Here is a 461,373-nt window from a genome sequence, read left to right on the forward strand (position 1 = left end):
TCATGTACAATGAGCTGCCGCGCGCAGGTAAATGGAATGAATGTGCCCTTCGTTAAGAAAAGCTGCCAGTCACGCAACGGTTGTTCAAGTGACCGGCTTAGCGTTACGGACATGAGAGACGTTAAGCCTGCAGAAAGCTACCTGAGTGTCGGTCCTACGGACATGAGCGCCGTTATTTCAGCGGAAAAGCGGAGTTTGCCCATGAAAAGCGGCGGATAAGGGCCGTCATGTCCGTAAGCCCGCCCCAATGACCTTTTTTGAGCGAATAAAGGCTGTGGTGTCCGTCCAACCCCACGTTTAGCTTCCTTAGTGGGAGTGAACGCCAACAATTGTGTAACTCTATGGTCTCTGGAGCTTCAGCTACCTCGAGCTTGAATTTCCAGGAATTCATATCTTTGTTTTAAGTCAATACAACCTAATTTATTTAAAAGCTCGAGTCAATCTCCAATGCTTTTAATTTATCTTTTGGACGAAACTAAAAAGGATCTTTATTGCCTTTAAACATTTCTACACCATCATATTCTTTTCTTCTCATCGTCATACACCAAAAATTTCATCATTTAACTTTTTAATTTCCTTTAACCTCTTATTCATAATTTCCATCTCAAACACGCCGTTTCTTTCACCGCTCAGAAAATAAAGCTTCAGCCGGTAGGCATCATACTTCGCATGTCTTCGATATTTGATAATTGTGTTGGAAATGTTATGTCTACTATTTTCACACTTAACCCCTTTTCTCATTAATTATTTTTTGGAAATTCTATGAATAACGGCTTCCTAACCATGCTTTCAAAACCTTCTTTACACACACCAATCCTCTTATAATTTTCACTGGCTTGATTTAATAAGATGTGGTTTGCCCCAAACAATAGTGAAGTAGCCACAGCAAGGACACTCCTTTCTTTCCATTGTAGCCCGTTCCTCATTTCTAAGAATGTCTGAAGTCATAGTATTTATAACTCAACCGTAATTAATATTATCTGCTCTGTTGGATGCAATAATTCAGGTTCAATAGTTGAAGCACTCAATATCTTTTCTTCTGGCACATCTTCAAGATATAACAAGAGCGCAGCCTCTGCCATTAAAATCGCCTCTTCAAGGGAATAACCACATGTGATACACCCCGGCAAGTCCGGAAATGTTACTGTAATTCCATCCTCAGCTAAATCAAATTTAGCGTAGTAGCTATATTTCTTATTTTGCAAATAGGCCCTCCTTCACTAGTTTCTCGTTGTCACTCTTAGCGACCCTTGAACTACTTATCTGCCAGAACATACTCCTCCGGTCTTTCTTCGAAACCATTCCAAAAAAACATAGCCGATTGCATTCAAGACACTTAAGAAAACTTCTCATGTTCAGATATAATTCTTCTGCATCTATCTGATTATGATAGTTATCGTATTCCTCATCGGATATAAAATTGTACTGAATTTTACAAGGAATATCTGAATATCTTAATATTTCACCGCAGCTGCATTGTATCTTTGGCATGCAAAAACTCTTTCCTCTAGATTTCATTTCCATTCTAGTATCCATACGCCTTCTCGTTATCTCACACAAATTCCTTGTCACACTTCCCAAAAGAGACTTGGTAATATCGATAATATCAGACTCACAGTGAGGTGAATTTCCTCTCACTCCAACATGTGCTAATTTCCAGAATAAAGTTAATCCTCTTCCACTCCACCAAAAGAAAGAATATGTATATCAAGTCTAACTCCTAAAAATGCTATTTTCTTTATCGTTTCAGTTGAAAGCTGTAAACCCATTTGGCCATATTCCGATCTTAGGTAACATTCAATTCCTACATCCATATATGTATCCATTAATTCATTAATTCCTTTGGCGTTTGGAGTTAAACTATCCAATAATAATTTTATCACCTCTTCTGATTTGGTTTCTTCGGTTATTGTTATTTCAAATCGCCAACTATCTAAAGGAGCTTTTGTCTTTCCACCTTCTCTTATTGCCGTTCCATTTTTTTGAATCAAAGTTGGTCCTATTTCTAACTTTCTATTGATATCATCAAAGTCTAAAGTTGTATCACGTATTACCAAAGAACAACTACCGTACATACTAGCGCTCCGTCCAATTAGTTTTGTTGTTTTAGCTCAGTCTGCTTTATCCCAAATACCAGCACTAACCTGCTTATATCCTTTTATTTCGCTTATGTCCTTCTCGATTCCACCAACCCATCTCATCACGTTATGACTATTCAGTATGATCTTATTAAAATTATCAATATAATCTACAATCACTTCGACTCCTAATGCAGAAATAAGCAGATCGTTAACCATACCAGAGCGTAACAATATGCTTGTGATTTCATCATAGACAGGCCGACTTTTATCATTAAGCGTATTATTATCTAAGTAGTCCATATTTTTTGTATCAAAAGATATACTGGTTTCGTATATGGTTTCTAACTTATTTAATATAACTACAAATTTTATTGATTGAACTGCACCAAAAATCAATGTAATTCTGCCCGAATCCATAAGCATATTAATTTCTGCTGGATCACTCTCTTGCTTATGAATTTGAAGATCTTCGAAATCCCAATTTCCTACAGATTTAATCTTAGTAAAAAGAGGATTAAATCCTTTTTCATGCACAACTCCAAGCAGCCTATTTAGATTGATTTTGCTTTTTGTAAACATAACTATATTGAAGTTTGCACTCACTAGGTTCACTCCAGCCATGTTCTAATTGAAGGTTTGTTGATCAAAGTTTTAAAATTTCATCACAAACATCCTCTGGCCCCTCTCCAGATAACTCTGCCTAGCCCATTTACAGTATAATACAAATCCAGCTATAGTTAGATTAGCGATTTCAACACTTTTCACACTATTGGAACGGAGGCGCAGCCATGAGCACTCTTTTATTAGACGAATTAGTTTCATCGGCAAACAGGCAGAATCTGCATATCCTGAACGTAGTAGTCCGGCAGGACGGCAAGCTAGTAGCCAGACATGATTTTGAGGAGGAGCAGCCGCATTTATTATATTCGGTAAGCAAAACCTTCACTTCGATGGCCGTTGGCATTGCTGTGAATGAGGGTTACTTCAAGCTGGATGACCGTGTCGCGGATTTTTTTCCGGAGTACTTACATAACTGCTCTAACCATCAGGAGTACCTGCAAAAAATTACGGTTCATGACCTGCTGTGTATGGGGGCCGGGCATGCGGAATGTCCGGTGTCGAAGGCGGATTGGAGCGGCGGGCAGAAGTGGGATATTGCTGCGCTGTTTTTTGCAGAGCCGGTTGTGTATGCGCCTGGGACTCATTTCACCTATGATAATTCCGCAACTTATATGCTCTCCAGAATCATCAGTCTTACTACGGGAACTAACCTGAATGACTATTTGTATGCTAAAATATTCCAGCCACTCGATATTCCGCAGCCTGTATGGGATGCATGTCCGCTGGGATATCCCCAAGGGTTCTCGGGCCTGCATTTAACTGCCGAGCATCTCTCCAGATTCGGACAGCTGCTGCTGGATAAGGGCGTTTGGAACGGAGAGCAGCTCATTCCATCCGGTTATATTGAGCGTGCTGCTTCCGTGCAGATTTCAACGGCTGATTTCACGCCTGATTTTGCAACCGCAGATTACCAGCAGGGTTACGGGTATCAGCTATGGATGAATGCTTACCCTAACTCCTACCGCCTCGACGGGTTATATGGCCAATATGTGATTGTCTTACCGGACAAAAATGCAGTAGTCACCTACATCTCGGATGAGCCGTCCCACATGACCGCGATTATTGAGCTTACCTGGACTACGCTGGCGGATAAACTTTAAGTGCAGCTCATTCAATTTAACTGTGATTATGGGCAGCCAGTTCACCGGAAACGCTCTTTGCCACAGCATTAGTTGGATTTATGACACTTATTTTTTCTCTCCCGGGAGTTATGTCCACAACAGTTGGATAAAAGGCACTTAATTTTGCTCCCGCACCCGGAGAACTCCATTTTCAGTAAAAATAAGTGTACTTATTCCAACTATTGTTCCGCAAATAGCGATTTCTCCGGAATTAAGTGCTGTTTTTCCACCTATCATCCACACACTCCCAAAAAACACAAAAAACCCCGCGCCGAATGGTGAAATCCACCTTCGAACACGGGTTTTTTCTACTAGCCGTAGCCGTACTTACCTTATCGCTACTTACCGTAGCCTAATTCACTCAGTTTATCTTATTCACTCCATCTTCCTAACCCGCCTACTCCTTCTTCCCCCGCAGCAAGGCAATCGCCGCCAGCAGGAAGGACAGCAAGGAAATACCCAGCGCAATGTAGATCATCGGCGAGGTGCCGGAGTTGTTGCCCTCTTCCTCCATAATTGCTTGATGCTCATCCATCGTCATGGAGCCGCCGTCCGACATATCCATTGAGCCGTGGGAGTGGCTGTCCCCGCCGGATGCCTGCACGATGGAGGTGACGGAATGCGGAGCTTCCGACCCTTCCTCGCCGGACCACTGGACCACGCTGCCGTCCGCATAATGCTGGTAGGCATTCCAGGCAATATCGCCTGCGGTGTCCGGGTTCTTGGCAGTGAAGTAGAAGCGCTGGAATTGTCCGGCCAGAATACCTTCGCCGCTTGCGGTCCAGCTGACCTTATTGCCTTCGACTGTTACATCCCAGCCGGGTGCCGGCTCGTATTGCTTGAATTCGGCGCCTTCCGGGATACGCAGGTCGACCTGCACGGTAGCGATATCCTTCTCGGACGGCACCTTTAGTGTATAAGTCTCCCAAGCCCCTGTACTGGACTCTGCCGGGCTGACGGTTACATGTGCACTCGCTACAGCAGCGAACAGCATCAGCGCTGCGGCGGCCGGTGCGGTTAATGCGGCGATTTTACGGAATAATGGATTCATCTTCATTCTCCCCTTCTCTCTTATGTAGTTTAAGTCCGCTCTCTCATACACTTATCTCTTCCTGGGGAAATCCCGCTCCCGCGAAGCCAGCCCCTGCTCCATCGCATACCTCGTAAGCTGTGTGCGGTTCTGCAGCTGGAGCTTCTGGAGGATGTTTTTGAGATGGTTTTTGACAGTGTGCTCGGAAATGCCGAGGGTGGCCGAAATCTCCTTATTGGTGGAACCTGAGGATACACAGCCCAGTATCTCCTTCTCCCGTGCCGTTAATGCCTCGCGCTCCTCCTTTATGGAGGTCACCGTGAATTCCTTCAATATCTGAAAAGCCAGCTCCCGGCTCAGCGGGACCTCCTCGCTCACAATCGCCAGCAAATATTCAATCCAGGTCGACGGAGCCAGGTTTTTCAGCAAATAGCCCTGCGCCCCCTGCTTAAGCGCTTCGAACAAATACGAAATCTCATCCGATACGGTGACGATGACAATCTTCACATACGGATATTCCAGCTTAATGCGCCGCGTAGTCTCCAGCCCGTCCATTCCCGGCATCTCAATGTCAATCAGGATCAGATCCGGCATCCATTGTCCGGTCCAGACGATTGCCTCCGCCCCGCTCGCAACAGCGCCGATGACTTCGAACCGTTCATCCATCGCCATAATCTCACTCATGGCTTCGCGCGCATGCGCGTGATCATCGACGATCAGCACCCGACAGCGTTCCATCCGGCTTCCCTCCTTTGGCAATTTCCACAATGGTTCCGGCAGCCCCGGATTGTACGGACAGCTCCCAGCCCATACTGCGTGCCCGTTCTCTCATAATTTGCAGCCCATAACTCCCCCGCACGGCAAAAGGATCAGGATGCGCGATCCCCCCGCCGTTATCGGCAACTTTTACATTCCAGCTCCGCTCATCACCTTGGCCTGCTACGGACACCTTGCCTGCACGGGTATGCTTCCGCACGTTAATAATGGCTTCGCGTATACACGATAACAGCTCCGCCTGCTCCGCTGCTGTAAGTGCCTGCTCTTCCAGATGCCAGTCCAGAGACACTTCAATCATCACCTCTGCTGCAATTACGGCAAGCTGCTCCTTGATGGAACGCTCGAGCGAGAAGCTCTCCATCCCGGTGACCGGCACCTTCAGATTCGCAATCGCCTGGCGTACATACCGGTTGACCTCGTGGACTGTTTTCTTGATCTGATCTACGTTGTCCCCGCTGATCCCGCCTGCCTGACGGTTCTGTTCCAGCCGGTCTATCCGCACTGAGAGCAGAAACAGCGACTGGGCCATTCCATCATGCAGTTCCTTGGCAAGAAGATCCCGGGCTTCCCGCGCTGCCGCCAACGCCCGCTCCTGCTCCAGCTCCCGCTGATTCCGTTCCATGATCCGGAAGAGCGGCAGCAGCAGAATGATACTGGACAGAAACACCAGCACCGGTGTTAAATAATTGCCCGTATCCATGGAGATGTAAGGCATCAGGAACTGATGCCGCACAAGCTCCCAGATGCCGACCATCACCGTGGGCAGCAGCAGAATAAGCACTTTGATTACGGTATACGTCGCTGTCCCCTCCCTAAATCCTGATTTTAACTTTAGCATTCCCCGTCGTTAAGCCGCATGACTCTTTCGGGCTATGCCCGACGATAAATGTTACAAATTTAAGTATTCAAAATATAATCTCATCTCATATACTTGCATTCCGGTCTTCCTGTAACTTCAGGTCGCTTATCCCTATCCGTTAAGGTACACTAGAAACTGCATACATTCAATGATTATCCCAAGCTGACTATACAGGAGCGACGCTGAAATGAAACGGATTACGATTCTTATCGCCGATGATGATGCGGAGATTGCCGGACTGATCGGACTGCATCTTGAGAAAGAGGGCTATCACATCATCAAGGTTACCAGCGGCACAGCTGCGGTACAAGCAGTCCAGACTCAGCATATTGACCTTGCGGTACTGGATATTATGATGCCCGGTATGGACGGGTATGAGGTGACCCGGCAGATCCGGGAGCAGCATGGGCTGCCGATTATCTTTTTGAGCGCGAAGACTTCAGATCTGGACAAAATCACCGGGCTTGTCATCGGCGCCGACGATTATATGACCAAGCCGTTTAACCCCATGGAGCTGGTGGCGAGAGTGAATGCGCAGCTCCGCCGTTCCATGCTGCTGAGCCAGCCGGTTGCAGAGCAGAAGGCCGTGCTGGAAACGGGAGGTCTGATCATCGATCCGGACCGCCGCTCGGTCATATGTTACGGCAATACAGTAGAGCTTACACCGAAGGAGTTCGACATTCTGTATCTGCTGGCCAGCTATCCGAAGAAGGTATTCAGCGCAGAGCAGCTGTTCCGGCAGGTCTGGGGCGAAGCCTATTATGAAGGCGGGAACACGGTCATGGTTCACATCCGCACCCTGCGCAAGAAGCTCGGGGAAGAGCCGAACAAGAATACCTGGATCAAAACCATCTGGGGGGTCGGGTACACATTCAATGGCTAACCTATTCCGCAGCTTCCGCTTCAAGATGATCCAGCTGCTGGTGCTGAGTATGCTTTGCTCCGGCGCTATAACTTTTACACTCTATAAAATCCTCCAGCTGTACTATACCTCGCAGGTTAAGATGGAGGATAAACTGGCCCGCTACCGCTGGATGATTGCTGACATTGGGGATTTCAACTTCTTCCTCATCTTCTTCATCCCGCTGGCGCTGCTGTTCTTCTTCCTGTTCACCAAGCCTTATGCCCGTTATTTCAAAGAGATCTCAGAGCATATCCGCCTCTTGGCAAGCGGAGATTTCACAAGCCGTATCCATATCACTTCCAGCGATGAGTTCGAGGATATTGCCGCCGACCTCAATCTGGCCAAGGATAAGCTGCAGCAGGCTGTGGAACGCGGGGATTTCGCCGAGAACAGCAAGGATAAGCTTGTGCTTAATCTGGCGCATGATCTGCGGACTCCGCTGACATCCGTGCTGGGTTATCTGGATCTCGTGCTGAAGGACGGGCAATTAAGCGCTGAACAGGTCAAGCATTATACAACCATTGCCTACACCAAATCGCAGCGGCTGGAGAAGCTGATCGACGAGCTGTTCGAGATTACCCGGATGAATTACGGCATGCTCACTGTAGAACAAACTCCACTTGATCTGAGCGAGCTGCTGGAACAGTTAAGTGAAGAAATGTACCCGATGCTGGAGAATAGCGGTCTGACTGCCCGGCTTATGCTGCCTCCGCAGCTGAAGATTACCGGCGACGGTGAGCTGCTTGCACGGGTATTCGAGAACCTGCTGACCAACGCAGTACGTTACGGCAAAGACGGCCAGTATGTCGATATCCGCTGCATGCTCGAAGGAGAGCGTGTGCTCGTCCAGATTATTAACTATGGTGAGTTCATTCCTGAGGAGGAGCAGCCCTTTCTCTTCGATATGTTCTATACCGGCGACCGGGCACGTACGCATCAGGAAGGCAGTACCGGCCTCGGCCTGTTCATTGCCAAGAACATTGTCGAGCAGCATCAAGGCACAATCTCTGTTACAAGTGATAGGATTCGTACGGTATTCGAGGTGCGTCTGCCGGCTCTTACCCAAATTTAAGAAAAACTTTAACTTTACCCCACTTCTTTTTAAAATCGCTTCCTTAAGCTTTAGACATAGAGCTAAGGGGGAAGAGGTTATGAAGAAGTGGTTTTTTTGCGTGGTGCTGCTCGGCCTGCTGGGGTATGAATGGTTTCATCAGGGCAGGGAAGCTGCAGTCCCTGAGCTTGACGGCCGGCCACAGCGGCAGGTGCTGACGGACAAGGGGGCAAAGAATCTGACGGTCCTCTCCAAAAGCCAGATTCATCAAGGCAGTCTGCTGCTCGTCAACAGGGAATATCCCATACATAAATCGGGTGTCAGCAAGGATATTGTGACTCTCTCCGAGCGGCCGGAGCTGACTCAAGGATACGCTCTGCTGGACAACAGCACGATGCTCTCGGAACAAGTAGCGGAGCAATTCTCCAAGATGGTACAGGCTGCCTCCGGGCAGGGCGTCCGGAATTTCCTGATCAGCAGCGGGTACAGGGACAATGCGAAGCAGCAGGAGCTTTTTGCGGACAAAGGGGCTGATTACGCCCTGCCGCCCGGGCACAGCGAGCATAATCTCGGCTTGTCGCTGGATATCGGCTCTTCACAGATGGCCATGAGCCGTGCTCCTGAAGGGCAATGGCTCCGGGAGCATGCCTGGGATTACGGCTTCATTCTGCGCTATCCCGAAGATAAGACGGACATTACCGGCATCAAGTATGAGCCTTGGCATTTCCGCTATGTCGGCCTGCCGCACAGCATGATTATGCGGGACAACAATTTCACCCTGGAGGAATACCTTGAATTTCTTAAGGAACAGGGCGTGATTACTACTTCCGCTAAAGGTATAGAATATAAGGTTTCGTATTTCAAAATAACGGGAAACACTCCGGTTCCGACCCCCTCCGGCAAGCATGTTGAATTCTCAGGCAACAACATTGACGGCGTGATTATGACGGTATATCCGTAACAGCAAGACCATATAACCTACAGAAGGCGGTGGTGCATAATGAACCCGGCACATAAACTCAGAATATACAGCCTGCAGGCCATTTTCGCGGTATACATCTATATCCTGTTCAAAATTATTTTATTCAAATTCGGTTCAATTAACTTCGGTTTTCTTTGGCAGCAGCTGCAGCACAGTTCAGAGAACATAGCAGCTAGTGCGCAGAGAGGCAACTTCATCCCGCTGGTCACCCTGCTGAATACGTTTGATCATCCTACAACCCATACCTTGGTCAATTTCACCGGAAATATCGCCTTATTTATCCCGTTTGGCATGTTCCTTGTCATTCTATATCCGCAGGGCACGGGCGGCGGCAGCTTCTCCGGGGTGCTGATCCGGTCACTGGGGCTGAGTGCGATGCTGGAATGTGCCCAGGCGGTTCTATATATCGGCACCTTCGACGTCGATGATCTCATTCTGAATACCTTCGGCGGTCTGCTGGGCTATATGCTGCTGCGGCCGTTCGTAAGAGCTTATTCCAGCAGAAAAGGCTCCTCCGTCACCAAAAAGTAACGGGGAGCCTTAGATAATCCTGATGCTGCTGCTGGACCCGGCCTCAGATAGGAGAAGTATACCTGCTGTAATTGATATCGAGCTCGGTGAAGGCATTCCCCTTCTGCAACAGGAAGAAGGTGTTCACGCCCTCCGCACCCCACCAGTTCAGGCCAAGCAGCAGCCCGTCTGCCGACTCTGCTGCAAACAGCAGCGAGAACATCTCCGGCCGGATCTCCCCTCCGTCATCTACCCGCCATACAGAGTATTCATTGTCCTGAATCTCGGCCGGATAATCCTGGAAGCTGAGCTTGCCGTCCTCATACAGGACAAGGCTGAACAGCATATCCTTATCCTGCCGGATGAACTGGACCAGATACAGCTCACGGCCAGTGCCCAGACCGGCCAGCTTCCAGGCTGATTGAATTTCACGCTGCTTGAGCTTAGCGATGCTCTCCCGCACCGGATCGTCTGCGCTAAGCTGCTTGGCATTGGCATCCGCAGCTGCCGGCTCTATCTCCAGCAGTGCCGCCGGCGGAAGCTTGCCGGAATCGGCCAGATAGTAGGTTTCATCCGGCTCAGCCTTGCCGCTCACTACAGTGAAGAGATAGCCGGACAGGTTGGCGATATTATTCGCCAGCTCCCGGCCATTTGTGTTATCGCTGCCCGGCTGATACTTGTCGAACTTCACAGTAAGCACCTGTCCCCCGTTGCCGATCGCTATATTCAGCGGCTTCATCTGTTCGGAATAGCCTTCATCCGGCAGGGTTGCCAGAATACGGCTGCCGGTCTCATCGGCAAATCCGAATATGGACTTGAGCTTAGCCGGATCAACGAATGCCGCAAGTTGCGGCGGCTCTGTACCCGGTGCAGGTGTATTAACAGCTGTTGCCTGCGGTTCAGCGGTCTGCACCGCTGCTGCTGACGGAGTAGCTGAAACTTCGGCACTCCCGTTATCTGTACCGCTGCCCTGCCAAGCGCAGCCGGGCAAAGCGGAGATCACAGCGGCGATAAGCATAACTAAACCGGCTGTCCTTATCCTATTCCTTGCCCTGTAACTCACTTGCTTCATCTTCATCCCCTCCAGTGGAGATTAGTCGAATATGCCCATACTAAGATACCGTTCCCCGGTATCAGGTGCTATACACAGTACCTTCTTGCCCGGACCTTGGCGGCGGGCTTCCTGCAGGGCAGTCCACACAGCGGCACCGCCGGAAGGACCGAGCAGAATGCCTTCGGTACTGGCCAGTATTCTTACCATTGCCAGTGCATCCTCGTCCGATACCTGCACAATCTCATTATAGATTCCGGTATTGAGAATTGCCGGTACGAACCCGGGGCTCGTGCCCACCAGCTTATGCGGTCCGGGCTTGCCGCCGGAGAGGACTGGTGAGCCTTCCGGCTCCACGACAACTACGCGAAGCTCCGGAAGCTGCTTACGGAGTGCCTCGCCTGTTCCGGTAATCGTGCCCCCGGTTCCCGATGTGGCAACGAATACATCCAGCCGCCCTTCCATCTGCTCCAGAATTTCCGGGGCGGTAGTGCTGCGGTGAATGTCCGGGTTGGCCTTATTCTCGAACTGCTGGGGAATGAAGCTGCCTGCGATTTCCTTCCCGAGCTCCAGCGCCTTGGCAATTGCGCCCGGCATCCGCTCCACAGCCGGAGTCAGCACAACTTCAGCGCCGTATGCCTTAAGGATATTGATCCGTTCCTTCGTCATATTGTCCGGCATGACCAGAATGGCCTTATACCCTTTCGCCGCTGCGTTCATCGCCAGGCCGATGCCGGTATTGCCGCTGGTCGGCTCGATGATCGTCCCGCCCGGCTGCAGCCGTCCGTCCAGCTCCGCCTGCAGAATCAGATTATACGCCGCCCGGTCCTTCACGCTGCCGCTCGGGTTGAACATCTCCAGCTTCACGTACAGCTCCGCATCCTCCGTTCCGGTTATCCGGTTCAGCCGGACCGCCGGGGTGCCGCCGATCAGTTCCGTAATATTATTGACTACCAGTCTTGCCATAGAAGAGCCTCCCTTATTCCTGATTCCTGTCTAAGTTATGTGTATATGTAACATTCATTGTAGCGCTACGGGAGTGCACTTGTCGATTTCGGGTATTCTGCTGGGCCTGGCGGACGGATACTACCACAATAAAGCCGCCCCCCGGACACACGGGAGGCGGCTCTTCCAGCTGCATTTTATCCTATTCAGCCGCAGATCAGCTTAATGAAGCTGTCTTACGGATTAACAGTGATCGTAAATGTCGACGTGTTATTTTTGATAGGCGTTACGGTGTTCAGAATCTTCAGATTGTTAAATACGACTGATCCCACCGCAGGACCCTGGCCGGCTTCAGCCGCTTCGTTGGCCCAAATACCGACTCCTGACTTGGCGTCAAATGCATCCCCGCTCTTCTGCGCCCCGGAAATCGTGATGTTGGTGAAGATGGTATCCGCTACAGGGAACTGCGGTGAAGAACCGACATAATTGGTCTGGAACATGATGCCGTGATAGGTCGGATCGATAATATCCACATCGCTGACCCGGATGCCCTGGAATACCTTGGAGGCGGAGAATACCCAGATGGCCGGGAAGGTCTGTGAACCCCAGAAATGCCCGCCTGCCCGGACAACGGAAATATTCTGGAAATTCGTTGTCGGGGAAGCACCGAAGCCGTTCATCGGATAACCGAAATCAAGCGAGCTGATCGTAATCCCGGAATAGCAGAGTGTATCCGCGATATAGATGTTGCGGAAGGTGTTGGCATAGCCGCCATAGACCGCCACCCCGGCTGCGCGCCAGGTCAGGATTGAGGTCAGGTTCTCGTAGACATTGTCCTTCATGTCCGCTCCGCCGGAATCAATTGCCGAGAACAGTGCGAAGCTGTCATCCCCGGTAGCCCGGGCTTCATTGTTCGAGACCAGATTGTTCGTGCTTCCGTTGGTCATGTTGATCCCGTCGGCGAAGGTGTTGCGTATACGCGAGTTGCGGATCACCATATAGTCTGTATTCGCACCCCAGTACATACATACCTGATGCTCCGTCCAAATGTTGTCGATGGTCATGTTTGCTACATTAGAGAAGTCGAACACCTTGCCGGGCCCGTCGATCCGTGAAGTGTAATTGCCGAAATAGGCAAAGCCCGAGAACGTTGAACCGTTCGCCGTATCCGTTGCTCTGAAGCCGACATCCGTATTGCTCTGATTCACTGGTGCGTAGAACCGGGTATACCAGGGGCCGGCTCCGACAATCTTGATTGCTTTGCCGTAGACCTGGAACTTGTTCGAGGTCTCATAGTTTCCGGCAGGCAGATATACGCCGACCAGATTACCGGTCGTATCCATACGGACCTTATCGATTGCATTCTGCACATCCTGATGGGTGAATCCAAGCGGAACCGTATACTTCGCCGGGTCCGGATTCGCAATCGGTGCCACCTGCTCCAGGCTGATGAAGTCAATCGCATACTGCGAAGTGTTGGCGGCATCCTTCTGCAGCCGGATTGTGCTGCCGGCCGGAATGGTGCTGTCGAACATAATATTCGCTTCATCATAAATATGGCGCGGTGAGCCTGCACTTGGTGAATTGCCCGGACTGGTCTCGGAGCCGTACAGCCAGGCGTATTTCGAGTTCAGGGTGATCGCTTTGTTGAACACGCCATTTACATAAATGTTAAGTGTAGCCGTGGTTCCGTCACCGCTGGCCGAATCCGGAATGGAGAACCGGGTAACCAGCGTATTGGTGCTGGCTTTGGTCGTGAATTCGACATAGCTGCCGGTCGTATTCAGCGTTACGGCTCTTCTGCCCGAAGCTTCGCCAGCCAGGTCGCCGATGTTGCGGTTCGGGCTTAGCTTAACTGCCCCGCCGCCGGTTACACCGTCTTCCGCCTCATACATATCATAAGGCATATTGGCCCCGCGACCGATGTAGAGCGACTGGTTCTGGATATTATTGGCCCGCTTTACGGCCAGCTCATTGGCATCGACGGCAATTTCTGTTTTCACATTGTACTTCCCGTTCACTGCCGTCCAGGTTCCTAGCGCAACCGGGGCCGTTGTAACTCCGGCAGCGATGACACCGTTATAGGAGCCGGTGAGGGTTTTGATAACTGCCCCTGTAGTTGCATCAGTAAGGGTCAAAGTGAAGTTATGGGCACCGCCGGCAGAAGCCGCAGTTCCCTGGTTCTTAACCGCAACAGTGAAATTCACTGTGTTCCCCCCTGCCGGATTACCCGGACTCCAGCTGACCGGAGAAGCGATCAGATCGGAGCTGGATACCGGCGCTACAATCAGAGCAGACGGATGACTATAGCTGTTATTGCCTTCGTTCAGCTCAATTACAGTGTTATTCTCATCCACCTTGGCACTTAGAGCATACGTTGCCGCATCCTTGGCTCCGATATTCAAGGATACCGTAGCCGAAGCTCCGGCAGCCAGTACACCGACCGGTGCTGTACCGGCAAGCGTGGTCCCCAGGTAAAAGCTGACGGTTGTGGCGGCTGAAGAAGCCGAGCCGGTATTTTTGACCGTAGCATTAAGTGTTACAGCATCGGTCTCTACCGGAGCGGAAGGACTCCAGGACATTGCCGTTACCGTCAGATCCGGGTTCGCGGCCGGTGTGCCGATGATCTGAAATTCAGCCACCTGCCCGGCGCTTGAACCTGTGTTGGCGGTAAACTTCAGCTGCAGCTCACTGGCTGTAGCCGTGACTGGTATGCTTACTGAATTGCCAGTAGCCGGATTAAAGGTATATGCCGCAGCCGGTACCAGACTGGTGAACGTTCCGGTTGACTGGTGATGTCCGAGCACTTCAACCGTTTGTGTGCGGGTAGCCCAGGCAGAAGACGGATTCAGCTTCACAACCACTGAGGTCACATTCGCATTAGCGCCGAGGTTAACCGTTAAAGTGTTCGGATAACTGCCGCCTGCACCTTCCCAGTACGTTGTCACATCCCCGTCGTTAGCATTGGCGGCCACAAAGGAGAACACGGATGAGGACGCATTAATGCTTTTGCCGATAGCCAGGTTAGATCCGGGACCTGTACTTGGCGAAGGTGTGGGTGAGACAGCAGGTGTAGGCGTTGGTGTAACTATTGGCGTAGGTGTTGGCGTAGGTGTTGGTGTGGCTGTCGGCACTGCCGTAGGTACAGGAGTAGCCGTTGGTGTCGGCACAGGTGTAGCGGTTGGCACCGCAGTCGGCGCTACGGTTGGAGCAACCGTCGGAACTGGCGTAGCGGTTGGTGTGGCTGCAGCCGTCAGCACCAGCTGATCGAGATTGACATTGCCGGAATCAGAAGCATCATATTTGTAAGCAATTGTATTACTCCCGGCAGTGAGCGCCAGAATCTCGGTCTGGGTTGACCAGGTATCCCAGTTAGCCAGATTGGCAAACGAGGTCTGCCTGATCTTCGTTCCGTTAACATAGACACTTAGTGTCTTCGTACTGCCCGAGGCATTGGCATATCTCAGCGCAGCGTTATAATTACCAGCTGCGGCAGCTGAGACAGTGAAGGTTGTGCTTGCACCCTGAGTCAGATAACCGTCAACGAAAGCCGAACCGGTGTAGCCGGAATGATCCGTGTTAGTCTTGGCACCGCCAGACAAAGCGGCAGCTTCAGCCTCATAGGTTCCAGGCGTGGAGATCACTGAACCGTATACTTCCAATTCCGAAATCTGTGCAGCCGGCCAGCCGGTGTTAGCGGTGAAGTTGATTTTGATAAACCGGGCTGATGCTGCTGTGAAATTGATAGTTACCGTATTGGAACCGCTGGAAGGATTGAAGTTATAGCTGGCTGAGGCAGCCAGATTAGTATAGGAAGCATCATCCGTGCTGCCTTGAACCGATAACGTCTGCGTTCTTGCTTCCCAGCCCGCCGGCAGCTTAAGCACCACCTGATTCACACTGCTGGCCGCTCCCAGATCAACCTTCAGCCATTGCGGAAAAGCATTACCCGCACTCTCCCAGTATGTCCCCTGATTGTTGTCGTTGGCATTCGCTGCGACATACACATCACCGACAGAGCTAGCAGTAATCGCCTTGCCCTGTGCCAGATTGCCTGCCGCTGCACCTACAGCCGGGAATAACGCCAGTTGGCCTACACACAGCGCAAGAATTAATCCGTACATTAGAAAAGTCCTTTTCAAAGATGCCTTGTAACCTGTAAACATCTCACAACCACCTCCCGTAATTTTTTGTTGCTGATTTCCGGTATGCGCTTTCATATCAATCCTCTATAACCCCGCCTCCCCGCTATTCTATCCGGCTGTGCTGCTTCTGCAGCTGTAGCTGATTAGATCATTAGCCAGCTCTGCCCAAGCTCCCTGTCCTGCAAATGAACGTCAAAAAGACGGTCCGCCTTATGCGTCAGTATGCAGAACTGCAAAACGCAAGCACAAGAAAGCGGGACCGGCCCGGAGCACGACTATGGACTAACTAATTATGGTATTAATATAATATAGATACAATCTTAGGTCGATGTCCCATTCTATGCTGACTATGTGCAAAATTACGAATTATCCGTTTTTGTGCAGCACCTCGGATAATCCAGTTGTATTCTTTTTAATTACAGAACAGGGGTGTTTCTTATGGAAGTTGTGCATGGCCAGCCGGAGCAGATTAAATTCGGAATATTCTCCGGTAAGGAATTCCGCGGATTGCTGACCGAATTCCCCAACAAACAGATCGTGGCCGTAATTGTAGTCAGTGACCGGAAAGGAACAAGAGAGTACAGATGGGAGATTACCGCCAGCCGGGAAGAAGCCTTAACCAAAATAACTGCCTGGTGGTCAGAATTAGAAAATAACGGATACAATGTCGATTCTGATATTCTCTAAATTAGCTCTGCTCTCAATAAACAACACCTCTGCCAAAGCGGCAGAGGTGTTGTTTCGATTCTCTGGGAGAGAGAATATAGTTATCATAATGCCTTAACCTGAATTTCAGCTGAAATATACAGGCTAATGTTCAGGCTACACATTGAACCGGGCAACCATGCCCTGCAGTCCTTGAGCAAGCCGGCTGAGCGCACTGGCTGAGGAGGCAATCTGCTCCACGGAAGCCATCTGCTCCTGGGAGGCGGCAGAGACCTGCTGGGTATTCGCTGCGGTCGTCTCGGAAATCTGCGTAACAGTGCGGATAGAGTCGACGATCTCCTCTGTTGCTGCCGTAATCTCCTCCACCGCCCCGGATACCTCCTGAACCTGTCCGGCCAGCGAATCAATCGAGATCCGGATTTCATTGAAGGAGTGGCCGGCCTCCTCAATGATCCGGGTTCCGCTTTGCACTTCGTTCATACTGTTCTTCATGACGACAACCGCATGGTCAGCATCCGCCTGAATACCGGTTGCCATATCAGCAATCAGCCCCGCAGAGTCTGCGGACTGCTCGGCCAGCCTGCGGACCTGATCGGCAACAACGGCGAAGCCTCTGCCCTGTTCCCCGGCCCGCGCCGCCTCGATGGTCGCATTCAATGCCAGCATATTGGTCTCGGAGGCAATCCCCTTGATCACTCCGACGATGCTGCTTATTTCCTGCGATCGTTTCACAAAGCCCATAACCTGCTGTGACAGAGACTGGATTGCTTCATTGATTGAGGCCATCTGGCGGAAGGCAGACTGCAGAGACTGGTCCCCGGCAATCGCATAATCGGCAGACCGCAGCGAAGCTTCGGAAATATCCTGGACACTGGCTGCAATCTGCTGAATACCTGCGGACATTTCAATAATTGTCGTCATATTGGTCTGCAGGTCACTCATCTGGCGGCCCGTACCGCTGGCAACCTCAGTCATGATGCCGGCAATCCGCTCGGTAGCTTCGGCGGTTAACCCGCTGTCAGAGGTGAGCTTGACCGAGGAAGCCGCCAGGCCGCTGGCTGAAGCATTAACCTGGCCAATCATCTCCGCCAGATTACCGGTCATTTTATTGAAATTATGTGCCAGCTCGCCTATTTCATCCTTACTCCGCACATTCAGCTTACGGGTCAGGTCGGCCTCGCCGTCGGCAATCTCCTTAAGCTGGTTATTCACATCACGGAGCGGCTTCAGAATCCGTGCTGAAATCACGAACGCGATTATGAGTGCCAGCAGCACCGACAATCCCGTAACCCCCATGCTGGTAATCATGGATGAGCTGCGGTGGGTGGCCGCCTGGCTCTGCTCCTTCGCGATCTCTTCATGCAGCATGTTCTCGAACACGAGCTGTGAATCGATGATCGTACCGAGCGACAGTGTCGTGAACTCCTTTTGGGCATTCGGGAAATTACCTTCCTTAGCTAAGGCAAAAGCTCCTTCCAGCACATTCAGATAGTTGTCCCACTGCGCTTCAAGATCCGTAATTCCCGCAAGCTCTGGTTCATTTAACCCGGCCGCCTTGAGCTCTGTTACAGCCGCTGTAATCTGGGGAATCATAGCCTCATAGGCCGCCAGGTTCGTATTGCGTTCTTCATCCGTGTTGCTCATCACATATCTTGCAGCCAGTCCGTCCGCTGTGCGGATATCGTCTGTCAAGCCTTGTACAAGTGACAGCTTGCTGTAATTGCGGTTGATCTGCTCTGTCAGCATCGTTACCTTCCCCTGAAACAAGGTGCTGCCTGCAATCGCAATAATAAACACAACAATTACAGCAGCGAAGCCGAACATGATTTTGGCGCGTATTCCCCGAAGTCTGTTAAACATAAGTAACTCCTCCATCTTCGTATGTAAGTTATGTATGCTGCCTAAGCCTTATCCTCTGCTCATGCCTGTATTTTACGTCTCAATCCTTAAACCAATCTGAAATGAACCTGAGCGTTCCCTGAAACGCAAAATAACCCCACAAAGTGCGGCCTTTTCATGAAGTTTACTGAAGTACTTTGCGGGGACCCCAGAACAAATAAATTCTTTTTTTTCAAAAAAAACGCCACTTCAGCCGAAGCCAAAGTGACGGTTCTATGCAAATTCAGTTCATTCGTACAAATTGCCGTTGGCCAGCCGGGCCAGCCTGTCTTCATCCAGCACAATCAGCCGCCCGCGCCTGCGCTCAATAATCCCCTCTTCGATCAGGCTCCGTACAATCCGGTTCAAATGCCGGTAGCTGGTGCCCAGCAGATCAGCCGTCTCCGTCAGACTGGAGGTCCGGATCTCTTCGACCCGCTGCGCGCCGGTATTATCCGAGAATAATGACATCAGATAGCTCGCGAACCGGTTCTCCACCGGATACAGCACATTCATCGCCGAGGTCTGGCCGAGGGTATACAGCTTATGGCTCAGCTCGCCCACCAGAAAAGTAAGCAGCGCGGTATTCTCCTCGAATTCCTTCAGCAGCAGCTTGCGTCCGGCTACCAGCAGCAGGCTGTCCCCTACCGAGACCACCTCATTCTTGACAGGATACTGTCGCAGCAGCTCGACATCCCCGATCACCGACATGGGCCGGGCGAACCGGACCAGCATGGATTTGCCGTTCGGCAGCAGCGTATGGATCTTCAGCTTCCCCTGCACCAGAATAAACATGCTCTCCAGCCTGTCACCGACCGAGCATACCGCGTCCCCGCCCTCATACCGCCGAAGCTCCATCTGAGCTATTGCACTGCTGCTGAACATTGCTGTCAGGCCATTCTGTTCCGCAAGCGTGCGTACCGCCTCCGGGTCTACTATGTAATGCATGACTTTCTTCCCTTCACGCTGTGTAATGGACAAAGGGCATGTGTCCCTTCCGTATAGAATTACTTTAACACAGCCCAAGGTTCAGGAGCCATCCTGTTCGGCTAAACCTATCTCATGCTGACATCATCCAGACGGATTTCAGCTACTGTACCAGAGGGATCACACCAGAATTCCAGAGTTATCCCCAGCTTATGGTCGATGTATCCGATGATATCTGCAGTCTGCTCATTGCTTTTGTAATATTTCGTTCCGTACAGGTCAAGCACACTTTGCTTGCTGTCGCCGAGCCCGATGCCGAAGGCGGTATGGAGCGGATCATCCGAGCGGTTAGTATCTGCAGGCGTAATCATAATCCGCATAATATCCCCTTCGTCAGGGCCGGAATGAACCGAGGCGGTAACCAGCCCGCCCTTCCAGTGGTAGTAATCATACAATTCATTATCATCCTGGCTTAACGGGCTGCCATATTGCTTAAGCAAATGGCTGTCAGTAATATGGTCGTGCAGCTTCACGCCGCCGATGGTCTCTCCGGCCAAATTGGTGGCGGGCGTCAGCCTCTCGGAATAGGCAATGAAATTATATACGCCGAAGCCGGCAACAACCAGAGCGGCCAGAATAAACAGAATCCGTCGTATACTCATCTCAATTGCCAGCGCCCTTCTCAAAATATTGCTCCAGCGCCCTGCGTTCCTGGAATCTCGCCAGATTGAAGGATGGCCAGTTGCGCAGAGGCTCCACCTGGTCTGCCAGACGATTCTGCAGCTCCTCATCCAGAATCCCCTTCTCCTGCCTGCTGAACTCAATCAGCTCCGGCATCACATCTGCAGACAGCCGGGCCAGATAGGCGGCATCGAGGCTGCCGCTGACCTCATAACGCTGAATATTTTGCCGGGCGATGATCCGGTCCATTCCGATGTAATTCATCAGCACATAGGCCAGCAGTCCAAGCACGATGTAGCACCTCAGCAGCGGAAACTGCACCCGGGTGATCCGTACCGCCGCCAGGATAAGCAGCAGCCCGAGGAAAATCATAAAGGCATGCACCAGGAACCTGATATAAGTATACCCGTACGCTTCTTCATACAGAGTCAGCCGGGAATATGCAGAATACAGCATGACCATTGAACAGAGAACCAGAATATAGAGCAGCAGCTGAATTACCCGTTTGAGACCGCCGCCCGCTTTCCGCACCGCCAGCAAGGACAGCAGCAGTATGCCGAAATTAATAGAGGTGACCATAATCAGCTCGAAAAACCCGCTCCGTGCATAATCCGCATATGTACTGTTATCCGGCAGAATACCTTCCCAGGCGCCGAACAGATAAGAGAACTGCACGCTTACGAACAGCATATAGACTACATTGACTGCCAGCAGGATCGTAGTAATAATTATCGGATCGTCGATGCCGATACCCTCCGTTTCCGGTGCAGCTGTTTGTACTGCCGGATGGGTCAAGGCGTCCGGCCCGTTCGCCGGAAGAGTCCGGGTATAGGACTTGCTGTCCACGAACCCCCATGCCAGCCCGAACATGCCAAGGCTTAGAAGCAGAATCCACAGCACTCTGAAGATCCCTTCACCGAATGAAATACTCGCAAAATACTCCGGAAGACTGCCCAGCAGCTGATTAAAGACCCCATCCGCCGTAGAGAGCAGCGAGGTGACAATCAGCAGCAGCGGCGCGGAAATCAGCAGCCCGATGACGATCCGGAGCAGCACCTGCTTGCGTTCATCCGCCATCTTGCCCTGGCCCCGGCGCAGCAGCTTCACTGCAGTGCCCCAGTGCCGGAGATTCTGGGGGAACAAATGCTCCAGCGCCGCACCGATCAGTCCGATTCCGCTCCAGGAGGGCTGGCGGTAGCTGAGCATATAAGTCATATGTAATAGAATCAGCGCAGGGATTACCAGGAAATTAAGCCCGAAGAAAAACCAGTTGGCAAACAGCACATATGTCAGCGACAACAGGAAAATGGACCCCAGCCATACATAGCTGAACCAGTTAAATTTGCGCAGTCTTTCCTTGGCGAAATAGAGCATAAAGGCATAGAACAGCACTGCAAAAATAGGGTAAGAAATGCCGGGCAGCTTGTCAAAGAACAGATACTGATGCACTATCGCAAGCAGAAACGCGGCAAACAAAACAATACGCGCGAACCCCGGCTTGGATACGGTTTGCTTCTCCATGGTAAATTCCTCCATCTTTTTGCTGTCATACCCTGATTCTAGCTGATAAAATAAGAAGAAAAAGAGAAATATATTATGATTAATTTCCTATTTTGTGAAAGGGGGCTTCTCCAGATGAAGCTGCACAGCCAATTCCTTAAGCTGCATTCGCATTACAGCGGCCCGGCAGAGATACCTGTCACCCTGGACGAGCTGGCCCAGACTCTGGGCTGCACCCACCGGAATGCCCTGCATGTGATTAATAAAATGGCCGCTTTGGGCTGGATTACCTGGACACCGAGCCGGGGAAGGGGCCGGCGCTCCCGGCTCGTCTTCCTCGCAGCCTCCGAGAATATTGCCCTGGAATCGATGATGCAGGCCATCAGCAGCAAGGATATCAGCAGTGCCCTGGAGGGCATCCGCGGACATGCCCGCACATCCTCCCTGCAGGATACGCTTCAAGGCTGGCTGCTGACTTATTTCGGCCATCATGCCGAGATGCACCGTGACAAGCGGATCGATACGCTGCGCCTGCCGGTCACCCAGCAGATGCATACCTTCGATCCGCTGTACATGAACCTGCTGGCTGAGTCCTTCGTCTCCAGCCATGTCTTCGACGGGCTGATCGGGCGCAGCGGAGAACGCGGGAAGTTCATTCCCGGTCTGGCCCATGCCTGGGAGACCGATGAGAGCCGCAGCATCTGGACCTTCCATCTGCGCAAGGAGGTGCTGTTCCATCACGGCCGGGTATTGACCGCAGAGGATGTCGTCTATTCCTTTGAACGGATGATGTCTACATCACAGCGTACACTGTACAGCTATATCTTCAAGGAAATCCGGGAAGTCACCGCACTGAGCGCCACTACTGTCCGCATTCTGCTTAAGAAGCCGAATGAACTGTTCCTGCCTTTCCTCTGCACCAGCCGGGCCGCAATTGTTCCCCGGGACCTGCAGTCCATCGGCGAGCAGGCTTTCGGACGCAGGCCGGCGGGAACCGGGCCGTTCAAGGTTGTAGAGATGAATGAGGACACCTGTGTGCTGGAGGTATTCCCTTATTATTTCCAGGGAAGGGCGCATCTCGACCGCGTAGAAATCATCTATGTCCCGTGGGGACTGGCTCCCGGCCCTGCCGAGACCGGTTCCGGCGGCTTCCATGTCATCCCGAACCCGCAGGCTGCGGAGACCGCTTCCTTAAGCAGAATTCATTCGGAATCATCCGTCCGCAAATTTGTAACCTGCAACACCAAAAAAAAGGGACCGCTTAGCGATCCCCTGCTCCGTGCCGATATTCTGTCCTGTCTGCAGGAAGCTCCCGCGAGGCCGTTCACTCATACAGCACAGGTGCCTGCGGCGGTGCTGCAGATTGCTACCATTCCGCAATATGCCGGAGATGCCGAATTCATAGCCGGCAGGCTTACGCAGCACGGGTATTCCTGCAAAGTAGTCTCCGTATCCCCGGAGGAATTCAAAGGCCCGATCCGCCTGAAATCGGATCTGATCGTCTTCTCACTGCTCCGCGATCAGGACGAGCAGCTGCGGCTGTACGATCTGTACCTGACCCTCTCACAGCATATCGAGCCGCGTACCCGCGCCGATATTGAAGGCCGGCTGCAGATGATCGCCCGCGAGCCGGATCCGGCGGTCCGCTCAGAAGGCTTCAAGGTAATCGAGGATACGCTGACGCGCGGTTATCAGCTGCATATCCTGTACGAAAAGCCTGCCGAGACGGCTTATCTGCCCTCCGTCCGCGGAGTGACCTTCAACAGCCAGGGCTGGGTAGATCTGCGGTACCTCTGGTTTCCGCCGGAGCTATAGGACTTTATATTAGCGGCAGGAACCGGCAGCAATCCATTCGGTGTAACCAGTTCGCGGATGGCCGTCCCATTTACTCCGTGCTAACCTTGGCAGCAGCGGTCACAGTCTGCGTCACCGCATTCCATAGTACATCCAGATCCAGTCCCTCGGAGATGAACCTTACCGGCACCAGTGTGCGGTTGCCGATGATCTGTGCGGGAACATCCAGGGTGAGCGCTTGTCCATTGATATAGGCTGTTTTGCTGCCAATCGTCATGGTAATTGTAGTACTCCCTTTAACCGCAGTGATTTTCCTGGTTGTCTGATCCCAAGTCACTTCTGCACCCAGTGCACTGAAGATGGCACTGACCGGAACCAGTACTCTCCCGTCTTTGTTGACCGGTTGCTGATCCTGGAAATTGACCGCCGTTCCGTTCAGCATTACAGAAATGCCCTTGCTGCCTGCTGTTCCTGCATCTGCCGCCGATCCGGCAGATGCAGCAGTGCTGCCAGCGGCAGTCTTCACAACTTCCGGCAGCGGGGTAACGGCAAGTCCCAGCTGCTCCTGCAGATTAGCCAGCCGGTTCAGCGCGAACGTCATCAGTGAGCCCGCAGCCATGGTTCCTCCCATTCCCTGCTGGCCTCCTCCGCCGGCAGGCCCCCCTTCCGGACGGGCTGCCGTTGCCGATGTGCCATCCGGACGTGCCGGAGGTGTTCCGCTTGGCATGGTCAGCCCTTCTGTCCCCGCCGGAGGTGTCATGCTTCCGCCGCCTGTACCGGCTGCATCAGCAGTGTACGCCACATTGTTCTCGAATTGCTCCATCGTGTAGAACTTGGTCGGATCAGCCTGTACATACGGCCGGATCAGGGCGGCAAGTCCGGTAATCCGGCTCTGGATGCCGCTCAGATAAGTGACCAGCTCAGATACATAATTGTTGTATCTGGCTTTGTATTCCGGCACCTCCAGCAGATTGCCGATCAGCGGAACCTGATCCACATCAATCCCAAGCGTCGGAGTGTCGATGGATGCCGTAACAGCGTTAGTGACTGAAGCCGCTGTTGTTCCCGCAGCGGCAGCTGTTCCGGTGGCTCCGGCAGTTGCAGTTCCTCTGCCTCCTCCACCGGTATAGCCGTTAAAGGACATGTTCATATCCCATGGAATCACTGAATATTTGCCTGCCGCATCACCGTACAGGAGGTAGTTATGCCCTTTATCGCCGTTATAGCTGTCATAGTTGCCCAGAACAGCATTAGCTGCGATATATCTCAGGGCGGAATCTACATCCAGCACGCTTTCAATATTGCCCTTCTCTCCGTCAGGCATAGCATTCAGTACGTTGATGAAATTCTTCAGAGAGGCTTTGTCATCCTTCGTACCGGTATCGTAAGTCAGTGTGTCATAATCACTGCCTTCCTCCGCCTTCAGGTAACTTTGCTCTTCCGTATCATATAGCACACCAGAACCGGCATCATCACCGTAATTACGCTCCAGGTAGCTGTCGTCCACAGCTTCAACGCCAATATAGAAGCCGTACAGTTCACCATTAATATACAGATTGGTGAATACAGTCAGCGGGGCATCTTCACCGATCGCGCGCAAAGCTTCATAATGCAGATACTCACGCAGGAACGACGGATCGGAATAGCTGTTGTTCAGCACCATTTTATCCAGTCCCAGCAGAGTCTGCGTCTTGTCATATTTATCGAACTTCAGCCGGAAGCTGTACCGGTCCGAATCCGTCATAGCAGCCACCGATTTCAGCGTAAGATTTCCTTTGGTTGAGAAACCTACATTCGTCAGCACGTTCCCGTCCACATCTACAGTTACACTCTTATACTCCTTATCCAGCGGACTGGCAAGAATGCTTGTCCAATCCTCAGCGGCAATCGTTACCTTAACGTTAATAATCTTGTCCGGAGTGAATAAGGACTCATAGGCCTGCGCGGTTCCCGTCTCCGCTGCATAAGCTGCGGACGGGCCAAGTGTAATCCCCGTTACGGATACCGCTACCGCCAAAGATAATGACGCCAGCATCAGCTTGTTCAACATGTTTTTCATTCGCAAAATGTGTAATCCTCCTCTTTAATCAGAATTGTATTCTGTTCATGCCTAGAGGCATTGTAAAATACAAACCTGAAAGAGGACTGAAACCGCATATTGTCACTCCGGCTTTCCTGAACTACACAATTAGCCTTTCGCTCACTGCGCCTGCTTGCGCCGGATACTATAGAATCTCATCGCTGAGGGAACGCCCTTTATCTCCAGAATGCCGCTGTAGACCAGTTCTCTCACCCTGTGCTCGAAATACGCATCGCCCACGTACTGCCCGCAATACCCGAGCGCCTCACCGACCAGCCTCGCGGATTTCAGGAATCCGTCCTGCCCGGGCGGTGGATTCAGACCGTCCAGCTTCTCCAGCAGATAGGCATCATAATAATCAGCAGGCACCTCAAGCACAGCACCGTCCTGCCAGATGCGCAGTGCCCCGGACCGCTCCGAAATGCTCTGCCATTCCCGGGCAAACCGCGAGCGGTCAGCAGCAGACAAACTGCTGCAGTCCTTGCTCCGCAGAAGCGCCTCCTGAAGCTTGTCTGCCGGAATCTCACCGGAGGATATGTACTTAATCGATGCATCCGGCCGGTTAAACAGCTCTTCACATATCATGCAGGCATCGCTCACCACAACCGGGTTAGGCCTGCTGCCCAGCAGATGAACGGCGAGGCGCAGCGCCGTCTGCTCACAAGCATTACTGCTGGTCCAGATTACGACCTTGGAGTGCCCTGCAATCTGCTCGAAATGATCCAGAAGCTCGCTATACTCTTCCTCATAATCCCCGGGAAATCTGAGATACTCCGAAATATTCCGCCGGAACCAGCGGCTCCTGGCCTCTCTGCCCCCCGGGGTGTCCAGCCCTCCCAGCGGACCTGTGGCGTAATTCTCCCGCAAGGTGATAATCTTATGACCTTCAGTCCAGCCTAATCCTCTCAGCGCCTGCTTCATGCTGCCGGCAAAGGAGTCCCCCGTCACAATATGAACATGTGTGCTGTCCGGCGCCGGGTCCCAGAAGGCCCTTTGCGCCGGGATCGCCATCAGCTCATTATAGAGCTCCATCAGTCCGGCAACAGGTCCCGCAATACCTTCTGCAAGCGGCTCTTTCAGCAGCTTACTCTGCTCCTGCAGCCGCATAATCTCAGCCAGAGCCAGCCGCAGATAGGATTTCACCTCTGCGTCCTGCAGGGTGCTCACCGCTTTTTTGATTGCCGTTAGCTCTTTCAATCTGCTTCACTCCCACTATATTAATTTTCGCCGCCGCTTTCTTTTTATTACTCATCAATTCCGCGCATTAAGTCGGTGCCCGATCATTTCCTGCAGTCCCCTTCTCTCGTTTCCTGCATTCCTCTTCTCTCATTTCTTGCAGTCCCCTTCTCTCGTTTCCCTAGTTTCTTCCTTTATGTGCACGCTCCCTTACCCATTTGCCACCCTTGCTTCATTTCCCCGTGACCCTTACGGACTGTAGAGCCGTTATTTTCTCCAAAAGAGCTATTCTCACCGCCTAACGGACCGTAGCGCCCTTATTTCCTCCCCAGCACCCGGTTTTGGAGTAAATGTCCGCAAATAAAGGCTCTGGTGGGATTAGAATGGAAAGTGGACGACTGTTAACGGACGGAGGGATAATAAGAGCAACGGAGGTGCGTCCCTATGGGAGAAAAACGACAACGGTACAACGAAGAATATAAGAAGCAAACGGTGAAGTTCATTCAAGAACAGACGAAGAGCTTAGGGGACATCGCGCAAGAGCTGGACATTCCGAAAAGTACGCTGCACCAGTGGATGGGGCAATACCGGGAGCTAAAGAATGAACCGGTCGCAAGTATGGATCGGGTACGGGAACTCGAAGCCGAGCTCCAAGAGATGCGCCGTCAGCTTCAGGAGAAAGACACTCAACTTGCTGACACGGAGGAAGAACTAGCGATCGTAAAAAAAGCAGTGCACATCTTCAGCAAACCAAGGAACTAAGATTCCAGTTCATGAAGGACCATCGCTCCGAGTTTCGCTTGGAGAAGATGTGCAATACCCTACAGGTATCCAGGAGCGGATATTACAAGTGGCTCAATGCCAAAGCCAGTTTGCAGGCACTCCGCAAGGCAGCCGTTATGGAGCGAATCCGGTACCATTTTGACGATCATAAAAAACGGTATGGAAGTCCGAAGATCACCCGCCTGCTGCATCAGGAAGGCTATACGGTCACGAAACGCACAGTGAGTGTGTACATGCGAGAAATGAAGCTCCGCTCTATTGTATCTAAGCCATACCGTGTGCAGACGACCGATTCCAAGCATAGCAATCCCGTTGCACCAAACACACTGAACCAAGAGTTTAAGGTGCTTAAGCCCAATACCGTATGGGTCACGGACATCACGTATATCCCTTGTCGTGGAGGTCGCTTATACCTAGCTAGCGTCATGGATCTATGCACGCGAGAAATCGTAGGGTGGCGGCTGTATAACCATATGGAGACGAGCCTGGTCTTAGACGCACTGCAGGCGGCTTACACGGCGAAGCGGCCCGGCGAGGGCCTACTGCATCACTCTGACCGAGGGTCTCAATATACCTCAAAAGAATATGTCGACCAACTAAAGACATACCACATGAAATCCAGCATGAGCCGTAAAGGAAACTGCTACGATAACGCCTGCATTGAGTCTTGGCACAGTATTTTAAAGAAAGAGCTCATCTACTGTAATCCGCGCTTCAAAAACCCGGAACAGGCATATGATGCTATTTTCCAATACATTGAGTTCTATTACAATCGCAAGCGAATGCACAGCTCGCTGGGGTATCTTTCCCCCGCCCGCTTTGCTAAGCAATTCACTAAAAAATCCGTTGCGTGACAGTCTACTTTCTTGACAGAAGTCCATGGTGTCCGCAAGCCTGGAGAAAAGTGGTTTTCTGGCGAAATAAGGGCTGCTGGGTCCGTTACAAAATTAGTATTACCTGTAGCCGCACCCGGAGGCTAGGTTACTGAAATAGAATAGCTGAGGCAGTGTTAGTGGTAGTGAAAGTGGTGGTTTATCCCTATCCTTCACTCTTTCTTTCTACTCCATTCCCCCTCTTCCGTTGCGCAGCCAGCTGTTCTTTCCCCCAAGCCAAAAAAGCAAGCAGCCTCTTCCATGCTGCTTGCCTTTTTGGCTTACTCTCTTCCCTGCCTCCCCCTACAAGTGAATTGAACTTGACTCCTTACTAACGAAAAGCAAAAAGGAACGAAGGGGAAATTTGGAACTGTAGGAGCGGTAGCGCCCGCCTGAAAGCTTTCCGTAGGAAAGCTACTTCGGAAGCATATGCTGTCACCGGATTTCTTCCGCTGCAAGCGGATTAAATCAGGAAATCTGGGGACAACAGCGGCCGGAAGTCCAAATGTTCACCGCAGTGACAAATGTGCTTCAAGTTCAATTCTTATGTGCGTGCAACACTGCGACCGGAGCAATAACACCGCTCAACGTAAAAGTTCAATTCACTTCACCGACCCAATCATTCCAGCCACAAACTGCTTCTGCATCAGGAAGAACACCAGCGCCGTAGGAATCGTACCAATCACAATCGCAATCATAATCATCCCGTAGTCCGGGGCATAGCCCGATCCGAGCGTGGAGATCAGCAGCGGCATCGTCTTCGTCTGCGGAGTCTGGAGCACAATCAGCGGCCAGAGGTAATTGTTCCAGCTCGACATGAAGGTGATGATTGCTCCGGCAGCGTATGTGGTCTTCATCGTCGGCAGATAGATGCGCAGGAAGATCCCCAGCTCGCTGAGCCCGTCAATCCGCCCCGCTTCCAGCAGCTCCTTCGGGAACATTTTCGTGCTCTGGCGGAAGAAGAAGATCAGGAACGCCGTAGTGACGGTAGGCAGGATCACCGAAGTCATCGTATCGATCCCCATCCACGGGAACACGTTGGAGATCTGCCCGAACATCCGGTACAGCGGAATCATCAGCGCCGCGAACGGGATCATCATCGACAGCAGCAGGATGTTGAACACCAGATCCTTCGAGCGGCTGCGGAAGACCTCGAAGCCGTACCCGGCCAGAGAGGCAATCAGCAGCGCCAGCAGGGTGGTGGTGATTGAGATTTTGGCAGAGTTCATTAGGGATAACTGCAGATCGGTCGTATCCAGCAGCTTGCGGAGATTGTCCAGCAGATGGCTGCCGGGCAGCAGCCGCCCGCGGGTCACGTCAACGGACTGGTTGGTGGAGCTGACTACCATCCACAGGAACGGAAAAACCGAGACAATGGCGGCGACACTGAGGAACAAATACATGAAGAAACGTTTGCTTTTAGCCATTTTTATCACCTGCCACTTTGAACTGGATCACCGACAGCAGCGCAATCATAATCACGATGGAATACGATACGGTAGCCGCATAGCCGAAGTCTGCGGAATATTTGAACGACAGATTGTAAATATACTGGGAGATCGTCTGGGTCGCATTCCCCGGGCCGCCCTTCGTAATGTTCATGACCTCGTCGAACAGCTGCAGGGTACCGATGGTTGAAGTAATCGAGGTAAACAGGATGATCGGCTTCAGTAAGGGCACGGTAATGCCGAAGAACTGCCGGCTTGCGGAAGCCCCGTCAATTTTGGCAGCCTCATAAATGGAATGATCAATATTTTGCAGGGCGGACAGGTAAAAGATCATATTGTAGCCCGTCCAGCGCCAGGTGATCGCGATAATGATGGTGATTTTGGCCCAGAACGGATCGGTAATCCATTCTATCGGGGCACTGATCAGCTGCAGCTTCAGCAGCATCGTATTCACCAGGCCGTTGCCGGCGAACAAATACTTGAATACTACAGAATAGGCAACCAGCGAGGTTACGCAGGGCAGGAAAATGGCCGTCCGGAACAAACCTTTGAACTTCAGCTTGCTGTCATTCAGCAGCACGGAGATAAACAGGGCCAGAATAATCATCAGCGGCACCTGGATCAGCAGATAGATGAAGGTATTCTTAACAGAGACAATGAAAGTCTTGTCAGAGAGCAGCCGTGTATAATTATCGATTCCGGTAAAGGTAAGATTGCTGCCCGTTCCGGTCTGGAAGGACAGGATGAGCGCTTGAAGCATCGGATAGAAATAGAAGACGAAGATCAGAATCACCGCAAGCAGGACGAAGGACCATCCGGTCAGCACGCTTTTGGTGCGGATACTAAAGGTTGAATTTGTTTTTTTCACATCGGCCCAGCTCCTTCGTGGTATGAATCAGGTAGAGAACAAATGAACCCCGGACGCTGTCCCGCCCTCCTGAAAGCCCGGGAGCCGCAGGTCACGCCCAGGGTTCACCTGAATGCAGACTCAGCTATTTAATCTGTGATTCGGCTTGGGCCTGAGCATCGTTCAGCACACTGTCAATGTCCTTGCCGTTCAGATAGTTCTGCATTTCCACCACGAGGATATCTTCGATCGCATACGTGTTGATGCCATAGTTTACACTAGGAATCTGTTCAGTCCAGGCTGCGAAGTCGGATACGATCTTTTGTCCGCTGAAGAAATCATTGGCCTGACTGTAAGCTTCACCGCCAGCCGCCGCTTTGAAGGTACCGATTACACCGATGTCCGTAAGCAGTTTCTGGTACATTTCCACATTGGAGCCAAAGGTCTTCGCCATGAAATCCGCCGCAGTTTCCTTGCCGTCCACATTCATTACATACCACGAGCTGCCGCCAAGGTTCGAAGCATGAACGGATTTATTCGTTGTCAGCTTAGGCAGCGGGGCAACCGCCCATTTACCCGATTGTGAAGCTTCTGCAGTAATGGAAGGTGTGATCCAGTTCCCGGTCGGAACCGAAGCGACATCCCCGTTATTCAGTGCGGCAACGAACTGGCTCCAGTCCGCATGGACATTAGCCACATTGGATTCCATAATGCCTTTATAGATTTCAAAAGCTTCCTTAAGCGGTGCATTGCCCGCAATATTTGGTGTTTTGCCGTCTTCCTTCAGATACCACTCACCGGCGGATTGAATCATCACACGGATCAGGCCAAGGTCGTTCGGGTCCAGCGTAATCAGTGCCTTGCCAGTCTTTTCTTTCACGGCTTTGCCGATTTCAATATATTTCTGCCAGTCAATATCCTGCAGATCGGCCAGCTTGTAGCCTGCCTGCTCCAAAAGATCCGTTCTGACGTACAGCCCGGTTACACCGGAGTCAAAAGGAATCCCGTACTGCTTTCCGTCCAGGCTGGTCGGCCCGGCTTTGTAATCGGCGAAGTCAGAGCCCTTAATTACGCTGCTGAGATCATAGAAGGAATCCTTGTAGGATTGAAGGAAGCTCTGTGAGCGGTAATCCTCAATCAGCACGATGTTTGGCAGTCCCTTGGTCGTCCCGGAATTGAGCCCGGTATTCAGCTTCTGGATAATATCAGCCTGTGCGTACTCCACAATATTTACTTTTACATCAGGGTTGGTCTTGGCATATTCTGTTTTGGCTACTTCAAGTGCAGCAATGTTGAATGCCGGGTCCCATGCCCAGATTGTAATCTCTTTGGCCTGGGCAGGCTCAGCAGTCGCCGTATTCTCCGCCTTCCCGGTATTCCCGGAGCTCCCGGTGTTCTTGGTACCGGAGTTCGAATTGGAACTGCAGGCAGTAAGCATAAGCAGGCAAATCAGTAATAACGCAAAGCCTTTTTTCATTTGTAATCCTCCCCTTTGATGCGCTTCTTTGAGATACGCTGCAATGTAAGCGCTTATTTCTTACATGAGTAATCTTATCATCACCATAAGGGGACCCGTTAGAACTTACTTTATGGGGATTTGTCATTTTATCGCCTCATTGTAAGCGCTACCTATCGGCTGGTTTGTTCTTTTTTTAGAAAATAGGATTAATTTTGTCCTGTGATCAGCGGCAGCCGGATTTGAACCGCCGTCCCTTCACCCATCACACTTTTGATGGTAATCCCGTACTCCTCACCGTACATCAGCACCAGCCGGTCATGCACATTTTTAATGCCGATTCCGGTGAACAGCTGGCGTCTGCCGGCCGGTCCGGACAATGCTCCACCCGGTTCTCCGGTATCCATCCCGTCCCCGTTATCCACAACCTCACAGAGCAGTCCGCCGGCATCCTGGGAGATGAGCACATGGATATAACCTTCGCTTTTCTGCGTAAACGCATGGAAAAAAGCATTCTCAATAAACGGCTGAATAATCAGCTTCGGCAAATGGAAGTCCATGCAGTCCGGCGAGATAAAGAAATTGACCCGGATCCGTTCTCCGTAGCGTACATGGTTGATGAACACATAGGATTTCAGATTCTCCAGCTCCTGCGTCACGGTAATGCTCTCACTGACGTTGCTGAGCGCATTTTGCAGCATGGAGATCAGGGCATGAATGGTATGCACCGCCTTCTCCTGACTGCCCTGCTGGACGAGAAATTTGACTGAAGCCAGCGTGTTATAGAGAAAATGCGGATTGATCTGATGCTGAAGAGCTGCCAGCTCGGCATGCCGCTGCTCCTTCTGCGTCTTCACCAGCTGCTCCACATAATCATTCAGCTCATCCAGCATATAGTTATAGGCATGCCCCAGCTCCTGAAATTCAAAGCTGCCGGTAACGGTAATGTAGTTATGGAAACCCCGCTGCGTTATCTTGGACATCTGCCGGGTCAAGAGCGTCAGCGAGCGGGTCAGGCGTCTTGAGATCAGGAAGACTACGATCAGCGCAACAATGACGATCGCCGAGCAGATCAGCACCACCATTTTACCGTTGAACATATGGCCGAGCGCAGTTTTTTTATCAATCAGATTAACAATGTAGAAGTCGTAAGAAGGCAGGTAGTCCGCGATCAGAATCGAATCCGTGCCCTGAAACTCCATATTCTTGTAATCCAGCCCCCGGTCATCAATCTCCTTCGCCATCTGCAGCAGATCGTCCGCCCGCTGTCCCATCAGCTCGCTGCGGTTGCTCGAGACAATAAGCCCGTCCTTGTTCAGAATAGCCACATCATTCCCGTTGCTGACAAAGCTTGCATAGAAGGTGCGGAAATCCTGCTCCAGAATGGAGAAGTACAAGGTCCCGTAAATATCCTCCGTTGTCCGTTCCATCAGCGCCTTGCTGGCTACAATTACCCCCTGCTGGCGGGAGCTCCCGTCCTGCTTCTCATAGTACTGGTACATCAGCCGCTTCGGCTCAGCCAGCGTACTCCTGGTCAGGTCATACTTCTGCAGTTCCTCGTCGCTGATCAGCAGATTGTTCGTATTAGTGGAATAGCTGCGGCCGTTCTTCCCCATGATCTTAATTCCGACCTGATAAGAGTCCAGTGTAGACTGGATCTTCTTCATCTGCACCGTCATGTTGTAATAGGTCCGCAGCACCCGCAGGGAATTGGAGTCCTCCTCGGTCAGGAAGCTCTTAATCGTTCCGCTCAGCTGTGTGTTATTTGTAGCCGTAACAATAGAATAATGGAAGGTCTCGAAATTGGATTTGATCTGGTTAATAACCTTGGAATTCGTAATACTGAACGTCTCCATGAACAGCTTCTCCGACATGCGGACGGTCGTCCAGGAAGAAGCTACGGCTACGGCAACTATGCTGATCAGCATTACGATGAATATTTTGATGAACAGGCTGTGGAATTTGTAACGTTCCCAATAACTGCGCATAAGCTCTACTCCTGCCCGTAATATTGACGTCTATAGCCGCTTGGGGATAAGCCTGTGTACTTCTTGAACACTTTGCAAAAATAGCTGTGATCCCCGTAGCCGACCATACTGCTGATCTCGGAAATGGCCGCCTCCCCCGCCCGCAGCAGCTCTGCCGCCTTGCCGGTACGGATGCTGTTCAGATGCTCCTTGAAGCCCTCCCGGTTATATGTGGTGAACAGACTGGACAAGTAGGACGGATTGAAGTGGAAATGACGGGCCAGCTCCGTGAGGCTCAGCGGCTCTGCGTAATGCTCCTCCATATATTGCAGCAGCTTGGCCATATTGGCATTGCTCCCCGGAGCAAGCGCTGCAGAGTGTGTCAGCTTCATGATCAGGGCCACAAAATCATCCAGAATCCGCATGGCCTCATCCGCAGACTGCGCTTCATCAACAGCCCGGAACCGCCCGTACTTGCCTTCCTCCAGCTCCCGTAAATGGCTGAACTGATTCGTCACATTGAAGATAATATTGCCGAGGAACGATTTGAATTGAAAGACATCCCCGTCATACTGGCGGCTCAGCACATCCACATACTGATGCAAATCGCCGAACGCCTCCTCCAGCTGCTGGCGCTTGAGCTGCTCGGTGAACTGGGTCAGATTGAACTTGGGCAGCTGGCCTTCCCCCTGCGGCAGCTCTTCATGCACAAGCAGCACCTGATCCGGCAAAAAGAAGCGGAACTGCTGCAGCTTCAAATCGCTCTCCTGATGAACCGCCGCCATGCTGCTGAGTGAGGTGAACGGGCGGCTCAGGCTGAGGCGCAGCTCAGGCTCCTGCCCGGCCAGCACCTGGGCCAGCGCATGTACAGTCTCCAGCAGCTGCGGCCACTCGCTCTCCGGCAGGTTGATAAGCAGCCATGCGCTGTGCCCGCCGCCGGGGAGCAGGGTCTGGATCAGCCCCGGAAGCCTGCGGGCCAGCTCCCCGGTCACCGCGGTTGTGATGGCGGTTACAGCGTCATCACTGCCGGTACCGGCATCGGGGCCGCCGGCATGTCCTGGCCGGCCGCCGGTCTCCCAGCCCAGGAGACCGAAGCAGCTGTGAGGAAGCTGCCGGCTTACAGCTGCCTCATCCTCCGGCTGCAGCCGGTAGCCGGAGATCATCCGGCCGAGCAGCGCATCCAGCGGCTGGCCCGCCGCTTCTGCAGCCCTGCCGGCTGCCGCTGACAGCGCGCCCAGGCCCGGGATGCGGGCCCGCGTCTGCTGCAGCACCTGCAGCAGGGAGCCGGCTTCCAGCTTAGGCTTCAGAATATAATCCGCTACACCGCTTTGGAACGTGGAGCGCACATAATGGAACTCGCTGAAGCTGCTCAGCACGATCACTTCCGTCTCCGGATAATCCCGCTTCACCAGCCGCGTCAATTCCTCACCGTCCATGACCGGCATAACGATATCGGTAATGATAATATGCGGCTGCAGCGCATCCAGCAGATTCAGCGCTTCCTGTCCGTTCGCCGCTTCACCCACAATTTGAAAGCCTTCCCGTTCCCAGTCCAGCACATATTTAATGCCCTGGCGGACCAGGATTTCGTCATCAACAATCAGTACCTTGCACAATGGATTCACAGTCAGCCCCGCCTTCTTTGGTTCAAATAAGGTTGCACCCGCAACTCATGAAGGGATTATAAAGCGCTATCATCAGAGAGGTCAAACGGAAATTTAGAACAGTAGAGTTCTCACTGCGCAGGTTGATCCGATTTTCCCGTGTACAAAATACAGTGGATTACTGTCCGGAAGCAAATTGGTGAGCTAAGCTATACATGGCCTATGGTCCCATCCTCCCGGAAGCTGCCAAATTAAAAAGCACCGGAAGCTGCTCCGGTGCCTGCTGTCTTAATGCGAGCTCAAATGCTTACGGTAGCCCTCCACCCGCTCCTCCTTGTACCCCATCTTCTCATAGAATACATGCGCTTCCTTCCGCTTCTCTCCCGATACGAAAATAATATAATAGCAATCCCGCTCATGGGCGATGTCTTCGAGTGCGGTCATCAGTTTTTTGCCGATCCCCTGCCGGCGTGCGCGCGAGGAGACTACAACATTCTCAATGACCATAAACGGGCGGCAATCCCCTACGATATCCTGGCAGACGATCCCCATCATCGAGCCAAGCAGCTCTCCGTCTGCAAAAGCGCCTAATAATACATACCGGCTGTCCCCGCGGATCGTCCGGAATGCCGTTTCCAGCTTCACCGGATCTGTCGGCCCGCCAATCAGCTCATGATACAGCATATTCAATGCTTCAAGGGATTCCAGTCCAATCTCTTCAATCTTAACCATCGTATAGATGCCCCGCTCTCATATAATCTCAATACCTTACTGCTTCTCATATTTGTACAAAAGCCCGTTATGCGGATAGCCCATCCGCTGACCCTTATACCCTCTGCGCCGGAGCTCATCGTCCAGCATCTTCATGAACACCCCGTGGCTGACCATCAGCACACGCCCTTCCGGCAGCGCCGATTCAGCTTCTGCCAACAGCTTGTCTATTACTGTAGCAGCACGCTGCCGGACCGCAGCTCTGCTCTCCGGCTGGGAAGGATGCCCCGCTGCCCAGGCCAGCCGTCCGAACACCAGCCAGCAGGACACCGGCAGGCGCAGTCCGCCAAGCTTCAGCTTTCCCGGACGGAATGCGGTTATACCAACTTCTCTTAACTGCCCGGAATAGATGAATTCTTTTGCCGCAAAATAGCTTGCCGTATGTACCGCCCTCGCCTGATCACTGCATAGACACAAATCCCACTGCTGCTCATTGCCGCGGGCTTCCGGTCTCCGGATTGGCGCTGTCTCATAGCCTTCATTCCACTGGTCGAACTGCTCTGCAGTCAGCCACCGTCCCGGATGCGGATGCTCCACTTTGAAATGCCTGACCAGCCCCAGCATCATTCCCTGAGTCCTCCGGCGCCAGCCGGCCCGGCATGGACGGTCCGGATTTCTGTCCCGCTGCCGCAGCTGCTGATCCGCTTCATTACTATGTTCACCGGCATTCTCTCCTCTCAAGTGACGGCGGTTACTTCCCGTTCTTCAGTTCAAACTCCTCGCTGTGCCCGTCCCACTCTACATTCACCTTAATTACAGAATCCTCATGTTCAAAAGAACCTGATCCATTGCCGCCCATCTTCAGCAGTGCCACCGGAACAGGACCCTCCATCGTCTGGCTGCCGCCGCCGCTTCTGCCTTTATACTTGTAGGTCAGCTGCTTAATTTCACCGAGATCTGACTGCTTTCCTTTATATTTAAGCTCGAATGAGTATCTTTTGCTGGAGACGGAATCCTTGACCCGGTCATTTTTGATAACCAGCTTCTGGCTCGCTTCCTGCTCGAATACTGCGGACCAGGTCTCACTCTCCCCCCGGAACGTATAATTGTAATGGGTGGTTTCCGTATTGCAGGAGGTAAGCAGCATAAGCATGATTGCGGGAAGCAGCAGCACGTGCAGAAGTTTTTTCATGTTTAGCCCTCTTTTCTGTAACAGATTAATTGAAATATTGCATGGCAGCAGCGACCCGCTCTTCCACCGTCAGATCCCCCTCCAGACGCAGCACATCACAGGTCAGCCCGGACATCCATTCCTCATGCAGCACCTTGCTCCGGACCTCGGGACCCGCTGTATCATACAACGCCGCCCAGGCCATGAATTCCTGTACATCGTCATATTTGCTTCCGCCCGGCAGAGCTTCATCTCCGTAACGCTCATATTCCCTTACCCTGAGCCGTTCCAGACGAAGCTGCGGAGGCAGCCACAGGAAGATCACCAGATCGAATTCACCCCGCAGCGCATCCCCCCAGCCACAGATGGCACCAGTTAGAATCCACGGCTCCTGCTGCTTAAGATCGTGCCCCAGCCGGTTCAGCCGCTCTGTAACATCAGTCTGTCTGCTGTATTTCTGCTCCCAAAAGTAATCGTCACTATCAAGCTGTACATGCGGCAGCCTGGCCGCCAGCGCCTTCCCGAGTGTGGTCGTTCCGGCCCCGGAGGCGCCCATGATATGAATTCTCCGTTTCATAGTTCCTCCTGATCATAGAAGCTAATACTCGTTTGTATATTTTACCATATCCAAGTTCCGATTCCCATGTTCCCCCGCTCTGGCTGCCTCTTTCCCGTTGCCTGTAGATTCCTTACGGACCTGACAGCCTCTATTGGCTGCATAATCGCCCCTCCGTCCGGTCTAACGGACACCAGCGGCCTTATTTTCCCGCCAGCGGCGCTTATTCCGGTAATTATCAGCAAATAAAGGCGCTGGTGGGATTAGAATGGAAAGTGGACGACTGTTAACGGACGGAGGGATTAATAAGAGCAACGGAGGTGCGTCCCTATGGGAGAAAAACGACAACGGTACAACGAAGAATATAAGAAGCAAACGGTAAAGTTCATTCAAGAACAGACGAAGAGCTTAGGGGACATCGCGCAAGAGCTGGACATTCCGAAAAGTACGCTGCACCAGTGGATGGGGCAATACCGGGAGCTAAAGAATGAACCGGTCGCAAGTATGGATCGTGTGCGGGAACTCGAAGCCGAGCTCCAAGAGATGCGCCGTCAGCTTCAGGAGAAAGACACTCAACTTGCTGACACGGAGGAAGAACTAGCGATCGTAAAAAAAGCAGTGCACATCTTCAGCAAACCAAGGAACTAAGATTCCAGTTCATGAAGGACCATCGCTCCGAGTTTCGCTTGGAGAAGATGTGCAATACCCTACAGGTATCCAGGAGCGGATATTACAAGTGGCTCAATGCCAAAGCCAGTTTGCAGGCACTCCGCAAGGCAGCCGTTATGGAGCGAATCCGGTACCATTTTGACGATCATAAAAAACGGTATGGAAGTCCGAAGATCACCCGCCTGCTGCATCAGGAAGGCTATACGGTCACGAAACGCACAGTGAGTGTGTACATGCGAGAAATGAAGCTCCGCTCTATTGTATCTAAGCCATACCGTGTGCAGACGACCGATTCCAAGCATAGCAATCCCGTTGCACCAAACACACTGAACCAAGAGTTTAAGGTGCTTAAGCCCAATACCGTATGGGTCACGGACATCACGTATATCCCTTGTCGTGGAGGTCGCTTATACCTAGCTAGCGTCATGGATCTATGCACGCGAGAAATCGTAGGGTGGCGGCTGTATAACCATATGGAGACGAGCCTGGTCTTAGACGCGCTGCAGGCAGCTTACACGGCGAAGCGGCCCGGCGAGGGCCTACTGCATCACTCTGACCGAGGGTCTCAATATACCTCAAAAGAATATGTCGACCAACTAAAGACATACCACATGAAATCCAGCATGAGCCGTAAAGGAAACTGTTACGATAACGCCTGCATTGAGTCTTGGCACAGTATTTTAAAGAAAGAGCTCATCTACTGTAATCCGCGCTTTAAAAACCCGGAACAGGCATATGATGCTATTTTCCAATACATTGAGTTCTATTACAATCGCAAGCGAATGCACAGCTCGCTGGGGTATCTTTCCCCCGCCCGCTTTGCTAAGCAATTCACTAAAAAATCCGTTGCGTGACAGTCTACTTTCTTGACAGAAGTCCATGGTGTCCGTTAGCACAACAAAACCGGGTTCACCGCACAAATAAGGTCCGCCTGGTCCGCAACGACCGCAAGCTGCTCTCCTTACAACGCCACAGCAAACAAGCCGCAGACTGGAAGTCTGCAGCTAATCCGCCATACCACTCTGTATGCTCAGTTGTCTCACAATCCTGCCTGCTACACGCTACACGCTTCGCGCTTCAGGTAATATCAGGCGGTAAACGCCGGGCCATCCCCGTAGCGACTGCCGCCCGGATGACGGCAAGACGTACCTGCTCGACAACCTTCTCGTTAAAAATACTCGGAATAATGTACTGCTCATTCCGCTCATCCGGATGAACCACTGCTGCAATGGCCTGCGCCGCTGCCAGCTTCATCTCCAGATTCACCGCCTTGGCCCGGCAGTCCAGCGCCCCGCGGAAAATCCCCGGGAAGCAGAGCACATTGTTAATCTGGTTGGGGTAGTCGCTTCTTCCTGTGGCGAGCACCCGCACATGCGGCTCAGCCAGCTCCGGCTCAATCTCCGGCAGCGGATTCGCCATAGCAAATACGATGTTATCCGGGGCCATGCTCTGCAGATGCTCCACCGTCAGGATGCCGCCGCCCGAGACTCCAATGAACACATCCGCACCGCGGACCGCTTCTGTAAGGCCGCCGCTGAGATTCTCCGGGTTGGTCGCATCCGCCAGCCAGCGCCACTCGGCATTGGCATATTCCCGGCCCCTGTGCAGAATCCCCTCCCGGTCTACGGCATAGATCCGCTGAGCGCCCGCTGCCAGCAGCAGACGGCAGATTGACACTCCCGCTGCGCCGATGCCGACCACGGCAATCCGGCAATCCGCCAGCTCTTTGTCTACAACCTTCAGCGCATTGAGCAGACCGGCCAGCGCCACAACCGAGGTTCCATGCTGATCATCATGAAATACGGGAATATCCAGCTCCTCCGCAAGCCGCCGCTCGATCTCGAAGCAGCGCGGGGAGGCGATATCCTCCAGGTTAATTCCGCCAAACCCGGGAGCAACCGCTTTCACAATCGAGATGATTTCGTCCGGGTCTTTCGTGTTCAGGCACAGCGGAAAAGCATCGATATCCGCCAGCTGCTTGAACAGCATCGCCTTGCCCTCCATCACTGGCATTGCCGCCTCCGGCCCGATATCGCCGAGCCCCAGCACAGCGGTACCGTCGGTAACCACGGCTACTGTATTTCTTTTCATCGTCAGGGAGTATGCCTTGCCGGGATCCTCTGCGATAGCCATACAGACACGGGCTACACCGGGCGTATAGACCAGTGACAGATCCTCGCGGTTCTTGATCGGCATCTTGGGGGTAACCTCAATTTTGCCGCCGAGATGGGCCAGGAAGGTCCGGTCCGATACATTGATTACTTTGATCCCGGGCATGGAAGTCAGCGTCTGAACGATGGCACCGTTCGCCGCATCCTGCACATTGACGGTAAGATCCCTGGTCGTTGCTTCCTTGCCGGCGCGGATTACGTCAATTGCCACAATATCCCCGCCTACAGCTGCCAGCCGTGATGCTACATCCCCGAAAGACGCTTCCGCCTTACGGATTTCCAGCCGGATAATCATCGTTGTTGCAATCGACATAGCGCTTGCCTCCTTATCGGACAGTTCTACGTCTAATATACTACATTTCACATTTTGTACATAATGACTGCTTACATCTGCTCATTCCGGAACTTCCCAGTTCTCAGCAAGCTGCAGCAGACTCTCTTCCGCAGCATCCTCATCCCCGCCGAGCACCTTTGCCTCGAGATAGTAGGTCACGGGATCGCCGCCGGCCTTAAGAGCCGGACGCTGAATACAAGCCCAGAAATAGGTGGTATCCGGAGCCGGAAATACCGCGCTCCCGCCCTGAACGAATTTGATCAGCTGTCCTTCACCAGCGGGAAGCTTAACGGGTCTCTTCCACAGCGTCTCGGAATGATTGGGAATACTGATATAACCATCCGGGTAACTCTGGTAGCCGAGTGTCAGCTCCAGCTGATCCAGTGTCACCGTCTCAGTTCCCTGCAAATATTGCGCAGGTTGAGCCGTACCTAGCCGCAGCCGGTTCTGTACAGGGTCTGCACCGGCCTCGGATAGCAATGAGTACACTCCTCCTCCCGCCGCGAGGAGACAAACCACTGCGATAAACGTAAGTATGCTCCATTTTCTTCTGTTCACTTAGTAACTCTCCCCTTATCAGACTTTTGCAAGCTGCCACACATCCTGCTTTAATGTGTGTTTCAGACCTTATACGCTAAGCATCTTCATAATTGCGGTATAACAGGACTCCTTAAATACATGATGAAGCTCATCATTATCCGCCATCAGCCACTGGATCAGGCAGCCGTCGATTACCGCCCGGATTACCGGGACCGTCACCTCCGGAGACAAGGTCCTGGAGAAGATCCCCTCCTCCTGCCCCAGCAGCAGAATCTCCGTGCTGATGCCGGCGCAGCTGTCATAGAAGCGCTGGTTAATCTCCCGGTATGCCGGAGTCCGGCTGGCCCGGGCCAGGAAATCCAGATAGACACGGTAGAACGAGCGGTTCTGCGCCGGACCGGGAAAGGCTGAATCTATATAGGCCATAAGTTTACCTGTGGCGGTGTGCTGCCCGGCTACAGCCTCCTGCTCTTTAGCCGAGATTTTACCGGTCAGCCATTCCAGAAGTTCAACCAGCACCGCTTCCTTATTCTCGAAATAGTAATGCACAACTCCTTTGCTGACCTCTGCCTGATCTGCAATGGTCTGCAACGTCACTGCATCGTACCCCCGTTCAGCTAATGCCCGGAATGCTGCCTGCAGTATCTGCTTGCGCTTCTCTTCAGATTTCTTGTATCGCATCATAAGACCTCCGTCATTTATGCATAATGTGTATTATATCATAGAAATTAAAAAGTTGACCGGTCAGAATAAATAATATATAACAGAAACAGGATTACAAATTCAGTTCGTTTGAGGAGAGATTTGAAATGGCACAGACCTTTCAGGCTTTGGTCGTAGACAACACAGAGGCTTTCTCAGTTAAGGTTGCACCTGTAACCCTGGATGAATTGCCTGCCGGTGAAGTACTCATTAAGGTAGCTTATTCCAGTGTAAACTATAAGGATGGATTAGCCAGCATCCCGAATGGCAATATTGTGCGGAATTACCCGTTCATTCCCGGCATCGATCTGTCAGGGACAGTTGTGTCTTCGGCCGACAGCCGGTTTCAGGAAGGCCAGCCAGTCATCGCTACAAGCTATGGCATCGGCGTCTCGCACTTTGGCGGCTACAGTGAATATGCACGGATCCCCGCTGACTGGGTTCTTCCACTGCCGGAAGGCTTAACGCTGCGGGAAGCGATGATCTACGGTACTGCCGGCTTCACAGCAGCAATGTCCGTCCAGGCGCTGGAGACCTCCGGAATGGCTCCGGACAAGGGCAAAGTACTCGTAACCGGCGCTACCGGAGGCGTCGGCGGTGCCGCTGTAGCCATCCTTGCCAAGCTCGGTTACCAGGTAACTGCCAGCACCGGCAGAACGGATGAAGCGGAATATCTGCAGGCTATAGGCGCAGCAGAAATCATCTCCCGCGAGGATGTGACCGGCAGCGCGGTTAAAGCGCTCGACAAACAGCTCTGGCAGGCCGCAGTAGATTCTGTAGGAGGCACTCCGCTGGCTGCTGTACTGAGTAAAATCGCCTATGGCGGAGCAGTTGCAGCGAGCGGTTTAACGGCGGGAACCGCAGTCCCAACCACGGTTATGCCGTTCATTCTGCGCGGAGTCAGCCTGCTCGGTATCGATTCCGTAGCTTGTCCTGCACAGAAGCGGAGTGAGATCTGGCAGCGCATGGCAACCGATATGAAGCCGGACGGGCTGGACCAGCTGGTGGACCGCGAGATTACCCTGCTGGAGCTGCCGGCAGCGCTTGAAGATATCCTCAATTCAAATACCCGGGGCCGGGTGCTTGTCCGTATGAACGGGTAGCGCGCGCCGTCTTTCCCGGTAAGCAGGGGCTGTCTCATAAGTAGATATTCTTACAACAGAGACAGGAATTTATTATCTTGAAAAAGTAAAATGACAGCAAAACAGCGATCCTTCGGTTATTGGAGGATCACTGTTTTGCGTTTTTGGTCATTCGCAGCTTGCTTCAGTAGATTGTGAGCAAGGGAAAGCCATCCGACCTGGGGCGTCACTTTCTCCTTGCCGCGAAGCAGAAAACGCCGGAAGCCCCGGTTGTTCTTCAGTTGTCCAAATACGCTTTCTGGCTCCGTCATTCGACGAACGGCTAAGAGGTATCCTTCCTCGATTCGCAGCATTTTCCGAGCCTGCTTTTGGTACCGTAACCGTTCCAAACTCACCACAACTTCCCGATTTCCACTTGCCTTCGTGCAGCTTTCCTTTAGCGGACATCTTTCGCAGTTCTTACTTCGGTAATGACGCTTCTGAATTTCATATCCACTCTCTAAGATTTCCTTGCTCTCTTTGCGGAAATACAGCGTTTGTCCTGCCAGGCATGTCCAGCGATCCTCGGCTTCGTCGTACGTCCAGTTCTCAATCTTTCCGGCATTCGCTTTCCAGGCTTTGCTCTTTTCCTTATGGTAGCTGCCGTATTTCACGACCGCCTGAATCTCTTTCTTTTCTAGGTAGGCGTAGTTTTCTTCGCTGCTGTAACCTGCATCCGCGATTACGGTCTTTGGAAGTTTCCCAAGGATCTGCCTTGCTTTTTCCATGTGCGGCTGTAAACAGCGGGTGTCGGTCGGTCTTTGGTGTAGACTGTAGGCTAAAATAAACTGGTTTTCGGTCCCAATCTGTACATTGTAGCCCGGTTTCAGTTGGCCATTTCGCATGTGGTCTTCTTTCATTCGCATAAACGTCGCGTCTGAATCTGTTTTACTGAAGCGATTTCGGTCGCCAAGCAGCTTTTGGTACTGTTCGTACTTCAGCAGCCGGGGAAGCAAATCCTTGCGTAGCTTCCGTACTGCCTTTTTTAGGGGCTTGTCTTAAGCTGAGCTTCAAGCTTTTGCACGGCTTGTTCGAGTTTCTCACTGCTCACTTCAGAACTTGAACCGAGTTCAACAAGATCTTTTCCTTGATTCGCCTGTTGTTCCTGCTCTTCTGCCGTTTCAATGTCAGCGAACAGGGCATGCACCTTTTCCTGCAGTTTGGCTTTGTGTTTGCTGACCGCCTTGCCCCACACAAACGTATAGCGGTTGGCGTTCGCCTCCATTTTGGTTCCGTCCACAAAGTACTGCTCCAGTGAAACGTATTTTTCGTCAGCCAGAAACTGGAGTACGGCGGTAAATACGGTTTCGAGAACGGTCTTCATCCGTTGGGAACGGAAACGATTCAACGTCCGAAAGTCTGGCCGCTGCCGACCAGCGAGCCACATGAAGGGAATATTCTCGCGTACCGCTTTGGCGATTTGGCGAGAGGAATAGATACGCTGAGTGTAGGCGTAAATAATGACTTTGGTCAGCATTTTAGGATGGTAGCTGTCACGGCCGCCCCCAGGGTAGGCAGCGTCAAAGATAGCGTCGTCCAGCCGACTAACGGCGGCATTCACGACACGAACGAGGTGGTTTTCTGGAATGTCTTCTTCTAAATCCATTGGCAGGCAAAGTTGGTCCATGGTATATAGGATGTACAAAGAAATCGCTCCTTTTGGGATGGTTGGGTGGTACCTCCATTTTACCAAAAAGGCGATTTTTTTTGTTTTTGTTGAAAAATGTGTATTATCCCGCTTAAACAGCGGAGAGGACGGAACGATTGTGGAAAAGCGGAAGCGTTCGCCTTGGTCTCCGGATTTTCACCGCTAAGGGGAATGAAAAAAATCTGGAGAGCACAGCGATTGGAACAACGGTCCGTTCACGCAGCGTCCACCCAAGTGCTCACATTGATCCAGCTCCGAAATAAAGAGCTGTCCCAAGCAGCCATTTCATGGCTTTTGGGACAGCCCCGTCTTTTATTCACATTATCTGTTTTAAAACTTGCGGGGTTATTTTTAAATCAAGAGCTATTCGTTCCCGCTTTCCTTCAATGCATCCCCCGCCCCGGGATTAGCCTGGTAATACGGCTGCTGGCGGTACATCGGGACAGAAGGCTGTGCATAATACCCGTGAACAGCCATCGGCTGATAACCAAAGGGCTGCGGAGCGGACGGATACATATACGGCGCCGCATTCATCGCGTTCATAGGCGAGACATTTGCCGGCATCATATTAACCGGATTCGTCTGGGTTCCCTTCATATTCGCTGCGGCCGCTTGAGACGGTTTACAGCAGTCAGCAGGTGGGCCGATTAAGGTTCCGGGCTGAATCCCGGCCAGTGCCTCCTTCAGCAGCGCCTCATTCAAGCAGTAGGTATGGGCCAGCACATTGGCCGGGGTCTTGCTCAGAATATCCGAACCGAGAATAACCTCCGGCGTGGGAGCATCAAATATAGCCAGCAAATGAGTACAGTCAGCAGTAGCCACTTCATAATGCCACCAGCCCTGCGGAATATTGGCTACCTGGCCCGGCAGCAGCGGGAAGTGCAGCAGCTCATTTGTAAACGGGTTAATGATGGAAACCACTACAGAACCGGAAATGCAATACACCAGCTCGGCTGCATTCTGATGATAATGCGGTTCGACCACATTGGCTTTGCTGAGAAAAATATCAAGCAGCGAGATGTTCTCCAGTGTATTCAAATTTTTGATTCCCAGCACATTAATATAATTGCATTCATCCTTCTTGAATAAGGTGCTGCCATTCAGATCAAACGTAAACTGTGTATTAGGTGAAGTATAATCCATGTAAGAGGTCACGCGCATCCATCCTTTCCCCGGGGGGCTCTGATTATTATCATGCAGTAGAGTATGTATCCGCCCAGGCCCAGGTGACGATAATTTTCAAATTCCTCTCCATTGAACAATCAACTGCTGCTTGAAATGGACGGTTCCGTTCATAAGCAAGTGAAGTGAATAAATTTCTGTTCGATCAAAAAAGCACCTTCCTCACGGAAGATGCTCTCCTAACTCTCATTCTACGCTCTCGTACACCCTTCTCATTCCCCGGCAATAACTGTCCGGTTTCTTCCGCTGAGCTTCGCGGTATACAAGGCTTCATCTGCTTGTCCCATCAGCTCTTCACGGGTGCGGCCGTTCGTAGGGTAATGGGCAATGCCCTGGGAGCAGGTCACCTGCAGCGGCAGGGAAATTTTGCTTTGCTCCAGTGTCTGGCGGATGCGTTCAGCCACATTGTAGGCATCCTCTGCTCTGGTCCGCGGAAGCAGCAGTACGAACTCCTCCCCGCCGTACCGGGCACAGACATCTCCCGGCCGGATGCTTGCAGTTAGCACTTCTGCAACCCGCCGCAGCACCTCGTCTCCGGCCAGATGGCCATAGGTATCGTTGACGAATTTGAATTTATCCACATCCATTACAACTACAGAGAACGGAACCCGCGCTGCAATCCATTTGTTCATGCTTAGCTCGAGGGCTCTGCGGTTCGTGAGTCCTGTCAGCAGATCTGTCCGTGCCTCCTGTGTCAGCTGGTCCGTCTGCTTCTGCACATCTGCCCAGGCGATAACCACCGCTTGGGTCAGCAGATCAACCTCACGGTTCCAGTGGGGCTTCAGCTCAGGAGGGTCGGCATTCTCCTTGCCGATCCGGTTCACCATGTCGGCCAGCACAACAAACGGCTTCGCCAGCCGGTGCGCCAGCACAAATGCACACAGCAGCATGACGATGAACGGAAGAATGGTGTAGGACAGGATTTTCCGCAGATGGGCGATCAGCTGGTCTTTGATTACTTTAACCGGAGAGACGACCACCACACCCCAGCCGTTAGAAGGAACCGCGGAGTAGCCGGCAAGCATCAATACCCCTTTCGTATTCTCTGCTGTCATCTCTCCGCTCTGCCCCTGCATAAGCTTCTGTACAACCTCATTGTCACTGACATCCTCATTCATTCGTGTCTTGTCCGGATGGAACAGCAAATGCCCTTCCGGGCTGACAATATAATAATAGGAGCCTGATTCATCCACTGTATTGTTCCCGAAGATCATATTCAGGATATTGTAATCCTGGAGGTAGACTGTACCGCCAAGCTGGCCGAGATAATAGTTGTCCTTGTTATAAAGCGGTTCGCTCATGAAAAAAAGAATTCTGCCTGTTGTGGATGACGTATATGGCCGGGACAGGTATGCGGTCTTCAGCCGCAGCGCTTCCAGTACTGCCGGAGAATTGATCCGCTTCCCGACCATTCCAAGCGCAGCCGGCGAATTATTGAGTACTTGTCCAGCAGCATCCACCCGGATCACCGAATTGAAATAGTTACTGCTGTTACGGATAGAATCAATATATTGGTCTACAACCTCAGGCTCAGGTGACTCCATATGGGAGATGGTCTCCGCACTATAGATCAGGCTGCTGCGCATAGAACGGAAGAGTGAATCTACCGTCTTGCTCATTCTGTCCGCATTGGAATAATTCAGACTCAGTGTTGTAGCCATCAGGGACTTCTTCTTGGACTGATATGAGCCAACGAGCAGAATTGTTGTTGTGAGCAGAAAAACCATGGTTACCAGGGCCATAAGCAGTAAAGTAAGACTAAGTTTCCGCTTTGTTCTTACTTCTGCCCCCTTGGATTTAGGCATTCCTTAACCTCCTTCTCTGCTGGAGCCCGTCTGGCACTTGCTATAATTATATACGATTAGGATATGGAATACAGAGCAGGTTCAACATTCCATTATTTCCCGTGTAAGCCTATCCTTATGGCCGTTCCGTGAAAGCGCGCCATCTGCGGCTGTACCTTACAATACATCAAGATGCACAGATTATGAACAACTGAAAAAGAGCAGACAGCGGGAAGATCGCCCGGTCCGTCTGCTCTCTTAAGTCAACCAATCTTAATTACCAGCGGCTGCGCTGGATCAATGCTGTAATCTGGGCCAGATGATGACGGTTATGCCAGACATACCTCTGCACGGCGATATCGAGGGTCATCTTCCCGAGACCGGCACTTTCAAACGATTTGCTATAATCACTTTCCTCCAGTGAATTCAGCAGTGTCACAAATCTCCGGTTAAGCAGCTCAAGCAGCTGCAGCGAGGATTCCGCCGGCTCCTCTGTATAATCGCTTTGCTCCGCCCACAGGTCCTGCCTGTAGCTTGGTACGAGCGGCGAGTCTTCTGTAAGCCCCCGTTTGAACCGCAGATAGGCATACATGCCGGTATCGGCAAGGTGGTGCACAACCTGAAGAACGGTCCAGCCTCCAGGCCGGCATGGCGTATTCAGCTGGTCAGCCGTGAGCGGCTCTACAGCAGCCGTAAGCCCAGCTGCCAGCAGCCGGATCATCTGAACCGATTCCTTCCACTGCTCTGGCGTCCGGCCGTCTGCTGCAGTAAATTTGCCAACCGGATACTTCAATTGCTCCAGTTCCTGCTCTGACACATCATTCTCCATTCCGTTCACAGCTCCCTCAACTATAGAATTGAACTAATTTAATCTTCCCGCAGTCAGCAGCTCATCGACTTCATCCAGGGTAATTACCGTGTAATCCGGTTTCACATGATGCGGCCATGCGAGCTGACTCCGGTTGATCCAGCAAGACTTGATCCCCGCTCTGGCAGCTCCCAGCACATCCGAGGCTGAGTCCCCTATATGGATAATCTGCTCCGGCTTGACACCGTATCGGGCAATGACCTCGGCAAACATCCGGTTGTGGTGATCATTTTTGTAAGAACGGTAAGTTTCTGAAGTAAATAGTTCCACTGGATAATCACGGTAGAATTCCGGGAGCATAAGCGTATCGGTGTCGCTGACAATGCATACCTGGAATTGTGCGCATATCCGGTGCAGGAAAGCTTCTGTATCAGCATACATGGCGGATAACCGGTGCTGGGCAAAGAGAATGTCCACTGCCTGCAGACTGTCATAGTTCATGTTATGCCGGAGAAATATTTGCTGAAATCCTTTTGTGTATATCTCTCTACTACTGATGAAGCTTCCAGCTTCTCTGACCTCTGCTGCCAACTCGAAATAATAACTAAGCAGCTGGCTTCCCAGTAACCTTGCTCTCTCTTCACTGAATTCTGTTTGAAGAATCGGCTTCCAGACTTCAGCAGCTCTGCCCTGTATATCTACGAGGGTCTGAAACATATCCAAACTGACGACTTTCAAAGGTAACACTCACTCACCCGCTTTTCTTTCTGAATCATAGCTTTAGGCTCTGAAATTCATTGTCATCCGGGCAGCTGAATTCAAAATAATTATGATCCGTTATGTAAATATCCGGCATATATTTATGATTTCCCCGGAAATATCAGCTTCCGTCCGGTTATTCACCAAGCAGCTTAATAAAATTAGCCGGCAGCTTAAGCTGCTGATTGTTCAGCATAATCTCCCGCAGGCCGGAGAAGGAATCCTCATCCTCCTGGGCATCCTTGATTTCCTTAATTTCGCGGTGTAATTGCTCCATCTGCAGATCCAGCGCGTTGGCTTTGTCTGCGGCATTCTTCAATTCACGGGTCAGCCGCTCAGGAACCGCCTGGCTGTATTTATAGAATATTTTGTGTTCCAGACTCGCCCAGAAATCCATGGCAATAGTGCGGATCTGCACCTCCACACAGACAAGCTCCTGGCAGTCGGACATGAAGACAGGCACCTCGATCAGCAGATGCAGACTCTGATAGCCATTTGGCTTCGGATTTTTGATATAGTCCTTAACCTCAAGCACCTTTAGGTCATCCTGCTTCTGCAGCATGGCACTGACCTGATATATATCGGAGATGAAGGAGCAGGTAATACGCAGCCCGGCAATATCCTTGATGCTGGCTCTGATCTGCGGAATCGACAGCTCGCTGTTCTTGCGCAGCATTTTATTCATGATGCTCTCCGGGGACTTAATGCGTGACTTGGTATGCTCGATTGGACTGTAGTCATGAAGCAGCTGAAATTCCTCCTTGAGGATTTCAATCTTCGTCTCCATTTCGGCCAGGGCGAATTTGTAAATCATCATAAACCGGGTAAGCTCATATTTGATTTGCTTGAACTTCTCTAATTGATTCTCGGCATTCATAGTACCTTCTCCTTTGTCCTGCTGCTAAGCATTACTATAGTAATCTCTTATTAATCATAGCCAATCTGCAGCCCGAGCACAAATTTCGCTGATTCCACGCAAAAACGGCCTAACTGCCCGGAGGGGACGGTTAAGCCGTTCATACACAATTAGTTTTCAGTTGAAAACCTCATCCACTGACAGGCTGCGTTCACGAGACAGGTCTCTGAACCCGTCATCCACTTTAACCAGCGGCTTAAACAGATCCAGCGGGTTGTTCATAATAATCTTGCCTATTTCCCCGTTACTGAGCTGAACATTCTTGCCTACGAAGCTAGGCAGCAGATGTCCGGTAAGTGCCTGGACTACCGTTTCGTTCAGCTTGCCGAAGCCCATTTCATGCACCTTGCGCAGGACGGTCACCAGACCCTGCTTGGGCCGGTTCAGCGTAGAGGTGGTCAGAGACATATAAATGTTGGCCACAGTTACAATCTGCGTGTAGGGATGAAGCTCCTGCTTGAGCAGCCCGTGCGGATAACCTGAGCCATCCTCATATTCATGATGCTGAAGGGCCACTAATGCGGTAACCTCATCCAGCTTCGAGCCGCGGATCAGATCATAGCCGTATGTGGTGTGGCGTGCCAGCTCATCCTGTTCGGCATTTGTCAGCAAACCCTGTTTATTCAAAATAGACAACGGCACCTGGCTTTTACCGATATCATGCAGATAACCGGCGCGGCTGATCTCGTAACGCTCCTCCTTGGAGTATCCGAGCCATGCTGCCAGATAGTAGGACAATAGACCGACCTGCAAAGAATGGTGATATGTATCAATATCGTCCCGGTCCAGCAGGAGCAGCAGAGCGACAACATCCTTCTGCCCGGACAATGTTTCCAGAAGCGGCTTCAGTGTCTCATCGACCATGGCCCCGGAGAAGCTGCCCTGTGTCAGTGCCTCCAGGAAAATCGTTTCATAATTCAGGATAGCATGGTCAAAATCATCATGTAATCCATGATCAGCCTCTTCCCCGCCGCTGCCCTGCAGCAGACTGCGCGGCTCAATATCCACATAATGAATTTTGTGCCGGATCAGGATACTGATCTCCTCCCGCTGAACACAAGTCCCTTTGGGAAGAACATGCAGACCTACACCATTGAAAGTGTCTGTCAGAAGACAATCGCCGTGTTTCAGATCCGTGACATGTACTTTCAAGTTTCAGCACCCCTTAATTGTATAGGATTATTCCGATTTGCTCCACTTGATCATAGTCAATACACTTCAAAGTAACAATCCGGTGAAAGTCACAAACTGACCACAATCTAGTTCAAACGGAACCCTGTCTTTAGCCGCCTTTCTATAAAAAGTTCACATCCATTTCACAAACCTCTTATATTTGAGCTTGATTTCGTTAGCCTCTGCCCACAAGATCAGCTGTTTCATGGCCTGTTCCCGGTTATCCATAAACCTGAAGCACAGATTAACCGGGACAATTCTTTTACCTATGGGCAATATTCCTACTAACGGACCATCTATGCAAATCACCTTAATCTCTTTAGCGGCGATGCTCCGGCTGCGCACCAAAAGCGAATCATCGCCCCACTTCAGCCTGCCGGCCTTGCGCAGCACATGAAAGAGAAGGAACAACAGGGCCAGGATGCTCGCTCCTAACCAGGCAAATCTAATATAATAGATAACGGGGCTCCTATCCGGGTCAACCGCAGGCGGGAGCATCATGAAAGTGATGGACATGAGCACAGCGATAAATGTGCTGATTGACATTGGAGCCTTAATTCTGCTTTCTGAGGTATACATAGACATAGTACTTACCTTTCTGCTGGCAAATTTGTAGTATAATCGCTTCAGGTCTATCAAAGCATACTTAGTCTGACACAACTTTTCAGGAGGTCATATCTTATGTACGAGCATCTGGTAGCATTCAAATTTAACGGGCAATTCAAGCCGGGCAGTGAAGAGCCCTTAATTGCAGCACTGCTGGCGCTGAAAGAGCAGATACCGGGCATCGCGGACATCACCGCAGGCGTTAATGTCACAGAAGAAACGGATAATATTCACGGCTATACCCTGGGGCTTCGCGTAACCTTTACTGATCAGGAAGCGCTGCAGGCGTACGGGCCCCATCCGGCACACCGCGCTTTTGTAGACATGCTGGAGGGGATTATTGAGAGTGTTGTTGTGGTCGATTACCTCATTCGCCCGTAGACAGGCCTGTTCAGGTCAAAACAGATCATTAACATCGAACAGCACTTTCCCGATCAGCTTATCCTTATCTACAAACGGCGTACTCCATAAATGGGCGTCATAGCTGGCATTCCGGTTATCACCAAGGAAGAAATAGTGATCCGCGGGAACGGTAACCGGCCCGAACGTGTAGGTCATCGCTTCCTGCAGATACGGCTCAGTTACCTCCACGCTGTTGCGGTACAGCTTACTGTCCTTAATCTCGATGACATCCCCCGGCAGTCCGATCAGCCTTTTAACATATCGTTTGTGTTCATCTCCGGCAACCGGCGGGTAGAACACGACGATGTCACCATGCTTTAGCGTAGAGTTCCAGAGCATTTTGTCCACGACCAGCCGGTCGTTAATTTCAATAGTCGGAATCATCGAGCCGGTTGGCACTCTCATCGCTTCAGCGACATAGGTGCGGATGAATAAAGACAGAATAATACCGATTGCTATGCTGGGTATCCACTGTTTCATAAATTTCTTCATTTCTTCTGACTGCCTCCTCGTATTCTGATTAGCTCTCAAATCCGGCAATAATTCTCGACATCTCCCGCTCAGCGTCAACCCCGGAATGCTTCGGCAGATGAATCACCAGCAAGCCGCCGAAGATTTGCTCCCATCTGCCTCCATGTGCGTTGACACGTTCCTTGAAGCTCATTATTTCCGGCGAAGCCGCCGCCTCTTTACTAAGCAGCCAGGCATACCGGATCAGCCCGGATTTCTGTACAGTTTCAATATAATAAGCAATTCCCTCGTGCTCCCTGACCCTGATAATGTCGCCCAGCGCAATCCCCGGGTTAAAAATCGGTGTTTCCTCAATCCGGTATTTGTCCCTGGAAACCGGCGTCACATCCAGAATCTCAATCTCCCTGCCCTGCTCATCAAAACAAATATGTAACCCTACCGTCTCCGGCACTGCATTCACCCCAGTTCTATTCTATTTCATCGCCTTCAGAGATCTGGCGACGATGCTCTCCAGCAGCTTCCACGGGAGCAGCGTTTTGGCAACGATAAGCAGCCGGGAGCCTTTGCCGACAGGATACCGCAGCCTTGGCTTGCTTTTTCCGGTAATCCGGCCTATCAGTTCAGCTACCTCCTGCGGATCAGGAGCCGTCTCAGCCGACTTGCGGGAATAGCGCAGCACCTCGTCGAGCCTGGCCTGATAAGGAGAATCCTCACGGGTATGCATTCCGGCAATGCCTTTCCCCCAGATCGGCGTGCGGAAGGAGCCTGGCTCAACCAGCACTACCTTTATACCAAACGACCGCAGTTCCTGCCGCAGACTTTCGCTGAAGCCCTCCACGGCAAACTTGGAGGCCGCATAAGGAGCGTAGCCGGGAAAACCAGTCAGCCCGCTGACACTGCTAACGTTGATAATCTGCCCTTCCCCTTGCGCGCGCATTACCGGAAGCACCGCTTTCGTTACAGCGATCAGTCCGAAGAAGTTCGTCTCCATCTGCCGGCGCCACTCGTCCATGCTCACTTCCTCCACAAAACCGCCAACAGCAAAGCCGGCATTGTTGACCAGTACATCAATTCTGCCGAACTGCTCTGTAATCTTCCGGGCAGCAGCAGCTATCGAGGACTCCTCCGTTACATCTAATGTCATCAGATGAATGCGCTCCAGCACTCCGGCCTGTTCAGCCTGCTGAACCAGCCCGGTTTGGCGGCTGAGATCCCGCATGGTAGCTACTACCTTATAGCCCCTGCGGGCCAGGGTTAGGGCGGTCAGCAGGCCGAAGCCGCTGGAAGTGCCGGTAATCAGTGCGATCCGGTCAGGGTCCCGAAATAGGTTATGTTCAGCGTTCACGCCGCACCTTCTTTCACTATAATATGGTGATTGGTTCCGCTACAGCTTCAGCTTCTGAATGAGCGGCATGCCGATCCGCCAAAGCAGCATTGCAAGGAACGACCAGCCCCAGCGGTTCAGCAGGGAGGTCCCGCGGTCGTAAACTGCTGACACCTCCACTGCCCCTGCTGCTCCACGATTGCGCTTAAATTGACCGACACCGGAGCTTTCGTGCAGGAGCAGACCCTGGCTCTGGGCAAGCCCGATCAGTACGGCAGACAGCATACGGTAGAGCCCTAATGATTGCGGCAGCGTGGTATCGTAGCCGAATAGAGGCGCAGTCATGGCTCCCTCCCGCTCATAGTAGCCCAGAACAGCATCCAGCACACCGTCTTTCCGCAGACCGTAGATCTGCAGCGTCCGCCGCTCCAGTGCCAGGGCAATGAATGCCTCAGTAAACTGCGGGTTGTGGACCGAATATTTATCGATATACAGCAGCCGGTACAGCTCAGCAATCCGCGGGATATCCGCTGCTGTAATCTCATCCGGAGATACTTCAGTGTAGCCGTGTTTGGCCAGCAGACTGCGGTCCCGTTTGACCAGCCATCTGGCTTTTGAGCCGGCGCTGCCTTGCTGCAGCAGGTAAATCTGCCGGCTTGGCACCAGCTTGCAGCCGTAGCTGCGCAGCCTCTCCATGACATCCCCCGAGGTCTCTTGGCTGAGCGAGCGGTACATCAGGGTATAACCGGGGTAGGCTTGCCGCAGATAATCCAGCACTTCCGTAAGCTGCCCGGCGCTGAGTCCGGGATACAGATTGGTGGACAGCAGCCAGTTATTAATCTGGATCACCCGGTTGAACCGGGCTCGCCGCAGCAGGCGGCCCATTCCGCTCAGCACTGTGGACAGCACCCCCTCAAGCACCCGGTTATTCAGTAAAGCAAGCTCCTCACGGGCATAGCTGATGTAATGGGTATAGGGCGAGCACACATAGGAATTATTGTACTCTGCTTCGTTTATAGTAACGGGAACCGGCAATCCGTCTATCGTCAACACCTTAACATCAGTACATACATTGGTGATAAAATGTTCCGTTCCCCGCTCCAGCAGCGGCATAATGTACTCCCTGGCATATTTACCATAGTCTGTATCCGGCCAGTTAAGTTCACCTATCGTTTCGCGGTCATACATGATAATTCTTCCAGTCAAGACTTCCAGCCCCTTTCCACCCGGCGCAGCTTCTGTACTCCGGGCATGAAGCTGTAGGCAGTGAAGGTCAGCTGCGGAGGCGTACAGGACAGCCGTGTGAATAGACGCGACAGCCCGCTTGCGATCAGCGGCTCCGCATCCTCTGTGCTGCCTGGCCGTATCCGGTATGAGATCTCCAGTTCCAGCAGACTATGCTGTATTACACGGTAATGCTCGATCTCAGCGGATGCCGCCAGCACAGCTCTGGTAATAAAATCAGGAAATACAGTAACCAGGTGACCGTCTCCCGTATGCGGAAGATAGAGAATATCATCACAGCGGCCTTCAATCCGCTCGATAGCCGTAAAAAGCGATCCGCAGGGACACGGCTCAGCCGCTTCTGTCAGAATATCATTCAGCCGGTAACGGATGACAGGCTGAACAGATCTTGAGAAATCGGTCACAACCGGCACGAACCGCCGCGATTCACCGTCAAGCCATTCTTTCTCGATATGTACGATATCTTCATTGAGATGCAGAGTCCCGTGGCTGCAGGTAGCACCAAGGAAACCTTCGGTGCACTGATAAGCCTGATGTACTTTCTGCCCGAAGGTCTTCTCGATATGCTGGCGGTCCAGCGGATCCAGCACTTCAGCAACGGCGATGATTCTGCGCGGCTGCAGGTCCAGGCTGCCCGAATCCTGCGCTTCCGCCAGCAGGCGGAGCATCGACGGCGGGGCAATCCAGATATCCGGCTGATACCGGCCCATCCGCTCCAGAAGCTGCGGCTGCGGCTCCAAAAGATCGAAATACTGAAACTGCAGCCGTCCCTGCTTCACGGATTCATACAGATTGCTGTTCGCCCGCAGAAAAAAGGCAATCTTAGCCCGTTTCCAGAGCCCGCCCGGCAGCAGCTTGGCCAGCACCGTCCCTGTCCAGGCTGCCTGCTCCGCTTCACCGACAAGGAAGATGCCGCGGCTGCCCGAGGTCCCTGAGGATAACCCTACGGTTATCCCTTTCAGGGTCGGCTTGAAATTCCTGCTGTTCTCCGCTTCATAGGCCTCAGCAAAAGCCTGCTCCCTGGAGATGCCTGCAGTGTTAAGATCATCGAAATGGCCCATCATCAATGATTTCTCTATAACGGGGAATGAGCGCCACTGCTCATCCGGAATACCGGACCACAGCTCCCGGTAGAAGCGTGATTGCTTGCGTACCTTATCCACATGACGCCGGATGCGCTTCTCCTGCCACTCTGCTAGCTGCGTGCGGCTCTTCCAGTGTCTGCCCCATTTGGTCAGTATATAATGGCCAACAATAAGCAGCTTCCGCTTCATTGTGCGCCTCCAGTTCCCCACCAGACGAGCGCCTCGCGGCAATGGCTCGGCACAATCCGCAGCTGCGGAAATTGGCTGTGGATCTGGCGCAGCCGTTCAAAGTTCAGCCGGTACTCCGCGCGGCTGGACATGATCAGCGCGGCTGCCGGATGCGGCTTACGGTTCTCGCGGAAAGCCCTGCTGGACCAGACCGTATCGGCACAGAGCAGATAATCATGCTCCCCGGTTGACAGGAACAAGCCTATCATGCCGGCGGCGTGGCCGGATAATTCCACCGCCAGCAGGCTGCCGTCACCAAGCAGATCATAGGCTTCCTTGAACGGAAGACCTGGCGGAAGCAAGCGTGTTGCTGAAAATTCATCCACTGGCAGGGAGCGGATATTGAACTGCTCCGGAAGCAGCCCGGGCAGAAATCCCGCCTTAGTCGCTCTAACCGGGCCAAGTCTGCTAACCGCATCGTATGATTTCCGCAAATAAATGAATTTCGCCTGCGGGAAATCCCGCACGCCGCCGATATGATCGGCATGAAAATGCGACAGGATGATATATTGCACATCCTCCGGAGCAATCCCGCCTGCCTTGAGCTGACGGACAGCGCTCTCGTCCTCCGAATATACCACCGGGGTAATCCGGCGGTACAGCGAAGCCGGCAGGCTTGCTGTCTCTTGAAAGAAGCGGGCGCTATAGCCTGTATCGAACAGGATTGGTCCATACTGCGGATGCCGGATCAGGGCGAATCCTGCGGGAAAAGCTACCGGCTTCAGTGAGCCGCCCCGCAGTGTCAACCGCTCAGGATGCAGGCAATATCCCGCCGCCATAATCGATATACCAACCGGAATTTCTGTAATCATGACTGTTCCCTCCACCATTGTGCGAAGGATTGCAGACCCTCGTCTATTGTGATCCGCGGAAGATATCCAAGCTGTTCCCGTGCACGTGTAATATCCAGTGTCTGGGAAATGCCCAAGGCAGCTGCCGAATAACGGGTAAGCAGCGGTTCCCCCAAAGACGGCAGCAGTCTGTGAACCGCTTCCGACACTGCCGCTATGGAGTAGGCAGCTGCATAAGGCAGCGGCAGTGTACGCAGCGGAATATCCAGCAGCGCGAACAGTCTGCTGACCAGGTCCCTGAACATGACCGGCTCACCGTTCGTTATATTGTACGCCTGTCCGGCAGCAGATAGCGGGGCTTCGCAGCAGAGAAGCATAGCATCCACCACATTATCGACAAAGGTAATATCGATGCTTGCCCTGCCGTTATTCATCAGGGGAACCCCCCTGCTGTTATTCGCTGCAAGCAGCCGTGGGAATAATGCGTTATCCAGCGGACCGAAGACGGCCCTGGGCCGGAGCATATATACTGTCAGCCCGTCCCGTGCGGCCTGCTCCAGAACCCGTTCAGCGATCAGCTTCGTGGACGCATAGGCATTGGCCGGTCTTGCAGGCAGCGGATCATCCTCACGGATCCCGTAGCGGTGCTGCTGGCTGGAATAGATGCTGGGAGTTGAAATATGGATTAACCGCCGGACATCATACCGCTTGCATGCTTCTGCAATATGGCTTGTGGCCTCCACATTACTTGAATAAAAATCACGGTATTTCCCCCAGGGCGAGGACAGTGCCGCACAATGAAATACATAATCCATTCCCCGGCAGGCACGTTCGGCCGCTTCCGCATCCCGTAAGTCTCCGGCAGTAAATACCGCACCCTCTTGCTCAAGCAGCCTGCCCTGCTGCAAATCTCTGCCCAGTCCGTAGACCTCCCAGCCTAGCCGGACCAGCCTGCGGGCTGTATGCCGTCCGAGAAATCCGGTTGCCCCTGTTACGAGTGCCTTCGTCATGCCTCACCATTCCATTCTATATCTTCTGTCAGCGCTTCTGTCAGTGAAATCCCGTGCCGTCCTGCCGTCTTATAAGCAGAACAGACAATCCGCAGCTGCTCCAGGATCGGCCGGCGGTCATCCCTGCGCGAGATTACATCCGCTGCTCGGCGCATCGCCCGGTACCATCCCCTGAAGCCTGCCGGACCCGGCTTCAAGCCGCAGCCCAGCATAGGGAACATCAGCATGGCTGTGCGGCCAGAACGCGGGAGCACCGTTTCTCCGCTCTGCACAAGCCTGCCCGGATTAAGCAGAGCAGCCTCCAGTCCGTCCGCCGGTACAAACAGATGAATGCCGCTGGTTGCCCGCGGATTACATTCGATCGGATACAGCCTGCCGTCTGCAGCCTCGATGAAATCAAAGCCGATTTGGCCGCTGAAGCCTCTAGCAGCGCCGGCGAATCTCTGTATCCAGCTGTATACGGCAGGATGCTCCAGATGCTCGAAATAGACACTCGCTCCTGACTGGCCTGTACGATACCTGCTGTCGTAGGCTGCATGTGCTACAACAGCACCTTCATGAATAATGCTGTAGGTGCAGATAGCCTTGCCTCTGATATACTCCTGTGCCACCCAGGGCGCATCCGGTGAGAGTTCTGGCGGTGCCGGCGGGATTCTATGCCCGTTGCTCCGCTGCAGATCATTACCGTGCTGTGGCAGGATCACTTTGGAAGCAAACCGGGAATAAGCAGGCTTGTACACCAGCTGATTCTCTTTTGCCGCAGCATCTTCAGTCATTTGCCTCCACTCTGCTGCACTACTGATTAACGTAGTCTGCGGCACAGGTAAACCGAGTGAGCGGACCCAGGCAATGAACTCCCCCTTGTGATGCAGCCGCCGCAGCATGTCCAGATCTGAAGCAAGCACACGGCAGCCGTTGCCGTTCAAGACTTCCAGCCCGGCGGAAATATAAAATATTTCCTCACAGGTCGGAATAAGACAATCTATTTCCAGTTCGGCAATTAGTTCAGCCAGCCGCCGGATATAATCCTGCGGACTATGCCGGGGAGACGGCAGACGGAAGCTTGCTTCTACAGCCGAGGATACCCGGCACAGATGATACTTGGCGCTCTCGGCGACAAATACCCGGTGTCCGCCCTTATAGAACAGCCGTGCCAGCTCCAGTGCAACCGGAGCACGCCCGCCGGTGATCAGAATCCTGTGAGCCTGTCCATCCCTTACCGCCCCGCCAGCCTGCACGCTCCGCCCTCCGCGCTGCGGGTCAGTAATCAAGAATCAGGCCTCCCAGGGACAGCCCGGCTGCCGTGCCGATCAGCATAATCCGGTCACCGCGTGCAATCCGGTTCTGGCGGATGGCTTCATGCAGTCCCATCGGGATCGAGGCTGCAATGGTATTGCCGTGGCCTGCTGTATTGTCCAGGAACCGTTCTTCGGCGATACCCAGCTTCTTGCGCAGCAGCCGCATCGCCATCGCACTGCCCTGATGGGGAATGACCAGACGGAAGTCGCCCATCCGGTTCCCCGTTGCCGTCAGCATTTCACCGAGGAAATCCGGAAGCAGCTTGGAGGCTTTGCGGAAAATAGCCTGTCCATCCATATGAAACAAATAAGGCACCGCATTCTCCGCAGTGAACTTCTGGGCATGCAGCCTTGTGCCGCCCCCGGCGATCTCTGAGAAACGGGCACCGCTGCTGTATGTTTTGAGCGACGCATGAAGAATCTGCGAAGCGTCCCCGGCGTCTGCGGGACCAATAACAACCGCTGCCGCCCCGTCCCCGAACAGCGCCGAGCTCTCTTTATCCTGCCAGTTCAGGCCTGCCGAAGCGATTTCAGTTGCTACGAGCAGCACATTCCTGTACCTTCCTGCCTCCACCATGTAGGACATGACGTCCAAGCCTACGAGAAAACTAAGGCAGGTGGCATCCATATCAAAAGCAGGAACACCTGAATCCGCCTGCCCCATAGCCGCCTGAATGAACACCGCGGTGCTCGGCAAAGGCTGCTCCTTCGTCCCGCTCGTACAGACGAGGCAATCGATGTCGCTGAAGGTCAGGCCGGCGTCCGCCAATGCGGCCTCCGCAGCTTTGGCTCCCATAGCGGAAGCAGTCTCACCTTCACCGGCATAATGCCGGATCCCCACACCTGTTATTTTATTAACCCAGCCTGCAGGCGTACCTAGTATTACATCTAGCTCTGCATCACTAACCTCGCGTTCCGGCAAGTATTTGCCTGTCCCCTTGATCTTCACATGTCTAAGCTGCATCCTCGCATCCCCTATTCCTAATGAGTAACTAGATGTCGATGTCGAACTTTATATGAAAATGTAAACTATAGATATATTCTACTAGATTTCCTGCTCAAGTCATACTCAAAGAACGTTCGTTCTGTATAGAACGGGCAGTAGGAAGCTTGCGAGCCTGGGGAGACTGGTGTTTGTACGGACGGGTATGGGCGGGGTTGTGGTCGGGTGTACAAGCAGATAATGGCGAGCGGATTGGTTGGTAGCGGACGGATGGGCAGTTACACTGTTTACAGGCAGGTGTTTTGTTATCTGTCGCGGTGTGTTTTCAGCGTCTATTCTAGTAATTGCAATGTCATCGCTCAGACCGCTGCCCTGACATTCGCTTTCTGCTCCTGCATTCAATTTCGCAGTCACTCTCCCGTTCGCTCGACCCTTGCGGACTCCAGCGCCGTTATTTTCTCCTTTAACCGTATTTTTCAGGGCTAACGGACCGTAGTGCACTTATCTGGCTCTCAAATAGGCTTTTTGGGGGCAAATAGCACAAATAAGTGCGCTCATGTCCGTTAGCCCCAATAAATATGTTATTTTCCAAAAATAAGGTCCGCTGAGTCCGTTAATACCAGCAGCGTTTAAAACCCCTCATTTCCTGCAAACGAAGCCATACCACCAGCACCAGTATCAGCATTAATCCAGCGCCATCACCAACTTAGCACCAGCACCAACCCAGCATAACCATCACAGTGTCCATCAGAATAGGAACTAACGTTCCTTTTTCCCTTGACTATCCATTCAATACAGGTTATAGTAAATGCACAATAACACACTTTAAGCGGGAGAAGCACCTCGCAGGACAGGCAGTTCATGCCTTTCTTGGAGGTGCTTCTTTATGTTATTCGTGTGAATTGTGTTCTTTGAATGTATTATAACCAAATAATGACGGCGGGAGCGGATTAATATGTTCAATTTCACTGGTTTCACAGATCAGACTGCAGGTTTACTGCGGAAATCCATCGTTATACTGATTGTGCTGACACTCTGGGCAGGGCCGGCTCAGCAAACCTCAGCTGCGTCCGATTGGGATACCGCTCTGGATGAGATTCATAATCTCTATCCGGGTTATACAGCATTACAGGTGTCCTTGAAGTCGGATATCCAACAGAATCAGACACTGCGCAAGCAGAACAATACTGCGCTTGCCGACATTAATACCCGGCTGCTGGCAACCAATGCCGCGCAGCTCACCCGGCTCCGGACTGCAGCTGAAGCTGTGCAGAAGAAACATGCACCTCTGCTTCAGCAATACACTGATCTTGGTAAGCAGGCAACCGCTGCCCGCAAGGCAGGTACAATGCAGAATGCCGCTGTACTGGATATTAAGCGTAATAAGCTTAAATCAGCCGCAACCGCCGCACGGGCAGAAGTGAAGGCAGCGACCTCTGCACTGGCGGAAGCTAAAGCGGCGGCAGCGGCTATAAATAAACCGGCCAAGGATGCGCTTGCTCCGGTAGCCGGACTCAGGAAACAGATCACTGCCCAGAACAAGCTTGTTGCCGCTGCACAGGCTGACCGAAGTGGAGCTGACAAAAGCTACAAAGCCGCCGTCAAGGCCGGTGACGCCGGCAAAGCCGCAGCTGCGATGAAGCTGTCCTATAGCAGGATGACCGAGATTCGTACCTTGGTAGGCCGTATGTATAGCTGGGAAGGCCAAATCAGCTCAGCACTCCGTTCTGCAGAGGCAAAGCTGCCGAAATAACTGACGTGCCAAGCCGTGACACGATATTCCTCACCGTCCATCCATGAATCAAATGAGAGCAGGCTTTGCAGTCTGCAGTAACCGTCCTGCCGGCAGAACAGGTCACACAGGACAGCTGATTATAAATCCCGCCGATTGCAATCGCCGTCAGAGCAGCTTCACCAGCCAGCAGATAATATACGCCCCCGGAACAAGCAGGGCCTGGCCCAGCAGGGAGCCCAGAAACCTTGAGCCCATCAGGAGAACGTATATTTTGCCCAGCTGATCGCGGTACTTCACATTTTCAGTGGCTTTATGTGTAATTATTCCAAGCTGCGGGTCAATGAATACCGTAAGCAGAATGGTCGCCAGCCCGTTAATCAGGCCTGATGCCTGGGAGGCAGTTGTGCTGAACTCGGGCAGCAGCTTGGCCGCATACATCGAGGATAATACTCCGACAGTATAGAAAGCCGTAACGAATATATTCATAACAATGAAACGCTTGGGAATGCCGAGGTAGCGGAAGCTGCGCAGTCTGACCTTAGGCCGGCGGATATACTTACGTGTATTCTTGAGCTGGCCGACGGTTACACTGGTCAGCAGCTTCGGAATGGAGCCTTCAATCTCCAGTTTGGAAATGACTCTCCCGAACAGTCCGACGAATGTAGGAAACAAAGCGATCGCAACTAATGTTCCAAGGGACGAGGCCAGCATAATGATCCGCAGATAATTAAGCAGCGGGAAGCTGGCATCCACTTTGGCATAATCAACAAATTTGGCGGTTAAAGGGGCTTGTACCATATTGGCTGTTCTGGAGACCAGCACAATGATCCCGGTCAAGGATAAAGCGATGGCTATCTTGTTCAGTCTCACTCCGGCGTAACGAACCGAATAAGATAACGTTTCAGAGGTGTTGATGATTAAGGTCAGCAGACATACCACTAATAAACTGTTCGTCATTTCCGGGTATTCATCTCCAAGTCAAGCAGCATTTGGGCGAATTCCCGGCCAGATAGTTCCATATTATTACATACCGGGGTGCCTTACTAAATATATATTCATCACCTGATACAATCCAGAATCATTTTTGTAACAATCGGTCGAGCATATAACAAAAGAGAATACCGGCCGTATACCGGACCAGATCAATCCAGAGAAACCCCCGGCCAAGGATCAGGCTGCCTAATGTGGTAGCCCGTATACCTGTAATCCATTCAGTCTGATAGAGCTGGCTGAACTCAATTCCGAAGCAGAAGCACAGGCCGAGAACTAAAGATATACGCTTGGGCTGCGAGGTAAGCAGTGCGCGGAAGCCAAAATAAATCATGCCTGCCCATAGAGCATCTCCGAAGTGGCTGCTGACAAACTGCGGGAGCCGTTCACCATATGCCCGGGTAGCAAGTCCAAGTATAACTGGGATTATAATGGCGCCGCAGTAAAGCAACTTTAATTTTATTACAGAAGCGCGCATGAAGATTACATCTACCCCTTTGTATTGAATCTGCGAATCGATGCCGGCTGCTTAACGCAGGCTAATCAAATATGGACTTCCCTGTAGTGTAATCCCGCTGGAACAGCTTCCGCGGATATGGAATAGCCAGCTCCGGCATATCAGCTTCTGGAAAAAACACCAGCTCTTCCGTCTCCCCGTCCATATTTCTGAGTCTGCCTTTGACAATGCTGCATTGGAATACGATTACTGTGTACTCCACCTGGTCACCATTCATATATGTGTATCTGAAGTTAGTGCCCCCGAACACTCCAAGGATCTGTTCAGGTGTAACCATCAGGCCGGTTTCTTCGAATACCTCTCTGCGCAGCGCTCTTGACGGTGTTTCTCCGGGCTCTGCCGCTCCTGCCGGCAGCCCCCAGAGTGTCTCACCCGGTTTGCGGATCAGCAGAATCCGGTCCTGTTCATCCCGTATAACTGCCGCTACGGACGGCATCATTAATAATCCGCTGCCGGTCTTTCCGCGCAGGTCCCGGTAATATTCTGACATAGGCATAACGTATCCTCCTTAGATTCAATAATCTGACAGCTCGGGATTACAGTTCATCCTTACGAAAAGAAATCGGGTTAAGCTTGAAGCCTTCCGGCTGATTGTCACATTGAGACAGCTCTACTCTATAGAAATCCCCGGTTCCGTCCAGCCGGACCGCTCTGCACACATAGTCAACTTTGCTGTTATCTCCAGCCCAGTCTCTGCTGGTGTCGATCGTCCAGTGCAGCTCCCTGCCGTTACCGTAGACATCATGAATAAATGGTCCGCTGTCAACGCCCCATTGCAGTACCGTGAGATTGTCACCCTTGCCATCATTAAATCTATGTATCATTTCTGTAATTCTGTCCAGATCCAGCTGATCGAAATGTGAAATTAAATTACGCTGGTCCCGGGTTAGAGGGACGGGTCTGGTCATTTCCCGGATTAGCAATACTGAGAGCACAACTATAATCAGCGTTTGCAGAAGCAGAATAGCCGGACTGAGTTTCAAGATTCTTTTCATCATATGTCCTCCCGCGTTACGAGATCAATACTAATTAGTCATATTTGACATAACTATACAATCCCCTTTATTCGGACACAATACAAAAACATCTCCAGCCTGTACGGCGGAGATGTTCCCGGTTTCATTATTTTATCATTGCTGCAGCTTGCATATAACTCTTAGCCTTCACCCAGCTCCAGCCGTTCCAAAGGTTCTGCCTGCTTCAGCCCGCGCCGACGGCTCCGGCAGGTCCAGAGCAGATCAGCAGCTGACAGCAGCATTACACCGGGCAGCAGCAGCAGCCACACCGGCTCTATCAGAAGATACAGAAGATGCATCAGCGGCTGCAATAAATAGATGCAAGCTATGGACAGCCCCCACCAGTACAACGAGAATTTCAGGCAAATATGTCCCTTCAGCTGATATGGCATGCCGGAGTAGTCCCACCACTGCTTCTGAAACAGGCTCTTCAGCAGCCAGCCGCTGACAAACTCAACAGCCGACGGGATCAGCAGCGCCAGCAGCAGAAAGACCGGATACACCAGCTGTGCATCATGTGCAGCAAGCAGTAATAATGGTGCGAAGCCGTACATCGGCTTAAACGGGCCTTTCAGAAATCCCTCTTTGCGAAAGCTTCCTTCACTATATAGATTATAGCTGCCTTCCAGCACCCAGCCCAGAAATGAGTAAACGGTGAAATAGAAAAAATACGGTCCCGCCGCAGTCACAACACTATAACTATTCTGTAAAAGTACCGGTGTCATTACCCCTGATCCCGCCTCCAGTCCCATATCTTTACTGACGGGAGCTAGTATGCCACCTTCTGCGGGAGGTTATGACGGTAATTTTTTACTCTTTGTGCTGCTGGTCTTTAGTCATCTGGACTACCGGCGGTCCATCCTCACGCTGGCTTCTCAGTGAATCCAGCTTCAAGTCACTCCGCACGCCAAAGCCTGATCCGTACTTTTTTTCAAGGTTGCCGGACAAGGCATCCCCGCGCTTTTGCCGATACCGGCCGTTCTCGTTCCGACTACGCATTATAGGTTTCCTCCCCGCAATTTGGATTGCTTGAGACCTGTGTGGCTGCGATGATCCTGAGAATCTATTCATGCTGAGGGTAAGCCAGTACTTCTCTTCAGTATACAGCATCTGCTGAATCCATCTCAATAAATTGATTTTGAAGCTGACTCAGGTACTTTGCGGGGACCCCGAAAACCAACCCCACAAAGTGAGGTTTTAACTTCGAAGTAGACTCAGGTACTTTGCGGGGACCCCGAAACCGGAACACATCAAAAACCGGATGCTCTCCCTGTAAGGATAACATCCGGTCCTGGCACACAGACACCCCGTTAGGGTACGTCTGCATTAAATGTAAAATCCGCCTAATTCTTCGGAAGCGGGTCAGGATGTGCGGATTCGGCCGGTTTCGCTATCCACTCATCTGCTTCCGGCTCAATATCCACGCCGTTTTCCATCTTTTTACGTTCTGCGAGTGAGTCGCCGTCTTTATTCTCCTTGTTGCGGATATCTGCTTCGTTCTGGATATGGTCTGACATATGAAACTCCTCCTTATGTGCGCTGCAGGTTTGTGATTACTTAGTTATAGTTACCCGTTGACCTGGTTTGCAAACATAATCCGGACTTAAGGATATTCCTGTAAATCCCCCTGCTTCTCCAGCCACCCTCTGCGCAAATTCTCATATTGCTGAAGTGCTGTCTTCCTGTCCTTTGCCGGATAGCTGAGAATCAGGCTGTCATCCCCCGCGTCGTCTTCACCGTCTATTGAGGAATAGAAGCTGTTGCTCTTATAATCGGGGGCCGTCTCCCCCTTCTGCACAGCAAGACTCCACTCCTCGTAATCTGAATCTGCATACACCAGTCCAAGCGATGAAATTTCACCACTGCTGCCCTTTAGCACACAGATCATTACCCCTGCATCCGGTGATAAATTACAATACTCATATTGCAGCCCGTTTACCTTAAGCTCACCGGTATATGCGTTGCTTTTCTCGGCAAAAGCACCCTTAAGCGCTACTGTCACCGGTTCCGCATAATCCGCATTCTTCAGCTTATAGGCGGTTAGCTCAAATTCCCGGTCCAGCCGGATTACCTTAGGAGCACTTAAGAAGCCGTAAATTATGATCCCCGCGAGAACAAGCACGGCAATACCGCCGTAGAATAATTGTCTCATCCCGTCACTCTCCTGTTAACCACCCTAATCAAGCCCATTATTTAACATTAAAGGAAGAGTTCCAGATAGGCAACCGATATTTCATGCTACAAAAACTCTTAAGCCGCCCGCAATACCCTATTCATAATACACACGGAAGACGATATCCTGCTCGTAATTCCCAAAGCCGCGTCCGAACAGCGTTAAGCCGCCCCGCCTTCGGGTGATGTCTTCTGCGGTGAACCGGAAGCTCCACTGGTCCTGCTGCCAGCCCACCTCATCAATTGTGACTGCTGAGATTTGCTGGCCGTCTATGTAGGTGCCTCCGGCATTAATTTTCAGCACCTTCAGCAGGCCGTACTGATTCACATCGGAATTCCACCAGGCTGGGGTTAATCTTCCGCGCATCGCGCCGAAATCACCGGGACTGGTCCATTTGCCAAGCGAAATGCCATTCAGCGTAAAAGCGATATCTGAGGGCCATTTCTCATTGACATGCGGCGCTTCCGAGCCAATCTCCATGGAGATCTCGATCTCCTGCACTTTCTGATCCATGAACAGATAATTCGGAACCTTATATTCGGCGTATCCCTTGGCGAACCAGAGAATTCCCGCATCCACCCGCTCGGGGTCGAGGAAATAACGCGGGTCATCATAATATCCGATCAGCTTCTCCGTCGTGGCAATACCGCAGGTGGGTGATGCCTGCAGATCGGTATAATGACCGACCGGAACAGAGACCTCTAACACCTTGCGGGCAATGCCTCTCTCCCCCGACAATTTGATCTGCAGAAAATTAGCGGAGAGCGAGCAATATTTATAGGTGCCGCCGTCGATCCGCTTCATCTGCGAGCTGACGATACCGGCCTTCTGGAGCTTCGTTACATGGGAGCTGACAATGGCACTGCTAAGGTACAGTCTGGCTGCGAGCTCCTTGATATGCATCTCTTGCACACTGAGCAGATCGATGATCCGCAGCCGCACTTCACTGGCAAGCGCCTCATACACCTTGAGTGATTCCGAATCCGTCGTTAAATACATCCTTCAACCCCCGTCACTTAGGATTAGTTATTTAGTTAATCCTCAATTTTTATATTGCCAATTATACCGCCTAATCCGTATGATGTAACCATAAATCAACTCATTAAATTAATATTTTCATTAACCTAAAATCATAAAACGAATCCTAAAGGAGCTATCTACATGAGTATTCAATCCACGATGATTGTCGACAAGGACTTTAAACTGGCCGAAGTAGACCCAAGGCTGTACGGATCATTCATTGAGCATTTGGGCCGGGCTGTATACGGAGGAATTTATGAGCCCGGTCATCCGACGGCAGATGCCAACGGCTTCCGCGGCGACGCCCTGCAGGCGATCCGTGCGCTCCGCGTGCCGATCATCCGCTACCCCGGCGGAAACTTTGTCTCGGGCTACAACTGGGAAGACGGCGTTGGCCCCAAAGAACAGCGGAAGCGCTCTCTTGAACTCGCATGGTGGACTACCGAAACCAATCAAGTCGGCACGAATGAGTTTGCGGAATGGGCCAAGCTGGTCGGTTCGGAAGTGATGATGGCTGTCAATCTGGGCACACGCGGCATTGATGCGGCCAGAAATCTGGTGGAATACTGCAATCATCCGTCCGGCTCCTACTGGAGTGATCTGCGTATCTCTCACGGCTATACTGCACCACACGGCTTTCGTACCTGGTGCCTTGGCAATGAAATGGACGGAGTGTGGCAGATCGGTGCAAAAACAGCAGTAGAGTACGGCAGGCTCGCCAACGAGACCGCCAAGGCGATGCGCTGGGTTGACCCTACCCTTGAGCTGGTGGCCTGCGGAAGCTCGGGAAGCAGCATGAGTACTTTTGCCGAATGGGAAGCTACTGTGCTTGACCTGACCTATGACAACGTAGATTTCCTCTCACTGCACACCTACTATAACAACAATGACGGAGATACACCGAATTTCCTCGCCCAGTCCCTGGATATGGACCAGTTCATCGACAGCGTAGCGGCAGTGTGTGATTATATCAAAGCCAAGAAGAAAAGCAAGAAAAAGATTTATCTGTCCCTGGACGAATGGAATGTGTGGAAGACACAGGGAACCAGCCTTGCTAAAGAGCACTGGCAGATTGCCCCGCCTGAATTCGAGGATGTCTATAATCTGGAGGATGCGCTGGTGGTCGGCTGCTGCCTGATCAGCCTGCTGAAGCATGCGGACCGGGTCAAAATGGCCTGCATCGCCCAGCTGATCAATGTCATTGCTCCGATCATGACGGAGAACGGCGGACCGCTTTGGCTGCAGACCACCTACTATCCTTACATGCACGCATCTGTATATGGCCGGGGCACCGTGCTGCACCCGCTGATTACCAGTCCGAAATATGATTCCCGGGATTATACCGATGTCCCTTATCTGGAGGCTGTCAGTGTATATAACGAGGAACTGAACGAGGTTACGGTGTTTGCAGTCAACCGTCATCTGAGCGAGGAGCTGGCCTTAAAGGTTGACCTGCGGAGCTTCGGCAGTGTAGAGGTAATCCAGCATACGGTTCTTGAGCACGAGGATCTTCATGCATCCAACACCCGTGCGAATCCGGGAAATGTGCTCCCGCATGACCGCGGAACTGCCGCTGCAGACGGCGGGCGTGTAGACGCCCTTCTTCCGGCCGCTTCCTGGAACGTCATCCGGCTGCGGGTTAATGTCTGAGCTTCTTTAATATCATAATTCATCACTCTGCTAGTGATACATGATCCAGGCGACCAGCGGGCCGGCGATGGAGCCGACTATGGCGCAGACTGTCATGGCTACAGAGCTCATGGAAACGGACTGCTCACCGTACTCCAGCGCTTTGGCTGTGCCTAGTGCATGAGAAGCAGTACCCAGGCCGATGCCGATACCTGACTCGCTCCGGATTCTGAACAGCTTGATAATATACGGGCCGCCGATGGCGCCGGTGAACCCCGCAATCATCACGAATACGGATGTAAGCGAGGAATCTCCGCCCAGATTACTTGAAATCTGAATTGCCACAGCTGTTGTGATTGACTTGGGCAGGATCGACAGGACATACAGTTTGGAAAAGCCCAGGGCAGCGGCCATCAGCAGTCCGCTGAACATTCCGACCAGCAGGCCGGTAACCGTTCCGCCTAAGACGGCAGGGAGATTCTTCCACAGGACATGCCGCTGTTTGTACAGCGGATAGGCCAGCGAGACTACCGCAGGTCCGAGCAGCCGGTTGATCCATTCGCCGCCGATCATATAGGTATCATATGGGATATGGAAGCCCAGAAGCAGGACTACCACGGTAAATGTCGCAGTCAGCGCAGGAAGCAGGACAGGCAGACGGAAGCGTTTGTACAGCATGGACATGAAGAGATAAATTGCTACATTCATCAGGATAAAAGCAATTGCCAGCAGAACTCTCATGCTTCCTTCCCCTTCCCCTGCAGGCTGCGGGCATGAACCCGCTGCCGCGACAAGCGCTTGACAGTGCGCCCGGCAATCCACTGGCTGGAATGCGCCGTGACCACCATGGTCAGTACACTGCTGGCGACGAGGATGCCAATCAGCACAAGCCCCCTGCCGCTGAATATATCAAGATGGTTCATAATGCCGGCGGTAGCCGGAATGAAGAACATGGGCAGATAAGCCAGGATGAAGGATGATCCGTTCTCGATCAGCTTCACGGGTACAATCTTGAGCAGCAGCAGCACAAAGAGCAGCAGCAGGCCGACGATACTGCCCGGAACGGGGAGATGCAGCAGCTTTTGCAAATAATCTCCGGCCAGGAAGAACACGTACAGCAGGCCGACTTCAGCAGTGATGCGGATGATTTTCATAATGCAGGAATCCCTTCGTTCTTGAATTCATAACCACGGGCAGGCTGTTACAAGTAACACGCCGACTTTATAAGAGTATCAGAATTTTCAGCAAGTTTTCAAACTCTTTTCGAAGCTTCTATGTATTTTCATGATATGACACAAGAAACGGATGCCAGCCCGCAGGGGCAGCATCCGTTTCTTTGCGGTGACAAGGTGCTGATAGCGCCCTGTCTCCACATTTTCACAACGTATCTATTAGAACCACTTAACGACTTGATCAGCTGATTGGCGGGTTTTGCCGCGCGGCTCATTAATCCGGTAACCGAAGGCGGCCATACAAGCGATACCGAAATGCTCAGGGTCCATTATGCCTTCTTCCGTAAGCACCTGCTCAATCTTCTCCTTGTCGAAGCCTTCTATCGGACAGGAATCAATACCGATCAGCGCTGCTGCAGTCATCATATTCCCGAGTGCCAGATACGTCTGCCGTGCGCCCCACTCAAACATAGCCCGTTCGTTGCCCTCCAGCCCGAAATCGGTCTTCAGGAAGGCGGCATAGGTTTTCTTTTTGCCCTCAGCTACTTCTTGCGGCAGATTCTGTACTTCGTTCATCATTCCCTGAATATACGCTGAACCGGCAGCCATATCACGCGGCAGTCTTGCGAGAATCAGGAGAAAGTGGCTGGCGGTCGGCAGCTGCTTCTGGGCACCCCAGGCATAAGGACGCAGTTTCTCACGGAGCTCAGGATTCTGGATGACAACAAATTGCCAGGGTTCGAATCCGAACGAGCTTGGTGACAGCCGGCCGGTCTCGAGAATGAAGGAGAAATCCTCTGCGCTGATCTTTTGCTCTGCGTCGAATACTTTTGTAGCATGTCTGTACTGATAGCCTGCCAGAATTGCCTCTTTGGTTAAAGCTGCTGTTGCGGTATCCATTGTATATACTCCCTTTCTGCAGTACGTTCAATCCCGGAATTGACGTTATCCTGCTTACCTGCTTATAGTAGTGGATATACAACAAATATTAAAGTACGCACATTTTTGTGATGTAGTATACAAAATGATACTGAGGAGCGTGTTCTGTTATGCGCAATCGTAAAGGCGGCTTTGGCACTTGCCCTGAAGGCAAAGAAGCAGCCTGCCCCGTTGAGTTCACACTGGACGTTATTGGCGGCAAGTGGAAGGGAGTGCTGCTCTATCATTTGATGGATTCCGCTAAACGGTTCAATGAATTCCGCCGGATCTGCCCTGGCATTACCCAGCGCATGCTGACCCTGCAGTTACGCGAGCTGGAGGAGGACGGTGTGGTCCACCGTGAAGTCTATCATCAGGTGCCGCCGAAGGTTGAATATTCGCTGACCGAATTTGGCCGGACACTGATTCCGATCATCGTGCTGATGAAGGATTGGGGCGAGCAGTACAAAGTCCAGCAGCTGTCCGCAGACCGTGTTTCCCGGGAAGCGGAGTGAGCCAGGATCCGCATTCAGCGGTCATTGCGATATCCGGTTATCTATCCCGCTCTGTTGCAGAGTGCAGCAGACCGCTGCACCCTGTTACAGTTACTCTATGTGAAGCTATATTTATGTCTCAAAAAACTCCTCAGCCTTCTCGCGGTGCTCCTCTTTCACCTGCCCGGCAATCGCCCGGATACCGGCGGCGATAACAGCGGCATCATCCGTGAAGCCCAGTCCAATCAGCGCATCAGGTATTGCGTCTACAGGTGAAATGAAATAGGCCAGCGCACCAAAGGCAATCCCTTTGGCCCATAGCGGTGTCTTGGCATCAATTGCACAGTAATACATCGCCACCGCATCCTTCGTAAACGGAATTTTGCCTGCAACCTTCCTCGTCTTGCTCCAAAAGCTCTTCTTCACCAGCTGTTCGTTCTTCCGGCTGTATTCAAAGCTCTCCACTGCCAGCTCGGCCGGCAGCTTCCCTCTCTCCTGGTCCATCCTGCAATCTCCTCCCCGGTTGTTATAATCAGACTGCTCACGTCCAGCCGCAGCTGTGCATCCTTAATATACCCTTCACACCATATGGCTCCCGCTAATCAGTCTCCCGGTCCTTATCGGCTAGAATCCAGCTGCTCCTGCAGGAAGCGCGCCGTAACCCGCTGCTGGAACTCGCCGACCTCATGCCCGGAAAACGGGTAATCCTGCATCTGCTTCGGTGCCTGAATGCGGTTATATGCAGCGTAGATAGTTTCCGGCATACATACAGTATCCTTCCAGCCTGAAGACATCAGAACCGGTGCAGTAAACCGGTGGGCCAGGTTCACAATGTCGAAGTAGGCAAGATTATGCAGCACCTGCTCCAGCTGCTCCGGGTAGCGTTTCAGATATTCGGCAATCTCGGTGAGCGAGCTGGTTGAATTCATCACTCCGAAATCCAGCCTGCACAGATTCGGGATGTCAGCAGCCACCGCCGCAACCCGGCGGCTGAGCGCTCCGGCCAGCAGGGCAATTCCGCCGCCCTGGCTGGCTCCGGTAATAGCGATCCGCGCCGGATCAGTCCCCGGCAGCTCCGCTGCCGCTTCTATAGCCCGTACGGTATCCATCGCAACCGCCAGATAGTAGGAGTGTTCCTTCTCAAGCAGCCCCTGGGTAATCCAGCCGCGGACTACACCCTGCTCGAGCGGGAGGAGATTTCCCGTCTCGCCCAGCTGGCCCCGCACATCCACGGCAAGAACTGAATAGCCGAGCAGAATATAACGGGCATAACGTTCCGGGTAGCCCCGGTCACCGGTGTAACCCGGAAACGTCACGATGCACGGCAGTTCCTCCTGCGCCGTTGCTGATGCCGGCCGGATATACCAGGCATGAATATCGGTTTCACCGTAACCTCTATAGCTGACCTTGCTAACCACCATGCCCGGATAAGGTGTAGCTTCGGGTATCATTCTCACGCACAGCGGCCGTCCTTCACTCTCTGCCAGCTGACTGTCCCAGAAAGTATCTATGGCCACCGCATCCAGCGTCGGCTCCGGCCGGCAGTTGTTCAGCTCTTGCTTGCGCAGTTCTATCGCATTCATTACTTAATTCCCCCTGTTTCTCATAAACTTCTTTATCATTGCAAGTCTTTGTAAGCGCATTTAATATTATAAATATAAATCGGTAGAATTCCAAAGGAGATGTTCAGCATTCGGTACGGAACGTTGGCACATACTGCAGGCTGCCTGCCGCTCAAGGAGCTTACAGCCGCACTGCAAACCTACAATATCGACTTCGTCCAGCTTGCCCTGTCCAAAGCCATTCAGGATATCGACACTTCCACAGGTAAACTGAGCCCCGGCCTGGCCTCTTACATCGGTGAGCAATTCGATAAGGCCGGCATCCGCATCGGTGTGCTCGGCTGCTATATCAATCCCGTTCATCCTGACCCGGCTCTCCGCCGTGCAGAGATTGACCGCTTCAAGGAGCATTTGCGGTATGCCCGCCAGCTCGGTGCCCCTATGGTCGCGACAGAGACTGGAGCCTTGACTACTTTTCAGGAAACCGATCCTTCCCGTTATGAAGAAATTGGCTGGGATACCCTCAGAGCCACTGTGGAGGAGCTGGCCGAGGAGGCTGAGAAATGGGGCGTGTTCCTGGGTCTCGAAGGTGTCTGTACCCACACCCTGTCCACCCCGGCCAAAATGCGCCGGATGCTCGATGAGGTTCCCTCCAGCGCAATCGGTGTAGTGTTCGACCCGTGCAACTGGATCGGCCATGATATCCAGCTGCAGGACGAGATTGTAGACAGCGCCTTCAGCCTGTTCGGAGACCGGATCATCGCCGCCCATCTGAAGGATATGTATGAAGACGGCTCCCGGATTCGTCATGGAAGCGCCGGCCGCGGGCTGTTCCATACGGCTGAATTCCTGAAGAAGCTGGAAGCCTGCAAGCCGATGATCGATGTATCCCTGGAAGATATAGCCGGGCCGGAGGTCAAAGAAACGATTGATTTGTTAAACAGCCTGCATAGACGCTAATTATAATGCTTCCAGTTCAGCAGATGCTGATCCTCTTCCTGCAGCCACCTTGCTGCAAATACAATCTGACCGGTGTGGTAGGCGTAATGCTCTGCCGTACCGATCAGAATCTTCTGAATGCTCCAGCCGTAGCCCTCCATCCCCAAATTTCCGGGATAATCAACGGTGACTGTCCGCTGCAGATCCTTCTCTGACAATGCCCCGATCACTGACCAGCTTTCTTCCCGCACATCCTGCATGATCCGCAGCAGTTCATCAGGCGCAATTCCGCCCCGGGCCAGAAATTCGCCAGCTCCTTTCCAAACTCCCCATTTACTGCAATCACGCCCTGTTTCCGGTACTTTTTGTTACTCACTGAATAAAATAGTATACATAGCGCAGGTTTGCAAGCACTCTCCAGCCAGAAAGGAAGAGATCATAGATGAGATTCACGTTCCCCATTCTCACCTTATGCCACGGCGGGGCACAACGCATGCTGGTGGAGCTCACGAATGGTCTGACCGCCAGAGGGCATCAGGTCATAATCCTCATGCCGCTTGGCGGAGATGTATCCTATACGGTTCATTCCACACTGCTGATTACCGATTATCCGCTGCTGCGTGAAACGGATTATCCGGTCAGCGATGTGATCGTTTCTAATTTCTATACTACTGTTCCGGTATCCGAGGCGGCCAGCCGGAACGGTAAAGGTCTTCATGTCCGTCTGTCCCTTTGTTATGAGCCGCCGTTTTTGCCGCAGAATGAAGTATCCTTTCCCTCCTATCATATTACCGATAAGCTGATCGTCCTGTCCCGGTGGCAGCAGGAGCTGATTGAGCTGGGCCATGGCATCAGCGGGAGTATTGTACCGGTAGGGATCAGCACCGCCTTCAAAAATATGCATATCCGCCACAGGCTTCAGGAGCCGCTGAATATTACAGCCATTCTGCGCAAAGTGGAGAACGGCTTCTCCTGGCACCGGGAACAGGATTATCTGGTGCAGCAGCTCGATTCCGTCAAGGCTAACCTGCCGGAGGTAAATATCAACTTCATCAGTCCGCCGGATGAATTCTACAGCTCGGAATCACTGCAGAGCATGAAGCGCAGCGGCAAATACCGCTTCTTCACGCCCAAAGATGATCATGAGCTCTGCTATCACTATAACGGCGCTGATATTTTCGTCAGCTCCAGTATATTTGATACCGGCTCCTTGCCGGGGCTGGAAGCGATGCGCTGCGGGGCAGCACTTGTGACTGTATATTCGGGAGGCAATCTGGAGTATGCCCGCCACGAGGAGAACTGCCTGCTCTCCTTCCGGCACGAGAACCGGCTTGCTGCCGATATCATCCGGCTGATTCAGGACCCGGCTCTGCGGATTCGCCTGGCCTCCAAAGGGGAGGCGGATTCCAAACGCTGGACCTGGAATAACAGCGTACGGATTATGGAGCAGACGATACTCGGCTTCTTGAACGGGAATTCTATACACCCTCCCTTGCAATCTCCGCTCCTGCAAAGATTAGGCGGGTTCAAAATGCGCCGGAATTAATCCGGAATGAAGAAACAATCCCGGTTCCGCCTATCCGGAACAGGGACTGTTTCTTCACACGGATCGCAGATTTCGGACAAGCTTCTGGTAAAGGAAACCATGACGAATATGCATAGGCAGCCTTAACTGTATGGTTTAGACTTAGGGTATACACTGGATTATCGGAGGCGAGAGAATGAATACGGGCGAAGAATACAAAGAAACTCCCGGCTTGGAGTTCAAATATATGGTCAGCGGAGACTCCATCTCAAGGGGTGTTGTCTATGATGAAGCAAGAAGCAAATACGTCATCCTGGAAGATAACTTTGTCTCTCTACTGCAGGGCAGGCTCAAAGGAGCCATGCGCAATACGGCCAGATTCGGCAATACACTGCTGAAAGGCTTCGGCAATCTGAAGCGGGATGTTCTGAAGGAGAAGCCGGATGTCGTGCTGATCGAATACGGAGGCAATGACTGCGACTTCCACTGGGAGGAAATCGCCGTAGATCCTGAAGCGGAGCACAGCCCCAAGACGGATTTCACTGCATTTGAGGATATGCTGCTTGATATGATTAATTTCCTGAAAGCTCAGGGCATCATCCCTGTCCTGATGAGTCTTCCTCCGCTCAATGCGGACAGTTACTTCAAATGGGTCAGCGGCAGCAACCCGGCATCGGAAGTCAATATTATGAAGTGGCTCGGCAGTGTTACCAAGATCTACTGGTGGCAGGAGCGGTACAATTCTACCATTATCAAGGTTGCCGAGAGTACCCGGACGAAGATTATTGATGTCAGAGGTGCCTTTCTCCAGCACCCGGATTACACGAAGTTCATCTGCCAGGACGGCATCCATCCTAACCGGGAAGGTCACCGGATAATCTATAACAAGGTCATGGATTACATACGGGCCAGCGAACCGCAGCTGCTGCTGGATCAGGCAGGGCTGCCGGGACGGTGATTGGCCGGCTAAACGTCAGCCCTACGAACGCCTCTGGTATCTTCCCGGAGCAACGCCGTAACGCTCCCGGAAGACCCGGTGGAAATAGGTGTAGCTGCCGAAGCCGGTCTCCTCTGCAATACGCTCCAGCGTATAATTGCTGTTGTCCATCAGCCGCAGCGCCATAGCCAGCCGGATCTGCACGGCATACTGCATTACCGAATAGCCGAACTGGTCCTTGAAGAGATGCACGGCCCGGGTCACGCTGATTCCGGCATGTCGGGCCACATCCTCCAGCCGGATCAGCGAGGTCGCATGCTCCTCCACGTAGTTCTTAATCTTCAGCCCCAGCAGAAGCGAAGCTGAGGAGGCCGCCGGCGCCTCGGCAATCGCCCGGTCCAGCAGCAGGCATAACGCTTTGAACAGCGCCTCCAGAATGTCCGGACTGCCGCCGTCCAGCCGTCTCTTCTCCAGAATCAGCTGCTGCCAGAGGCTGTGCAGCTTGCTGTCCTCGGCAATTCTCGATTTCTTCGCTCTGGCCTGCTTGCTCCACCAGCTGTCCACCCACTCCCCTGTACACATTACATAGTAATCCGCACTGTAGCCCAGCGGGCTCTCCTTCTCGCCAATCCGCAAATCATAGACGTCTCCAGGCTGGAACAGCAGCAGATCTCCCGGCAGAACCGGAACCATCTCCCCGTCAATCAGCGCCTCACATTCGCCTTCAGCCTGCAGCCTGATAATATAAGTATCCAGCCCGTCGCGGAATACATGCCAGAATGGCTGAATATGCCTTGAAAATGAGCTGAGCTGTATATCTACTCCGTTTGTTTCCATCCTCTGATCTCCTTTCCCTATTTGCGTCCCAGCCATCCTGCAGATATCCTGTGACCAGATCGTTGAGGTTATTAACCATATTGTTTCTTCAAAGGGCAGCAGAATACCTTCTATAATGAGACTATTCCTACAAACCTTCAGGAGGTAACACAACCCTATGAGCAGCACTACCATTCGTGTAATTCAGACAGCCAAAGAAACCGGCGACCGGCTCAGCGAAATACAGCCTCTGGCCTTCCGCCCGGATGCCTTGGAGCAGGAAATGGAGTTAATCAATATTTATGAGGATTTGGAATATCAGGAGATCGAGGGCTTTGGCGGGGCGCTGACTGAAGCCTCGGCGGTTACGCTGGCGAAGCTCAGTCCGGACAGGCAGCAGGAGATTATCGACGCCTATTTCCATCCAGAGCACGGCATCGGCTATACCCTGTGCAGATCCCACATCCAGAGCTGCGATTTCTCCACCGGCAACTACGCTTATGTTGAAGGTGTTGACCCTGAGCTGGCTACATTCAATATCTCGCGTGACCAGGCGTCGATCCTCCCGCTGATTAAGCGTGCAGCCGATGCAGTAGGCGGGAGCTTCCGGCTGTTCTCCTCACCGTGGAGCCCTCCGGCCTTCATGAAGACGAACGGGGAGATGAATAACGGCGGCAAGCTGAAGCCGGAATACAGGGAGGCCTGGGCTAATCTGTTCGTGAAATATATTCAGGCATACGCTGAAGCAGGCATCGCTATCTGGGCGGTCAGTGTGCAGAACGAAGCCAAGGCCAGGCAGATCTGGGATTCCTGTATCTATACTGCCGAGGAAGAAAAGGATTTCGTACGCGACCATCTTGGACCTGCCCTTGAAGCTGCCGGACTCGGCCATGTCAAAGTTATGATCTGGGATCATAATAAAGAACGGGTCTATGAGCGGGCAAAGACTGCTTTCGAGGACCAGGCGGCAGCAAAATATATATGGGGGATCTGCTTCCACTGGTACTCCGGCGACCATTTCGAAGCATTGAGCGCAGTGCATGAGCGTTACCCTGACAAGAAGCTGTTCTTCAGCGAAGGCTGTCAGGAGGGCGGTGTACACCTGGGCTCCTGGAACACAGGCGAGCGTTACGGCCATGATATCATCGGCAACCTGAACAACTGGATGTCCAGCTGGACGGACTGGAATATTGTGCTTGATGAGCAGGGCGGACCGAACCATGTCGGCAACTTCTGTGATGCGCCGGTAATCGGTGATACGCAGCAGGATAAAGTGATTTATGAAAGCTCATTTTACTACATCGGCCATTTCAGCAAATATATCCGTCCGGGCGCCGTCCGCGTTGGCAGCTCCAGATATACGGACAAATTCGAGACTACCGCATTCCGTAATACTGACGGTACCTACGCCGTTGTAATTCTCAACCGGACAGACAGCGAGCTGCCGTATACGCTGCATTTCCAGGGCCAGCTGGCCGGGAATTCCATTCCGGCGCATGCGATTCAGACCTTGCTGTTCTAAGTAATAAGAACCGGGAATGCCTGTCCGCAGGCGGACTGTTTCGTCTTCATTTAACAAAAGCGCTTCTCAAGCTGCGGCCTGAGAAGCGCTTTTGTTATGCCCTTCAGCAGCATGCAGTTGATGCAGCCATGCTGCTACTCCGGCTGCTCTCCCGCAAGCTCCTTCGGCTGCAGTGAGACATATTTGTCACCCAGCAGGTTCCGGAAGTAGTTGCGGTTATACAGCATACTGGGATGGCTGGGCAGGTGGAGCAGCGCTGCTTCGTTGAACAGGTTAGCCCGCTCGTGCTGTCCCAGCCGGTCATAACAGAGTGCAAGCTGCAGATTCGGCAGCCAGGTGGCATAAGCCTCATTCTTCACGCCCATGGAAGCATTCTGCCGCGGGAGCATCAGCGCAAGCTCATACCAGTAGACAGCCTGCTGCAGCTGGCCCTTCTCTACATGCCAGGCTCCTAACCTGCAGCAGAACTCTGCACGGGGAGCGTCATACTGCAGGCTGCGGGTCATTGCCGTGAACGCTGCCCCCGTGTCTCCAAGACGTTCCCGGCACTCGGCCAGCCGCAGGCAGGCCTGAATATTATCTTCAATCCAGCCCTGTCCGCCGTCCAGGAACTGCTCGTAATACCGGCTGGCCTCAGCATGAATGCCATGATCACGCAGTTCATTGGCATAATAATACTGGTCACGCGGCGAGAAATTCTCTCTCTCAGCTGCCCGTTTCCGGTAGATCCGCAGATTGCGGTCCGTATAGGCTTTATCTTTTTCATGAGTAATACAGACCTCACTGCTGTAAGATGGCCCGTATACCTCCAAGTATTCATGCACCGGGCCAATCCATTTGAACCCGCAGGAGCGCCGGACCAGTCGGTTGCGCCTAAGCGAAGTAACCACCTTGCCCTCTCCGTCAAAAGCGAGATTATACTGCATATTCACACTGTCCACATGATCCGGAAATGACTCCTTCAGCCTGCGGAACAGCAGCTGATCCTCTTCCTTCAGGTAATCATCCGCATCCAGCCAGAAAATATATTCTTTGGTCGCCTGGCTGAAGGCGAAATTGCGGGCAGCGGAGAAATCGTCAATCCAGGTAAAATCACGGATGACCGCGCCGAAGGAACGGGCGATCTCCTTCGTCTGATCATCCGAGCCGGTATCAACGATGATGATTTCATCGGCAAGACCGCGCACGGAAGAGAGGCAGCGGGGCAGACTTTGCTCCTCATTGCGGACAATCATGCATAAACTGATTTCAATCATGGCAGCCTCCTGAGCAAAAATTCCATTTTGCTATCATGATATGCTGCACAGCAGAATTGATCCCCTGTTCAGGCCTACAGGTGAAATTGAAGTCTTGTACTTTTTTTGCGGACGATGTCCATGATATTTGGTATAATATTCGAAGTGTTATTAGCTTCAGCTTGGAATCACACTCCAAACTATCCATACACAAAAAGGGGACGTTACCTTTGTCAAAAATTATCAAGACGCTAACTATTGCCGGCAGTGACTCCAGCGGAGGCGCAGGCATTCAGGCTGACCTCAAAACCTTTGAGGAATACGGCACCTATGGCTTCAGCGCATTGACTACTATCGTTACTATGGACCCTGACCGGGGCTGGCACCATAATGTGTACCCGGTAGATGCTGCACTTGTTGCTGAACAGCTGAAAACAGTCTTCGCCGGCGGCCCCGTCGACGCTATGAAGACAGGCATGCTGGGCAGTGTAGAGATCGTTCAGGTAACTGAACAGGCAATCAAGAGCAATCTGCAGACCAATGTTGTTATCGACCCTGTTATGGTCTGCAAAGGTGAAGATGAAGTGCTCAACCCGGAAAGCGCCAACGCTATCCGTGACCTGCTGCTGCCGCTGGCTACAGTAGCTACACCAAATCTGTTCGAAGCCGGTGTCCTGTCCGGGCTGGGCAAGCTGAGCACACTGGATGACATGAAGGAAGCTGCCCGCCTGATCCATGAGCTCGGCACGAAGAATGTAGTCGTTAAAGGCGGTAAGGCGCTGGGCGGCGACATGGCGATTGATGTCTTCTATGACGGCAACGAATATACCGTGCTGGAGACAGCCAAGATTGAGCCGGCTTATAATCACGGCGCAGGCTGCACCTTCGCCGCGGCGATTACAGGCGGCCTGGCTAACGGTCTGACCGTGAAGGAAGCGGTAGTGAAGGCGAAGGATTTCGTCTCCGCAGCGATCCGTAACGGTTATGCCTTTAATCAGTATGTAGGACCTGTATTCCACGGCGGCTACCGCCTGGAGCAATAAGACATAAATACGAAACCTCTCTTCCGTAATGGCGTGTGAACAACCATTTGGAAGAGAGGTTTCTTTGTATAACTATTGGTCACCCGGCAGGGTTATTTTACTTAGCGGCCTGCTCCTCAGCAATATGCTTCACGAAGGCTAAGGTCTTGTCCTTGTTGTCCTCGCCAAGCACACTGATAATAATCGATTTCACATTATAATCAATCGGCAGTGCAGAGATGAACGGAGAGTTCATAATATCCACGCCGTACAGCTCTTTGGCGCCGGTATCTTCATTTGTTCCCCAACGCATACGGGTATCGTCAGCTGCAAGCTTGCCGTCCGCCGTAATCGTCTCGAGATTCTGGAAGCCCGCCTGTCCGCCGATCCATTCGATGGTCGCATCATCCAGAATAATGATATCCGGCCTGTTGGCTGCCAGCTCCACTATAGCTTTTTGCATATGGTTCATATCCAGCGTATCCGCGCCTTCACCCGTCTTCGGCAGATATACTATGCTGGCTTCCACCCGCTTCCACTGCGGATAAGCAGCAACGATGGCCTGCTCCAAATCTGCTGTACTCCCGCTGCTGTCCTTAGCCCCGAAATTGCCTATGAACATTATGGTCGCATCCACCGGCGGCAGAGAGGCGAGATACTGTCTATGCTGATAATTATCGTACAGTGCCTTCCCGCCGAATATCAGCACAAGCACAGCGATAATCCCCAGGATCACATGAGTTTTGTACAGCCGCATAAAGGTTTCCCATTTGCTCGCGGTGCCGGAGAACCGCCCGTATTTCGCAAGCCGCTCATCCTCGGCCTCCTGAATCTCCTGCTCATCCCATGTATCCAGAATCAGCTTGAACGCCTGGAAATCCGCCTCGTATGCAGCAATCTCTTCATCCGTTCTGAGCGTCCGTCTGCGCTTCAGCAGCAGGTCAAACCGCTTGTTGAGTTCCTCTCTGGTTACGGTTTCAGATAGTTCTAACCGCGAGTACGCTTGCTTCAGTTTTTCGTTCACATTCCATTCTCCTTTGGTATGTATAATGCCATAGTTCTATATTAACAGACTTTCCCCTGTATTCTCCACTCGCGCGCCGGAGACTCAGAATGGCCCTGCCGTTTCCATCAGCAGAAACTCTGTTTCACTGTCCCCGTATCTGTTCACGAAGCGCTGTCCGGGCAGAAATCCCGCCTTCTTGTAGAGACTTACAGCTCTAAGATTAAATGCAGCTACAGATAACCTGAACCGCCTGGCGGGATAATTCTGCTGCCCGAATTTCATCCCCGCCTGGAGAAAGGCAAGCCCCCGGCCCCCTCCCGTCAGCTCCGGTCTTAAGCCAAGGCCAATATCCAGCGCTGTGCCGTCCAGGTACAGTCCCTGCTGCACCCCGCCCCCAACCTGGGCATTCCTTCCGTAACAGAAGAATCCGATAAGCGTCCCGTCCGGAGTGCGTACACCGAAATAGGAGCCGTCCATTAGCTCTTCAATATCCTCTGAATCATCAGAATCCTCCATCATATTGTACATGGCATACGGTGCATCGTATTTCCAGTGCAGAATCTCCCTGGCTGACTGCTCGTCCATTAAACGGATCTGATAATCACTCATTGCGTATCCCCTCCTGATTCATATGAACAGGAAGCAGCTGCTTCCTGAATTCTGTAGGCGCCAGGCCGGCATGCTTCTTGAACTGCTTGGAGAAATAGAACAGATCTCCGAAGCCGAGCCGGGCGGCAATCTCGCTTACCGAGCCGGATGTCGCTGTCAGCAGCTCCTTGGCCTTCTCGATTTTCTGCCTGGTGATGTACTGCATCGGCGGCACGCCGATCTGCTGCTTGAACAGGCGCATGAAGTAATTCGGGTGCATATATGCAATTTCGGCAAGCTCATGAATGGTGATGTTACGTTCAATGTTCGCTGTGATATAGTCCAGCACAGCAGTCAGCTTGCGGGCGGAGCCGAGATTCTTATAGGTGATTTCGCCTGGCTCAAGATTCATCAGATACTGGGAGAACAGCTCCAGCAGTCTGCTCTTGGCCAGCAGCGGCGCATAGACGGCATCCGATTTGGCACTGCCGGTAATGCCTTTGAACAGCGTCTCGACCATGTCCGGGTCCTGCGGGATGCATACATGGCTCAGCTCCAGGATACGGAACAGATTGATCTCTCCCACCTTGGCACTGAAATGACACCAGTACTTGAGAAAGGGCTGCCCGCTGATGCATGAGTAGGACTGCTTCACACCTTCCGGCATCAGAATCAGCTCTCCCGGCTTAGGATAATATTCCTGATCGCCAATCTTCAGCCACCCTTCCCCGCCGATGATGTAATAGAACTTGCTGTAGTCCGGCGTATAGTCCAGATCTCTCCACCGCGTGGTGCACTGGTTGTAATCGGCCATAAGCAGATCAACCTTGAGATTGGATAAATAGCCGGTAAGCAGCGCGCGATGATCCATGGACCAGACCGCCTTAAAGGTTATTTTTGTACATCAGAAAGTTAGTGCTGTACATTCTTTATCCTCTCCGTGCCCGGTACAATGAAAGCGTTATAACCCACACGAGAGGATGGAACACATACGATGAACACTGCTGACTATTTGCAATTGATCGACGATACGATTAAGAACGGACCTTACAAGGATGACTGGAACTCACTTAGCGGTTATCCGGTGCCGGAGTGGTACCGCCAGGCCAAATTCGGGATTTTCATTCACTGGGGGCTTTATTCCATACCCGCTTTCAGCAATGAGTGGTATTCACGCAACATGTACATTCAAGGCTCGAAGGAGTATGAGCATCATCTTGCTGTCTACGGCAGCCACAAGGACTTCGGCTATAAGGATTTCATCCCCTTGTTCAAGGCTGAGCAGTTCGATCCCGGGGAATGGGCCCGGCTGTTCAAAGCTTCCGGTGCCAAATATGTTGTCCCTGTAGCAGAGCATCATGACGGCTTCCAGATGTATAAAAGCGCTGTCTCCCATTATAACACGTACGAGATGGGTCCCGGGCGGGATATTATCGGCGAGCTGAAGGCCGCCTTTGCGGAGCAGGGAATTGAGCTGGGGGTCTCCTCCCACCGGGCTGAGCACTGGTTCTTCATGTCCCACGGCAAAGAGTTTGATTCCGACATCCGGGAGCCGCTTGTACGCGGTGATTTCTACTGGCCGTCCATGCCGGAGCCGGATCATCATGATCTGCAGGGCTCACCTCCTTCCGCAGAGTATCTGGAAGACTGGCTGATCCGCTGCTGTGAGCTGGTAGACCAGTATCAGCCGAAGATGGTTTACTTTGACTGGTGGATCGAGAATCTGGTATTCAAGCCCTATCTGAAAAAATTCGCCGCCTACTATTACAACAGGGCTGCAGAATGGGGCATTACGGCAGCTATCAATTACAAGCATGACGCCTTTATGTTCGGCACAGCGATTCCGGATGTCGAGCGCGGGCAATTCGCCGAGCTGAAGCCCTATTACTGGCAGACCGATACGGCGGCGGCAAGAAACTCCTGGTGTTATACGGAGAATAATGAATACAAATCTGCGGTGGAGATTATCCGGGATCTGGCTGATATCGTCAGCAAGAACGGCAATCTGCTGCTGAATGTCGGGCCGAAGGCTGACGGCAGCTTTGCCGCAGAAGATAAAGCGATCCTGTCTGCGATTGGCAGCTGGCTTAGCATCAACGGCGAGGCTATTTACGGGACCTCCTACTGGCGCACATTTGGCGAAGGGCCGACTGTGATTGAGGAAGGGCAGTTCACGGACGGCAATGCCAAGGTGTTCACACCTGAAGATATCCGCTTTACCGTCAAAGGAAGCGCTCTGTATGCAACCGTTCTGGTATATCCTGCGGATGGTGTGGTACGCATCAAAACGTTAAGGGAAAAATCGCCATACTTCGAAGGGGTCATCCGGGAAATTACCGTATTAGGCTTCGAAGAGCAGCCGGTCTGGACACGGGATGCAGGTGCTTTAACAATAAGGACTACGGCTGTTGCCAGCGATGCACCGGTCGTATTCCGGCTTGAACTGGAGTGAGGTGACCCCATGAGCGGACGAAATGAACTTTGGAAGCAGATGATTGAGGACAGGCTTCAGTGGGATATGCAGGATACTGCCATTGAATATCAGCAGGATGGCCTGACTAACCAGAATTATATCATCAAGAACGGGCCGGACAGGCTGGCTCTGCGGATCAGCGGCAGCAATGCAGACCGGCTGGGCATCAACCGGGAGGCTGAGCTGGCGGCTATGCAGGCGGCGGCAGCTATCGGAGTAGGCGCAGAGATTGTCTATTTCTCCACCGAAACAGGGCATATGATAACGAAGGTGATTGAAGGCCGGAAGTGGAGCGATGCCGATGCGGGGACTGCGGTGAACATGAAACGGATTGCGGATACTTTGCGCAAAGTACACGAAATGCCCGCAATTCCCTTCGAATTCTCCCCCTACCGGGATATTGAAGACAGAATCCGCTATTGCGGATTGCATCAGCTTGGGCTGCCCGGAGATCTGGATAAGCTGCTGGATAAGCTCGCCGCGATTGAAGAGGCCCGGGCGGCAGAAGGCCTGCTGCATGGTGCGCTGTGCCATAATGACCCGTTCCCGAACAACTTCCTTGATGACGGAAATGTCCGGCTGATCGACTGGGAATATGCCGGCATGGGCGATATTCTGTTTGATCTGGCCTGCGTATGCGCGTCTTATTCCCCGGCGCAGAAGGAAAGCTTTCTCACGCATTATTTCGGGCAATGTGACGCGGCCACACTGCACAGCCTTGAACAGATGTCCTATGTCGTCACCTTCTGGAATGCTATGTGGGCGGTGCTGCAGACACATACACTTAAGCCGGTTGAAGCCGGGGTGTCTGCTGAGCCGCCTGCAGATTACCGCCAGATGGCAGACTGGATGTTCGCCCGGCTGCGGGAAACCTTGTGAGCCGGAGCTGTTCAGCCCTTAATCCAGACCGTGCAGGCGCCGCCATTCCTCCGGCTGCATCCCGGTAAGCCGCTTGAAAACAGCGCAGAAGTAACTGATATTCTCGAATCCGGCCTGCCGGGCGATGTCGTAAATACGCTGCCCCCGGCTGCTGAACATGAGCTGCTTGCTGCGGTTGACCCGCTGCTTGTTGACATAGGCGACAGGCCGCTCGCGGACGGTCCGCTGGAACAGCCGGCACAGGTATTGCGGCGACACTTCAGCAACCTCGGCCAGCTCCTTCAGCAGCAGCGGGCGGTGCAGCTGCTGTTCGATATACTGCAGCACCGGCTTTATCCGCTCGAGTTCATTATCCTCATTTGCAGCGGGCAGCAGATTTTTCTTCAAGTCGAGCAGCAGGGCATACAGCAGCTTTGAACGTTCCAGATTGTCATGCAGCTCATTGCCGGATGACATCGTAAGCATCTCCTCCAGCGGACCCAGGATGGGCTCTGCTCTTAACGAGCCCACCCCGGATTCGCGGATTCCGGCATAGAGCAGCATCTGGGCAGCCTCCCGGCCCTGGAATGAAATCCAGGCCAGCTCCCATTCCTTGCTGAGCGGGGTATAGGAATGGGGAATATCCGGGTAGAGAAACATGATGTCCCCGGCACCGGCAACATAACGTTTATCCCCAATCGTCAATTCACCTTTGCCCCCAAGCACCTGGTGAAGCTGGTAATCCGGAAAGCCGGCCGGCCGCACCGTTTCCTCCTGATGCTCCCAATATCCGATCGTTGTCGCATACAGCGGCAGCGGCAGTGTCTCCTCCATCTCGCAAAAAATCATTAAGCTTTGCAACTGAATCCCTCTCTCCGTGTAGCTTTCTGCGGGGCCGCCCGGCCCTCTGCCAGGTCCCTGCTTCCCTCCATCATACCTGTCTACAGTTTCAATATCCAGTTTCATATTTTGTTATAAGTGACGAATATCATTATATATACCCGGAACATTCTCCATTCTATAATATGAATATAACAATATAAGGAGATGTTAACTTGCGCCATAAACTCTCATACCAGCCGCCTGCAAACGGATATCCGGAATGGAATAATAATCCTGAGCTTTTCCAAATAAACCGGTTAGATGCACACGCCTCCATGATGTCCTACCCGGCTGTTGCTGAAGCCCTGCAGGGTGACAAATCAGCCTCCTCCCGTTATCAGTCCTTGAACGGAACCTGGAAATTCGCCTTTGCCGAAACACCGGAAGCACGGATTAAGGATTTCTATACATCCGGTTTCGACTGCGGAGACTGGGCCGATATTGCGGTCCCTTCCCACTGGCAATTCCAGGGGTATGATTACCCGCAATACACCAATGTACGCTATCCATGGGCCGTGTCCGAGCCGGACCTGAAGCCTCCCTTCGCCCCGACCGTGTATAACCCGGTCGGCTCTTATCTCCGCAGCTTCACCGTGCCGCAAGAATGGGACGGACAACCCGTGTACCTCAGCTTCCAGGGCGTAGAATCCGCCTTCTATGTCTGGGTCAACGGTGAACTCGCCGGCTACTCCGAGGATACCTTTACCCCTTCAGAATTCGATATTACAGCTTATCTGGTTCCGGGAGAGAATAAGCTGGCAGTAGAAGTCTACCGCTGGTGTGATGCGAGCTGGCTGGAGGATCAGGATTTCTGGCGGCTGAGCGGCATCTTCCGCGATGTATATCTGTACACCGCACCGCCTGTGCGGGTTGCCGACTTCTTCGTGCAGACAGAGCTGGACGAGAGCTTCACGGATGCGCAGCTGAATGTGAACGTGACAGTTGAGAATTATTTCGGCAATGCAATCAGCGCACATGCGGTACAGGCACAGCTGTATGACAGTAATGAACAGCCGTTATGGGCATTACCGCTCACAGCCGGTGTTGACTTCCTGCAGGAGGGGGTTCAGCAGCTGCAGCTGTCCGCTGATGTGAAGAGCCCGCTCAAATGGAGTGCAGAGAAGCCTAATCTGTATACACTCGTTATCTCTGTAATTAACGGCCAGGGACAGCTGCTGGAAGCAGTGAGCTCCAGAGTAGGCTTCCGCACCTTCGAGATCCGTGACGGCCTCATGAAGATCAACGGCAAGCGGATTGTGCTGAAGGGCACCAACCGTCATGAATTCTCCTGCGACACCGGACGGGCGCTCTCCAAGGAGGATATGATTACCGATATCAAGCTGATGAAGCTGCATAATATCAACGCTGTGCGGACCTCCCATTATCCGAATCAGTCCGTATGGTATGAGCTGTGCGACGAATACGGGCTCTATGTCATTGATGAGACGAATCTGGAGACCCACGGCGCCTGGCAGTACGGCCAGCAGGAGCTGAATGAAGGCAATGTTCCCGGCAGCAGACCGGAGTGGCGGGCTAACGTCATTGACCGCTGTAACTCTATGATGCAAAGAGACAAGAATCATCCGTCAGTCATCATCTGGTCACTCGGCAACGAGTCCTTCGGCGGCGATAACTTCCTGGCGATGCATGACTATCTGCGGGAAGCCGATCCGACCCGTCCGGTGCATTATGAGGGAGTCTTCCATTACAGACCGTCGGAGGCCGCAAGTGATATCGAGTCCACCATGTACATCAAACCGGTGGATGTGGAAAGATATGCACTGCTGAATCCTAAGAAACCTTATATCCTGTGCGAATACAGCCATGCGATGGGCAACTCCTGCGGCGGTCTGCATCTGTATACCGAGCTGTTTGACAAGTATGACATTATCCAGGGCGGTTTCATCTGGGACTGGGTGGATCAGGCGATCCGCACCTCTACTCCTGACGGCACCGAGTATCTGGCCTACGGCGGCGATTTCGGCGAGAATCCGCATGACGGCAACTTCAGCGGCAACGGGCTGCTGTTCGCTGACCGGACCGTAACCCCTAAGCTGTACGAGATTAAGAAATGCTACCAGAGCATCGTGATCACCGCCCTTGACCTGCAAGCAGGGCGGCTCCAGGTACGGAATAACTACCTGTTCACTAATCTGGAAGACTATCAGCTCAGCTGGAGTGTTGACCTGGACGGAGTGACCGCGCAGAAAGGTCAGCTGGCGCTTGCTGGCGTACCGGGAGAAGCTGTTGAGGTTACTATTCCATTCGATTCAAATCTGCTTGGCAACGGTAAAGAAGCTGTCCTGAAGGTTTCCTTTGTGCAGCAGGAAGAGACAGACTGGTCCGCAGCAGCGCACGAAATCGCCTGGGAGCAGTTTATACTGTCACCATACCTTCCTGCAGCCGCGCCGTTTATTCCAGGCAGCACGCTGCAGGTTCAGGAGCAGGACGGGCTGGTGAGCTTCTCCGGCGGCAGCTTTGCCCTGTCCTTCGATCCGGCAAGCGGCCTGCTCGTTTCTTACCAGTCCTCCGGCCAAGAGCTGCTGCTTGCCCCGGCAAGACCCAACTTCTGGCGGGCTGTAACCGATAATGATCTCGGCAACAAACACCAGGAGCGCTGTGCGGTCTGGAAGGACGCCTCTTACAGCCGTCAGCTCACCGGCTTCAGCTGCCGGACAGAGGGTCAGCTTGGCCTCGTAACCGCTGATTACGTGCTGGATACCAAGCCTTCGTCCACCCTGCGTATGCAGTATGAGATCTCCCCGGACGGCTCGGTGACGGTTACGCAAGAGCTGAATCCGGGCAGCAGCAAGCTGCCTGAGATTCCGGAATTCGGCATTGTCTTCGAGCTGGACAGCAGCCTCGACACGATTTCCTGGTATGGCCGCGGCCCGCATGAGAACTATTGGGACCGGCAGAGCGGCGCTCCGCTGGGTCTGTACAGCGGCAAGGTCAGCGGACAGTTCACACCTTATCTCCGTCCGCAGGAATGCGGCAACAAGACCGATGTGCGCTTCGCTGCCGTTACTGCAGGCGAAGCAGGAGCCGGCCTGCATGTGACCGGCGCTAATCCGCTGGAGGTGAATGCCCTCCCTTGGACTGCCGCTGAGCTTGAAGCAAGCGATCACGGCTACAAGCTGCCGGCCTCAGATAAAACTGTGCTGCGCGTCAACTACAAGCAAATGGGCGTAGGCGGAGACGACAGCTGGGGTGCACCTACCCACGCTGAGTTCACCCTGCCGGCCAACCGGCCGTATGCCTTCAGATTTACACTATCTTTGCTGTAAACTGCACTTAGAACTTCTTTTTTTGAACAAAGGTTGTCCCGGGCCATGTAATGGCGGCTCGGGGCAGCCTTTTTTTAAATCATAACTATATAGATTGAACTAAAAAACTTTAGAAAAAAAGAGTCGGTGGTGGTGGAGGGATATACAGGGGCACTAGCGACCTCCTGAATTACAAAATTCTCACCATAAACAGCGGTAATCATCAAAAAATTTGGAAATAACGGCGGCAGGAAGTCCAAAACTCATCTTTAAGCGGAAAATCATGTACAATGAGCTGCCGCGCGCAGGTAAATGGGTTGAATGTACCCTCCATTAAGAAAATCAGCCAGCCACGCAACGGTTGTTCAAGTGACTAGCTTAGCGTTACGGACATGAGAGACGTTAAGCCTGCGGAAAGGTACCTGAGTGCCGGACCTTAAGGACATCAGCGCCGTTATTTCACCGGAAAAGCGGAGTTTACCCGTGAAAAGCGGCGGATAAGGGCTGTCATGTCCGTAAGCCTGCCCCAATGACCTTTTTTGAGCGAATAAAGGCTGTGGCGTCCGTAAGGATCAGCTTGGGAGTGTATTTGAACCAGACAGATGGGATTGGCCCTCTATAACTTGCTCCACCCCCACGTTTGGCTTCCTTAGTGGGAGCCAGCGCCAACAATCGTGTACAATAAGCTGTCGCGCGGGTAGGCGGTGAGTATATTAGAATGAATTTCGGCTGTTTAGCAATCCTAAATCAACATATAGCTTTCCAGTTCAAGCTATATAGATATAATTAGAACACTTACTTACAGCTTGTCCCCCCTTGCTTGTTCGTCCGGGTTCATCAATGCCCCCCCTTTAATCCTTACGGACCTTAGTGCACTTATTTCCTCAAAACATGCCTTATCCATCTCAGTCCGCTACATACCGGGACAAGCTCTTCGGCTCAGAATATCCGAACTATATTATGAAGCTGATGCGAAACGGCAGGCCCTCCACATTAGTTAATTCCTCAGTTCTTTATCGTATATTTTCTCCTTGAATAAATCCCGGAATCCGGCGAAAATAGAGTCATATCAGACTATTTAAGACATTACAATAGTGTTAACCGGCAGTAAAATCATCTTTTATCCGTTCAGATGAGGAGAAGGAGTATGGCAGATACAGCGGAAAGAATCAGAGATGAGCTTATAGACTCCATAACTGACCATTTCGGAATGCATATTACAGCAGCCACCCCCATTGATCTCGGTTTCCTCAACCTGAAATGGAAGCTTGAGAGCGATCAGGGCAGCCTGTTTGTCAAGCAGTACAGCAAGGTCCGATACCCGGAACAGCTCGTGGACGGACTGGAGATTTCGCTGGCTCATCAGCATAAGCTCTACCAGCAGGGCATTCCGGTGCCGAGGTTATTTTCGCATCAGGGCAAGTATGTCCTGAGGTCCGCTTCACAGGAACGCTATGTGCTGACAGACCTCTGCAACGGGCGCAGCATTGCACCCGGTTCAGCAAGCGAGCAGCAGATGTATGAGCTGGGGACGGTGGTCGGGCAGATGCATATGCTGCTTAACACGGATGTTCCCCCCCTGCCGCTCCACTGGGATATCCGGACCAAGGAAGCCATGCTGAAGCACTGGGAGAAACGCTACCGCCAGGCTGCCGCGAGGCAATGTGCTGATACGATCGCAGCGCTGGAAATTCAGCGGAGAATTATTGATGAGACGGATACCGCGATCTTCGCCGGCTGTGAACGGGGCTGGGGGCACTGGGATTTATTCGTGGATAATATATTGTTCGATGAGGATACGGTGGCGGCCATCCTTGACTTCGACCGGCTGCATTTCGTCTATCCTGAACTTGATGTGTCGCGGGCGATTTTATCTTGCGCATTATCCGGGGGCTTAATTAGACTCGGGCAGGTCCGTGCCTTTGTGTCAGGCTACCGGCGGTACAGCCCGCTCTCTGCGGAGAAGCTGATCCGTTCAATCAAGCTGACGTGGTGGCGGGAAGCCGAATGGATTGCCGTAGCTGAAAAAGACGAATACACCCCGCTCATCCGCTTCCGTGAGGAGAATAACTGGGTTGCAGCTCACTGGGATCACCTGGACGAACTTTTCGCCGGAATCTGAGAGCGCTTACTATATCATACGTTATCATGTGCAGGAGGAATGGCTCTCAGAGCAGCATTCCTCCTGTTTGTATGTGCGGGCACCTACATATGTTCCTCACTCTGATACAGCCGGATACCGGATACCGTCATCACCGCCGGCAGCGCAGAGTGATCTACTTCTACATTGTCATACCAGCCGCCTACGGCAAGATTAAGCAGCAGATAGAACGGTTTGTCAAAAGGCATTATCCCCTGCACCAGCTCACGCTCCGCAAAACAGTACCCGTCCACCAGCCAGCGCATGATGCCCGGCTGCCAGTCCAGCGTGTACTCCCGGAATTCATTAACCGTTCCGCTCTCCAGCTCGTAAGTGAACTCTTCAACCACCTTATGTTCATGATCCGGTCCATAATGCAGCGTTCCGGCGATCTGCCGCGGCAGGCGGCCTTTAGCCTCCAGGATGTCGATCTCCCCGGAAGCCGGCCACAGGCCGTAAGCCTGTTCCTGCGGCAGCAGCCAGACCGCGGGCCAGATCCCCTGCCCTACCGGAAGCTTGGCGCGTACAACTAACCTGCCATAGCAATAAGAGAAATGGTCTCTCGTATCCAGCCGGGCCGAGGTATACGCGAAGCTCCGTCCTTCCTGCTCCACAGTTTCCCTGTGCGCGCACAGCTGCAGACCGTCTTCCCCAAAAGACAAATTATCGGGATGATCCGTATAGAACTGCTGCTCCCCGTTACCCCAGCCCGGAAATATCGCATTGCCTTCATTATCCAGCAAATCATTGCCGAGGCGGATATTCCAGGATTGCAGATCCGTCTTCCCGTCCGTAAAATCCTGTTCCCATACCAGCTTATCCATCACTACACACTCCTCTCAGGTAATCACAGCATACCTAATTTCCGGGGCAGATGAGCAGAATCCAAAATATTGGGATAGGGTCAATAATCATGGCCTTTTTTTCACCTGCCCTTTCTCCTACGATGAAAGAGGAAGGGGGCACAGACATGTTCCAATACAAAGCGGAACAAATGAAAGCGTTATTAAGACAATGGCAGCTGCAGAGCATGGTCATACCCGGTATTATCTGGATGTTTATCTTTTGCTATATCCCGATGTTCTGGCTGATTATTGCCTTCATGGACTTCAGTATTGCGAAGCCGATGCTGGAATCCCCGTTTGTCGGGCTGAAGCATTTCCAGGACTTCGTCACCGATGACAGGTTCTGGCGCTCAATCCGCAATACGCTCGGGATGAGCACGATTAAGCTTGTATTAGGATTTCCTATCCCTATCCTGTTCGCCCTGCTGCTGAATGAAATCCGCAGTCTGCGGTTCAAGCGCACAGTGCAGACGATCTCCTATCTGCCCCATTTTATCGCCTGGACGATCTTTGGCGGGATCGCCCTCAACTGGCTGGGTGAAGGCGGAGTGGTCAACCAACTGATGATGATGCTGGGGCTTCAGGAACGCGAGATCCTGTTTAACAGCGATCCGAAGTATTTTTGGTGGATCACCTTTTTCACCGATATCCTCAAAGAAACCGGCTGGAGCGCCATCATCTACATAGCAGCCATTGCCGGCATTGATCCGGGGCTGTACGAAGCCGCCGAGCTGGACGGTGCAAACCGCTGGCAGCGGATGTGGCATATTACCGTGCAGAGCATCCGCCCCACCATCGCCATTCTGTTCATCCTCGCGGTCAGCGGGATTCTCGGCAGTAATTTCGAGCAGATCTTCATGCTGAAGAACAATATGAATATGAAGATGGCGGAGAGTCTCGACCTCTACATCTATAACATGGGTCTGGTCTCCGGGCGTCACTCCTTCTCCACCGCCGTGCTGTTCGCCCGCTCGATTGTGGCGCTGATCCTGCTGCTTCTGGCCAATCAGACCTCGAAGAAGCTGACCGGCGACAGTATTTTCTAAAAGGCTATGCATAATTCACCAGGAAAGGAGAGCGCTGATTCATGGCAAGAAGCGGAAGATTCCGGCGCATTGGAGCTTTTGAAATCGGCAACACCCTGCTGATGCTGGCGGTTTGCTTTTTAACCCTGTACCCGATGTGGTTCGTCCTCGTCAACTCGCTGAATTCGCCGGAGCAGGCGTCGCTCGGGACCGTCAACTGGTTCCCCAAAGAGCTGTCGCTGGCCAGCTACAGTGTTGCTTTTAATGACAAGACTTTAATGAACGGGTTCTACATCACTACGCTGCGTACGATTATTGGAACGGTGGTGCATGTGCTGTTCACTGCAATAGTGGCTTACGGGATGAGCAAGTCCAATCTGATGGGCCGCAAAATATATCTCAAAATCTCCCTGATCACCATGCTGTTCTCAGGCGGGCTGATCCCTTCATTCATTCTCATGACCAAGCTCGGCCTGTATGACAGCTTCTGGGTGTTCATCATCCCGTCGATGTATTCTTTCTTCAACATGGTAATCTTCATGAGCTTCTTCCGCACGATACCGGACAGTCTGGAGGAATCTGCGAAGGTCGACGGCGCCTCGGACTACGGGGTTCTGTTCAGAATCGTATTGCCCAACAGCATGGCCGTCATTGCGACCATCTCGCTGTTCTCAGCAGTGTATCACTGGAATGACTATTATCAGGGTGTAATCTATATCCATTCCCAGGAGCTGCTGCCGCTGCAGACGATGCTGTACAAAATCATTGCCGAGAACTCCATGTCCTTCATGCAGCAGCAGGCGATGGCCCAATTCGGTGCAAGGCTCCCGGGCAACTCGATCAAATTCGCCTCGATGATGGTTGCTACGCTGCCGATTCTGATCTTCTATCCTTTCATCCAGCGTTATCTGGTCAAGGGTGTGATGATTGGGGCGATTAAGGGCTAGGCGCAAGCGTATACAAATCGTACAATTCTATTATGATGAAAGGATGATTATCCCGTGAAAAGCAAATCCATGAAACCGATATCAGCAGTCATTCTAGCGCTGACTCTTACTTTAACAATGGCTGCATGCAGCAATAATTCAGCAAGTAATGAAAGTGCACCTACGGCAGCACCGCAGACTGAAGCTACAACAGCACCGCAGGCTGAGACAGCACTGAATCCCGAGGAAGCTGCCTGGCCGCTCGATACGAGCCCCGTTGATCTGACCTGGTTCGTCGGAGCCAACTGGTATGCGCACTCCTGGGGGGAGAGCCTGGCCTCCAAATATGTAACAGAGAAGACAGGCGTCAATATCAAGCTCGAGGTGCCGTCCGGTGAAGCGAATGAGCAAATTACACTGATGATGACCTCCGGCAAGCTGCCGGATCTGATCTCTATGGGTTCCTGGGAGACTGCTGTCAAAAAGCTGTGGGAAGGCGACCATGTCTATGCCCTGAATGAGCTCGCTGACCAGTATGACCCTTATTTCTTCAAAGTGGCCGGCGACGGCACCCTGAAGTGGTACCGCCAGGAGAACGGCAACACCTATGGCGTACCGAATGATTCCTACAGCCCTAACCTGATGCATGAGACCGGCATGACTGCCGCCAACCAGACCTTCCTGGTCCGCAAGGATCTGTACGAAGAAATGGGCAGCCCGGACTTAAGTACCCCGGAAGGCTTCCTCAGTGCACTGCAGCTGCTGAAGGATAAGTATCCCGAATATAAAGGCCAGCCGATCAGCCCCTTCTTCGCCCAGGGGAATGTCCCTTACGGGATGTCGGAATATCTGCAGAATCTGCTGGCTGTTCCGCATGAGAAGGACGGCAAAGTATATGACCGCGTGACTGACCCTGATTATCTCACCTGGCTCAAAACATTCCGCACCGCCTACGAACGCGGGCTGATCAACGTGGATTTCCTGGTCGATTCCGATACCCAGGTTGAAGAGAAAACGAATAATGCCCGCTACTTCATGATGATCCGTGAATGGACCGGCATGTCCGCAGTCAATCCGATGCTGGCCTCAGGCGCGAACCCGGACTCTTACTACATCGCTGTCGACGGGCCGCAGAACAGCAAGGGCGACAGCGCCAAGCTCTTCCCCGGCAACATGGACGGCTGGATGGTGACGATGATCAGCAAATCCACTGAGCATCCGGAACGGGCGATCCGCTTCCTGACCTATCTGGCGAGCGAAGAAGGCCAGCGTGACCTGTTCCTCGGCAAGGAAGGCGAAACCTGGGATACGGAGGGCGGCAAGCCGCAGCTGAAGACTGAGTTCGTTGACATGCTGGGCGCAAATATTGAACAACTGGAGAAGGAATACGGCATTCTTGATACGTACTGGATGATGCGCAACCCGGTTATTGTGAACCAGTGGAGACCGGAGAAGGCACCTGTCATCAAGCAGATGGAGGACTTCGCGAACGCCCAGGCTGACATAGACAGCGGCATCTACAAAGGTCTGGACCCGCTTGGGGATTCCGATGTCGCCGTTTCGTGGTCGCGTATCTCGCAGAACTGGGAAGAAGTGATGCCTGAGCTGATTACCGCGAAGGATGAGGCTGCCTTTGACAAAATCTTCGAGAGCTTCCTCTCCCGCCGCGACAGCTACGGCTTCCAGCAGGTGATGGAATACCGCCAGACCGAGCTTGATGCACGCAAGGCCAAGATGGCAGAGTAAAGTTCTGTACCGGCAGCCGGATCTGGCTGCCGGTATTCCCTGCTTCAGAAGCAGCAATGCCTTATTCCCTACCAGCCGGTTTGTAATACATGGTATATTACTGGGATGGAGGTAATCAGATGAAGGTGAACCTGACTGCTATAAGAAGACTTTACCGGAATTCCCGTATTTCAACCAAGCTGTTTCTGGCCTTCAGCCTGATGATTGCCATCCCGGCTATTGTGATCTCCTTTTTATATATCCGTGCCCAGGAGAGCCAGCTCTACAAGGAAGCTATGACCGAGGGCAGCAATCATGTCGCCCGGCTCGATGAAAGGCTGCGCAGCAGAATGGATGTTCTTGAGAACGCTTCCGCAACCGCCCTGACCCAGAAGGCGTTTGTTGATTTCATCCACTCCAATATGCGCGGGGACGGCCTCCAGCTGGTGAAATTCAGGCAGAACCAATATGAGCAGATGCATAATATCATTCAGAGCCACGAGATGATCAGCGAGCTGAGCTTCTATGTCGATAATCCGGATCTGTATGAAATCTGGCCGGAAATCTACCACTATGACAGGTTCTGGCCGCAGGATTACTGGATCACCCTGCGGGATGAGGGCGGCGCTGCCTTCCGCTTATTCGCTTTCCGGGATGGAGAGGATACGTTAGCCTACTACCGTCTGGTACGGCTTCAAGGCAAGCAGCAGCAGTTCCCTACCCTTATGGAAATCCGTACGCTGCACCGTGTTTTTTTCAGCGATCTGCTTGAGGATACCGGACGGGATTTCTTCACCGTTGTTATGGACGGAACGAACCCCGGGCAGACGGTGTATAATCCGGAACATGCTTTTTCGCAGAATGCGGGAGAGAAGCTGGAGGGTATTCTTGCCGCGGTCCACGAACAGCTGGATGTCCTGCAGCAGAACACCCCTGTTAAAGTGCTTTCCGGGGACCAGACTTACTATGCCATCTACCGTTACATCGCCCCTCTGAATGCCTATGTGGTCGATATCGCTGCCCATCAGCTGCTGATGGAGGGCCCGCGGAGCTGGTACCTGCTGGTGATCTTTATAACTCTATCCGTTCTCCTCCTGATGCTGCTGCTCGTATCCCGCGTGACCCGGCGGATCTTCCGGCGGCTGGAAATGGTGCTCGCTTCGATGCGCAAGGTCCGCAGGGGGCAGCTGGATGCGAAGATTGATACAGGGCTTAAGGATAACGAAACCGGTGACGAAATCGATTATGTGGCTGTCAGCTATAATCATATGCTGGATGAAATCCAGGCGCTGATGACCCAGGTGGTGGATAAACAGCTGATCGCCAAAAACGCCCAGCTCCACTCCCTTCACTCGCAGATCAACTCCCATTTTCTCTACAACGCCCTGGAGTCGATCCGGATGCACGCGGAGGTTGAACGCCAGCCTGCCATTGCAGGTGCGCTGGTATCGCTCGGCTCCCTGCTCCGCTATAACATGCAGTGGCGCAGCGATACGGTTGCCCTTGGCGATGAGCTCGCCAACATACACAGCTATATTAAATTTATTAATTTCATGGAAGGCAGCAGCATTGTATTGACGGCTGACCTGCCTGTGGAAGTACAGCGCTACAGCATTCCCAAGATGTGCATGCAGCCGATCGTCGAGAATGCCGTGCACCATGCAGCTCCGGCCGGCGGCAGTGTACATATAAGGATTGAGGTGCGCGAAGAGGCTGACCGCCAGCTGCTGATCGGGATTCACGATGACGGTGCCGGGATTGACCCCGAGATGCTGGCCCGGCTGCAGTCCGTACTGCGGGGTGAATCGGATACGCCGATTGCTACCAGCAAGAACGGGCTCGGGCTAGAGAATGTACACAAGCGCCTGCAGCTGCATTACGGCCAAGACTGCGGGCTGCGGATTGAGAGCGTTCAGGGTGAATATACCTGTGTAACCATACGGCTGCCTTGGGAAAATGTGAATCTTGGAGGATGGTAACATGATCAATATTCTCGTTGTGGACGATCAAAAGCATATCCGCGACGGCCTGCAGGCGATGCTGCGCCAGTTCCCTCTGCAGCCGGGCAACGTCTACAGTGCGGCAAGCGGAATTGAGGCGCTTGAGCTGCTGCATCAGCACAGCATCCAGCTGGTGATTACCGATATCCGGATGCCGGATATGGACGGCCTGGCGCTGATGGCACAGACCAAAGCTGCGCGGATCAAGCTCGATTATCTGATTATCAGCGGCTACAGCGATTTCGCTTATGCCCAGAAGGCGATTGAGCTTGGAGCTAAAGGTTACCTGCTTAAGCCCGTGAAACGCGAGGATCTGGAGTCCTCGGTTGAGCATGTGTGGCAGGAGATTCAGACCCGGGAGGCGCTCTCGCAGAGTCTGGAGCAGATCTCCCTGCTCGCCCGGGAGACAGGCCGGAAGGAGCTGCGCATGTATATGCAGGGCGCCGCAGGGGATGACACCTGGATACAGGAGACCGAGCAGCAGAATTCCGGCCTGTGGCACAGCTACCGGCTCTGCCTGTTGCGGGAGGAGCTGTGGATTAACCAGCCCGGGGCCAGCAGCAGCCACAGCATTGAATCTGTGGCCTACCGTGTGTACGGCACAGAAGGCTGTATCTGCCTGCAGCACCGGCCGCAGCTGATCCTGGCCGTGGATGCTGCCATGGATACCGGGGCGTTCCCGGCAGCACTCAAAGCTGCCGGGCTTGAAGCCATTACAGTGATGACCAGCGTGCGGAACGGGCTGAAGGCATTGCCGGATAGCTATACTCAGGCTATGGAGCTTTACCGCCACAGCTACCTGTTTCCGGATAAGCACTGCCTTCTGCCCCTTCATCTGGAACCGCTGGAGCAGCATTGGGAGCTGCCCTATGAGCAGCTATACGCTTTGTTCCAGCTTATCGGGACTAATAACAGCGGCAGAATTACCCAGGGCCTGTCCGGCATCTTCCATAAGGATGTGCTGCAGCGTTATCACATCCGCTATACCCAGCAGCTGTGCCGCGCTGTAATCCAGATGATGGAGGAATACGAGCGGGTTGTCTCTCCGTACATGGGCGAGGAAGCGCTGGATCTGGACAGTCTGCGCAATCTCTTTGACTATCCGGGCATCCGCGATTACATCCAGGCGCTGCAGCAGCAGCTCCTCCGGCTGAACCAGTTCTATTATGAGTATAAGTGCAGCTACCGCAATTCGCAGGATTTGAACGAAGCCATCCGCTTCATCCATGAGAACTATCATAAGCCGCTGGATCTCGCCATGGTGTCCAATCATGTGTCGCTGAATTATGCGTATTTCTCCAACCAGTTCAAGAAGAATATCGGCAAGGGCTTTGCCGAATATCTGCGGGATGTGCGCCTCGACAAAGCCCGGCGGCTGCTGGCCGAGACGGATCACAAGATCGTCGATATCACCGCCATGGTAGGATACGAAAGCTACAAAAGCTTCACCCGGGCTTTCCGCGAGGTCATGGATATGCAGCCTACAGAATACCGGCAGCAGATGCGCCGCAAATTAGCCGGAGAAGGACATTACCGGGACAGCGTGCTGTAAAGCGGCTGCAGCGATTAAAGTAATGAGAAGATAGCGGGCTGGCTAAAAGAATAAAACCGCCTTTTGACAAGGGGCCAGGACAGTCTTCAGACTGCTTGGCCCCTTCTTCAGTATCATCAATAAATTTTCCGGAAACAAAATGTGACCAAATGCCGTCCTTAAGGGTGTTATAGGTAAAGGAGGGCAAAGCCTCATGCAGCGATCCATGACCCGGCCGGGCCAACATGTGATGAAAAGTTATGAACAATATGCAGAAATGCTGTTCCGGATTGCGCTGGTTCATCTGGGCAGCCGCGAGGATGCCGAAGAAGCCACCCAGGATACCTTCATCAAGCTGATGGAGAAGGCTCCCGCATTCCAGGACGAGGAGCATCAGAAGGCATGGCTGATCCGGGTGATCACCAATCATTGTAAGAATCTGCTGGGCAGAGGCTGGCGCAAGCGCGAAGTCAAGCTTGAAGGGATGGAGCCGGCGGCAGCCGGGAATCCCGAAGAGCTGGCGGTCCTGCAGCTTGTGATGGCAATGCCTGTGAAGTATAGAACCGTTATCCATTTGTATTATTACGAGGATTACCCTATCCAGAAAATCAGCGAAATTCTGCGGATCAGCGAGTCCGCCGTGAAGATGAGACTGAGGCGCGGGCGGCAGCTGTTAAAACTGGAGCTGGAAGGAGCGGAATCAGAGTGAACGAGGAACAGTTTCGCACAAACTATAAGAAAGCGGTGGATGGTATGAAAGCAAGCGATGAAATGAAACGCGGATTGGCAGATAAAATGGAGCAGAAACGGCGTCCCCGGAAGCCCGTCTATATTGCAGCGAGCGTTCTGCTCGCCGCCGGCATCGGCCTTGCCGGACCTAGTATCTGGCAGCAGCTGAACGGTCCCGCAGCGCCTGCGCAAGTGGCCCAGGTCACTCCGCAAAGTCCGGGTACTGGCGGTTCGGCTGCAGGTACAGCCGCAGGTGTTGTAATCCCCAAGATTGAGCTGCCGGATAAAGACACTGGCGCCTCAGCTGATATGGTTGCCCTTGTCGTATATAAGGGCAATGTTTACACCCAGGCGGCCACCCGCATCGACGCAGCAGATGCCGCAGCGCTGCGCGGTGAGAAGCTGGGCCGCACGAGCGGCGGCATCGATGAATGGAGCAGCCAGGAGGATTACACCGAGCTAGCCTCCAATATCGGAGAGACGGATATCTATGCCGTTAACGGATACGGCTCCGACTTTCTGGTGATGTCGTATAACGAAATTGACGGCCAGGTGTATGCAGACCTGTATGAGCATACGAACGGCATCACCATTAACAGCGGTGCCGACCTGTTCGGCAAGCTGAATCTGCAGGGCCGGGTTGCCTCTGCCGATTGGGAGAGCTTCGCCAGCTGGAACAACGGACTGCAGGAGCTCGCGCCGCTCTCTGACAGCACAGCGCTGGAAGGCTTCCTGACAGCCCTTGATACCGCCACGCCGCTGGCAGCGGAGCCGCTGACCGAGCAGGGCATCTATGACAGCGAAGACCGCAAGATTATATACCTGCAGCTTGACGATAAAGCCGAGGTGCAGCTGACGCTGTTCGGCCAGGGGCTGGTCCGCTACGGCAATGCTCCCGTATTCTTCGAGGTTGAGTCCGGTGCGTTCCAGGCGCTGTGGAACAGCATGACACCATAAGATTATTGCATTGCAGATCTTGTAATGTTTAAAGGCCATCCTTAGCGGGATGGCCTTTGTACTGCATTTAATTCCTGTACAAAGCAGGAGTCAGAATGGCGAACCTTGACCGCAGACCGTGTGTCTGCATTTATTCCATCTGTTACCGGTAAGCCCCACTCGCTCAACCCTCATCCAGTTCATACAGGGACGCATCCACCGCTTGCACAAAAGGCGTCCATTCGCCGTTCGTATACAGCTGCAGCCGGTGCATCGCGCGTGTACATGCGGTATAAAAGAGCTTGCGTTCGCTCTCCCGCTGGTACGTCTGCGGCGCGGCATCATAGATCAGTACAGCATCGAATTCCACGCCTTTGGCCAGATAAGCCGGGATTACCTGTATGCCTTGCTCAAAGTTCGGTGTCTTTTTGGTAACCAGCCGCAGTCCTGGAACACCGGCAGCTTCCAACGCCTCATAAGCTTCAACACTCTCCGCAGCCGTCTTCGTAATTACAGCAATCGAGTTATAGGCTTCAGCCTTCAGCGCAGCAAGATCCTTTGCTATACGTCCTGCCCGCTGCTCGTCGCCCTGCGTCTTTACCAGCACCGGCTTCCGGCCTCTCCGCTCAAAAGGTATAATTGCCTCACCGCCAGGCAGCAGCGGCTTCGTAAATTCCACGATTTCAAAGGTCGAGCGGTAGCTGCGGACCAGCTGGAACTGGCGGGTCTCCTCCTCCCCGTAGAGCTGAACCAGCGGCGAGCGGCTTCCTGACAGATTCGTTGCCTGCGTGAAGATTGCCTGGCCGAAATCACCGAGGACCGTCATCCGGGCACGGGGGAAGAGCTTCCGCAGAAACTCATACTGGAACATGGAGTAATCCTGCCCCTCATCAATGAACAGATGGCGCACCTGCGTGTTCGTCCGTGTCCCCTCAATCAGTTCTTTTAAATAGAGATAAGGTGTCGCATCTTCATAGAAAAGCTCGAGCCGGTCCAGCTTCGCTTTGGTCTGGTCACAGATTTCCGTCCAATGCTCCGGCACTCCGGCTTCACCCGTCATTTCCCTGTAGGCCTGTTCATCCCTGAACAGTTGACGGTACAGCCCGCTGATATCCGCAAACAGGAACTGCTTCACACTCCGCCGCAGCGGCCGGAACTGCTTCTTCACGACCATCTGGCTGAGCAGCGCTTCCTCACGCTCGGCGTAATCAAAGTCACTCTCATCCTTGCGGCGCTTGTTCTGCATCACTTCCTGAATCCGTTCGAATTTCTCGGCAAAATCAAAGACCCCCCGCTCACTGTGCAGCATCCGGAACACTTCCGCATATTGGCTGGAATCCAGATAGTTCAGCTCCTCTTCCACCCAGGCCGCCCCCTGCTCCTCTTTCTCCAGCCGGCCCAGCTCTTCAAGCAGCCATTTCTGCACCAGGGCGATGCGGTTCGCCAGACGGATGGAAGGATCCAGGCTGTATAGCTTCGATTTCATCTGCTCCCCGGAGATAATCACCCGTTCCCGGAAAATAATATCCTTAAACAGCATTCCTTCGTGTCCCAGCCACCGTGAATATCCCTGAAGTGCCTGAAGATACGTCTCCGAGGCTTTATACTCCATCGCCTGCATACGGGCCGCATAGCCTTCGCCATCAAGATCCGTCAGCACATATTCAATCTGGTCGAACGGGTCCTCCAGCCGGAAATCATCTCCCAGCCAAGTTTCCAGGTACTCCTGAAAGGTGGCCTGCTGCATGTTTTCTTCGCCAAGCTCAGGCAGCACTGTAGAAACATAGCTGTTAAACATCGGGTTCGGAGAAAATAATACAATCTGGTCCGCCGTCAGCCGCTCCCGGTGTTTATAGAGCAGGTAGGCTACGCGCTGGAGCGCTGCCGAGGTTTTACCGCTGCCGGCCGCCCCCTGTACGATGAGCATCCGGCTGCTGTCATTGCGGATAATCGCATTCTGCTCCGCCTGAATCGTGGCAACAATGCTTTTCATCTGTGAATCCGCACCTTTGCCGAGCACCTGCTGCAGCAATTCGTCACCGATCGTTACACTTGAATCGAACAGATGCTGAAGCTGGCCGTTACGGATCAGGTATTGCCGCTTCAGTTCCATCGTACCTGTGATCAGGCCGCCAGGTGTCTCAAAGGCAGCGCTGCCGGGCGGATAGTCATAATACAGGCTCGCAATGGGAGTGCGCCAGTCATAGACAATGAAGTTTAAGCCATCGGTATCTGCAAAAGAGGACACACCAATGTAGACCTGCTCCGCTGTGCTCTGGCCGTCCTCATGGAAGTCAATCCGCCCGAAATAGGGGGATGGCAGCAGCCGCTTCATATTGCGCCACTGCTGCAGCCGCCGCGCATACCGCCGTTCCCGTTCTGACAGGACCATGCTCTGCTGGTTAACCGTAAGAAAGGTTTCCTGGAAGTCCTCATCCGTGCTGGTATTGACGGTAACCTCTTCCCAGAATCTTTTGCGGATATCGGCTGCCTGCTCTTTCAATTGGCCTACTTCCGGCTCCAGTCCGGCGATTTCCGCGTGCAGCTTCTCCTTAACCTGCTCCAGCCACTGCTCCTCCTGTTGCCAGTCACTCAGATTCTTCATCCCCTGAACACTCCTTCTTCTCAAAAAAGTCCGCTTGACAAACCGGATGTACATTTGCTACAATTAAAATATAAATAAAATGCGTCACCTGTGTTAAATTACATTTAATTGTCGGCAGTTCTTCAACATTAACATATTCAATCCTCTATTGCAATTATTTTTGTGCATACTAAAAACCCTGGCGCTTCCGCCAGGGTTTTGCCGTGTCTGTATTCAAATTACCTGCATCGTTAGATCCGTTAGACAGGCCGTTCAATGGTGAAGATGTCGCCGATCCCTGCGTAATCATTTCCCGCCAGCCGGCTCACCGCCTCCAGCTTGGCCGGATCAATTCGCCCCTGCTCCAGGATGTCCTCATTTATATGAAACTGCACCACTTTTCCAATCAGCAGATCATTATTCGGCAGCTCTACATAATGCTCAAGCACACACTCCATCCGCACCTTCGCCTCTGCTACTCCCGGAACTTTAATCAGCAGGCTGTCTGCCGGTGTCATTCCCGCTAACGCTATTTCGCTATGTTCCGGCGGCAGCGGGGCAGCGGTAATATTGATCTGCCCGACATTCTGCCGGTCCACAATATGGACGACAAATTCCTTATTGTGCAGAATGTTCCGCGCTGTGTCCTTATGCCTGCCGCCGGCATGCTGAATGGAGAGGGAGATCATCGGCGGGTTCGAGGAGACAATATTGAAGAAGCTGAACGGGGCCCCGTTTAACACCCCGTCACCCGACAAGGTGGTTACAAAAGCTATTGGCCGCGGAATAATGCTTCCTATCAGCAGCTTATAGTTATCCCGCTCGGTATTTTGCACTGGATCAATCGCAATCATTATATTGTCTCCTCTTTTCCTGAATCGGAATTAGTCAAGCTCTCTTACGGTGAACGGCAGCAGTACCTGCTCAATCTGCCCCCTGTGCGGTTCATACTGGGCCGGCAGCTTCAGGCTGCTTCCCATCGTTTCCGGCGATTCGTCATGGGCAAAGCCCGGAGGATCGGTGGCAATCTCAAACAGGATCTCGCCGTGTTCTCTGAAGTAAATCGCATTGAAGTAGTTGCGGTCCCTTACAGCTGTTACCCCGTATCCATTATCATGCACATAATCCTGCCATTCAAGCTGATCCTGATCATCCTTCGCTCTCCAGGCAATATGGTGTACGGTGCCGACTCCCATTTCCCCGCGCTGAACAGCTGTTACCTTGAGATCAATCACGTTTCCGATATCGGCAGTGGACTGGTAGCGGGCGATATCGCCCTCCTGCCCGATTAAAGTAAGGCCCATCACCTTCTCCAGCAATTCTGCTGTTTGTTCAGGATGCGTGGACAAGAGGGTTGCCCCGCCAAATCCCTTAATTGCCACTTCCGGGGTTACAACGCCAAAGGTCCAGGTATTCTGCTCACCTGCCTCACGCTCTACCAGCTCCAGATGAAGTCCGTGCGGATCATCGAATTCCAGAACCTGTTCGCCAAAGCGCTCCATTTCAGTATAAGCAACCCCGAACTTCGCCAGTCTTTCCCGCCAGAAGGCCATCGCTCCCGCCGGAATCACGTATGAGGTGACACCGACCTGGCCGCCGCCAATCTTACCCTGATAGGCATCCGCCCAAGGGAAGAAGGTAATGATCGTTCCCGGCTTCCCTCCTTCATTGCCGAAGTAGAAGTGGTACGTTCCCGGATCATCAAAATTGACCGTCTGCTTCACCAGCCGCAATCCCAGCACCCCGGCATAAAAGTCCATATTTTCCTGCGGATGTCCGACGATAGCGGTGATATGATGAATGCCCATTGTTTGTTTATTCATTTGAATTCACTCCTGATTTTAGTTTTTTAAGATATCTCTACATTGTCTTTACTTTAAGATATTAGGTCAATAATTATCTTTAAATTAAGATAATTTATATTCTTACTTTACTTTTAATTTTTCGGCTTGTCAAGCACTTGTCTGTAGCTAAGCCCAGGCGCAAAAAAGCCCCTTCCAGAGAAGAGGCCCCCTATTCAGAAAATAGCCAGTCACGTAACGGTTGTACAAGTGACTGGCTACATGCTACGGACAGGAGAGACGTTAAGCCTGCGGAAAGGCACCAAAGTACCCGACTTGCGGACAGCTAATGTAAGCAGGCAATCGTGGACATTAATTAAGCTTCCTTTTCATAAAAGCACAGGGTAAGCTTGTCATTAATCTCGTGGGTTTCCCCGGTTCTTTTGTAACCCAGCTTCTCATACAAATAGCAGTTTCTTGCTTCCTGCATAATGGTATCCAGCTCCCAGGATTTTGCATCAGCATAGATTTGCTCAATGAGGGCAAACACCTGCTGGGCGATTCCTTTACCCTGGTGCTCAGGTGTAATGAAAATCCGGCCGACCCGGTATTTTTTATTCTCCTTTTCTGTTACTCTTACCGCCCCTACCGCAACTCCTGAACAACTGATAATATATTTATCCGCATGAGCCTGATTAATCCGCTCCACTGTCCGCTCTACAGTTTCATTAGCTGGGTTGGTGTCATGATCCTGATACTTCTCGAGTAAGGGCAGGAATGCCTGGGTCTGCATTGCATGAATCGCTGCCGCATCCTCCGCTTGCGCTTTAATTAATTTAACTTCCATCCTATATTCCTCCAAACTTTATGTATGAAAAATATAATCCAAATGCTCACAGGGAAACCCTGCGATATCTTCATTTTTTCTCTTCTGAACCAATGTGAACCCGGCACTTTCATACATCCGCTGTGCGGGAATCAGGTCATCATTTGTGGTCACCAGAATGGTCTTAGCACCCTTGCAGATGATCCGGTTGAATGTTTCCTGAAGCTGCAGCTTACTGTAGCCTTTACCTTTATGGATTGAGGCAATGCAGTTATGTCCGAGCTCCGCAGACTCCGGTAAGTTCCTCGGGTCCCAGACGACGAAGCCGATCGCTTCACCCTTAAGCGTTGTGATCAGCCCGTATTCATCCGCTATGGCCGGATTATCGAAGAAAAAGCTGTCCATGGCTTCCCAGTCCGCAATCCAGCTCTGTTCATACCTGCTGTCAAACGAATACGCATCCTTCAAAAGCTTGAGGAGGGTTCCCCGCTGAAAACCGCTCACTTTTTGAAACTCAATACTCATCTCATTCATTCTCCTTTCCGGTGGCAGGGCGGCACTTCACTGATGAAGACCGCCTCTGCACCCTGCTATTTGGTTATTACCGGCTCCAGCAAATTCAAGTGATACTCATTGCCGCCGCCCGCCGGAGTATCATTCCGGATATGCTCCTCTAAGCACAGCCTGGAACGGTCTGATTGGTATTTCGTGCTATGCGATAAATGATCCATTAATACAGTCCACGAGCCGCCGATATCGTCGCTGCTATCGAGCAGGGCGTATAGTCCTCCCGGCAGCATCATTTCCTTGAACGGCTCTGGAACAGCTGTGCCTTGCGGAATGGTGGCACACATGCCATAGCCATAAGGCTTGCCTGCACTTCCCGGCATCGGCTTCACATTGCCGCCGAACAGCCGCGCCGTCCCCAGCAGCTGCGCTGATTCCAGCCATTCAACTATGGGCTTAATGGCTTTGTCCTCTGGTGACAAATCCACAGCGATATTAAAGGCTACCCGCATGGGCGGTAAAGTAACGATCCTCAGTACATGTTGCTCGGTTAACTTACTCATGAATACTGCCTCCATCCTTGTCAGAATATTGTCCAGGGTCTGGCTGTCTTCGTCCTGTTGTCCAAGATACTCCATAACCCGGGTTAGCTGCTGCTCAACAAGCCATACTTCCTCCCTGCATTCCCTGAGGGAACTCAATTTGTCCGCTATCACCACGCGGAGTCCTCTAACAGAATTCTCCCGGATAACCGGCTTAATTTCTTTAATCGGAATATCCATCTTCCGTAAAACCGCCGTAATCCGGATGTTTAAGAGCGCATGCTCATCGTACACCCGCCAGCCCGAGGACGGGTCCCGGCTGCTGTCAAATAACCCTTCTGCTTCCCAGTGGCGGAGCGTGCGGCTCGTCAGCCCCAGCTGCTCCGACAAATGATGTATAGCAACAGACCTGTTCATCATGTGCTCCTTCCCGAGATCTCCTGTCTATCGTATCACTTGACGCCGCGGCAACTTCAAGGGGTATTCCGGGTGTAACCGAAAAAGTTCTTCCCGCCCTGCTCATTCTCCGTAATGGTATAGGGCTGGAACTGGTCATAGTATCTCCGGGCGAATCTCCCCTCACCAGCCGGATAAAGCTCAATATGCAGATTGCCGCAGAATCTCGTAAAATAGAGTTTTCCGTTAATAAGCTCCAGCTGAATTTTGTCCTTCAGATACGTCCCGCAGTACTCAGCCAAACCGCTCTCGCTTAAGTCCGTTTCTGCATGCCGCACCGGCTCCTCCACCTCCGCCTGATGCAGAATATCTGCGATAGCATTGCCCAGCCTGTACTGGTTGATCCCTTCGTTGTTCGACAGAATAATAATACAAATATCTTCCGCAAAAAAGTTCTGCATGTACGTGCTGGTTCCCAGATGATCCCCGCCGTGCGCATACCTGTCCTGTCCATGCACCCGGGAATACTCCAGCCCATAGCAATAGCCGTTAAGATTCTCGCTGAAGAATCTGGTATAAACCTCCGGCGAGAGCAGCTTCCGTTCGCGCAGGCAGGTATACCATTTGTACAAATCGCCGCAGCTGGAAACCACAGCCCCTGCACCTATGCTGAATTTCTCATTGTGATACGGGCATCTGATGGTTGTCCCGTAGTCTTTCACGTATTTGCCGGATTGCCCGGCAATCACAGTACAGCCGTTATCTACCGCGCTGCTCAGCATATTCAGGGGCAGAAACAGCTGGCTGCGGATGAAATCCTCATACGTCTCCCCGGAGACATGCTCAATGATCCAGGCCAGCAGATTGTAGTTGGAGTTATTGTAGTCGAATCCGCTGCCTGCCGGCTGTACAGGCTTCTTGTTAATATACTGCCGGAAGAAGTCAGTCCGCGAGTACTCCAGCCTGTTATATCCGGCAAAAAAATCATCCTCAAAATTATAAAAATTATAGAGTCCGGAGGTATGCGACAACAAATGATGAACCGTAACAGACTCATCGATCTTCAGCTCTGCCGGGAGATATAAACAGGCCGGTTTATCAATGTCCAGCATTTGCTTGTCATACAGCAGCATAACTGCAAAGGCTGTAAACTGCTTAGACATGGATGCAAGGGAGAAGCGGGAATCCATCGTATTGTGAATGCCAAACTCCAGATTTGCATAACCGCCCGCTTGCTCAAACCATATTTCTCCTTTACGGATCACTTGGATAACACCATAGAAATCCCATAGCCGGAGGTATGTAGTGATATAATCTTCCAGCTTTGCACGGATAGCCTGCATATACTCACTTCCTCACTTTTGATAATAAATAATTGACATCTGCCTGATTGTGCTGTAAAAATACAGTAATACATTATTATACAACTTTGCAATGACGAAGAGAGTACGCATAACGAATACTCCAGAGAGCTGATGGATGGTGCGAATCAGTGCAGGGATTATGCCGAAGTGGGCTTCTGAGCATCCAAACCGAACCTTTATTTAGGCAGTAGGCTTTGGCGAAGGTCTCATCGTTACAGGAGACGCGTATTCAGGCAGATAGCGATGCCGCGATACGTTTAAGCGGGTCCGGATACTTGTCCGGGCTAATTAAGGTGGTACCACGGGGTTCTCTCGTCCTTTACAGGATGAGGGGACCCCTTTTTGATTACATAGGCGGAGGGATAGTATGAGCAAGGAAATTGTATTAACCGGAATTAAGCCTACGGGCAAAGTCCATCTGGGGAATTATATCGGAGCGATCAAGCCTGCACTGCAAATGGCCGGAACGGGTAGCTGCAGCGCACTCTACTTCATCGCGGACTATCACGGGCTGAACTTCATTCAGGACAGGAAAGAATTTAACGAGCTGACTTACGGGATTGCGGCTACATGGCTGGCCCTGGGACTGGATCCGGAGCGTGTTATTTTCTATAGACAGTCGGATGTGCCGGAGATCTTCGAGCTGCAATGGATTCTGTCCTGCCTGACTCCGAAGGGTCTGATGAACCGTGCCCATGCGTACAAAGCCATTCACGAACAAAATATGCAGGCAGGCGCGGACGCCGACAGCGGTGTGAATATGGGGCTGTTCACTTATCCCGTTCTGATGGCTGCGGACATTCTGCTCTTTCAGTCCGGCAAGGTCCCTGTCGGTAAAGACCAGATTCAGCATGTGGAGATTGCCAGGGATATAGCCGAAGCCTTCAACCGCAATTATGGGGATACCTTTAGGCTGCCTGATTATATCGCCCCTGAGCATACGGCTGTAATCCCCGGACTGGACGGGAGGAAAATGAGCAAAAGCTATAACAACACCATTCCGCTCTTTGAACCGGCCGATAACCTGAAGAAGCTGATCAGCAGAATCAAAACAGACTCTACCCCTCCGCATGAACCGAAGGACCCGGATACCTCGAACATTTTCTTGTTATATCAAGAGTTCGCCACGCCCGGCCAGGTTCAGGATTTCCGGAGCAGATACTTAAGCGGAATCAGCTGGGGCGAAGCCAAACAGGAGCTGTTCCAGGTTGTAAATAGTGCACTGGAGGAGCCGCGCAAGCGATACAATGATCTGATGGCCTCTCGGGAGCAGATCGACGCGATTCTGGATGCAGGTGCCCGTAAGGCCAGAGCGATGGCCGCCCCCGTACTTGAGCAGGTCAGATACAGGATCGGGCGTTACCGGTAATCATTTCAGCCATCAAAAAGTACAGTCCTAAGAGAATAAAGTTACATTGTCCAACACCGCTGCTATGGTAAAATCAGCAAAATCCATGTTTTTGCAAATAGACAGGCGGGAGGAATACTGATGAACATCCGCAACTCCACGTATAACTTTCAGAATGTTACTAACGGGGCAGAAGCAGAGCTGCTGCGCCTGCAGGAACAAGCACAGATGGGCTGGGCCAAGGAATTCCGTACTCTTAAGCAATTTGGACTGGAAGACGGGATGAAGGTATTGGAGGCCGGAGCGGGTCCGGGATTTGTTACAGACCTATTGCTTGAGCATTTGCCGCACAGTGAAATCACCGCGCTCGACATTGATGATGCTTTGCTTGATGAAGCCAGGAGCAGGTTAAGCCGCTTCCCGCAATCCCGGCTCAAGTTCTCACATGCGTCTGTGTATGAAACCGGCTTACCTGATAATTACTATGATTTCGTAGTGGCACGCCTGATCTTCCTTCATCTGCACAATCCGCTGCAGGCAGCACTGGAGCTGCAGCGGGTGCTGAAGCCGGGCGGTAAGCTGGTCATTATCGATGTGGATGATGGTGTCTTCGGCGCGGTAACTCCTGAAATGGAAGCACTGCCCGGAATCCTGCGCAAATTAGCACAGCAGCAGGCTGCCAGAGGCGGTAACCGGCATATCGGCCGGAGCCTGCCGCGTCTGTTATCTGACTCCGGTTATGCAGATGTGGACATGGAAGCCGCCCTTCAGCATAGCGATCTCCATGGGATGGAAGGCTTCAAACGGCAGTTTGATATTAACCGGTTTAGCGGGTTCTATAAGAAAGGAATCATCACTGAACAGGAGTATGAAGATATTAATACATCCTATACGGCTTTCGACCGTTCACCTGATGCTCATGCGATGATGTTGTTCTTCATGGCTTGCGGAACCAAGACTGTGTAACAGAACGAAGAAACCCGCTCCCCTGGAAAAAGACAGCTTATACTGCCCTTCTCAGGGGGAGCGGGTTATTAACCGAATTACAGCTCGCGGAACAACCGTTCCCCGTTGCTCCGGATGTACCTGTACATCCCGGCACAGGCCGCTGCCAGCAGGATACCGTATCCTAGCAAAATGAGATTTCCATTCACCTTACCCAGCAGCAGCAGTCCTCCAGGAATAATCACACTTACAATCCCCAGAATCATCGCCACCAGAACCGCTGCGCTCTGCTTGATTACCGAAACTTCACTGGTCCATTCCAGCTTAGGCAGCTTCAGATTGACAATAACGCCCAGTATTGCGGAATAGCAGGCAAAGAGTACCGGAATTACAAGCATTAATATAGTGTCCACCCAGGCGCTCCGCAGCGTAAGCGCAAGCAGCACCCAGCTCACGGCTATAACCGGCAGGGTAATCGTGAGATTTACGGCTACCTTACTGAGCACAATGGCTGTTTTGGATACGGGCGCGCTCCGTAATATCCACAGATGATTCCCTTCAAGCGAAATGGAGCTTGATGACGTACAGCTCAAAATGACAAAGACGGATACCACAAGCGGACTCATTGTACTTAAGTAATGCGACAGCTCCGGGGCATCGACCAGCACCCCGAGCTTCTCCGGGCTGATGAACAATAAGGAAACGGACATGAGCAATAATAAAACCATGCCGATGCCGGTATTAAGCACATAATTGACTGAACTGAAATAGCGGCGCAGCTCCTTCTGGTACAATGCCTGGATGGCTGAGCTGGCCTTCAGCGGCTTCATTGTATATTTACGGCCTGCATGAGTGGTCATCAAGCCCGTGTGGATGGCCTTGTACCGGGTTGCCAGCAGCATCGAGAAGAGCACAAAGGCGAGCAAGGATCCGGCAATAAAGACAATCAATGCACTTCCCTTGTACGAGCAGACCGCATCGACGTACACCGACGCCAGAGGATAAAGCTTATAGATGCTGTCACCCAGCCCGGCACCGACATCAGCAAGCTCCTGCTTGCCGCTCTCCAGCCGGAACGAGCCCAGCATAAGCAGGACCACAAAGGCGAAAGTGCAAATCACGCTGATCATCCGGCTCGCTCTAAACCGTGAGGAGATCCAGCTGATCAACGCACCGATAACCGTGGCCGCTATAATCGGCAGTAAGGTAATGAATAAGAGCGTCATCAGAAAGAACAGATAAAACAGCAGACCCGGTTTCACTTGTATCGCATACACAGTACCTGCCGGCAGCATGACCAGCAGCGTCAGGAACAGGTTCATCACATACAGCTGAAGCACCCGGCTTGCCACCACATGACTTGTCTTCACCGGCCAGGACATCACCATATCATAATCCTTATAGCTGAATAATACGCCGCCTGCCTTATATACCGTTGTAAAGAAGCCGACAAGCGAAACAACCGCCATCATAATGGCCAGCAGCAGATCCATCCGCCCGATCACGGCAAACGCCATCCCCAGCATGTAGCTGTAACTGAATGACAATACTCCTACCATAAGTATGCCGGCAATAATACCTATGCTGAGCACAAGCGCTTTGCGCCGCTCCGCCGGATCTTTGGTATGCAGCGCCTTATTGAGGCCGAAGGAGGACAGCAGCTGCAGCTTCGTTAACCTCCAGATGTTAATCATTGTCGATCAGCTCCATGAATACATCCTCAAGGCTGTTCTTCCCCTTCACCTCTTCGGTCTTGCCATGGGCAATCAGCTGGCCCGCCTTAATGATCGCTATCTTATTGCAGAGCTTCTCAGCCGTATCCAGCACATGCGTCGAGAAGAAAATAGCTCCGCCCTTGCTGCACAAATCAGCCATGATCGTCTTCAGCGTATGCGCCGCTTTGGGGTCGAGACCGACAAACGGTTCATCTAATACCAGCAGCTTCGGCTCATGAATGAGCGCAGAGATAATGGCAAGCTTCTGCTTCATCCCATGCGAGTAGGCGGAGATCAGATCGCCCAGACTCGCCGTAAGCTGAAAGGCATCGCCGTATTCCCGGATGAGCCGTTCGCGGTCTGACTTGGACACGTTAAAGAGATCTCCAATGAAATTCAGGTATTGTATACCGGTCAGATGATCATACAGATCCGGGTTATCCGGAATGTAAGCCATCTTCGCTTTGCAGGCTAACGGGTCCTGCCGGATGGATATTCCGTCAATTTCAATTTCGCCCTCTTCAAAATCAAGCACGCCTACTACCGCACGGATTGTCGTTGTTTTCCCCGCCCCGTTATGCCCGATGAAGCCATAAATATCGCCCCGCTCAACTACCAGGCTCAAATCATTTACTGCCTTTTTCCCGCCCTTATAGCTTTTCGAAAAATGTCTGATCGTCAGCATTCCCTCTCACCTCTTCATTGGTGTCAGCAAATAACTATAATACGAACAGCATACGTCAAACGTTCATTTACGCTTGATGTTTTTTTCCTTTGCGGCGTATGGAATCACTCAGCAGATTCTCTATCTGCTGCAGGAAGTCGGTAATACTGCAAATAATAATAGAACGCTTGCTGAGCCTAAGGTTCAGCTGCTCCAGCTTATTGCCAAGCGAAGTCACTAACGCTGCTGCAGAACCTACACCGGAAGCCGCATCATTGATCTCCGAGCTTGTCTGTTCAATCCCGGTAATAATCTGACTGCTGAAGCTCTTCACTTCCGCTGTACATTCAGTCACTTCCTTGAAATCCTGCTGGACATTCTGGGCATAGCGGAAATTGTCCTGAATAGTGTCCGTAGTCTGCCGGATATTTCCCTTCAGCGAATGAATACTGTCATAAAGCGCTTCTACGCTGCTGTCGATACCATTCACTAATTTACCGGTTGAGCTGGACAGCTTCCTGATTTCTTCGGCCACAACCGCAAAGCCCCGTCCGGCTTCACCAGCCCGTGCTGCTTCAATGGATGCATTAAGCGCAAGCAGATTGGTGCTTTTGGCGATCTCCGTTATACCGGCAGACATATTCATAATATGCTTGAAGTTCTGCTCCAGGATCTGAAACGCATCGGTAATGGAATGAAGCTGCCCGCAGGTCCCGTCCAGCTTTTCGGACAATACGCCTATCTTATCGTCTGCCTGGCTGACTGCGGCTTCCGTCTGATTCATCATGCCGTCAATCTTCCGGACATACTGCCTGAACTGGTTGAAGTTGTCATCCAGCTTCGTGATCATATCCTGAATGCCGTTAATCTGTGAATAGGTAGTGCCGATATCCTGAATGGACTGGGTGACAATAACCTCTTCATTCATGAATTGGCCGAGCTTCTTCTCAATATGCATAATACCGTATAACACTTCCTGGTTATAACCAGGTACATCATCAGAGCTCACCTCCTCTATTGGCTGCGAAGTTACTGCAATTTGCCCACTCACGCCTGTTTTACCTGCTGATTTGAACCATTTCATCTATGTATACCGCCTCACTATTCGAATACAGCCAAGACCATCGTCTGGTTAAAATGCTGTTGCCCCAGCTGCTCGCCGTATCCGGCAAAGCCAGCATAATCGCCCAGGGCTGCGCTCATTTCCTGTGCGAACTCATTCAAATACCCGTCTCCTTCAAACAGCATGGACCGGGCCAGACAATTCACCATCAGCGCCAGGGAAGGCTGCGGGATATCCCGCTTTACCGTTTCAATCGTGTTATGTATTACCGCCTTGTAATCATCCGGCTCAAGCAGAACCATTTGCGAGTTGTTGTACACCTTGGCATGATAGGACATCCCTTGATCCGCTGTAACCATCTGATTGGCCGTAATGTACATTTCATTACCGATGATCCGCCCCATAGGGTAACTGTCCAGATATTTCGGCAGCTCGCTTAGCGTAGTATTCAGCGCTTCCGCCACAACCCTGGCAGCCGGCCGGTTATCGTACTCGTGGACAATCCGGTTCCGCTCATCCACCTTGGTGGCAGTGAAATGGTGAATTGTCGGTTTATAGATATTTTCCCGGTAGAGCCGGATCTTCCCGCCAAGATTCTTGATGAATACAAAAGCACAGGCATTATTGTATACGTTGCCGTTCAAGGAAATCATTGTCCGTTCCGCCCGGCCATAGTCTCCTGCCGAACCGCCGAACAAGGGGATCCCCTTCTCTTCCAGTACAGAATTCAGTGTAGAGAGCACAAGCTCCTCACAGCTTATCAAGGCTGCCGAAATTTCGAAGCAGATGATGTCCTGCAAATTATTGAATTTGTCCAGGCAGCCGTTGATCCGGTCCACATACTTCAGCGGGAAGCGGTCCGCTTCTTCAAGCACATCCGCATAACATTCAATGCCCTCGTCAATCCCCATGACAAGCAGGCCTTCCTTATAGGCTCCATCCTTACAGAAGCCGGCAAAGGTACTGGACCCCAGGAGGATGCTGTCACCAAACCGTGCCTTGATCTCTTCGTTATATTGCCCGAAATGCTCTACATCCGCGAAAAACAATAGGAGTTTTGGCGCGGAGAGTCCGGCAGTGGCTTCAGCTACAGCTTCCTTAATATCAAGCTTTGCGCTTCGGCCTACAGAATACTTCATTGATAACACCCTCTTGTTGAAATATATTCCAGGCATTGTCATGATGCCCTTGCACTATTAGTATAAAGTCCCTTTCATTTCCTCACAAATATTTATTTTTCGCATCTGGACACCATGATACCGTTCTCTAAATGCTTATATAAGACAAAAATGCGGCAAAGCCGGCTTGTCACCGGACATTTGCCGCATTGTGTCATTCCTGCCCTAGATCAGCGCATTGAAATGGCCCTCTGCATCTACTGTTGCCACCCGGGGATCGGTTTGGCCGATGCCCTTGAATCCGCCTTTCCACTCCATCCGCCACTGCGGGCTCTGATTCACGGGAACGGCAGAAGCAATATCAGCGGAAGCGGTGCTCCCGGTTTTGCGGGCCAACTGGACCTCCAGCAGCCGGATTTGCCGCTGCAGCTGCTCCCGGCGGGGGCCCTGCACCCCGCCATCCCCCGCCGCATTCACCTTATCCAGCTCGCTCATCAGCCGGCTCCGCTGCTTCTCCAGCGAGCTGACATCACTCTGTGTGCCGCCGTATGCTGTAATTGCCTGAACTGGGCTGATACCCGGTATCGTCTGTAACGCCATCACTCATCCCTCCGTTCCCCGGCTCCCTTCCCGGACCCGGAACCTTGAACTCTTCTGTTAATCTCTATTACCCCGGCATCCCTGCTATGACAACCTCCGGCCGGATTGACAAAGTAAGCCGCTTCTCTTATGTTGAAATGAGAGTAAAGGAGGATGCCCAGTGGCGCTAGAACAGAGTGAGCACGAGGTTACACCGGCGGCTATACATACAATCTCTTCTGTAGCAGAAGCAATCGCCTTGCTGTCAAGCTATGCCGTGCCTGAGCAGCATGCGTATGCACAGCATGAGCATGGGCTTATGCATCAAGCTTTATCTGCTGAATCCATTGCCTTTCTTGCCGGCTGGAGAAGCAGAAACGGCTTTGATTTCATGTATTTATATGAATTTTTTATACCGTTCCCTTATTTCAACGATTTAACGTTATTTCTGGATGAAATAGCGAAGCTCTCTGATGAAGCTTATCTGGGCTGCCTGCTGGGCGGGGAATTGACTCAGGAACAGATTGCTTCAGGCTTGCAGAATCCGGATGCAATTGCTGATTTCGGGTCTGCTGAATACTCTTCCTTCGGCGATAAACCGGAATTTATAAAGGTGTTGCTCACGGAGCTTGAGTCCATCCGCGCTTCCATCCATCTTGTATTGACGGAAATTGCCGCCTCAGAAGCTTTGCGGAGTCAGCAAGAGACCCGGCAAGGCCTGTATGAGGCTGCCCTGCAGAACGCCCGGGCTTTCGGACTGGAGCCGCTCCCGTTAGCACAGAAGCTGATGGGCAAAACTTTTCAGAGAGTCAGCAGCTATCAATCCTATTATTTCATCCCTTCTTACTACCTGTCCCCCCACCGTATCCGGCTATTCGATCACAATACTTGTATCGTAATCTATGGCTGCTACAGTGCCCAGCTGAATATACTGGAGCAAAGCCAGGAGCTGGAGAAGCAGATGAAAGCATTATCCGACCGGAACCGGATCGTGATTCTGCGGATGCTGCATCAGCGCAGGGAATACGGGGCAAGACTGGCGAACGCACTGGATATCACGACCGCGACAGTGTCGCATCATCTGGAAATTTTGAAGCAGGCTGAGCTGATTATCGAGGAGAAGGCCGGCAATATCAAATATTTCAGGCTTAACCAGGCCAGGTTTAACAAGCTGCTGAAGGATCTTAGTTTATTTATTGAAGTGGATAATATGTAGTATGGAACGATCTCCGGTGACCCCGGCGGTCGTTTTTTATTTTCGCATGAAAAATATACTTGCAAATTTTAGAAATGCAGTGCTATTTTAATATTAGATATTTATCTTATATATGAAAGGTATTGATCTTATGATTAACGAGGAAATTATTCAAGTCCGCAATTTGAAACGGACCTATCAAACCACTGAGGGGATGTTCAAGCGGAAGCGGCGGACCGTCGAAGCCTTGCAAGGGATCACATTCTCGGTTCACGAAGGGGAGATTATCGGCTTACTGGGCCCAAACGGCGCAGGCAAAACAACAACGATTAAAATTCTGACCACCATGCTTGCTCCTACCTCCGGCGAGGTGCGCATTCTCGGGCTTGACCCTGTGAAGGATTTCAAACAGCTGCGTCCCCGGATCAACTTTATCCTCGGCGGAGAACGCAATCTGTATTGGCGGTTATCCGCGTATGATAATCTTGTATATTTTGCCGATCTATACCGGGTGCCCCGCCTTGTGCAGAAGAGCAGAATTCCGCAATTGCTTGAGCTGGTAGGCTTAACAGAGGTCGCACACCGGAGAGTGGAGACCTTCTCCAAAGGGATGAAGCAAAAGCTGCAAATTGCCCGGGGTCTGATTAATGATCCGAAAATTCTGTTTCTGGATGAGCCGACGATCGGCCTCGATCCGGTAAGCGCGCGGCAGCTGCGCGATATTTTGCGCGGATTGAAGCAGCAGGGAACAACGATTCTGCTCACTACACATTATATGCCTGAAGCGGATGAGCTCTGCGACCGGATCGCTTTTATTAATCAAGGCTTAATTTCAATACTGGATACCCCTGAAGAGCTTAAGAAGAGGATCGACCAGATCTCTGTGATAGCCTGCAGCATCCCTGGACTAACGGAGGAAGAGCACGGGAATATTGCAAACCACCCGGCGGTGCTTAATCTGCAGGCCGGGGAGCCGGACCAGCTGGAGCATTTGCGCATCCAGACCCGTACACCGCAAGAGCTGGTGATGGAGCTCTACAGTATTGCAGGTGCAGCCAGAATGGCCAATTTGTCCATTACAACGCCTACCTTAGAAGATGTTTACATTCAAATGATAGGCGGTGAGGTCTCTTGAAGCTGACCGCTGCGCCAGAATTCAGATCCTATCTCCATACGATAAAGGTACATATGAAGCTCTCGCTCGCCCGTCCGATGTTCCAGTTCATTATATTCCTGTCGCCCTTCCTGTTCTCGACGATAGCTATATTAATTTACGGCAAGTCCTCTTCCGCACAGATTTTCCAGTATGTCGTGCTGGGCTCCGGGTTCATCACACTCTGGTCCTCCATTGTATTCTCCTCTGCCAGTGATGTTAACCGCGAGAAGTACTATGGAACCTTAGAGCTGTTATTTACCGCACCCGTCCCGTTCGGGCTTACACTTGCAGGTAAAATCACAGCCAACACCCTCTGGGGACTGTTGTCGATGCTGATTTCTTATGTCTATTTAGCGGTCTTTTACCGTGTTCCTATGGTCATCGGCCATCCGCTGCATTTTATCCTGGCCTACCTCTTTGTCTTATGCTCGCTCTCCGTGTTCTCTTTCTTCCTGGCCATACTCTTTACCTTATCCCGTCAGGCTTACGCCCTGATGAATATGCTGGAATATCCCGTGTATCTGCTCTGCGGATTCATGTTCCCGGTTACTCTGCTGCCGGATTGGATAAAGCCGGTATCGTGGATGCTGCCGCCTACCTGGGCCATTGAGCTGCTGCGGATGATCAGCCGGACAAGCGCAGCGCAGGGTGAGCTTATTTTAGCCTGGGGTGTGTTGCTGCTATTAACCGTCATATATCTTATTATTTCTCTTGTCTGCTACCGGCTTGTGGAGAAGCGGGCCAGAATCCATGGGAATTTGGGGGTGTTTTGAGATGGAAGCTATTGCCCGTTTTTACCGCCATGCCCACTTATCGTTCAAGGCCCTGTTCGGCTGGCTGAGTCCGGGGGTCTATCTGATGGTTATGGTGATCAATCCGTTAAGTCAATTGCTGTTCTTTGCTATGCTGGCCAAGTATGCTTACCACAGCAGCAATCTGGCCGGTTATGTCGTGTCTAACGCTCTTCTGTTATGCGTGCTGAATGCCGTCTTCGGCATGATGACCGTCATCACCGCAGACCGCCAGATGGGTACGCTGCAGCTGGTTGTGGCAAGCCCTGCAAGCAAAGCTGCTGTATTCTTTGCCCGTTCAGTATTCCACATTCTCAGCGGCCTGTTCACGGCAGTGCTTGGTCTAGCCTTCGGTATACTGGTCTTTGGACTCAGCTTCTCCTTCGGGCAGCTGGCCTGGCTTAGCCTCGTTTGGGCTGCTTCAATATTTGCCGCCTGCGGACTGGGGTTTGTCATCTCCAGCTTTGCGCTGTGGTCGCCATCCATGCATATCTGGGCCAATCTGCTCGCAAGCTTACTGCTGCTGCTCAGCGGAGCCAGCTACCCACGGTCTCATATGCCCGGCTGGATGTACAGGCTGTCTGAATTTTTCCCGCTGACAAGAGGGGTAGAGGCAACGAAAGCGCTTGTAGCCACCGAAGGAGACAGATTTACGTCACTCCTTGCCCGGATAGCCGGCGAATGTCTGCTCGGCACCGGATTTTTCCTGCTGGGCTTGCTGCTGTTCTATTTTGCAGAATATCTGGCAAGGGTGAAGGGCTCTTTGGATATGGAATAGGGATATGCAAAAGGCCTCCATCGCTGGAGGCTTATTTGTATAATAAAGCTTATCTGCTACTCATCCTTTAACCGCCGCACATACAAAACAACAGACAATAATGTTAATAGAATTGTCCATATCAGAGTAATCAGCAGAGGTTTTACTATATCCCACGCCGTATAGCCTGTATTGCTTATCCCTAAGAAATGTACAAGCTGACTGCTAGGCACATAATCCAGCACCTTAAGGACCGGATAGTCCTTCACGAATACCGCTCCCCAAGGCGCCCCCATAAATATGGTTGCTACAGGAAGTATCGATAAAGATGATTCAAGCACGGTCTTCGAGTATAAACCGCAAATCGTCCCGGCTGCTGTATAGAGAATAATCGAAAGCAAGATAACCGCTGCAAAAACCCAAATATTAACCGGCTTATAGCCAAATATCAGCGTACTGATACCCAGAATAACCACAGACATTGCAAAGACGAGGGCACTTTTACCGGCCAGAACATCCATGGTAGTCGCCGGAGTCATCATTAACGACCGCAAGGTGTTACGTTCCTTCTCCTCTGCAATCAGGCAGGCTTGAGCGAAGCATGTCAGCAGAACAAACGAAGTATTGAACAGGAAACCGCTGGCTCCCGGCAAAGAAGCGCCTGCCCCGCGAAACAGAACGGCGAGAATAACCGGGAAGACCAGCATAATGGAGAGCGCATAATTACGCGAGAACTCCTTATAATCCTTCACAAATATCGCCAGGGAACGTTTGTATGAGATATTCATAGCAGCTCACTTCCTGTCATTTTAATGAAAATATCCCCTAGACTCGGCTCTTTGGTTGCTAACCGGTCAATCAATCCCTGCCTCATCCAGTCGGCGATCTGCTCACCTGTCTTCTCACCGACCGGAAGCTCGTAAGCTTCCCCGCCAGTTAACTCAACCGAAACTACGTTCTCCCGGTGCTGCCGTTTAAGCTCCTTCGGTGAACCGATGGCCTGAATCCTTCCCTGATACAGAATCGCAACACGGCTGCACAATAATTCGGCCTCAGCCATATCATGCGTGGTCAGAAAAATCGTTGTCCCTTGCTCATTTAAATAGCGTAAGCCTTTATAAATATGTATGGAGTTCACCGGGTCGAGGGCAGAAGTAGGTTCATCCAGGAATAACAGCTCCGGTTTGTGAATGATTGCACAGGCCAGCAGCACACGCTGACGCATTCCTTTGGATAAGAGCTTGACCTTCTTTTTACGTTCTCCGCTCAAATTTACAAACTGCAGCACCTGATCGACTGAAGATTTGGGAAGATCATATAGTTTACGGTACAGCTGCAGATTCTCTTCAATGGATAAGCGCTCGTACAGGCCGCTGTTGTCTGTTAAAATACCGAAACGCATCTTCTGCGCAGACTTCTGCATCATCTCCGCCGGCTCATTAAATACATGGACCTGTCCGCTGGTCGGATTTAACTGTGCGGTAAGAAGCTTGATTAAGGTTGTTTTTCCGGCACCGCTTGGACCAAGGAACCCGAAGATTTCACCCTTTGGAATGGAAAAGGAGACATCTTCCAGAGCATCCTTGCTGCCGAATTGCTTGCGGATCCGGTTTACTTCGATAACATCCATACATTTCACTTCCTTAACGTTGATGACAATAAGATATACAAATTGTGTATTTCCTGCCATCAAAACCGGCCGAAATGTAGCTGTCCCCCCCTGAATGGTACCACTCCCCGCCAAGCTGACCCTATTTCCCCGGAAATTAAATGTTCAAAAGCGCCTTTAATTCCTGCAATTTGGACCGGGATAACGGAACCACGGAATCTTGGCCTGTATGCAGCCGCAGGCTGTAGCTGTTCTTCGTCCATGTAATGATCTCTCTTACCTTCTGCAGGTTCACAATGTAGGAACGGTGACAGCGGAAGAAGCCGAAATTCAGCAAACGGTGCTCAAGCTCAGTTAACGTAAGCGCGCAGTCATAATTCTCCCCGCCCACATGAACAAGGATGCAGCCCTCTACACTTTCTATAAAATCAATTTCCGGCGGATTAAATAGAATCACTTTGTCATTCCTTCTGGTAGAAATCTTCTGCAGGGTTATATTCGCCTCATCCGGCTTCAGCATCTCCGGCTTCCCCTCTTCGGCGTCCTGAATATCGAGCGGATGAAGTCCGGACTCGTTCAACCGGTATATCACATCACAGGAAATAAGGGCATCCTCTAAATTTGAAGTTAGAATTAAGATTTGCTTGTCCTTCGACAGTTCCTCCAGAATCCGTTTGAAATGGCGGCGCTCCTGTTCCTCCAGATAGAAGTAGGGCTCCTCCAGTACAAGTAAAGGCTGATGCGCAAAAAAGACACGCAGCAAGGTTACATATACCTTTTTGGATGAGCTTAAGTTTTTAATCTTAATCTTCCGTTCTTCCTTGAGAGCGAAATATTCCATCAGCGGCCCGATGCGTTCGCTCCTCTCCGAAACTCTGAGCAGGAAGATCATCAGCTCCTCCACGGTTAACTGCAGATATTCGTTCTGCCCGGCCTGAAGCACATAATACCGGGTATGATCCCCTAATTGGCTCAACAGGAGCTTCTTTCGCTTCACGTCTGTTATGATGCTGGTCGCCTCGTTTAATGCCGGACTAAGGTCAATCTCCGGCAGCATTACTTTCCCGTCAGCATAGATGGGTTGAAATTTCATGCGATCCTCCTGATCATTTGCGCCATAGGGTTCAGCGGCTCTCCCCCGGGGCAGCGGCCAGAATCCTGCCGGCAAACATTATCATCTGCGCTTGCTCCGTCTCTGTCAGCCCTGCCGTCAATGCTGTAATCTGCTGCTCGATCCGTTCACCGGCCTCATGAATAATCTGCCACCCTGCAGAAGTCGCCTTAACATTGAAACCCCGCTTATCTGTCTCAGATACCGTCCGCTCCACCAGTCCGCGGCGCTGGGCACGGTCGACCAGTCCGGTAATGCTGGATTTGTCGAGGCCCAGATGCCGGGCCAGCTGCAGCATGCTTGGCTCACGGTCACGCAGGATGCCAAGCAGCCGGATCTGAATAATGGAGAGATCATGCTCAGCGCCAATTCTCCCAAGGATGTTCTGAATCAGGAAGGAGACCTGCACCAGGCTGTCGACAATTGTAAGATCGTCCAGGTTATCTAAAGGTTTACCGTAATTAATCATTTGGATCACTCACTCCGGTCTTTACCAGTTTTATGTACCAGCGTGTTTGCCGCCGGCTGCCTTACATATTGTACCACAATATTTGTTGACTTTGTACGCGGAACAAACTATATTGTTTGTATTACAAACTTTTTAGTTTGTTCCACAAACAAATTTATGCCACTTGTGGCACATGGAGGCTAATCTTATGCACGCTGCTGTTGTACATTCATTTCATTCTGCTCCGAAATATGAGACTTTCGCTGCACCCCAGCCGTCAGGACAACACGAAGCTCTTGTCGAAGTGCTTGCTGCCGGACTGCATCTCCGCGTACGCGCCCAGGCGGACGGCTCGCACTATACCAGCACGGATGAGCTGCCGCTGATCCCCGGAATCGACGGGGTGGGCCGGCTGCCGGACGGCCGGCGGGTCTATTTCGTGGCCACCGATACTGCGCTGGGATCCTTTGCTGACCAAACCGTGATTGACCTGCGGCGCAGCGTGCCTATACCCGCACACGCCGATCCGGTGCTCATCGCCGCCGCAATGAACCCCGCTATGTCGTCCTGGGTGACCCTCCGCCGCAGAATCCAGGTTCAGCCCGGGTTCAAAGTGCTGGTGCTCGGCGCAACCGGCAGTTCCGGGCAAATGGCCGTCCAGATTGCCAAGCTGCTAGGCGGGAGCCAGGTCATTGCTGCCGGCCGCGACCCGGAGCGCCTCGAAGCGCTCCGCCGGCTTGGCGCCGATGCCACCGTATCACTTGCCGGTGACCCGGAAGAAGCAGCCCGGCGGCTTGGGGAGGCTGCGGCCGAAGTGGACATCGTGCTTGATTATCTGTGGGGCCAGCCCGCAGAGCTGGGCATGCTTCCGCTGCTGACCCGCCGCCCGGACCGCAGCCGGCTGCTGACCTGGATTCAGATCGGCTCCGTTGCCGGAGCCAATGCCAGCATTCCTTCCGCTGCGCTCCGTTCGGCCAACTTTCAGCTCATCGGCAGCGGCCAGGGCTCCATCACCCCCGCCGGATACTTAGCTGAGTTCCCGGCACTGATCGATCTGATCGCCAGCGGCAAGCTTATCCTGCAGCCGGCAGTCCATCCGCTGTCCAGTATTGAGGAGGTATGGAACACTCCTGAAGATAACCGGCAACGGATTGTATTCGTGCCTTCGCTCTAAATTCCTTGCACATAAGTAAAGGCAGACCCGGCGGCCATTTGCGGCTGTGCGGGTCTGCCTTCTTTTCATATTAATACTTTATTCTTCTGCCGCAACATCCGGACGGTCCGGCAGCTGCTCCAGATAGCTGTTAGACAAGCTCAGCAGCCGCTGCACGGCATTAAACTGCGCTTCGGTAGAACCTCCAGCGATAATCGAATTATCTGTTCTGCTGTAATTCGTCCCGTCCGCATAAGCTTCTCCAGTCACATAAACACTTGAGTCATTAATGAAGGAGCCTGTCGGCAGGAAATGCCGGACCGGAAGAAGATTCGTCTGCTGGTTGAGCAGATCCTCCCCGAAATGCAGCTGCTGCTCCACAGATACGCCCAGCAGATTGGCTACTGTCGGCAGAATATCGACCTGCCCGCCGGCTTGCCCGATGACCGCAGGCAGCTCTCCCGAAGGCGAATGGACAATGAACGGTATATTGAACAGGTCTGCATAGCCGTATTCATGACCGATCAGCTCCTTAAGCCCAGTCTTCTCGTCATCACCAAGCGTGTAAAGCGGAACCCCCTGATGATCACCGTAAAAGACAACCAGGCTGTCATCCCATACCCCGCTGGCCTTCAGCTCCTCCAGAAATTGTCCCATCGCATAATCAGCATAATTCTGGGCCCGGATATAATTACCCAGCAGGGTTCCTTCGTATTGTTCGGGCAGCGTCATTTGGTATTTCTCCTCAGGTATGCGGAACGGATGATGGGCACTCATGGAGATTACCATCGCATAGAACGGTTCTTCCCTTTCATCCAGCGCAGCCAGCTCCGGTACAGTCTTCGCAAACAGCACTTCATCCGAGGAGCCAAAAGCAATATGGTCATCGTCACCATAGAAGCTCTGGTCATAATATTTATCAAACCCGATCGCCTGATAAAGCGCCTTACGGTTCCAGAAATCGGCGCTGTTCGTATGGAATGTATACGTTGCATAACCGTTTGCTTTCAGCAGCCCGGGCAGGCTGGGCAAGGATTTGTTCATATAACCGGAAGACGTAGCTGGCTCGTTCTTAGGCACATAGAAGGAAGTATTGACCACAAATTCAGCATCTGAGGTAGTCCCCTGGCCCGCATTGGTATAAAAGTGATTGAAATACGTATTCTCCCGTGCCAGCTTGTTAATATTCGGAGTAATCTCCTGCCCGTCTATGGTCAGCCCGATCAGGAAATTCTGGAACGATTCCATCTGGACCATAATCAGATTCTTGCCCCGGTCAGCCGCGAAATATTGCGGGGATCCGGGTACAGTAATACCTTTTAAATCATTAACCGCACTTTGTGTAATCTCTTTGCTGTCGATAAGCTCTTCCTTCTCCGTTGTATCGGCAAATAAGGTGTACACCTCATAATTGAGGATACCCATACTCTCCGCCTTCTTAGTCTCATTCATGCTCGCATGATTCGGCCAGACATTGAAGATGCACAGCCCGAAGGAGACAGCAGTAATCACACTCAGCACCGGACGGCTGATCCGCACCGCACCTCTTTGCTTCCAGAGCGAAATATATTTTGGACGGAACATCAGGAACAGGAAGAACACCACATCTACGAAAATGAACAGATAATACGGCGTAATAAGCGAATACGTGCTCTCCCCGACCTTGGTCACTTTATCCGCCTGCTGCAGGGCGTGGTATGTAGCGATGACACCATAATATTTGTAATACATCAGTACAGCGAAATAGATCAGCGTAATGAACAGGTTCGCCACCATATAGTACAGAATCTTCCGCTTACTGGCCAGCCATTCAATCAGACTGAATACAATGAGGAAGAACGGGATCTCTGTGAGCAGTGTTCCCCAGTTAGGCCCGTCATTGAAGACAACATACCAGGCCACCGCACTTTTCAGCAGCAGGACGAAGGTAAACAGTAGTATAGGTTTATTGCGGATGTCAAAATGTTGTTTCATCTTTTGTCTCGATCTCCTTATTCCCGGTTTCCAGTTGCTTTTTGCTGATGATGCTGCAGATTCTAACGGCTAAAACGCTGATCCAGCTGTAACTATCGCTGTTTCAGAAAATAAACAACCCTTTTCAATCATATGCAGGAAAAAAGCATTTTGCCCCTGTAATTCCGACTTCTGAATTAAAACATATATTAGGTAGGTTATCAACCTAATTTATTTGTAAACAGACGGCTGCCGAGTGGCGGTCCAGGTTATATGCCCTATAGTAGTCATAATAAAAAAAGCGCGCCAGGCAGAGACTTCCGTCCCATGCACCAGGCGCGCGGTAATAATAGCGTACTTACTCTTTTATATAGTTGTTTTAACTTGCGCCATGCAAGCCCTCTCCCGCGGTCAGGAGGTATAATTCTGCCCGAGGCCCAGGCTGCTGAGCAGCTGTCTGTAGGCAATCGATGTGCGGTCTGCCGGGATATGGGCTTCCGCCTGCAGATCGAGCGGTAAATCCTCCGGCGTCTGTGATTCCACCATCTCCGCATCCTCCTGGAAGACCTGCAGATTGAACTTAATCGTATCTTCCACAGGAGCACTCTTGTCAAAGTTGCGTGAAATCGGGCAGAACAGTCTGGTATAACGTGCGGATACCGGGGAGGCGCAGTTCAGAATCTTCAATCTGCCCTCATCCGGAAAATAAACAGTCAGCATCGCTGCAAACGGAGCGAATACGCGGAATTCACGCAGCCACTCGAAGCCTTCCGGCGCAGGATTCTCTTGTCCTTTACCATAATTGCTGACCGTGCTCCAATATTCAGCCACCAGCTCCGTCTCCCCTTCCCGCCAGACTTTGTATTGCGGAACCTCTGTATTATTACGGTCCCCGAAGGTTGCCGTATGCACGTAAGCGAAATGGGACACATCCAGGAAGCCTTCCATCTGCCGCCCGGAGGAGCCGGCGATATCGAAGCTCGGAATAAGAATATTGATGTAATCGGGATCATCCCAGGCCGGGAAGGCCGGAATCTGCTCCGGCGCACCGCCGAGGCAGGTCCAGATCAGACCATAGCGCTCCACTGCGGGGTAGACGATCAATTTCAGCTTAGGCGAGATTTTGGATTTGGGATGAGCGGGAACAGCCGTACACTTCCCTTCGCAGTTATAGCGAAAGCCGTGATACGGGCACACAATTTCGCCGTTCTCAACCCAGCCTTTACTTAAGGGGGCACCGCGGTGGAAGCATAAATCCCGGGCAATGACCACCTTCCCCTCACTGCGGTACAAGACCAGCTTCATATCCAGCAGCTTGACCGCAACCGGGTCATCTTGAATCTCATCTGCCGCCGCAACCGGGTACCAGTACTGGGCCAGAATCCGCCAGTCTTCAGGCGAGAAGGTGCAGTCACGCGGCAGCTCAAGCTCAGCTGGTTTTCTTTTCTCCTCTATCATGGCCGCTCCACCTCGCAATTTGTATAGAAATATAATTTCATTAAGCAGATGTTAGAATATATAACTTATTGTGTGTATTTTATACTCGTTTTGTGATAAAAATCAATTACAATTTATGATTATTTGTTTAACCGCCCAAATCAGGCCTGTGAATGTTATGCATTATGACATAAAAGGCATTCCACTCTACAATTCAGGCTGGAATTCTTCTGGTGCGGATTCAAGTAATTTTCAATTTTTATAGTTTCAAAAAATAACTTGCTTTATTTAAGTTATAAGCTATAATAAAAGTCATAAGAGCCGCTTCAAAAAACTGTAAACCAAATTCGAGGAGGAATTACAATGTCAACTTTAAACATCGGAATTATTCTGGGAAGTACCCGCCAAGGTCGCGTAAGCCCGCAGGTAGGCGAATGGGTGAAAGGTATTGCTGATGCCCGTGGAGATGCCAACTATGAAATCGTTGATATTGCCGACTTCAAGCTGCCGCTGCTAGGGGAAAGCAACAGCTATGCTGAAGCACAGGCTTGGGCTGCCAAGCTGGCTACACTGGACGGATTCGTATTTATTGTACAGGAATATAATCACAGCCTGACCGGAGCACTCAAGAACGCCCTTGATTCTGCCCGTGAAGAATGGAACAACAAAGCTGCCGGTATTGTCAGCTACGGTTCAGCCGGAGGCGTCCGGGCCGCTGAACATCTGCGCGGAATCCTCGGCGAGCTGTCTGTGGCCGATGTGAGAGTACATCCGCTGCTCTCGCTGTTCACAGATTTCGAGAACGGCTCGGTGTTCAAGCCAGCCGATCTGCATATCGCTAACGTTAATGCGATGCTGGATCAGGTTCTGGCCTGGAGCGGTGCACTTAAGACTTTGCGCCAATAAACTGTAAATATAAACAGGGGCATCCCGAGGCAGCAATGTAACAGCTGCCTCAGGATGCCCCTGATTTGTGTTGCCGGAGTATGTATTCAGAGCACGCTACTGTGACAGCAGCCTGCGGATCAGCTCTCTGCGGCTGGACACGCCCGCTTTGGCAAAGATGGACTTCAGGTGATCCTGTACTGTATACGGTGAAATATGAAGTGATTCTGCCAGCTCTTTGGTGGATAATCCGAGCGACAGCATCCCGGCCAGCTCCCTCTCACGGGCGGTTAAGGCAAAGGCATCTGCCAGCAGGCGGAAGATATCCGAAGGCCGTGTACTGGTAAAAGAAACCGCCAGCGCAGCATCCGGACCGTCAAGCCTGCTGGCTGTTACGGTCAGATAAGCCCCATCCCCCGTGAGCAGGCAGACCTTCGCCCGTGAAGCCGGGCCAGCGTCGTCAGCCAGGCCAGCCCGCACCTGTTCCCCGGCCAATACCCGCAGGGCAACGGCACGGACCGGTCCCGGCAGGCTTCCCGCCTCCAGCCGTTCTGCCCTCCGCAGCTGCTCCAGCCAGTTATTCGCTGCAGTATTCGTACTCACCGGTATCAGCCGGTCATTCAGTACCATAATCCCGTTATCCTCCGGCTGACGTTCCATGGACCATACCTCTGCCGGCGGCGAAGAGGCATAATGTCTGAGCCCGTCAGCAATATACGGAGCAATGGAAGCTATTGCGGTACACTCCCCGGCCCCGAACAGGGGACTGCCGGATTGACGGAATAAGGTCAAGAAGCCCCAGCATACCCCTCCGGCCATAAGTGCCGCCCGCAGCTCATCACCGAACCCGGCCGGCTGCAGCACTTCACGGTAACGTTCACTTTGCTCCAGCTGCCCCCCAGTCACACCGCTTAAGCAGGCCACCGGAATTTCCGCCTGGATCAGCTGTTCATGCTTCATGTAATCCCCATGCAGATATTCATATTCAAACAATTCAGAGTGGACAGCCTCCAGTCCCTGCTCCGTCACCGCACCGGTAGTTAACAGCGTGTGCGGATCAACTGCTGTGCAGCAGGCAGCGGCAAACGGAATTACTGTCCGCAGCTTAGTAATTACCGCCTCCCTGTACTGCTGCGAATCTATGGCAGACCCTGCCCTGCCCGGGTCCAGCTGAATAATAGCCTTCATTACCTCGTTCATCCTGATGTCCTCTCTAAATCCCATAAATGTGGGATGGTCTCAAGCCCCGATCAGCGGGATAATTAATCATAATTCTTATTATATCCCAGGCAAGGCAATACTACATTCAATATTCAAGGACGGGGAGCAAATCATGAAAACAGATATAGTAGTCATCGGCGGGTATGGGCATGTAGGGTCACAGATTTGCAGGCTGCTCGGAGCAGAGCATCCGGGAAAGGTCTACGCAGCTGGGAGGAATCTGCAGCGGGCGGAAAGCTTCAGCCGTTCTACCGGCGGACAGGTGAAGCCGCTGCGCCTGGCAGCAGAGGAACCGCTGAGTCAGCAGCTGCTGGAGCGGACGAAGCTGGTAGTGATGTGCCTCGATCAGCAGGATACCCGGCTTGCGGCAGCCTGTTTACAGAGCGGCACGCATTATGTAGATGTCTCGGCGAGCGGGGAGTTTCTGCAGCAGGTACAGCTGCTGGCCCCGGTGAAGAATCATCTCCGGGCGGCTGCGGTACTAAGTGTAGGACTTGCTCCCGGGCTGACAAATCTGCTTGCGGCCAAGGCGGTGCAGGAGCTGGATCGGGCGGAGCTGATCGACATCTCCATTATGCTTGGGCTTGGTGACAGCCACGGACAGGCTGCCCTGGAGTGGACGGTAGACCAATTGGGCTCAGCCTTTGAGATTACAGAACACGGCAAGCTGCGCAATGTATCAAGCTTCAGGGACGGCAAATCCACTGAATTCGGATTCAGCCTGCGGAAGCGTACAGCCTACCGGTTTCCGTTCTCGGATCAGCAGACCTTGCCGGCCACACTGAATGTACCCTCGATCTCCACACGCCTGTGCTTCGATTCCCGCACGGCCACCGCTGCAGTTGCCCTGCTGCGCAGTCTGGGCTTGCCTGCCCTGCTGCGGATCAAAGCCTTCCGCAACCTGGCGGTCAAGGCTTTCGGCAAATTCCGTATCGGCTCCGAACAGTACGCCGTTAAGGTAGATGCTTACGGTACCCAGGCTGGCAGCCCTGTGCAGATTGAATACGGGATTGAAGGTGTGCATGAAGCAGCTGTCACAGCTGTAACTGCTGCTGGTGTTGCTCTTCATATTTACAATGCACCGCCGGAGCCCGGTGTCTACCACATTGAGCAGCTGTTCTCACTGCAATCAGACGGACAGCGACTCCTCCTGGCAGCCTCAGATAAGGGCCAGCCTGGAAGCAGCAAAGCTTATCCGCTGGAAGGTCTCCGCTTCTGGACCCGGACTGGCAGTGGCAGCAGTTCTGAATAAAATATATTAAAGATTTATTCAGTGAACGAAGCAGCGGCAGAAAAAGACGCATTTATGTCTTAGACTGCCGCTGTTGTTAAGACCTTTACTTTTCAAACCACTTGTGTTCGACCATATAGGCAACACTTTCCTCCACTGTTTCCAAGAGCGCATGTCTCGGGGAATACTCGATCAGGCGTTTTCCTTTTTCGATACTGAAATAACCGCTGCGGACAATATGATAGTAGGTGCGATCAATATAATCCTTGTCCTTCGTATAGCCGCACCATTCCTCCCACGGAAGAAAAGTGATGTTCTCCTCCTGCCCAAAGTAGCGGTACATCGCTTGGGCATACCCCAGTAAAGTAATAGATTCATCACCTACTGCATGGAAGCTCTCGCCTAATGCTGCTTTCCTATGTGTGATGCTATTAAAGAAAACCTGTGCTACATCGTCTGCATGTACATGATGCAAGGTCTCCATTCCGAAATTAGGAAGTGCAATTTCTTGTCCGCGCCGGATCTTGTCAAATATCCAATAATCATGATTGGCCGTTGGATTCATAATAACCCAGCCTGGACCTGAAATCTGGCCCGGCATAATAACGGTCTCCGGAAAACCTTCCTGCCGGTACAGATTATGCAGGTATTCCTCGCTTTTAGCCTTCTGAATTCCATATTCCTCTAATGGGAATTTAGCCTGATCTTCGATGACCGGCATCGTAGTAGCCCTTCCATGAGCCCATATAGACGAGCAGAAAAGATAATGGGACAGATTCGTCTTCTTAAGGGCTTCTGCCATACTCATTGTATCTCCCAGCGTAAAGTTGATGAGATCGACGACTACATCTGCGTTCAAGGCAGCAATTTTCCTTTCAAATTCTCCATCCGGTTCCTTAGTTCTGTCAAGGATAATTTGTTCTACCTCTCCCCAGGCCGTATCTTCCTTGTAAGGTTTACTTTGACCGCGAGTAATACTAATTACTTTATGACCTGCTCTGACTAACTTAGGAACAAGATAAGTGCCAATATGACCACTTCCACCAACGACAACAACCTTCATTGTGACTCCTCCTCTTTTTTGTTTTTACTGAAAATATCATAATGTTGCTGTAATGAGAGATATGGGATCGTTAATAAAGTTTAGCCCTTAGAGTCAACTCTAAGTCAAGGTTCTTTCAATAATATAAATCCGCTGTTTGCAGTTACCGAGAAAGCTGCTCTCTGAACGCAGCAAGGCGGCCGTATACATAACGGCCGCCTTGCTGACGTGAACAGCTATTGAATTACGGATGAGATGAACCGTGACATTTCGCTGCTGGTCTCATTCAGGGAATCGATAACATCACTGAACCGGGTGACCAGCTCGGCTTGTGCCGAAGAGGATACAGCAATCGCCTCGATCTCCTGCTCCATCTCCCGGATGGAACGCTGTACGGCAGCGAGTGAGTCTTCAATCGTTTTTGTTGCTTCCTTCGTATGTACCGACAGCTTGCGTACCTCCGCTGCTACTACCCCGAAGCCTGCACCCTGTTCTCCGACCCGCGCAGCTTCAATCGCCGCATTCAGGCCAAGCAGATTGGTCTGCTCAGATATCTCACGGATGAAGCCCGCCACCTTGTTTACCTGCTTGGATTCTTCCACCGTCTTGCGGGAATTATCCAGAATTTGCGCTGTGGTTGCCGACAGCTCTTCGGACTGGGCTGCCACATTCTGGACCATATCTACCAGCTGGCCGCTGATCTGATTAATGCTCCCGGTCAGCTCCTCCATCTTATCCTCATTCTCCAGGGTATAGGCGATCGCAAAGGCGCCGATAACCTCTCCCTCTGCATTATAAATCGGCACTGCCGATGAGATGACAGTCGCTCCATACAGCTCAGGCGACAACCGGTTCGTCGTTGCCCGTCCAGCCAGCGCGTTCCCGAGCGACGGATCATCAGGCGGTACCGGACTTCCCTTGGCAAGTCCGAAATCCAGGATTTTACTCGGGGCGTAATAATGAAAAATTTCTTTATCCGTAATTCCAATCATAATATCCTGTGCGTGAATCTGCTTAAAAAACGGTGCTGCTGCAACTAAAGCTGTCAAATTGTCCATAAGTATCTCCTAAATGTGAATGTTTATAATCATTATCGTCACATTTAGAGAGTTAGTGAAGAGACAATTCTATCCTTTCGTTAACCCTCCCGCCTTAACATGCTTAAGCTGGGCTACAATGATGACGCTGATAATGACCAGCAGAAACCATGAGCTGATCTTGCCAAGCCCAACCAGATGCCAGGCCTCGTGCTGATCCGGGTATTTCCAGGCATTGAAGAAGGTAGCAATATTCTCGGCCAGCCAGATGAAGAAGCCCACAATAACGAAGGCGAGCGTTAACGGCATCCGGTAAACCGTATCCCGGACCGTATAAATAATCCATGTCCGCCAAAAAACAACCACCACCAGCCCCGTCAGCCACCAGCGGAAATCCGGAATAAAGTGGTGGGTGAAAAAGTTCAGGTAGATCGCTCCCCCCAGCAGCCCCGCAGCCGCCAGCCCGGGCCAGCCCGTCATATCCATCTTCAGCCTGCGCCAGATCTGGCACATGAAGCTGGCCACACTTGCATACATGAATCCGCTGTAGAGCGGCACACCGAGCAGCTTCGTAAACCCCGGCTCGGGGTAAGCCCAGGAGCCCATTCTGATTTTATAAATCTCCAGCATCAGACCAATAACGTGAAAGACACAGATCACCTTAATTTCATCCAGCGTCTCAAGTCCGGTGCGGTACATCAGGTATTGCACCGTAAGCAGAATCAGAAGAATGGCATCATACCGGTGAATGAAGGGAATCTCTACGGCGCTGGTAATCACTAACGTGGAGAAAATAGCTACCGGAAATATGCAGCTCATCGCCTGATGATAACCGAAATGCAGCAGCTGGATGACTGGTTTCAATGTTCTCCCTCCTGTCCAGTACAATCTCTTATGAATCAGTAATCAGCTGAATCCGGGGTGTATTCCAGTATATCTCCGGGCTGACAGTCTAATGCCTTACAAATGGCCTCCAGTGTGGAAAAACGGACCGCCTTCGCCTTGCCGTTCTTGAGAATAGACAGATTAGCCATCGTGATTCCCACCCGCTCCGACAGCTCGGTAACGCTCATCTTCCGCTTAGCCAGCATCACATCTACATTGATAATTATCGCCATAGTAGTCACCTCAGACGGTCAGGTCATTTTCAGATTTTATTGCAATCGCTTCGGTCAGAAGCTTCTGGAGTACAGCCGCGAATACAGCAATCACCATCGCCGCCAGAATAATAATCATACCGATCACGATAATTCCCGGGGCATCGTCCCGCTCAGCCATAAGATAGAACAGCGGCATACCCAGGGCAAACATTCCGCTGATGGCGACTGCACAGTATTTAATATTCTTCAACACCTGTACCGAGGTCTCTGAGAACGCCTTGTTCCGGTCGATGTAGCCAAGCAGCTTAAAGGCCTGATAGAGGGCAATGTAAAAAGGCAGTGCCGCCCCGTACAAATCAATCATCACCAGTACCTGTATGTAGGACAGATCCGGATACAGCTCTGCCGCGAAACCAGCGATCTCGGGCACTACAAATACACATAGTGCAAGTGCAGCCAAGGCAAACAGCAGAATCACTGCCTTCAAAAAAGTGGTCGAACCCGGTTTACGTTTCATTGGCTGAAACACCTCTCTTCGTAATTATGCATTCAATTTATCACATAATTTATCGTTTATCAATATATTTAGATTGATTTAAGATACTTTATTATTGTTGTTCCAGTTTTTACACCGGGAATTGGAGTCAGCAAAAAAAAAGGTACGGAATTAATTCCGCACCCCATGTAAGCCAAAAGGCATCCTTAAGCTCTCCAGGAACCTACCCGGTAAATAGTATTTTAGGCCCGTCTCGACTTCTTCCTTCTCCCCTTCACTACAGAAACCATCCACAGAAACAGCGGAATCGCCACCATATTGACAGGCAGCACATAACGGATCCAGATGCCCTTCAGCAGCAGCCCGGCCGGAGGGTTCATTATGATCACCACCATCGTGAGGATGAATGTTAAAGGGGCCACGTATCCGAGGGTCTGCTTCCAGATGCCAGTCTTGCCGATCCACTGGGCGACCCCGTAGCTGGTAATGAACATATAAATGGACAGCTTAACGAAGATGCAGACGAGCCAGACCGCCATTACGAAGATATCCATATTCTGAATGAACTCCATGAGGTAGACCAGCTTGACCATTTCGAAAAAAGGAAACTGCAGCCGTCCGCTTACCGCCGGGCCGAAGGTCATAACAACCCACACCACACCGAGCAGCAGCAGAAACGATGAGATGGCTACACCCAGCAGCAGCGCCTTGCGCGTCCCCTTGCCGGGATGCTCCACGAAGGGAAACAGCATCATTAGCGAGACTGCTTCCCCAAGCAGTGAAGTTGGTGCAAGCGCCGCCTCCAGAATCGGCCCGGGGCCGGTATCCGCATATACAGGCAGCAGCATTTGCCAGCTGAGATTATTGAACGTCAAGCCAAAGGTCAGTGCAAGGATCAGCATCAGAATGGGCCCCCACAACTCACTGACCTTGCCGACGGCTTCAATTCCCCCATGATACACCGTGTAGAACACAACGCCAATCATGGTTCCGATGACCACCCAGGAAGGTGTTTTGTAGAGGACACTCAGGCGGATGAACAGAAATTCATCACGCAGGATCAGACTCATCACCCAGAACCACTGGAGCAGAAACGGTATGACGATCAGCTTACCGGCCCATTTTCCCAGAATAGACACGCTGAACTCAATTAAGGTCTGCCGGGGATGCCGGGAGCTCAGGCTTGCTGCAATGAAGGTAATGGTGAGTCCACCGGTGCTCGCCAGGATGTAGGAGATCCAGGCGTCCTGCTTGGCATACAATATGGTAGCTGTCATCGAGATCAGCAGGTTGATTCCGATCTCCATCATCATAATCATCCAGAACAGCTGGCGGTTCGTGATCTTCATCTACTTCTCACCACCCTCTCGCGTCGGCAGCAGGGATTCCCCGGTGATGCCTGTTCCGGTAAGATTAAGCTTCACCTTAATGTCCAGCGGGACCTCCGGGAAGATTGTCTCCCAATCGCCGGCCAGCTTCTTCCAGCGGTAAGGATGATTGCGGTGAATAAGGTCTCCCAGTCCGAAGATGTCACATTTGAACTCCTTCTGCACCTTCGTGACAACCCTTTTGACCTTCTCCTCGAGATATTGGTTCATCCGGCCTTCTACTTTATTTACATTCGCCAGCTTGGAAAGATTCAGCGGGGAGTCATTCTCTTCAATAAAACCGTTGCCTTCAAGTAAGATTTCAAACCGCGGAAGGCTGTCATCATTAAAGACAGGCTTAATATGGCTTTTGAACGAATCCACATTGACAGTGACCGCCTGTCCCTTGGTGGCTCCGGAGAGCGCATCAGCCGCCCGCTTGCCTCCGCTTTCTTCAGCATCAACCGGGTTGATGAGCGTGGTGAAGGTCCGGAACGCCAGACGGTTCGTCAGCCAGAGCCGGACCCAGTACTCATCATAGTTCAGGTAACCTGCCAGCTTAAGCGACATATTAAAAATGGCTGCACCGTACAAGCTCAGTGTCGTCTGCGGCGGACTGTCATTCTTGCTCCTCTTCTCAATCTTCCTCTCCGGTTCGACAATCGCCAGCGCCGGCATCACCCCGCAGCCTGTCCCATTAGCCATGATGAAGAAGTCGAGCAGGGAGCGGCTGATGGGAGCACCGCTTTTCTCCTGAATCTTCTGGACGGCAATCGCCGGGTTGGTCTCAAGCTGGTAAGCCAGACTCATCGCTTCCTGTGCTGTCCCTCCCTTGACGACAAAGATATTCGTCCGCGGCCTGACCATCGGACTTCTGCCGTATTCGTCCAGAATCGGAAATACACTCTGCTGTGCCAGCTTCTCCCCGATGAAGATATTCCGCCGGTGTCCCGGAAACAACACCCTGGACAGCTTTCTTTGCATATTCTGCTCGGCATCCCGGTTGTTCTTGCCGTAGGCGCTTTCCGTCAGGAAGCCGGAGCGTCCGCCTTGCTCTCCGCCCTGCTGTCCGCCGGATTTGGAGGCAAGCGGAAGGACCAGATTTGCTGTAGCCAGATAGTCACCCTCTTCTGTCAGATCCATGCCCCAGCCCAGGACAATCGCCTGGTCATTCAGCTCCTGGCGGTCCCAGCAGCCGGTCAGGACAAGCGACAGGGCAATGACGATGCAGATTAGTTTTCTGAACATACGCCCGCTTCCCCTCCCTGACTGTTATTTCCTGCGTTTCGGGAACCGCTCCCGCTTGCCTTGGGCCAGCCAGGGCATAAGCATGCGCATCTTCGGCTTGGGCGCACGCACGAACACATCACTCAGATTGTCGGTCGACAGCGGTGCATAAGGAGCCATATAAGGCACGCCGAACGGCTTCAGCATAACCATATGAACGGAAAGCGCGATAAGGAACAGCACTATACCGTAGAAGCCGAGAATGCCGGCGGCAATCAGCAGCGGGAACCGGAGCATCCGGTAGGCCGTCCCCAGGTTATACAACGGAAACGCAAATGACGCGATCCCTGTCAATGACACGATAATGACCATCGGTGTGGAGATGATGCCTGCCGCTACTACAGCTTGTCCGATAACAAGTGCTCCGGCTATGCTAACCGCAGGACCGACCTGCTGGGGCAGCCTGATTCCCGCTTCCCGCAGGCCTTCGAAAATAAATTCCATAATCAGTGCCTCAATGACTGCCGGCAGCGGGACCCCTTCCCTGGCCGAAGCAATGCTTACGACCAGAGGTGTTGGAATAACCTGCAAATGATATGTGGTCAATGCCACATATAAAGAAGGCAGGAGCAGCGAAACATGTACAAACGTATATCGGATCCAGCGGACAAAGGTGGCATACATGAATCTGTCCGTATAATCATCAACAGCCTGCAGGCCGGACCAGTAGGTCATCGGCACGATGAGCACAAATGGTGTATTGTCCGTAATAATGATGACTTTGCCCTCCAGCAGGCTGGAGACCGCGACATCAGGCCGTTCTGTATTCTGGATTTGCGGAAAAGGCGAGAATGAATCGTCCTCTATATATTCCTCAATATTGCTGGAGTGGATCACACCATCAATTTGAATTTTTTGCAGGCGTTCCCGGACTTCCTTCAAGAGGCTTTCCTTCACGATGCCTTCCATATAACCGATTACTATCTCCGTATCCGTAATACTGCCAATCGTCATACGCTCCAGCTTCAGCTTCGAGGAATGAATCCGCCGCCGCAGCAGTGAGGTATTCGTCTGCAGTGACTCCATGAACGCATCCCGCGGACCGCGGACGACCTTCTCCGAAGTGGCTTCCTCAATCGAGCGCTGCTCCATCTTGATCAGGTTTGCCAGCATCACAAAGGCATTGCCTTCGGTGAAAATTGCCGTTTCTCCGCGCAGGATCGCTTTGAGCGCTGCCTTCATTCCATATACTATGCTTACTTGCAGGCTTGGAATGAATATTTCCTTCAGCTCTACATCCCGGCCTTTATTCACTTCAGAGCTTCTGCGGAAGTGCTCAATAAGCGGCTGCAGCACGAATTCATCCACGGCTTTAATATCACACATGCCTTCGACATAGATCAGTGTTGCCCGGGTGATCCCGTCAATGCTGCAATTCCGGTACATAATATCTGAACAATTCAGGAGCTCCAGCTGCACCCGCCCGACATTGTCCTTCAGATCGGGATAGAGCACATCTGATTCATCCTGCCTGCTTCCTGTTGTCTGCTGTTCCATACGGCAATCCCCCTATGTTGGTATTTGCCGCTGCTGGTGAAATTATGCATCATGCAAGTTCAGTCCCGTTCCCGGTCTCCCGGGCTTTATTCACGTAATACACCGCTATAGCGATATCGAACACACCCATACCCATTGGACAAAAGAACACCGGCTCTGCTGAGCTTAATCCGCGGAGGCTGCCCCGGCAGACCACATCGGCAAGGGTACTTGTGCCTGAACGGGTCAGCCCCTGCCGCAGATGAAGCTGCTCAATATCTGTGTTCTCACGGCAGACTTCCTCCCAGTCATCCACGATAACCGCCTTCACCGGAGCCAGTGCCTCCGGCTTGTAATCGCGGAGCGATACATTCAGCAGCAGGCTGCCCCGGGCAGGCGGGATATCGATATAACGGTGATCCGACACGGTACAGGTAATGAAGATATCGGAGCTTACATACACTTCCTCCCATGATCCCGCCGCCTCCAGTCTATCCCTGTAGTGTTCTGGCGCTCCGGACAGATCCGCTCCTTTAATATCGTATATCCGGACCTTGCTGATCCGGTCGCCGTAAAGGGCCATAGCCATTTGGCAATGGTATTGTCCGATCGGCCCCCACCCGATAATTCCCAGCTGAATCTCCTCCTGCGGCCGTTCCCGCAGGTAATAACGGATCATCAGCCCGCTGACCGCTGCCGTTCTGACAATGCTCGGCAGCGGCGAGTTCAGCACTGCCGCAGGCTGCCCGGTATCCGGGTCATTCAATATAATGACACTATGCGCGCGCGGAAGACCGGAGTAGATGTTATCCGGGAAGCTGGCAATCCACTTGATGCCTGCCGCATTCACCGCTCCCCCTGCATAAGCAGGCATGGCAATGATCCGGTTGCGGGGATTCTTATAGCGCAGGTAAGGCTTCACCGGCTGGGCGTAGTCGCCGGAATCAATAAGGTGTACCGCTGCTTCAGCCGCATCAGCCAGCGCCGGCCAGTCAAGACCGGCTGCCCGGAGATCACGGTCATTTAAGTACAGCATGCTGCTGCCTCCTTTGTCAGGACAGGAATTCTTCGGCGCCAATCCGCACCTCCGGCCCGAACTGCTCATCACTCCAGGTATCCGAGTACACCGTATCCAGATAACGCTCGCCCTTATCATGCAGGATGGCTGCGCAGACTGCCCCGTGAGGAATCCGGTGCTTCATCTGCCGGACGGCGGCAAGGACAGCACCGGAAGAGGCGCCCGCCAGAATCCCCTCCTTACGGGCAAGGGCCCGGCAGCTCATCACCATTTCCGCGTCTGTAACATGCACAATATGATCCATCAGGTCCGGCCTGCAGAACGGCGGCACGATCCCCGCGCCAAGGCCAGGGAAGCGCCGTTTCTCCTGACTGCCGCCGAAGATGGCACTGCCCGCTGCATCTGCAGCCACAATTTTTGTCTGCAGCCCGTTATCCTTCACATATTCAGCCAGCCCGCGGATCGTCCCGCAGGTACTGACGCTGCAGAACAAATAATCCACCCGGCCCAGCTCGGCTATAATTTCTTGCATCGTGGTATGGTAGTGTGACAGATAATTGTCCGGGTTGGCATACTGGTTCGGCCAGTAGCTGCCTTGAATTTCTGCCTGCAGCGCCTGCACCCTCAGCAGCCTGGCCGGCAGGAACTCGCCTGTAACGGGATCCGGAAGGGCGACCTTATCAATGACCGCGCCTGCTGCCTTCAGAATCTGCAGATTCGTGTCCGTGGTTCTGGGGTCCACCACACAGATGAATCGAAGCCCCAGATACTGGCAGATCATCGCCAGGCTAATAGCCATATTTCCCGAACTCGATTCAATAATCACGGTTCCCGGCCCGATGCGCCCTTCCTTCCACGCCTCACGGATCATCCGCAGCGCGGGCCGGTCTTTAGCGCTTCCGCCCGGGTTCAGCAGCTCCAGCTTGGCGTACACACCGAATCCGCTGCCTTGAAACAGACGGTTCAGCTTAACCAGCGGCGTCTTGCCGATGGCCGATAATATACCGCCGCTGAAGTCCGGCTCTGCACCGCCTGCCGCTGCGCTTGTCTGAACATACAGCTTCTTGTTCTTCACCTGCCCGGCCTCAAGCGTCTCCTCTTCCGTCGCCAGAACGACGGCGATATCATCCAGCAGATGGTTGCGGATCATCAGGCCGATTTCGGGAATGCAGTCTCTGATGGCTTCCCGGATCGCCGGGACAACGGAAGGATCTGCCGATTTGCTTTTGATATACACTGCAAGTGCATTATCCCTGACCCGGACCCGGATGATTGCATCCTCGAGCTGGCGGTAGACGACCTGTTCAATATCATAAATACTGATCTTCTCTCCATGCTTCAGTTCCCGGCCTACCCGCTTCACGATGGAACCGAAGCTCTGCTTCTCCACGCCGTTTACCATTATGCTCCGGAAATCCCTTATCACATCATAGGTCACAAACCGGAGCGCAGGCAGCAGCCGGCGTACAGTTGAAGTAAGCACAAGGATGCGCTCATCCGTGCCCAGCGGCTGCAGCCCCTCTGACAAATCAGCTGTTCCGACCGCCTCCGCTGTAATGCCGTCCACAAAAATATACCGCCCGTGCTCATGGCTGTAATACGCGATGGTTCCCATTTCAATGGAGCCGTACGTGTCGGTAATGTCCTGCGGCGCAAGTCCAAACAGGCGGGCCATATTCTTCTGCCACTCCAGTGTGGCGATTTCTCCGACCAGAATAATTTTGCGGATTCCGAACGACCGCGGGTCCTCCGCCGCATGTACAATATGGTCAAGAATGGACGGCATGGTATAGAGCAGACCGGGCTTGAACGACTGGATCCGCTCGATATGCTGCTCCACCGGCAGCTCAAATGGAATGGAGTCCGGTACCAGCCCGAGCTGTTCGAATATCGCGAGTGCTGTATTCGCTGCATGTCCGGTCCCCATATCCGCAAGCGCTCTTGTACATCCGCTTCCGGCAAGCAGCTCGCCGAACAGCTTTGTTTTGATGGCGATGTAGTGCCTGTCATCTTCCTCAGAGTAAACAATAGCCTTGCGGCGCCCCGTACTTGTCCCTGATGTCCGGTAGACTGCAAGTGCAGGATCAGGGGTACTTGAATAGTAATGGGCCTCCAGTATATCTGAAGTCAGCAGCGGAAGACTCTGCAGACTGTAACTCATGGCCTCCCCGCCGATAAGCTCCTTGTACCAGGGGAAATTCGTAATGACTTCATGCACTTTATCCCGCCAATTATCCAGCAGCATCCCCGCCGCCTCCCGCTCCGGCTGCCGGCTGCAGCCCTTATATAATCAACACCTTCCATATCCATATGTAGAGGTCTCCGGATATGTTCTGCCTATGACGCTGCCCAGTCAAAATGTGATCCGTCACCGTACTATGGCCTATACAAACCATATAGACGGAGGCTCCATATGAAGAAGCAAGCAAGCCGCATATCCAATAAGCTGACCAAGACAAGGGTACTGGCCGGAAGCCGGGAGTTACAGAGGCATATTCCGGCAACGCAGAGAATGAGCAAGCATGCACTTCATCTGATGCTGAAAAAATATAAGATGGTCTACATCAAGCCCTGCTGCGGTTCACTGGGCGAGGGGGTAATCCGGGTTGAACAACGGCAGCTTAATAACAGGAGCAATCCGCAAGAACGTAATCCTGTCCGGAAGGGCAAGCTGTCCTACCGCTATCAGGCAGGTCTGAAGGTAAATACGTTTAGAGACTACGATCAGGCTTATAAGGCCATATTAGAGGAATCCGGAGGGAAGCCGTATCTGGTACAGAAAGGAATCCGTCTTCTGTCTTACAGCGGACGGCCGTTTGATATCCGCGTAATGGTACAGCGTAATTCTGAGGGAAAGTGGGAAGCTACAGGAGCGGCAGGACGCGTCGCGCATCCGCAGAAGGTGGTTACAAACGGGAGTCAGGGAGGGAGCATCTATCCGGTGGAGGAACTGCTGAGTGCATACGCCGGCATAGAGAAGCGCAGTGCACTAATCGCACAAATGAACGAGCTTGGTGTAAAAACCGCTATTCAGCTAAGCTCAGTCTATCCGGCTCTGCAGGAGATCGGGGTGGATCTGGCGGTAGACCGGCGCCTTGCCCTCTGGATACTTGAAGTCAACACCGCCCCCGATCCCTGCCCGTTCACCAAGCTGAAGGACACCCGTATGCTGGACCGGATCATCCGGTATGGTAAAGCTTACGGGCGCACCTACAATCTGAAGTGCATGAAGGCAAAGCGGGGGATGATGTGAACGGCAGTGCTTATTGATTCACTTAGGGTAGACCTCAAATTTGCGTAATCAATGACAAGGTCGTATAATAAGTTCTTAAGAACTCGAAATTTAGTTCTTAAACATTTTAGACACCGAAAGGGATGGTAAAAATTAAATGGGTATAGGACTTAGTTTGACGCTCGTGGCTATTTTGATTATTTTAACTGCTTTTTTCGTAGCAACCGAATTTGCTGTAGTGAAGCTGAGAGGCAGCCAGGTCAGCCAGATGGTCCTTGAGGGCAAGAAGAATGCACTCGCGGTGCAACGTGTAACTGCCAATCTCGACGGGTATTTATCGGCGTGTCAGCTCGGAATTACGATTACGGCTCTCGGGATCGGAGCACTGGCCGAGCCTGCCTTCGAGCAGCTGCTGATTCCGCTGTTTGATCTGGCGGATATCAGTCATAGTGTCAGTGAACCGATAGCATTTGCAATAGCCTTCATAATTGCTACATTCCTTCACGTCGTAGTCGGGGAACTGGCTCCGAAGACAGCAGCAATCAACATTCCGGAAAAAGTCAGTCAAATTACATCGCCATTGATCATTTGGTTCTACAGAATTCTCTACCCTTTAATTTGGATCATGAACGGCTCAGCCAACATGATTATCCGCTTGTTCGGAATGAAGCCGGCCAGCGAACACGGCGACGCCCCCTCTGAGGATGAAATCCGCCTGATTCTATCTGAGAGTTACGAGAGCGGCAAGATCAACAAGGCGGAATACGGCTATGTTAACCGGATTTTTGCTTTTGATGAGATGCTGGCTAAGGAAATCATGGTTCCCCGTACCGATATGGTCTGCCTGTATGCCAACCAATCGCTGCAGGACAACCTGGCGGTCATCCGCAGGGAGCAATACACCCGCTTCCCTGTTGCAGACGGCAACAAGGATAATATCATCGGCATGATCAATACCAAACAGCTCTTTCTGGAATACGATAATAATCCAGAAATGAATTTCAGCAGCCTGATTCAGCCGTTTCTCACCGTATCTGAAGTTACACCGGTCAAGAGCCTCCTGACACGCATGCAGCGGGAGCATGTGCATATTGCCCTGCTGCTGGATGAGTATGGCGGGACTTCCGGACTTGTAACGATTGAAGATATTCTTGAAGAGATTGTCGGGGAGATCCGTGACGAATTCGATGGTGACGAAGTGAAGCACGCAGAGAAAATCAGTGATGTCCACTATATCTTTAACGGCGATACGCCCTTGTCCGAGGTTCAGCAGTTCACCGGTATCCCCTTCGCAGCTGAAGAGGTGAAGACAATCGGCGGATGGCTGTACAGCCGGATGACCGATCCGGTTACGGGCCAAAGCTTCGTGAGGGATGAAATCACCTTCACCGTCCGTGAAATGCATAAGCAGCGTATCCGCAAGGTCGAAATTGTGTTCGGCCAGGCAGACACGGCTGAGTAACCGGTAATGGTAAGAGGGTGTCCCAAAGTAAACTAGCGAAGACAGGCCTCTATCTTCAAAAGTTAAAACTCAAAAAGCAGCGATTCTCCCGTTATTGGAGAATCGCTGCTCTACGTTTTTGACCGACCGACCGATCTCGAGCGTCACCTTTTTGATACCGCGAAGCAGAAAACGCCGGAAGCCCCGGTTGTTCTTCAGTTGTCCAAATACGTTTTCCGGCTCCGTCATTCGGCGAACGGCTAAGAGGTTTCCTTCCTCGCAAGTAAAGTTGGTCCATGGGATATTGAATACACAAAAGAAACCTATCCATTGAAAGGGTTATGTGGTAACTCCATTTCCCGCTTAAACAGCGGAGCGGACGGACTGATTGTGGAAAAGCGGCAGCGGTCGCCTTGGTCTCCGGATTTTCACCGCTAAGGGGAATGAAAAAAATCTGAAGAGCACAGCGATTGGAACAACGGTCCGTTCGCGGAGCGTCCTCACCACGGGCTAACGTATCTCTAACTCAAAAACGAGGGGTGTCTCAAGCAGCCATTTCATGGCTTTTGAGACACCCCCTTTGCGTATTATTGGGCTTCCTTATGGACATCACAGCCCTTATTCGCTCGAAATAGGCCTTTTGAGCGGTTTTACGGACATCACAGCCCTTATCCGCCACTTTTCATGGGCTAGCTCCACTTTTCCGGTGAAATAACGGCGATGGTGTCCTTAAGGTCCGGCACTATGCTGCCTTTCCGCAGGCTTAACGTCTCTCCTGTCCGTAACGCTTAGCCAGTCACCTGAACAAGCGTTGCGTGACCGGCTACTTTCTGGCTTCTTTGGATTTCGGCATTTTAATTCTTGGACAAGCCCTCAATCACCTTATCGATGTTCCACTTCACCATCTTGATGTAGGTGTCACCGTCCTCACCTTTTTTAGCTAGGGAATCTGTAAAAATCTTTGAATGTATAGGAACTCCCGTCTCTGCTGAGACTGTCTCCATTGTCTTGGGATTTACGCTGCTCTCGAGGAATAGAGCCGGGATCTGATTCTCTTCGATGATGCCGATGATCCGGTTCATTTGTTCAGGGGTTCCCTGGCTGTCCGTGTTGATCTCCCAGATGAATGCCGACTCGAAGCCGTATGCTTTGGAGAAATACTTGAAGGCCCCCTCACTTGTAACGAGAATCCGTTTGTCCTGCGGGATTTGCTCCACCGCCTGCTTGGCGTACTGGTCCAGCTCAGTAAGCTGCTTCACGTACTCTGTCTGGTTGTTCAAGTAATAGTCCTTGTTCTCCGGGTCCTGCTCAATCACCCGCGCCGTGATGATATCCACATACTTGACCGCATTCCGGATATCCAGCCAGGCATGCGGATCCACCTGCGTCTCCTTGCCCTTCTCGGTTAAATACATCGGGGTTACCTCATCAGAGACGGCAAAGGCGGCATCTGTCTTCTTCGTCACCTCAAGCAGATCCTGGAACCAGCCCTTCCCTGTTTCCAGATTCAGGCCGTTATAGAAGATCAGATCAGCCCTAGAGACCTTGCCTGTATCTGCCGGCAGCGGATCATACATATGCGGATCTGTCCCGATGGGCACCATGCTGTATACCTCCGCTTTGTCTCCGGTAATATTCTCGGTCATATCGGCGATAATCGAATACGTGGCGACAATCTGCAGCTTATCGCTGTCCGCTCCTCTATTACTAGTGTCTGAGCATGCGGCAAGCAGCAGCACAAATGCGCTTAATGACAGGATCTTGAATAATTTCATCCTTGCTTCAGTCCTTTCCTCAGGAAATTGTTTTTGGGTGAGAGAATAAATGAAATGCCGAACATGCTGACGCCGACCAATACAATCGTGGCACTTGTCGGCAGATTGAAGCTGAAGCTCACATAGACGCCGAGAATGCCGGATACGGCGCCTACCGCAGAGGCCAGTATAATCATGTGCAGCAATGTATGAGTCCACAGGTAAGAGGTCGCTGCCGGGATGACCAGCATGGCGATTACAAGCACAATACCCACCTGCGAAAGGGAAGAGACTGTAACCACCGAGAGCAGCATCATCAGCAGATAGTGATAGAATCCGGTCTTTAACCCGTAAGCCTTGGCTACCACCGGATCGAACGAGCTGATCAGCAATTCCTTATACAGCAGGATAATAAGTCCGATTACTACAAGCATGATGATGAAGGATTGCAGCAGCTCTGACTGCGGGACAGCCAGGATATTGCCGAACAGGATATGTGTGAGATCGAGCCCGCTCCGGGCAAAGGTAATCAGGACAATCCCGAGCGCAAAAAACGAACTAAGTATGATGCCGATTGAGGTGTCGCTCTTGATATTGCTGCGGCTGGTAATGAACTGGATGAGGATAGCTGCCAGCAGACCGAACAAGGAGGCTCCGAGCAGAATATTGATCCCCAGAATATAGGATAAAGCTACACCGGGCAGAACCGCATGAGACAAGGCATCGCCCATAAGCGACATTTTGCGGAGAACGATAAAGCTTCCCAGTGCCCCCGATACGATTCCGAGAATTACCGCAGATAAACCGGCGTTAAGCGCGTATACCGGAATATCCAGCAGATTCGATAAATAATCAAGCATGCGCCTCTCCCCCTGCCCCTCTGATGATCACATTCCCCAGCGACGTGCCGTATGCCAGCCGGATATTCTCCGTAGTAAACGTATCCTGCACATCACCGAAGGCAATCAGCCTCTTATTCAGCATAATAATCTGGTCGAAATACGCCTCCACCTCATGCAGATCATGGTGTACCACCAGAATCGTCTTGCCTTCCTCCCGCAGCTGCTTGAACAGATCCACAATAATCCGCTCGCTGACCATATCAATCCCGACAAAAGGCTCATCGAGGAAAAGAATATCCGCCTGCTGGGCGAGCGCCCTGGCGATAAAGACCCGCTGCAGCTGTCCTCCGGACAGATTACTAATCTGCTTATCCGCCAGGTCCAGAATATCCACCATGGTCATGCACCGCTGAGCCAGCTCCCGCTCTCGCTTGCCGGGGCGCTGAAACAGTCTCAGGCTCGGATAAGTTCCGGTCAGCACCGTATCCTTCACAGTAATGGGGAATGTAAGGTCAATATCATTCTTTTGCGGGACATAGGCGATCTTCCGTTTATACTGCGAGATGTCTTTCCCGTCGATCTTCACTGTGCCGCTCCGCTTCTTGATGACTTCCAGTAATGCCTTGATGAAGGTGGACTTGCCCGCTCCATTCGGTCCGATGATTCCTACAGCATGCCCGAACGGGATATCCAGCGTGACATCCTCCAGTGCTTGATTTCCGAAATAATCAACATTCAGTGCCCGGATCTCGATCATAATGCAACTCCCCGTTTCCTTAATAGGATTCCGCTGTATTTGTTTCCTTAAGGAAACATTTATTCTTATATACAATATATTTGTCCTTAGGAAAAATGTCAATAATATTTCAAATTGAAATTAATCCGTTGCAAAAATAAAAAAGCTCCACCAAACTGCCGCAAAAAGCGGACAACCTGGTGAAGCTCGGATGATTTTTTTATAAAATCGCTAATCTTGCCGACTGTTATTTTAAGTAGAATACGTCTTTCAGGCTCTTCGATACCGGGCTGTGATCCGGATGGGTCTCCATCAGCGGCTCCATATACACCCACCATTTCCGGCAAATCTCTGTCTCCGACATGTGCTCCCATCTCGCCTCGTCTTCAATCTCCACATAAGCAAACAGATTGCCTGTTTCTTCATCCAGAAAAATAGAATAGTTGTGGGCGCCATGGTTCTTCAGCTCTTCAGCCATTTCCGACCACAGCTCATCATGACGGCGTTTGTATTCCTCGTAACATTCCGGGTAAACCTGCATAAGGCTCGCTTTTCTAATCAATGGTCAGCACTCCAGACATTGTAGGTTTATAGAAAACTCAAATGAACTATAGTGAACATTATAGTAGAAAAACGAACTTTATTAAAGATAAATAAACTCAAGTGGAAACGGCTACGCCGTCCTTAAGGACAAGGCGTTTTAGCGGGAAATAGAAGGATAAGTTACCCGTGTAAAACATTTAAATTCTTATATTTTCAAATAAACATCACTATTGATGAGCTGTATTCATCCCTTCAGCAGCATAGCTGACCCGGTGCACTCCCTCTGTAAAAATCTCCTCCAGCGCTCTGCCGTCCCCCTGGCTGAACTCCACACCCAGAATCCTGCCCATCGTCGGGGCAATATCAACCATCTCCAGCTCGCCGAAGGTATAACCCTCCTTAATCCCTGCACCGGAAACGACAATATTGCAGCGGTAGCCGCTCTTCTCGGGGGAATAGCCGTGGGTGGCATAACGGATGCCGTGGGCTTCCAGGTCAACAACCAGCGGGTCCTTCAGGCTCTCGTCAAAGCAATATCCGCGCCGCGCTTCAAGCATAACGTTCGTGCAGGTACTGGCATGCATCCGGTCCAACTTATCCCGGGTATATACACTTTCAATGCCTGGGGCGTAGCCCTGCATATACTCCGCAACCGCCGCCAGGGCGAGCTGCTCCGCTTCCTCATCGCCCGGCCGGATATGCAGGTAAGCAGACCCGCCGCCGCACTGGAAGAATGCCCGCCAGTTCAGTACCCCGTTCTCTTCATAGATCAGCCCTTTAGCCTGCAAAAGATTATTCAGATGCAGCTTATACCGGACATTGAATTGCCCGTGGTCACCCTGCACCATAATTACCGTATCCTCTGAGATTCCGGCATCCTCCACCGCCTGCATAATCCGTCCCAGCCTGAGGTCCATGCGGCGGATCACCTGCTTCACTTCCTCGCTGTCTGTTCCGTACATATGCTTCGCATCATCCAGATCAATCAGATGCATCATGAGCAGATTAGGCTTCTTGCGCTTAATCGTATCGGTTGCACACTCGGTTGTGAAATCATCCAGATGCGGCTGGCTGATGCCCTGCCGGATCCGCCCGTATCTCAGCTCCATTCCAATGCAGTACAGCGGACTGCCGCTGCGCAGCACCTTCAGCGCCTGATTCTCGCCCTTTAGCGCCCGGACCTCGGGAATATTATATTTCAGCGAGGATTTGCCGGAGACCGGCCAGAGAATCCCGGCGGTAGTCATTCCCTGCTGCAGCACGGCATCGTAAATGGTCGGGACCTTAATGGCATCCTGGAACCAGAACCAGGCCTGATCCTCCTCTTTGACGAAGGGCTGCAGCGGATTGTTATGATGTATGCCGTGCTTGTCCGGGTACACGCCGGTGGCAATCGTTGTATGTACCACGTAGGTAAGTGTTGGATACACACTCTTTAAGCGGTTGCTGCTGGCTCCCTGCTTAATCAGTTTAGCCAGATTAGGCTGTCGTCTGGCCATCTCCCAGTTATCCTCTGAGAAGGCGTCGTAGGAGATAACAATCAGATGTTTGGCTTTTGCTCTGGCTCGTGATGCATGCGGCACTTGCGGCGTAGTCAATTCCATATCAGTTCCCCTTAGGCAGAGTGATGAAGACGAAGAAGCCAATCAGAAACAGCGGGATGATCGCCAGGATACTATAGCTGGCATTGCCGGTCATTGTCGTGGTCAGCGACATTAATGCAGGACCGAGAATCGCCGCAAATTTACCGAAAATATTATAGAATCCGAAGAATTCATTCGAATTCTCCTTCGGAATGATTTTGGCGAAATACGACCGGCTAAGTGCCTGGATACCGCCTTGGGCCGAACCGATCAGCGCTCCCAGTATAAATATATGCCACACAGAGGTAATAAAGTAAGCGGCAATACAAGAGATGATATAGGTGAAGATTCCGGTAATAATCATTGTCCGGGCGGAGTAGGTCTTGGCCAGATTACCGTAGAGGATTGCGCATGGGAAAGCAATGATCTGGATAATGAGCAGAATCCCCAGCAGTGTAAAGGTATCGAGTGAGTCTGCTCCCAGCACTGCTGTAGCGTAAGGCACGACCATCTTGATAATCGTATCTACTCCGTCAATATAGAAGAAGTAGGCAAGCAGGAACAGGAACACCACCTTGTGCTGGCGGATATTAGAGAAGGTAACGGCAAGCCGTTTGAAGCTGTTTGCGATGGGTCTCGGTTCTGGCTCAATATAGAATCTCTGCTTCACATCCTTGATCATCGGTACGGTCAGCAGTCCCCACCACAGGGCCGTGATGATGAACCCGATCTGATAGCCGATAGCCTTATCCATTCCCATAACGAAAATGAGCAGCAGGCTGATTCCGAACGGAATGACGCTGAAGATATAGCCGAACGCAAAACCTCTGGTGGACACTTTGTCCATCCGGTCATCATCCGTTATATCCACCAGGAAGGAATCATAGAAGATGTTGGACCCGGCAAAGCCGATCGCGGATAAAATATAAAAGGCTATCAGCAGCTGCCATTGCCCGCTGTCCGGTGAAACAAAGGCCAGAGACAGTGTAGCCAGCACGCCGACCGCCGCGAAAAAAATAAAAAAGCGTTTCTTCCGGTCCTTATAATCCGCAATGGTCCCCAGGATCGGACTCAGGACGGCAACCAGAATGCTGGCAATTGAATTGAAGTATCCCAAATCCATACTGTTGTCCACATTCGTGAACATGCCGAACACAATGGGCAGCAATGCCGTGGTTACTGCCATTGAATAGGCTGAATTGCCGCAGTCATACAAAATCCATGATCTCTCTTCTTTGCTCAGCTTCATCTATTCTTCTCCTCTTGTAACCGATTGTTTCAGTTATATCATATAAACATATCAGGCATGTTAAATCGGTGTAAAAATACAGAATAAGTCAGAGCTTCTCCCGCTAATAGCGCTCACAATACCCTTCTGTGCAGTATTTCAAATTTCAAAAAGCCCCTAGCGCGATCATGTGATCAGCTAAGGGCTTACTCTCAGAATTCCTTCTATACATATGGAAGCAGCTTCCCTGTATATCTATAATCTTTATCTGGCCAGGAAGCTGCGCCAGCCTCCATAGGCTGTAATATCTTCGGCACCGCCGGCGGCATATCCTTCGCAGATAAAGCCGCTGACCTCCTCGCCGCCCGAAAGCTCCACCTTGCCGATCCCGAGCGGTGCCGGAATCAAGGCGGTAAACCCGCCAAACGAAGCCTCCGGCATCTCCCACAGCTCCAGCCTGATAGCGGCACCGCCCTCGGATTGCCTGATCATGCCCGGTTTAGCCGGAACTGCAGGAAGCTTATAGAGCTTATATTTGGCTGCAGATTCCGCTTCCCGGATAAAGCGGGCGCCGCAGTCGTTCATCTGCTGCTCCAGCGGCAGCCCCCGCATATGAAGTCCGCAGACGGCAACTGTTATTGTTTTCTGCTGCTGCTCCATCAGCCTCTTCCTCCTTCATTTCCCGAATACAGCTTGGCAAACGCCCGCAGCTGTCCTTCTTTCTCCGCCGGTGTGAACACACTGATGCCGAATGGCAGCAGTTCTGCGGCTTCACCCGCAGGGAGCGCCACGGCGCACAGGTCCAGCAGATTGCAGTGATTCGTGTACAGCCCCATCTGGCTGTTCGTCGCTACCGGATCTTCCCTGACCTGATCCCGGGTCCAGGTTCCGCCCGCTGTCGGCAGCACAAGCACGGCGTCCTTCAGCAGCTTCCGGGCTTCAAGCTTAAACCGCTGCAGCTTGTGCATCGCCTGGAATACAGAGGCAGCATCATACTCCGCCGCCGCACCGGAGCGAAGGACCGTCTCTGTCACCGGGAAGGCTATTCCCGGATGTTCTTCAATGAAGCTCCCGAGGTCTGCCCAGCGCTCGGCTACCCAAGGCCCGCCGTAGAGAATTGCAGCAGCTTCCGAGAATAGCTGTGTATCCACCGGCACCAGAGGAATCCCCATTCCGGCAAGAGCCTCTAATGAGGATGCCCAGGCCGCTCTATAGCTGTCCGCGAACGGGCCGTAGAAGACCGGAGCCTCCGCAGGAACAGCTATATACTGCGGCTGTTTCTCTTCCGGCAGCGGCAAGCGGCGCGACCAGGGATCCCCGCTGTGATAGCCTGCAGCCTGCTTGTCGACCTGAAGGACATCCTCAAGTGTATGAGCCATCACGGTCACGCAGTCGAGACTGGCGCAGGCCGGCACAACACCGAGGGTTGGCCATGAGCCCAGACTCGGCTTCCAGCCGACCAGTCCGTGCAGCGCCGCCGGGATACGGCCTGAACCGGCAGTGTCGGTGCCAAGCGCGAAGGCCGCCTGCCCCCGGGCAACCGCCACCGAGGAGCCTGAGCTGGACCCGCCGCTGATCAGGCCGGGACGAAGCGCATTATGCGCTTCGCCGTAAGGGCTGCGGGTGCCCACCAGCCCTGTGGCGAACTGGTCCAGATTACTTTTGCCGACCGGGACCGCTCCCGCTGCGACCAGCCGTTCGACTACCCCCGCATGCTCCGCTGGTGTATAGGCATACTCAGCACAGCCGGCTGTAGTCGGAATCCCTGCCAGATCAATGTTATCCTTAATAGCAAACGGGATGCCCCACAGCGGATAATCCAGCGGATTAAGCGCAGCCAGGCGGTCAAGATATGGCTGAATAAACTCCAGGTCCGGGGCTGTAATCCAGATGTTCATCTCCTTGTCCCTGTCCGCGCGGATGATAATCTCCCGGATAATTTCATGCGGTGTGGTCTCTCCGCTTAAGTACTCCGTCCGTAATCCGGCTACCGTTAATTGATACGGTATTTCATGCTTAGCCATAGCTTGAACCTCTCCTCTCTTAAATGACGATACTTACCAGCAGCTGTCCTGCCTGTACCGTTTCTCCCTGCTGCACATATACGGAGGCAACCGTACCTGTGGCGGTCGCCTTCTGATTGAATTCCATCTTCATACTCTCCTGAATGACCAGAGTATCCCCTTCTTCAATCCGCTGGCCGGGATGCACCATGATTTTCCATACACTGCCCGGCATGTCGCTTCTTACAGCCACAGAGCCCGGAGGAATCTCCTGTTCAGCTTCCGGCAACGCATGCTCCTGCTCCGACATATATTCCGCCAGTCCAAGCCTCTTCCAGTTCTCACGTTCCTCCCTGAAAGCATTCTGCTGCCTGGTGCGGAATTCAGCCGCGCTTTCTTCAATCGAGTCTAAGAATTCCAGATATTCGCCCAGATCAAAGGTTGTATCCTCAATCCTGGCTTCGAAACGTCCCAGGAGAAAATCCTCACGGAGCGTTAACAGCTCCTCTGCGCTGACCGGGTAGAAGCGGATCTGGTCGAAGAAGCGCAGGAGCCAGGGCTTGCCGGGCCGGAAACTCTTCGTAGAGCGCAGCCGGTTCCACATTTGCACGGTACGGCCGACAAACTGATAGCCGCCCGGTCCCTCCATGCCGTACACACACATATAGGCTCCGCCAATGCCGACTGCATTCTCCGGGGTCCAGGTGCGGGCAGGGTTGTATTTGGTCGTAACCAGACGGTGGCGCGGGTCGGTAGGTGTGGCTACGGGGGCACCGAGATAGACGTCACCTAATCCCAGTACCAGATAATTGGCTTCGAAAATAATTCTTTTGACCTCTTCGATACTGTCCAGGCCGTTGATCCGGCGGATAAAATCAATATTACTGGGACACCAGGGGGCATCCGGCCGCACGGTCTTCTGATACCGGTCAATGGCTATGCGGGTAGCCGGATCATCCCAGGACAGCGGCAAATGTACAATCCGGGACGGGACCCGGATCGATTCCAGCGGCGGCAGGGTACGGTCAATTTCCGCTATGATGCCTGCCGCTTCTCTGACTGTCATGCGCGAGGCATCCAGGTGAACCTGCAGGGATCGGATTCCCGGAGTCAGATCCATAAACGGAACTCCGCCATGCTCCTGAATGGCCTGCATCAGCGCATGCACCTGGAAGCGGAGGGCCAGATCAAGCTCCATCTCCCCGTATTCCACCAGCAGGTTGGAATCCCCGCTGGCACGGATTGTGACTGCAAACTGGCGGTTCTCCTCTGCATGGTGCAAAACCGGATAATTTTGTCCGACAGCTGTGACATGAAGCGGCATCTCCGGTAACAACAGCTCTTCCTGCTGTCCGCCGAGCCCTTGCAGGAACCGCTCCTGCTCTTCCCTTAACGCTTCCGCTTCTTCCAGCGTAAGCAGCCGGAACGTGACCTTGTCACCCGGCCGCAGCTGCCCGAGCTTCCAGAATTCCGCTGAAGCCGTCGTTACCGGGCATACGAATCCGCCCAGCGAAGGCCCGTCCGGGCCAAGCAGAATGGGCATATCCCCCGTAAGATCAAGCGCGCCCACCGCATAGGCATTATCGTGGACATTCGAGGGATGCAGGCCGGCATCTCCGCCATCCTCGCGGGCCCACAGCGGTGCCGGGCCAATCAGGCGTACTCCGGTACGGGAGCTGTTGAAATGCACTTCCCATTCCGTGCCTGTCAGCTGCTCCATATATGCGGGCTTCAGGAATTCTTCGGTACTGAGGGGGCCGGGTACGGCACCTATGGTCCAGTGCCGGGTAAGCACCGGACGGTTCTGCGGCTGCAGCTCCGCCTCAGCGGGCGGCGCCGCTGCAGGACAGACCCCAAGCACATCGCCTGTCCGCAGCGCCCTCCCGCCATGCCCGCCGAAGCCGCCCAGTGTAAATGTAGCCGCACTGTCCAGTACACGGGGCATATCCAGACCGCCGCCCAGCAGCAGGTAAGAACGGATGCCCCCGTCCGCTTCACCGAAGGTCAGCGTCTGTCCCTGCCGGGCCAGGACGGGCCGGAACATCGGCACCGGAGCGCCGTCCAGCACAGGCTTCATATCCGCTCCGGTAAGGCAGAACCACATCTCCCCCCGGAAGCGGTAGCTGCCGCCGCGCAGCGTCAGCTCAAGCCCCGGGGCGTCCTCCCGATTGCCCAGCAGCTTGTTGCCGATGCGGAAGGAGAACGGGTCCATCGGGCCGCAGGGAGGAACCCCAACATCCCAGTAGCCTGTCCGGCCGGGATAATCCTGGACTGTGGACTGCACACCGCCGTCCAGCACCTCCAGCGCATGCTCAGCAGGTGCAAAGCCGTCCAGCAGCCGGGTGTACACCCGGCCCGCAAGGAATTCCTGCTCCCGAAGCAGTCCGCTGATATAAGCCAGATTCGTTGTTACCCCGTAGAAACGGCTTGCATTCAGCGCCTGCGCCAGCCGCTGAACGGCCTCTTCCCGGTTCCGGCCGTGTACGATGATTTTGGCCAGCATCGGATCATAGAGTGTGGTAACCTCCACCCCGTCCGTGACCCAGGTCTCGTTGCGGGAATCCGGTGAGAAGACGACCTGATCCAGCCTTCCGGCACTGGGACGGAAATCACGCAGGCAATCCTCTGCATAGATACGGGCCTGGATACTGTGCCCTTGCGCTTCCGGCACAAGCGCCTGCAGCCCGTGAAGCTCATCCGCCGCTTCCCGGACCATCCATTCCACAAGATCAATACCCAGCACTTCCTCAGTGACACCATGCTCCACCTGCAGCCGCGTGTTCACTTCAAGGAAATAGAAAGCTTCCGCTGCAGGATCATACAGGAATTCAACGGTTCCGGCACTGCGGTAGCCAGCAGCTTCCGCCAGCTTACGGGCGGCATCCAGCAGCTCGGCCCGCACCTGCGGCGGCAGGAGCGGAGCAGGTGTCTCTTCAACCACCTTCTGGTTGCGCCGCTGGATAGAGCAATCCCGTTCACCAAGCACGGCAACCTCCCCGAAGCGGTTCCCGAAGATCTGCACCTCGATATGGCGGGCTTTGGCGATGTACTTCTCCACAAAGACACCGCCGTTATTGAAGTTGGACGCTGCCAGATGGGTAACCGAAGCGTAAGCCTCCTGAAGCTCGGAAGCTTCATAGCAGATCCGCATCCCGATCCCGCCGCCGCCGGCTGTGCTTTTAAGCATTACGGGATATCCGATTTCCCCTGCCGCCCCCAGTGCATCTGCAAGCGAGCTTACCAGAGGGGTTCCTGGAAGCAGCGGAACCCCTGCCGCTTCTGCGAGCTCCCGGGCAGAGTGCTTCAGCCCGAACATTTCCATCTGCTCCGGCGAAGGACCGATGAAGACAATTCCCTGCTCCCTGCACGCCCGGGCGAATCCGGCATTCTCGCTTAAGAATCCGTAGCCGGGATGAATCGCCTGGGCCCCTGCCTCCCTGGCAACCTGAAGTATCCGTTCTGCATGGAGATAACTGGACTGCGGGGCTCCCTCTCCGATAAGCACGGCTTCGTCTGCGCCGCCGACATGAAGGCTGGCCTGATCCGCCTTGGTATAGACAGCCACAGACGCCACCCCCATTGCCCGCAGTGTACGTTCAATCCGGACGGCAATTGCCCCTCTGTTGGCTATTAGAACTTTAGTAAACATAGCTGTCCTCCTCCCCTGATGTCACATTCTCATTTATCCCAGATCAGCACTTGCACCGGTGTCGGATTATAGGCATTACAAGGATTGTTCAGCTGCGGGCAGTTGCTGATCAGCACCATGGTCCGGCGCTCCGCCTGCAGTTCCACATAGGCCCCGGGCGAGGATACGCCTTCTTCAAAGGTCAGCCCCCCCGACGGAGTGACAGGCACATTCATGAAGAAATTGATATTGGGCGCCAAATCGCGTTTTCCGTACTTGCTCCCTTCCGGATGCCGTGACAGCTCCAGCATGAAGGTGTCGCGGCAATTATGCATATGTCCCTTTTCATGGGCATACCGCACGGTATTGCTCTGTGACGAGCAGGCTCCGCCGAGCGTGTCATGGCGGCCGCAGGTATCGGCAACAATTACCGCGAGCGGCTGGCCGGATTCAGTCCTCAGCACTGAACCTGTGGTCAGATAAATGTTCTTCTGGGCAGTAATGGACTGCACTGCGCTGTAATGATCCTCAGGGTGCTCTGCGTCATACAGCAGAGTATCCGCTGCCTGGTTTCCATCCAAATCTACAATCCGCAGCACCTGGCCCGGAAGCAGCTCCTGCATCCAGCCTTCACCTGCTGGTATGATGTTGTCGTAGATCGCCTCATCTGCCTTCCGGCGGCTCTCCACCCGGCGAAATGAACTCATGTTTGTATCCTCCCTGTTTTTCTATTTCCAGGCTCAGTTCTGAAGCGCATAATATTTCCATGTATTTTCAAAAGCACGGAGATTCTCCGGATGGCTGTTTACACATTCATCATCTGCTTCCAGCGGTTCAGCGTTTAGAATTTCGATTTGGACCGGAACCGCAGGATAAGGAAGGCTCGGGTCCAGCGGACTCGGCGTGTTGGATGCCAGAAGCAGGATGTCCATTTCTGTACGCAGCGTAATGCTGGCATTAGCCGGGCAATGCCCTTCGGCAAAATGCATCCCGCCCTCTTCATCACAGCGGATTTTGGAGAACAGGTTCAGCGAAGGGGACAGATCTCTGGCTGCCAGTCCGCTGCGGACCAGCTCAATAGAGAAATTGTCCTGGGCATTACGGTACCGGTTATTCCGCACCTCCTGATAACGGCTGAGGCCATACTTCTCTTCTGTGCCGGAACGCAGACTGTAGCCGCCGATCGGATCATGCCAGCCCAGACTGTCCCGGACAATGCTCACCATGGCGCGGCCGTTGTCGCTCATCAGGATATGCCCCCGGGTCAAATGCGCCGTGTGCTGCGCCTTCAAGGTGTCCGGCATGTTGTAACGCTCCGTCAAATCCTGCACGTTATATAGAAGCAGCGAAACACCCGCCCCCTTCTCCAGGGCCGTAAAGCGGATCAGCCTGCCCCTTCCGATCCGGCCTGACCATTTGCCTCCCGGAGTCATCGTTTCACTCCAGTATTGCTGTGAACTCATCCCGCTCATCTCCTCTATGTCTGTTTTTTTGGGAAAAATAAAAGGGAGACATCACAAGACTTCGCGTCTTGATGATATCTCCCAGGTTTTTATCCTTCCGTGTCCGCCTGCCGCTGCGGCAAGCTGTCTACTCTCGGACCAGTCCCGGCAAGTGCTGCCGGCGGAACCCTAGTAAACTATAAATATTCAATTAGGATTACGCTATCTATTACGTCAGTTAATATAACATCAGTTTCTTTGATATGTCAAACAAATAATCCATTATGACATTTTTCAACATTTTTCATCACATTACACTGCTTTTTTTCACTTTTTTCAAAGAATTACTTGTCAGAATAAAAAAATGTATGTTAGTATACGTAACATAATTAAATACAAAACAGTTTACTAGGGTTCCGCTTCTGTGAAGGCCAGGTCCGAGAGTAAACCATGCGGTGCATATTTATGCATCACGTGACACGGAGGGATAAAAACCCGGGAGATTATTACCAAATAATCTTCCGGGTTTTTCTTTTTACCCATCAGGCAGAAAACAATACTACAAGGAGGCGCCCCGATTGGAATTTAACGGATAGGACAGTAAATAATACATTAAACGGAGGGTTACCAAATGAAAAACAACCAAAAGGGATTTCTAACACTCGCTATGTCCACTCTGCTGTTCATCGCCGGCTGTGGAGCCGGCAATACTAATACATCCAATACTGATGCCGCCGCCGCAACAGCAGCGCCGACTGCTGAAGCTGCAAGCCAGGCTGCTCCTGCCGCAGATGATGTCAATATCCGCTTTGGCTACAGCCCTTGGCTTGGATCTGCCGGTGCAATTGTAGCCAACGAGAAAAATATTTTCGCCGCTAAAGGTGCGAATGTAGAATTTGTGCAAATGGAAGGCAATACGAGGGATGCCTTCATGTCAGGCAAGCTTGATGCTGTGGTCCAGTCTCTGGACGCAGTCGTTCAGATGAAAGCTAATGAAGATGCTAAAGACCCGGTTCAGGTCATTGCCGTCATTGACAGATCCAAAGGAGCGGACGGAATCATCGCCAGGAAAGATATTGCCGCACTGCAGGACCTGAAAGGCAAAGACATTGCCGTATCCATCGGCTCTGTAGCCCACTTCCTGCTGCTGCACGCCCTGCAGACGGTGGATCTGCGGGAATCCGATATGAACATTGTGAATATGAACAATAACCTGGCGGGTTCCACCTTCATGGCCGGTCAGGTAGATGCCGCTGTGACCTGGGAACCGTATCTGTCCGAAGCGGCTGCGAAAGACGGTCATCTGCTCTACTCCACGGCGGATGCGCCAAATCTGATCGTCGATGCGCTGGTCGTCAGGAAGAGTATGATCGATGAGCATCCGGAAGCGCTCAAGGCAATGGTCGCTGCTTTTGACGAAGGACTTGAACTGTTCAACACAACAGATGAAGGCAAGCAGCTTGTAGCAGATGCACTGGATATGGATCTGGCCGCAGTGAACAGCACCATTGCCACACTGGATCTGACGACCTCAGAGGCCTCCAAAACAATGCTCGTTGATAACAAAGCTGAGTGGGAAAGTACGATGGGCGGCTTCTCCGCATTCTTTATAGACCAGAAAATCATTACCGCTCCGGTTGACACCGCCGGCATTATTAATGGTTTCCTGTACGAATAACGCATAACCTGCCAAATCATTATCAAGGAGGAACTTATCATGGAAAAAGAATCACGTAAAATTGTCGGCAATCCCGCCCTGCTGCTGGTTGATCCGCAAAAGGGAATACACAAAGCACCCGGAGGTTATGCCGAAGGTGAAGTAGATGCCTCTATCCATGCACTGAAGCTTGTGCTTACAGCTGCCCGGGAAGCCGGGATGCCGGTGATCTTCTTTCAGGAGATCCACCGCAAGGAGATGGTCGATTACGGAAGGGAGCTGGACGGAACCGAGAATATCCACTGCCTGGAAGGCTCGGAGTACATTGATATTCTCGAAAGCCTGCAGCCGATTGACGGAGAGTTCACGAATATGAAACGCCGCTACAGCTGCTTCTTCGGAACCGATCTGGACATCCTGCTGCGCGGGCTGAACGTACAGACGCTGATTATGGGCGGATACTATACTGATGTCTGCGTGCACTATACCGCCGTAGATGCGCATCAGAACGATTATTACATCCGCGTCCTGCATGACGGCTGTCTGGGCTCCAGCCAGGCCGCGCATCAGGCTTCCCTGAATGCCATGACGTATCTGCAGCACGCGTCCAAGACAGATTCCGCTGAAATGGTTCCATTAATAGAAGCTTGGGGTAAGGCCCGCAGAGCATCCGTATAATACGGATGCTTCATCCGCACAGAAGATTTATCAGGAGGGGCCGTTCAATGGAGGGGAGAGCAATCAGATGAAGAAAAAGAAAACCCAGCTGTTTAAGATCCGCGGTGAAATCAGCCGCAAAGTATACATGATTACTGTAGTTGCCACTTTTGCCGGGATCCTTGCGGTCTGGAGCCTGCTCAGCTACGGTAATCTGGTTAGTCCTACCTTTTTGCCGTCACCGGGAAAAGTAGGGCAATCCTTCATTACAAACATCCAGGACGGAGATTTCTGGGGTTATGTAGGCATCAGTGCCTACCGCGTATTGATGGGCTATCTGCTCACCTGTCTGCTGGCAATTCCGCTGGGAATTCTTGCCGGGACATTCAAAATTTTCGAAGCCATTATAGTGCCTGTAACTGAATTTATCCGCTACATGCCTGCCACTGCCTTCATCCCGCTCATCATCGTCTGGATCGGGCTTGGTGAATCTGCCAAAATCGCTGTGATCTTTGTAGGCTGCTTCTTCCAGATGGTGCTCATGGTTGCCGATAATGCCAAGTCCGTATCCGGCGAGCTGCTGCAGGCCTCTTATACGCTTGGGGCCAGTAAACTCCAGGTGCTCCGCAAGGTTCTGCTCCCGGCCCTGCTGCCGGATCTGATGAACTCGCTGCGCCTGATCATGGGCTGGGCCTGGTCTTATCTGGTAGCTGCAGAGCTGTTCGCCGCAAGCTCCGGTCTCGGATTCATGATTATGCGGGCGCAGCGGTATATGCAGACCGAAACCATTTTCCTGGGAATTCTGATTATCGGTCTGCTGGGTCTGATTATTGACCGGCTGTTCGCATTGCTGAACAAGAAACTGTTCCCATGGGCTGAAGGAGGACGATAACATGAATTCTATCTATAGTGCTGCCGGACCGGCTCCATCCGCCGCGGCCGGAGAAACCAGACAACGCAAGATTGTCGTCAATGCTTTATCCAAAAGCTATGAAACGAAAAAAGACACGTTCCTGGCCTTGGACCATGTGGATGCCCATATTTACGAAAATGAGTTCGTCACCCTTGTCGGGCCTTCCGGCTGCGGGAAATCCACTATGCTGCGCATTCTGGCCGGTCTTGAAGATGCCTCTTCAGGTACCGCATCCATCTCCGGCCGGACGATTGAGGGTCCGGGAGCGGACCGCGGGGTTGTGTTTCAATCCTATACCCTCTTCCCCTGGCTCTCTGTCCGCGACAATATCGAATTCGGCCTGTCCCTGAAGAACATTCCGCGTAAGCAGCGCAGAGAGGTCTCCGATAAATATCTGGAGCTGGTCAACCTGGTGAACTTTGGCGACACCTATCCCAAGCAGCTGTCCGGCGGCATGAAGCAGCGGGTGGCAATTGCCAGAGCGTTAGCCAATTCCCCGGAAATGCTGCTGATGGACGAGCCCTTTGCGGCCCTTGACGCGCAGACCCGCGGGGATATGCAGGAGCTGCTGCTGAACATCCAGAAGCATGAGAAGGCCACTATTCTGTTCATTACCCATGACATTGAAGAAGCCATCTTCCTCTCGGAAAGATTGTATGTCATGAAGAGCCGTCCAGGCCGCATCGTCCGCGAGATCGAGATTCCGGCCGAAATGCGCCAGAATCAGGACCTTAAGGATTCAGAGCCGTTCATCGCCCTCAAGAAAGAGATTGTCGATCTGCTGCATTCCAAAGAATAAATACACGCGGAGGTTCAGATCTGAACCTTGTGCGGATTGGAGAATCTATGGCGGCTTACACTTCTGTTCACAAATTATACGTCCTGCTCTGCGGCTTCGAGATTCTCCCGCTGGGCATTTCCGTCCGCGGCGGTGATAACCGCATTATAGTCGCAGAGCCGATTTGTGCTTACCTTGCCGAAACGGAGACCGGCTGGGTCTTGTTCGATACTGGCATCGATGCAGAGCGGATACATGATCCGGACTTAGCCAAAGCTTACTATACCGACAGGGGCTGGACTACTTTGCCTGTCGTGCACCCGGCCCATTCTCTTACAGGGCAGCTTCAGGAAATCGGAATCCGGCCGGAGGATATCCATCAGGTCGTAATGTCGCATATGCATACCGATCATACCGGTTACCTCAAGCTGTTCCGCCACGCGACCATTACCGCCCAGCGCGCGGAGTACCACTATGCCCTGTACAACCCTCCTGAGCTGGGAAATATTATAGAGGACTATAACCTGCCGGATCTGAACTGGCAGCTGATTGAAGGCGATCATGAATTGCAGCCGGGGATTCAGCTTTTGTCTACCCCCGGCCATACACCGGGGCATCAATCGGCACTGATCTCCCTGCCCAGCGGCAAGCAGCTTGTACTTACTTTCGATGCGGGCGATTTCCTGCAGAATTTCGACCAGGAGCTGCTCCCCGGCTCCGCCAGCAATGACAGGCAGGCAATGGAATCCCTGCTGCGCCTGAAGCGGCTTGCCAATGAGCCGGGCCATATGCTGTTCCCGCTGCATGATCCTGCTTTTATTCAGACCGCCAGGCTGGCTCCGCTCTATTATGATTAAGCTTCATAACCGCAACTAGGAGATGTAATCCTTTGAAATCTAACCGCACGCAGGCAGCCGCAGTTCCTATGGCGCCTATCATGATTGCCGTCTTCTGCAGCGTCTTTGTCTCGAATCTGAATACGAGCACCGTCAATCTGGCCATTCCTACATTAATGGGAGCTTTTCATACAGAGATGTCTGTTATGCAGTGGGCGCTTACCGGTTACATGATGGCGATCGGCATCGGGTCACCGCTTGCCGGCTTTCTTATTTCAAGATATGGCACTAAAAAAGTATATGCCCTTACCCTGACCGGCTTCTCCCTGGCCTCATTGCTCTGTTCTCTCGCCTGGTCGCCGCTCACCTTGATTTCCGCACGGGTAATCCAGGGAGGCTGCGCCGGCCTGATGCTTCCGGTTACCCTTACGCTGCTCTACCGGACAGCCCCCCGCAGGCATCAGCCGATGGCTGTCAGCCTGTGGGAAGCCGCCGGATGGCTGGGTCCGGCACTCGGTCCGGCTGTCTCAGGGATCTGCCTGCAGTTCCTGAGCTGGCGCTGGCTGTTCCTGCTGAATCTGCCGCTCCTGCTGCTGTCCATTCTGCTGGTTCTCCGCTATGTGCCGGCCAGCACCGGGGATCCTGGGCTGCGGCTGGACAAGCTGAGCGCTGTGCTGTCCAGCACCGGCAGCTTCACCGTGCTGTTCGCCTTCAGCAGGGCTTCCGCTTGGGGGCTGTTCAGCTACCGGACACTGCTGCTGCTTGCCGCCGGAATCCTCTTGCTGGTCCTGTTCGTACGGCGGCAGCTGGGATCGGACAAGCCGCTGCTGGAATTCCGCGTGTTCCGCAGCCGTGCTTATGGCATTAGCGTACTGCTGCTCGGCCTGATCAACGCCGCCTTGTTCGCAGCAGTTTACTTCGTGCCCTATTTCCTCCAGACGGCCAAAGGAGTCCCGGCCGCCAGCACCGGTCTGGTGATGCTTCCGTCCTCTGTAGTGATGGTGCTCCTGCTTCCTGTTGTGGGCAAGCTGTATTCACGGCTCGGGCCGATGAAGCTCGCGGCCGCCGGAATCAGCCTGATGGTGCTGGGCACCTGGATGCTGTCACGCATGACTGCAGAAACCGCTAATGCCGAAGTGATCCTGTGGACAGTGACCCGCAATATCGGCATTGCCTTTTCGTCTATGCCGCTCATGAATGCCGGATTGTCTACCCTGGCTGATAGCCAGATCGGCTCTGCTACCTCAATGACCAGCTGGGTGCGCCAATGTATGGGCTCCCTGTCCATTGCGATCTTCACCGCTTTTTATACCTGGAGAACGGCGGCCGCAGCGGAGGGCGGTATAGCCGCAGTGAACAGCCCGGAAGCCGTAGTCTACGGGGTGCAGCAGGTGTTCATGCTCGTGGCTGTGCTGCTCATCTGTATGCTCCCGCTAGTGGTGACCTTCCGCAAAACAGGCAAGCCGTAAACGGGCAAACACAAACAGCAATCCTCCAGTAATCAGTGGATTGCTGTTTTGTTCTATTATATCCTTGTACAATGCCAGCTTCCCGTCGCTGCTGCAGGCATATCCGCTATGGAACAATCATTGACAGATTCACAGCATACCTCCACCGATCCCTGCCGCTACAGACAGCAAGCCTATGCCTAAACGTTTAGATTATGTAAGTAAAATAAGCTGCAAACGATCCTTGAGCTTCACAGCGTGCTGATTCCGGATACGGAGTCGCGTTCAACCAGCCGGCATTCCGGCATGGACGGGGCTTCCGGCTTATTGCCGTTAATTAAGCTGTGCAGCACCTCAAGCGCCTGATAGCCCATCTCATGCAGCGGCAGTCCCATGGAGGTGATGCGCGGACGCAGGTAATCACTGAATTCACGGTTATCAAAGCCAATGACCGAGAGCTTCTGCGGAACCTGTACTCCCCTCTCCTCTGCCGCTTCCAGGACCCCGACCGCCATTACATCATTCATGGATAGAATCGCAGTAGGAGGCTCCGGCAATGCCAGCAGCTCAGAGGTAAGCCGGTATCCGGACTCCCGTTCCCAATCCCCCATCTTGATCAGCAGCGGGTCAAACGGCAGCTGGAATTCCGTAATGGCCCTATAGTAACCGTTAAGCCGCAGCCTGGACGGAATGGAATCCATCAGACCGCTGATTATGGCAATCCGGCGGTGGCCTTGACGGATCAGATGGGTCATCGCCAGATAAGAGGCCTGCTCATCATTATACTGAATGGAAATCTCATCCTGGGCGTACGAATATGTATAGACAATCGGTTTATCCTCAGTATCAATCAGCCCGGTTAAGTCACGGGGGTGGACACCGATATATATAATTCCATCCACCTGATTACTTAACAGATCAGCTACAGCTGCGTCGACATACTTCCGGTAATCCTCCATGTTCGAGAAATTGCGGCCGATCCGTTTATGCAGGCGGAGGTTGACCAGCAGAATATGCAGGTCATGCTTGTCACCGAAGTCATTGATCCCATCGATGATTTCAGGTGTATTAAATACCGTCACATCCTCCGCAATAACCCCGATCGTATTCGTGCGGTTAAGCTTCAGGCTCTGGGCAATCGCATTGGGCTTGTACTTCAGCTCTTCTATCGCTGCAACGATCCGCTCCCGGGTTTCCAGCCGCACATTACGGGTACCATTAAGCACATAGGAGACTGTAGCAATCGAAACATTGGCCTTGGCGGCGATGTCCTTAATGCTGGTTTTTCTCATCACACATTCTCCTGTTCCAGGCTGCAATTCATTCCTCATTATGTTAAACGTTTAAATTATTCCTAGTTAAAAATATATCATAGGTTTTTGCAGTTTTGCAACCCCTTACATCCAGATAATGGAGTTTATTTACTTATTAACTCCTGTATATGCGCCGCCAGCTTGCCGGCAGCCTTACGATGAGTCGCCTGTGACGGGTGAAAATCCGCTGCGTATCCGTCAGCAGCCAGCTGCTCATCAAACCTCATGGAAGTAACCTTGCTGTCGCCCGTTTCCTGTATGTGCCTGCTGACCGCCTGCTCTACATACGGGTACAGTCTGCCGCCCATAATGCCCAGTGTGCAAAGGATCTGGGCTTGCGGATTATGCCGTCTTACCGTTCCAAGAAATACAGCATAGGCTTCAGCATATTCCTGCTGCCTTGCGGGGTCTTCCTTCGTGTAGGAATCATCATTCGTCCCCAGATTAATGACAATCAGCTCCGGCATAAATTTGCTGAAATCCCAGCTTATCTCCTGAGGGAGCAGGGTGTCCGCGAATCTGCCCTCGGACTTGCCGGCCTTCTCATAGTATTCAGGAAGCAGATGTGTCAGCAGCTTCTGATCATTCTCCGTATAGCCCGTAATGATGCCATAACCACTGTACGAAACCATGCTGTAATCTGCCTGCAGCTGCTCTGCTGCCAGATACGCATACGCCTTGGTCACATCTTCTGTAGCCGTTGAGAAGGAATGCAGCTCGTATTCATCGTCTACCCCGTAGCCGCAGGTAATCGAATCCCCGATAAATTCAATGGCATGCGCCAAGGACGGGGCGGGCTTAATTCCATCCGCAGCCTGAACCGCAATTTCTTGAATCCCCAGCGTCGACATAGCCGCTTCGGACAGCTTGATGACCTTTACCGTAACCTGCTGCTCGGTATCACTGGCAAATACGGTATAGGTTGTCAGCTGCTGCTTCACCTGCTGATCGATTACCCGTTCACCGTTAACAAAAATACCGACACGGGCCTGATTATTCCCGCTTAAAGCGATAGAATCTCCTGCCAGTGTAATCTCCGCCTTCGTTCCGTAGAACGAAAACTCCACACCTCCGCCGGACAATGCCAGCCACCGTACACCGTTATAGAAATGCGTCCGGCCGATAACTTTTACATACTCTTCTGTTGCCTGGAACACCTGCGATAAATTAGTCATAGTATGATCTTCCTGCTTTCTGTGTAACTCTATGGATACAGTAAAATAGTACTTGCTATGTTGACTTTAACAAAGCTCCCAGCTGATTTCAATAAACTTCTATCCGGCAAGCTCATTGAGCAATGTTGTGCTATCCCATATAATTAAACCGGAGAATCAAAGACATTCTAAATCGTCACCAGGAGGATAACATGGATATTCAGAGAGGCACTTACGGCTTCCGGTTCGCCGAAGATACCGGGCTTCAGCTGTGTATATTGTTCGCTGCCGGCTGTGATTCAATTACCGGCCCGGCATACAGCTGGGATGGTCTGGAGCGGACTGACGGGCCTCTTCTGCTGTTTCAGTACACCTTCTCCGGCGAAGGCATATTTGAGTCGGGACAGCGAACGCACCGTATAGCCGCCGGCCAGGCCTTCCTCGCCGAGATTCCCGGGCCTCACCGTTATTACTACCATCCGGACGCTACAGAGCCCTGGGAATTCATGTTCCTGCTGTTCCGCCCGGCTCTGATTCTGCCGCATTGGCGCAAATTCCTTCACGAAGCCGGCGAAGCTCCCTATCTGCCTGCCGACAGTCCCCCTGTCCGGCTGGCGCAAATGATTGTGGCTGATGCAGGAGCGGGCAGAATCTCTGATCCGCTGATTGCCTCGTCCTGTATCTACCAGTTCGTGACCGAGCTGGCCCGGCTGCAGGTTACTTCGCTGCGGGACAGGGCGAACTGGGCCGATAATATAAGACGGGCAGCAGAATATATTGAGCTCCATTACTCCCAAATGATCAGTATCGACCAGCTCTCCGAGCATGTCTCGCTCTCCAAATATCATCTGATCCGCCGCTTCTCGGCAAGCACAGGCCTGACTCCTGTTGCTTACCTGACCCGCGTCCGGACAGAGAAAGCCATGGAGCTGCTGCGCGGAACCCCGCTCAGCATCGAAGCGATTGCCGGAGCGGTCGGCTACTCCAGCGGAAGCTATTTCATCAAAGCCTTCCGCAGCCTAACCGGGCTTACCCCGGGGGAATTCCGCAGCGGCGGCGAGAGCCTCGTCTACCGCAAGCTGTTCTTCGACTAGGCGCAATATAGTGCTATCCGGCTTGCAAGATTACTATAGATATCAGCTCTCTCCTTGATTATGATGAACTAGACAAGCGCAGGAAGCGCACTAATTCAACTGCAAAGGAGCTCTACCATGACACATAAGCTTGCAGCACCTACTCCCCCGCTCGGCTGGAACAGCTGGGACTGCTACGGGGCGGCCGTAACCGAAGAAGAAATCCGCGGTAATGCAGAATATATGGCAGCAAATCTCAAAGAATTCGGCTGGGATTATATTACTGTGGACATCCAGTGGTATGAGCCTTACGCCAACTCCTCACAATACCGGGCCTTCGTCCCCCTAGTAATGGACGAATATTCCCGGTTGATGCCGGCCGAGAACCGCTTCCCGTCCGCTGCAGGCGGCAAGGGCTTCAAGCCGCTGGCTGATTATGTGCACAGCCTTGGCCTGAAGTTCGGCATTCATATCATGCGCGGAATTCCCCGCCAGGCAGCTCATGCCGGCACTGCAATTCTCGGCAGCAATGCCACTGCGCGCGAAATTGCCCACACGAATTCGATCTGTCCCTGGAATACTGACATGTACGGTGTAGATGCCGCGCAGGATGGTGCGGAAGCTTACTACAATTCCCTGTTCGCCCTATACGCGGAATGGGGGGTTGATCTGGTGAAGGTTGATGATATCGCCGCCTCCAGGCTGTATGATACCCATCAGCCGGAAATCGCACTGATTGCCAAGGCAATCGAACGCAGCGGCAGACCCATGGTGCTCAGCCTCTCCCCTGGCCCAGCTCCGGTAGAATACGCGGAATTCTTCACTGGGCATGCCAATATGTGGCGTGTGACCGATGATTTCTGGGACCTGTGGCCGCTGCTTCTGGATATGTTCGACCGCTGCCGGAAATGGCAGGGCGTGCCGCAGCCCGGCACCTGGCCTGACTGTGACATGCTGCCGCTCGGCCACATCGGGATCCGTTCAGTGGATGGCGGCGGAGCTGACCGCTGGACCCGGTTCACCCGGGATGAGCAGCTGACCATGATGTCGCTGTGGAGCATCTTCCGCTCGCCGCTGATCTTCGGCGGCGAGCTGCGCGACAATGACGAGTGGACATTGTCGCTCCTTACCAACCGTGAGGTGCTGCACATGCACAAGGACAGCTACGGCGCGAAGGAAGCCCTGCATGAGGGCGACCTGATCGTCTGGACAGCGGAAGAAGCCGGAGGCTCCCGCTATGCCGCAGTGTTCAACACCGGAGACAGCCCGCTGCCGGTAGAGCTTGCCCTTGAACCGCTGGGCCTTGCGGGCTATGCCACAGGCACCGAGCTCTGGAGTTGCGCACCAGCCGTGCTTGCAGGCGGCCAGCTGCAGGCTGATGTGCCGGCGCATGGCGTACGGCTCTACCGCTTCCAGTAAGTCATAACAGAGGATCTGTCCACCGGGCAGATCCTCTGTTATATTATTTGGTCATTTCAGATAGGCACGGACCACGATATCCTGGTCATGATTACCGAATCCGGCTCCATAGAGGGTCAAGCCGCCTACGTTCACGGCTTGCTCATCCACCGCGAACCGCAGTGTCCAGAAAGGCTCAGCCAGATTCAGCTCGGCTGCCGTCACATCCGACATCCGCTCCCCATCAATGTACGTACCTGCAGCATCAATGCGGATCGTCTTCAGCAGCCCGTACTGATTGACATTACGGTGCCACCAGGCCGGGGTGTATTTGCCCCGTGCAGCTCTTCCGAAGTCAGCCGGACTGGTCCAGGTCCCGAGGAAAACCCCGTTGAAGGTGAAGCTGATATCTGAAGGCCAATGATCCCGCAGGCCAGGGGCTTCAGAAGCCAGCTCGGCCGAGATTTCAATCGCTTCGGCTGTTTCACCCGCCAGTACATAGTTGGGCATTTTGTATTCAACATATCCTCTGCCAAACCATAGAATCCCCGCATGAACCCGCTCAGGATCAAGGAAATACCGTGGATCATCCCACACGCCGATCTCCTTCTCATGGGTCCCCAGTCCGCAGGTCGGATGGACTTCGAAGGCCGTATAGTGACCGACAGATATGCTCTGCTCCTTGAACTTCACTGTCTGATTAGCTGCCGGAAGCTCAATCTCAATACTTTGCGGCTCCAGATAACACAGCTTATGGGTTCCCCCGTTCAGCCTTACCCTGCGGCTACCGGTAAGTCCCGCTAGTTCCAGCTTGCGGATATGCATGGTGATGATAGAGGGGCTGAGCTGCAGCCGTCCGGCAATATCCTTCACATTCATCTCCTGATCCGCCAGCAGGCTCATAATCCGCCATCTGACCTCACTTGCCAGTGCTTCGTATAATGCCATGAATTTAGGTTCACCGTTCGCTTTGATCAGCATGACAGATAACCACCCCGTTTTGTTGAAATGATATTTTTATTAATTTAACTGATTTATAATTTAGGATCAAGCTTAATCCATTGCAGCATTTTACACTTTGTTGTTTAATTTTCTTAGTAGTGTCAATAGATAAACTTAGATTCATATTCATATGAATTAACAGAAGAGGTGGATGTATGAAATATAGCAATCCGGTCATTAAAGGCTTCTATCCCGACCCCAGTGTATGCAAGGTAGAAGATACGTATTATCTGGTGTGCAGCTCGTTCCAGTATTTCCCCGGCGTTCCGCTCTTTGAGAGCAAGGACCTGGTAAACTGGACGCAAATCGGCCACTGCCTGACCCGGGCAAGCCAGGTAGAGCTTGGTACGGTCGGCAGCTCCGGCGGTGTCTTTGCTCCTACGATCCGTCATAACAACGGACGCTTCTATATGACCACAACCAACGATACTACCCGGCAGAATTTCTATGTCTGGACCGATGATATTTACGGCGAATGGTCAGAACCGGTCTTTGTTGACCAGGGGGGCATTGATCCTGATCTGTACTTCGAAGAAGACAGAGCCTTCTTCATGAGCAACGGAGTCGACGATAACGGGATCGGCGGGGTCGTCCAGTGTGAGATTGACATTGAAACGGGCAGCAAGCGCTCGCCCAGCCGCTCGATCTGGAAAGGAACTGGCGGACGGTATCTCGAAAGCCCGCATCTCTACAAAATGAACGGCCGTTATTACCTGATGGCCGCTGAAGGCGGTACGGAATACGGTCATATGGTAATCTATGCGCGCGGAGATGCGCCATCCGGCCCGTTCGAATCCTATCCGCATAATCCGGTGCTCACGAACCGCAATCTGGGCGGTTATGAGCTGCAGGGCGTCGGACACGGCGACCTGATTGAAGACCATGCGGGCAACTGGTGGATGCTGCATCTTGGGTTCCGCCAGATCGGCAGATGGCTTACCTTCCATCATCTGGGACGCGAGGTATTTCTGACTCCAGTCACCTTTGACGAGGACGGCTGGTTCACGGCGGGCCATAACGGAACAACGCTGACCTCCTTTGAGACGGACCGTATTCCGGACACAGTTATTCAGCAGGCCCCGCAGCCGGTTACCTTCGGGAACACCAACTGGGCTCTGGACTGGTGTTACCTGCGTCATCCGGCTGAAGAGAACTATGCGCTGGGAACCGGCAAAGTAACTCTCAAGGGAACGGAAATATCGCTGGATGTTCCGGCCTCCCCTACCTTCATCGGCCTGCGCCAGCGCGACTTCGCTGCCGAAATTGCCTGTGAAGTCAACCTGACCCAAGGCACCGGTGAAGCCGGAATCACGCTCTATATGGATGAGCAGCATCACTATGATCTGGCTGTACGCAGAAATGCAGACGGATATGCGGTCATTGAGCGCCTGAATATCGGGGATATCAAATCCGTTGAGCATACCGTAGAGCTCGGTAACAGCAGCCAAGCCAAGCTTATCGTGCGGGCAAGCCATGAGCGTTACAGCTTCTTCGTGGAAGCCGACGGTAAAGAAGTTCTGCTCGGTACAGCCCAGACCCGTTACCTCTCCTCCGAGGTTGCCGGCGGATTCACAGGCGTATTGATTGGCCTGTATGCCCAAGGTGAAGGTTCCGCAGCAGAGTTCAGCAATTTCAAATGTGAATATGCAGGATAATCAGCCGCCAATCATGACTGTTATGCTGTAGGGTAATAAATACAGCCGGTGCTCAGGGATTAACTCCCTGGACACCGGCTGTTGCCATCTGGCAGTTCCGATAGTATTGTTGTACTTTCTGCAACCTAGAACTACGGAATGCCTGGTGTTCTGACCAATTGTTGTATGAAATGCAGGAATCGCCGCCTTAAAGCGCTGAAAATCTGCTTAATGCTGCCTTTTATGCAACAATTGCTCATAAAGCATACTTTTATTTGGAGAATGTTGTATTTAGTGCAGGATTCCCCAGAGCTATAGACATAGCTCGAATAAGCTTGTCCGCTCCACCGCTCCCGACCGCCCTGTTTATTTCTTATCTTCCCCGTATCCGATCGCTCTTATCATCTATCAGCTCCGCCGCTCCTTATCTCGCTAATCATATATGCTGCGAAGTCAGCCAGCAGTACAGGATCATCCCCCGCGCCGCCGCTCACATCGCCTGCTGCTCTGCTGCCCGCTCCGCCTGACACTCCGCCGTACTGGTCCAGGCAGCGCTGCAGCAGCTCATGGTACCGGGCCGGCACATGCTGCAGCCCCCATTCCCCGCCCTCCTGCTTCGAGCATACCCGCTCTTCCCGTATGTACGACAGTACCCGGCACAGATTGAGCGTGTAATACACTAGGTTACTTGCAATGTTCTGCGGCGCGTCCTCAATATCCCCGAGAATCGAGTGGAGATAATACTGCCGGTCTACCGGCGCAAACGCCTCCCGGACAGGTTCACCGTACAGTGTCTGCCCCCGGTGATAGATAATCGTGAAATGCGCTGCCAGATCCGCGTCCCCGAATCCGCCGCATAAGTAATTCTCATCCGCCTTATAGCGTTCCAAATGTGCATCTGAGAAATGAAATTCAAACGGCACCGGATACTCGAAATCCTTAAGGTATACCTTGAGTACCACCGACAGCTCAATCCCCCGTTTGTTCGGCAGACTGTCATGAAAGACCGTCACTCTCCCGGCCAGTTTCCTGCTGACCTCCCTGGTCAGCTTATCGTGCACCACAATCAGAAGATCGATATCGCTGGTCTCCGGGTGGAAGCAGCCCATAGCCAGCGAACCGTGCAAATAAATTCCGGCCAGATTATCCCCTAATTCTTCCTTGAGCAGCTCAACTGCCTGATCCAAATAAGGCTTCATTTCCATAGCTGTATCCTCCTGTCTACATTCCAGTTATTCTGCTGAACAGCTATCATAATTAAGCCACAGGCTCCTGTAAGCTGCAATACCAAGAACAGTTATAATCATTGTCCGCCTTACCGCTGGCTGCAGCACAAGAATGCCCCGCCAGCCTTCGCGGCCGGCGGGACATATGCATCCAACTCTAAAACGGGGATTATCTGTACGGGAATACCATCTTCTCCGCATTGGTGACTTCATACTGCACAGCTTCGTCATATCCAAGACCTTTGGATTTCTCAATCATCTGGTCTCTCAGCTTGTTGAATTCGGCATCATTTTTCGCAAAAACCATTTTCCAAGAATATTCCTTGATGATCTTGCCGATTCCGTCAATCTTCTGCTGCAGCTGGGCCGGCACGGTCGCCGGAGTCTCGGTCGTGAAGAACGGCTTCGAAACCTCGATCATATTGTGGTTCACGAAATACTCCTTGGCTGTCATAGCTCCCATCTTCTCACGCCAGCTTTGCGTTACCGGGTCGGGATTATGATTCAGGGTTGAAGTCCACAGGTTGTAGTCATAGGCTTCACCTGTTGCCGGGTAGATGTTTGTCAATTTCAGAGTAGTATTGTTGATTTGATTCGTCCCGTCCTTGAACGTGCCGCCGCCGTATTCCGCCGGAACCGGCTCGGCATTGGCCGGCAGCGCCTTCCAGCCGTAATCGGTCACGAAGGCTTTACCGTCTGCACCGATATCCCAGGCCAGACCCTTAGGTCCATAATTGGATTCCATTACGCCTTCCGGTGAATACAGCCAGCTCAGGAATTCCATGATCCGCGCAGGCTCCTTCGCCTTGGCCCCGATTGCCCAGACACGGTTGCCGCCGTATGGGCTCATGCCGTAGGACGTAATTTTCTCGTCAGCGAAAGGCACCAGCGCGAAGCCTTTGCCCTCTGCAGTACGTTCAGGTGTATTGTATACGTTATCCACCCACGGGAAATGCGAGAAGAGCACTTGACCATCCTTGATTTTGTTAGAGACATCTGAGAACTTCTGGGTCAGGGAATCCGGATCAAGCAGCCCCATCTGGTTGGCATCATAATAGAATTTCAGGCCTTCCAGATAATAGCTGTTCTCATCAAGGACACCCTGCCATTCATCCTTATTCTGATGAGTCAAGATCAACCCTGCCGGGTTCAGGCCATCGCCTTCATTGTAGCCGTGGAACTGGGCGATAACCTTGGCAAGCGTCATATAGGTGCCATCCCAGTCAGACCAGAGGGAGATCCCGTAGGTCGGGCGTCCGTTCTCGCTTACCGGCTCCAGCTCCTGCATCTGCTTCAGCAGCGGCAGGTAGTCGTTCAATGTCTTCACTTCCGGGCTGCCGAGCTTCTGGTACAGGTCCCAGCGCAGGTTCGGCCCGTAAGTCATCGTTGCTCCTTCGGACGGCCCTTCTCCGGTGCCGACATCGAAGCCTACTCCGTAAACGGAGCTTCCGCCGCCGAACTGCTGCCTGTTCGCATCAATCGCATCCGGAGCATTGGCCAGCAGCTCCTTGCCGTACTTATTGAGCAGATCATCCTTGGTGAAGTCCAGCAGCAGGCCGGCTTTAATCGCATCCTGGTAGTCCTTGCCGTTGCTGCCGAACACCACCAGGTCACCGAGGTCACCGGATGCCATCATGGTGGCGATTTTTTGCTGGCCGCCTGCCAGGTTCGAGGCGATAATATTCAGCTTAATATTGAATTTGTCTTTAACCATCTTCGCGAACCATCCGGGCTGCTCACCGGCATAGTTAGCCAGCATGGAGAACACATCAATGGTAATCTCTTGTCTGTCTGCGGTATCCGTGCCGCTGCCGCTTCCCGGTTCAGCGGTTGCCGTATTTGTATTCTTTGTTCCTCCGTTGTTAGCTGTATTTCTGCCGTTATTATTACTGCTGCAGGCCGAAGTAAATACTAGCATCGCGCTCATGAGAATCAGCATTGCTGTGCCGGACCATCTCTTGTTCATCATAAATCCTCCCCTGTTCATCTCTTGGCTTCATAACCTCTGTTGCAACAACGTTCCGTAGAAGAGCTCACCCCCTTCGAGTGCTGACACCGGCTGCTTAGCCCTTAACTGCACCAATCATAATGCCCTTGACGAAAAACCGCTGAAAGAACGGATACACGAGCAATATCGGCAGTACAACAACCATAGAGACAGTTGTGCGGATCGAGGTCGGCGTCGCCATATTGGCCAGATCCATATCCATGGCCCCGGAGGATTGCTTCATTAATTGGGCGATGGATGTCGCCTCATTCATATACCGGTACAGGATGAACTGCAGGGTGAACAGCTTCTGATCAGTAATCAGGAAGAGCGTGTCCGTGAAGCTGTTCCACTGCGTAACCGACGAGAAGATGGCGATAGTGGCCAGAATCGGTGTGATGAGCGGCAGAATGATGCTGGTGAAAATCTTGAAATAACCGGCACCGTCAATCTGTGCGGATTCCTGCAGGGCAACCGGCGTAGATTCGACAAAGGTTTTGACCAGAATGATGAAGAACGGCTGGACGATGAACGGCAAAATATAGGCCAGGAAGTTATTGGTCAGTCCCAGGTGCAGCATCGTTAAATACCACGGGATCAGGCCGGCGTTGAAATACATCGTTATGACCAGGAAGCGGTACCAGAATTTGCGGCCCCACATCGGCTTGGTGAACAGATAGCCCAGAAAAGCGGAAGCGGCAACCGTCAGCAGCGTACCCAGCACCGTCCGGCTGAGCGACATCAGGGCGGCATGGCCGAGCCCGGGAATGCGGAACACATCCAGATAGTTGGTGAAGTGGAGATCCTTCGGATAGAACATCACCAGCCCCCTGCTGCTGAGGTCGTTATTGCTGATCGTATTAATGAACAGATAGTAGAACGGAAAGATACAGATTATCGTAATTAGTGCAAACACGGTGTAATTGATCAGATGAAACAGGGTGAATTTCTCTTTGGCAGGCATGATATCACTTCTCTCCTTTGGTCTTCCCGGGATTTAAAAGATGCTTTCACCGCGGATCACTTTCGACATGCTGTTGGCGATGAAGAGCAGGAACAGGCTGACCAGCGATTTCAGCATGCTGACCGCAGTAGCGAACCCGAAGTTGGAATTCGTCATCCCGATATTGTACACATACAGGTCCAGCACCTCGATATGATTCGTATTCATGGCATTCTGGAAGACATAGAACTGCTCCATCCCGTTATTAATGAAGTTCCCGATAGAGAGCAGCAGCAGGACGAAGAACGTCGGCATAATTCCCGGAACAGTGACATGCCACATCAGCCGGAAGCGTCCGGCGCCGTCCACTCTTGCAGCCTCATAAATCTCCTGGTCAATCCCCGTAATGGCGGCAATGTACATGATCGCCCCCCAGCCAAGCCCCTTCCAGACACTCCACAATGTCATCGCCATCCAGGTATGATCATCGGAGGCAAGGATATTCAGCGGCCGGGAGATCCAGCCCATATCCAGCAGGAAATTATTCAGGAAGCCGTTGTCGACCGAGAACAGCATGAAGGCGAAGGAATAGACCAGCACCCAGCTGATGAAGTTCGGTAAGGTTGTCAGCGTCTGAACGATTTTCTTGAAGCGGTTGCTTCTGATCTCGACCAGGAAGACCGCGAAGATGACCGGCAGCACAGAGGTGGCAATATGCAGGGAGCTGATGGCAAAAGTATTGCGCAGAACCCTCAGCACCTCCTCACGCTGAATTTCATTGGATACCATTGAGGTGAACCAGTCCAGCCCCATGAATTCTGAAGCAGAGAGCGGTATGCCGGGCCGGTAGTCGTAGAAGGCATAGATCCAGCCGTATAACGGCAGGTAGGAGAACAGAAAAGCCAGGACCAGAAACGGCAGTGCCATCAGAAACAGCTGGTATTTATCCTTGCTTTGATATTTCTTGGCCGCTGCGGAGTTCAGCACAGGTTTGCTTGCATGATTGATATTCATGATTCCCCTCACCTCATAATCTATATTTTTCTTATATAGGGATATATTTACATTAAAAGCGGGCATAAAGCAGCCTCCGGACCCTTCACATAGTGAGTTCGGGTCCAGCTGCAAGCGGCGCCGCATGAGCTCCAGCGCCACGCTGGAATATTACGCTTAGGTTTCCGGATCATTGACTTCCCGGGTAATCTGTTCCCCGCCTTGCCGGGTCCACTCGCTTACGAACTGATCGAAGGCCGCAAGCGGTGCCCCGCCCAGAATAATCTTCAGGAATGTCTCGTCTTCAAGACGCTGCAGCCTGCTCCAGCTGGTTTCCATTGTCGGAGTTAATGAGTAGGTTGCACTATAGACTCCGTTAATCTCATCATCAACCAGCGGCGATCCGCCAACCATTAAGGCATAGCCGCGGATCCACATCGCCCTGTCCTGATCCGGGTCCCAGTACTGGATATCGTACTGGTCATACGGCTTCAGCTTTACCGGACCGATATGGGCAATATCGGACTGCAGCATTTTGTATTCCGGCTTATCCAGGTAGTCCTGCGCCGTCCGGGTTCCTGCCAGCACCTGCCGCAGTGCCTTCACTTCATATTCCGTCTCATCAACCTGTGCATAGGTTAAGCGCAGCGGATATTCGGTCGGGCCTCTTTCGGTCGTAAAGATGCCTTCGCTCTCACCGAGCACCAGGTTGTTCATAATCAGCATCGCTGCTTCAGGGTAGCTGTATCCCTTGCGTACTACGAGAAACTGGTTCGTAGAGGAGCTCATATGCGGGCGGTATTCCCCGTTCCCGTCCAGCGGGAGCGCATAGGCCTGCCAGTTGGCGTCCGGGTTATTCTTCACTGCATCGTCCACAGGCCCGTAAGGCGCCCACCACGGCCCGAAGAACATCCCGGTAATTCCACCCGCAACAGCTTCTCCGGGCGCCTCGCGTACTCCCATCTCCGGGTCAATCAGCCCGGCCAGGTACATTTCCCTCAGCTTCCCCAGAGCCTCCTTCGTTTCCGGCTGTATGGAGCCGTAGACGACTTCGCCGCCCTTCTCCAGCCAATAGCCCGGATAAGCATGGTATGCTGAGAATATCCCGTCCAGGCCGTACATATTATTCGTAGACTGCAGGAAGTTCGCGTAGAGCCTGCCAGTTGAGCTGGGTCCGGCCAGCCCGATTGTATCCTGTTTCCCGTTGCCGTCCGGGTCTTCCAGGACAAATGCCCGGGCAACCGCCTCCAACTGAGCCATCGTTTCCGGCGGTGCAAGTCCCAGCTTGTCCAGCCAGTCCTTGCGGATCCATAAGAGATGGACTCCGTCTGCGCTGAGCTGCACATTCGGGAGCGCCAGTATTTTGCCGTCAAATGTGACGCTGTTCAGCGCTTCCCCGCCCGTGCTGTCCACAATCCGCTTAATGACCGGAGAAGCATACTTGTGATAGACCTCCGTCATATCCATAAGCTGATCGGCTTCAACCATTTCTCTAAGTTCTAACGGGCCGACAACCATCGCATCCGGCAGGTCCCCGCTGGCGACAGCAAGGCTGACCTTCTGGCTGTAATTGGCCGGGGATGCCTTGAAGGCATAATCAATAATTATATTCAATTTCTCCTTGATATTACGGGTGTATTGATTGTCAAGCAGCGTCTCTCCCGGCAGCAGTGACTTGTTAGTGTCAACCGTTATGCCGATGCTTAAGGTGACAGGCTTCTCATATTTGCCGGATGAACCGGGAAGCAGCCTTGAATTCAGGCCGTCTGCCGGAGCCGGAGAATTCGTACGGGTACATGCGCTGACTGACAGCATTATCACGAGCAAAGCAATCATCCTGGCCCCTCTTGTCATTGTCCCTTCCCTTCTTTCAATATGATTGCCTTGTATCGCAAGTATACAGGAATGAAACCGTTTCCGCGGCAGAATACGGCTTCCAGTTCGGGTAGAGATATGGGGGAAGCTCCAGCTCCCTATCGGACATATCTCCCCCTATCTGCCGGACATTTGTGCCCCGTCCTGGACCCGCTGCCGGTATTCACTGGGCAGCATTCCGCTTTTCTCATAGAACACGCGGCTGAAATACTTCTGGTCGGTATACCCAGTATGCTCGGAAATCCATTGAATGTTCTTCTGCGTGTGCTGCAGATACTCCTTGGCCTTCTCCATCCGGATGGAACGCAGATATTCATTGAAGGTCATGCCGACAATATCCTTGAAGCACTGGCTGAAATAGCTGCGGCTCATATTTACCCGCTTCGACATTTCCGAGGCCATTACCGGCTCCGCCAGCTCCTCATGCATCGCCTGCACAGCCCGCATAATGCATTCCTGGACCTCTTCCGAATACTGGGCCTTGCCGATGGCCGCAACGAAGTCTTCCCTGGTCTTGCGCAGCCACGCTTCCGCCTCTGCCCAGCTGTTGAAGCTGTCCGGCAGCTCGATCTGCCGGCTTGTCACTGAAGAGTAAATCCGGTTCCAGCCCAGCATTAAGGAATTCAGCAGCAGCATCAGCTTGGCCGGAGGCAGGGAAGCCTGCTTCAGCTCCTCCCGGAACCGTTCAAATTCAGATGCCTTATGCACCCAGCCGAGTGTCCGGCCATACTGCTTCAGCCCGGCGATAACCGCTTCAATCTCAGCTGCCGGCTGGAGCGGCGGTTCCGGTTCCGCGATCCGCTCTTCCTGCTGCTTCCCGCACGCAGGAGCATCATAGAAGACGGCAGGAGCCGGATTCTTCGCCTGCTCCTCCAGAACCCTGCGCATAATGCGGCCCATCACTTCATCGTAGCTGTCTGTCTCCAGCTCTACTTTGGCAATATAATCAATCGCACCTAGCCGCAGGCAATCCTGTATATATTCGAAATCCTGATGCAGAGTGAGTACAACGATACAGATCCGGGGATATTCCTTCCGGACAATCCGCATCAGCTCCATCCCGGACATGACCGGCATCGCCAGGTCGGTAAGCAGCAGATCCACCTGCTGCTGAGCCAGCAGCTCCAGCGCTTTCTCGCCGTTATTCGCCTCACCGGCCACCTCCATGCCGTACTCTCCCCAGGGAAGCATGGATCTCAGGCCCTTACGCACCAGATTATCATCGTCGACAATCAATACTTTAATCATTCTGCTCCGCCTCCTCCATGTCCGGTATTTTCAAAGACACTGTAGTGCCTTGCCCCGGCACACTATAGATTTCAAGGCTGGCCCGCTGGCCATACTGGTTCTCGATCATCCGCCGCACATAGCTCATTCCGATGCCCATACCGGCCCGCTGCTGCTCCACCTGCTGCTGGTTCAGCAGGCGCTGAATCTCCTCCGGTGAAATTCCTCCGCCATTGTCATGCACGGAGATGATGATCTGCCTCCCCTGCTCATCCTTGGCCACATCCACCCGGATGGCCCCTTCATCATCAAGTCCGTGATAGAGTGAATTTTCCAGAATCGGCTGCAAAATAAACCGCGGCACCGGGATATCCAGCACATCATCATCCACCCGGATCTGCACATCGAAGGCGAAATCATACCGCACCTGCTGCAGGGTCAGGTACTGGCGGATGGAGTCAATCTCCTCGCGGATGGTGGAGACCTGCCCTCTTTTGCCCAGATTATAATAGAGCAGCCTGTTGAGTGAGACGATCAGCTTGTCGATTTCCTTCTGCCCGTTCATCACGGCAAGCCAGTGGACCGTATCCAGTGTATTCATCAGAAAATGCGGATTAATCTGGTACAGCAGCTTCTCCACCTCAAGATCAGCCCGCCGCTTCTCCTTAACCCCCATCTCTTCGATCAGCCCGGATATCTGCTCCTTCATATTCAGCAGCTGCTTGAGCAGGAAATCAAACTCCGGAATCCTGATCCGCGATGCCTCGGCCAGACTGGTATTCCGCTGTGTAATAGATTTAATCTGCAGGTTGAACTGCTGCAGCGGCACGTAGACCATTTTCCACAGAAACCAGGAGAAGAACAGGCTGACCGCCAGGAACAGCAGGAACAAATAAATCATTTGCACGACCCAGCGGTTCTTCTCGTTGTTATATTCCTTCTTCGGAATCAGCGAGACTACACTCCATCCCTGGTTGCTGGTGCTCTCAAACCAATAATAGCCGTTCTGCTGGCCGGACCCGCCGCTGCCTCCGGTATCATCGAAGTACTGGTTCATCGTGAAATCCGCCGGCACATCGCTATAAGCAATCCGTTTGTCATTGTCCAGAATCAGATAATAAGAAGCGTCCCCCAGCTTATTCTCGAAGATTGAAGGGGTCATCTTAAAGCCCGACTCGACGTACACATACATATCATCCGCATCCCCGGGTAAGTCCAGCTTGCGCAGTGCCGAAATGACGTATTCTTCATTATAGCGTTCATTGCTGATATGAGGCCCGAAGTAGGCAATCCGGAAGTACTCCGCGAGCAGCGGCAGGCTGCTGATCTCATAGTCCTCTTTTACAATGGAGCTGTTGAACATATAACTGCCGTTCTCCTTGGAATAGTACATCATGAGGCCGATCGTGGGGTTGGTGAAGGAGATCAGATTGAGCTCCGTATTGATTTCTTCCGTCAGCACAGCCCGCTCAAACCGCTGGTCGGAGGACAGAAGCAGGTCTACCTTCTTACCGATGCTGCCCTGAAACGCAAGCTGCTGCGAGACATGGTTCAAATTGCTGATCGTCCGCTCCAGGGACAGCTCTGCCTGCTTCAGATTGCTCTTGACACTGTTCTCCAGATTACCGGCCAGAATCGAGGACATCGTATGATAAGACAACACCGCTACACAAATGAAGGGAACCAGCGTGCCCGTGGCAAAAATAAACAGGATCCGCTTCCTCATCGTAGCCTGCTGAAAATAATTGTGTACCAGCCTGACTAGCCTCATGCCCTCACCCCTTCTCTCTCTATCCTTCCCATCAGGACACAACATAAATATTCGACAAATTATGCGGCCATACCTGCTGAGCAACTTGTTTCTGTATACAAAAAGGCCCAGCCGGCAGCGTTCCAGACATTCTGGACAAGCTGCGGACTGGGCCAAGCTCAAGATCTATTTTTTAAGATGATAAGGCACGGTGGTTACAATCACATCACTGCGGAACAGCAGATGCGCGCGGATCAGCAGGCTGGATTGGTTATGAAGGATATTATGCCAGCCCTTCTTCGGAATAAACTGCGGAATAATTACCGTTACCCGATGATTTAAGTCTGCCGCCTTCCACTGGATCGTATCGATAAATTTGGTCAACGGCTGGATGATGCTCCGGTATGGCGTGTATAGCGTCACCAGCCGTACATCCGGCTGCCATTTCTGCCACTTCTCCTCAAAGGCCGCCTCATCCTCCCTTTCAAAAGGTACATACACGGCAATAATTTGCTGCGGGGACAGAGACTTCGCATATTCCAGAGAGTTGTTTACCACATGGGTGATTCCGGCAACCGGCACGATAATTACATTGCCCTCAATCTTGACCGTTTCCTCACAGGTGGAGATGCGAAGCTGGTCAGCTACGGCCTCGTAATGCTTATGGATGCGGTGGAACACCAGCAGCAGAATCGGCAGGAAGACGAATACCGGCCATACCTGCGTGAATTTGGTCAGGAAGAACATCATGGTCACGATAAAGCTGATCAGCGCCCCCACCGTATTGATGACGAATTTCGGCATCCAGCCGGCAGGCTTCTCACGGAGCCATTTCACCATCATCCCGGTCTGGGATAAGGTAAAGGGAATGAACACACCGACAGCATATAACGGAATCAGCTGCTCTGTCTTCCCTTCAAACACATAAATCAGGAGCATGGAGAGCACGCCGAGAATGATGATCCCGTTCGAGTACCCGAGCCTGTCACCCCGCATGGTGAACATCCGCGGAATGAACTTATCCTTGGCCAGATTGACAGCCAGCAGCGGAAAGGCGGAATACCCCGTATTCGCTGCCAGAATCAGGATTAAGGCCGTTGTCCCCTGGATAAAATAGTACATTACATTACGCCCGAAGGTCTGCTCTGCAATCTGTGAGACGACCGTAACATCACCCCGGGGGGCAATTCCATAATAATATGCCAGTGTAACTATGCCGGTGAACAATACAGCAAGCAAAGTGCCCATGGCCGTAAGTGTTTTGGCGGCATTGGAGGCTTCCGGGCTCTTGAAGTTCGGGATGGCGTTGGAGATGGCTTCAACACCGGTGAGAGCCGAGCTTCCTGAAGAGAACGCCCGCAGCAGCAGGAACAGGCTGATGCCTGCCACCGGAGTACCGAGCGGAGTATGCAGCTCTGCCGGAACATTCCCCGTTAAGATGTTATACAGACCCGTACCAATCAGAATAAATAAGGCCAGGACGAACAGGTAGACCGGATAGGCAAGCACAGACGCTGATTCGGTCACGCCTCTTAAGTTCAGAATCGTAATCAGGAGCACGAAGACAATAGCGATGACTACTTTATGCTCATGCAGGCCCGGAAAAGCGGAGGTGATGGCATCCGTTCCCGCCGATACACTTACCGCCACTGTCAGGATATAATCCACCAGCAGCGAGCCGCCGGCAATGAGCCCGGGGTATCTGCCCAGATTTTCCTTCGAGACCACATAAGCTCCCCCGCCGTGTGAATACGCGAAAATAATCTGCCGGTAGGACATAATCAGTGCGGTCAACAGAACCAGTACGCCGACAGCAATCGGTATGGAATACCAGAAGGCTGCAGCGCCAATCGTAACCAGAACAATTAGGATCTGCTCCGGGCCGTACGCCACGGAAGACAAGGCATCCGAGGAGAGGATGGCTAATGCTTTCTTTTTATTAAGCTTCTGTTCCCCCAGCTCGCTGGATTTTAACGGTCTTCCGATTAAAAATCGTTTTAAAAATGAAATCACAGGTTTCACCACTCGTTTTTTATTTATGTCGCTTATTCTGAAAGACCTGACAAAGGTCTCATTTTGCTGAAAGTATACCATTCCCCTCATTAATTTCGTGTTAGGGTTTCAGCGGCAACATTAAGATTGCATTAAGATGATGTGTAAAACGGGACAGGACCGCTTATAATGTAAGCGAAATCTAAAAATCTGCAGAGGAACTGGAGGCTGAGTACAATGATCATAGGGTTCGGAGGCGTATTCTGGAGAACCGGAAATCTTGAAGCTGTGAAGCAGTGGTACAATCAAGCGCTCAAGCTGGATATCGGGGACTGGAACGGCACAATGATTCAGCCGCAGCCGGGCAATCAAACGATTTTCACTTTATTTGCGGAAGATGACCGCTATTTCCCTGCCGGGCAGCAGGTCATGTTAAATTTCCAGGTAGCGGATCTGAAAGAGACGCTCAGGCATTTGGAAGAAATCGGCGTACCGCTTGCCAAGGAGCAGGAAATTAGTGAATACGGCAAGTTTGCGTGGATTGAAGATCCGGAGGGAAGGCTGATCGAGCTCTGGGAGAAGTGACAGACTGAGGCACCTTGGCTGTTAGGCGCAGCAAGCCCATCCCGCTTCTTGTAATAGAACGGGTGGGCTTGCTGGCAGGACAATAAGAATGGCTCTACTCTTTATTCCGCCCGAGCAGACCGCTGAGTGCTTCCGTCACATTCATGCCTGTGAGTGACTGGGTCAGCTCCGGAACCTGGGCCATTATTTTGGCGATATCGCCGGTAATCTTGTTCACTCCAGATGATGCGCCGTCCTGGGAGATCACAGTAATCTTATCGACCTTAGCCAGCGGGGAAGCAATCTTCTCAGCGAGCTCCGGCAGAATCTTCAGGAATTCCACAGTGAGCGCCGCCTGGGTGAACTGTTTGTACGCTTCCGCTTTTTTCTCCAGCGCCCCTGCCTCTGCGGCCCCGGACAGCTGCACGATCTCCGCGTTCGCTTTCCCCTTTGCCAGTTCAGCTTCTGCCGTAGCCAGCCCGCGTTTGGTTGTTGCGGCTGCCTCTGCCTCCGCCTCCAGAATCTGCCGCTGCTTGGCGGCTTCCGCCCGCATAATCACTGCCTGATTCTCCGCCTGCGCCGGCTTAATGACCGTTGCCTCCAGCTCCTTCTGCCGCAGCTCCACTTCGATCTCACGGACTGTGCGGTTCGCTTCCGCTTCCATCTGCGTGATCTTGACCTGCTCGGTCACGAGCGACTGGCGGATCTTATTCTGCTGAAGCTCATAGGCAAGGTCAGCCTGCGCCTTCTTCACTTCGGTCTCCAGCTTAAAGTCCGCCTGCTTAATATTCAATTCCTTTTCAAACTGTGATTCCTTGGCCCGCGCGGCGGTTCCCGCCTCGATGGTCGCCTGATGCGCATTGGCCTTGGCAATCGAGGATTCCTTCTCGGCTTCAGCCTGCTTGATCTGAATATCACGTTCGGCTTCGGCCCGGGCGATGCTGGCATCACGGCGGATACGCTCAATCTCCGGAACCCCCATATTGTCGATATACCCTTTATCATCAGTAATCTTCTTGATGGTAAAGCTGACGACCTCAAGCCCCATCTTGTCAAGGTCCTCTGAGCAGGTCTCCCGCATCTTGCTGTTGATCTCATCGGGAGTCTTGAGGATCGATTCAACCGTCAATTGCCCGATCAGCCCGCGCAGATGGCCTTCCACGGAATGAAGGATGATCGTCTCGCGGTCCTCTTCCGGGCGGTCGATGAACTGCTCGCTGGCGGTCAGAATCGCCGTCGGATCACTCTTGATCTTGATCTGGGCTACCGCCTCCAGATTCAGCTTAATGCCCTGCCGTGAGAACATCGCCTGCGCCGGGATGACATCAAAGCTCATCAGCATCATCGAGATGGTTTTGTTATTCTGGAAGCCGGGGATGACGAAGGTCCCGCCGCCCTGGACCACTCTTTTGCCGCCTAGGCCGAAGACAATCATTGCCTGGTTGGGCGGTACCTTTTTATAAGCGTTCACGATACTGAACAGAGCCAGCAGAATTATTGCCGTGATTGCTGCGATTACATACAGAATGACCATTTCATCCGACACTCCCCATACATTATAGTTGTTCTATTTCCCGTTCGAAGAACGCGACTGCCGCCAGCCCTTTATCCACCTGCAAAATAATGACCCGGTCGCCCTTAACAAGCTGCTGGCCGCTGTCTGCCCGTACACCGATAGAGCGCATGGTGCCGTGCTGCACATATTTCATCTCCCCGACTGCGCCATCCGCCGCCGCAATACTGATATATCCGAGCAGTCCGGCCGGATCATACTCCAGCTCATTCATGCTGCTGTCATAACGGTTCATCACCCGGGCCAGCACCGCATACATCAGACAGCCGGTCAGCAGGGCAATGAGCGAGCAGACCAGAATTACCGCAGTAAGCTGCATAGCACTGAACCTGGTAAGCGTATAGCCCGTGCCGCCCCAGACCGCGACAAACACCATCACCGGGAGTACAGGCACGAAGCCCGGCCCTCCGGCATCACCGGCGCCTGCACCTCCATGCAGATGACCGCCCAGGCCATGTCCGTGTATTCCGCCGCTGAGCAGCAGGAGCAGCCCCACCCAGAAGCACACGATAAATACAGTAGTGATAAGGATCCCTCCCTTTACCTGTGAACATTTACTTTCAGATGAACAGAATTTTATTGGTTGTTATAAGAATTTGCTTCATTAATTACAAACTGCTTCCCCTCCCTCAATGCACAGCAAAAAGACCACAGAAGCAGCAGGGCTATCCGTGGTCAGTTACTCGATCATGGCGCTCATCCTCTCTCTTCGGGGCTTGCGGGGTTCACCCGTTCCACTGCTGGAATTCAGCCGCTTGAGAACAGCTATATTTGATTTTCGTTGCTGATTGAATCTTACGCCTGCGGCAATACAATGTAAAACACCCCGGATGGCAAAAGAAGCTAAATAATGCCATTCCACCATGGATGTAAACGCATTCTTAAGCTTTGCTCTTAAGCGCCCGGTGATTTACTCCGTGCTGCTCCGTTTCTCGCATTCACAGCCGATTTATAGGCATTGTTGTATTTACAACAATTATTATGATGTGTATACTTTTATGTGATCTCATTTTAGAGGAATGGACGGAGCCCTTTTGCCAAAATCCCGTATAGCAACCTTTGCCGTATTCAGCGGCGGAATCATCATCTTGACCTTCGGCGTAGCGCTAACCATCCTTGCTGACCTGGGCACCTCACCGTTTGATGCCCTGTTAGTCGGCCTGTCCGAGCATGTCGGTCTGACCGTCGGCAGCTGGGAGGTGCTGATTGCCTGCCTCCTGATCGGATGCAACGCCTGCTTATCCAGACAAAGACCGGAAATGCTGGGGCTGATCACCGCTTTTATTACCGGGCTGGGCATAGATATGTGGATCTTCCTGCTGCACAAGCTGATTGAGCCTGATCTGTGGATCAGCCAAGCTGCCGCCTTCGCTCTGGGCATGGTTACCATTGGTTTAGGAACAGCGGTATATTTGCGCGCAAATTTCGCACCGATTCCTATAGACCGGCTGACCTTAGTCCTGCTGAAGATTACTAAGCTCAATATTCTGTATACCCGGACGATTATCTACCTGGTGTTCTTGCTGGCCGCTCTTCTGTTCCATGGCCCTATCGGCGCCGGTACCGTGCTTACGGTCTGCTTAGGCGGTGTAATTCTGAAGTACTGGATGTCCGTTACAGAGAAAGGCCTGGGGCGGTTATTGCCCCAAGCCTGAATCTTACGGTAACTTCTTCAATGGCTGTTAAAGATTTTATTAACATCGTAAATGATATTCCCTGTCCCGCCATCCAGGCGGTTAAAGTTCTCATCTACAGCTTTAGCAATACAGGCTGTATATTCCATAAATTCGAAAGGGATATCATCTGTCTGCCGGTCCATAATTTCGCCGCACAGATTGACGAGCTCCTCCAGGATCAGGGCGGGAGCCTCGCCCAGATGATGGCACAGATAGACCTGATCGAACTTCCCGGCCGTCTTGGAAGCCAGACTTATCATAGAATTCCTGTAGCTTTCTACAGAGCTTGAATGCTTATCGAACAGAAAGGTGGAGCGGTTGCCCGCATCCCCCAGAATCAGGGTCCGCTCTTCTTCAATTAACACAGCCATCGTACCGGGTGTATGCCCGGCTGCCGCGGATACTGCCAGTTGAACACCGCCGAGATCAAACCGGTCTCCGTCCCTTAGCGCAAGAAAATCCGGAAGCTCCGGCTGAACAAAGTCCAGCTTCCGGATCTCGGCAAGCTCCAGGCCCAGCGTCATCGCCATATACTCCTGCCTTACCTGCAGTGCCTGATGCTCCAGATAAACAGCGACATCTGCCAGATTCATATATACTTTTGCAAACTCCGGAGCACCCATAGCATGATCCACATGTCCGTGTGTCAGCAGAACAGTGAGCGGCTTGGAAGTAAGGCTCTCCACGAACGCTCTTAAGCTTCCAACACCAAGGCAGGTGTCTACTAAGACGGCCTCCCTCTCTCCCTCAATGAGATACATATATTCTTTGCTCATGCTTGTAATTCTGGTTACATGCCGGGAAATCTTCTCCGCTGAATAATAATTCATAACATACTCCTATTCCTGAAGCTTGAGGATTTCTTGTGCAGCCAGCTCTATATCTCCGCGCGTAATCCCGAAAAACTCCATCTTCGCTAATGTATTCAGGGAATGTGTTGTTCCGTCAATATCATCTAACGGGAGAAACTGGAAAATACCCGGCAGGATCCGCTGGAGAATCTCCAGTGCCCGTTCATTACGGACCAGCTCTGCCAAAGGGCTGTTCATCGAAAATAAATTACGGAAATCCTTCAGCGGCTGATACGTAAGCTCGTGGACTCCCGGACCCAGCAGAATAACACCTCCGGTATATTCAGGCAAGTGGACCTCCGCGCTGCAGGCAAATGGAACCTCGAAGCGGACCGCCACACTTCCATCGCTCTGTACCTTCCACTCTGAGCCGTAAGTCCCGCAGACAGAATCATATACCACCTTGAAAGTCTTGAATTTACGGTTAATTTGCGGTGCGAATCTTACCTTTTTGAATCCGGGTGCAAGCGGCACCAGTCCGCCCAGATTTCTGTACAGATATTCAACGATGGAGCCATATGCGTAATGATTCAGGGAATTCATCAGCGTTCCGCTGATTGTCCCGTCCGGCAGCACTGAATTCCAGCGTTCCCAGACCGTTGTTGCCCCTAAGTTAACACAGTACAGCCAGCTCGGGTACTCTTCCTGCAGCAGAAAATTCAGCGCTTCCTCCTCCATGCCGTTCTCCGCCAGCACCCGGCATAATACCGGAGCCCCTACGAAGCCGCTGGTAAGCTTATAACAATCCTTATACAACCGTTCACGCAGACCTTCAATCAGCTTCGGTTTATCGTGATAGATTCCGAAGTTCAAGGCCACAAGGTAGCCGGTCTGTGTATCTATGCTCAATCGGCCTGTGGAGGTAAAGTACTCCGCAAGAATAGCTGATTTGATCTTCTCCGCTAAACTGCCGTATTCTCCGGCAAGGTAACTTTTACCCAGAATTTCTGCAGCCTCAGCAACCAGACGGACCGATTCATAGTAATAACAGGAGCTGATGAAGTAATCATCTGTGCCGCCCTTGAAGCTCTGAGGGGATCTGCCGTCCTGAGCCAGCCAGTCCCCTATCTGAGCTCCGAAATTATACAGATACCTCTGGCCGCGCTGTTTGTCTTCGCCGGTAATATAATCCGCCCAATCCTTCATCATTGGAAAATGCTGCTCCAGCAGTTCCCTGTCGCCGTAATGCCGGTATAATACCATCGGCAGGAAGGTTCCTATATCTCCCCATACACTGCAGGCTATTGGTGGCCCAAAAACCGGAATGAATGCCGGAATGATTCCTTTATGCTTCTGCTGCTCGGTTCTCAGGTCATGGATAAACTTGCGGTAGAACGCCCGGGTATCCATGTTGTATGAAGCGGTTCCGGCAAACACCTGTGCATCTCCTGTCCAGGCAAGCCGTTCATCCCGCTGCGGGCAATCTGTAGGGAAGTCAATGAAATTCGATTTTTGCCCCCAGAGTGCATTCTGGTACAACCGGTTGATCTTCTCATTGGACGTTTCGATGAATCCGCTAGTGTCCAGGTCAGAGTAAATAATCTTCGCAACAATATCAGTTACGGCCAGCACACCGGTCCACCCGGTGACCCGGACGTATCGGAAGCCGAAAAAAGTAAACCGGGGTCTGACCTTTTCAGCAGAGCCGCCTGAAATATATACGTATTGGGATTTCGCCGAACGATAGTTATCATTGTAGAAATTACTGTTTTGCAGAATTTCACCGAAATCGAAGACCAGCTCTGTCCCGCGGGGAAAGGTATTCGTAAATTCAATGAAGCCGGACAGATTCTGGCCCATATCAAGCACCGTCTCCCCGGCCGGAGTATGGATGATCCGTTCGGGATAACGTTCCTCCTTCACTTTGACCGGCAGACTGTACCGGCTGACCAGCTTGCTTGTATCCAGATTCATTACACGCACCGGCTTCTCGGGATTCCCCTGATCATTCCAGAGGCAGCGGTTCAGAATCTCTCCGTCATAGATATCACTTAATTCCAGGTCAGAGCCCAGATAACTCCAGCTCTCATCGGTCTTTATCACCTCGACCTCACCGCTCTGACCGGTGATATGGAGCTCAGCAATACAGGCGAATTCACTGCCGAAGTTCTCCTGCAGCCCTCCCAGTCCGAAACGCCCCTTATACCAGCCGTTGCCGAGCATAATGTCAATTGAATTGTTTTCCGTCAGCAGGCCGGTGACATCATAGGTCTGATATTGAATCTCCGTATGATAATCGCTGTACAGCGGAGCCAGATATTCATCGCCTGCCTTATGAGAATTAATCATAACCTCATACAATCCGAGTCCTGTTATATACAGGCGTGCGCTGTGCACCGGACCTCGTAGGGAAAACCTGCGCCGGAAAATGGGATGATAATGATCCTCTGCCTGTGTGCCGATCCAATCTGCTGTCCAGGCCTGATCCATCTTGCCCGTTTCAAAGAACGCATTGCGGCTGACAGCTATTTCACCCTCATCAGTCTCCATTTCAACCCTGTAATAATATCTGGTCATAGGCTGGCAGGTCAGCTGCAGCTGTTCTCCCGCAGAATTCAAAGTCTCACCTTCTTGCACAAGAAGCAGGGTATCAAAGGTATCGCTCAAGCTGACTTCTATTTTGGCTCTTTTCTGTCTTTTCGCGCTGGACTCTCTCACCTTCCATGAACACTTCAGAGTGTCGTAAGCGAACCCTACCGGGTTCTCTACACCGTTTATTCTTAAATCCATCACTTTCATAACTCTTCTCCACTCCTTCTAGTCTATGAAGCTCTTCGCTCTGCCAATTCCGATAACACGCGCTGCCGTTCCCGCCCTTTATATTTGCATATCAAGAGCGGAATAGCGCCTAAGATTGAACTGATCCCCACACCGAAGGCATAAATGAAGAATAGCCCCTGCAGCGTAGATGAGCTTTGTACCCCGGCCGCATTATTGAACCCTATAACGGTTAACAGCAGGCCACAAATAAATGAACCAAATGCCGACATTATTTTCGCCGTAAGCGATTGCACTGCGAACATAATTCCTTCGGCCCGATGCCCCGTCTTCCACTCCGCATAATCAATTGAATCCACCACATAAATTGTTGACAGTGTCATGCTCACAGACATGCAGAATCCGGAAAGAACCGATATGATGAACACGAATGTTAAATGGTCGTAACCCACCACAAAATACACAGCGCCTACCAGCAAAGCAGCCATTCCGTTAAAGAGGAATAATTGCGGGGTCTCGATACGTTTCAATAGTCTAGGCACAACAACAGGCGTTAACAGAAAACCGATCATCGTCGGGATCATAATGAACGACAGCAGGGCGATACTGCCCAGATTGTAGATGGCATAATAGCTTGTAATCATGGTGATCACCATCGTTAATACCTGAAACACCTGGCTGATCATATACGACTGGAGCGGCTTGTTCATCCGCAGCAGATTCAGCATACTCTTGAAGCTCGTTTTTGTAGCAGACGGCTTCACTCTTTCCTTCACTCCGCAAAACAGAATAATGAAGCTTACCGCAGCCATAGCAGAGAACATCCACCCTAGATAGGAATAGCCTTGACCGCTGTTAGGAAGGGAAGCAAAATACGTGACCAGTACACCCCCAAGCAGGGATACAAGAATTGATCCAAGCGTAGTAGCGGATTTAGTCATACTTACCAGCGAATTTCGCTTCTGGGCATCTGTTGTGATACTTGCAGACATACTCCAGTAAGGGACATCAAATAAGGAGAATCCGATTCCCCACAACGTATACACAGTGGCTACATAAGCAATTTTCAACGCTTCCGAGGTGAAGCCTGGATTGAAAAACAGCAAAAAGGTCATCGCTGCCCAAAATAATCCGCCGAACAGAATATAAGGGCGTAATTTTCCGTATTTCGTCCGTGTATTGTCAATCAGAAAGCCCACAACCGGATCACAGAACGCATCAATAAACTTGGTGACTAACAGAATCGTCCCGATGGTAATCGGAGATATATTCATAACAGCGGTTGCAAAAACCATAAAGAACGTATTTACCACTCCGGATAAAGCAGAGTCGCCAATGCCTCCAAACAAATAACCGGTCAGCTCTCTCCTTTTAAAAGGCGTTTTGGCGGCGTTCTCATAATATTGTTCAAATCCGTTTGCCATTGCTTTTCCCCCTAAATACTCTCATGCACTACTATCAGTCTTTCTACCTGATCGGGTACCCGCTACAGCTATGTTAACCCATGAAAGCCTTTCCACCAATGTCGGTAGCTGTTGTATATACTGACCAAAGGTGATATATTCTCTGCAAAGGAGGGGGAGCAGATGAACTATGACCAATTGGATTCTTTTTTGTACGAATTAACAGACCTTGAAGCGATCCTGCAGCATTCAGAGCTGAGCGATGAACAGATTAAGGAACGGATTCTTTTCCCTGACTTCCCTGACGGATTGCATACAGAACACAGTAATTCCCTGGTCCCGCCTGTCCTCTTCCCGGAAATCACTAATCCGCCTGCTTACAATTTCACCCTCGCGAACAATGTTCTGAAGCTGAATGTAACAGGAGATGTATTCGCTATATCCCGGCATACCCGGTTTGTGAAGATGATTAATCATACACATAATCTGTTTGAGATGAACTACATCTACAGCGGGACCTTTTATCAAGAGATCCAAGGGGAGCGGTTTGAGTTACGGCAGGGGGACCTGATTATTCTGAACAAGGATGTAGAGCATTCAGTCGATAAGGTAGGAAAGGATGCTATTCTCATTAATTTTCTGGCCAAAAATGAGTTTTTCGACAATTCCTTTATCTATAAAATCCTCGGGGATAATATTCTGGGTAAATCCATCGCCTCGATCCTGACCAATGCGACCCGCGAAAATAAGTTTCTGTTATTCCATACCGCGGATCATTGGCAGATCAGGCAAACGATTCAAAACATACTTTGTGAGACCTTCGGCAGCAAAAGCACTAATCCGGAAATTATTAAAGCCTATCTGACCATTCTGTTCAGCAGGCTTCTGGAAAGTGACAGCTATGAAATGTTTATGAAAAAGATGGTGAAGACTACTAATCTTCCGGTCGTAGAACTGCTTACCTATATCGATAAAAACTATCTGAATATGACATTGGAGCAGACTGCGCAGGATTTCGGTTACTCTCCGGAGCATCTGGGACGGATTATTAAAAAGGTAACCGGCAAAACGTTCTCCGCACTGCTGCAGGAACAGAAATTCAAGCATGCTGCTCTGCTTATCCAAATGACCGACCGGACTATAGAGGATATTTCGAGGGAGATCGGATATAGCAATCTGACCTTCTTTTATAAAATATTCTTCAAATTGTACGGAATAACCCCCAAGGAGTACCGCCGGAAATTGCACTGATCACAAATACCCCGGAGGAGCTCCTCCGGGGTATTATAGGGTTGAACTGCCTAATCCAGCACCCGGAACCAGCTGATCGCTGCCGCGCCCTGGAGAACCAGATACACATCGCGGCGGCCGGTGGCCCCGCTCAGGGCAAAGGTGAAGCTGCTCCAGTCCTGCGGCCCGCCGGCCGGAATAGAGCAGCTGCCGGCAAGCGGTCCGTCCCAGGAATCCAGCCGGACTTCGGCAACCGCGGCCTCTGTGCTTGCTGCCCGCAGCTCGGCCGCGAAGACACTTCCGCCAAGCTCCGCATCGCGGAAGGCGAGCCAGCCGGTTGCGCCGCTCACATTAGCGGCGCTGCCGGATTCCCTGCATTCGCCGAGGTGAATGCCTTCGCTGGCGTCATAGTCAGCAGCCCTTGTCAGCTGCGACAGATCACGCGGCGGAATCGTCTCACCGTCTACCGTGAGCCGTCCTTCCAGCAGCAGTTTGCCGGAAGAGGAACCCAGCAGGAGGCTGTAATCACCGCTTTCGATGCAGAACCGCCCGCGTGTTACATCCCAGAAAGCCAGGGCATCAAGCGGCAGGCGGAAGCTCACTTCTGCTGATTCTCCCGGTGCCAGTGCAGTCCGCTGGAAATCGGCCAGCTGCAGGCGCGGGCGCTTCACACGCGAGGCTTCGGCGCGCACATAAAGCTGCACGACCTCTTCCCCGTAACGTCCGCTTGTATTGGTCACACGGCAGGTGATTTCAACAGCATCGTCACTTCCGGCCTTAACCCGGCGGGCGGACAGACGGAGAGCTTCATAACGGAAATCACTATACGAGAGTCCGTGTCCGAATGGATACAGCGCTTCTCCGGTGAAATACTGGTACGTGCGCCCGCCCTGAATAATGTCGTAATCCATGAACGGCGGCAGCTGGTCAACCGATTGGTACCAGGTCATATTCAAGCGGCCGGACGGATTATAGTCTCCGAATAACACATCCGCAACGCCGCGCCCAAGCTCCTGGCCGGCATGCGAGGTGTAGAGGATGGCCGGAACCTTATCCTGCAGCGTATTGATAGCAAACGGATAGCTGCCTACCACGACTACAATCGTGTTCGGATTCGCTTCAAGCACCTTCAGCACCAATTGCTCCTGGGATGCGGGCAGGGTAATATCCGGGCGGTCCATCGTCTCCTTGCCGTTAATCAGCGGATGGTTGCCGACGAATACGACTGCCGCATCTGCGCCGCGTGCGGCTTCCACGGCTGCTTCTATCCCGCTTGTTACACACTCCAGCTCGAACCTCTCCGCCGGCTTCTGCTGTGCAGCTTGTCCGATCTCCGCCGAACCGCCCACATTAATATCATTGGCCGTTTCCGCTGCAAGGCCGTCACCTGCCAGCAGGGTCCCCTGCTCGTTAAGGGTTACCGGCGTCCCGTTCCAGGTCGCAAGGGCAGCAAGCCGGGTGTCTGAAGGATCACGCCGGACTTTGAGCTCTTCCTTCGTGAACCATTCCCAAATCCGCTTGGCAGACGCATGAATCGTCTTATCATCCGTGGTCAGATAACGGCCGTTGCGCTCAGCAATCAGTGTATGGCTGTCCCAGCCCCAGTCTGCCATCTCGAACACATCCCCGTCCGCTGCCGCCTCTGCGCTGGCAGCGAGAGTTGCCTTGTCATCGTCCCCAAGGCGGACATACTTTCCGCTGCCGGCCGCTTTCAGCCGTACGCGGTCATTTCCGCGGGCAAATACAGTCTCTCCGCCGTTTCCGGCGGATTCCAGCACCTTACGAATGCCCTCCAGCGGCGTAACAGCATAAGGCATCGTGCCGCTGTACCAATCGGAATATACGATATCTGCCAGCGGTCCAATGACTGCGAGCTTGCCAAGCTTGTCCGCCTGCAGCGGCAGCATTGAGCCCTCATTCTTCAGCAATACCACGGCCTTCTGCACGGCTTCCCGGGCCAGCTCCGCGTGCTCCGGCTTAAGAATCGCTGTCTCGTCAAGCACGGCATACGGATTCCGCTCCGCCGGGTCGAACTCCCCGAGCCGGAAGCGGACCCGGAACGTATTGCGCAGGGCAATATCCAGATCGTTCTCGTTCAGCAGCCCTTCAGTCAGTGCGGTGCGGATCGCATCCGTCACTACAGCCGCTTCGTCCGTAATGCTGTCGATGCCGCCTTCGCGGACCGAACGGGCTACTGCCTCCTGCAGCGTCCCTACATAGTGGTGATCCCGCACCGTTCCGGTCACATCGAACGCATCACTGACGACGAATCCGTTCATGCCCCACTCCCGCTTGACGATATCAATCACATCGCGGCTGAGATTGGCCGGCACCCCGTTGATCGCATTATACGAGGTCATCATCGACTGGGCGCCGCCCTCTTTGAAAGGAATCTCGAACGCTTTCAGATAATACTCGCGCAGATTCCGGGGATCGAGGCTGACGGAAGTGTCACCGCGGCCCGCCTCGTTGTTATTGCCAATGAAATGCTTCAGTGTCGCAACCGCTTTCAGATAGAACGGATGGTCACCTTGAATGCCTTGCGTGAGTGCGGCAGTCAGCTTCCCGGCAAGCACCGGATCTTCACCGTAAGCCTCCTCTGTCCGGCCCCAGCGCGGATCACGCTCCATATCGACCGTAGGTGCCCAGAGGGTTAAGCCGTTATGCTCGGGGTCTCTGGTATAGAAGCCCCGCGCCTCATCGCCGATCGCACTTCCGATCCGCCGCAGCAGCTCTTTGTCCCAGGTGCAGGCCAGACCAATCGGCTGCGGGTAGGTGGTTGCTTCTCCCAGCCAGGCCATACCGTGTGCGGCTTCAGTACCGTGCTTGTAAGGCTGTATTCCCAGCCGCTCCACGGCGGCCTGATATTGCGGCATAAGGCCGATTTTCTCCTCCAGGGTCAGCCTGGCCAGCAGATCATTTACCCGGTCCTCCAGCGGCAGATCAGGGTTCCAGTAAGGGGCGGATATTTTCTCAGTTGCCATTACATCACTCTCCTATTCTATTAATCATATTACAAGTACAGCCTGCTTTTAACCTTGATTATACAGTCATACAACAGCATAATATAGACATGAAATCCTACAGATCGGGTGAGCATACTTTGAGCGATGTATATTTGAACTGGTTTACTACCGATGAACAATTCCCTTTCTTCATTCATTACGGCGGGCATGAGGAGGAGATGTCGCTCCATAAGCATGTGGATTTCTCCGAGCTGGTCATTGTCCTCAGCGGCCACGCTACCCATATAGTCAACAACGAGGAATCTTTTATCAAGAAGGGCAATGTGTTTGTCCTGAACGGCGGGACTCCGCATGCCTACAAGGCACCGTTTGAATTCAGAATCTGCAACGTAATGTTCAGGCCGGAGATGCTGAAGTCTGCCGGAGCCGACCTGCGCTCACTGAACGGTTACCAGGCGCTGTTCATTCTGGAACCCTTTTACCGCAGCATTAATCCCTACCGGAGTAAATTGAACCTGTCGATTGCCAATCTGGAATATGTCTCGGCACTGGTACAGGCTATGATCAGTGAGTATGAAACGAAGCAGCAGGGGTATCAGACGATGCTGGCCTCACGGTTCATGGAGCTGGTAGTCTATCTGTCCAGGCAATACGACCATCAGGAAAGCGGCTTAATGGGCAGCCTGATGCATCTGGCCAGCGCCATTTCCTTCATCGAGGATCACTACCTGGAGCAGATCACCCTGGAGGAGATTGCAGCCAAGTCCAATATTTCGGTCCGGCATTTGAACCGGATCTGCAAGTCGTATTATCAGACCACGCCTATTGCTTATCTGCAGCGGCTCCGTCTGGAGCGGGCCTGCACCCTGCTGAAGCAGACCAGCCTGTCCATTACAGATATTTCATACGCCTGCGGCTTCAATGACAGCAATTATCTGACACGCCAGTTTAAGAAAATCATCGGCATGACACCGAAAGCGTACCGGCGGATGCAATAAAGCGCATTGAGTGGTCCGCAAGTAGAGCTCTGCAAATCGACGGGGCCGGATGAAAGCCGCAGAGAACCGGGCTCTGAATTAAGCTTTTGGTTATTATTTCCACCCTAATGCCTGCCGGCCCGCTTCAAGGGCGGCAATGATTTTATCGGTATCATAAATGCAGCCCTGCCAGGTTCCGCCGCTGGCAGACTGCAGGGCAGCCCACAATCTCGTATCATCCGGAAGCCCGGGATCAACAGCCAGAAGCGGATGCGCAGCACGGGATGCCAGTAAAACACATCCGTCCTGTGCCAAACCGGGCAGCTCTCCGTCGCCCACGAGGCTCACACTTCCCGTCAGCCTGACTGTGTCGACAACAACCTCCACCCAGTCGCCGTCTCTCAATCTGCCGAGAGGCCCTCCGGCCAGTGCTTCCGGGCCGATATGTCCGATGCAGGCTCCTGTTGAGACTCCTGAGAAGCGGGCATCCGTGATCAGGGTGACGAACTTGCCGAAGGGCAGATGCTTAAGCGCGGAAGTTAACTGGTACGTCTCTTCCATTCCGGTACCGCTGGGTCCCCGGCCGATGACGGCAAGAATATCCCCTGCCCCGACAAGTCCAAGCTTAATACTCCGGATAGCCTCCTTTTCAGCGGTGAACACCTTTACTCTTCCCGTATGACGGTAGACACCTTCACTGTCCAAGACCGAGGGATCAATAGCAGCGGACTTGATGACCGAACCCTGCGGTGCCAGGTTGCCGGTCGGGAAGGTCATTGTTGAGGCCATTCCCTGCCGCTTGGCCTCCTCAGGACTCATAATTACGTTATCTGGATTAATCCCGTCAGCCTCCGTCAGCCGCTTCCTCATCAGCTGCCGCCGCTGTGAAGTCTCCCACCAATCCAGATTCTCTCCCAGCGTCCTGCCCGTAACGGTAAGAACCGAATCGTCAATCAGTCCCAGCCTGCGCAAGTGCAGCATGACTTCAGGAACACCACCGGCAAGAAATACGCGGATCGTCGGATGAGGCACAGGACCATTAGGCAGTACGCTGACCAGACGCGGAACTTTGCGGTTAACCTCATTCCAGTCCTCGACGCTTGGTATCCGCAGCCCGGCAGCATGGGCAATTGCCGGCAAATGAAGGAGCAAATTCGTGGATCCGCCGAATGCGGCATGAACAACCATGGCATTGCGTATCGCCTGATCCGTCAGAATATCCTTCATGACAATCCCACTATGTTCGATTTGCAGCAAGGCTCGGGCAGACTGACGCCCCATATCCTTCCATACCGGCTGTCCGGAAGGAGCCAGTGCAGCGTGGGGAACCGTCATGCCCAGCGCTTCCGCAACAACCTGAGCTGTAGCTGCTGTCCCCAGAAATTGACAACCGCCGCCGGGTGTAGCGCAAGCGCGGCAACCAAGGTCTGCCGCTTCTTCCAGGGACAGCTCGCCGTTACTGAATCTTGCCCCTATGCTCTGTACCTTGCCGGCATCCTCCCCTTGAACCGGTGGCAGTGCAACACCTCCCGGCACAATAACTCCCGGCAAATCCCGCATGCCGGCCAGGGCCAGCATCATTGCGGGCAGCCCCTTATCGCAGGTGGCTATTCCGAGCACCCCTTTGCGGGTTGGCAAGGAACGGATCAGTCGGCGCAGCACCACAGCCGCATCATTCCGGTAGGGCAATGAATCGAACATCCCCGTTGTTCCCTGGGAACGTCCGTCACAGGGATCACTTACATAGCCTGCAAACGGTATCCCCTGATGAGCGGTAATCTCATGCGCAACCTCTTCCATCATAAGCCCGATCTCCCAGTGGCCTGTGTGGTATCCAAGGGCTAGCGGACTGCCGTCTTCGCGCCGGATTCCCCCCATTGTGCCCAGGAGCAGATATTGTGGACGGTTCAGCAGTAGCGGGTTCCAGCCCATCCCTGAATTTTGGGTCATACCGAAAATTTCACCGCTGGGGGCGCTTCTCAGCATTTCTCCAGTGATGGGAAGGCTGCCTGACGGACCTTCCGCTACAGTATGTACAGTCATGGACTGATCACCAGTTTCCCTCATCATTTCCTGCAGGCTGATTTCCATGTTAACCCTTCTTTCTGTCTTATGATGTAAAACTGGCACCCGACTGTATACCCAGGGACAGCTTTTTCCCGAGCCGGGTGACTTCCTGAAGTGCCGTTTCCTGTTTATCCAGATAGGCATGCCGCAGCATGGAGGTGCTTACTGCTGCAACACCTCTCCCGGAAGCATCAGTAACCGGTGCCGCCACGCAGCAGATCCCTTCAATAATCTCTTCAAAATCCACAGAATGTCCGCTGGAGCGGATTTCAGCCAGCTTTGCCGTAAATACCTGCCAGTCTGTCACTGTGCGAGAAGTCACCCGGGATAAAAGCTTTCCCGGGTACCGCTTGTCCAGCTCCTCCGGAGGAAGCAAGGCAAGCATCATCTTGCCCATGGCTGTTGCATGGGCCGGGAACCGCATGCCCGGACTCGACGCCAGCTTCACCAGTGAAGGCCCTTCCTGCTTGGCCAGATAAATAATCTCGCTCCGGTCCAGCACCGACAACTGGAAGGTTTCCCCGACGGCTCTGACACTCTCGAGAGAAGCCTGCAGAAATTGGCTAACCAGATTGTAGTTCTGCTTATGCGACTCATTAAACACCGTATTTAGATAAGCCATCCCCGCTCCAAGGGCATAGGCCTCCTTCTCATCCCGCTTCACCCAATTCAGAGTCTCCATGGTCCGCAGCAAGGAGAACATAGAGCTTTTATTAATCTCCGTAACCTCGCACAGATCAGTCAGTTTATGCTCCCCTGGCTTACGGGCAATCGCCATAAGAATCAAATCGGCCCTTTCTAATGCCGGAACCCAATATTTACGGTCCACCCTTCAATCCCCTCTCAGAAAAACAACATTTGATTAACTTTTATTAGTTTACTATAATAATTATATGTTTATAATACCAAACCAGGAGGCAAAAACAAATGTTTATTACTCCTATAAATGCTGGCATCATCCCCCCTGTCCCCACCATTTTGAATGAGCAGCAGAAATTCGACCGTGCAGGTATGCAGCTTTTGATCAATAGCCTGATCAGCAAAGGTGTTCACGGCTTATTCTTCCTGGGAACGGCCGGAGAGTTCAGCCAGTTTACAGCGGATGAGCGTGAGGAAATTGCGGAGTTCTGCATCCGCGCTGCGGACGGCCGCCTCCCGGTCTGGATTGGAACAGGCAGCACCACGACCACAGAAGCCATCCGTCTTACCCAGCATGCCGCCCGCAGCGGGGCAGCCGGCGTTATCGTCATTAATCCTTACTACTGCAAGCTAAGCGAAGACAGCCTGTTCGCCCATTATGCAGCTATCGCCGAAGCGTCTGAGCTTCCGCTGATGCTGTATAACTTCCCGGCGCTGACCGGACAGGATTTAAGCCCTGCTCTGGTCAGACGCCTGGCGGCGGGCTACGCTCATGTGATTGGCATCAAAGAGACGGTTGATCAGCTTAGCCATATCCGCCAGATGATCCTGCTCGTCAAGGAAGTCAATCCGGCGTTCGCGGTGTTCTGCGGCTTCGATGAATATTTGCTTCCCACTCTGGCGGCAGGCGGAGCCGGAGCTATTGCGGCCAGTGCAAACTTCGCCCCGCAGCTTATGCTCGGCTTATATAAGGGTTATCAGAACTATGACCTGCCGGAGGTGCTTAAATATCACCAGAAGCTCATTCAGCTTCCTCCGCTTTATGCTCTGGATGAACCCTTTATTCCAACTATTAAGGAAGCGGTCCGCTTGGCCGGCCTTGACGTTCCAACCTTCAGTCATTCGCCCGCGAATTCATGGAGCAACGAGAAGGAACTTCAGTTGAAGCAAATATTCGGCAAATCAGGCATTCCTTATGCGGACAACTCAGCCTTTTAAAGAAACCGCTCATAGTAAACAGAACAGCGTTCCTCCGTAGTGGAGAATCGCTGCTCCGGCAACCGGTCCAATAATGTATTCAACAGATTATAACCATGGTATATGGAGGGGAAAAGATGACCCATATTCACTACGTCGAGAGCAATACTGTGCACACAGGCAATTTTGTTATTGATGTTCCCGTGGGTTATCACTGGCTGCTTGTTGTCACCAAGACCCCAGGACAATTCTGGGTAAACGGCAGGCTCGAGGAATACCCCGCCCACAGTGTAATACTCTATCGTCCACAACAGAAAGTCTATTACCGGGCTTGCACCAGTCAATTCGTCAATGACTGGATCCGCTTTGAATCCGACGAACATTACATTACAGAATCGCCGCTTCCGTTTGGCGTTCCCTTTGCTCTTAGTGACCCGGATTACTGTCAGAAGCTGTTTGAGTTGCTTGTCAGTGAACATAATTTCAACCGGGATTGCAGAGAATCATCTATCAGTCTCCTGCTGCGAACGCTGTTCAACAAGCTCTGGGAATCCTATTTTCAAGACAATATTACTCCTCAGTATTATAAATTACTGAAACTGCGCACAGCGGTTCAAAGCAATCCGGGCGATTACTGGACCGTTTCAAAGATGGCGGATTCTCTGCGGATCAGTCCAGGCTACCTCCAGAATATTTACAAAAAAACCTTTGGGATTTCCTGTATGGATGATGTCATTGCGAGCCGGATCCGCATGGCTAAAGAATATCTTATCCACAACGCCCAGAGTATTGCTGAAGTGGCTTCCCGGTGCGGATATCAGAATGTAGAGCACTTCTGCAGGCAATTCAAGCAAATTACCGGGCATACACCACGGAGCTACCAAAAGCAGGTAAAGGGATAGCATCACCTTCCGTTAACCTTGTTCACCCGTAGCAGATTATTCATACTGAAGTACAGAACTGTTCTTCCTGCAGTAATGATCTACAAGAAACTTCATCATTTCACCCGGCGGTTGCCTGGAGAACCCGGCCCGATCTGCGAACAACATCCCGTAAGGCGCTTCGGCGGTATAGGGCTCCCAGCGGGGTAATTCTTCGCCTGTTGAGTCCTGGCCGTTTGGGTCTCCGGAACGGATGAAGCCCGCCCAGTAATTGCACATCTGACGGGCCAGATCATAATGCTTACCGGTAAAGGGCCTCCAGCATTTGGCCAGCGTCTCAAAGAAGAACCAGAGATCCACGGAATGGAAGGTGCCCGGGTTGTCCCAGCCCGGTATTTCGGCATCGAAATTATAGTAATACATCGGTGCTCCGCACTCATTAACAGCCTTAGCATGCGCAGCAATGCGAATCGCATATTCTATCCCGCTAACAGATGCTCTCTGTCTGGCTTCTTCCAGGTTGTCCGGCTGAGCACCGCAAAGCGCCAGAAATTCACCAGCATCGTCACCAAACAGGTCTGCTGCCATCCTCCTGAAAGCGCCCATTGTTACTGGATCCGGTACACTAAAAAACTCCGTGGAGGTATGACCAAACATTACCGGTACCATCAGACGCTTGCCTTGAAGAAATAGCTCAAACGGATCCCCTGTCTGGAACACCTGATCTGCGACAGTCCCCCAGAATGCCCCGTATTCTACAGCCTTATCCCTCAGATAAACCGCATCCAGCTCCCGGGCTTCCGCAAGAGAAGAGACACCCAGGTAATGGAAAAAAGCGATACCGTCCTGTTCAGCCTCTTTCAAATGATTCCGGAGCGCAGGCATGAGCGTGCCCGGATACAGCTTCGTGAAGATTCCGCTTTGCACAATCGCCCGCTGAAAGAGCCCTTCATTCTGAGGTGAGGTAAGCTGGCTCATGACGCTTCCGCCTCCCGCCGATTGTCCGCCGATCGTGATGTTGTCCGGGTCGCCGCCGAAGGCTGCAATATTGCGTTTAACCCAGCGGGTTGCGGCCTGTTGGTCAAGATTGCCGAAATTAGCCGGTGCCTCCGGCGCTTCCGCCGTTATTTCGGGATGGCACAGGAAACCGAAAATATTCAAGCGGTAATTAATCGTGACGACCACAATACCGCGGCGTGCAATGCGTTCACCGTCAAATTCCATTTCAGACGGGTGACCTACCTGCAGTCCGCCTCCGAAATACCAGACGTATACCGGAAGCTTGTCTCCAGTCTGCTTGGCTGGTGTCCATACATTCAGGTAAAGGCAATCCTCGCTCATGGCTATATCCGGCTCTACAGCCCACTCCCGGGTATAGATGTTATTGTCATCGACCTCCTGTCTTACCTGCATGGAAATCGGAGCATAGCTGTAGGCCTGCAGCACACCCTTCCAATCCTCAGCCGGCTGCGGAGACCGCCAGCGGTTGCCGCCTACAGGCGGAGCAGCGAAAGGTATTCCTTTGAAGCTTGTTATCCGGGGATCGGCGGCAGGCAGCCCCTGGACCGTCCCGTTTTCAACTATTACTGTTCTAAGCACATCATCAGCTCCATTATCTAGTGTAAGTCTTTTCAGCGCTTTCCTAGACGAAATTGTAATTTACTCCTCAGTCTAAAACAATGATCAAAGCAAAAATGCAATTGATATATTCTAATAGATAATCCTTATTCACATAATGTAATTCATTTTCTTTTATATGGTTTTGAAGATAATTTATGTTATGAAGACTTTGATTATATCGTCTATATCTAACAATAGATCAATAACTCGTGCGGATAGGTCATTGTTTGAGTGATCTTGATAAATTATTATAGTTTCGTAGTATGTAAGCGTTATCAACAAAAAAGGGGCAACAGTCTTTTACTTCCATTTACAGCCGGCATTGTAGTTGAACTGAGAAAGGAGGGGGGTTAAGAAGAAGCTCGAAGTAATATGAATTATGATTTTAGAAAAAGGAGTGATAAGATGCGCAGTCACAGCATGAAAAGCAATTCTATACGCAAGTTCCTTTATATTTCGCCGTTTATGGTTCTACTTGCTGTCTTTGCGTACTACCCACTCTATGGATGGGTTTATGCCTTCTTTGATTACACCCCGCCGATTCCGCTGTCACAATCGCCGTTTGTCGGCCTTAAATGGTTTCATTCCCTTATTGAGAACCAGGTGAAGATCGATCAGTTGCTTCAGGTCATCAAGAATACCTTCGGCATCAGCGGACTCAGTATCCTTTTCTCCTGGCTGCCGATGATCTTTGCTATTTTCCTGACTGAGATTAAGGCTGTGCGGTTCCGCAAATTTATCCAGACTGTAACCACTCTGCCTAACTTTATCAGTTGGGTCCTGGTCTACTCACTGGCATTCTCCATGTTCTCCAGTGAAGGTGTGGTTAACGGCTTCCTGCACCAGATGGGATTTATTGATTCCCCCGTTCTCCTCCTTCAGAGCTCGGAGCATGTCTGGGTTACAATGTGGGTATGGATTACCTGGAAGACACTCGGCTGGTCAGCCATCTTGTATATAGCGGCCATTATGGGTATTGATGAATCCTTATATGAAGCTGCTTATGTAGATGGCGCAACAAGAATGCAAGTCATCCGGCATGTGGTCCTGCCGAGTATGCTGCCGACTTATTTCGTCTTGCTGATGCTGCAGATTGCCAGCTTTCTGAACAACGGGCTGGAGCAATATTTTGTGTTTCAAAATGCGTTCAATAAAGACACCATCCAGGTGCTTGATTTATATGTATACAACCTGGCCATGGGGGGCGGGAGCTACTCCGTATCCGTCGCGATTAGTATGCTGAAGAGTATCATAAGCGTTGTGCTTCTCTTCTCGGTAAACGGGCTGTCCAAATTGTTAAGAGGAGAGGGCATCGTATGAGTGACAATCAGACCGGGCTTTCACCGAATTCCAGGGATATTGACTTCAACAAAAAAATGAAGATGCAGGTCAGCACAGCCGACAAGCTCATTTCAATTACGGTCTATATCCTGTTTTCCCTCTTCGCATTTGTCTGCGTATACCCGTTTTATTCGATCATTATCAACACCATAAGCGCCAACGATCTCAGCGCCAAGGGCGAGATTATTTTTTGGCCGAAAGGTATCCATTTCCAGAATTATATTGATGTGTTTAAGATACCGGGCCTGGGAAATGCTTTTGTCGTTTCATTGGCCAGAACGGTTATCGGTACTTTGCTGACGGTCGGCGCTTCAGCCTTTCTGGGGTTTATGTTTGCCCAGGAAGATATGTGGGGGAAGAAATTCTGGTACCGTTTTACGATTATTACGATGTTCTTCAATGCGGGCATCATCCCGTGGTATCTGACCATGAGATCCCTGCACCTGACTGACAATTTTCTGGCCTACATTCTTCCGTCCATTGTCGCACCCTTTTTCATCATCCTTGTAAAAACCTTTGTAGAAGCAACACCTAAGGAACTCCAGCAGGCGGCCGCTATTGACGGTGCCGGAATTTTCACCATTTTCTACAAGGTCATTTTACCGATCAGCAAGCCGATCCTCGCGACAGTTGCCATCTTCTCGGCTGTGAACCAGTGGAACTCCTTCCAGGATACACTGCTGCTGGTAACAGACAGCAAATTGTATAGTTTACAGTTCATTCTGTATAACTACATCAATCAGGCAAGTTCCTTGTCCACCATGGTCAATCTGCAGAATGCCGGTTCAACGGCGATGGCTACCCTGGCTACCAAACAGACCTCCACCTCCATCCGCATGACGGTTACCATTATCGTTGTTGCACCGATTTTGCTGGTTTATCCGATCTTCCAAAGGTTTTTCGTCAAAGGAATTATAATCGGTGCGGTCAAAGGTTAAGCTGCGCCATTATGATAAATTAAAGATCCGGGGGGCTATACATGAAAACACAGTTTAAGCTGGCTAAAAAGTCCATGCTGTTGCTAGGCACCACCATCCTGCTTGTAACAACGGTATTAAGCGCCTGCAGTAACAACTCCAACAGCGCAGGGGGCGGGGCGGCAACAACGGCACCAGGCAGTAATACCGCTGCATCGAATGATCCGGGCACAAGCGGGATCGACCATAGCAAACCTTTGACCATTACGGTGTTTAACAATGCGGCGAACTACCAGGGTGAGCAGACTGGCTGGTACGGCAAACTCCTTAAGGACAAATTCAATATCACCCTGAACATCCTGGCTCCGCAGGTAGCCGGCGATCAGCTGTACAAGACCAGATCCGCTTCCGGGGACCTCGGGGACCTCCTGATTATTGAGAACAGCCAGCTCGAGGAACTGATTCCTGCGGGCATGATCATGGATCTTACGGACTTGATCGAGAACACAGAACATCTGTCCAAATATGTAGACAATCACTTTAAGCCGTTCAATGTGGCGTTCGAGAAACAGAACCCGGAGGGTAAAATCTATGCCCTGCCGGCCTTCACCTCCGACACTTCACCAACCACCTTCTCAGAAGAACTGCCTTATTCCAGTCCGATTCTCCCGTGGGATTATTACAGGGGCATCGGCGCTCCTAAGCTGAACAATCTGAACGATCTCATGACCGCTCTGAAGGATATGCAGGCCAAATATCCGAAGACTCCGGACGGCAAACCGATTGTTCCGATCACACTGTGGAAGGACTGGGACGGCGGAAGCATGGAGAATGTCCGCTGGCTGAGCAACTGGTATGGTTATGAACAGCCGAACGGCACCTCAACCATTCAATTGAATGCCAAAGGCGATATTGTTCCAATCGTGGACGATAACAGCATGTACAAGAAGATCCTGCAGTTCTATTATGACGCCAACAAGATGGGTCTGGTGGACCCTGACTCCCCGTCCCAGGACTGGAACAAAGTATCTGAGAAGCTGACCAATAAACAGGTTCTTCTCCTGTGGTACTCCTGGCAGAGAGGCTTCTACAACACGATTGAAAGAGGAAATCAGGGCGACGGCAACGTAGCGGTTCCTATTGCGGATTCCCATCTGATCCAGAGCAGTGACGCTTACTTCGGAAACGGAAGAGTCTTTGCGATCGGCTCCAAAGCGAAAGAACCGGAAAGAATCATGGAGCTTATGGACTGGATGTCGTCACCAGAAGGTCTGCGCTACTACACGAATGGATTCGAAGGCTTTAACTATGAAAAAACACCAGACGGCAAATTCAAGCTGACTGAAGTCGGCCAGACGGCATTCCAGGAAAATACCCCTGTACCTGAGGAGTACGGCGGCGGCGGTTACCAGGACGGCCAGAGCAAGGTGAATTCTATGATTATGAGTGATTTCGTCATTGACCCGGAAACCAGTGAGTTCTACAACAGCACCTACTGGGCTTCCACCATTGAGGCCAACAAAACGGCGCTGACTACAGACTGGCAAAAAACTTATAATGCTACCACTCCGACAGAGTACTATCAGAAGAACAACATGATTGACATCGTGCCTAACATCAATACAAGTCTTGGCTCGGATAATTCAGACATCAAGAACAAACGCAGCCAGATCTCAGACTATGTCAAGAATACCTCCTGGAAAATGATCTTCGCCAAGGATCAGGCCGAATTCGATCAGCTCTGGAACAAACTGAAGAGCGATGTAGAAGGGCTCGGCTGGAACGATGTCTTTGCCGTAGATAAAGAAAGAGCAGAGAAAATCGTTAAAATGCGTGCTGATGCAGTTGCTAATACTAAATAATGATCCGGTATGATCGAGCATAGTAATTGAAAAGGTAGCCCCGAAGCCATAACCTGGCTTGGGCTACCTTTTTTTGGGGGTGTAACTTATATCTTTCTAATCTAGAATATAAGCCTCGCGAACTGGTACAGCCCGTTCTTCCAGACCGGCCAATCGTGGTCGCCATGCTCTTCGACCCAAATATGCGGCACGTTATGCAGGGATAAGTAGGCATGTGTCCGGTCGCTTACATTCTTCAGACTGTCGAGATCGCCGCAGGACAGCCAGAGCAGGCTGAGCTGTGCGGACGTCTTCCCGGGCTCCGGTACCAGCAGCTCGGGCAGCTTCGTATTGGGAGCCGGAGAGAACGCGCCGATCCAGGCGAAGTGCTCCAGGTTGTTCAGTCCGATATTCAGGGATTGCCCGCCGCCCATGGACAAGCCGGCCAGGGCACGGTGCATCCGGTCTGTGTGAACCGGATAATTCACTTCGATATAAGGGATAAGATCGTTCAGCAAATCCGATTCAAACGTCTCAAAGGCCTCAACCTTATCGGGGGAGAAGATGTCGCCCTCCGCACGGTCATTACGCATCGCCCGTCCGTTGGGCAATACGACGATCATCGGCTTCAGCAGGTGATCTGCATACAGATTGTCCAGAATGACCTGCGGGCTGCCGTGCCTGTACCACTCATCCTCATCTCCGCCAATGCCATGGAGCAGATACAACACACTGTATTTCTCTGCGCTGGAATAACCCGGCGGTGTATATACCCTAGCCTTCCGGATGTTGCCTACGGTAGCGGAGGGGTATTCGATCATCATAATCTCTCCGCGTGTAATTCCTTCCCGCTGCTGATCAAATCCAGATTTTTGTATCGTGTAATCCTGCTGATTCCCGTTCATTTGCTTCTCCCCTTCAATTCTCATCTTACACTCTATTTTACAGCTCAAACTTAACCGGAAGACTGCCGGATATTTCAAACGGCCCGGGTGTTACATTTTTGTCCGGACGCTGCTTTTGAAAGAAGTCATGATCGAAACGGTACGGGGAGCCGTCCGGTTCCTCATAGTACATCTCGGCGTGATAGCTTCTGCCGAGAAGCGCAGTGCTGATCACTGCGGGAGCAGCAGCCTGCAGCATTTCCGGGCTATGAACATGTACCTTCACTTTACCTGTAGCCGGATCGGTTTCAATCTCGATACCGTTCTTAACGTATACCTTTGCACTCGGCTCATGGCTGCTCGGCACCGCGCCTTTCAAATACAGATTGCCCTGAATCGCAACGGGCAGCGGCATTCTTTCGGGCTGGAACGGCTTGCCGGATTCCTCCAACGCCGCAATTTCTTCCCTGGTATACTCCCACAAGCGTTTGTGAAGGGTATTCGGATAATCATTATAGCCGCCCAGTCCGGCAGGATGAAGGTAACAGCGGGAGTTGTCCGGGATACCGTCCATCACCGGGGCACCGTCATCCTCCACATTCTCCCTTGGAGCCAGCGGAAGATGCTCGAAAAAGGTCATCGGCTGCGGCTCTTTTACCGGATCATCATCACCAATAAATATATTGTTATAATACTTGTCGTCGCCGCCCGTAATGTTGCTGTATCCGGCAACCGCTGTCTCATGGGGCATATGGTAGGGAGTATAGCGCGTTAGCTCGGAGCGCACCACAAATCTGCCGGCAAACAAATTGTGGACAAACGCACCGCCCTGGGCCATATTGCGGAAGTTCATCGGCGACAGGAACAGGTTATGATCCACCATATAAGGGCCGTGGCAGACCTCCATGAAGAAATCTTCGGACAGGTTATCATAGAAGGCATTCCGGCTGATACGGGTGCCTTGCGCCTGCCAGTCCAGCCATAGCGCTCTGTAACAGCTGTAGATGACATTCCCGCAGATCTGGGTATCCAGCGAGGCATGGAGCTTGATTCCTCCCACCTCTGCGCCATGGAAGATGCGCTTATGATGAATATTATAAATACGGTTCTGATAGATCTGGCTGAATGCGGCACCTAAATGTCCCACAATTCCCGCTTGCTCACAATCATGAATTACATTATTCCGGACAATATGGCTTCCGATATAATCCTTATGCCAATCCTTGCGTAAGGCGCGGAAAATGACCTCCTGTTCCCGTTGTGTTCCGCCTTTGATACGGCTCTGGGACCATTCATTCTGCCCGGTTGAGATCTCTTTGCCAAGGCTGATGGCCGTACATTTTGACTCGCTGATCAGGTTATTCTCAATTATCCACCCTTTACTCCAATGGGGACCCATAAGTCCTTCCTGTAAAGCCGTTGGCGGAGCCCACTGGGGGGATGCCTGCCGGAGTGTAAAACCCCTGACAGTGATGTAGTTGCGGCCGGTCTGCTCAGGCCAAAAACAATAAGGGCGGACATTGATTTCGACATTCTCCTGACGGGGGTCTTTGCCGCCGAAGTTCGCCCATATGGTAGTTGTAACAGAGCTTACCTCCGCGTACCATTGCAGCAAAGAGTCCTCCGCATATTTGGCCTGCGGCCATACCTGGGGATGCCGCAGTTTGGTAACGCTATCACATTCATACAGTGATTTGCCATCCAGATACACATCTCCCAGATGCGGCTCGAACGCTCCTTCAAACAGCCAGTCACCGTAAAGTTTAACCTGATAGGGATTACGGATGACAAACAGGCTGTTAGGCACCTCTGTCTTCCAGACGCCGTCGCCTTCATCCGTCCAATCCGCCACTGGCTCAGCACCCGTAATGACTACCTCGCCGTCCCCGGCAGACTGATAGACGATCCTCTGTTCCTCTGTTCCTCCCTGAGAAGGATTCACCCACTCCCTGTAAATGCCGGCATGCACAAAAATAACATCGCCTGGTCCTGCCGTAGCTGCAGCGCGGGAGATGGTACGGAAGGGCTGTGCCTCCGTCCCCGGCGCCTGATCACTGCCTTGTATTCCAACATGATATTCCACCAGATAGCCTCCTCTTTCTTTTGTACCCTCATTATTTATTTCAAATGAATTTCCAGGCCTGGTTCTACCTCCGGTACCGGAAGTAGTCGAAATCGGCATAACCCCCGGAGTTCCTGGTGGCATAATGGAACAGCCCGATCCGGTATCCCATGAAATGATCCAGAGTGTACTTCATGTGCAACGTCCGCCCAATAGGTATCCAGGCTGCACCATCTGGAGAATAGAAGAACTGCGCCTGATCCAGGCTGTCTGTGAAGTCGAAATCAATGCGCAGATGCACCTGTCCGCCGCAGAATACGACACTCTCTACCGTCTGCGCACGGCCGTCACCGCCGTTCACACACATGTTCACGGTAAATTTGCCGTCCGCTCCGGCAGCAACCTCCACTGTGCCATACCCGCTTTGCAGGGCTGCCAGCCCTGCCCTGTCGCCGTGCTCCAGCCCTGCCAGATCAAGCATGGTCTCGGCGCTGCAGGCCGGGCCTTCCGTCCGCTGAGTCAGCGTATTGCGCGCCTGAAGGATGCTGTCCGCCGTGCGCCCGCTGCGCAGGCGCAAATAGCCCGGCCGCTCGGTAACCGACCACAGCGCGTTGTCGGGATTATGATTCCATTGCCAGTTCAGCGCCAGCTTGTCGCTGGCATAATTGAACTCATCGCTGATGACAAGCGGTTTCGCCTGTCCTGCAGGGAGTTTCGTCAGGAACGCTTGAGGCACCTTCCCCTTATCCCCGATAACCGGCCAATCCTGCTCCCAGTTTACCGGAAGCACATAAGGAATCCGCCCGACAGCCCCGTGATCCTGGAACAGCACCGAATACCAGTCTCCGGCCGGAGTATCGACAATTCCGCCTTGCGCGACACCGTTATTACGGTAGCCCAGATCATCATCCAGAAGAACCCTCCGTTCATAGGGACCCAGCAGCTCACGGGAACGGTAGCACAGCTGACGTCTGCGGCAGTTGCCGCCGCTTGGCCATTCAATGAAGAACAGATAGTAGTAGCCATTGCGCTTATGCGCGTGGCAGCCTTCAATCCTCAGCCCGATGTCTTCTCGTTCGCCTTCAATCAGCAGCCGGTCAGTTCCGCCCGGCTTCACCGCTGTCAAATCCGCTGTCAGCTCCCTGATCCAAATCTCCCCGTTACCGTAGATTACATAGCTGCGGTTATCATCATCCAGCAGCAGTGCCGGATCATGATGAAGCCCCGGAATCACCGAACGCTCCCACGGTCCCTGCTCAATATCCGTGGCACGGTAGATATAGAACCGGCCCATGTCATTGGAGGAAAAGCACACATAGTAGACCCCGGCCCGGCAGCGGAGGGAAGCCGCCCAGGAGCCGCTACCATAGATGCTCTTGCCGTCCTCCAGCCTATGGGCCGGATGATCCTCCAGAATGTCATACACATAATTCACAATTTCCCAGTCGCTCAGGTTCTCAGACTTCATAATCGGACAGCCCGGCATGGAATGCATGCTGGTTGAGACCATATAAAAGGCAGAACCGGTCCGGATAACATCAACATCCGGGACATCTGCCCACATCACAGGATTAGTAATGACGGCACTATCCAATGAACCTTCCTCCTTAGATTACACTTACTGCTGCGTGAATTGCCATGTTGCCAGCTTGAACAAGAGGGCATTGTCCTCTCCGGTAAATACGATGTAGAGCGAATGTATTCCTGCAGCTCCCGCTACCTCTGTCTTCAGCTCCATCCAGTTCTCACTGCCGGCCGCAGGAATGGTCAATCTGCCGATCAAGGGGCCGGCCGGGTCATCCAGATGCAGCTCCAGCACCCCTCCGGTTTCACCCCCCGTGACCGATGCCGTGAAGGCCGCTGCCCCCCGGCTGCCAAAGTCTACGCCCGATAATCCGATCCAGCCGCCGCCATGAACAGCCTTTACCGCCTGGCTGTCTCTGGCTGACAGCGCTTCTGTCTGCACTCCCGCACACCAGCCTATTGTCGCTGCCTGGACGCATGCATACGGGTTCAGGGCTTCAAGCTGCTCCACACCTTCGTAGTCAGCCTGAATAGCACGAATCGAACCGTCCTCATTGTGGATAAGCCGGTTAAGATGAGCGGAACGGTAACCGTTAGCAATGCCTAGCGCCTGGGACAACGTCTGAGCATGATAAGTGATATACCAGCTGCCCTTGAATTCGAAAATGGCATGATGATTATTACCGGCGACACCGAAAAAATGACCCGGGTTCTTTAGAATTGTCGTCTGATATGTCCACGGCCCCATTGGACTGCCGCTGGTCATATACGCGATCTCCCCCGCAGGAGGGCTTCCTTCCGGGCGTTCCCCGTCATAGAAATTCGAGCAGTAAGTATAGTAGTAGACGCCGTTCCGCTTGTGGATTCCGGCGTCCTCGAACATGAACGGGGCCGGAATGACTTCAGCCGTCCCCAGAACACTGGTCATATCATCTCCCAGCCTCATCACCCGTGCAGTGCCCGGCTCTGCAAACTGTCCCTCGGGTACACCGCCCCCGAAGTAAATATAGCCCTTGCCGTCATCATCGATCAGCACCGCAGGATCGAACAGCCAGGTCACATCCTCCACCCCCGGCGTGGAACGCAGAATCAAGGCTTCCCCGATCGGGTCCACCCAAGGACCCAACGGACTGTCAGCCGACAGAACACCAATGCCACTGGCATTGTTGGCAAAATACAGGAAGAATTTGTCTTTGCCGCCGATCACTTTGTGAACCGCCGCAGGTGCCCAAGACTGGGTAGCCCACTTCGCCGCCCCCCGCGGTCCGGCTACGGGAATCGCACCGTGATCTGTCCAGTTGGCCAGATCGGCCGAGGAGATTACGGTAATTGTATTGATGCTGCTGTAAGAATTCTCCTTGATCGAGCCGTTGTCATCATATTCCAGCATATCATTAGTCATGTACAGATAGACTCTGCCTTCGAATACCAGGGCATAAGGATCAGCCCCGTATTTGTGGGCAACCAGCGGATTGCCTTTTGGCGTTACCTTTCCAGCAGCCTGGTTCAGTGAATGGTTCATTTGATTTCCCCCAGATTCATTTTGTAGATTGGGCCTGTTCACGGAATGCAACGGGCTTCAGTGCCGTCCGTTTCTCAAACTCTCTCAGAAAGTGATGGTAATGCACATAGCCGACACTCTCCACAATGCTCCGGACAGTGTCGTTTGTTTGGAGCAACCGCTTTTTGGCTGCTTCAATACGTAAATTATGAATGTATTCAAGAATGCTGATTCCATGCTTTTTGATGAAGGCCTGGCCCAGATACACCGGATTAATATAGAAATGCTCTGCAATCTCTTTTACCGTCAAATGTCTGGCGTAATTATCCTTCAAAAAATATTCCACCCGTGTAAGCGGATGCTCAGAGCTGCGCTCCTTGTGCTGCCGCATCATATTCATACAGCTTGTCAGCACAATTTGAAGAGTGGCATGCAGAGTTTCCAGCGATTTGGGCTCGGTCCTGAAAAATTCAAGTGAACTGCTCCACTGGTCTTCGTCACCTCCGAATTCCTTCAGCAACTCAGTACTTTTCAGCAGAATATCCATGCCGGTCATCTGTACAACTCCGGGAGCTGTCCGCTGCTCCTTGAATACACGGAACATTTCATTCAGCTTCTCCTGGACCTTCTGCTCCTGCAGCCGTTCCACGGCGCTAATCAGTTCTGCAATCATCCCGGCCGCAGGCATAAGATAGCTCTGCCTGTCCTTGGCATCGCTGGACACACCGGACTGCCCGGTTCCGTCCGAATAGAAATAATTACGGGCAGCGGCATCTGCCGCTTCGCTGTAGGAGACGGGCAACTCGCGGAGTGACCGCACGCTTGGACCGATGCTGACCGAACCCCTTACTCCGTTCAGGCTCAGCTCGGCATGAATCTGCTGAGCCAGCCCAGCTGCAGCCTCCGGGGTTTCCACGACCAGCCCCGCCTGACCGCCGGGCAGGTCGATGAACAAGGCGCCGGCCGGACCGGCCAGCTCCCGGCAGATTCGGGTGATAGTGCCGCTGTCCCCCTCCACATGCAGATATATCCAGCCCGTAGCGGCCTCATCCAGACGATCCATCTGCTCGGTGGCTTCTTCCTCCGGCTCGGCCCAGTGTCCTTGAAGTATGCGGGCAATCGCAAGGGGCAGCAGCCGGCTAGCCAGCATGCTCTGCTGCATCTTCTGCTTAAGGCGCAATTCCAGCTCATCCGTAATATCGGCAAGCGCCTTATCCCATTCCGCTTCAATAACAGGCTTTAGCAGGTAGTGTTTGACTCCATAGCGGATGGCTGTCCTTGCATATTCAAATTCACCATATCCGCTGAGAACAATGAAAATCGGCTGCTCTATCTCTAACCCGCGCACGCGCCTAATCAGTTCCAGCCCGTCAATTCCGGGCATGCGGATGTCTGTAATGACAAGATCAGGCTTACTTTGCGCTATAACAGCCAGTGCTGCTTCGCCATTCTCACAGGCTCCGCAAATTTCGAAGCCCAGCTCCTCCCAATCCGTCAGCGACAGCAATCCTTCTAATGCTATCGTTTCATCATCAGCCAATACCACTTTATACATTCGATTCCTCCACTGCCCGAATCAGGCTTAAGTCCTCAGGGATACGGATGGTAATTACCGTCCGTTCATACTCTGTGCTCTCAATGGAGAACGCGGCTCTGCCGTTATAATAGAGTTTCAACCGCTTGTACACATTGCGCAGCCCGATATTATTACCGGAGTCCTGCTCTGCTTCCAGATGGGACCTTATCCATTCCAGCTTTTCCTTTCCGATGCCTATGCCATTGTCTGTTACCACAATCAATAGCTCTGTACCTTCCCTTGAAGCGGAAACGTGGATTTCCCTCGCCCATTTGACTGACTGCAGGCCATGTTTGCAGGAATTCTCCACCAGGGCCTGTATACACATCTTGGGAATCCGGAATTGCAGTACAGCGGGATCAATATCCAATTCATAATTGAATCTGTTCTGGAAGCGAAATTTCTCAATCTGCAGATACATTTGAATGAACGATATTTCTTCTTCAACGGTAATCAGGTCGTCCTTCCAGCTCAACAGCCTGCGCATGACCAGCGCCAGATTCCGGATCACATCCGTAACTTCGTCATATCTATACTTCTTACAGATGACCAGTATGGCATTCAGCGTATTGAAGAGGAAATGTGGGTCCACCTGGCTCTCCAGATACTTCAGTTCCGCCCGTACCCGTTCAAGGTCCAGGTCCTTTTTCTGAATCTCCAGCTTATACACGTCATTGATCAGATTACGGATTTTTCCGGTCATCAGATTAAAGCTGCGGATCAGTCCGCCGATTTCATCCTTGCCCTCATACATATTAATGCTCTCAAACTGTTCATATTTTACAAGCTTCATATGTTTGTAGAGTAGTCTGACCCGCAGATTATAGGACCGTATGATTACAATCATCAGCAAGGTTGGAATGATTATGGTCAACAGGGCCAGAATAAGCGACAACCGCAGCACGCGGCTCATTTCATTGTTAATTGCCTTGCTTTCCGGGGTTCCTATCAGCCGCCAGCCCTCAGTATAAGACGCAGTTCCAAGTGTACGGACGATCTGTCCGGGTGTCTGGTTCAAGCTTTTGTCTTCATTTAAGAGAACATCGGAGTCCAGCGGGTAGGATGGATCTGTTGTCAGCACAATGCGGTTTTTCTCATCCAAAAGCTTGAAGCTGAGATAGTCACGCTCCTTCTGAAACAGCTCCTGCATACTGTTCAGCCTCAGGTCTATCCGCAAGTACTTCGTGTAAGGCTGGCCCGTGAAATTATCGAGCTTGCGGATCAGACTGACGAATACCTCCTGCTGCGGCGGATTGAGCGGATTGGTCCCCTGATAAGAGGTCAACAGCACCTTGTCAGCGCTGCCTGATATTTTGCGGTACCACTCGCTTTGCTTATCCTTATCCGACAGAACAAAATAGGTGCTGCCGTTCTGGATCGTCGGATTAGAGGTATAAACACCCACCCAGTAAATATAGGAATGCAAGTTGCTGTATTGCCTTAGCTTATCCTTCAGGAAATCATTGTAAGCGTCATAATAAGCCTCGTTATCCGGATAGTCATAGTCCAGCATCTCCATATAGGCACGGTCCGCAGCTACCGTATTGCTTATTGCCACACATTCATTCACGATTTGCATCAGATCATAGGCTACACGTTCTACAGAAATCTGCAGGTTCTCACTCTCCCGCACTTCCACATTGCGGCTGATCTGCACATAGAATAAGGCATTGATGCTAAGGATAGGCACGAGAACACACAACAGATAGATAAACAAAAACTTGTATTTGAGCGGAATATCATTTATAAAAGCAGATGGCTTCCGTTCATCCTTCATGCAGGTCCCCACCTTCCTCTTAATTAGCTCTTCTTGTATACAGAAGGCGTAACCCCATTGAGTGCCTTAAACTTGGCAGCGAACAAATCGGCATCTGAATAGCCCACCCGGGTTGATATATCTGAAATTCCCATATCGGTGCGGCGCAGCAGCTTCTTGGCTTCTTCAATCCGGTATTCATGCAAAAATTCATTAAACGAGCTGCCGCAATGCTTCTTGAACCGTTGTCCAAGATAAGCGGAATTCACATGCAGTGCCTTGGCAATATCCTGCAGCTTCAGTTTCTCACGGTAATACTCGCGGACATGCTCCTTCACCGCCTCCACCATCCCGTCCTCACGGCTGCTCTTCTCCGCGGCTGCGAACCATTCTGCAGCCTCAATCAGTTCCTCCTCTGTCTGCCGTTCCAGCAGCGGCAGACAACAAGCCGTATACTGCGGCGGAAACCACTTTTTCTTCCATGCGGCATAGTCGCCGCCTCTGGCTTCAATTTCACGCAGCAGTTCCGCTTTTATATTAGCAAGGAAAGCATCAATCCATGAGCTGTTATTCACCTCGGCCGTGAAAATTTTAAATACATCGCCCAGTACGGTGCTTAGGCGCTCCGTATTCCCTTCAGTGATGAATTGCAGCAGTGATCTTCTAAGCTCTGCCGGAAGCAACGCCACCTGTGGTTTATCCTGCTCCTGGAAGAAGCAGGCCGCTTCACGGCTGCCGGCACCTGGATGGCAGAGTGCAGCAGTGAGCGCTTCCTGATAAATCTTGTTCAGATTTTCCGGACCATAGTGCTGAAGACTTGCCGAGAATAACACCTGAGCGCCGTAAAGGCCCCTTATCCCGCGAATCCAGCTTCGAAGCATCGCCGGATCAAGCGACGGTCCATCCTGTGGAGATACAAGCAGATACCCGTGCTTCCGGCTTCCGGCGGTAAACGGATAGGCAGCGATGCTGCGCAGCGGCTCTTCTCCATTTATGGCATTGAGCTGATTGCGGATACTAAGGCTGTCGGGTGATGGCCCTTGGACCAGTATACAGCATAACCTTGAGCCAGAAGAGATTCCCAGCGTCTTCAGTGCGCTATGAAGCTCTTCCTCGGTTTTCTCGCGCATCAGGAGCCGCGACACGGTATCCGCCTGCATCAGAGCCGAGATTGCTTCGTGACGCGAAGACACCCTGCGTTCGATATCGATTTGCTCGGATACGGTCTTCAGCGCATCCTTCAACTCTTGTTCATCCAGAGGTTTGGTCAAATAGCTGGACACACCATATTTAAGGGCTCTCTTGGCATACTCAAAATCGGCATAGCCGCTAAAGATAATAAACCTGGGCCGGTGCTCGCTCTCATAAGTTCTTTTTATAAGTTCCAGGCCATCAATGACCGGCATCCGGACATCGGTAATGACCAGATCGGGACGGGTGCTGTGGATCAGCCTCAGTGCATCTTCGCCATCCAGCGCCTCTCCGCATATTTCAAAGTCTAGTTCCTCCCAATCCAGCAGAATCCGCAATCCTTCCAGCATCAGGGGCTCATCGTCGGCAAACAGTACTTTATACATTAGGTTCACCATCTTTATGTCAGTATTTGAATCTCTGCAGACGCCAGCCGCCCAACGGGAGAAACCGCTCCGGCGTCACCCGAAACGGTTATAAATAATTTTTACTTATATAAGTAATTTTTACAATTTATTCTTTGACGCTGCCTAAGTTCAATCCTACCACGAAATACTTTTGTAAAAAAGGATAGACGAACAAAATCGGAACAGCGGTAACGATGGTGATTGCAGAACGGATCGAAGCCGGGGTCACCAGCGCCTGCACCTGATTGTTCTGGCCTCCGGCCAGCATGGAAGGATCGTTGTTTGTACTCATGGTAGAACCGAGCAGCTTCATCATTTCATATTGCAGGGTGCTTAGCTTGATATCCGAGGATGCATAGAGGAACGTATCAAACCAGGCATTCCATGAGCCTACAGCAATGAACAAGGCGACGGTAGCAAGTACGGGCGTGCACAACGGGAAGATGATTTTCCAGAAAATCCGGAAATCCCCCGCTCCGTCAATCTTCGCCGATTCGGTAAGACTGAACGGTAGGCCGCGGATGTATGTCCGCATAATAATCAGGTTGAACGCGCTGACCAGGCCCGGAAGGACATAAACCAGGAAGTTATGCAGCAGGCCCATATTTTTGATCAGGAAATAGTTCGGAATCAGACCGGCGTTGAAATACATGGTCAGGATGAACAACAGTCCGATTTTTTTACGGAAGATGTATTGCGGCTGCGCCAGGGTGTATGCCAGCATGGTGGTCAGGAATACGCCCACTACAGTCGAAATAACTGTACGGGTTACCGAGATAAAGGCGGCATGGTAGATTGTCCCTGAAATAAAGACAGCTCTATAATTCTCCATCGTCCAGTGACGCGGCCACAGGTAGATTCCCCCGGCGAGTGTATCACTGCCGTCGTTGAAAGAAACAGCGATTGTATGGAGGAATGGATACAGTGTGGTGGCTACCACGAAGAGCATAAACAGTGTGTTAATTGTATGAAATACAGCCGGTTCGACACGGCCAGAACCTTTTGTCACAGCTTTCATATGAACTCCTCCTTCTATATTAATCGCTCTTCGCCAAGGCGTTTAGCGGTATAATTCGCACCGAAGACAAGAATAACACTGACAATCGTTTTGAAGATTCCTGCTGCTGTTGCCAGAGAATAGTTCCCCATAGAAATCCCATATTTGATTACGAAGATGTCAATGGTCTGCGAATAGTCTATAGTAAGACCGTTGCCCAGCAAATATTGAAGTTCGAAGCCGGCATCCAGAATATGTCCAATATTCATAATCAACAGAATAACGAAGGTTGCTTTAATTCCCGGAAGGGTTACATAGCGCATTTTCTGAAAACGCTTGGCACCGTCTATAGATGCCGCCTCATACAGCGAAGGGTCAATTGAAGTAATGGCAGCCAGATAAATAATCGTGCCCCAGCCTACCTCTTTCCACACATTGGAAGCTCCGACAATGCCCCAGAAATATTTCCCTTCACTAAGCCACATAATCGGTTCTTTAATCAGGTGAAGCTTCATTAAAATTACATTGACAATTCCGTCATCAATCGACAGAGAGGTGGCAACGATCCCGGCTGCAATAACCCAGGATAAAAAGTGAGGCAGATACGAAATCGACTGAACGATACGCTTGAAGTACTTGACTCTGATCTCGTTGAGCAGCAGTGCGAGGCCAATCGCAGTAGTCGTGCCGAGCACCAGATTGATAAAGCTCATAGCAATTGTATTTCGCAGTACCATAATAAAGGTATCATCAGCGAACAGGAATTTGAATTGCTGCAGACCTACCCATTCCTGCTGGCCGAAGGACAGCGCCGGGCGGTAGTTCTGAAAGGCCATGATCCAGCCCCAAATGGGAACATAGTTGAATATAATCAGATAAATTGCAATCGGCACCGACATAAAAATCAGCTGCTTCTGTAGCTTCAGTGTCTTCCAGCTTAGGCTCACACCGATTTCCGGATCGACTCTGCGTTTACGGGTCTTCTGTTTTTTGACCTGTTTGTCCAATACGGCATCAGACATGTAGTGTTCCCTCCTATAAGTCATTCTCTCCACACAATCCTATTTATGAGGAGCGGGAAATCTGATTTCCCGCTCCTGCTCTGCCTTGAATGAATTTATTTGACGCTCCATTTCTCGATGCGCTGCTGGATTCCTTCGTTGATCCGGTCTTCATAGGCCTTAATATCCAGCTTATGAATCTGCTTGACATAATCGCTCCAGACGCTTTCGAATTCATCCGGGCTGGCCATGATGGCCTTCGGCAAATATTTAACCTGGAGATCGTTCAGCTTAGATTGTGCAAGCTGGGCTGGAGAACCGTCTTTTAGTACGATAGAATAGGCCGGGAAATAGATATGGTTCTCTTTCGGTTCTTTGAAGAATTCCGACCATGATTTTTTGTTGTAGGCCTTCAAGATCTTCTGGTCGTAAGGCTTCAGACTGTCGAAGAATTCCTGCGGCTGAGTACCAGGATCTGCTGCGTTTCCATCGCTGTAAGTACCTTGTATTTTCGGCATATACCCGTGCATACCGGTGATTTTGTTCGCCAGCTGCCAGCTTGTCTGATCAGCATTCTTGCGTTGTTCCGGCGTCCGGTAGAATGAGCCGTCTGCATTTACTTCATAATCCTCACCCTCGATGCCCCATTGAATAATCTTCTGCCAGTCCTCGGTAATCATCTGATCCCAGAATTTAATAATGCGGACAGGGTCCTTGGCATTGATCGAAATTCCGAATCCGCGGTTGGTGCCGACAGCTCCGCGGTCGCGGTACCATTCCTCATAACCCGGATAGAGCAGCGGGAAGCCGATATACGTATCTTCAATTTTGCCTTGGGAGATCAGGGAAGTCTCACCATCCTGGAAATTCCAGTGCTGGTCAAACATACCGACAACCTTGCCGCTTGCAATTTTGGCCAAGTACTGGTCATAGTTCTGTACAAACGCTTCCTTGTCCATCAGCCCTTGGGCGTTGATTTCATTTAGCTTCTTGTAGTAAGTCTTGGAGATATCCTTGTCGGCAAAAATCTGGGCTACGTTGTTATCCACAATGACAGCTCCGTCATTCGGATGTCCTGACAGATGTTCAGGCGCATTCTGCAGCGGGAATACACGCCAGTCGAAGTTGAGTGACTCGAATCCGATCGCATCCGGGTGCTTCTCCTTGTATTTGGCTATGATATCAAAATACTCATCCAGGGTCTTAGGTGTCGGGTATCCCATTTCCTCAAGCACCTTTTTCTGCAACCAGAAGCCTGGTCCCTGATAAGTAGGTTCTGTAATTTTACCTTGGTATACGCCGTAGCTCGGCAGTACGTAGATGTGACCGTCGCTTTCATCCTTGATTTGATTCCAGACATCAGCATAATGCTTCTTCAGGTTAGGGGCATACTGCTCGATCAAATCCTCAAGCGGAATGTACGCCTTGGCATTAATCAGTTTGTCATCTCCAGACATAATATCCGGATAGTCGCCTCCGGCAATCATAACCCCAAGCTTCTGCTGCAGGTCGCCTACCAGAAATTCCATATTAAAGCTGACACCGGTCTTGTCTTTCATCAGCTTCAGAATTTTGTTGTCTCCTGTCGGCTGCTGTCCGGGACCGCTCATGAATACTGAGAATGTTACCGGAGCATTATCTTCTCCCTCTGCCGCCGGACTGGCGTTTCCTCCAACCGCGTTGTTCTTGCTGCCAGTGTTGCCGTTACTGTTGTTGCTGCCGGATCCACAGCCTGTAAGTGCCAGTGTAAGTGCTAATACACCGGCCGCGGCGGTCCAGGCGGAACGTTTTTCCTTTTTGTACATGTGATATGCCTCCCCTTTTTGGCTAAATGCTTCTCATTTCATCTGGTGACATCTTTAATTATACTTTTAGAGAATGCGCTTACAATTCATAAACTATAGTTCTTCCCCCCTTAAAAATCGATAAAATGAAAACGCTTGCTCTTTGATGGAAACGCTGTTGTCACTCTTATAAACAGGCATAACCTCTTTCAGCCAAACTCTTCGTTGCAACAGAAAGGGACTAGCGCGAATACGCCAATCCCTAGCATAAACTTATGGCAAACTTTCGCTGGCGGCTTGCAGTTTCTGTCTCAGCCTTAAAAAGTATAGAGGCTTCCGGCCTCTGCAGTGAAGGTAACGGGTTCAAGACCCGGTCCTTCCAGCCGGAAAGGTCCGGACATAGTGCATGTAACCGCCACTTCCGTAACAAGTCCCTCAGCCCAGGTGAAATCAAGCGTATAGCCGCCTCTCGCCCGCAGACCCTTCACACTGCCTTCCCCCCAGATTGAAGGAAGGGCCGGCAGCAGCCGGATGACACCGGCGTGACTCTGCAGCAGCATCTCGGCGATGCCCGCAGTGCCTCCAAAATTGCCGTCGATCTGGAACGGCGGATGGTTGTCGAACAGATTAGGCAGGGTGGAATCCTCCAACAGCGCCCGCAAATTTTTATAGGCCTGATCCTTATCCTGAAGTCTCGCCCAGAAGTTAATGATCCATGCCCGGCTCCAGCCCGTGTGACCGCCGCCGCTCTCCAGTCGTCGCACAAGTGTCTTCCGGGCTGCTGCCGCCAGCTCCGGCGTGTGCTCCACAGTGAATGCATCGCCGGGATAGAGGGCGAACAAATGGGATATATGGCGGTGTCCCGGTTCCACCTCTTCGTAATCCTCCATCCATTCCTGAATCTGCCCGTATTTCCCGATTCTCGGCTTCGGCAACCGCTCCAGTGCAGCTATCAGCTCCCTGCGGAAATCCTCATCCTTACCGATAATCTCCGCACTATGTACACAAGCCTGGAACAGCGCTTCGATAATCTGGAAATCCATTGATGCCCCGGCACACAGCACACCTGATTCCCCGCCAGGGAGCCGGTACATATTCTCCGGGGATACGGAAGGACAGGTAATCAGGCCTCCGTCTTCATCCTCCATGAGGTATTCCAGCAGGAACTGGGCCGCCTCCTTCATGGTCTCGTACGCCTGCACCAGATAATGACGGTCCATGCTGAACCGGTAGTGCTCCCACAAATGAAGACACAACCAGGCAGCACCCAGCGGCCAGAAGGAAGAGGGCAGATAGGTATCCTGCGGAGCAGTATCAGCCCATAGATCTGTATTGTGATGGGCTGTAAATCCGCCGCAGCCGTACATAACCTTAGCCGTAACCCGCCCCGGCTCCCGCATCCGCTCAAGCAAATCAAACAGCGGCTCATGGCATTCCGCCAGATTGCATGTTTCAGCAGGCCAATAATTCATTTGAGCATTGATATTGATTGTGAACTTGCTGTCCCAGGCCGGTGAGAAGCTGTCATTCCAGATCCCCTGCAGATTCGCAGGCAAGGAGCCCGGGCGGCTGGAGGAGATGAGCAGATAGCGGCCATACTGAAAATAGGTCGAAATAAGCCCGTGATCCTCCTTTCCCTCCTGAAAAAGCTTCATCCGTTCTCTGGTTGATTTCTCATCCAGCGCGGGGTTCTCCGGGAGCGCAAGCGCAACCCGCCCGTACAAGCTGCGATAATCTGCAACATGGCGGTTCAGCAGCGTGTCATAAGGAACCTTGCATAACTGTTCGAGATGCCGCTTGGCATGCAACCGCGGATCAGCCATGCGGAAGGTGGTTCCTGCGTCAAGCAGCAGCGTCACTGAGCTTGCTTTTTCCACCAGCAGATACTCCCCGAGAGTGCGGCAGCTGCCGTCTTCTGAAACGGCTCGCAGCACAGCGGTGAAGGAGCTGCCGCCTTGGCCGCCGCATTCTCCGCTCATGACAAGTCCGCTTTCCTGCCATTTCTCTGTTTTCTCAAGGTATCTCCAGTTATGGCGGTTAAATCTCGCCTTCAGCGACAATGCATTCTTGCGGTCAGCGGTAATCCGGATGACTATAACTTGATCCGGGAAGCTCGCAAACAACTCGCGCGTATACCGGACCCCGCCGGTTATATAGCTTACCCGGGATATGCCACGCTCCAGGTCCAGTTCCCGTCTGTAACCCTCAGCAGTCTGATCATGCCCACCGAACGACAGCAGCAGCTCGCCAAGCGGAAGATAATGGCGCTGCGCCTCAGGCATTCCCGCCATCGACATCGCTGCCAGCTCCTCTGCCTCCCGCAGCTGCCCTTCAAGGATCAGCTTGCGGAGCTTGGGCAAATTCGGCAGTGCATCTTCGTTGTTGCGGTCACGCGGACCTCCGTACCATACGGAATCCTCATTAAGCTGCAGCTTCTCCTCGGCTACCCGGCCGTAGATCATGGCTCCGAGCCGGCCGTTACCGACCGGAAGCGCCTCATTCCATTCCTGCGCCGGTTCACCGTACCATAGCTGCCGGCTGTGTTCCATGGTTGACATCATTATTCCGCTCCTTCATCCGCCTGTTATAACATCTATTTAACAGTACTGTGTTTAATCACGGCTCTATCATTGCCTTGATAACCTTGCTCTCAGGCTTCAGCCAGTTCTCAAACCGGCCGGTCATCTCCCCGAACAGGCAACGGCGGGAAAGTTATTCCAGGGTAAATGAAGCCAGTTGAGCGCCTCCGTTGCCGGTATAAGTGAAATACAGTGCTTGAACGCCATCAGGAACCGCCACTTCAGTAGTATATTCCTTCCATACATTCGTGAAGCCAACCGGAATCCGTCCAAGCGCCGGTCCATCCCAGGCTGTCTTTACCTCAAATTCCCCTTGGCAATATCCACGCACCTTAATGGAGACCCGGGTAACTCCCCCGCAACTGAAGTATTTGAATCCGGCGGTAGCGGAATCGGTCATATTGGCAATGTAGCCGGTCTCTTCATCACCGTCTCCACCATCCTGGGTAATCTTCGGAAAACGGCTGTCCATCCAGGCGCCGATCGGGCCGAAGCCACCGGTGTACATCTCCTGATCCTTGCAGAACAGGTGGCAGGCTATATAAGCCGGGTATTCCCCGCGTCCTTCGAGCGGTCTGCCGTTCGGGCCGCAGGACGTAATCTCTACCTGCGGAATCGTACCGTCTTCGAGGAATACAATCCGTTCAATGCAGCCCTGGCGGCTGAAGGCCGTTCCGTTGGTATGCCGGTGATAGAAGATGTACCATTCTCCATTAATCTCCACGATGCTGCCATGATTATTTCCTCCGTAATACATCGGCTGGCCTGCAGGCTTGTATGTATCAATATGGAGATCGCAATTGCTTACAATGATCCCCCGGTAAACAAAATCCTTGGCAGGATGCTTGCTGGTCGCATAACACAGCTCATGCATCGAGATCGAGGAATAGATCAGGTAGTAGGTATCCCCTCTTTTACGGATAGAAGGGGCTTCAAAGAACTCATAACCCTCAAAGCCGGTCCCCTTGCTGTACGGCTGGCTTGGTGCTACAAATACCGGCTTTTCAATAATCGTAAGCATATCGGGACCCAGGACAGTCGCCATCGCGCCGTGTCTTGACCGGTCTCCGTACGAGCAGAAGCCTGTGTACAGGTAGGTTTTGTCCCCCTCTGTCAATACGCCGGGGTCAAACTGCGGCTCATCTCCCTCCCGTTCACCCAGACGTGTACCGTCCGCATAAGTTACATAACCGTAAAATTCATATTTGCCGCCGGGCTTGTCGCAGACAGCCACCGATACCACAGGAACCTTGTCCAGTACATAGTATAGATAATACCGTCCGTCAGGCCCAAGGGTTACATCAGGCGCATACAGGCACATGCTGCCATCCGGGTTCAGCGGATCATCGGTTGCCCGGTACATCACACCTTCATACCTCCAGGCGGCCAGATTATCTTCCGGCGCCGACCAGCAGGCGTAATCATTCAAACAGAAGGCGTGGCCGTTATAACGGTCATGTGATCCATATAGATACACTCTGCCTTCAAATACATAAGGCTCGCCGTCAGGAATATATTCCCAGGATGGTAAATACGGATTGAATCCCTGCTGTTGTGCCATTATATATTCCTCCTAGTTATAGCTTCATATAATTTTGCGCCTGATTGGTATCATTTCACCCGTACCATTTATACAACTTGCTTTATACAACTTGCGGTTTACCCTGACAGTATCAGTATAGTGAAGCCGCTTGAGCGAAGTCCATGACATATCGGCACCTATAATTGATCTATTCTAAGATCCTTGTAATGGAGCCGCAAGCTTCAATAATTTCATAGGAAAACGCTTTAATTTCAATATCGCCTGACATGTTATAATTTGGGCACACCGCTAACTACATGGAGGATTGTTATGAATAATTTCACTGAAGGCTCTTTCTATACGGGGGAATACAGAAACCTGTTCCTTGAGAACGGACTGTCATCAGAGGCTATTGCGCAGAGGCTTGAAGAGATCTGGAGCGATTTGTTCTACGGAGCTCCTGATGTGCGGATATATTATCCGATGGATGATGATAAGGGATACATCGTGGACACCGGAAATACAGATGTGCGGACGGAGGGTATGTCTTACGGGATGATGATTGCTGTTCAGATGAACAAAAAGGAAGAATTCGACCGGCTCTGGATGTACGCCAAGGTGTTTATGCAGCATACGGAAGGCCGTTACAAAGATTATTTTGCCTGGCATTGCAAGCTCGACGGGACACAGCTGTCCCCGGGTCCCGCGCCGGACGGAGAAGAGTTCATCGCAATGGCGCTGTTCTTCGCTTCAAAGCGCTGGGGAGACGGGGCTGAACCGTACAATTATTCCCGGCAGGCAAGAATTATTCTTCGGGCTTGTGTGCATAAAGGTGAAAACGGAGGGGAAGGTGATCCCATGTGGGACCCAGCAACCCGGCTCATCAAATTCATTCCCGAGACCCCATTCAGTGATCCGTCCTACCATTTGCCGCATTTCTATGATTTATTCGCCCTACTGGCTGATGAACAGGACAGCGAATTCTGGAGAGATGCGGCTGCCAGAAGCCGTGCCTATCTGCACAAAGCCTGCCATCCGGTAACGGGCCTCTCCCCCGAGTATGCTAATTATGACGGAACGCCGGCTGCACCCCAGCCGCATGGTGATTTCCGCCACTTCTTCAGCGACGCTTACCGGGTTGCTGCCAATATCGGGCTGGACTATGAATGGTTCCGCTGTGACCCGTGGCAGGTAGGGCAGTCTAACCGGATTCAGTCTTTCTTCCGGGATATTGACCCTGCGGATTACCGTCGGTATACCATTGACGGGCAGCCCTTTAATGAGTCCTCTCTGCATCCGGTTGGTCTGCTGGCAACTTTGGCCATGGCTTCACTTGCCGCAGACGGACCCGATGCGGGTCATTTCGTCAAGCTGTTCTGGAATACTCCGCTGCGCACCGGAGTCCGCCGGTACTACGATAACTGCCTGTATTTCTTCAGCATGCTGGCTCTTAGCGGAAACTACCGGATCTATTAACGTACTTATTCCTCAATTGACACGAATCAAGTGGAGAAGATAAGAGCAAAGCAGCGATTTTCCACTAACAGGAAAATCGCTGCTTTTTTGAGGTTATAAAATGCAATTATTGTCCCAGCAGTATTTTGGCATAGGGCGAATCAATCGGGATCATAATAACCGGCTCATTCTTCAGCGTGGTTACATAACTCTCCAGTGTACGGTAAAAGCTGTAGAACTCAGGAGACTTGCCATAGGCCTGATTATAGATTCTGGCAGCTTCCCCTTCCCCTTCAGCGATGATTTTCTTGGCGTCCGCTTCGGCCTGGGCCATTAGCTCTGTGGAGGTACGGTCAGCCTTGGAGGTTATTTTCTTGGATTCCTCATCCCCCTCTGACAGATAACGCGCAGCAATGGACTGGCGGTCCGAGATCATCCGGTTGTACACGCTTTGCTTGTTCTCTTCCGGCAGATCGGTCCGTTTGATCCGTACATCAATGACCTCAATTCCGTAATTATCACGGGTCAAGGCTGAAATTACGTCTTTGGTAATCTCATCGTTAATATTGCCCCGTCCGGTATCCTCACTGATAATATTCTCGTAATTGACCTCCGACAGCTTGCGGCGTACCGAGTTATATACCGCTTCATCAATACGCTGGATCCCGCCGCCGACAGATTGAACGGTTCTCAGAAACTGCGAGGCATTGGTAATTCTCCAGACGGTATAATTATCAACCACAATCGGCTTCTGGTCCTTGGTCAATATACTGGTTGGCGAGCTTTCATACGTCATCTGGTATTTGGGCAGTGCAGAGACATTCTCGATAAAAGGAATTTTCAGCTTCAGCCCGGGCTCCTCGACCGTACGCATGGCTTCACCGAAACGGAGCACTACTTTGTATTCGCCCTCTTTCACGATATACGTAGAGCCGGCCAGCAGAATAACCAGAACTACAGCTGAAATCAATGTAATGATTTGGTTTCTTTTCACTGTGCATCTCCTCCTTGCGGTGCCGCAGAAGCAGCCGGAGCGGCCGTAGTGCTGCGCATCAGCTCATTCAGCGGCAAATAATTTACAGTATCACTGCTTGAGTTGGTTATGAAAATCTTGGCGCTAGGCAGAATGGTCTCCAGTGTCTCCAGAATCAGCCGGCTCTCGGTTACGCTCTGATTGTTGCTGTATTCGGCAAAGATAGCATTGAACTGGGCTACATCGCCCTGTGCATTCAGGATACGCGATTTCTTCTCGCCTTCGGCTTTCTCGAGGAGCGCCTGGGCATTACCGCGGGCTTTCGGGATAATATCATTCTCATACTTCTTCGCATTGTTAATCTTGGTATTCTTCTCTTCGCGTGCATTGGTTACCTCACGGAAGGCTTCCTCTACCTGGCCGCTCGGCGGCTCAATATCCTGGAATTTGATATCAATGATCTGAATGCCCGTGTTGTATTTATTCTGGAGATCTACGAGCAGCTCCCGGACCTTATCCTGAATGACCGTCTTTCCGTCGGTAATGGCATAATCCAGCTTCTCGGAACCGATCACGGCACGGATCGATGAGCTGGCCGAGTTGCGCAGGAAATGTTCCGGATTATCAATGTTGTACAGATAATTGCGAATATTGCTGATCTTCCACTGGACCACCGCATCGGCAGAGACGATATTCTCATCGCCCGTAATCATCATCGCTTCATCCTCAACAGCTACAGAGCCTCCATCGTCCTGGCGGTACCCGATATGGATCCGCTGGGTCAGCTCTGCCGGCACCGTAATCACTTCCTGCACCGGATAAGGCCACTTGAAATGAAGACCTGCCGAGGACTCATTCGTATATTTGCCAAAAGTCAGAATAGCAGCACGTTCCTGCTCCTGCACGGTGTAAAAAGAAGAGGAGCCTAAATAAAGCAGCACAGCGGCGGCTGCCACCCCTAATCCAATCTTCTTATACATTCCCGGTTTCAGCTCGGGAAGCTTGCGTCCCGGCACGGGATTATTGCCATCCCCATTCATGAAATTCAAGATGCATCGCTCCTTTTAGCGTATTTAAGTCTATATAGAGATACATATACGTAAATAAAACAAAAAAGTCGCAAATTTCGCGACTTTGTTCAAGCTTGCTGATTTTTGCTGCATTTTTCTCATTACAAGAATTATGGGCTTGCAATACTAAGTTCAACTGTATATAGTTTAACTATACAGTATAACTGTATATATAATTGCTCTAATATATTCAGCGGGAGGCCGGGAATGGAACGGAACAAACATTTACCACTGACGGAAACTGTGTATTACATTCTGCTGGCTGTGCTGGAGCCTGCCCACGGGTACCTGATTCTGCAGAAGGTAGAAGAACTCAGCGGCGGGCAAGTGCGGATGGCAGCGGGCACCTTATATGGTGCAATCGAGAATCTGATCAAGCTGAAATTCATCCAGCCGGTACCCAGTAGCGACAGCCGCCGCAAGGTGTATGTCATTACAGACAAAGGGCTTGATATGCTCCGCCTTGATCTTGACCGGATGAAGCACATGATATCGGTGACAGAAGAACGACTGAAATGAGATGGAGGAATCGGATCATGAGAAAATTCAAATTTTTCACCAATTTCGACCACGAAGAACACTGGCTGCGTGAGATGTCCCGGCAAGGCTACCGCTTATCGGACAAAGGAACTTTCAGTTACACCTTCGTGCCCGCCCCGCCTGAAGACGTCCTGGTCAAGATGGATTACCGGATCTTTAAGAAACGTGAGGATTTCGAGGATTACCGTGCCTTGTTTGAGGATAGCGGCTGGGAACATGTCCTGGGCACCAAAAGATCAGGGCATCAGTATTTTAAAGCTGCACGTAAACAGCGGGACGAGGAGATTTTCTCAGACGTTACCTCCAAAGCCAGCCGCTACAAGCGGATGGCGGAGATGTGGGCTATGCTGGTTTTATCCTTTTTCCCGATCCTGATTGCCCTGATTTTGACCAACACCATTGACCTGCAAATCGTAACAAATCCGAAATTGCTCTACTACACGCCTGGTTTATGGGATATGGAGGGAATGAGCTTCTGGAGAGCCTTTCTGTTCGAAACCCCGTTCGCCCTGTTCAGAGGCTTCCTCTGGCTCTTTCTTCTGATAATGTTCCTGCTATATCTTTACTTCGCATACAGTGCCAACAAACAATATAAAAAAGCACAGAAAAGCTGAACCGGCCTACAATGCGGCAGCCGCTTCATTCACACACCGGAGCGCATAAACACAACAAAAGGTGCTTCCGCTGTACCAGCCGGAAAGCACCTTTTATCAATTACTGGACAAATGTATTGCGGACCCGCCGGGATTTAAGGAAATAAGGAATCCAAATGGCACAGGTGACGACGGAGCGGCCAATGTCACTGACGCTGCTGCCGTCCTCCAGCTCCTGGACAATGGGAATCTGCTGAACCAGGGCATAATCAATAATTCCAATAATCATGCTGCCCCCATAAAAAATAATCATCAGCAACGGCACCGAGGATTTCTTGCTGTAGAACATCCCCAAAACAAATAAACAGAATAAAAATTGCCCTACATTGGCAATTGCCTCAAAAATGATAATCGGTCCCCACAGCACATGGTACAGCTCTGAATCTTTGGCCGTAAGCAAGCCCCAAATATCCGGCTTCAGGCTGGGAATCGTAGATTGAAGAATCTGCACCGCCAGCATAAGCAGTGTCAGAAATAATCCGATCTGAATCAGCACCAGCCAGCCGCCGAGCCCCTTCGGCCCGTCCAGCGGATGGTATTCCGTTTGATTCTGCATATTAGTTTCCATTTACATACTCCTTTGTTTGTAGTTTAAGCAGCCTGCATCAATGCCCAGGCGCAACAGATATCCGTTCGGCCAGCCCCGCCAAAAGCGGCAGCCGTCTTCCCCTCAGCAGTGAGTACAGCAGCGCGATTACCAGAACTGCGAGAAGTACGTAGACCAGACAGTACCCGGCATAATACGCAATAACATTAACCCCCGGCACAAAATAGAACAGCGGTATAACAAATTTGGCAATGGTGAAGAGGACAATCAGCGCAAGGATACCTCTTAGGTGGTCCCGCAAATATGTATTCGTGATTAACAAGTATATTATACTGAGGAGAACAAAGGTATAGGACAGCTTGAGATACCGGTTAAGAATCAGCACAGTATCATAGTCCGCATACTTGGAGTAGATATTGTACAGCACCGGTACAGCCGCCAGGATATACAGCAGCAGCATGCCAAACCTGGCGGCTGCCCCCGGGCGGAGGTCATTTTGTCCACCGGGAGATTCACTCTCCGGCTCTTGCTCCTCCTGCGGTTCCTCGTGCTTAACTGTTCGCGTCTTCAGCGGCATTTTAACCAGAAAGAATACGGTAACCGCTACAGTCACAGCACAATATACCAGATTGGCCGGCCGCAGGATCTGCGCAGGATACAGACAAAGCTTATACAGTATAGACGCTAATTCCACAGACAGAAACATCAGCACCATATAATGCCTTCTCCCAAACCATATCACACTGACTGCAGCAGCAAGTATAACCAAAATCGAAATTGTCCCGGCCAGACTCCCGCTGGATTCCTGGTTATTATCAATATAAGCGATGAAGCTGTAAAAACGGCTGCTTAACAAACTGAATAAAAGCTGCATTCCAAATAAAACATACACTATCGTATTGAGCTTGCTTGTACGCCTGCCGGCTATCCCCAAAGTCATCCTCCCTTTCAAATATAAGGTTACATGACGATTATTCTGTGCAGCTAACGGTTTTTCCTGCTTGATTGCATGGACACTGCCATTTCTGTCCCGAATTGCGGGTTCATTTCAGGAATTCCTAACTTAAAAGCGCCGCTTATCCGAAATTCCGCGTAAGTAGTCGCCAAGTTTCGCTTTCAAATTGAAGTCATCCATTTTCAGCAATGAACCATTTCTGGTCAGCAAAAAAAGCCCGAACCAATAAAGGCTCAGGCATTTGTTACTTGCTATTTGGTTCATGTTACATTGCCGCCGCAGCAGCCTTTTAAGCCAGCTCCAGAGCAATTTCCATCATTTTCGTAAAGGAGGTCTGCCGTTCTTCAGAGGTTGTCTCCTCCGCCCGGAATACATGGTCACTGATCGTAAGGATGCACAGTGCGTTCACTCCGGCATGCGCCGCGTTCAGATACAGGGCCGCAGATTCCATTTCGATACAGGCAACGCCCATTTCCTTCCACTTCATAGCGGCAGTCTTATCCGCATTATAGAAGATATCACTGGTCAGCACATTGCCGACATGAACCTTCTGTCCCTGTGCATCAGCAGCCTTCTTAGCCTTCTCAAGCAGCTCATAGGATGCGGTAATGGAATAATGTCCCGGCAGATTGAACTGGGAAGCGAAATTAGAGTTGGTTGAAGCGCCCATCGCAATTACGATGTCATACAGATTCAGGTGATCCTGCAGCGCTCCGGCCGAACCTACACGGATCAGGTTCTTCACGCCAAACACGTTAATTAGCTCCCAGGAATAAATGCCGATACTCGGAGCTCCCATGCCTGTGCCCATGACCGAAATTTTCTTTCCTTTATATGTCCCGGTATACCCGAGCATTCCCCGTACTTCATTGAACAGGACCGGATTCTCCAGATAGGTCTCGGCAATGAATTGGGCTCTGAGCGGATCTCCGGGCAGCAGAATTGTTTCAGCAATTTCCGCACCATTAGGTTTGATATGAGGGGTTTCTTTGAATTCTGATGTACTCATCGGGTTGACGGCTCCTTTGTAAATCGGATTTAAGCTTTCTACATTATACCAGAACCTTTATTCGCCATAAACCTGCTTGTACCTGTAAAATCCCCCCGCAAAGTAAAGCTTCAGCCCGGATGAGGACTCAGATACTTTGCGGGGACCCCGAAATCTCAAAAAACCTTTACTGCTGCATGAAGCTGTACAGCAGCTTAGCCATTTCAGCACGGGTAACCAGCGCCTGCGGGTCAAAGCGGTTATCTGCCTTGCCGCTGATAAGACCTCTCGCCTGCAGTTCTCCTACTGCCTGCACCGCCCATGAAGAAATGTTCTGTGCATCCTTGAAGCTTGGCGCAGCAGCCGCTGCAGCTTCAGCTCCGCTGCCCGTCAGCATTCGGCTCAGCACGGCCGCTGCTTCCTCGCGGGTGATCAGATCCTTCGGCCGGTATTTGCCGCCGGTTCCCTGGATAAGGCCAAGCTCCGCCGCTTTCGCTACGGCTCCTGCATAATAGGCATCCGCAGATACATCGGTAAACCCGCTTATTCCCGCAGCTTCAAGGCCGAGTGCGCGAACCGCCAGCACAGCAAAGTCTGCCCGGGTTAATCCGCTCTGCGGTCGATAATGCGTAGCATCAGTGCCTGTGGCAATATGCTTCGCCGCAAGCTTGGAGATATAGCTCTCTGCCCAATGCCCTGCAGTATCGCTAAACTGCTTATGGTATTCGGCAACAGCGAAGGTTGAGAAATGGCTGGTCGTAAATTCGAACCCGCCTGCTGTCAGCTTCCCGCCCATGTACTCAAGCTTACCGTTATTCAGATAATACACGCCAGCATAATCAGGGTTCATAACGCTAATCTGCCGGGCTGTAAGCGGAATGGTTACTGTAACTTTGCCCTTCAGCTGATGCAGCGCTGTTGAGATACCGCCACTATTGACAGCATTTAATTCCAGCGTAATCACTGCCTGCGGCTCTCTGAATTCACCCGCTCCGCCTGCAGACAGAATTTCCTGCTTCAGCACTTCCGTCATTGAAGTATCCACACTTAACAGAACCGATTGCGTTCCGTCAGCTAACTCAGGCAATGAGCCGGCCGGAATGGCCAGTTCCATGCCCGCAGCCGAGATGCGCAGACCCACTTGCCTGCTTACAGCCAGCTTCAAGGCCGAAGCATCGAGCTGCAGCTTGGCTTGTCCCTGCGTACCGCCCAGCTCAAGCTTGATTTCACCGTTAACTGCGCCTTCCACCAGTTTATTCAGTGCAGTTTGATCAGCAGTATATATGCCGTCTGCGTTCATCTCCAGCTTAAGGGTTCCCGAATCCGCTGGAGCCGGGGTCACTGCCGGTGCCGGAGTTGGTGACGGTGCCTGCGCAGCCGGGGCTGGTTCAGTAACTGGGGCAGGAGTAGCCTCCGGTTTCGGCGATTCTTCCGGCTTCGGCGATTCCCCCGGTGCTGGCGTTTCTCCCGGCGTTGGCGTTTCTTCCTTCACGCCGGTGTAGAAGCCCCAAATATCGGACAGGACCATGCCGGAATGCTGATCTTCCGCTTTTACATACCACTGATAATAACTCTTCGGATTCAGCCCGTTCCATACTGCCGATATTTCGGAACCGCTGGCTGCATCCTGCTCAGCAGCAATTTTCTGGTCTGTGTATACTTTGATCCCGATATAATCGGTTGCTACGCGCTTCGTCACCGGCTCAAGGTCGAGATCCAGTGTGAACTGGTCTTTGCCCGGATAAGCCGTCTCATCGTAGTAATTGTAATCATCAAGATACGGAGAATAGGTCTTCACATGCAGCTTGTTGCCGGCCGTATCGAACTGCAGCAGACGGATGTACCCGAGACCGCCTTCCTCTGCCCCTTGGTAATCGGCAAGCATCTGATACACATTGCGGTCTGGGATACCGTCGCCGTCATCGTCCAGCTGATCGACCTTCAGCTCGGCATCATGGTAGTGTCCGGATAACGCGGCAATCACGTTTTTGTTCGGCTTCACTACCTTTTCAAAGATCTGGTCGGCAATCGGTGCACGGTTGTTGGATACGAGCAGGTACTCATGCAGCGCAAGAATTGCTTTGCGCTCAGGATAGCGGGCAACAATCTCATTCATCCAGTCAATTTCCTTATCCCCGAGGCCCCAGCCCATATACACAATCACGTAGTCATTGCCGCCTGCAGAGATCAGGTCATAATGCCCCATGTTATTGTTATACGATCCGCCGTAATTCGGCAGATTCTTGAATCTCCACTCGCCGAAGTACTTCCAGAACTCCGTATAGTCCCCTGTCTGATGCCCCACATCGTGATTACCGGCCAGGACGCCGTACGGAATGCCCGCATCCTCCAGAACACGCATGTTCTTGTCGGCTTCCTTCCACTGGTATTCCTGATATGACTTATCGACCACATCCCCGGTGTGAATGACATATTTCAGATTCAGGCTATCCTTATGATCAGCAATCCACTTCACATTCTTCTGATAAATGTACGGGTAGCTCTGCGAGTAGTACTGCGTATCCGACATCCATACAAAGGTATAATCATAAGTGTCGCCAGTTACGGTTGGAGGGGTGTCCGTCTTGGCGATTTCGTCCTGCACCATAACCGATATGGAGTTATTCTGTTTGAATTCACCTGCCAGCACGGATGCGCTGAGCGTGAAATCAGCATCTCCGGCAATCCGGTAATCCAGCAGCTGCCAGTTACTTGCTGAAGGACTCCAGGCATAGAGGCTGACTTTACGCCCCGGCAGAGAGTTGCCTTTCCACTCCACATCTACACGGTCCGTCTCCTTCACAGACGGATCCAGCTTAATCTCATAGCGCTGGTATGGGAATTGCTCTACAGCATCATTGACAAGATAGTTGCCGTCTATGCTGCTGATTGCTGCATATTCTTCCGCCATCAATGCGGCTTCTCCCGCAGGCTCCTTCTGCTTCGGCGGTTCAGTATCTGAAGCATTCTTGTAGCCGCTGAAGCCCTGCTCCGAGTGAACCCCGTCATACTTGAAGCCTCTATAGAAGGTTACCCCCATCCGGTCACCGGCCGGGTCTGCAACTTTCACCTTCAGCTCAGGGCTTGTGCTTGCTTCCGTTTCACCGGCTGCAGGAGCAATCAGCTGCGGAGCAGACGGATTCTCGTCCGGCACATGGAACTGCACTGATTTCTCCGCTTTGTTGCCAGCCTGGTCTACAGCGGTAATCTGCAGTGTATGTGAACCTGCAGACAGCCGGCCGGAGCTTGTCTGATACGGAAGTTTAATAACGGCACCATCCAGCTTGACGCTAGTTTCACTTACCCCGGCATATTCATCCTTAATGTCGGCTGTAATCTCAATCCGGCCGCGGTAAGTCTTCCCTTCTTCCAGATTCGGCTTAATGACCGGTGCTGTATTATCTACAATGACAGATGATTCCACCTGCTCTTTACCCTGAAGCAGCGTCAAGGTATGCGGTCCATCACTCCATGCGGAAGTATCCCACTCATAGGTCTTGGACTGCAGCAGCAGCGGGTCCAGATTAAACTGGAAGCCGATGGATTCATGTTTCCCGGTAGTGTCGCCCATTTTGATTTCTTTATCGCGTTCACCATAGGCAGGGTCCACAATCTCCGTACCGTCCGCCAGCAGAAGCCGCACATTCTTAATCTCGAAATCATCCTTGTTCTCTTCCGGCCGCGGGTCAAACGGCGATGATTTCGAGCCGGCACGGATATAGATGGTATTGTCCGGGCCTGACTTCAGAGCAGATGCTTTGATCGGGAAAGACAAGGTGGTATAAGCCGTAATCGGGTCCATAAAGGTATACAGAATGCTGTCATCCCCCAGCTCTTCCGGTCCCATTGTAATTCCGTTCTTGAAGTAATAATCCACATTCTTGGCATCGAAGACGAAATAGGCATCATTCTCCAGTGAAGCATAAGTATCCGCCGCATTCACTGCCTTGTTATCAATTTGCAGGGCCAGCTCATCCGGCTTAACCGTAGCTGAGGTTCCCTTCACTGCCACCTGGCCGCTGATCAGACTGTCGTCCTTGAGATTCAGCCGCAGCGCCGAGCGGTCGGGACCTCCGGTAACGGCTACTGTATACACCGGGGACTCCGTAACATTACTGCCGTCAGACACGGTGAAGTAATAACGGATTTCCGTTCTGCCGATCAGATCGGCGGAAGACAGCTTATGGTGGTACAGCGTATCATTATAGTCCTGTGAGAGGTTATAGGATATGAATTCCGGCTGCTTGTCCGTCGCAATATGCACCTCAACAGATTTGATGTCCTTATCATCATCCGCGAAGGCTTTAAGCTCTAGTCCCTTGGACTGATCGATTTCTGTTGCATCCGTCAAATCACTGACTGTAGGAGGCACAGTATCTGGCTCTACATGCAGCGGAGCTGCCGGAACCTGGAAGGCTTCCGCCTTGCCCGGGGTAGGAACAGCGCTACCGGAGCTAATCTTCAGCATTTTACCGGAACCGTTCACCGGATATTTATACAGCAGCGCTTTGTTCTCCTTCGTCTCATCCTTCAAACCGCCATTATAAAGCGTGTCCGCATCATAATATGCCGAGGAAATATCCTTCTCGGTATTGCTCTTGATGACAATAGCCCGGCGGCCGGAGTTCGCCATGCCGTCGCTCTTGATCTGGAACAGATCCTTGCCGGGCATAAGCTGGGTCTGGAACGCTGCATTGAAATCAGTTGCTGTATGGTTCGTATTGGCACTGTTAATGATCCAGAAGACTACCGACTGCTGTGCCGGAACGATCAGCTTCTCTTCAGTAGAAGGCCACTTCACATCTGCCGCCGGACCTTTATCAGGGTAGCGGTAATATACTTTGTAATTTTGGAAATCGACCGGCTGGTCTGTGTTGTTGTATACTTCGATGAATTCAAACGCATCCGTGCTTGTACCGGGAACATTGCCCGAGTTCGGCAGCAGCTCAGTAATCAGCAGCGGAGGCACAGCCTCATTGTTATAATCAGGCAGATTCACGTGAATGGAATAGCTTTCGGAGACATTCTTGGTGCGGATGCTGTAGTACAGCTCCGGTTCTTCCATCACAGCGGCCGGGATTATACCCTTATAGAGATCACCGCTAACCTTAGTCATTGTGATTACGGTTTCCCGCTGCTGTGATTCCGTCCGGTATAGAAGCTCTACCGCAGGAGCCGGGGTATCACCTTCACTCTGCAGATTGCTGATGGTTGCCTGAATCTCCAGATCGGCAGGATCAGTGCTGGCCTTGGGAGCATGCTGAATTACCGGCTTCTGCTCATTGTCGGCCGGCAGCTGACTTGGAAGAACCGTTCCCGGAGATGCATCAATGCCGCCCGATTCCGGCAGCAAAGTCATTTCCGCACCGCCGGAGGAAGGATACGCGAATATAATGCCTTTATTGAGTTTGACCTGTTCCTTCTGGTATGTAACGGAGATGATCGTGCTGTCGTTTGCTCTGGAGCGGATCTGCAGATTGCGTGTATCGCTGTTAGCCAGCCCGCCTCCCCCGTTCACCCGGAACAGATTGACGCCTTCCTGCAAATCCGCATTGAAATTAGCATTGAACTGATCTGCGGCCAGCTCCCCGTTCTTGCCGTTCATCACCCAGAAGACAACGCTGCTGCGGGCAGGAATGATTAGGTCCTGATCATATTTCCAGCTGTCTTTATTATTATAGTAGAAATAATAATCCTTGAAGTTCAACGGGCTGCCTGTGTTGTTATATACTTCTACAAATTCATAGGCATCCGCTGAGTTAACATTGGCGGTATCCGGCACCAGCTCGGTAATCAGCAGACCGCCCGTCTGTACGGGCTCTGCATAGACTGCAGCGGTAACCGACACCTCTGCACCGGGTTCCTGCGAGGCCGGTTGTTCATCCAGCGTGCTGAGAATGCCGGACGGCAGCTGCCCGTTCTGCACCGCTTCCAGTTCCGCCGCATAACTGCCCGGGGCTACTGCACCCATCAGTAGAGTACCGGCAATTACACCTGTGAAAAGCCGCTTTTGATTACGTTGAACTTTCAAATGATGTACACTCCCTGTAGTCGTTTTTGTAAATCGCTCCAGTCCATTTTGGACACTTTTAAAAGTATACGAACTATTTATTAAGCAATAATCAGGAATATGTAAAATTTGAATTTGTACATTTAACATTGCTGACTGCAGGTGTGAAATCAATTCTGGCAGCGCCTGCGGATCTGTATTGACAAATGTTATTCCCGTCTATATTATTAGAAGTCCTGCCGGTATCTTGCCGGTGATAAGGGGACCTCGTAAGGTTCATTCTTATTGAAGAGGATGATTGATATGAACAAAGAGCAATTGATGGAGCAGGCCCGGGCGGTTAAGCACGCTGCGTATGCCCCCTATTCCAAATTTCCGGTCGGAGCCGCAATATTGCTGAAGGACGGAACCGTGATTACCGGGGTTAATGTAGAAAATGTATCCTTTGGCGCAACGAATTGTGCGGAACGGACTGCATTCTTCACAGCGGTTGCACGCGGATATGCAAAAGGTGACTTCCAGGCTATCGCTGTAGCCGGGGATACTGAGGATTTCCTACCGCCCTGCAGCATCTGCAGACAAGTTATGGCGGAATTCTGCTACCCTGACATGCCCGTATATTTAACCAACAATAAACAGGATATATTGGAATTAAAGCTTCGGGAGCTGCTGCCTTATGCGTTTACGGATCTCGACATGTAAAATAGATATTAAAAAAAGCGTATCCGCTATTAGGCGGCTGCGCTTTTTTGGGGTTACGGTATGTGCATTAAGCTGCTTTCCGTTTATACACACGCATCGCTAATAAATATGCGCCGATCAGTATACCGAGGCACCAGGCAAGTGCAGACCAGATCCCACTACCGGCGGCCTGCCCTGACAACAGCGCACGGATTGCTTCTACGATTGAAGTCACCGGCTGATTCTCGGCAAAGATACGGACTGCCCGCGGCATTGTATCAGTGGGTACAAATGCGGAGCTGATAAAAGGAAGGAAGATGAGCGGGTAAGAGAAGGCGCCTGCACCGTCTACGGATTGGGCTGACAGCCCGGCAATTACCGCAATCCAGGTCAAGGCCAGTGTAAACAATGCGAGAATACCGGCTACGGCCAGCCAGGATACGACTCCAGCCGGAGAGCGGAAGCCCATAAGAAGTGCGGCAAGAATGATGATGGTAACCGAAATCGCATTGGACACTAACGAAGTCAGCACATGTCCCCATAGCGCCGCCGAGCGGGCAATCGGCATCGAATGGAACCGTTCGAAGATGCCGCTGCGCATATCCATGTACAGGCGGTAAGCCGTGTAGGAAATGCCGCTGGCAATCGCGATCAGCAGAATGCCGGGCAGCAGATAGTTCACATAATGATCTGTTCCGGTCTCAATTGCGCCGCCGAGCACATATACGAACAGCAGCAGCATGGCAACCGGAGTGATGGTGACGGTGATGATGGTATCCATACTGCGGGCAATATGGCGCATGGAACGCCCAAGCATAACACCCATATCGCTGAAAAAGTATTTCCTTGTCATCTCCATTTACTTTCCCTCCCTTTTACCGGTAATGGCGAGGAAGATTTCCTCAAGTGTAGGCTGCTTCTCAACATATTCTATCTTCTCAGGCGGGAAAAGCTTCTTCAGGTCTGACAGTGCGCCGCTGGCGATAATCCGTCCCTCATGCAATATGGCGATTTGATCAGCGAGTTGTTCTGCCTCTTCCAGATACTGCGTTGTCAGGAAAACGGTTGTGCCGTTGGCGCTAAGCTCCTTAACCGTCTTCCAGACCTCACTCCGCCCCTCAGGGTCAAGCCCGGTGGTCGGCTCGTCGAGAAAAATAAGCTGCGGTTGCCCCGCCAGGCTCATGGCGATATCCAGCCTCCGGCGCATACCGCCTGAGTATGCAGACACCTTGCGGTTCGCCGCTTCGCTCAAGCCGAAGCGCTCTAATAAATCATCCGCTGCCTGAAGCGGATTTCTTAAGTGCCGCAGCCTGGCAATCATAATCAGGTTCTCCCGTCCGGTCAGTATCTCATCGACGGCAGCAAACTGCCCGGTCAGGCTGATGGACTGGCGTACCTCATCAGGCTTCAAGCTGACGTCAAAGCTGTTTACGACAGCTGTACCCGCATCCTGCTTAAGCAGTGTGGCAAGAATTCTGACGAGCGTTGTCTTGCCCGCACCGTTCGACCCGAGCAAGGCATAAATTTCACCACGCTGCACCTCCAGATCAACACCTTTTAGCACTTCAACAGATTTGTAGGCTTTTTTCAAACCCTTTACTTGAATGGCGGTATCTTTCACTGCGCATCATTCCCTCTGCCGAATTTGTTAATCAGATCGAGATTTAATTTATTGCGCGCCGGATCAGTCCATTTCTTCGTATCCCGCAGCAGCCCGTCGCAGAACCCGACCACATCCTCACCCGTCACATCAAGAACATGCTTCCCGTCTGCCGCACTGGATTCGAACAGCTCTATTAATTCCTGCTGGGTTGTCAGCATGTCTGAGCCGTCCCCGCCTGCGAAGCTCCACATATATCCGTGGATTTTCTGAAATACGAACCGGTAATCTTCGGGCAGCGCCTCCGCCCTGGCCATTTGCTCCTTGTACTCTTGTTTGTCCCTCATAATTTTCCGGATCAGCTCGCGCATCGTCATTTCCCCTCCTGCTTGAATTTATCCAGTATTTCCTGGTTCAGCTGTTCGCGCTGCTTATCCGTATAGGTGACCGAGCCGCGCATGAACTCATCACAGAATCCGCTGACGTCTGGGCCTGTAATGTCAAGAATGTGCCTGCCGTCCGCAGCGCCTGCCTCAAACAGATCCACCAGGTCAGCGAATAGGGTCAGGTCACCGTCAGCGCCAACTCCGTTTGCATACATATACTGTTTGATTTTGCGGAACGCGAAGCGGTAATCTTCCGGCAAGGCGTCAGCCCGCTTCATACATTGCTTATAGGCCCGCTTCTCATCCAGATCACCTAAGATTAATTTCAGAAAATTATTAATCATTTCACTGCTCCTCCTTCAGCTGGCTCATTTTGGCCGAGATAAATCCCCATCGTTCCCAGAACCTCTGCAGTTCCTCACGTCCCGCAGCATTAAGCGCAAAAAACTTTCGGGGCGGTCCCATATCGGAAGGCCTCTTAGTGGTATCTACCAGCCTGCTCTTCTCAAGCCGGATCAGAATCGTGTACACTGTTCCCTCCACAACATCCGTGAAGCCAAGGGCATTCAGCCGCCGCGTAATTTCGTAACCATAGGTTTCTTTGCGGCTTATAATTTCAAGGATACAGCCCTCAAGCACGCCTTTGAGCATTTCTGTCAGATTATCCAGCACAATTCCTCCTCACTACTCTGTATGACTGGTATTCAGTAATACTTATTACTACTACATAGTAACACAAAGTAGCGGATTGTCAATAGCTGTTAAATGGCTGCCTGCCTTTTTCTGAGGACGGCATTGTTTCAGCGAGAAATAGAAGGATAAGTTATCATGTGCAACATATAGATGCTTATATTTAAAAAAGTCCGCCGTTATCCATCAGCTGCTGCAGCAACCGGAATAACCCGAACTTTTCCCAATCATGTCTATGTAAGCTGCTGCCTTGCATAGCAGACCTGATTTCTGCCCTTCCCCTTAGCTTCGTATAGAGCTTCGTCGGCTTTCTCCAGCAGCTCTGCCGGGGGATGCTCCGGGAAAGAAGAGACTCCAACCGAAATTGTAATTTGAATTGTCGACTGGTCCGGCAGTACAAAGGTACTGTCCTGAACCGCAGCACGCAGCTTCTCTGCAACCGCCAAACCTTTATCCGCCGTGCACCTGAGAAGAAGAACCGCGAACTCCTCCCCTCCTTTGCGCGCACAATAATCGCGTATCCGGATACCGGCCTGCAGCACATCAGCGAGCCTCGACAGGACAACATCTCCGGCCGCATGGCCGTAAGTATCATTTACATATTTGAAATGATCAATATCGATTAACAGCAGTGTAAACGGCTCTTGGTTCAGCGCACTCATTTCCGCCGTTTTTTTGAAGACCAGATTGAAGGACCGGGGGTTATGCAGCCCTGTCAGAAAATCCCGCTCAGCCGCTTCTTTAAATATTTCCAGTGCCTCGTGCGCCTTCTCCAGATGATTGATAAGCAGATAATTAAACAGGCAGGCCATGAAGCAAATGAGATCAAATAAGACAATTGTGCCGATATTAGCCCAGCCGATCAGGGGAAGCAGTATGCAGGTGGATAAAATCACCATACCGCAGGCTGCAATCAGCCACCGGTACATATTCGGAAGGGTACGCGAGAAGGCAAATACACCTACAAGAAAAGTAATCCCGATGTTTACAACGCCTAAGATGGCCGCTTGATTAATGGCTCCAAGGAAAAAAAGCCGGTATAAAGCGATTACACTCGTTGTAATCATTCCGGAAACAGGTCCGCCCAGGTACACGGATGCCAGAATTGAGACTTGCCTGAAGTCAATAATCGTACCATCGCCCAGAGGAAAGGCAAAATTCAGCTGAACAATCCCGAATAATCCGAACCCGGCCCCATATAAAACATGGAAATGAAGCTTAGAGAACGTACGTTTATCTTTCAAAAGCGACAACACCATGTCCCCGAAAAAAATGAATGTAGTCAGAAGAGAAAAATTGATGAGCAAATTAACAAACATAAAAAACCCCTTACCTATATGTAATGTCCTCGTTGATAAGTCCTGTCCAACCGCAATGCCCATCCACAGCCGCTAATCTGGCAGCCTCCCTCCATATACTAAATAGTTTGAACTGGAAAGCTACATATTGATTTAGGATAAAAGAATGCCCAAAGAGCTTATTGTTCAAGTACAATCCCAATCTGACACCTTAACGGACACCACAGCCTTTATTCGCTCAAAAAAGGTCATTGGGGCGGGCTTACGGACACGACGGCCCTTATCCACCGTTTTTCATGGGGGACTCCGCTCTTCCTCTGAAATAACGGCGCTCATGTCCGTAAGACCGACACTCCGGTACCTTTCCGCAGGCTTAACGTCTCTCATGTCCGTAACGCTAAGTTAGTCCCTTGAATAACCGTTGCGTGGCGGGTCGCTAGTGCCCCTGCATATCCCCCCGCCACCGACTCTCTTTTTTCTAAAGTTTTTTAGTTCATTCTATATAAATATAAATCCGAATGGGGAAAATAACTACCATTTCTCCAGTAATATTTATTGATAAAACAGCTGCAGGCACAGGCATGGCTCCTACACTTTTTTTGAGATGTTAATGTTTTCAACATATTCTTTTTACTGCAAATTAATAATTGGCGGCTACACTAAAGTTGTAAATCGCATTCGGCGCCCCAAGGAGGAGTCCAGTATGACAGAGCAACACGAAATGGATCAATTTCTCAGACAGGTTCAGGCTATTGAGAATACTATCCACGCATTGCTGCAAAAAACACAATTATCAGATGAAGAGAAAGATTATATTCTCCGCCATATTCTTGCGGTACCAGTCTCTAACGAGGAAACTTATATAAAGAATGCAGGCTGAGTCCGCTGATTTGCAAAATAAGCCCGCAACTGGCCGGAATGGCTGGTTGCGGGCTTTTGTCTGAAATTTTCCCCCGAGGTTAATGACCGCCAATTGTTCTTCCAGCAATCATCAAAATTAATTTCGCCTCTTCTTCCGGTGACTTCAAGCAATCTGAGAGAATCCACTCTCTAAGAAGCCTTACTGTCCCATATTGAACGTATGAAGCAATCGCCTTCTTTTCCTCCAGATCCAGGTTTCCCGGTAAGTGTTTCATGACCATATGATCAAACTGCGGCAGTGAGCTTGTGATGTGGGAGATCAGATCATAATGTTCTAAATCCAATACAAGCTTTGAAAATTCAAGATTATCTTTCATATATTGCAGAATTCCGGTCAGACATTCATCGATATTTTTTCCTGCCGCAAGATCATTGATAACGGTAAAAGAGGTGCTCTGTATATACGTCTCCGCAATTTCATTCAGCACATCATGTTGACTTCCGTAGTGATTATAGAACGTAGTACGGTTAATTCCCGCTACCTGGCATAATTCCCGTATGGAAATTTTGTTCATCTGATGTGTCTTCAGCATTTGCAATAAAGCCTCACCAATCAGGCGTTTGGTCAGCATAACCCTCTGGTTGGATTTACTTTTTCCTGACATAGCCCCTCCGTTAACTTCGACATTTTCAAAACATCTGTCGGTTGTAAAATAAACAGATGTTGATATCATTGTAAAGAACTAATTGAATAAGTCAATGAAACGGAGATGTAAAAATGAAAAAGAGCAGAAAGAAGATATTAACAGTACTCCTTGTGTGTATTAGCCTCGTAATCGTACTTATTGCCGGTTATGAAATTAAAGAAAAAATGCGTATTAACAGTATTGTGAAATCACACAAGACGGAACAAGTTGCAGGGCAAAACGCTGTTGGTGCAAACCATGCTACGAACGGATCTAAGCATATTACGACTGCAGTGCAACAAATTATGATAGGAACAATGAGCGATAATTATGATCATGCTTTGCAGACTTTACTGAATATTAAAAATGCAGGATACGAATCTATCGAACTAAATGATTTCATGATTCATAAGACTTCACTGCTTGTAAAACTGATGACACAATTCTCAGGAATGCCTATCGGCAGTGGCGGCAAGCTTGATTGGCCCAAGCTGATTGAAGAAAGCGGACTACAGGTCATAAGCCTGCATAGTAACCTGGGGAGCATTGAGGATGATGCGGGTGCCATAGCCAAAGAAGCGAAGAAATTTGGAACAGATACAGTAGTGATTACTGGTATGTACCAATTTGATTACAGCAGTCTGGACAAGGTAAAGGAGCTCGCCGGGCGTCTTAATGAGGCTGGAAAAGCTCTTGCGGATGAAGGCATACGTCTTCTATATCATAATCATAATGTTGAGCTGCAAAAGGTTACCGCTGAAAAAACAGCTTACGATATTATTATTGAAGAAACAGATCCTGCATATGTCAATTTCGAGTTTGACAGCTACTGGATGGCCGATGGCGGTGCTAATGTTCCGGCCCTGATGGAAAAGCTGGGCAGCCGAATGAAATTATGGCATATTAATGACCGCGGTCATACCAAAGCAGGTCCATATATGACACCAATTTTGAAAGAAAATGCTACTGAATTAGGCTATGGCAATATGGATCTGGACACCCTCGCAGCAATTGCTATAAAAAACGGGGTAGAAGGTGTTATATTAGAAACTCATAAAAATTGGATAGATAACGACCCTATTAAGAGCCTTCAGGTCAGTGCGGAATATATGCAAAAGAAGTTCGGAGACAATAAATAAGGAACTGCCCCGACTCAGAAAAAAGACAGCCTCCGGATTGGGGCTGCCTTTGATTTCCGGCTGATTATGTTATTGGAACAAGCAGAATGTACCGCTGTATCAGCGGAGCGCTGCAGTTCCATTGTCAAGTGAGATCACAGCATCCAGCCAGCCTCCCTGCAGGCCCTCAAGTGATCCGGAGAAAATAACGACTGAGCCTGCTGTCATTTCATATAATGCCTCCAGTAACAGGGAACGAATCTCGATATCCAAACCATAAAGCGGCTCATCCAGCAGCAGAAACCATGGATCCGCAAGCAGCGCCTGAACAATCATAAGCCGCTGCTTGCTGCCGCCGGACAACCGCTGAACAGGTGTCTTCCAGTCGGCTGACAGCCCGAGCCGCTCACATAAGACGCGGGACCGCTCCGCAATGTCCGCCCGCGGCATCAGCTTCATCTCACCTACATAACGCAAGTAGGCCTGAGCGGTCATATTGTCATAATACGCTGCCTGCTGCGGCTTATAGCCCAGATAAGGCTTATAAGCATCTCCTGATAATTCAGCGCCATGAAGATAATAGCTGATCCGGCCGCGGGCAGGCCTATACAATCCGGCTATCGTTTTTAGCAGTGCTGTTTTCCCGCTGCCGTTCGCCCCCTCCAGACCATACCAGCCTGGCGTCAGATTCAGATTTACATTCCCCAGCAGCAGGTGACCATGATCTGTATGTAGTTCAACCGCGCCAAGTTTCAGTTCTGCTCCCCGCACCGCTTATCCCTCCTATTCATGCAGCTTGAAATAATACCGGCGGCGCAGCAGCAGCATTGTGCCAACAACAAGCCCTAATGCCAGGCTAACCGCCACGAGCTTGCTTGCCAGCCAATGAGCGGATCCGTATTCGCTGAAGAGCTGGAACATGCCAAGCCGCTCGCCGGCGGATAACTGGATCACGCCTGCGGCAAGCACAACTGCAGAACCGGGCCATGTTCCGAAGATCAGCATCGCAGCCAGCGCTGCGAATGTGCTCAGGCAGACCGGCAGTAACAGATCAGAGATCAGTACAGCAATGCCGGCTCCGGACCCACCACGGGGCCCCGCCGTGGCGATTATCCCGTAAAACATCAGCGCCAGCAGGAGGTCATACAGCAGTATAGTGCCTATTCTGGCTGTCATAAGCTGCATGGGTGTAACAGGAAAAGTGGCCTCCAGCTCACTCATTGGCGTGTGCATGGACCGGAGCGAATAGGCCACACTGGCTACAGGAAGCAACAGAACCGTAGACAGAAATACATCCGGTTTGGCCCATCCGCTGGCAGCCAGCCTCTCAATGACTGCTCCTGTACCCGCTATTAACGCTGAAATAAGCCAGAACAGCCAGTGCATTGTCCTTGCCTGGGCTGCCATGCGCTGCACTAGTCTAATTGGTAAAGGCATAGCGGGCCCTGATAACCGCCCGGGCCTGTCCTGCCTTGCCATTCTTGCCGATAACGGCGCGGGTGCTTCAGCTACCTGCTGTGGCTTAGCAGCATAGGCTGCGGCCAGCAGCAGCAGGGACTCCGTCTGCTGGCCGCTCAGACCTTCAACGGTATAGCGGTCCAATTGGCCAAAGACTGCTCCGAGCTGTTCCAGCTTCCATTGATCCGCTGCTGCTTCACCCTTCTCCTCCAGCTGCCGCTGCTCCTGCAGCTCCCTGTTCAATTGACTGTCGCGGCTGCCGTTATTGCCGTCTCCGCTTCGAGTAATGCTGCTCATCCTGTTCCACTCCTTCCTGCAGTGTAACGGCCAGCCGCCGGAATGCCCGGTACAGCTTGGACTTAACCGTTCCCGGCGGCAGTTCCATTAGCTCAGCTATTTCATCCAGCTTAAGTTCCTCATAGAAACGCAATATAACAATCTGCCTCTCCTCCTCAGGCAACGCGGCAAGGGCAGCAATGACTGCTTCCCTCTCATACTGCTTGTCCAATATTGACGCTACCGTATCTCTTCCGCCATCCGCCGCGTCATATACTCCGGTATCCATTGCTGCCACTTCATAACGGTAGACCCCGGATTTCCATAGATCGCGGCAAAGATTCGTCGCAATCCGGTAAATCCAGGGCCGGAACCGTTCAGGCAGCCTGCCGGCCTGCAAAGCCGTAAATACTCTGACGAAGCACTCCTGCACCAAATCTTCCGCAAGCTGGCGCTTGTTGGTCAGGCGGTATAGATACGCATAGATCTTCTGATGATACCTATAGACGAATAGCTCCAGTACGGCTGTATTTCCTTGCTTGTATTGCATGAGCAGCTGCTCATCCGTGACAACAGTCCGGCCGTCCACTTGACTTCCCCCCTATATGCCCGGCATCTATTGCCTGTGCACGAGCCAACCCCGGCCTTTACTCAAGACACACAAACAGCCGATGAACAATATCCCAGCCGTTGCAAACAACGCTATGGCATTGTGAGATATATTAGCGGACCGGCTCACCGGCCAGACCGCCTGAAACAGATAATAGCGGTTAAGCGGCGTCCTGGACATGGAGTACTCCAGCAGCCACACAGTGCCCGCGGCTCCAAGCCCTGCCGCCATATTACGTGCAAGCAGGCTGCTTAATGCCGCCAAACCGCCGGCACACAGGTGTACACTTAGACTATGCTTAATTATATACGCCAGTTCAGCCGTGCTTAAAGCGGTCACCCAGCGGTCCATTGCCCAGAGCAGTGCTGCTTCATAGACAGCAAGCAATAGCATAACAGTCAGGAACCGCTCAGTGAACACGAGTAATTGGGAATAAGGATAGCTGAAATGGTGGGCAAAAGTACCCTCACTGAAATCATCCGCGAACACAGCCGCACTCAAAGCAATGCTAAGCAAAGGCAGGATGACAATACAAACTACTTTGACTTGATAAAATCCAGATCCCGGCAGCAGCTTTGGCAGCATGAGACAACCAGCCGCTATCAGCACTGCAATCACAGCTATAACGATGAAGTAGCCGCTCCATATAATGCGCCAGGCATATTTTACCCGGGACAAGGGGAAGTGGACGGCCTTCATCGGCTTCCCTCCGTCTTTCTTTGCAAATAGCCCCGCAGCAGCTCTTCTATTTGTGCATCGCTATCCTTGTTAAGCTGCTCTGTACCGATGCTGTCATATATGAGCTTGAGCACCTCGTATACACTTTCAATGCCATGCTGACTGTATATGGTATTTATAAGGTCATACACCTGATTCGCCTGGCTGTCTAAGAAATACTTGCCTACAGGATCGAACAGCAGGCCTCGCGATTCCTCTCCCGCCAGCTTACGTTCGTTATAGGCTTGAAACAAATTATTCAATATAAATTGGGTGTTAAAATAGGTCAATCTGCCGCTGCTGCCCGCTCTGCGCTCCGCACTGTAATCCAGCCAGTATTGCCCGGTTCTCAGGTGAATTTCCCCGCTTGTTCCTTGTTCGATGTCCGCCCCGAAATACCCATATGCGGACAAGTAGTGAATATCGCGGGCTTCCGGACCTTCCATTGCATTGACCATCCCGCTGGTTCTTAAAGGCAATTGATTTAATATATAATTCGGGTGATCCGCAAGCGCCATAGTGACCGTCCGGGGAAAGTCCGCTGCTGCTTCACCGTCCAGCCTGTTCAAAGTACGCTCCGCTTCAGCATATTGACTGGCTGCGAGCTGAGCCGCTTCCTCAACAGCACGGACAGGCAACTGGCCCGATGCCAGCAGACGCACGGTCTTGCCGCCGGAAGAAGCTTCTGCAAGCTGCAGGTCTCCGCCGAACAAAGTCAGTCCGCTTGCCTCATTCAGCTGCAGCCGTGTTACTGTAATTCCCCTCTCTTCACCCTGCTCACTGTCAATGACAGAAGCGTTGGAGAACAGCTTCAAGCTGCCCGGCCCTTTGACATCAACCTCAAATCCAGCCATGGGGTGCGGCAAGTATGTATCCAGAATATTTGTCGCACGCCCCTCTTCTGTGTATCCGCTATTTGTTAGCAGCTCCGACAGCCGGCCGTTGCCGATAACAGGGTACCAGCCATAGAAGGAGGGCAGAAACAGCCTGTTATCCGCAACAACTGCGGCCTGTTCCCACAGATCCTTGCCTGGAAAATAATACGAATAATGCCGCCAATCATTTATAGTACCGCTATATGACATGGTAATCTCCAGCTGTCCTCCAGGCATAATGTCCGCGTCAGGAGTGATCCACAGCACATCCGCAGCCTTTTCCCACTCATAGTCAGCAGCAGCACCGTTGACCTTCAGTTCCTCTATGTCAAATAGATGCCGCAGCATGACGGGGAATCGTCCCAGCTTCTCCGCTTGTCCATTCCTTGCCTGCATGGTTGCCTCAATCTTCAGCTCATGGTGCGGCAACAGCTCCAGCTCCAGCTTGTAGCTGTTAATGAGCAGCTTGCGGAATTTCATTCCGGTGAGCAGATCTTTCATATGCGAGGCCGGGAGCTGACTCTCCGGAATCCCCCCCATGGCTATGTATGCTTCCTGCATCTGTTCGTCCGTATCTGCTTTATTAATGCCCGCACGGGACATTTCCTCTATGTCCGGCTCAGTGTATTTACCAGCCTCAGCTCCGGCAACGAACAGTTGCTCCAGTGCACGCTGCTGCATAGTAGTATTGGTTGAGGCAAGTCTTTCGCGGTAAAATTCTTCATTGGCATCCGCAGCTTCAACCCGTTCCTGCAAATGTCCGTACATCGCGCTGCCTGCCCATAACAATACTGCACCAAGAGCCAGCATTACGGGACTGATCAGCCATCCTCTAATTCGTTCCCTCCTGCGCCGATACATTACAATTACTGCAATCAGAGCTATTCCTGCCGCTAAAGCGGCAACCATTCCGCGATGCAGCCAGAAGGCCGGATCGTACAGGAAGCCCCACAAACGCGAGTAGGAATCCCCGATATGATTGATCAACGAATAATCAAGCCAAACCTGACTGTAAGGCGGTAATGCATAAGAAGAGGTTCCGCCTGTTAATTCCGGTACGATTATAGTTAAACCCAGCAACAGGACGAAGCCGATCAAATAACTGTACCGCTTGCGGATCAGGATACCTGTCAAATAAGCAATAACAGTCGCCAATAACACCGGAATGGTAAAAGAAGCAAATACCGCTGAGGTGTACCATTCACGCATTCCCCAAGTAATGCCATCCTTAAAGACCAGCCAGACATACGTACCTGCCGGAACAAGTGCAGCTGCAAGCGGAAGCGTTGCTGCGCACAGCAGGCGTGCCGCCTCCATTTCCCATATCCGGTACGGGAAGGCGGATACCATAGATGATGTCTTCCATTCTTCATCCCGCCGGGCAATTGATATTGCGAGCAAAGGCAATATAATAATAGCCACCTTGCAATACACCCGGGAAATATCCATTACGAATACGGCCCGGTCCAATGCTGCACCGGTAGTCCGGATCATCAGATACAGGATGGCTCCCATGCCGGCCAGCATCAGATACAGGCTTGGACCGCGCAGCAGCAGCTTAAGCTCCGTCAGGTAATAGCGAAGCAGGCTCATATGCGGTTCCCCGCTCTCATGACTGCAATATATCCGTCCTCCAGTCCTGCCGCTGCCTGTACTGCTCCCGGCAGCGGGGCAGAGCTGCAAAGAACCCGCGCCTCATACCCGGCTCCTGAACGCTTCCCGGTTACGAGGGTCGCGGCTTCCTTGAGCTCAGCGAGCTTCTCATTATCGGTCTGGACTGTCCATACCTGCCCCTGCACACGCTGAAGCAATTCGTCTTGTGTACCGTGAAAGACGATCTGCCCCCCGTTCATAATCGCCAGGCTCTGACAGTTATTGTCGATATCTGCAACAACGTGGGTAGACAGCAGCACAGTCCGCTCCTTGCCCAGCTCGGCCAGCATGTCACGAAACCGCAAGCGTTCTTCCGGGTCCAGCCCGGCCGTAGGCTCATCCACAATTATGAACTGCGGATCACCAAGCAGCGCCTGGGCAATCCCGATGCGCTGCCGCATCCCGCCGGAATATTTAGCGATGCACACATCGCGCTTCTCCTCCAGATTGACCCGGCGGAGCATCCCGGCTACGGCCTCCTTCCGGGCCTTCCCGTTCGTAATGCCTTTCATAGATGCGGCATAATCAAGATACTCTGCACCTGTCAGTCTGCGGTATACCCCGAACTCCTGCGGCAGATAGCCCAGCAAGCTACGGATTTCCCGTTCATCACGCCCAAGCCGGCACTTCCCGATTTGTACCTCGCCCGATGTTTTGGGGATGACGGTTGCCAGAATCTGCATCAATGTAGATTTCCCCGCCCCGTTAGGCCCGAGCAAGCCGGACATTCCTGTACCTAGGGTCAGGTTAATTCCGTTCAACACTTCTTTGCTGCCATATTTCTTACATAACTGCTGAATTACCACCTGCATGATTGGCTGCCTCCATTCGTACTTGGCCACCTCCCGTGCGCACGAGTAGATTGTCGTACAGTATAACGACACACTCGGGTAAAAGTTTCAATGGGTAATAAATAAGGCACCTGCTTCTGTAACATTAAAAAGCCGGTAGTCCTTATACTGGACGTACCGGCTTGTTCAATATTCACTGCCTGTGCCAAAATTACAGCTTCTTAAGGGCACTCGCAATTTCAATACAGAGATCTTCTGCCTGCGGCACGAAGCCTAACCGGTCCAGGAATGCATGCGTACAACCTTTATAACGGATTGTCTTCACCGGCACTCCTGCTTCACTTAATTTCTTTCCGTAGAATTCCGTTTGAATACGCAGTCCATCGAATTCCGCCCCTACACACAACGCTCCCGGAAGATTTCTATGCTCTGCAAGCAGCGGACTTGCATAGGTGCTTCCGGCATCTTTCATATCCGAGAAATAGAGGCCGCCCAGCGGCACATCCTCCTTCCCTTCGTCAGACGGCCGGCCGAGGCCCAGCATCGGCTCAATTATACTGCGCTGCTCCTCCGCAATTTCAAACGCCTTAATATCCCACTTTAATCCTTCCACTCCCTCATTTATGAATGTAACCAGCGGATAAATCAGCACCTGCAATGCAACCATGTTCAGCCCCAGATCCCGGTCCTTAACGGCTACTGCTGCTGTCAAGTTACCGCCTGCACTGTCTCCGCCGACAGCAATTTTGCTCCGGTCGATGCCATATTCTTCAGCGTGATCATAAATATGCTTTACCGCATGGAAGCAGTCATTGAAGCCGTTCGGGAATTTCTTTTCCGGCGCCAGGGAGTAATCAATGTTAAAGACAACCGCATCCGCCAGCTCAGCTATCAGGCGGCATGGATGCTCCAATGTATATATACTCCCGCCAATAAAACCTCCGCCATGTAAGAAAATCAGACAGGGCTTGCCGGCTTGCCGCATTGACTTTCTCGGGTAATAACGCCATAATCCAACTTCATTACCTTCAAAATTAAGCTGCTCATACCTGGTGTGGATCTCAACCGTGTTCAAATTCCGGTTCGGGAATCCCATATTGTCTCTCATGGTTTGCAGAGCAAGCTCAGGAGACTCAGTGGCAGACGAATTCCCTGCTCCAGGCCCCTCTTCTTTCCCTACCCAGTGCTTAGTAATGATTGCAAGCTCATAGGGATCTATTAAGCCTGGTCCAGGTTCTTCAGGATTGACCTTCTCAATTAATTTTATCCCGCCATGGTCTGCAGCTTTCTGCTGTTCCTGTAAAGCATCCACAAGCTCTTTCTTATACAATCTCATTATAAAAAACCTCCATTTTATCGCCAGTGTCACATTAAACCGCTTACAAAAACTATTTTAAAGGAAACCGCTGTCTTTCACCCGTTCATTATTAACCTTTTTACAGGCGAATCCTGACCATAGGACCTCTGGAACAGACAGAAAAAGCCCAACGCTGTCATTGGACTCTTCCGCCAAGCCTATGTTTCCGGTATTCGTGTGGTGTTGTTCTATAAACAGCTTTAAATACGCGGCTAAATGATTTCTCGTTAGGAAAACCGTGCTCAAACGCAATGCGGGTAATGGAAATATCGGTATTCATTAAATCACGGTAGGCATGCTCTAAGCGGATCGTATTAAGATACTGAAGAATCGTCATGCCGATATGTTTCCTGAAAAAACGGGACAGATATTCCCCAGTCAGGCTAAACCGGGCAGCCAGCACTTCAATCGGCAGTTCCTGATTATAATGCTGCTTAATATAGTTTGTTATACTGGTTAGCCGTTCCAAATGCTTATAGGTTTGTATTACCCCGGCAGGCTTTTCAATCAAGAAATGACTTAGCAGTATGTACATAAGCTGATATGACAAACCTTTGATTTCAATATCTGCGAGCGGGTCACTCCCGTAACAGAGATAAGCATCCGTGATCCGGCCGAGAATGTCACGTAATTTGCTTAATTTCATGCGCTGCTTATGACTATGCTCCTGCATATGTCTTGATACACAATGAATGGAATAACGGTCCATCTCTGAGAAGCTCTCTTTAATAAATTCATATGGAATCTGCAGAGTTAACGCCAACCGGTCCGATCCTGCGGAAACTGAAAAGGAATGAACCGCATTTGAATTAATCACCACGATGTCGCCTTGCTCCGAGGTGTACGACGCCCCCTCAACGTAGATCTCATCGATCCGGCCCCGGATAACATAAGATATCTCCACACTCTCATGCCAATGCCTCGGGACATACTGCTCAGCACCCGATGTGTGAAGGATTATTTTGACTGGTACAATATCGTCATGTTTAATGAGCTCATACTTGTAATTCATCTCGGGCCAGCTCTCTTCAATGCGGAATTGTTAACACATTTGATCACATCATCATGATTAACAATATCGCATTTCATCGCGTCATTTCAATAAGATTATAGGGAGTGAACTTGTGCCAAGAGCTATGGATGAAATATTGATCTTCTGCATTCTAACAAATAGTTGTCAGAATTCCCTCACTTCTTGAAGTCATATATACCGCTTGATGAGTTATTTCATTGTATGCTGTATCATTTCTTTCTGAATATAATCAAAATACTCAAAGTGGGCCGGAGACTGGCTCGGCCGGCCGTTTCCTGTCGCATACATCCCGAAGAATACTCCGGTAAAGCCTCCCGCAACCTCGGTCGCAACATAGGAGCACTCCCCGCTGCCGATGGTAACCTCCTCCTGGCCTGCTAAGGAATAGCTGAAGCTATAATTCCGGGAATCCGCACGGATGTTCAGAATCACCTCGCTCGCCTCCAGCGCCTTCTCCCATTCCACCTTCACGAGTGAACCGATACGCCGGCGCAGGAATAGCGTTCTCTGGCCGCTATTTCTCCTTACTCCAATCTCGTAATGCGCCTTCTCATTCATGTAGACGGTAAGCCCCGCCTCTTCCCCTTCATTTCCGGGATCAAACAGCAGCTGTGCTGAGACAACGCAATCGAAATCCTGCTGCCTGCGGCCGGCGAAGGCTAACTGCTGGGAATCGTCCAGCGTATATTCTGTTCCATATAGTGTAAGACAGCTTTCCCGCTCGGAAAGAGAGTAGCTGTGTTCAGGCGGATTCTTATAGAAGTTCCACTGGAAGCCCGGAACCTCTCTATCGAAATCGTCACGGCCGAAACGGGATAACGCCGGATCATAACCCGCGAAAAATCCCGGCCCTTCCATCTCGGCATCTACTCTGCCCTGCTCTCCAATGACCGGCCAGCCGTCCTCCGTCCAGGTTACAGGTGCCAGATAAGTTTCCCTGCCCAGATGGTGGTGGAAAGGATATCCGACCGGACGGATACCAAGCAATACGGTCCACCATGAACCGTCATGGGCCTGTACCAAATCTGCATGACCTGTGGCCTGGACCGGATGGCTGGTGCTCCTGTGTGACAGAACTGGATTATATGGACAGGCTTCAAAAGGTCCGTAAGGCTGCCCGCTTCTGGCAACGGTCACCATATGGCCGTACTCTGTACCGCCTTCAGCAATGACCAGATAATAGAAGCCATTGATAGGATACAGGTGCGGCCCCTCAGGGAAGCAGCCGCCGGTCCCCTCCCAGATCAATCGCCTTTCTGTCAGAATGTCACCGGTAGCGGGGTTAATTTCTGCCTGGTATACTCCCGGGACGGCATCCTTATGGCTGCCGGTACCTGTGATGTATACTTTTCCGTCTTCGTCAAATAAAAGCGAGGGATCAATTCCTCCCCATTGATCGAGATACAGCGGCTCTGACCAGGGGCCCTCGGGCTTATCTGCCTGGATTATAAAGTTCCGTCCCCCAACTGTATTGGTTGTCACAATATAGAAGCGCCCGTTATGAAACCTGATCGTCGGAGCGTAAATCCCCATATAACTGAATAAGGGTCCGTCTGCGCCCTCACTGCTGAGTAAGGGTACCTGGCTCTCCCTTGTTAATCCGTAACCGATCTGCCGCCAGTTGACCAGATCTTGACTGTGAAATACGGGTAAGCCGGGAAAGTATCCAAACGAGCTGTTCACGAGGTAATAGTCGTTATTCACCCGGCATATACTCGGGTCCGGATAAGCTCCGCTGATAATCGGATTGTTGAATTTCATTGGTATGCTCCTTATCTCTTTTTATTTCACAGCACCAATAGTGATCCCTTTTACAAAATACTTCTGGAAAAAAGGATAAGCGACCAGGATCGGCAGAACACCGATTGCCGCTATTGCCATCCGGACGGATGTGCTCGGCAGCTCCGCAATCGCTGCTCCGGCGTTCACGCCTGCGGCATTACTGTTGCTTGTGAGGAACTGGATATCCATCACCATCTTGGTGAGAATGGTCTGAATCCCGAACATCCGGGTGTCCGTGATATAGATCAGGCCGTTGAACCAGTCATTCCAGTAAGCAATGGCCTGAAACAGGCCAATCGTAGCCATTATGGGCATGGACAGCGGAAGAATGATCCGGTAGAAAATTTTGATCTCTCCCGCCCCGTCTATACTCGCCGCATCAATCAGTGCAGGCGGAATCGAGGTCAGGAAGAATGTCCGGACCAGCAGGATATTAAAGCCGTTCATCAGCAGGCCGGGCAGGAGCAGGCCGAAAAGTGTATTTTTGATATCAAAGAGTTGTGTATATACCAAATAGGTCGGTACCAGACCGCCGTTAAAGAGCATAGTAAAAAAGACAATAAAGGTCCAGAATCTGTTCAGCGGCATATCCCGGCGGGACAACGGATAAGCCAGCATTGAGGTAATGGCGAGACTCACTGCAGTTCCTACCGTTGTTATAAGAATTGTAATTCCGTAAGCCCGCCCCAGCTCTAACTGATGCTGCCAGAGATACTCATAGGCCTTCAGGCTGAACGCCTCCGGGAAGAACGTATAGCCCTGCCGGACGATACTTTCTTCACTGCTGAACGATGCAATAATCAGCAGGGCAAAGGGAATCAGGCACGCAGCGGAAAAAATTCCCAATACAAGATTAGAAATCCATTTCATGGCTTTACTCTCATTAATCACGTTCCGCTCACCCCGTTTCTGTTAGAATAAAGCATTATCTTTGCTGAATCTGCGTACAAGCAGATTCGCCCCGAGTACCAGGATGAAGCCGACGATGGACTGATAGACACCCGCAGCCGATGCCATACCCATATCCCCGGATACCATCAGCCCCTTGTAGACATAAGTATCAATTACGCTCGTTGTATCTGAAATAAATCCGGCATTCATCGGCACCTGATAGAACAGCCCGAAATCAGAATAGAATATCCGCCCGATGCCAAGCAGGGTCAGCATGACAATAACCGGCGTAATCAGAGGAATGGTAATTGAGCGGATCTGCGCCCACTTGGAGGCTCCGTCCAGCGTTGCAGCTTCATAGTATTCCGTATCGATACTTATAATAGAAGCAAGAAAGATAATGCAGCTGAAGCCGATGGATTTCCACAGATGAATAATCGTTAAGATGAACGGCCAGTACTTCGGTTCGGTATACCAAGAAATCGGATCTATTCCCAGAAGCGGCAGGACTGTTTTATTCATGAACCCTGTCTCCAGGCTCAGTCCGGCATAGGCCAAGTAACCGACCACTACGAATGAAATCAGATGCGGCAGGACAATAACACTCTGATAGAACCGGGACAGCACCTTTTTCTTAATCTCATTGAGCAGAATGGCAAAGGCAATGGCACATATCGTTCCCAGTACGATGAACACCGCATTGTAAAGAATCGTATTTCTCGTAATGATATAAGCGTCGCTCGTCTGGAACAAATATTTGAAATTCTGAAATCCGATCCACTCGCTGCCGAAGATGCCCTTAGTGAAATTAATGTTTTTGAAAGCAATGAATATCCCCAGCATCGGCAGATAATTGTTGATCAGCAGATAGGCGATTCCCGGAATCATCAGCAGATACAAGGGGGCATATTTAAGCTTCTTCCCGCTTCGCTTTAAGCTCAGCTGCTTCATTCGACCACACTTCCTTTCCCTTGGCAATAAAATAGCATTTTAATAATACGATCCAACCAGCACCCTGCCGATTGGATCGTAAGCTTGCCTATTTGGATGTATTGCCGGCAATCCATTCATCCAGCTGTTTCTGCTTCTCGGTGATGATGGTATTGATTCCGGCATCATCGAGCTTCTTCAGGAATTCAGGAAGAGCTTTATCCAGTTCAAGCACCCCGCTCTCAACCGCCCGGCGGTATTGGTCAAGTACCGCATTGCAGGCAGCAATTTCGGCCTTCACAGAGTCGCCGTTAAATGTAAAGCCAAGTGCTTTGGATTTGGCGGCAGACTGGTTGAATTCGTTCATCTTCACATACACTTCAGGGTCATCACCCTCAAAGACATAGGAGAGGAACTGGTTGCCGTGCATCCAGCCGTCACTCTTGTAACCGACGTTGTCGCCTGTGACCCCATCAGGATAATGAATTACATTATCTGAGCCTTCGGCCTTTACGTAATGCTTGCCTTCAATACCCCAGTCAATCAGATTTACAATCTCCTTGTCAGTGTACATCAGGTTCAGGAACTGCAATGCCTTTTCCGGCTGCTCCGAAGTAGCTGCAACACCAATGGCTACGTTAGTCACCGTATCCGTCATGGCGACTGGCGCCTGGGTGCGTGCGGCTGTCATTTCCACCCCGACATTGCGGCTTTCCTGTGTTTCAAAGCCCGGTTTCATTGCAGATAACCAGCTGGCTGCTTTGCCGCTTTTCACCATCACATTATTTAATTCCGGACTGGTTGCGGCGTCCTTGACCAGGTAGCCCGCCAGATACCACTCGCGGATCTTGGTCACAATCTGTTTGTATTCCTCAGAAGCGAACAGGTTAACGACGTTCGTATCATCAAGACCATGGTTAAGCAGGACACCCAGATTATTCCCGAGCGGGTCCTGGATTCCGTAAGTACTGAGAATCGACCCGTTCGTCAGGTTGGTTGCACCGGCCATTCCCGGCTCGTTCTCTTTAACCGCTTTGAAGATGAATTCAAAGTCATCAAAGGCTTTGACATTATCGAGGTCAATGTTATATTTGTCCACGATATCCTTGCGGACTACGATTCCGAAATCCTGAGCCAGGTCGCGGAGACTCGGTACACCGTAGCTGACGCCCCCTACCTTGGTAGCGTTATAGTAATCGACACCCAGTGCATCAATTGTGCCTTGCGCATTCGCTTCCATGATGTTGCCGATCGGATACAAGGCTCCTTTGGCTACCTGATTGCTATAGTTACTGAGCATAGCGAACATATCCAGCTTTTCCCCGCTTGATAACATCAGGTTGATCTGGTTAGTGAAAGCGCTGTTACTAATCGGCAAAAGCTTTACCTTTACATTGATTTTGTCTACAGCAATCTTGTTAATGGCCTCCTGAACCTCCTGAATGTCAGCAGGTACATTAGAGAAAGCCGGATAAGCGTATACCACTTCATACGGCTCCCCTTTATTTCCGGATGAATTGGCACTGCCTGATTCTTTATTCCCTCCGTTACTATTCTTTCCCCCGGAATTTCCTGAACAAGCGGTTATTGCAAGCAGGATTACCAATATGAGACTCAACCAGCCAAACTTTCTTTTCATTCTTCATCCCCCTGTACCGTGTGTGAGTTGGAATCGAATTTGCATCGAATCTGTTTATAATGTTACAGCGGGCCACCGTTCCTCACTACTCTGTTTTCGACCTTGCATTTGGACATTTTCGACCTGTACGCATCTACTGCTTATGCTTGTTCCGGTAGTCCTTGGGATTCATCCCCACCACCTGCTTGAACCGCCGGGAGAAATGGGCCAGGTTCGTGTAACCTGTGCGGGATGCAATAGCTCCAACAGGCAGGTCGGTCTTCGCCAGCAGATCCCTGGCCAGCAGCATACGCCTGGATACAATAAGCTCCGTGACGGAATAGCCGGCTTCCTTCTTAAAGAGCCTGTCCAGATAATCCGGGTTCAGGTAAACATGGCTGGCAACAGCCTCCCGGGTCAAATCCTCCGATTCAAGCTGCTGTAATATAAAGTTCTCCGCGTCTTTCATAATCGGCTGCGATTGCTGAACCGTTCCCGCATAATCCATTGCTTTGGCAATGGTATGCTTCATCCAATCATTCATATCCGTCAAGGAGCGGACCGCACGCTGGAATAGAGCAGATGAGGTTTCATCGTTGAACAGCAGCTGGGCCTCAATTCCGTTAGTCTTCAGTACGTAATAGACCATCTGCAGAAAGTTATGGTGAAACCGGTATAGGCTGTCTGCATCAACCGAATCCGCTCCACTCAGGTTATGAAGGAACTTCTCCGCCTCTGTAAGCACCCTGTCCCCATGCCCCTCCTTCAGCAGAACAGACCAGATATTCATATCCGGCAGCGCAATAGCCTGCTGGATATAGGGTTTATTTCTCCATAGCAGCACTTTATTGCTGCCAGCTACATTGTTCATGTCCCATTCTGCCAGCCGGCTCACCATATCGGTCAGTTCGTGACTAAGAACCTCATTGCCAATGTAGATGGAGATATCGCAATAGAAATAGGAGCTCGCCGTATCCATAAAAATCCGTCCTCGTGTCTGCAGCTTCTCCTGAATGTCAAGCGTGTCCTGTTCCACCGGAATCAGTGCCAGCAGCTTACGCTCCGGCAGTCCGAACAGCAGGCCGCTGCCCTGGATTCCCAGCAGCTCTGCGCCGGAGTTAATCAGGGCATATTCAATAATTTTCTCATCACGGGAGGTAAAGGATTTGTTATAGCGCTGGATGGAAATAAGGGCAGGCAGAAGCTTAAGGCTTGTATCAAATGGAATGTTGCGTGCTTCTGCTTCCTTGCGGATCAGTTCAGGATTAGACGGAATTGTATGGTTAATAATATCCAGCCAGAACCGTTCCGCCAGCAGCGGCTGATGCTTGGCCCAGAACTCCCCGAACCGGCTGTATTGCTTGGTCTCCTTGTCTTTGTTGATCTTCTCAACGGCCCTGCGTGCGACATCACGCAATTCATCTGCAGCAACCGGTTTCAGTAAATAATCGAAGCTTCCCAGCTGTACCGCCCGCTGCGCATATCTGAAATCGGCATGACAGGTCATGAACGCAGATTCGGTGCGCGGATAATGCTCCCTTACCCAGGCCAGCAGCTCAAGTCCGCTTCCCTGCGGCATTTCGATATCACACAGCATGAAATCCACCTGCCCGCGCTCATAGATTTCTTTGGCCTGGCGGGAATTGTAAGCCGTATGGACAAGGCCAATGCCTATGGAGGCCCACTCTATTTCATTAGTTAGTGAATCTGCAAACAGCTTTTCATCGTCTACAATCAGCATAGTTAACATTATGCAATACCTCCAGGGTTATGCTCTGTTCTCAGGAGTAAAAGGAAGCCTGATATCGATTATTGCCCCGTGCGGAGCAGCATTTCGAAGGAGAATCTCTCCCTGCCCGTGATAGAGGAGGCGGAGCCTCTGTTTCAGGTTCCTGATCCCGATATGCTCACCGTCCTCATCGATTATGCGTTCCTCCTGATCAATCTGACGGATAATTCCGTCCTGGAATCCCGGCCCGGTATCACGGATCTGGATCCGGATTCCCGCCTGCGGCTGTTCACTCATCTCAAGCTCGATATACAAGTATACCGGATCATCCAGAGTAATGGCATGCTTGACAGCATTCTCAACAAAGGTCTGAATGACCAGTGGAGGTACCGGCGTATTCAGCAAAAATCCCGAAGCCTTGATCTCAGGAATCAGCTGATCCGGAAACCGCAGCTCCTGAATCCGCAAATAATTCCTCACATGCTGCAGCTCATCCCTGAGTGTGACAAAGCTTAGATTACTCTGAAACATATAACGGAAATAACGGATCAGATAAAGAGACAACTCTTCCAGCAGCCTTACTTCCTTTGTCCGGGCCAAGGTATGCAGTAAGTTTAAGGTGTTGATATAGAAATGGGGCTTAATCTGCAGCTGCAGATGCTGAAGCTCCGCCTTCTGCTTGTTAAGCTGCTCTTCGTAAACGTTAATCCGCAGGTTTTTGATCTGGTCCATCATATTGTTAAACGTATCATTGACCGCCCTGAACTCCATTGAGGTCGGGAACTGCTTAATCTGGGTATCCAGATTGCCCTGCTGAATCCGGTTCATCGCTTTTAACAGGCGGTTCAGCGGAAGAAGCAGTGTTTTGCGCAGCAGCACCAGTCCTAGTAACAAGATGAGAATGGAAGCAAAGGGCAGGATAAAGGAGATTGCCCGCAGTGTCGGCAGCTGCTGCAGAATTTTTTCCTCCGGTATAAAAGCATACAGGCTGAAATCCCCTTCATGTGAACGCTCCCCCACCGTGAGATAACGCTCTGATGTTCCGGTCAAATAATAAGATGCTTCATCCAGCCTGATCTCGGCGCCTTTCTCACGGATAAAGCTCTGATTAACGAGTGCATTTCCGCGGTTGTCTACAAGCAGAGCTGCACCTTTCTCCCCGATGCCCAGCAGCTCAAGTGGGGTTTTGAAGGAATTCATATTGATCCATGCACCTACCACCGATTTATTGGGCATCACAAAAAAACGGATCAGGTATGTCTGGTCTCCGCTCCGCTGAACATACCAGTTCTTCATATGCTGGCGCTGCAGACTTTCACTTTTGCTTACATCACTGACAATATAGTCTTTCAGATACATCCTGTCGAGATAAGTGGACCTGGTCTGGAAGGAGTACAGGAAAGCGTCATCCGAAGACAGATACACAAATAATCCGTCCAGCACGGAATAACGCAGAATGGAATTCGATAGATTGTTATTAATCCGTTGTTTTACAAAGAGACGCTCATCCGGCTCGCTGTAAAAGTCAAAATCCGAAAGCTCCGGTTCGAGCATTAAGCCGTTCAGGTAATTGTCCGCCTCCTGCAGCCGCGCATCGACCTGGCTTCTGTACAGAGACAGAAGATCCTTGCTCGATTCTGCCACCTGTGTTCTTACCGTGTGTATGGCATACACATTGGAATAGATCAGAAACACAATAAGCGGAGTGACAATCAGGAATAAACCCGCCAGCATTTTCACGCGGATGGACTGCCAGGTTAAATAAGGATTGTGCCGGATACGGAGTGTACGGAGCATTGTGATCTTCCTCTCTATGCTGAGAATAGGATGTCTATTCTGACAGAACGATAATACCTCAATAAGCCTGTGATGAATATAAGTATATTTGGTATAAATAAGATTTCTGCCGGGATTAAGGTATAATGAAAGCGCATGCTTACATAAGGAGAGGAAGGTTACGGGATGGACAAGAACATTATTGAGCGTGATTTCAGCTGCACCAGAGACAGCTTAACGATTCGCGGAACAGCATTTATACCGGAGGGTACTGAGCTTCCAGCCATTATAGTCAGCCACGGCTTCGGCGGTAATTCGCGTGATCTATTTGACTATTGCCGGGTCTTGGCAGCCTGGGGCTATGCAGCCTATTGTTATGATTTCTGCGGCGGAAGTGCCCCCGGGGAAGGCCGAAGCGACGGAGCAGCCACTGGTATGACAGTGCTGACAGAATGCGGAGACCTGAAGGCCGTTATGGAATACGTTAAAAGCCAACCGTATGCTGATGCAGGCAAAATAACGCTTTTGGGCTTCAGCCAGGGAGGATTCGTATCAGCGCTGTCCGCAGCAAAACACCCGGATGAAGTCGAAGCGCTGATTCTCATCTACCCCGCGCTCTGCATACCGGATGACGCCCGCAAAGGGGCTTTGGGAGGCTCTTCCTATGATGTCGGCAATGTGCCGGATATCATAGATTGCGGGATAATGAAGCTGGGCAAAAGGTTCCATGAGACGGTTGCAGACATGGACCCCTATGAAGAGATCACTCCCTACAAAGGCCCTGTGCTGCTGATGCACGGCACGGAGGATCAGGTCGTTGACTACAAGTATGCCGTTAAGGCCTGTGATTCTTACCTGCCTGGCCAATGTCAGCTTCAGCTGATTCAAGAGGCGGGACATTCCTTTACTGAACAACAAAGTGTCAGCGCTCTGGTATCCATACAGCAGTTTTTGCTTGGCAAAAAAGAAATATTAACTATTCGTGTCCAAATTACGGGCGTAGAGATCCGCAAGGAAGAAGGTTCGTACAGGCAGTCAGCCGTACTCTTTACTGGAAATAGTAGCAGCTCGTTCTTTACGGGACATATTATGCCCGGCGCAGTGGACGTACAGGAGCATGTGGATGATCTATTAGTCAGCATCCGGGCAGCCTACACTTTAGAGGGAACGGATTATACAGGTAAGCAGTGCCGGATACATATCGTCAACCAGAGTGTGGACGGGGAATGGAAGCCAGCCATAGATACAGACAGCAGGGCACTGGCTTTTTTGAATCAGGAAGATTTGACTGCTGGCTTGGAGGGGTACACTGACGGCCTGACTGTACGGATTTATTCGGCGGTACCGGAGAACAATCCCCCACTCTGATTAGGTGGGGGAAGCATTATTCTTTTCAAATCCGCTGAATAACCGGTCAAAGCGGCGCATCAGGGTCTCAAGAGGAGCTTGAGAGAAGCGAACAAGAAGCCAGCCTGCAAGGAGTGTGATGAGTACAACAATCCCATCTCCAAACGGGATTTCACCAATATAATAATTGACTCCGGCCGTTATGAGCACCCAGGCAAGAACAAACTGTGCAGCATACAGTGTCAGCGCCACCTGACCGACGGCAGCAAAAGGAAGCAGCACGGCGGCAAGCTTTTTTTCAATCAGACAAGCAAGTCCCAGTACGATAAGAGAAGTGCCGAGTCCGATGAGAAGCTGGAAGCTTGAGCCGCTCTGCGGCGCTGATGTCAGCAGCATATTCCACAGGGGCGGCATTACATTATGCGGCCAGATTGCATAGGGATCCGGCTGTGCAGCCGTAACATTAGTATTAGCTATAAGCCACTGTTCAAAAGATTGTAACCATACGGGAAGAACCTTTGCAGCTAGTATTTTGGTAATGACGAGCACAAAGGTACCACTAACAGTAAACCAGATTGCATTTCGCACACTGTGCAGATTGAGCCGGCCGAGCGCCATCCCCGCAACGAAAACCGGAGCAACCCCGAGCGCAGATAACGGACCGCCAGCTATGTCACTGAGAAAGTAGGCAGATGAAAAAACGCTGCCGCCCAAAATCATCAATGGCGGGCCAACAATTAGCAGTGCCGCTGATATTATGAACAAGGTACGTCTGGAGCAATGAACAAGCACTAAAGCTAATACGAATAAGGCAGCATATGCAGGTAAAATGACCGCAAAAGGGGCATTAAGCATAATAAGCAGATAACCGACCAAATCAATAAATACTGCCCGTGCCAGCATCTGCGCCCGGAAAGATGCCATCTCCGTTCCCTTTTCAAGCATACGCTGTGACATGAGTGAGAAAGAAATGCCGGAACAAAGGATAAATAATATCATGGTGTTTCCTGAAACAATTGAAGCATTAAAATTATTCAAGGCAAAATGCTGTACAAACATTCCGATTACAGCCAGCCCCCGTGCTGCATCCAGTGCGACTAGCCGCCGTGACCTTGATTTTCTTAGATTATCATCGTTTGACAAATGGATCCCTCCTAAGTTCTCGAGACGTTTAATAGTATAATTGTCTGATCCGGCTGATCATAACGGCTGCCTGAGCACGGTTAGCGATCTCCTGAGGAGCAAATACTGTCGGGGACAAGCCTTCAATTATATGGGCATCACTTAAAACAGCCACAGCTTCCCTGGCATACGGGGCAATCGCCTCACGGTCGGTGAACTTCTCCAGTGCTTCTTTAGAAGCTTGAAGCGGAAAAGCTGAGGAGTGCTTAAGAACATTAGCCGCTATTAACGCCATTTCCTGGCGTGTAACAGCACGGTCAGGCTCAAACCTTCCTTCTCCAACACCGTTTACCAGCTTTGCTCCCACTGCTGAAGCAATATACGGATAATACCAGCTTGAAGATGGAACATCTGTAAATGAGATTGCCGAATGTGCCTCGGACAAATCAAAGGTCTTAATAAGCATAGCTAGATATTCAGCCCGGGTTACGTGCTGTAGCGGCTTAAAACGTTCTCCGCCCGAACCTTGCAGCGCTCCAAGGTCTAATAGTTCGCGAATAGAATCTCCTGCCCAGGATTCTACACCATTCAAATCACCGAACTTCACAACGGGAACAGTTGCCGGCTGTATGCCGGCTGCATTGAATATTGAATTCGCCAGCAATCGGTATTGATGCTGAGAGTGGGCTTTATTAATCAAATCATTAGCAAAAACGCTCAGATGCTTATTGTTTTCATTGTAAGTGAACGCCAAAATCTTCCCCTTGGCTGCAGCGTGTCCCGGCCACCATCCTGCTTTATAGAAATCGTTCTTACCGCTTATGGTAGCAAGTACTTTTGCAGCTTTGGGTACTGCTGTAATATATGAACCGGACACAGTATAGAAATTCTCCTGCGCATTGTAAGGACCCGTAATGATGTTATCTTGCATGACATCGGCCATGAATACACCTTCATAGCTTTCCCATTCAGGCCCGGCAAAAGCAAATCCGGGAATCAGATTCTTAACATTCGTCATCCCCATATAGCCGTAGGCTACATATGGCTTTCCGCTGCGGACCAGCTCTTCAGAATCAAACGTATTTACCAGAATATCAGCCTTCTTCTGGTCTGCAGTCACTTCAAAACCCAAACCTTTCAACACAATTTCCGGTTCACCCAAAGCGGCTATAGTCTGATGTTTTAGCAACTGTCCTTTCGGTTCGACTTTTCCAAATGCATCTGCGTCTAGTAGATATTTTTCAAGCAGCGGTTTCAAATCCTGATAAGAAACAATAAAATCCCCGGCTTTGTCCTTCTCTGTACCCGCTGTAAGCATCGTCACCGTTTTACCTGAGGAGAGCAACTCATTGACAGCCCTTATTGCATCATTATTTGTATTATGAATAACAACATAACCGGTATTGCCGGGCAGCGTTGTTCCAGACATGGTTACCGAGGTTACAGGCTGCGTTTTGCCTGTAAATATATCCGGCTGACGGATTGCGTAACAATTAAACCCGCGCAAGTCCGGGAAGTTCTGAACAATTTCTGCGGTAACCCATTCAGCATCTGATAGATCAACACCGTCATACAAGACAAGATTAGCCAGCCCCCGCATGGCCTGATGCATATTCACTACAAAAGAGCCCGCTGGATACGCCATACCTCCAACTCTTACCTGTTCAGTTGAACGTTCAATCTGAACACCGTTCCGCAGGAAATATTCGATCATATGATACACTTCAAGCGCATTTTTCTGTACACCCGCTTCCACCGGCAGCACATAATACTCCGGGAAGAAATTTGTATTTCCTTTGCGCGGACGGCCAATTTCTTCATTCCTTGCATCGACTAAATATTTATCCACTGCATGATCATCCAGATTATCTATACCACGCTCATAGATTTTGAGCTGATTCATAAACAGCTTATCCTGATTGTCCATAACGTAGGATGTGGCTGCTGCCACGCTGTAGTATATTGCTTTTACTGACTCTTCGTTGTTCTCCGGCATTTCCAGCGTGTGTCCCAAAGCGCCGTGATGCATGGCAAATACGGCAGTATACGCCGGAGAAGCATCATCCCAGCCCGATGCTGTTCCCTTAGATATGTATTTAGGATCTAATACAGACTTCTTATGTTCTTCATAGGGAATATGATAGTAATCATACTTTGTGTTGGCAATACCAGCTTCGCCCATCGCTTTGGCCTGCTCCAGCATGCTGTTCATTAACAGGTCATACTCGATGTTCGGATCATGCGGCGGCGTAGCCGGTTCAATTAGAAAGTTTTTATCAAAACCATGCAAATCAAGAAAAGAAAGCGGAGACCATTTGGCAATTTGCTCCGTTACGCTGCGCGTCTCCGGCTGTGTCTGATATGTGTTATCCCGGTTTAGATCAAAATCATTGGCGTTGACTCTGGAAGTATGAAACCGTCCGTCTGGATTATCCGTGTAGACCAGAAGGAAAAACACCTTTTTTAACACGTCATCTATATTCATGTTGGTTTCACTTGCATCTCCATCCGGCAGTGTTGTATTATACGAAATCCGGCTCTCCAGTGCCAAAGACTTGAAATAGTTAAAAATAGCATCGACTCCCGGGGATTCATTCGGGTGAATATTATTCAGCCAGACAGGTACCGCGTATTCGCCGAATACACCTGACTTTATATCAGCCTGCAGCTGCTTAGGATTATTCATCATCGCAGGGTGCGTAACATTCTGGTATTTATCTACCGTTTTCTTATCTTTTGCAACAATGGTAAGGTAAATATCCCTTCCTTCTACTGATTTTCCAATGGTTTCGGTATGGATGTACCTGTCATTAAGGACAGCGGCTTGCGATGTAACCGCATCGATTGCCGGCTTCAGTTCATCGTAAGTCAAGAAACTCTCATAGGGTGTTAATTTGACAGGAGCCTTAGCCAATATTTGTCCGTCAGATGATATTGCTGCCAGTTCATAGGTTCCCATCAGAGATCCGAATAATTGCCGCTGCAAGCGGGGTTCAGCCAGATTATCACTGCCGTACGGGAGATCAAAGGTAATACTTGCCGAATAAAGTCCTCCTTCTACCTTTTCTTGGCTGACTGTGATGAAGGAGGGGCCGGTATAATCCCGTTGTTCAAATGTTTTCCATTCGGATAACGGTTTCCCCCCATAGGTCCAACTGATCTTTTTCAGATCTTCTCCATTCGGCAGATGAAAACTGACTTGAAATACCCTCTTTGCCGTCATGGATGCCACGTTGTTGTTCATTACCAGTACCTGTGCGGGCGGTTCCCCGCTCACCCTATTATCACCATAAGCCGTTGTACCTGTCAGCAGTGACAGTACCATTAACAGCGCCAGCATCCCTTTATTGAATAGCTTCTTCAACCGGCTGCTCCCCCTCTACTGTTTGTTCTTTTGCATCGCCCTCAAGGATCTTCTTGACGTATTCTTTCAACTCATTGCTGTTGGAGACAGCTAGTATCGCTGCTCTTCCCGCATAAGTCTCTTTGACCAGATTCATAGGAGGAATCTGCTCACTTGCCTCCATTGCACTTTGGTAGCCTACGGTTGCCAGCTTCCACATATCGTTCACCGACAGATTGGTATCAATATATGGACTAACCTCCTCAAGAATGGACGGAAGCTTCATAATAGAGGTCGTGCTTTTCATTTTTTGGACGATAGCATCGGTGAAATCCCGCTGGCGCTTCGTCCGGGAGTAGTCGGACAAAGCATCATGACGAAACCGGACATATTGCAGCGCCGTTGTTCCATCCAGATGCTGCTGCCCCTCTTTCAGATTTATGTCATACTGATGCTTATCCGCTATACTCTCATACTTCATATCCTTCTCTACATAGAAATCGACTCCGCCTACAGCATCTACAAGCTTAATAAATCCTTGAAAGTCCGTGTATACATAGAATTGGATGGGAATGCCCAGCAAATCACTTACTGCACTCATCGCTGTTTTGGGGCCATGAGTAATTGCCGTATTAATGCGATTCTTACCGTGATCAGGAATTTGGACATAGGTGTCACGGAGAATGGAGAACACATGAATTTTTTCCCGCACAGGATCCAGTGACACTACCATCATGCTGTCGGAGCGGGGAATCTCCCCTTTTGCCGTTCCGCGGGCATCCACTCCCATCAACAAAATATTTACCGGCTCCTTCCCCTCCCATTTAGGCGGCTCTGCAAGCTTCTCTTCACTAGCCTTTACCTCGGCTAATGGGGAGCTGGAATCGGTTTTACTTAAATCATCCAGCTCTTTATAAACAGACCAGATATAAAATAATACTATTGCGGCGATTACACTCATAACTATCAAGAAAAATGCTGCGAGCTTCTTCATTTTTAGCGACATATTTGACCCTCATTTCTTTGTATTGCATTCTGCGTATTATTTCTCCAGAGCCTCCAGAAGAAGCGAAGCGTAATATCTGCTGCCTTCCGGTTTCAGATGCACTCCGTCTTTGTAGAAATAATCTGACTTCCCTTCACTTGCAGCATACCAATCCACAACTTTAGCGTTATTAAATTCACGAGCAACATCCTTTATCGTTGTGTTGACCGTATCTTGCCACCCCTTAGGTACCCGGGCAGTTACAAGAAGTACCTGTTTGGCGCCGGACAGTGTAGTTAATATATTGCGAAGTTGTTTCTTATTGAATGGACCATTTGTACCAAGCTCAATAATGATATAATCGCCCAGTTTTCCGTTTGTTTCTAATTCGGTAATTAACTTCTGCGCCTGCACCATCTGTCTGCTTTCCTTACCATTCACCGTTGCATCAGGAAGCAGTTCTTTCAGGTAGGGTTCAACTCCCACCATAACTGAATCTCCAATGGCGGTTACTCCGTTTCCGGTAAACGGCTGCTCTTCCTTCAGGGGCTGAGGAGTGTTTCTTGAAACCTGCTGTTGATTCTGTGCAACTGGCTGTTGACTCTGCACAACCGGCTGATTTGCTATAACTTTTTCGCCGGGCTCCGAAGAAACCTCCCTGTGTACCCCCAGGTATACCAAAGCAATAATCACAATAACAAGCAGCCATATCATTCCAGTTCCTTTATTTTTCATCTGTATATCATCCCTTTCCCGCCTTCTGAGTTATCCAAGTGACAAGCCGTACAAAAAGGATAAGAATAAGAATTAATCCGATCATCGGTTTGAATGAGATGCGGCTCTTAAGGGACAGCAGTTGAGCACGAAAAGTTCCTCTACGGAATGGTTCCTCAATATATCTGTAAGAGATAATAGACAACATAAGGATAACTGCAAGCTGTAGCAAAATTTGTGCAAACCCTGATTTTTCGTTAGCGCCATTCGTATTCATGAGAATAATTACAGGATAGTGCCAAATGTACAGGCTGTAGGAGTGTTTACCGATCCAGGCCAGCGGCCTGCTGCCCATTATTCCGCCAACCCGGCTGGCCGGATGCGCCAGCACTGCAATGACAACGGCCGAGATCACAGACAAGAACAGGAAGCCGGACGGATAAAGCGAATCATCGTATTCATTGGTTCGATAGATCAGCACTAGAAGTAGAATCAATCCCAATCCGCCCGTAAAATCCAGCACAGATTGCCCGGCATTTGATATCTGTCTATTTAGTTTCCAGCTTGGCCAGACAACTGCTAAAGCTGCACCCATCAGAATGGCAAAGGCACGGGTATCTGTTCCGTAATAGACCCTGCTCGGGTCTGTTCCAGGTACATAAATAATAGCCATGACCGCTGCAGACGCAGAAATTAATAGCAGAAGATACAGCAGCAACTTGCCCCTGCGCGGTACCCATTTTAAACCAATACTTAAGGCGAGGGGCCAGATGATATAAAACTGTTCCTCGATCGACAGCGACCATAAATGCCCGATGGGTGATGCCGGACCGAAGCTCTCGAAGTAGGAGACCTTATGAAAAATCAGGTACCAGTTATTCATGTAGAAAACGGATGAAACTATATCCCCTTTTAGCGAAAACAGCCTGGATGAATCCGTAAACAGAAGATACAGTACAACAGTTAACAGCATAAACCCCATTGCAGGCAGCAGCCTGCGGAATCTTCGTATCCAGAAATTCCGGAGAGACAGACTTTTATTCAGTCTCCACTCCAGAAGAATCTGATCCGTGATCAGGTATCCCGACAGTACAAAGAACACACCCACTCCCAATAATCCGCCCTGCGCCCACGGCAGGTTGAAATGATAGGCCATGACTGCGAGGACAGATATAGCCCTCAAACCGTCTATTCCCGGCATATAACGCTTCATAAGATGATCCTGTTTCCCGTTCATTTCTGTTCATTCCTTGTTGTGTATTGGGCTTATCCTCTTTACTCACTATAAAGACAGGATGTCGCCAAAGTTTGATCAAGATGTAAACAAGTTGTCAACAAATTACGCTGTGGTCCGGACACAAAAAAGCCGCATTACGGAAACCCGTAATACGGTTGTTTGATGTCAGAACCTCTGCCTATTTAAGTTCAATAATATACGACGGTCCTCTGGAGGAGTCGTTTTGTCCGGTAAATGGATTTGCATATGAACTGGCTCCCTGAAGCAGCAGCTTTGTATGATCCGTATTCCAAAACATTGCCGAAGGCACTAAACCATGATATACAGGCTCTTTGTACACCACATTTCTGCCCTGCATTCTGCCGACGTATACCGCCTCATCATCCTGCTGGTAGTATGCAATAATTTTCTTGTCATCAGATAATTTATAAGCAGATATATTCTCAAGTATTACGGAAAGCTCGCTGTTTCGCTGGTCATATTCATACAGCGTTCCATCCGGTCCAAGAAAGGTAAACTGATCATTACTAATCCATGTGCTCTGTTCCTCCACAGTTTCGCGTGTATACATAATCTTAATATCCGGATCAGTCATCCTTCCGAACATTAAAGCTGTTTTACCCGCCCGGCCGGCTTCAAACAAGGTGAACAATACACTATGCCCGTCATCTGAAACATTAATGCTGAGCAATGTATTCCCTTGTTCCATATCCTTTAACGGATACTGTCTGGAAGCATGGGTCTGCAGATCGTAGAGATATACGCTATTGTTATCACTGTCAGAGACATCCAGCACCAAATAACTCAGGAACCGGCTATTGCCGGACCAGGATATATCCTGCAGGTATTGCTGGCCGCTGCTGCTGAATGAAGCAACCTCTGTTTCCTTCCCGTCCTTTAAAGGAACCACTTTCAGGCTAGTCCCCGTATTGGAGCTGCTTATCTCAGCGGTGTATTTCCCGTCTGGAGACAACTCCAATTGAGCATTGTCTTTGACTGCTTTAATATTCTCACTTTGCTCATATGGGTAGGTTAACGTGATCAAGTTGAATGATTCTGACGTTCCTGCAGTCTTGAATGCACCGGTCAGCGAATCTGCCGCAGTCCAGCCCAGCCAGTAACCATCATTTGTGAATTTATCCGCTAACCGGTATATGGCTTTGACCTGAAATGAGTTTGAGCTCTGGGGAGCTTGCTCTGTTTCCCCTTCATCCGGGATAATTACAGTTTCACTGTGAACGCCCGCCCGGCAACCGGACAACAGCAGCAAGAGAAACAGAATTGCAGATACCCATCCTGTATATTTGCGAATCATTGGCTGTCTGCCTCCTCTGCCGCTATCATTCTCCCGAATTCTACAGTAACAAGAGTGCGGTTGTTATGGCTGGTGACGGAAATACTGCCTTCCAGCTCATCAACAATAGACTTGACAATGCTTAGACCAAGCCCCACGCTCCCTTGCTCGGGGTTCATGGCATGTGCCAGATAGAAAGGTTTGAACAGATTGGATAACTGTTCTTCACTGATAGCTTCACTCGGATTACCAATGACAAACCGGATGTTGCCGTCTGTATGAAATCCAGTTACTTTTATTTCCGAGAGCGGCCAGCTGTACTTAATGGCGTTATCGATCAGATTAATAAAAAGCTGGCGCATCCGGTCACTCTGGCCCATCATCCACAGGTCACTTTCGATTTCAATCCGGAGGTTTTTTTTATACCGCTGCGCCTTTATATCCATGGACTCACAGACATCCCGGAGAACAGCACCGGCATCTACCGCCTCAAGGCGGCCATTGTTCTTCACCTGACGGGAGACCTCAAGCAGCTTCAGCACCAGCGTATGCAGCCGCCTGCTTTCCTCAACGATGTGATTCATCCCTTTCTCAAAGAAAACCGGGTCCCGCTCGCCGTTCACTTTAATCAGCTCCGCGTATCCCAGAATTGAGGTTAAAGGAGTCTTCAGTTCATGCGTAATATTGTCAAAGAAGCGTTTTTCCTGCTGATGAAGCTCCTTGAGCTGGTCACGGTCTTTGCTGATCATGCTGATCTGTCTGCCAATCTGATCAATCATGTCATTATAATTCTCTGCCAGCCGGCCGATCTCGTCCTTTCTTCTTAAGCGGATGCGGACATCCAGATTTCCGTTCCTGACCTGGGAAGAAGCATGGGCAAGCTTGCCGAGCGGAAGGGTGATATGTCTGGACAGAATGAATGAAAACAGAAAAGCAGCTGTAAATATTGCCAAAGTGATGTAGAGGGTTACATCGAGAATCCGGTCGCTCTGCTGGTAGAGCAGGCTGTAGTCCTTGAAATAACGCAAAATGCCCACTTTGGCTCCGTCTATAATCACCGGATAAGAAAACATAACCGAGGTCTGAGGCTCATGAGTCTGGATGCTGTAGGCCGTCTTTCCGGATAGCGCTTCCTGCAGATCATTGTGCTCCCGCTGCTGGAATACCGCTTTGTCTGATGCGTACAGCAGTTCACCGTTAACTGTATATATCCCCACGCTATTGCCTGTCGCATGCTTCAGGGTATTGCCTAATTCCTCGGCCATCTCACCGAAATACAATTCATTGCTGGAATAATGATTGATCAGGAACGCCTGCCGGACATACACATTACTGTTATTTTTCAGCCCTGTCAGCTCTGCAGTAATCAGATCCTGGTTATTGGTGCGGATGAACGCTTGTACCGTCTGGCTCAGCACAACAAAAGAGATAACAAAAATAAACAGTAATCCGAGCAGAAACTTAAGGCTGATTCTACGTATCATGCTGAGGCACCTGTTTTTTGAACTTGTATCCGATTCCGAACACCGTTGCAATATACTCCGGTGAATCCAGTTTTTTGCGGAGCCGCTGAATATGCGTATCTACCGTGCGGGTATCCCCTGCAAAATGATAGCCCCATACGCTGTCAAGCAGTTCGGACCGTGAAAAAGTCCTTCCCGGATTTCTTACCAGCATGATCAGCAAATCATATTCCTTCGGGGTTAGTTCAACATCATGATTGTTTTTCCTTACAAGCCGTTCTTCAGCGACAATTTCGATATCCTGAAAGGTATAACTCTCTGCAGATGCGTCAGCTTTACGTCCGGTGCCGGCCTGCTCCACTCTGCGGAGAATGGTTCTGACCCGGGCAATCACTTCCCGCAGATCAAAGGGTTTGGTAATATAATCATCCGCACCGAATTCAAGTCCCAGCACTTTATCCGTTATATCTGACTTGGCGGTAATCATAAGGATGGGAATTTTGTATCCGGCGGTTATCTTCTTGCATATTTCCAGCCCGCTCGTATCAGGAAGCATCCAGTCCAGCAGCAGCAGATCAGGCTGAAAGGACTGAATTTCCTGCATCCCCGAAGTGCCGTCTGCAGCAATCCGTGTATGAAAACCCTCCATGGAAAGCCCGTATGACAGCAGATCCGCAATCGGAGCATCATCTTCAATGATCAGTATTTTTGCATTATTCATGTTTATCTCCGTCTCATTAATACTCATATCATATAAACATTATTGATATGAATCTTATGTTAACAACTTGTGTACCAATAATCAATTTGCCGGTATATGAGCTCCAGCAAATCAAGGTACAGCCGTCATCATTAAATTTGTATAAATATAATTTAAATATCTACAATTCACGCAAATAGCTGTCGATATACAATTCATATGTATTTTTTACGAAGCAAATTGAGGAGTGGGAAGATGGATTACAGACAAAGAAACCTTTTGGGGAGAATGAAGTTGACGATTCGCATGAAATTATTGATTGGGTTTCTGGTTGTGGCTGCACTGCTTGCCTTCGTAAGCACCTATGCCTTAAATCAGATCTATGTCATGACCGACACTTCAGAGGAAATCGATCAGAAGTGGATGCCGAGCGTCAGCTTGCTTGGCATGATGAATGGTGATGTCTCAGATGTGGAGCGTATCGCTCTTGCCGTCATCGTAGAGACCGATCAGAATGAAATCAAGAAGATGAATGAAGCTTTGGAGCAGCTCCTGGCCAAGATTGAGGAAGAGCGCAATCAGCTGATCACGCTCATTGCGGGCAGCGATGAAGCAACCGCAATGTATGATACCTTTAGCGCCAATTATGATAGCTATCTGGAGAAAATGCCTGCATTTGTCGAATTAGGTTTAGCTAATAATTTCGGGGAAGCCAGCAGGCTGCATACAGAGGCTTACCCCTTATGGTATACGGCCAATGATACCCTTGCCCAGTTGATTAACCTTGGCAGCAAACTATCAGGACAGGCTACAAGTGATTCATTGACAGAAGCCAACCGTGCTTTTAGTATCATTCTGACCGTAACGATTATTTCCTTCCTGACCGCCTTGTTCATCGCCTTCTTTATTGCAGGCATCATCTCAAGACCCATTCAGAAGATGAATGCGTCCGCACTGCTTATAGCAAACGGTGATTTAACCGGTGAGACGATCACGCTTAAAAACAAGGATGAGCTCGGCACACTGGCTGCCTCGTTCAATATCATGACCGGCAATTTGCGTGCGATGATCCAGTCCGTCTCCATGACCTCCGAGCAGGTAGCCGCTTCTTCGGAAGAATTGCTGGCAAGCGCTGAGCAAAACACGAAAGCATCCGAGCAAATCTCCGAAACGGTCGAGCAACTGTCTGCAGGCACTACGGATCAGGTGAACATGGTAAAAAATTCTTCACAGGCTATGAGTGAGATGGCTGCGGGTTCGGAACAGATCGCTCTCCTGGCCCAGAGCGTATCCGTCTCGGCTGTAGATGCGGCAAATCAGTCGGCTGAAGGCAATAAGGTTATCCAACAGGCAGTGGAACAAATGGGCTCCGTGCGTGCTTCTATCTCCTCACTGACAGAGCTGGTTACCGGGCTGGGGGAACGTTCTGCTGAGATTGGCAGCATTACCGGGGCAATCAATAATATCGCAAGTCAAACCAATCTGCTCGCATTGAATGCAGCTATCGAGGCTGCACGTGCAGGAGAACATGGGCGGGGCTTCGCCGTTGTTGCCGGAGAGGTACGTAAACTGGCAGAGGAATCTTCTAAATCTGCGCAGAAAATTACGGATCTGGTACAGCTGATTCAGCAGGATACGAACCATGCAATACTGGCTGTGCAAGTGAACAGCAATGAAACCGAAGCCGGAATTGAGATTGTCACTGCAGCCGGACAAGCATTCGAGCATATCTACGAAGTCGTGAACAAGGTCGCTGATGAAATTCAGGAAGTATCTGCCGGTTCAGAAGAAATGTCTGCCAGCACAGATGAAGTAGTCGGGTATATAAGCCAGATCTCCAATATTGCCGGGGAAGCCTCAGGCGGGGTCCACAATGTATCTGCTGCAACTGAGGAACAGCTCGCTTCCATGGAGGAGATCGCATCATCAGCTGAATTCCTCTCCAAGATGGCCGAAGAATTGCAGGAACAGATCAATAAATTTAAAGTTTAGAGCTGCCAAAGATAACTTGTTAGTACATCCGGCTATTCACCGGATGATACAGTGTAGTCAAAGCGTTACGATGGCGGTATGGCAGATTATAAACATTATTTATCAAATAAAAGTCCCGATAAGTGTTATCCTCCACAATGTTTGAAAAATTCATTTGAATAAACCCTGTTATACCAAGGGGTATTTTCACAAAGGTTGTATCGGTATCTTCTTATAAATAGAAAATAGTTGAGAAATTCTTTATAAAGTTTGCAAAAGGTTAATTTCTTCCTTAAGGTTTGAAAAAAGATTTGCCGATATCAGAAAGTTTGCAAAAGGTTATGCATCTGTGTCACAAAATTTGAAAATGCTTTTTTGGTTTTGTTGAATGGAATGCTGATTAAAGTAAAAGATGGTAGCAACATATAAAAGTTCTGGCATCGAGTAGATGCCAGAACTTTTATATCGCAAAATTTTCGATGAGAAACGGATTGATTTCCTTCGTTCCTTTCCCATTTTTCCATAGATGCGCATATCTTTCGAATGCGGCTGCAAAGTCAACCTTTTCAATACGTTCTGCATTTTTTTCAATTGCGTTTCTAGCAGCACGACGAATTAGCATCATTATTGAGTCCAGCACCCCATCCGAAGCATAAAATATCGCATCGCAAATATCTGGATCTGTCAGGTGGGACTGCCTATCGAATACATTGGATAACTGTTCTTCAATGTCTTGAAGAAAATCAATGTATTCATTATCTCGTTTAAATGGCTTCAGCTCTTTTTGAACAGGCATTCTTCTGCCCAACTGCTCATTCACCTCCAACACCTCCGTCGACGTTGACAAGCCAAACAAAATAATAGGTACTCGCACGGTATTAAGAAACGATTTAAACCAATTGGAAACTGTTATCGCACCTCCGGGTTTCTCAGCGTCTAAAAAGTGCTGAAATTCGTCAGCCATGATCAACTGTATGTTATTTTTCTTAATGAGTTCCCCTAACCTATCTACTTTCTGACTAGGGGTGCCCCTTGAAAAATACCGGTCACCAATTTGTTTGAGCAATTTCTCCGTTACTGAAGTATACCTAGCTGGACTTGGAATTTCGACGGTGAGTATCGACTTGCTCTCCGCTTTACCCCAAATGGACTGTGTCATCTCCTTTCTTTGTTTATTGGCTAAATACGCCTCCATAAGTGTGGTTTTACCAGACCCTGGAGGTCCATAGATCAACATTGACAACGGTTGATTGACTCCCTGCCCTTCTAGATGGGTCTGTTCCATCAATTCAAGTATCTCGGTGAAGGCTGGATACATAACGCGGATACCATCCACATAACGAATTTTATCCTCAGCACTCATTACATCACTTGGTGCTTGCATTGTATGACCCCCATTTTGTATTCCCCTTGGATTTTGGTTGTGTTTTTGTCAACTCGACGATAATCGCAGATGGGCGAGTTCTTGTTGTACCTTCTTCACTTGAAACCACCTTGTCCATGCCCTTGTTTTTCATCCGTTGTTGGGCAGAGTGTGTTACCTTCGTTTCATTTGCGAGATCATCCTGTAGCGTGCTTTTTTCTTGTTTAAGCCTCTCTAGTGTCATTTGGGATTTTTTCACTCTTTGCTTGCCGTTTACTACCTCCTTTTGCTTTTCGCGCAATTGTGCAACAATCACACCGTGGGTATACTCGCTTAAACCCTTCGAATATTCCTGGTTAATACACGGGATTGTAATGTATTTTCCATTTATCGGGTCATATACGAAGATTTTCGACATATCCGTAGGATCGTATTTAATATCGATTTTCACCGTTTTTTGTATCGTCCCCTTCTTCAGATTTTTTTTAAGTGCCTGGAGCTCATCCGACTGATAGAACAGGTACTGGTGACGAATTCCTGTACGCTGTATGGACAATCCTCTTTTGAGCTTGCCCAGGATTATTTCCCATTGCGGCTGGATCACAAGTGAAGGGTGACCATGTTTATTCAAATAATCCTGCCATAGATCATGTGGTCTCCCTTTAACACCAGTGTGCCAGTCATGAGCGTATTCCTCAATGACCCATCTATGAAAGATCTTAATAAACGTTTCATAACCGACTACTGCGTTTTTTTGAGGGTCATATTCCCTCTTTTTTTTCTCCAAGATGTTAGAGAAGGTTGTCCCTGGTAACTGATGGAGGAGCTTTGAATTAAGCGTCCGGAAGAATCTTTCTACCGCACCTTTGTACCACGGACGTCTGGGAGGGCAATAATAAATCTCGATCCCCATTTGCAAGCATGCGTCCTTTAAAGATTGGCTTCGAAATTCCTTTCCATTATCCAAAACGAGCAGCTTAGGCTTGCCATGAGCTAACCACGGTTCTAAATCGGGATACTTTTCTGTCATGTAGCTTTTTGTAGAAAAAGCATGCTTCAGCGCAAGCATTACGGATACATAGGATGGTGGATCAAAACCAATATGAGTACCTAAAATGTATCCAGTCGCACAGTCGATAAGAATAGTGATCCATGGTCTTCCAATTGGGAGCCGAGTTTTCTCGTCAACGACAATAAGATCAAGTTTGGTATGGTCAACTTCCACCCTATCCAATGGTTTTTCTGGTTTTGGGCGAAGTGTGACCTTTCCTTCCTTTTCGTAGGCGTACTTAAATCCATGCGAATTTTTCAGTCGTTCGAAAGGATCTAAATCCAGGATGCGTCGGCGGATTGTAGAACTTGACGGACATTTAAGTCGGTCCGTTTCCAATCGGCGAGAATTATATAATTCTATGGTATTTTGGACCTCTTTTGTAAGAGAATCCACTGTTGATTCTTCTTTCCTCTTCTTTGTAATGATATCGTAAACAAGCGCCTCCACATCAGAAGAAAGCCTTGTACCGCGACCTGATTCTATATGCCCTGGAACCAGAGAGATAATATCGCAGTTGCTTGCGATATAAGCATCGTACCAACGTCGTATCGTGTTAGCTGAGATATGCTCACTTTTTTTAACTCTAAGTGGCTCCATTTCTTTTGCACGAGCGACAAAATGTTTTTGCATCTTCTCTGCTTTTATGCTGAGTAGAGGCTTAATGACCTTTAATCGCCATGCTGCCTTATCTTTGTACTCTTTTGGCAACGACTCGAAATCGACGATTTTTTGCTGTTCAATCCATTCCTCTGATGGAGTCGGAATCAACGATTGATTAGGAGCAAATACAAGCACCCCATTTTCGTACTGTTTGATAATCTCCTTCCGAGAGATACGAAAGATTTGGTCTTTCGAGACATTGGTAACAATGTATTGATCCGGTGTCGTTTCTTTTTTTATCTCACAGTGATCATCATTCAACATAAACTGTATACCGGTACCCAACTCAATTTCCATTTTAATTCCTCCTTGGGTTTATCAATGTACATTTGCTTGCGAGTACATCAAATTTTCCACATCGCTTTTTTTAACGTACTGCGAAAAACTTTTACCTTTTGGTATTTTGCGTGCGACATCTATTGCACCGTCGTCAATCCATCTTTGAACTTTGCGTTGCCCCACATTTAGCATCGAAGAAATTTCTTTTACGGTATACCCAATTTCGTCAATGCGCTTTTGTCGTGCTTCTGCAATCAGCTTTTGAACATCCCTTTTGTGAAGAAAAATCCCGCTAAGCGATAGTTCTTTGGATGCAACCGCTGTTTTGATCCTGCCGGTTAGAATTAATTGAGTGAGTTCAATGGCGTTGAACCCGCTGTTGTGTAAATGCAGCAACGATTCGTGAAATGATTTCCACTCGGGTGATGGCTTTACCATTACAACAGTTCCTGTCGTCACATTTTGAAGAAATGCTGCAACTGTTTCTGGTTCAAAAAGACGCTTTTGAAACCCATCCACTTTGGGTCCGCGGAGTGCTGGCAGTAAACCTGCGTCAGCAAGCTTCCAAACCTGTAATCGGTGAATGCCTAATGCCTTCGCCACCTGTTCTGAGGTCAGAAGGGACTTCCTTTTCAACGACCACGCATCTACATCACTCTTCGTAAACATCATGTTCTTGCGAACTGTGCGTGGACGCTGATGTCCTTTTAAGAATCCAGCCTCAATAAGATGCATACATTGTTTGTACGTGATAGAAAGCTTTTCAAGTGTCTCCTGAAGTGTGTAATAGTTGGAATCCGGGATGGTAATCTCATTTTTCCGTCTTGGATAGACGTAAGTAAGATTCCTCAAATATTCGTCGTACAAGCTTTGATGATCTTCGAGCGCTGGGAAATCTATAATTTTCCGCAGTAACCTGCGCTTGTAGATGAAGCGCTTCTCTGGAAATGTTGTCATTTCTTCAAGCGTTCTTACCACTTCGTTAAAGCATTCGTCTGGAGTTGATAACAGAAAATACGCTGCCGTGTGAACAGCAGTAATCATCTGAACATCTCTTTCTTCACCTCCTTTAAGCAGATAATTTGCACTCTCACCTAATATGGGAAAGTGTTTGAATACAAGGTGATTTCCATCGAAATGATGGAGCAGCGATGAAAACAAGTGAACCAAACGGAAATAGTCGCGTGCATTTATATTCGAACCCGCATTCAATTCCATTTCTGTTGTGTTTCCAGCGATCAGTGATTGCGTAATTCGCTGAGCCTCCATTACCATCGCAGATAACACAGTTTCGCTTTGAGTATCTTCAATAAAGGTACCGCATCGGCAGTGACCAGCCATCAAGTCAAAGATGGACGTTGTTTTTTGACACGACGTACATCGTTCAAGTAACAACAGTTCATGTTCTAGGCAGACTGTCACATTTGCAATATCCCATTGCAACCGATGGAATGGATCTTCTCTCATACACTGTGGGCAATATTTAACCCGCTTTTGGTAAAAGAAAAGCTCAAGATCCCTTTTGTTCGGTGGTTTATCGAAAAAAAGCTTCTCAAACTGATTCAGTGTCAGCTTTTCAGGAAAGAGTCCCCCTTGTTGTACAATTTCAGCAAGCTTTTTCTGTACCCCAGAAGCTTTACAGAAATTTAAATTGCATGAGTACACCGTAGAATGGTTCACGTTATCAAGCAGAAACTGCAAACTGGTATATACGTTTTCAACCGTCGCTATTCGGAAGAGGAAACTATATATGCTTTCCCCTTCTTTCGGCAGTGTGCATAAATCAAAGCTGATTTCGCATCGCTCCCTTAGAGTATGGACCCAATATTTGGATCCAAACATGGTTTTTTAAATGGTAAACGAAAGTAAAACTTGACCTAACTTTAAATCAATTAGGAAAAGGTTTTTCAGTTGACAATTGAAATGAAAAAGAAAACAAAACAAACCCGCCTAGAGCCAGGCGGGTTTGTTTTGTTTTTATAAAATACTAATATGTAAATAATTTACGTCCATGATGTTGCTTTAATCTTCGCCGTGATGTCATTACAACGACGTTCAGCTTCCATTCCGCTACACCCTGTTAGCGTATCATGAATAACACGCAGTAACTCATTGACCGAATTCCGGAGCTCAGGATCTTCCTTGATGACATCATAAATACGTTGAAAACCTCGAATATTGGAAAGACCTTTCCGAACCGTTACGCCCAATATCTCGTCACGGTGAATCCCTTTCTGCTTTTCAAAATAAAGGATATCCTCCGCAGTTAGTGATGTTGGGCTTGCCACATTCAATACATTTTGTAATGATCGAACATCGGGATAGCCATAATCCTCTGCAATTTCCATAAGATATTCGGTCTTATGCCCTCTTTTAATACGTTTTGCAATTGCCGCTTCGAGGTTGATGGCAATTTGGCTTCGAATCTTATTATCTGCATCACGTCTTTTCAACTCCATAATTGGAGGACTGTCATGATCTTTTTCTTCTAAACGGATCTGCTTTCCCATAACTTCCCGGAATACATTGGACTCTACACAGATCCAGTCCCGAAGATTCCCAGATGTATCTTTGCGTTGCACTTCGTAATAAAGATGTTCACCGCTTTGAGTTTCAAATTTCCCATCGGGTTTCAAGACTTCATCGCGCATATTTATAACCTCCAATTAATTGTCATTTATTAAATCTTGTCTATGTAAAAACAAAAAGAAATTGACATTCAAATACATGTCAATCTCTCTAAGATGTTTTTTGATTATGATGAGATTTTATTGATAATGCTTCTCTCAACTGATCCACGTTAATTAATTTGCTTTTAGAAAGCCCCATCATTACATCTTTAAGCCGCCCAATTACCAGCCATCTGCGTATAGTGGCATCTGAGATACCAAACTGCATGGCAGCTTCACTTATTGTGAGATGATTTTGTTTAAAAACGTCAACTTTCTCCTTGTCGTACACATATTGTTTACGACCGTCCTTTAACGTAATGACTTTGTCTGGAGTCAATATATGATGGGTTGCCATCGTCCATATTGTCTTCTCCCCAACACGAAAAATCTCCTGCAAATCAGTCATAAAATAACCATTTTTAGTTTGGTTTTCCTTTTTGATCTGCTTCATACGTAAAATAAGATCATTTTCATCGTAATATACATCTTTAAGTGTTCCCGTATTGCCATAGCTCATCGTTTTTAAATCATTCTTTAAAGTAAATTCGATTAAAAGGGCAAACGAGAGACCACAATGATTATATTTTTCAAATGCCTTATCAAAGGATATCATAGTTGGGCTTTTAAACGGCACCATTTTGTTCCGGCAGCGGCTTATCAAATTGTTGACTTCATCTCTTAAAAGCTTATTGGATCCATCAGGTGACCGACTAAGCCGAAGTATACCAGCTGAAATGAGCTTTGAGACAGTGTCGCGTTGAAAACCCAGCATCTTAGCTGCTTCGGATCTTGTAACAAAACACTTCATTTGTTTCACCGTTGCTTCAAGTATTTTCTTTTCAATACGATAGCGATTAATCTTTTGTTTTGGAATGATTTTTGTTTGAAGAGCACCATAACGGTTTAATGAATTGATTTTTTCGTATGTGAGACCATATTTGTTTTTTACCTCTTCTCTAGAAAGGTGAGTCCTCTTTCCTAAAAGAGATGGCTCTTCCTTAAATACCGAAAAGTCAGCCCGAACGTTACCACTATCAGCTTGATTGACCCAATAGGTTTGGTAAGCTTTTTTGATAACTTTAAATTCAGGTCGCCACAAAAGCTTTTCAAATTCGGGTTTTTGCATATATTTTATACTTGGATCTTTCTTTTGAAAAGCGTCAAGAACCTGTATGAAATGGTTTGGAAATGCTTCATACATAAAATGGACACTTGCGTATGCATGTGCGCTGTTTTCGGTAGTTTTATCTCTACCTTCTTTATTATAGAAACCCACTACAGGCTTTTTATAATCGGTATGGCGAGTAAGACCTTCAATGATAAACATACTACGGCTGCTTAGTTGCAAATAATTAGCAAGCGACAGATTACCAAATAATGAACATTCCCCTTCTTCAATTAACCTTTGTAATTCCAACTGGGCTTGAAAAAGCAGAGAATCCCGATTTACTAATTGTAGGGCAGCATATTTATATTCAAATCCGCAATGCAGACAGTAGCCATCCATAAACGTATTCATGCTCAAGTCTCTGAAGCAGAATTGGCATTCTTCGATCAGTAACGTTTCATGCTCAAGGCAAACTGCGACCGGATACAGGGTCCAAATTGACTTATAATAATGATCTTGTTGAATACAAATAGGACAATATTTAGCTTTATTTCTGAAAGCTATCTTCTCGTATGCATTGGCACCCATGGACGTTTTAAATCCATGGGAACTCATCGAAACAAGCTCTTGAATATCAAATCCTGTAATATCAGCAACTAGCTTAATGGCATCCATAGTGAAGTCGTTATTATTAATATCAGCGACAGAAATGGACAAATCATCCGCCATGATGCTTACATTAAAGTGACCATTAGCTCGTAATAATCTTTGTAAATAACTAGACAAACTCTCATTTGGAAAAATCCAAGGTATCTGATTCACAAAAACCTCCTAATCTACATTTTAGCCAAGAAATCAGAAAATATATCGTTTAACAGTCATATATATAAGCAAACGCTTATATACTAGTGTTGAGGTGATACTATAAAAACAAATTTAATACCATTCAGAATCGGCGTATTCGCCATATTGAATCAGGTTAATCAGAAAGTTTTCATTGGGTCGGGAAATTTATATTCACGAAAAGCATCAAATTGGAGCCAACTGCGTGCCGGAACACATAAGAATGTTGGTTTACAGAAAGAATGGGACAAGTTTGGTGAAGATCAGTTCAAGTTTGTTATTCTTTTTGAATGCGAGGATGCCGCTGATGTTTCTTTCTTAAACAAATGTGAAAGATACTGGTTAGACTTAACAAAAGCAACACGAAAAGAATACGGCTATAACACAAACAGGCAAGCCCATAAAAATGAAGACTTTGTATTGAAAATTGAGTGTCTGGAAAAGGTCGCCGAATAAAAGAAAGGCATCCATTTTGATGGATGCCTTTCTTTCGTTTCTTCATGTTATGATCTTGCGTATATTTGTTTTAATAATTCCTTTTGCATGGGTTTAATGTTAATGACTTGTCTAATACCTTTAGCTTTCGCTTCAGCTTCTTCGAATGTATCAGCAAGTCCTAGTTCTAATATGGTTCCAGCAGCAACGGTCCCTGTTCTCCCCTTGCCTCCACCACAGTGAAAGGCAACTTTTTTGCCCTCATTGTATGCACTAACTACCTCATCAATGGCTTGTTTAAAAAGATTCGCTTCCGTTTCTTGGGTATTATCATCAAGCGGAATCTTCACCCAGCGTACGTGATCCGACGGATACGCACACTCCGTTGCTTCTTCTCTCAGGTCCACGATAATTTCAACACCTTCATTGATGACCATTGCTTCTACATCGGCAGCCCCGCCCATGAAGATCTTGTCGTCAATGAGTGCATGGTACTTATTTTCGCCATTTTGCATCTTACTTACCTTCTTTCAAAAATTGCTCAATTCGGTTTTTAATCGAATCACGAACTTCAGCAAATTTTGCTGTAATCTCTTCTTCTGTACCGGTCGCTTTAGCTGGATCATCAAAACCCCAGTGCCATCTTTCTGCTTTGTCGTTACGGACGACCGGACAATTATCGTTGGCATGACCGCAAAGCGTGATGATGTAATCAGCTTCCTTTAAAATTTCAGGGTCGATGACATCAGAAGTGTGATTTGAAATATCAATTCCTGCTTCTTTCATCGTTTGAACAGCACGTGGATTTAACCCGTGTGCCTCTAGACCTGCACTTTTCACTTCAAATTTATCACTTCCAAGTGCTTTCAAAAATCCATCAGCAATTTGGCTCCTGCAAGAGTTTCCGGTACACAAGAAGTAAACGAGTGGTTTGTTGTTCATGATTAACGATCTCCTTTATTTTCATTCTGGTTAATTTTAACGTCTCTTCTGGTAAGCAGCCTTACCCATTTTTGAGCTAACCAGAGCTTTGATTAGCCAAGCAATTACCACAAGCGCAATAGTTACAGCAGCAATTAAAACCCAAACATTCATGTTTAATGAATCGATAACGTATAGCCAGATATACAAGCCTGTTAACGTAATAAACAATGTCGGAACCGTGAGTAAAATACCGGTTTTAAAGTAACTGCCCCATGTAATTTTAATATCCTTGCGTGACAATACATGAAGCCACAATAAGGTAGCCAGCGATCCGATCGGCGTGATTTTGGGACCCAAGTCACTGCCGATCACATTGGCATACACGAGAGACTCCCGTATTATCCCTTGCGCATCTGTTCCTTGAATGGCAAGAGCATTAATCATAACCGTCGGCATATTGTTCATAATCGACGACAATATAGCGGCTAAAAAACCCATTCCCATCGTTGAGGCATACAGCCCTTGTTCAGAAATAGTCTCGATAAATCTGCCCAACTCATCTGTCAGCCCCACATTACGAAGACCGTAGACAACGACATACATACCAATGGAGAAGATAACAACTGCCCATGGAGCCCCTTTAACCAGCTTCCATGTTTGAATGGCTGGACTTTTACGTGCTGCCAAAATAAAGAGGACGGCAACCACACCAGCAATCACAGAAACCGGAACCTTTATAAATTGGCTGACCAGGTAGGCAACAAGCAAGACAGCTAAGATGATCCACGAAATTTGGAACAGCCGTTTGTCCTTAATCGCTTCTGCCGGTTTTTTAAGCTGCTTTAAGTCATAGTTACTCGGAATACTTTTACGGAAGAAGATAAACAAGACAATAAGACTCGCCAGCAGTGAAAAAAAGTTCGGAATGATCATCCGGCTGGCATATTCGACAAAGCCGATACCGAAATAATCAGCAGACACGATATTTACAAGGTTACTGACGACAAGCGGAAGTGATGCCGTATCTGCAATAAAACCACTTGCCATAATAAAAGGCAGAATCATTTTCTGATCGAACTTGAGTGCTCGCACCATGGCTAGCACGATTGGCGTTAAGATGAGCGCGGCACCGTCATTGGCAAAAAAAGCTGCTACTGCCGCGCCAAGAAGAACGACGTAAACGAACATCAGCTTGCCATTGCCTCTGGCGAGCCTTGCCATGTACAGTGCTGCCCATTCAAAAAAGCCGATTTCATCCAAAATAAGCGAAATCAAGATAATGGCGACAAAAGCAAGGGTAGCATTCCATACAATCCCTGTAACCGTACCTACGTCAGAGAAGCTAACGACTCCAAAGAGAAGCGCGAGAATAGCGCCTGCAGAAGCCGACCATCCAATGTTTAGCCCCTTGGGTTGCCAGATCACAAAGGTGAGTGTCAGTAAGAAAATTAAAACTGCAATGACTGTCATACTTCCTCCTGTGGACTACAGCAATCGTTATTAAGACAGACTATTTTGCTTTTCATTGACGGCAAGTGTTCATAAATACACTGTACATAGGACTCCGCTGCTGGATTTAACGAATAATATACCCACTGTCCTTTTTTCCTTTCGCTGAGAAGACCAGCTGACTTTAATTTTCGCAGATGTTGGCTGGCATTGGGCTGTGACATACCAATAACATCGGTGATGTCGCAGACACAAAGTTCCTGCTCTTTAAGCAGTGCCACAATTGTCAGCCGCGTTTTATCGGCTAATAATTTATAGGTATCTGCCATTTCTTGTATCTTTTGTTCCATATGTAGCTCCTCCTGTCATTCATCATATTGAGTTCAACATTTAATGACATAATTATATAATTAATCACTTATATAATCAATGACAAATATACAAAGGTATTGAAAACGTGAAAACAGCCTTAGGCTTATTACCCAAGGCTCTTATTATTTATAGTGTTAACATATCCATATGGTCTTACCGTTCTGACAACCTGCATTTTCCCGTCTTATTTTTAGTTAACTTTCCACTTTTCCAAACAGCAAGTCGAGAATTTTTTCATCCGCCTTGCGGTTTTTCCCCTTGTATGGATAGCAGTGGATATGAATGGCTGGATTAAAGTTGATCTCAATAATACTATAATTGGATCCGGCTGCTTCAGATGTAATATCATCTATCATCATGTCCACTCCACAGAAGGTAGCTCCTGCAGCCTTTGCTGATTCAATGGCTAATGTCTTATAGCTCTCTGGAATGTCATCGGTAAAGTCAAGGCTGTCTCCACCTGTACTGATATTGGAGTTTTCCCGTAAATAAACGACTTGACCTAACGTAGGGACCTCACTCCATTGATGGTTATGATTCTTTAAGAATATGGTTTCTGCTTCACCTAGCTGAATCTTTTCTAAAGGTGTCTTATAACCGCGACCCCGAAGCGGATCTTTATTCTTTTCGTAGACGAGTTGCTCAATCGTGTGAATTCCATCACCCATGACATTGGCTGGTACGCGATGCAGTATCCCCACAACCTCATCACCCATGACCATGAATCGATACTCTTTACCTGTCATGAATTCTTCTAGCAGAACCGTCTGATCATGCTTAAACGCCATTTCAAATGCTTTTCGATAGTCTTCCTTGGAGAATGCACGATTAAAGATGGTAATACCCAAACCAAAGTTGGTGGACTTTGGTTTAATGACAATAGTTTTGTCACGGTACATCTCATAGGCAGCCAATGCCTCTTCCTGACTGTGGAAAGCATCTCCATTGGGTACACGAATACCACGTTCTTTAAGAACTTCTTTTGTCACAACTTTATTCTCCATGATCAGTACCGTACTGTAGGAATCAAGCGACGTCTTGGTAGCCTGCTTTACATATTCCGTATGATCTCCCTTTGTAAGCAGGACGAAGTTCTCATGACGGTCAATTAGTTTGAACTTAACCCCACGTTTCACGGCTGCCTTTAGAAGCAATTGTGTTGATAGTTCTAAATCTTCATATCCAACAAAGCGATACCCATTTTTTTCGCTATCCTCGGCATAAACTTTAGCTTTAGCCAAATGATATTTCATGTAAGTGGATTTCTGAATTTCCGACTTAATTTTATAGGCAAAACCCAACTCAGGATGAAGGATTTTTTGCATTTCTCCATCAAGGAGTTGGAAGAATTCTTCCCCATCAGGATTAAGGAGTTGCACCATTTCTTGCATCTCACGGATACAAGCAACCGCCATCTCCTTCATCGTGCCACGGGAGCCCTGAGAATCATTTAAGATACCATCAATGCCCTCAGTGATCACTTGATCATGATTGAGGTCCGCCATCTTCTGGTCTTCCGTACAAAAAAGCTCATCTTCTTTGAGCAGCATAAAAAGAATGAACAGATGGATAAACTTCATCGTTTCTTTACTGATCCCAATCTTATGCAGTGGGTTGAGATCAATCAAGCGCAGCTCTAAGTACGCCACACCATCTTCCACAAGTTCTTTTAATGGATTCAACCCTTTGGCTGTTTTCAACCGAACGGGATTGTAGAATTCCTTTGCATTCAGCAATTCATCTTTCTGAATTAGTGTGTTCAAATCCTGTACGTAGTCATGTATCGAATCAAAGGATACATAGAATGGTTTTTTATTCCGATAACCACATACACTATTCCGAAGCGAATTCATCTTAGGGAAATAGTGACTCTTGTTATCATCTGAATTGCTTAATGACACACACTCTTGGATATAGGTTTTGTCAAAGACTGGACTTGCCCCTGTGAGATAAATAAGCAACCAACGGTACCGAAGCAGGTTGTGTGCAATCCTAAAGTAAATGGCATCCTTGAAGTCTTTGTAAGCTTCCCCCTTGCTTATCGTTTCATGTAGCTTTCGTAAGAACCGTTCATCAAACGAGAAATTATAATGGATTCCACTTAGCAGTTGTCTTTTGCGACCATACTTATCTGCTAGTTCATGACGATACTCATCAGCAATCGGATCATTCATCTTTGCAATCGGGATCTTTTGTTCTTCGGGTAAGATCGGCGGATTACTACTTGTCCACAGATATTCACCTTCAAGCTCTAATGTCACAATGTCCTGTAAAGCTTCCATGAACTGATAGGTCTCTTCAATCGAATCAAAGGCTGGGGTAATCATCTCGATTTGGCTCTCTGAAAAATCTGTTTGGATATAGGGATTCTCCGTTTTACTCCCAAACGCCTTTGGATGTGGGGTCAGCGCCAATTTTCCCTCATGATCTACCCTAACATTCTCTTTCTCCAAACCAAATTGACCTCGAAACAGATCCTTATTTAACGAATTATCAATAATTTGTTTTATGATTTCACGATTTAATAAATTCATATGTCGGACCTTCCTTCTTATTTGTGTAAAATCACGGTTATTAGAACTTTCAACCTATCTATTTTCCATTGCTGCTGCCGCCAAACCCAGCGGTCCCGTTCCAATAATTGCAACAGGTAATACATTTTTTTTACTGGCGTCTACAACAGATCGTTTGGTTTGCAGGAATACATCTCATTATGCTTCTTCTCCTCAATATTATTTGCAAATTGCAAATATATGACTTAGTTAAAGGGATAGTAACTATCCCAGTGGTGTACAACATACACTTGACTTCTCCATACTGGAGTTAAGCAGTTTGATTGCGTTAATGACCATGTCCCGCTCAAACTCAGACATATGCGAGAACACTTCTATTAAATAGTCATTCATCTGTTTATCGATGACTGTAGCAATATATTTTCCTTGCGTTGTTAAGTTTAAAATATAAATTCTACGGTCTTCCGGAAGCGGAGTCTTCTGAACTAGCCCCATTTTCACAAGGCTTTGAACCTGGCGACTAAATGTGGTGATATCCATTGCAAGTCCATCCGCCACCTGCTGAATGGATGGATTATGTTTGCGATCAATTTCATAAATAATATGACTCTGCACCAGGGAAATATCCACTCCCCCTGCGACGCAACAATTTTTATCTAATAGCCCAAACCGTCGCGTCATGATTTGAAATATTTCTCTTAGGTTTTCCACTTCTTTCACCCCTTGAATTATTTATACCTCAATTATTTGCAAAACGCAAATAATTGTTTTGAAATTTTTTTAGCCCTTCCCATATCAAATCAAGATGTGATATAAAAGCGATATAGGACAAATTATAGGAGTGATGATGATGTTTTTAGTACGACCAGCTACAGCATCTGATCTAAGCGAAATATTACATATCTATAATCAAGGAATTGAGGATCGGATCGCCACATTGGAATCCGAATTAAAAGATGAGGTATATATGAACCAGTGGTTTGACAAACATCAGGAGCGGTACGCGGTACTTGTAGCCGAGCAGGATCATCAAGTGATTGGATGGGCTTCCATCAATCCGTATAGTCCCAGAAGCGCTTATGATGGTGTCGGTGACCTTTCCATCTATATTCATCGCAACCATCGCGGCAAAGGAATAGGCAGACAATTGCTTCAAAAATTAGAGACTGTCGGCAAAGAAAATAAATTTTATAAATTTGTTCTATTCACTTTTCCATTCAACAATCTAGGACAAGGCTTATATCATAGAGCTGGATATCGGGAAGTTGGAATATTTCAGAATCAAGGTATCTTGGACGGTGCGTTTATAGATGTGATGGCGATGGAGAAGTTGCTGTAGATTGGAAACTCATGATCTGTTGCTATAATCGTAATTTACATCTTCCTTTCGATAATTGTCGCAGGAATAACTAGGTAAGATGTCGAATAATACAATTCATACATAGGTCATTAGAATGAGAATATACTATATGGAAGAGGATTTTTCATTTGTTGAACTAAAGAATAACAGTGATGTATTATTAAATTGTTTAATGTTTGTGGATTATGAACAAAAACCCAACTAACATTTAATTTTTCGAATAAGTTGACAATTAAAAAATAAGAGTTAACTTTATAACATATTACAAACACAATGTCATACAAGGTTTATGCCACATGATTTGTCAAATGAAATGTCACACGAATTTTCACATGAATTGTCACGAGGGGTTAGATTCTTCAATCTTTCCCCTTTAACTTTTGCTTTGTAAAGTGCATCGAAATAAATAAGTTCAACATATATATGCTTATTACAAAAATACGCCTTTGACCGGGGCGTATTTTTTTATTGCCTTTTGATGCGGAACGGCATAAAAAAACAAAGCGTAAGAGTAACGCTTCGTTTTGGTAGATCTTTTTCAATTTTTCAGAAAATAATACGTCATTCTTTTTCATATTTAGTGAATTTCGAGTCGGATTAATGTCGATCTTTTTCAAACTCTGTGATTTCGGCTTAAGCATTTCCAAACTTAAAGAATGAAAACAAGCTTTTTCAAACTTTATTAAAAAGCATGTTTTCAAAACCGATTAAATTTCAGTGGTTTGAAAATTATTTTTAACACTTAAATCAACAAACCTAGTCATCACAAGGGTTTAACCAGCTAAAATTCCCAAACTTTATTTTCACTTTTGCAAACCTTTTGAAGGATAACAATAAGAAAATCCTTATCGGGACTTTTTGCTCGCATTTATTTCATTTCACATTCCATCTCAACCACACCGGCTATACCCGCAATTCCCACATGTCTTGCACCCTTCAATATTAATCAGCGATGCACTGCCGCAGGATGGGCAGAGATCCCGCGAAGCTGTAGCGTGGCTATGAGCGCTATGGCCGCCATGCTCGGCATCGGCCTGAGCCGCGGCCGGAACACTCGCTTTCAGCTCGGCGTTCAGCGCCTCGGTGAAATCCTCCAGCTCCAGCGTGGCCGCGATCGGAGCGGCCGCATGATCGTCATGTGCATTATTCAGCACATGAGTTTCGAGGGCCTTCGCCACCGCGTCGGCGATAGACTCGACACGGTTCGCGCCGAAGCCGATGGCGCCGGAGCCGCCGATGCCCTTGAGATGCTTGATCAGCAGGCCGACCTTCTCACCGTGGTCGCCGTAGCGCAGGAACAGCGAGCAGACCCGGCCCAGCGCTTCGGCCATGGCGAAGACGTCGGAGCCGGCTTTGCCGACATTCAGGAAGATTTCGGCCGGAATGCCGTCCAGGTCATTAATGGTGATATACGCCATTCCGAACGGCGTGTTGATCTTGTACGTAGCGCCGCGCAGCACCTGCGGGCGTTTCTTGTATTGCTTGTCCACACCGCTGGCCGCAGGCTGCGCAGCAGGCACTGCCGCCACAGTAACAGGCTCAGCCGCTACCGGTTCAGCGTTCTTAGCCTCAACGGTTTCAACCTCAGCCAGTGTCTCCTTCTTCTCTTCCTTCTTCGCCGTTTCCAGCACCTGCACATCGCGGCTGCCGTCACGGTAGATGGTTACGCCTTTGCAGCCCAGATCGAAGGCCATTTCGTACAGCTCGGCGGTTTCCTCTATCGTGAAGTCGGACGGGCAGTTCGCGGTCTTGGAGATGGAGCTGTCTACCCAGCGCTGAATCGCCGCCTGTGCGCGGATATGATCCTTGGCGGACAAATCCATCGAAGTCACGAAGTACTCCGGCAGCTCTTCACCCGGATGGGCTTCCAGCCACTCCTCTGCAATCGGAACGAACTGCTCGTCATAGCCGAGACGGCTCTGGCGGTAATATTTGAAGGCGAAGTACGGCTCGATCCCGGTCGAGGTGCCGACCATCGTTCCTGTGCTGCCTGTTGGTGCCTGGGTAATCACGGTAACATTGCGCATGCCGAGCTCACGGATGGAATTACCGACCTCCGGATATACCTCAGCAATATTGCGCATGAATCCGCTCTGCAGATATTGTTCGGCATCAAATGCCTGGAACGAGCCCTTCTCGCCGGCGATCTCAGCTGAAGCCAGATACGCCTCGCGGGCCATGAAGCCATAGAGCTTGTCCAGGAATTCCAGGGATTCCGGGCTGCCGTAACGGATATTCAGCTTGATCATCAGCTCAGCCAGACCCATAGTGCCCAGGCCTACACGGCGCTCGAGCTTCTGGTTCGCTTCATTTTCCGGGAAATGATAAGGTGTCTTGTCGATAACATTATCCAGGAAACGTACGGAATAACGGGTGGTTGTGGCCAGGTCCGCCCAGTCTACATCATGATTCTCCGCATCGTAGAACTTGGAGAGGTTCACAGCGGAGAGATTGCATACGCCCCAGCCCGGAAGTCCTTGTTCCCCGCAGTTATGAGCGACTACACCACCTGCAATCAGCGAGTGCGTTACAGGCTCAGTAATATCGTATACCGTTACAGTCTCGCCTGGTTCAATTCCCACGACCCGTGACATGAATTTCTCCGTTTTGCGTGAAGGTCTGGCGATCCGCTCCAGGGCTTCCTGTTTTCTGGTAAGCAGCTTGAAGCCGATCTTCTCCTTGAACTCTACAATATTGTTGCCGCTTATAATCAGCTCATAAAATCCGCCGCCCGCATAGCTGCGTTCTTCCCCGTTTATGGTCGTGTAAGAGAACAACGCCTGAGCTTTCTTCTCACGATTATAGATGGAGCTGTTGATTCCGAAATTGAGCAGCAGCAACTGTACACCTTGCAAAAGCTTCTTCGATGCGGATGTCAGCCGGACCGTGCGGTGCATCTCGTCATTCTCATATACCGTACCGTCTGCCGAGAATAATCCTTGCAGGAAAGCTGTAACTGTCTCACGTGAAGCCGTATAGAGAGCGGCCGGAACCTCTTTGCCGGCAGCTTTAACCGCCTTAACACCCAGTGCCTCAAGCTGTTCACGGAAAGACTTACGCCACCAGTATGCCTGCTTGGTACCGTTGCTGCGGTCAAACACCTTAGCGGTCACACCTGTAATGCTCTCCCCGGCAGCAATCAGCGCCGGAATCACTTCGCTGTCCGCTTCACCAAACACCATGCCGATATCACCGCGCCCGGACACCCATCCGTCGCCAGTAAGCCAGCCCAGGAACCAGCCCCACTGCTGTCCAAGTGTATCTTCAGCCGCGAAGCTGCCTTCACCGGACTGCAGATATACACGGTCGTCAGCAGTTAAAGCATGGGCCTCTTTCCAGCCGGAATCGGTATACAAACGATGCTCAGGGGTGACGGATATTTCAACGCCATTTTGCAGGGAAATCTTCAAAGTCTCTCTGGTTCCGGTCGGGAACACTGTAGCCCGTCTCATCTGCAGTCCCGGAACTTCATAGCTTCTACCGCCTACTACCTTCGCTGCTTCAACCAGCCGCAAGTCTGTGCCGACAAGGAAAGATTCTCCTGCTGTCTTCTTGTACAGCTGTTCTATAGTAAGGAGTCCATATTCAGTCGCGATCCGCGTATCCGGGTGGAAGCACGGATTAGTACAAATAATCGGATTGAAATACCAGCTGTTCGACATCTGGTTGTAGTATTCCATGAACACTACGCCCGGCTCAGCCGATTTCCAGGCCGATTCAATAATCGTATGCCATACATCGCGGGCCTTGACGGTACGGTAAGGAATGACGCGGCGTCCATCGGCTTTCCATTTCTCCAGATCCCCGTCCCAGATGGTATCGTAGTCCGGATCAGTTGTATCAGGGAAGACCAGCTCCCAGTCGAGATCCTCCTTAACCGCCTTCATGAAGCCGTTGCTCACGCATACCGACAGGTTGGCATTCGTGACCTGCCCCATTGTCTGCTTCACGGTAATGAAATCAAGCACATCCGGATGCCAGTCATTGATCATCAGCATCAGCGCACCTCTGCGGCTGCCGCCCTGCTCAATCAGTCCGGTGGTATAGCTGAAGAGGCCGCCCCAGGATACAGAGCCGCTGGATGATCCGTTTACTCCCCGGACAATCGCCCGGCGCGGGCGCAGCGAAGACAGGTTAATCCCGACACCGCCGCCGCGGGCCATGATTTCGGTCATTTCGGAGAGTGTCTGCATGATGCCGCCGCGGCTGTCTTTTGGCGAAGGAATAACATAGCAGTTGAACAGCGTAAGCTCCTCGCTCGCCCCTGCCCCGGCAGCAATCCGGCCGCCCGGTACGAGCTTCCAGTCATCCAGAATCGAGCGGAACCTGCTTGTCCACTCTGCCTGCAGCTCAGGGGTCTTCTCTACCGAGGCCATTGCCGCCGACAGCCGGTCCCACATTTCCTCCGGAGTCTTCTCAATGTTCAGCGTCAGCTTCTCCACATCCGACTGCACGAGCTCGCCGCTGCGGGTCCGCACCGTAACAATCCGGCCTGTACGCTCTACAATCTCGCCGACCTCCTTGGTCGGGAACTTCGGATCATCCTTGGTCAGGACCAGCACGACATCGCCAACCTTGGCATTGTTACTGTCCGCATCCTTCCAGGCATAACGGTCCAGAAATATTTTCTCGCTCAGACCTTCAAGACGCTGCTTGCCTTCCACTCTTCCCAATAAAAAAACCTCCCGGATAAGTATTAATGTAGATCCCGTTCCTTGGTGTGGGCTTCATTTTTGTGACCCACAACAACAACTTCCCGCCGGCTGCAGCGGCTTCTGCAAGAACAGCGGAAGTTCCTCTTGTCAATAACAAATAAACGCAAAACACCGGAAATAATCACGATTTCAAGCAATTGTAACAATATATTGTGTGCGTCAACTTTTAAACTATACCACATATTGTGCTGAAGGTCTTTTTAGAAAAAAGCAGCCCGGAGCAGGAATATCCGGATTTCGGTAAAAGACAATCGATTTTCTTCTTCTATCTCGCTTTTTTGGGGGCATGGATTCTGTAAGCTTTCAAGATGCGGATTGCAGTTTCCGCCGCCGGATTCATTGGCCTGCTGAGGATAGCAGGTTATGAAATCTCTCTTTTACGCGCATACTACTGCTACGCATTCTTATATGAAACCGCACCGGAGGAGGCTGCAACATGACGCAATTATTCCGAAGTTCCCTGCCGCAAGAGAGAGTGACGCCTGCGCCGCTGCTGCCTGTCCCCCTGTCCTATGAACGCAACTGGCTCCATGATCTGGAGTCGAGACTGGATAAAGGCGGACCCTGGGGCGACTGGAAGCTGTCCCGGCTGGCTGTAGAAGGTGAACGGTCCGGACTTGTCACGAGCTTCGATGAGCTGCAGTGCATGAAGCATCTGTCCGGGCTGTCACCGCTACCGCATCAGCTGGATACCGCTCATAAGGTGCTGTTTCAGATGTCGGGCCGGGCCATTCTGGCCGATGAAGTCGGCCTTGGCAAAACGATCGAAGCGGGGCTTGTGCTCAAGGAATATCTGGTACGCGGGCTGGTACGCAAGGTGCTGATTCTGGTTCCGGCCTCGCTTGTCCTGCAGTGGGTGCGGGAGCTAAACGCCAAATTCGGCATCTCGGCCGTAGCTCAGAAGAAGGCTTATTCCTGGGGTAATGAGATTGTCGTCGCCTCGATGGATACGGCCAAACGCGATCCCCATAAGGAAATGCTGCTGAGCCAGGAATACGACATGCTGATCATCGATGAAGCGCATAAGCTGAAGAATAAGAAATCAACCAATTACCAGTTCGTGCAGCAGCTTCACAAAAAATATTGCCTCCTGCTCACCGCCACCCCTGTGCAAAATGACCTCGGAGAGCTGTTCAACCTGATTACGCTGCTTAAACCGGGCCAGCTCGGCAACCAGGGGGATTTCGCCAGTAATTTCGTTGTCGACAAACGCCAGCCGAAGAATGAGGGCCAGCTGAGGGACGAGCTCTCCAAGGTAATGATCCGCAACCGCCGCGGGGAGGGTCCGGTGAACTTCACCAAACGTAAGGTGCGCAATATTCCGCTTACCCTCTCTGCTGAAGAGAAGGAATTGTATGACGGGGTAACCGCTTTTGTCAAAGAACAGTATCAGGAAGCGGGCGGCAATCTCAGCAGCATGCTGTCCCTGGTTACCCTTCAGCGCGAGGTATGCAGCAGCCGGGATGCCGTGTTCATTACGCTGGTCAATCTGATCAAGAAGCTGCCGGCCGATTCCCCGAAACGCGAGCGGATGATGGCACTGCTCCAGACACTGCGCACCGTCAAAACGAACACCAAGGCGGAGACAACGATCGAGCTGATCCGGCAAATGAATGAGAAGGTTATTGTGTTCACGGAATACCGTGCGACTCAGGAATATCTGCTGCAATATTTCCGCGATCACGGACTGCAGTGCGTTACCTACTCCGGCGGCATGAACCGCGGCAAAAAGGACTGGATGATGGATCTTTTCCGCGGCCGCGCCCAGGTGATGATTGCCACGGAAGCGGGCGGCGAGGGCATTAACCTGCAGTTCTGCCACCATATGATTAACTTCGATCTGCCCTGGAACCCCATGCGGGTAGAGCAGCGCATCGGCCGGGTCCACCGGCTGGGCCAGGAGAACGATGTGGTGATCTGTAACCTCTCTACCGAAGGCACGATCGAGGAGCATATTCTTCATCTGTTGCATGAAAAAATCAATATGTTCGAGATGGTCATCGGCGGGCTGGATGTGATTCTGGAACGCTTTGAGAAGAAAGAGTCACTCGAGAAAAGCTTATACAAAATCGTTCTCGAAGCGCGAAGCGACGAGGAGCTGCGCAGCGGGCTCGATGAAATCGGTGATTCGCTCAGCGAGCTGGCCCACGTAAGCCTGGATGAAAGCGAGGCAACCTCATGAGTATGTCCCCTGTAGAAGTGCGCAAGCAGGTCATGGATTATCTGGAATCGACAGAGTGCACAATCCTCGAAGCTTCACCGCTGCATGTGACGGTGAAGCTCTCGCCGCGTGCAGACCGGATGCTGACGGAACGCCCCTATTACTGGGGGTTCGTGGAGCGTACCGGCGTAGATCCGGAGACCCTGTCCTTCACCTTCGTCTTCGATCCGGAGAAGTACGATGCCCTTGCGGCGCAGGCAGCTGCTGCGCCGCCTCCCCGCGCAGCCGGCAGGGCAGCGGCTGCGGCAACAGCACCGGGCGGCGGCGCGCTGCCGCCCGGCGTGTCTGCTGATCCGCAGGACAGCATCCTCGCCCGCTATTTCGGCATCGTTCCGGCGCTGCCGCGCATCGGACCGGGCATGATCCGCCGCGAGGATGTCACTTACGGCAGCAAGCGCCTGCGGCAGATCTGGGCTGCCGCCCGCGACGAAGGCAAATGCCTGCAGCTGTTCGAGGACCCCGGGCTGCGGCAGCGGACCACGCTGTTCTCGGCAGCCTATGAGCCTTGGCTTGCCGTCTGCTACAAGGTGGAGATGAGCTGTGACCTGAAGCGGGAAGAGCTGCACTTCATCGGGGTGTCCCTGACCTCCGGGCTGATTGTTCCGGACTTCGAAGCCCGGCTTGCCAAGCGGGAGCTGACTCCCCGGCTGCCGGAGAATATTCATATTCAGCCTTCGGAGCTGAGTATATCCGCAGGAGCCGACAGGCTGGAGGGCTACTTGACCTCCAAGCTGGCCTTAATCGACTATACCTGGGCTGAGGAAGCGCGCGAGCGGCTGGAGCTTGAGCTTGGCATCGTGGATATGTACTATGCGGAGCTGCTGAAGGAGCCGGACGAGGAGAAACGCCTCGCCACTGAGGAGCAGTATAACCGGCGCCGCCAGGAGACCTCCTGGCAATATGAGCCGCAGATTGCAGTTTCTGCCGTAACCTACGGGCTGTTTCACCTGCGGAGCACATAGAATGCGACCCGCCTCGCTAAAAGCAGGCAAAAAAACCGTGAAATTCCCGCAGCCCGCCGCGACAGCAAGCAACAGCCTTTTCAGGGCTTGTCCCCTACAATGATCTGTATGAACAACCTTTAGAACAGGAAAGGTGAACGATGATATGAAAATCAAAGCAAGGCAGAACCTGCCGCTCGGGCGGCGAGCCCGCCTGCTCCTCTGTCTGACCCTTGGACTGGCTATATTCGCCGCCAGCAGCAGCTTCCCCCCGGCACTCGCGGCTACAGGCAGCCGTTCCACTGTCACGCAAGCGGTTACGCAGGAGAATCTGCCGGGGCTTGCGCTGAAGCCGGCAGCTGCGGCTGAATCGCTGCAGGCTTTCACCCGGGTGATTATCGGTCAGCTGTCAGCGGATGCCCCGTTTCAGGAGTGGAAGAATGCCGGGACCGAGATCTTCCCGCTGGGCCCGGGCACGCACAGCTGGCTGGTCAATGTGATGAACGGGGAGCAGCGGATCGGTTACCTGATTATTTCTGCTGCCGAAGACGGCGGATATCTGCTTAGTGAATACGGAGCCGGGACCGAAGGGCTCCCTTACAGTATGAGTGATCTGCGCCAGTATCTGGTGCAGGAAGGACTTCTTCCATCTAATTATTCCGGTGTAATCGGGCTGTCGGCGCTGTACGCCCCGCTGCTGCCTGTCTGGAAGCTTACTATTGAGAACAAGACACTGTATCTCAATGCTTCAGTTCTGCAGGTGCTGCCTTGGAGCCTGAGTCAGGCAGACAGTATTCTGAGCCGCCAGCTTGATGCCAAGGCGCTGCTGCCTGCTGGAACGGATCAGCAGGCACGGAAGCCTGCACCTGCTCTCTTGAGCGGCGGGCAGGATGACCCTTATGCCGACCTGCTCTGGCTGACCGCTCCGAAGCTTACCGCTGTGAGCGGTCCCGGCTTAGCCGCGCTGCTGGCCGGGCGCGGCAGCATCGCCTTCCAGGCAGCCGGCCATAATGGTGACCTGGGGTCACCCTTTATGATTACAGGCTGCCAGAGCTGGCTCCCGGCATCCGGCGGGAGCCAGAAGAGCAGTGCGGCGGCGGTGGTCTACGCCGCTGCCGGGCCCGGCGGCAAGCGGTACCTCCCGCTGGCCGCGCTGCAGCAGTACGGCAGCTTCCACAAGCCGCCGCTGCCGTTATCCGGCGGGACAACGCTGGGCGCTGCGCCTGCATCAAAGCCATAGCCGCCTGCAGCCGCCCATACGCAAACAGCCTTCCCCTTCTGCCGCTATCGCAGCTGAGGGGGAAGGCTGTTTGCATTTGCATTCAGGCATTGGACCAGCTGCTAAGCACAGCTCACTCCTGCCCGCCCCGGCTCCACTTGCTGCGCCAGAGCGACCAGGCGAGCGGCAGCGTGCCGAACCATTTTTCCGCCCAAGGCTGCTTCTGCGCTTTCCGCCTTGCATGAACAGCACGCGGGTCTTCCATGTATACTACTACTTTCTCCGTAATGTATTTCACCAGATCGTCTCCGCTGGATGCCATTCTCTACACCTCCCGTGTGAGTAACGGACGGCTATACCGCCCTCTGCTGCAGCTCTATATCACTAGTGTGCTCCATTCCCTGATTCTCTAAACCGGCCTCAGCAGGGCCGTATAGGTTTGGCGCTTAAGGCACAATCTAACAAAGATTCCACCGTATGAACTGGATCGCACAGAGAGCAGCTAGTGCAGCCTCACTCACTTCAGCATGAAGCTGTTGATTATTCCGGCAGGGAGGTTATACATTTGAGAATTTGGAAACAAGAACATGAGGCTACTGCAGAGCATGCACACCGTTCAAGAAGTACAGGCGGAGTGCTGCCGCGGCGGATTTTAATTTCAGTCCTAGTAATGCTCCAACTGGCGGCAGGAAATCCTGGCGCTGCAAGAGCAGCAACACCAGGGGCAGCGGACCCGCATCAAGACCGTCAGCATATGCTCGGCCATGACCAGCGGATTATTCTGATCGATGCCGGACACGGCGGAATCGACGGCGGAACCTCTTTCGGGGATATTTTGGAAAAGGATATTACACTCGCCATCTCCCGCCGCCTGTTTCTGCTGCTGCGCAGTGACGGATTCGATGCAATTCTTAACCGCACCGGCGATTATGCGCCCAGCGACGAGAACCTCTGGCTGCGCAGCAAATCCCGGCATCTGCGTGATCTCGCCCAGCGCAAGGAGCTGGCCGAGACCCTCCCGGCAAATGTTGTGGTCAGCATTCATATCAATTGGGCGAAATCTGCGGCCAAACACGGTCCCCTTGTGTTATACCGCGAGGAAGGACGCAGCTTCCTGCTGGCGAGGTCCATCCAGGACCAGCTGAACGGGCTTTACAAGGTGCAGGCAGCTCCAAGACAGGGCAAGCCGTTCTATCTGCTCAACAAAATAACCGCCACAACGGTTATCGTTGAGGCGGGATTCGTCAGCAGTCCGGCAGACCGTGAGAAGCTGTGCACCCCTAAGGGCCAGGAGGAAATAGCTGAAGCCATCGCGAATGGAATTGCCGCATATCTTATGGAAGTGTAAGCTGCGATTTCCATTTCCACTCCTCACGGACCAGATCGGAAATTCCGATAAACTCTACATCCTTCATTCCGGCAATACCGCTGCGGATACCCGCGGCGGTTTCTTTGCCCTGGATGCCGACATGGCCGATCGTCACGCAATAACGCTGGTTCAGCGCATGCTCCTGCACCAGCTTCATCTGTTTGACTACATGGCTCACTGAATGCACATCATCAAGGAAGATGTGATTCTCTACAGGCGGCAAGCCCAGCTCCCGGGCCATCCTTCCGGCTACGGAGCGGTAGTTGGTATGGCTGTCAACAAAGAAGAGGCCTCGTTCCTTGCAGACGGCAAGCACAATGCCCATCACCCGCTCATCGCCAGTCACCTTGGAGCCCATGTGGTTATTGATGCCAATGGCATAAGGAACATTATCGAGCGCCGCTTCCACCCGCTGGCGGATTTCAGCATCGCTCATCCCGGTCAGCACGGCTCCCGGCCCCAGCCATTCCGGCTTGCCCTGGCGCGGCTCCATCGGCAGATGAACCAGCACATCGAAGCCCAGCTCATGGGCCCGCCGGGCATCCTGCTCACTTGTCGGCATGAACGGCATTACTGCAGCGGTGATTTTGACCGGCAGCTTGAACATCTCCTCTGTGCCCCGCATTTTATTGCCGAAATCATCCACGATGATGGCTACACGCGGGGGCAGCCTGGAAGGCTCCGCCTGGCCGGCAACGGCAGCCGCCTTGCCAGTGTGGGCCGCAGCTTCAGCAGACCCTGCGGCAGCGTAGACAGCCCGCGGCGCAGACGGATTCAGCATGGTTCCTACGGCAACTGCGAATGTTACTAAGCCAATCAGACAGCTTCCTGCTCTCCTGCTATTCTTCAAATCAAACACCTCCTCTTGAATCTTCAACAATTGTTCTCATTGTTTGGATCAGGGAGGCTAAATATGTACGCCGCACTTACGCAATAATTAACAATGGCCTGAAGCCCTTGCCCCGCGGCGGTCAGCGGCCAGAAATGCTTCCAGTACCTGCTTGGGTGTCACGCTGAACGGCATGTTCATCATCGGGCTGCCTTCGGCGCAGCTGGCCTCTGCTGCCATCATCAGGCGCTCTTGTTCTACGCCTGCCAGCCCCAGCTCCGCAAGTGTCACGGGCAATCCTGCCATACGGCAGAAATCCGCTACCTTGCTGATCTCCTCCTCTGCCTCACCTTCCAGCATCAGCTGCACAAGTGTGGCGAAGGCCACCTTCTCGCCGTGCAGCGCCGCCCGGCATTCCGGAAGCAGTGTCAGCCCGTTATGAATGGCATGCGCCGCAGCCAGCCCGCCGCTCTCAAAGCCGATGCCGCTGAGATAAATATTAGCTTCAACAATATGCTCTACAGCGGCTGTGGCCTGCCCGGCAGAGGCATCCTTCAGCGCCTGCCGCCCATCGGTGAACAGCGTTTCCAGGCAAGTACGGGCTAATGCAAGCGCCGCAAGGGTACTGGTTCCCCCGGCGCTGGTGACCGCTGCTGATTTGCTGCAGGCTCTGGCCTCGTAATAGGTAGATAAGGCGTCGCCCATTCCTGCTGCCAGCAGCCGCACAGGAGCCTTGGCGATAATCGCCGTATCGGCAACGACAACATCCGGGCTGCGGCGCAGCTGCAAATAACGGTCAAATTCACCAGATTCACTGTAGAGCACCGACAATGCACTGCACGGAGCATCTGTTGAAGCTACTGTGGGAACCAGCAGTACCGGAAGAGATGCGAAATAACTGACTGCCTTGGCTGTATCAAGCGTCTTGCCCCCGCCAACCCCCACTATAACCTCCACCCTACTGCGATCCAGTTCAGCTGTAATTTGTTGCACTTGGATCAGACTGCATTCACCTCTGAACTCACGCAGCGTAAGCGGAATCTGCTCCGCATCGAAGCTGCCGCTGATCTCCTGCCCATAGATGGACTGGATATAAGGATCAACAATGGCATAGGCCCCTTTTACACCTAGCTGCAGGCAATATTCGCCAAGCCTCCTGATCTCCCCGCTGCCCTGGATGTATTTGGACGGTGAACAGATAATTTGCGGCATAATACATTCCTCCTCACTGAATTCCCCTTATTCTAAGGAATATTCCGGAGCCAGGCAGCGAAAAAAGCCATACTCCTCACTAAGTTGGAGTACAGCTTTCAATAATTGGACAGCCTTCGTTATCAGCGCTTGCGTCTCAGCGGCATTCTGGAGGTCTCAGCTGTCAGCTCACATGCCTGCGGGCCAAGATGGCCCTGATCGATCTTGGTATCAATCAGATCCACAATCTGCTGCAAGGATGCAATCTGCTCCAGAATCTTCTGCTTATGGTTCAGGATCAGCTCATGCAGCTCCGGATATTCGGCGATGTCGGAATTCAGGGACAGGACCAGGAACGGCCGCATATCGTCCAGGGACATGCCTGTTTTCTTGAGGCAAGTGATCAGCTGCATCGTCTCCAGATCCTGATCATTATAGATCCTGTGGCTGTTACCCTTGCGCTGCGCGCGGGGCAGAAGGCCGATCTTCTCATAATACCGGATGGTATCCTCAGCTATTCCGGTCCGCTCCGCGGTTTCTTTAATTGAATATCCTTGAGTAATATTAGCTTCTGCCAGACTCATAGGTTCACCTCATCCGGATTTCATTTGATAACTATCATATAACTTGGAGTCAGCTCCAAGTCAAGTACCGGAAATAGCATTTGACTTGGAGCCGGCTCCAAGTTATACAATGGGCACCATTCAACACTTGATTTCATCATTTTATATCCCACCCTAAAGGAGAATACTTATGACGACAATACATGCTTCTGGTCCGCTACAGCGAACGGCGCTGATTACCGGTGCAAACAATGGAATCGGATTATCCCTGACCCGCATGATGCTAAGTGAGGGCTGGACAGTTATCGCGCTCATCCGCTCAGCCTTTCCCGAAGATGATCTCCTTATCCGTGAAGCGGCCGGCAAGCGGCAGCTGCGGATATATAAGGCGGACTTGTCTGATTTCGTCCAGTTGAAGAATGCCCTTGCAGCTATCAGGAGCCAGGAGACGCAGATCGATCTGCTGTTCAATAATGCCGGCGGCAGCTTCCCGGAGCTAAGCTTCTCGAGGCAGGGCCGGGAGCTGCATTATGAGCTGCAGACGGTTGTTCCATACATCATTATGATGGAGCTGAAGCAGCTGATCCTTAACAGTCCTCTGCGGACGGTTATCAATACGTCTTCCAATGCTTTTATGATGAAGCGCAGGTTTGATCCGGCTGCCCTGGAGCGTCCGGCCAAATTCCGCAAGCTGACCGGTCCCTATGCGGACACCAAGCTTGCTTTGTCGCTGTGGACTGCAGCGGTTGCCCCGGAGCTTGAAGCGGAAGGTATTCTGATCCGCAGCGCCGATCCCGGAGGCAACAATACGATGCGCGGCGGCAAAAAATCAGGAATCCCCTTCTGGCTGAGACCGGTCATCCGTCTGTTCTTCCCTGACCCTACCCATGGTGCAGGGCTGCTCTATCAAGCGGCACTCGGCGAGCATAGCCACAGGTCCGGCGTGTTCCTGATCAAGAATCAGGTGACCCCGCTGAAATTCACAGCTACCAGCAAGCTTATTCTGGAGAAGGTTCAGGCCATATATCAGCAGGAGTTCCGCCCCGGCAGCAGTTCCTGATTTACAGCAGCACAGCAGCAGTAACACGCAAGCAAAGCCCAAACCACCGCTAAGGCTGGCTTGGGCTTTAGTTGCCTGTAATCTGTTTACGGTTCTGACGGTACTGTACTGTTTTGTTCTCTACTCCGCTGTGATCCGCCCGAACTCCCGCAGCAGCAGCAGATTCTCTATAACGATATGCGCCTTCCACCAGTTCTCACTGATTGCGAACTCCCGCACATAATCTGTCCAGCTCCAGGTCAGATCCCATATTCCTGCGGAATTCCGCGCCGCCAGCAGATAGTCCAGCTCCTGCTGCAGCAGCAGCGCAAGCTCTTCATGCCCCGGACTCAGCGGCGATCGGATGAAGAACGAAGGTCTGCAGCTATAGCTGGTCCAATTACCGGCATCGCGCTTCACCAGCTGCACACTTCGTGCCGTAAATGCCTCCAGAAGTGCAGGGTACGGAAACTGCTCCTGCAGTTCTGCTTCCGCGATACATTCCAGCAGTGTTCCCACACATCTCAGTGGATGCATCTCAAGCCCGGGGTTCTGCAGGAAAGATTCCGCCAATTTTTGCACGATACCGCTTCCGCGTTCAAATAATGCGCTGTCTCTGGCAGCAAATTTCAGAATGAATCCGGCCAGAATAGCTGTCGGGTTATACGGGCTGCTGGCCGTACTTTCCGAGCTTGTATGCCACCAGGGCGCATGAGGGTACTCATTATTGGAAGCAACGTTAAAGCTCCACGTATGGCCGTTCTGGTCAGCACCGCTGTCCAGATACTTCAGGATTCCTTGCACCAGCGGATGTCCGGCATCGGCGAAATCCAGCTCCAGCAGCCGCTCCACAGCGGTATTCGTCATAACGGGCGTTGAATTCGGATTCCATGCATCGGCCTCCAGCGCATGGCCGAAGCCGCCGTCTGCATTCTGATACACGGATAATGCTTCGAGCACCGGCTGGATCTGTCCCTTCTCAAAGTGAAACCTCCATCTCGCCAAATCCAGCGGGCGGCTGTTGCGGTACATCCATCGTCTTATAACCTCAAATTCCTCCGGCTGCAGCTCCATACACATTCTCCTCTTATCTTAATATGTAGTGATACTTGCTTACTATATTATTTGATTTCCAGTAAAATACAAGAGAACAGAGATTACCGAGGAGGAATAAACAGATGACTGAAGATTTCTACTGTGACGAGGTACTAAACGGCAAAACGGAAGTTCAAAAGGTAATGGAGACCGATAATGTTCTCGCTTATTATCACACCCGGCCTTTCTATCCTGTGCACATTGTCGCTATACCCAAGAGACATATTTCCTCACTGCTGACGCTTCAGGACAGTGACAATGAACTGTTCCTGGAGCTGATGGGAGTGATTAAACAAGTAGCCGCCCGGGTTACTGAAGAGTACGGGGCCTGCAGAGTGAACACGAACCTGGGAAATTACCAGGATTCCAAGCATCTGCACTATCACATCTGTTACGGCGAGCCGCTGCGATAACAGGATATTTTGCCGCAGGATACATATACATTGATATATTTCGCAAACGATGTGAAGCCTAATAAGATACAAGGAAGCATAGGAGGGTCTTATGAGCAGGAGCAGAGCCGGTGCCGGAGATGTAATTGCTTTTATCAGAGTGCTGTTACAAAAAATTAAAGCCGACGATGTCCAGGGGATCAGCGCTCAGCTGACTTATTATCTGATTCTGTCCCTGTTCCCTTTCCTGATCTTCATTATGACCCTGATCGGTTATGCCCATATCTCCCTGGAGGACAAAATCAGCCAGCTGGAGCAGATCATGCCCGCTGAGGCCATCTCTATTATTGAAGAAATCCTGCAGGATGTATCCGAGGGACGCAGCCAGGCACTGTTGTCCTTCGGGATGCTGGCTACCCTGTGGGCGGCCTCCAAAGGAATCAATGCCATTATCAAAGGCCTTAACCGTGCCTATGATATTGATGAGAGCAGAGCCTTCTGGAAAATACGGGGGATCGCTTTTCTCGCCACGTTAACCATCGGATTCGTTGTCTTAATCAGCATTCTGCTGCTAGTGCTTGGCAGCTGGCTCAAAACACAGGTTTTCCTTCTGGCAGATCTTCCCTATGGATTCCAGAAGCTGTGGGATCTGCTGCAATATGCCGTGCCGCTGCTCGTAATGTTCATTGTGTTCACACTGCTGTACTGGATTGCTCCCAGCCGCAGGCTGAAGCTGCGTGAGGTCATGCCCGGTGCCCTGTTCTCAACCCTCGGCTGGATTATTACCTCTGTGCTTTTCTCCGTATATGTCAATCAGTTCAGTGATTTCACCAAGACCTACGGCAGTCTCGGCGGTGTAATGGTTCTGCTGATCTGGCTCTATATCAGTTCGATTATTATACTGGCCGGGGGAGAGATCAATGCCATTCTGCAGAACCGCATAGTACAGGTAACTAAGCGTTAGCCGGACAGCTGCCCTGGTGTAATCCCCGTCCGTACGGCCTGAATAGAAAAACACTTGACAATAATCCTAATAAATGTAATCATGTATATATCGAACAGATATATCGAATAGATATAAATGAGGTGAAGAAATGTTAGAGCACATCCTGCTTGGCATGCTGATGGAAGGCACGATGAGCGGATATGACCTGAAGAAGACAATTGATCAATCTGTAGGCATCTTTTATACAGCCAGCTTCGGCAGTCTGTATCCCGCATTGAAACGGTTAACCGACAAAGGCTTAATCTCCCTTACCGAGACTGATAACAGCAAGAACAAGAAGCTGTATACCCTTCTGCCCAGCGGCCGGAAGGAATTCCTGGACTGGCTCGCCGGACCTTTTCAATCAGGACGGAATGAACAGCTGATCCGTATCTTTTTCTTTGATTATCTGGAGGAAGAAATTCGTCAGCAGCGGCTGGGGGAGTACCTGAACAAAATGGAGATTGAAATCCGCACACTGGAAGCCGTTAAAGGTATTGTGGAAGGGGAACTGGCAACGATTCCGAATCCTGAAGATTATTATTACCGGGTATCCGTGTTATCTTACGGACTGCAGCATTTCCGGATGGAACAGCAATGGCTGAGAGACATAAAAGAGAGGAAGAACCTTAATCATGACAACTCTACAATCTAAATTAACCTTTTCACAAAAGCATCCTATTTGGACCGTAGTCATTATTCAGCTGCTGCTGCTGCTGGCGATGACAGCCGCCGGAGCAGTAGCCACAATCCGAGAGCTCAGCGACAAGTCCCCTGTATGGATATCCTTTATCCCGATCGCAATCGTACTCATGCTCTACTTCACATTGAAACGGAAATGGAGCCTGCTTGGATTCCGTTCGCTGAGCACCATTCCTTCCGGCAACTGGATCTATTATGCCCCTCTGCTCCTCATCCTGGTTATTAACGGCATCAAAGGATTCCGTGAAATTAGCGTATCTGAGGTACTGGTACTACTTCTCTTTACATTATTAGTAGGATTCGTGGAGGAGAGTCTTTACCGGGGACTGATACTGAAGACGCTGCTTGCCAAAGGGGTTACCACTGCAGTCATCACCTCCAGCGTCCTGTTTGGCCTCACCCATATTCTGAATTCACTCTCCGGGCAGGATGTGGGCCAGACTATACTTCAGATCGTATACGCACTCTTAATGGGGGTAGTGCTTGCTCTCTTAGTAGTGAAGGATAACAATATCATACCGGTAATACTCTTTCACTTCCTACATAACCTGCTTCAATATGTCGGCAATGATAACAGCAGCGCTTTCCTCGGGTACGACCTGCTCATTCTGGCCCTACTGGCCGGGCATGCTGTTTGGCTTATCTTTTCCTTACGTAAGAGCACTCCCTCAGCGTATGCGGCTTCAAGCAGTATTCACTAACAGAATTTAATCCATTTATGCCTGCAGTTATAAGACTGGAGATTAGACCGAGTGACTCGATCTTCTCCGGTCTTTTTTGTTTCAGACCACCGCAATAAGGATACAAATAAAAAACAGGTTGCGAATCAGCCAAAAGCTGATCCACAACCTGTTTTTATTTAAGGATGCGGTCGAGAGGACTCGAACCTCCACGGTATTGCTACCACACGGACCTGAACCGTGCGCGTCTGCCAATTCCGCCACGACCGCATATCTTGGTGATCCGCTCTCGCGGCCACAAAATATATCTTACCATGTACAGAGAAAAGAGTCAACAAAATTTATTTTTCATTTCTTTTCATAAAATTTTGGATAATTATTGCTTTTCATTATAATTTCAAGGTATAATAAGAACAAAGGTTCGCATACTATAAATGAGGTGATTTATATGGCGACTACCAGAGTAAATTCCCGAGTCACAGCAAATATACCCGAAGCTATAACCAAAGACGAAATTTCCCTTGTCAGAAGCTACCTGCTGTTAACGTTTATTCATAAAGTATTCGAACGCGATTGCCGGGTTATCGGCAAGAGCGGCCTGTTCAAGACCCCGCAGCTCTATATGGAGCTGGTATCCAGCGCCACTAAGAAGACTTCACTGATGCTGCAGGAGGTAACCCGCGAGCTTACTTCCCGTCAGCTCAAGATCAGTACCATCCGCCAGGATCAGCGCGGAGTCACAGCGGAGTATATGTGCCGGGGATACGCCGGGGAAATTCATATTCTGTGGCCCGGCTTCCGCAGTGAGATGATGCAGCGCATGCGTGCTTACCTCGGGCTTGGTGCCGAGCTTGCCGCCCTCCCGAGAGAAGAAGCGGTGGAGCAGATGGCCTTGTCCATCTAATTCTTCCTTGATCCGGACCATATGATCTTACCCAATGACCACTCCACCTTATTTCCTAGAGAGCCTTATCCCTATTCCGGATAAGGCTTTTTTTTGATTTACTGCTTCTCGGGCGCTTGTTCTTGCTATTCAGGCCCGGATTGCCGCAGCATTGTGCTACACTGGTGTAAGTCATTGTTAAGGAGGCCATACATGGCAGCAACTAATTCACAAGATGAAGCGGGATTACACATGAAACTGCGGGCTGGAGCTGCTATTGCAGGCGGCTACCGCCATTCTGTAGGGCTTAAGGGTGACGGCACAGTAACCGCTGCAGGTGCCAATCCATACGGCCAATGCGAGGTCAGCCGCTGGCAGGACATTACCGCGGTGGCAGCGGGCAATGCCCATACGGGTAATTCCCATACGGTCGGGCTTCGTTCAGACGGTACTGTGGTGGCTACCGGCTGGAATAAGCACGGCCAATGCGAGGTCAGCAGCTGGCAGGGTATGGTTGCAGTAGCGGCGGGCTGGCGCCGGACACTCGGGCTGAAATCGGATGGCACAGTATACGCTGTAGGACGTAATACGGAAGGAGAATGTAATGTCAGCGGCTGGCAGGATATCATCGAAGTTGCGGCAGGTGACTGGCACACGCTTGGCCTTAAGCCAGACGGCTCCCTAATATCAGCAGGCAATAACCGGTACGGCCAATGCAATGTCAGCAGCTGGAACAGCCTTACTGCGGTAGCGGCGGGTTATCTTCATACCGCCGGACTTAGATCAGATGGCACTGTGGCGGCGGCGGGATTAAACAAGCATGAGCAATGTGAGGTAAGCGTCTGGCGCAATATCGTTGCAATAGCAGCTGGCAGTCATCATACAATCGGCTTGAAGCCCGACGGCACAGTGCTTGCCGCCGGCTGGAATGAATACGGCCAATGCTCTGTACAAGACTGGCAGGATATTGTGGCGGTTGCAGGAGGATGCACTCACACACTCGGCCTGAAACGGGATGGCACAGTGCTTGCAGCCGGCCGGAACATGGAAGGACAATGCGAAGTAGGCAGCTGGCATAATATCCAGCTGCCCCTATAGTCTATCTCATTTGATTACTTTCTCGATCAGCTTCATCCCGGCAGCCGGGAACAGCTTCGCCGCATGCTCCGCAATCCGCGCTTTGGATTCAGCCGGCTGCTCCGAATAGCGTGAGGTAACCCATTCTGTTCCGAATACGTTCTCACTCACCGCATAGCGTCCGACACCCCAGCCGTAGGGACGGCCTGATTTATCCTGCTTATATTCGAACCTGCTGGCAGTGACATATGTCTGCATCTGCAAAGTTGTCAGCGCCGTGTCGAAGCCTTTGGCTGCCTCCTTGATGAAGCCGGCCTTCACCTTGAGCTCACTGGAGAGCAGCCCCTCCGTATGCTCCAGCAGTACATCCATGATCATTTTGCTTGCCATCGAGGCTAATCCATCATCATATCTGGCGTCGAAATCATATCCGTCCCGGCGGTAATTGGCGAAGTCGGGATACCATTCCCGGCTGATAAATCCCGCTTTTTTGTGAAAAAGCTTGGCGTAAGCGATCTCTCCCTCTTCGGCAATCCGCTCACGCCATTCCCACGGCCCTTCCACATCCTTCACGAACCAGTATCCCGGAGGTGTACATTCCTCCAGCGAGAAGCCTTCAATCCCGCAGCGGAACAGCGGCAGGAAGCCGATCTCCCGGATCAGCTCCGCCAGCTCCCGGGGATTCTTAATCAGCGGCAGCTTCATAATTGCCCCCCGGGAAGAAAGGTCCAGCCTTCATCGCCATGATAAATCATCTGCTTGCCCATCCCGCCATCGATAGTAATGTTCTCACCGGTAATGAAGCCTGCGGCATCACTGCACAGGAACAGTACCATAGCGGCAATATCCGTCGGTGTTCCTACACGTCCAGCCGGATGCTGCAGCCGGTCCGCCTCAGAATGGACGGGTGTCCCGGCTTCACCTGTTCCATGATAGGCCGCAGTGTCAATCCATCCGGGACTGACCGCATTGACCCGTACTTTGCCGGCCAGACTTACGCTAAGCGCATGGGTCAAGGACCCGATGCCGCCTTTGGCAGCAGTATAGCTCTCGGTATCCGGCTGGGACATCCGCTCCCGGCTGGAGGAAATATTCACAATAGAGGCCCCTTGCGCGAAATACTCCTTAAGCCGCAGCGTTAAATAATACGGCGCAGTGACTCCGATCCGCTGAACATATTCGAAGTCGTCATAGCTGCAGCCTGTAAGCAGACCCTTTTTGCTGATACAGGCATTATTAATTAGATAATCCACCTGCCCGAACCGCCCGGTAACCTGCGCAGTGAAATCCTCGATTACAGAACGTTCAGCGATATCCCCCTGATAGAAAAACAGGCGCTCCGCCCCATAACGCCCGGCCAGCAGATTCCCGGCTTCAGGATCAGTATCTATACAGGCAACTGCTGCCCCTGCCTTCAGCAGCTCTTCAGTAATGCAGCGCCCGATGCCGTTCGCACCGCCGGTCACCACTGCAACTTTATTCTGTTGGCTCATAAGCTCCTCCTTATGTACGGCTGCTTGATGCAGCTTATAGATATTATCATGAAATTTACCTGTGACAGAAGAAACAGAAGAAACTTAGATCGGCATGTCCCGCGGTTACAGAGTATTAGCCGCACAGCCGCCAGAATCAACAAAAGTACGCACCAGGGCGTACTCTTGTTAATTATTGCACAGTGTCATGCCACAAGCTATCACAACGTATCCGGTCTTGGCTCGCTGTACGGCTGGTAGAGATAATTCCGGTCCAGCTTAACCACCCGTTTATTGGGGCGGCGGATCATCACCTGGGAGTCATCCCAGGCTAGTACAATTCCTTTCACATCGTTGCTCTCCAGCCCGTCCCGCACGACACGTAGCTTTTCACCGGAGACCCGGTATGCATCCAGTTGCTCATCACTAATCATTGCTGCTCAGAAGCTCCTTTCTGTGTATGGGTTGTCCTTCTGTAATTTCACATCGACCCCTGAATGAACACGTTAAGAGAATAATTGGCTTAGTCTGAAAAAAATATACAGCATTCTCAGGAATAAGGGGGGTTTGGGAGTTCTGGCAAGAAAATAGACGGTCCCGCAATGGTTATTCAAGCTAAAAGGTTAGCGCTACGGACATGAGAGCCGTTATGCCTGCGGAAAGCACCATGTGCTGGTCTTTACGGACACCAGTGTCGTTATTCCGCCTTTAAAGTGGCATTTGGAGCTTAAAAGTGGCAGATCAGGGCTGTCGTGTCCGTAAAGCTGCCAAATGGGCTGATTCTGAGCGGATAAGGGCTGTGATGTCCGTCCCTCGTAATCAGATCTTCTAAAGCCATTCACTCTATTCCTTTCCATTACCCCGCTCTTATCCGGTCAATGAAAAAGACCCAAATGATAAATCATCCGGGTCCAGTTATTATCTTATCATGCCTGTATATCTTATGAAGTTCTATATCAGCGCTTCATTCTTCTCAAACCAGAAGTCAAGAACTTTAGCGGACATTACACGCTCTTCCAAGTATTCTACCTGATGATCAGTGAAATTCTGTCTCCAGTTGAAGGTCAGCTCTTCACACAGACTCGTGATTGTCAGCAGCTCCGACCAAGCGACATACCGTTTGTACCAGAAAAACTGAGGATGTTCGATCATATAGGGATACAAATCGTCAAACTCCGTATGCTTGCAGTCCAGCGCACGTTCGAAGTGATCCTTAGCCTCGGTTAGTTTATCAATAAAAAATTGCTCTGTCACCGGTTCATTCCCCATTGTGACGCCTCCTCTCTCATATCTAATAATTATTATAAAGGAAAACTTATGGGGTGAAAAGCAGATGTTTCAAAAATAGGCTATGTTCCTGTAATTGTCACTTTATCACTTATTCGAAAGTAATGGTGCCCTCACTCAAGGAAGCGATGCTGACCAGCGACTCCAGGCGGATCCCCTGCTCACGGATGGTGCGGGCGCCGGCCTGGAAGCTTTTCTCCACCACAACCCCAAGTCCGACAAGTTCGGCACCCGAGCGCTGGATAATCTTGATCAGACCGCGTGCAGCGTCACCGTTGGCAATAATATCATCAATGAAGAGAATTTTGTCATCAGCCGAGATATACTGCCGGGACAGCATAATGTCTGTTACAATCCCTTTGGTAAAAGACGGCACGCGTTCGCATAAGGCATCGGGGTCGGCGAGCAGTGTTTTTTTGCGGCGGGCAAAGACCAGCGGCACCTTCATTTCAACTGCGGTGGCAAATGCCACGGCAATACCCGAGGATTCCACAGTAACTACGCGTGTAACTCCGGCAGCTTCAAATCTCCGGGCAAACTCCCGTCCCATTTCCATCGTCAGCATAGGATCTACCTGGTGGTTCAAGAGCCCGTCCAGCTTCAGTACCTGATCTGAGATGACGACCCCTTCCTCCAAAATCCGTTGTTTCAATAATTCCATGACTTTGAACCTCCAATACCCTTATTAATCGCAGACGTTCCACTGGAATAACTCCTATAACCCTCAGGCGGAAGTCATGTCCTTCTGTTCCTCATCATAACCTGTACTATGCGGACTGCACAAGGCCAATACTGCCGGGCCGCGATTATATATGCTTCGCAGCATTCAGAGGAGGAGGAACCATGAAGTCACATATCCGCACGCTGCAGATTGCTTTTACTTATATTGGCACCATAGTGGGTGCCGGATTCGCCACCGGCCAGGAGATTCTCCGGTTTTTCACCAGATACGGCCATTGGGCCTTGCTGACCATCCTGTTCTCCACTGCACTGTTTATTTGGCTCGGCACGAAGATGATGGTTATTGCCCGGCGGATTGAAGCGGATTCCTATGAGGATTTCAACCGCCATCTGTTCGGTGAACGGGTCGGCGCCAGCATCAGCCTGTTCACAATGATTATCCTGATCGGCGTGAACAGCATCATGCTGGCCGGTGCCGGAGCCATATTCAAGGAGCATCTCGGCCTGCCCTACCAGGCAGGCCTGCTGCTGACAATGCTTGGCTCATACCTGCTGCTGAAGCGCGGCATTTCCGGCATCCTGCAAATCAACAGCCTGGTCGTTCCGCTTATGCTTACTCTGTCGCTAATCATTGTAATTAATACGCTCGGGGTTCCCGGAGCGGAACGCTTCCTGTTCCTGCCTACAGAGCGCAGCTTCTTCGGGGCCTGGATGTCTCCGCTGCTGTACACCGCCTTCAACCTTGGAATGGCCCAAGCTGTGCTTGTTCCGCTGGCCCGCCATACCGCTGATGAGCAGGCGCTCGTCCGCGGCGGCATTCTGGGCGGGATCGGAATCGGCTTCATGCTGCTGGCCGCCCACTTTGCCATGAGCTCACAGATGCCGGGAATTCTGCAGTTTGAAATTCCGATGGGCAGCATCGCCTTCCGGCTCGGCACTTTCGTGCAGACCATTTATCTCCTGCTGATCTTCATGGAGATCTTCAGCACCTTTGTTGCGGATATCTACGGGGTAAGCGTACAGCTGCAGCAGCGCCTGCCGGTTGCGCCTTCACTAGTAACCCCGCTGCTTATGCTGATCTGCTATGTGTTCAGCCAATTCGGCTTCAGCTCCCTGCTCGGCATCTTCTACCCGATCTTCGGCGCATTGTGCCTGGTGTGGGTCGTCATGCTGCTGCGTGCGCCCATGTCGCCGCCGCAGCGGCCCAAGGATCCCCCTGCAGCGGGTCCGGACAACAAAGGCATTACTATCGTAGCTGTCAAACCGGTGATCCGTATTACACGGAAATAACGGCAGCGGCAGGAATAATTCGTGCAGCCGCCTCCGCCACATGCCGGTGGCAAGTCATCATCACAATCTGCCTGGACACGGACAGCTCTCCCAGCAGGGCAAGAGCCGCGTGCAGCCGGTGTTCATCGAAATTGACGAACAGATCATCGAAAAACAGCGGCAGATTCACCTTGCTGCTCATGGTCTCTGCCAGGGCCAGCCGGATAGCCAGGTACAGCTGCTCCGCTGTTCCCCGGCTGAGCTGCCCGCTGTCCAGCAGGCTGCCGTCCCTGTGCTGTGCCTTCAGCTCTTTATGCCCGAGCGTCATAAGAATCCTGTCATATTCGCCATAGGTCAGCTTGGAGAAATACCGGGAGGCCAGCTGCAGCACCTGCGGCTGCTTCTCCTCCTCATAGATCCGGCGCGTCCGCCCGATCAGCTCGGCAGCGAGCGCCGTTACCGCATATTGTCCGGCCAGCTTGTGCAGCGCCGCCCGCTGCTCTTCCAGCTGCTGCAGCGCCGAGTCCGCCTTGCAGCGTCTCTTCAGCTCCTCCCTCTCCTGCAGCAGCTTGCCGCGCTGCTGGAGCAGGGCACTGCGCTCCTCCTCACAGCGCAACACCTCATCTTCTGCCGCTGCACGCTCCTGCTCCAGCCGCCGGGCATCATGATGTTCAAGCAGTGCAAGCAGCTCTTCCTTGCCTCCGCTCTCCCAGCCGCCAAACATCGCCAGCTCCCATTGCCGGACGGCCCGCGTCAACTCGCTATGCCGCAACCAGGCTGCCGACCGCCTCAGGAAATCCTCACCGTCGGCAGCACCGCCCTCCTGCAGAAGCTTCCGGCTCCGTATATTCAGCTCCGCCTGCTCCTGCAGGTTCGCAGCTAGCTCCTCCTGCACTTCATCCAGCCGGGCACCGATGCTCTCCCTGCGCAGCAGATCCGTCTTCAGCTGATCCCACTGCCGTGAACGCAGATCCAGCCAGGACAAGAGGGACTGGGGCCGGGCCGCTGTTGCTTGACCAGAATGTACTGGCATAGAGAGTGCCGGCCCAGAGGATTGGGATAAAGATTGAGATTGAGACTGAAGTTCAGATTCAGATCCAGATTGAGATTCTGATGGGAATGCCGCTTCTTCAGCAGAAGTGAACCCTCCCAAGAAATCCTCACCATAAAGTGCCGCAGACGGATCATACGGTCTCCCGCTTCCGTCAGGCTGACCGCCTCTGCCGGATGCAGCAGCCTCTGCCTCATTTAGCAGCCTCAGCCCTTCCTGCTCGTAGGCTGAGCATTCGGCGGCAAGTCCGCTCAGCCGGAGCTGCAGTTTCCCCTCCTGGCGGAGCAGCTCATTCCCCTGCTCGGCCAGGGCGAAGATCTCCGGCAGGCTCTCCGGTGCCAGCCCTTCCGGCAGCCCTTTCTGCGTCAGCCATTCTTCATAACGGGTGGCCAACTCGGTGAAGCTGCTCTCCGCCTGTTCCAGCGCTTCTACTAGCACCCGCTCCTCTCCGGTGAGCGCCGCAAGCGCAGTCCGGCAGCTCTCCACTTCGGCTTGCTGCCGGTCTACACGCTGGCGCCAGGCATTCCATGCCTCCATCAGCCGGCGCAGCTCGCGCATGCCGCTCTCCAGCCCGCCGGCGTCAAATCCGCCGGCCCGGTGCCCCCCCTGCTCGCTGTCCGCGAGCAGCAGCCCGCGCAGCCGCAGCATCTCCGCTGCGGCTGCGCCCGTGTCCCCGCCGCCCGGCGTAGGCGGGGAAGGGTCCGCCGCTGCGCGCATGGCGGACCACAGACCTAAGTCCGCGGCGGCCAGCAGGCCGAGCGCGGACCATGCGCTGACCGGCGGCGCCCCGGTCAAGAGCAGCGCAGGCGGCAGCAGCAGCGTCAGCGCTGCGCCTGCCTGCAGGAGGCGCCGGTAGCGCTGCGCCCGGCGCCCGTTCCCGCCGGGGCGGCGCGGGACCTCCGCGCCGCCGCTTGCTGAGCCGAGCTGCGCTTCGCGCCAGCGCTCGGCGGCCTGCTGCAGCTGGTCCCACAGCTGCAGCAGTTCACGCGGGCTGCGCGGAGCCAGGCCCGCGAAGTCGGTAGCGCCAGCGGCGTGCTCGCGCGCAAGCTGGCGCTCGGCGCCCTGCAGCGCGGCAGCCGCTGCAGCAAGCTTGGCGCGGAGGCTGTGCTGCTCCGCGCCCCGCGCCTCCATTTGCCGGTCATACCCGGCAAAGGAGGCGGCGAACCGCCGCGCGGCCTCGCGGTCGGCCGCCGCTGCAGAGAAGGCTGCGAGCTCTGCAGCGCTCCAGCCTGCCCCGATGCTGCGCAGAATACGCTGGAGATGCTCCCCCAGCGACAGCAGCTCGCCGGTAAGCCGCTGGTGCTCGGCATGCTTGTCCTCGTAGCTGCCGCGCCGCTTGTCCAGCGCTTCCAGCAGCGGTCCATGCTGCTGAAGCAGGGGGTCCGGCGCATTACTGGCAAGCTCAGCCTCAAGCTCCTTCTGCAGCCGCTCCAGCCGGAAGGCTGCCCCCTGCAGGCCCCGCAGGCTGCTCTCCAAGGCGCTCCAGCGCTCTGCTCCGTCTTCCGGGAATGCCGGAATCTCCGGCAGGGCCGCAAGCTCAAGCCGGGCCTCGCACCACTTCAGCCACAGCTCCCGGATCTCTGCGGCCTTGCGCAGCTTCAGCAGCTTGTCCTCCGCAGCTTCCCGGCTAACTTTCATCTCTGCAAGTCTCTGCCCCGCCTGCTCCAGTGCCAGCGTATTCTCGTTATATCTCGGCAGATATGAGCGGCTCTCCGCCACTTCCCGTTCCAGCTTCTCGATTGCCTGCAGAATTTTGGCAGCCTCCTGCAGCTTGCCGCGCGGTTTATAGAGCTTCTCGGCCTCCTGGACCAGGCGGCGCTCCGCCTTCATAATATCGCCTCCGCCGCCCATACCGGCATGAAACAGATAGCTGCTCATCTCTCCAGACTGCAGGGTCCCAAGCTCCTGCAGCTCCCCGAGGGATACGGCAAACAGCTGGCGGAACATGCTCCGCGAGACTCCGCCCAGCAGCCGGCGCTCGAGCTCAGCCTGATTCAGCTCTTCCATGCTGCCATCCGGGTGGCTCACTGTAATCTGCAGCTTCTCTGCCCGGCCCGGCCCTTCGCCGCCGGAAGCAAAGCGGCGGATGACCCAGTGTGCACCTTCAGCATCACGCACATTCAGTACCCCGCCGTGCAGGCCGCCATGCAGCGGTTCATAACGTTCAGCTGGATTACTCCGGCCGGGAATCCCGTAGAGCATCGCACGGATGAACTGCAGGGTTGTGCTTTTGCCGGCTTCATTCCGCCCGAACAGCACGGTAACGCCTTCATTCAGTTCCATCCCGCGCTCTGCCAGGCGGCCGTAGCCGCCGATCCGCAAAGATTCAATCCGCATTATGTGTCCCTCCGCTCCAGCACTTCTTCTTCCCTTTCCCTGTACGGCGCGGCTTCTCCGGACTTACCGGCGCCTTCCCGGGCTGCCGGTTCCGCCGGCGCTCCGGCGGATTCATCCATTCCGCTCAGCAGGGTAATGCCGAGCTCGGCCGCACCTCTGAGCCATTCAAGCTTCTCTTCGGCCTGCGCGGAAGACAGCAGCCGGCGCAGCTCCTGGTTCTCCATCAGCGGCCGGAGCGCAGCGGCAACCAGTCCGTCCAGCTCCTGCCCGCTGTCACCGCTCCGCTCAGCCAGCCGCAGCAGTTCGCCCAGGAAGCTGTCCTCCTGCAGCAGCCGCTCACGGTCAACCGCGAGGCCCGTCTCGACCGCGAAGCCTTCGGTCCACACCAGTCCCGCATATTCCTGGCGCTGTGCACGGACCGTCTCCCGCCGCTGCAGCTCAGCGAGCAGATCGTCCGCTGCTCCTTTCTCCGCCAGAATCCGGTGTACGGGTCCCCGTCCGGTCAGGCGGAACCTCACCACTGACATCAGCTGCGGCGTTTCTTCACGGACCGCTTCCACCATATCCTCCACCGCCTGCGTCCACTCCGCTTCGCTATGCAGGCCCTCAATCGCCAGCTCCCGGACCTGCCAGCGGACATAGTCCAGCTCGTGAAACTGCGGCTCAGCAGTTCCCTCTGCATTTACATCCACGATGTAGCAGCCTTTAGGCCCTGTCTCTTTAATGCTGCGGCCCTGGATATTGCCGGGATAGACAATCAGCGGCCGCTCGTGCAGGATGCTGCGTTTGTGGATATGCCCAAGCGCCCAGTAATCATAACCGCTGTATATCAGATCCTTCCGGCTGCATGGAGAATAAGTCTCATGCTCAAGGTCCCCGTCCACATTGCCGTGCAGCAGGGCAATATGGAACAGACCGCTTCCCGGCCGGCGGCTGAACCTGAGTGCCGTATTCTCGGTTACCTTGGCCGTCGGGTAAGAGATGCCGCTGATGACAGCGACATCGCTGCCGCCGCCCCTGAGATGTGCCGTTGCCTGCCCCGGCTCACTGCCCCCGAATACCGTAACATGCCCGGGCGGCTCTGCCGTAAGCCGCGGTCCGTCCAGCGGATCATGATTGCCGTGGATCAGAAACACCTCAATCCCGTGCCGCCCCAGCTCCTCCAGCGCCTCCCGGAACCGCAGCTGCCCCTGCAGCGAAGCATCGGTGATATCGTATACATCACCGCTGATGACGACGAAATCAACCCTCTGCGTAACCGCAACGCGGACAAGCCGCCCGAGGGCGGCGAAGGTGGACTCCCTGAGATAGGAGCGTATAGCCTGCGGCAGATGGGCCAGCCCGGCGAAACGGCTGTCCAGATGCAGGTCTGCAGCATGCAGGAATCGAAAAGGAATCATACAATCACCCTTTCATTCCCGGCTGATACTGCAGGTATGTCTTTTTCAGCTCATTAGCTACACGGGTCAGGGAATACAGGCTTTTCGCCTTATCCCAAGCCGAACGTGACAGCTCATAACGGTAGCCCGGATCACTGATGACTTTCTCCAGCGCTTCCGCCAGCGCCAGCTCATCATCCGGGTTCACCAGCAGGCCGTTCACCCCGTCCTCAATCTGCTCGGGAATTCCGCCCACATTGGTGCCGACCAGAGCCAGACAGCTGAGCGCCGCCTCCGCAAACACTGAACCGAACGCTTCAGCGCGTGAAGGCAGAACAAAAATATCAAAGAACGGCATGAATTCTTCCGGATGCAGGGTATAGCCGTAAAAAATCGTTTCATTATAAATTCCCAGCTCCTGAGCCAGCCGCTCCAGCTCCCCCCGGCTCGGCCCGTCGCCGATAATATGCAGCACATATTCATGCCCGCGCTTCTTCAGCTCGGCACAGGCCCTGAACAGGGTGTCGATTCCCTTGGCCGGAACCAGCCGGGTCACTGTAACCAGCTGCGGAATATCGTTATCATGCGGCACAGGCTTGAATCTTTTCTCGTCGAATCCGTTCGGAATGACTCCGATGCTCTCCGGTTTATCTATATAAGGGGCCAAATAGCGGGCAAAAGCATGCGACACCGTCATCAGCCGGTCACTGACCTGCTCAAGCTCGCGGTATATCGAAACCAGGAACCGGTGCTCAAGCCCCCCTTCCTGAATGACTCCGTTCAAAATCAGCTCGCGTTCATAACTGGAATGCAGCGTCTGAATAAGGGGAACATCAGGATAGATCCGCTTCATGGCAAGGCCGGCAATCGGATGATGGGCATGAATCAGATCGTAGCTTTTACTCATCCGCAGCTTGGTCCACCAAATGTAATCACGGTAGGTCTGAATATATTTTTGCACAACCGGACTTTCCCCGTACTGCGCCCAGTCGAACGTCTCAAAGACAATTTCCTCACGGCCTTTACCCCGGATCCGTTTGGGCAGCCAGAACAAATCCATCTCCCAGCGGCTGGACCGGAAGCGTTCCTGCAGATACGGAATCATGGAAGATACACCACCGGGCTGCTCCGGCGGGAAGAATAGCGCTTGCAGCAAGTTCATAAGGTCCATCCCCTTTACAATTGCCCTGATTACGGCGAGACCCGGCAATTATGATATAGTAGTGTGTATGTACAATTACAGGTACGCTATGGGTCCCATACTTTGATTTTATCGGTAACGACCTGAAACAGCAACTAAGATGACAGCTTTACTTATCTTGGATTACGACTAGAGGAGAATGAAGTATGAATGAAGAACGGCTGCCTGCCGCTTACACCGCTAATGTTACAGAAATGCTGGGGGATGCGGCAGACGCTTTTCTGGAGAGCTATGAGGCACGGCGGACCCAGGGTCTGCGGTTCAACGGTTTAAAAAGCAATTCCGCATCCGGCAATACGGCTGTGAAGCAGGCAGTATCCCAGTTCAGCCTGACGCCGGTGCCGTGGTGCCCTGCAGGCTATTATTATGAAGAACCCGCCCGGCCGGGCCGCCATCCTTATCACACCGCCGGACTATATTATATTCAGGAACCCTCGGCAATGTCCGCAGCAGAGCTGCTTGGAGCGCTGCCCGGGGAGATTATTCTGGACCTTGCTGCAGCTCCAGGCGGCAAAACGACGCATATCGCCGCTGCAATGCAGGGGCAGGGACTGCTCGTCTCGAACGAAATTCATCCCGAACGGGCCAAGATACTGGCGGAAAATGTGGAACGTCTCGGCATCACCAACGCTCTCGTTACCTGCGGAACCCCGGGTGAACTTGCGAAGCGGTTCCCTGAGGTATTCGACCGGATTATGCTCGATGCCCCCTGCTCCGGTGAAGGCATGTTCCGCAAAGATCCGGATGCCATCCGCGAATGGTCGCCGAAGCATGTGGAGATGTGTGCAGCAAGACAATGGGATATTCTGCAGGATGCCTACCTGATGCTGAAGCCCGGCGGCACGCTGGCCTATTCCACCTGTACCTTCAACCGCCGGGAAAATGAAGAGACGGTCGAACGGTTCGTACGCGCTTATGCCGATATGGAGCTTATTTTGACCAAACGTCTGTGGCCGCATTTAGAGAAAGGCGAGGGCCATTTCGTTGCTGTACTGCGCAAGGCTGACTCAGCTTCCGGGACTGGGGCGGGGGCAGATAACCGCCCAGCCCGGAACAGACGCGGTGAACGTGAGCGTGACCGGGGCAAATCCGGTCCGAGAACTGCCGCCTCCGTGCGGGGGGCCTTACAGCAGTTTACGGAGTGGGCGGCCGCCGAATTGCCTGGCTTTGCCGGCCGCGGCATTCCGCTGCTCTTCGGCGAATCGCTGTACCTGCTGCCCGAAGCCTTCAATGACCGTCTGCACACCGGCATGCTGGACGGCCTTAAGGTGCCGCGGGCCGGACTGCATATTGCCCAGCTGAAGAAAAACCGGATTGAGCCTGCCCACGCTCTGGCGATGGCGCTTCAGCCGGACCAGGCTGTGCGCAGCTATGATCTGCCTGCAGGAGGACTGGAGATCCAGGCCTGGCTGCGCGGCGAGAGTCTGCCCGTTCCCCCCGGGCTGCACGGATGGACACTGGTAACTGTAGACGGCCTGTCCGTGGGCTGGGGCAAAGCCAGCTCCGGCCAGCTGAAGAATCATCTGCCCAAAGGCCTGCGGATGATGAAAGCCCATATTGACTGAGCTTAGGCTGCTGACCAGTTCGCGTTGCCTCCCGAGGCATATGATGTCATTATCCCAGGAAGGCCCGCGGCAGGTGAAGCGCGGCTTGGGGCACAGACATGAACCAAGGGAGGAATCAGACATGGGTGCAGTTGTTCCAGGCTACACATCGACCGGTGCGATATTGGTGCTCTTCATATTGCTCGTTATCATTTCCCGTTCGTTGTTTGTCTAATTCCGCTTAAGGCTGAATCACGCACGAACATCAAGCAGTCCTGCCGCTTCTTCAGGAGCGGCAAGGCTGCTTTTTTGCTGTAGTCCACAGCTTCCCTAACACAAAAAAGCATAACCCGGAGCCGCCCGGCCCAGAATTATGCTTTTTAATCTCTATACTGCTCTCTGTATCGTTCTCTCTATTGCGCTCTATGCTGCTCTCTACATAACCCTTTCTCTATTGCCGCTCGCTGGCGGCGCGCTCTTCGCTTTAATGGGATGCTGCAGAAGCATAATACTTACGGAGAAGCTCCTCCGCCGGTTACAGCAGTTGGATAAAGTACACTTAATCATTCCAGCTTTGCTAATTTGCCGACAGTAAGTGGATTTTTGTCATTTAATTCAGCCCATTCACCGGAAACTCGGTCAATATATCCGAATTAAATGCCTTTTTTCCAATTAATATCCCAAATCTGGAATTCCAAGCAAATTTAAGTGCTGTTTTTCCACCTAACTCTTCACCAGACCCTCTTAACCAGACAGTACTCATCAGACATTCCCGCCGCACATGGGCAATCTCTGGCCCCGTCTTAAGACAGACAGTATTTCACCAGCGCATCGCGTACGCCATGCTCATTATTGCTGCCGGTGATGGCATTGGCTGCCGCTTTGACCTCAACCGGCGAGTTATCCACTGCAATGCCCATTCCAGCATACGTCAGCATCGAAATATCATTATAATAATTGCCAATGGAGAGCACCTGCTCCTGCGCAATGCCCAAATCTTCCGCCAGTTTCTTAAGTGCATTGCCCTTGGAGGCTTCAGGATGCATGAAGTCCACGAAGAATTCTCCGCTGCGCAGAATGTTGTACTGTCCGCCCCAGGCAGCCCATTCGCGCTGCGCCTCATCCAGAATATCAGACTGGGTAAATACGGTAAATTTCACGATCGGTTCGCGGAAGTCCTCCCACGCCGGCAGTGAGGCAGGCATAATCCGGAAATGCTCATACATAAAGGTAGCTTCCTTGGTCAGGTTCTCCACATTATCGGCATACATATCAAACGCAGTATTGACGTCAAAATGAATGTTATGCTTCCGGCAATACGCGATATACGGGTCAAGCCCACGGGCATCCATGCCGTATTGGTGCAGCACCTTGCGGTCCTCTACTGCTACAGTTGCCGCTCCATTATGGCTGAGCACATACCCCGATAAGCCCAGCTCTTCCATGAACGGAATCGAGTTCTGCGGACTGCGTCCGGTACAGAGTACGATCTGCCCGCCCTGGCGGGTAACCTCGGCAATAGCCTCTTTATTCTCCGTGCTTAACTGATGATCGTCGTTCAGCAGTGTTCCATCCACATCCAGCGCGATTAATTTATATCTCATACCCCACCATCCTTCTCTGTCTGTATACTGAAGCAACCTAATTTACAGCTTACCTGAAACCCGTCAACTAAGCCCCAGCTTATATCACTGACTATGTAAATCCTGGCCTCAATAGGCTCTCCCTTATCCGGAAGCAGCCCTGCTCTGCGTTTATGCCTCCGGCCCTCCACGCCGCAGCAGCTCCAGCTCCTCAGATGACAGTTCCCGGCAGGCGCCCAATGGCAGGCTCTCATCCAGCTTCAGCTCACCCATGGCCACCCTTTTCAGGAATACTACCTTTTTCCCTACAGAGATGAACATCCGTTTCACTTGATGAAATTTACCTTCCGTAATCGTCAGCGAGATATAGGACAGAATCCGGCTGCCCCGTTCCCTGTTCAGAATGCTTAAGTCTGCCGGCAGCGTCACATACCCATCCTCCAGCTCCACTCCTGCGGCAAAAGCAGCCACATCCGCCGCATCGACCTCCCCTTCGACGGTTGCCTCGTAGGTCTTCGGGACATGCTTGCGCGGAGACAGGAGATCATGGGCCAGCTTGCCGTCATTGGTGAGCAGCAGCAGTCCTACCGTATCCTTGTCCAGTCTTCCGACCGGAAACGGCTCGAATTGCGCATGCTCAGCTTTCAGCAGATCCAGCACCGTCCGGTCACGCTTGTCCTCGGTGGCCGACAGGACCCCAGCCGGCTTATTCATCATCAGATAGATGAATTCCTTGTAGACTACCGGCTCACCGCCTACTTCGATCCGGTCCTGTCCAGGGTCGACATGAAAGCCGCTGTCCTTGACCACTGCCCCGTTCACCGTGATCAGACCCTGCTTGGCCTGCTTGCGGATGTCGCTGCGTGAGCCGGTCCCCATATGCGACAGCACTTTATCAATCCGCTGCTTCTTGCCTGAATTTCCTTTACTCATTGCTTAAGTCCACCTCCAGCCTGCAGGATATTCGTTCTTCAGCATGCCATCCTGCCACTTCCCCCAGCCTGCACTGAAGCCGTCAATGCAGACCAGCGTGTAACCTTTGGACGCATGTCCATCTTTCACTTTCAACCGGTCTGCCGGGATCAATAAAGTCTCACCCTTCAGATAAGACACCGCTTCTCCGCTTGTACCGGACAGCGATACGCTCCGGCTGCATTCTTCAGGATGCAGCGCTGTAGCCAGCGGATGGCCGGGAATGAATCTGCCGCTCTTGATTTGTCCGGCGTACCAGCCTGGCCGAATCGTCTTCAGCCCGTCCAGCGCTTCACGCGGCAGTGGTGAGAGATACAGATGATCCCCGAACCATACCGGATAACCTGGCGGCAATGTTCCAAGCAGCTCCCCGATAAAGTCTGTATACGCTGCGAACGCTGCCCCTTCGCCTGTTCCCTGGTGCTGCCGTCCGCCCCGCTCTCCGCCAGTCTTACCCGCACTGCTGCGGCCGCCCTTACCGCTTCGCCCGCTTTCGCCCTTACCGGCCGGTGCTTTGGCAGGGGAAGCTTCTCTGGCCCCTCGGGCACGCGGAGCTGCTGCGAGGGCCTGTTCTCTTCCGCTGTCTACCTCTGCGGCTATATTCAGGCTTCCGTCATGCCGCAGCACCGCCATGAAATGCCCTTCGCCTTTAACCTTATGCGGCCACAGCCGCGCGGCACCGGGCAAGGGGCCTAATCCCGCAGTAAATGAACCAGTTCCGGGGACAGGAACCAGCGAGTACTGCGGATATGCAGACAGAAATTCCGCAATCATCTCCTCATTCTCTTCCAGCGCGAAGGTACAGGTTGAATAGACCATCGTTCCGCCCGGCTGCAGCGCTGCCGCTGCGGATCTCAGAATCTCCCGCTGCATCTCCGCATATTTGGCCGGTGTTCCCGGCTCCCACTGCTTCACCATATCTTCGTCCTTACGGAACATGCCTTCACCCGAACACGGCGCATCAATCAGAATCCGGTTGAAGAATCCCGGGAAGGCTGCAGCGATCCGCTCCGGACTCTCATTCAGCACAATTCCGTTACGGACACCATAGAGCTCAAGATTCTTGGCCAGCGCCTTGGTCCGCTCCGGGTGCAGATCATTGCTGATCAACAGGCCCTCACCCTGCAGCTTGGCTGCAATCTGTGTAGACTTGCCGCCCGGTGCAGCGCACAGATCCAGCACACGGTGTCCCGGCTGTACATCCAGCAGCTCGACCGGAGCCATTGCACTCGGCTCCTGGATATAATAGAGCCCGGCATGATAATACGGATGCTTGCCGGGTCTCTCCCCCACTTCCGTATAGAAGCCGGACGGGCACCAGGGAATAGGCTCAAGCACAAAGGGCGAGCGCTCCCGCAGCTCATCCACTGATATCTTCAGCGTATTGACGCGGATTCCCCCGTAAGGTGCTTGATTATAGGTATCAACATAAGCTTCATACTCATTTCCCAGCAATGCCTTCATGCGTTCCATGAAAGTTCCGGGCAGTTGTGCTGCCATGATGTCTTCCTCCTGCTCAATAACAAAATAACCCCACAAAGTGGGGCTTTCGCGCTGATGATTACTCAGGTACTTTGCGGGGGCCCCGAAACATGTAAACTCTTGTCTTTCTTCCCCAATTTGAAATCACTATTATATATCCGGCTCACGGCCAGTATTCATTCATTCTGATTGCGCTTAGCCCGCTCCGGCCGCTGCGGTCCGCGGCGCTGGGGAAGCTGCGGCGCAATAGACCCTGAAGCTGCTCTGACTGCCTCTTCCAGCACCGGGTCCACTAGCCGGATCGTCAGATCATAATAGGTGAAGGGATGCCCGTGATATTGCTCAAGCCGGTCAGCATACTCTCCCGCTGCCCGGGCCAGCCCCTCCAGATCAATCCCCAGTGTAACCGGCGGGTAGCCGCGCAGCACCTCACTTGACTGCTTCAGCATAATCAGAGCACCGCGCACATTGCCGTTCCGGAAATGATACAAGCCTACGGCTACCTGCAGCAATGCTTTGTATAGCGGGTCACGCTGCTGCTCCAGCCATAATTCCTCAAGCACTTCATGACATTCGAAATAATCCCTGTCCCGGTTAAAGTAAATGAGATAGGCCAGATACAGCGGCTCAAAGGCCATCCGGCTGACTGCCCTTCTTGGCATTGCCGAGCAGCTCCCGCACATGATCCAACAGTTCCTTCATCGCATCCATATCCTGTGCCTGCCAGATGGCATTGAACCGCTCCTGGCTCTCAATTGCCTCATTCACAAGGTGATAGAAGTACAACTGGTGGATAGCCTTCAGCAGTTGAGTTGTCATATTTGAATTCTCCTCGAAGGTCTTCTGGGCTTCCAGAATCTCTTCGCGGATGCTGGACATCTCGCTGTCGAGGATCGAGGCTGCTTCCGCTGCCGTCTTGAGGCGTACCCGCATTTCATCCGGGAGACTCTCGCGGTATTTATAATTCAGCGAATGCTCGATGGTTGCCCAGAAGTTCATCGCCAGTGTGCGGATCTGAATCTCGGCAAGTACAATCTTTTGTCCGAGCGCCGTCTGCACCGGATATCTGATGATCATATGGAAGCTGCGGTAGCCGCTTTCCTTATAGTTGGTGATATAATCCTTCTCATATAACACTTCAAGGTCCTTGCGGGCACGGATATATTCCGCCACTCTGCGGATATCCTCGACGAACTGGCACATGATGCGAATGCCGGCGATATCCTCAATGCCCGTTTCCAGATCCTCCATTTTTACGTTTAACCGCTTGGCCTTTTCGAGTATGCTCGACAGCCGCTTCACGCGTCCCGTTACGAACTCGATCGGGGTATATTCTTCCCTCTTCTTAAGTTCCGAGCGCATTGTCTTAAATTTAACCTTCAATTCCTCCACAGTCTGTTCATATGGAAGTAAAAAAGTTCCCCAGTCCCTGACGTCCATCGCCTTGTCCTCCTGTCCATTCATCCTTCAGTGATGATCAGCGCCCACCGCTTCTAGGATATGACGGAAACCGTCCCGCCGCAGCAGCTGCCGCAAACCGGCATGCACTTTGCGGTTTACCTCCGGCCCTTCATAGATGAGTGCTGTATAAATTTCGACCAGGCTTGCGCCTGCCCGGATTTTGTCGTATGCATCGCGAGCGGTAAAAATCCCGCCAGACCCGATAATCGGCAGCTTGCCGCCGGTCTGGCTGTAGATCCTGCGGATAATCTCCGTAGAGCGGTCGCGCAGCGGCTGGCCGCTGAGTCCTCCCGTTTCCCCCGCTTTATCACTCTTCAGCCCTTCACGGACCAGCGTTGTATTCGTGGCAATCACACCGTCCATCCCAGCTTCCGATATCGTATGTACCATATATTCCAGCTCAGCGTCGCTGACATCGGGAGCAATCTTTACCAGCAGCCCTTTGGCATTACCCGTCTTCTCCCGCTGCAGCCTCATCTCCTCGTTGACCTGGCTCAGCAGGTGCGAGAGCTCGCTGCCATGCTGGAGACTCCGCAGATCCGGAGTATTCGGCGAGCTGATATTGACCACAAAAAAATCACCGTACGGATATAGCGTACGGATACACTGGCGGTAATCCTCATGCGCGAGCTCGTTCGGGGTGGTCTTGTTCTTGCCGATATTGACGGCTACCGGAATCCGGCGCTTCTTCAGCGCATTCAGACGTGCAGCCATCGCTTCAGCGCCTTCATTATTGAAGCCCATCCGGTTGATGAGCGCCTTGTCAGGCAACAGCCTGAACAGCCGCGGGCTGTCATTGCCCGGCTGTCCCAGCGGCGTCACCGTGCCTACTTCCATGAATCCAAAGCCTATGGAAGAGAATCCGCCGATGGCTTCCGCATTTTTATCCAGCCCGGCTGCCAAGCCTACCGGAGTGGGGAAATGTACACCAAACAGGTCAACCGCAAGATCGCCTGTCTCCGGAACACCGTACATGAGGCGCATTGCCGCACTTCCGCCCGGAACCAGATCCGCCTTATTCAGTCCGCCTATGACGAGATGATGCGCCTTCTCGGGGTCCATTTTAAAGAAAATTGGTTTACCAAAATGTCGATACAGCACCGTTCTCGCTCCTTTAAGGGAACCTTAATACCTACTGCGACTCCCGTATCTATATGTCTCTTCTTAATTTTAGCCGTTTCCGGGACAAAAGAAAAGTTTTTTGCCGGGCAGTTTGTTCGCAGCCTGTCCGCAGAGTATAGTAATTTTCCTGCAAACGCATTACAATGTAAGGGTAATCACAGATAAAGAGAGAAAGAAGGATGACGATATGTCCACTAAACGCAAACCACCTACCCTGCAGCAGAAAAAAGAAGAAGTGAACCGCAAAGCAATCCTCTGGATTAGTGCAAGCCTGGTACTGCTGATTGCGCTCATAGTTGTATTATTTATCGTAGCCGGAAACTAATTTAACCAATGGTACACTTTATGGGGGTTGGTCTGATTTGGAGACGTATCGTCAGGGAACCGGTCATCCGGGATTACCAGCTCCTCAGGCAGAACCCCTTTACTAATCTGCACCTTGGTACCCATCGGGGCCATGGCAAACAGCTCCTCAACATCCTTGCGGTTCATCCGTATGCAGCCCAGCGATTCATCCTTGCCGATACTGTCCTGATCATTGGTCCCGTGTATCGCATAATTGCTGTCCGATAGCTGCATGCCGCGGCTGCCGAATTCCCCGTTATCGCGTCCGTTCGGGTTGACCACCTTGTCCGAAATAACGAAGTTCCCTTCCGGTGTGCGTTCACCGCCAAGCCCGACTTCATAGTTCCGCAGAATAATGCTGCCGCTGGTCAGAGCCAGGCGGTGTTTTTGTTTATCTATAATAATAGTAAGCGGTCCGGTAAAAAAGGGCTGTCCGCCCCCGCCTGCTCCGTTAACTGCTGCCGGTATGCCTGTACCCGTCTGCCCTTGCCCGGAAGCACCGGCAGCCGGAGCAGCCGTGCCTTGCGGTGCAGGCAGGCCAAGCCCTGCCGCCGCACTGCGGAGCGGGGCGAATTCCTCTTTCATCAGCGGCGTCACCGCACCCAGCCAGTTCGCCGGGAACGGCTGGACCAGCTGCTCCAGCGATTTCGGAAGCGCCCCTTTGCTGTTCTTATATGTACGCACAGCACTCCATAGCACGGCAAGCTCCTCCTGCTGCTCCTGCCAGCTGGCGGCCTGCTGCTTAATCCCCTCCGCATCCGGCGGCTGGCAGTCACAGGCTGCAGGATTATAGGACTGGTAGGTTACCCGTCCCTCCCTGCTCTTCTCGATTGTAGCTGCAAGCGGCAGACCCTTGGTCCATATCAGCCACTTTCCGGAACGCTTCATGCCAAGCATCGCCGTGGCTGAAGGTGTCTGCGCACTCTGCAGGATGCCGGCCAGCCCCTGGCTGCCGGACACTGCATCCGTGCCGGCAGCCGTGAAGGCGAGGCCCGCCGGTTCATCCGGTGCAGCCGTTTCCTCTGCCGCATTTCCCGGCGGGGCTTCCGGCAGCGCGGAAGCACTATTTGAAGTAAGTCCGGCCAGGCTATCCTGCGTCAGTTCAGGAGCTACGGCAGCCGGAATAAGCAGCAGGAACAGCAGCAGGAAGGCCAGCAGGATACGGCGCTTCCTGAGCCTGCCTGCCTGGCGCTCCCGGGCAGACTGCAGCAGCCCGTCCTCATATTGCTTCAGCATCTCTGCGGGCACCTTGCTGTGTTCAAACGCTTCATAGACTTCCCCGGCCTGATTGAAGCAGTAGTTGGCTTTTCCCTGCTGGCCATTCTTATAGTATTCCTTGCCGAGCAGATACCATGCCATCTTATTATCAGGGTGCATCTGCACATATGCTTTAAGATGCTGCGTATTTTTCACGTTGGCCTCCGGAACAGATAATGGATAAATATTTATTTAGCTTGAACTGGAAAGCTATATGTTGATTTAGATTACCTGCTGAGCAAATCAAATGTGGCGTTGGAGCAGGTTATAGAGGGCCAATGCCATCTGTCTGGTTCAAATACAATCCCAAGCTGATCCTTAACGGACGCCACAGCCTTTATTCGCTCAAAAAAGGTCATTGAGGCGGACTTAAGGACACGACGGCCTTTATCCGCCGCTTATCATGGGCAAACTCCGCTTTTCCGGTGAAATAACGGCGCTCATGTCCGTAAGACCGGCACTCCGGTACCTTTCTGCAGGCTTAACGCCTCTCATGTCCGTAACGCTCAGCTAGTCCCTTGAACAACCGTTACGTGACTGGCTACTTTCTTAACCGGTGGCCAATTCAGTCCATTTACCTGCGCGGCAGCTCATTGCACATGATTTTCAGCTTAAGGGTGAGACATCCGGCCGCTGCTGTTCCCGGATTTTTTGATCATTCATTACTGCTGTTCATGGTGAACATCCGGTACGCAGGCGGTCACTGGCTTCCCTGCCGTTCCAAGCTCCCCTTTTTCTAAAGTTTTATAGTGCAATCTATTTATATATATTTTATATCGGTCAGGACAGCAAAAAAAGACATCTCAAGCCGCATTTATTACGGTCAGGAGATGCCTTTATGTAAATATAAGGATCAAATATAAGTTTAACCCTATACCCGGTCCTTACATTCCAGTACTGATGAAGACTTAGCCTTCTTTGTTAAAAGGCGCATCTGCAATCTTAATGGAGTCTGTCGGGCAGCCATCCGCAGAATCCTGCAGATCATCGAACAGATCATCAGGAATCACTGTGCAGCCGCGGTTTCCGTCGTTCTCAAAGATTACTTCCGCCAAACCTTCATCATCGTAATCAAAAATATCAGGAGCCGTTGCGCCACAAGCACCACAAGCGATGCAAGTGTCTTTTTCGACCCAGGTGTACTTAGCCATTATATATCTGCCTCCCGTTAAACAATACAGCCTGCAATCGCAGCCCGTTATTTCAATCATATTAATATAAAAAGAATACAATTTCAATGAATTTTCAAAGTGTTGACATTATTGCCCCATTCTCCGTACAGCGCCTGGCGGCAGCAGCAGCTTCCCTGTTTCAGTCAGCTTCACCGTCCGCACTGCTCAGATTATCCTTTTGCAGCGAGGTTCCGCGCTCCTGATGATTCCGCAGCCGCGCTGAATGACTGTCACTCAGCATCCCGGCAGTCAGTACGGCATTCTCGCCGAATTTGTTGCGCAGCATGTCCATCGCCTTATTCAGCGACTCCTTCTTCGGCTGCCGTTCATAATCGAACAGATCCAGCTGAATGGCCGCTTCCTCCTTCGGGGTCAGCCCGTGAAGTGTTACGCCGAGCAGGCGCACGGGCTTGTCCCCTTTCCAGTGGCGGGCGAACTGGTCACAGGCGGCCTTATAAATATCTTCGGCACTTTCTGTAGGCGCCTCCAGCTGGCGTGAGCGTGTAATTGTCTTCATATCCGGGGTCCGGATCGTCAGCTGTACCCCTGCCGCAACCAGCCCCTGCTTGCGCAGCCGCCTTGCTACCTGGTCACAGAGATTAAGCAGCACCGGACGCGCCTCCCCCAGCCCTACTACATCCTGCGGCAGTGTAGTCGTATGGCCAATCGACTTGCTCTGCTCGCGTTCCGGATTCACGCTGCCGTGGTCAATCCCGTTGCCCGCCCGCTTCAGCCAGGCGCCAAGTACACCGAAATGCCCGATCAGCATCGCCTCATCCGCAGCTGCCAGCTGTCCGATATTATATATACCGAGCTTGCGCAATTTCTCAGCCGTCTTGCCGCCGATGCCGAACATTTCATTGCAGGGCTTATCCCAGAGGACAGACGGCACATCGCGCAGCCGCAGCACGGAAATCCCATTCGGCTTCTTGAGATCCGAAGCAATCTTTGCCAGCAGCTTGTTGGGGGCAACCCCAATGGAGCACGGCAGGCTAAGCTCTTCCATAATACGGCGCTGTATCTCCCCGGCGATCTGCAGCGGTGTCCCGAATTGGCGGGAGCCGGTAATATCCAGATAACATTCATCAATGGAGACTGCTTCGAGCAGCGGAGTATAGCTGTAAGCAATCTGCATGAAAGCACCCGAATACTTGCGGTACAGATGAAAATCCGGCTTAATAAGGATTAAGGACGGGCAGATCCGCAGCGCCTTCTGCACCTGCATTCCCGTGGAGATTCCCAGTCTGCGGGCCGCATAGGAGCAGGTGACAATAATCCCCCGCCTCGCCTCCACACTGCCGGCAACCGCTGTCGCCTTGCCTTTATACTGCTCCGGATTCTCCGCCTCATGCACAGAGCAATAAAAGGCGTTCATATCCACATGCAGAATAACCCTGCCGCTTGCCGGATAATATTGATCCACATCCTGCATGGTATCTACCTTCTTATCTTCGGTTTCCAAGTGTTAATTTCAGCATACCCCTCCCCTGGCGGAAGGTCAACTTACCGAAGCAGGTCCGGGACTTATCCTGCAAAAAGTTCTTTGTTACTTTCCCGCGTAAAAATGCTATAATATAAAAATTCATTTCATATACGTGTATATGCCCACAAAACTTAAGCCTATGCTTCCGAAGCCAGTTTTGCGAAGCTCATTCAAAGAAGTATATGCCCACAAAACTTTTAGGAGGACACTCATGTCTAAGTCCATTTCCATCTTCGATACCACTTTGCGCGACGGCACTCAAGGCGAAGGAATCAGCCTGTCGGCGGATGACAAGCTGAAGATTGCCAAAAAACTCGACGATCTGGGTGTCCATTATATTGAAGGCGGCAATCCGGGAAGCAATACGAAAGACATCGAATTTTTCAAAAGAGTCCAGGAGCTGCATCTGAATGCCAAGATTACGGCCTTTGGCAGCACCCGGCGTAAAAATTCCGTGGCCGAACATGACGAGGGGCTGCAGCGGATGATTGCCGCCGGCGTTCCGGCAGCTACCCTGGTCGGAAAATCCTGGGATTTCCATGTTCATACTGCACTGCAGACCACCCTTGAAGAGAATCTGGCTATGATCAGCGAGTCGATATCCTATCTGAAGCGCCAGGGACTTGAGGTTATATTCGATGCCGAGCATTTCTTCGACGGGTTCAAGAACAACCCTGAGTATGCTTCAGCCGTCCTTACCCGTGCCCGCGAGGCCGGTGCAGACTGGCTGGTCATGTGTGATACCAATGGCGGAACACTGCCGTTCGAAATTCAGGAGATCGTATCAGGCGTAGCCGGACTTCTTCCCGGTGCTCCGCTCGGAATTCACACGCACAACGACTGCGAGCTTGCCGTTGCCAATACACTGAGTGCCATCGGTGCAGGCGTCCGGCAGGTACAGGGTACAGTTAACGGCTATGGCGAGCGATGCGGCAATGCCAACCTGTGTTCGATCATTCCAACCCTGCAGCTTAAGATGGGCTACTACTGCATACCTGGTGATTCGCTGTCACAGCTGACCAATACCGCCCGCTTCATCAGTGAGGTGGCCAATGTGAATATGCCGGTGAATCAGCCTTATGTAGGCACTGCTGCATTTGCCCATAAGGGCGGCATCCATGTCTCAGCTATTCTGCGAGATTCACGGACCTATGAGCATATCGCCCCTGAGCTGGTCGGCAACAAACAACGCGTGCTCGTCTCCGAGCTGGCCGGACAGAGCAATGTGCTGTCCAAAGCCCAGGAGATGGGGCTGAGCCTCGATCCGAGCAGCGAGCAAGCGCGCAAGGTCATTGACAAGATCAAGGACCTGGAGCATCAGGGCTATCAATTCGAAGGTGCTGACGCGTCACTGGAGCTGCTTCTGCGGGAAGCCACCGGAGAGATGAATGAGCTGTTTACCTTCGAATCCTTCAAGATGCTGGTAGAGAAAACCGCTGGGCGGCCCGTAGTATCTGAAGCCTTCGTCAAGCTGAAGGTAGGCGGAGAGAACCTGTACACCGCAGCAGAGGGCAACGGCCCGGTTAACGCACTGGACAATGCGCTGCGTAAAGCGCTGCAGACTTATTTCCCGCAGCTTAAGGATATGCACCTCTCCGATTACAAAGTCCGGGTGCTCGATGAGCAGGATCAGACCGCAGCCAAGGTCCGCGTATTAATTGAATCCAAAGACTACGGGGACACCTGGAGTACAGTCGGTGTATCCAGCAACGTTATAGAAGCCAGCTGGGAGGCCCTGGTCGATTCCATGCGTTACGCCCTGCTTGGACAAATTTCGCTTGAACAGGAAATTGAAACCAGCAAAGAGCCAAGAGGATTGGTTAATCACTGAGAACTGACAATTCTCCCTGCGGTATATACAGGCAAAAAGCCCTCCGGTGCGGATGACCCGCTCGCCGGGGGGCTTTATAACAGCTATTCATCAGGAGCCGGTCAAGGCAATAATTTTGCTCTCCAGCTCTTCTGCCGACAGGACCCCCAGTATAATCTCGCTGACTACACCATTCTTGTCAATTAACACATTAGTCGGGAACACCGCTCCGTTATACTGGTCAAAGACCTTGCCCTTCAGATCATACATGACCGGAAAGGTCAGCATGTACTTCTTCACGAACCGTTCTGCATTTGGCTTATAATCCTGGCTTGTGACATTAATTCCGTAAATATCAAGCACATCTTTATATTTCATCGCCAGCTTATTCAGGGCAGGAGCCTCTTCCTGGCAAGGCCCGCACCAGGATGCCCAGAAATTAAGGATCACCGGCTTCACGCGGTCACCGCCGACCTCATAGCGTTTATCCCCCTCCTGCAGGATAAACGCCGGAGCCAGCTTGCCTGCATAGGCACCAATTTCAAGTCCGGCCTGCTGCTGCATAACCGGCACTGCGTTTGGCCCGGCTGTGCTCCGCTGTACTATAGCCAGAATAGCCAGGCCTATGATTATAGCCAGTATCGTCAAATTCCGTTTATGAACTGCTCTCATAGGCTCAGTTCCTTTACATGGGGATTTGCCTCTATTGTACCCCCACTTGCAGCAGATTCAAACGTAACAACAAAAAAAGAGGATTCCGTCTAAGACGAAATCCCATGAAGAGAGAGGGGTGAAGATATGACAGCCTTCCAGGGAACTCCCCAGTCTGTCAGACTGGGCTCTTCCGTACAGCAAATGCTGGGGAAGCATATGCTGTCCTGTTATCCGCAGGAGGCCTGCGGAATCCTGCTGGGCACTGCCGCAGCGGGCGGCATGTGTATTAGCAGCTATGTGCCGATACGCAACGTAGCGCCTGACCCGCTGCATTTTTTTGTACCGGAGCCTGAAGCTTGGATAAGGGTACTATACCACGAGCCCTCGCTCGTCGGATTATTCCACTCCCACCCGAACTCTGCCCCTTGGCCTTCTCCTGCAGATCTGAACGGCCTGGCGGCGCTGGGACCCGAATTCAAGCTCTATCTGATCGGCTCTCCGGGCGCCGGCTCAGGCCTGCCTGTGTTCAACGGGTTCTTCATTCAGCGGACAACCGGCAATGGTTCAGCAACTGCATACAGCTTGCAGCAAGTGCCGCTAAGCCCTGCTTAAATAGGCATACAAATCGCCAAGTGTTTCCACCGGACTCTTTTGCGATATTTCACGGATATAGGAGACCCATAATTTCGCCGTCATCTTGGCATCCTCCAGTGCATGATGGCGGCCGCTGATCGGTATCTCATGAACAGCCAGCAGTTCATCCAGCGTATAGCTGCTGCGCTGCGGCTCCAGCCAGCGGGCCAGCATCATTGTATCGAGAACACGGTGAGTGAGCTGAACTTTGGAGGTCTTCCATAAGGCTGCATTAAGAAATGCTTTGTCATGTGCACTCCCGTGCGCCACCAGTACCCTCTGGCCGACAAAGGACATGAAATTATGCAATCCGTCGATTAGAGAAGGTGCGGATGAAGTCATTTCCCCGGAAATACCTGTAAGCTTCGTAATTGTATCCGGAATTGCCGCCGCACAGTTTACAAGCGTATAGAAGCATTCCTCTTCCTTGATCTCCTCCCCTACTACCCGGATCGCACCAAAGGACATAATCTCGTCCCCGCCCTGATGGGAGAAGCCCGTAGTTTCAAGATCAAAGATCACCGTCTCCAGCTCGGAAAGCGGAGTGTGCAGCACTTCAGGTCGCCGTTTCTCGCGCATAAGGGAACGGATGAACGCCATTTGCTGTGCTGTCTGCTGTGCGGAATCCCCGCCTCTCATGGAAGCGATGGCTGATGGCATACCACCCTGCCGCAAATTGTTCCAGAATCCCCCGCCTTTGTTCGGCTCCTTCATAGCTGTCTCCTTTCCGCTGACCGGAGCTGACGCTGCAGCGCCTTATGGAGGCGTCTTACCAGCAGCAGGCCTTCCCGAAGCTCAAGTCTGAGCTGTTTATTCTTCAGATCATTCTCGGCATAATAATCACTGCTGGTGAGCAACCCGTCTTTTACCGTGTACGGTGTGTTCACCCGCATTTTCAAAGCAGTCTGAAACGCCGCACGGATCTCCTCCAGATGCTGATACTGCTCCAGTTCAGCCAGCAGTTCAAGTCTCCTTAGTGTTGATGAAACTTTAATTCCATGCAGGAGCGACAAATGTCTGACAATATTCACAAGCGGAATGTAGAGGCCGTATTTCACATCAAATCCCCCGGCATAATCACCAAACCGCTCAGTGAGCACCTGCCCAAGCAGATTAAGTGTCGCCTTGTGGCGCACTGTATTGCGAAGCACTGCTATTGTCAGTTTCTTGTTATCCTTGAATCCGGCCTGGAACGCTTCCCGCCACTGCGCAGATAACGCTTCGCTTCCTGCTACATGACGCATGTCCGAGGCAATAATCAGGTACCGGACCGGCTCCCACTCAAGCTCCTCCATCCACTTCGCCAGCTGAGCCTTCCAGTCAGGCAGCGTTTTGCGCCACAGCGGCTCGGAGCACATCACCTTTCCGTCGCATTTCTCATAGCCGGCTGTTTCAAGCACATTAGACAGCATGATTCCAAAGGCTTCGAAATAGCTTCTTTTAGTACCATCCGGTTCCCCTTCAATAATCAAGCCATTATCCTGATCACTCCAGAGCGTAGCCTCTTGCCTGCCTGCACTGCCGAAGACAATAAAGGAATAGGCGCAAGGAGGCAGGCCGTAGCCCGCCTCCTTCATCTGCGCCTCACATATGCGTACCGCCGCTGCTGCAAGCTGATCATGCATTGCATTCACCCGGTACATCCATTCCTCCACAGGGATAACGTTTAATTGCTCCAGGAGTACTTGCTGGCAAGCGGTACGCCTGGCTTTAAGCTCCCGGGGCGAACCGGCCGTTGCGATGGACTTATAATTTTCATCATTATTCCAATCTGTAGTCTCCACCTGAGCCACGCGGTCCGCCTCCCTATCAAGTAGAAGTTATAAATTTAATTAAGGGGTTTGGATTCAGAGTCAGTGATCAGCTTCATTTGTTCCGGATAACCGTAAGTACCGTGTTCACTGATATCCAGACCCATCAATTCTTCTTCTTCAGTAACACGGATGCCGATTACCATCTTCATTACGTAGAGGATGATGAAGGACATTGCTGCTACGAAGACAAAGGTTCCGACTACACCAAGCGCCTGAACACCAAGCTGATGGAGTCCGCCGCCGTAGAACAGACCTGCTTTACCTACAAGACCGCCTTGTTCAATCAGATCTGGTGCTGCAAAGAGACCAGTGGACAAAGCTCCCCAGATACCAGCGATACCATGTACAGAGAAGGCATAGATCGGATCATCCAGGCCCGCACGCTCCAGCCACTGGGAAGTCATGAAGGTAAAGGCACCTGCAACCAGACCGATGATGATAGCTGCCCATGGTTCAACAAATGCGCAGGCACCTGTGATTGCAACCAGTGCAGCAAGTACGCCGTTCAGCATTGCCGGAATATCCGATTTACCGAAGTACAGCCAGGAAGCGACGAGCGCAGCCAGACCGCCTGCTGCTGCAGCAATATTAGTAGTCAAGGCAACATGACCGAAGAATCCGCCCATAGGAGACAAAGCGCTACCTGGGTTGAAACCGAACCAGCCGAACCAGAGAATAATTACACCGAGTACTGTGAACACTTGGTTGTGGCCCGGGATAATTACCGGTTTGCCTTCTTTATTGAACTTGCCGAGACGAGGTTTGAGCAGGATTGTCGCAACAACTGCTGCAGTTGCACCTGTCAGATGGACTACTGTAGAACCGGCATAATCCTGCATGCTCAGCTCAGCCAGCCAGCCGCCGCCCCATACCCAGTGAGCTACAACCGGATAGATTACAACAGAGAAAAGAATTCCGAAGATAATGTATACGCTCAGCTTCGCACGTTCTGCCATACCGCCGGATACGATGGCCAGGGAGACCGCTGCGAATGCCATTTGGAACAGGAATTTAACGTTCATAGTCACATCGGAGAATCCAAGCGCATTATCGAACAATGCTGCCTTGGTATCACCACCGTAGAAGAAGCCTGTAGTTCCGAAGAAGCTGTTGCCGTTTCCGAAACCGAGACCGAAGCCGAATGCCCAGAAGCACAAGCTTGCAATCGCGAGTGTCAATACCGTCTTACCGGCAACGTGACCGGCATTCTTCATCCGGACCGAACCGGCTTCAAGCAGTGCAAATCCGGATTGCATAAAGAATACTAAGATAAATGCCAGGAAAGTAAAGGCCGTGTCCAGACCGATCTGCAAATCCGGTGCTGCCGGACCTTCAGCAGCAAAGGCGCTGACCGGGTAGATCATCAGTGTAATCATGGCCAGGAACATCATCAATAATTTCTTTTTCATACTTTACCCCACTCCCCAATGTTATATTTTCTAACAAAGCGTGAAACTCTTAATGTCATTATAATCAGAAGTCAGGTAAATTGACAAGACTATTTTTTTGAATGCTCTAATTTATTTTTCAGCACTCGTGAATTCTTCGCAGAATCGCATTTCTCCGCTCCAACCGCTGATAACCCGCGGTAATATCCAGCTTGGCAACCCTACGATGATGCAAGCGCATACACTGGAAATAACGCGTTTGATTCCTTTTCTTTGTATTTTTATTAATTTATATTAGTAAACATGCCTTAAATCAGTTGCAAAATACCTAACATGATTCCTCATTCCTTCAATAAACAATCCAGCTAACCACATGTACCAGTCTCAACATATTTATGACAACAGTATTTTTGTAGCTCTTCTTTATAAAGATGACACATTATGTTATATTCAGCACCCTCTGTAATGGGTTCTCCATTCATTCTGCTGCTACACAAGCTGTTAAAGCAGACATATCCCGAGGCCTGACCGGCATATACTTTAAGTAAGCGTGACGTTTGACTGTACGGTTTCGGATTTGTTATGATTAATTTATGGTATACAGCATCAATAATTCGAGCAGAGCACCGCTGTATTAACAGCTACAGCAACCGGCTCTTCCAGCGAGGTGAGACAACTTGGAGATATGACCCTGTACCGGATCGGGGAGCTGGCCAAGACAGCCGGCATAAGTGAACGCACCATTGATTATTATACGAAGCTCGGACTTATAACCCCTGAGTCGAGAAGCATGAAGAATTACCGTTTGTACCGACATGAAACCTTAGCCGATTTACAACGTATTAATCAGCTAAAGCAAGAGAAGTATACATTGGAAGAGATTAAATCCCTGATGGGCAAATGGAATGCAGCAACACCGGAAGCCGAAGTCTCCGGCAAGCTGGTTCAGCTGGAGCTTCAGATGCAGCAGCTGGAGCGGGAAGTCAAAGCGCTGGAGCCTGTAATCAGCGGGCTTAAGCCCGGGCAGGCCAACCGGGCACTGGCAGCACTGATTCCCCAGGGCGTTGCCTGCATCGAAGCGATTCGGCTGCTGCTGACGCAGAGCCCGCCAATGTAAGAGCTTGAAACTTAATTTGGAGGAATGAGAGCATATGATGCCCCTAATGTATCTATTAATATTTGTCGCCTTTATCATCTCTATATGGGCCCAGTTCAGAGTCAAAGGAAATTTCAAGAAATGGTCGAAGGTGGCTAACCTGAATGGCTTGACTGGATACGACGCAGCCCGGCGCATGCTTGATGCGAACGGACTCTACGATGTACCTATTGAACCGGTTCGGGGAACCCTCTCCGACCACTATGATCCGATCAACCGGGTTGTCCGGCTGTCCGAGCCTGTATATTATGAAAGCTCCATCGCATCTGTCGCTGTAGCCTGTCACGAGATTGGCCACGCCATCCAGCATAAGGAGCATTATCCGATGCTGACGCTGCGCCACCGGATGTTCCCGGTTGTCAATTTCGCCTCCGGCATAGCACCATTCATGCTGCTGGCCGGCTTTTTCTTCAGCTCCATGAACTTGGTCGGTCTCGGTATCATCTTCTTCTCCGCCGCTGTCGCCTTCCAGCTGGTCACACTGCCGGTAGAATTCAATGCCAGCAGCCGCGCACGCCGTATCATGATGCAGCAGGGCTTCATCCGCAGCGAAGAGGAGCGCGGGGTGGCCAAAGTTCTGAATGCCGCAGCCCTCACTTATGTTGCAGCCGCATTAGTCTCGCTGCTTGAGCTTATCCGTCTGATCCTGATGTTCGTGGGCAACCGCGACTAAGCTGCAGGCAACCCATAATGATAAAACAATACCCCGGTAGGCTATGAGCCGACCGGGGTATTGTTATGCTGTCTATCTTTGAAATAAGTTAGCAGGAAGGTCCGGAAAGAACGGGCTACCAGCGGAAGCTTGCCGTCCGACCGGTGAATCAGCCCTACCGTCCGGGTCACCGACGGCTCTACCACCCGCACCTGCGCAGGCTGCAGCGGGTTGGTCTGGTATAGCGCCATTTCCGGCAGCAGGCTAACCCCCATTCCGGCGGCAACCAGGCCGCGGATCGTATCTGTCTCTCCGCCCTCAAACGCGATCTGGGGCTTAAAGCCTGCCTGCAGGCAGGCTTGCCATACAATCGGCCGCAGGGAGTAGCCTTGGCTGAATAAGACAAACTTCTCTTCCCGCAGCTGCTCCAGAGAGATCACCTGCTCCCCGGCCAGCGGATGGTTCTGCGGCAGAATGGCGAACAATTCCTCGGTCATAACTATATCCCCGGCAACACGGCCGTCGTTCTCCGGGAAAGGTGAGATGAATGCCAGATCCACCTCGCCAGAGATTACATCCTTAATCAGCGACGGGTAGGCCCCCTGCTTGAAGCGGAACTTCACATGAGGATAATGCCGGCGGAATTCAGCAACTATAGTGGGGATCAGATGCGTCCCCAGGCTATGCGGAAAGCCGATGCGGATCTCTCCGCGCTCCGGGTCAAGGAACTCATGCACCTCGGCCACTGAACGGTCAAGCTCATTCAGCACCGCTTCCACCCGTTTGCGGAAGAGCTGGCCGACAGGTGTAAGCTGCAGATTCCTTCCCTTCTGCATGAACAGATCTACACCGAGCTCCTCTTCCAGCTGATGAATCTGGCGGCTTACGGCAGACTGTGCGACATGCAGCTCCTCTGCGGCTCTGGTCACATGTTCCTTTTGGGCAACTTTCAGAAAATACTGCAGCTGTCTAAGCTCCACATCCACACCCTCTTTATCGTCGATTTCTTGAAAATATGCGGATAATCAGCCCGTAAAGGAAGAATCCGGCAATCAGCCCGCCGATATGCGCCATATAGTCGACATGCGGGGTGGCAAAGGACATAATAATCCCCATCACCAGCACGCCATACAGCGTCTTACGGGAGCCCTCGTCCATCATATTCCGCTGCAGCACGGCAATGTAGAGAAATGCCCCATACACTGCATAGATTGCCCCAGAGGCGCCTACAGAGACAATGCCAATCTCCACATCCCCCCGGCTGCTGACGGCAACCCCCAGAAGATTCGCCAGGAACCCTCCAGCCAGATACAACAGCACGTACCTCCACCAGCCCATAAGACGCTCCAGCGGAGGAGCAAAGACCAGCAGGGCAAAGCAGTTAAAGAACAAGTGGGCAAAGCCGTTGTGCAGGAACATAGCGGCCGCATAACGCCACAGCTCATCCTTCTCGGGGCTCACGTTTACCGTCGCCCCGTAGTTGACCAGTGTATGCAGATTAGTGGATCCCCCGTTCAGGGTCAGCACGATAAACATTAGTACATTGGCCAGAATCAATACACAGGTTACAGGATAATACCGGATATAACTTTTCCAATTCTCATAGCGTACGAAAATCATAGCACCCATCCTTTTATGTATGTTGCCTCGCTCGACATTCGGCATCTAAAAAGATTATAATTTATTGTGGCAGTACAATCCAATTTTGCAATTCAAGGAGGAACCACGGACATGTCGCAAGAAAGAACAGGCGTAGCTACTTTTAAGGGCAACCCGATTACTCTGGTTGGACCCGAGCTGAAGGCCGGAGATGACGCACCGCAATTTGTGGTAAGCAAGAACCTGCTGGAAGAAGCTTCACTTCAAGATTACGCCGGTAAAATTAAGCTGATCAGCGTAGTCCCTTCTCTGGATACCGGTGTATGTGATGCCCAGACCCGCCGCTTCAACAGCGAGGCAGCCGGTCTCGGAGAGGATGTTGTGATCCTCACCATCAGCACGGACCTTCCTTTCGCCCAGGCACGCTGGTGCGGTGCTGCAGGCATTGACAGTGTAATCACCCTGTCTGACCATAAGGACACCGCCTTTGGACAAGCCTACGGCGTACTGATCAAAGAGTTCCGGCTTGATATGCGTTCCATTTTCGTTGTAGACAAGAATGATAAGCTGGCTTACGTCGAGTATCTGGGTGAGATGGCTGAGCATCCCGATTACGAGGCAGCTATTGCCGCTGTACAAGCACTGCTGTAAGTACAAGCACACAATCGTATAAATCCCTGTTTTCCGAAAAAAAGCGGCAGAAGGACTTCCTTCTCCGCTTTTTGCGTATATTTGCTCCATAAAATTTATCAGTGCTCTGCAGCTTATGTCCACCTTAGAAACCGCATACAATCTCTTAACAGCCAAAAGCACAGTCTTTATTTCGCTTAGTCAGCCTTATATTTGCCCAGCTTCTTATCGAGCGACTGGTACAAACGCTGAATGACACGGTAGTTGGCCCCCAAATCACCAAGTGATCCTCTGGAGGCAGAATACATATCTACAGCACATCGTACAGGTGTGGTACTCAGTACAGATACTGTAATATCCAGTGTACGGCCGAACGTCGTTCTCTTCTCCAGGGTGATTTCCCCTACAGACTGCACTTCATGCAGCACTTTGAATCCAGGAATTTTCTTCAGCGTTGCGGATACTTCATCCCACGCCTTGTCTTTTGAAAGATTGTAATAACGTGTCTTCAGTGCCGGATCTTTCGCGCGGTCGCTTGTCCCGTCATGGCTGCGGAATAAACCGACCAAGGTTCTTTTCAACGACAAAATTCTTCCCCCTCTTCAAATCCCAAGTTCACTATCCTAAGTGTAACACTCTTATCCCCGGAACAAAAGAGCATAGCGCACTTTCTCCAGGCAAATAGCCCCAGATCGCCCGCATTGTCAGAATCCTGTCCCAATTTCGCAGGCAGTTTAATTCATTTATCTTTCAAAAAAGGCATCCTATACCTGCAATAAGCAGGAAACAGGATGCCTTGTCATTACATTAGAAAACCCGCCTATGCCGTCCGGCTGCAGTGTCTTCTGAACCTGCTAGAGCAGGTGGGTGACCGCAGAAGTCGTTTTTGAATTCCCCGGGTCATATAGACAGGGCATTTCAGCTGCGCTTCATGTAGATCTCCCAAGACATTATCATTGGTTCAAAACAACGAGCAACCATAACGTACATCGCAGGATTTATAACTATTATATTGCGTTTTAACGAAAAAGTAAACCTGTATGCGCTTTAATTAACACTGGGATAAAATTCCGTTAAAACTTCAAGCCTAATTGTTAACGGTATGTTAACTCTTTTTGAGGTCAATACCGGCTCTTTCATCCTCGTCTTCATCCTCATCATCAGAAGGCATTCCTTCGTTCTCCGCCGCTTCCAGCGCCGCCTGTTCCTCAGCCAGCTTCTTCTTCTCTACCTGCAGCTGCAGCTTATTATACGTCGCGAAGAAGTTAAAGAAAGCCAGCATCGCAATCAGCGTAGGAATACAAATGGCGTAAAGCACAGGATAACGCAGACCTATATAAAGTAGAACCGCTGCACCAATCAGGGTGGAGAACACACGGATCGGCCGGGCGATGGTCAACAGAATGGAGTTGGTCACCACTTCCTTGAAGGTCATCTGGTAATGTACGACAATTGAGAAGAAATTAAACATGGACACGAACAAAATAATCATCAGCACCAGCATTAAAATACCGACGATTTTGAAATTGGCCATCTGCGTCATGTATACGGTCACATCTACATACATAATTACAAACAGCAGGGTGTAGATAACCCCTCCAAGCATGCTTTTCAGATAATTCTCTTTGTACCCCTGAAAAAAAGTGCGGAATGTGCTTACATCTGTGTTGCCCATCACCCATTTGCGGACCACTGTAAATAAAGCCGACGTTGCCGGAAATACAGTGAATGGCGCAAGCACGCCAAGAATCCAGTTGAGTGTGATCTGCTCATTCGGCCCGCCAGTCTCCGAGCCCAGCATGATCATCTTCATAATACCTGCAAACAGAAACGGAACTGAACACAGTGCCCACAAAATATTGCTGAAGGCAATACGTGATATCCATTCCGTGACGCGGTATAAACCGCCCATTGCTCCTTTAAACTCCAATTCCCTTCCTCCTGTCTATCTAGCGCATACTGCGTATCTTAACTATACCCTTTTGCCCCGGACTTTTCCAGCGCCCAAGTTTACGAAATATAGGTAAGTGTCTAGGCAAGCTCAGCAATCCGTCCATATATTAGAAACGTAACCACATCCACCACTGTTTAAAGGAGGTTAACCCCATGTCCACACCAGTTGGCTACGGAGCCTGGACTTCCACCGGCACCATTCTTGTATTGTTCATTCTGCTTGTTATCATCACCCGCACTTTCATCTAGGCAACCTTAACGGGGACTCCATAATCCATCCCGGCTGCTGAACGGAGACTCCCCCGCTCCCACTGAATTTTATGCAAAAGAAAGACGAGAACCGCTAGCGGTTGCTCGTCTTCTGTACTGCCCTTATGTGTAATTCTTAATTGTCGAAATCTTCGCGCTTAGGAGCCGGACGGGAGCTTGAGCTTGGGCGTGACGATGGTCTGCCCTCAGCACTGCGGCTTGCGCCGCCATCGCGGTTGCCTTTGTAGCCGCCGCCGTAGCTGCTTCCGCTGCCGCTGTTGCCACCGTAGCCGCTGCTGTAGCCGCCGCGTGTGCTTCCGCCGCCGGCATTATCACGGTTACCGCGATATCCGCCGCCACTGGCGTTATCACGGTTGCCGCGGTATCCGCCGCTGCTGCCGGTTCCGGAGCCGGTACGGTTACCGCCGTAGCCGCCGTTAGGCTTGCGTCCGCTGCGGATGTCATTCTTGCCGCCGCGGCGTTTTGCACGGATCGGATCTTCAGGTGTCAGCTCAACCTGAGCATCCTTGTTGTCGCCAGTAAGCAGCTTCATTGCTGCAGACAGCAACTGTACGGAGTCATATTGCTCCAGCAGCTGAATAGCGATACCTTTGTATTCGTTCAGCTCACCGTCTTCAACCATTGCCAGCAGGCGTTCAGCTGTAATACGTTGTTTGCCTTCAATAGCTTCTGCCATTGTAGGAAGCGGTTTGCGGGTGATGCGGTGACGGGTCACGCGCTCGATCAGGTGCAGGTGATCCATTTCACGCGGAGTCACGAAGGACCAGGCAGTACCTTCTTTACCGGCACGGCCGGTACGGCCGATACGGTGTACATAGCTTTCCGGATCTTGCGGAAGGTCAAAGTTAATTACGTGAGTTACGCCGGAAACGTCCAGACCGCGTGCAGCTACGTCCGTAGCAACCAGTACATCAATGCTGCCGTCGCGGAATTTGCGCATTACAGCATCACGCTGGTTCTGCGACAGGTCGCCGTGCAGGCCGTCAGCGGAGTATCCGCGCTTCTGAAGGCCTTCCGCCAGCTCATCTACCCGGCGTTTGGTGCGTCCGAAGACAATTGCCAGATCAGGAGATTCCATATCAATCAAGCGGCTCAGCGCTTCGAACTTCTGGCGCTCAGGAACTTCAATATAAGCCTGGTCAATCAGCGGTGCGCTGATTTGCTTAGGAATTACCGATACATGCTGCGGGTTCTTCAGGAATTGCTGGGCAAGGCGTTGAATGTTAGGAGGCATAGTAGCCGAGAAGAGCATGGTCTGGCGTTCTTCAGGAACGAGCTTGAGGATAGTCTGGATATCCTCCATGAATCCCATGTCCAGCATTTCATCAGCTTCGTCGAGGACGATTGTCTGAACATCATCAAGGCGGATGGTTTTGCGGTTGATATGATCCAGGAGACGTCCCGGTGTACCGATGATGATCTGCGGTTTCTTCTTAAGTCCGCGGATTTGGCGGCCGATATCCTGCCCGCCGTAGATAGCCAATGAACGAAGTCCCTTGAAGCGGGTCAGCTTCCCGATTTCTTCTGCTACCTGGATTGCAAGCTCACGGGTCGGTGTCATTACCAGGGCAAGAATTTTCTCATCTTCCCGGGAGATCTTGGAGATAAGAGGAATACCGAATGCTGCGGTTTTACCGGTACCCGTCTGGGCCTGCCCGATCATATCCGCTCCGGTCAGCGCGATCGGAATCGCCTGCTCCTGGATAGGTGTTGCTTCCTCAAAACCAAGTTCTGTGATTGCCTGAAGTACTTTGGGCTCCAGGCCGAATTCTGCGAATGTTTTCAAATTATTCATGCTCCTTCTATACAGTGGACATTCCACATGCTTGTCTGTATTCTTAAGTAGCGGTAAACACATTTATAGGCTGTCCAATCATGCCGTATTTCCTGCATGGTTTAGCGCGTATTGGGACAAAAAAGCTGTCCTATGATCAGGCTACTACATACACCTGACAACTGTAACTTCGCATTCTAAGCAATGCAAAAATACCATTGTAACGTCCTACTCAAGAATATCCTATACATTATATCACAAACTCCTTTAGGAATACCAGTACATTCCTTACTTTCATTACTTACATTAAACATAGAGGTGAATTTGCTTGTTAAAACTCAGATTATTCGGGAGTTATCTCACCGTAATCCTCGGCTCTGCGATGATTGCCTGCGGGTTTAATCTATTCCTGATCCCGCACAGGCTGCTCAGCGGCGGTGTCTCCGGCCTGGCCATGCTGGTCGGTTACTTCACTCCATTTAATATCAGTCTGATGTATCTGCTCTTCAATGTTCCGCTGCTGGTTGCCGGCTGGTTCCAGCTCGGACGGAGATTTATTATCCTAAGCATCCTGTCTGTCGGAGCCACAACCTGGCTGATGACCTTGGTTCCAGAAATTCAGGTCTCCTCGGATATGCTGCTCGCTTCTGTTTTTGGCGGAGTACTCGTAGGCGCCGGCGCCGGAATATCCTTCCGTGTAGGCGGATCTTCCGGCGGGTTTGACATCCTGGGCTCCATTATTACGCGGTACCGGGATTTCCCGATCGGGAATGTGCTGGTCGGGCTGAACGGATTGGTCATTCTGGCTGCAGCCTATTTTGACAACAACTGGAATCTGGCGCTTGCTTCCATGGTATCCATTTATGTGAGCGGCAAGGTGGTGGATCTGATCCATGTCAGCCACATCAAAGTTACGGTCTATATTGTGACTACCCGGACTGATGAGCTCCTGCAGCAATTGCTGGGACTGCAGCGCGGAGTTACAAAGATCAAAACCGAAGGTGCTTATTCTCATGTGGAACGGGACATGCTAATGACTGTGACCACAAGATACGAGCTGGCTGAGCTTAAGCGCATTATTAAGACAAGTGATCCCCAGGCTTTTGTTAATATTGTGGAAACGGTCGGGGTAATGGGCTCATTCCGCAAGAGATAACCCGCGGGGACACTGGCCGGGCTGCAAAAAAATGCGCTTATTTTAAAATTGTGATATATTAGAAGCACGCAGGACCCTAATCAATTTCATGAAGATTGTGCTTTACCCCTCTTTTCCAGGCACTTCGTTTTTCCGGTTGGATTCTGAATTTTAATTCAGTTCGATTCGAAAAAGGAAAGGGTGATTGTTATGGAAATGGAAACGGTAAAATTGTCAGCAATCGTCATGAGGTGGTATCCCGATATGATACCGTTCCTGAAACAGGACGAACTGAATTCAGTTATTGTCCTGCGTGACGGCCTGAGTATTCTGGAACCGGCAGATGCCATGGATATCATCCATTACAGCATTTGCGAGCATCAGAATTCTGCGTATCTCCACTAAGCAAGCTGCCTTTAAGCAAGAAGGTTTTGATAGTTGCCGCTTTGGATCCGGCTTTTTGCTCCGGTCCCGGGCGGCATTTACTTTTTACATTAGCGGTTCAAAATCTGTACATCCCGTTTATTAACAACAAGAGCGGTTTATGACACCAAAAATTACGGGTATTGTTACAAGTCTGTTCTTTTTGCGTGCATCCGTTACTTTATACTTTAAGGGAATGTACATAAAGGGAGCGAATATGAAATGAACATCACCTGGGCATTACTGATGATGGCCCTGGGAAGCGTCGGTGTACCGGGCCACGGACACGACGCCGATGTGGCTGCAGTACTGAAGAGCGCCATGAATCCCCCCATCGTCGCAGAACACACTAATGATCCGAATGCAACAGCGACTACACCAAGCGGAGCCGGCGGCACGGCGGTACCAGCACCTTCACCAAGCCCAACTCCGGACGCAAGCGCAGCGCTTCACACCGATCCGCAGCCTGATGCGCCCAAAGTAAAAGGCATTTATGTAACGGCCTACAGCGCCGGCGGCTCCCGGATGGAAACGCTGCTGGACCTGCTGGACAAAACGGATCTGAACTCCATGGTCATCGACATTAAGGATGATGCCGGATACATCACATACAAGACAGATAATGCCGAGCTTCAGGAGCTCGGACATCCCCAGCCGTTCATCGGGGACATCAATAAGCTGATGACAAGACTGAAGGAGCATGAGGTTTATCCGATTGCCCGGATTGTTGTGTTTAAGGATTCCGTACTCGCTAAGAAAAAACCGGAATTATCCTTTGTTAATAAGGACGGCTCTGTATGGTCCAACAAAGGCGGGGACAGCTTCGTGAATCCTTATAATGAAGATGTCTGGAAATACAATGTGGACATCGCCAAGGAAGCGGTCAAGCTCGGCTTCAAGGAAATCCAATTTGACTATGTACGTTTCCCTGAAGGCTTTGAGAAACGTGCCGATACTCTTAAATACACGAAGAGCGACCGTCCGCGCGTTGAGATTATTGCCGACTTTGTCAAATATGCCAAAGCAGAGCTCGCACCGCTCGGTGTACGTGTATCCGTCGATATCTTCGGTTATGCCGCCTCGGTCCCTGCTGCAGAAGGCATCGGCCAGGATTTCGTCAAGATCTCCAAGAATGTGGATGTCATCAGCCCGATGGTCTATCCGAGCCATTACTCCACCGGCTGGTTCGATGTTAAGGATCCGGACAAGGACCCTTACGCCACGATCAGGGGCTCAATGGTCGACACACATAAGAAGCTTAACCCGCTCGGCAGCTACAAACCGGTAATCCGTCCATGGATTCAGGACTTTACCGCCAGCTGGCTCGGCAGTGGACATTATGTCAAATACGGCAAGCAGCAGGTAGAGGATCAGATTCGTGCCCTGAAGGACGAGAATATAGATGAATTCCTGCTCTGGAATGCCAACAACCGTTACACCGCTGATGTGGACTACGAACAATAAGCTTGCAGCCATTATTTGATACATTGAGATACTAAATGATGATCCAGAGCCCGGCATCTGCCGGGTTTTTTTCATCCAAATACATGATAACGGAGCCACGACTAAGATGAATCAAACCTCTTCCATTAAGCAAAAGGCTGTACAATTTCTTCATATTCTGCTGCCGATCCTGATTACACAAATTGCCCTGTCAGCCATCACCTTCTTCGACACCAATATGTCCGGCAAATTCGGCACGAATGATCTTGCCGGTGTTGCCATCGGCACAAGCCTGTGGATTCCGATCCAGACCGGCCTCAGCGGTATTCTGATGGGTATTACACCGATCGTCTCCCATCTCATCGGCAGCAAGCGTGACAAGGATGTCGCCCATCAGGTAATGCAGGGCATGTGGCTTTCACTGCTCGTCTCGGTGCTCGTCCTTATAATGGGCGGGTTGGTATTGTCACCTGTACTGAATTTCATGAACCTGGAGCCGGCAGTGCGCGATATAGCTTCCCGCTTCCTGCATGCCATTTCCTTCGGTATTATACCGCTGTTCGGATATACTGTACTGCGCAGCTGTATCGATGCCCTGGGCCAGACCCGGGTCTCGATGTTCATTACGCTGATTGCGCTACCGGTCAATGTTGGACTGAACTACCTGCTTATCTTCGGGAACTTCGGGTTCCCCCGCTTAGGCGGAGTCGGCGCAGGTGTCGCATCGGCCATTACATATTGGGTAATCTTCATCATTGCCCTTGTTTTCATCTACCGTGCTGAGCCTTTCAAAAGCCTGCGGCTCTTCCGTAAATTTCACACAATGTCGCTTCAGAGCTTCAAGGAGCTGCTGAAAATCGGCGTACCGATCGGCTTTTCGATCTTTTTTGAAACAGCGGTATTCTCTGCCGTAACTCTGCTGATGAGCCGCTTCGACACAGTGACCATTGCCGCCCACCAGGCGGCGATCAACTTCGCTTCGACACTGTATATGATTCCGCTAAGCATCTGTATGAGCCTGACCATTCTGGTCGGCTTTGAGACGGGCTCCGGGCGGCTGAAGGACGCACGCCAGTACAGTATTATGGGAATCGGCACGGCAGCGGTCCTGTCACTGCTCACTGCACTTGTGCTGCTGTTTGCCGGCAGCCATGTTGCCGGCTTGTATTCGGATGAAGCAGAGGTCATTTCACTAATACAGCATTTCCTGATCTATGCGATCTTCTTCCAGATTTCTGATGCGATTGCTACACCTACCCAAGGTGTATTGCGCGGTTATAAGGATGTCAATCCGGCCTTTCTCATTTGCTTTGCCGCTTACTGGATAATCGGCCTTCCTGTGGGTTATCTGCTGGCAACTTATACGGAGCTTGGCGCATACGGCTATTGGATCGGACTGATTACGGGTCTGGCTATCGGAGCCATCCTGCTGCTTGCCCGGCTTGTCAGAGTGCAAAGAAGATTCTCACTGGAGAAAGCTTAAGCAGCTATAAGAGTAATTATCGAGGCACAATACCGAGGCACTTAAGACACAACAAACCCGCCTGTCTCCAGGCGGGTTTGTTGTGTAGAAACGAAGGTACTGCTTGTACTTACTCAGCTTCTTATTGGGATAAACGGGAAGCCAGTTCATACAGATCCGTATTGAAATCTTTCTTGGTGTTCACTACAGTATCGATATCAGTAAGCGTCAATTCGCCTTTAATAATTCCACATGCTTTGCCGGACTCGCCTTCAATCAGCTTACGGACAGCGAAATCACCCAGACGGCTGGCCAGATTGCGGTCTGCCGGAGTTGGTGTACCGCCGCGCTGAATGTGGCCCAGAACGGTTACGCGGGCATCCAGAGAGGCATGACGGTCTTTGAGTGCCTGTGCCACATCTTCACCTTTGCCTACGCCTTCAGCTACGATAACGATACTGTGGCGTTTGCCTCTTGCAAAATTATCCTTCATCCGGTCAGCAACCTCATTCAGATCATAAGGCATTTCCGGCACCAGAATCGTTTCGGCTCCGGAAGCAAGACCAGCATACAGGGCGATGTCTCCGCAGTGGCGTCCCATTACTTCTACAATAGAAGAACGCTCATGGGAAGACATGGTGTCACGCAGCTTGTTGATTGCATCGACTACAACGCCAACAGCTGTATCAAAGCCAATGGTATAATCCGTAAAGGAAATATCATTGTCAATTGTTCCCGGCAGAGCCATCGTCTTAATTCCAAGCTTGCTCAGCTTGTTCGCTCCCTGGTAGGAGCCGTCGCCGCCGATAACTACCAGACCGTCGATTCCCAATTCGTTCAGGATATCGGCACCTTTCTGCTGGCCTTCAGGCTTAACGAACTCCAGACAACGTGCAGATTGCAGAATAGTACCTCCGCGCTGGATAATATCACCGACACTGCGCAGATCCATCGGGAAAATATCACGGTTAAGCAGCCCCTGGTAACCGCGCTGAATGCCGAACACTTCAATTCCGAAGTAGATCGCGCTGCGCACAACCGCACGGACTGCGGCGTTCATCCCCTGTGAGTCTCCTCCACTGGTTAGTACTGCAATTTTTTTTACGTTTGACATTCGGTTTGTTCCTCCTTAAAATTGCGCCCGGCTGATTCCAGAAAGAAATTGCAGCCTACAGCATATAATGCGACTAATACATGTGTTTGCGTATCCAGCGGCTGTTTACGAAGAAGAACAGTCTCGTCAGCGGACTTCTTCTCATCAGACGTTTGGATACAGTGCGAACCTCCCGCTGTTCGCTGACTTTGGGATCGGATAAATAAAGTGCCAAGAGCCCCTCGATGACCATACGGTGCATTGAGGTCTCGGGAAGGTTCCGGACATCCTTGCGGGCCCACTCCACTATGGAAGCGATCCGATTCAGCATGGTATCAGTATTGTCATAATAATTACAGAAATTGAGGTCCCCGCCAGCGCGGTCTTCATCCTGATCAATCAGGTAATCCAGCATAATATGCAGCCCGCAAACATGCGGAAAATACGCGGCACGGATGGAAGATGCTGCAGATGTGCTCAGCTTGGGATCACAGGAAGCCAGAAAAAGCATAAAGACCCCCAGAGTTGAACCTGTCGCCGCTGCAAACTCATTCCACTGGAGATGAGGGGCACGCTGCCCTTCTTTCTCCCACCATTCCTTCAGGGCAGATTCCCTGAGTTCCGGGCGGATATGCTTATACACCTGGAGATCCGTATACAGCACAGCCAGATCATGAATCTCTGGAGCCGCAGCACTGTAACCCGGAAGCTGTAAGATCATCTCCTGGCATTTGCGGACCAGCCTGGACAAATATCCCCCGTCATTCTGTTCGGTGCGCAGCGCGTAATAGTTCACCGGCTCCGCCTTAGGATCAATAGCGTCAAGCATCGATTGATGCAGCAGCCGGAAATCGGCAGGGTCAAGCGAAGTACTGCGGTCACACAGGTTGTCCAAATAATCACTGATCGTCTGATAAGCGACAATTAGCGGAATCAGTATATGTCTCATCGACAAATTGCCGGCAGCATAAATTCCGCCGCCTTCGCAGTGAAACTGTTTCGTCTCAATGCTGGCAAGCGCCTGCCTGCGGAGCTCGGGATCGGGAATCCCTTCAGCATCCCGGCGCCAGAAATCAAGACATGATCGCACTTCCGGCAGCACGTACTTGTAGACCCGGTTCATCAGTCCAATGGGACCCCGCGGACTAAGGTAACGGCCTTGCTCAAATTCATTCAATGACAGTGCCTCCACATTGTTGTCTCCTTATCCAAATCATCATTTATTATAATATGCAGAGCGTATTTGTACAAACAACAAAATCACTTTCGCAAAACCGTGAAAGATTCAGAAATACATTAATTTAGGTAAACCCGGCTTTCCGGCTTTGTGCTATACTATTACCCGTTCTACATAAAATGTATAATGTTGTTCATATCCGGAGGAGTGCAGATTTATGAAGCAGCACGACAGCGGCAGCCGGTACAGCGATCAGAATTGGCTGCGGTTCTTTATGTTTACGTTTTACGGCACCAGTGTACTGGTAGTATCGTATTTTCCCTTGTTCTATTCACATCTGGGCTTCAGCAGCCCGCAAATCGGTCTGCTCTACTCTGTCGGCCCGCTGATTTCGATCCTGGCCAACCTGTTCTGGAGCATGATGAGCGACCGGATCGGTGCAGTCCGCAAGATCATCGCCATCCTGCTCGGGGGACAACTGGTAACCGCCATCATTCTGGCCAGAATGACAGATTTCTCTAGTGTGATGATTATTTTGCCCGTTTTCTACTTCTTCTATTACCCTGTGTATCCGCTTGCTGATACTATGGCGATCAAAATTGCCCAGCGGCACGGACGCAATTTCATCGCAATCCGCGTGTTCGGCTCACTCGGCTACTCTTTCTTTGCCCTTACTGTCGGCTATCTATTACGGGCATTAGGTCCTGAATACAGTGTTGGTATCTGCATAGTAGTCGTTGTTTCCGCGCTGCTCATTTCCATCGGCCTGAAGGATGCTGCACGCGCCGAACCAGTCCCGGCACCTGAAGACGAAGCTGCAGAAGGGCAGCCCCAAATCAAACAGGCCCGAAGCGGAGGATTGAAAGAGATTCTGCTGCAAAAAGAGGTACTCTGGTTCTTCGGCTCTGTATTTCTGCTTGCCATCGGCTACCGGATGAATGAAGCCTTCCTGACGCTGAGCCTGAAGGGAATGAACGCAGGCGATGAGGTCATCGGCTGGGCACTGCTGGCTTCGGCGCTTAGTGAAATCCCTGTTTTTTTTGCGCTGAGCAAATACGGTGAGCGGTTCAAGGAGCTCCCCCTCCTCGCCTTCGCCAGTCTGATGTTCGCCCTGCGCTTTCTGTTCATGGCACTCACGCAGGAGCCGGGCATGGTAGTTGCCATTCAGGCCATGCACAGCGTTTCCTTTGGTGTGTACTTTGTAACCGCTGTCCGGTATATTACACGGATTATCCCCGATCATCTCCGGGCGACGGGCATGGCCATCTTCACCGTGGTCTGGTCCAGCGGCGCCGGACTGCTCAGCGGCACATTCGGCGGCCTGATCTTCCAGGATGCCGGCCGGACTGTCTTTTATTATGTCGCTACCGGCTTCTCACTGCTCGCTTTCACCGGCTTCTTCTCCAAGCATCTGCTGGATATCGGCGGCGGCACCGGCCGGCCCTTCCGCAAAAAATCTGCAGGCAGACAATAACGGTTTCCTTAAACAATCAGCCATGTGTCCCTTCAGGGAACGCATGGCTGAACTAAATGGCATAGCATTAACCTATAGTATTCGGTTTTCCGCATACATTCAGCTTTTGACCGCGGGAATCAAGTAGACTCCAACTCCTCCCGGTGAACCTTCAGCTGCGTTCAGCAACAAAGTTACTCTACTACGAAGTTATTCAAAGAAAAACCATCCAGAAATCTTTACACACCTTACCACAACAGACAGAAACTATAATGTCCTAAAAAATAAAAAAACACAGTTCCCGAAAGAACTGTGTGTTGCTTAAGTTGCCTGTTGTGCTACTCTTGCAAGTGCTTGCTGCATCAAATATATATATTTGCGGCTGACAGAGGCTCTGCCTTGCCGTATCTTATAATTTAACTACGTTCGCTGCTTGTGGACCGCGGTTACCGTCAGTAACATCGAATTCAACCGCTTGGCCTTCATCCAATGTCTTGAAACCGTCGCTTTGAATAGCTGAGAAGTGAACGAATACATCTTCGCCGCCTTCTACTTGAAGGAAACCATAACCTTTTTCTGCGTTAAACCATTTTACTGTACCTTTCAAATGAACAACCTCCTAAAAATACCGCCATATATGGCGTATGCTTACATTATACTCCATCTATACCTGTAAAGCAATCCATCATTTCCCTTTATTCTTGATTTAATTTGCTTTTCTCTTCCCGGGTGCGTTATCATTGAGCCAAAAGCCAAAAATCGCCAGGGTGGTAATGATAATGATCAAAAAACATGAAATATACAAAACAGACAAGTGGAATATGATGACGGTAGAGGTTCAGGGACGGTATATTATCCTCCGTGAAATTTCTGACCAGTGGGGTGAAGAAACACATACCTTCATGAGCCGCCCGGCCATGATGCAGTGGGTGAACAACCGCTTCAATAAAGAGTCCTATAAAGATAATGAAGAAGAGTATAGGAATATTATGGCTGCCTTCAAGCAGGTGTAAGCAGGCATGAACAACGAGAGCCTTGTAATCTATGTAATCGTCGTTCTGTGCCTGGGTGCCGTACTCGTAATGAGCAAGGACAAAATGCCGCCGCGCATGAAGCGCGGCATGGCACTGGCTGCTGTCATATTGATTGCCTTCGCATTTATCTTCATTATTTACAGTCTGCTCGTCTAACTTTATTCTAATGAACTAGGAATTGGCAGGGCATACTAAGCCGACTTTAATTCTTCAGGAGGCTGCCGTCATGTCCTTTACCGCCAAATTCCTCCCGCTTCTGCTGGCGCTTGGCCTGTTGCCGGGGAATCTCTCGGCAGCGCAGCCGCAAGCAGGAACAAGATCTGCTGCATCCCACCAACCGAGGAGGATTTCTATGGAACAATTACTTAAGAGAAGTGAAGTGCCCGCCGAGAACCGCTGGAAGCTTGAAGACATGTTTGCTTCAGAGGAACAATGGGATGCCGAGTATAAGGAAGTTAAGGAACTTATCACAAGCGCCGGGGCTTTCCAGGGCAAGCTGGATTCACCGGATGCCCTCAAAAAGTGCTTCGAGCTGGATGATAAGCTGTCCCTCCTGACTGAACGCCTCTACGTGTACGCGCATATGCGCCAGGATGAAGATACGGCTGCTCCGAAGTACCAGGCCCTCTCCCAGAAAGCCAAGAAGCTGGGCGTTGAAGCAGGAGAAGCCCTCTCTTTTGTCACACCGGAAATTCTGGCCCTGCCAAATGAGACCCTGGACCAGTTCATCGCCGACCCTTCCCTTTCAGACTATACCTTCACCTTAACGGAGATGAAGCGTGAGAAAGCCCATGTTCTCTCCAAAGCCGAGGAAGCGCTGCTCGCCCAGGTGGGCACACTCGCTCAGGCACCGCAGACCGTATTCGGCATGCTGAACAATGCGGATCTCAAATTCCCGAAGGTCAAGAATGAAGAAGGCAAGGAAGTGGAGCTGACCCACGGAAGCTACATTCAATTCCTGGAAAGCCCGGACCGTGAAGTGCGCAAAAATGCGTTCAAAGCCGTCTATGAAACTTACGGCAAGCAGAAGAACACAATCGCCGCTACGCTGAGTGCGAATGTGAACAAGAATGTATTTTATTCAAGAGTTCGTAAATACCCTTCCGTGCTGGAAATGTCCCTCTATGGTGACAACATTCCGAAGGAAGTCTACACCAATCTGATCGACACCATCCACGAAAGCCTGCCGCTGATGCACCGTTATATGAAGCTGCGCCAGAAGCTGCTTGGGGTTGACGAGCTACATATGTATGACCTGTTCGCTCCGCTGGTGGACGAATACAAGCTGGATATCACTTTTGAAGAAGCCAAGAAAATCACCAAAGAAGGCCTTAAGCCGCTTGGTGAGGACTATCTTAGCGTGCTGCAGGAGGGCTACGATAAAGGCTGGATCGATGTCTATGAGAATGAGAACAAACGCACTGGCGCCTACAGCTGGGGAGCTTACGGTACCCACCCTTATGTGCTGCTGAACCATAATGACAATCTTAACAGCATGTTCACGCTGGCGCATGAAATGGGCCATGCCCTGCATTCCTACTACTCAGATACAGCGCTGAAATACCGGGATGCGCAGTACACGATTTTCCTGGCTGAGGTTGCTTCCACTACCAATGAAGCCCTGCTGATGGATTATCTGCTGAACAAGTCGACGGATCCGAAGGAGAAAATGTATCTGCTCACCTACTACGCCGACCAGTTCCGTACCACCGTATTCCGGCAAACCATGTTTGCTGAATTCGAGAAGATCATTCACCAGCGTGCTGAAGAAGGCGAATCGCTTACACCGCAGGATCTCTCGGCCATCTACTACGACCTGAATGTCAAATATTACGGCAAGGATATGGTAGTGGATCAGGATATTGAGATGGAATGGGCGCGGATTCCGCATTTCTATAACAGCTTCTATGTCTACAAATATGCTACCGGCTTCTCTGCGGCAACCAGCTTTGCCAAGCAGATTCTCGAGGAAGGCAAACCGGCGGTAGACCGTTACCTCGGCTTCCTGAAGAGCGGCGGCAGTGATTATTCGATCAACATTCTTAGCAAGGCCGGCGTCGACATGTCCACACCTGAACCAATCCGTGAAGCTATGAGCGTATTCGAAAGCGTGATCGAGCAGATGGAACAGTTGACCAAATAAGGCATAAAGTTTAGTATTACTTTAATCCCTTGCCCTTTACGGGCAAGGGATTTATACTGTCATACCGCCCCGAGGAGGAAGTTACATGAAATTGCAATGGTCGCTCATATTAGGTTTGTTTTTTGCGCTGGTGACGGCTGTGTTCGCTGTGATGAACGTAGATCCGGTCCTGGTGAACTTCGGCTTCGATGTGGTCAGCATTCCGCTGATCCTGATTATTCTCGGCTGTGCGCTGATTGGCGGCGTGGTAGTCGGCTCCTATGGCATTTTCCGCCAGTATAAGCTGCAGAAGCAGATCAAAGGCCTGAATGCCGAGTTGTCCAAGCTCCGTGATACAGGCAGCAGCCTGGACTCTATAAGTGCTCCTGATGATACCTTCTCTTCCGAAGGTTCATCCCAGCTATAACCCCATACAACGAACAGGAGGATCATCCTTTGTTAAATATCCAGCCCAATGAAGAATATATACTGACTCTGCTCAAAAAACTGCTCGACACCCCCAGCCCCAGCGGCTTCACCTCCCAGGTGATGGCACTTGTGGCTGAAGAAGCGGCCGCACTGAATATTCCGCTGGCCTGGAATGAAAAGGGCGGCGCCATTCTGACCGTTCCCGGCCTTGACCCTTCGCGTACTATCGGCATCAGCGCCCATGTAGATACGCTGGGAGCCATGGTCCGCTCTATCAAGCCAAACGGCACGCTGCGCCTGACCTCCGTCGGAGGCTTCACTATGAACAGTATTGAGAATGAATACTGCATGATCCATACCCGCAGCGGCCTGACCTATACCGGCACGATTCTGACCAGCCACCCGTCTGTGCATGTCTATGCAGATGCCCGTGATTACAAGCGTGCCGAGGAGAACATGGAGATCCGCATCGACGAAGTGGTCGCGACTAAAGATGATGTGCTGAAGCTGGGTATTGCTGTCGGTGATTTTATCTCCTTCGATGCACGCGCGGTTCTGACCCCAAGCGGATACGTGAAGTCACGCCATCTGGATGACAAAGCCAGCGTAGCAGCAATCTTCGGGCTCCTGGAGAGCATCCGGCGTGAAGGCTGGAAGCCGCTGCATAACCTATCTCTGCTGATTTCGAATTATGAAGAGGTCGGTCACGGGGCAGCCTGGATTCCCGGCGGGATCAACGAGATGATTGCTGTAGATATGGGCGCAATGGGCGATGATCTGAGCTGCAAGGAGACCGATGTCTCCATCTGCGCCAAAGACTCATCCGGCCCTTATGATTATGCCATGACCAGCCGGCTGATTGAGCTGGCGAACGGGCTGGCCATTCCTTTTGCCGTGGATATCTATCCGCAATACGGCTCAGATGCCTCCGCTGCACTGCGCGGCGGCAATAACATCCGGGCCGCGCTGATCGGTCCCGGCGTGCATGCCTCCCACTCCATGGAGCGCACGCATAAGCAGGCTGTACTGAATACAGCCAAGCTGCTTGCAGCTTATGTTGGAGCGAACTAAGCTTAGCAGCTAGTGAAGCGGTTGTGATGCAACGCTTGGGTCTGCGGGAGATGCTACGATATCTGGGGGCGGCTTATGTTGGCGGAAGCTCAAATTGGACGATGGATACACCAGTTGCGCGGACAGCGCAAAATGTGGATAATCACTGCCGGAGTGCTGTTATTACTCGCTATTGGCAGCTTGATTGTACTGAGATTAAACGGTTCAGGCGAGCAGGAAGTCTTTAGCGGCCTCCCTCATAGCTACACTTATCTGGAGGCGGAGAGCTCCGGCAAGATCCATCTCCATATGATGGCTGTGAACCCGGAGGATGTCGTGCTGCGGCGCGCCGGCCTGCCGCTGCGCCAGATTGCCGCCTACGGGATTAACGGCGGCTTCTTCTACGGCGAGGACCTCCTGTCCATCGCCATCATGGACGACCAGCCGGTGAACGGTGCACCGCACGGCTACGGCTCGGGCTGGTTCAACGCGAAATATGCGCGGGGAACCCTGGTCTGGGATGGCGCCGCGGAAGCATTCAGCGTGCAGGTTGCAGCCGCAGGCGGCGACCTGGCGGTGAGCGACCGCGGCAATTACTGGGCGCAGGGCGGCATCAGCATGAACCTGCAGCATGAAGAGCTCTGGGCAGCAGCGGCGGCCGCAGAGCATCTGCCCTATGAGGGCGAGCAGCGCCTGCGCTCCGGGCTGGTCTATGACCAGGCCGGGAAGCTATGGCTGCTCGTCACGAATACGCTCTGCACGGCGGCGGAATTCCGCGCCGCCGTGCTGGAGACCGTCCCGGGCGAGGGACGGGAGGGGATCTTCCTCGACGGAGACGGTTCATCGCAGATGAACGCCGAAGAGGCCGTGCTGACCGGCGACTCGCGGCCGGTCGTGCAGATGATTGCCGTGGCCGGCGGCAAGTAGCGGCGCGGGTGCGTGACGCCTCGGCGGGACGCGGGCCGCGGAGTGCAGACGGCGGGGCACAGACGGCGCTGGAAACAGCACCGACTGCAGAATCGTATTGGCGGCCGTTCCAGACCCAGCCGCAAAATAAAAGCGCAGCATCCGCCAGGTTGAAGGCAGATGCTGCGCTTTTGTTAATGAATAGAATCTTTATTTACAGCGTGCAACGATCATAATCTCCATGCTGTCGACCTTTAAGGGATTCGCTCCAAAATGTCCTGCGGTGCAGCCGTATGCTGCCTCCACCCCGAAGCCTTCACTTTCAAGCAGCATTGCTAATTCTCTGTACGTAAAAGCTGTAGTGTAGATAGTTACCTCTTTGGATTCACCCTCCGGGCTGAGAATCATTTCTTTATCGGCTTTTGTACAAGTATAAGCATCGAATAGCGATTCATCATTAATTTTACGTGCCACGTTAAGGGCATTAATCACGGTGAGAATAAATAAAGATCCGGGCCGCAGGGCTTGTTGCACGCCACGTAGGACCTTCCGGTGGTTCTCCTCACTGCCGGCTAAACCAAATGCGCCTTCACAAAGGCAAATCGCTCCGTCAAACTCCCCGGTAAAGGCGAGTTCACGGGCATCTGCTGCCAGGAATTCTGCCTTCAGCCCTTCACTCAGAGCTGCTCCGTTCGCATATTTAATAAATTCCGTAGAAATATCAACACCGACTGTTTGAATTCCACGACGGGCTAGCTCCAGGCTGTGCCGGCCCGGTCCACAGCCAATATCCAGAACCCGTGCATCCGGCTGCAGATTCATCTCTTCAATCAGGAATTCAACTTCCTGGACTGTTCCCTTGGCAAATCCATAATTTAAGTAATTACCTTTAATGAAATCACCAATCTCTTCGTAGAAGCCACCGTTATACTCAATTCTGGAACTATTAATATCCATTGTTAATCCCTCCGCTTTGATGTAAGCAAGTCCAATTATAAATTCACTTGCTAACCTGTTTTGTAATTTTATAGTAGACCGGAGCGGATATTTCAGTCAAAGGAAGAAATAATTATACTCATTCTGTGCGTGGGCAGCAGGCTGACGCTCTCTCTCCTACAGTCACAAAACAGACCGGCACCTGATTAACGGTGCCGGTCTGTTGAATTAATGATCTGTGTCTAATCCCACCGCTCTTCCAGCTTATCCGCGTAAAAGCTGATAGCTTTGCTGTAGCTCTGTATCCCTGGATCAGCAGAGGTATCAGCAAGCAGCTGCAATAGCAGCTCCATCGCTTCTGCATGCGCGCCCAGATTATGCAGGGTCATCGCCAGGAAGGCCTTAAACTCGGCACGCAGCGGGAACTCCCTTATGCCCTGTTCCAGCATGGCTTGGGACGCCGGATACTCCCCGAGTGTCCTGTACGTACTGCCAAGACCGAGCATCGCCCCCGCCCTCTGTTCCTCATCAGGAAGTCCAAGCGCGAGACTCTGCTCGTAATAGCTGACAGCCTCCCGTTCCAGACCCAGCACATCATGCGTCCAGGCCAGCTGGTAGTACAGTTCAGCGTTGTGGTGATCCCCGTCCAGCAGTTGGAGCAGCAAGATCCTTGCTTCCTCCGCTTGACCGGAGGTGCGCAGCGCTGCGGCAGCTTCAAGTGCAGATGTCATCAGGCTGCCTCCCTTTCTAAAGCTCCGCCCGGAGGGCTGAAATTTGTTATATAAGCTAATCCGGCGGAATCACAGGTAAATTAAGTGGAAATTCTCCACGTATTCAAGTGCCTTAAGCCAAACAATCTGATTTAATTGGATAAATGTCATTTAATTTTCCTGATTTCTATTCTTAACATGAAATGGCAGATGAATAAGTGTTGTTTGTCCACCTATTCTTCTGAACTTAGCATTTTCAGGAGTATTAAATGTCATTTTTCCACTTATTCCTCAGAACACGCAGCGCGAGAGGCGTCATGCAAGAAGACAGCTTCTGCCAGATGCTTCATTGCTGCATTGCCCAAATGAACCCGCTCCTTCAGCTCTGATGCTGAACGCGTTTCTGCAAACCGCCTTACTTCCCGGCAATCTTCTCCGCCAGCTCATTCAGATACGTCCAGCGCTCCATTAAACGCTCCAGCTCAGCTTCAGCCTGACGCTGCTTCTCTACCAGCTCCTGCAGCTTGCCGGAGTCGGCGAATGCAGCTTCCATCTGGGACGCGATGTCCACAAGCTGCTGCTCAGCCTGCTCGATAGCTTCGTCGATGCCCTCGTACTCACGCTGCTCCTTGAAGGTGAATTTCAGCTTCTCACGGGCAGGTGCCGCAGCTGGGGCATCGCCTCCGCCCTGCGCAGCTGCAGGATTCGCACTGCGCCCGGAAGCTGTGTCCGCCTTACCGGAATTCCCGCTGCCGGCCGGCACATTCTTCGCCAGCCATTCCTCGTATTCGCTGTAATCACCGACATGCAGCCGGATGGTTCCATCCTCAAAAGCAATCAGCTTATCTACCGTCCGGTCCAGGAAGTACCGGTCATGCGATACAGTGAAGACCACACCCGGGAATTCGTCGAGATAATCCTCCAGCACTGCCAGTGTGCCGATATCGAGGTCATTCGTCGGCTCATCCAGCAGCAGTACATTCGGCGCACCCATGAGAACACGCAGCAGATACAGGCGTCTCTTCTCGCCGCCGGACAGCTTGGAGATCGGAGTCCACTGCATCGCCGGCGGGAACAGGAACCGCTCCAGCATCTGTCCGGCTGTAATTACACTGCCGTCCGCAGTACGGATAATTTCCGCTTCTTCCTTCACATACTCAATAACCCTCATGCTGAGATCCATGTCCTGATGCTCCTGGGTGAAATACCCCAGCTTCACTGTGGTCCCGAGCTGAACCTCGCCGCTGTCCGGCGTAAGCCTGCCGGCGATCAGATTCAGCAGCGTCGACTTGCCGCTGCCGTTCTTGCCGACGATGCCGACCCGGTCCTGCGGTACGGCAATATAAGTCAGGTCCTTAATCAGGGTCCGGCCGTCCAGCGATTTGGTCAGATCCTGGATTTCAATGATTTTGCGTCCAAGACGTGTTGATGCAACAGAGATGTCCATTGAGGCTGATGAATTGCCGCCTGTGCTCTCCTTCAGCTTCTCGAAGCGGTCAATCCGCGCCTTCTGCTTCGTAGAGCGGGCCTTGGCCCCGCGGCGGATCCAGGCCAGCTCGGTGCGCAGCAGATTCTTGCGCTTCTGTTCCGCCGAGGCCTCGCGCTCTTCACGGTCGGCTTTCAGCTCCAGGAAGCGGGAATAGTTGGCTTCATAGCGGTAGAGATTGCCGCCGTCCAGCTCCAGCATCACGCCCGCTACCCGTTCCAGGAAATAACGGTCATGCGTTACCATCAGCAGCGCCCCGCGGCGTTTCTGCAAATACTGCTCCAGCCAGGCTACGGAATCTGTATCAATATGGTTGGTAGGCTCGTCCAGAATCAGCAGCTCTGAAGGAGTAATCAGCGCAGCGGCAAGCGCCACGCGCTTGCGCTGACCGCCGGAAAGGCTCTCCATCTTGGCCTCAAACGAGGTTATGCCCAGTTTGGTGAGAACGGTCTTGGCTTCACTCTCCAGCTGCCAGGTTCCGGCGGCATCGATGGCCTGGCCAATCCGGACCAGTCTGCCCTCAAGCCCCGTATCTCCCGGGTTCTGCTCCAGCAGCGCCATAACCTCCATATACTCACGCATGGTGGCGAGCTCCGGATCATCTCCGGCAAACACCTGCTGCAGCACTGTGTTCCCCGGTTCATAAGGCGGATTCTGCGCCAGATATTGTACACGCACATCGTTGCCGATGGCGATATTTCCTTCATCAGGGGTATCCAGCCCGGCGATAATCTTCAGAAAGGTGGATTTCCCCGTTCCATTCACGCCAATTACGCCGATTTTGTCCCGGTCATCCATCCCGAAGGATGCGTCACGGAATAGTATTTTCTCCCCGTAGCTCTTAGAGAGATGTTCCACAGTCATAATATTCATCGGTTGTCCTCGCTTGCCTTATATTTTATAACCAGGTCTGGCTGCATCACTTATTGATCTGTGGACGAATCTCCAATGGCCGGATGCAAGCTGCCCAATGCCCCTTTGATGAACAGGCTGGCCGCAAATTTCGCCTGCTTATCCGCATCTGCCTCCGCAAAATCAGGATTAAACAAAATATCCATCTTCAGCCGGTCCAGCATTCCGATATAGGCCTTTGCCATCAGCTCCGGCTCGGTTGCCCCGCCCTCCAGCAGCACCTTCACCACCGCCTGCATGTAAGCCTCCATGAACTGTGCCATGTAAGCCACCAGCTCAGGGTTATTGTTAGGCGCCCGGAAGAACAGCTTCGTATGCTGCTTTCGTTCGTAATAATAGAACAGATGATGCTCGGCAATGGCCGAGAGCTTGTCCGTCAGGACGGAGCTGGCGCTCAGCTTGCCCTCAAGCTGCTCAAGGAACCCTTCACAGTCCCGGCGGGTGACAGCCATGAACAGCTCCTCTTTGCTGGAAAAATATAAATAGACCGTTCCCTTGGCAATTCCTGCCCGCTCTGCCACTTCTGACATCTTCGTCTCGTAGAACCCGCTTGAACCGAAAAGCTCATAAGCAGCATCCAGAATGGCCGCATGCTTGTGTATAGATGCGCTGCCCACCGTTTCACCTCCTCCATGTTATACTCATCCGATGAAGAGCCCCCGGCTTCCTCAGGCCTTCATAAATCATATGTAGCTGACCAGCAGCGCCACCACGCCGCCAAGAATAGAGCTGACAGCATTCACTGCATCATTGTTCATCCACCGCCAGCCCCGGGCATATACCGTAGGCTTACCGCAGTGCTGAGAGGCTTCTACCTCACGGCCGCACACCGTGCAGCGGTTCATCCGCTGGACCGTAGCCCCCAGGACCGAATCGGCAAAAGCCCCTGCCAGCCCGCCGAGCAGTCCGGCCAGCGTAAGCAGCAGGAAAGCCTGCGGCTCCATGCCCGAGACCGCCTGCAGCAGCCAGGAGGCTGCGCCGATCAGCGCCCCGCCGGCCGCTGCTGCCAGCGTGCCCGGCAGCGATACGCCGCCTGAGGTTCCGGCCGGCAGCACCTTGCCGGTCAGCACCGACCGGGGAGGCCGCTTCGCCAGCGTGCCGATCTCCGTCGCCCACGTATCCGAGGTCACGGTAGCCATCACCCCGATGAACAGAAATCCCCACAGCTCCTGCGGATAAATCGCGTTCAGCAGCACCAGCAGCATCCCGAGTCCGCCGTTGGCGAACACCTGCCCGGCATCACGGCGGCCTGTTTTGTCATACGTGGCTTCAAGCTCGGCCTTATTCTCATGATGCAGCTTCGACAGCAGGCTTGAAGAGATGAAGAACAGCAGCAGAATGCCGAACCAGAAGCCGTTCCCGGCCCCGAAATAGATGGTTCCCATCATCACTGCCGCCAGCATCCCGGAGAAGCTGAGCGATTGCTTCCAGAATGCAGCCCCGGCAACCAGCACCGCGCCGCCGGCCCCGATGATCCATTGCAGCACTTGCAGTCCGGTCATCCCTGCTTACCCGATCAGGCAGGTGCCCAGTAGCTTATCGCCCCAGAACAGCTCGAACGAATCACCCGGAACAACCGGCCCTACACCTGCAGGAGTACCGGTGAAGATAATATCATCTTTACCGAGCCCGTAGCGGGAAGCGATGAAATCGATAATTTTCTGCAGCGGAAAAATCATGTTCTGCACGTTCCCGCGCTGCACCTCTACCCCGTTCTTGCGCACCGTGAAATCCGTAGCCTCAAGCTCTTCCTGCTCAGGAAAAGCAATATATGGCGTGAGCGGAGCCGCATTCCTGAAGCCCTTAGCCGGTGTCCACGGCAGGCCCTTCTTCTTCAGATCGCTTTGAATGTCACGGAGCGTAAAATCAAGCCCAAGCGCCATTACATCCACCAGCTCATCGACGGTCATTCCAGGCACGTAGTCACGGGCAATCCGCAGCACCAGCTCACCTTCATAGTGAATCATTCCGGCATCTTTGGGCAGCTCAATGACCGCCTTGTCCAGCGCTACCGCAGCATGTGAAGGCTTCAGGAAAATCAGCGGCTCTGCCGGAACCTCGTTGCCCAGCTCCTCGGCATGTAATACATAATTGCGTCCCACACAGTATACGTTGTTCACTGTTCCACCCATTGATCATTCAGCCCTCTTTCGTCTCAAATAAATAACAGTCCGCTTCAGCTTTGGCTCATTCATTCAGCCCTGCAAAAAAAGCTCACCCCAGATATCCGGGCGGTTCGTACAGATCATAATCTCCGAATGCATTGCTGACAGGCGGCGCATCTCCTTGCCTTTGTTCACTGTCCAGGCCATGATCTTCACGCCTTTATCAGCAAGTGACTTTGCCAGAACCGGGCTGAGCCGGTCGAAGCTGATGGACAACAGGGAGCAACCCAGCTCGTGCAGCTTCCGGGCCGGATCACCGTATCTGGAATCATAGATCAGCCCAGTGTGTATTCGCGGGTCCAGTTCCTTAATCCGCTGCAGCACTCCGGCGTCGAAGGATGTCAGCACCACTTCTTCACGCATCCCCTTGCTGTTCACAAGATCAATGACCGCCTTCTCCAGGCCGGGGTACATATCCCCGCTCGTCTTCAGCTCAATGTTGAGCCGGAGTCTGCCCGCAGCCAGATTTAAGACCTCTTCCAGAGAGGGCACCTTTTCTCCGCGAAAAGCACGCCCCTTCCAGCTCCCTGCATCCAGGCGCCGCATGTGCTCAAAGTCCATATTCTTCACCTTGCCGTGCCCGTTGGTTGTACGGTCCAGTGAAAAATCATGGATGACTACAGGCACGCCGTCCTTCGTCAGCTGAACATCAATCTCCATCCAGCTCACAAAGGGCAGGGCAATCGCCATCCGGACAGCAGCCAGCGTATTCTCGGGTGCTTTGCCGGAAAATCCCCGGTGGGCTACACAAGGGTTATTCATCATCTGCTCTCACCTCCTGCTGAAGTAGGATCTGTCCGGGTATACGTTTATTTTCCGGTTTGAACAACAGTGCCGTCATTGCCGATCTTGACCAGTCCGGAAGATAATGACTCCACCCGCTTCAGTAAAAGCTGGCCGTCTGCCGCATTCATCGGCACCGGCTGGCCCAGCTCGGCATCCATCGGGCTCAGCTTCAGGGAACATTGCCCCTGCTTGCTGCATTCCGCATGGAACACTGCCGTCTCCCAGGTTGCCGGAACGCTCGAGCGCGTAAAGATAAAGTTGCCTGTACTGTAGGCGATCCATTTGCCTTTGTACGGCTCAATTCCCTGCAGTACATGCGGATGCCCGCCCATTACGAGATCTGCTCCGGCATCGATGAAGCTATGTCCCAGCTCCTGCTGGGTTTTATCATACTGCTCGATCCGCTCCTTGCCCCAGTGGACTACGACAACAACCAGATCTGCCTTTTGTTTGGCTGCCTTGATCGCTTTGAGCGCTTCCCTGCTATCATAGACGGAAGCAACCCCTGGACTGCTGGCACCGGCCATCCAGCTGCTCTCCGGGATAACCCGGGTGAAGCCAAGCAGCGCAATCTTAATGCCCTGCCGCTCGAAATACTGCGCCGAGTAAGCCTCCTTGCTGTTCTTCCCTGCCCCTACATACGGGATTCCCCGCTGGCTCAAGTGGCCCAGGGTATCCAGCAGCCCTTCTTCCCCCTGATCCAGCGTATGGTTATTAGCCAGATTGACGGCATCCACTCCGGCGGACTTCAGCGCATCCAGCGCTTTCGGGGCACCTTTGAAGACAAACTGCTTATTTGCGGCACCCACACCGCCTGTAGTTACGGGAGTCTCCAAGTTGGCCACAGTCAGGTCATCCTGCTTGAACATTCCGTTCAGGGCACTGTATGAATAATCATAACCCTTCTTCTCCAGCAGTTCACCCACTTTACCAGCAAAAATAATATCTCCGGCAAAATTCAGCTTCACTGTCCCGCCGGAGGAATTCCCGGGCAGGCCCGCGACAAGGCCGCCTGCGTTACCTTCTGTCCCTTGAGTTCCATCACTCCCGGAGGAATCGTCCTCCTGCTCCGGGGTCGCCTCAGGCTGTTCCGGCTCCGGTTCAGGCACTGGTGTTACTGCCGGCGTCGGCTCAGGCGTAGGCTCGGGCGTAGGCTCAGCGGTAATCTGCGGACTGGCTGTGGGCAGCTCCTCTGCAGCAGGAAGTGCTGCTGCCGAGGCCTCCGGAGACGGCGAAGGCGGCCGCACTGTAGCAGCTGCTGGCGGCGGCGCACTATTCTTCTCTTGCTTATCCATAAATGAGTAGGCCAGCAGACCGGTAATCATGAGAAGCAGCGCTACGTTAATCCATGCCCAGACCGTTCTGCGCCTGCGTTTATTTTTTTTCTTACCCTGTTGTTTGCGTGATCTCGGCGGATACATGAGTGCAAATAATCTCCTTTAACCTTAAAGTGCTTCTATTATAGCATATCTCTTACATACGGCTCCAAAGCTGCCTGATGCGGCTGCACAACTTAACGGTTTATCCTGCATTTGGCCCGGCGGCAATGTTTTTTTCGCTTTTGTACATAACTTTACATAAGAATGATTGATGTTGGTTGTAAAAAGTGTTAGTCTGTCAACGGTAAACTCAAAATACATGCTCTAATTAGAAAGGTAGTACTTATGATAAAAGCACAAAACTTATCCTTCTCATTTCCGCAAAAAGAGCTATATAACAACATTTCATTTACACTGGAAGACAATCAGCATTGCGCTTTCATCGGAACAAGCGGCAGCGGTAAAAGCACCCTGACCGATATCCTGATGGACCCGGAACGGTATTTGTTCGAAGGGCGGCTGGAGATCGAACCCGACTGCAGAATCGGATATGTAAGCCAGTTCTCACAGCTGGACAAAGCTGCCGAAACAACCGTTTTTGAATATATCGGAGAAGAATTTATTAAGATTCAACATGAAATAGACACTATCCTCAAGGCAATGGAAACGTCAACCGACATTGAGCCGTTACTAGAAAAGTACCAGTCCGCTTTAGATGCCTTCGCTGCAATGGGCGGGGATGATTTCGAGAGCATCATTCATAAGCAGCTGAATCTGGCCAATCTCCTGAAGCGGAAAGATCTTGCAGTGTCCAGCCTTAGCGGCGGTGAATTCAAGCTGATTCAAGTGATGAAGGAAATGCTTAACCAGCCGGACTTACTCATTATGGACGAGCCCGATGTATTCCTCGATTTCGAGAATCTGAATGCGCTGAAGAAGCTGATTAATTCGCACAAAGGAATTCTGCTCGTGGTTACGCACAACCGTTATCTGCTCAACCATTGCTTCAACAAAATTATTCATCTTGAGAACATGGAGCTGCAGGAGTTTGACGGCCGGTATATCGATTATAATTTCTTCCTGCTTCAAACCAAAATTGAACTGCAGGAGCTCGCACTCGCCGAAGCAGAGGAAATTGAACGGAACGAGGGCATCATTGATAATCTGCGGGCTATCGCCACCTATAATTCAGAAGCCTCCAGAGGGAGAGCGCTGAAAGCCAGAGTTAAATTCCAGGAAAGACTGGAAGCACGCAGAATTAAAGCACCATTCGTTGATATTAAGCAGCCGGAAATCAGATTCGGGACGGATAACGAAATGGAAGACCGCATTGTTATAGCAGTGAATAATTATAGCGCTGCCTTTGACGAGCTGCTGCTTAACAATGTCAGCTTTGAGATTCAGTCTGGTGATAAAGTAGCCATTATCGGGGCAAACGGCACCGGAAAAACAACGCTGCTCCGGGATATTTTCAGAAATAAGCAGGATTCAATTGAGATCAGTACCGATGTTAAGGTGGCTTACTTATCCCAGCTGCAAGACGAGGTGCTGAAGGACTCGAATACCATCCTGGAAGAATTCATTGACGCCGGATTTGCAGCCTATGATGACATAAGAGCGTATCTTGCAGACTATGGCTTCGAAGGAGAAATCTTCAACCAGAAGATAGCCTCATTATCCGGCGGCGAAAAAAACCTGCTGCAATTGGCGAAAGCTTCTGCCAGTAAGGCAGATGTGCTGCTGCTCGATGAGCCGACAAGCCATTTGGATACCTATACCCAAAGCGCGCTGGAGAAAGCGGTCCAGGAGTATAAAGGCGCCATCCTCATGATCTCTCATGACTTCTATTCAGTGGTAAACGGAATGGATTATGTTCTGATCATTGAGGATAAGACCATCCGAAAAATGAGCATGCGCAAATTCCGGAAGATGATTTATGCCAGCCATTTCGACAGAGACTATCTGGAAACGGAGCAAAAGAAAAAAGCGGTTGAAACAGAAATTGAACTGGCCCTAAAAAATAGTAATTTTGAGCTGGCCAAAGGTTTGGCGGCTGAGCTGGAAGCGCTGATTAAGCTGCTGTAAATGACAATCCCTTCCTTATAAAACACCCCCCAAACATATAAAAAACGGTGAAGCGCGGAACTGCGCCTCACCGTTTTTTTATACCGTGACAGCTGCCGGTTCAGGCAGCTGCTTCAGCTCTGCTGCGGCATGCTCGGCCGTTAGCTTCGCCTGCTTGATGCAGTCCGGCATCCCGATGCCGTCATAGCCTGCACCAAATGCGTACACACCCGGCAGCTTCCGGGCCAGCTCACTGCGCAGGCCGGCAATCCGCCCGGGGTGGCCGACCGGGTATTGCGGCATCGAATTCTTCAGCCGGGTAATCTCTGTGAACAGCGGCTCTGCAGTAATCCCCATGATCTCCTTCAGATCGTTGCGTACCAGCTCAGCAAGTGCTGCATCCGGCAGCTCTACATTCTGCTCATCGCCTGAACGCCCGACATAACAGCGCAGCAGCACCTTGTCATCCGGGCTCGTATGCAGCCATTTCGTCGAGGTCCAGGTGCAGGCTGTAATATTCCGGCCTTCCTTACGGGGAACAAGGAAGCCTGAACCGTCATATTCGGTATTGATATCCTTCTTCGTGAAGGCCATAACCACGTTCGCCACCGATACATAATTCACTGCCTCCAGTGCAGAGACATCGACATGGGGGCGGAGCAGCCCGGCTGCGGCGAAATTCTGCACCGTGACGAATACATCATCGGCTGCCAGCACTTCACCGTTATCCAGCTCCACCTCATAACGGTGGCTGCCTGAAGGCTCAGCACACTGCTTAATGGAGACGGCACCGGTTCCCGTCCGCTGCTCTACATCCTGCAGATCATGGATCAAAGCATGCACCAGGCTCTGCAGCCCCTGGCGGAAGGTCAGGAAGGCACTCTTCTTCGTGCCGGTGTGGGTCTCAGCCGGCTTCCTGCCGGTTGTCATCCCGCGGATCAGACTGCCGTACTGGCGCTCCACTTCGCCGAACTGCGGGAAGGTCGCCTGCAGGCTGATTTTGCGCATATCCCCGGCATAAATGCCGGCAAGCAGCGGCTCAGTCATATTCTCCAGCACCTCTGTCCCAAGGCGCCGCTCAATCAGATCCCCCAGCGATTCATCCTCGGGGCTGCGGCGCGGCGGGAGCACGAAATCCATCAGCGCCCGCATTTTCCCGCCGAAAGTGACCAGCCCGCTCTTCAGGAACGGCTTCAGCTCTGTCGGAATTCCCAGAACGAGACCGGCAGGCATCGGATGAAGCTTACCGCGCTGCAATATGTAGGTCTTCTTGGCATTCGGATTGGTCGTCACCAGCTCATGATCCAGCTCCAGCTCACGGGCCAGATCGCTCATCGCCGTCTTGCGGGCCAGGAAGGAATCCGGGCCCTTCTCGATGACGAAGCCATCCCGGTGCAGCGTCTCTATCTTTCCGCCAAGACACTTATTCTTCTCAATCAGTACAATCTCGGGCTGAATCCCGGCTTCACGGTAATACTTGCGGACATAAAAAGCGGCGCTGAGGCCGCTGAGGCCTCCGCCGATAATGACCACTCTGCGGGCAGACCCGCTCATGGCTGCTTCACCTTAAGCTGGCCTGCCTTTGCACGCACCACATCGCTGAGCACTGACATGTAAGCCGGATCGCTGTTCAGCGAATCAATCCGCAGCAGCCGCATGTCCAGCTCCGAAGCCAGTGCCTGCGCTTCAATATCCAGATCGTACAGCACTTCAAGATGATCGGACACGAACCCGATCGGGGCAGACAGCACATACTTCACCTGGGCTGCGCCCAGCTCACGCAGCGTATCCAGGATATCCGGGCCGAGCCATGGTTCGGCTGTTCTGCCTGCGCTCTGCCAGGTGAACTGCCAGGACTCTACGCCAGCCTGGGCAGCGATTGCCTTGGAGGTCTCCAGCAGCTGGTCACGGTAAGGATCGCCCATAGCAAGAATCCGCTCCGGCAGGCTATGCGCACTGAATAATACACGTACATCCTCCCGTACTGCGCCGGTTTCTTCGAACTCGTCCAGCTTCGCAGTTACCCTGCGGCTGAGTACATCAATCAGTTCCGGATGCAGATGGTAGCTCTCCACAAATTCCATGTTAATTCCGCAGGCATCGGCTTTTTCCTTCGCCCGCTTAATATAAGTCCCAACGCTCATCACGGAATAATGCGGAGCCAGAACGATTCCTATAGCCTGGGTAATCCCGTCCCGGACCATAGCCTCTACACCGTCCTCAATGAAAGGCCGGGCATGCTTCAGTCCCTGGTAGCAGATATACTGAATCTGCCCGCTGTTCAGCTTGGCCTGCAATGCTTCTACCTGCCGGTCTGTATTCTCCCTGAGCGGGAACACTCCTCCGACAATGGCTTCATAGCGGTCCTTCAGTTCTTTGAGCTGTTCTGCGGAAGGCGCATGTCCCCGCCGGATATGCGTGTAGTACGCCTCCACATCCTCCAGACTTTCAGGCGTGCCGTAAGACATTACGAGTACTCCAATTTTGGCCGTCATAGTATCCATCCCCTTCTGCGAATAATGTCCAGGTTAAGAAAAATAAAGAGAACAGCAATTTTTGCTGTCTCTGTCCACCTAATGTATTTACACGCGCGCCGCCGCCTGCTTCAGCGCTGCGGCTGAATACTCATGCACGTAGTCTGTTAATTCCTTTAATGTGTCCAGCGAAGCCTCAGGAAATAATCCGTGGCCCAGATTAAAGATGTAACCCGGCTGTGTAATCCCTTCATCAATCAGTTCCCTGGCCCGTTCTTTCAGTATGTCCATTGGTGCCGTCAGCAGATAAGGGTCGAGGTTGCCCTGAATGGCAAACCTGCCGCCGGTTCTCCGTCTGCCCTCAGTCAGGCTTACCCGCCAGTCCAGTCCGATGACATCGGCCTTAAGCTCCGCCAGGCTGGGGAGCAGCTCCCCGGAGCTGACACCCGGGAAATAAATCTTGGGCACATCAAGATGTGACAGCTCGTCAAAAATCCGGGTAATCGTCGGCAGCACATAGGCTTCGAAATCACGCGGGGCCAGCGCCCCCACCCAGCTGTCAAACAGCTGGAACGCCTTGCCGCCGCTCGCGGCATGCGCCTTGAGATAAGCGATAACCATGTCGCCCAGCTTCTCCATCAGCTTCTCCCATACCTTGGGCTGGCTGAACATCATTTCCTTGGTGCGGTGATAACTCTTTGAGGGTCTGCCCTCAATCAGATAACTGGCAATGGTAAAGGGTGCTCCTGCAAAAGTGATCAGCGGCACATCCAGCTCCTTGTCCAAAAGCTTGATGGTCTCCAGAATGTGGCTGAGATCGCCTTCCACATCAACCGGCTTCAGCCGGTCTACATCTCCCGCGGTCCGGATCGGATTCTCGATGACCGGCCCGATGTTCTTCACAATGTCGAAGTTAACACCAAGGGAGGCTACAGGATTCATAATGTCGGAATACAGAATGGCCGCATCCACACCCAGCTTGCGCACAGGCATCAAGGTTACTTCCGCTGCAAGCTCCGGCTGTCTGCAGATCTCCAGCAGCGAATACTTCTCCTTGATTTTACGGTACTCGGGATCATAACGGCCGGCCTGCCGCATGTACCATACGGGAACGTGCTCCGTACTCTGCTGTCTGCAGGCGCGGATAAAAGTGTCGTTGTAGGTCATGATAAGATCTCCATTAGATTTAATAGATTATTAAAACACATATCATTATTATGCCCCTTTTGCCAGCGGGTAACAACTCCTTCGGCTATTAGGGAATGACAATCCCATGACATTACTATGACAAGTGTTGCACTGCACGGTTTAAAATATATGATATACTGACATAATGTAAATTTTTCGTGAACTATTTAGCTTTGAATCCCCTGAAAGGAAGTGAAAGCACTTTGAAGAATTGGGAGACATGGAAAGTCAACCTCATGGTGCTTTGGTTTGGCCAATTTCTCGTAAATGCCGGTTTAACTATGATTACCCCGTTTCTGTCCCTGTATCTCGCCAAAGATTTAGGCGTGACCGGAGACCGGGCGATCGGAATGTGGGCCGGACTTATTTTTGCCGCAAATTTCCTGACCGCCTTTATCTTTCAGCCGCTGTGGGGCAAGCTGGCCGACAAATACGGCCGTAAAATCATGCTGCTGCGCTCCAGCTTCGGTATGGCCATTGTCATCGTCCTGATGGGTTTCGCCCAGACTCCGATGCAGCTTCTGCTGCTCCGCCTGCTGAACGGGACCATCTCCGGCTTCAATCCCGCCTCTATTGCGCTGGTCTCGGGCACAACGCCCAAAGCGCGCATGGGCTTCGCTATGGGACTCATGCAGTCCGGCGGCGTAGCCGGGACGATTCTCGGGCCGCTGATCGGCGGCGCATTCGCTGACTGGATCGGGTTCCGCCCGATCTTTTATGTTGTCGGGGCACTTCTGTTCGTGGCCTCGCTGCTGGCCTTGTTCCTGGTCAAGGAGAAATTCGACCGGGTGGAAGCGGCTCAGGTTCCGCAGGTATCGGTACTCGCAGGCTTCAAGGAGCTGGCCAAGGTGCCGCAGCTGCCCGCCTTATTCGGCGTTACTTTCCTGCTGCAGTTTGCCATGATCAGCCCGATGTCGCTGCTGCCGATTTATGTAGAGAAGCTCCACGGCTCTGCTGTGAATATCGCCTTCTGGGCAGGTATGGTCAGTGCTGTTACCGGTATCTCGAATATGATCGCTTCCCCCGTGCTCGGCAAGCTCAGCGACAGGGTCGGCGCCCACCGGATTCTGACCTATGCGCTGATTGGCGCCGCCCTGTTCCTTATTCCCCAGGCCTTCGTTACGAGCGTCTGGCAGCTGATTATTATCCGCTTCATGATGGGTGTCTTCATGGGCGGGCTGCTGCCCAGCGTCAACGCGCTTATCCGCTCCTATACGCCTGACGGCAAGGAGAGCCGGGCATTTGGCTTCAACAGCAGCACCCTGGCGCTCGGTAATATGCTCGGCGCGCTGATCGGCGGCTTTTTAGCGGGTTATACCGGGATTGAAGGGCTGTTCATAATCTCCGGCGCTTTCCTGCTGATCAATACTGTCTGGGTCCGGCTCAAGCTGTATAAGCCAACCGAGCTCCGCCTGTTCCGTTAAATTCAGCGGACCATCGCCAGAGCCAGCCCGTCATACGCGGGCAGCAAGGTGCTGGTCAGGCGGGGATCGCCGGCAATCATCTCATTGAACCGGCGCATCGCCTGGACAGCCGGGCCGTTCTTCTCCGGATTCAGCGTACGGCCGCGCAGGAATATATTATCACCGGCAATGATCGCCCCGGGTGAAGCCAGACTGATCGCTGCTTCCAGATAGTTCGGATAGTTCTCCTTATCGGCATCGATGAAGAAGAAATCATACTTTTGGCCCTGTGCTTCGAGCAGCTTCAGGCTGTCGAGCGCCGGGCCGATTTTGTATTCAACCGAATCACCGAAACCGGCCTGCTGTAGATGGCTGTGGGCCAGCTCTGCATATTCGGCCTTAAGCTCCAATGAAGTCAGGCTTCCGCCCGGCTGAAGACCGCGGCACAGACAGATTCCGCTGTAGCCGCCAAGCGCCCCGATTTCCAGGATGCGGGCAGACCGGGAAAGGGTTACCAGCATCGTCAGCAGCCGGCCGTAACCAGGGGCGATGGACACCTCCGGCATGTCTTTTTCCGCTATTGCTCTCTTCACCTCAATTAATAATTCATCCTCTGTATACAGCAGTTCGCTGTATTCTTCCTGATTCGGCATATGTATGCTCCTTAAAATTAATAGTTTGTGTTCCATGGACGGGCATTGTGCAGTGACCTTCATTACCCTATACTGGTATCTGAACGTACTAAACGGTGCAACGGTTCAGAAGCGGGAACCAGCTTCCCTTATTGTACTGGCTTTGCGTATTTATCCACAAGTTAAACGGAGTTGAGAGCATTTGGGCAAATTACAATTGATCGCCACCGCCCCTATGGGGCTGGAGGCTGTCGTAGCACGAGAATTGAATGAACTGGGTTATGAGACCACAACCGAGAATGGGCGGGTCCTGTTCAGCGGTGATTACATCGATATCTGCCGCTGCAACCTTTGGCTGCGCACCTCTGACCGCGTACTGGTCAAAATGGGCCAGTTCCCGGCCAAAACCTTCGACGAGCTGTTCGAAGGCGTCAAAGCGATTAACTGGGAGGACTGGATTCCCGAGAACGGAGAATTCCCGGTCGAAGGCCGCTCCCACAAATCACAGCTGACCAGCGTTCCTGCCTGCCAGGGGATCGTCAAGAAAGCGATTGTCGAGAAGCTGAAGCTGTCGTACCGCACCGAATGGTTCCCTGAGAACGGGCCGCGTTATGTGGTCGAGGTCATTCTGCTGAATGATATCGCACTGATTACGCTCGATACCACCGGACCGGCGCTGCATAAGCGCGGCTACCGCCGCCATGCCACTGAAGCGCCGCTGAAGGAGACGATGGCGGCCGCCCTAATCCAGCTCAGCCGCTGGAACGGGCATCGCCCGCTGTATGATCCCTGCTGCGGCTCCGGCACGATCCTGATAGAAGCCGCAATGATCGCCTGGAACATCGCACCGGGCCTGCGCCGCTCCTTCCCGTCCGAGCACTGGCCGGAAATCCCTCAGCGCTTGTGGGAAGAGGCCCGCGAAGAGGCTTTCGACGCGGTGCGCGATGACTACCCGCTGCAGCTGACCGGAACGGATATCGATCCGGCAGCGATCGAGATTGCCGAAGCCGCCGCGAAGAGCGCCGGACTCGCCGGTGAGATTACCTTCAAGCACATGGCCGCCGCCAAGGCCCGTCCTGAAGGCGAATACGGCTGCATCATCACCAATCCGCCATACGGCGAGCGGATCAGCAATGACAAGGAAGTCGAGAAGCTGACCCGCCAGTTCGGCGAGATGATGCTCTACCTCCCGACCTGGTCCTTCTTCGCGATCAGCCCGTACAAGGAATTCGAGCAATACTACGGCCGCAAGGCGGACAAGCGCCGCAAGCTCTATAACGGACGGATTGAGTGCCAATACTATCAATACCTGGGACCGCTGCCGCCGCGTAACATGTAGGGCGGGGAGTAGACGGACTGTTAGGTGCTGACAGGGCAGTAACTTGGCGCCGACATGCCGACATTAGGTGGCTGGATACCAACTTAGGTAGCTGGATATTAACTCAGGTAATTGGACTCCAACATTAGGTAACTAAACACTAACTTAGGTAACTGGCATTCCAGCAGCAAGCCTTAAGCTCCAGTGCAGTTATACTGCGCTGCGGGCTTAAGGCTTGTTTTGGTTTAATTTGCAAGTAACATTCGGGTACGCCGGGAAACTTCTCTCTCTACCATTAACTCAGACACCACAACTGCCACACTTTACACAGAACTCTCCCTTTACTTACTGCTCCAGTGCCACATCCGGCTCATTTGGCGGGACTTTCCCTCTAACCTCCCGCTACAACGCACATTAAGCAACTTTAAACAGATCCCCTCCCTCTACTTCCCGCTCCAACGCCGCATTTAGCCTGCTTAATGGAACTTGCGGGTTCTGATGAAGTTAGTCAAGAAATTTGGCCGGGACGCAGCAGTGTTCGAGTAGGTAGCTTAGCGTTACGGGCATGAGAGACGTCAATTGACGGGAACTCACCTATGGCAGGGTCTTGCGGACACCAGCGTCTGAGCCCTCCGCCACAATGTATAAATGCGCGTAACCCGCAGTGCCAGCAGATTCCCCCCACAACAAAACAACCCCCGCGAACCTGAGCGGAGGTTGTAATGCTAAACTAACCTTATTCCTTAACTGCCGGCTGTTTGACAAACGCCTGTGCCTTGGCCAGCACTTCATCTTCTGTCGGAGCGCTGATGTAACGGCCGTTAATATACACAAACGGGCGTTTGCCGCAGGGACCGCAGTAAGAGATGCAGCCTGTCTTGATCTCGGCATCCGGCGCCATCTTCAGCAGCTTGGGTACAATGCTTTTCATTTTGATATGATTGCATTCGTCACATATTCTTATATCGTTAGCCATGAAGCAACCCTTCTTTATGTCCTTAAAATAAAAGCGAGCAATTAGTGATCGCCATGATTTCCTTTAGACGGATTAGTAATAACGAAACCTTCTTCGGGCAGGTAGAGATAATCAATCTTCACACCGTCCAGCAGCGGCTGGTTCGGATCAAGAATAACGTCGATGTCCTTATCGGTGGAGATCACTACATCATTCTCTTTAGGCGTGTCCAGATCAAGGCCGTAGTGGGCATGGTCGCCGTGGGCATGTGTAATTGCTACACGCAGTTTCAGCTCGCTGTTGCCTTCAAGCTCCATGGTTTTCTTTATCACTTTAGCCGCATTGCGGGTAATTTTGACGTTCATCACATTCCATCTCCCAAGCATCTATAGTTTAAATACTCAATAACTCATTTTAAGGAATATAGCTAGTAAAAGCAACCATATTACTGAAATACCTCAACAGGGATTACAGGATATTTCGCAAATCTGTCATCTCGCGCGGCCCAGCGCCGGGTATTTACGGTCCATCCGTGAGACGAACCAGCCCATCAGCAGCATCGTTATGCCAATATCATCAATGGGAACAAACGGCATGATGTCGGGGAGTACCCAGTACAATAGTGCCGGAATGGTGAACAGCAGCTTGTCTCCTATGGAGACCGCCGGGGAAATGATATATTGCCAGGTACTGCGGAAGATATGAGACCACTGTTTCAGTGACAGCAGTTTTCTGAGTTTCATAAGTGAACAGCCTCCCTTGCTAATTCCAGCCTAAATGGAAAAGGGCACAGCCGCCAAGTACCTATGGAAAGGATTGCGGCCATACCCTTTGCTGTTATCTTACGCAAATTTGCAGACATTGTTTCATTTTTAATTAAAATTTGACAGGAGACTATACCGCACTTGTTATTCCGTAACCTTAACGTCGTCGATCCGGGCGGTGCTGGAATGCATCCGGATGCCGACCTGGCCCCCGGCCGGCTGCGCTGCCGGATCCGTCCACTGGATCAGCTGGGAGCCGCCGGCATAGCAAGTGAGCGTACTGCCGCTGACCGTCACCTTCAGCTCCGTCCACTGGCCGGGGGTAACAGTTACGCTGGCGCTGCTTACCATCGTCAGCGTGCCTGCTGTTTTTTTGAACAGCTCCGCCTTGTCGCCTGAATCATTCAGCCGGAACATGTAGTAGTTTGCAGCATCCGCGTACCGGAACAGCAGGCCGGCATTGCCAAAAGCATTCAGCAGCTTCACCTTAGCTGAGTATGTGTAGTTACTCCAGGCCGCATCGCCGGTGTAAGCCAGCGCTTCCCCGGTTGCCGAATTCTGCGACAAAGCCTTCGTACCGTCATCCGCCACAGTCCATGACCCGCCGGAGGTCGTCCAGCCGCTGTAGTTATTATCCTCGAAATCGTCCTGGAACAGCACGGCCGGCGGCACAATCGTTCCCTGGAATTCGAATGCCCCGATATCCGGCACACCGTAGTAGAGCGGATTGCCGAAATAATCCTGGCCTCCGTTCCCGTCAACAGCCACACCGGCATTAAGCAGCGGAGAGGTCACTGCCAGCTTATAGCCGTCTGCCGAATCACGTCCCGCAGCTGTGCCGGGGCTGACGAAGCCGGGATTGCCGGTGATTTTATTGGGATCGCTTGGAACGCTTGAATTCAGCCCGTAAAAGCTGTTATGGTCATACGTCATTCTGGGACTGTTCGTATATTGCCCGCTTGCCCCGTTATAAAAAATATTATTCATGTAATAAGCCATTCCGGTATTGCTGGCATGGGTCAGCGCCTTATTCTGCGTACCGGAACGGTAGATGATATTATTGTAGACATACAGGTTGCCGCCGCCGTTCACCAGATGGAACACCCCGTTAGCGTCCTTGTCATTCTGGCTGATGTTGTAGCGGAAAATATTATTATTCGTGTTGTTCATGACCAGAAGTGTGCCGCCCTCGTTGTTATAACTAAAGTTGTACTGGTAGATGCTGTCATGCACCTCAATATCGAAGTCCCACGGCTGGCCGTCTCCCCCCAGCATCCGCGTATCAGAAGCCTCGTTATATTGGAATACGGCACCCTTAGTATAGTAAGCCCACTGCGCTGCAACAACTGTAATATCCTCCAGATAACTGACGATCGAGGTGTTAACATCACAAGCTTCCCCGACCGACTTCGTCTTGTTGTACTCAATCAGCGGCGACTGGCTGGCTCTGACCAGAATCCCGTCCCGGTGAATCTTCTCGACCACATTCCCCCGGATGACCACGTTACGGAAGGCGTCGAATTTATGATTCCAGCTGCTATTGAAAAAAGCGTCCGTCATCGTCTGAATTCCCGTATCCGCTACATTGATCACCGTATTATTCTCAATCAGGATGCCGTCCCAGGTGCTTTCCGGAGCGGTGTTGGCTCCCCGGGCGTGGACATTAATCCCTCCCGTTCTGCGGTCCGTGCCGAAGATATCGTGAATATCCAGATTGCGGATATAGATATGCCTGAAGTTCCCCGCGCCGGCTCCTTCACCCGTCACGAGCACCCCGCTTCTTCGCATATCGGTGGGCTGCTGTCCGCTAGTAATCTCCAGATTATTGATCTCCCAGTAGGAGACATTGCGCAGCCTGACCCCGAAGCCTTCCCCGCCAACAGCCGTGTTGCCGAAATTAATCCGCGGTTTGGCACCTGTGCCGTAGCGGTCTACCGTAACCGGATTCCCTTCAGCTCCGGAACCCTGCAGATCAAGATACTGATTATTCCACACGCCCCCCGCCTTCAAAAGAATTACGTCACCCGGGCTGAACGTGATACTGTTCACTTTGCTTAACGTTTTCCAGGCGGCCGCTTCACTTGTACCCGCCGCGCTGTCACTGCCCAGGTCCGGATCGACATAATAGGCTGTTCCTGCTGCAGCTGCAACTGGAGCAGATACGCCGGAGATCAGGCTGAACAGCAGGATTCCAATCATACCCAGCAGGGGCAGCCTGCCTCGTTTGGCTAGTCTAGTCATTCTGAACACTCTCCCGAAATTAGTCAGAGTACGGCCAATCCTTCGCCGAGCCAGGCTCCCTGCCGGACCAGCTTGCGCTGAAGCTCCGTAACATCCACGTTCCGGCTCCGGCTGTCACCTCCGGCAGCCATTGCTGCCGCCAGTCCTGCAGCCTGCCCCATGGCGAAGCAGTTGGGCATCACCCGCAGCGAGCCTTGGACAACCCGGTCAGATGAAGCTGCGCGGCCTGCGACCCACAGATTATCAAGGCCCAGCGGCAGCATGCAGCGGTAAGGTACACCGTGGGACTTTCCGGGCGGAAGGTGGTGAATATGCATGGCCCCGCTGCTGCGCGCCATGTGAATGTCGATGAAGTAGCTGTTGCGGGCGATATCATCCGGGAAGGAGCTCATATTCATGAAATCCTCCTGAGTCAGCACATAGTCGCCGGTAATCCGCCGCGTCTCGCGGATGCCGATCTGCTCACCGGTGGAGACCAGATGGGCCTGCCCGAAGCCCGGAACATAGGCCCGGAAGAATTCCAGCTGCCGGCGGACCAGCTTACGCCCTTCAATTGCCCCGAGCGTCAGATCCTCGGCTTTAGAGCCGTCAATGCCGAATACATGCCCGAAGTTCACACCGACGAGGTAGTCGGCAACCCAGGACAGGCCGGATACCGAATCCCGTCCCGGCGGCAGCTGGCCATCCGCTTGTGCCTGCTGGACCGCCCTGTGGATCTGCTCGGTGTCACCGCTTTCATGCAAATATTGCAAGAACTGCTTTCGGTCCACATTAGCCAGCAGGTAACACATCGTTGCCGCCTGAAGCTCGCCTGCTTCCCCGCCCTTATGGAACGGTGCGCCTGCCAGCGCTGCCAGATCGGCATCGCCGGTCGTATCAATCACCGTCTTCGCCTTAATCAGGCTCCGGCCCGATTTATTAACGATGACTACGCCCTGAACCTGGCGCCCGCCTTCACCGAGCACCGTCTGGCTGGCCACCGTGTGCAGCAGCACCTCTGCCCCGCTCTCCAGGACAGCCTCATCATATACCCGCTTCAGTACCTCGGGGTCAATCGGCACCCAGTCCAGCTCAGCCCCGAAGCGCTCGCGGAATTCCGGCTCGCAGCCGGCCTTCATCCGCTCCAGCAGCTCCAGTCCGATGCCGCGCACGACAGCCTTTTCCCCGTCGCTGTACGGACAGAACGCAGGCACGAGGGCAACAGTGCCCATGCCGCCAAGGAAGCCGCGCTGCTCAATCAGCAGTGTCCGCGCCCCGCTTCTAGCTGCCGAGATTGCCGCTGCCACGCCCGCAGGCCCGCCTCCGGCGACCAGAACATCCACATCATGCGATACAGGCACTTCCTCGGCAGGCAGCAAAAACGTAAGTTTGCTCATTAGTCTTCCTCCTCCTTAAAATACATTCGGGTTGTTCTGCACTACTCATCAGCACTCTGGATATTTCAGCTTCACAGTTCTTCCTGCACACCGGCTAATCCCTCATCACCCGGCTGCGCTTTGAATTCACTCGGATTTTTGCCGCTGTATTTCTTGAAGACTTTGGAGAAATAAGCCCGGTCGGAGAAGCCCAGCGTATACGCTACATTCTCCACCGTTTCATGCGGGCGGGCCAGCATCGAGATTGCCAGATTCATTTTGTACTGATTAACATAGTCGGTGAAATTGCTGCCGGACAGCTTCTTGAAATAACGGGAGAAGTAGCTGGCGTTAAGATGCAGATACTCAGCCATATCATTTGATGTAACCATCTGGCCGGCGTTCTCCTCCAGGAAGCGGTCAACCGCCTGCAGCCGGACATCCTTCTCCGCTGCTCCGGCCGGAGCAAACGTGTGCTGCCGCCACAAATTGCGCAGCTCCCGTTTGGTCAGGCGGGCCGCCTCATCCACATGAACACACTGCTCCAGCCGGGTGAAGAATGCCTCTTCGGCCAGACCGCCAGCCTCGAAGGCCAGCTGGCGGACAAAATTGCCGCAGATCTCCTTGGCCAGCCGGGGCTGCAGCCGCTCCTGCGACACCTGCTGCACCCACTGGCCGACCGCCAGATCAATCCAGGCGGCATTGCCGTCCTCCAGTGCCAGCGACAGCATCCCGCGTTCCTTATCTCCGCGCCACTCACCGCCTGCCGCAAACTCTGCAGGCTCATCTATAACTGCGACTGCTGCAGGCGGCTTGTAGAAGTTAACATCGCGCGCTTCGGCAAAAGTCTTATGCAGCGTACCAAACTGCCGGAGCGTTGCAGCAGCTTCCGAATAGAACCCGTACAGCGTAATCTTCAGATACTGCTCAACCTTGCTCTGCACAGCCCGCATCCATTTAATCAGCACATCCTGCGGCTGAGACGGGTCAGCTACATTCCAGATCACATAAATGCCGGCATCACCGGTCATGAACGGTGTAATCTCAGCTTGCCCGGCGGACAGCTCCAGAGCTATATTGCTCACGGCAAAATGGATTAGCGGAATATCCCGGTACCCGTAACGCTCGGCAAGCGAAGCCGCATCCATATGCAGCATGCCCTGGCGGAGATAGGGGAGGCGCAGCGAAATCCCCAGCCGCTGTCCGAATTCCAGTGTGCTCTCCTGCTCGGCTGCGCCGGACAGCAGCTGCTTCAGGAAGCTCAGCTTCAGCACTTCCTTATTGCGCTCAATAGCCTGGCGGAAGGAATACCGCTCGAGAAGCTCCTCCCGGCTGCGGAGGCGGCTGATGGCCTTGTTCAGGCTGCCCTTTAGCTGCTCTGGGGATAGTTCATCCTTAATCAGATAATCATCCGCCTCCAGCTGAATCGCCCGCTTGGAATAATGGAAATCCTCATAGCAGGTCAGGAAGATCAGCCGCACCTCCGGCTTCATTATGCGGAAGGCATCCGCCAGCTCCAGTCCGTCCATCCCGGGCAGGCCGATATCAATAATGACGATATCAGGCAGCAGGGCATGGAACTGCTGCAGCGCATCCTCACTGCCCGAGGCCGAGGCCACGAGCGTAAGCTCAAGTCCAAGTGATCCCAGCAAGTATTCTACATATTCCAGCATCGGGACATCATCATCAATCAGCATCAGGGACATCATGCGCTGCCGCCTCCTTCTCGTTAGTTACCGGGATATACAGGGTGAAGCTCATCCCTGCTCCATCCTCTCTTGCCTTAGCCGCCAGCCGCGCCCGGTATCCGTACAGCACCTGCAGCCTCCGTGCCGTATTGACCAGTCCGACACCTTTTTCCGGCCCTGGGGTCTCCTCCTCGATCCCTTGCAGGCGGCGGTTCAGCCGCTGGAGCTTCTCCTCCGGCATCCCCCGGCCGTTGTCGCTGATAGTGATCTTCAGCAAATCCTGTTCCAATCCGGCTACCAGCCGGATCGCCGGATTCGCGGGGCGAGCGGAGAAGCCATGGCTTATGGCGTTCTCCACAATCGGCTGCAGCAGCAGTCTGGGCAGCATGACCGCTCCCGTCTCCCCTTCAAGAACACAGTCGAAGGCAATGTCGAGCCGGTTGCGGATCTGCATCACCTGCACATAACTGCCGAGCACCCTGCACTCTTCAGCCAGCTCCAGCGGCTTGTCAGCGTGAACATATACCCGCAGCAGCTTCATCAGCGCATCGATCATCGAGCCGTGGGCCTGGTCCCCGCTGAGCAGCAGATCCACCTTGATCGAATTCAGAGTATTCAGCAGAAAATGCGGCCGGATCTGCGCCGCCAGCGCCTGCAGCTCCAGCAGCCTTTTCTCCTCCTGCTCACTCTCCACCTGGTGCAGCAGCTGATTCATATCATCCAGCATCTGATTGAAGGCAGCGGACAGCACCGCCACCTCATCCTTGCCCTTAACGGGGATCCGCACCGCACGGTTGCCGCCTACGTACTGCTTCACGCTTGCGCGCAGCAGGCTGATCGGCTTATTCATATACCCGGCCCACAGCATGGACAGAATCAGAAACGCCAGGAAGAACAGCCCCACTATCGAAATCGAAACCAGAAATTCGCGGTTGATGTGGCTGTCAATCGAATTACGCGGTGTGGTGCTGGTGAGCAGCCAGCCAACCTTGGGAATCACCGTCCTGCTGACCAGCCTCTCCCCTGCTTGCGGCACACCGTCTCCGCCTGTAAGGGCAATCTGCCGTCCCAGCCCGTCAACGAGCGAAAGCGTATTATCTTTATTGCCCGTATCCAGCAGATCCTGAAAATAATGGCTCGGAATACCCACATACAGCGTCGCCAGCTTCTCCTGATTAAGCGGATCGGTAATGAAGCGTACCGCATAATAATAATCCGGTGCCGGCTGATCCCCGCCGTAGGGGAACCATTGCAGCGAGATTTTCTCACGTTCATTGAGCTTGGCGCTTTCCTGCAGCAGCGGCTCCGGAAGGCTTGAGAATACCGGAATATTCTGATTGCCGATCAGAATTCTGTTCCCGCGGTTAACCAGCATAATCTGCAGGTCGGCGTCCAGCGATTGAACGGACAATATATTGGCCGTAGTCTTCAGCTTATTGTAATGCGTATACACGCCATAGTTCCCGAAATTCCCGGCATCCTTCAAATAACGCAGACTTTCCAGCACCGCCGGATCATAAGCCTCTGAGAAATAGACCGAGACAAAGGAGATGCTGTCCACCGTTTTCTCAATCTGACTCCCGATAACCTTAAGTGTCTCCTCGCTGGCACGGGTGATCTTATCACTGACATTCTCTCTTACAGAGGTGTAGGACCAGAAGGTAACGACAATAAAAGGCAGCAGGATCAGGATCAGAAACGTGAATTGCAGCCGGCGATGGAAGGAAAAACGGCTTAACCATTTCATAATGTATCCACCTTGTACTGTAATGTCGGTTCAACGTCTCTATTATAATCCATAACCGGTGCCGCCTTTAGATAAATTGCTTACTGCTGATTGGCCTGAACTACCTTCTCCACTTCCGCTGTCATTTCATTCTTGACCTCTTCGAAGCTGCGGTTATCGAGAATATAGCTGGCAAAGCCGTTCTCCACAATCGCTTTCAGCTCACTGCCGTAAGGCACACTGAATGTATCCGGCATTTGAATGCGCGGGTCGAACAATGTTTTGGACAAGGATGCGGTATCGATCAGATCTGTATTTTCACCGAAGAAGCCGTTAATGAGCTCAGCCCCGTCTACACCCTTGAAGGCCGGAATTTCCTTCGTATAATTATAGGCTTCCTTCGACATCCAGCGGATGAAGTCATACGAGGCTTCCTTGTTCTCCGACTTCGCGCCCATCGCCAGCCCGCCGCCGGAAATGTTCGTCATTCCCATCTCTTCAGCATCCACAGAACGCGGCAGCGGAGCGTACATGGTCTGGAATTCATGCGGGAATTTCTCCAGGTTCAGCGCGGCCCGGACAGCATAGCTCGGTACGGCAAGCATACTGGCATTCCCGGCAAAAAACTGCTGCAGCACATGATAGTTCGACGCGAGCACATCAGCATACGGCTCCACACTCTTATCCTCCTGCTCCATCGCCCGGCGGAGATTGAAGAAGTACTCGAAGGACGGATCATCAAAAATCGGCTTCAGCTCGGCACTCAGCTGCGGATGCGCCTTCTCTGTGTATGCAATGATGTTCGGATATTCACCCCAGGTATGGAAGTAGGTACCGTAATGCTCAGCTGTTGTCAGCTTCTTCGCATATTCGCGGAAATCATCCCAGGTCCAGCCCATCTCAGGCAGGGACAGGCCTGCTGCTTCAAGGTGATCCTTGTTAAAGATCGTCATCCACTGTGTGGTGCCGGGCATGATGCCGTATACTTTGTCCTCCAGCTTCAGCACCTTGGAATATTCATCCTCCGGCTTAACGCCCTCCTGCTCAAAATACGGATTAAGCGGTTCCACAACTCCGCGCGAAGCCCGCTCCAGCAGCTCATCCTCATTCCCGGTCATGAACACATCGACCACTTCCCCGCCGGCCACCAGAATGTCCAGCTTCTTCATGAAGTCGGTGCTGTCGCTGTTCTGCACCAGTGATTTATACTCTACCTCCACTTTATCCTGCGATTCATTATACGCCTGTACTGCCTGATACACTGGCTCATCCGGCTTATCCACCTTGAAGGTGTAGAACTTGATCTTCGTTTTGCCTGCCGGCTGGTCAGTATCTCCGCTTCCGGCAGCTGACGGTTCAGCCGAAGCCGGCGCGTTAGTCTGCGCTGCATTATTGCCGCCATTGCTTCCGCATGCGGTAACGGAGAGCATCAGAATCATACTTGCTAACATTAAGGATAGTTTTTTCAAAGCAATTCCCCCTTGATTTATATGCTGCAGGCTCATTATACAATCTAAGCACGGCATACACCGTGTACAGCTTTGCGGTGTATGCGTACACTTTTTTGACCTTACCTGTGAGCGCTAACGTCTACCCTTTCACCCCGCCGATGGCAATCCCGTCAATGACCTGCTTTTGCAGCAGCAGAAACAGGACCAGGAGCGGCAGAATTGCGGCCACCGAAGCCATCATCATGACGGATATCTGTGTACCGAACTCCTCCTTGAAGAACTGCATGCCGAGCGGAATGGTATACAGCCTGGTCGAATTCAGCATAATCAGCGGCCCCTGGTAATCATTCCAGGTCCAGATGAATTTGATAATTCCGACGGTAGCCAGAATCGGCCGGCTTAACGGCAGCACTACGCTCCAGAAAATCCGGAAGAACCCGGCGCCGTCCAGCTCGGCCGCTTCCAGCATATCATTGTGGATGCCGACCATGAACTGGCGCAGCAGGAAGGTAAAGTAACTGGAGAACATCCCCATCAGAATCAGCGCAGCATGGGAATCGTAGAGTCCCAGCTCTTTAATCATAATATAGCGCGGAACGAGCGTCGCCTGCTCCGGGATCATCATGAAGGCAAGCATCAGGGTGAAGATCAGCGTGCGTCCTTTGAAATCAAGCTTTCCGAGTGCATAGCCGGCCATAGCGGAAATAACGATGGTAGCTACCGTTGAGATCAGGGCGATTTTCAGCGAATTCATATAAAATAAGCCAAAGGCCACATCGCCCATCCATACCGCTTTGAAGTTGGCGATGATATTCCAGTCGTTCGGAATCCACTGGATCGGGAAGGTCCAGACCTCCTTCTCCGTCTTGGAGGCTGCCGACAGCATCCAGACAAGCGGCATCAGGAAGAAGACAGAGACGAGCGCGAACAGAATCGTAAAGAGCAGATTGCCGGGTTTAAATTTTCTCATTGTCATTGCATAAGTTCCTTTCACCGTAGACTAATAGTGGACTTTGCGGTTCTGCGTAATCCAGGTAATGGAGGTGACCAGCAGGATGATCAGGAACAGCACCCAGGACATCGCCGAGGCATAGCCCATTTTGAAGCGCTCGAACCCTTCCTCATAAATCTGGTACACAATGACCGTGCTGGAATAGTTCGGACCGCCGTTCGTCAGGAACTTGATCATATCGAAGATTTTGAAGGATGAGATCGTGCTCGTAATCGCCAGGAAAAAGGTGGTCGGTCCCAGCAGCGGCAGCGTAATCCGCCGGAACTGCCCGATCCCGCTTGCCCCGTCAATCGTGGCGGCCTCATACAGCTCTTCCGGAATATTCGTCATTCCGGCCAGGAAAATAATAATCTGATAGCCAAGCAGCTGCCACACATAAATAATCATAATCGCAATCAGCGAGAAGCTGGTGTCCACCAGCCAGCGCGGCGGATCGGATAATCCGAGCTGCATCAGAATCTGGTTCACCGGGCCTTTGGACGGATGATACAGCGCCTGCCAGACGGCGGCAATGGCTACCGTTGAGCAAATATAAGGGACAAAGAACGCGACTTTGAAAAAGGTTTTGGCATACAGCTTCTTATGAATAAGTGCGGAGAGCACAACGCCCAGCACCATCGTGACCGGCACCGTGCCGATCGTAAACAGCACGTTATTCTTCAAGGCCAGCAGGAAGCGGTTATCCTTGAACAGCTCGATGAAGTTATCGAGGCCGACAAAGTGGATCGCAGACAGGCCTCCGACCAGATTCCACTCGGTGAGGCTTAAGACAAGGCTGAACAGGAGCGGGAACACGGCAATTACCAGCATCCCGATTACTTCAGGAGCGATGAACAGCCAGCCCGCCAGCTGCTCCCTTCGCTTACGTGTCCAGTAGGTTCGCGGTGCTGTCCCCGCAGCAGCCTTCCGGGTAACGGCGGATTCACTCATGGCCTTCTCCCCCTGCTGCTGTGTCAGCCTCTATGTCCGGCAGATAGCCGCCTTCTTCGCGGAGCCGTGTACGGAGCTGCGTGATGTCCACCGTGTGGACATCACCGCCGGTCTGTGCAGCTGCGAGTGCTGCGGCAAGGCCGGCGGCCTCCCCCATCGCCAGGCAGACCGGCATCACCCGGACGCTGCCCAGCACCCTGCGGTCGCAGGAGATGGAACGTCCGGCGACCAGCACATTACGGAGGCCGCGCGGGGTCAGGCAGCGGTATGGAATGCCGTGTGATTCACCCGGCCCGTAGAGCGTGATGGACTGGCTTGATCCATCCCCGCTGCGCTGCTCCTTCTCCGTGCCGTGCACATCAATGAAGTAGCTGTTGCGGCAAATCTCATCCGCGAAGCTGCGGCGGGCGATGTAGTCTTCCGCTGTCAGGATGTAATCACCGGTGATCCGCCGGGACTCCCGCGTTCCGATCAGCGTGCCTGTGCTCATGACGGCTGCATTACCGAAGGCCGCAGGGTGAACAGCGGCGAGCATATCGCGGTAGGCGGCAGCCATCCTGCGGCCCTCGATTAGTGCCGCAGACACCGAAGCGGAATCCGTGTTGTCCACTCCCCAAAGATGCCCGGCGTTAAAACCAACCGTACGCGGAGCTACCAGGTTGTTGCACAGATGGGTGTCGGGAATGTCCGGGTAATTCCCTGAGCGGACCACTTCATGAATCGGGCTGTGCGGGTTCTCCGCATGCAGCTTCGGCCCGTACTGGTAGGCGTAATCATCCACGTTGCCCAGAATGAAGCAATGGGTGGCCGGCTGAAGCTCGCCGGTGATTTCGTCGCCCTTCTGATATTCAGCCCCCGCACCAGCGGCGACATCGCCATCGCCGGTGCAGTCCACATAAACGGCCGCCCGGTAGGCTTGCAAGCCGCCCTTGTTCAGCAGAAGTAGCGTTGTAATGTTGCCGGCTTCGTCTCTCTCCACATCCGCAAGCGCGGTCAGGAACAGAATATCGGCACCCGCTCCGGTGACCAGGTCATCGTAGACCCGTTTCAGCTTCTCGGGATCAATCGGCACCCAGTCCAGCGCATCCTCCTGCACATGCGGCATCTGCGCTTTCAGGGTATTGAACACCTTGGCCGCCAGTCCCTGGTAGACCATCTTCTCTTTATCCGAGAACGGGCACCAGGCCGGCACCAGGCCGGAGGTTCCCATTCCGCCCAGACAGCCTGTTGCCTCAACCAGCAGTGTCCGCGCCCCTTCTCTTGCCGCAGAAGCCGCGGCAGTACACCCCGCCGGCCCGCCTCCGACTACAATGACGTCATAGGAGGTATTCAAGGGTACTTCTTTACTTGCCAGCGTATATTTCATGCTCTCCATGTAAGCCTCACTTTCCCGGCGGACAGCTTTATATGTGTTCAATGAAGCCGTCCGCCGCTCTTCTATACTGCAATTTTAGCAAGCGGCGTCCGCGAGTACGGTATAGCTTTCATACGCGTTTATGTGTATTATTTTGACCTGCCGCTTGGCTGGCAGGCAGGTGCGGATTCAGGGGTGATTGCTCCTTCAGTTGCACATTGTACTACTTTAGCCATTTGTTATTTAACCCCTGCGTACCTGAAACGATATCCGGGCAGTATTGTTCTTCAGTTGCTCGGATGAGCCGCTTATGATACTACTCAATCCCTACTGCTCATACCGAACATGCTCTAGCCGATGACAGATGCGTTGGCGGAAAACATCATGCCAGACAATGCTCCGGATCAGGAACAGACAGGCTTTGATTATTTAAGTAACCGGCATCGTTTATGCCACCTTCCAGCCTTCTTGCGGACAGGAGATCCCTTATTGGGGCAGAACACATCGTTTCGGGGGCTATGCGGACTCAGATGCCGTTAAGCAACCCGTTTCACTTCATTTCAGGCTCAAATCGGCCAAATAACGCCCTCTGGGTCCGCAAGAGGCAGAAAATCCGTTTTTTTCGCTAAATAACGTCCGCTGTGTCCGTATAGGCAGGCAGTGAGACTTTTATTCGGTACCCCCCCCCCTACTTCAGCCCATTTAAAGGGAATTTTCACTCTATTTGCCACCTGCTACCCCTACTTCAGCCAATATAAAGGGACTCTTCACTCTATTTTCCACCTGCTCCCCCCTCTTCAGCCCATTTAAAGGGACTTTTCACTCTATTTGCCACCTGCTACCCCAACTCCAGCCCATTTAAAGGGACTTTTCACTCTATTTGCCACCTGCTACCCCCTTTTCAGCCCATTTAAAGGGACTTTTCACTCTATTTTCCACCTGCTACCCCCTCTTCAGCCCATTTAAAGGGACTTTTCACTCTATTCGACACCTGCTACCCCCTCTTCAGCCAATATAAAGGGTTTTTTCACTCTATTTGCCACCTGCTACCCCAACTTCAGCCCATTTAAAGGGACTTTTCACTCTATTCGACCGCGAACTTAGCATGATTCCACCCTCGCCTCCCCTCCTTCAGCCACTATAAACAGCACAAGAAACCGCTCATACTCGGCTGGAAGGGTGACCCTGCCTGCCCTATATGAGCGGTTTATAAGTAAATGTATAGTATGACTAATATCAATCTGTTCTGCATACTTACCTGCCTGGTTCAGTTCGCAGCACTGCAAGGTTCGGGTCTTGGTTCCCAGCACTGCCCGGTCCGGTTACATCTTCCCTCGGCTCATACTCAGCTCAAGTTCGAGAGGATCGCTCCGAGAATCAGTCCGGTCTCCAGCGCCATATCCTCGAAATCCGCTGCAGGCAGCGGATTCTTGCCGGTTCCCAGCTCCACCGTGAAGCCCGGCTTGCGGAACCGCTGGATGAACCAGTCCTTGTAGCCGGCGTCGCTGCCGGTCAGCTCAACTGCCTTGTAGCCGCTCGCCGCGGCGAGCCCGGCGGCCCAGCGCTTGCTCTCCGGCGGCTCATAGCCCCGGTAGTTCCAGTAAATCTCTGCCCCCTGGCTGTGCAGGGATACGGCAGCGTCGCCCGGCAGCCGCTCTGCCAGCGAAGCCAGCGCCGCCGCTTCCGGCTCACAGAGCGGCGCACTGCCGCCATAGTCGCGCGGCGCCGGGCCTTGCACCTGGCGCCGGTCGCGCTCCTCCTCCCAGTGGGCGGGGAACTGATCGCCGAGATCGACACCGCGGATATTCGCCTTCCAGTGGCGGAAGCTGTGCCTGCCGCAGTTCCACTGCATCAGCTTGTCATAATAAGGGTGGTCCGGCAGCACGCCCTCCTGCACCAGCTCCACGCCGTCGGGATTCGCCATCGGCACCGCGAGCAGCGTCCAGTCACGGTGCCAGTCCGCCGCCCGGTGGCCGTGCCACTCCCGGCCTGCGGCGAAGGCTGACGCATATTCCCCGATGAACCGCATCAGTGCCGGTGCGGTCAGCCACTCATTGGCATGCAGCGCAGCATTCACATGCAGGATGCGGGGACCGCTGCCAAGCTTCAGCAGCGTGAGCGGCTTGCCGAGAACGCTCTCGCCAATCGTTTCAGCGCTGAGAAACGGGTATTTGGCCGTCAGCCTGGCGGTATCTGCCTCAATATCAGCCGGCCCGTATTCTCCGCGCAGGCAAATCTCCTCCCGCCGGGAGGGAGCCGGAATGACCAGCACCTTGCCCGGGATGCAGCTGCGCCCCGGGCTTACACCCGGATTCAGCCGCTCCAGCTCATCCGTCCCGACACCGAACATCGCCGCAATACTGTCTGCGTCATCCCCATCCTGCACCGCGTAGCGCTTGCGCGGGGCAGACGGCAGAAACAGCAGCTGTCCCGGATATAGATAAGGCTGGCTCCCAGCCCATGGATTTCCTTGTATGACATGCTCCGGTGTCAATCCGTGTCTAGCGGCTATACGGCTTACCGTGTCTCCCCTGCGGGCAATATATTGCTGCATATCCATCATCCTCCCGGCCCTCTTGAGCCTAATCCCGCAGTCTTCAGCACGGCTGCCTGTAATCCAGGCGGGACACAGCTCTCCTGCCTAGTATATGAGCAGCCGCTGCGTGACATGAAAGATTTGAGCCGGCAGCCGGAACCCGGCACGCCAGGAATGTCAGCTATCATATAAATCCGTATATGCCAAAAAGCCGGAAGCTTACGCTCCCGGCCCTTCCTGTCCCCATCCCTGTCCCATGGGGGTTTGTCCTTATTCAATTCGCCGCTGTGCAGCGTTCTGTTACATCGAAGAGACTTGCCACACCACAGGAGTCCGGCTGATCTGCTCACCGAGCCAGTCCCGGGCGATCCGCTGGAACATCTCCGCATCCCCGCTGCAGAAGAACTGGTGGATCGGGCTTTCGTCACCGGACGCCAATTGTCCTTTGTCATACAGGATCGTGCTGATCTCCCGTGCGGTCTCATCTGCCGAGCTGATCAGCTTGACTCCCGGTCCCATTACTTTCCCGATCGGTTCCACCAGGAACGGATAATGGGTACAGCCGAGTATCAGCGTGTCGATCGGCTCGTATTTCATACCGTTCAGCGACTCCGCTACTGCCAGATGGCTCTCCTCCGAGCGGAACAGTCCTTGTTCCACAAACGGGACAAGCGCCGGGCACGCCTGGCTGACCACCTGAACAAACGGGGACAGCTGCTTCAGCGCAGCGGTGTATGCACCGCTTTTTATCGTACCGACCGTACCGATCACTCCGACCTGGCCTGTCTTCGAAGCGCTGATGGCTGCGCGGGCGCCGGGGTGAATCACTCCGATCACAGGTATATTTACCTTGGCGGAGATATAATCAAGAGCTGCTGCTGTTGCTGTATTACAGGCAATAACGATCATTTTGGGATTAAATTGAATTAAGTAGTCCACGATTTGTTCAGTGAACAATTTCACTTCCTCAGCCGAACGGGGTCCGTACGGGGCTCTTGCCGTATCGCCAAAAAAGATGATTTTCTCCCTTGGAAGCTGGCGCATCACTTCCTTGACAACGGTCAATCCTCCCACACCTGAGTCTAACATAGCTATTGCTTGCTGCACGAACACACCGCATCCTTTAACTTGTTTTGTGTAGCTTATGTAAGCCCGGAATAAAGTGTACCAGGTTATCAGCCCCAATTGCAGATAATACCCCATTTGCCGCTTCAATTCAAGTGAGGGGTCCGGCTTCACCGGGCCAAAGCCCTGTCAGGAACAGCGAAAGCCGCCTTCCGCCGGGAGCGGAAAACGGCTCATATCTCAAAGAAGCTAAACAGCAGAGGGCAATCAATAACAGAGTTTCACACCAGCTTAGGAAAGCTCTCCGTCCTTATCAGGGGCCGTCTCTTCATCCACAACCGCTGCAGCTTCCGTATCCGGTTCAGCCTGAGCTTCCGCCCCGTCTTCCAGAACCTGAGCAACAGCATCCTCTTCCGATACTGCTTCTGTATCTACGGTATCTTCTACGGCTTCCACAGCTTCATCCGCTGCTATCCCGCTCACTGTTACCGCCCCGGCTTCTGCTTCTTCCACACCTTCTGTGGCTGATTTGGTCCATTCTTTGACTTCGCTGACGACAGTGACTACCGCATCCTTGGCCTTGCCGTATAATTCACTGCCCTTCTCGCCGGCCTGGGCAGCGATTTCCTGAACCTTATCCACTGCCTCAACCGTACCTTCAGCGATGTCCTTGCGCAGCTCCTTACCCGGTTTTGGAGCGAACAGCAGTGCTGTGACTGTACCGATCACACTGCCGGCAATTACACCCCAGAGCAAGCTTTTGTTATCCTTTTTCATCATCAATCTCTCCTTTGGATTCAAAGTGCCTCTGCCCGGCCGCCCGGGCGTTCGCCTAGTTCTGGTATATCATAAGCATAGAGAGTATGTCCTGTGACTGCTCAGCTCAAGTTTTCGGAAGTTTTCTCCCGTTTCTTCGGGGTGATGGCATACCGGCAGCTTTGACCGCCCTCGGCCATGCATTCACTGCGGACGACCTTGGCGTCCAGCAGCTCCTCGAATAGCTGGTGCTCGCACTGGCAAGCCCTGCGGTACTGGGAAGCCACCTGACGGATTGGACAGTTAAATTCCCGCATCACATATGAACCGTCCTCCTCCTTGCTCCATTCCGCCATATAGCCCCCGGCATTCTGAATGGATGACAGCTCGGCGACACGCTCCTCCAGACCGCGGCCCTGCATCATCGGGCTGTACTGGGCGAGCATACGCCGCTTACGGCCTTCAAACAACACATTGACAGCTTCCTGCCCGCTTCCATGGTCCAGCTCCCGCAGCAGCTCCAGCGCCAGATTATGATAGCTTTTGGGAAAATGATCTTCCGCACGTTCCGTGAGCGAGTATACATGCATAGGACGTCCCATGGCCTGGCGGACTACCTTGGTCTTGGCCAGCGATTCCTGCTCCAGCTGGAGCACATGACGCCTGATGCCCATTTCTGTAATTCCCAGCTCTTCCGCCAGGGCGCCGATGGTCAGCGGCCCCTTCATTTTCAGCAGCATCATAATATTACGTCTTGTCGAACCGCCTTCCTGAATCTTTTTCGCCATAAAGGACCTCCTTTCTGTCTGTCAGCCTGACTGCCGTTAATCTGCCTAGCTCTTCACTTCACTTCCAAGCTCCTGGTCCAGGTAAGAGCGTACCTCAGAGGCGAACCGTTCCATAATTCCGGGCAGCCCTATTGTCAGCGGATGCAGCGTCCCCCGGTCCCAGGCATAATAATCCTGAACCAGCGGCTTCCGCAGTGCGACCAGAGAGGTCAAATCAGCGTAGATTCCGCTGTCCCCAAGCACCCGTTCCTCATGAATAATGGTAATAATATCTTCATAGCTTCCGGCGTCGCGCATAATGAACCCGTCGATCAGGCAGCTGCCCACATCCGTTACCACTTCAATCGCCAAATGCAGGCAGCGTTCCTGAATCAGACCGAGCAGCGTACTGCCGTCCCAGGAAGAAGCTGCGTGCCGCAGACCGAGATTAAGCTCAGGAATCTGCTCAAGTATTGTTTCAATTTGCTTCCGGTTGACATAATACACAGCTGCCCCTCCACCCTGCACTATTTGATTTAACCCTTCAATCCCTGCTACTTCCTGCGTCTGCCCCGGCGCTTAAGCCAGAACACCATAACGAAGCAAGCCGCGAAAAAAACAAACAGGTACGTCAAAGCCTCCATCGGATACTCCAGCTCGCGCATAACGTCACCGCTTTCCGCATTAATGGCCCCCAGCCTTACAGAATACCCTTGCTCAGATTTCGTAGTCTACCGCTATGGAAACTTCTTTGACCTCATTAATATGAACGATAACTTCCTTGTGGGCCGGATGAACCTGGTAAGCCTGTAAATCTTCGAGCGAAGCCACCACTGTAACCAGGGCAATATCAAACGAACGCTCTGAATGAATCAGATCTGCGCCAACCTCAATGGAAATGAGCTGCGGAATCTTGCCTTCCATGTTCCGCAGGACAGCAACCGTCTCAGCCACTTTCTCCGGAGACCGGTCCTTTAATTTGAAGAATACGATATGCTTGATCATCTATCCCGCTCCCAGCTCATGATTAATGTTAAATCGGTTACTAAAAATATATCATAAACAGCGGCATTACTGAAAGAAACTTAACCCTCCGTTAACAGGGCATAGAACTGAAGCATTGCAACTGGACGAAAGCCTTGCTGTAATGTTAAAGTCATATCAAGCCAGACAAGTGGCAACGGTCAGTCCTTCCTTAACAGGAAGGTATCCGTTTCAGCCGAGAAAGATAAGGATTGGCCTATTACGACGAAGCATATATTCTTATCTTTCCAGAGAAATTACACTTCATTAATTCGTAAATCGGAGGAATTATGCCTAAGAATCAGCAGGAACCACACAAAATACAGGCCTGGTCTCTGATCAACCGCAAATATCTTGGACAAGGCGTACGGGTCAAAAGATTCCGCCGGCCAAAACGCAGCCAGATCCGCAACCGCGTTCTGCTGGCCATCCTGATGGCCAAGGACATGAAGCTCTCCCGGCTTGCAGAAGAGCTATCCGTTTCCTCGCGCAGCGTAAGTGCATGGGTGTATGAAGGCCGCATTCCTTCCAGAACCAATCTGGATAAGGTCTGCCGTCTGCTCGGCTATCCCTCCCATATCTTGTTCAATGAAGCTCTTCTGCGGCAGAGTCCGATTGTATGCCAGCCGACCCCGTCACGTTTCATGAAAAGAACACTCGCCCATTCACAGCAAAGCAACGCTATTCTGACCGGACTCTGTATGGTTTACGATTTCTCGGTGACCGATGTCAGCATCTGGATCGGTGTCCATCCCGGCACTTTCCGCAAGTGGCTGCATCAGTGTCACCTGCCCACTATGGCCCTGCAGGAAAAAGCCGAGAACTTCTTCCGGATTCCGCGCCATATTCTGTTCGCCGACTGCGAGCTTCACTGATCCCCAGCCTGGTGCACAGGAAGTCCTTTCATAACTGTGAATAACAAGCCCGCTACTTAAGCAGCGCCAGGCCTTCTGCCGGCGGGAAGCGCTTTAAGGGCTAAGGCCTTTCTCCCTGAAGAGAAAGGCCTTTTGGTGTGTTGTGCCGGATATTCATTCATGCGCCGTTGCGGACCAGGATAAATCTTAGTATGTATTCATGGCTTCCGCCCTGCGGGCTCTGCAGTGACTCGGTAAACGAACCGGTCTCCACAACCGTCATACCGGCGAAATGGGTTCTCAAATCGGCCTCACTGAAAAAATGGGCATATTTATCCTTCTTATATTCGTAGGTGCCCGGCTCCAGCATCTCTCCGCAGCCATTATGTGGATCTTCATCAGAAAAGCTGGTGAAGTAGAGCAGCCCTCCCGGCCGCACCTGCCTGAGACTCGCCTCGATCAGCCTTGCCCGGTCAGCGGCCAGAAACAGATGCAGCACATCATAGCAGTACACGGCATCCACCTGATGCTCAAGCTGGGGCTCCAGCGCTGAACCGGCAATGAAGGCCGTTCCGCTGTCCCATTCTGCCGCCAGCTTCAGGGCTGATTCGCTCAGCTCAATGCCGTACACTTCACATTCCGGGTGGAATACTTTCGTATTGCGTCCATAACCGGCTCCAGGGACCAGCACCGACCGGACTCCGGCATCTAGGAAGTGCGACTTCGCCCACGCTGCTGAAGGACTTGGCTCACTGCCCCATATCATACCCTCTCCGGCAAAACGCCGGTTCCAATATTTGGACAATTATATACCTCCTCTCTAACTTGGGATAGTACCTTCCGGCGCTTCAGCAACAGGAGCAGATCCTGCTGAAGCTCAGCGCCGCTTGCTGCGCATCGCACTTAGCAGCTTCACTCCGGCTTCGCTGCTGGATGTATAATAATCATACTCCGGCGACTCTTTGGCATACAGGGCAATCCTTCCTTCCGCATCGTAATGGATGCCCCAGCCGTACCTCTTGGGCAGCATGGAGGCCCGCAGGCACGGATGGTTCTTCGCGAACAGCCCGGCCCAAATCTCCTCCCGGCGGGATTCCCATTCCGCTTCAGGAATAGCTTTGTGGCGCACATGCACCTGATACAGCAGCTCTTCATGATTATACCGGTACGGTGAGCCGGATAAGAGCTGATACTGAATGACATGGGCAGGCAGTGCAGGACGTTCAGATACCGGAGTTGTGCCTGTCTCGGCCGGACAATCCTCAGCAACCCGGATAAACGTGTCGGTATAGCTCATTATGAAACCTCCTTATAATTGCAAACCATACTTATCTCTTATCATAATTCACCGGGGCTGCCCAGGCAAAGCATTCCGGGTACAGCAAAACAGCCGTTCCCCTATTCAGAGGAGCGGCCGCCTGCCGTAAATACATATACTTAGTAATACTGTTTACCAGCTTGATTTGGTAACACCGGGAATCTGGCCTTTGAGCGCCAGCTCGCGGAAGATAATCCGGGACACTTTGAATTTACCGAGATACCCGCGCGGTCTGCCGGAAACGGTGCATCTGTTTTTTTGGCGGGTAGCTGAGGAATCACGCGGCAGCTTCTGCAGCGCCATATAATCGCCCCCCGCTTTCAGCTCTCTGCGCATATCTGCATATTTCGCTACCAGCACCTGCCGTTTCAATTCCTTGACTACCTTGGATTTCTTGGCCATTGTATAGAACTACCCCATTTCTGCCCGGTCCAGGGCTATGTCTCTTATTCGTTAAGTGCCGCAATCAGAGCAGCAAGATTCTGCCGCATAATACCTATATAATCCAGATTGTTCTGGATATCTTCTTCAGTCAGCCCTTCAAGCGGATTCAGTACGGCACTCTTTGCACCAATTTCCCGGGCAATCGTATCCGCCACAGAAGAGGAGACCAGCGTTTCGAAAAAGATCGTTTTTACATTATTCGCTTTGGCAAACTCAACAATATCAGCCATCTGTGCAGCGGACGGCTCCTGCTCCGGAGAGAGGCCGGCAATCGGCACCTGGGTTAACCCATACTGGCGGGCCAGATAGCCGAAGGCAGCATGCTGGGTAATAAAATCCTTGCGTTTGCTATCCTTCAAACCGTCCTTGAATTCCTGGTCCAGCTGCTGCAGCTTGGCAATATAGGCTTCACTGTTGGTTTTGAAGGCGGCCGCGTGCTCAGGTGCAGCTGCGGATAATGCGGCTTCAATCGTGCGCACCTCCTGAATAGCCATAGCCGGGTCCAGCCACACATGCGGATCAAGGCCGCCGTGGTCATGCCCCTCATGGCCTGCTTCACCTTCATGCTCATGTTCATGTTCATGTTCGCCTTCATGCTCGTGGTCATGGTCATGCTCATGTTCGTCTTCATGCTCGGCCTCATGCTCGTGACCATGCTCTTCTTCAGAACCCGCCATGATCTCCATATCCTTGCTGGCTTCTACTATCAATAACTGGCTGCCGGCAGCGCCATCCACAACCTGCTGTGCCCAGCCTTCCATTCCGGCGCCGTTATAGACCAGCACATCGGCTGCAGAGATATCAGCCATATCTTTAGCTGTCGGCTCCCAGTCATGCGGCTCTATTCCGGCTGGAATCAGCAGCTGCACATCGGCGAGCCCGCCGGTTATATTCTTGGTGAATTCATACATCGGATAAAAGCTGGTCTTAATGCTCAGCCGTTCTGCTGCAGGTGCAGCGGATGAGGTTGCAGCCGCAGTTGGCGCAGTTGTCTGGCTGCCAGATTCAGCAGCAGCGCCGGAGTTGCCTGTGCTGCTGTTGTTGCTGCCGCAGCCGGCGATGATCAACAGGGCAGCGAGTGGCACGGCGGCGAAATGGCGGAGACGCAGGAAGGAAGTTGCAGACCGGGAGCCGGACTTTGGCATGGAGCCGGATTCAGACTTGAATTTCGCTGGATGACTAGCTTTAAAGTTCAACATAGTTTGATTTACTCCTCATTTTATAATTTAGGTTTTATATTTAATCCGACGGTTAATTGCCGTTGTTATACGCTGCACTGCAATAGCAGCCAGCAGGAACAGAAGCAGGATAAGTGCGATAGTGCCTCCTGGAGGCGTATTGATATAATAGGAAGCCGTCAGGCCGCTGAATACGCCGGCCAGCCCCGCCCCGACAGCAATCAGAATGGCCGAGGTAAATCCGGAGGATATCCGCAGCGCCAGCGATGCCGGCAGAACGATAAGTGCTGAGACCAGAAGCACACCGACAACAGGCATTGCTGCAGCAACCGTCATGCCGGTAAGCACTGCGAAGGAGAAGGACAATAATCCCGTATGGACACCGCCGATACTGGCGGTCTCTTCATCAAAGGTCAGATTGTACAGCGGCCGGCGCAGAACAATGAAGTATATAAGACCAGCGGCAGCCACGATGGCAATCAGCTTGAGCTGCGTATCACTGACCGCTACGATGGAGCCGAACAGATAGGAGCTGAAGCTCTTGGTAAGGTTCTGCTTCAGGCTCATAAGCACCACGGCCAGTGCCAGGCCGGAGGTCATAATGATAGCTACCGGAAGCTCACTGTATGTACGGTAAGAACGGCGCAGCTGTTCAATGACGAGTCCGCCTGCAACCGCCACTGCGAAGCCGCTGAGTGCCGGATTCAGTTGCAGGACCGATCCCAGTGCTACTCCGGCAAGCGATACATGGGACAAGGTGTCCGCCATCAGCACCTGCCTGCGCAGCATCAGATATACGCCAAGCAGCGGCCCGATAATTGCGATCAGGCCTCCTGCCCAAAATGCGCGTTGCATGAATTCGTAACCAAGCATGTCCAGCCCTCCTGCTCTTTGCGTTCCAGGCTGATCACAGTATCCAGATAGGAGCTTGTTTCCTCCAGCCCGTGGGTAACCATAATTACAGTCCGGCCATGCTGGCTGACATAATGCCGCATCAGCTTGTAAAAGCCGCTGCGGCTGGCTGCATCCATGCCGGTTGCCGGTTCATCCAGCACCAGCACCTGCGGCTGCTGGGCCAGCGCCCGGGCAATGCAGATCCGCTGCTTCTGTCCGCCGGACAGCTCGCCGATTCTGCGGTCGCGGTAGTCCCACATCTCCACCTGCCGCAGGCTGCGCTCCACCAGCGCCTCCTGCTCCTTCGTGAAGCGGCGGAACAATCCCAGCCCGGAGTAGCAGCCGGAGCGGACCAGCTCGATAACCTTGCTGGGAAATCCGGCATTGAAGGAGGCAACCTGCTGCGGTACATAGCCGATAGCCAGCCGTCCGTCACCTGCGATCTCCTTGTTCAGGGAGACTGTCCCGCTCCAGGGCTTCAGCAGCCCCAGCATAAGCTTAAGCAGCGTAGTCTTCGCCGCCCCGTTCGGTCCGGTGATGCCGATGAATTGTCCGGCTTCAATATCCAGCGACAGGCGGTCAATCACCGGCTCATTTCCGTAGCCGAATACAACCTCCCGCATCGATGACAAAATCATTTAGCACACCCTTTCCTCTCCCATTCCGCTGCGATTAAGCGGAATGATTATCCATTTACAGCTGCTTGTATGCAGCTGATTTATGCGTAATTCGTAATAATTACGTTTTGACTCCATTGATATTATCGTAATAATTACGATTTGTAAACCCGAAATATAAATTTAATCGTAAAATCTCCGATTAACTTTTTCTGGCATATTGTAAAAAGCCGGAATCCGGTGAACCGGCTCCAGCTTTTTACGTTAATCTTATGTGCCGCACAGCATCGAAACCAGATCGTGCACACCAGTATCAATGTATGCGGAAAACCGAATACATTCGGCTACTGCGAGTGCAACAGGGCACATATTCAGCCCTGTCTTCACCCTTTGCGCAGACTGCTATTCCCGGGCCGCAAGCAGCTCCTCTGCCGGCCATGGCAGCGGATTGTTGAACCGGCTCCAATCCTGCTGCATCTCTTCGGCTGTCAGCAGGCAGCGGTCCAGCCGTGCTTCAATGTCAGCACGGTCCATGCTAACGCCGATGAACACGATCTCGTTCAGCCGGTCGCCCCACTGCCCGTCCCACTTCGCCTTGACATCCGGCTCTGTGGCCAGCACCTCCAGCTGCTGCTCCTCCGGCAGCGTCGCCAGCCAGTAGCCCGCGGGCCCGAACTGGATCGACGGCCCCGCCTGGCTGACTGTAGCAGCCAGGTCGCCGCGGGCCGCCAGCCAGACCAGGCCTTTGGCCCGGACCACCTCTTGCGGCCAGTTGCTGAAGAAGAAGCTCAGCCGCTGCGGATGAAACGGCGTTCTGCGCCGGTATACGAAGGAAGCGATGCCGTATTCCTCCGTCTCCGGGGTATGCTGCTCCTTGCCGAGCTCGGCAATCCAGCCGGAGGACATGCTGGTCTGCTCGAAATCAAACAGCCCCGTATTAAGAATCTCTGCAGGGTCCACCTGCGCATTGACCGTACGGATGATCTTCGCACGCGGCTGCAGCCTGCGCAGCACCGCTTCCAGCTTGTTCAGCTCCTGCTCCGCCACCAGATCACATTTGTTCAGCAGCAGCACATCGCAGGTCTCGATCTGGTCAATCAGCAGATCGACAATATCGCGGAAGTCACCCTCACCGGCCGTTGTATTACGGTCAAGCAGGCTGTCGCCCGAGGAGAAATCATGCCAGAACCGGTTGGCATCGACGACGGTAACCATCGTGTCGAGCCGGGCCAGCTCGGTCAGATCAATATCCAGCTCCGGGTTCGCGTAAGTGAACGTCTGGGCCACAGGCACAGGCTCGCTGATCCCGGAGGATTCGATCAGAATGTAATCGAAGCGTCCCTCTGACGCCAGATTATTCACTTCACGCAGCAGATCGTCCCGCAGGGTGCAGCAGATGCAGCCGTTGGACATCTCGACGAGCTTCTCCTCCGTCCGGGAAAGCGTGTTGCCCGACTTCACGAGACCCGCATCTACATTCACTTCACTCATGTCATTCACGATAACCGCCACCTTCAGGCCGTCACGGTTATGCAGAATATGATTCAGCAGCGTGGTTTTACCGGAACCCAGGTATCCGCTGAGTACTGTCACAGGAATTTTTGTCATTGTATTCTCCTTTGTTCAACTATTTAACGCGTCTCGCGGTGAAGTGTAACACGCTTCAGGCGCGGGCAATATTTCTTCATCTCCAGCCGTTCAGGCGTCGTTCTTTTATTCTTCGTGGTAGTGTAGTTACGGTCACCGGTCTCCGTACAGGCTAATGTAACGGTTACTCTCATTGGGATTCACTCCTCTTTGTTATTCGTAATTATTACGATTTACACATCTTACAGCTTCCCTGCCCCCGGTGTCAACTGCTTATCCGTAAAATTTCCCCGCATGCAGATTTGTGGTCTTTCCCTGGACTGGTCTACGTATAGATGGAATTACAAGCGAAAGACGGCTTTGAAAATGTATTTCCGGCAGTTTCAAGACTAGAGCGGGAGAGTGAGAATGAGCCATGAAGATACCTGTAATCATCCTGAGCGGATTTCTGGGGAGCGGAAAAACGACCCTGCTGCTGAGTCTGCTGAGGGAAAGCAAGAGCCGGGGACTAACCCCCGGCATTGTTATGAATGAACTGGGGAAAAAAGATGTAGACGGTTATATTCTGCAGGAGAACACAGGAATGAACGTGGAAAAGCTGCTGGACGGCTGTATCTGCTGCAGCCGCAAGGAAGAGCTGCCGCGCAGCCTCGTCTCACTTCTGGCACAACGGCCGGACATTATCTACATCGAGCTTACCGGTGTCGCTGACCCGGACGAGATTGCCAAGTCGCTGCTGGAGCCGCCCCTCTCCGGCAGGCTGGCGCTGCATTATACCATTACGCTGCTTGACGCCGAGAATGCGCTGGATTACGGCAGCCGCTTCGCCTCGGATAAGCAGCTGGTGCGCACACTGCGCAAGCAGCTCATCACCGCCGATCTGATTGTCGTTAATAAAAGCGATCTCGTAGAGCCGGAAACATTATGGAAGATCGAGAAGATGGTCTACCGGCAAAACTCCGAATCGGAGATTGTGTTCACCCACTACAGCCAAATCAATCTTGCTCCGGTGCTGGCCGGCATTGCTTCGCGTGTGCTGCGCAGCCCCGCACCGCAGCGCGGCCCTGGCAGTATCAGCGGTACTGCGCTGAAGCGGGGGCACCCCCCGCAAGGACAGGGCGGCACTGCGGTGCAGGAGCGCAAGGCCGAGGACAGTGCATCTTACTCCCAGGTAGCGGCAGTAACGCTGACAGTTCCCCAGGAAGCGGTCAGGCACATCCGGCGGGAGCAGCTGGAGCATTTTTTCCTGCAATGGGGGTACAGCCTGCTCAGGGCCAAAGGCCATGTCCAGGTTGCCGGGAACGATTCCGTTCAGCTGGTGCAATATGCCGGCAACCGCACCAGCTGGGAGGACTCGCGTTATCCCGGCCAGCCTTACATTGTGTGCATCGGCCTGAATCTGGACGAGAAGGCTATCAGCCGCAGCTGGGCCGCCTTGTTCAGCTAATTACAGGCGGGAAGGAGCCGATGAAGCCTTGACCACTTTTTCTCCGTTCAAAATACTGCCGCTGCTCGTTCCCGCCGCTTTCCTGACCACCATCGCCGTCCTCTGGCTTCTGGCACATCCGGAGCTGCTGAACAACGGCTATACCGATTCCTTCAAGACAGCGTTCCTGGGCATTCTGCTGGAAGCTTTGCCCTTCGTCCTGCTCGGTGCGCTGCTCTCTTCGCTGCTCCGCGTCTTTGTGCCGGACGAAATGATCACGCGCTGGATTCCGCGCCGCCCGGTTCCGGCCATTCTGCTGGGCTGCCTGCTCGGCATTCTCTTTCCCGTTTGCGAATGCGGGATGATTCCGCTTGTCCGCCGCCTGATGCACAAAGGGATGCCGCTGCATGTTGCCGTCGTATTCATCCTCTCGGGCCCTGTTCTGAACCCGGTCGTCTACGGGGCAACCTTAACGGCGTTCCGCTCCCATCCCTCCCTCGCTTACGCGCGGATGGGACTGGCTTTTGCCGTAGCTGCGCTAATCGGCCTCCTAGTCTATGCTACTGTCCGCAAATCCCCGCTGCGCCATTCCATCCGGCGCGCAGGCGGCGCGGAGCATCACAGCAGTACACGCGGCGGACGGCTTACGGCGGTGTTTGTGCATACATCGGACGAGTTTTTCGAAATGGGCAAATATCTGATTATCGGCTGTCTGCTGACCGCCGGAATCCAGACCTTTATGCATCAGGGCAGCCTGTCCGCTATCGGAGCACAGCCGCTTGGGTCTTATCTGTTCATGATGGGGCTGGCCTTCGCCCTCTCGCTCTGCTCCACCTCTGACGCCTTTGTCGCCTCCACCTTCCTGCACACCTTCCCGTCCGGCTCACTGCTGGCCTTCATGGTGCTGGGGCCGATGCTCGATTTCAAAAACTCACTGATGCTGCTGTCGCTGTTCAAGACCAAATTTGCGCTTTATCTGTTCTTCCTGATCTTCTCAGCCGTGTTTACCCTCTCGGTGCTGTCTTCATTCTGGCTGTAGCGGACTCACATTACTTAGCCTATGCTTCCGATGCCAGTTATGCGCAGTGATTCAAGAAAGACTATGCTATCCTAACTTTCAGGAGGTTCCTCATGAATGACTCCCGGAGCATCCGGCTGCACTATCTGTTCAGGGCAGTTATTCTGCTCGCCTTCGCCCTGTACATCGGACATCTGGTGCAGCAGGATGCACTGCATTACTATGTAGCCCCTAAGCTGGCCCGCTGGATCAGGCTCTGTCCCGTTCCGCTGTCCCTGATGGCGCTCAGCCTCGGGCTGCAGGCCGTACTCGGCAAGAGCAGCGTCCTCTGCGACTGTGAGCACCGTCTCCCCCAGTCCCGCTGGGGCAGCTCGGCACTGTACAGCCTGTTCCTGCTCCCGCTTCTGCTGGGCTTCTTTCTGCCGGACCGTGCACTCGGCAGTGCGGCAGCAGCGAGGAAAGGCCTGAGCTTGTCTTATACCGCCATAGAATCAGGCAGCGGCGGGAAGTTCACCTCCGCGAATCCCTATGAGGCAGAATTTGCGGAGCTGGCCGGCAAGCTGTACGCACAGCCGGTCATTCCGGTCTACCCGGAGATTTTCTCAGAGACGCTTGGAGCAATCAGCCTGTACAAATCACAGTTTGCCGGCAAGGAAATCCTCCTGTCCGGTTTCCTCTACCGTGAGCCGCAGGGTCAAGGGCAGACCGGCTACGCTGTCAGCCGCTTTCTTGTCCAGTGCTGCACAGCGGATGCTACACCTTTCGGGATTCTGCTGCAGCCGGGAACACAAATAAGCCTGCCCGCCGATACCTGGATTGAGGTTCGGGGCAAGCTTGCTGTTGTGCTCTATCAGGGTGTTGAGACGCTGCAGGTTGTGCCGGAGGCCATAACGGCCGTGCCGGAGCCGTCAACACCTTACATTTACACGAATGCTGACGCAGCCGCAGCCTGGGAAGCGCTGCAGCCCTTAAGCGTCAGATAACCGCGTCCAGCGCGTCATCGTCGTCAATAGATGCATCCGGATTAAAGACCTCGACGAGAATCCGGGCCGGTATGCAGATGATCTGCTGCTTGGGCCTCGAGATGAAGCCCATATCCAGCGCTATAGTCAGCGGGGCATCGGAATAGGTCATCTGAATCCCATAATCATACACCTTCAGTATGTTATGGCCGAATTTCGTCTGGATGTCTATAATCTGTTCTTCCTTGGTCAGATTCACCGTCTTGTATGCCTTGCCGTTTACAGTAATGACCGCCTTCAAATCGCCTGGCGCATACTGCTCATTCCGGTTAGAGTACCACTTGTAGCCATAGATCGAGCCGGCGGCAAGCAGGACGACCAGAATCATAATGAAGTCACCGCGTTTCATCATTTTCAATTTAGGCTACCCTCTCGCTGACTGTTTATATTAGTAATAATTACGATCTACATAACTATAAAGCAGTCAGGGAAAGCTTGTCAACGTTTGCCTGTCCGCCTCAGCAGATCCCTCAGCCCCCAGGTAATCCCTGCATAGATCAGCAGCACGACAGCCAGAGTCAGCATCCGCTCGCGGAATGAACCGTCAGCCAGCAGAACCGGACCCAGGCCATAGAGTGTCGTCAGCAAGTAAAGTACCGCAAATCCGATATAGATCATCCATCTCATTGTCGAACGGATCCCTCCCGCAGCTCTATCCATCGCCTTATCAAATCCGCAGGTTAGCCGACCATTCCCTGAGCACCCTGTCCAGCTCCTCGGTGCGGATCGGCTTGGAGATGAAGTCCTGCATTCCGGCACGCAGACACATCTCCTTATCCTCCTTCCTCGCAAAAGCCGTAGCGGCAATAATTACCGGAGACAGCCCCTTCTCCTCACGGATCACTCCGGTGGCTTCAATTCCGTCCATGACCGGCATCTGAATATCCATAAACACAAGATCGTAATTCCGGGCCAGCACAGCTTCGGCTGCCAGCTTCCCGTTCTGGACTACATCCGCAGCATATCCCCGTTTGAGCAGATAGGCCCGCAGCAGCTGCTGGTTCACCGGATGATCCTCGGCAATCAGGATGGACAAGGGGCCATACTGGCCTTCAGGCACCTCCGTCTCGAAGATCCCGTTCTTATACTCATCCGCAGAAACAGCTCCTGCGCGGGCGTGATGGCCGGGAGCCTCTCCGGCAGACATAACCTCTATCGTGAAATAAAACTCCGAGCCTTCCCCCTCACTGCTGTCGACACCAATGGTCCCGCCGAGCAGCTCAGCCAGCTTTTTACTGATAGCAAGCCCCAGCCCGGTCCCCCCGTATTTGCGGTTAATAGACGGATGCAGCTGTGAAAAGGACTGGAACAGCAGGCTCTGGCTGCCCTGCGGAATTCCAATGCCGGTGTCTCTCACCACGAACTTAAGCACCAGCAAGCCGAGTTCCCCTTCCGCCTCCAGCTTCGCCGAGATTTCCACTTCCCCTTCTTCCGTGAACTTGACGGCATTGCCGACAAGATTGACCAGAATTTGCCGCAGACGGTTCTCATCCGTAATTACAAGTCCCGGGATTGCGGGATCTGCGTCACTGCGGAGTATCAGATCCTTCTCTTTAACCCGCGGATAAAACAGCTCACAGACGCCCTGAATCACTTGCCGGATATCAACCGGCTGCAGGTCCAGTGTCATCATGCCAGATTCGATTTTGCTGAAATCCAGCACTTCGTTCAGAATATGGAGCAGCGCGCCGCCGCTTTTATTAATAATCTGCGTGTAGTATTGCTGCTCTTCTGACAGCTCTGTTCCCGACAGCAGATCAGCCATACCAATGATCCCGTTCATCGGGGTGCGCAGCTCGTGGCTCATAATGGCCAGGAATTCAGATTTGGCCCGGTCGGCCTGCTCGGCAGATTCCTTGGCCCGCACTATAGCCTTCTCCTCGGTAATATCACGGAATACGACTACAGCACCTTTATGCTCCCCGTTATCGTACAAGGCAGTCATCCGGTATTTGACCAGGAAGCTGGAGCCGTCCTGCCGCCAGAATATTCCTTCCTGCTCCTCATAGGCATGCTGGCCCAGGAGGAATTCCGTCATCATGCTGCGTCCACCCGGGAACATTTCCCCGTCCGTCCAGGTCTGGGCAATCGTATAGAGCTTGATGTTACCGGCCAGCTCACCCGGTTCATACCCCAGCATCACCGCAGCCGCAGGATTAATGAATACCGTCTCCCCGGCCAGATTGATGCCGAAAATCCCTTCAGACACAGAGTTCAAGATCAGGGCATGCTCGTAGCTGAGCTTCTCGATCTGTTCCAGATGGCGTTTGCGCTCTGTTATATCGCTGGTAATCGCAAATACTCCGACCACCCGGCTGTCCATCAGAATCGGCACATAAATCATGCTGACATCCACCCTCTGCCCGTCCCGGCGGATCACCTTAGTCTCAAAGGTCTGGGCGGTCCCCCCGGCAGCCGCAACAAAACGCTCATTCACAAACTCCTGCTCATCCTGTTCAATAATCTCACTGTAGCTTGAATACAGCAGGGTATCCCGGGAATAGCCCGTCAGCTGCTGCAGGCTGGCATTCAGTGACTGGATGCTGCCTGCAAGATCCATTGCGCTGATGGCGGAAGGATTATATTCAAACAGCGACTTGTAGCGGTTCTCACTTTCCAGCATCTTCAGCTCATATTGCCTGCGCTCGGATATATTCCGCGTAACCCCGACCATCTCTGTAATCCCGGGGGTTCCTGTCTCCGTATGACGCAGCGTGGTTTCGACCCACAAATAAGTACCCTCTTTGCATAAAAAACGGAATACTACCGGCTCCAGCTGCTGCCCCTGCTTGCTTCTGTCCAGAAACTCCTGCACGCGGGTGTAGTCATCCGCATGAATATAATCCATCCCGCTTGTACCGACCATTTCCTCCGGGGTATACCCGAACATCTGCAGACATATTGGCGAGGCATACAGATAGGTTGCTTTTTTATCCGTCGCATTGCGTGAGATGAAATCCTGGGAATTCTCCGAGATCAGGCGGTAATTCCGCTCGCTGACCCGCAGCTGGTCCTCCATCCGGTGGCGCTCCGTTACATCCTGTACAATCCCCCTGATCTGCAGGATTTTACCCGAGGCATCGAGAATGACTTCCCAGTGAGCATAAATCACCTTACGGCCGCCGCTGCAGCCTGCAATCCGGAAGACAGCTTCCCCCTTATTGCCTGACTGCAATGTATAATGCAGCTCCTCACGCAGCGCCGCGAGATCCTCCGGAACCACGCATGCCAGCAACTGCCCGTATTCAATAACAGTATGATTAGCGCTGCTTCCGCCCAGCTCAAAGATAACCCGCAGCTGCCGGGAGACTGTCAGCTTCTTGCCAACCGAATCCCATTCCCACGACCCCATCTGTCCAAGCTCCTGCGCGGAAGCCAGCATCTCCTCATACTTCTTCCGCTCTGTAATATCACGGGCGATGGTCAGCACCTGTATGACTTCACCCTCGCTGTTGCGCATGACTTGAAATGAGCTTTCAATCCAGACATAGCGGCCGTCTTTATGCCTGGCCCGGCGGGTAAACACATCGCTGTCCGAGTAGAGCTTCCCCTTCTCTGTCATCTCGAGGGCATCCTCTTCGTGGTAGTAATCCGGCCGCTTGCTGCCGATCATCTCACTGGCGGAATATCCCATAAGCGTCTCTACAGAAGGGGATACATACCGCAGCGTCCCGTCCGGATCGGCAAAGGAGATCATATCGGGCGTATTTTGCGTAATCAGCTTGTAGAGATGATGGTCCTCCTCAATCTTCTTCTCTGCCGCCTTGCGCGCGGTAATATCCTTCATCTCCACAATCAATTGGGACGGTTCTCCGGTCAAATCATCAAACATCAGGAAAATATGCAGCGCAACCCAGATAATCTCCCCGTCCTTGCGCACAAACCGTTTTTCTTTATCTACAGCCGCACCCGGGCTGCGCAGCAGTGCCTTCATTATCAGCCCGTGATCCGCGGTATGCCCGTCTTCCGGGTAGGCGATATCCAGATAACCCAGCTTCTTAAGCTCATCCTCCGCATACCCAAACATCCCGCAGAAGGCAGGATTGGCCATAAGCATAGTACCATCATCAACAGATACCACTGCAAATCCTATGGAGGACCGCAAATACAAGTGTTTGAAAAGTATATCGGACAAGGCCAAAGCCTCCTCTGTAAGTGGAAACGGCTACGCCGTCCTTAAGGGACGGTATCCGTTTCAGCGAGAAATAGAAGGATAAATTATAAACAGTATACCTTTTTTTCGGCAATTATGCTTCAGACCTGAAGCCTGTTCTCTCGCCTCCATAGTTCCGCTGCAAAAAAATAAACCGCCTTAGTCGTTTTCACGACATCAAGGCGGTTGTTATAAGATGTAATCTGTCAGTCCAGTCTCCGGCGCGGCAGCCAGGCGGCACAGAATACGGCAAGAGCCAGCGACAGGCCGGCCAGCAGCCACTTATCGTTATCCCATTCCTCTTTCAGCAGGCCGAAGAGATAGAAATGTCCGGTCAGCTTACCCTTGGTTGAATAATCCAGCAGATACCAGGTGAAGCCGGCGATATAACCCGCAGACACATTTCCGGTAAGGACTGCAGCCGTCAATCCGGCTGTCCCGAATGCTGCCGCTGTAATCACAACCCCGCCAATCATCGGCCATAGCGCAAATTCGGCACCGCGGAGATGCAGCCAGGCGAACAATAAAGCAATGACAGTGAAGAGATACAGGGTGGTCAGCAGCCAGCGGAAGAGAAAGACCGGAAGCGGCCTTATCCGCTTGGCGTACAGCACTTCACCGGTTCCGCCGCTCTCCAGCAGTCCCAGATGCGGGTAGACGATCAGTCCGAGGAAGCTGATCAGCAGCTCCCCCAGCTTCGCTGCATGGGTCCGCTCCATCAGTGCCGGCTCCATGAAGAAGGGCACCACAACCGCCAATGCAGCAGCCAGCAGCCAGGAGTAATTCGCTGTCAGCTTAAGATTATAACGAGCCAGCGGAGCGAGATTCTGCCGCCTCATCTGCCCCCCTCCGGTGCGGCTGCAGGTGCGGCGGGGGATCTCCGCCGGGAACGTTTCTTGGCCGTCATACCTGCTGAATCCAGCCGGCTGCGGTTTCTTTCCCAGAGCCATGCAGCTGCGGCAATCAGTAACACAGTGAGCAGCAGATAGAAGCTGCGGTTCAGCGCAATCTCATTCTTCCATCCCCTGTAGAGCCCGTAATCGTTAGGGGAGTTGAAGCGGATAATCAGCCGGCCCAGCCCGTAAGAGCCCATTAGCGGCAGCAGGGACAAGAACCACCAGAGAATCTGCAGGGCAATCGGTACGATTCCCCGGCGGAACAGCATGGAGCCGAACATTCCAAACGCAATGGAGACCCAAAGCGTTGGCAGCAGCCACCAGGCCGTGTAGCCAAGGAAAATGCCAACCGCCTGCCCGGTTTGTCCGGTTAGTCCCAGGGTATCCACGGTCTGCCAGCCGCCGAGGACAGCCACGATCAGATACACCAGCGATGACATAATCCCCAGGGCAAGGAATTTGGAGCTGACGTACACCCAAGGGGAGATCCGGCGGCTGTAGATCAGCTCATTCATCCGGCTGGAACGGTCCCGGAGCAGCAGAAAGGCAGAGATGAAGACTGGGAACATTCCAGCCGGCAGTGACATATAGTCACTGAAGTAACGCGCAGCCCCGGGCAGCAGCTCTCCCGCTTCTACCTTCGCGCTATAGTCAGCAAGGATATCTTCCTGCAGCTTTACCGCATCATCATAATTTTCAACGGGGAAGCTGTAATCTCTTAAACCCACTTTATACATGCTGTTTCCGCCAAGCCGCTTGTCTATCTCCCCGGCAATAGCGTAGACCTCTTCCATCGTATACTGCTCAGGGGCCAGCAGGACCGCGTCCAGCTTGGAGACCGCTTCTGTGAGGATCTCCCGCTCACCGGCATCAAGCGTATTTTTCACAGGAAAACCCAATCTCAGCTTTTCAATAATCCCGCTGCCCAGATCAAAGCCAATCTCCGTCTTCATTCTGCCGGCAAGCTCCAGTGTGTTCGCAGGTTTCTTCCAGCCGTAATAAGGATGCTCTGCGGTCCCTATGTTCTGCGGGGTAACATCTACTGCAGGAGGGCCGACCTCACCCCAGGTTTCCTCCGTGGCATACGAAGTGAAGTAGAAGAAACAGGTTACGATTATAAACAGGTAAAAGACCAGGCTGCGCAGCGTCATGCGCATCTCTTTGCCGATCAGCGCCATCATACGAAGGATTCCTCCCTGCGCATAAGATGCAGATAAGCATCCTCAATCGACGGCGTAACCTGCTGCGCTCCAGCATAAGGCTGCACATCTGCCAGCACCCGGACCCGCATGCCGTTTCCTTCCGGCACAGCGGACAATACCGGAAAGCGGTCACGGCTCTGCTCCCACTCCGCCCGTTCAAGCTCTGCCACCCAGACTTGTCCGGCGGCAGCGGCGGTCAAATCCCCTATTCTTCCGTGATAGCGCAGACTTCCCTTATGCAGCACCGTCATTTGTTCACAGGTCGATTCCACATCTTCAACCACATGTGTGGACAAGAGGACGATGCGCCCTTCGGCAAACCGGCCCAGCAGCCGCCGGAAACGGATCCGCTCCTCGGGGTCCAGTCCTGCCGTAGGTTCATCCACAATGAGCAGCTTCGGCTCATGCACCATCGCCTGGGCTACACCAAGCCGGCGTTTCATCCCGCCCGATAATGCCTTCACCTTGGTACGGCGCTGCTCAGTCAGGTTAACCAGCTCAAGCAATCCGTTAATTCTCCGCTTCCGCTCTGCACCTCCGGCGATACCGGATAACAGCGCAAGATAATCCATCGCCTCAAATACCGTCATCCCCGGATAGAAGGCGAATTCCTGCGGCAGATAACCGACCAGCTCACGGACCCGGGCTTTGTCCTGCAGGCTGACGCCGCCAATCTCAGCCGTCCCCGAAGTCGGCTCAAGCAGGGTGGCCAGCAGGCGCATGAGAGTTGTTTTCCCCGCTCCATTCGGTCCAAGCAGCCCGTGAATCCCCTCTCCTACCCGAAAGCTGATCTCCTGCAGTGCCTGTTTGTTTCCATAGGTCTTGGTCAGACCGTTAATATTAAGCTCCATTCATGTATCCTCCCCTAACTCATCATCTGTCCTTCTCCGGGCTCCAGGACCAGTCAAGCTTCTCCAGCAGCAGACCTGCTGCAATCAGAAGGAGCGACAGCGCTACACATAAGGCCTGGTCGATGTAGCCGAGCCGGATCATAAAGGCAAATACCGCAGTTATGATTGCAATGCCTGATGAGGTCACCGTCTTGCGCCTTGCCAGCAGCTTGCGGTTACGCAGCACCAGCTCCGCCTCACGCTTGTCATACTCCAGCAGACGGGCTTTCCGGTACACCTCGTCAATAAATGTTTGCTCCTGTCCGGTTGACATTACAATCCCACTCCTCCTTTTCGTAAATCTGCCTGAGCTTCTTGCGAGCCCGGTGCAGCAGCACCTTGAAGCTTACGTTATTCCTGCCCATCACCGCTGCCGCCTGCGCATAAGACATCTGCCCCACATCCACCAGATAGACTGCCTGACAGTACTCCGGCTTCAGCAGGAGCAGCCTTCTGCGCCATTCCAGATCCTCTTCGCGGATCACCGCCAGCTGTGCCGGATCATCAGCAGTCCCGTTATGTATGGCGCCGCTAAGCTCAGGCCGGCCATCTGCCGCATTTTTCCCCTGCCGGCCCGGATACCAGGGACTGTCACCCCCGCCGGTTTCAAGCATTCTCCGCTGCCTGGCATTCCTGCGCATAACATCAATGCTTTTATTACGGAGAATCGTGAACAGATAGGTCTGAAAAGCTGCGCGGTAATCATACTTCTCCGGATAGACCAGCAGATAGGCGAAGCAGTCCTGGGCCAAATCCTCAGCGGTATGATAATCACCGGTCAAATGGTAAGCAAACCTTACTGCAGGTGTCCGGTACTTGCGGACCAGCCATTCAAATGCGTCCAGGCTTCCTTCCCGGAACCTGCGTATAATCGTCTCCTCTTCCATCAGGCCTTCGGCTTCCGCATCCGGCATGATAGCTCCTGTGTTCTTGCCCCCGTTCCCGTCCGTCGTCCGCCGCCTCCTCTCCTGCCGAGCCATCTGCAGGTTATTCGTTTATGTCCGGCAAAAGGTTACAGTCCTGAATAGATATATTTTATCAAAAAATAAGAGAGGGCACCCGGCCCTCTCCGTTCAGCTGTTCTTATTATTCTTCACCAGCAAGCGTCCCGTCCGAATACACTATGCTGTCATCACCGTTGACGGTCCTCGAAAGCTTCCCGCCGGCTTTGATATATTGCAGATTCTCTTCATACATACGGACCGCATTGTCAATTTTATCCTGTGACCAGCCCGGGGCATCGGCTAAGGACTGAAGCTCTATCTTCTCCTGATCAAGCCATTTCTGATACTCGTCAGCTGTCCACCAGACGATGTCCGCCGCAGGATGAGTCTTGAGATACTCACTTTCCTCCATCCAGGTCACTCCGTCATCTTCACTGATGCTGGTTACCCCCGTCACTTTATCTGTGACTGACAGGACAATTGCACTCTCGGCATCCTGGTCCGGAGCTACGGCAGCCTCAGCGGCAAACACAGCAGGCACAGCAATAATCAGAGCCAGGGCTGCTGTCATTCCCATAACAGTAGTTTTTTTCATTTTCATAACAGACACTATCCTTTCTTCAATGGAATGTTTACTGAAATTGTTAAACAACAAGGTTAGCGCGCTTTTCTTTTCTTCCATTCCGATAAGTGTCATCGCATAGGCTGTTTTTGCAGGGGCATCTAAGCCTTTGACAACCGCTTCATCACAGGACAGTTCAATATCCCGGCCTGCCAGCACTACCATTAGCCACACTAAAGGATTGAACCAATAAACAGCTAAAGTAAAGGCCAGGAGCAGCTTGGTCAGCGCATCAAACCGCCGGATATGAGCGAATTCGTGGGCAAGAATATGTCTTAATTGCGCCTCATTGCTCCAGTCCATTGCCTTCGGCAGCAGCACAACGGGACGGAATATACCATAGGTCAGGGGAGAAATAATTTTGTCAGACTGCCTTATGTCCACAGATCGCCGTGCAGGATATTCCTTCAGCCAGAACGCAGCCGCATCATCCGCTACAGGCAGAGAGGTTGCAAATTTCCTGCGGCATTTCAGGTACAGTGTAATGAATAACACTCCGAAGATTAACACCCCTGAGAGCCAGATCACCTGGAACACAGATACGGAGGCTGCCTGCGTTTCTATTCCTGTAAGCCGGACAATTGCCTGAGCGGCATGATCTCCGGAAGGGGATAAAGGAGCTGTTCCGTCTGCACCCGCTCCTGCCACTGCCTGCTTCAACAGGTCAACGCCGGCATAAACCGAGAACCGTGATGTGAATGAAAAGGGGTTAAAGAGGTGGATCATCACGATTCCCCACAAGGCAACAAATGTCGTTCTGGGCAGTTTGTATAAAACAAGCGAACGAATGGCGGCGACGGCAATAATCATTACCGCTGCAGAAATGCTCTTATCAAGAATAGTCATATCCGCTGCTCACTCCAGCTCATTAACAAGCTGCTTCAGCCGTTTGATTTCCTCCGGCGACAAGCTTTTCTTGTTCAATAATGAAGCAAACAGCAGGTCAACCGATCCGTCAAATATTTTGTTGACAAGCTCCTCCGCCTCCTGCTGCTGCACCTGCTCTTTGACAAGTGTTGCCCTGCACTGAAAATTAGGCTCCATTCGTTCAATTGCACCTTTTTCAATACATTTTTTGATCACGGTATACGTAGTGTTCTTGTTCCACCCGACCTGTTCTTTCAAGATACCGGCAAGCTGCTTGGCCGTCAGAACCCCCTCTTTCCATAACACATCCATGACTTTCAGCTCAGAATCGAAAAGTTTAATTTCCATTTGATTCCCGTCTCACCTCTCCTCATACTATTACAGTAGTCTGATTTAATTAGATACTATCACAATAGTCCAGACAAAGTCAAACTACTTCAGTAGTCTGACTTTTGAATGCAAAAAAACAGGCTCTCTGCTGGCTGTAAGCCAATCAGAGAACCTGTTCCCTAAGACAAGATGCGGTCGAGAGGACTCGAACCTCCACGATATTGCTACCACACGGACCTGAACCGTGCGCGTCTGCCAATTCCGCCACGACCGCATATTATGTATGATAGTGATTCAATCACCGTAATTAAGACTATACTCTCTTTGAATATAAATTGCAAGCACTTTTTCTAATGATAAGCTCAAACCAGCTTAAATCTGAAGACGGAAATGAAGGACACCAAATTATAATAAGTAATATCATTGCGATAATTAATTTTATAATGTATATTATCGTCAAAACTTAATTAAGAAAGGTTGACGAGAATGGACTCTTTAGATTATAAAATACTGTCGGCAATTATGAGCCACGGAAGAATCACCTGGTCCGAGCTTGCCGGTCAGCTCGGCCTCTCTTCTCCGGCCACAGCAGACCGGGTGCGGCGGCTGGAGGAGCAGGGGGTTATTACGGGATATACTGCGCTCATCGACGCTGAATCTGCCGGGTACGGCCTGGCAGCACTAATTGCTGTATCCTTGGAACGGCCGGAGCACCGGCAAGGCTTCATTGAGCTTGTCAGGAAGCTGCCGGAGATTCAGGAATGCCATCACACTGCGGGGGATGATGACTACATCCTGAAGCTGCGCTGCCGGGGAACAAAGGATCTCGAACGGATTATCAGTGAAGAGATTAAGGGCTTGCCTGGAATCGTGCGGACCCGCACCACTATCATTCTCGGGACTGTCAAGGAGACACCTAATATTCCGCTGCCGCCGGCAGAGCATGCGCCATGAGCCACTGGCCTGCACTGTTAAGCGGCCTGGGGTTCGGCTTCATCATTGCTGCCCCGGTAGGCCCGATGTCAGTACTCTGCATGAACCGGACACTGAAGTCCGGCTTCAGCTCCGGCCTTGCTACCGGTGCAGGAATCGCACTGGCTGACGGCATATATGCCCTGGCGGCTGTTGCGGGCTCCCGGTTTGTGAATGAATTCACTTCGGACTATGCCTTGCCGCTTCGTCTGCTGGGCAGCCTGTTCATTGGCTACCTCGGGGTGAAGGGCCTCTCACCTGCTCCGGTATCAGCAGAGCCGGAAGCCGCAAGCCGCAGCGGAATCAGCTACAGCCTGCTTACCTCCTTTCTGCTGACTCTGGCCAATCCGGCTACTCTGCTGTCATTTGTCGCCCTGGCAGCTTCACTCGGCAGCGCCATCGGTACTTCCCTATATCTGCCGGCCGGCATTGCCATAGGTTCCTGTTCCTGGTGGCTGCTGCTATCCGGGCTTATCGTCTGGATCAGCGGCAGGCTGCCCGCCGGCTTCAGCCGAATACTTCGCCCGGCCTCATCAGTCCTTCTGCTTCTGTACAGCTTATACGGTATTCTGTCGGCATGACCACCAATCTTAAGCCAGAACTGCTGCGGCCAGCGAAACAGTCAACCCGCCTTAATCATTTCCTGCTCGGCTACTTTATTTCCCGGATAGGAGACGCACTTTACTCCTTTTGCCTGCCGCTGTTGTCTTACAAGCTGACCGGCTCTGTATTTGTCATGAGTTCAATATTTGCCCTTAGTGTGCTGCCGGTTATCCTCTTCGCGCCTTTTGCCGGAGTAATTCTGGACCGGTTCAACCGCAGAAGGCTGATGCTCCTGGCCGACCTTGGCCGGATGGGGATCATCGCCTCTATCCCCCTGCTTGCGCACTTCGGGTGGCTCGCGGTCTGGCAGCTGTATATCATCTCGCTGCTCCTGTCCTTATTATCAACCGGTTATGATATTGCCGTTGTTACAATTATTCCGCAGCTGGCCGGCAAGCAGCTTACCCGCGGCAATGCCGGTGTCCAGACCGCAGGCCAGCTGGCCGATATGCTCGGCCCGGCTGCTGCCGGAGGGCTCGCCGTTCTCATGAGCATCACTGCGATCCTGTGGCTGGATGTCCTTTCCTTCGCGGCCATTCTATATGCTCTGTACCGGCTCCCCCGGGAACCGGCACGGCCGCGTACCGCCAACCCGGCTGTATTCTCTGAACTGTCACAGGGCTTTCTCTGGCTGATCCGCAGTCCGGTTCAACTTGCTTTATCTTTACAAGCTGCTATCGGCAACTTTGGATACAGTGCCGCATATGCCACTCTGACGTACTATCTGATTACTGCCCTTGAATTAAATACAGGACAAATCGGCATCACTTATACCCTGCTTGCAGCAGGAGGGGTGGCCGGAAGTCTCGCCATAATCTGGCTTGACCGCTATTTCCGGCGCGGACGGCTGATCCCGGTGCTGCTGCTGGCCGGAACCTGCGGCTTCGTGCTGGCCGGCTTCAACAGATCCTGGCTGGCACCGGGAATCGGCTTCGGACTGGTTGCGGCCTGCAATACCGCCTGGTCCGTATTGTCCGCCTCCATCCGCCAGGAGCAGGTTCCTCCCGAGCTGCTCGGGAGAGTGCTGAGCTTCTCAAGAGTCGTCACCCGCACGGCCATGCCGGCCGGCGCCCTGCTCGGCGGCTGGATGAGCGGTGCACTGTCCCCCGCCGCTGTATTCCTGCTGGCCGCCGGAGCGAAGCTGATTGAGGTGATGATAGCTGCTATCTCGCCGATCCGCAGGTTATGACGGCAGGTCATGCCAATACCTTCAGCACATCCTCAATCTTACGCTGATGGGACAGTACACCATAATTCATCCAGGCCATGAAATCAACCTCGTACACGCAGCGGTTACGTACGGCAGGCAGACTTCTCCATAGCTGTGATTCAAGCAGCTCACGGCCTTCACCCTCCTGCCGGTCAAACGTAATAAACAGATGGTCTGCAGTCAGCCCGGACAGCTCTTCACTGTTCAGGCTTACCCGCTTCTGTCCCCGGGTAAGCCTGCGGACAAGTTCAGGCCGCTGAAGGCCCAGATCCTCATGCAGAACATTAGCGGAGTACCCCAGCTCTTCACTTCCATAAAGAGTAATTCCACAGGAAGAGAGACGCAGCAGTGCCGCCGTCTGTCCCCGGGCGCTGCGGCTGAGGATCCGTTTAGCCTGGCGGGCCGTCTGCTCGTAGCTGCTGATGACCTCCTGTACACGGTCAGTCCTGCCGAAGACAGCAGCCGCTGAGCGCAGGGTAGCGCGCCAGTCCTCCTGATGGAACGGGAGCCGGAACAGCGGGGCTACCTGGCGGCACTCTCTCAGCTGCCAGCGCTGATAGCCGTCATCCAGAATGATCAGATCGGGCATATAACGGGAGAGCTCCTCCCAGTCTCTGCTCGAAATATCGAATGCCGGCACCTGATCAAGACCCAGGTATTCCTGTCTGCCCCACTGGGCATGACAATACTGCACTACCGGAGTAATGCCGAGTGCCAGCAGATAATCCTCAAGAAAAGGGGCAAATACACGGCCCCCCTCCTGATGGAGGCTTCTGTATTGCCCGGGAGTTACACCAACCATTCCCTTGAAACGGCGGTTGAAATAGTACTCATTGCTGTAACCGACAGCCTGTGCAACGTCATGCAGCCGGTCCTTCGTCAGCAGCAGCTGCTGCTGCGCCCGTTCAATACGCAGACCGTTCAAGTGCTCGAGTGGAATCTCACCTGTAATCTCTTTAAAAAGCTGGGTATAACGCGTACGGCCAATCCCGGCAATCTCAGCCAGCTGGTCAACGGATAAGGCTTCGCTGAAATGTTCTTCCATATAACGGATTGACCGTTCTACAGCCTCCAGATCATCCTGTGACCTTATTGCCGGGGCATTCGCCCGCATAATCAGCAATAGCAGTTCCTGGAAGCGGGTCTGAGCCGCGAACCACTCGATATCCTCCATACTTTTGCGGCTGTGACATATGGAATCCAGCAGCATTGCACACTGTGAATACGGCCTGCAATAGAGATATCCCGGCTGCAGCATGCCTGCCCCGGGCAGATTGTCCGTTTCCTCCTGTCCTGTAAGAATAAGCTCAAAGGTAAGCCGGTAAAAGCTAATTCCGCTCTCTCCAGCCTGGATTCTGTTCAGAGATCCGGCTTCTGCCAGAAATCCCGCACCTTTCTCCAGAAGATATCTTCTCTCGTCCGCCTTGAGCCAGCCCTGCCCTGCCGACACTATGATTAGTGTATGCTTCGGATATACGGCAAGCTGTTCAGTCTCCGCCGGGGACTGGGCTGCCGCTTCTATATTAATCAGGCTGTAGAACAGCCTTTTTCCGCTATATCTCTGTAATTGATCTGCCATCCCACACCTCCAATTGAGAACCATTATCATAATTATAGTGTAAAATAAAAAAAAGATCTATCAACGCTCTGATAGATCTTCTTTCCGCTTTTATCTCCATATTCACTTTATGCTGTTATTTCACCATTGCCTGCAGCAGATCGTCCAGCTTCATTGAATTGGCCGTGATTGCACCAGACTGCCAGTGGGATCGCTCCATTTTATAGATGTTTCCATTTTTCACCGCAGGCAGGTTCTTCCAGAGCGGGCCATCGAGGATTCCAATGGCTTCCTGATTCGCTGCAGTATCCCAGCCTCCGTTATCGGGGAAAATAATAATGTGATCTGCCTCAAGCTCAGGTATCAGCTCTTCGGAAATAATGGACTGGTATTCTGTCATCTCAGCAGCCATAGGGACAGGTGTCAGACCAAACTGATCATAGATTACACCGGTATAACGGTTTTCAACTCCGAAAAGAGCAAAGGTTTTGTCCGCCACATTAAGCCGGATTACTGCCACCTTCTCCTGTCCAAGCGCCTGCTGCAGCTTCGCTTTTCCAGCCTCTACCTTCTGGTCGTATTCCACAAGCACAGTCTCGGCCTTCTCCGGAATGCCCAGCGCATCTGCTATGGCGGCAAGCATCAGTCTCGAATCCTGCAGTACGGCCTCGGGCAGACGGTAAGTCGGGGCCACCCGGGAATACTGCTCATATTTCGCCTCATCCGCTCCGCCGTCGGCAATGATCAGATCCGGATTTTTATCAAGCAGTGCTTCAATGCTTCCGGTAATGTCGTACTCCGGCACATCCAGATCCAGATAATCCTGCTTGCCCCAGCTGGGATGATACCATTGGACGACCGGTGTTACACCGAGCGCCTTCAGATAATCCTCTACATAGATTCCGGCTACCCGCTGAGGATTCACCGGAATCTCGACATCTCCGAATTCCCCTGTAACAGTTCTTGTGGCACTTTCTGAAGCTGCTTCATTGCCAGTCTCCGCTGGAGCTGTGCCAGCTTGTGCCTGCCCCGCTGCATTCCCCGTCTGGGCGGCGTTAGCGTCCCCTGCATTGTTATCGGCCCCGCAAGCCGCCAAAGCGGACATTGCCAGTATTAATACGATGGTCCAGATGAATTTACGCCCCCGGCTTGTCATTACTCTCTTCACTCCTATGTCTGTTTTCATTGATTATCATTCTCAGGTAATCTTATTGACAATAGTAGCATGTCCTGATCAGCATTCAATGCACTTTCTCTGCAAAAAACTTATACAAACTCGCAGGCTGCATCAACCGTAAACCAGCAGATACATCTCTGCCTTCATATAGACAGTACTGCTTCAGCAAGAATTATATAGATTGAACTAATATAATTTAGAAAAAGGAGAGTCGGTGGAGGGGAGCTGTAGGGATGCCAGTGACCGCCTGCGTTACTGGATTTTCGCCATGAACAGCAGTAATTAGTCACGCACCGATTGTTCAAGTGACCAGCTTAGCGTTACGGACATGAGAGACGTTAAGCCTTCAGAAAGGTACCTGAGTGCCGGTCTTACGGATGAGCGCCGTTATTTCACCGGAAAAGCGGAGTTTGTCCACGATAAGAGGCGGATAAGGGCCGTCGTGTCCGTAAGCCCGCCCCAATGACCTTTTTGGAGCGAATAAAGGCTGTGATGTCCGCTTAAGCGTCAGATTGGGAGTGTACTTGAACCAGACAGAGGGGATTGACCCTCTATAACCTGCCCCACCTCCACGCTTAGCTTCCTTAGAGGGAGCGAACGCCAACAATCGTGTACAATAAGCTATCGCGCGGGTAAGCGGTGAATACATTAGAATGAATTTCGGCCTTTCAGCAATTCTAGATCAACATATAGCTTTCCAGTTCAAGCTATATAAGAATAATTTACTGCAAAAAAAGGACCCCGCCGTTACCCGGCGGGGTCTAAAGTCCATAAACGTTATGTAATACATACAACTGAGGATAAACTGAGTTTAACACCGGATTGTTAACAGAGTGTGTTATGAAATCACCAGATTCAATAAGTATAGTTAGCTCTCTACTTCTTGTCCCCCACATACCGGTTGCTCCCGGCTCCCATTCCGGCAGCGAACAGCAGCACGCTCGCTGCTGCAAGCACAGCCAGCGGAACATTCCAGCTGTCCGTTCTATCATGAAGCAGACCGAACAGCGCAGGTCCCATTGCTGCCAGCAGATAACCGGCAGACTGGGCCATTCCGGACAGCTCGCTTGCCTCCTGAGTAGTGCGTGTGCGCAGACTGAAGAACATCATCGCCAGGCCAAAAGCGAATCCGCCGCCGGTTCCGATGCAGACCGCCCACACGGCCATCAGCTCCGTACTGCCCAGCCAGACTCCCAAAATGCCGGCCATAAACAAAACTGCTGTAATCGCAACCAGCATACGCTGGTTCTTCATCCGTCCAGCCCATAGCGGTACGAAGAAGGTAAACGGCAGCTGAGCCAGCTGCATTAGTGAGAGTATCCAGCCTGCATGGCCTGGCGACATCCCCCGCTCACCGAGGATAACGGAAAACCAAGAAATCAGAACGTAGTAGAGCAGAGACTGCAGTCCCATGAACAGCGTAACCTGCCACGCCAGCGGAGAACGCCATACCCGTACGGCCGAAGACTGTACAGCTCCCGTGCTTCCCTGGCTCAGCTTCTTCATCTGCGGAATCCAGAATAATGTGGCCAGTGCCGCAATAATGAACCACAGGGCCAGGGTTCCCCTCCAGCCAAGCCCCGCCTGCTCCGCCAGCGGAACACTGATTCCTGAGGCGGCAGCAGCGCACATATTCATGGACACCGTATAAATACCGGTCATCAGACCAATACGCTGCGGAAATTTCCCCTTGATTAATCCCGGCAGCAGCACGTTGCAGAGTGCAATCGATAAGCCGACCATAGCTGTGCCGAGGAAAAAGGCAACTGTCCCGGAAGCCGAACGGATCAGAATGCCCATAGACAGCCCAAGCATGGACAGCATCAGGATATTAGCCAGTCCAAGCTTACGGGCCAGCTGCGGAGCGAACGGAGACAGCAGTGCAAATGCCAGCAGCGGCAGCGTTGTGATTGCACCGGCAAGTGTATTAGAGAGCCCGAGATCATCACGGATCATCTCGAGCAGAGGCCCGACTGAGGTGAACGGGGCACGGAGCGCTGCGGCAACACAGATAATTCCTATGACCAGCAGCCACTGGCTGCCCGTGCCGGAGTCCTGTGTCCGCAGACTGCCAGCTTCCAGTTTGTTGGTTACTTTACGGCTATTCTTCATGTTAGGTAGTACCTCCAGGTCGCAGCAAAAACACCCGGCAAGCCCAGGCTTGTCAGAAATGAAGCTGTGTATGTATTATGCCGGACTTGCAGCAGCAGGTTAATTGCTTACAAGCCATGGCATTATTCCATTATAGCAGGCGATCCGCAGCACGAACAGCCGCGGGTCACAAGGACCGGCGGCTGTCGTGAACTATGGCCTGATTATACCAGGAAAGATCTGCTGATGATTACGAGCAGGATGAACAGAACCAGAATCGCGCCAGTCGAAGTGAAAGCTCCGCCGTATCCCCCAACATTTTCGCTCATGATGACTCCTCCTTTTCACTTGAATACAGTTAAAATATGTAGAAACAGCTCCCGCGGTTTGGGTGAACTGGCAAGGATTCCCGGATTTTATACATAATTTTAATCATCTCACCGTTGACAAATCGTGTGACCCTCCTTTAGTATCCTAAGAATAAGGTTTATTTGAGAATCAATCTCAATTGCCGGATACATAACACACTACAGAAAAGAGTGAACAAGAGATGCTGCGTCGTTTTTTCTCCTATTACCGTCCTTATAAGAAGCTGTTTATCCTCGACTTCACCTGTGCAGTAGGTGCCGGGCTGCTGGAGCTTGCTTTTCCCGTGGCGGTCAACAAATTCATTGACGACCTGCTGCCGGGCCAGGACTGGCCGCTGATCCTGATTGCCTGCGTTGCACTGCTCGTTATATATGCCCTGAACACGGCAATGAACTATGTTGTCACTTACTGGGGACATATGCTGGGCATCAATATCGAGACCAATATGCGCAAAAAAATGTTTGATCATATCCAGAAGCTCAGCTTCCGCTTTTTCGATAACAATAAAACAGGCCATCTGCTCGGCAGAATTACCAATGACCTGAACGATATCGGCGAGGTGGCGCATCACGGTCCTGAAGATGTATTCATCGCTGTAATGACACTGATCGGGGCATTTGTGCTGATGGCCGATATCAATCTCCAGCTGGCTATAATCACTTTCATCATCGTGCCGATTATGGCCTGGGTTATCATCCATTTCGGGCGCAATATGACAGAAACCTATCACCGTCTCTTCGGCAATGTAGGTAATTTCAATGCCCGGATTGAGGACAATGTCGGCGGAATCCGTGTAGTCCAGTCTTTTGCCAATGAAGAATTTGAAAAAGAGCTGTTTGCTGTCGATAACCAGAAGTTCCGCGAAACGAAGCTGATGGCGTACAAGCTGATGGCCAAAAGCTCTTCGGTCAGCTACATGATGACCCGTCTGATCACCATTGTCGTGATGGTCTGCGGCGCCTGGTTCTTCATTCAGGGAGATCTCGAAATCGGGGAATTCGTTGCGTTCATTCTGTTGTCTAACATCTTCTTCCGGCCCATCGAGAAAATTAATGCCGTTATTGAAAGTTATCCAAAGGGAATTGCCGGCTTCAAGCGTTATCTGGAGGTTATTGATACGGAGCCGGATATCGCAGACAAGCCTGGCGCTCTGGATGCCGGCCTGCTCCGCGGAGATATCCGCTTCAACAATGTCAGCTTCGGCTACGATGCAGACCGTCCGGTACTGAAGGACATCAGCCTGAATGTCGGTGCAGGTGAAACTATCGCCTTCGTCGGGCCGTCGGGTGCCGGTAAAACGACCATCTGCAGCCTGCTGCCGCGGTTCTATGATGTTACAGAAGGAGCAATTACCGTTGACGGCACCGATATCCGTGATCTGAAGCTTAACTCGCTGCGTAAGCAAATCGGTATCGTGCAGCAGGACGTGTTCCTCTTCTCCGGCACGATCCGCGAGAATATCGCCTACGGCAAGCTTGGCGCAGAGCTGAGTGATATCTGGGAGGCTGCCCGGCGCGCCCACCTGGAGGAGCTGATTAACAACCTGCCGGACGGTATGGATACAGTGATCGGGGAGCGCGGCGTGAAGCTGTCCGGCGGACAGAAGCAGCGCCTCGCCATCGCCCGGATGTTCCTGAAGAATCCGCCGATCCTGATTCTGGATGAAGCAACCTCGGCTCTCGATACCGAGACGGAAGCAGCGATTCAGCAGTCTCTGGCCGAGCTGTCTGTCGGCCGTACAACGCTGGTCATCGCTCACCGCCTGACGACAATCAAGAACGCCGACCGGATTATCGTCGTGAGCGAGGACGGCATCTCTGAGGAAGGCCGCCACGAGGATCTGGTGGATGCCGGGGGCATTTACAGCCGCTTGTATCAGGCGCAGTATAATGCTTAAGGGATTTGGGATTTAACTTTGTGTGCGGGATAACCCTCCATTATGCAGCCTTCCGGCTGGATGGAGGGTTGTTTTGCTTTTTATGAAGGAAGAGGGCTATGCTCGTGGTGCGGCGGCGGGCGGTGATGGGCAGTGGATGATTTTTAGAATGTGACAGCAATGCCAGTGATTATGCTGGAGATCGATTTTCTAATCGCAGCGGACACCACAGCCGTTCCTATTTACTCAAATAACGGCTCTGTAGTCCGTAAGGCTGCTCCGTCTGATGCAACTGTCAGCAATATCAGCAATACTAGCAATTTGAGCAGGACATAGGTTACTATAGAGAAATTATTACTTAACGGAGGGAACTCATGAGTGCGATTGCAAGAACACCACAACCCCCTTATTATGCAGTGATTTTCACATCTGAACGGACAGCCGGGGATAACCACTATGCGGAAATGGCCGATGAAATGCTGAAGCTTGCCGCTCTCCAGCCTGGATTCCTTGGTGTAGAAAGTGCCAGAGAAGGTGTCGGGATTACTGTGTCCTATTGGGATTCGCTCGAAGCCATTCAGCACTGGAAGCAGAATGAGCGGCATTTAGCCGCCCAGCACAAAGGAATAGCAGATTGGTATCAAACCTACAAGACAAGAATATGCAAGGTTGAACGGGACTACGAATTTGATAAAAAGAGGGTCTGACAAATCAAAGACGTCATCCCTAAATCCCCTCTATTCCTGAACCGTACCCAGGAAGCGGATAGCCAGCTCACGATAGAAGCTGATTGAGTCCAGATAGGCGTCGATATCCACCCACTCATCCGGCTGATGGGCGAGGCGGGGGTCACCGGGACCGTAGATCAACACCGGCAGCCTGCCGTTATCATGCAGCACGGAGCCGTCCGTATAATAGGGTACGCCCTGCACTTCAGCTTCTGAGCTGACTGATCTCCCCAGACTCCCTTTATCCTCTTCGCTTCCGGTACTCTCCTCTTTGTCCCCCCGCTGTGCAACAACCTCAAGCGCCGCAGTAATCAGCCGCTGGCCCGGATCTGTATATACTACACTGCGGTCCAGCAGCTGCTCCACCTGATAACGGTACTCCGGATGAAGCAGCTGAATCTCCTGCAGCTTATCCTCAATCTCCTGCAATAGCGGACCATGCCGGAGCGGCGGGACGGTGCGGATGTCAACATCTATGCTGCAGTAGTCCGGCACAACATTAGTCTGCACGCCGCCGACAATCCTGTTCACCGATAAGCTGCTGGAGCCGAGAACCGGATCAGCAGCCTGCCACTCCAGCGCATGGCGGTGCAGCAGCGCAATGAGCTCCATCATGCCCTCCACAGCGTTCAGCCCAAGCTGCGGCATGGAGCCGTGGGCGCTGCGCCCGAAGAGGGAAATGCGCAGCCAGAGCGCGCCTTTGTGTCCGGCCGCCACCCGGCTGCCCGTAGGCTCGCCGATGACAAGGCCATCCAGCAGCGGCAGGTCATGCCGGTGCTGCTCCGCATACAGCCGTGCTCCGCAGCTGTCGACCTCTTCCCCGGCGGTCGCCAGGAAGAGCAGATCACCGGCCAGCCGGATGCCGTCCTGGTGCAGTGAGGCTGCGGCGAGCAGCATGGCGGCCAGGCCGCTTTTCATATCCGATGTGCCCCGGCCGTACATCCGGTTCCCTTCGATTACCGCACCATGCGGCGGATAACGGCCTGCCGCAGCGCTCCAAGGGCTGACCGTATCCAGATGTCCGCAGAACATCAGCTTCCGGCTGCCGGAGCCGGCAATCACCGCCTCCAGGTTGCTCCGTCCTTCCTCCACAGCCGTAATGGTGCTGGCGATGCCCAGCTCCTGCAGTGTCTCCTGCAGCAGCAATGACAGCCCGTGCTCATTGCCGGGCGGATTGCAGGTATCCGCCCCGATCAGACGCTGCAAAAAAGGCACGGCGAACCCGCGGCTTCGTACATTGATCATAGTCCACCCTCCTCCTTAGTTTAGGTAGTTTCAGTTCAGCTTATGATGAAATCTACGTGATCCTGTAAGTTTTCGCAGCCGAAAAAGTCACGTTGCCCACGTCTAACTGTATTCTTCAGAACAAAACCTTGATACAGATAAATATATCAGCTTCTTCCCCTCCAACATTTCCCTAATGTTCGGCCTCACCGTTAGCAGTAACACATTGTATTCGGTTTTTCGCATACATTTGGCCCGGTTGCTCTCATACCTCATATTTCGCAAAAAAAAGCCGCCACCCCGTTTAACAATTGGTGTGACAGCTTTTGGGAACAACTTATTTCTTCGCAATATGGCACTTCAGCAGCTTGCCCTTGACGGTTGTCTCCTTCATCGCCTGCAGCACAAGCGAGCCCTTGCCGTTCAGAATATCGACGTAGGTTACATTATCCTGAATCGTGATGATCCCGATATCCTCAGCCGTAATTCCCTCAAGCCTCGCAATGGTGCCGACGAAATCGACCGCGCGGAGCTTCTTTTTCTTGCCGCCGTTAAAGTAGAGTTTCATGATGTCCTGGTTCATGACCTCGGTTTTGCCGGCTTTGCGGACCTGTTTCTTGCCGAGCTTCTGATCGAAGGCCGGTTTGGCATAAGCCACGGCATCATCCGAAGGAGCCTTCATCACCGGGAGAGTGAACCCGATATAGCCTTCGATTTCCTTGACCCACTTGTGTTCGTTCGGCGTGACGAAGGTGATCGCTTTGCCGCTTTTGCCGGCGCGGGCGGTCCGTCCGGTCCGGTGGACGTAGCTCTCCTTTTCCAGCGGGATATCGTAGTTGAACACATGGGTGATGTTCTCGATATCGATTCCTCGGGCCGCCACATCGGTGGCAATCAGATAGCGGAACTGGCCGCGCTTGAACGCATTCATCACCTCAAACCGCTCATCCTGCTCCATGCCGCCGTGGATTTTGTCCACCGGATACTCGAGGTCTGCCATCCCGCGGAAGAGGGAATTCACCTGCTCCTGGGTCCGGCAAAAAATAATACAGCTATCCGGATTCTCCACCGTCAGCAGATCACTGAGCAGCCCGAACTTGGCGGCCTGTACAACTTCAATCAAGGCATGCTCGATCGACGCTGTCGTAATTCCGCTTGCTTCAATCTCGATATCCGTCGGCTCCGTCATGTACTTGCGGCACAGATTCTTAATGGCTTCCGGCAGTGTCGCCGAGAACAGCATCGTTACGCGGTCCTTGGGCAGCTGCTTGATGATCTTCTCAATCTGCTCGATAAAGCCCATGCTGAGCATTTCGTCGGCTTCATCAATCACCAGATATTTAATCCGGCTGAGGTTCAGCGTCCCGCGCTCGATATGGTCAAACACACGGCCCGGCGTACCTACGGCCACATGCGTTTTCTGGGCCAGCTCAAGCTTCTGCGGAGCAAACGGCTGCTTCCCGAACAGGGCTACCGCCTTAATCCGCTTGAACCGCCCGATATTCGTAATATCCTCTCTTACCTGCTGGGCCAGCTCCCGGGTGGGGGTCAGCACCAGCGCCTGAGGCTTGTTCTCCACCCAATCGACCAGCTCGCAGAGCGGGATGGCGAAGGCTGCGGTTTTGCCGCTGCCGGTCTGTGACTTCACAATCAGATCCTGCGCCTTTAGCGCAACCGGAATGACCTTCCGCTGCACCTCGGTAGGATTCACATATTTCAGTGTCTCCAGTGCACGGACAATCTCTTCATCCAAACCATAATCACTAAATTGTACTTGTACTTCACTCATATCGTATTCAACCTCTTCTATGCTGTTTGTTCCGGTGGGGCGGGCCTGCCCGCATTCCATCCGCCCTTGCGCATTATATCATTATAACAGCTACTCTGCCCCCTGATTCCATTCCTTATAAAATTGCTCGAGAAAAATCAGCATGAACCCATGCCGCTCCTCCGCCAGCTGCTTGCCGTAAGGGGTATTCATCAGGTCCTTCAGCTTAAGCAGCTTCTCATAAAAATGATTAACCGCCGTCCCTTTGGAATAGTCGCGGTATTCCTGCTTCAGCGATTCGTCACGCGGGGGAATCTCCGGGTCATAGACCGGCCGGCCTTTCGCCCCTGAAAAGACCATGGTCCGCGTAATCCCAATCGCCCCCAGCGCATCCAGACGGTCCGCATCCTGCACGACCTGTCCTTCCAGTGTGGACATCGGTGCTCCACCGCCGCCGCTGAACGACATCGTTCCGATGATCTCCATGATCATCTTACAGGCAGCTTCATCCGGCAAATGTTCTGCCAGCCAGTCCTGCACCTTGAGCAGCCCCGCTTCCTTGGAGGGGTTCAGCTTCTCGTCAGCTACGTCATGCAGCAGCGCCGCGACCGTGCAAATGACCTCATTCGCTCCTTCCATCCGGGCGATCAGTGCCGCCGTATTGCGTACCCGGTCCGTATGAAACCAGTCATGGCCTGTCGTGTCCTGGCTCAATTGTTCCCTGGCGAAATGCTCTGCTGCGGTGATAAGCTCTGTATAATTCATTATGATTGCTCCTTTGTGAGAATGCGGATAGTAATATGCGAAGCTGCCGGTCTTGCACAGTACCTTCCGATCCGCTATAATGTGCTGTAATTAAGAGCTGAAGGGAATGGATTCCTATGAACCGCTTGTCTATCATACAGAATCAGCTTCATCATCACAAGCAGCGTTAGCACACCTGAATTCATTCAGGGCGGGCTAACGCATTTCGCGTTCGACCTCCCTGCGGCATACCAAAGCGCGCGGGACCAAGAGGTCCGGCGCGTTTTTTATTTCCGATAACTTACACAGAGGGAGCTGCTGATTATGCAAAATATTAAAGGTACCTATGATTACTTCGGCCGTGAGCAGGCCATCCGCCAGAATGTCCGGGCCACATTACAGGAGCTGTTCGAGCTGTACGGATTCGAATCCATGGATACGGCGCTGCTGAATGAGCTGGAGCTGCTGACTTCCAAATATGCCGGGGGTGACGAGATTCTGCGCGAAATGTACCAGCTGACCGATCAGGGCGGACGCAGGCTTGGGCTGCGGTATGATCTGACGATTCCTTTTGCCAAGGTCATTGCCCTGAATCCGGGAATTGAATTCCCGTACCGGCGCTATGAGATCGGCAAGGTGTTCAGGGACGGGCCGGTCAAAAAAGGCCGGCTGCGTGAGTTCCTGCAATGTGACGCCGACGTCGTCGGTATTGCCGGCCCGCAGGCCGAGGCGGAGCTGATGCAGCTGGCGGCGGAAGTCTTCCGCCGGCTGGACATTCCGGTTGTTCTGAAGTGGAACAACCGCCGCTTCCTAGGAGAGATTCTCAGTGCTGTCGCAGTTCCGCCGGAGGAGCAGCTCTCCGCAATGCTGACGCTCGATAAGCTGGCCAAAATCGGCAGCGGCGGTGTACTGGCCGAGCTGACGGATAAGCAGCTGGCAGCGGACACGGTGCAGCAGATTGCCGGACTGCTTACGCTGGACAATCCGGAATTCGGGCAGCTGGTGGAGCAATATCAACTTGAAGGACTGCCGGGGGCAGGTGAGGTTCTTGCTCTGCAGCAGCTGATTGACGGGGTTGGCCTGGGAGCCGTCTGTGTCTTCGATCCTTTTCTCTCACGCGGCCTCTCCTTCTATACGGGAACCGTCTATGAAATCTTCGATGCTTCCGGCCGCTATACTTCAAGCCTGGGCGGCGGCGGCCGGTATGATGCCATCATCGGGAAGCTTGTGGGGCGTGATGATATAGCATACCCGACCGTGGGGATCTCCTTCGGGATGGAATCGGTTATGGCTCTGCTGGGCGGACGTCCGGCGGAGGCGGAGGACCGCTGCGGCGTGCTGATCATTCCGGTCGGCGGATATATGCCGCAGGCGCTGACTGCTGCCGCTGTACTGCGGGCCGCGGGCATCCGCACGAATGTGGACAGCGGCACGCGCAAGCTCAAAAAAACGCTGGCCGGAGCCAGCGCTAAAGGGTTCCGCTATGTGATTATGATCGGAGAAACCGAAGCAGCTCTCGGCAAGCTGCGGCTGAAGGATATGACGCTGCAGAGTGAAACGCTGGTTAGTGTGGAGGAGGCCGTCCGGTTGATATAGACAGCGGTAATCATCAAACATCCGGGAACAAGAGCGGCCGGAAGTCCAAAACTCATCTCTAAGCGGAAAATCATGTACAATGAGCTGCCGCGCAGGTAAATGGGTTAAATGGGCCCTCCGTTAAGAAAAGCGGCCAGCCACGCAATGGTTATTCAAGTGACTAGCTTAGCGTTACGGACATGAGAGACGTTAAGCCTGCAGAAAGGTACCTGAGTGTCGGTCCTACGGACATGAGCGCCGTTATTTCACTGGAAAAGCGGAGTTTGCCCATGATAAGCGGCGGATAAGGGCCGTCATGTCCGTAAGCCCGCCCGAATGACCTTTTTGGAGCGAATAAAGGCTGTGGTGTCCGTCCGATTGGGATTGTACTTGAACCATTCCACTTCAAGCTATATAAGAAAGCTCTGTGAACATGGAGAAATGATAATGCCATTGTCACTACATTGCTGAAACAAGGAGATGTGCGCCAGTATGAACATATTAAACCCAAAGAAAAATACTGTATTTAAAGTTATAGTAACTGCTATAATATGCACCATCCTTATCGTTGGCTTATTATCAAATTCTGCGGTTAGCTCCATATTTAAGACTACCGCGACGGTATTTATACCTGGGAAATTCAGCGGCTTGAAACCACCGATTTGTCCAACATTACTGTTGAAAGACCGTGAACAACAGCTCCGGAAGCAAGCGTGTATATTATGATAAGACAACTGACGTTATAATCGAATTTATATACGCCAATCACACCAGAGACCTTGCATGGACGATACTAAGATATTCAGAATAGAAATGCGCTCTTTCAATTAAGCATAAATACCCATAAGCATTCCGCCCGCCGCACCGGTTAACACTACGATCCAAGGCGGCAATTTCCAGTAAACCAGCATGCTGAACAAGACAGCGGCAAAAGCAAAATCAAGAGGCGCCTGTATGGAGCTGGTCCAGATCGGCTGATAGAAAGCAGAGATCAATATTCCTATCACGGCTGCATTTACGCCCGTTAAGGCACCTTTTGCTTTTGGATTATGCCGCACAGTATCCCAGAAAGGCAGGCTTCCGGCGATTAGCAGAAATGCAGGCAGGAAAATAGCAACCGTTGCCAGCAGCCCGCCCGGCCAGCCGTTCATCACAGCACCGAGATAAGAGGCAAAGGTAAACAGCGGTCCCGGAATGGCCTGGGCTGCCCCGTATCCGGCAAGAAACGCCTCTTCGCTTACCCAGCCTGTTGTGACAAATTCCCGTTCAAGCAAAGGCAGGACAACATGTCCACCGCCAAACACAAGCGAACCGGAGCGGTAGAAGCTGTCGAACATAGCAATCCAGCGTATGGAGGTAACTTGTCTTAGAACCGGAAGCAGCACCAGCAGTCCAGCAAACAACACTAAACAGCCTATGGCAAATCTGCGCTTCACCGGAAAGCTGACCCGGTCATCCGAACCGGCTTCCAGCCGGCTGTAGAGCAGGAACCCAACAATAGCGGACAGGAGAATAATAGCCACCTGGGAATAGGCAGTCTGCCACAATAATGTAATCACCATTGCCGCCAGGGCTATAGCTTTTCTAGGCAGGTCCGGAGCCAGTTTGGAGGCCATTCCTGTAATGGCATGTGCTACAACGGCAACTGCAACTATTTTCAAGCCATGTATCCAGCCCGCACTGCTTACATCCATCCCCTGCAGAATCAGGGCAAAGATCATTAAGGCAGCTGCAGAAGGCAATGCGAACCCGAGAAATGAGACAATCCCGCCCAGCACACCGGCCCGCATAACCCCCATCCCTATCCCCACCTGGCTGCTGGCCGGGCCGGGCAAAAACTGGCATAATGCTACTAAATCGGCGTAATTTTTCTCATCCATCCATTTTCTTTTGCGGATATATTCCTCATGAAAATATGCCAGATGGGCAATCGGCCCGCCGAAGGATGTAAAACCTAATTTGCCTGACACCAGCAGAATCTCAAGTAATGATCTAATTATCCCCTGTTCCCTCCGTACCGGCTGCTCCACAATCTAATCTCCCCTCCAGCTGCTCGTGAACATCATCATTTTCAAATGTCTATTTAGGATGTTACATAGATCCAAGCCTCACTACAACTCTTTCCGGAAAAAATTACACTGCCATTACAATTGGAAAAGCGTATCTTAATTTTGCGGTTTTACGGCGGGGTATTCATTCATGCGCTAGTGGAGAAAATCCGACCATCAAAAAGAACCGTCAAAAAGACGGTCCTTCCGCATTTAACTATTGTTCACCGGGGGCTCTGGCTGCCGGCCCTATACGCGTGCTGTCCCTGTATTCCTTGGGTGAGAAGCCGCTTGCGTTCTTGAAAACACGGTTGAAATGGCGTACATTGCCAAACCCTGTTTCCTCGGCGATTCTGCTGATTTTGTCATCGGTGAACGCCAGCTTTTTGCGGGCTTCATCGATCCGGATATGGGTCAGGAATTCGATAAAAGTAACGCCGGTCCGCTGTTTGAACAGATTGCTGAAATAAGCAGGGTTCAAATATACCTCGTCCGCCACCTCCTTCAGGCTCAGCGGATGATGATAATGCTGCGAAATATAACGCTGGGCCGCATGCACCGGGTCCGGATCCTTCGCTTCCCTGGATTTCGCAATACAACCGGTCAGACCGAGCAGCAGCCCCCGGCATTTCTCGGCCAGCTCCTGCCGCGACGACAGGCTGCATACATCGAACAGCACTTTGCGGATATCCTTCGAACCGAGCCAGGACTCGGTCACGCCAAGCTCTTCGGATAATTCATAGTAGTAGAGCAGCAGCTTGCAGATCTGCTGGTGAATGCTCTCCGGCGATTCCGCCGTGCTGCACAGCTCTTCAATCATATGCTCGACAATTGCACCGATGCTGGCTACCCGGCCATCCACAATCGACTTCTCCAGCATCTCCCACGACCATTTCAGCGGTCCGCCGCCGGAGTGGGGGCGCCTTGTCATAAGCGCATAATCCAGCAGCTTATCACCGCCTTCGATTAAGCGGTATAAGAGGGCGATTCCCGCTTCAGTATAGGCCTTCGGAATGCCCGGCAGCCCTTCCGCCGGATTGCTCACCCCGATCGTCACCGTCAGGTTCGACAATGAGCGGATCTGCCTGCGGATCATATCGCCGAGGGCTCCCGGTGCCGACAGGGACTGCTGCGGCTCCGCTGTATTCAGCAGCGCCACCACTTCCGTATCCGACAGCACGAAGCTTATGCCGGTCGCATGCCGGTCAATCATCTCCTGGACTACCTGCTGGATATACAGGAGGAACAGCGAGGCATCGCTCTGCAGATAGCGCTCTTTCTCGACGGAATGCTTATCGAGCTTAATCACCATGCAGATGAAATAGGGATGCCGGATGGTGAAGCCCAGCTCGCGCAGCAGCTGCAGGTCACTTTCGCCTGTCTTGCCTTTGAGCAGACTCTCGCTCAGGTGGCCAGCCACATGGCGCTTCAGTACCGGCCGGGCCTGCCAGGCCTCAGTCTGCTGCACCGGCAGCGCCTTGCGCTCAGCCAGCTCCCGTCCCAGCTTCTCCAGCACCCGGCTCAGCTCCTGGCGCTCAACCGGCTTCGTCAAATAATCCTTCGCCCCCTGGCGCATCGACTGCTGCACATAAGCGAATTCATCATAACCGCTAACGACAACGGTTATCAGATCCTTGAAGCGCCCGCCGGCCATCTGCTGCAGCTGGATCCCGTCCATCCGCGGCATGCGGATATCGGTAAGCAGCACCTCCGGCGACAGCTCATCCAGCTTGTCGAGTGCATCATAGCCGTCACTGGCTTCACCGACTACCTCCCAGTTTCCTTCCAGGCTGGTGATCATTTTGCGCAATCCTTTGCGGAAGACCGATTCATCGTCAACGATCAGTATTCTGGGCATCTACGTCCTCCTCCCTCGCTGTACCCTGATAGTTAATGACCGGCAGCTTCAGCACTGCCTTGAAGCCCTGAAACGGCATGCTCTCCAGGAAAAGCCCGTATTCCTCGCCATAATGCAGCACAATCCGGCGGTGTACATTCAGCAGCCCGTTGCCTGTACGGCCGCCCAGGTCCTTCGTGCTGCACAGATGCAGGCGGAGCGCTTCCAGCGCATCGGCATTCATGCCGATGCCGTCGTCCTCGACTGTGATTCTAAGCACATGATCGCTGCGGTCGGCAGCCAATGTTATCCGCCCCTGGCCGATACCCTTGTCCAGCGCATGGTTGATTGCATTCTCTACCAGCGGCTGGATCATCAGCGGAATCACCTGGCAGCCGAGCAGCGAAGGCTCGATTATCATCGTGAACTGAATGCGCTCCTCATAGCGCATCTGCTGGATTTTCATATAGCCGCCGACATGATCCAGCTCATCCTGCAGTGTTACATGCTCCTTGCGCCCGCTCAGGCTGTAGCGCAGCAGCTTGCTGAGGCTGTTCGACATCGTTATGATCTCCGGACTGCCCTCAAGCTCAGCGTACATACTGATCGAGCCCAGTGTATTATAGAGGAAATGCGGGTTAATCTTGCTCTGCAGAGCTGCAATCTGCGCGTCCTTCTCCCGGATCTCCGTCTCGTAGAGCAGATAGCCCAGCTCACTCAGCTTGGCAATCATACCGTTAAACGAGTGGCCCAGCATCCCCACTTCATCCGTTCCGCTCACCGGGAAGGCCTTACTAAGATCTCCGCGCTCGACACTGCGCATCAGCCGGCTCAGCTTGCGCAGCGGCTGAGTAATGCGGTAGGCAATGAATACATACAAGAGCAGGGCAAGGCCTACACAGATAACGCCGGTAAGAATGATATACGTACGCAGCACCTCAGTATCCTTCATCAGGCTGGAGACCGGAACGACGCCTACCGTAGTCCAGCCCGTTACTTCAGAGGTCACATGGGCAACGAGCAGCCCCTCGCCGTCCGACTTCACATGGCTTACCCCTTCCCCGGCCATATCCGGCTTCAGCTCAGGGGCAGCCAGCCCCTCACCATGGTCCTTGCGGACAACCAATTGTCCGGCGTCATCAGTAATGTACAGCAGCTCCTTGACATCCAGCTTAACCTTGGACAGAATCTCACTGATAAACTTGGGGTCCACATCAATCACAATGTATCCGAGTGTAACCCCGTCATCGAAGCTGCGCAGCTCGCGGACTATAGAGAAGGCCTGATACACATTTCCGCCGCTTGCGCTGAGATCATGGGTAGCCACATATACCGGCTGCCCGTAATGGCCCTTGAACCTGCCCAGCCAGCTGACATTCTCATCCAGCTTGTAAGTCGTGACATATTGGCTCTCCGGCATCACGACATACGAAGCCCCGCCGGTTCCGTACAGGGAGACACCCAGAATATCTACCCGGCCGTTCAGAAACACCTGGGTAACGAAGCTGTTCAGCCCGCTGATCTCATCCAGTGTCAGCGGTTCACCGGGGGCACGCTTGGTTGCAAGATATTCGGTCACCTTGGGGTATTGATACGGCATCACGGTAAGCCGGTTCAGCTCATTCATATAGGTGTCGATATTCAAAGTGAGCTGCTTCAGTGTCTGAAGCTGATAATCCCCCACCTTGCGCTCCGTCGTTTCGGTGAAGCGGGCAAAGGCGAAATAACCCATCAGCCCCAGCGGAAGCACGATGAATACGACATTGATAAGAATCAGCTTGCGCGCAAGCGCCAGATTCCTGAACCAGCTGTGGAATGATTTCAAGCCGCACTCTCTCCTTTTATACCGTCACCGTCATTTCTTCAGCTGAAGGTTAATGCTGTCCACCGCCCTCTGCAGCGCCTGCTCCGGACTTTGCTCCTTGTAGATCATCCGCTCAAACTGCCGGATAATCTCTTCATTAATACTCCACTGCCTGACATTTCTCGGCCAGTAGGCCACAGAGTTGGCGGTATTGGCATAATCGCTGCGGAATTTCAGTGCGGTGTATGCCTCACTCTCTACAACCTTCAGGGAACTCGGCACATGCCCGGCTTCCGCCCACATTACTCCATGCTCCACCGCCCAGCGGGCAAAGACCATAGCGGCTTTGCGCTTCTCCGCGCTCATCTCGCTTTTGGCCGGAATAGCGAGCGTATGGGAGTCTCCCCACACTGCCGGATGATCATAGATCACCGGAACCGGAACCACACCCAGCTCCAGCTTCTCATCCTTCTCAAAAGCGCCCGTTCCCCACACGCCTGTTATCAATGTAGCAGCCTCACCGTCATAGAAGAGCTTGAAAGCATCATTAATGTCCGGCGGGATCAGTTCGTCCTGATATAAGCTGTTCACGAACTCCAATGTCTGCTGCGAAGCCTTGTTGTTAAAGACCGCCTGTGTGCCTTCCGGATTATAGAAGCTGCCGCCGCCCTGCATCTGATTGTACAGGCTCCACCACAGCCACACGGAATCTATCCGTGTGCTGGGGAGTGCCAGCGGTGCAACTCCGGCCGGAACCGCTGTTCTCAGCTGCTGCAGGAATGCCTTGAATCCCTCTTCCCCCTTGCCGATCAGCGGTTTATCCTCTGCATCAAGCAGCCCGGCCTCTCTTAAATATTTCTTATTATAATAGAGCACCAGTGTATGCGTATCCAGCGGTACAGCATAATGGGCGCCTCCATAAACTGTGGACCCGGCGATCTTGGCATTGAACTGGCCCCAGTCAAGCCCCGTGTCCGCCGCCAGCCCGTCAAGGGACTCGATATAGCCGTTCTGCACGAACTGCGGCAGATTGGTGGTGTGGATTATCGCCAGATCCGGTGCATTGCCGGACAAAATTGCTGTACGCAGCCGGGAATAATAATCATCAAGCCGCGAGTTGATCTGATCAATCCGGATATCCTCATGCTCCCGGTTAAATTGCTCCACCAGTTCAGTCATGAAAATATTGTCGCCGCCGCTGAACGGAGTCCAGTACTCCACGGTCACCGGCTGGGTAGCAGGCGGCGGAGGCTCTTCCGCAGCCTCTGCACTGCAGCCGGCCAGTGCCGGCAGCAGCATCAGCAGCAATGCTGAAAGCGCCATCAGTTTATATCCTTTGTATCCTCTCAAGCCTTCTGTATCTCTCATATGAGTATGCCCCCGTATGGCTTGCCGTCTATGAATCTTTCGTATTATTCACTTGTCTGCCATATATCCATATAATCTATACCGAAGCTGCCTTCGCTGTCAAAAAGAATGATTTCATTGCCGCCGCTGCGCAGCTTCAGCTCCAGCTGAATGAATTCCGGCTGGTTCCGTTCCTGCGGCTCCAGCGTTACTGCGGTTCTCGTTCCTCCGTTCACCGCCGCTTCCAGCTTCGCCCCCGGTGAAGCATTCAGTACAGATACAGACACTGTGTAGGTACCGCTGTGCGGAACCTGAATATTACCGAAACGCAGCGCAGCACCGCTGCCGTTCAGGCTGGCCGCCGCCCCGCCGGAGGCATACGGATTATCCTCCGCTGCCGCCTCCCCCTCCAGCGTCTGGGCTTCGCCTTCATAACGCGAAATTTCCACCGCCTTAATTGCAGCGCTGCTGCCTTCCGGCAGCTCCAGGGATACTGTATTCTTCCCGGCTGTGAACGGCAAGCGCAGATACGCGTAGCCGGGCTCATCTTCTCCCGTTGGCGGAAGCTGCAGCACGGCCGGCGGCCCGCCGTTCACCGCTGCCGCCGCTTCCGCTGCGGCTCCGCCCGGATTCACATAATGCACCAGCAGCGGAGTATTGCTGTCTATTGCCGCAGGCAGCGCCGGATACTCCAGGCGGTTCCCGCTGCGGACAGCCTCCTCTGCCCGGAACACGCCTGTTCCGGCCGGGACCGCCAGCGCCGCACTCAGCGCCAGCGGCTTGCCGAAGACCGGCAGCCCGGTATCATCCCAGCTCACAGGCTGGGCCCGGGCTTTACGGTTGTTCCAGCCGTCCGCTTCTCCGCTCGTAGCGTGGTAGACGATCCATTGTTCACTGCCGTCCGGTGACACCGTGAACGAATTATGCCCCGGCCCGTATACCCCGGCGGCTTCATCCATCGCCAGCAGCGGCTCTTCCGATTTGGTCCAGCCTACCGGTTCCAGCGGATTCCCGCCAGGCTTCAGGGCCAAGAGGCCCAGACTATAGTACGGTGTCCAGCTGCCCGCCCCAGAATAGACAATGAACGTGCGGCCTTCATGCTGAAGCACCGACTGGCCTTCATTAATGTACGGCGGCCCTCCGGCCCGTTCCCAGTCAAGGAGCGGCTCACTCAGCAGCACTCGCGGCCCGCTGATCGTCAGGGGATCACTCATCGGCGCAATATAGGTGTTCTGCGCGGCATTTACATCCCCTTCCCAGCCGGACCAGACGAAATACAGCTCCCCGTCCACTTCCATCGCCAGTCCGTCAATCGCCCATTTGTCCGTGCTGTCAGCCACCTGGCCTTTGAACGTGTACTCACCCAGTGGATCTCCGCTGTCCCCTTGCAGCACATACATCCGGTGATTCTCGTTATTTCCGTCATCAGCGGCGAAATAGATATACCAGCTTCCCCGGATATATTGAATCTCGGGTGCCCACAAATTTGCTGAATAAGCGGTCTCCGCCGGCGGGTACCATACCACCTTGCGTTCCGCTTGCCGGAAATCGAGCGTACGTGACTTCATTACCATAATATCCGTTCCGTTATGGGTAAAGGTCATGTAATAATATCCATCCTTATACATCACGCTCGGGTCTGGGGTATCCATCTCGGCAAGTGTGTTCTTAAATGTTCCGCCATGCCCGCTATAGGCCACATCTGCTCTGTCACTCCCGTGCTGCAGCAACAAGTACGCACCTCCTGCCAGTATAAGTAACAGCACCGCAGCGATGGCGCAGGTTATTCTACGTTCAGGCTTCCCCCACCCTACCTTGCGCTGCGGCTCTTCTGATTTGAATTTCATTAATTACCCCTCCAAGGGTGTGATAACAGCGGCTGGAAGCCCAAATATCCACCTGTTCACTCACCCGCTATTTCACACCTGAGCTCGTAATCGCCTTGACGAAGGATTTCTGCCCGGCGATGAAAATAATCAGCACCGGCAGCGCCGCGATCGTCGTCATCGCCATCAGCTTGCCGTAGCTTTGGGTGTAGCTTCCCGTAGCCATCATTGCGATCCCTGCTGTGATCGTCCGCATCTCCGGCGAGGTAGTCGCATAGAGCGGCCAGACGAAGTCGTTATAAATTCCCATAAAGGTGAAAATGCCCAGCGTCATCATGATCGATACCGCCGACGGCAGCAGAATCCGGGCATACAGATTCCATTTGTTCACTCCGTCGATCCGCGCTGCCTCTTCAATCTCCTTCGGGAAGGAAATGAAGAACTGGTACAGCAGGAACACCCCGAACGCTCCGGCGGTCGCCGGCAGAATCAGCGCCTGATAGGTGTTGATCAGTCCAAGGGTATTGAATTCGATATACATCGGCAGAAAGGTCAGCACGCCCGGAATCATCAGCGAAGCGATGAACATCGAGAACAAGGTGCGGCGCAGCGGCAGATCCGGGAGCCGGGCCAGCGCAAATGCGGCCATGGAATCTATCAGCAGGACAATGGCTGTGCCAACGATCCCTACTGACAGGGAGTTAACGATCCAGCGCAGAATCGGCGTATTCATCAGCTCACCGTTCAGCCCCTGGGCAAAGTTGTCAATCGTCGGCTTCTTCGGGAAGAAGTTCATCCGCCCCGAAAGGGCTTCGAAATCATTCTTGAAGGCTGTCGACAGCATCCAGACCAGCGGCAGCAGCACGGCTGCTGCAATCAGAACAGCCAGAAGCAGCAGGCCTGTTTTTTGGGCTTTACTCATCTATACCTTCTCCTTCCGGTTCGTAAGACGGAATTGAACGATGGATACCATCATGATCAGCAGCGCCATCAGAATGGCCATCGCGGAAGCGGAGCCGATATCCTTGCGCACGAACGCCTGATCCAGCACATTCATGAGCAGCACCTTGGTCGTATCCCCCGGACCTCCGCGCGACAGCAGGAACGGCTGGGCATAAATATTGAAGGAGGCGATGGTTGAAGTAATCATGACGAACAGCATCACCGGGCGGATGGAAGGCAGCGTAATCGACACGAACCGGTTCCAGGCATTGGCTCCGTCGATGGCAGCCGCTTCATAATAATCCTCAGGCACCTCATTGAGTGCATTCACAAAAATAATCATATTGAACCCGATGGTCCACCACAGCGTGGTGATGACCAGGGCAATCCAGACCCACGGGGTGGCGGTCAGCCAGGGAATCCCGGTCAGCCCCAGCTTTTGCAGCAGGCTGTTGATGAACCCTGCGTTCGTATCAAACATCATCAGCCAGATCACCGCCATTACTGAAGCCGATAACGCATACGGCAGGAAGTAGAAGGTTCTGAACAGGCCGCGCACTTTGGACGGCAGCGAGTTGACCAGCATAGCTATACCAAGCCCCGCCACAATCAGCAGCGGAACCGAATACAAGACAAACTGCAGCGTGGTCCACAGCCCCCGGAAGAAGATACTGTTCTCATACGTGCCGGGTGTGAAAATCGTAATATAATTACGCAATCCTACAAACGGGTGTGCCTTAGACAACAGTTCAAAATCCTGCAGGCTGATCACAAAGCCGTACAGAATCGGAAAGAGCAGGAACATCCCAAAGGCTGCAAGATAAGGCAGGATGAACAGGAATGAGGTGAAGCGTGAAGTCCATATGCTTTTCAAAAGAGATTCCTCCGTTTCTTCGTATAAGCAAAAGCAGGAAGCGTACAGCGCTCCCCGCTTTGCTTACCGAAATAATCACTACTCAGCGAGGCTATTTCATCGCCTGACGGGATTTGGCTACTGCATCGTCCATTGCCTGCTGTGGTGATTTTTTGCCAAGGATCGCATTGCTCAGCTCACCCCATACCGGTTCAACAATCGTGCCCCAGTTCAGCACATTCGGTGCAAACTGTACCGCGGGGAAGCTCTGCGCTACGGTGCTCTGGAACTCCATCGCCTTGAATTCCGCACTGTCCATCACAGTCTTCGATGCTACAGCCTGACCGGATTCCGCCCAATCCAGGGAGTTGCCGGATACATACTTCAGGAAGTCGCCGATACCGGCCAGTGTGTTGCTGTCAGTTACCGCCTTCGGAACGACAAAGCCGTGTGAGCCTGCATAAATTGCCTGCTTCGCCTTACCAATCTGCGGCATTACCGCTACGCCATAGTTAAGCCCGGCTTCGTCAAACTGTGATTTCATCCATGGACCATTGAACTGGATCGCATTTTTGCCCTGGAGGAACAGTGTATTCTCGCCGTCCTGCTGCACATTTGCCGGGGAGATGCCCTTGTCAACCATATCGCGCAGCCATTGGACCATTTCTACCGCTTCCGGAGAATTGTAGGCTACGTCTGTTCCGTTCCACAGCTCTCCGCCGTTCTGCCAGACCAGCGACGGGAAGATGAACTGCTGCGGCCAGAGTGTAGGCACAACATAACCGTAGACTCCTTTGGATTTATCCGTCAGCTTCTCTACTGCCGCATCGAATTCAGCGCGGTTCGCTGGAGGCGCGGTCACGCCTGCCTTTTCAAACAAATCCTTGTTGTAGTACATCACCACCGGGTGGATATCCAGCGGAATGGTGTACAGCTTGCTGTCAATGGTAGCGTATTTAATCGGGGCTTCGGCGAAATCCGCAGGATTGATGCCGGCGGCATTCGCCAGCCCATCTACCGGCTGCAGCTGATCCTTGCTCTGGTAAGTCGGCACTGAATCGACGTGCATAATCATCAGGTCCGGACGTTCCTTGCCGGTGCTGAGCGCAACATCCAGCTGTTTGTAATATTCACCATTCGGCTGAATGACAAAATTCACCTTGTACTGATCCTGGGAGCTGTTGTATTTATCTACGATTTTCTTCATGAACGGGCCATCCGAACCGGAGAACGGTGACCAGAACAAAAGCTCAGTCTTCTTGCCGCTGCTGCTGCTGTCACTTCCCTGCGCTGCCTTGCCGCTGTTGCCGCTGCTTCCGGCATTTCCGCTGTCCGCATTGTTGCCTCCGCAAGCAGTTACAACCATTCCCAGCATCATGACTGCCAATAAGCTTGATGTTACTTTTTGCATGGATCGTTTCATCTGTATACGCCCCTTTATCGGTGATTCAAAGCCGGTTGCTCTTTGATGCCTTAATGATATAGCCTTCGGGTAACGCAAAAAATGTCCTCAGTCTAGGATCAGTGGACATTTTTACAGATTGGCGGGCTCGTGGCTGTGCTCTGCCCGGATGACTTCAAACGCTCATGAGATCAGAATCTAGCGGCGGCTTCCGGCGGAACAAAATCGCCCTCCGGGCGAACGCAGCTGTTCGCTGCGTATGAGCTTAGTCGTTACGATTCCGCCCGGTGAAGATTCTTCTGTTTAGTAGCCGCTAGCTAAAATGAAAATGCGGAGTTCGGCCTCTCTTAAACGGAAATAAGTGGACAAACGCATCTTAATTTCGCTATTTTTGGTTCTTTGATACATTTAAGTGGATAAATGTATCTTAATTTTTTACAGTTGGCCTACTTTGGTCTTTTTCCCTAATTTTAAGTGCTCTTTTTCCACTTACGGTTTGACCTTGCCCCCTTCGTTCTTGCAGCAAGTGTACTTTATCCATCTATTGTTCTGCTAACCCGGTCGTATGCCTCGTGCAAATACCGTTCCACGCCGCTCAAGTCACTTTTCTCCGTTATCCACAGTTCTCAATTTGCATCATTTCCTAGGCAATCAAAAAAGCTGCCCCACCGGCATAATCACCGGGGAACAGCTGCGTTGCTGAAACGACAGAGACAGAAATCGTTGCTGAGGTATGTTCATTCATTCGATTTTGCAATGCGAAGGCTTTTATGGGTTACACCGGTTACAACAAAAATACACAACGATGCTATCCAAGGGGACGCCCAGCGGAAAAGCAATTGTAGCTGTAGCACGAGAGTTTGGTGGGTTTATAGGTCTGTTGCTCAAGAAATTGAAGAAGCCAGAAGTAATGATCCCTATTTGTCATTTTTGTATATCTCTAATTTCAATACATACATGCTCGATTCCAGGTTATATATACCGAGTGTATCAGAGGTAACATGAAATGAATTCATGTTGTCCATGATTTCTTTACGTCCACCAGACGCCAAGAGAACCCCCCAATTTGCATGAGATTTTCCATCGGCAGTTATAGTAACATCACTCATACCGGCGGTTAAAACAGTAACACTAGCGCTGGGATAACAGACAAAAACACTATATTCCCATGGGTTGCCTCCGTCATCATTCATGCTTTCGGTTCGAACTTCATACACATTGGTTACTTCAAGTTTGAGTCCGCCATCACTAAACGTTTTGGTTTCTCCGATTTGTGTCGGACTTGGGGTCTGTGAAGGTGTTTGAGGTAAGGTTGAAGTCGGTGTTGAACTCAAATCAGGGCTGGGGTTCATAGTGTCATTAGGCATATTGTTGTTATTGCATCCGGCAAGCAGCATCAACAACATAGTGATAGTCACGAGTATCCCCGAGGCACGTAGCATATGATTGGAGTTATTCATTATAAATTTCTCCTTCCCCGAATGTTTCTGAATTTCGTACACCCACGCAGACAGCTGCGTGGGTGTACTCCGATGACACTATCTTATGAGACTGTGTTTGTCCAGTATCCATACGTGTAAGAGCTCGCGTTAGGATTGTTATCCGGCTGATAGAATTTTGCAGGACCGAAAGCCGCCTGAGATACACCGCTTCGCATAATTCTTATCATCCATTGTACGGATGTCCCCGAAGATACCTTTCCGGTAAAATTATAATTGTAGGTATCGCCAGATCTAGGTATGACACCTCCATCAGTCCACGAACCCGACGTTGTGCGATAGTACATCCTGACTTCGGAAAAGTACTCTTTAGCACCGTCATTCATGATATAAGAGGTAAAGGACGCTGTGTTGCTACTCCATGTCACTTGAGCATAAGCGTCTAGGTGTTTCCCGGAATTCCAATTCGTCGAAGATAAATGCCTGTAATTGACCTCATTTCTGAGCCATACCAAGCCACTTGATGTTGAACAGATTCCAAAGTGAAGGTGTGCAGCGGTGGTTCCTTGATTGCCTGACTTGCCTATCAGAGCCCCCTTGCTCTTCTTTCCTGCTGCCTCTCTACTATTCATATGATAAAACCTGATGTGATAATCTCCATCATCTTGTATATTATTGTTGTTTGCATCCACCAAAAAATCGATATCATACGAACCTGTAACACTTATACCTGTTGACCAACCATCATACGGCGCGTATACATTCGTATTCAACGGTGCATTTAGGTCTACTCCATTATGGGGATTTGTTCCACTCGAACGCGGCTGATTCCACTTGCTGTTCACTGCCGCAAACCCGGAAGTTGAACTGCTGGAAAGCGGTGAGTTGAAATTAACGGCAGATGGCGCTGTATTCCCGAAAACGATACTGTAATCGGCCGCGAAAACATTTGATGTGAAAAGTAATGAAATGGCTATGGAGAATGTAAATGCTGCTAATTTAATTTTCATTTTTTTACCACCTTTCCTCAAAATACTGTGCTATTCCGTCACTTATTGCTCCTCTTGTGATTTGATCAGGAAGCTGGAGGTTTCGCTTCCAAGTTGCGTATCAACGAGTACTGCATCGTCATCTATCCAAAGGAAACGGGCATTATGCCCTTTCACCGCCCGAGCGTTTTGCAGCGAATTGGAGAGCAAATCATGTGATTTCGTAGACAAGTCAACAAACATTACGTCGTCAACGCCAACCATCGGGTCCTCACCATAACCTACAGCAACTTTACTTCCCGATGGCGAAAAACGGGGTTCGCCATCAAGATATCCGGATAATCTGGTAATTTCAGATACCTTCCCTGTTGATACATTGACACTACTAATGAAAGCAGTGGTATTAGAACTGCCTTCTTCATAACTTGAGAATACGATATTTTCATTTTTAACGTCGCTGATACGTAAATTCGGCAGTTTAGGGATATCCATATTGACCGCACTCTTACTATTAACATCAATCATACGCGTGTCACTGAGTGCTCCTACAACAACATTGCTATCATTTATGAACCCGACAATATCGTTGTTATAGGCCGGATTAATCAATTGGCTTTCCTCTCCGGTATTAAGGTCAATTTCCCAAACAGACGTCTCGTTGAGCTCGATACTATCCCGATTCGTTCGATAAACGACATAATTCCCATCAGGACTGATATTTACGCCATCGACCCAAGTAAGATACCAATCCGGATGAAGCTTCGTGATCTCACTGCTGATTTCGGCTTGCGCTTTGCCGGAGTATTCATCGGACGAGAGTTTTTCTGCCGACATTGTTTCTGAATCTATGCGCCAAATCCCCATATCCGTATATGCTATAAAGATATTTTTTTCACTCATAGAAATAAAGCCACATGACTGGTTTCCCCATTCGGAAGGAAAAACAAAGCTATCATTACCAACGCTTGCTTTATAAAATAAACTACTGTATTCGCCGTTCGATTCATCTGTAATGGAGATGTTAAACGGTGACAGCTTAACCTCTGTTGTCTTCTCTCCAACTAATGAATACGCCCTCATATGTTCGGCGATAAATTGTTCACGAACTTCGGCAAGGTTGTTTATGCCAGGAATATCTTGCCCTTGTGCATCTACTGTGCCGTTAGGGTAAAGTATACTCATCATTTCCGTATACTCTTTATCGTCGATTGAATCGACCAATAGAACCGTACCGTGCTCGCCCACCATAACATTACTGACATTTTCTTCGTACGGGACAGCCACTAGCATATTATCACTTAAAATGGGCTCATTTGCTGCTTGTATTGCTTGAGTAGTCGCACCCCAAAGAAGAATAAGCGCAGTTATTATAACTATAATACCCGACCACTTTTTCCTAGTCATAATCATAATCATTCCTTTCCTACGTTCAAAAGTGATGAAAAAATAACAGAGCGCACGCTTGCTTTGATGAAAACGACTATCCTCCTTATAAGAGCGATTTCGTAAAATACCTTACGCCTCTTGAGTGACTTCCTGATGTGTGCGTATTACCCTCATTTAACTTCTATACAATTACTAATTTACCTTATTTTTTCATTTCATGTTATCAGACTATTTTACTAAAAATTTTACACAAAATTACACTATTCGACTTTTGGAAAATAGACTCATTTATAGTTTCATCTGATTGTATAAACTATGTTCTGCCATCTCTCTGCCTTCCGCATACGTATTTCTATATGAATTATATGGGCGGCTCAACGGATGGACATAGATGATAAACAGCTGCAATTCATTTTTTGCACACAAAAAAGGAGCCGACACGGGCTCCTTCATAGCTCTTGTAGAACTTCTATCAGCTTGACTTTGGTCTGGCTTAACCGCAGCTCGGCACCATCCGGGTGCAGGGGTTCGCCCCAGACAAACCCGTCGCCTTCATACCGTGGAATGAGATGCATATGATAATGCGTCAAATCGTTGAATTTGCCGCTGTCTTGACACATTCGTATCCCGTCCGGCTTATATAAGCGCTTCAAGGCGATAGAAATTTGCCGCGAAGCATCTATCACGGCCTTAGCGGTCTCCGCGTCCATCTCAATAATATCCTTATAATGCTGCTTGGGAAGAATCAGCGTATGGCCTTCATTGAAAGGTTCAATATCAAGAACACAGGTGATCAGCTCATTCTCATAAATAATGTTCAGATCAGGTTCGATTCCATTTGCAATTCTGCAGCCTAGACAGTCCACACCCGGCACCCCTCTATTCCAATGGATCACTCTCACGCCTGCTTGCGTCCGTATACGATCTTCTTGATACTGTCGCATGACAGGCAAAATTCCTCAGCTAGTCCGGCCACACTGATTCCGCTGGCGTATCGCTCACGGATCGAATGATTCCGGGCAGCCAAATAGCTTCTGCCGCCTGATTTCTCTCCCCAGCGGGTATGCTGGCCTTCCGGCTTGGGGATATAGAGCAGCCCGCCCTGAATATACTTCTGCACTTCCCGCAGCAGATGCTGGGGCAAGGCATGATCTGCATTTACATATTTCATCATAGCTCCGCTCCTTAAAAGTAATGAACTTTTAGAGGCAGCAAAGTCTATGAATCAAAGCTATAACCGGCCAATCGTTACTTTACAGCGGAAGCTTGCTTTCCGCTCTGCGCACACAACCGCCGTGATTGATCCATAAACTTTGCGCAGAGCTAAGCATTAACTTACTCATATGATTATCCTCCTTCCAATATCTGACTTGAGATTAAATTTAATATAGCATACTGGGACAGTTTTTTCCTCCAAAAAAGCACGAAGTCCCCTGCTTGCAGAGAGCGGCGCTTCGGAATGGCGGGGCAGCCCAATGTATGCGGTTTTCCGCATACATTCGGCCCGATTAGCAGCGCACAGGCACATTGTATTCGGAATTTCATATACATTAGCCCAGGGAGCCTGCTTATACCCGGCCTAGTCAGACATCCGAACAAAAAAAAGGACCCCGCCAGCGTCCGGCGGAGCCAAAGATTATATTAAAGGGGGGTTATGGGATTACTATACCCCCTCAAGCTTAAAATCAGATGAAGCTAATCTAAAGATCTGCTTAAACTCAGCTCAGATTTTGAATTTCTCTACCAGCACCTGCATTTCCTTGGCGCTTTGGGTATTCTCATCCGCCATCGCCGCTTCGTGGAAGGTCTTCTCCACAATATCTGCGGTCTTCTCGGCGATATCCTGCACACCGATTGCGCCTTCATTCACCGTCGCCGCCACTTCATTGACGGCAATGGCAATGCTCGACACCGTTTCATTCAGATGATCAGCCGCATCCTCGAACTGGTTCATCAGCTCATTAATCGTTGCTGCATCACTGTTGTACTGCTGGCTGACCTCGTTCAGGCGCTCATAATCGCCCAGCACGTTCTGGTCAATGAAGGTCAGCATCGCTTCGGAATGGCGGATCATTTGCTCTACGGAGCTGTTGACATTTTTGACCACGCCCTGGATACCCGATGCTGTCTGAGAAGACTTCTCGGCCAGCTTGCGGATCTCTCCGGCCACTACAGCGAAGCCCCGGCCGGCCTCACCCGCCCGCGCAGCTTCAATTGCCGCATTCAGAGCCAGCAGATTCGTCTGGCTTGTAATGGAGAGAATAGTCTCGGCCAGCACATTAATTTCACTGATGGCGCCCGACTGCTCAATCGCCTGCTCCATCTCCCCGCGGACCGAGCCGTAGATCCGTTTGGCATTATCCGTGGAGTTGAGTGCATCCTGCTGTAGTGCCAGTGCACGCTCCGTAATCTGCCCGGAGACTCCCGCCCCCTCTTTTACCCGGCTGGAGATGGTCCGGACATTGTTCTCAATCTCGTGTATGGCCGCTGTCATCTCCTGTGTAGAGGCAGCTGTCTCTTCCATCCCTGCGGACAGCTGCTCTGTCGTGGCCGAATTATCATGCGCATTCTCTCTGACATCAATGGACAGCTTCTCCAGCGTTTCCGCATTATCCAGCACTTTGGACGAGATCGTAATCAGGCTTCCGGCCATCTCACGCAGCACGACGCGGGTACGGAACATGGCTTTGGCTATAGTCCCGGTCTCATCCTTATTCTTGCTCAGGTATTCGTAGCGGTTATCATACTTCAGATCCAGCTCCGCCGTACGGTTAATCAGCTCAGTAAGCTTCATAATCGGCGAGGAGATCCGGGTGGCGACAATAATCCCGATCAGCAGGGTAAGCAGCAGGCTCCCGACTCCAAGAATCAGAATGTAATTGGTCATCTGCTGCACTGGCAGCATAATCTCATCCAGATCGCCGGTCAGCACCAGCGTCCAATGCGTTTCTGGAAGAACGGTATAAGCCGCTTTTTTCTCCGCCCCGTTATAAGTATACTGAACTATTCCGTCTGGTACGTTCTCACCCGTCTTGATCCGCTCCACAACGGATTTAATCGCTGCATTCTCAACTACGGAACCAATCTTTGCTTCATCCGGATGGTAGAGAACATTGCCCGTCTCATCTACCAGATAGGCATAGGAGGACGGCGCATTAGTCACCTGGGCGTCAGACAAATACTTGATGATGCTGCTCGCATTAACGGCCGATGCCACGAACCCGATCATTTTGCCGCCGCTTGTTACAGGATGAACGAAGGCCAGCACATAAGCTCCGGTAGACTTGGATTTGAGCGTCTCGCTGATTACAGCCTCACCGGTCTTCATCACATTCTTCGTGTAATTTCTTTCACTGAAATCCGTACCGACCAGCTTAGTGTCACTGTCAGCTACGGCAATACCGTTCATATCAACTACAAACATATGCTCCAGGTTGCCGGCATCCTTCACCAGGCCCTGCAGCTTCACATTGACCTGATTCTGCAGCTGTCCCCCGTTCTCAAGCCCGCCACTTCCTGCCTGAATCAGCAGTTCGGTAATTTCCGCCTGACCTGCTACGAGCTGCATACTCCGCTTCTCTTTATCTATCATTGCTGCAATCGTCTGCGCCTTGTTGGTATTCACCTGTGCCATTGAAGATTCGGTAAGACTCATAATCGTGCCAGTAGACTTAGTGTACGTAAAAATACCCATTAATGCTGTAGAAATCAGTGTGACCACAATCATCATTACTGATAGCTTCGTACGAATCTTCATAGTTT

404 protein-coding genes, 2 tRNA genes, 1 other RNA gene, 1 pseudogene, 2 riboswitches and 1 other annotated feature are annotated in these 461,373 nt (G+C 51.9%); of the genes and pseudogenes, 116 read left to right on the forward strand and 292 right to left on the reverse strand.

Annotated elements, in window-relative coordinates; genetic code table 11:
- Positions 1-740: 740 nt before the first annotated feature.
- The 4 genes from LOS79_RS11550 to LOS79_RS11565 all read right to left on the reverse strand — a co-directional run bounded on the left by LOS79_RS11550 (position 741) and on the right by LOS79_RS11565 (position 2,702).
- Positions 741-926 carry a CPCC family cysteine-rich protein gene (locus tag LOS79_RS11550; RefSeq protein ID WP_315419611.1) on the reverse strand — a complete coding sequence of 62 codons (186 nt, stop codon included), beginning with the start codon at positions 924-926 and terminating at the stop codon, positions 741-743.
- Between the two features lie 27 nt (positions 927-953).
- Entirely contained in the window at positions 954-1,205 is a 252-nt protein-coding gene (locus LOS79_RS11555) for a type II toxin-antitoxin system HicB family antitoxin (protein WP_315419614.1), read from the reverse strand.
- A 462-nt stretch (positions 1,206-1,667) separates the two neighbouring features.
- Complete coding sequence (locus tag LOS79_RS11560) at positions 1,668-2,057, reverse strand: DUF4279 domain-containing protein (protein ID WP_315419617.1); 390 nt, start codon at positions 2,055-2,057, stop codon at positions 1,668-1,670.
- A 54-nt stretch (positions 2,058-2,111) separates the two neighbouring features.
- Entirely contained in the window at positions 2,112-2,702 is a 591-nt protein-coding gene (locus LOS79_RS11565; protein ID WP_315419620.1) for a hypothetical protein, read from the reverse strand.
- 167 nt (positions 2,703-2,869) lie between these two features.
- Here LOS79_RS11565 and LOS79_RS11570 point away from each other — a divergent pair, with 167 nt between their 5' ends.
- Entirely contained in the window at positions 2,870-3,802 is a 933-nt protein-coding gene (locus LOS79_RS11570; RefSeq protein WP_315419623.1) for a serine hydrolase domain-containing protein, read from the forward strand.
- Positions 3,803-4,220: 418 nt separating this feature from the next.
- Here the strand turns inward: LOS79_RS11570 and LOS79_RS11575 are convergent, their stop codons facing one another.
- The 3 genes from LOS79_RS11575 to LOS79_RS11585 are packed head-to-tail and all read right to left on the reverse strand — an operon-like array spanning position 4,221 to position 6,468.
- A complete protein-coding gene (locus LOS79_RS11575; RefSeq protein ID WP_315419626.1) occupies positions 4,221-4,874 on the reverse strand; it encodes a YcnI family copper-binding membrane protein in 654 nt (217 codons plus the stop codon).
- A 51-nt stretch (positions 4,875-4,925) separates the two neighbouring features.
- Entirely contained in the window at positions 4,926-5,591 is a 666-nt protein-coding gene (locus LOS79_RS11580) for a response regulator (RefSeq protein ID WP_315419629.1), read from the reverse strand.
- Positions 5,560-6,468, reverse strand: a complete 909-nt coding sequence (locus LOS79_RS11585; RefSeq protein ID WP_315419632.1) for a sensor histidine kinase — start codon at positions 6,466-6,468, stop codon at positions 5,560-5,562. Before LOS79_RS11585 ends, LOS79_RS11580 begins: the two co-directional genes overlap by 32 nt.
- Before the next feature lie 208 nt (positions 6,469-6,676).
- Here LOS79_RS11585 and LOS79_RS11590 point away from each other — a divergent pair, with 208 nt between their 5' ends.
- From LOS79_RS11590 to LOS79_RS11605, 4 genes are all read left to right on the forward strand, one after another.
- Complete coding sequence (locus tag LOS79_RS11590; RefSeq protein WP_315419635.1) at positions 6,677-7,372, forward strand: response regulator transcription factor; 696 nt, start codon at positions 6,677-6,679, stop codon at positions 7,370-7,372.
- On the forward strand, positions 7,365-8,465 hold the full coding sequence (locus LOS79_RS11595; RefSeq protein WP_315419638.1) for a sensor histidine kinase: 1,101 nt from the start codon (positions 7,365-7,367) through the stop codon (positions 8,463-8,465). The genes LOS79_RS11590 and LOS79_RS11595 overlap by 8 nt, the downstream gene beginning before the upstream one ends.
- A 79-nt stretch (positions 8,466-8,544) precedes the next feature.
- The gene (locus tag LOS79_RS11600) at positions 8,545-9,405 is read left to right on the forward strand and encodes a M15 family metallopeptidase (protein WP_315419642.1); all 861 of its coding nucleotides are present in this window, start codon (positions 8,545-8,547) and stop codon (positions 9,403-9,405) included.
- 39 nt (positions 9,406-9,444) lie between these two features.
- Positions 9,445-9,957 carry a VanZ family protein gene (locus LOS79_RS11605; protein ID WP_315419645.1) on the forward strand — a complete coding sequence of 171 codons (513 nt, stop codon included), beginning with the start codon at positions 9,445-9,447 and terminating at the stop codon, positions 9,955-9,957.
- Between the two features lie 43 nt (positions 9,958-10,000).
- Here the strand turns inward: LOS79_RS11605 and LOS79_RS11610 are convergent, their stop codons facing one another.
- From LOS79_RS11610 to LOS79_RS11620, 3 genes are all read right to left on the reverse strand, one after another.
- On the reverse strand, positions 10,001-10,954 hold the full coding sequence (locus LOS79_RS11610; protein WP_315419648.1) for a hypothetical protein: 954 nt from the start codon (positions 10,952-10,954) through the stop codon (positions 10,001-10,003).
- A gap of 75 nt (positions 10,955-11,029) precedes the next feature.
- On the reverse strand, positions 11,030-11,953 hold the full coding sequence (cysK, locus tag LOS79_RS11615) for a cysteine synthase A (protein WP_315419650.1): 924 nt from the start codon (positions 11,951-11,953) through the stop codon (positions 11,030-11,032).
- Positions 11,954-12,168: 215 nt separating this feature from the next.
- Positions 12,169-16,056, reverse strand: a complete 3,888-nt coding sequence (locus LOS79_RS11620; protein WP_315419654.1) for a discoidin domain-containing protein — start codon at positions 16,054-16,056, stop codon at positions 12,169-12,171.
- 459 nt (positions 16,057-16,515) lie between these two features.
- Here LOS79_RS11620 and LOS79_RS11625 point away from each other — a divergent pair, with 459 nt between their 5' ends.
- A complete protein-coding gene (locus LOS79_RS11625) occupies positions 16,516-16,764 on the forward strand; it encodes a hypothetical protein (RefSeq protein ID WP_315419658.1) in 249 nt (82 codons plus the stop codon).
- Positions 16,765-16,899: 135 nt separating this feature from the next.
- Here the strand turns inward: LOS79_RS11625 and LOS79_RS11630 are convergent, their stop codons facing one another.
- The 4 genes from LOS79_RS11630 to LOS79_RS11645 form a co-directional block, all read right to left on the reverse strand.
- Positions 16,900-18,603, reverse strand: a complete 1,704-nt coding sequence (locus LOS79_RS11630) for a methyl-accepting chemotaxis protein (RefSeq protein WP_315419661.1) — start codon at positions 18,601-18,603, stop codon at positions 16,900-16,902.
- Between the two features lie 267 nt (positions 18,604-18,870).
- Positions 18,871-19,569 (reverse strand): Crp/Fnr family transcriptional regulator, encoded by a 699-nt coding sequence (locus LOS79_RS11635; protein ID WP_315419664.1) that lies wholly within the window; start codon positions 19,567-19,569, stop codon positions 18,871-18,873.
- Positions 19,570-19,676: 107 nt separating this feature from the next.
- Positions 19,677-20,210, reverse strand: a complete 534-nt coding sequence (locus LOS79_RS11640) for a hypothetical protein (protein WP_315419667.1) — start codon at positions 20,208-20,210, stop codon at positions 19,677-19,679.
- A 1-nt stretch (position 20,211) separates the two neighbouring features.
- Complete coding sequence (locus LOS79_RS11645) at positions 20,212-21,750, reverse strand: DUF4153 domain-containing protein (protein WP_315419669.1); 1,539 nt, start codon at positions 21,748-21,750, stop codon at positions 20,212-20,214.
- Between the two features lie 114 nt (positions 21,751-21,864).
- Between LOS79_RS11645 and LOS79_RS11650 the strand changes: the two genes are divergently transcribed.
- Positions 21,865-23,544: an ABC transporter substrate-binding protein gene (locus LOS79_RS11650; RefSeq protein ID WP_315419672.1), complete on the forward strand. Its 1,680-nt coding sequence runs from the start codon at positions 21,865-21,867 to the stop codon at positions 23,542-23,544.
- 70 nt (positions 23,545-23,614) lie between these two features.
- Here the strand turns inward: LOS79_RS11650 and LOS79_RS11655 are convergent, their stop codons facing one another.
- Both LOS79_RS11655 and LOS79_RS11660 read right to left on the reverse strand, forming a co-directional pair.
- On the reverse strand, positions 23,615-25,582 hold the full coding sequence (locus tag LOS79_RS11655; RefSeq protein ID WP_315419674.1) for a CotH kinase family protein: 1,968 nt from the start codon (positions 25,580-25,582) through the stop codon (positions 23,615-23,617).
- 141 nt (positions 25,583-25,723) lie between these two features.
- Positions 25,724-26,800 carry a DUF1835 domain-containing protein gene (locus tag LOS79_RS11660; protein ID WP_315419676.1) on the reverse strand — a complete coding sequence of 359 codons (1,077 nt, stop codon included), beginning with the start codon at positions 26,798-26,800 and terminating at the stop codon, positions 25,724-25,726.
- A gap of 423 nt (positions 26,801-27,223) precedes the next feature.
- On the opposite strand from LOS79_RS11660, the gene LOS79_RS11665 reads away from it, so the two are divergent.
- Both LOS79_RS11665 and LOS79_RS11670 read left to right on the forward strand, forming a co-directional pair.
- The gene (locus LOS79_RS11665) at positions 27,224-27,541 is read left to right on the forward strand and encodes a transposase (RefSeq protein WP_315416277.1); all 318 of its coding nucleotides are present in this window, start codon (positions 27,224-27,226) and stop codon (positions 27,539-27,541) included.
- 11 nt (positions 27,542-27,552) lie between these two features.
- Positions 27,553-28,416: an IS3 family transposase gene (locus tag LOS79_RS11670; protein WP_315416278.1), complete on the forward strand. Its 864-nt coding sequence runs from the start codon at positions 27,553-27,555 to the stop codon at positions 28,414-28,416.
- Positions 28,417-29,036: 620 nt separating this feature from the next.
- Here the strand turns inward: LOS79_RS11670 and LOS79_RS11675 are convergent.
- The 9 genes from LOS79_RS11675 to LOS79_RS11715 all read right to left on the reverse strand — a co-directional run bounded on the left by LOS79_RS11675 (position 29,037) and on the right by LOS79_RS11715 (position 38,215).
- A complete protein-coding gene (locus tag LOS79_RS11675) occupies positions 29,037-29,861 on the reverse strand; it encodes a carbohydrate ABC transporter permease (RefSeq protein ID WP_315419678.1) in 825 nt (274 codons plus the stop codon).
- Positions 29,854-30,750, reverse strand: coding sequence for a carbohydrate ABC transporter permease (locus LOS79_RS11680; RefSeq protein ID WP_315419680.1), 897 nt, complete (start codon positions 30,748-30,750; stop codon positions 29,854-29,856). The genes LOS79_RS11675 and LOS79_RS11680 overlap by 8 nt, the downstream gene beginning before the upstream one ends.
- Before the next feature lie 124 nt (positions 30,751-30,874).
- Entirely contained in the window at positions 30,875-32,206 is a 1,332-nt protein-coding gene (locus tag LOS79_RS11685) for an ABC transporter substrate-binding protein (RefSeq protein WP_315419682.1), read from the reverse strand.
- 188 nt (positions 32,207-32,394) lie between these two features.
- Entirely contained in the window at positions 32,395-34,173 is a 1,779-nt protein-coding gene (locus LOS79_RS11690) for a sensor histidine kinase (RefSeq protein ID WP_315419685.1), read from the reverse strand.
- A gap of 5 nt (positions 34,174-34,178) precedes the next feature.
- A complete protein-coding gene (locus LOS79_RS11695; RefSeq protein WP_315419688.1) occupies positions 34,179-35,777 on the reverse strand; it encodes a response regulator transcription factor in 1,599 nt (532 codons plus the stop codon).
- Positions 35,778-36,044: 267 nt separating this feature from the next.
- Complete coding sequence (locus LOS79_RS11700) at positions 36,045-36,488, reverse strand: GNAT family N-acetyltransferase (protein ID WP_315419691.1); 444 nt, start codon at positions 36,486-36,488, stop codon at positions 36,045-36,047.
- Between the two features lie 36 nt (positions 36,489-36,524).
- A complete protein-coding gene (locus tag LOS79_RS11705; RefSeq protein ID WP_315419693.1) occupies positions 36,525-37,094 on the reverse strand; it encodes a histidine phosphatase family protein in 570 nt (189 codons plus the stop codon).
- Between the two features lie 124 nt (positions 37,095-37,218).
- Positions 37,219-37,659: a hypothetical protein gene (locus LOS79_RS11710; RefSeq protein ID WP_315419695.1), complete on the reverse strand. Its 441-nt coding sequence runs from the start codon at positions 37,657-37,659 to the stop codon at positions 37,219-37,221.
- Between the two features lie 25 nt (positions 37,660-37,684).
- Positions 37,685-38,215: an AAA family ATPase gene (locus LOS79_RS11715; RefSeq protein ID WP_315419697.1), complete on the reverse strand. Its 531-nt coding sequence runs from the start codon at positions 38,213-38,215 to the stop codon at positions 37,685-37,687.
- A gap of 309 nt (positions 38,216-38,524) precedes the next feature.
- On the opposite strand from LOS79_RS11715, the gene LOS79_RS11720 reads away from it, so the two are divergent.
- Together LOS79_RS11720 and LOS79_RS11725 are read left to right on the forward strand one after the other, a co-directional pair.
- Positions 38,525-38,842: a transposase gene (locus LOS79_RS11720; protein ID WP_315416277.1), complete on the forward strand. Its 318-nt coding sequence runs from the start codon at positions 38,525-38,527 to the stop codon at positions 38,840-38,842.
- An 11-nt stretch (positions 38,843-38,853) separates the two neighbouring features.
- Positions 38,854-39,717: an IS3 family transposase gene (locus LOS79_RS11725; protein ID WP_315416278.1), complete on the forward strand. Its 864-nt coding sequence runs from the start codon at positions 38,854-38,856 to the stop codon at positions 39,715-39,717.
- Between the two features lie 223 nt (positions 39,718-39,940).
- Here the strand turns inward: LOS79_RS11725 and LOS79_RS11730 are convergent, their stop codons facing one another.
- The 3 genes from LOS79_RS11730 to LOS79_RS11740 form a co-directional block, all read right to left on the reverse strand.
- Positions 39,941-41,347, reverse strand: a complete 1,407-nt coding sequence (locus tag LOS79_RS11730; RefSeq protein WP_315419699.1) for an NAD-dependent malic enzyme — start codon at positions 41,345-41,347, stop codon at positions 39,941-39,943.
- An 81-nt stretch (positions 41,348-41,428) separates the two neighbouring features.
- Positions 41,429-41,926 (reverse strand): hypothetical protein, encoded by a 498-nt coding sequence (locus tag LOS79_RS11735; protein WP_315419701.1) that lies wholly within the window; start codon positions 41,924-41,926, stop codon positions 41,429-41,431.
- A 69-nt stretch (positions 41,927-41,995) separates the two neighbouring features.
- Positions 41,996-42,592: a TetR/AcrR family transcriptional regulator gene (locus tag LOS79_RS11740; RefSeq protein ID WP_315419703.1), complete on the reverse strand. Its 597-nt coding sequence runs from the start codon at positions 42,590-42,592 to the stop codon at positions 41,996-41,998.
- 125 nt (positions 42,593-42,717) lie between these two features.
- On the opposite strand from LOS79_RS11740, the gene LOS79_RS11745 reads away from it, so the two are divergent.
- Positions 42,718-43,713 (forward strand): acrylyl-CoA reductase family protein, encoded by a 996-nt coding sequence (locus tag LOS79_RS11745; protein ID WP_315419706.1) that lies wholly within the window; start codon positions 42,718-42,720, stop codon positions 43,711-43,713.
- A 116-nt stretch (positions 43,714-43,829) separates the two neighbouring features.
- On the opposite strand, the pseudogene LOS79_RS11750 reads toward LOS79_RS11745, so the two are convergent.
- The 8 genes and pseudogenes from LOS79_RS11750 to LOS79_RS11785 all read right to left on the reverse strand — a co-directional run bounded on the left by LOS79_RS11750 (position 43,830) and on the right by LOS79_RS11785 (position 52,547).
- A pseudogene (locus LOS79_RS11750) lies at positions 43,830-45,376 on the reverse strand (IS1182 family transposase).
- A gap of 366 nt (positions 45,377-45,742) precedes the next feature.
- Positions 45,743-46,540 (reverse strand): cupin domain-containing protein, encoded by a 798-nt coding sequence (locus tag LOS79_RS11755; RefSeq protein ID WP_397386751.1) that lies wholly within the window; start codon positions 46,538-46,540, stop codon positions 45,743-45,745.
- Between the two features lie 233 nt (positions 46,541-46,773).
- On the reverse strand, positions 46,774-48,366 hold the full coding sequence (locus LOS79_RS11760; protein ID WP_315419711.1) for a sensor domain-containing diguanylate cyclase: 1,593 nt from the start codon (positions 48,364-48,366) through the stop codon (positions 46,774-46,776).
- Positions 48,367-48,622: 256 nt separating this feature from the next.
- Positions 48,623-49,174 (reverse strand): YfiT family bacillithiol transferase, encoded by a 552-nt coding sequence (locus tag LOS79_RS11765; RefSeq protein WP_315419714.1) that lies wholly within the window; start codon positions 49,172-49,174, stop codon positions 48,623-48,625.
- A gap of 33 nt (positions 49,175-49,207) precedes the next feature.
- Entirely contained in the window at positions 49,208-49,900 is a 693-nt protein-coding gene (locus LOS79_RS11770) for an HAD family hydrolase (RefSeq protein ID WP_397386752.1), read from the reverse strand.
- A 148-nt stretch (positions 49,901-50,048) separates the two neighbouring features.
- The gene (locus LOS79_RS11775) at positions 50,049-50,789 is read right to left on the reverse strand and encodes a GTP pyrophosphokinase (RefSeq protein ID WP_315419716.1); all 741 of its coding nucleotides are present in this window, start codon (positions 50,787-50,789) and stop codon (positions 50,049-50,051) included.
- A gap of 156 nt (positions 50,790-50,945) precedes the next feature.
- Positions 50,946-51,980 (reverse strand): HD-GYP domain-containing protein, encoded by a 1,035-nt coding sequence (locus LOS79_RS11780; RefSeq protein ID WP_315419718.1) that lies wholly within the window; start codon positions 51,978-51,980, stop codon positions 50,946-50,948.
- Between the two features lie 153 nt (positions 51,981-52,133).
- Positions 52,134-52,547, reverse strand: coding sequence for a hypothetical protein (locus LOS79_RS11785; protein ID WP_315419721.1), 414 nt, complete (start codon positions 52,545-52,547; stop codon positions 52,134-52,136).
- 135 nt (positions 52,548-52,682) lie between these two features.
- Between LOS79_RS11785 and LOS79_RS11790 the strand changes: the two genes are divergently transcribed.
- The gene (locus LOS79_RS11790; protein ID WP_315419724.1) at positions 52,683-52,988 is read left to right on the forward strand and encodes a Dabb family protein; all 306 of its coding nucleotides are present in this window, start codon (positions 52,683-52,685) and stop codon (positions 52,986-52,988) included.
- Between the two features lie 15 nt (positions 52,989-53,003).
- Here the strand turns inward: LOS79_RS11790 and lepB are convergent, their stop codons facing one another.
- The 9 genes from lepB to LOS79_RS11835 are packed head-to-tail and all read right to left on the reverse strand — an operon-like array spanning position 53,004 to position 61,425.
- Positions 53,004-53,501, reverse strand: a complete 498-nt coding sequence (gene lepB / locus LOS79_RS11795) for a signal peptidase I (RefSeq protein ID WP_315419727.1) — start codon at positions 53,499-53,501, stop codon at positions 53,004-53,006.
- Positions 53,502-53,529: 28 nt separating this feature from the next.
- On the reverse strand, positions 53,530-53,940 hold the full coding sequence (locus LOS79_RS11800) for a DUF4265 domain-containing protein (protein ID WP_315419729.1): 411 nt from the start codon (positions 53,938-53,940) through the stop codon (positions 53,530-53,532).
- Between the two features lie 12 nt (positions 53,941-53,952).
- Positions 53,953-54,825, reverse strand: coding sequence for an SDR family oxidoreductase (locus LOS79_RS11805; protein ID WP_315419732.1), 873 nt, complete (start codon positions 54,823-54,825; stop codon positions 53,953-53,955).
- Between the two features lie 39 nt (positions 54,826-54,864).
- Complete coding sequence (locus LOS79_RS11810) at positions 54,865-56,010, reverse strand: GNAT family N-acetyltransferase (protein WP_315419734.1); 1,146 nt, start codon at positions 56,008-56,010, stop codon at positions 54,865-54,867.
- Positions 56,007-57,323 (reverse strand): F390 synthetase-related protein, encoded by a 1,317-nt coding sequence (locus LOS79_RS11815; protein WP_315419737.1) that lies wholly within the window; start codon positions 57,321-57,323, stop codon positions 56,007-56,009. The genes LOS79_RS11810 and LOS79_RS11815 overlap by 4 nt, the downstream gene beginning before the upstream one ends.
- The gene (locus LOS79_RS11820; RefSeq protein ID WP_315419739.1) at positions 57,320-58,174 is read right to left on the reverse strand and encodes an MBL fold metallo-hydrolase; all 855 of its coding nucleotides are present in this window, start codon (positions 58,172-58,174) and stop codon (positions 57,320-57,322) included. Before LOS79_RS11820 ends, LOS79_RS11815 begins: the two co-directional genes overlap by 4 nt.
- The gene (locus tag LOS79_RS11825) at positions 58,171-59,163 is read right to left on the reverse strand and encodes an NAD-dependent epimerase/dehydratase family protein (protein WP_315419741.1); all 993 of its coding nucleotides are present in this window, start codon (positions 59,161-59,163) and stop codon (positions 58,171-58,173) included. The genes LOS79_RS11820 and LOS79_RS11825 overlap by 4 nt, the downstream gene beginning before the upstream one ends.
- Positions 59,160-60,434 carry an ATP-grasp domain-containing protein gene (locus LOS79_RS11830; RefSeq protein WP_315419745.1) on the reverse strand — a complete coding sequence of 425 codons (1,275 nt, stop codon included), beginning with the start codon at positions 60,432-60,434 and terminating at the stop codon, positions 59,160-59,162. The genes LOS79_RS11825 and LOS79_RS11830 overlap by 4 nt, the downstream gene beginning before the upstream one ends.
- Positions 60,424-61,425 (reverse strand): beta-ketoacyl-ACP synthase III, encoded by a 1,002-nt coding sequence (locus LOS79_RS11835; RefSeq protein ID WP_315419748.1) that lies wholly within the window; start codon positions 61,423-61,425, stop codon positions 60,424-60,426. Before LOS79_RS11835 ends, LOS79_RS11830 begins: the two co-directional genes overlap by 11 nt.
- A 934-nt stretch (positions 61,426-62,359) precedes the next feature.
- Here LOS79_RS11835 and LOS79_RS11840 point away from each other — a divergent pair.
- Positions 62,360-63,157 carry a hypothetical protein gene (locus LOS79_RS11840; protein ID WP_315419751.1) on the forward strand — a complete coding sequence of 266 codons (798 nt, stop codon included), beginning with the start codon at positions 62,360-62,362 and terminating at the stop codon, positions 63,155-63,157.
- A 147-nt stretch (positions 63,158-63,304) separates the two neighbouring features.
- On the opposite strand, the gene LOS79_RS11845 is transcribed toward LOS79_RS11840, so the two are convergent.
- The 9 genes from LOS79_RS11845 to LOS79_RS11885 form a co-directional block, all read right to left on the reverse strand.
- A complete protein-coding gene (locus LOS79_RS11845; protein ID WP_315419753.1) occupies positions 63,305-64,096 on the reverse strand; it encodes a lipid II flippase Amj family protein in 792 nt (263 codons plus the stop codon).
- 121 nt (positions 64,097-64,217) lie between these two features.
- Complete coding sequence (locus tag LOS79_RS11850; protein WP_315419756.1) at positions 64,218-64,607, reverse strand: ribosomal maturation YjgA family protein; 390 nt, start codon at positions 64,605-64,607, stop codon at positions 64,218-64,220.
- A gap of 61 nt (positions 64,608-64,668) precedes the next feature.
- A complete protein-coding gene (locus LOS79_RS11855) occupies positions 64,669-65,142 on the reverse strand; it encodes an NUDIX domain-containing protein (RefSeq protein WP_315419758.1) in 474 nt (157 codons plus the stop codon).
- A 40-nt stretch (positions 65,143-65,182) separates the two neighbouring features.
- Complete coding sequence (locus tag LOS79_RS11860) at positions 65,183-65,644, reverse strand: DUF4362 domain-containing protein (RefSeq protein ID WP_315419761.1); 462 nt, start codon at positions 65,642-65,644, stop codon at positions 65,183-65,185.
- A 158-nt stretch (positions 65,645-65,802) separates the two neighbouring features.
- Positions 65,803-66,387: a putative ABC transporter permease gene (locus LOS79_RS11865; protein WP_315419763.1), complete on the reverse strand. Its 585-nt coding sequence runs from the start codon at positions 66,385-66,387 to the stop codon at positions 65,803-65,805.
- An 85-nt stretch (positions 66,388-66,472) separates the two neighbouring features.
- Positions 66,473-66,661, reverse strand: coding sequence for a hypothetical protein (locus tag LOS79_RS11870; RefSeq protein WP_315419765.1), 189 nt, complete (start codon positions 66,659-66,661; stop codon positions 66,473-66,475).
- Between the two features lie 344 nt (positions 66,662-67,005).
- A complete protein-coding gene (locus LOS79_RS11875) occupies positions 67,006-67,179 on the reverse strand; it encodes a hypothetical protein (protein ID WP_315419767.1) in 174 nt (57 codons plus the stop codon).
- Positions 67,180-67,265: 86 nt separating this feature from the next.
- Positions 67,266-67,814, reverse strand: a complete 549-nt coding sequence (locus LOS79_RS11880; protein WP_315419769.1) for a hypothetical protein — start codon at positions 67,812-67,814, stop codon at positions 67,266-67,268.
- A 117-nt stretch (positions 67,815-67,931) separates the two neighbouring features.
- Positions 67,932-68,834, reverse strand: a complete 903-nt coding sequence (locus LOS79_RS11885; RefSeq protein WP_315419771.1) for an ArsR/SmtB family transcription factor — start codon at positions 68,832-68,834, stop codon at positions 67,932-67,934.
- Between the two features lie 162 nt (positions 68,835-68,996).
- On the opposite strand from LOS79_RS11885, the gene LOS79_RS11890 reads away from it, so the two are divergent.
- Positions 68,997-70,505: an arabinosylfuranosidase ArfA gene (locus LOS79_RS11890; protein ID WP_315419773.1), complete on the forward strand. Its 1,509-nt coding sequence runs from the start codon at positions 68,997-68,999 to the stop codon at positions 70,503-70,505.
- A gap of 30 nt (positions 70,506-70,535) precedes the next feature.
- Here LOS79_RS11890 and LOS79_RS11895 read toward each other — a convergent pair whose 3' ends face one another.
- The 3 genes from LOS79_RS11895 to LOS79_RS11905 form a co-directional block, all read right to left on the reverse strand.
- Positions 70,536-71,225: an LrgB family protein gene (locus tag LOS79_RS11895; RefSeq protein ID WP_315419775.1), complete on the reverse strand. Its 690-nt coding sequence runs from the start codon at positions 71,223-71,225 to the stop codon at positions 70,536-70,538.
- Positions 71,222-71,638 carry a CidA/LrgA family protein gene (locus LOS79_RS11900; RefSeq protein ID WP_315419777.1) on the reverse strand — a complete coding sequence of 139 codons (417 nt, stop codon included), beginning with the start codon at positions 71,636-71,638 and terminating at the stop codon, positions 71,222-71,224. The genes LOS79_RS11895 and LOS79_RS11900 overlap by 4 nt, the downstream gene beginning before the upstream one ends.
- A gap of 237 nt (positions 71,639-71,875) precedes the next feature.
- Entirely contained in the window at positions 71,876-72,556 is a 681-nt protein-coding gene (locus LOS79_RS11905) for an NAD(P)H-dependent oxidoreductase (RefSeq protein ID WP_315419779.1), read from the reverse strand.
- Between the two features lie 149 nt (positions 72,557-72,705).
- On the opposite strand from LOS79_RS11905, the gene LOS79_RS11910 reads away from it, so the two are divergent.
- The gene (locus tag LOS79_RS11910; protein WP_315419781.1) at positions 72,706-73,089 is read left to right on the forward strand and encodes a winged helix-turn-helix transcriptional regulator; all 384 of its coding nucleotides are present in this window, start codon (positions 72,706-72,708) and stop codon (positions 73,087-73,089) included.
- Positions 73,090-73,200: 111 nt separating this feature from the next.
- On the opposite strand, the gene LOS79_RS11915 is transcribed toward LOS79_RS11910, so the two are convergent.
- Positions 73,201-73,572, reverse strand: a complete 372-nt coding sequence (locus tag LOS79_RS11915) for a YkvA family protein (RefSeq protein ID WP_315419783.1) — start codon at positions 73,570-73,572, stop codon at positions 73,201-73,203.
- Between the two features lie 113 nt (positions 73,573-73,685).
- Positions 73,686-74,651: an acetylxylan esterase gene (locus LOS79_RS11920; RefSeq protein WP_315419786.1), complete on the reverse strand. Its 966-nt coding sequence runs from the start codon at positions 74,649-74,651 to the stop codon at positions 73,686-73,688.
- A 123-nt stretch (positions 74,652-74,774) separates the two neighbouring features.
- Here LOS79_RS11920 and LOS79_RS11925 point away from each other — a divergent pair, with 123 nt between their 5' ends.
- Positions 74,775-75,590 (forward strand): sugar phosphate isomerase/epimerase family protein, encoded by an 816-nt coding sequence (locus LOS79_RS11925; RefSeq protein WP_315419789.1) that lies wholly within the window; start codon positions 74,775-74,777, stop codon positions 75,588-75,590.
- Here the strand turns inward: LOS79_RS11925 and LOS79_RS11930 are convergent.
- The gene (locus LOS79_RS11930) at positions 75,587-75,829 is read right to left on the reverse strand and encodes a DUF1572 family protein (protein ID WP_397386753.1); all 243 of its coding nucleotides are present in this window, start codon (positions 75,827-75,829) and stop codon (positions 75,587-75,589) included. The two genes, LOS79_RS11925 and LOS79_RS11930, sit on opposite strands and share 4 nt — an antisense overlap.
- Before the next feature lie 182 nt (positions 75,830-76,011).
- Between LOS79_RS11930 and LOS79_RS11935 the strand changes: the two genes are divergently transcribed.
- Together LOS79_RS11935 and LOS79_RS11940 are read left to right on the forward strand one after the other, a co-directional pair.
- Positions 76,012-77,115, forward strand: coding sequence for a glycosyltransferase family 4 protein (locus tag LOS79_RS11935; protein ID WP_315419792.1), 1,104 nt, complete (start codon positions 76,012-76,014; stop codon positions 77,113-77,115).
- 175 nt (positions 77,116-77,290) lie between these two features.
- On the forward strand, positions 77,291-78,052 hold the full coding sequence (locus tag LOS79_RS11940; protein WP_315419795.1) for an SGNH/GDSL hydrolase family protein: 762 nt from the start codon (positions 77,291-77,293) through the stop codon (positions 78,050-78,052).
- A 21-nt stretch (positions 78,053-78,073) separates the two neighbouring features.
- On the opposite strand, the gene LOS79_RS11945 is transcribed toward LOS79_RS11940, so the two are convergent.
- Positions 78,074-78,868: an AraC family transcriptional regulator gene (locus tag LOS79_RS11945; protein ID WP_315419798.1), complete on the reverse strand. Its 795-nt coding sequence runs from the start codon at positions 78,866-78,868 to the stop codon at positions 78,074-78,076.
- 157 nt (positions 78,869-79,025) lie between these two features.
- Here LOS79_RS11945 and LOS79_RS11950 point away from each other — a divergent pair, with 157 nt between their 5' ends.
- On the forward strand, positions 79,026-80,369 hold the full coding sequence (locus tag LOS79_RS11950) for a glycoside hydrolase family 30 protein (protein ID WP_315419800.1): 1,344 nt from the start codon (positions 79,026-79,028) through the stop codon (positions 80,367-80,369).
- A gap of 134 nt (positions 80,370-80,503) precedes the next feature.
- Here LOS79_RS11950 and LOS79_RS11955 read toward each other — a convergent pair whose 3' ends face one another.
- Positions 80,504-81,625: a tetratricopeptide repeat-containing glycosyltransferase family 2 protein gene (locus LOS79_RS11955; RefSeq protein WP_315419803.1), complete on the reverse strand. Its 1,122-nt coding sequence runs from the start codon at positions 81,623-81,625 to the stop codon at positions 80,504-80,506.
- A gap of 209 nt (positions 81,626-81,834) precedes the next feature.
- Between LOS79_RS11955 and thiD the strand changes: the two genes are divergently transcribed.
- The gene (gene thiD / locus LOS79_RS11960; RefSeq protein ID WP_315419805.1) at positions 81,835-82,647 is read left to right on the forward strand and encodes a bifunctional hydroxymethylpyrimidine kinase/phosphomethylpyrimidine kinase; all 813 of its coding nucleotides are present in this window, start codon (positions 81,835-81,837) and stop codon (positions 82,645-82,647) included.
- A 97-nt stretch (positions 82,648-82,744) separates the two neighbouring features.
- Here thiD and LOS79_RS11965 read toward each other — a convergent pair whose 3' ends face one another.
- The 3 genes from LOS79_RS11965 to LOS79_RS11975 form a co-directional block, all read right to left on the reverse strand.
- Positions 82,745-83,650, reverse strand: a complete 906-nt coding sequence (locus LOS79_RS11965) for a hypothetical protein (RefSeq protein ID WP_315419807.1) — start codon at positions 83,648-83,650, stop codon at positions 82,745-82,747.
- A gap of 84 nt (positions 83,651-83,734) precedes the next feature.
- On the reverse strand, positions 83,735-84,241 hold the full coding sequence (locus tag LOS79_RS11970; protein WP_315419810.1) for a GNAT family N-acetyltransferase: 507 nt from the start codon (positions 84,239-84,241) through the stop codon (positions 83,735-83,737).
- Positions 84,234-85,091, reverse strand: a complete 858-nt coding sequence (locus tag LOS79_RS11975) for a helix-turn-helix domain-containing protein (protein WP_315419813.1) — start codon at positions 85,089-85,091, stop codon at positions 84,234-84,236. Before LOS79_RS11975 ends, LOS79_RS11970 begins: the two co-directional genes overlap by 8 nt.
- Before the next feature lie 123 nt (positions 85,092-85,214).
- Here LOS79_RS11975 and LOS79_RS11980 point away from each other — a divergent pair, with 123 nt between their 5' ends.
- Both LOS79_RS11980 and LOS79_RS11985 read left to right on the forward strand, forming a co-directional pair.
- Positions 85,215-86,672, forward strand: coding sequence for an alpha-L-fucosidase (locus LOS79_RS11980; RefSeq protein WP_315419815.1), 1,458 nt, complete (start codon positions 85,215-85,217; stop codon positions 86,670-86,672).
- Positions 86,673-86,681: 9 nt separating this feature from the next.
- Positions 86,682-87,572, forward strand: a complete 891-nt coding sequence (locus LOS79_RS11985) for a phosphotransferase (RefSeq protein ID WP_315419818.1) — start codon at positions 86,682-86,684, stop codon at positions 87,570-87,572.
- An 18-nt stretch (positions 87,573-87,590) separates the two neighbouring features.
- Here LOS79_RS11985 and LOS79_RS11990 read toward each other — a convergent pair whose 3' ends face one another.
- Positions 87,591-88,400 carry an AraC family transcriptional regulator gene (locus LOS79_RS11990; protein ID WP_315419820.1) on the reverse strand — a complete coding sequence of 270 codons (810 nt, stop codon included), beginning with the start codon at positions 88,398-88,400 and terminating at the stop codon, positions 87,591-87,593.
- A gap of 206 nt (positions 88,401-88,606) precedes the next feature.
- Here LOS79_RS11990 and LOS79_RS11995 point away from each other — a divergent pair, with 206 nt between their 5' ends.
- Both LOS79_RS11995 and LOS79_RS12000 read left to right on the forward strand, forming a co-directional pair.
- Complete coding sequence (locus LOS79_RS11995; protein ID WP_315419822.1) at positions 88,607-91,720, forward strand: beta-galactosidase, LacZ type; 3,114 nt, start codon at positions 88,607-88,609, stop codon at positions 91,718-91,720.
- Positions 91,721-92,846: 1,126 nt separating this feature from the next.
- Positions 92,847-93,821 carry a phosphotransferase gene (locus LOS79_RS12000; RefSeq protein ID WP_315419824.1) on the forward strand — a complete coding sequence of 325 codons (975 nt, stop codon included), beginning with the start codon at positions 92,847-92,849 and terminating at the stop codon, positions 93,819-93,821.
- Between the two features lie 83 nt (positions 93,822-93,904).
- Here LOS79_RS12000 and LOS79_RS12005 read toward each other — a convergent pair whose 3' ends face one another.
- Positions 93,905-94,663, reverse strand: coding sequence for a glycoside hydrolase family 16 protein (locus tag LOS79_RS12005; protein ID WP_315419826.1), 759 nt, complete (start codon positions 94,661-94,663; stop codon positions 93,905-93,907).
- Positions 94,664-94,809: 146 nt separating this feature from the next.
- Between LOS79_RS12005 and LOS79_RS12010 the strand changes: the two genes are divergently transcribed.
- The 7 genes from LOS79_RS12010 to LOS79_RS12040 all read left to right on the forward strand — a co-directional run bounded on the left by LOS79_RS12010 (position 94,810) and on the right by LOS79_RS12040 (position 103,577).
- The gene (locus LOS79_RS12010) at positions 94,810-95,730 is read left to right on the forward strand and encodes an ABC transporter permease (RefSeq protein ID WP_315419829.1); all 921 of its coding nucleotides are present in this window, start codon (positions 94,810-94,812) and stop codon (positions 95,728-95,730) included.
- Between the two features lie 41 nt (positions 95,731-95,771).
- Entirely contained in the window at positions 95,772-96,656 is an 885-nt protein-coding gene (locus LOS79_RS12015) for a carbohydrate ABC transporter permease (protein WP_315419831.1), read from the forward strand.
- A 69-nt stretch (positions 96,657-96,725) separates the two neighbouring features.
- A complete protein-coding gene (locus LOS79_RS12020) occupies positions 96,726-98,381 on the forward strand; it encodes an extracellular solute-binding protein (RefSeq protein WP_315419833.1) in 1,656 nt (551 codons plus the stop codon).
- Between the two features lie 119 nt (positions 98,382-98,500).
- A complete protein-coding gene (locus LOS79_RS12025; protein WP_315419834.1) occupies positions 98,501-100,339 on the forward strand; it encodes a sensor histidine kinase in 1,839 nt (612 codons plus the stop codon).
- A gap of 1 nt (position 100,340) precedes the next feature.
- Positions 100,341-101,912 carry a response regulator gene (locus LOS79_RS12030; protein ID WP_315419836.1) on the forward strand — a complete coding sequence of 524 codons (1,572 nt, stop codon included), beginning with the start codon at positions 100,341-100,343 and terminating at the stop codon, positions 101,910-101,912.
- Between the two features lie 193 nt (positions 101,913-102,105).
- Complete coding sequence (locus tag LOS79_RS12035; protein WP_315419839.1) at positions 102,106-102,600, forward strand: RNA polymerase sigma factor; 495 nt, start codon at positions 102,106-102,108, stop codon at positions 102,598-102,600.
- Entirely contained in the window at positions 102,597-103,577 is a 981-nt protein-coding gene (locus tag LOS79_RS12040) for a hypothetical protein (protein ID WP_315419840.1), read from the forward strand. The genes LOS79_RS12035 and LOS79_RS12040 overlap by 4 nt, the downstream gene beginning before the upstream one ends.
- A gap of 163 nt (positions 103,578-103,740) precedes the next feature.
- On the opposite strand, the gene helD is transcribed toward LOS79_RS12040, so the two are convergent.
- The 7 genes from helD to LOS79_RS12075 form a co-directional block, all read right to left on the reverse strand.
- A complete protein-coding gene (gene helD / locus LOS79_RS12045; protein WP_315419842.1) occupies positions 103,741-106,161 on the reverse strand; it encodes an RNA polymerase recycling motor HelD in 2,421 nt (806 codons plus the stop codon).
- A 239-nt stretch (positions 106,162-106,400) separates the two neighbouring features.
- Positions 106,401-106,994 carry a flavin reductase family protein gene (locus LOS79_RS12050; RefSeq protein WP_315419845.1) on the reverse strand — a complete coding sequence of 198 codons (594 nt, stop codon included), beginning with the start codon at positions 106,992-106,994 and terminating at the stop codon, positions 106,401-106,403.
- Positions 106,995-107,024: 30 nt separating this feature from the next.
- Positions 107,025-107,963 (reverse strand): ring-cleaving dioxygenase, encoded by a 939-nt coding sequence (locus LOS79_RS12055; protein WP_315419847.1) that lies wholly within the window; start codon positions 107,961-107,963, stop codon positions 107,025-107,027.
- Between the two features lie 334 nt (positions 107,964-108,297).
- Positions 108,298-108,768 (reverse strand): GNAT family N-acetyltransferase, encoded by a 471-nt coding sequence (locus LOS79_RS12060; protein ID WP_315419850.1) that lies wholly within the window; start codon positions 108,766-108,768, stop codon positions 108,298-108,300.
- 18 nt (positions 108,769-108,786) lie between these two features.
- On the reverse strand, positions 108,787-109,272 hold the full coding sequence (locus LOS79_RS12065; RefSeq protein ID WP_315419853.1) for a GNAT family N-acetyltransferase: 486 nt from the start codon (positions 109,270-109,272) through the stop codon (positions 108,787-108,789).
- A gap of 65 nt (positions 109,273-109,337) precedes the next feature.
- Entirely contained in the window at positions 109,338-110,216 is an 879-nt protein-coding gene (locus LOS79_RS12070; protein WP_315419856.1) for a MerR family transcriptional regulator, read from the reverse strand.
- Between the two features lie 53 nt (positions 110,217-110,269).
- Complete coding sequence (locus LOS79_RS12075; RefSeq protein WP_315419859.1) at positions 110,270-111,535, reverse strand: serine hydrolase domain-containing protein; 1,266 nt, start codon at positions 111,533-111,535, stop codon at positions 110,270-110,272.
- 82 nt (positions 111,536-111,617) lie between these two features.
- Positions 111,618-111,879, forward strand: a binding site (T-box leader).
- Positions 111,880-111,923: 44 nt separating this feature from the next.
- Here LOS79_RS12075 and LOS79_RS12080 point away from each other — a divergent pair.
- Both LOS79_RS12080 and LOS79_RS12085 read left to right on the forward strand, forming a co-directional pair.
- On the forward strand, positions 111,924-112,925 hold the full coding sequence (locus tag LOS79_RS12080) for a tryptophan--tRNA ligase (protein WP_315419863.1): 1,002 nt from the start codon (positions 111,924-111,926) through the stop codon (positions 112,923-112,925).
- Positions 112,926-113,045: 120 nt separating this feature from the next.
- Positions 113,046-113,870 (forward strand): class I SAM-dependent methyltransferase, encoded by an 825-nt coding sequence (locus LOS79_RS12085; protein WP_315419866.1) that lies wholly within the window; start codon positions 113,046-113,048, stop codon positions 113,868-113,870.
- 77 nt (positions 113,871-113,947) lie between these two features.
- Here LOS79_RS12085 and LOS79_RS12090 read toward each other — a convergent pair whose 3' ends face one another.
- The 5 genes from LOS79_RS12090 to LOS79_RS12110 form a co-directional block, all read right to left on the reverse strand.
- Positions 113,948-115,543 carry a hypothetical protein gene (locus LOS79_RS12090; RefSeq protein ID WP_315419868.1) on the reverse strand — a complete coding sequence of 532 codons (1,596 nt, stop codon included), beginning with the start codon at positions 115,541-115,543 and terminating at the stop codon, positions 113,948-113,950.
- The gene (locus tag LOS79_RS12095; protein ID WP_315419871.1) at positions 115,536-116,249 is read right to left on the reverse strand and encodes an ABC transporter ATP-binding protein; all 714 of its coding nucleotides are present in this window, start codon (positions 116,247-116,249) and stop codon (positions 115,536-115,538) included. Before LOS79_RS12095 ends, LOS79_RS12090 begins: the two co-directional genes overlap by 8 nt.
- 67 nt (positions 116,250-116,316) lie before the next feature.
- Positions 116,317-117,312 carry a methyl-accepting chemotaxis protein gene (locus LOS79_RS12100; RefSeq protein WP_315419874.1) on the reverse strand — a complete coding sequence of 332 codons (996 nt, stop codon included), beginning with the start codon at positions 117,310-117,312 and terminating at the stop codon, positions 116,317-116,319.
- Between the two features lie 17 nt (positions 117,313-117,329).
- Positions 117,330-118,430: an FIST signal transduction protein gene (locus tag LOS79_RS12105; RefSeq protein ID WP_315419877.1), complete on the reverse strand. Its 1,101-nt coding sequence runs from the start codon at positions 118,428-118,430 to the stop codon at positions 117,330-117,332.
- Between the two features lie 204 nt (positions 118,431-118,634).
- Positions 118,635-119,009 (reverse strand): hypothetical protein, encoded by a 375-nt coding sequence (locus tag LOS79_RS12110; RefSeq protein ID WP_315419880.1) that lies wholly within the window; start codon positions 119,007-119,009, stop codon positions 118,635-118,637.
- A gap of 160 nt (positions 119,010-119,169) precedes the next feature.
- Here LOS79_RS12110 and LOS79_RS12115 point away from each other — a divergent pair, with 160 nt between their 5' ends.
- The 4 genes from LOS79_RS12115 to LOS79_RS12130 all read left to right on the forward strand — a co-directional run bounded on the left by LOS79_RS12115 (position 119,170) and on the right by LOS79_RS12130 (position 122,908).
- Positions 119,170-120,204 (forward strand): ArsR/SmtB family transcription factor, encoded by a 1,035-nt coding sequence (locus tag LOS79_RS12115; RefSeq protein WP_315419882.1) that lies wholly within the window; start codon positions 119,170-119,172, stop codon positions 120,202-120,204.
- A 112-nt stretch (positions 120,205-120,316) separates the two neighbouring features.
- Positions 120,317-121,318, forward strand: coding sequence for an ABC transporter ATP-binding protein (locus LOS79_RS12120; protein ID WP_315419885.1), 1,002 nt, complete (start codon positions 120,317-120,319; stop codon positions 121,316-121,318).
- Positions 121,315-122,112, forward strand: coding sequence for an ABC transporter permease (locus tag LOS79_RS12125; RefSeq protein WP_315419887.1), 798 nt, complete (start codon positions 121,315-121,317; stop codon positions 122,110-122,112). The genes LOS79_RS12120 and LOS79_RS12125 overlap by 4 nt, the downstream gene beginning before the upstream one ends.
- A gap of 1 nt (position 122,113) precedes the next feature.
- The gene (locus LOS79_RS12130) at positions 122,114-122,908 is read left to right on the forward strand and encodes an ABC transporter permease (RefSeq protein ID WP_315419890.1); all 795 of its coding nucleotides are present in this window, start codon (positions 122,114-122,116) and stop codon (positions 122,906-122,908) included.
- A 56-nt stretch (positions 122,909-122,964) separates the two neighbouring features.
- On the opposite strand, the gene LOS79_RS12135 is transcribed toward LOS79_RS12130, so the two are convergent.
- The 4 genes from LOS79_RS12135 to LOS79_RS12150 form a co-directional block, all read right to left on the reverse strand.
- Positions 122,965-123,675 carry an ABC transporter permease gene (locus LOS79_RS12135; protein WP_315419892.1) on the reverse strand — a complete coding sequence of 237 codons (711 nt, stop codon included), beginning with the start codon at positions 123,673-123,675 and terminating at the stop codon, positions 122,965-122,967.
- On the reverse strand, positions 123,672-124,517 hold the full coding sequence (locus LOS79_RS12140) for an ABC transporter ATP-binding protein (RefSeq protein ID WP_315422166.1): 846 nt from the start codon (positions 124,515-124,517) through the stop codon (positions 123,672-123,674). Before LOS79_RS12140 ends, LOS79_RS12135 begins: the two co-directional genes overlap by 4 nt.
- A 136-nt stretch (positions 124,518-124,653) precedes the next feature.
- Positions 124,654-125,589, reverse strand: a complete 936-nt coding sequence (locus LOS79_RS12145) for a LytTR family transcriptional regulator DNA-binding domain-containing protein (protein WP_315419895.1) — start codon at positions 125,587-125,589, stop codon at positions 124,654-124,656.
- A 31-nt stretch (positions 125,590-125,620) separates the two neighbouring features.
- Positions 125,621-126,076, reverse strand: coding sequence for a MarR family winged helix-turn-helix transcriptional regulator (locus LOS79_RS12150; protein WP_315419898.1), 456 nt, complete (start codon positions 126,074-126,076; stop codon positions 125,621-125,623).
- 187 nt (positions 126,077-126,263) lie between these two features.
- On the opposite strand from LOS79_RS12150, the gene LOS79_RS12155 reads away from it, so the two are divergent.
- Positions 126,264-127,229: a quinone oxidoreductase family protein gene (locus LOS79_RS12155; protein ID WP_315419900.1), complete on the forward strand. Its 966-nt coding sequence runs from the start codon at positions 126,264-126,266 to the stop codon at positions 127,227-127,229.
- 78 nt (positions 127,230-127,307) lie between these two features.
- Here the strand turns inward: LOS79_RS12155 and LOS79_RS12160 are convergent, their stop codons facing one another.
- Both LOS79_RS12160 and LOS79_RS12165 read right to left on the reverse strand, forming a co-directional pair.
- Positions 127,308-129,182, reverse strand: a complete 1,875-nt coding sequence (locus tag LOS79_RS12160) for an LTA synthase family protein (protein WP_315419903.1) — start codon at positions 129,180-129,182, stop codon at positions 127,308-127,310.
- Between the two features lie 390 nt (positions 129,183-129,572).
- Positions 129,573-130,619, reverse strand: a complete 1,047-nt coding sequence (locus tag LOS79_RS12165; protein ID WP_315419905.1) for an aromatic ring-hydroxylating dioxygenase subunit alpha — start codon at positions 130,617-130,619, stop codon at positions 129,573-129,575.
- 342 nt (positions 130,620-130,961) lie between these two features.
- Here LOS79_RS12165 and LOS79_RS12170 point away from each other — a divergent pair, with 342 nt between their 5' ends.
- On the forward strand, positions 130,962-131,504 hold the full coding sequence (locus tag LOS79_RS12170; protein WP_315419907.1) for an NADPH-dependent FMN reductase: 543 nt from the start codon (positions 130,962-130,964) through the stop codon (positions 131,502-131,504).
- A 96-nt stretch (positions 131,505-131,600) separates the two neighbouring features.
- Here LOS79_RS12170 and LOS79_RS12175 read toward each other — a convergent pair whose 3' ends face one another.
- Positions 131,601-132,683 (reverse strand): helix-turn-helix transcriptional regulator, encoded by a 1,083-nt coding sequence (locus tag LOS79_RS12175; protein WP_315419909.1) that lies wholly within the window; start codon positions 132,681-132,683, stop codon positions 131,601-131,603.
- 133 nt (positions 132,684-132,816) lie between these two features.
- Here LOS79_RS12175 and LOS79_RS12180 point away from each other — a divergent pair, with 133 nt between their 5' ends.
- Complete coding sequence (locus LOS79_RS12180; RefSeq protein WP_315419911.1) at positions 132,817-133,956, forward strand: saccharopine dehydrogenase family protein; 1,140 nt, start codon at positions 132,817-132,819, stop codon at positions 133,954-133,956.
- An 85-nt stretch (positions 133,957-134,041) separates the two neighbouring features.
- On the opposite strand, the gene LOS79_RS12185 is transcribed toward LOS79_RS12180, so the two are convergent.
- The 10 genes from LOS79_RS12185 to sbnA form a co-directional block, all read right to left on the reverse strand.
- On the reverse strand, positions 134,042-134,998 hold the full coding sequence (locus tag LOS79_RS12185; protein ID WP_315419913.1) for an NAD-dependent epimerase/dehydratase family protein: 957 nt from the start codon (positions 134,996-134,998) through the stop codon (positions 134,042-134,044).
- 215 nt (positions 134,999-135,213) lie between these two features.
- Complete coding sequence (locus tag LOS79_RS12190; protein ID WP_315419915.1) at positions 135,214-136,035, reverse strand: methyl-accepting chemotaxis protein; 822 nt, start codon at positions 136,033-136,035, stop codon at positions 135,214-135,216.
- Between the two features lie 69 nt (positions 136,036-136,104).
- Positions 136,105-136,878 carry a DUF817 domain-containing protein gene (locus LOS79_RS12195; RefSeq protein WP_315419917.1) on the reverse strand — a complete coding sequence of 258 codons (774 nt, stop codon included), beginning with the start codon at positions 136,876-136,878 and terminating at the stop codon, positions 136,105-136,107.
- Positions 136,879-136,913: 35 nt separating this feature from the next.
- Entirely contained in the window at positions 136,914-137,132 is a 219-nt protein-coding gene (locus tag LOS79_RS12200; RefSeq protein WP_315419919.1) for a helix-turn-helix domain-containing protein, read from the reverse strand.
- 10 nt (positions 137,133-137,142) lie between these two features.
- A complete protein-coding gene (locus LOS79_RS12205; RefSeq protein WP_315419921.1) occupies positions 137,143-137,631 on the reverse strand; it encodes a DUF2975 domain-containing protein in 489 nt (162 codons plus the stop codon).
- Positions 137,632-137,852: 221 nt separating this feature from the next.
- Positions 137,853-138,959: a GerAB/ArcD/ProY family transporter gene (locus LOS79_RS12210; protein WP_315419924.1), complete on the reverse strand. Its 1,107-nt coding sequence runs from the start codon at positions 138,957-138,959 to the stop codon at positions 137,853-137,855.
- Complete coding sequence (locus LOS79_RS12215; RefSeq protein WP_315419927.1) at positions 138,960-140,225, reverse strand: Ger(x)C family spore germination protein; 1,266 nt, start codon at positions 140,223-140,225, stop codon at positions 138,960-138,962.
- Positions 140,226-140,249: 24 nt separating this feature from the next.
- On the reverse strand, positions 140,250-141,761 hold the full coding sequence (locus tag LOS79_RS12220) for a spore germination protein (RefSeq protein WP_315419930.1): 1,512 nt from the start codon (positions 141,759-141,761) through the stop codon (positions 140,250-140,252).
- Between the two features lie 49 nt (positions 141,762-141,810).
- Entirely contained in the window at positions 141,811-142,776 is a 966-nt protein-coding gene (locus LOS79_RS12225; RefSeq protein ID WP_315419932.1) for a 2,3-diaminopropionate biosynthesis protein SbnB, read from the reverse strand.
- Between the two features lie 16 nt (positions 142,777-142,792).
- A complete protein-coding gene (sbnA, locus tag LOS79_RS12230; RefSeq protein ID WP_315419935.1) occupies positions 142,793-145,003 on the reverse strand; it encodes a 2,3-diaminopropionate biosynthesis protein SbnA in 2,211 nt (736 codons plus the stop codon).
- A 168-nt stretch (positions 145,004-145,171) separates the two neighbouring features.
- On the opposite strand from sbnA, the gene LOS79_RS12235 reads away from it, so the two are divergent.
- Positions 145,172-146,011 (forward strand): YheC/YheD family protein, encoded by an 840-nt coding sequence (locus LOS79_RS12235; RefSeq protein ID WP_315419936.1) that lies wholly within the window; start codon positions 145,172-145,174, stop codon positions 146,009-146,011.
- A gap of 136 nt (positions 146,012-146,147) precedes the next feature.
- Positions 146,148-147,452, forward strand: a complete 1,305-nt coding sequence (locus LOS79_RS12240) for a hemolysin family protein (protein WP_315419938.1) — start codon at positions 146,148-146,150, stop codon at positions 147,450-147,452.
- A gap of 69 nt (positions 147,453-147,521) precedes the next feature.
- Here LOS79_RS12240 and LOS79_RS12245 read toward each other — a convergent pair whose 3' ends face one another.
- The 12 genes from LOS79_RS12245 to LOS79_RS12300 form a co-directional block, all read right to left on the reverse strand.
- Complete coding sequence (locus tag LOS79_RS12245; RefSeq protein ID WP_397386793.1) at positions 147,522-147,758, reverse strand: transposase; 237 nt, start codon at positions 147,756-147,758, stop codon at positions 147,522-147,524.
- Between the two features lie 527 nt (positions 147,759-148,285).
- Entirely contained in the window at positions 148,286-149,206 is a 921-nt protein-coding gene (locus LOS79_RS12250; RefSeq protein ID WP_315419941.1) for a metal ABC transporter solute-binding protein, Zn/Mn family, read from the reverse strand.
- Entirely contained in the window at positions 149,203-150,045 is an 843-nt protein-coding gene (locus tag LOS79_RS12255) for a metal ABC transporter permease (RefSeq protein WP_315419944.1), read from the reverse strand. Before LOS79_RS12255 ends, LOS79_RS12250 begins: the two co-directional genes overlap by 4 nt.
- A complete protein-coding gene (locus LOS79_RS12260; protein WP_315422168.1) occupies positions 150,038-150,781 on the reverse strand; it encodes a metal ABC transporter ATP-binding protein in 744 nt (247 codons plus the stop codon). Before LOS79_RS12260 ends, LOS79_RS12255 begins: the two co-directional genes overlap by 8 nt.
- Before the next feature lie 229 nt (positions 150,782-151,010).
- On the reverse strand, positions 151,011-151,325 hold the full coding sequence (gene rhaM / locus LOS79_RS12265) for an L-rhamnose mutarotase (RefSeq protein WP_315419947.1): 315 nt from the start codon (positions 151,323-151,325) through the stop codon (positions 151,011-151,013).
- A 208-nt stretch (positions 151,326-151,533) separates the two neighbouring features.
- Entirely contained in the window at positions 151,534-152,910 is a 1,377-nt protein-coding gene (locus LOS79_RS12270; protein WP_315419949.1) for an alkaline phosphatase family protein, read from the reverse strand.
- Between the two features lies 1 nt (position 152,911).
- Positions 152,912-154,138: an MFS transporter gene (locus LOS79_RS12275; RefSeq protein WP_315419952.1), complete on the reverse strand. Its 1,227-nt coding sequence runs from the start codon at positions 154,136-154,138 to the stop codon at positions 152,912-152,914.
- Between the two features lie 243 nt (positions 154,139-154,381).
- A complete protein-coding gene (locus LOS79_RS12280; protein WP_315419955.1) occupies positions 154,382-154,777 on the reverse strand; it encodes an allophanate hydrolase-related protein in 396 nt (131 codons plus the stop codon).
- Entirely contained in the window at positions 154,777-156,141 is a 1,365-nt protein-coding gene (locus LOS79_RS12285) for an allophanate hydrolase (protein WP_315419957.1), read from the reverse strand. Before LOS79_RS12285 ends, LOS79_RS12280 begins: the two co-directional genes overlap by 1 nt.
- Before the next feature lie 19 nt (positions 156,142-156,160).
- On the reverse strand, positions 156,161-159,769 hold the full coding sequence (gene uca, locus LOS79_RS12290) for an urea carboxylase (protein ID WP_315419959.1): 3,609 nt from the start codon (positions 159,767-159,769) through the stop codon (positions 156,161-156,163).
- Between the two features lie 29 nt (positions 159,770-159,798).
- Complete coding sequence (locus LOS79_RS12295) at positions 159,799-160,455, reverse strand: urea amidolyase associated protein UAAP2 (protein WP_315419961.1); 657 nt, start codon at positions 160,453-160,455, stop codon at positions 159,799-159,801.
- A gap of 33 nt (positions 160,456-160,488) precedes the next feature.
- The gene (locus LOS79_RS12300; protein ID WP_397386754.1) at positions 160,489-161,211 is read right to left on the reverse strand and encodes an urea amidolyase associated protein UAAP1; all 723 of its coding nucleotides are present in this window, start codon (positions 161,209-161,211) and stop codon (positions 160,489-160,491) included.
- Positions 161,212-161,287: 76 nt separating this feature from the next.
- Positions 161,288-161,394, reverse strand: a riboswitch (guanidine-I (ykkC/yxkD leader).
- 193 nt (positions 161,395-161,587) lie between these two features.
- Positions 161,588-161,694, forward strand: a riboswitch (guanidine-I (ykkC/yxkD leader).
- 127 nt (positions 161,695-161,821) lie between these two features.
- Between LOS79_RS12300 and LOS79_RS12305 the strand changes: the two genes are divergently transcribed.
- The 6 genes from LOS79_RS12305 to LOS79_RS12330 all read left to right on the forward strand — a co-directional run bounded on the left by LOS79_RS12305 (position 161,822) and on the right by LOS79_RS12330 (position 167,500).
- Positions 161,822-162,868, forward strand: a complete 1,047-nt coding sequence (locus tag LOS79_RS12305; protein WP_315419966.1) for an ABC transporter substrate-binding protein — start codon at positions 161,822-161,824, stop codon at positions 162,866-162,868.
- A gap of 39 nt (positions 162,869-162,907) precedes the next feature.
- Complete coding sequence (locus LOS79_RS12310) at positions 162,908-163,525, forward strand: cysteine hydrolase family protein (protein ID WP_315419969.1); 618 nt, start codon at positions 162,908-162,910, stop codon at positions 163,523-163,525.
- A gap of 67 nt (positions 163,526-163,592) precedes the next feature.
- Positions 163,593-164,396 carry an ABC transporter permease gene (locus tag LOS79_RS12315; RefSeq protein WP_315419971.1) on the forward strand — a complete coding sequence of 268 codons (804 nt, stop codon included), beginning with the start codon at positions 163,593-163,595 and terminating at the stop codon, positions 164,394-164,396.
- A gap of 1 nt (position 164,397) precedes the next feature.
- The gene (locus tag LOS79_RS12320; protein WP_315419974.1) at positions 164,398-165,216 is read left to right on the forward strand and encodes an ABC transporter ATP-binding protein; all 819 of its coding nucleotides are present in this window, start codon (positions 164,398-164,400) and stop codon (positions 165,214-165,216) included.
- A 47-nt stretch (positions 165,217-165,263) separates the two neighbouring features.
- Positions 165,264-166,052, forward strand: coding sequence for an N-acyl homoserine lactonase family protein (locus tag LOS79_RS12325; RefSeq protein ID WP_315419978.1), 789 nt, complete (start codon positions 165,264-165,266; stop codon positions 166,050-166,052).
- 32 nt (positions 166,053-166,084) lie between these two features.
- Positions 166,085-167,500: a DHA2 family efflux MFS transporter permease subunit gene (locus LOS79_RS12330; protein WP_315419980.1), complete on the forward strand. Its 1,416-nt coding sequence runs from the start codon at positions 166,085-166,087 to the stop codon at positions 167,498-167,500.
- A 230-nt stretch (positions 167,501-167,730) separates the two neighbouring features.
- On the opposite strand, the gene LOS79_RS12335 is transcribed toward LOS79_RS12330, so the two are convergent.
- Together LOS79_RS12335 and LOS79_RS12340 are read right to left on the reverse strand one after the other, a co-directional pair.
- Positions 167,731-168,771 carry a LacI family DNA-binding transcriptional regulator gene (locus LOS79_RS12335; RefSeq protein WP_315419983.1) on the reverse strand — a complete coding sequence of 347 codons (1,041 nt, stop codon included), beginning with the start codon at positions 168,769-168,771 and terminating at the stop codon, positions 167,731-167,733.
- A gap of 125 nt (positions 168,772-168,896) precedes the next feature.
- Positions 168,897-169,967, reverse strand: a complete 1,071-nt coding sequence (locus LOS79_RS12340) for an SGNH/GDSL hydrolase family protein (RefSeq protein ID WP_315419985.1) — start codon at positions 169,965-169,967, stop codon at positions 168,897-168,899.
- A 191-nt stretch (positions 169,968-170,158) separates the two neighbouring features.
- On the opposite strand from LOS79_RS12340, the gene LOS79_RS12345 reads away from it, so the two are divergent.
- Positions 170,159-171,040, forward strand: a complete 882-nt coding sequence (locus tag LOS79_RS12345) for an AraC family transcriptional regulator (RefSeq protein WP_315419987.1) — start codon at positions 170,159-170,161, stop codon at positions 171,038-171,040.
- Between the two features lie 117 nt (positions 171,041-171,157).
- The gene (locus tag LOS79_RS12350; RefSeq protein WP_315419990.1) at positions 171,158-172,438 is read left to right on the forward strand and encodes a glycoside hydrolase family 27 protein; all 1,281 of its coding nucleotides are present in this window, start codon (positions 171,158-171,160) and stop codon (positions 172,436-172,438) included.
- Between the two features lie 51 nt (positions 172,439-172,489).
- Here LOS79_RS12350 and LOS79_RS12355 read toward each other — a convergent pair whose 3' ends face one another.
- The gene (locus tag LOS79_RS12355; protein ID WP_315422170.1) at positions 172,490-173,395 is read right to left on the reverse strand and encodes an ArsR/SmtB family transcription factor; all 906 of its coding nucleotides are present in this window, start codon (positions 173,393-173,395) and stop codon (positions 172,490-172,492) included.
- A gap of 179 nt (positions 173,396-173,574) precedes the next feature.
- Between LOS79_RS12355 and LOS79_RS12360 the strand changes: the two genes are divergently transcribed.
- Positions 173,575-175,074: a glycoside hydrolase family 43 protein gene (locus LOS79_RS12360; protein WP_315419992.1), complete on the forward strand. Its 1,500-nt coding sequence runs from the start codon at positions 173,575-173,577 to the stop codon at positions 175,072-175,074.
- 380 nt (positions 175,075-175,454) lie between these two features.
- On the opposite strand, the gene LOS79_RS12365 is transcribed toward LOS79_RS12360, so the two are convergent.
- The 8 genes from LOS79_RS12365 to LOS79_RS12400 form a co-directional block, all read right to left on the reverse strand.
- A complete protein-coding gene (locus LOS79_RS12365; protein ID WP_315419993.1) occupies positions 175,455-176,258 on the reverse strand; it encodes an aminoglycoside adenylyltransferase domain-containing protein in 804 nt (267 codons plus the stop codon).
- 190 nt (positions 176,259-176,448) lie between these two features.
- A complete protein-coding gene (locus LOS79_RS12370) occupies positions 176,449-178,248 on the reverse strand; it encodes an extracellular solute-binding protein (RefSeq protein WP_315419996.1) in 1,800 nt (599 codons plus the stop codon).
- 94 nt (positions 178,249-178,342) lie between these two features.
- The gene (locus LOS79_RS12375; RefSeq protein ID WP_315420000.1) at positions 178,343-179,230 is read right to left on the reverse strand and encodes a carbohydrate ABC transporter permease; all 888 of its coding nucleotides are present in this window, start codon (positions 179,228-179,230) and stop codon (positions 178,343-178,345) included.
- Between the two features lie 33 nt (positions 179,231-179,263).
- Positions 179,264-180,223: an ABC transporter permease gene (locus LOS79_RS12380; protein ID WP_315420003.1), complete on the reverse strand. Its 960-nt coding sequence runs from the start codon at positions 180,221-180,223 to the stop codon at positions 179,264-179,266.
- 156 nt (positions 180,224-180,379) lie between these two features.
- Entirely contained in the window at positions 180,380-182,038 is a 1,659-nt protein-coding gene (locus LOS79_RS12385; RefSeq protein ID WP_315420006.1) for an extracellular solute-binding protein, read from the reverse strand.
- 156 nt (positions 182,039-182,194) lie between these two features.
- Positions 182,195-183,325 (reverse strand): response regulator transcription factor, encoded by a 1,131-nt coding sequence (locus LOS79_RS12390; RefSeq protein ID WP_315420008.1) that lies wholly within the window; start codon positions 183,323-183,325, stop codon positions 182,195-182,197.
- Entirely contained in the window at positions 183,318-185,075 is a 1,758-nt protein-coding gene (locus LOS79_RS12395; protein ID WP_315420010.1) for a sensor histidine kinase, read from the reverse strand. Before LOS79_RS12395 ends, LOS79_RS12390 begins: the two co-directional genes overlap by 8 nt.
- A 165-nt stretch (positions 185,076-185,240) precedes the next feature.
- Positions 185,241-187,067 carry an APC family permease gene (locus LOS79_RS12400; RefSeq protein WP_315420013.1) on the reverse strand — a complete coding sequence of 609 codons (1,827 nt, stop codon included), beginning with the start codon at positions 187,065-187,067 and terminating at the stop codon, positions 185,241-185,243.
- Between the two features lie 216 nt (positions 187,068-187,283).
- Between LOS79_RS12400 and LOS79_RS12405 the strand changes: the two genes are divergently transcribed.
- Positions 187,284-187,631 (forward strand): VOC family protein, encoded by a 348-nt coding sequence (locus tag LOS79_RS12405; RefSeq protein ID WP_315420015.1) that lies wholly within the window; start codon positions 187,284-187,286, stop codon positions 187,629-187,631.
- 94 nt (positions 187,632-187,725) lie between these two features.
- On the opposite strand, the gene LOS79_RS12410 is transcribed toward LOS79_RS12405, so the two are convergent.
- Both LOS79_RS12410 and LOS79_RS12415 read right to left on the reverse strand, forming a co-directional pair.
- A complete protein-coding gene (locus LOS79_RS12410; protein WP_315420016.1) occupies positions 187,726-189,156 on the reverse strand; it encodes a flotillin family protein in 1,431 nt (476 codons plus the stop codon).
- 10 nt (positions 189,157-189,166) lie between these two features.
- Positions 189,167-189,679, reverse strand: a complete 513-nt coding sequence (locus LOS79_RS12415; RefSeq protein WP_315420018.1) for an NfeD family membrane protein — start codon at positions 189,677-189,679, stop codon at positions 189,167-189,169.
- A 523-nt stretch (positions 189,680-190,202) separates the two neighbouring features.
- Here LOS79_RS12415 and LOS79_RS12420 point away from each other — a divergent pair.
- Positions 190,203-190,838, forward strand: a complete 636-nt coding sequence (locus LOS79_RS12420; protein WP_315420021.1) for a YczE/YyaS/YitT family protein — start codon at positions 190,203-190,205, stop codon at positions 190,836-190,838.
- 17 nt (positions 190,839-190,855) lie between these two features.
- On the opposite strand, the gene LOS79_RS12425 is transcribed toward LOS79_RS12420, so the two are convergent.
- From LOS79_RS12425 to LOS79_RS12435, 3 genes are read right to left on the reverse strand one after another with little or no spacing between them, the layout of a single operon-like run.
- The gene (locus tag LOS79_RS12425) at positions 190,856-191,689 is read right to left on the reverse strand and encodes an MBL fold metallo-hydrolase (RefSeq protein WP_315420023.1); all 834 of its coding nucleotides are present in this window, start codon (positions 191,687-191,689) and stop codon (positions 190,856-190,858) included.
- A 9-nt stretch (positions 191,690-191,698) separates the two neighbouring features.
- The gene (locus LOS79_RS12430) at positions 191,699-194,449 is read right to left on the reverse strand and encodes an alpha-L-rhamnosidase (RefSeq protein ID WP_315420027.1); all 2,751 of its coding nucleotides are present in this window, start codon (positions 194,447-194,449) and stop codon (positions 191,699-191,701) included.
- 23 nt (positions 194,450-194,472) lie between these two features.
- Positions 194,473-195,852, reverse strand: coding sequence for an MFS transporter (locus LOS79_RS12435; RefSeq protein ID WP_315420030.1), 1,380 nt, complete (start codon positions 195,850-195,852; stop codon positions 194,473-194,475).
- A 162-nt stretch (positions 195,853-196,014) separates the two neighbouring features.
- Here LOS79_RS12435 and LOS79_RS12440 point away from each other — a divergent pair, with 162 nt between their 5' ends.
- Complete coding sequence (locus LOS79_RS12440; protein WP_315420032.1) at positions 196,015-197,082, forward strand: AraC family transcriptional regulator; 1,068 nt, start codon at positions 196,015-196,017, stop codon at positions 197,080-197,082.
- 50 nt (positions 197,083-197,132) lie between these two features.
- Here the strand turns inward: LOS79_RS12440 and LOS79_RS12445 are convergent, their stop codons facing one another.
- The gene (locus LOS79_RS12445; RefSeq protein WP_315420034.1) at positions 197,133-200,045 is read right to left on the reverse strand and encodes a glycoside hydrolase family 3 C-terminal domain-containing protein; all 2,913 of its coding nucleotides are present in this window, start codon (positions 200,043-200,045) and stop codon (positions 197,133-197,135) included.
- A 119-nt stretch (positions 200,046-200,164) separates the two neighbouring features.
- On the opposite strand from LOS79_RS12445, the gene LOS79_RS12450 reads away from it, so the two are divergent.
- Positions 200,165-201,025: a helix-turn-helix domain-containing protein gene (locus tag LOS79_RS12450; protein ID WP_315422172.1), complete on the forward strand. Its 861-nt coding sequence runs from the start codon at positions 200,165-200,167 to the stop codon at positions 201,023-201,025.
- A gap of 93 nt (positions 201,026-201,118) precedes the next feature.
- Here LOS79_RS12450 and LOS79_RS12455 read toward each other — a convergent pair whose 3' ends face one another.
- Together LOS79_RS12455 and LOS79_RS12460 are read right to left on the reverse strand one after the other, a co-directional pair.
- The gene (locus tag LOS79_RS12455) at positions 201,119-203,095 is read right to left on the reverse strand and encodes a YjhG/YagF family D-xylonate dehydratase (RefSeq protein WP_397386755.1); all 1,977 of its coding nucleotides are present in this window, start codon (positions 203,093-203,095) and stop codon (positions 201,119-201,121) included.
- A gap of 19 nt (positions 203,096-203,114) precedes the next feature.
- Positions 203,115-203,900 (reverse strand): IclR family transcriptional regulator, encoded by a 786-nt coding sequence (locus LOS79_RS12460; RefSeq protein ID WP_315420037.1) that lies wholly within the window; start codon positions 203,898-203,900, stop codon positions 203,115-203,117.
- A 98-nt stretch (positions 203,901-203,998) separates the two neighbouring features.
- Here LOS79_RS12460 and LOS79_RS12465 point away from each other — a divergent pair, with 98 nt between their 5' ends.
- Positions 203,999-204,928, forward strand: a complete 930-nt coding sequence (locus tag LOS79_RS12465; protein ID WP_315420040.1) for a dihydrodipicolinate synthase family protein — start codon at positions 203,999-204,001, stop codon at positions 204,926-204,928.
- Between the two features lie 116 nt (positions 204,929-205,044).
- Entirely contained in the window at positions 205,045-205,809 is a 765-nt protein-coding gene (locus LOS79_RS12470; protein WP_315420043.1) for a helix-turn-helix domain-containing protein, read from the forward strand.
- Between the two features lie 36 nt (positions 205,810-205,845).
- Here LOS79_RS12470 and LOS79_RS12475 read toward each other — a convergent pair whose 3' ends face one another.
- On the reverse strand, positions 205,846-207,387 hold the full coding sequence (locus LOS79_RS12475; protein WP_315420046.1) for a carboxylesterase/lipase family protein: 1,542 nt from the start codon (positions 207,385-207,387) through the stop codon (positions 205,846-205,848).
- 426 nt (positions 207,388-207,813) lie between these two features.
- On the opposite strand from LOS79_RS12475, the gene LOS79_RS12480 reads away from it, so the two are divergent.
- Genes LOS79_RS12480 through LOS79_RS12490 form a run of 3 tightly spaced genes read left to right on the forward strand, consistent with a single transcriptional unit; the run spans position 207,814 to position 211,528 of the window.
- On the forward strand, positions 207,814-208,728 hold the full coding sequence (locus LOS79_RS12480) for an ABC transporter permease subunit (RefSeq protein ID WP_315420047.1): 915 nt from the start codon (positions 207,814-207,816) through the stop codon (positions 208,726-208,728).
- Positions 208,725-209,687 carry a carbohydrate ABC transporter permease gene (locus LOS79_RS12485; protein ID WP_315420049.1) on the forward strand — a complete coding sequence of 321 codons (963 nt, stop codon included), beginning with the start codon at positions 208,725-208,727 and terminating at the stop codon, positions 209,685-209,687. Before LOS79_RS12480 ends, LOS79_RS12485 begins: the two co-directional genes overlap by 4 nt.
- Positions 209,688-209,728: 41 nt before the next feature.
- Positions 209,729-211,528: a type 2 periplasmic-binding domain-containing protein gene (locus tag LOS79_RS12490; RefSeq protein ID WP_315420051.1), complete on the forward strand. Its 1,800-nt coding sequence runs from the start codon at positions 209,729-209,731 to the stop codon at positions 211,526-211,528.
- A 101-nt stretch (positions 211,529-211,629) separates the two neighbouring features.
- Here the strand turns inward: LOS79_RS12490 and LOS79_RS12495 are convergent, their stop codons facing one another.
- The 12 genes from LOS79_RS12495 to LOS79_RS12550 all read right to left on the reverse strand — a co-directional run bounded on the left by LOS79_RS12495 (position 211,630) and on the right by LOS79_RS12550 (position 230,330).
- Positions 211,630-212,436, reverse strand: a complete 807-nt coding sequence (locus LOS79_RS12495; protein WP_315420053.1) for an alpha/beta hydrolase — start codon at positions 212,434-212,436, stop codon at positions 211,630-211,632.
- Positions 212,437-212,449: 13 nt separating this feature from the next.
- Positions 212,450-214,474, reverse strand: coding sequence for a right-handed parallel beta-helix repeat-containing protein (locus tag LOS79_RS12500; RefSeq protein ID WP_315420055.1), 2,025 nt, complete (start codon positions 214,472-214,474; stop codon positions 212,450-212,452).
- A 64-nt stretch (positions 214,475-214,538) separates the two neighbouring features.
- Positions 214,539-216,047: a glycoside hydrolase family 43 protein gene (locus tag LOS79_RS12505; RefSeq protein ID WP_315420058.1), complete on the reverse strand. Its 1,509-nt coding sequence runs from the start codon at positions 216,045-216,047 to the stop codon at positions 214,539-214,541.
- A 24-nt stretch (positions 216,048-216,071) separates the two neighbouring features.
- Positions 216,072-217,499, reverse strand: a complete 1,428-nt coding sequence (locus tag LOS79_RS12510) for a glycoside hydrolase family 43 protein (RefSeq protein ID WP_315420061.1) — start codon at positions 217,497-217,499, stop codon at positions 216,072-216,074.
- A 16-nt stretch (positions 217,500-217,515) separates the two neighbouring features.
- Entirely contained in the window at positions 217,516-219,033 is a 1,518-nt protein-coding gene (locus LOS79_RS12515) for a response regulator (RefSeq protein ID WP_315420063.1), read from the reverse strand.
- Positions 219,026-220,831 (reverse strand): sensor histidine kinase, encoded by a 1,806-nt coding sequence (locus LOS79_RS12520; protein ID WP_315420065.1) that lies wholly within the window; start codon positions 220,829-220,831, stop codon positions 219,026-219,028. Before LOS79_RS12520 ends, LOS79_RS12515 begins: the two co-directional genes overlap by 8 nt.
- Positions 220,832-220,854: 23 nt before the next feature.
- On the reverse strand, positions 220,855-222,387 hold the full coding sequence (locus LOS79_RS12525; RefSeq protein WP_315420068.1) for a response regulator transcription factor: 1,533 nt from the start codon (positions 222,385-222,387) through the stop codon (positions 220,855-220,857).
- 127 nt (positions 222,388-222,514) lie between these two features.
- On the reverse strand, positions 222,515-223,426 hold the full coding sequence (locus tag LOS79_RS12530; protein ID WP_315420071.1) for a carbohydrate ABC transporter permease: 912 nt from the start codon (positions 223,424-223,426) through the stop codon (positions 222,515-222,517).
- 14 nt (positions 223,427-223,440) lie between these two features.
- Positions 223,441-224,427 (reverse strand): ABC transporter permease, encoded by a 987-nt coding sequence (locus LOS79_RS12535; protein WP_315420074.1) that lies wholly within the window; start codon positions 224,425-224,427, stop codon positions 223,441-223,443.
- A gap of 95 nt (positions 224,428-224,522) precedes the next feature.
- A complete protein-coding gene (locus LOS79_RS12540; RefSeq protein ID WP_315420077.1) occupies positions 224,523-226,211 on the reverse strand; it encodes an extracellular solute-binding protein in 1,689 nt (562 codons plus the stop codon).
- A 296-nt stretch (positions 226,212-226,507) separates the two neighbouring features.
- Positions 226,508-228,751, reverse strand: a complete 2,244-nt coding sequence (locus LOS79_RS12545; RefSeq protein WP_315420079.1) for a glycoside hydrolase family 95 protein — start codon at positions 228,749-228,751, stop codon at positions 226,508-226,510.
- Between the two features lie 151 nt (positions 228,752-228,902).
- A complete protein-coding gene (locus LOS79_RS12550; RefSeq protein ID WP_315420081.1) occupies positions 228,903-230,330 on the reverse strand; it encodes a family 43 glycosylhydrolase in 1,428 nt (475 codons plus the stop codon).
- Positions 230,331-230,621: 291 nt separating this feature from the next.
- On the opposite strand from LOS79_RS12550, the gene LOS79_RS12555 reads away from it, so the two are divergent.
- Positions 230,622-231,767 (forward strand): family 8 glycosyl hydrolase, encoded by a 1,146-nt coding sequence (locus LOS79_RS12555; RefSeq protein ID WP_315420084.1) that lies wholly within the window; start codon positions 230,622-230,624, stop codon positions 231,765-231,767.
- A 106-nt stretch (positions 231,768-231,873) separates the two neighbouring features.
- Here the strand turns inward: LOS79_RS12555 and LOS79_RS12560 are convergent, their stop codons facing one another.
- Positions 231,874-232,740, reverse strand: a complete 867-nt coding sequence (locus LOS79_RS12560) for a protease modulator HflC (protein WP_315420086.1) — start codon at positions 232,738-232,740, stop codon at positions 231,874-231,876.
- A complete protein-coding gene (gene hflK / locus LOS79_RS12565; protein ID WP_315422176.1) occupies positions 232,737-233,759 on the reverse strand; it encodes an FtsH protease activity modulator HflK in 1,023 nt (340 codons plus the stop codon). Before hflK ends, LOS79_RS12560 begins: the two co-directional genes overlap by 4 nt.
- Positions 233,760-233,996: 237 nt before the next feature.
- On the opposite strand from hflK, the gene LOS79_RS12570 reads away from it, so the two are divergent.
- Both LOS79_RS12570 and LOS79_RS12575 read left to right on the forward strand, forming a co-directional pair.
- Entirely contained in the window at positions 233,997-234,308 is a 312-nt protein-coding gene (locus LOS79_RS12570) for a PadR family transcriptional regulator (protein ID WP_315420087.1), read from the forward strand.
- 17 nt (positions 234,309-234,325) lie between these two features.
- Positions 234,326-234,943, forward strand: coding sequence for a DUF2812 domain-containing protein (locus LOS79_RS12575; protein ID WP_315420090.1), 618 nt, complete (start codon positions 234,326-234,328; stop codon positions 234,941-234,943).
- 100 nt (positions 234,944-235,043) lie between these two features.
- Here the strand turns inward: LOS79_RS12575 and LOS79_RS12580 are convergent, their stop codons facing one another.
- The 4 genes from LOS79_RS12580 to LOS79_RS12595 form a co-directional block, all read right to left on the reverse strand.
- A complete protein-coding gene (locus LOS79_RS12580; protein WP_315420093.1) occupies positions 235,044-235,550 on the reverse strand; it encodes a DUF2569 domain-containing protein in 507 nt (168 codons plus the stop codon).
- Positions 235,551-235,587: 37 nt separating this feature from the next.
- Positions 235,588-236,403 (reverse strand): hypothetical protein, encoded by an 816-nt coding sequence (locus LOS79_RS12585; RefSeq protein ID WP_315420095.1) that lies wholly within the window; start codon positions 236,401-236,403, stop codon positions 235,588-235,590.
- Positions 236,404-236,773: 370 nt separating this feature from the next.
- Positions 236,774-237,493 (reverse strand): purine-nucleoside phosphorylase, encoded by a 720-nt coding sequence (gene deoD, locus LOS79_RS12590; protein WP_315420097.1) that lies wholly within the window; start codon positions 237,491-237,493, stop codon positions 236,774-236,776.
- 166 nt (positions 237,494-237,659) lie between these two features.
- Positions 237,660-243,503, reverse strand: coding sequence for an S-layer homology domain-containing protein (locus LOS79_RS12595; protein ID WP_315420099.1), 5,844 nt, complete (start codon positions 243,501-243,503; stop codon positions 237,660-237,662).
- Positions 243,504-243,785: 282 nt separating this feature from the next.
- Between LOS79_RS12595 and LOS79_RS12600 the strand changes: the two genes are divergently transcribed.
- A complete protein-coding gene (locus tag LOS79_RS12600) occupies positions 243,786-244,184 on the forward strand; it encodes a cytidine deaminase (RefSeq protein WP_315420102.1) in 399 nt (132 codons plus the stop codon).
- 67 nt (positions 244,185-244,251) lie between these two features.
- On the opposite strand, the gene LOS79_RS12605 is transcribed toward LOS79_RS12600, so the two are convergent.
- From LOS79_RS12605 to LOS79_RS12630, 6 genes are all read right to left on the reverse strand, one after another.
- Positions 244,252-245,022 (reverse strand): ABC transporter permease, encoded by a 771-nt coding sequence (locus LOS79_RS12605; protein WP_315420104.1) that lies wholly within the window; start codon positions 245,020-245,022, stop codon positions 244,252-244,254.
- Positions 245,023-245,784, reverse strand: a complete 762-nt coding sequence (locus LOS79_RS12610) for an ABC transporter ATP-binding protein (protein ID WP_315420106.1) — start codon at positions 245,782-245,784, stop codon at positions 245,023-245,025.
- Positions 245,781-246,134 (reverse strand): DUF1048 domain-containing protein, encoded by a 354-nt coding sequence (locus LOS79_RS12615; RefSeq protein ID WP_315420108.1) that lies wholly within the window; start codon positions 246,132-246,134, stop codon positions 245,781-245,783. The genes LOS79_RS12610 and LOS79_RS12615 overlap by 4 nt, the downstream gene beginning before the upstream one ends.
- 2 nt (positions 246,135-246,136) lie before the next feature.
- Complete coding sequence (locus LOS79_RS12620) at positions 246,137-246,493, reverse strand: DUF1048 domain-containing protein (protein ID WP_315420112.1); 357 nt, start codon at positions 246,491-246,493, stop codon at positions 246,137-246,139.
- Position 246,494: 1 nt separating this feature from the next.
- Positions 246,495-246,800, reverse strand: coding sequence for a PadR family transcriptional regulator (locus LOS79_RS12625; RefSeq protein ID WP_315422178.1), 306 nt, complete (start codon positions 246,798-246,800; stop codon positions 246,495-246,497).
- Between the two features lie 272 nt (positions 246,801-247,072).
- Entirely contained in the window at positions 247,073-248,083 is a 1,011-nt protein-coding gene (locus LOS79_RS12630) for a GGDEF domain-containing protein (RefSeq protein WP_315420114.1), read from the reverse strand.
- Between the two features lie 757 nt (positions 248,084-248,840).
- On the opposite strand from LOS79_RS12630, the gene LOS79_RS12635 reads away from it, so the two are divergent.
- A complete protein-coding gene (locus LOS79_RS12635; protein WP_315420117.1) occupies positions 248,841-249,017 on the forward strand; it encodes a hypothetical protein in 177 nt (58 codons plus the stop codon).
- A gap of 79 nt (positions 249,018-249,096) precedes the next feature.
- Here the strand turns inward: LOS79_RS12635 and LOS79_RS12640 are convergent, their stop codons facing one another.
- Complete coding sequence (locus LOS79_RS12640) at positions 249,097-249,663, reverse strand: TetR/AcrR family transcriptional regulator (protein WP_315420119.1); 567 nt, start codon at positions 249,661-249,663, stop codon at positions 249,097-249,099.
- 113 nt (positions 249,664-249,776) lie between these two features.
- Between LOS79_RS12640 and LOS79_RS12645 the strand changes: the two genes are divergently transcribed.
- Positions 249,777-250,823: a sugar phosphate isomerase/epimerase family protein gene (locus LOS79_RS12645; RefSeq protein WP_315420121.1), complete on the forward strand. Its 1,047-nt coding sequence runs from the start codon at positions 249,777-249,779 to the stop codon at positions 250,821-250,823.
- Positions 250,824-250,922: 99 nt separating this feature from the next.
- Here the strand turns inward: LOS79_RS12645 and LOS79_RS12650 are convergent, their stop codons facing one another.
- The 14 genes from LOS79_RS12650 to LOS79_RS12715 all read right to left on the reverse strand — a co-directional run bounded on the left by LOS79_RS12650 (position 250,923) and on the right by LOS79_RS12715 (position 268,319).
- A complete protein-coding gene (locus tag LOS79_RS12650) occupies positions 250,923-251,573 on the reverse strand; it encodes an ATP-binding cassette domain-containing protein (protein WP_315420123.1) in 651 nt (216 codons plus the stop codon).
- Between the two features lie 12 nt (positions 251,574-251,585).
- Positions 251,586-252,557: a hypothetical protein gene (locus tag LOS79_RS12655; RefSeq protein WP_315420126.1), complete on the reverse strand. Its 972-nt coding sequence runs from the start codon at positions 252,555-252,557 to the stop codon at positions 251,586-251,588.
- Complete coding sequence (locus LOS79_RS12660) at positions 252,523-253,125, reverse strand: RNA polymerase sigma factor (protein WP_315420128.1); 603 nt, start codon at positions 253,123-253,125, stop codon at positions 252,523-252,525. Before LOS79_RS12660 ends, LOS79_RS12655 begins: the two co-directional genes overlap by 35 nt.
- Positions 253,126-253,152: 27 nt before the next feature.
- Positions 253,153-253,845, reverse strand: a complete 693-nt coding sequence (locus LOS79_RS12665) for a hypothetical protein (protein WP_315420129.1) — start codon at positions 253,843-253,845, stop codon at positions 253,153-253,155.
- Complete coding sequence (locus LOS79_RS12670) at positions 253,842-256,331, reverse strand: M1 aminopeptidase family protein (protein WP_315420131.1); 2,490 nt, start codon at positions 256,329-256,331, stop codon at positions 253,842-253,844. The genes LOS79_RS12665 and LOS79_RS12670 overlap by 4 nt, the downstream gene beginning before the upstream one ends.
- A complete protein-coding gene (locus tag LOS79_RS12675) occupies positions 256,328-257,203 on the reverse strand; it encodes an ABC transporter ATP-binding protein (RefSeq protein ID WP_315420133.1) in 876 nt (291 codons plus the stop codon). Before LOS79_RS12675 ends, LOS79_RS12670 begins: the two co-directional genes overlap by 4 nt.
- 190 nt (positions 257,204-257,393) lie before the next feature.
- Positions 257,394-258,518, reverse strand: coding sequence for an alpha/beta hydrolase (locus tag LOS79_RS12680; protein ID WP_315420135.1), 1,125 nt, complete (start codon positions 258,516-258,518; stop codon positions 257,394-257,396).
- 157 nt (positions 258,519-258,675) lie between these two features.
- Positions 258,676-259,551: a helix-turn-helix domain-containing protein gene (locus LOS79_RS12685; protein ID WP_315420137.1), complete on the reverse strand. Its 876-nt coding sequence runs from the start codon at positions 259,549-259,551 to the stop codon at positions 258,676-258,678.
- Between the two features lie 210 nt (positions 259,552-259,761).
- Positions 259,762-261,333: a glycoside hydrolase family 43 protein gene (locus LOS79_RS12690; RefSeq protein WP_315420139.1), complete on the reverse strand. Its 1,572-nt coding sequence runs from the start codon at positions 261,331-261,333 to the stop codon at positions 259,762-259,764.
- Positions 261,334-261,354: 21 nt separating this feature from the next.
- Positions 261,355-262,245 (reverse strand): carbohydrate ABC transporter permease, encoded by an 891-nt coding sequence (locus tag LOS79_RS12695; RefSeq protein ID WP_315420142.1) that lies wholly within the window; start codon positions 262,243-262,245, stop codon positions 261,355-261,357.
- Positions 262,246-262,266: 21 nt separating this feature from the next.
- Positions 262,267-263,196: an ABC transporter permease gene (locus LOS79_RS12700; RefSeq protein ID WP_315420145.1), complete on the reverse strand. Its 930-nt coding sequence runs from the start codon at positions 263,194-263,196 to the stop codon at positions 262,267-262,269.
- 88 nt (positions 263,197-263,284) lie between these two features.
- Complete coding sequence (locus tag LOS79_RS12705; RefSeq protein ID WP_315420148.1) at positions 263,285-264,814, reverse strand: ABC transporter substrate-binding protein; 1,530 nt, start codon at positions 264,812-264,814, stop codon at positions 263,285-263,287.
- 133 nt (positions 264,815-264,947) lie between these two features.
- Positions 264,948-266,543, reverse strand: coding sequence for a response regulator transcription factor (locus LOS79_RS12710; RefSeq protein ID WP_315420151.1), 1,596 nt, complete (start codon positions 266,541-266,543; stop codon positions 264,948-264,950).
- An 18-nt stretch (positions 266,544-266,561) separates the two neighbouring features.
- The gene (locus LOS79_RS12715) at positions 266,562-268,319 is read right to left on the reverse strand and encodes a sensor histidine kinase (RefSeq protein WP_315420154.1); all 1,758 of its coding nucleotides are present in this window, start codon (positions 268,317-268,319) and stop codon (positions 266,562-266,564) included.
- Positions 268,320-268,484: 165 nt separating this feature from the next.
- Here LOS79_RS12715 and LOS79_RS12720 point away from each other — a divergent pair, with 165 nt between their 5' ends.
- Positions 268,485-269,666, forward strand: coding sequence for an alpha/beta hydrolase (locus LOS79_RS12720; protein WP_315420157.1), 1,182 nt, complete (start codon positions 268,485-268,487; stop codon positions 269,664-269,666).
- Here LOS79_RS12720 and LOS79_RS12725 read toward each other — a convergent pair whose 3' ends face one another.
- The 8 genes from LOS79_RS12725 to LOS79_RS12760 all read right to left on the reverse strand — a co-directional run bounded on the left by LOS79_RS12725 (position 269,667) and on the right by LOS79_RS12760 (position 280,524).
- Positions 269,667-270,788, reverse strand: coding sequence for a DUF418 domain-containing protein (locus LOS79_RS12725; RefSeq protein WP_315420158.1), 1,122 nt, complete (start codon positions 270,786-270,788; stop codon positions 269,667-269,669).
- Positions 270,789-270,816: 28 nt separating this feature from the next.
- Positions 270,817-274,131 carry an S-layer homology domain-containing protein gene (locus LOS79_RS12730; protein WP_315420161.1) on the reverse strand — a complete coding sequence of 1,105 codons (3,315 nt, stop codon included), beginning with the start codon at positions 274,129-274,131 and terminating at the stop codon, positions 270,817-270,819.
- A complete protein-coding gene (locus LOS79_RS12735) occupies positions 274,112-275,116 on the reverse strand; it encodes an LCP family protein (protein WP_315420163.1) in 1,005 nt (334 codons plus the stop codon). Before LOS79_RS12735 ends, LOS79_RS12730 begins: the two co-directional genes overlap by 20 nt.
- Positions 275,117-275,152: 36 nt before the next feature.
- On the reverse strand, positions 275,153-275,830 hold the full coding sequence (locus tag LOS79_RS12740; RefSeq protein ID WP_315420166.1) for an SGNH/GDSL hydrolase family protein: 678 nt from the start codon (positions 275,828-275,830) through the stop codon (positions 275,153-275,155).
- 7 nt (positions 275,831-275,837) lie between these two features.
- Complete coding sequence (locus LOS79_RS12745) at positions 275,838-277,022, reverse strand: acyltransferase family protein (protein WP_315420168.1); 1,185 nt, start codon at positions 277,020-277,022, stop codon at positions 275,838-275,840.
- A gap of 202 nt (positions 277,023-277,224) precedes the next feature.
- Positions 277,225-278,361 (reverse strand): WD40 repeat domain-containing protein, encoded by a 1,137-nt coding sequence (locus LOS79_RS12750; RefSeq protein WP_315420170.1) that lies wholly within the window; start codon positions 278,359-278,361, stop codon positions 277,225-277,227.
- Positions 278,358-279,824, reverse strand: a complete 1,467-nt coding sequence (locus LOS79_RS12755; protein ID WP_315420173.1) for a sensor histidine kinase — start codon at positions 279,822-279,824, stop codon at positions 278,358-278,360. Before LOS79_RS12755 ends, LOS79_RS12750 begins: the two co-directional genes overlap by 4 nt.
- Positions 279,814-280,524 carry a winged helix-turn-helix domain-containing protein gene (locus tag LOS79_RS12760; RefSeq protein WP_315420176.1) on the reverse strand — a complete coding sequence of 237 codons (711 nt, stop codon included), beginning with the start codon at positions 280,522-280,524 and terminating at the stop codon, positions 279,814-279,816. The genes LOS79_RS12755 and LOS79_RS12760 overlap by 11 nt, the downstream gene beginning before the upstream one ends.
- 267 nt (positions 280,525-280,791) lie before the next feature.
- Here LOS79_RS12760 and LOS79_RS12765 point away from each other — a divergent pair, with 267 nt between their 5' ends.
- Positions 280,792-282,495: a methyl-accepting chemotaxis protein gene (locus LOS79_RS12765; RefSeq protein ID WP_315420178.1), complete on the forward strand. Its 1,704-nt coding sequence runs from the start codon at positions 280,792-280,794 to the stop codon at positions 282,493-282,495.
- A gap of 439 nt (positions 282,496-282,934) precedes the next feature.
- Here LOS79_RS12765 and LOS79_RS12770 read toward each other — a convergent pair whose 3' ends face one another.
- The 5 genes from LOS79_RS12770 to LOS79_RS12790 form a co-directional block, all read right to left on the reverse strand.
- Complete coding sequence (locus LOS79_RS12770; protein WP_315420181.1) at positions 282,935-283,858, reverse strand: TniB family NTP-binding protein; 924 nt, start codon at positions 283,856-283,858, stop codon at positions 282,935-282,937.
- Positions 283,842-285,848 (reverse strand): Mu transposase C-terminal domain-containing protein, encoded by a 2,007-nt coding sequence (locus LOS79_RS12775; RefSeq protein WP_315420184.1) that lies wholly within the window; start codon positions 285,846-285,848, stop codon positions 283,842-283,844. The genes LOS79_RS12770 and LOS79_RS12775 overlap by 17 nt, the downstream gene beginning before the upstream one ends.
- A gap of 21 nt (positions 285,849-285,869) precedes the next feature.
- Positions 285,870-287,672, reverse strand: a complete 1,803-nt coding sequence (locus LOS79_RS12780) for a TniQ family protein (RefSeq protein ID WP_315420187.1) — start codon at positions 287,670-287,672, stop codon at positions 285,870-285,872.
- A 161-nt stretch (positions 287,673-287,833) separates the two neighbouring features.
- Positions 287,834-288,481: a hypothetical protein gene (locus LOS79_RS12785; protein ID WP_315420190.1), complete on the reverse strand. Its 648-nt coding sequence runs from the start codon at positions 288,479-288,481 to the stop codon at positions 287,834-287,836.
- An 88-nt stretch (positions 288,482-288,569) separates the two neighbouring features.
- Positions 288,570-290,432, reverse strand: coding sequence for a TniQ family protein (locus tag LOS79_RS12790; RefSeq protein ID WP_315420192.1), 1,863 nt, complete (start codon positions 290,430-290,432; stop codon positions 288,570-288,572).
- Between the two features lie 144 nt (positions 290,433-290,576).
- On the opposite strand from LOS79_RS12790, the gene LOS79_RS12795 reads away from it, so the two are divergent.
- Positions 290,577-290,909 (forward strand): GIY-YIG nuclease family protein, encoded by a 333-nt coding sequence (locus LOS79_RS12795; RefSeq protein WP_315422180.1) that lies wholly within the window; start codon positions 290,577-290,579, stop codon positions 290,907-290,909.
- A gap of 47 nt (positions 290,910-290,956) precedes the next feature.
- On the opposite strand, the gene LOS79_RS12800 is transcribed toward LOS79_RS12795, so the two are convergent.
- The 6 genes from LOS79_RS12800 to LOS79_RS12825 form a co-directional block, all read right to left on the reverse strand.
- Positions 290,957-291,403, reverse strand: a complete 447-nt coding sequence (locus LOS79_RS12800; RefSeq protein ID WP_315420195.1) for a protein-tyrosine phosphatase family protein — start codon at positions 291,401-291,403, stop codon at positions 290,957-290,959.
- A gap of 1 nt (position 291,404) precedes the next feature.
- Positions 291,405-291,830 carry an arsenate reductase (thioredoxin) gene (gene arsC / locus LOS79_RS12805; RefSeq protein WP_315420197.1) on the reverse strand — a complete coding sequence of 142 codons (426 nt, stop codon included), beginning with the start codon at positions 291,828-291,830 and terminating at the stop codon, positions 291,405-291,407.
- Positions 291,831-291,866: 36 nt separating this feature from the next.
- Positions 291,867-293,282, reverse strand: a complete 1,416-nt coding sequence (locus LOS79_RS12810) for an arsenic transporter (protein WP_315420199.1) — start codon at positions 293,280-293,282, stop codon at positions 291,867-291,869.
- On the reverse strand, positions 293,279-293,611 hold the full coding sequence (locus LOS79_RS12815; RefSeq protein ID WP_315420201.1) for an ArsR/SmtB family transcription factor: 333 nt from the start codon (positions 293,609-293,611) through the stop codon (positions 293,279-293,281). Before LOS79_RS12815 ends, LOS79_RS12810 begins: the two co-directional genes overlap by 4 nt.
- 216 nt (positions 293,612-293,827) lie before the next feature.
- Entirely contained in the window at positions 293,828-296,167 is a 2,340-nt protein-coding gene (gene gshAB / locus LOS79_RS12820) for a bifunctional glutamate--cysteine ligase GshA/glutathione synthetase GshB (RefSeq protein ID WP_315420203.1), read from the reverse strand.
- Between the two features lie 243 nt (positions 296,168-296,410).
- Positions 296,411-296,857, reverse strand: coding sequence for a MarR family winged helix-turn-helix transcriptional regulator (locus LOS79_RS12825; RefSeq protein WP_315420205.1), 447 nt, complete (start codon positions 296,855-296,857; stop codon positions 296,411-296,413).
- 133 nt (positions 296,858-296,990) lie between these two features.
- On the opposite strand from LOS79_RS12825, the gene LOS79_RS12830 reads away from it, so the two are divergent.
- Positions 296,991-297,485 carry an arsinothricin resistance N-acetyltransferase ArsN1 family A gene (locus LOS79_RS12830; RefSeq protein ID WP_315422182.1) on the forward strand — a complete coding sequence of 165 codons (495 nt, stop codon included), beginning with the start codon at positions 296,991-296,993 and terminating at the stop codon, positions 297,483-297,485.
- A gap of 911 nt (positions 297,486-298,396) precedes the next feature.
- Here the strand turns inward: LOS79_RS12830 and LOS79_RS12835 are convergent.
- Positions 298,397-302,179 carry an LAGLIDADG family homing endonuclease gene (locus LOS79_RS12835; RefSeq protein ID WP_397386756.1) on the reverse strand — a complete coding sequence of 1,261 codons (3,783 nt, stop codon included), beginning with the start codon at positions 302,177-302,179 and terminating at the stop codon, positions 298,397-298,399.
- A gap of 478 nt (positions 302,180-302,657) precedes the next feature.
- Here LOS79_RS12835 and LOS79_RS12840 point away from each other — a divergent pair, with 478 nt between their 5' ends.
- The 3 genes from LOS79_RS12840 (at position 302,658) to LOS79_RS12850 (ending at position 306,623) form a co-directional block, all read left to right on the forward strand.
- Positions 302,658-304,403, forward strand: coding sequence for a DEAD/DEAH box helicase (locus LOS79_RS12840; protein WP_315420207.1), 1,746 nt, complete (start codon positions 302,658-302,660; stop codon positions 304,401-304,403).
- Positions 304,400-305,404 (forward strand): YqhG family protein, encoded by a 1,005-nt coding sequence (locus LOS79_RS12845; protein ID WP_315420208.1) that lies wholly within the window; start codon positions 304,400-304,402, stop codon positions 305,402-305,404. The genes LOS79_RS12840 and LOS79_RS12845 overlap by 4 nt, the downstream gene beginning before the upstream one ends.
- 145 nt (positions 305,405-305,549) lie before the next feature.
- Positions 305,550-306,623, forward strand: a complete 1,074-nt coding sequence (locus LOS79_RS12850) for a hypothetical protein (protein ID WP_315420210.1) — start codon at positions 305,550-305,552, stop codon at positions 306,621-306,623.
- Positions 306,624-306,735: 112 nt separating this feature from the next.
- On the opposite strand, the gene LOS79_RS12855 is transcribed toward LOS79_RS12850, so the two are convergent.
- Positions 306,736-306,924, reverse strand: a complete 189-nt coding sequence (locus LOS79_RS12855; RefSeq protein WP_315420212.1) for a YqzE family protein — start codon at positions 306,922-306,924, stop codon at positions 306,736-306,738.
- Positions 306,925-307,167: 243 nt separating this feature from the next.
- Between LOS79_RS12855 and LOS79_RS12860 the strand changes: the two genes are divergently transcribed.
- Positions 307,168-307,950 carry an N-acetylmuramoyl-L-alanine amidase gene (locus tag LOS79_RS12860; protein ID WP_315420215.1) on the forward strand — a complete coding sequence of 261 codons (783 nt, stop codon included), beginning with the start codon at positions 307,168-307,170 and terminating at the stop codon, positions 307,948-307,950.
- Here LOS79_RS12860 and LOS79_RS12865 read toward each other — a convergent pair.
- From LOS79_RS12865 to LOS79_RS12875, 3 genes are all read right to left on the reverse strand, one after another.
- Positions 307,937-308,821 carry a divergent polysaccharide deacetylase family protein gene (locus LOS79_RS12865; RefSeq protein ID WP_315420218.1) on the reverse strand — a complete coding sequence of 295 codons (885 nt, stop codon included), beginning with the start codon at positions 308,819-308,821 and terminating at the stop codon, positions 307,937-307,939. The genes LOS79_RS12860 and LOS79_RS12865 overlap by 14 nt on opposite strands.
- Positions 308,822-308,908: 87 nt before the next feature.
- On the reverse strand, positions 308,909-310,012 hold the full coding sequence (locus LOS79_RS12870) for a glycerol dehydrogenase (protein WP_315420219.1): 1,104 nt from the start codon (positions 310,010-310,012) through the stop codon (positions 308,909-308,911).
- A gap of 122 nt (positions 310,013-310,134) precedes the next feature.
- Complete coding sequence (locus LOS79_RS12875; RefSeq protein WP_315420221.1) at positions 310,135-310,575, reverse strand: MerR family transcriptional regulator; 441 nt, start codon at positions 310,573-310,575, stop codon at positions 310,135-310,137.
- Positions 310,576-310,744: 169 nt separating this feature from the next.
- On the opposite strand from LOS79_RS12875, the gene LOS79_RS12880 reads away from it, so the two are divergent.
- Entirely contained in the window at positions 310,745-311,614 is an 870-nt protein-coding gene (locus LOS79_RS12880) for an SDR family NAD(P)-dependent oxidoreductase (protein WP_315420224.1), read from the forward strand.
- Positions 311,615-311,734: 120 nt separating this feature from the next.
- Here LOS79_RS12880 and LOS79_RS12885 read toward each other — a convergent pair whose 3' ends face one another.
- Positions 311,735-312,667: a hypothetical protein gene (locus LOS79_RS12885; protein WP_315420226.1), complete on the reverse strand. Its 933-nt coding sequence runs from the start codon at positions 312,665-312,667 to the stop codon at positions 311,735-311,737.
- 104 nt (positions 312,668-312,771) lie between these two features.
- Between LOS79_RS12885 and LOS79_RS12890 the strand changes: the two genes are divergently transcribed.
- From LOS79_RS12890 to LOS79_RS12905, 4 genes are all read left to right on the forward strand, one after another.
- Positions 312,772-313,101 carry an HIT domain-containing protein gene (locus tag LOS79_RS12890; RefSeq protein ID WP_315420228.1) on the forward strand — a complete coding sequence of 110 codons (330 nt, stop codon included), beginning with the start codon at positions 312,772-312,774 and terminating at the stop codon, positions 313,099-313,101.
- A gap of 91 nt (positions 313,102-313,192) precedes the next feature.
- Entirely contained in the window at positions 313,193-314,044 is an 852-nt protein-coding gene (locus LOS79_RS12895; protein ID WP_315420231.1) for a YihY/virulence factor BrkB family protein, read from the forward strand.
- Between the two features lie 130 nt (positions 314,045-314,174).
- A complete protein-coding gene (locus LOS79_RS12900; protein ID WP_315420232.1) occupies positions 314,175-314,720 on the forward strand; it encodes a helix-turn-helix transcriptional regulator in 546 nt (181 codons plus the stop codon).
- Positions 314,701-315,468, forward strand: coding sequence for a CPBP family intramembrane glutamic endopeptidase (locus LOS79_RS12905; RefSeq protein WP_315420234.1), 768 nt, complete (start codon positions 314,701-314,703; stop codon positions 315,466-315,468). The genes LOS79_RS12900 and LOS79_RS12905 overlap by 20 nt, the downstream gene beginning before the upstream one ends.
- Positions 315,469-315,633: 165 nt before the next feature.
- Here the strand turns inward: LOS79_RS12905 and LOS79_RS12910 are convergent.
- Positions 315,634-315,717 (reverse strand) — tRNA-Leu (locus LOS79_RS12910).
- A gap of 178 nt (positions 315,718-315,895) precedes the next feature.
- On the opposite strand from LOS79_RS12910, the gene LOS79_RS12915 reads away from it, so the two are divergent.
- Entirely contained in the window at positions 315,896-316,351 is a 456-nt protein-coding gene (locus tag LOS79_RS12915; RefSeq protein WP_315420236.1) for a YhjD family protein, read from the forward strand.
- A gap of 192 nt (positions 316,352-316,543) precedes the next feature.
- A complete protein-coding gene (locus LOS79_RS12920; RefSeq protein ID WP_397386757.1) occupies positions 316,544-317,428 on the forward strand; it encodes an RCC1 domain-containing protein in 885 nt (294 codons plus the stop codon).
- Between the two features lie 6 nt (positions 317,429-317,434).
- On the opposite strand, the gene LOS79_RS12925 is transcribed toward LOS79_RS12920, so the two are convergent.
- From LOS79_RS12925 to LOS79_RS12945, 5 genes are all read right to left on the reverse strand, one after another.
- Positions 317,435-318,112 (reverse strand): AlkZ-related protein, encoded by a 678-nt coding sequence (locus tag LOS79_RS12925; RefSeq protein ID WP_315420238.1) that lies wholly within the window; start codon positions 318,110-318,112, stop codon positions 317,435-317,437.
- Positions 318,109-318,900, reverse strand: coding sequence for an SDR family oxidoreductase (locus tag LOS79_RS12930; RefSeq protein WP_315420240.1), 792 nt, complete (start codon positions 318,898-318,900; stop codon positions 318,109-318,111). Before LOS79_RS12930 ends, LOS79_RS12925 begins: the two co-directional genes overlap by 4 nt.
- Before the next feature lie 200 nt (positions 318,901-319,100).
- Positions 319,101-319,313: a hypothetical protein gene (locus tag LOS79_RS12935; protein WP_315420242.1), complete on the reverse strand. Its 213-nt coding sequence runs from the start codon at positions 319,311-319,313 to the stop codon at positions 319,101-319,103.
- Between the two features lie 517 nt (positions 319,314-319,830).
- Entirely contained in the window at positions 319,831-320,148 is a 318-nt protein-coding gene (locus LOS79_RS12940) for a hypothetical protein (protein ID WP_315420244.1), read from the reverse strand.
- A 109-nt stretch (positions 320,149-320,257) separates the two neighbouring features.
- Positions 320,258-320,827, reverse strand: a complete 570-nt coding sequence (locus LOS79_RS12945) for a xanthine phosphoribosyltransferase (protein ID WP_315420246.1) — start codon at positions 320,825-320,827, stop codon at positions 320,258-320,260.
- Between the two features lie 182 nt (positions 320,828-321,009).
- Here LOS79_RS12945 and LOS79_RS12950 point away from each other — a divergent pair, with 182 nt between their 5' ends.
- Positions 321,010-322,137 (forward strand): YkvI family membrane protein, encoded by a 1,128-nt coding sequence (locus tag LOS79_RS12950; protein WP_315420247.1) that lies wholly within the window; start codon positions 321,010-321,012, stop codon positions 322,135-322,137.
- Here LOS79_RS12950 and LOS79_RS12955 read toward each other — a convergent pair.
- The 3 genes from LOS79_RS12955 to LOS79_RS12965 are packed head-to-tail and all read right to left on the reverse strand — an operon-like array spanning position 322,124 to position 328,045.
- A complete protein-coding gene (locus LOS79_RS12955; protein WP_315420249.1) occupies positions 322,124-325,504 on the reverse strand; it encodes an AAA family ATPase in 3,381 nt (1,126 codons plus the stop codon). The two genes, LOS79_RS12950 and LOS79_RS12955, sit on opposite strands and share 14 nt — an antisense overlap.
- Positions 325,504-326,904: a metallophosphoesterase family protein gene (locus LOS79_RS12960; protein WP_315420251.1), complete on the reverse strand. Its 1,401-nt coding sequence runs from the start codon at positions 326,902-326,904 to the stop codon at positions 325,504-325,506. Before LOS79_RS12960 ends, LOS79_RS12955 begins: the two co-directional genes overlap by 1 nt.
- A gap of 4 nt (positions 326,905-326,908) precedes the next feature.
- The gene (locus LOS79_RS12965; protein ID WP_315420253.1) at positions 326,909-328,045 is read right to left on the reverse strand and encodes a glycosyltransferase family 4 protein; all 1,137 of its coding nucleotides are present in this window, start codon (positions 328,043-328,045) and stop codon (positions 326,909-326,911) included.
- A 185-nt stretch (positions 328,046-328,230) separates the two neighbouring features.
- Here LOS79_RS12965 and LOS79_RS12970 point away from each other — a divergent pair, with 185 nt between their 5' ends.
- Both LOS79_RS12970 and LOS79_RS12975 read left to right on the forward strand, forming a co-directional pair.
- The gene (locus LOS79_RS12970; protein ID WP_315420255.1) at positions 328,231-329,649 is read left to right on the forward strand and encodes an RsmB/NOP family class I SAM-dependent RNA methyltransferase; all 1,419 of its coding nucleotides are present in this window, start codon (positions 328,231-328,233) and stop codon (positions 329,647-329,649) included.
- A gap of 121 nt (positions 329,650-329,770) precedes the next feature.
- Complete coding sequence (locus LOS79_RS12975) at positions 329,771-329,863, forward strand: YjcZ family sporulation protein (RefSeq protein WP_315420258.1); 93 nt, start codon at positions 329,771-329,773, stop codon at positions 329,861-329,863.
- Positions 329,864-330,431: 568 nt separating this feature from the next.
- On the opposite strand, the gene LOS79_RS12980 is transcribed toward LOS79_RS12975, so the two are convergent.
- The 6 genes from LOS79_RS12980 to LOS79_RS13005 form a co-directional block, all read right to left on the reverse strand.
- On the reverse strand, positions 330,432-331,232 hold the full coding sequence (locus LOS79_RS12980; RefSeq protein ID WP_315420261.1) for a Cof-type HAD-IIB family hydrolase: 801 nt from the start codon (positions 331,230-331,232) through the stop codon (positions 330,432-330,434).
- Positions 331,233-331,382: 150 nt separating this feature from the next.
- Positions 331,383-332,144 (reverse strand): pseudouridine synthase, encoded by a 762-nt coding sequence (locus LOS79_RS12985; protein WP_315420263.1) that lies wholly within the window; start codon positions 332,142-332,144, stop codon positions 331,383-331,385.
- 3 nt (positions 332,145-332,147) lie between these two features.
- Positions 332,148-333,683: an RsmB/NOP family class I SAM-dependent RNA methyltransferase gene (locus tag LOS79_RS12990; protein WP_315420266.1), complete on the reverse strand. Its 1,536-nt coding sequence runs from the start codon at positions 333,681-333,683 to the stop codon at positions 332,148-332,150.
- 158 nt (positions 333,684-333,841) lie between these two features.
- The gene (locus LOS79_RS12995) at positions 333,842-334,327 is read right to left on the reverse strand and encodes a DUF309 domain-containing protein (RefSeq protein WP_315420267.1); all 486 of its coding nucleotides are present in this window, start codon (positions 334,325-334,327) and stop codon (positions 333,842-333,844) included.
- Positions 334,293-335,105: a GTP diphosphokinase gene (locus tag LOS79_RS13000; protein ID WP_315420269.1), complete on the reverse strand. Its 813-nt coding sequence runs from the start codon at positions 335,103-335,105 to the stop codon at positions 334,293-334,295. Before LOS79_RS13000 ends, LOS79_RS12995 begins: the two co-directional genes overlap by 35 nt.
- Positions 335,106-335,132: 27 nt before the next feature.
- Positions 335,133-336,227: a quinone-dependent dihydroorotate dehydrogenase gene (locus tag LOS79_RS13005; protein ID WP_315420271.1), complete on the reverse strand. Its 1,095-nt coding sequence runs from the start codon at positions 336,225-336,227 to the stop codon at positions 335,133-335,135.
- Positions 336,228-336,435: 208 nt separating this feature from the next.
- Here LOS79_RS13005 and LOS79_RS13010 point away from each other — a divergent pair, with 208 nt between their 5' ends.
- The gene (locus LOS79_RS13010) at positions 336,436-336,573 is read left to right on the forward strand and encodes a hypothetical protein (protein ID WP_315420274.1); all 138 of its coding nucleotides are present in this window, start codon (positions 336,436-336,438) and stop codon (positions 336,571-336,573) included.
- On the opposite strand, the gene LOS79_RS13015 is transcribed toward LOS79_RS13010, so the two are convergent.
- The 3 genes from LOS79_RS13015 to LOS79_RS13025 form a co-directional block, all read right to left on the reverse strand.
- A complete protein-coding gene (locus LOS79_RS13015) occupies positions 336,570-338,006 on the reverse strand; it encodes a L,D-transpeptidase (protein ID WP_315420276.1) in 1,437 nt (478 codons plus the stop codon). The two genes, LOS79_RS13010 and LOS79_RS13015, sit on opposite strands and share 4 nt — an antisense overlap.
- A 752-nt stretch (positions 338,007-338,758) precedes the next feature.
- Entirely contained in the window at positions 338,759-339,001 is a 243-nt protein-coding gene (locus tag LOS79_RS13020; RefSeq protein WP_039872044.1) for a ferredoxin, read from the reverse strand.
- A gap of 160 nt (positions 339,002-339,161) precedes the next feature.
- On the reverse strand, positions 339,162-340,454 hold the full coding sequence (locus LOS79_RS13025; protein ID WP_315422188.1) for a DNA polymerase IV: 1,293 nt from the start codon (positions 340,452-340,454) through the stop codon (positions 339,162-339,164).
- 262 nt (positions 340,455-340,716) lie between these two features.
- Between LOS79_RS13025 and cimA the strand changes: the two genes are divergently transcribed.
- On the forward strand, positions 340,717-342,336 hold the full coding sequence (cimA, locus tag LOS79_RS13030; RefSeq protein WP_315420285.1) for a citramalate synthase: 1,620 nt from the start codon (positions 340,717-340,719) through the stop codon (positions 342,334-342,336).
- A 90-nt stretch (positions 342,337-342,426) separates the two neighbouring features.
- On the opposite strand, the gene LOS79_RS13035 is transcribed toward cimA, so the two are convergent.
- Complete coding sequence (locus LOS79_RS13035; protein WP_315420288.1) at positions 342,427-342,987, reverse strand: TlpA family protein disulfide reductase; 561 nt, start codon at positions 342,985-342,987, stop codon at positions 342,427-342,429.
- 126 nt (positions 342,988-343,113) lie between these two features.
- Between LOS79_RS13035 and LOS79_RS13040 the strand changes: the two genes are divergently transcribed.
- Positions 343,114-343,581 (forward strand): M67 family metallopeptidase, encoded by a 468-nt coding sequence (locus tag LOS79_RS13040; protein WP_315420290.1) that lies wholly within the window; start codon positions 343,114-343,116, stop codon positions 343,579-343,581.
- On the opposite strand, the gene LOS79_RS13045 is transcribed toward LOS79_RS13040, so the two are convergent.
- Genes LOS79_RS13045 through LOS79_RS13055 form a run of 3 tightly spaced genes read right to left on the reverse strand, consistent with a single transcriptional unit; the run spans position 343,567 to position 346,825 of the window.
- Complete coding sequence (locus LOS79_RS13045) at positions 343,567-344,316, reverse strand: exonuclease domain-containing protein (RefSeq protein ID WP_315420293.1); 750 nt, start codon at positions 344,314-344,316, stop codon at positions 343,567-343,569. The genes LOS79_RS13040 and LOS79_RS13045 overlap by 15 nt on opposite strands.
- Entirely contained in the window at positions 344,313-345,395 is a 1,083-nt protein-coding gene (locus tag LOS79_RS13050) for a DUF294 nucleotidyltransferase-like domain-containing protein (RefSeq protein ID WP_315420295.1), read from the reverse strand. Before LOS79_RS13050 ends, LOS79_RS13045 begins: the two co-directional genes overlap by 4 nt.
- Before the next feature lie 35 nt (positions 345,396-345,430).
- Positions 345,431-346,825: an ammonium transporter gene (locus tag LOS79_RS13055; protein WP_315420299.1), complete on the reverse strand. Its 1,395-nt coding sequence runs from the start codon at positions 346,823-346,825 to the stop codon at positions 345,431-345,433.
- A 664-nt stretch (positions 346,826-347,489) separates the two neighbouring features.
- Between LOS79_RS13055 and LOS79_RS13060 the strand changes: the two genes are divergently transcribed.
- Together LOS79_RS13060 and LOS79_RS13065 are read left to right on the forward strand one after the other, a co-directional pair.
- Positions 347,490-347,921, forward strand: coding sequence for a MerR family transcriptional regulator (locus LOS79_RS13060; RefSeq protein WP_315422190.1), 432 nt, complete (start codon positions 347,490-347,492; stop codon positions 347,919-347,921).
- A gap of 37 nt (positions 347,922-347,958) precedes the next feature.
- Positions 347,959-348,633: a zinc metallopeptidase gene (locus LOS79_RS13065; protein ID WP_315422192.1), complete on the forward strand. Its 675-nt coding sequence runs from the start codon at positions 347,959-347,961 to the stop codon at positions 348,631-348,633.
- Positions 348,634-348,674: 41 nt separating this feature from the next.
- Here the strand turns inward: LOS79_RS13065 and LOS79_RS13070 are convergent, their stop codons facing one another.
- Positions 348,675-349,592, reverse strand: coding sequence for a glutamate biosynthesis transcriptional regulator GltC (locus LOS79_RS13070; RefSeq protein WP_315420302.1), 918 nt, complete (start codon positions 349,590-349,592; stop codon positions 348,675-348,677).
- A 13-nt stretch (positions 349,593-349,605) separates the two neighbouring features.
- Entirely contained in the window at positions 349,606-350,232 is a 627-nt protein-coding gene (locus LOS79_RS13075; protein WP_315420304.1) for a rhomboid family intramembrane serine protease, read from the reverse strand.
- 111 nt (positions 350,233-350,343) lie between these two features.
- On the opposite strand from LOS79_RS13075, the gene tpx reads away from it, so the two are divergent.
- On the forward strand, positions 350,344-350,862 hold the full coding sequence (gene tpx, locus LOS79_RS13080) for a thiol peroxidase (RefSeq protein ID WP_315420307.1): 519 nt from the start codon (positions 350,344-350,346) through the stop codon (positions 350,860-350,862).
- A 176-nt stretch (positions 350,863-351,038) separates the two neighbouring features.
- On the opposite strand, the gene LOS79_RS13085 is transcribed toward tpx, so the two are convergent.
- The 3 genes from LOS79_RS13085 to LOS79_RS13095 form a co-directional block, all read right to left on the reverse strand.
- Positions 351,039-351,428 carry a DUF1499 domain-containing protein gene (locus LOS79_RS13085; protein WP_315420310.1) on the reverse strand — a complete coding sequence of 130 codons (390 nt, stop codon included), beginning with the start codon at positions 351,426-351,428 and terminating at the stop codon, positions 351,039-351,041.
- A 222-nt stretch (positions 351,429-351,650) separates the two neighbouring features.
- Positions 351,651-351,842: non-coding RNA, 6S RNA (gene ssrS, locus LOS79_RS13090), on the reverse strand.
- A gap of 104 nt (positions 351,843-351,946) precedes the next feature.
- The gene (locus LOS79_RS13095) at positions 351,947-352,771 is read right to left on the reverse strand and encodes a YesL family protein (RefSeq protein WP_315420312.1); all 825 of its coding nucleotides are present in this window, start codon (positions 352,769-352,771) and stop codon (positions 351,947-351,949) included.
- Positions 352,772-352,947: 176 nt separating this feature from the next.
- Here LOS79_RS13095 and LOS79_RS13100 point away from each other — a divergent pair, with 176 nt between their 5' ends.
- Complete coding sequence (locus LOS79_RS13100) at positions 352,948-353,043, forward strand: YjcZ family sporulation protein (protein WP_315420315.1); 96 nt, start codon at positions 352,948-352,950, stop codon at positions 353,041-353,043.
- A 136-nt stretch (positions 353,044-353,179) separates the two neighbouring features.
- Here LOS79_RS13100 and LOS79_RS13105 read toward each other — a convergent pair whose 3' ends face one another.
- On the reverse strand, positions 353,180-354,850 hold the full coding sequence (locus LOS79_RS13105) for a degradosome RNA helicase CshA (RefSeq protein ID WP_315420316.1): 1,671 nt from the start codon (positions 354,848-354,850) through the stop codon (positions 353,180-353,182).
- Positions 354,851-355,166: 316 nt separating this feature from the next.
- Between LOS79_RS13105 and LOS79_RS13110 the strand changes: the two genes are divergently transcribed.
- The 4 genes from LOS79_RS13110 (at position 355,167) to LOS79_RS13125 (ending at position 359,322) form a co-directional block, all read left to right on the forward strand.
- Positions 355,167-355,994 carry a YitT family protein gene (locus LOS79_RS13110; RefSeq protein WP_315420319.1) on the forward strand — a complete coding sequence of 276 codons (828 nt, stop codon included), beginning with the start codon at positions 355,167-355,169 and terminating at the stop codon, positions 355,992-355,994.
- A gap of 189 nt (positions 355,995-356,183) precedes the next feature.
- Positions 356,184-356,378: a hypothetical protein gene (locus LOS79_RS13115; RefSeq protein WP_036702366.1), complete on the forward strand. Its 195-nt coding sequence runs from the start codon at positions 356,184-356,186 to the stop codon at positions 356,376-356,378.
- 240 nt (positions 356,379-356,618) lie between these two features.
- The gene (locus LOS79_RS13120; RefSeq protein ID WP_315420329.1) at positions 356,619-357,860 is read left to right on the forward strand and encodes a putative glycoside hydrolase; all 1,242 of its coding nucleotides are present in this window, start codon (positions 356,619-356,621) and stop codon (positions 357,858-357,860) included.
- Between the two features lie 106 nt (positions 357,861-357,966).
- Positions 357,967-359,322: an MATE family efflux transporter gene (locus tag LOS79_RS13125; RefSeq protein WP_315420333.1), complete on the forward strand. Its 1,356-nt coding sequence runs from the start codon at positions 357,967-357,969 to the stop codon at positions 359,320-359,322.
- 121 nt (positions 359,323-359,443) lie between these two features.
- On the opposite strand, the gene pfkA is transcribed toward LOS79_RS13125, so the two are convergent.
- Together pfkA and LOS79_RS13135 are read right to left on the reverse strand one after the other, a co-directional pair.
- Complete coding sequence (gene pfkA, locus LOS79_RS13130; RefSeq protein WP_315420336.1) at positions 359,444-360,415, reverse strand: 6-phosphofructokinase; 972 nt, start codon at positions 360,413-360,415, stop codon at positions 359,444-359,446.
- A 73-nt stretch (positions 360,416-360,488) separates the two neighbouring features.
- Positions 360,489-361,571, reverse strand: coding sequence for a tetraprenyl-beta-curcumene synthase family protein (locus LOS79_RS13135; RefSeq protein ID WP_315420340.1), 1,083 nt, complete (start codon positions 361,569-361,571; stop codon positions 360,489-360,491).
- 217 nt (positions 361,572-361,788) lie between these two features.
- Between LOS79_RS13135 and LOS79_RS13140 the strand changes: the two genes are divergently transcribed.
- Positions 361,789-363,045, forward strand: coding sequence for an MFS transporter (locus LOS79_RS13140; protein WP_315420343.1), 1,257 nt, complete (start codon positions 361,789-361,791; stop codon positions 363,043-363,045).
- A 388-nt stretch (positions 363,046-363,433) separates the two neighbouring features.
- Here the strand turns inward: LOS79_RS13140 and LOS79_RS13145 are convergent, their stop codons facing one another.
- Positions 363,434-363,631 carry a cold shock domain-containing protein gene (locus LOS79_RS13145; protein WP_315420346.1) on the reverse strand — a complete coding sequence of 66 codons (198 nt, stop codon included), beginning with the start codon at positions 363,629-363,631 and terminating at the stop codon, positions 363,434-363,436.
- Positions 363,632-363,803: 172 nt separating this feature from the next.
- On the opposite strand from LOS79_RS13145, the gene LOS79_RS13150 reads away from it, so the two are divergent.
- The 6 genes from LOS79_RS13150 (at position 363,804) to LOS79_RS13175 (ending at position 368,586) form a co-directional block, all read left to right on the forward strand.
- Positions 363,804-364,037, forward strand: a complete 234-nt coding sequence (locus LOS79_RS13150; protein ID WP_315420348.1) for a hypothetical protein — start codon at positions 363,804-363,806, stop codon at positions 364,035-364,037.
- A gap of 6 nt (positions 364,038-364,043) precedes the next feature.
- Positions 364,044-364,214 carry a hypothetical protein gene (locus LOS79_RS13155; protein ID WP_315420350.1) on the forward strand — a complete coding sequence of 57 codons (171 nt, stop codon included), beginning with the start codon at positions 364,044-364,046 and terminating at the stop codon, positions 364,212-364,214.
- A gap of 196 nt (positions 364,215-364,410) precedes the next feature.
- Entirely contained in the window at positions 364,411-366,201 is a 1,791-nt protein-coding gene (gene pepF, locus LOS79_RS13160) for an oligoendopeptidase F (protein ID WP_315420353.1), read from the forward strand.
- 85 nt (positions 366,202-366,286) lie between these two features.
- A complete protein-coding gene (locus LOS79_RS13165; protein ID WP_315420355.1) occupies positions 366,287-366,607 on the forward strand; it encodes a LapA family protein in 321 nt (106 codons plus the stop codon).
- Positions 366,608-366,636: 29 nt separating this feature from the next.
- Positions 366,637-367,680 (forward strand): M42 family metallopeptidase, encoded by a 1,044-nt coding sequence (locus LOS79_RS13170; RefSeq protein ID WP_315420357.1) that lies wholly within the window; start codon positions 366,637-366,639, stop codon positions 367,678-367,680.
- Positions 367,681-367,755: 75 nt separating this feature from the next.
- The gene (locus LOS79_RS13175) at positions 367,756-368,586 is read left to right on the forward strand and encodes a hypothetical protein (RefSeq protein ID WP_315420360.1); all 831 of its coding nucleotides are present in this window, start codon (positions 367,756-367,758) and stop codon (positions 368,584-368,586) included.
- Positions 368,587-368,775: 189 nt separating this feature from the next.
- On the opposite strand, the gene LOS79_RS13180 is transcribed toward LOS79_RS13175, so the two are convergent.
- The 8 genes from LOS79_RS13180 to LOS79_RS13215 form a co-directional block, all read right to left on the reverse strand.
- On the reverse strand, positions 368,776-369,522 hold the full coding sequence (locus LOS79_RS13180; protein WP_315420362.1) for an SAM-dependent methyltransferase: 747 nt from the start codon (positions 369,520-369,522) through the stop codon (positions 368,776-368,778).
- A 221-nt stretch (positions 369,523-369,743) separates the two neighbouring features.
- Positions 369,744-370,232 (reverse strand): tetratricopeptide repeat protein, encoded by a 489-nt coding sequence (locus tag LOS79_RS13185; protein ID WP_315420365.1) that lies wholly within the window; start codon positions 370,230-370,232, stop codon positions 369,744-369,746.
- Between the two features lie 394 nt (positions 370,233-370,626).
- A complete protein-coding gene (locus LOS79_RS13190; RefSeq protein WP_315420368.1) occupies positions 370,627-372,570 on the reverse strand; it encodes an ABC-F family ATP-binding cassette domain-containing protein in 1,944 nt (647 codons plus the stop codon).
- A gap of 50 nt (positions 372,571-372,620) precedes the next feature.
- Complete coding sequence (locus tag LOS79_RS13195) at positions 372,621-373,226, reverse strand: TetR/AcrR family transcriptional regulator (protein ID WP_315420371.1); 606 nt, start codon at positions 373,224-373,226, stop codon at positions 372,621-372,623.
- Positions 373,227-373,292: 66 nt separating this feature from the next.
- Positions 373,293-374,093, reverse strand: coding sequence for a DUF92 domain-containing protein (locus LOS79_RS13200; protein ID WP_315422194.1), 801 nt, complete (start codon positions 374,091-374,093; stop codon positions 373,293-373,295).
- A 24-nt stretch (positions 374,094-374,117) separates the two neighbouring features.
- Positions 374,118-374,741, reverse strand: a complete 624-nt coding sequence (locus tag LOS79_RS13205) for a fumarylacetoacetate hydrolase family protein (RefSeq protein ID WP_315420373.1) — start codon at positions 374,739-374,741, stop codon at positions 374,118-374,120.
- Between the two features lie 63 nt (positions 374,742-374,804).
- The gene (locus tag LOS79_RS13210; protein ID WP_315422196.1) at positions 374,805-375,536 is read right to left on the reverse strand and encodes a glycerophosphodiester phosphodiesterase; all 732 of its coding nucleotides are present in this window, start codon (positions 375,534-375,536) and stop codon (positions 374,805-374,807) included.
- A 47-nt stretch (positions 375,537-375,583) separates the two neighbouring features.
- Positions 375,584-376,981, reverse strand: a complete 1,398-nt coding sequence (locus LOS79_RS13215) for a CapA family protein (protein ID WP_315420377.1) — start codon at positions 376,979-376,981, stop codon at positions 375,584-375,586.
- A gap of 243 nt (positions 376,982-377,224) precedes the next feature.
- Between LOS79_RS13215 and LOS79_RS13220 the strand changes: the two genes are divergently transcribed.
- Positions 377,225-378,964, forward strand: coding sequence for an ABC-F family ATP-binding cassette domain-containing protein (locus LOS79_RS13220; protein ID WP_315420379.1), 1,740 nt, complete (start codon positions 377,225-377,227; stop codon positions 378,962-378,964).
- 78 nt (positions 378,965-379,042) lie between these two features.
- Here the strand turns inward: LOS79_RS13220 and hemG are convergent, their stop codons facing one another.
- From hemG to hemE, 3 genes are all read right to left on the reverse strand, one after another.
- Positions 379,043-380,497: a protoporphyrinogen oxidase gene (gene hemG / locus LOS79_RS13225; RefSeq protein WP_315420381.1), complete on the reverse strand. Its 1,455-nt coding sequence runs from the start codon at positions 380,495-380,497 to the stop codon at positions 379,043-379,045.
- Positions 380,494-381,438 carry a ferrochelatase gene (gene hemH, locus LOS79_RS13230; protein WP_315420383.1) on the reverse strand — a complete coding sequence of 315 codons (945 nt, stop codon included), beginning with the start codon at positions 381,436-381,438 and terminating at the stop codon, positions 380,494-380,496. The genes hemG and hemH overlap by 4 nt, the downstream gene beginning before the upstream one ends.
- Positions 381,439-381,525: 87 nt before the next feature.
- Positions 381,526-382,584, reverse strand: a complete 1,059-nt coding sequence (hemE, locus tag LOS79_RS13235) for a uroporphyrinogen decarboxylase (RefSeq protein WP_315420385.1) — start codon at positions 382,582-382,584, stop codon at positions 381,526-381,528.
- 224 nt (positions 382,585-382,808) lie between these two features.
- Here hemE and LOS79_RS13240 point away from each other — a divergent pair, with 224 nt between their 5' ends.
- Positions 382,809-384,029 carry an MFS transporter gene (locus tag LOS79_RS13240; protein WP_315420387.1) on the forward strand — a complete coding sequence of 407 codons (1,221 nt, stop codon included), beginning with the start codon at positions 382,809-382,811 and terminating at the stop codon, positions 384,027-384,029.
- A gap of 2 nt (positions 384,030-384,031) precedes the next feature.
- Here LOS79_RS13240 and LOS79_RS13245 read toward each other — a convergent pair whose 3' ends face one another.
- Complete coding sequence (locus LOS79_RS13245) at positions 384,032-384,661, reverse strand: O-methyltransferase (RefSeq protein ID WP_315420389.1); 630 nt, start codon at positions 384,659-384,661, stop codon at positions 384,032-384,034.
- Positions 384,662-384,842: 181 nt separating this feature from the next.
- Here LOS79_RS13245 and LOS79_RS13250 point away from each other — a divergent pair, with 181 nt between their 5' ends.
- Complete coding sequence (locus LOS79_RS13250; RefSeq protein ID WP_315420391.1) at positions 384,843-385,979, forward strand: THUMP domain-containing class I SAM-dependent RNA methyltransferase; 1,137 nt, start codon at positions 384,843-384,845, stop codon at positions 385,977-385,979.
- 715 nt (positions 385,980-386,694) lie between these two features.
- Here LOS79_RS13250 and LOS79_RS13255 read toward each other — a convergent pair.
- From LOS79_RS13255 to LOS79_RS13335, 17 genes are all read right to left on the reverse strand, one after another.
- A complete protein-coding gene (locus LOS79_RS13255) occupies positions 386,695-386,934 on the reverse strand; it encodes a YuzB family protein (protein WP_315420393.1) in 240 nt (79 codons plus the stop codon).
- 41 nt (positions 386,935-386,975) lie between these two features.
- Positions 386,976-387,278 (reverse strand): HesB/IscA family protein, encoded by a 303-nt coding sequence (locus LOS79_RS13260; protein WP_315420396.1) that lies wholly within the window; start codon positions 387,276-387,278, stop codon positions 386,976-386,978.
- 126 nt (positions 387,279-387,404) lie between these two features.
- Positions 387,405-387,656, reverse strand: a complete 252-nt coding sequence (locus tag LOS79_RS13265; protein ID WP_315420398.1) for a hypothetical protein — start codon at positions 387,654-387,656, stop codon at positions 387,405-387,407.
- A 165-nt stretch (positions 387,657-387,821) separates the two neighbouring features.
- On the reverse strand, positions 387,822-389,918 hold the full coding sequence (locus LOS79_RS13270) for a 3-keto-alpha-glucoside-1,2-lyase-like domain-containing protein (RefSeq protein ID WP_315420400.1): 2,097 nt from the start codon (positions 389,916-389,918) through the stop codon (positions 387,822-387,824).
- Positions 389,919-389,941: 23 nt separating this feature from the next.
- Positions 389,942-391,294 (reverse strand): FAD-dependent oxidoreductase, encoded by a 1,353-nt coding sequence (locus tag LOS79_RS13275; protein WP_315420402.1) that lies wholly within the window; start codon positions 391,292-391,294, stop codon positions 389,942-389,944.
- Positions 391,295-391,365: 71 nt separating this feature from the next.
- Complete coding sequence (locus tag LOS79_RS13280) at positions 391,366-392,982, reverse strand: response regulator transcription factor (protein ID WP_315420404.1); 1,617 nt, start codon at positions 392,980-392,982, stop codon at positions 391,366-391,368.
- Complete coding sequence (locus tag LOS79_RS13285) at positions 392,960-394,708, reverse strand: sensor histidine kinase (RefSeq protein WP_315420406.1); 1,749 nt, start codon at positions 394,706-394,708, stop codon at positions 392,960-392,962. The genes LOS79_RS13280 and LOS79_RS13285 overlap by 23 nt, the downstream gene beginning before the upstream one ends.
- 80 nt (positions 394,709-394,788) lie before the next feature.
- Positions 394,789-396,156, reverse strand: a complete 1,368-nt coding sequence (locus LOS79_RS13290) for an ABC transporter substrate-binding protein (protein ID WP_315420408.1) — start codon at positions 396,154-396,156, stop codon at positions 394,789-394,791.
- Between the two features lie 121 nt (positions 396,157-396,277).
- Positions 396,278-397,114, reverse strand: a complete 837-nt coding sequence (locus tag LOS79_RS13295; RefSeq protein ID WP_315420411.1) for a carbohydrate ABC transporter permease — start codon at positions 397,112-397,114, stop codon at positions 396,278-396,280.
- 24 nt (positions 397,115-397,138) lie between these two features.
- Positions 397,139-398,080, reverse strand: a complete 942-nt coding sequence (locus tag LOS79_RS13300) for a carbohydrate ABC transporter permease (protein ID WP_315420413.1) — start codon at positions 398,078-398,080, stop codon at positions 397,139-397,141.
- Entirely contained in the window at positions 398,073-399,497 is a 1,425-nt protein-coding gene (locus LOS79_RS13305) for an FAD-dependent oxidoreductase (RefSeq protein WP_315420415.1), read from the reverse strand. The genes LOS79_RS13300 and LOS79_RS13305 overlap by 8 nt, the downstream gene beginning before the upstream one ends.
- Positions 399,498-400,779: 1,282 nt before the next feature.
- A complete protein-coding gene (locus tag LOS79_RS13310) occupies positions 400,780-401,988 on the reverse strand; it encodes a M14 family zinc carboxypeptidase (protein WP_315420418.1) in 1,209 nt (402 codons plus the stop codon).
- 282 nt (positions 401,989-402,270) lie between these two features.
- Positions 402,271-403,077 carry a glutamate racemase gene (gene racE / locus LOS79_RS13315; RefSeq protein WP_315420422.1) on the reverse strand — a complete coding sequence of 269 codons (807 nt, stop codon included), beginning with the start codon at positions 403,075-403,077 and terminating at the stop codon, positions 402,271-402,273.
- Positions 403,078-403,326: 249 nt separating this feature from the next.
- Positions 403,327-403,815, reverse strand: a complete 489-nt coding sequence (locus tag LOS79_RS13320; RefSeq protein WP_315420425.1) for a YtxH domain-containing protein — start codon at positions 403,813-403,815, stop codon at positions 403,327-403,329.
- 98 nt (positions 403,816-403,913) lie between these two features.
- A complete protein-coding gene (locus LOS79_RS13325) occupies positions 403,914-404,579 on the reverse strand; it encodes a helix-turn-helix transcriptional regulator (RefSeq protein WP_315420427.1) in 666 nt (221 codons plus the stop codon).
- Between the two features lie 45 nt (positions 404,580-404,624).
- Positions 404,625-405,065: a DUF86 domain-containing protein gene (locus LOS79_RS13330; RefSeq protein WP_315420430.1), complete on the reverse strand. Its 441-nt coding sequence runs from the start codon at positions 405,063-405,065 to the stop codon at positions 404,625-404,627.
- 210 nt (positions 405,066-405,275) lie between these two features.
- Positions 405,276-405,563 carry a Dabb family protein gene (locus LOS79_RS13335; RefSeq protein ID WP_315420432.1) on the reverse strand — a complete coding sequence of 96 codons (288 nt, stop codon included), beginning with the start codon at positions 405,561-405,563 and terminating at the stop codon, positions 405,276-405,278.
- 308 nt (positions 405,564-405,871) lie between these two features.
- Here LOS79_RS13335 and LOS79_RS13340 point away from each other — a divergent pair, with 308 nt between their 5' ends.
- Entirely contained in the window at positions 405,872-406,456 is a 585-nt protein-coding gene (locus LOS79_RS13340; protein ID WP_315420434.1) for a helix-turn-helix domain-containing protein, read from the forward strand.
- Positions 406,457-406,613: 157 nt separating this feature from the next.
- Here the strand turns inward: LOS79_RS13340 and LOS79_RS13345 are convergent, their stop codons facing one another.
- The 8 genes from LOS79_RS13345 to rpmG form a co-directional block, all read right to left on the reverse strand.
- Positions 406,614-407,240, reverse strand: coding sequence for a class I SAM-dependent methyltransferase (locus LOS79_RS13345; RefSeq protein ID WP_315420436.1), 627 nt, complete (start codon positions 407,238-407,240; stop codon positions 406,614-406,616).
- A 72-nt stretch (positions 407,241-407,312) separates the two neighbouring features.
- Entirely contained in the window at positions 407,313-407,732 is a 420-nt protein-coding gene (locus LOS79_RS13350) for a DUF6157 family protein (RefSeq protein WP_315420439.1), read from the reverse strand.
- 153 nt (positions 407,733-407,885) lie between these two features.
- The gene (gene rpsN, locus LOS79_RS13355; RefSeq protein ID WP_315420441.1) at positions 407,886-408,155 is read right to left on the reverse strand and encodes a 30S ribosomal protein S14; all 270 of its coding nucleotides are present in this window, start codon (positions 408,153-408,155) and stop codon (positions 407,886-407,888) included.
- Between the two features lie 44 nt (positions 408,156-408,199).
- On the reverse strand, positions 408,200-409,342 hold the full coding sequence (locus LOS79_RS13360) for a metal ABC transporter substrate-binding protein (protein ID WP_315422198.1): 1,143 nt from the start codon (positions 409,340-409,342) through the stop codon (positions 408,200-408,202).
- 81 nt (positions 409,343-409,423) lie between these two features.
- On the reverse strand, positions 409,424-410,254 hold the full coding sequence (locus tag LOS79_RS13365; protein ID WP_315422200.1) for a metal ABC transporter permease: 831 nt from the start codon (positions 410,252-410,254) through the stop codon (positions 409,424-409,426).
- Positions 410,200-410,907, reverse strand: a complete 708-nt coding sequence (locus tag LOS79_RS13370; RefSeq protein WP_315420443.1) for a metal ABC transporter ATP-binding protein — start codon at positions 410,905-410,907, stop codon at positions 410,200-410,202. Before LOS79_RS13370 ends, LOS79_RS13365 begins: the two co-directional genes overlap by 55 nt.
- Before the next feature lie 381 nt (positions 410,908-411,288).
- Positions 411,289-412,494 (reverse strand): GTP-binding protein, encoded by a 1,206-nt coding sequence (locus LOS79_RS13375; protein WP_315420446.1) that lies wholly within the window; start codon positions 412,492-412,494, stop codon positions 411,289-411,291.
- Between the two features lie 23 nt (positions 412,495-412,517).
- Positions 412,518-412,667 (reverse strand): 50S ribosomal protein L33, encoded by a 150-nt coding sequence (gene rpmG / locus LOS79_RS13380; protein WP_315420447.1) that lies wholly within the window; start codon positions 412,665-412,667, stop codon positions 412,518-412,520.
- Between the two features lie 221 nt (positions 412,668-412,888).
- Here rpmG and LOS79_RS13385 point away from each other — a divergent pair, with 221 nt between their 5' ends.
- From LOS79_RS13385 to LOS79_RS13395, 3 genes are all read left to right on the forward strand, one after another.
- Positions 412,889-413,920: a CobW family GTP-binding protein gene (locus LOS79_RS13385; protein ID WP_315420450.1), complete on the forward strand. Its 1,032-nt coding sequence runs from the start codon at positions 412,889-412,891 to the stop codon at positions 413,918-413,920.
- Between the two features lie 28 nt (positions 413,921-413,948).
- On the forward strand, positions 413,949-414,938 hold the full coding sequence (locus tag LOS79_RS13390) for a permease (RefSeq protein ID WP_315420453.1): 990 nt from the start codon (positions 413,949-413,951) through the stop codon (positions 414,936-414,938).
- A gap of 92 nt (positions 414,939-415,030) precedes the next feature.
- Positions 415,031-415,900 (forward strand): TIGR03943 family putative permease subunit, encoded by an 870-nt coding sequence (locus tag LOS79_RS13395; RefSeq protein WP_315420455.1) that lies wholly within the window; start codon positions 415,031-415,033, stop codon positions 415,898-415,900.
- Here the strand turns inward: LOS79_RS13395 and LOS79_RS13400 are convergent.
- The 11 genes from LOS79_RS13400 to LOS79_RS13450 form a co-directional block, all read right to left on the reverse strand.
- Complete coding sequence (locus LOS79_RS13400) at positions 415,893-416,291, reverse strand: NusG domain II-containing protein (protein WP_315422202.1); 399 nt, start codon at positions 416,289-416,291, stop codon at positions 415,893-415,895. The genes LOS79_RS13395 and LOS79_RS13400 overlap by 8 nt on opposite strands.
- Before the next feature lie 86 nt (positions 416,292-416,377).
- Positions 416,378-416,566 carry a DUF6954 family protein gene (locus LOS79_RS13405; RefSeq protein WP_315420457.1) on the reverse strand — a complete coding sequence of 63 codons (189 nt, stop codon included), beginning with the start codon at positions 416,564-416,566 and terminating at the stop codon, positions 416,378-416,380.
- A gap of 40 nt (positions 416,567-416,606) precedes the next feature.
- Entirely contained in the window at positions 416,607-420,074 is a 3,468-nt protein-coding gene (locus tag LOS79_RS13410) for a PAS domain S-box protein (protein ID WP_315420460.1), read from the reverse strand.
- 224 nt (positions 420,075-420,298) lie between these two features.
- Positions 420,299-420,931, reverse strand: a complete 633-nt coding sequence (locus tag LOS79_RS13415) for a hypothetical protein (RefSeq protein ID WP_315420462.1) — start codon at positions 420,929-420,931, stop codon at positions 420,299-420,301.
- Positions 420,928-422,169 (reverse strand): ABC transporter permease, encoded by a 1,242-nt coding sequence (locus LOS79_RS13420; RefSeq protein ID WP_315420465.1) that lies wholly within the window; start codon positions 422,167-422,169, stop codon positions 420,928-420,930. The genes LOS79_RS13415 and LOS79_RS13420 overlap by 4 nt, the downstream gene beginning before the upstream one ends.
- Complete coding sequence (locus LOS79_RS13425) at positions 422,166-423,041, reverse strand: ABC transporter ATP-binding protein (protein ID WP_315420467.1); 876 nt, start codon at positions 423,039-423,041, stop codon at positions 422,166-422,168. Before LOS79_RS13425 ends, LOS79_RS13420 begins: the two co-directional genes overlap by 4 nt.
- Before the next feature lie 22 nt (positions 423,042-423,063).
- Positions 423,064-423,354, reverse strand: coding sequence for a hypothetical protein (locus LOS79_RS13430; protein WP_315420469.1), 291 nt, complete (start codon positions 423,352-423,354; stop codon positions 423,064-423,066).
- The gene (locus LOS79_RS13435; protein WP_315420471.1) at positions 423,323-423,994 is read right to left on the reverse strand and encodes an RNA polymerase sigma factor; all 672 of its coding nucleotides are present in this window, start codon (positions 423,992-423,994) and stop codon (positions 423,323-423,325) included. The genes LOS79_RS13430 and LOS79_RS13435 overlap by 32 nt, the downstream gene beginning before the upstream one ends.
- A 172-nt stretch (positions 423,995-424,166) precedes the next feature.
- A complete protein-coding gene (locus tag LOS79_RS13440) occupies positions 424,167-425,492 on the reverse strand; it encodes a M56 family metallopeptidase (protein WP_315420473.1) in 1,326 nt (441 codons plus the stop codon).
- A 9-nt stretch (positions 425,493-425,501) separates the two neighbouring features.
- Positions 425,502-425,861, reverse strand: a complete 360-nt coding sequence (locus LOS79_RS13445) for a BlaI/MecI/CopY family transcriptional regulator (RefSeq protein ID WP_315420475.1) — start codon at positions 425,859-425,861, stop codon at positions 425,502-425,504.
- 172 nt (positions 425,862-426,033) lie between these two features.
- Positions 426,034-426,117 (reverse strand) — tRNA-Leu (locus LOS79_RS13450).
- 212 nt (positions 426,118-426,329) lie between these two features.
- Between LOS79_RS13450 and LOS79_RS13455 the strand changes: the two genes are divergently transcribed.
- Genes LOS79_RS13455 through LOS79_RS13465 form a run of 3 tightly spaced genes read left to right on the forward strand, consistent with a single transcriptional unit; the run spans position 426,330 to position 428,607 of the window.
- Complete coding sequence (locus tag LOS79_RS13455; protein ID WP_315420478.1) at positions 426,330-426,797, forward strand: Lrp/AsnC family transcriptional regulator; 468 nt, start codon at positions 426,330-426,332, stop codon at positions 426,795-426,797.
- Positions 426,794-427,396, forward strand: a complete 603-nt coding sequence (locus LOS79_RS13460; RefSeq protein WP_315420481.1) for a LysE family translocator — start codon at positions 426,794-426,796, stop codon at positions 427,394-427,396. The genes LOS79_RS13455 and LOS79_RS13460 overlap by 4 nt, the downstream gene beginning before the upstream one ends.
- Positions 427,393-428,607 carry an MFS transporter gene (locus LOS79_RS13465; RefSeq protein WP_315420495.1) on the forward strand — a complete coding sequence of 405 codons (1,215 nt, stop codon included), beginning with the start codon at positions 427,393-427,395 and terminating at the stop codon, positions 428,605-428,607. The genes LOS79_RS13460 and LOS79_RS13465 overlap by 4 nt, the downstream gene beginning before the upstream one ends.
- A gap of 7 nt (positions 428,608-428,614) precedes the next feature.
- Here LOS79_RS13465 and LOS79_RS13470 read toward each other — a convergent pair whose 3' ends face one another.
- The 4 genes from LOS79_RS13470 to LOS79_RS13485 all read right to left on the reverse strand — a co-directional run bounded on the left by LOS79_RS13470 (position 428,615) and on the right by LOS79_RS13485 (position 433,783).
- Positions 428,615-430,207 carry a helix-turn-helix domain-containing protein gene (locus LOS79_RS13470; RefSeq protein ID WP_315420496.1) on the reverse strand — a complete coding sequence of 531 codons (1,593 nt, stop codon included), beginning with the start codon at positions 430,205-430,207 and terminating at the stop codon, positions 428,615-428,617.
- A 115-nt stretch (positions 430,208-430,322) separates the two neighbouring features.
- On the reverse strand, positions 430,323-431,342 hold the full coding sequence (locus tag LOS79_RS13475) for an ABC transporter substrate-binding protein (protein WP_315420497.1): 1,020 nt from the start codon (positions 431,340-431,342) through the stop codon (positions 430,323-430,325).
- Positions 431,343-432,239: 897 nt separating this feature from the next.
- Positions 432,240-433,475, reverse strand: coding sequence for a CynX/NimT family MFS transporter (locus LOS79_RS13480; protein ID WP_315420499.1), 1,236 nt, complete (start codon positions 433,473-433,475; stop codon positions 432,240-432,242).
- A gap of 203 nt (positions 433,476-433,678) precedes the next feature.
- Positions 433,679-433,783, reverse strand: coding sequence for a YjcZ family sporulation protein (locus LOS79_RS13485; RefSeq protein WP_315420501.1), 105 nt, complete (start codon positions 433,781-433,783; stop codon positions 433,679-433,681).
- Positions 433,784-434,004: 221 nt separating this feature from the next.
- Between LOS79_RS13485 and LOS79_RS13490 the strand changes: the two genes are divergently transcribed.
- Both LOS79_RS13490 and LOS79_RS13495 read left to right on the forward strand, forming a co-directional pair.
- Positions 434,005-435,720: an ABC transporter ATP-binding protein gene (locus tag LOS79_RS13490; protein ID WP_315420503.1), complete on the forward strand. Its 1,716-nt coding sequence runs from the start codon at positions 434,005-434,007 to the stop codon at positions 435,718-435,720.
- A 353-nt stretch (positions 435,721-436,073) separates the two neighbouring features.
- Positions 436,074-436,406 (forward strand): antibiotic biosynthesis monooxygenase family protein, encoded by a 333-nt coding sequence (locus LOS79_RS13495; RefSeq protein WP_315420514.1) that lies wholly within the window; start codon positions 436,074-436,076, stop codon positions 436,404-436,406.
- 30 nt (positions 436,407-436,436) lie between these two features.
- Here the strand turns inward: LOS79_RS13495 and LOS79_RS13500 are convergent, their stop codons facing one another.
- The 3 genes from LOS79_RS13500 to LOS79_RS13510 form a co-directional block, all read right to left on the reverse strand.
- Positions 436,437-437,672, reverse strand: a complete 1,236-nt coding sequence (locus LOS79_RS13500; RefSeq protein WP_315420516.1) for a M20 family metallopeptidase — start codon at positions 437,670-437,672, stop codon at positions 436,437-436,439.
- Between the two features lie 316 nt (positions 437,673-437,988).
- On the reverse strand, positions 437,989-439,440 hold the full coding sequence (locus LOS79_RS13505; RefSeq protein WP_315420518.1) for a DEAD/DEAH box helicase: 1,452 nt from the start codon (positions 439,438-439,440) through the stop codon (positions 437,989-437,991).
- A 90-nt stretch (positions 439,441-439,530) separates the two neighbouring features.
- On the reverse strand, positions 439,531-440,184 hold the full coding sequence (locus LOS79_RS13510) for an HD domain-containing protein (RefSeq protein WP_315420520.1): 654 nt from the start codon (positions 440,182-440,184) through the stop codon (positions 439,531-439,533).
- Positions 440,185-440,487: 303 nt separating this feature from the next.
- Between LOS79_RS13510 and LOS79_RS13515 the strand changes: the two genes are divergently transcribed.
- Entirely contained in the window at positions 440,488-441,759 is a 1,272-nt protein-coding gene (locus LOS79_RS13515; protein ID WP_315420522.1) for a histidine--tRNA ligase, read from the forward strand.
- A gap of 806 nt (positions 441,760-442,565) precedes the next feature.
- Here LOS79_RS13515 and LOS79_RS13520 read toward each other — a convergent pair.
- The 14 genes from LOS79_RS13520 to LOS79_RS13585 form a co-directional block, all read right to left on the reverse strand.
- On the reverse strand, positions 442,566-443,768 hold the full coding sequence (locus LOS79_RS13520; protein ID WP_315420524.1) for a chromate transporter: 1,203 nt from the start codon (positions 443,766-443,768) through the stop codon (positions 442,566-442,568).
- Between the two features lie 235 nt (positions 443,769-444,003).
- Positions 444,004-445,644: a response regulator gene (locus tag LOS79_RS13525; protein WP_315420527.1), complete on the reverse strand. Its 1,641-nt coding sequence runs from the start codon at positions 445,642-445,644 to the stop codon at positions 444,004-444,006.
- Positions 445,622-447,448 (reverse strand): sensor histidine kinase, encoded by a 1,827-nt coding sequence (locus LOS79_RS13530; RefSeq protein ID WP_315420530.1) that lies wholly within the window; start codon positions 447,446-447,448, stop codon positions 445,622-445,624. The genes LOS79_RS13525 and LOS79_RS13530 overlap by 23 nt, the downstream gene beginning before the upstream one ends.
- A gap of 30 nt (positions 447,449-447,478) precedes the next feature.
- The gene (locus tag LOS79_RS13535; protein ID WP_315420532.1) at positions 447,479-448,795 is read right to left on the reverse strand and encodes an ABC transporter substrate-binding protein; all 1,317 of its coding nucleotides are present in this window, start codon (positions 448,793-448,795) and stop codon (positions 447,479-447,481) included.
- A 44-nt stretch (positions 448,796-448,839) separates the two neighbouring features.
- A complete protein-coding gene (locus LOS79_RS13540; protein WP_315420535.1) occupies positions 448,840-450,621 on the reverse strand; it encodes a family 43 glycosylhydrolase in 1,782 nt (593 codons plus the stop codon).
- 67 nt (positions 450,622-450,688) lie between these two features.
- Positions 450,689-451,522: a carbohydrate ABC transporter permease gene (locus tag LOS79_RS13545; protein WP_315420537.1), complete on the reverse strand. Its 834-nt coding sequence runs from the start codon at positions 451,520-451,522 to the stop codon at positions 450,689-450,691.
- A complete protein-coding gene (locus LOS79_RS13550; protein WP_315420540.1) occupies positions 451,523-452,416 on the reverse strand; it encodes a carbohydrate ABC transporter permease in 894 nt (297 codons plus the stop codon).
- A 91-nt stretch (positions 452,417-452,507) separates the two neighbouring features.
- Entirely contained in the window at positions 452,508-453,818 is a 1,311-nt protein-coding gene (locus LOS79_RS13555; RefSeq protein WP_315420543.1) for an ABC transporter substrate-binding protein, read from the reverse strand.
- Between the two features lie 896 nt (positions 453,819-454,714).
- Complete coding sequence (locus LOS79_RS13560) at positions 454,715-455,257, reverse strand: hypothetical protein (protein ID WP_315420548.1); 543 nt, start codon at positions 455,255-455,257, stop codon at positions 454,715-454,717.
- A gap of 83 nt (positions 455,258-455,340) precedes the next feature.
- Complete coding sequence (locus tag LOS79_RS13565) at positions 455,341-456,246, reverse strand: M23 family metallopeptidase (RefSeq protein WP_315420551.1); 906 nt, start codon at positions 456,244-456,246, stop codon at positions 455,341-455,343.
- A 42-nt stretch (positions 456,247-456,288) separates the two neighbouring features.
- Positions 456,289-457,635: a TolB-like translocation protein gene (locus LOS79_RS13570; protein ID WP_315420554.1), complete on the reverse strand. Its 1,347-nt coding sequence runs from the start codon at positions 457,633-457,635 to the stop codon at positions 456,289-456,291.
- A gap of 425 nt (positions 457,636-458,060) precedes the next feature.
- Complete coding sequence (locus LOS79_RS13575; protein WP_315420556.1) at positions 458,061-458,507, reverse strand: HIT family protein; 447 nt, start codon at positions 458,505-458,507, stop codon at positions 458,061-458,063.
- 2 nt (positions 458,508-458,509) lie between these two features.
- Positions 458,510-458,782: a CD3324 family protein gene (locus LOS79_RS13580; protein WP_315422204.1), complete on the reverse strand. Its 273-nt coding sequence runs from the start codon at positions 458,780-458,782 to the stop codon at positions 458,510-458,512.
- Positions 458,783-459,334: 552 nt separating this feature from the next.
- The gene (locus LOS79_RS13585) at positions 459,335-461,368 is read right to left on the reverse strand and encodes a methyl-accepting chemotaxis protein (RefSeq protein ID WP_315420558.1); all 2,034 of its coding nucleotides are present in this window, start codon (positions 461,366-461,368) and stop codon (positions 459,335-459,337) included.
- Between the last annotated feature and the right edge of the window lie 5 nt (positions 461,369-461,373).

This window comes from Paenibacillus sp. MMS20-IR301, from assembly GCF_032302195.1.
Lineage (GTDB): Bacteria > Bacillota > Bacilli > Paenibacillales > Paenibacillaceae > Paenibacillus_AQ.

What these genes read in the sequence shown, in the direction of transcription:
- LOS79_RS11550 (WP_315419611.1), bottom strand. Translation starts at nt 926, where the DNA reads ATGAGGAACGGGCTACAATGGAAAGAAAGGAGTGTCCTTGCTGTGGCT.
- LOS79_RS11565 (WP_315419620.1), bottom strand. Translation starts at nt 2,702, where the DNA reads ATGGCTGGAGTGAACCTAGTGAGTGCAAACTTCAATATAGTTATGTTT.
- LOS79_RS11570 (WP_315419623.1), top strand. Translation starts at nt 2,870, where the DNA reads ATGAGCACTCTTTTATTAGACGAATTAGTTTCATCGGCAAACAGGCAG.
- LOS79_RS11575 (WP_315419626.1), bottom strand. Translation starts at nt 4,874, where the DNA reads ATGAATCCATTATTCCGTAAAATCGCCGCATTAACCGCACCGGCCGCC.
- LOS79_RS11580 (WP_315419629.1), bottom strand. Translation starts at nt 5,591, where the DNA reads ATGGAACGCTGTCGGGTGCTGATCGTCGATGATCACGCGCATGCGCGC.
- LOS79_RS11585 (WP_315419632.1), bottom strand. Translation starts at nt 6,468, where the DNA reads ATGCTAAAGTTAAAATCAGGATTTAGGGAGGGGACAGCGACGTATACC.
- LOS79_RS11590 (WP_315419635.1), top strand. Translation starts at nt 6,677, where the DNA reads ATGAAACGGATTACGATTCTTATCGCCGATGATGATGCGGAGATTGCC.
- LOS79_RS11595 (WP_315419638.1), top strand. Translation starts at nt 7,365, where the DNA reads ATGGCTAACCTATTCCGCAGCTTCCGCTTCAAGATGATCCAGCTGCTG.
- LOS79_RS11600 (WP_315419642.1), top strand. Translation starts at nt 8,545, where the DNA reads ATGAAGAAGTGGTTTTTTTGCGTGGTGCTGCTCGGCCTGCTGGGGTAT.
- LOS79_RS11605 (WP_315419645.1), top strand. Translation starts at nt 9,445, where the DNA reads ATGAACCCGGCACATAAACTCAGAATATACAGCCTGCAGGCCATTTTC.
- LOS79_RS11610 (WP_315419648.1), bottom strand. Translation starts at nt 10,954, where the DNA reads ATGCTTATCGCCGCTGTGATCTCCGCTTTGCCCGGCTGCGCTTGGCAG.
- cysK (WP_315419650.1), bottom strand. Translation starts at nt 11,953, where the DNA reads ATGGCAAGACTGGTAGTCAATAATATTACGGAACTGATCGGCGGCACC.
- LOS79_RS11620 (WP_315419654.1), bottom strand. Translation starts at nt 16,056, where the DNA reads ATGTACGGATTAATTCTTGCGCTGTGTGTAGGCCAACTGGCGTTATTC.
- LOS79_RS11625 (WP_315419658.1), top strand. Translation starts at nt 16,516, where the DNA reads ATGGAAGTTGTGCATGGCCAGCCGGAGCAGATTAAATTCGGAATATTC.
- LOS79_RS11630 (WP_315419661.1), bottom strand. Translation starts at nt 18,603, where the DNA reads ATGTTTAACAGACTTCGGGGAATACGCGCCAAAATCATGTTCGGCTTC.
- LOS79_RS11635 (WP_315419664.1), bottom strand. Translation starts at nt 19,569, where the DNA reads ATGCATTACATAGTAGACCCGGAGGCGGTACGCACGCTTGCGGAACAG.
- LOS79_RS11640 (WP_315419667.1), bottom strand. Translation starts at nt 20,210, where the DNA reads ATGAGTATACGACGGATTCTGTTTATTCTGGCCGCTCTGGTTGTTGCC.
- LOS79_RS11645 (WP_315419669.1), bottom strand. Translation starts at nt 21,750, where the DNA reads ATGGAGAAGCAAACCGTATCCAAGCCGGGGTTCGCGCGTATTGTTTTG.
- LOS79_RS11650 (WP_315419672.1), top strand. Translation starts at nt 21,865, where the DNA reads ATGAAGCTGCACAGCCAATTCCTTAAGCTGCATTCGCATTACAGCGGC.
- LOS79_RS11655 (WP_315419674.1), bottom strand. Translation starts at nt 25,582, where the DNA reads ATGAAAAACATGTTGAACAAGCTGATGCTGGCGTCATTATCTTTGGCG.
- LOS79_RS11665 (WP_315416277.1), top strand. Translation starts at nt 27,224, where the DNA reads ATGGGAGAAAAACGACAACGGTACAACGAAGAATATAAGAAGCAAACG.
- LOS79_RS11670 (WP_315416278.1), top strand. Translation starts at nt 27,553, where the DNA reads ATGAAGGACCATCGCTCCGAGTTTCGCTTGGAGAAGATGTGCAATACC.
- LOS79_RS11675 (WP_315419678.1), bottom strand. Translation starts at nt 29,861, where the DNA reads ATGGCTAAAAGCAAACGTTTCTTCATGTATTTGTTCCTCAGTGTCGCC.
- LOS79_RS11685 (WP_315419682.1), bottom strand. Translation starts at nt 32,206, where the DNA reads ATGAAAAAAGGCTTTGCGTTATTACTGATTTGCCTGCTTATGCTTACT.
- LOS79_RS11690 (WP_315419685.1), bottom strand. Translation starts at nt 34,173, where the DNA reads ATGCGCAGTTATTGGGAACGTTACAAATTCCACAGCCTGTTCATCAAA.
- LOS79_RS11700 (WP_315419691.1), bottom strand. Translation starts at nt 36,488, where the DNA reads ATGGTTAAGATTGAAGAGATTGGACTGGAATCCCTTGAAGCATTGAAT.
- LOS79_RS11705 (WP_315419693.1), bottom strand. Translation starts at nt 37,094, where the DNA reads ATGATGCTGGGGCTGGTCAGGCATTTCAAAGTGGAGCATCCGCATCCG.
- LOS79_RS11710 (WP_315419695.1), bottom strand. Translation starts at nt 37,659, where the DNA reads ATGAAAAAACTTCTGCACGTGCTGCTGCTTCCCGCAATCATGCTTATG.
- LOS79_RS11715 (WP_315419697.1), bottom strand. Translation starts at nt 38,215, where the DNA reads ATGAAACGGAGAATTCATATCATGGGCGCCTCCGGGGCCGGAACGACC.
- LOS79_RS11720 (WP_315416277.1), top strand. Translation starts at nt 38,525, where the DNA reads ATGGGAGAAAAACGACAACGGTACAACGAAGAATATAAGAAGCAAACG.
- LOS79_RS11725 (WP_315416278.1), top strand. Translation starts at nt 38,854, where the DNA reads ATGAAGGACCATCGCTCCGAGTTTCGCTTGGAGAAGATGTGCAATACC.
- LOS79_RS11730 (WP_315419699.1), bottom strand. Translation starts at nt 41,347, where the DNA reads ATGTCGATTGCAACAACGATGATTATCCGGCTGGAAATCCGTAAGGCG.
- LOS79_RS11740 (WP_315419703.1), bottom strand. Translation starts at nt 42,592, where the DNA reads ATGATGCGATACAAGAAATCTGAAGAGAAGCGCAAGCAGATACTGCAG.
- LOS79_RS11745 (WP_315419706.1), top strand. Translation starts at nt 42,718, where the DNA reads ATGGCACAGACCTTTCAGGCTTTGGTCGTAGACAACACAGAGGCTTTC.
- LOS79_RS11755 (WP_397386751.1), bottom strand. Translation starts at nt 46,540, where the DNA reads ATGCGCGTGACCTCTTACATGGATTATACTTCACCTAATACACAGTTT.
- LOS79_RS11760 (WP_315419711.1), bottom strand. Translation starts at nt 48,366, where the DNA reads ATGCCTAAATCCAAGGGGGCAGAAGTAAGAACAAAGCGGAAACTTAGT.
- LOS79_RS11765 (WP_315419714.1), bottom strand. Translation starts at nt 49,174, where the DNA reads ATGGAGAATGATGTGTCAGAGCAGGAACTGGAGCAATTGAAGTATCCG.
- LOS79_RS11775 (WP_315419716.1), bottom strand. Translation starts at nt 50,789, where the DNA reads ATGAATGCCGAGAATCAATTAGAGAAGTTCAAGCAAATCAAATATGAG.
- LOS79_RS11785 (WP_315419721.1), bottom strand. Translation starts at nt 52,547, where the DNA reads ATGTCAATCAGCACATTTATCGCTGTGCTCATGTCCATCACTTTCATG.
- LOS79_RS11790 (WP_315419724.1), top strand. Translation starts at nt 52,683, where the DNA reads ATGTACGAGCATCTGGTAGCATTCAAATTTAACGGGCAATTCAAGCCG.
- lepB (WP_315419727.1), bottom strand. Translation starts at nt 53,501, where the DNA reads ATGAAGAAATTTATGAAACAGTGGATACCCAGCATAGCAATCGGTATT.
- LOS79_RS11815 (WP_315419737.1), bottom strand. Translation starts at nt 57,323, where the DNA reads ATGAAGCGGAAGCTGCTTATTGTTGGCCATTATATACTGACCAAATGG.
- LOS79_RS11820 (WP_315419739.1), bottom strand. Translation starts at nt 58,174, where the DNA reads ATGATTACAGAAATTCCGGTTGGTATATCGATTATGGCGGCGGGATAT.
- LOS79_RS11825 (WP_315419741.1), bottom strand. Translation starts at nt 59,163, where the DNA reads ATGACGAAGGCACTCGTAACAGGGGCAACCGGATTTCTCGGACGGCAT.
- LOS79_RS11835 (WP_315419748.1), bottom strand. Translation starts at nt 61,425, where the DNA reads ATGCAGCTTAGACATGTGAAGATCAAGGGGACAGGCAAATACTTGCCG.
- LOS79_RS11840 (WP_315419751.1), top strand. Translation starts at nt 62,360, where the DNA reads ATGTTCAATTTCACTGGTTTCACAGATCAGACTGCAGGTTTACTGCGG.
- LOS79_RS11845 (WP_315419753.1), bottom strand. Translation starts at nt 64,096, where the DNA reads ATGACGAACAGTTTATTAGTGGTATGTCTGCTGACCTTAATCATCAAC.
- LOS79_RS11850 (WP_315419756.1), bottom strand. Translation starts at nt 64,607, where the DNA reads ATGCGCGCTTCTGTAATAAAATTAAAGTTGCTTTACTGCGGCGCCATT.
- LOS79_RS11855 (WP_315419758.1), bottom strand. Translation starts at nt 65,142, where the DNA reads ATGCCTATGTCAGAATATTACCGGGACCTGCGCGGAAAGACCGGCAGC.
- LOS79_RS11860 (WP_315419761.1), bottom strand. Translation starts at nt 65,644, where the DNA reads ATGATGAAAAGAATCTTGAAACTCAGTCCGGCTATTCTGCTTCTGCAA.
- LOS79_RS11865 (WP_315419763.1), bottom strand. Translation starts at nt 66,387, where the DNA reads ATGACACCGGTACTTTTACAGAATAGTTATAGTGTTGTGACTGCGGCG.
- LOS79_RS11870 (WP_315419765.1), bottom strand. Translation starts at nt 66,661, where the DNA reads ATGCGTAGTCGGAACGAGAACGGCCGGTATCGGCAAAAGCGCGGGGAT.
- LOS79_RS11875 (WP_315419767.1), bottom strand. Translation starts at nt 67,179, where the DNA reads ATGTCAGACCATATCCAGAACGAAGCAGATATCCGCAACAAGGAGAAT.
- LOS79_RS11880 (WP_315419769.1), bottom strand. Translation starts at nt 67,814, where the DNA reads ATGAGACAATTATTCTACGGCGGTATTGCCGTGCTTGTTCTCGCGGGG.
- LOS79_RS11885 (WP_315419771.1), bottom strand. Translation starts at nt 68,834, where the DNA reads ATGTATTTAACGACGGATTCGGAATCACTCAAGGTGTATGAGGCGCTT.
- LOS79_RS11890 (WP_315419773.1), top strand. Translation starts at nt 68,997, where the DNA reads ATGAGTATTCAATCCACGATGATTGTCGACAAGGACTTTAAACTGGCC.
- LOS79_RS11895 (WP_315419775.1), bottom strand. Translation starts at nt 71,225, where the DNA reads ATGAGAGTTCTGCTGGCAATTGCTTTTATCCTGATGAATGTAGCAATT.
- LOS79_RS11900 (WP_315419777.1), bottom strand. Translation starts at nt 71,638, where the DNA reads ATGAAAATCATCCGCATCACTGCTGAAGTCGGCCTGCTGTACGTGTTC.
- LOS79_RS11905 (WP_315419779.1), bottom strand. Translation starts at nt 72,556, where the DNA reads ATGGATACCGCAACAGCAGCTTTAACCAAAGAGGCAATTCTGGCAGGC.
- LOS79_RS11910 (WP_315419781.1), top strand. Translation starts at nt 72,706, where the DNA reads ATGCGCAATCGTAAAGGCGGCTTTGGCACTTGCCCTGAAGGCAAAGAA.
- LOS79_RS11915 (WP_315419783.1), bottom strand. Translation starts at nt 73,572, where the DNA reads ATGGACCAGGAGAGAGGGAAGCTGCCGGCCGAGCTGGCAGTGGAGAGC.
- LOS79_RS11920 (WP_315419786.1), bottom strand. Translation starts at nt 74,651, where the DNA reads ATGAATGCGATAGAACTGCGCAAGCAAGAGCTGAACAACTGCCGGCCG.
- LOS79_RS11930 (WP_397386753.1), bottom strand. Translation starts at nt 75,829, where the DNA reads ATGCAGGATGTGCGGGAAGAAAGCTGGTCAGTGATCGGGGCATTGTCA.
- LOS79_RS11935 (WP_315419792.1), top strand. Translation starts at nt 76,012, where the DNA reads ATGAGATTCACGTTCCCCATTCTCACCTTATGCCACGGCGGGGCACAA.
- LOS79_RS11940 (WP_315419795.1), top strand. Translation starts at nt 77,291, where the DNA reads ATGAATACGGGCGAAGAATACAAAGAAACTCCCGGCTTGGAGTTCAAA.
- LOS79_RS11945 (WP_315419798.1), bottom strand. Translation starts at nt 78,868, where the DNA reads ATGGAAACAAACGGAGTAGATATACAGCTCAGCTCATTTTCAAGGCAT.
- LOS79_RS11950 (WP_315419800.1), top strand. Translation starts at nt 79,026, where the DNA reads ATGAGCAGCACTACCATTCGTGTAATTCAGACAGCCAAAGAAACCGGC.
- LOS79_RS11955 (WP_315419803.1), bottom strand. Translation starts at nt 81,625, where the DNA reads ATGATTGAAATCAGTTTATGCATGATTGTCCGCAATGAGGAGCAAAGT.
- LOS79_RS11970 (WP_315419810.1), bottom strand. Translation starts at nt 84,241, where the DNA reads ATGAGTGATTATCAGATCCGTTTAATGGACGAGCAGTCAGCCAGGGAG.
- LOS79_RS11975 (WP_315419813.1), bottom strand. Translation starts at nt 85,091, where the DNA reads ATGGATCATCGCGCGCTGCTTACCGGCTATTTATCCAATCTCAAGGTT.
- LOS79_RS11980 (WP_315419815.1), top strand. Translation starts at nt 85,215, where the DNA reads ATGAACACTGCTGACTATTTGCAATTGATCGACGATACGATTAAGAAC.
- LOS79_RS11985 (WP_315419818.1), top strand. Translation starts at nt 86,682, where the DNA reads ATGAGCGGACGAAATGAACTTTGGAAGCAGATGATTGAGGACAGGCTT.
- LOS79_RS11990 (WP_315419820.1), bottom strand. Translation starts at nt 88,400, where the DNA reads ATGATTTTTTGCGAGATGGAGGAGACACTGCCGCTGCCGCTGTATGCG.
- LOS79_RS12000 (WP_315419824.1), top strand. Translation starts at nt 92,847, where the DNA reads ATGGCAGATACAGCGGAAAGAATCAGAGATGAGCTTATAGACTCCATA.
- LOS79_RS12005 (WP_315419826.1), bottom strand. Translation starts at nt 94,663, where the DNA reads ATGGATAAGCTGGTATGGGAACAGGATTTTACGGACGGGAAGACGGAT.
- LOS79_RS12010 (WP_315419829.1), top strand. Translation starts at nt 94,810, where the DNA reads ATGTTCCAATACAAAGCGGAACAAATGAAAGCGTTATTAAGACAATGG.
- LOS79_RS12015 (WP_315419831.1), top strand. Translation starts at nt 95,772, where the DNA reads ATGGCAAGAAGCGGAAGATTCCGGCGCATTGGAGCTTTTGAAATCGGC.
- LOS79_RS12020 (WP_315419833.1), top strand. Translation starts at nt 96,726, where the DNA reads ATGAAACCGATATCAGCAGTCATTCTAGCGCTGACTCTTACTTTAACA.
- LOS79_RS12025 (WP_315419834.1), top strand. Translation starts at nt 98,501, where the DNA reads ATGAAGGTGAACCTGACTGCTATAAGAAGACTTTACCGGAATTCCCGT.
- LOS79_RS12030 (WP_315419836.1), top strand. Translation starts at nt 100,341, where the DNA reads ATGATCAATATTCTCGTTGTGGACGATCAAAAGCATATCCGCGACGGC.
- LOS79_RS12035 (WP_315419839.1), top strand. Translation starts at nt 102,106, where the DNA reads ATGCAGCGATCCATGACCCGGCCGGGCCAACATGTGATGAAAAGTTAT.
- helD (WP_315419842.1), bottom strand. Translation starts at nt 106,161, where the DNA reads ATGAAGAATCTGAGTGACTGGCAACAGGAGGAGCAGTGGCTGGAGCAG.
- LOS79_RS12050 (WP_315419845.1), bottom strand. Translation starts at nt 106,994, where the DNA reads ATGATTGCGATTGATCCAGTGCAAAATACCGAGCGGGATAACTATAAG.
- LOS79_RS12055 (WP_315419847.1), bottom strand. Translation starts at nt 107,963, where the DNA reads ATGAATAAACAAACAATGGGCATTCATCATATCACCGCTATCGTCGGA.
- LOS79_RS12060 (WP_315419850.1), bottom strand. Translation starts at nt 108,768, where the DNA reads ATGGAAGTTAAATTAATTAAAGCGCAAGCGGAGGATGCGGCAGCGATT.
- LOS79_RS12065 (WP_315419853.1), bottom strand. Translation starts at nt 109,272, where the DNA reads ATGAGTATTGAGTTTCAAAAAGTGAGCGGTTTTCAGCGGGGAACCCTC.
- LOS79_RS12070 (WP_315419856.1), bottom strand. Translation starts at nt 110,216, where the DNA reads ATGATGAACAGGTCTGTTGCTATACATCATTTGTCGGAGCAGCTGGGG.
- LOS79_RS12075 (WP_315419859.1), bottom strand. Translation starts at nt 111,535, where the DNA reads ATGCAGGCTATCCGTGCAAAGCTGGAAGATTATATCACTACATACCTC.
- LOS79_RS12080 (WP_315419863.1), top strand. Translation starts at nt 111,924, where the DNA reads ATGAGCAAGGAAATTGTATTAACCGGAATTAAGCCTACGGGCAAAGTC.
- LOS79_RS12085 (WP_315419866.1), top strand. Translation starts at nt 113,046, where the DNA reads ATGAACATCCGCAACTCCACGTATAACTTTCAGAATGTTACTAACGGG.
- LOS79_RS12090 (WP_315419868.1), bottom strand. Translation starts at nt 115,543, where the DNA reads ATGATTAACATCTGGAGGTTAACGAAGCTGCAGCTGCTGTCCTCCTTC.
- LOS79_RS12095 (WP_315419871.1), bottom strand. Translation starts at nt 116,249, where the DNA reads ATGCTGACGATCAGACATTTTTCGAAAAGCTATAAGGGCGGGAAAAAG.
- LOS79_RS12100 (WP_315419874.1), bottom strand. Translation starts at nt 117,312, where the DNA reads ATGAAATGGTTCAAATCAGCAGGTAAAACAGGCGTGAGTGGGCAAATT.
- LOS79_RS12105 (WP_315419877.1), bottom strand. Translation starts at nt 118,430, where the DNA reads ATGAAGTATTCTGTAGGCCGAAGCGCAAAGCTTGATATTAAGGAAGCT.
- LOS79_RS12110 (WP_315419880.1), bottom strand. Translation starts at nt 119,009, where the DNA reads ATGGCGTTACAGACGATACCGGGTATCAGCCCAGTTCAGGCAATTACA.
- LOS79_RS12120 (WP_315419885.1), top strand. Translation starts at nt 120,317, where the DNA reads ATGAAAGGTATTGATCTTATGATTAACGAGGAAATTATTCAAGTCCGC.
- LOS79_RS12130 (WP_315419890.1), top strand. Translation starts at nt 122,114, where the DNA reads ATGGAAGCTATTGCCCGTTTTTACCGCCATGCCCACTTATCGTTCAAG.
- LOS79_RS12135 (WP_315419892.1), bottom strand. Translation starts at nt 123,675, where the DNA reads ATGAATATCTCATACAAACGTTCCCTGGCGATATTTGTGAAGGATTAT.
- LOS79_RS12140 (WP_315422166.1), bottom strand. Translation starts at nt 124,517, where the DNA reads ATGGATGTTATCGAAGTAAACCGGATCCGCAAGCAATTCGGCAGCAAG.
- LOS79_RS12145 (WP_315419895.1), bottom strand. Translation starts at nt 125,589, where the DNA reads ATGAAATTTCAACCCATCTATGCTGACGGGAAAGTAATGCTGCCGGAG.
- LOS79_RS12150 (WP_315419898.1), bottom strand. Translation starts at nt 126,076, where the DNA reads ATGATTAATTACGGTAAACCTTTAGATAACCTGGACGATCTTACAATT.
- LOS79_RS12155 (WP_315419900.1), top strand. Translation starts at nt 126,264, where the DNA reads ATGCACGCTGCTGTTGTACATTCATTTCATTCTGCTCCGAAATATGAG.
- LOS79_RS12160 (WP_315419903.1), bottom strand. Translation starts at nt 129,182, where the DNA reads ATGAAACAACATTTTGACATCCGCAATAAACCTATACTACTGTTTACC.
- LOS79_RS12165 (WP_315419905.1), bottom strand. Translation starts at nt 130,619, where the DNA reads ATGATAGAGGAGAAAAGAAAACCAGCTGAGCTTGAGCTGCCGCGTGAC.
- LOS79_RS12170 (WP_315419907.1), top strand. Translation starts at nt 130,962, where the DNA reads ATGTCAACTTTAAACATCGGAATTATTCTGGGAAGTACCCGCCAAGGT.
- LOS79_RS12175 (WP_315419909.1), bottom strand. Translation starts at nt 132,683, where the DNA reads ATGAACGAGGTAATGAAGGCTATTATTCAGCTGGACCCGGGCAGGGCA.
- LOS79_RS12180 (WP_315419911.1), top strand. Translation starts at nt 132,817, where the DNA reads ATGAAAACAGATATAGTAGTCATCGGCGGGTATGGGCATGTAGGGTCA.
- LOS79_RS12185 (WP_315419913.1), bottom strand. Translation starts at nt 134,998, where the DNA reads ATGAAGGTTGTTGTCGTTGGTGGAAGTGGTCATATTGGCACTTATCTT.
- LOS79_RS12190 (WP_315419915.1), bottom strand. Translation starts at nt 136,035, where the DNA reads ATGGACAATTTGACAGCTTTAGTTGCAGCAGCACCGTTTTTTAAGCAG.
- LOS79_RS12200 (WP_315419919.1), bottom strand. Translation starts at nt 137,132, where the DNA reads ATGGCGATAATTATCAATGTAGATGTGATGCTGGCTAAGCGGAAGATG.
- LOS79_RS12205 (WP_315419921.1), bottom strand. Translation starts at nt 137,631, where the DNA reads ATGAAACGTAAACCGGGTTCGACCACTTTTTTGAAGGCAGTGATTCTG.
- LOS79_RS12210 (WP_315419924.1), bottom strand. Translation starts at nt 138,959, where the DNA reads ATGAAGATCACGAACCGCCAGCTGTTCTGGATGATTATGATGATGGAG.
- LOS79_RS12215 (WP_315419927.1), bottom strand. Translation starts at nt 140,225, where the DNA reads ATGTTCAGAAAACTAATCTGCATCGTCATTGCCCTGTCGCTTGTCCTG.
- LOS79_RS12220 (WP_315419930.1), bottom strand. Translation starts at nt 141,761, where the DNA reads ATGGAACAGCAGACAACAGGAAGCAGGCAGGATGAATCAGATGTGCTC.
- LOS79_RS12225 (WP_315419932.1), bottom strand. Translation starts at nt 142,776, where the DNA reads ATGCTGTACTTAAATGACCGTGATCTCCGGGCAGCCGGTCTTGACTGG.
- sbnA (WP_315419935.1), bottom strand. Translation starts at nt 145,003, where the DNA reads ATGCTGCTGGATAATTGGCGGGATAAAGTGCATGAAGTCATTACGAAT.
- LOS79_RS12235 (WP_315419936.1), top strand. Translation starts at nt 145,172, where the DNA reads ATGAAGAAGCAAGCAAGCCGCATATCCAATAAGCTGACCAAGACAAGG.
- LOS79_RS12240 (WP_315419938.1), top strand. Translation starts at nt 146,148, where the DNA reads ATGGGTATAGGACTTAGTTTGACGCTCGTGGCTATTTTGATTATTTTA.
- LOS79_RS12250 (WP_315419941.1), bottom strand. Translation starts at nt 149,206, where the DNA reads ATGAAATTATTCAAGATCCTGTCATTAAGCGCATTTGTGCTGCTGCTT.
- LOS79_RS12255 (WP_315419944.1), bottom strand. Translation starts at nt 150,045, where the DNA reads ATGCTTGATTATTTATCGAATCTGCTGGATATTCCGGTATACGCGCTT.
- LOS79_RS12270 (WP_315419949.1), bottom strand. Translation starts at nt 152,910, where the DNA reads ATGGAATTGACTACGCCGCAAGTGCCGCATGCATCACGAGCCAGAGCA.
- LOS79_RS12275 (WP_315419952.1), bottom strand. Translation starts at nt 154,138, where the DNA reads ATGAAGCTGAGCAAAGAAGAGAGATCATGGATTTTGTATGACTGCGGC.
- LOS79_RS12280 (WP_315419955.1), bottom strand. Translation starts at nt 154,777, where the DNA reads ATGGAGCAGCAGCAGAAAACAATAACAGTTGCCGTCTGCGGACTTCAT.
- LOS79_RS12285 (WP_315419957.1), bottom strand. Translation starts at nt 156,141, where the DNA reads ATGGCTAAGCATGAAATACCGTATCAATTAACGGTAGCCGGATTACGG.
- uca (WP_315419959.1), bottom strand. Translation starts at nt 159,769, where the DNA reads ATGTTTACTAAAGTTCTAATAGCCAACAGAGGGGCAATTGCCGTCCGG.
- LOS79_RS12295 (WP_315419961.1), bottom strand. Translation starts at nt 160,455, where the DNA reads ATGAGTTCATTTCGCCGGGTGGAGAGCCGCCGGAAGGCAGATGAGGCG.
- LOS79_RS12300 (WP_397386754.1), bottom strand. Translation starts at nt 161,211, where the DNA reads ATGAGTTCACAGCAATACTGGAGTGAAACGATGACTCCGGGAGGCAAA.
- LOS79_RS12305 (WP_315419966.1), top strand. Translation starts at nt 161,822, where the DNA reads ATGAAAAACAACCAAAAGGGATTTCTAACACTCGCTATGTCCACTCTG.
- LOS79_RS12310 (WP_315419969.1), top strand. Translation starts at nt 162,908, where the DNA reads ATGGAAAAAGAATCACGTAAAATTGTCGGCAATCCCGCCCTGCTGCTG.
- LOS79_RS12315 (WP_315419971.1), top strand. Translation starts at nt 163,593, where the DNA reads ATGAAGAAAAAGAAAACCCAGCTGTTTAAGATCCGCGGTGAAATCAGC.
- LOS79_RS12320 (WP_315419974.1), top strand. Translation starts at nt 164,398, where the DNA reads ATGAATTCTATCTATAGTGCTGCCGGACCGGCTCCATCCGCCGCGGCC.
- LOS79_RS12325 (WP_315419978.1), top strand. Translation starts at nt 165,264, where the DNA reads ATGGCGGCTTACACTTCTGTTCACAAATTATACGTCCTGCTCTGCGGC.
- LOS79_RS12335 (WP_315419983.1), bottom strand. Translation starts at nt 168,771, where the DNA reads ATGAGAAAAACCAGCATTAAGGACATCGCCGCCAAGGCCAATGTTTCG.
- LOS79_RS12340 (WP_315419985.1), bottom strand. Translation starts at nt 169,967, where the DNA reads ATGACTAATTTATCGCAGGTGTTCCAGGCAACAGAAGAGTATGTAAAA.
- LOS79_RS12345 (WP_315419987.1), top strand. Translation starts at nt 170,159, where the DNA reads ATGGATATTCAGAGAGGCACTTACGGCTTCCGGTTCGCCGAAGATACC.
- LOS79_RS12350 (WP_315419990.1), top strand. Translation starts at nt 171,158, where the DNA reads ATGACACATAAGCTTGCAGCACCTACTCCCCCGCTCGGCTGGAACAGC.
- LOS79_RS12360 (WP_315419992.1), top strand. Translation starts at nt 173,575, where the DNA reads ATGAAATATAGCAATCCGGTCATTAAAGGCTTCTATCCCGACCCCAGT.
- LOS79_RS12365 (WP_315419993.1), bottom strand. Translation starts at nt 176,258, where the DNA reads ATGGAAATGAAGCCTTATTTGGATCAGGCAGTTGAGCTGCTCAAGGAA.
- LOS79_RS12370 (WP_315419996.1), bottom strand. Translation starts at nt 178,248, where the DNA reads ATGATGAACAAGAGATGGTCCGGCACAGCAATGCTGATTCTCATGAGC.
- LOS79_RS12375 (WP_315420000.1), bottom strand. Translation starts at nt 179,230, where the DNA reads ATGCCTGCCAAAGAGAAATTCACCCTGTTTCATCTGATCAATTACACC.
- LOS79_RS12380 (WP_315420003.1), bottom strand. Translation starts at nt 180,223, where the DNA reads ATGAATATCAATCATGCAAGCAAACCTGTGCTGAACTCCGCAGCGGCC.
- LOS79_RS12385 (WP_315420006.1), bottom strand. Translation starts at nt 182,038, where the DNA reads ATGATTGCTTTGCTCGTGATAATGCTGTCAGTCAGCGCATGTACCCGT.
- LOS79_RS12390 (WP_315420008.1), bottom strand. Translation starts at nt 183,325, where the DNA reads ATGATTAAAGTATTGATTGTCGACGATGATAATCTGGTGCGTAAGGGC.
- LOS79_RS12395 (WP_315420010.1), bottom strand. Translation starts at nt 185,075, where the DNA reads ATGAGGCTAGTCAGGCTGGTACACAATTATTTTCAGCAGGCTACGATG.
- LOS79_RS12405 (WP_315420015.1), top strand. Translation starts at nt 187,284, where the DNA reads ATGATCATAGGGTTCGGAGGCGTATTCTGGAGAACCGGAAATCTTGAA.
- LOS79_RS12420 (WP_315420021.1), top strand. Translation starts at nt 190,203, where the DNA reads ATGGACGGAGCCCTTTTGCCAAAATCCCGTATAGCAACCTTTGCCGTA.
- LOS79_RS12425 (WP_315420023.1), bottom strand. Translation starts at nt 191,689, where the DNA reads ATGAATTATTATTCAGCGGAGAAGATTTCCCGGCATGTAACCAGAATT.
- LOS79_RS12430 (WP_315420027.1), bottom strand. Translation starts at nt 194,449, where the DNA reads ATGAAAGTGATGGATTTAAGAATAAACGGTGTAGAGAACCCGGTAGGG.
- LOS79_RS12435 (WP_315420030.1), bottom strand. Translation starts at nt 195,852, where the DNA reads ATGGCAAACGGATTTGAACAATATTATGAGAACGCCGCCAAAACGCCT.
- LOS79_RS12440 (WP_315420032.1), top strand. Translation starts at nt 196,015, where the DNA reads ATGAACTATGACCAATTGGATTCTTTTTTGTACGAATTAACAGACCTT.
- LOS79_RS12445 (WP_315420034.1), bottom strand. Translation starts at nt 200,045, where the DNA reads ATGGCAACTGAGAAAATATCCGCCCCTTACTGGAACCCTGATCTGCCG.
- LOS79_RS12455 (WP_397386755.1), bottom strand. Translation starts at nt 203,095, where the DNA reads ATGGAAATCAGCCTGCAGGAAATGATGAGGGAAACTGGTGATCAGTCC.
- LOS79_RS12465 (WP_315420040.1), top strand. Translation starts at nt 203,999, where the DNA reads ATGTTTATTACTCCTATAAATGCTGGCATCATCCCCCCTGTCCCCACC.
- LOS79_RS12470 (WP_315420043.1), top strand. Translation starts at nt 205,045, where the DNA reads ATGACCCATATTCACTACGTCGAGAGCAATACTGTGCACACAGGCAAT.
- LOS79_RS12480 (WP_315420047.1), top strand. Translation starts at nt 207,814, where the DNA reads ATGCGCAGTCACAGCATGAAAAGCAATTCTATACGCAAGTTCCTTTAT.
- LOS79_RS12485 (WP_315420049.1), top strand. Translation starts at nt 208,725, where the DNA reads ATGAGTGACAATCAGACCGGGCTTTCACCGAATTCCAGGGATATTGAC.
- LOS79_RS12490 (WP_315420051.1), top strand. Translation starts at nt 209,729, where the DNA reads ATGAAAACACAGTTTAAGCTGGCTAAAAAGTCCATGCTGTTGCTAGGC.
- LOS79_RS12495 (WP_315420053.1), bottom strand. Translation starts at nt 212,436, where the DNA reads ATGAGAATTGAAGGGGAGAAGCAAATGAACGGGAATCAGCAGGATTAC.
- LOS79_RS12510 (WP_315420061.1), bottom strand. Translation starts at nt 217,499, where the DNA reads ATGAACCATTCACTGAACCAGGCTGCTGGAAAGGTAACGCCAAAAGGC.
- LOS79_RS12515 (WP_315420063.1), bottom strand. Translation starts at nt 219,033, where the DNA reads ATGTATAAAGTGGTATTGGCTGATGATGAAACGATAGCATTAGAAGGA.
- LOS79_RS12520 (WP_315420065.1), bottom strand. Translation starts at nt 220,831, where the DNA reads ATGAAGGATGAACGGAAGCCATCTGCTTTTATAAATGATATTCCGCTC.
- LOS79_RS12525 (WP_315420068.1), bottom strand. Translation starts at nt 222,387, where the DNA reads ATGTATAAAGTACTGTTTGCCGACGATGAGCCCCTGATGCTGGAAGGA.
- LOS79_RS12530 (WP_315420071.1), bottom strand. Translation starts at nt 223,426, where the DNA reads ATGAAAGCTGTGACAAAAGGTTCTGGCCGTGTCGAACCGGCTGTATTT.
- LOS79_RS12535 (WP_315420074.1), bottom strand. Translation starts at nt 224,427, where the DNA reads ATGTCTGATGCCGTATTGGACAAACAGGTCAAAAAACAGAAGACCCGT.
- LOS79_RS12540 (WP_315420077.1), bottom strand. Translation starts at nt 226,211, where the DNA reads ATGTACAAAAAGGAAAAACGTTCCGCCTGGACCGCCGCGGCCGGTGTA.
- LOS79_RS12545 (WP_315420079.1), bottom strand. Translation starts at nt 228,751, where the DNA reads ATGATGTCAACCATGGAACACAGCCGGCAGCTATGGTACGGTGAACCG.
- LOS79_RS12550 (WP_315420081.1), bottom strand. Translation starts at nt 230,330, where the DNA reads ATGGCACAACAGCAGGGATTCAATCCGTATTTACCATCCTGGGAATAT.
- LOS79_RS12555 (WP_315420084.1), top strand. Translation starts at nt 230,622, where the DNA reads ATGAATAATTTCACTGAAGGCTCTTTCTATACGGGGGAATACAGAAAC.
- hflK (WP_315422176.1), bottom strand. Translation starts at nt 233,759, where the DNA reads ATGAATGGGGATGGCAATAATCCCGTGCCGGGACGCAAGCTTCCCGAG.
- LOS79_RS12570 (WP_315420087.1), top strand. Translation starts at nt 233,997, where the DNA reads ATGGAACGGAACAAACATTTACCACTGACGGAAACTGTGTATTACATT.
- LOS79_RS12575 (WP_315420090.1), top strand. Translation starts at nt 234,326, where the DNA reads ATGAGAAAATTCAAATTTTTCACCAATTTCGACCACGAAGAACACTGG.
- LOS79_RS12580 (WP_315420093.1), bottom strand. Translation starts at nt 235,550, where the DNA reads ATGGAAACTAATATGCAGAATCAAACGGAATACCATCCGCTGGACGGG.
- LOS79_RS12585 (WP_315420095.1), bottom strand. Translation starts at nt 236,403, where the DNA reads ATGCAGCTTTTATTCAGTTTGTTAAGCAGCCGTTTTTACAGCTTCATC.
- deoD (WP_315420097.1), bottom strand. Translation starts at nt 237,493, where the DNA reads ATGAGTACATCAGAATTCAAAGAAACCCCTCATATCAAACCTAATGGT.
- LOS79_RS12600 (WP_315420102.1), top strand. Translation starts at nt 243,786, where the DNA reads ATGAACAAAGAGCAATTGATGGAGCAGGCCCGGGCGGTTAAGCACGCT.
- LOS79_RS12605 (WP_315420104.1), bottom strand. Translation starts at nt 245,022, where the DNA reads ATGGAGATGACAAGGAAATACTTTTTCAGCGATATGGGTGTTATGCTT.
- LOS79_RS12615 (WP_315420108.1), bottom strand. Translation starts at nt 246,134, where the DNA reads ATGCGCGAGCTGATCCGGAAAATTATGAGGGACAAACAAGAGTACAAG.
- LOS79_RS12620 (WP_315420112.1), bottom strand. Translation starts at nt 246,493, where the DNA reads ATGATTAATAATTTTCTGAAATTAATCTTAGGTGATCTGGATGAGAAG.
- LOS79_RS12625 (WP_315422178.1), bottom strand. Translation starts at nt 246,800, where the DNA reads ATGCTCAAAGGCGTGCTTGAGGGCTGTATCCTTGAAATTATAAGCCGC.
- LOS79_RS12635 (WP_315420117.1), top strand. Translation starts at nt 248,841, where the DNA reads ATGACAGAGCAACACGAAATGGATCAATTTCTCAGACAGGTTCAGGCT.
- LOS79_RS12640 (WP_315420119.1), bottom strand. Translation starts at nt 249,663, where the DNA reads ATGTCAGGAAAAAGTAAATCCAACCAGAGGGTTATGCTGACCAAACGC.
- LOS79_RS12645 (WP_315420121.1), top strand. Translation starts at nt 249,777, where the DNA reads ATGAAAAAGAGCAGAAAGAAGATATTAACAGTACTCCTTGTGTGTATT.
- LOS79_RS12655 (WP_315420126.1), bottom strand. Translation starts at nt 252,557, where the DNA reads ATGAGCAGCATTACTCGAAGCGGAGACGGCAATAACGGCAGCCGCGAC.
- LOS79_RS12665 (WP_315420129.1), bottom strand. Translation starts at nt 253,845, where the DNA reads ATGAAGGCCGTCCACTTCCCCTTGTCCCGGGTAAAATATGCCTGGCGC.
- LOS79_RS12670 (WP_315420131.1), bottom strand. Translation starts at nt 256,331, where the DNA reads ATGAGCCTGCTTCGCTATTACCTGACGGAGCTTAAGCTGCTGCTGCGC.
- LOS79_RS12675 (WP_315420133.1), bottom strand. Translation starts at nt 257,203, where the DNA reads ATGCAGGTGGTAATTCAGCAGTTATGTAAGAAATATGGCAGCAAAGAA.
- LOS79_RS12680 (WP_315420135.1), bottom strand. Translation starts at nt 258,518, where the DNA reads ATGAGATTGTATAAGAAAGAGCTTGTGGATGCTTTACAGGAACAGCAG.
- LOS79_RS12685 (WP_315420137.1), bottom strand. Translation starts at nt 259,551, where the DNA reads ATGAATTACAAGTATGAGCTCATTAAACATGACGATATTGTACCAGTC.
- LOS79_RS12690 (WP_315420139.1), bottom strand. Translation starts at nt 261,333, where the DNA reads ATGAAATTCAACAATCCGATTATCAGCGGAGCTTATCCGGACCCGAGT.
- LOS79_RS12700 (WP_315420145.1), bottom strand. Translation starts at nt 263,196, where the DNA reads ATGAAGCAGCTGAGCTTAAAGCGAAGCGGGAAGAAGCTTAAATATGCC.
- LOS79_RS12705 (WP_315420148.1), bottom strand. Translation starts at nt 264,814, where the DNA reads ATGAAAAGAAAGTTTGGCTGGTTGAGTCTCATATTGGTAATCCTGCTT.
- LOS79_RS12710 (WP_315420151.1), bottom strand. Translation starts at nt 266,543, where the DNA reads ATGTTAACTATGCTGATTGTAGACGATGAAAAGCTGTTTGCAGATTCA.
- LOS79_RS12715 (WP_315420154.1), bottom strand. Translation starts at nt 268,319, where the DNA reads ATGCTCCGTACACTCCGTATCCGGCACAATCCTTATTTAACCTGGCAG.
- LOS79_RS12720 (WP_315420157.1), top strand. Translation starts at nt 268,485, where the DNA reads ATGGACAAGAACATTATTGAGCGTGATTTCAGCTGCACCAGAGACAGC.
- LOS79_RS12735 (WP_315420163.1), bottom strand. Translation starts at nt 275,116, where the DNA reads ATGTCGCTAAAAATGAAGAAGCTCGCAGCATTTTTCTTGATAGTTATG.
- LOS79_RS12740 (WP_315420166.1), bottom strand. Translation starts at nt 275,830, where the DNA reads ATGAAAAATAAAGGAACTGGAATGATATGGCTGCTTGTTATTGTGATT.
- LOS79_RS12745 (WP_315420168.1), bottom strand. Translation starts at nt 277,022, where the DNA reads ATGAAGCGTTATATGCCGGGAATAGACGGTTTGAGGGCTATATCTGTC.
- LOS79_RS12750 (WP_315420170.1), bottom strand. Translation starts at nt 278,361, where the DNA reads ATGATTCGCAAATATACAGGATGGGTATCTGCAATTCTGTTTCTCTTG.
- LOS79_RS12755 (WP_315420173.1), bottom strand. Translation starts at nt 279,824, where the DNA reads ATGATACGTAGAATCAGCCTTAAGTTTCTGCTCGGATTACTGTTTATT.
- LOS79_RS12760 (WP_315420176.1), bottom strand. Translation starts at nt 280,524, where the DNA reads ATGAATAATGCAAAAATACTGATCATTGAAGATGATGCTCCGATTGCG.
- LOS79_RS12765 (WP_315420178.1), top strand. Translation starts at nt 280,792, where the DNA reads ATGAAGTTGACGATTCGCATGAAATTATTGATTGGGTTTCTGGTTGTG.
- LOS79_RS12770 (WP_315420181.1), bottom strand. Translation starts at nt 283,858, where the DNA reads ATGCAAGCACCAAGTGATGTAATGAGTGCTGAGGATAAAATTCGTTAT.
- LOS79_RS12775 (WP_315420184.1), bottom strand. Translation starts at nt 285,848, where the DNA reads ATGGAAATTGAGTTGGGTACCGGTATACAGTTTATGTTGAATGATGAT.
- LOS79_RS12780 (WP_315420187.1), bottom strand. Translation starts at nt 287,672, where the DNA reads ATGTTTGGATCCAAATATTGGGTCCATACTCTAAGGGAGCGATGCGAA.
- LOS79_RS12785 (WP_315420190.1), bottom strand. Translation starts at nt 288,481, where the DNA reads ATGCGCGATGAAGTCTTGAAACCCGATGGGAAATTTGAAACTCAAAGC.
- LOS79_RS12800 (WP_315420195.1), bottom strand. Translation starts at nt 291,403, where the DNA reads ATGCAAAATGGCGAAAATAAGTACCATGCACTCATTGACGACAAGATC.
- arsC (WP_315420197.1), bottom strand. Translation starts at nt 291,830, where the DNA reads ATGAACAACAAACCACTCGTTTACTTCTTGTGTACCGGAAACTCTTGC.
- LOS79_RS12810 (WP_315420199.1), bottom strand. Translation starts at nt 293,282, where the DNA reads ATGACAGTCATTGCAGTTTTAATTTTCTTACTGACACTCACCTTTGTG.
- LOS79_RS12815 (WP_315420201.1), bottom strand. Translation starts at nt 293,611, where the DNA reads ATGGAACAAAAGATACAAGAAATGGCAGATACCTATAAATTATTAGCC.
- gshAB (WP_315420203.1), bottom strand. Translation starts at nt 296,167, where the DNA reads ATGAATTTATTAAATCGTGAAATCATAAAACAAATTATTGATAATTCG.
- LOS79_RS12830 (WP_315422182.1), top strand. Translation starts at nt 296,991, where the DNA reads ATGATGATGTTTTTAGTACGACCAGCTACAGCATCTGATCTAAGCGAA.
- LOS79_RS12840 (WP_315420207.1), top strand. Translation starts at nt 302,658, where the DNA reads ATGACGCAATTATTCCGAAGTTCCCTGCCGCAAGAGAGAGTGACGCCT.
- LOS79_RS12845 (WP_315420208.1), top strand. Translation starts at nt 304,400, where the DNA reads ATGAGTATGTCCCCTGTAGAAGTGCGCAAGCAGGTCATGGATTATCTG.
- LOS79_RS12850 (WP_315420210.1), top strand. Translation starts at nt 305,550, where the DNA reads ATGAAAATCAAAGCAAGGCAGAACCTGCCGCTCGGGCGGCGAGCCCGC.
- LOS79_RS12855 (WP_315420212.1), bottom strand. Translation starts at nt 306,924, where the DNA reads ATGGCATCCAGCGGAGACGATCTGGTGAAATACATTACGGAGAAAGTA.
- LOS79_RS12870 (WP_315420219.1), bottom strand. Translation starts at nt 310,012, where the DNA reads ATGCCGCAAATTATCTGTTCACCGTCCAAATACATCCAGGGCAGCGGG.
- LOS79_RS12875 (WP_315420221.1), bottom strand. Translation starts at nt 310,575, where the DNA reads ATGAGTCTGGCAGAAGCTAATATTACTCAAGGATATTCAATTAAAGAA.
- LOS79_RS12880 (WP_315420224.1), top strand. Translation starts at nt 310,745, where the DNA reads ATGACGACAATACATGCTTCTGGTCCGCTACAGCGAACGGCGCTGATT.
- LOS79_RS12885 (WP_315420226.1), bottom strand. Translation starts at nt 312,667, where the DNA reads ATGGAGCTGCAGCCGGAGGAATTTGAGGTTATAAGACGATGGATGTAC.
- LOS79_RS12890 (WP_315420228.1), top strand. Translation starts at nt 312,772, where the DNA reads ATGACTGAAGATTTCTACTGTGACGAGGTACTAAACGGCAAAACGGAA.
- LOS79_RS12895 (WP_315420231.1), top strand. Translation starts at nt 313,193, where the DNA reads ATGAGCAGGAGCAGAGCCGGTGCCGGAGATGTAATTGCTTTTATCAGA.
- LOS79_RS12900 (WP_315420232.1), top strand. Translation starts at nt 314,175, where the DNA reads ATGTTAGAGCACATCCTGCTTGGCATGCTGATGGAAGGCACGATGAGC.
- LOS79_RS12905 (WP_315420234.1), top strand. Translation starts at nt 314,701, where the DNA reads ATGACAACTCTACAATCTAAATTAACCTTTTCACAAAAGCATCCTATT.
- LOS79_RS12915 (WP_315420236.1), top strand. Translation starts at nt 315,896, where the DNA reads ATGGCGACTACCAGAGTAAATTCCCGAGTCACAGCAAATATACCCGAA.
- LOS79_RS12920 (WP_397386757.1), top strand. Translation starts at nt 316,544, where the DNA reads ATGGCAGCAACTAATTCACAAGATGAAGCGGGATTACACATGAAACTG.
- LOS79_RS12925 (WP_315420238.1), bottom strand. Translation starts at nt 318,112, where the DNA reads ATGAAGCTGCCGCTGATTAAGAATCCCCGGGAGCTGGCGGAGCTGATC.
- LOS79_RS12930 (WP_315420240.1), bottom strand. Translation starts at nt 318,900, where the DNA reads ATGAGCCAACAGAATAAAGTTGCAGTGGTGACCGGCGGTGCGAACGGC.
- LOS79_RS12935 (WP_315420242.1), bottom strand. Translation starts at nt 319,313, where the DNA reads ATGATTAGTGATGAGCAACTGGATGCATACCGGGTCTCCGGTGAAAAG.
- LOS79_RS12940 (WP_315420244.1), bottom strand. Translation starts at nt 320,148, where the DNA reads ATGGGGAATGAACCGGTGACAGAGCAATTTTTTATTGATAAACTAACC.
- LOS79_RS12945 (WP_315420246.1), bottom strand. Translation starts at nt 320,827, where the DNA reads ATGGAATTATTGAAACAACGGATTTTGGAGGAAGGGGTCGTCATCTCA.
- LOS79_RS12950 (WP_315420247.1), top strand. Translation starts at nt 321,010, where the DNA reads ATGAAGTCACATATCCGCACGCTGCAGATTGCTTTTACTTATATTGGC.
- LOS79_RS12955 (WP_315420249.1), bottom strand. Translation starts at nt 325,504, where the DNA reads ATGCGGATTGAATCTTTGCGGATCGGCGGCTACGGCCGCCTGGCAGAG.
- LOS79_RS12960 (WP_315420251.1), bottom strand. Translation starts at nt 326,904, where the DNA reads ATGATTCCTTTTCGATTCCTGCATGCTGCAGACCTGCATCTGGACAGC.
- LOS79_RS12965 (WP_315420253.1), bottom strand. Translation starts at nt 328,045, where the DNA reads ATGAACTTGCTGCAAGCGCTATTCTTCCCGCCGGAGCAGCCCGGTGGT.
- LOS79_RS12970 (WP_315420255.1), top strand. Translation starts at nt 328,231, where the DNA reads ATGAATGAAGAACGGCTGCCTGCCGCTTACACCGCTAATGTTACAGAA.
- LOS79_RS12975 (WP_315420258.1), top strand. Translation starts at nt 329,771, where the DNA reads ATGGGTGCAGTTGTTCCAGGCTACACATCGACCGGTGCGATATTGGTG.
- LOS79_RS12980 (WP_315420261.1), bottom strand. Translation starts at nt 331,232, where the DNA reads ATGAGATATAAATTAATCGCGCTGGATGTGGATGGAACACTGCTGAAC.
- LOS79_RS12985 (WP_315420263.1), bottom strand. Translation starts at nt 332,144, where the DNA reads ATGAGTAAAGGAAATTCAGGCAAGAAGCAGCGGATTGATAAAGTGCTG.
- LOS79_RS12990 (WP_315420266.1), bottom strand. Translation starts at nt 333,683, where the DNA reads ATGGCAGCACAACTGCCCGGAACTTTCATGGAACGCATGAAGGCATTG.
- LOS79_RS12995 (WP_315420267.1), bottom strand. Translation starts at nt 334,327, where the DNA reads ATGCCAAGAAGGGCAGTCAGCCGGATGGCCTTTGAGCCGCTGTATCTG.
- LOS79_RS13000 (WP_315420269.1), bottom strand. Translation starts at nt 335,105, where the DNA reads ATGGACGTCAGGGACTGGGGAACTTTTTTACTTCCATATGAACAGACT.
- LOS79_RS13010 (WP_315420274.1), top strand. Translation starts at nt 336,436, where the DNA reads ATGTCCACTAAACGCAAACCACCTACCCTGCAGCAGAAAAAAGAAGAA.
- LOS79_RS13020 (WP_039872044.1), bottom strand. Translation starts at nt 339,001, where the DNA reads ATGGCTAAGTACACCTGGGTCGAAAAAGACACTTGCATCGCTTGTGGT.
- LOS79_RS13025 (WP_315422188.1), bottom strand. Translation starts at nt 340,454, where the DNA reads ATGCAGGATGTGGATCAATATTATCCGGCAAGCGGCAGGGTTATTCTG.
- cimA (WP_315420285.1), top strand. Translation starts at nt 340,717, where the DNA reads ATGTCTAAGTCCATTTCCATCTTCGATACCACTTTGCGCGACGGCACT.
- LOS79_RS13035 (WP_315420288.1), bottom strand. Translation starts at nt 342,987, where the DNA reads ATGAGAGCAGTTCATAAACGGAATTTGACGATACTGGCTATAATCATA.
- LOS79_RS13040 (WP_315420290.1), top strand. Translation starts at nt 343,114, where the DNA reads ATGACAGCCTTCCAGGGAACTCCCCAGTCTGTCAGACTGGGCTCTTCC.
- LOS79_RS13045 (WP_315420293.1), bottom strand. Translation starts at nt 344,316, where the DNA reads ATGAAGGAGCCGAACAAAGGCGGGGGATTCTGGAACAATTTGCGGCAG.
- LOS79_RS13055 (WP_315420299.1), bottom strand. Translation starts at nt 346,825, where the DNA reads ATGAAAAAGAAATTATTGATGATGTTCCTGGCCATGATTACACTGATG.
- LOS79_RS13060 (WP_315422190.1), top strand. Translation starts at nt 347,490, where the DNA reads ATGACCCTGTACCGGATCGGGGAGCTGGCCAAGACAGCCGGCATAAGT.
- LOS79_RS13065 (WP_315422192.1), top strand. Translation starts at nt 347,959, where the DNA reads ATGCCCCTAATGTATCTATTAATATTTGTCGCCTTTATCATCTCTATA.
- LOS79_RS13075 (WP_315420304.1), bottom strand. Translation starts at nt 350,232, where the DNA reads ATGATTTTCGTACGCTATGAGAATTGGAAAAGTTATATCCGGTATTAT.
- tpx (WP_315420307.1), top strand. Translation starts at nt 350,344, where the DNA reads ATGTCGCAAGAAAGAACAGGCGTAGCTACTTTTAAGGGCAACCCGATT.
- LOS79_RS13100 (WP_315420315.1), top strand. Translation starts at nt 352,948, where the DNA reads ATGTCCACACCAGTTGGCTACGGAGCCTGGACTTCCACCGGCACCATT.
- LOS79_RS13115 (WP_036702366.1), top strand. Translation starts at nt 356,184, where the DNA reads ATGGAAATGGAAACGGTAAAATTGTCAGCAATCGTCATGAGGTGGTAT.
- LOS79_RS13120 (WP_315420329.1), top strand. Translation starts at nt 356,619, where the DNA reads ATGAACATCACCTGGGCATTACTGATGATGGCCCTGGGAAGCGTCGGT.
- LOS79_RS13125 (WP_315420333.1), top strand. Translation starts at nt 357,967, where the DNA reads ATGAATCAAACCTCTTCCATTAAGCAAAAGGCTGTACAATTTCTTCAT.
- pfkA (WP_315420336.1), bottom strand. Translation starts at nt 360,415, where the DNA reads ATGTCAAACGTAAAAAAAATTGCAGTACTAACCAGTGGAGGAGACTCA.
- LOS79_RS13140 (WP_315420343.1), top strand. Translation starts at nt 361,789, where the DNA reads ATGAAGCAGCACGACAGCGGCAGCCGGTACAGCGATCAGAATTGGCTG.
- LOS79_RS13150 (WP_315420348.1), top strand. Translation starts at nt 363,804, where the DNA reads ATGATCAAAAAACATGAAATATACAAAACAGACAAGTGGAATATGATG.
- LOS79_RS13155 (WP_315420350.1), top strand. Translation starts at nt 364,044, where the DNA reads ATGAACAACGAGAGCCTTGTAATCTATGTAATCGTCGTTCTGTGCCTG.
- pepF (WP_315420353.1), top strand. Translation starts at nt 364,411, where the DNA reads ATGGAACAATTACTTAAGAGAAGTGAAGTGCCCGCCGAGAACCGCTGG.
- LOS79_RS13165 (WP_315420355.1), top strand. Translation starts at nt 366,287, where the DNA reads ATGAAATTGCAATGGTCGCTCATATTAGGTTTGTTTTTTGCGCTGGTG.
- LOS79_RS13175 (WP_315420360.1), top strand. Translation starts at nt 367,756, where the DNA reads ATGTTGGCGGAAGCTCAAATTGGACGATGGATACACCAGTTGCGCGGA.
- LOS79_RS13180 (WP_315420362.1), bottom strand. Translation starts at nt 369,522, where the DNA reads ATGGATATTAATAGTTCCAGAATTGAGTATAACGGTGGCTTCTACGAA.
- LOS79_RS13185 (WP_315420365.1), bottom strand. Translation starts at nt 370,232, where the DNA reads ATGACATCTGCACTTGAAGCTGCCGCAGCGCTGCGCACCTCCGGTCAA.
- LOS79_RS13190 (WP_315420368.1), bottom strand. Translation starts at nt 372,570, where the DNA reads ATGAATATTATGACTGTGGAACATCTCTCTAAGAGCTACGGGGAGAAA.
- LOS79_RS13205 (WP_315420373.1), bottom strand. Translation starts at nt 374,741, where the DNA reads ATGGGTGGAACAGTGAACAACGTATACTGTGTGGGACGCAATTATGTA.
- LOS79_RS13210 (WP_315422196.1), bottom strand. Translation starts at nt 375,536, where the DNA reads ATGAATAACCCTTGTGTAGCCCACCGGGGATTTTCCGGCAAAGCACCC.
- LOS79_RS13215 (WP_315420377.1), bottom strand. Translation starts at nt 376,981, where the DNA reads ATGTATCCGCCGAGATCACGCAAACAACAGGGTAAGAAAAAAAATAAA.
- LOS79_RS13220 (WP_315420379.1), top strand. Translation starts at nt 377,225, where the DNA reads ATGATAAAAGCACAAAACTTATCCTTCTCATTTCCGCAAAAAGAGCTA.
- hemG (WP_315420381.1), bottom strand. Translation starts at nt 380,497, where the DNA reads ATGAGCGGGTCTGCCCGCAGAGTGGTCATTATCGGCGGAGGCCTCAGC.
- hemH (WP_315420383.1), bottom strand. Translation starts at nt 381,438, where the DNA reads ATGACGGCCAAAATTGGAGTACTCGTAATGTCTTACGGCACGCCTGAA.
- hemE (WP_315420385.1), bottom strand. Translation starts at nt 382,584, where the DNA reads ATGACCTACAACGACACTTTTATCCGCGCCTGCAGACAGCAGAGTACG.
- LOS79_RS13245 (WP_315420389.1), bottom strand. Translation starts at nt 384,661, where the DNA reads ATGCCGAATCAGGAAGAATACAGCGAACTGCTGTATACAGAGGATGAA.
- LOS79_RS13255 (WP_315420393.1), bottom strand. Translation starts at nt 386,934, where the DNA reads ATGGCTAACGATATAAGAATATGTGACGAATGCAATCATATCAAAATG.
- LOS79_RS13260 (WP_315420396.1), bottom strand. Translation starts at nt 387,278, where the DNA reads ATGAACGTCAAAATTACCCGCAATGCGGCTAAAGTGATAAAGAAAACC.
- LOS79_RS13265 (WP_315420398.1), bottom strand. Translation starts at nt 387,656, where the DNA reads ATGAAACTCAGAAAACTGCTGTCACTGAAACAGTGGTCTCATATCTTC.
- LOS79_RS13270 (WP_315420400.1), bottom strand. Translation starts at nt 389,918, where the DNA reads ATGACTAGACTAGCCAAACGAGGCAGGCTGCCCCTGCTGGGTATGATT.
- LOS79_RS13275 (WP_315420402.1), bottom strand. Translation starts at nt 391,294, where the DNA reads ATGAGCAAACTTACGTTTTTGCTGCCTGCCGAGGAAGTGCCTGTATCG.
- LOS79_RS13280 (WP_315420404.1), bottom strand. Translation starts at nt 392,982, where the DNA reads ATGATGTCCCTGATGCTGATTGATGATGATGTCCCGATGCTGGAATAT.
- LOS79_RS13285 (WP_315420406.1), bottom strand. Translation starts at nt 394,708, where the DNA reads ATGAAATGGTTAAGCCGTTTTTCCTTCCATCGCCGGCTGCAATTCACG.
- LOS79_RS13295 (WP_315420411.1), bottom strand. Translation starts at nt 397,114, where the DNA reads ATGACAATGAGAAAATTTAAACCCGGCAATCTGCTCTTTACGATTCTG.
- LOS79_RS13300 (WP_315420413.1), bottom strand. Translation starts at nt 398,080, where the DNA reads ATGAGTGAATCCGCCGTTACCCGGAAGGCTGCTGCGGGGACAGCACCG.
- LOS79_RS13310 (WP_315420418.1), bottom strand. Translation starts at nt 401,988, where the DNA reads ATGCAGCAATATATTGCCCGCAGGGGAGACACGGTAAGCCGTATAGCC.
- LOS79_RS13320 (WP_315420425.1), bottom strand. Translation starts at nt 403,815, where the DNA reads ATGATGAAAAAGGATAACAAAAGCTTGCTCTGGGGTGTAATTGCCGGC.
- LOS79_RS13325 (WP_315420427.1), bottom strand. Translation starts at nt 404,579, where the DNA reads ATGGCGAAAAAGATTCAGGAAGGCGGTTCGACAAGACGTAATATTATG.
- LOS79_RS13335 (WP_315420432.1), bottom strand. Translation starts at nt 405,563, where the DNA reads ATGATCAAGCATATCGTATTCTTCAAATTAAAGGACCGGTCTCCGGAG.
- LOS79_RS13340 (WP_315420434.1), top strand. Translation starts at nt 405,872, where the DNA reads ATGCCTAAGAATCAGCAGGAACCACACAAAATACAGGCCTGGTCTCTG.
- LOS79_RS13350 (WP_315420439.1), bottom strand. Translation starts at nt 407,732, where the DNA reads ATGAGCTATACCGACACGTTTATCCGGGTTGCTGAGGATTGTCCGGCC.
- rpsN (WP_315420441.1), bottom strand. Translation starts at nt 408,155, where the DNA reads ATGGCCAAGAAATCCAAGGTAGTCAAGGAATTGAAACGGCAGGTGCTG.
- LOS79_RS13360 (WP_315422198.1), bottom strand. Translation starts at nt 409,342, where the DNA reads ATGCCAAAGTCCGGCTCCCGGTCTGCAACTTCCTTCCTGCGTCTCCGC.
- LOS79_RS13370 (WP_315420443.1), bottom strand. Translation starts at nt 410,907, where the DNA reads ATGATTTTGTCATCGATGCGGGAGGTTGTATTCGGCTACGGAAATGAG.
- LOS79_RS13375 (WP_315420446.1), bottom strand. Translation starts at nt 412,494, where the DNA reads ATGACAAAAATTCCTGTGACAGTACTCAGCGGATACCTGGGTTCCGGT.
- rpmG (WP_315420447.1), bottom strand. Translation starts at nt 412,667, where the DNA reads ATGAGAGTAACCGTTACATTAGCCTGTACGGAGACCGGTGACCGTAAC.
- LOS79_RS13385 (WP_315420450.1), top strand. Translation starts at nt 412,889, where the DNA reads ATGAAGATACCTGTAATCATCCTGAGCGGATTTCTGGGGAGCGGAAAA.
- LOS79_RS13395 (WP_315420455.1), top strand. Translation starts at nt 415,031, where the DNA reads ATGAATGACTCCCGGAGCATCCGGCTGCACTATCTGTTCAGGGCAGTT.
- LOS79_RS13400 (WP_315422202.1), bottom strand. Translation starts at nt 416,291, where the DNA reads ATGATGAAACGCGGTGACTTCATTATGATTCTGGTCGTCCTGCTTGCC.
- LOS79_RS13405 (WP_315420457.1), bottom strand. Translation starts at nt 416,566, where the DNA reads ATGAGATGGATGATCTATATCGGATTTGCGGTACTTTACTTGCTGACG.
- LOS79_RS13415 (WP_315420462.1), bottom strand. Translation starts at nt 420,931, where the DNA reads ATGAGGCGGCAGAATCTCGCTCCGCTGGCTCGTTATAATCTTAAGCTG.
- LOS79_RS13420 (WP_315420465.1), bottom strand. Translation starts at nt 422,169, where the DNA reads ATGATGGCGCTGATCGGCAAAGAGATGCGCATGACGCTGCGCAGCCTG.
- LOS79_RS13425 (WP_315420467.1), bottom strand. Translation starts at nt 423,041, where the DNA reads ATGGAGCTTAATATTAACGGTCTGACCAAGACCTATGGAAACAAACAG.
- LOS79_RS13430 (WP_315420469.1), bottom strand. Translation starts at nt 423,354, where the DNA reads ATGTCAACCGGACAGGAGCAAACATTTATTGACGAGGTGTACCGGAAA.
- LOS79_RS13435 (WP_315420471.1), bottom strand. Translation starts at nt 423,994, where the DNA reads ATGCCGGATGCGGAAGCCGAAGGCCTGATGGAAGAGGAGACGATTATA.
- LOS79_RS13440 (WP_315420473.1), bottom strand. Translation starts at nt 425,492, where the DNA reads ATGACTATTCTTGATAAGAGCATTTCTGCAGCGGTAATGATTATTGCC.
- LOS79_RS13445 (WP_315420475.1), bottom strand. Translation starts at nt 425,861, where the DNA reads ATGGAAATTAAACTTTTCGATTCTGAGCTGAAAGTCATGGATGTGTTA.
- LOS79_RS13455 (WP_315420478.1), top strand. Translation starts at nt 426,330, where the DNA reads ATGGACTCTTTAGATTATAAAATACTGTCGGCAATTATGAGCCACGGA.
- LOS79_RS13460 (WP_315420481.1), top strand. Translation starts at nt 426,794, where the DNA reads ATGAGCCACTGGCCTGCACTGTTAAGCGGCCTGGGGTTCGGCTTCATC.
- LOS79_RS13465 (WP_315420495.1), top strand. Translation starts at nt 427,393, where the DNA reads ATGACCACCAATCTTAAGCCAGAACTGCTGCGGCCAGCGAAACAGTCA.
- LOS79_RS13470 (WP_315420496.1), bottom strand. Translation starts at nt 430,207, where the DNA reads ATGGCAGATCAATTACAGAGATATAGCGGAAAAAGGCTGTTCTACAGC.
- LOS79_RS13475 (WP_315420497.1), bottom strand. Translation starts at nt 431,342, where the DNA reads ATGACAAGCCGGGGGCGTAAATTCATCTGGACCATCGTATTAATACTG.
- LOS79_RS13480 (WP_315420499.1), bottom strand. Translation starts at nt 433,475, where the DNA reads ATGAAGAATAGCCGTAAAGTAACCAACAAACTGGAAGCTGGCAGTCTG.
- LOS79_RS13485 (WP_315420501.1), bottom strand. Translation starts at nt 433,783, where the DNA reads ATGAGCGAAAATGTTGGGGGATACGGCGGAGCTTTCACTTCGACTGGC.
- LOS79_RS13490 (WP_315420503.1), top strand. Translation starts at nt 434,005, where the DNA reads ATGCTGCGTCGTTTTTTCTCCTATTACCGTCCTTATAAGAAGCTGTTT.
- LOS79_RS13495 (WP_315420514.1), top strand. Translation starts at nt 436,074, where the DNA reads ATGAGTGCGATTGCAAGAACACCACAACCCCCTTATTATGCAGTGATT.
- LOS79_RS13500 (WP_315420516.1), bottom strand. Translation starts at nt 437,672, where the DNA reads ATGATCAATGTACGAAGCCGCGGGTTCGCCGTGCCTTTTTTGCAGCGT.
- LOS79_RS13505 (WP_315420518.1), bottom strand. Translation starts at nt 439,440, where the DNA reads ATGAGTGAAGTACAAGTACAATTTAGTGATTATGGTTTGGATGAAGAG.
- LOS79_RS13510 (WP_315420520.1), bottom strand. Translation starts at nt 440,184, where the DNA reads ATGAATTATACAGAGCTTATCACCGCAGCAGAGCATTTCGCCAGGGAA.
- LOS79_RS13515 (WP_315420522.1), top strand. Translation starts at nt 440,488, where the DNA reads ATGCAAAATATTAAAGGTACCTATGATTACTTCGGCCGTGAGCAGGCC.
- LOS79_RS13525 (WP_315420527.1), bottom strand. Translation starts at nt 445,644, where the DNA reads ATGCCCAGAATACTGATCGTTGACGATGAATCGGTCTTCCGCAAAGGA.
- LOS79_RS13535 (WP_315420532.1), bottom strand. Translation starts at nt 448,795, where the DNA reads ATGAGAGATACAGAAGGCTTGAGAGGATACAAAGGATATAAACTGATG.
- LOS79_RS13540 (WP_315420535.1), bottom strand. Translation starts at nt 450,621, where the DNA reads ATGAAATTCAAATCAGAAGAGCCGCAGCGCAAGGTAGGGTGGGGGAAG.
- LOS79_RS13545 (WP_315420537.1), bottom strand. Translation starts at nt 451,522, where the DNA reads ATGAGTAAAGCCCAAAAAACAGGCCTGCTGCTTCTGGCTGTTCTGATT.
- LOS79_RS13555 (WP_315420543.1), bottom strand. Translation starts at nt 453,818, where the DNA reads ATGAAACGATCCATGCAAAAAGTAACATCAAGCTTATTGGCAGTCATG.
- LOS79_RS13560 (WP_315420548.1), bottom strand. Translation starts at nt 455,257, where the DNA reads ATGAATAACTCCAATCATATGCTACGTGCCTCGGGGATACTCGTGACT.
- LOS79_RS13565 (WP_315420551.1), bottom strand. Translation starts at nt 456,246, where the DNA reads ATGAAAATTAAATTAGCAGCATTTACATTCTCCATAGCCATTTCATTA.
- LOS79_RS13570 (WP_315420554.1), bottom strand. Translation starts at nt 457,635, where the DNA reads ATGATTATGACTAGGAAAAAGTGGTCGGGTATTATAGTTATAATAACT.
- LOS79_RS13580 (WP_315422204.1), bottom strand. Translation starts at nt 458,782, where the DNA reads ATGAAATATGTAAATGCAGATCATGCCTTGCCCCAGCATCTGCTGCGG.
- LOS79_RS13585 (WP_315420558.1), bottom strand. Translation starts at nt 461,368, where the DNA reads ATGAAGATTCGTACGAAGCTATCAGTAATGATGATTGTGGTCACACTG.